456 protein-coding genes, 2 other RNA genes, 5 pseudogenes and 5 riboswitches (1 of these 468 only partly in view) are annotated in these 461,373 nt (G+C 41.1%); of the genes and pseudogenes, 329 read left to right on the plus strand and 134 right to left on the minus strand.

All coding sequences use genetic code 11. The annotated features are described in order from the left end of the window. The first annotated feature begins 487 nt into the window (after nucleotides 1-487). Entirely contained in the window at nucleotides 488-1,087 is a 600-nt protein-coding gene (locus DFO72_RS04390; protein WP_113885658.1) for a hypothetical protein, read from the plus strand. A gap of 402 nt (nucleotides 1,088-1,489) precedes the next feature. Here DFO72_RS04390 and DFO72_RS04395 read toward each other — a convergent pair whose 3' ends face one another. Beyond that, the gene (locus DFO72_RS04395) at nucleotides 1,490-3,238 is read right to left on the minus strand and encodes an ABC transporter ATP-binding protein (protein WP_113885657.1); all 1,749 of its coding nucleotides are present in this window, start codon (nucleotides 3,236-3,238) and stop codon (nucleotides 1,490-1,492) included. 617 nt (nucleotides 3,239-3,855) lie between these two features. Between DFO72_RS04395 and DFO72_RS30550 the strand changes: the two genes are divergently transcribed. The 9 genes from DFO72_RS30550 to DFO72_RS04440 all read left to right on the plus strand — a co-directional run bounded on the left by DFO72_RS30550 (nucleotide 3,856) and on the right by DFO72_RS04440 (nucleotide 11,848). Further along, nucleotides 3,856-4,149, plus strand: coding sequence for a CBO0543 family protein (locus DFO72_RS30550; RefSeq protein WP_309472983.1), 294 nt, complete (start codon nucleotides 3,856-3,858; stop codon nucleotides 4,147-4,149). A gap of 394 nt (nucleotides 4,150-4,543) precedes the next feature. Further along, the gene (locus DFO72_RS04405) at nucleotides 4,544-5,278 is read left to right on the plus strand and encodes a sulfite exporter TauE/SafE family protein (RefSeq protein ID WP_113885656.1); all 735 of its coding nucleotides are present in this window, start codon (nucleotides 4,544-4,546) and stop codon (nucleotides 5,276-5,278) included. Between the two features lie 170 nt (nucleotides 5,279-5,448). Then, nucleotides 5,449-6,153: a response regulator transcription factor gene (locus DFO72_RS04410; protein ID WP_113885655.1), complete on the plus strand. Its 705-nt coding sequence runs from the start codon at nucleotides 5,449-5,451 to the stop codon at nucleotides 6,151-6,153. Beyond that, a complete protein-coding gene (locus tag DFO72_RS04415; RefSeq protein ID WP_113885654.1) occupies nucleotides 6,150-7,565 on the plus strand; it encodes an ATP-binding protein in 1,416 nt (471 codons plus the stop codon). The genes DFO72_RS04410 and DFO72_RS04415 overlap by 4 nt, the downstream gene beginning before the upstream one ends. Continuing rightward, nucleotides 7,552-7,749 (plus strand): hypothetical protein, encoded by a 198-nt coding sequence (locus DFO72_RS04420; protein WP_113885653.1) that lies wholly within the window; start codon nucleotides 7,552-7,554, stop codon nucleotides 7,747-7,749. The genes DFO72_RS04415 and DFO72_RS04420 overlap by 14 nt, the downstream gene beginning before the upstream one ends. Nucleotides 7,750-7,753: 4 nt before the next feature. Then, complete coding sequence (locus DFO72_RS04425; RefSeq protein WP_113885652.1) at nucleotides 7,754-8,989, plus strand: F510_1955 family glycosylhydrolase; 1,236 nt, start codon at nucleotides 7,754-7,756, stop codon at nucleotides 8,987-8,989. A gap of 36 nt (nucleotides 8,990-9,025) precedes the next feature. Then, entirely contained in the window at nucleotides 9,026-9,226 is a 201-nt protein-coding gene (locus DFO72_RS04430; RefSeq protein WP_243856057.1) for an SHOCT domain-containing protein, read from the plus strand. 142 nt (nucleotides 9,227-9,368) lie between these two features. After that, a complete protein-coding gene (locus DFO72_RS04435) occupies nucleotides 9,369-9,578 on the plus strand; it encodes a hypothetical protein (RefSeq protein WP_113885651.1) in 210 nt (69 codons plus the stop codon). A 371-nt stretch (nucleotides 9,579-9,949) separates the two neighbouring features. Then, on the plus strand, nucleotides 9,950-11,848 hold the full coding sequence (locus tag DFO72_RS04440) for a copper resistance CopC/CopD family protein (protein WP_113885650.1): 1,899 nt from the start codon (nucleotides 9,950-9,952) through the stop codon (nucleotides 11,846-11,848). Nucleotides 11,849-12,502: 654 nt separating this feature from the next. On the opposite strand, the gene DFO72_RS04445 is transcribed toward DFO72_RS04440, so the two are convergent. Then, the gene (locus DFO72_RS04445; protein WP_134177214.1) at nucleotides 12,503-13,123 is read right to left on the minus strand and encodes an NAD(P)-dependent oxidoreductase; all 621 of its coding nucleotides are present in this window, start codon (nucleotides 13,121-13,123) and stop codon (nucleotides 12,503-12,505) included. A gap of 250 nt (nucleotides 13,124-13,373) precedes the next feature. Between DFO72_RS04445 and DFO72_RS04450 the strand changes: the two genes are divergently transcribed. Both DFO72_RS04450 and DFO72_RS04455 read left to right on the plus strand, forming a co-directional pair. Then, entirely contained in the window at nucleotides 13,374-13,751 is a 378-nt protein-coding gene (locus tag DFO72_RS04450; protein ID WP_113881221.1) for a hypothetical protein, read from the plus strand. 945 nt (nucleotides 13,752-14,696) lie between these two features. After that, nucleotides 14,697-15,632 (plus strand): transporter substrate-binding domain-containing protein, encoded by a 936-nt coding sequence (locus DFO72_RS04455; RefSeq protein ID WP_243856058.1) that lies wholly within the window; start codon nucleotides 14,697-14,699, stop codon nucleotides 15,630-15,632. 238 nt (nucleotides 15,633-15,870) lie between these two features. Here DFO72_RS04455 and DFO72_RS04460 read toward each other — a convergent pair whose 3' ends face one another. After that, a complete protein-coding gene (locus tag DFO72_RS04460) occupies nucleotides 15,871-16,599 on the minus strand; it encodes a TIGR02206 family membrane protein (RefSeq protein ID WP_113881220.1) in 729 nt (242 codons plus the stop codon). 266 nt (nucleotides 16,600-16,865) lie between these two features. Here DFO72_RS04460 and DFO72_RS04465 point away from each other — a divergent pair, with 266 nt between their 5' ends. The 9 genes from DFO72_RS04465 (at nucleotide 16,866) to DFO72_RS04505 (ending at nucleotide 24,365) form a co-directional block, all read left to right on the plus strand. After that, entirely contained in the window at nucleotides 16,866-17,333 is a 468-nt protein-coding gene (locus DFO72_RS04465) for a flavodoxin (RefSeq protein WP_113881219.1), read from the plus strand. After that, entirely contained in the window at nucleotides 17,326-18,213 is an 888-nt protein-coding gene (locus DFO72_RS04470; protein WP_113881218.1) for a hypothetical protein, read from the plus strand. The genes DFO72_RS04465 and DFO72_RS04470 overlap by 8 nt, the downstream gene beginning before the upstream one ends. Before the next feature lie 15 nt (nucleotides 18,214-18,228). Further along, nucleotides 18,229-18,678 (plus strand): flavodoxin, encoded by a 450-nt coding sequence (locus tag DFO72_RS04475; RefSeq protein WP_113881217.1) that lies wholly within the window; start codon nucleotides 18,229-18,231, stop codon nucleotides 18,676-18,678. 32 nt (nucleotides 18,679-18,710) lie between these two features. Next, nucleotides 18,711-18,851, plus strand: coding sequence for an FbpB family small basic protein (locus tag DFO72_RS04480; protein ID WP_243856059.1), 141 nt, complete (start codon nucleotides 18,711-18,713; stop codon nucleotides 18,849-18,851). Nucleotides 18,852-19,385: 534 nt separating this feature from the next. Next, entirely contained in the window at nucleotides 19,386-19,862 is a 477-nt protein-coding gene (locus DFO72_RS04485) for a small multi-drug export protein (RefSeq protein ID WP_113881216.1), read from the plus strand. 85 nt (nucleotides 19,863-19,947) lie between these two features. Continuing rightward, nucleotides 19,948-20,787, plus strand: a complete 840-nt coding sequence (locus DFO72_RS04490) for a GNAT family N-acetyltransferase (RefSeq protein ID WP_243856060.1) — start codon at nucleotides 19,948-19,950, stop codon at nucleotides 20,785-20,787. A gap of 145 nt (nucleotides 20,788-20,932) precedes the next feature. Then, nucleotides 20,933-23,173, plus strand: a complete 2,241-nt coding sequence (locus DFO72_RS04495; RefSeq protein WP_113881215.1) for an ATP-binding cassette domain-containing protein — start codon at nucleotides 20,933-20,935, stop codon at nucleotides 23,171-23,173. Nucleotides 23,174-23,253: 80 nt separating this feature from the next. Beyond that, on the plus strand, nucleotides 23,254-23,976 hold the full coding sequence (locus DFO72_RS04500; protein ID WP_113881214.1) for a GNAT family N-acetyltransferase: 723 nt from the start codon (nucleotides 23,254-23,256) through the stop codon (nucleotides 23,974-23,976). Between the two features lie 44 nt (nucleotides 23,977-24,020). After that, on the plus strand, nucleotides 24,021-24,365 hold the full coding sequence (locus tag DFO72_RS04505; protein WP_113881213.1) for a DUF3221 domain-containing protein: 345 nt from the start codon (nucleotides 24,021-24,023) through the stop codon (nucleotides 24,363-24,365). A 427-nt stretch (nucleotides 24,366-24,792) separates the two neighbouring features. Here the strand turns inward: DFO72_RS04505 and DFO72_RS04510 are convergent, their stop codons facing one another. Next, nucleotides 24,793-25,560, minus strand: coding sequence for an alpha/beta fold hydrolase (locus DFO72_RS04510; protein ID WP_113881212.1), 768 nt, complete (start codon nucleotides 25,558-25,560; stop codon nucleotides 24,793-24,795). Nucleotides 25,561-25,799: 239 nt separating this feature from the next. Then, on the minus strand, nucleotides 25,800-26,396 hold the full coding sequence (locus tag DFO72_RS04515; protein ID WP_113881211.1) for a DUF421 domain-containing protein: 597 nt from the start codon (nucleotides 26,394-26,396) through the stop codon (nucleotides 25,800-25,802). Between the two features lie 306 nt (nucleotides 26,397-26,702). On the opposite strand from DFO72_RS04515, the gene DFO72_RS04520 reads away from it, so the two are divergent. The 3 genes from DFO72_RS04520 to DFO72_RS04530 all read left to right on the plus strand — a co-directional run bounded on the left by DFO72_RS04520 (nucleotide 26,703) and on the right by DFO72_RS04530 (nucleotide 29,468). After that, nucleotides 26,703-27,713: a helix-turn-helix domain-containing protein gene (locus DFO72_RS04520; RefSeq protein WP_113881210.1), complete on the plus strand. Its 1,011-nt coding sequence runs from the start codon at nucleotides 26,703-26,705 to the stop codon at nucleotides 27,711-27,713. Nucleotides 27,714-27,751: 38 nt separating this feature from the next. Further along, entirely contained in the window at nucleotides 27,752-28,546 is a 795-nt protein-coding gene (locus DFO72_RS04525; RefSeq protein ID WP_113881209.1) for an SDR family NAD(P)-dependent oxidoreductase, read from the plus strand. 424 nt (nucleotides 28,547-28,970) lie between these two features. Next, the gene (locus tag DFO72_RS04530) at nucleotides 28,971-29,468 is read left to right on the plus strand and encodes a hypothetical protein (RefSeq protein ID WP_113881208.1); all 498 of its coding nucleotides are present in this window, start codon (nucleotides 28,971-28,973) and stop codon (nucleotides 29,466-29,468) included. Between the two features lie 753 nt (nucleotides 29,469-30,221). Here the strand turns inward: DFO72_RS04530 and DFO72_RS04535 are convergent. After that, nucleotides 30,222-31,403 carry an ROK family transcriptional regulator gene (locus tag DFO72_RS04535; protein ID WP_113881207.1) on the minus strand — a complete coding sequence of 394 codons (1,182 nt, stop codon included), beginning with the start codon at nucleotides 31,401-31,403 and terminating at the stop codon, nucleotides 30,222-30,224. A 181-nt stretch (nucleotides 31,404-31,584) separates the two neighbouring features. Between DFO72_RS04535 and xylA the strand changes: the two genes are divergently transcribed. The 4 genes from xylA (at nucleotide 31,585) to xylE (ending at nucleotide 37,080) form a co-directional block, all read left to right on the plus strand. Further along, the gene (gene xylA, locus DFO72_RS04540) at nucleotides 31,585-32,916 is read left to right on the plus strand and encodes a xylose isomerase (RefSeq protein ID WP_113881206.1); all 1,332 of its coding nucleotides are present in this window, start codon (nucleotides 31,585-31,587) and stop codon (nucleotides 32,914-32,916) included. A gap of 106 nt (nucleotides 32,917-33,022) precedes the next feature. Beyond that, the gene (gene xylB / locus DFO72_RS04545) at nucleotides 33,023-34,525 is read left to right on the plus strand and encodes a xylulokinase (protein ID WP_113881205.1); all 1,503 of its coding nucleotides are present in this window, start codon (nucleotides 33,023-33,025) and stop codon (nucleotides 34,523-34,525) included. Between the two features lie 21 nt (nucleotides 34,526-34,546). Further along, a complete protein-coding gene (locus DFO72_RS04550) occupies nucleotides 34,547-35,584 on the plus strand; it encodes an aldose epimerase family protein (protein ID WP_113881204.1) in 1,038 nt (345 codons plus the stop codon). 95 nt (nucleotides 35,585-35,679) lie between these two features. Then, on the plus strand, nucleotides 35,680-37,080 hold the full coding sequence (xylE, locus tag DFO72_RS04555; RefSeq protein WP_113881237.1) for a D-xylose transporter XylE: 1,401 nt from the start codon (nucleotides 35,680-35,682) through the stop codon (nucleotides 37,078-37,080). A 134-nt stretch (nucleotides 37,081-37,214) separates the two neighbouring features. Here the strand turns inward: xylE and DFO72_RS04560 are convergent, their stop codons facing one another. Genes DFO72_RS04560 through DFO72_RS04575 form a run of 4 tightly spaced genes read right to left on the minus strand, consistent with a single transcriptional unit; the run spans nucleotide 37,215 to nucleotide 40,216 of the window. After that, complete coding sequence (locus DFO72_RS04560) at nucleotides 37,215-37,601, minus strand: metal-dependent transcriptional regulator (protein WP_243856061.1); 387 nt, start codon at nucleotides 37,599-37,601, stop codon at nucleotides 37,215-37,217. Nucleotides 37,602-37,635: 34 nt separating this feature from the next. Continuing rightward, nucleotides 37,636-38,577 (minus strand): metal ABC transporter solute-binding protein, Zn/Mn family, encoded by a 942-nt coding sequence (locus DFO72_RS04565; RefSeq protein ID WP_113881202.1) that lies wholly within the window; start codon nucleotides 38,575-38,577, stop codon nucleotides 37,636-37,638. 35 nt (nucleotides 38,578-38,612) lie between these two features. Further along, entirely contained in the window at nucleotides 38,613-39,470 is an 858-nt protein-coding gene (locus DFO72_RS04570; protein WP_113881201.1) for a metal ABC transporter permease, read from the minus strand. Next, the gene (locus tag DFO72_RS04575; RefSeq protein ID WP_113881200.1) at nucleotides 39,470-40,216 is read right to left on the minus strand and encodes a metal ABC transporter ATP-binding protein; all 747 of its coding nucleotides are present in this window, start codon (nucleotides 40,214-40,216) and stop codon (nucleotides 39,470-39,472) included. Before DFO72_RS04575 ends, DFO72_RS04570 begins: the two co-directional genes overlap by 1 nt. Before the next feature lie 350 nt (nucleotides 40,217-40,566). Between DFO72_RS04575 and DFO72_RS04580 the strand changes: the two genes are divergently transcribed. From DFO72_RS04580 to DFO72_RS04595, 4 genes are read left to right on the plus strand one after another with little or no spacing between them, the layout of a single operon-like run. Further along, a complete protein-coding gene (locus tag DFO72_RS04580; RefSeq protein ID WP_113881199.1) occupies nucleotides 40,567-41,145 on the plus strand; it encodes a glycerol-3-phosphate acyltransferase in 579 nt (192 codons plus the stop codon). 3 nt (nucleotides 41,146-41,148) lie between these two features. Then, nucleotides 41,149-42,759 (plus strand): aminotransferase class V-fold PLP-dependent enzyme, encoded by a 1,611-nt coding sequence (locus DFO72_RS04585; protein ID WP_113881198.1) that lies wholly within the window; start codon nucleotides 41,149-41,151, stop codon nucleotides 42,757-42,759. Next, nucleotides 42,746-44,575 carry an LTA synthase family protein gene (locus DFO72_RS04590; protein ID WP_113881197.1) on the plus strand — a complete coding sequence of 610 codons (1,830 nt, stop codon included), beginning with the start codon at nucleotides 42,746-42,748 and terminating at the stop codon, nucleotides 44,573-44,575. Before DFO72_RS04585 ends, DFO72_RS04590 begins: the two co-directional genes overlap by 14 nt. Nucleotides 44,576-44,595: 20 nt before the next feature. Further along, nucleotides 44,596-44,901 (plus strand): hypothetical protein, encoded by a 306-nt coding sequence (locus DFO72_RS04595; protein ID WP_113881196.1) that lies wholly within the window; start codon nucleotides 44,596-44,598, stop codon nucleotides 44,899-44,901. A 410-nt stretch (nucleotides 44,902-45,311) separates the two neighbouring features. Here the strand turns inward: DFO72_RS04595 and DFO72_RS04600 are convergent, their stop codons facing one another. After that, complete coding sequence (locus DFO72_RS04600) at nucleotides 45,312-45,788, minus strand: DinB family protein (RefSeq protein ID WP_113881195.1); 477 nt, start codon at nucleotides 45,786-45,788, stop codon at nucleotides 45,312-45,314. Between the two features lie 219 nt (nucleotides 45,789-46,007). Between DFO72_RS04600 and DFO72_RS04605 the strand changes: the two genes are divergently transcribed. Then, a complete protein-coding gene (locus tag DFO72_RS04605) occupies nucleotides 46,008-46,616 on the plus strand; it encodes a hypothetical protein (protein WP_113881194.1) in 609 nt (202 codons plus the stop codon). On the opposite strand, the gene DFO72_RS04610 is transcribed toward DFO72_RS04605, so the two are convergent. Further along, a complete protein-coding gene (locus DFO72_RS04610; RefSeq protein ID WP_113881193.1) occupies nucleotides 46,613-47,506 on the minus strand; it encodes an AraC family transcriptional regulator in 894 nt (297 codons plus the stop codon). The genes DFO72_RS04605 and DFO72_RS04610 overlap by 4 nt on opposite strands. Nucleotides 47,507-47,611: 105 nt before the next feature. Between DFO72_RS04610 and DFO72_RS04615 the strand changes: the two genes are divergently transcribed. The 5 genes from DFO72_RS04615 to DFO72_RS04635 all read left to right on the plus strand — a co-directional run bounded on the left by DFO72_RS04615 (nucleotide 47,612) and on the right by DFO72_RS04635 (nucleotide 54,452). Further along, complete coding sequence (locus DFO72_RS04615; protein WP_113881192.1) at nucleotides 47,612-48,565, plus strand: EamA family transporter; 954 nt, start codon at nucleotides 47,612-47,614, stop codon at nucleotides 48,563-48,565. A 370-nt stretch (nucleotides 48,566-48,935) separates the two neighbouring features. Beyond that, a complete protein-coding gene (locus tag DFO72_RS04620; RefSeq protein ID WP_113881191.1) occupies nucleotides 48,936-49,937 on the plus strand; it encodes an LLM class flavin-dependent oxidoreductase in 1,002 nt (333 codons plus the stop codon). 667 nt (nucleotides 49,938-50,604) lie between these two features. Next, complete coding sequence (locus tag DFO72_RS04625) at nucleotides 50,605-52,167, plus strand: spore germination protein (protein ID WP_113881190.1); 1,563 nt, start codon at nucleotides 50,605-50,607, stop codon at nucleotides 52,165-52,167. 24 nt (nucleotides 52,168-52,191) lie between these two features. Continuing rightward, nucleotides 52,192-53,283, plus strand: coding sequence for a spore germination protein (locus tag DFO72_RS04630; RefSeq protein WP_113881189.1), 1,092 nt, complete (start codon nucleotides 52,192-52,194; stop codon nucleotides 53,281-53,283). Next, nucleotides 53,280-54,452, plus strand: a complete 1,173-nt coding sequence (locus DFO72_RS04635; protein ID WP_113881188.1) for a Ger(x)C family spore germination protein — start codon at nucleotides 53,280-53,282, stop codon at nucleotides 54,450-54,452. Before DFO72_RS04630 ends, DFO72_RS04635 begins: the two co-directional genes overlap by 4 nt. Nucleotides 54,453-54,487: 35 nt before the next feature. Here the strand turns inward: DFO72_RS04635 and DFO72_RS04640 are convergent, their stop codons facing one another. After that, nucleotides 54,488-55,216, minus strand: a complete 729-nt coding sequence (locus tag DFO72_RS04640; protein WP_243856062.1) for a hypothetical protein — start codon at nucleotides 55,214-55,216, stop codon at nucleotides 54,488-54,490. A gap of 265 nt (nucleotides 55,217-55,481) precedes the next feature. Between DFO72_RS04640 and DFO72_RS04645 the strand changes: the two genes are divergently transcribed. Further along, entirely contained in the window at nucleotides 55,482-56,363 is an 882-nt protein-coding gene (locus DFO72_RS04645; protein WP_243856091.1) for a LysM peptidoglycan-binding domain-containing protein, read from the plus strand. A 32-nt stretch (nucleotides 56,364-56,395) separates the two neighbouring features. Here the strand turns inward: DFO72_RS04645 and DFO72_RS04650 are convergent, their stop codons facing one another. Beyond that, nucleotides 56,396-56,620: a hypothetical protein gene (locus DFO72_RS04650; RefSeq protein ID WP_113881187.1), complete on the minus strand. Its 225-nt coding sequence runs from the start codon at nucleotides 56,618-56,620 to the stop codon at nucleotides 56,396-56,398. A 194-nt stretch (nucleotides 56,621-56,814) separates the two neighbouring features. On the opposite strand from DFO72_RS04650, the gene DFO72_RS04655 reads away from it, so the two are divergent. The 6 genes and pseudogenes from DFO72_RS04655 (at nucleotide 56,815) to DFO72_RS04675 (ending at nucleotide 59,836) form a co-directional block, all read left to right on the plus strand. Next, nucleotides 56,815-57,240: a VOC family protein gene (locus DFO72_RS04655; protein WP_113881186.1), complete on the plus strand. Its 426-nt coding sequence runs from the start codon at nucleotides 56,815-56,817 to the stop codon at nucleotides 57,238-57,240. 36 nt (nucleotides 57,241-57,276) lie between these two features. Next, the gene (locus tag DFO72_RS29840) at nucleotides 57,277-57,519 is read left to right on the plus strand and encodes a hypothetical protein (RefSeq protein WP_243856063.1); all 243 of its coding nucleotides are present in this window, start codon (nucleotides 57,277-57,279) and stop codon (nucleotides 57,517-57,519) included. A 52-nt stretch (nucleotides 57,520-57,571) separates the two neighbouring features. Further along, nucleotides 57,572-57,697, plus strand: coding sequence for a hypothetical protein (locus tag DFO72_RS30340; protein ID WP_258549801.1), 126 nt, complete (start codon nucleotides 57,572-57,574; stop codon nucleotides 57,695-57,697). Between the two features lie 124 nt (nucleotides 57,698-57,821). Continuing rightward, a pseudogene (locus DFO72_RS04665) lies at nucleotides 57,822-58,373 on the plus strand (N-acetyltransferase family protein). Nucleotides 58,374-58,591: 218 nt separating this feature from the next. Beyond that, complete coding sequence (locus DFO72_RS04670) at nucleotides 58,592-59,236, plus strand: DUF6944 family repetitive protein (protein WP_113881185.1); 645 nt, start codon at nucleotides 58,592-58,594, stop codon at nucleotides 59,234-59,236. A 12-nt stretch (nucleotides 59,237-59,248) separates the two neighbouring features. Further along, nucleotides 59,249-59,836 carry a DUF6944 family repetitive protein gene (locus DFO72_RS04675; RefSeq protein WP_113881184.1) on the plus strand — a complete coding sequence of 196 codons (588 nt, stop codon included), beginning with the start codon at nucleotides 59,249-59,251 and terminating at the stop codon, nucleotides 59,834-59,836. A gap of 144 nt (nucleotides 59,837-59,980) precedes the next feature. Here the strand turns inward: DFO72_RS04675 and DFO72_RS04680 are convergent, their stop codons facing one another. From DFO72_RS04680 to DFO72_RS04690, 3 genes are read right to left on the minus strand one after another with little or no spacing between them, the layout of a single operon-like run. Next, nucleotides 59,981-61,072: an acetyl-CoA C-acyltransferase gene (locus tag DFO72_RS04680; RefSeq protein WP_181782254.1), complete on the minus strand. Its 1,092-nt coding sequence runs from the start codon at nucleotides 61,070-61,072 to the stop codon at nucleotides 59,981-59,983. Further along, nucleotides 61,068-62,519 (minus strand): AMP-binding protein, encoded by a 1,452-nt coding sequence (locus DFO72_RS04685; protein WP_113881182.1) that lies wholly within the window; start codon nucleotides 62,517-62,519, stop codon nucleotides 61,068-61,070. Before DFO72_RS04685 ends, DFO72_RS04680 begins: the two co-directional genes overlap by 5 nt. 35 nt (nucleotides 62,520-62,554) lie before the next feature. Beyond that, the gene (locus DFO72_RS04690) at nucleotides 62,555-63,118 is read right to left on the minus strand and encodes a biotin transporter BioY (protein ID WP_113881181.1); all 564 of its coding nucleotides are present in this window, start codon (nucleotides 63,116-63,118) and stop codon (nucleotides 62,555-62,557) included. Between the two features lie 238 nt (nucleotides 63,119-63,356). Between DFO72_RS04690 and DFO72_RS29280 the strand changes: the two genes are divergently transcribed. The 20 genes from DFO72_RS29280 to DFO72_RS04785 all read left to right on the plus strand — a co-directional run bounded on the left by DFO72_RS29280 (nucleotide 63,357) and on the right by DFO72_RS04785 (nucleotide 82,758). Beyond that, a complete protein-coding gene (locus DFO72_RS29280; RefSeq protein ID WP_166672419.1) occupies nucleotides 63,357-63,497 on the plus strand; it encodes a hypothetical protein in 141 nt (46 codons plus the stop codon). 217 nt (nucleotides 63,498-63,714) lie between these two features. Then, on the plus strand, nucleotides 63,715-64,533 hold the full coding sequence (locus DFO72_RS04695; protein WP_113881180.1) for an alpha/beta fold hydrolase: 819 nt from the start codon (nucleotides 63,715-63,717) through the stop codon (nucleotides 64,531-64,533). A 76-nt stretch (nucleotides 64,534-64,609) separates the two neighbouring features. Next, complete coding sequence (locus DFO72_RS04700) at nucleotides 64,610-65,392, plus strand: IclR family transcriptional regulator (protein ID WP_113881179.1); 783 nt, start codon at nucleotides 64,610-64,612, stop codon at nucleotides 65,390-65,392. Nucleotides 65,393-65,685: 293 nt separating this feature from the next. Next, nucleotides 65,686-66,963: an MFS transporter gene (locus DFO72_RS04705; RefSeq protein WP_113881178.1), complete on the plus strand. Its 1,278-nt coding sequence runs from the start codon at nucleotides 65,686-65,688 to the stop codon at nucleotides 66,961-66,963. 146 nt (nucleotides 66,964-67,109) lie between these two features. After that, a complete protein-coding gene (locus tag DFO72_RS04710; RefSeq protein WP_113881177.1) occupies nucleotides 67,110-67,646 on the plus strand; it encodes a cupin domain-containing protein in 537 nt (178 codons plus the stop codon). 152 nt (nucleotides 67,647-67,798) lie between these two features. Beyond that, the gene (locus DFO72_RS04715) at nucleotides 67,799-68,713 is read left to right on the plus strand and encodes a VOC family protein (RefSeq protein WP_113881176.1); all 915 of its coding nucleotides are present in this window, start codon (nucleotides 67,799-67,801) and stop codon (nucleotides 68,711-68,713) included. Nucleotides 68,714-68,736: 23 nt separating this feature from the next. Further along, entirely contained in the window at nucleotides 68,737-69,528 is a 792-nt protein-coding gene (locus DFO72_RS04720; RefSeq protein WP_113881175.1) for an SDR family oxidoreductase, read from the plus strand. 26 nt (nucleotides 69,529-69,554) lie between these two features. Further along, entirely contained in the window at nucleotides 69,555-71,276 is a 1,722-nt protein-coding gene (locus DFO72_RS04725) for a thiamine pyrophosphate-binding protein (protein ID WP_113881234.1), read from the plus strand. 14 nt (nucleotides 71,277-71,290) lie between these two features. Then, complete coding sequence (locus DFO72_RS04730; RefSeq protein WP_113881174.1) at nucleotides 71,291-72,736, plus strand: aldehyde dehydrogenase family protein; 1,446 nt, start codon at nucleotides 71,291-71,293, stop codon at nucleotides 72,734-72,736. A 12-nt stretch (nucleotides 72,737-72,748) separates the two neighbouring features. Then, entirely contained in the window at nucleotides 72,749-73,531 is a 783-nt protein-coding gene (gene nadX, locus DFO72_RS04735) for an aspartate dehydrogenase (protein ID WP_113881173.1), read from the plus strand. Between the two features lie 92 nt (nucleotides 73,532-73,623). Further along, the gene (locus DFO72_RS04740) at nucleotides 73,624-74,931 is read left to right on the plus strand and encodes an aromatic ring-hydroxylating dioxygenase subunit alpha (RefSeq protein WP_113881172.1); all 1,308 of its coding nucleotides are present in this window, start codon (nucleotides 73,624-73,626) and stop codon (nucleotides 74,929-74,931) included. Nucleotides 74,932-74,968: 37 nt separating this feature from the next. Further along, entirely contained in the window at nucleotides 74,969-75,478 is a 510-nt protein-coding gene (locus tag DFO72_RS04745; RefSeq protein ID WP_113881171.1) for an aromatic-ring-hydroxylating dioxygenase subunit beta, read from the plus strand. 15 nt (nucleotides 75,479-75,493) lie between these two features. Continuing rightward, on the plus strand, nucleotides 75,494-76,279 hold the full coding sequence (locus tag DFO72_RS04750; protein ID WP_113881170.1) for an SDR family NAD(P)-dependent oxidoreductase: 786 nt from the start codon (nucleotides 75,494-75,496) through the stop codon (nucleotides 76,277-76,279). A gap of 31 nt (nucleotides 76,280-76,310) precedes the next feature. Continuing rightward, nucleotides 76,311-77,273, plus strand: a complete 963-nt coding sequence (locus tag DFO72_RS04755) for a VOC family protein (protein WP_113881169.1) — start codon at nucleotides 76,311-76,313, stop codon at nucleotides 77,271-77,273. 106 nt (nucleotides 77,274-77,379) lie between these two features. Then, nucleotides 77,380-77,706 (plus strand): hypothetical protein, encoded by a 327-nt coding sequence (locus DFO72_RS04760; RefSeq protein ID WP_113881168.1) that lies wholly within the window; start codon nucleotides 77,380-77,382, stop codon nucleotides 77,704-77,706. Continuing rightward, nucleotides 77,703-78,263, plus strand: coding sequence for a hypothetical protein (locus DFO72_RS04765; protein WP_113881167.1), 561 nt, complete (start codon nucleotides 77,703-77,705; stop codon nucleotides 78,261-78,263). The genes DFO72_RS04760 and DFO72_RS04765 overlap by 4 nt, the downstream gene beginning before the upstream one ends. Before the next feature lie 107 nt (nucleotides 78,264-78,370). After that, entirely contained in the window at nucleotides 78,371-79,135 is a 765-nt protein-coding gene (locus DFO72_RS04770) for an alpha/beta hydrolase (RefSeq protein ID WP_113881166.1), read from the plus strand. 115 nt (nucleotides 79,136-79,250) lie between these two features. Next, the gene (locus DFO72_RS04775; protein WP_113881165.1) at nucleotides 79,251-80,873 is read left to right on the plus strand and encodes an ABC1 kinase family protein; all 1,623 of its coding nucleotides are present in this window, start codon (nucleotides 79,251-79,253) and stop codon (nucleotides 80,871-80,873) included. A 111-nt stretch (nucleotides 80,874-80,984) separates the two neighbouring features. After that, complete coding sequence (locus tag DFO72_RS04780) at nucleotides 80,985-81,947, plus strand: bile acid:sodium symporter family protein (RefSeq protein ID WP_113881164.1); 963 nt, start codon at nucleotides 80,985-80,987, stop codon at nucleotides 81,945-81,947. A gap of 358 nt (nucleotides 81,948-82,305) precedes the next feature. Beyond that, the gene (locus DFO72_RS04785) at nucleotides 82,306-82,758 is read left to right on the plus strand and encodes a S1 domain-containing RNA-binding protein (RefSeq protein WP_009334297.1); all 453 of its coding nucleotides are present in this window, start codon (nucleotides 82,306-82,308) and stop codon (nucleotides 82,756-82,758) included. Between the two features lie 303 nt (nucleotides 82,759-83,061). On the opposite strand, the gene DFO72_RS04790 is transcribed toward DFO72_RS04785, so the two are convergent. Further along, complete coding sequence (locus DFO72_RS04790; protein ID WP_113881163.1) at nucleotides 83,062-84,735, minus strand: ribonuclease J; 1,674 nt, start codon at nucleotides 84,733-84,735, stop codon at nucleotides 83,062-83,064. 337 nt (nucleotides 84,736-85,072) lie between these two features. Between DFO72_RS04790 and DFO72_RS04795 the strand changes: the two genes are divergently transcribed. The 15 genes from DFO72_RS04795 (at nucleotide 85,073) to DFO72_RS30640 (ending at nucleotide 104,615) form a co-directional block, all read left to right on the plus strand. Further along, nucleotides 85,073-86,422: an aspartate aminotransferase family protein gene (locus tag DFO72_RS04795; RefSeq protein WP_113881162.1), complete on the plus strand. Its 1,350-nt coding sequence runs from the start codon at nucleotides 85,073-85,075 to the stop codon at nucleotides 86,420-86,422. After that, nucleotides 86,419-87,891 (plus strand): pyridoxal phosphate-dependent decarboxylase family protein, encoded by a 1,473-nt coding sequence (locus DFO72_RS04800; protein ID WP_113881161.1) that lies wholly within the window; start codon nucleotides 86,419-86,421, stop codon nucleotides 87,889-87,891. Before DFO72_RS04795 ends, DFO72_RS04800 begins: the two co-directional genes overlap by 4 nt. Continuing rightward, entirely contained in the window at nucleotides 87,888-89,669 is a 1,782-nt protein-coding gene (locus tag DFO72_RS04805; RefSeq protein WP_113881160.1) for an IucA/IucC family protein, read from the plus strand. Before DFO72_RS04800 ends, DFO72_RS04805 begins: the two co-directional genes overlap by 4 nt. Nucleotides 89,670-89,685: 16 nt before the next feature. Beyond that, a complete protein-coding gene (locus tag DFO72_RS04810; RefSeq protein ID WP_395858142.1) occupies nucleotides 89,686-90,240 on the plus strand; it encodes a GNAT family N-acetyltransferase in 555 nt (184 codons plus the stop codon). After that, nucleotides 90,212-91,540 carry a lysine N(6)-hydroxylase/L-ornithine N(5)-oxygenase family protein gene (locus tag DFO72_RS04815; protein WP_113881158.1) on the plus strand — a complete coding sequence of 443 codons (1,329 nt, stop codon included), beginning with the start codon at nucleotides 90,212-90,214 and terminating at the stop codon, nucleotides 91,538-91,540. Before DFO72_RS04810 ends, DFO72_RS04815 begins: the two co-directional genes overlap by 29 nt. A gap of 12 nt (nucleotides 91,541-91,552) precedes the next feature. Next, on the plus strand, nucleotides 91,553-93,352 hold the full coding sequence (locus tag DFO72_RS04820; RefSeq protein ID WP_113881157.1) for an IucA/IucC family protein: 1,800 nt from the start codon (nucleotides 91,553-91,555) through the stop codon (nucleotides 93,350-93,352). A 626-nt stretch (nucleotides 93,353-93,978) separates the two neighbouring features. After that, complete coding sequence (gene proB / locus DFO72_RS04825) at nucleotides 93,979-95,109, plus strand: glutamate 5-kinase (protein ID WP_113881155.1); 1,131 nt, start codon at nucleotides 93,979-93,981, stop codon at nucleotides 95,107-95,109. Next, nucleotides 95,100-96,332 (plus strand): glutamate-5-semialdehyde dehydrogenase, encoded by a 1,233-nt coding sequence (locus tag DFO72_RS04830; RefSeq protein ID WP_113881154.1) that lies wholly within the window; start codon nucleotides 95,100-95,102, stop codon nucleotides 96,330-96,332. The genes proB and DFO72_RS04830 overlap by 10 nt, the downstream gene beginning before the upstream one ends. A 94-nt stretch (nucleotides 96,333-96,426) precedes the next feature. After that, the gene (locus DFO72_RS04835; RefSeq protein ID WP_113881153.1) at nucleotides 96,427-98,121 is read left to right on the plus strand and encodes a sigma-54-dependent Fis family transcriptional regulator; all 1,695 of its coding nucleotides are present in this window, start codon (nucleotides 96,427-96,429) and stop codon (nucleotides 98,119-98,121) included. Between the two features lie 185 nt (nucleotides 98,122-98,306). Continuing rightward, a complete protein-coding gene (locus tag DFO72_RS04840; protein WP_113881152.1) occupies nucleotides 98,307-99,299 on the plus strand; it encodes a 2-keto-3-deoxygluconate permease in 993 nt (330 codons plus the stop codon). Nucleotides 99,300-99,313: 14 nt separating this feature from the next. Continuing rightward, on the plus strand, nucleotides 99,314-100,621 hold the full coding sequence (locus tag DFO72_RS04845; RefSeq protein WP_113881151.1) for a four-carbon acid sugar kinase family protein: 1,308 nt from the start codon (nucleotides 99,314-99,316) through the stop codon (nucleotides 100,619-100,621). Further along, entirely contained in the window at nucleotides 100,608-101,615 is a 1,008-nt protein-coding gene (gene pdxA, locus DFO72_RS04850; RefSeq protein WP_113881150.1) for a 4-hydroxythreonine-4-phosphate dehydrogenase PdxA, read from the plus strand. Before DFO72_RS04845 ends, pdxA begins: the two co-directional genes overlap by 14 nt. Before the next feature lie 142 nt (nucleotides 101,616-101,757). Then, a complete protein-coding gene (locus tag DFO72_RS04855) occupies nucleotides 101,758-103,017 on the plus strand; it encodes an ATP-binding protein (RefSeq protein WP_113881149.1) in 1,260 nt (419 codons plus the stop codon). A gap of 118 nt (nucleotides 103,018-103,135) precedes the next feature. Next, a complete protein-coding gene (locus DFO72_RS04860) occupies nucleotides 103,136-104,206 on the plus strand; it encodes a hypothetical protein (RefSeq protein WP_243856065.1) in 1,071 nt (356 codons plus the stop codon). 316 nt (nucleotides 104,207-104,522) lie between these two features. Next, nucleotides 104,523-104,615 (plus strand): putative holin-like toxin, encoded by a 93-nt coding sequence (locus tag DFO72_RS30640; RefSeq protein WP_019381338.1) that lies wholly within the window; start codon nucleotides 104,523-104,525, stop codon nucleotides 104,613-104,615. A 30-nt stretch (nucleotides 104,616-104,645) separates the two neighbouring features. Here DFO72_RS30640 and DFO72_RS04865 read toward each other — a convergent pair whose 3' ends face one another. The 3 genes from DFO72_RS04865 to DFO72_RS04870 form a co-directional block, all read right to left on the minus strand. Then, nucleotides 104,646-104,972 (minus strand): redoxin domain-containing protein, encoded by a 327-nt coding sequence (locus tag DFO72_RS04865; protein ID WP_258549804.1) that lies wholly within the window; start codon nucleotides 104,970-104,972, stop codon nucleotides 104,646-104,648. A gap of 18 nt (nucleotides 104,973-104,990) precedes the next feature. Next, nucleotides 104,991-105,158 (minus strand): hypothetical protein, encoded by a 168-nt coding sequence (locus DFO72_RS29285; protein ID WP_166672420.1) that lies wholly within the window; start codon nucleotides 105,156-105,158, stop codon nucleotides 104,991-104,993. A 226-nt stretch (nucleotides 105,159-105,384) separates the two neighbouring features. After that, nucleotides 105,385-105,558 carry an aspartyl-phosphate phosphatase Spo0E family protein gene (locus DFO72_RS04870; protein WP_113881147.1) on the minus strand — a complete coding sequence of 58 codons (174 nt, stop codon included), beginning with the start codon at nucleotides 105,556-105,558 and terminating at the stop codon, nucleotides 105,385-105,387. A 255-nt stretch (nucleotides 105,559-105,813) separates the two neighbouring features. Between DFO72_RS04870 and DFO72_RS04875 the strand changes: the two genes are divergently transcribed. The 5 genes from DFO72_RS04875 to DFO72_RS30345 all read left to right on the plus strand — a co-directional run bounded on the left by DFO72_RS04875 (nucleotide 105,814) and on the right by DFO72_RS30345 (nucleotide 113,300). Further along, on the plus strand, nucleotides 105,814-106,674 hold the full coding sequence (locus DFO72_RS04875; RefSeq protein ID WP_181782248.1) for a glycerophosphodiester phosphodiesterase: 861 nt from the start codon (nucleotides 105,814-105,816) through the stop codon (nucleotides 106,672-106,674). 367 nt (nucleotides 106,675-107,041) lie between these two features. Beyond that, nucleotides 107,042-108,304: an L-lactate MFS transporter gene (locus DFO72_RS04880; protein ID WP_113881145.1), complete on the plus strand. Its 1,263-nt coding sequence runs from the start codon at nucleotides 107,042-107,044 to the stop codon at nucleotides 108,302-108,304. A 474-nt stretch (nucleotides 108,305-108,778) separates the two neighbouring features. Further along, the gene (locus DFO72_RS04885; protein ID WP_113881144.1) at nucleotides 108,779-111,139 is read left to right on the plus strand and encodes an FdhF/YdeP family oxidoreductase; all 2,361 of its coding nucleotides are present in this window, start codon (nucleotides 108,779-108,781) and stop codon (nucleotides 111,137-111,139) included. Between the two features lie 895 nt (nucleotides 111,140-112,034). Continuing rightward, nucleotides 112,035-112,916: a LysM peptidoglycan-binding domain-containing protein gene (locus tag DFO72_RS04890; protein WP_113881143.1), complete on the plus strand. Its 882-nt coding sequence runs from the start codon at nucleotides 112,035-112,037 to the stop codon at nucleotides 112,914-112,916. 255 nt (nucleotides 112,917-113,171) lie between these two features. Continuing rightward, nucleotides 113,172-113,300, plus strand: a complete 129-nt coding sequence (locus DFO72_RS30345) for a hypothetical protein (protein WP_258549799.1) — start codon at nucleotides 113,172-113,174, stop codon at nucleotides 113,298-113,300. Nucleotides 113,301-113,548: 248 nt separating this feature from the next. Here DFO72_RS30345 and DFO72_RS04900 read toward each other — a convergent pair whose 3' ends face one another. Next, nucleotides 113,549-114,040, minus strand: a complete 492-nt coding sequence (locus tag DFO72_RS04900; RefSeq protein ID WP_113881142.1) for a CBO0543 family protein — start codon at nucleotides 114,038-114,040, stop codon at nucleotides 113,549-113,551. A gap of 200 nt (nucleotides 114,041-114,240) precedes the next feature. Here DFO72_RS04900 and ssrS (DFO72_RS04905) point away from each other — a divergent pair. Both ssrS (DFO72_RS04905) and DFO72_RS04910 read left to right on the plus strand, forming a co-directional pair. After that, a non-coding RNA gene (gene ssrS / locus DFO72_RS04905) (6S RNA) lies at nucleotides 114,241-114,436 on the plus strand. A 93-nt stretch (nucleotides 114,437-114,529) separates the two neighbouring features. Further along, the gene (locus DFO72_RS04910) at nucleotides 114,530-115,240 is read left to right on the plus strand and encodes a polysaccharide deacetylase family protein (protein ID WP_113881232.1); all 711 of its coding nucleotides are present in this window, start codon (nucleotides 114,530-114,532) and stop codon (nucleotides 115,238-115,240) included. Between the two features lie 31 nt (nucleotides 115,241-115,271). Here the strand turns inward: DFO72_RS04910 and DFO72_RS04915 are convergent, their stop codons facing one another. Beyond that, nucleotides 115,272-115,547, minus strand: a complete 276-nt coding sequence (locus DFO72_RS04915; protein ID WP_113881141.1) for a YqhV family protein — start codon at nucleotides 115,545-115,547, stop codon at nucleotides 115,272-115,274. A 344-nt stretch (nucleotides 115,548-115,891) separates the two neighbouring features. On the opposite strand from DFO72_RS04915, the gene DFO72_RS04920 reads away from it, so the two are divergent. Then, nucleotides 115,892-116,590, plus strand: coding sequence for a class I SAM-dependent methyltransferase (locus DFO72_RS04920; protein ID WP_113881140.1), 699 nt, complete (start codon nucleotides 115,892-115,894; stop codon nucleotides 116,588-116,590). 24 nt (nucleotides 116,591-116,614) lie between these two features. Further along, the gene (locus DFO72_RS04925) at nucleotides 116,615-117,136 is read left to right on the plus strand and encodes a GrpB family protein (RefSeq protein ID WP_113881139.1); all 522 of its coding nucleotides are present in this window, start codon (nucleotides 116,615-116,617) and stop codon (nucleotides 117,134-117,136) included. Between the two features lie 377 nt (nucleotides 117,137-117,513). On the opposite strand, the gene DFO72_RS04935 is transcribed toward DFO72_RS04925, so the two are convergent. Then, complete coding sequence (locus tag DFO72_RS04935; RefSeq protein ID WP_113881138.1) at nucleotides 117,514-118,245, minus strand: GntR family transcriptional regulator; 732 nt, start codon at nucleotides 118,243-118,245, stop codon at nucleotides 117,514-117,516. Nucleotides 118,246-118,530: 285 nt separating this feature from the next. Here DFO72_RS04935 and DFO72_RS04940 point away from each other — a divergent pair, with 285 nt between their 5' ends. From DFO72_RS04940 to chbG, 5 genes are all read left to right on the plus strand, one after another. After that, complete coding sequence (locus tag DFO72_RS04940) at nucleotides 118,531-118,836, plus strand: PTS sugar transporter subunit IIB (protein WP_113881137.1); 306 nt, start codon at nucleotides 118,531-118,533, stop codon at nucleotides 118,834-118,836. Between the two features lie 2 nt (nucleotides 118,837-118,838). Further along, a complete protein-coding gene (locus DFO72_RS04945; RefSeq protein ID WP_113881136.1) occupies nucleotides 118,839-120,173 on the plus strand; it encodes a PTS sugar transporter subunit IIC in 1,335 nt (444 codons plus the stop codon). A 12-nt stretch (nucleotides 120,174-120,185) separates the two neighbouring features. Continuing rightward, the gene (locus DFO72_RS04950) at nucleotides 120,186-120,500 is read left to right on the plus strand and encodes a PTS lactose/cellobiose transporter subunit IIA (protein ID WP_113881135.1); all 315 of its coding nucleotides are present in this window, start codon (nucleotides 120,186-120,188) and stop codon (nucleotides 120,498-120,500) included. A gap of 13 nt (nucleotides 120,501-120,513) precedes the next feature. After that, nucleotides 120,514-121,836 carry a 6-phospho-beta-glucosidase gene (locus DFO72_RS04955; RefSeq protein WP_113881134.1) on the plus strand — a complete coding sequence of 441 codons (1,323 nt, stop codon included), beginning with the start codon at nucleotides 120,514-120,516 and terminating at the stop codon, nucleotides 121,834-121,836. Nucleotides 121,837-122,091: 255 nt separating this feature from the next. Next, on the plus strand, nucleotides 122,092-122,790 hold the full coding sequence (gene chbG, locus DFO72_RS04960) for a chitin disaccharide deacetylase (protein ID WP_113881133.1): 699 nt from the start codon (nucleotides 122,092-122,094) through the stop codon (nucleotides 122,788-122,790). Nucleotides 122,791-122,829: 39 nt separating this feature from the next. Here the strand turns inward: chbG and nagE are convergent, their stop codons facing one another. Further along, complete coding sequence (gene nagE / locus DFO72_RS04965; protein WP_113881132.1) at nucleotides 122,830-124,209, minus strand: N-acetylglucosamine-specific PTS transporter subunit IIBC; 1,380 nt, start codon at nucleotides 124,207-124,209, stop codon at nucleotides 122,830-122,832. A 290-nt stretch (nucleotides 124,210-124,499) separates the two neighbouring features. Here nagE and nagB point away from each other — a divergent pair, with 290 nt between their 5' ends. Genes nagB through DFO72_RS04980 form a run of 3 tightly spaced genes read left to right on the plus strand, consistent with a single transcriptional unit; the run spans nucleotide 124,500 to nucleotide 126,151 of the window. Further along, on the plus strand, nucleotides 124,500-125,237 hold the full coding sequence (gene nagB / locus DFO72_RS04970) for a glucosamine-6-phosphate deaminase (protein WP_181782252.1): 738 nt from the start codon (nucleotides 124,500-124,502) through the stop codon (nucleotides 125,235-125,237). Between the two features lie 14 nt (nucleotides 125,238-125,251). Then, nucleotides 125,252-125,989, plus strand: a complete 738-nt coding sequence (locus DFO72_RS04975; RefSeq protein ID WP_113881130.1) for an SIS domain-containing protein — start codon at nucleotides 125,252-125,254, stop codon at nucleotides 125,987-125,989. A gap of 3 nt (nucleotides 125,990-125,992) precedes the next feature. Beyond that, nucleotides 125,993-126,151, plus strand: coding sequence for an aspartyl-phosphate phosphatase Spo0E family protein (locus DFO72_RS04980; protein WP_243856067.1), 159 nt, complete (start codon nucleotides 125,993-125,995; stop codon nucleotides 126,149-126,151). Between the two features lie 160 nt (nucleotides 126,152-126,311). On the opposite strand, the gene DFO72_RS04985 is transcribed toward DFO72_RS04980, so the two are convergent. The 4 genes from DFO72_RS04985 to DFO72_RS05000 form a co-directional block, all read right to left on the minus strand. After that, the gene (locus tag DFO72_RS04985; RefSeq protein WP_113881129.1) at nucleotides 126,312-128,252 is read right to left on the minus strand and encodes an ABC transporter permease; all 1,941 of its coding nucleotides are present in this window, start codon (nucleotides 128,250-128,252) and stop codon (nucleotides 126,312-126,314) included. Beyond that, nucleotides 128,242-129,003 (minus strand): ABC transporter ATP-binding protein, encoded by a 762-nt coding sequence (locus DFO72_RS04990; RefSeq protein WP_113881128.1) that lies wholly within the window; start codon nucleotides 129,001-129,003, stop codon nucleotides 128,242-128,244. The genes DFO72_RS04985 and DFO72_RS04990 overlap by 11 nt, the downstream gene beginning before the upstream one ends. Before the next feature lie 250 nt (nucleotides 129,004-129,253). Continuing rightward, a complete protein-coding gene (locus DFO72_RS04995) occupies nucleotides 129,254-130,258 on the minus strand; it encodes a sensor histidine kinase (RefSeq protein WP_113881127.1) in 1,005 nt (334 codons plus the stop codon). Then, a complete protein-coding gene (locus tag DFO72_RS05000; RefSeq protein WP_113881126.1) occupies nucleotides 130,251-130,946 on the minus strand; it encodes a response regulator transcription factor in 696 nt (231 codons plus the stop codon). Before DFO72_RS05000 ends, DFO72_RS04995 begins: the two co-directional genes overlap by 8 nt. Before the next feature lie 111 nt (nucleotides 130,947-131,057). On the opposite strand from DFO72_RS05000, the gene DFO72_RS05005 reads away from it, so the two are divergent. After that, on the plus strand, nucleotides 131,058-131,774 hold the full coding sequence (locus DFO72_RS05005; protein WP_113881125.1) for a sulfite exporter TauE/SafE family protein: 717 nt from the start codon (nucleotides 131,058-131,060) through the stop codon (nucleotides 131,772-131,774). A 75-nt stretch (nucleotides 131,775-131,849) separates the two neighbouring features. Beyond that, a complete protein-coding gene (locus tag DFO72_RS05010) occupies nucleotides 131,850-132,317 on the plus strand; it encodes a hypothetical protein (RefSeq protein ID WP_113881124.1) in 468 nt (155 codons plus the stop codon). A gap of 48 nt (nucleotides 132,318-132,365) precedes the next feature. On the opposite strand, the gene DFO72_RS05015 is transcribed toward DFO72_RS05010, so the two are convergent. Continuing rightward, nucleotides 132,366-134,147 (minus strand): M4 family metallopeptidase, encoded by a 1,782-nt coding sequence (locus DFO72_RS05015; RefSeq protein ID WP_113881123.1) that lies wholly within the window; start codon nucleotides 134,145-134,147, stop codon nucleotides 132,366-132,368. Between the two features lie 227 nt (nucleotides 134,148-134,374). Here DFO72_RS05015 and DFO72_RS05020 point away from each other — a divergent pair, with 227 nt between their 5' ends. The 3 genes from DFO72_RS05020 to DFO72_RS05030 all read left to right on the plus strand — a co-directional run bounded on the left by DFO72_RS05020 (nucleotide 134,375) and on the right by DFO72_RS05030 (nucleotide 136,275). Next, nucleotides 134,375-135,088: a DUF4047 domain-containing protein gene (locus DFO72_RS05020; protein WP_113881122.1), complete on the plus strand. Its 714-nt coding sequence runs from the start codon at nucleotides 134,375-134,377 to the stop codon at nucleotides 135,086-135,088. Next, nucleotides 135,060-135,596, plus strand: a complete 537-nt coding sequence (gene sipW / locus DFO72_RS05025; protein WP_113881121.1) for a signal peptidase I SipW — start codon at nucleotides 135,060-135,062, stop codon at nucleotides 135,594-135,596. Before DFO72_RS05020 ends, sipW begins: the two co-directional genes overlap by 29 nt. 79 nt (nucleotides 135,597-135,675) lie before the next feature. After that, nucleotides 135,676-136,275, plus strand: a complete 600-nt coding sequence (locus tag DFO72_RS05030) for a TasA family protein (RefSeq protein WP_113881120.1) — start codon at nucleotides 135,676-135,678, stop codon at nucleotides 136,273-136,275. 44 nt (nucleotides 136,276-136,319) lie between these two features. Here DFO72_RS05030 and DFO72_RS05035 read toward each other — a convergent pair whose 3' ends face one another. Continuing rightward, nucleotides 136,320-137,579 (minus strand): helix-turn-helix domain-containing protein, encoded by a 1,260-nt coding sequence (locus DFO72_RS05035; RefSeq protein WP_113881119.1) that lies wholly within the window; start codon nucleotides 137,577-137,579, stop codon nucleotides 136,320-136,322. Between the two features lie 241 nt (nucleotides 137,580-137,820). Beyond that, nucleotides 137,821-139,065 (minus strand): helix-turn-helix domain-containing protein, encoded by a 1,245-nt coding sequence (locus tag DFO72_RS05040; RefSeq protein ID WP_113881118.1) that lies wholly within the window; start codon nucleotides 139,063-139,065, stop codon nucleotides 137,821-137,823. Nucleotides 139,066-139,450: 385 nt separating this feature from the next. Here DFO72_RS05040 and DFO72_RS05045 point away from each other — a divergent pair, with 385 nt between their 5' ends. Continuing rightward, nucleotides 139,451-142,963: a S8 family serine peptidase gene (locus DFO72_RS05045; protein ID WP_113881117.1), complete on the plus strand. Its 3,513-nt coding sequence runs from the start codon at nucleotides 139,451-139,453 to the stop codon at nucleotides 142,961-142,963. Nucleotides 142,964-143,024: 61 nt separating this feature from the next. On the opposite strand, the gene DFO72_RS05050 is transcribed toward DFO72_RS05045, so the two are convergent. Both DFO72_RS05050 and DFO72_RS05055 read right to left on the minus strand, forming a co-directional pair. Next, complete coding sequence (locus DFO72_RS05050) at nucleotides 143,025-144,227, minus strand: MFS transporter (protein ID WP_113881116.1); 1,203 nt, start codon at nucleotides 144,225-144,227, stop codon at nucleotides 143,025-143,027. Nucleotide 144,228: 1 nt separating this feature from the next. Beyond that, on the minus strand, nucleotides 144,229-144,624 hold the full coding sequence (locus DFO72_RS05055) for a MarR family winged helix-turn-helix transcriptional regulator (RefSeq protein ID WP_113881115.1): 396 nt from the start codon (nucleotides 144,622-144,624) through the stop codon (nucleotides 144,229-144,231). Nucleotides 144,625-145,015: 391 nt separating this feature from the next. On the opposite strand from DFO72_RS05055, the gene DFO72_RS05060 reads away from it, so the two are divergent. From DFO72_RS05060 to DFO72_RS05075, 4 genes are all read left to right on the plus strand, one after another. Then, a complete protein-coding gene (locus tag DFO72_RS05060; protein ID WP_113881114.1) occupies nucleotides 145,016-145,735 on the plus strand; it encodes a GTP pyrophosphokinase in 720 nt (239 codons plus the stop codon). Nucleotides 145,736-145,749: 14 nt separating this feature from the next. Beyond that, nucleotides 145,750-146,175 carry a DUF5392 family protein gene (locus DFO72_RS05065; RefSeq protein ID WP_113881113.1) on the plus strand — a complete coding sequence of 142 codons (426 nt, stop codon included), beginning with the start codon at nucleotides 145,750-145,752 and terminating at the stop codon, nucleotides 146,173-146,175. Between the two features lie 13 nt (nucleotides 146,176-146,188). Continuing rightward, complete coding sequence (locus tag DFO72_RS05070) at nucleotides 146,189-146,797, plus strand: TetR/AcrR family transcriptional regulator (RefSeq protein ID WP_113881112.1); 609 nt, start codon at nucleotides 146,189-146,191, stop codon at nucleotides 146,795-146,797. 122 nt (nucleotides 146,798-146,919) lie between these two features. Next, nucleotides 146,920-148,185, plus strand: coding sequence for an L-lactate MFS transporter (locus tag DFO72_RS05075; protein ID WP_113881111.1), 1,266 nt, complete (start codon nucleotides 146,920-146,922; stop codon nucleotides 148,183-148,185). Nucleotides 148,186-148,341: 156 nt separating this feature from the next. Here the strand turns inward: DFO72_RS05075 and DFO72_RS29290 are convergent, their stop codons facing one another. The 5 genes from DFO72_RS29290 to DFO72_RS05095 form a co-directional block, all read right to left on the minus strand. Continuing rightward, nucleotides 148,342-148,488 carry a hypothetical protein gene (locus DFO72_RS29290; RefSeq protein WP_166672421.1) on the minus strand — a complete coding sequence of 49 codons (147 nt, stop codon included), beginning with the start codon at nucleotides 148,486-148,488 and terminating at the stop codon, nucleotides 148,342-148,344. Nucleotides 148,489-148,500: 12 nt separating this feature from the next. Continuing rightward, complete coding sequence (locus DFO72_RS05080) at nucleotides 148,501-148,716, minus strand: heavy-metal-associated domain-containing protein (RefSeq protein ID WP_113881110.1); 216 nt, start codon at nucleotides 148,714-148,716, stop codon at nucleotides 148,501-148,503. A 6-nt stretch (nucleotides 148,717-148,722) separates the two neighbouring features. Continuing rightward, nucleotides 148,723-149,229 carry a DUF1641 domain-containing protein gene (locus DFO72_RS05085; RefSeq protein ID WP_113881109.1) on the minus strand — a complete coding sequence of 169 codons (507 nt, stop codon included), beginning with the start codon at nucleotides 149,227-149,229 and terminating at the stop codon, nucleotides 148,723-148,725. After that, a complete protein-coding gene (fdhF, locus tag DFO72_RS05090; protein ID WP_113881108.1) occupies nucleotides 149,204-152,194 on the minus strand; it encodes a formate dehydrogenase subunit alpha in 2,991 nt (996 codons plus the stop codon). The genes DFO72_RS05085 and fdhF overlap by 26 nt, the downstream gene beginning before the upstream one ends. 923 nt (nucleotides 152,195-153,117) lie before the next feature. After that, nucleotides 153,118-153,534, minus strand: coding sequence for a hypothetical protein (locus tag DFO72_RS05095; RefSeq protein ID WP_113881107.1), 417 nt, complete (start codon nucleotides 153,532-153,534; stop codon nucleotides 153,118-153,120). 142 nt (nucleotides 153,535-153,676) lie between these two features. Here DFO72_RS05095 and ssrS (DFO72_RS05100) point away from each other — a divergent pair. The 5 genes from ssrS (DFO72_RS05100) (at nucleotide 153,677) to DFO72_RS05115 (ending at nucleotide 157,073) form a co-directional block, all read left to right on the plus strand. Beyond that, nucleotides 153,677-153,873, plus strand: a non-coding RNA gene (gene ssrS / locus DFO72_RS05100) — 6S RNA. A 105-nt stretch (nucleotides 153,874-153,978) separates the two neighbouring features. After that, nucleotides 153,979-154,119, plus strand: coding sequence for a hypothetical protein (locus DFO72_RS29295; protein ID WP_166672422.1), 141 nt, complete (start codon nucleotides 153,979-153,981; stop codon nucleotides 154,117-154,119). A 103-nt stretch (nucleotides 154,120-154,222) separates the two neighbouring features. Continuing rightward, complete coding sequence (locus DFO72_RS05105; RefSeq protein ID WP_113881106.1) at nucleotides 154,223-155,200, plus strand: ring-cleaving dioxygenase; 978 nt, start codon at nucleotides 154,223-154,225, stop codon at nucleotides 155,198-155,200. 107 nt (nucleotides 155,201-155,307) lie between these two features. Continuing rightward, nucleotides 155,308-156,546: an MFS transporter gene (locus DFO72_RS05110; RefSeq protein ID WP_113881105.1), complete on the plus strand. Its 1,239-nt coding sequence runs from the start codon at nucleotides 155,308-155,310 to the stop codon at nucleotides 156,544-156,546. Nucleotides 156,547-156,593: 47 nt separating this feature from the next. Then, on the plus strand, nucleotides 156,594-157,073 hold the full coding sequence (locus tag DFO72_RS05115) for an SRPBCC family protein (RefSeq protein ID WP_113881104.1): 480 nt from the start codon (nucleotides 156,594-156,596) through the stop codon (nucleotides 157,071-157,073). Between the two features lie 186 nt (nucleotides 157,074-157,259). Here the strand turns inward: DFO72_RS05115 and DFO72_RS05120 are convergent, their stop codons facing one another. From DFO72_RS05120 to DFO72_RS05130, 4 genes and pseudogenes are all read right to left on the minus strand, one after another. Continuing rightward, the gene (locus DFO72_RS05120) at nucleotides 157,260-158,129 is read right to left on the minus strand and encodes an AraC family transcriptional regulator (protein ID WP_113881103.1); all 870 of its coding nucleotides are present in this window, start codon (nucleotides 158,127-158,129) and stop codon (nucleotides 157,260-157,262) included. A gap of 257 nt (nucleotides 158,130-158,386) precedes the next feature. Then, nucleotides 158,387-158,758 carry a VOC family protein gene (locus tag DFO72_RS05125; protein ID WP_045516608.1) on the minus strand — a complete coding sequence of 124 codons (372 nt, stop codon included), beginning with the start codon at nucleotides 158,756-158,758 and terminating at the stop codon, nucleotides 158,387-158,389. A 68-nt stretch (nucleotides 158,759-158,826) separates the two neighbouring features. After that, nucleotides 158,827-159,063 (minus strand): annotated as a pseudogene (locus DFO72_RS29845) (hypothetical protein); the annotation flags it as partial. 125 nt (nucleotides 159,064-159,188) lie between these two features. Further along, nucleotides 159,189-159,467, minus strand: coding sequence for a hypothetical protein (locus tag DFO72_RS05130; protein WP_113881102.1), 279 nt, complete (start codon nucleotides 159,465-159,467; stop codon nucleotides 159,189-159,191). A gap of 325 nt (nucleotides 159,468-159,792) precedes the next feature. Here DFO72_RS05130 and DFO72_RS05135 point away from each other — a divergent pair, with 325 nt between their 5' ends. The 12 genes from DFO72_RS05135 to DFO72_RS05190 all read left to right on the plus strand — a co-directional run bounded on the left by DFO72_RS05135 (nucleotide 159,793) and on the right by DFO72_RS05190 (nucleotide 171,784). Continuing rightward, the gene (locus tag DFO72_RS05135; protein WP_113881101.1) at nucleotides 159,793-161,001 is read left to right on the plus strand and encodes an acyl-CoA dehydrogenase; all 1,209 of its coding nucleotides are present in this window, start codon (nucleotides 159,793-159,795) and stop codon (nucleotides 160,999-161,001) included. An 18-nt stretch (nucleotides 161,002-161,019) separates the two neighbouring features. Beyond that, nucleotides 161,020-161,793 carry an SDR family oxidoreductase gene (locus DFO72_RS05140; RefSeq protein WP_113881100.1) on the plus strand — a complete coding sequence of 258 codons (774 nt, stop codon included), beginning with the start codon at nucleotides 161,020-161,022 and terminating at the stop codon, nucleotides 161,791-161,793. 27 nt (nucleotides 161,794-161,820) lie between these two features. Then, complete coding sequence (locus tag DFO72_RS05145; RefSeq protein ID WP_113881099.1) at nucleotides 161,821-163,434, plus strand: long-chain-fatty-acid--CoA ligase; 1,614 nt, start codon at nucleotides 161,821-161,823, stop codon at nucleotides 163,432-163,434. A 50-nt stretch (nucleotides 163,435-163,484) separates the two neighbouring features. Next, nucleotides 163,485-164,048, plus strand: coding sequence for a TetR/AcrR family transcriptional regulator (locus DFO72_RS05150; RefSeq protein ID WP_113881098.1), 564 nt, complete (start codon nucleotides 163,485-163,487; stop codon nucleotides 164,046-164,048). Nucleotides 164,049-164,154: 106 nt separating this feature from the next. Next, the gene (locus DFO72_RS05155) at nucleotides 164,155-165,039 is read left to right on the plus strand and encodes a 3-hydroxyacyl-CoA dehydrogenase family protein (RefSeq protein WP_113881097.1); all 885 of its coding nucleotides are present in this window, start codon (nucleotides 164,155-164,157) and stop codon (nucleotides 165,037-165,039) included. A gap of 11 nt (nucleotides 165,040-165,050) precedes the next feature. Beyond that, the gene (locus DFO72_RS05160) at nucleotides 165,051-165,452 is read left to right on the plus strand and encodes an acyl-CoA thioesterase (RefSeq protein WP_113881096.1); all 402 of its coding nucleotides are present in this window, start codon (nucleotides 165,051-165,053) and stop codon (nucleotides 165,450-165,452) included. Between the two features lie 40 nt (nucleotides 165,453-165,492). Further along, nucleotides 165,493-166,566 carry a phosphotransferase family protein gene (locus tag DFO72_RS05165; RefSeq protein WP_181782246.1) on the plus strand — a complete coding sequence of 358 codons (1,074 nt, stop codon included), beginning with the start codon at nucleotides 165,493-165,495 and terminating at the stop codon, nucleotides 166,564-166,566. 1 nt (nucleotide 166,567) lies between these two features. Beyond that, the gene (locus tag DFO72_RS05170) at nucleotides 166,568-167,308 is read left to right on the plus strand and encodes a 2-phosphosulfolactate phosphatase (RefSeq protein WP_243856068.1); all 741 of its coding nucleotides are present in this window, start codon (nucleotides 166,568-166,570) and stop codon (nucleotides 167,306-167,308) included. A gap of 8 nt (nucleotides 167,309-167,316) precedes the next feature. After that, on the plus strand, nucleotides 167,317-169,092 hold the full coding sequence (locus tag DFO72_RS05175; RefSeq protein WP_113881095.1) for an acyl-CoA dehydrogenase family protein: 1,776 nt from the start codon (nucleotides 167,317-167,319) through the stop codon (nucleotides 169,090-169,092). A 25-nt stretch (nucleotides 169,093-169,117) separates the two neighbouring features. Then, nucleotides 169,118-170,095: a quinone oxidoreductase family protein gene (locus DFO72_RS05180; protein WP_113881094.1), complete on the plus strand. Its 978-nt coding sequence runs from the start codon at nucleotides 169,118-169,120 to the stop codon at nucleotides 170,093-170,095. A gap of 117 nt (nucleotides 170,096-170,212) precedes the next feature. Continuing rightward, complete coding sequence (locus tag DFO72_RS05185) at nucleotides 170,213-170,986, plus strand: class I SAM-dependent methyltransferase (protein ID WP_113881093.1); 774 nt, start codon at nucleotides 170,213-170,215, stop codon at nucleotides 170,984-170,986. Nucleotides 170,987-170,998: 12 nt separating this feature from the next. Beyond that, nucleotides 170,999-171,784 (plus strand): SDR family oxidoreductase, encoded by a 786-nt coding sequence (locus DFO72_RS05190; RefSeq protein ID WP_113881092.1) that lies wholly within the window; start codon nucleotides 170,999-171,001, stop codon nucleotides 171,782-171,784. Between the two features lie 474 nt (nucleotides 171,785-172,258). Here DFO72_RS05190 and DFO72_RS05195 read toward each other — a convergent pair whose 3' ends face one another. Continuing rightward, complete coding sequence (locus DFO72_RS05195) at nucleotides 172,259-173,434, minus strand: MFS transporter (protein WP_113881091.1); 1,176 nt, start codon at nucleotides 173,432-173,434, stop codon at nucleotides 172,259-172,261. A 109-nt stretch (nucleotides 173,435-173,543) separates the two neighbouring features. Between DFO72_RS05195 and DFO72_RS05200 the strand changes: the two genes are divergently transcribed. The 47 genes from DFO72_RS05200 (at nucleotide 173,544) to DFO72_RS05430 (ending at nucleotide 221,240) form a co-directional block, all read left to right on the plus strand. Next, nucleotides 173,544-174,584 (plus strand): P1 family peptidase, encoded by a 1,041-nt coding sequence (locus tag DFO72_RS05200; RefSeq protein ID WP_113881090.1) that lies wholly within the window; start codon nucleotides 173,544-173,546, stop codon nucleotides 174,582-174,584. 215 nt (nucleotides 174,585-174,799) lie between these two features. Then, a complete protein-coding gene (locus DFO72_RS05205; protein WP_113881089.1) occupies nucleotides 174,800-176,158 on the plus strand; it encodes an ethanolamine ammonia-lyase subunit EutB in 1,359 nt (452 codons plus the stop codon). Between the two features lie 15 nt (nucleotides 176,159-176,173). Further along, nucleotides 176,174-177,040: an ethanolamine ammonia-lyase subunit EutC gene (eutC, locus tag DFO72_RS05210; RefSeq protein WP_113881088.1), complete on the plus strand. Its 867-nt coding sequence runs from the start codon at nucleotides 176,174-176,176 to the stop codon at nucleotides 177,038-177,040. Between the two features lie 180 nt (nucleotides 177,041-177,220). After that, complete coding sequence (locus tag DFO72_RS05215; protein ID WP_113881087.1) at nucleotides 177,221-178,645, plus strand: sensor histidine kinase; 1,425 nt, start codon at nucleotides 177,221-177,223, stop codon at nucleotides 178,643-178,645. A 2-nt stretch (nucleotides 178,646-178,647) separates the two neighbouring features. Then, nucleotides 178,648-179,220, plus strand: coding sequence for an ANTAR domain-containing response regulator (locus DFO72_RS05220; protein ID WP_113881086.1), 573 nt, complete (start codon nucleotides 178,648-178,650; stop codon nucleotides 179,218-179,220). A gap of 181 nt (nucleotides 179,221-179,401) precedes the next feature. After that, nucleotides 179,402-180,661 carry an ethanolamine utilization protein EutH gene (gene eutH, locus DFO72_RS05225; RefSeq protein WP_113881085.1) on the plus strand — a complete coding sequence of 420 codons (1,260 nt, stop codon included), beginning with the start codon at nucleotides 179,402-179,404 and terminating at the stop codon, nucleotides 180,659-180,661. 28 nt (nucleotides 180,662-180,689) lie between these two features. Then, nucleotides 180,690-181,031 (plus strand): ethanolamine utilization microcompartment protein EutS, encoded by a 342-nt coding sequence (eutS, locus tag DFO72_RS05230; RefSeq protein WP_009334379.1) that lies wholly within the window; start codon nucleotides 180,690-180,692, stop codon nucleotides 181,029-181,031. A 13-nt stretch (nucleotides 181,032-181,044) separates the two neighbouring features. Next, entirely contained in the window at nucleotides 181,045-181,545 is a 501-nt protein-coding gene (locus tag DFO72_RS05235) for a EutP/PduV family microcompartment system protein (protein ID WP_113881084.1), read from the plus strand. A 162-nt stretch (nucleotides 181,546-181,707) separates the two neighbouring features. Continuing rightward, nucleotides 181,708-183,156 carry an ethanolamine ammonia-lyase reactivating factor EutA gene (locus DFO72_RS05240; protein WP_113881083.1) on the plus strand — a complete coding sequence of 483 codons (1,449 nt, stop codon included), beginning with the start codon at nucleotides 181,708-181,710 and terminating at the stop codon, nucleotides 183,154-183,156. A gap of 17 nt (nucleotides 183,157-183,173) precedes the next feature. Next, the gene (locus tag DFO72_RS05245) at nucleotides 183,174-184,538 is read left to right on the plus strand and encodes an ethanolamine ammonia-lyase subunit EutB (RefSeq protein ID WP_113881082.1); all 1,365 of its coding nucleotides are present in this window, start codon (nucleotides 183,174-183,176) and stop codon (nucleotides 184,536-184,538) included. Between the two features lie 12 nt (nucleotides 184,539-184,550). Beyond that, nucleotides 184,551-185,567 (plus strand): ethanolamine ammonia-lyase subunit EutC, encoded by a 1,017-nt coding sequence (gene eutC / locus DFO72_RS05250; RefSeq protein ID WP_113881081.1) that lies wholly within the window; start codon nucleotides 184,551-184,553, stop codon nucleotides 185,565-185,567. A gap of 12 nt (nucleotides 185,568-185,579) precedes the next feature. Further along, nucleotides 185,580-186,233 carry an ethanolamine utilization microcompartment protein EutL gene (gene eutL / locus DFO72_RS05255; RefSeq protein ID WP_113881080.1) on the plus strand — a complete coding sequence of 218 codons (654 nt, stop codon included), beginning with the start codon at nucleotides 185,580-185,582 and terminating at the stop codon, nucleotides 186,231-186,233. Nucleotides 186,234-186,268: 35 nt separating this feature from the next. Further along, complete coding sequence (locus DFO72_RS05260; RefSeq protein ID WP_113881079.1) at nucleotides 186,269-187,798, plus strand: acetaldehyde dehydrogenase (acetylating); 1,530 nt, start codon at nucleotides 186,269-186,271, stop codon at nucleotides 187,796-187,798. Between the two features lie 16 nt (nucleotides 187,799-187,814). Continuing rightward, entirely contained in the window at nucleotides 187,815-188,108 is a 294-nt protein-coding gene (locus DFO72_RS05265) for a BMC domain-containing protein (RefSeq protein ID WP_009334386.1), read from the plus strand. Nucleotides 188,109-188,138: 30 nt separating this feature from the next. Beyond that, on the plus strand, nucleotides 188,139-188,792 hold the full coding sequence (locus DFO72_RS05270; RefSeq protein WP_113881078.1) for a phosphate propanoyltransferase: 654 nt from the start codon (nucleotides 188,139-188,141) through the stop codon (nucleotides 188,790-188,792). Continuing rightward, nucleotides 188,789-189,463: a hypothetical protein gene (locus DFO72_RS05275; RefSeq protein ID WP_113881077.1), complete on the plus strand. Its 675-nt coding sequence runs from the start codon at nucleotides 188,789-188,791 to the stop codon at nucleotides 189,461-189,463. Before DFO72_RS05270 ends, DFO72_RS05275 begins: the two co-directional genes overlap by 4 nt. Further along, entirely contained in the window at nucleotides 189,445-189,717 is a 273-nt protein-coding gene (locus tag DFO72_RS05280) for a EutN/CcmL family microcompartment protein (protein ID WP_113881076.1), read from the plus strand. The genes DFO72_RS05275 and DFO72_RS05280 overlap by 19 nt, the downstream gene beginning before the upstream one ends. Before the next feature lies 1 nt (nucleotide 189,718). Beyond that, entirely contained in the window at nucleotides 189,719-190,105 is a 387-nt protein-coding gene (locus DFO72_RS05285; protein WP_113881075.1) for a BMC domain-containing protein, read from the plus strand. Between the two features lie 36 nt (nucleotides 190,106-190,141). Then, nucleotides 190,142-191,092: a malate dehydrogenase gene (mdh, locus tag DFO72_RS05290; RefSeq protein ID WP_113881074.1), complete on the plus strand. Its 951-nt coding sequence runs from the start codon at nucleotides 190,142-190,144 to the stop codon at nucleotides 191,090-191,092. Between the two features lie 204 nt (nucleotides 191,093-191,296). Continuing rightward, a complete protein-coding gene (locus DFO72_RS05295) occupies nucleotides 191,297-191,488 on the plus strand; it encodes an IDEAL domain-containing protein (RefSeq protein ID WP_113881073.1) in 192 nt (63 codons plus the stop codon). A gap of 1,240 nt (nucleotides 191,489-192,728) precedes the next feature. Continuing rightward, on the plus strand, nucleotides 192,729-193,895 hold the full coding sequence (locus DFO72_RS05300) for a pyridoxal-phosphate-dependent aminotransferase family protein (RefSeq protein WP_113881072.1): 1,167 nt from the start codon (nucleotides 192,729-192,731) through the stop codon (nucleotides 193,893-193,895). A gap of 28 nt (nucleotides 193,896-193,923) precedes the next feature. Further along, the gene (locus DFO72_RS05305; RefSeq protein WP_113881071.1) at nucleotides 193,924-194,622 is read left to right on the plus strand and encodes a hypothetical protein; all 699 of its coding nucleotides are present in this window, start codon (nucleotides 193,924-193,926) and stop codon (nucleotides 194,620-194,622) included. Between the two features lie 122 nt (nucleotides 194,623-194,744). Further along, nucleotides 194,745-196,643 carry a sigma 54-interacting transcriptional regulator gene (locus DFO72_RS05310; RefSeq protein WP_113881070.1) on the plus strand — a complete coding sequence of 633 codons (1,899 nt, stop codon included), beginning with the start codon at nucleotides 194,745-194,747 and terminating at the stop codon, nucleotides 196,641-196,643. 12 nt (nucleotides 196,644-196,655) lie between these two features. After that, nucleotides 196,656-198,092 (plus strand): FAD-binding oxidoreductase, encoded by a 1,437-nt coding sequence (locus DFO72_RS05315; protein WP_113881069.1) that lies wholly within the window; start codon nucleotides 196,656-196,658, stop codon nucleotides 198,090-198,092. Nucleotides 198,093-198,108: 16 nt separating this feature from the next. Beyond that, a complete protein-coding gene (locus DFO72_RS05320; protein WP_113881068.1) occupies nucleotides 198,109-199,443 on the plus strand; it encodes a (Fe-S)-binding protein in 1,335 nt (444 codons plus the stop codon). Nucleotides 199,444-199,804: 361 nt separating this feature from the next. Continuing rightward, on the plus strand, nucleotides 199,805-200,794 hold the full coding sequence (locus DFO72_RS05325) for a tripartite tricarboxylate transporter substrate binding protein (RefSeq protein WP_113881067.1): 990 nt from the start codon (nucleotides 199,805-199,807) through the stop codon (nucleotides 200,792-200,794). Nucleotides 200,795-201,064: 270 nt separating this feature from the next. After that, nucleotides 201,065-201,718, plus strand: a complete 654-nt coding sequence (locus tag DFO72_RS05330; RefSeq protein WP_113881066.1) for a GntR family transcriptional regulator — start codon at nucleotides 201,065-201,067, stop codon at nucleotides 201,716-201,718. 157 nt (nucleotides 201,719-201,875) lie between these two features. Continuing rightward, nucleotides 201,876-203,096 carry a CaiB/BaiF CoA transferase family protein gene (locus DFO72_RS05335; protein WP_113881065.1) on the plus strand — a complete coding sequence of 407 codons (1,221 nt, stop codon included), beginning with the start codon at nucleotides 201,876-201,878 and terminating at the stop codon, nucleotides 203,094-203,096. Between the two features lie 19 nt (nucleotides 203,097-203,115). Further along, complete coding sequence (locus DFO72_RS05340; RefSeq protein ID WP_113881064.1) at nucleotides 203,116-203,937, plus strand: enoyl-CoA hydratase-related protein; 822 nt, start codon at nucleotides 203,116-203,118, stop codon at nucleotides 203,935-203,937. An 88-nt stretch (nucleotides 203,938-204,025) separates the two neighbouring features. Then, nucleotides 204,026-204,532 carry a tripartite tricarboxylate transporter TctB family protein gene (locus DFO72_RS05345; RefSeq protein WP_113881063.1) on the plus strand — a complete coding sequence of 169 codons (507 nt, stop codon included), beginning with the start codon at nucleotides 204,026-204,028 and terminating at the stop codon, nucleotides 204,530-204,532. A 30-nt stretch (nucleotides 204,533-204,562) separates the two neighbouring features. After that, nucleotides 204,563-206,074, plus strand: coding sequence for a tripartite tricarboxylate transporter permease (locus DFO72_RS05350; RefSeq protein WP_113881062.1), 1,512 nt, complete (start codon nucleotides 204,563-204,565; stop codon nucleotides 206,072-206,074). Nucleotides 206,075-206,092: 18 nt separating this feature from the next. After that, the gene (locus tag DFO72_RS05355) at nucleotides 206,093-206,635 is read left to right on the plus strand and encodes a gamma carbonic anhydrase family protein (protein WP_113881061.1); all 543 of its coding nucleotides are present in this window, start codon (nucleotides 206,093-206,095) and stop codon (nucleotides 206,633-206,635) included. A gap of 118 nt (nucleotides 206,636-206,753) precedes the next feature. Beyond that, nucleotides 206,754-207,584: an ABC transporter ATP-binding protein gene (locus DFO72_RS05360; protein ID WP_113881060.1), complete on the plus strand. Its 831-nt coding sequence runs from the start codon at nucleotides 206,754-206,756 to the stop codon at nucleotides 207,582-207,584. Between the two features lie 99 nt (nucleotides 207,585-207,683). Further along, nucleotides 207,684-208,670: a Gfo/Idh/MocA family protein gene (locus DFO72_RS05365; RefSeq protein WP_113881059.1), complete on the plus strand. Its 987-nt coding sequence runs from the start codon at nucleotides 207,684-207,686 to the stop codon at nucleotides 208,668-208,670. A 265-nt stretch (nucleotides 208,671-208,935) separates the two neighbouring features. Next, nucleotides 208,936-210,000 carry a M14 family zinc carboxypeptidase gene (locus tag DFO72_RS05370; protein WP_113881058.1) on the plus strand — a complete coding sequence of 355 codons (1,065 nt, stop codon included), beginning with the start codon at nucleotides 208,936-208,938 and terminating at the stop codon, nucleotides 209,998-210,000. A gap of 237 nt (nucleotides 210,001-210,237) precedes the next feature. Next, nucleotides 210,238-210,360: a YezD family protein gene (locus DFO72_RS05375; RefSeq protein ID WP_372675480.1), complete on the plus strand. Its 123-nt coding sequence runs from the start codon at nucleotides 210,238-210,240 to the stop codon at nucleotides 210,358-210,360. A gap of 104 nt (nucleotides 210,361-210,464) precedes the next feature. Then, entirely contained in the window at nucleotides 210,465-211,181 is a 717-nt protein-coding gene (locus tag DFO72_RS05380; RefSeq protein WP_113881056.1) for a phosphoadenylyl-sulfate reductase, read from the plus strand. 15 nt (nucleotides 211,182-211,196) lie between these two features. Next, nucleotides 211,197-212,261 (plus strand): inorganic phosphate transporter, encoded by a 1,065-nt coding sequence (locus tag DFO72_RS05385; protein WP_113881055.1) that lies wholly within the window; start codon nucleotides 211,197-211,199, stop codon nucleotides 212,259-212,261. A gap of 26 nt (nucleotides 212,262-212,287) precedes the next feature. Then, the gene (gene sat, locus DFO72_RS05390) at nucleotides 212,288-213,433 is read left to right on the plus strand and encodes a sulfate adenylyltransferase (RefSeq protein WP_113881054.1); all 1,146 of its coding nucleotides are present in this window, start codon (nucleotides 212,288-212,290) and stop codon (nucleotides 213,431-213,433) included. Nucleotides 213,434-213,445: 12 nt separating this feature from the next. Then, complete coding sequence (cysC, locus tag DFO72_RS05395) at nucleotides 213,446-214,045, plus strand: adenylyl-sulfate kinase (protein ID WP_113881053.1); 600 nt, start codon at nucleotides 213,446-213,448, stop codon at nucleotides 214,043-214,045. 162 nt (nucleotides 214,046-214,207) lie between these two features. Beyond that, nucleotides 214,208-214,984, plus strand: a complete 777-nt coding sequence (gene cobA, locus DFO72_RS05400) for a uroporphyrinogen-III C-methyltransferase (protein ID WP_113881052.1) — start codon at nucleotides 214,208-214,210, stop codon at nucleotides 214,982-214,984. A 29-nt stretch (nucleotides 214,985-215,013) separates the two neighbouring features. Then, nucleotides 215,014-215,787: a sirohydrochlorin chelatase gene (locus tag DFO72_RS05405; protein WP_258549803.1), complete on the plus strand. Its 774-nt coding sequence runs from the start codon at nucleotides 215,014-215,016 to the stop codon at nucleotides 215,785-215,787. Then, nucleotides 215,768-216,376 carry a precorrin-2 dehydrogenase/sirohydrochlorin ferrochelatase family protein gene (locus tag DFO72_RS05410; protein WP_113881050.1) on the plus strand — a complete coding sequence of 203 codons (609 nt, stop codon included), beginning with the start codon at nucleotides 215,768-215,770 and terminating at the stop codon, nucleotides 216,374-216,376. The genes DFO72_RS05405 and DFO72_RS05410 overlap by 20 nt, the downstream gene beginning before the upstream one ends. Nucleotides 216,377-216,484: 108 nt before the next feature. Then, nucleotides 216,485-217,585 carry a CdaR family transcriptional regulator gene (locus DFO72_RS05415; RefSeq protein WP_113881049.1) on the plus strand — a complete coding sequence of 367 codons (1,101 nt, stop codon included), beginning with the start codon at nucleotides 216,485-216,487 and terminating at the stop codon, nucleotides 217,583-217,585. 121 nt (nucleotides 217,586-217,706) lie between these two features. Further along, nucleotides 217,707-218,975, plus strand: a complete 1,269-nt coding sequence (locus DFO72_RS05420) for a GntP family permease (protein WP_113881048.1) — start codon at nucleotides 217,707-217,709, stop codon at nucleotides 218,973-218,975. Nucleotides 218,976-218,996: 21 nt separating this feature from the next. After that, complete coding sequence (locus DFO72_RS05425) at nucleotides 218,997-220,136, plus strand: glycerate kinase (RefSeq protein ID WP_113881047.1); 1,140 nt, start codon at nucleotides 218,997-218,999, stop codon at nucleotides 220,134-220,136. Nucleotides 220,137-220,262: 126 nt separating this feature from the next. Beyond that, complete coding sequence (locus tag DFO72_RS05430) at nucleotides 220,263-221,240, plus strand: quinone oxidoreductase family protein (protein WP_113881046.1); 978 nt, start codon at nucleotides 220,263-220,265, stop codon at nucleotides 221,238-221,240. Between the two features lie 53 nt (nucleotides 221,241-221,293). On the opposite strand, the gene DFO72_RS05435 is transcribed toward DFO72_RS05430, so the two are convergent. Both DFO72_RS05435 and DFO72_RS29300 read right to left on the minus strand, forming a co-directional pair. Further along, nucleotides 221,294-222,316 (minus strand): DUF1646 family protein, encoded by a 1,023-nt coding sequence (locus tag DFO72_RS05435; RefSeq protein WP_113881045.1) that lies wholly within the window; start codon nucleotides 222,314-222,316, stop codon nucleotides 221,294-221,296. A 119-nt stretch (nucleotides 222,317-222,435) separates the two neighbouring features. Beyond that, on the minus strand, nucleotides 222,436-222,600 hold the full coding sequence (locus tag DFO72_RS29300; RefSeq protein ID WP_166672423.1) for a hypothetical protein: 165 nt from the start codon (nucleotides 222,598-222,600) through the stop codon (nucleotides 222,436-222,438). Nucleotides 222,601-222,847: 247 nt separating this feature from the next. Here DFO72_RS29300 and DFO72_RS05440 point away from each other — a divergent pair, with 247 nt between their 5' ends. From DFO72_RS05440 to DFO72_RS05455, 4 genes are all read left to right on the plus strand, one after another. Further along, nucleotides 222,848-224,008: an MFS transporter gene (locus tag DFO72_RS05440; RefSeq protein ID WP_113881044.1), complete on the plus strand. Its 1,161-nt coding sequence runs from the start codon at nucleotides 222,848-222,850 to the stop codon at nucleotides 224,006-224,008. Nucleotides 224,009-224,225: 217 nt separating this feature from the next. Further along, nucleotides 224,226-225,479 carry a methyl-accepting chemotaxis protein gene (locus tag DFO72_RS05445; RefSeq protein ID WP_113881043.1) on the plus strand — a complete coding sequence of 418 codons (1,254 nt, stop codon included), beginning with the start codon at nucleotides 224,226-224,228 and terminating at the stop codon, nucleotides 225,477-225,479. A gap of 95 nt (nucleotides 225,480-225,574) precedes the next feature. Then, nucleotides 225,575-226,198, plus strand: coding sequence for a nuclease-related domain-containing protein (locus DFO72_RS05450; RefSeq protein WP_113881042.1), 624 nt, complete (start codon nucleotides 225,575-225,577; stop codon nucleotides 226,196-226,198). Nucleotides 226,199-226,225: 27 nt separating this feature from the next. Continuing rightward, nucleotides 226,226-226,528 (plus strand): hypothetical protein, encoded by a 303-nt coding sequence (locus DFO72_RS05455; protein ID WP_243856069.1) that lies wholly within the window; start codon nucleotides 226,226-226,228, stop codon nucleotides 226,526-226,528. Nucleotides 226,529-226,728: 200 nt separating this feature from the next. Here DFO72_RS05455 and DFO72_RS05460 read toward each other — a convergent pair whose 3' ends face one another. Continuing rightward, nucleotides 226,729-227,613, minus strand: a complete 885-nt coding sequence (locus tag DFO72_RS05460; RefSeq protein ID WP_113881040.1) for a hydroxymethylglutaryl-CoA lyase — start codon at nucleotides 227,611-227,613, stop codon at nucleotides 226,729-226,731. Next, nucleotides 227,610-228,281: a GntR family transcriptional regulator gene (locus DFO72_RS05465; RefSeq protein ID WP_113881039.1), complete on the minus strand. Its 672-nt coding sequence runs from the start codon at nucleotides 228,279-228,281 to the stop codon at nucleotides 227,610-227,612. The genes DFO72_RS05460 and DFO72_RS05465 overlap by 4 nt, the downstream gene beginning before the upstream one ends. A 219-nt stretch (nucleotides 228,282-228,500) precedes the next feature. Between DFO72_RS05465 and DFO72_RS05470 the strand changes: the two genes are divergently transcribed. The 8 genes from DFO72_RS05470 to DFO72_RS05505 all read left to right on the plus strand — a co-directional run bounded on the left by DFO72_RS05470 (nucleotide 228,501) and on the right by DFO72_RS05505 (nucleotide 236,920). After that, a complete protein-coding gene (locus DFO72_RS05470; protein WP_113881038.1) occupies nucleotides 228,501-229,703 on the plus strand; it encodes a CaiB/BaiF CoA transferase family protein in 1,203 nt (400 codons plus the stop codon). A gap of 12 nt (nucleotides 229,704-229,715) precedes the next feature. Further along, the gene (leuC, locus tag DFO72_RS05475) at nucleotides 229,716-231,143 is read left to right on the plus strand and encodes a 3-isopropylmalate dehydratase large subunit (protein ID WP_113881037.1); all 1,428 of its coding nucleotides are present in this window, start codon (nucleotides 229,716-229,718) and stop codon (nucleotides 231,141-231,143) included. Then, a complete protein-coding gene (gene leuD / locus DFO72_RS05480) occupies nucleotides 231,140-231,745 on the plus strand; it encodes a 3-isopropylmalate dehydratase small subunit (protein ID WP_113881036.1) in 606 nt (201 codons plus the stop codon). The genes leuC and leuD overlap by 4 nt, the downstream gene beginning before the upstream one ends. A gap of 25 nt (nucleotides 231,746-231,770) precedes the next feature. After that, nucleotides 231,771-232,031, plus strand: coding sequence for a hypothetical protein (locus DFO72_RS05485; protein ID WP_113881035.1), 261 nt, complete (start codon nucleotides 231,771-231,773; stop codon nucleotides 232,029-232,031). Next, the gene (locus DFO72_RS05490; protein WP_113881034.1) at nucleotides 232,028-233,536 is read left to right on the plus strand and encodes a sodium:solute symporter family protein; all 1,509 of its coding nucleotides are present in this window, start codon (nucleotides 232,028-232,030) and stop codon (nucleotides 233,534-233,536) included. The genes DFO72_RS05485 and DFO72_RS05490 overlap by 4 nt, the downstream gene beginning before the upstream one ends. Nucleotides 233,537-233,561: 25 nt before the next feature. Next, a complete protein-coding gene (locus DFO72_RS05495) occupies nucleotides 233,562-234,809 on the plus strand; it encodes an MFS transporter (protein WP_113881033.1) in 1,248 nt (415 codons plus the stop codon). A 20-nt stretch (nucleotides 234,810-234,829) separates the two neighbouring features. Further along, nucleotides 234,830-235,426, plus strand: a complete 597-nt coding sequence (locus DFO72_RS05500; protein WP_113881032.1) for a flavin reductase family protein — start codon at nucleotides 234,830-234,832, stop codon at nucleotides 235,424-235,426. Between the two features lie 123 nt (nucleotides 235,427-235,549). Continuing rightward, complete coding sequence (locus DFO72_RS05505; protein ID WP_113881031.1) at nucleotides 235,550-236,920, plus strand: aldehyde dehydrogenase; 1,371 nt, start codon at nucleotides 235,550-235,552, stop codon at nucleotides 236,918-236,920. A gap of 261 nt (nucleotides 236,921-237,181) precedes the next feature. Here DFO72_RS05505 and DFO72_RS05510 read toward each other — a convergent pair whose 3' ends face one another. Beyond that, nucleotides 237,182-237,361 carry a type II toxin-antitoxin system SpoIISB family antitoxin gene (locus DFO72_RS05510; RefSeq protein WP_113881030.1) on the minus strand — a complete coding sequence of 60 codons (180 nt, stop codon included), beginning with the start codon at nucleotides 237,359-237,361 and terminating at the stop codon, nucleotides 237,182-237,184. Next, on the minus strand, nucleotides 237,342-238,106 hold the full coding sequence (locus DFO72_RS05515) for a type II toxin-antitoxin system SpoIISA family toxin (protein WP_113881029.1): 765 nt from the start codon (nucleotides 238,104-238,106) through the stop codon (nucleotides 237,342-237,344). The genes DFO72_RS05510 and DFO72_RS05515 overlap by 20 nt, the downstream gene beginning before the upstream one ends. 342 nt (nucleotides 238,107-238,448) lie before the next feature. Here DFO72_RS05515 and DFO72_RS05520 point away from each other — a divergent pair, with 342 nt between their 5' ends. Next, entirely contained in the window at nucleotides 238,449-239,171 is a 723-nt protein-coding gene (locus DFO72_RS05520) for a CsxC family protein (protein WP_113881028.1), read from the plus strand. Nucleotides 239,172-239,323: 152 nt separating this feature from the next. Here the strand turns inward: DFO72_RS05520 and DFO72_RS05525 are convergent, their stop codons facing one another. The 3 genes from DFO72_RS05525 to DFO72_RS05535 all read right to left on the minus strand — a co-directional run bounded on the left by DFO72_RS05525 (nucleotide 239,324) and on the right by DFO72_RS05535 (nucleotide 243,298). Further along, nucleotides 239,324-241,357, minus strand: coding sequence for a hypothetical protein (locus DFO72_RS05525; RefSeq protein WP_243856070.1), 2,034 nt, complete (start codon nucleotides 241,355-241,357; stop codon nucleotides 239,324-239,326). Between the two features lie 171 nt (nucleotides 241,358-241,528). Beyond that, nucleotides 241,529-242,305, minus strand: a complete 777-nt coding sequence (locus DFO72_RS05530; RefSeq protein ID WP_113881026.1) for a CsxC family protein — start codon at nucleotides 242,303-242,305, stop codon at nucleotides 241,529-241,531. A 225-nt stretch (nucleotides 242,306-242,530) separates the two neighbouring features. After that, nucleotides 242,531-243,298 carry a CsxC family protein gene (locus DFO72_RS05535; protein WP_113881025.1) on the minus strand — a complete coding sequence of 256 codons (768 nt, stop codon included), beginning with the start codon at nucleotides 243,296-243,298 and terminating at the stop codon, nucleotides 242,531-242,533. A gap of 237 nt (nucleotides 243,299-243,535) precedes the next feature. Between DFO72_RS05535 and DFO72_RS05540 the strand changes: the two genes are divergently transcribed. Beyond that, entirely contained in the window at nucleotides 243,536-244,723 is a 1,188-nt protein-coding gene (locus tag DFO72_RS05540) for a ParM/StbA family protein (protein WP_113881024.1), read from the plus strand. A gap of 11 nt (nucleotides 244,724-244,734) precedes the next feature. Further along, entirely contained in the window at nucleotides 244,735-245,100 is a 366-nt protein-coding gene (locus DFO72_RS05545) for a hypothetical protein (RefSeq protein ID WP_243856071.1), read from the plus strand. A gap of 127 nt (nucleotides 245,101-245,227) precedes the next feature. Here DFO72_RS05545 and DFO72_RS05550 read toward each other — a convergent pair whose 3' ends face one another. Then, on the minus strand, nucleotides 245,228-245,833 hold the full coding sequence (locus DFO72_RS05550; RefSeq protein WP_113881022.1) for a CotY/CotZ family spore coat protein: 606 nt from the start codon (nucleotides 245,831-245,833) through the stop codon (nucleotides 245,228-245,230). A 263-nt stretch (nucleotides 245,834-246,096) separates the two neighbouring features. Between DFO72_RS05550 and DFO72_RS05555 the strand changes: the two genes are divergently transcribed. Beyond that, nucleotides 246,097-247,470, plus strand: coding sequence for an N-acetylmuramoyl-L-alanine amidase (locus DFO72_RS05555; protein WP_113881021.1), 1,374 nt, complete (start codon nucleotides 246,097-246,099; stop codon nucleotides 247,468-247,470). 45 nt (nucleotides 247,471-247,515) lie between these two features. Here DFO72_RS05555 and trhA read toward each other — a convergent pair whose 3' ends face one another. Further along, nucleotides 247,516-248,163, minus strand: coding sequence for a PAQR family membrane homeostasis protein TrhA (gene trhA / locus DFO72_RS05560; protein ID WP_113881020.1), 648 nt, complete (start codon nucleotides 248,161-248,163; stop codon nucleotides 247,516-247,518). A 143-nt stretch (nucleotides 248,164-248,306) separates the two neighbouring features. Here trhA and DFO72_RS05565 point away from each other — a divergent pair, with 143 nt between their 5' ends. Continuing rightward, nucleotides 248,307-248,873: a DUF1836 domain-containing protein gene (locus tag DFO72_RS05565; protein ID WP_113881019.1), complete on the plus strand. Its 567-nt coding sequence runs from the start codon at nucleotides 248,307-248,309 to the stop codon at nucleotides 248,871-248,873. 331 nt (nucleotides 248,874-249,204) lie between these two features. Here DFO72_RS05565 and DFO72_RS05570 read toward each other — a convergent pair whose 3' ends face one another. After that, nucleotides 249,205-250,035, minus strand: a complete 831-nt coding sequence (locus tag DFO72_RS05570; RefSeq protein ID WP_113881018.1) for an undecaprenyl-diphosphate phosphatase — start codon at nucleotides 250,033-250,035, stop codon at nucleotides 249,205-249,207. 356 nt (nucleotides 250,036-250,391) lie between these two features. Between DFO72_RS05570 and DFO72_RS05575 the strand changes: the two genes are divergently transcribed. The 5 genes from DFO72_RS05575 (at nucleotide 250,392) to DFO72_RS05595 (ending at nucleotide 255,087) form a co-directional block, all read left to right on the plus strand. Continuing rightward, complete coding sequence (locus tag DFO72_RS05575; RefSeq protein WP_113881017.1) at nucleotides 250,392-251,453, plus strand: multicopper oxidase domain-containing protein; 1,062 nt, start codon at nucleotides 250,392-250,394, stop codon at nucleotides 251,451-251,453. A gap of 129 nt (nucleotides 251,454-251,582) precedes the next feature. Beyond that, nucleotides 251,583-252,935 carry a right-handed parallel beta-helix repeat-containing protein gene (locus tag DFO72_RS05580; RefSeq protein ID WP_243856072.1) on the plus strand — a complete coding sequence of 451 codons (1,353 nt, stop codon included), beginning with the start codon at nucleotides 251,583-251,585 and terminating at the stop codon, nucleotides 252,933-252,935. Further along, nucleotides 252,925-253,398: a nitrous oxide reductase accessory protein NosL gene (locus DFO72_RS05585; RefSeq protein ID WP_113881016.1), complete on the plus strand. Its 474-nt coding sequence runs from the start codon at nucleotides 252,925-252,927 to the stop codon at nucleotides 253,396-253,398. The genes DFO72_RS05580 and DFO72_RS05585 overlap by 11 nt, the downstream gene beginning before the upstream one ends. Nucleotides 253,399-253,433: 35 nt before the next feature. After that, nucleotides 253,434-254,387 carry an ABC transporter permease gene (locus tag DFO72_RS05590; protein ID WP_113881015.1) on the plus strand — a complete coding sequence of 318 codons (954 nt, stop codon included), beginning with the start codon at nucleotides 253,434-253,436 and terminating at the stop codon, nucleotides 254,385-254,387. Nucleotide 254,388: 1 nt separating this feature from the next. After that, on the plus strand, nucleotides 254,389-255,087 hold the full coding sequence (locus DFO72_RS05595) for an ABC transporter ATP-binding protein (protein WP_113881014.1): 699 nt from the start codon (nucleotides 254,389-254,391) through the stop codon (nucleotides 255,085-255,087). A 45-nt stretch (nucleotides 255,088-255,132) separates the two neighbouring features. On the opposite strand, the gene DFO72_RS05600 is transcribed toward DFO72_RS05595, so the two are convergent. Beyond that, nucleotides 255,133-256,383 (minus strand): PD40 domain-containing protein, encoded by a 1,251-nt coding sequence (locus tag DFO72_RS05600; protein ID WP_113881013.1) that lies wholly within the window; start codon nucleotides 256,381-256,383, stop codon nucleotides 255,133-255,135. Between the two features lie 229 nt (nucleotides 256,384-256,612). Here DFO72_RS05600 and DFO72_RS05605 point away from each other — a divergent pair, with 229 nt between their 5' ends. From DFO72_RS05605 to DFO72_RS05615, 4 genes are all read left to right on the plus strand, one after another. Next, nucleotides 256,613-257,842, plus strand: a complete 1,230-nt coding sequence (locus DFO72_RS05605; RefSeq protein WP_113881012.1) for a CNNM domain-containing protein — start codon at nucleotides 256,613-256,615, stop codon at nucleotides 257,840-257,842. 184 nt (nucleotides 257,843-258,026) lie between these two features. Then, the gene (locus DFO72_RS29305) at nucleotides 258,027-258,176 is read left to right on the plus strand and encodes a hypothetical protein (protein WP_166672424.1); all 150 of its coding nucleotides are present in this window, start codon (nucleotides 258,027-258,029) and stop codon (nucleotides 258,174-258,176) included. Between the two features lie 498 nt (nucleotides 258,177-258,674). Further along, nucleotides 258,675-259,310, plus strand: a complete 636-nt coding sequence (locus DFO72_RS05610) for an FMN-dependent NADH-azoreductase (protein WP_113881011.1) — start codon at nucleotides 258,675-258,677, stop codon at nucleotides 259,308-259,310. Nucleotides 259,311-259,431: 121 nt separating this feature from the next. Continuing rightward, nucleotides 259,432-260,031 carry a YdcF family protein gene (locus DFO72_RS05615; RefSeq protein WP_113881010.1) on the plus strand — a complete coding sequence of 200 codons (600 nt, stop codon included), beginning with the start codon at nucleotides 259,432-259,434 and terminating at the stop codon, nucleotides 260,029-260,031. A gap of 195 nt (nucleotides 260,032-260,226) precedes the next feature. Here DFO72_RS05615 and DFO72_RS05620 read toward each other — a convergent pair whose 3' ends face one another. Next, entirely contained in the window at nucleotides 260,227-260,655 is a 429-nt protein-coding gene (locus DFO72_RS05620; RefSeq protein ID WP_019379782.1) for a cell wall hydrolase, read from the minus strand. Nucleotides 260,656-260,818: 163 nt separating this feature from the next. Then, nucleotides 260,819-261,961 (minus strand): CAP domain-containing protein, encoded by a 1,143-nt coding sequence (locus tag DFO72_RS05625; protein ID WP_279587080.1) that lies wholly within the window; start codon nucleotides 261,959-261,961, stop codon nucleotides 260,819-260,821. 235 nt (nucleotides 261,962-262,196) lie between these two features. On the opposite strand from DFO72_RS05625, the gene speD reads away from it, so the two are divergent. Beyond that, nucleotides 262,197-263,021, plus strand: a complete 825-nt coding sequence (speD, locus tag DFO72_RS05630; RefSeq protein ID WP_113881008.1) for an adenosylmethionine decarboxylase — start codon at nucleotides 262,197-262,199, stop codon at nucleotides 263,019-263,021. A gap of 157 nt (nucleotides 263,022-263,178) precedes the next feature. On the opposite strand, the gene DFO72_RS05635 is transcribed toward speD, so the two are convergent. Further along, on the minus strand, nucleotides 263,179-264,114 hold the full coding sequence (locus tag DFO72_RS05635; protein WP_166672425.1) for a MerR family transcriptional regulator: 936 nt from the start codon (nucleotides 264,112-264,114) through the stop codon (nucleotides 263,179-263,181). Nucleotides 264,115-264,411: 297 nt separating this feature from the next. On the opposite strand from DFO72_RS05635, the gene DFO72_RS05640 reads away from it, so the two are divergent. After that, nucleotides 264,412-265,164: a C39 family peptidase gene (locus DFO72_RS05640; protein ID WP_113881007.1), complete on the plus strand. Its 753-nt coding sequence runs from the start codon at nucleotides 264,412-264,414 to the stop codon at nucleotides 265,162-265,164. 43 nt (nucleotides 265,165-265,207) lie between these two features. Here DFO72_RS05640 and DFO72_RS05645 read toward each other — a convergent pair whose 3' ends face one another. Beyond that, nucleotides 265,208-266,269 carry an AbrB family transcriptional regulator gene (locus DFO72_RS05645; RefSeq protein ID WP_113881006.1) on the minus strand — a complete coding sequence of 354 codons (1,062 nt, stop codon included), beginning with the start codon at nucleotides 266,267-266,269 and terminating at the stop codon, nucleotides 265,208-265,210. Nucleotides 266,270-266,410: 141 nt separating this feature from the next. Between DFO72_RS05645 and DFO72_RS05650 the strand changes: the two genes are divergently transcribed. Next, nucleotides 266,411-266,701 (plus strand): hypothetical protein, encoded by a 291-nt coding sequence (locus DFO72_RS05650; RefSeq protein WP_113881005.1) that lies wholly within the window; start codon nucleotides 266,411-266,413, stop codon nucleotides 266,699-266,701. A gap of 42 nt (nucleotides 266,702-266,743) precedes the next feature. On the opposite strand, the gene DFO72_RS05655 is transcribed toward DFO72_RS05650, so the two are convergent. After that, nucleotides 266,744-267,823, minus strand: a complete 1,080-nt coding sequence (locus DFO72_RS05655; RefSeq protein ID WP_113881004.1) for a hypothetical protein — start codon at nucleotides 267,821-267,823, stop codon at nucleotides 266,744-266,746. Further along, complete coding sequence (locus DFO72_RS05660) at nucleotides 267,816-268,382, minus strand: sigma-70 family RNA polymerase sigma factor (protein ID WP_113881228.1); 567 nt, start codon at nucleotides 268,380-268,382, stop codon at nucleotides 267,816-267,818. Before DFO72_RS05660 ends, DFO72_RS05655 begins: the two co-directional genes overlap by 8 nt. A 405-nt stretch (nucleotides 268,383-268,787) precedes the next feature. On the opposite strand from DFO72_RS05660, the gene DFO72_RS05665 reads away from it, so the two are divergent. Next, complete coding sequence (locus DFO72_RS05665) at nucleotides 268,788-269,537, plus strand: Cof-type HAD-IIB family hydrolase (protein ID WP_113881003.1); 750 nt, start codon at nucleotides 268,788-268,790, stop codon at nucleotides 269,535-269,537. 34 nt (nucleotides 269,538-269,571) lie between these two features. On the opposite strand, the gene DFO72_RS05670 is transcribed toward DFO72_RS05665, so the two are convergent. Beyond that, entirely contained in the window at nucleotides 269,572-270,033 is a 462-nt protein-coding gene (locus DFO72_RS05670; protein ID WP_113881002.1) for an OsmC family protein, read from the minus strand. 116 nt (nucleotides 270,034-270,149) lie between these two features. Continuing rightward, nucleotides 270,150-270,260: riboswitch (TPP riboswitch) on the plus strand. A gap of 104 nt (nucleotides 270,261-270,364) precedes the next feature. On the opposite strand from DFO72_RS05670, the gene DFO72_RS05675 reads away from it, so the two are divergent. From DFO72_RS05675 to DFO72_RS05730, 12 genes are all read left to right on the plus strand, one after another. Continuing rightward, nucleotides 270,365-271,126 carry a 3-oxoacyl-ACP reductase gene (locus DFO72_RS05675; RefSeq protein WP_113881001.1) on the plus strand — a complete coding sequence of 254 codons (762 nt, stop codon included), beginning with the start codon at nucleotides 270,365-270,367 and terminating at the stop codon, nucleotides 271,124-271,126. Nucleotides 271,127-271,139: 13 nt separating this feature from the next. Beyond that, entirely contained in the window at nucleotides 271,140-271,952 is an 813-nt protein-coding gene (thiM, locus tag DFO72_RS05680) for a hydroxyethylthiazole kinase (RefSeq protein ID WP_113881000.1), read from the plus strand. 12 nt (nucleotides 271,953-271,964) lie between these two features. Next, entirely contained in the window at nucleotides 271,965-272,789 is an 825-nt protein-coding gene (gene thiD / locus DFO72_RS05685) for a bifunctional hydroxymethylpyrimidine kinase/phosphomethylpyrimidine kinase (protein WP_113880999.1), read from the plus strand. Further along, nucleotides 272,779-273,447 (plus strand): thiamine phosphate synthase, encoded by a 669-nt coding sequence (gene thiE / locus DFO72_RS05690; protein WP_113880998.1) that lies wholly within the window; start codon nucleotides 272,779-272,781, stop codon nucleotides 273,445-273,447. Before thiD ends, thiE begins: the two co-directional genes overlap by 11 nt. A gap of 101 nt (nucleotides 273,448-273,548) precedes the next feature. After that, nucleotides 273,549-273,863, plus strand: coding sequence for a hypothetical protein (locus DFO72_RS05695; RefSeq protein ID WP_113880997.1), 315 nt, complete (start codon nucleotides 273,549-273,551; stop codon nucleotides 273,861-273,863). A gap of 144 nt (nucleotides 273,864-274,007) precedes the next feature. Continuing rightward, nucleotides 274,008-274,763, plus strand: coding sequence for an exodeoxyribonuclease III (xth, locus tag DFO72_RS05700; protein WP_113880996.1), 756 nt, complete (start codon nucleotides 274,008-274,010; stop codon nucleotides 274,761-274,763). Between the two features lie 85 nt (nucleotides 274,764-274,848). Further along, complete coding sequence (locus tag DFO72_RS05705) at nucleotides 274,849-275,127, plus strand: hypothetical protein (protein ID WP_113880995.1); 279 nt, start codon at nucleotides 274,849-274,851, stop codon at nucleotides 275,125-275,127. Nucleotides 275,128-275,193: 66 nt separating this feature from the next. Continuing rightward, nucleotides 275,194-275,293: riboswitch (guanidine-I (ykkC/yxkD leader) on the plus strand. Nucleotides 275,294-275,366: 73 nt separating this feature from the next. Next, complete coding sequence (locus DFO72_RS05710; RefSeq protein ID WP_071158943.1) at nucleotides 275,367-275,699, plus strand: DMT family transporter; 333 nt, start codon at nucleotides 275,367-275,369, stop codon at nucleotides 275,697-275,699. After that, nucleotides 275,696-276,010, plus strand: a complete 315-nt coding sequence (locus DFO72_RS05715; protein WP_113880994.1) for a DMT family transporter — start codon at nucleotides 275,696-275,698, stop codon at nucleotides 276,008-276,010. Before DFO72_RS05710 ends, DFO72_RS05715 begins: the two co-directional genes overlap by 4 nt. A 39-nt stretch (nucleotides 276,011-276,049) precedes the next feature. Further along, a complete protein-coding gene (locus tag DFO72_RS05720; RefSeq protein ID WP_113880993.1) occupies nucleotides 276,050-277,120 on the plus strand; it encodes an undecaprenyldiphospho-muramoylpentapeptide beta-N-acetylglucosaminyltransferase in 1,071 nt (356 codons plus the stop codon). 668 nt (nucleotides 277,121-277,788) lie between these two features. Beyond that, a complete protein-coding gene (locus DFO72_RS05725) occupies nucleotides 277,789-278,637 on the plus strand; it encodes a hypothetical protein (RefSeq protein WP_113880992.1) in 849 nt (282 codons plus the stop codon). Further along, entirely contained in the window at nucleotides 278,638-279,048 is a 411-nt protein-coding gene (locus DFO72_RS05730) for an HIT family protein (RefSeq protein ID WP_113880991.1), read from the plus strand. Between the two features lie 33 nt (nucleotides 279,049-279,081). Here DFO72_RS05730 and DFO72_RS05735 read toward each other — a convergent pair whose 3' ends face one another. Both DFO72_RS05735 and DFO72_RS05740 read right to left on the minus strand, forming a co-directional pair. Continuing rightward, complete coding sequence (locus DFO72_RS05735) at nucleotides 279,082-280,095, minus strand: AI-2E family transporter (RefSeq protein WP_113880990.1); 1,014 nt, start codon at nucleotides 280,093-280,095, stop codon at nucleotides 279,082-279,084. A gap of 20 nt (nucleotides 280,096-280,115) precedes the next feature. Then, nucleotides 280,116-280,439 (minus strand): hypothetical protein, encoded by a 324-nt coding sequence (locus DFO72_RS05740; protein WP_113880989.1) that lies wholly within the window; start codon nucleotides 280,437-280,439, stop codon nucleotides 280,116-280,118. Between the two features lie 116 nt (nucleotides 280,440-280,555). Here DFO72_RS05740 and DFO72_RS05745 point away from each other — a divergent pair, with 116 nt between their 5' ends. After that, a complete protein-coding gene (locus DFO72_RS05745; RefSeq protein WP_113880988.1) occupies nucleotides 280,556-281,401 on the plus strand; it encodes an SDR family oxidoreductase in 846 nt (281 codons plus the stop codon). A 121-nt stretch (nucleotides 281,402-281,522) separates the two neighbouring features. Here the strand turns inward: DFO72_RS05745 and DFO72_RS29850 are convergent, their stop codons facing one another. After that, nucleotides 281,523-281,855, minus strand: a complete 333-nt coding sequence (locus DFO72_RS29850; protein WP_243856073.1) for a hypothetical protein — start codon at nucleotides 281,853-281,855, stop codon at nucleotides 281,523-281,525. Between the two features lie 163 nt (nucleotides 281,856-282,018). On the opposite strand from DFO72_RS29850, the gene DFO72_RS05755 reads away from it, so the two are divergent. Further along, the gene (locus DFO72_RS05755; protein WP_113880987.1) at nucleotides 282,019-283,161 is read left to right on the plus strand and encodes a metallophosphoesterase; all 1,143 of its coding nucleotides are present in this window, start codon (nucleotides 282,019-282,021) and stop codon (nucleotides 283,159-283,161) included. Between the two features lie 25 nt (nucleotides 283,162-283,186). Here the strand turns inward: DFO72_RS05755 and DFO72_RS05760 are convergent, their stop codons facing one another. From DFO72_RS05760 to pxpB, 5 genes are all read right to left on the minus strand, one after another. Further along, nucleotides 283,187-283,978, minus strand: a complete 792-nt coding sequence (locus DFO72_RS05760; RefSeq protein ID WP_113880986.1) for a putative hydro-lyase — start codon at nucleotides 283,976-283,978, stop codon at nucleotides 283,187-283,189. 20 nt (nucleotides 283,979-283,998) lie between these two features. Beyond that, entirely contained in the window at nucleotides 283,999-285,189 is a 1,191-nt protein-coding gene (locus DFO72_RS05765) for an NRAMP family divalent metal transporter (protein WP_113880985.1), read from the minus strand. A gap of 389 nt (nucleotides 285,190-285,578) precedes the next feature. Next, nucleotides 285,579-286,349, minus strand: a complete 771-nt coding sequence (locus DFO72_RS05770) for a LamB/YcsF family protein (protein ID WP_113880984.1) — start codon at nucleotides 286,347-286,349, stop codon at nucleotides 285,579-285,581. A gap of 1 nt (nucleotide 286,350) precedes the next feature. Next, nucleotides 286,351-287,361, minus strand: coding sequence for a biotin-dependent carboxyltransferase family protein (locus DFO72_RS05775; protein ID WP_113880983.1), 1,011 nt, complete (start codon nucleotides 287,359-287,361; stop codon nucleotides 286,351-286,353). Beyond that, on the minus strand, nucleotides 287,358-288,068 hold the full coding sequence (gene pxpB, locus DFO72_RS05780) for a 5-oxoprolinase subunit PxpB (protein WP_113880982.1): 711 nt from the start codon (nucleotides 288,066-288,068) through the stop codon (nucleotides 287,358-287,360). The genes DFO72_RS05775 and pxpB overlap by 4 nt, the downstream gene beginning before the upstream one ends. Nucleotides 288,069-288,403: 335 nt before the next feature. Between pxpB and DFO72_RS05785 the strand changes: the two genes are divergently transcribed. Beyond that, on the plus strand, nucleotides 288,404-289,126 hold the full coding sequence (locus DFO72_RS05785; protein ID WP_243856074.1) for a CBS domain-containing protein: 723 nt from the start codon (nucleotides 288,404-288,406) through the stop codon (nucleotides 289,124-289,126). A 50-nt stretch (nucleotides 289,127-289,176) separates the two neighbouring features. On the opposite strand, the gene DFO72_RS30350 is transcribed toward DFO72_RS05785, so the two are convergent. Next, nucleotides 289,177-289,305, minus strand: a complete 129-nt coding sequence (locus tag DFO72_RS30350) for a hypothetical protein (protein WP_258549798.1) — start codon at nucleotides 289,303-289,305, stop codon at nucleotides 289,177-289,179. Between the two features lie 151 nt (nucleotides 289,306-289,456). Then, nucleotides 289,457-289,499, plus strand: a riboswitch (PreQ1 riboswitch). Between the two features lie 52 nt (nucleotides 289,500-289,551). On the opposite strand from DFO72_RS30350, the gene queC reads away from it, so the two are divergent. The 8 genes from queC to DFO72_RS05825 all read left to right on the plus strand — a co-directional run bounded on the left by queC (nucleotide 289,552) and on the right by DFO72_RS05825 (nucleotide 296,195). Next, the gene (gene queC, locus DFO72_RS05790) at nucleotides 289,552-290,211 is read left to right on the plus strand and encodes a 7-cyano-7-deazaguanine synthase QueC (protein ID WP_113880981.1); all 660 of its coding nucleotides are present in this window, start codon (nucleotides 289,552-289,554) and stop codon (nucleotides 290,209-290,211) included. Between the two features lie 3 nt (nucleotides 290,212-290,214). Beyond that, on the plus strand, nucleotides 290,215-290,691 hold the full coding sequence (queD, locus tag DFO72_RS05795) for a 6-carboxytetrahydropterin synthase QueD (RefSeq protein WP_113880980.1): 477 nt from the start codon (nucleotides 290,215-290,217) through the stop codon (nucleotides 290,689-290,691). Further along, nucleotides 290,684-291,415 (plus strand): 7-carboxy-7-deazaguanine synthase QueE, encoded by a 732-nt coding sequence (gene queE / locus DFO72_RS05800; protein ID WP_113880979.1) that lies wholly within the window; start codon nucleotides 290,684-290,686, stop codon nucleotides 291,413-291,415. Before queD ends, queE begins: the two co-directional genes overlap by 8 nt. 147 nt (nucleotides 291,416-291,562) lie before the next feature. Further along, a complete protein-coding gene (locus DFO72_RS05805) occupies nucleotides 291,563-292,669 on the plus strand; it encodes an ABC transporter ATP-binding protein (RefSeq protein WP_113880978.1) in 1,107 nt (368 codons plus the stop codon). After that, nucleotides 292,659-293,462, plus strand: coding sequence for an ABC transporter permease (locus DFO72_RS05810; RefSeq protein ID WP_113880977.1), 804 nt, complete (start codon nucleotides 292,659-292,661; stop codon nucleotides 293,460-293,462). The genes DFO72_RS05805 and DFO72_RS05810 overlap by 11 nt, the downstream gene beginning before the upstream one ends. Next, nucleotides 293,462-294,265: an ABC transporter permease gene (locus DFO72_RS05815; protein ID WP_113880976.1), complete on the plus strand. Its 804-nt coding sequence runs from the start codon at nucleotides 293,462-293,464 to the stop codon at nucleotides 294,263-294,265. Before DFO72_RS05810 ends, DFO72_RS05815 begins: the two co-directional genes overlap by 1 nt. Continuing rightward, nucleotides 294,262-295,335 carry an ABC transporter substrate-binding protein gene (locus DFO72_RS05820; protein WP_113880975.1) on the plus strand — a complete coding sequence of 358 codons (1,074 nt, stop codon included), beginning with the start codon at nucleotides 294,262-294,264 and terminating at the stop codon, nucleotides 295,333-295,335. Before DFO72_RS05815 ends, DFO72_RS05820 begins: the two co-directional genes overlap by 4 nt. 86 nt (nucleotides 295,336-295,421) lie before the next feature. After that, the gene (locus tag DFO72_RS05825; protein WP_113880974.1) at nucleotides 295,422-296,195 is read left to right on the plus strand and encodes a divergent polysaccharide deacetylase family protein; all 774 of its coding nucleotides are present in this window, start codon (nucleotides 295,422-295,424) and stop codon (nucleotides 296,193-296,195) included. A gap of 233 nt (nucleotides 296,196-296,428) precedes the next feature. Here the strand turns inward: DFO72_RS05825 and DFO72_RS05830 are convergent, their stop codons facing one another. Beyond that, nucleotides 296,429-299,491 carry an efflux RND transporter permease subunit gene (locus tag DFO72_RS05830; protein ID WP_113880973.1) on the minus strand — a complete coding sequence of 1,021 codons (3,063 nt, stop codon included), beginning with the start codon at nucleotides 299,489-299,491 and terminating at the stop codon, nucleotides 296,429-296,431. 174 nt (nucleotides 299,492-299,665) lie between these two features. Between DFO72_RS05830 and DFO72_RS05835 the strand changes: the two genes are divergently transcribed. Both DFO72_RS05835 and DFO72_RS05840 read left to right on the plus strand, forming a co-directional pair. Continuing rightward, nucleotides 299,666-300,544: a TetR/AcrR family transcriptional regulator gene (locus DFO72_RS05835; RefSeq protein ID WP_113880972.1), complete on the plus strand. Its 879-nt coding sequence runs from the start codon at nucleotides 299,666-299,668 to the stop codon at nucleotides 300,542-300,544. A gap of 144 nt (nucleotides 300,545-300,688) precedes the next feature. After that, the gene (locus DFO72_RS05840) at nucleotides 300,689-300,841 is read left to right on the plus strand and encodes a lmo0937 family membrane protein (RefSeq protein WP_113880971.1); all 153 of its coding nucleotides are present in this window, start codon (nucleotides 300,689-300,691) and stop codon (nucleotides 300,839-300,841) included. Between the two features lie 110 nt (nucleotides 300,842-300,951). Here the strand turns inward: DFO72_RS05840 and DFO72_RS05845 are convergent, their stop codons facing one another. Further along, a complete protein-coding gene (locus tag DFO72_RS05845) occupies nucleotides 300,952-302,256 on the minus strand; it encodes a sensor histidine kinase (protein ID WP_113880970.1) in 1,305 nt (434 codons plus the stop codon). A gap of 202 nt (nucleotides 302,257-302,458) precedes the next feature. Continuing rightward, complete coding sequence (locus tag DFO72_RS05850) at nucleotides 302,459-304,189, minus strand: AAA family ATPase (RefSeq protein WP_113880969.1); 1,731 nt, start codon at nucleotides 304,187-304,189, stop codon at nucleotides 302,459-302,461. A gap of 284 nt (nucleotides 304,190-304,473) precedes the next feature. On the opposite strand from DFO72_RS05850, the gene DFO72_RS05855 reads away from it, so the two are divergent. The 4 genes from DFO72_RS05855 to DFO72_RS05870 all read left to right on the plus strand — a co-directional run bounded on the left by DFO72_RS05855 (nucleotide 304,474) and on the right by DFO72_RS05870 (nucleotide 307,368). Next, the gene (locus tag DFO72_RS05855; RefSeq protein WP_113881226.1) at nucleotides 304,474-305,814 is read left to right on the plus strand and encodes an MATE family efflux transporter; all 1,341 of its coding nucleotides are present in this window, start codon (nucleotides 304,474-304,476) and stop codon (nucleotides 305,812-305,814) included. A 52-nt stretch (nucleotides 305,815-305,866) separates the two neighbouring features. Beyond that, a riboswitch (TPP riboswitch) is annotated at nucleotides 305,867-305,969 on the plus strand. A gap of 67 nt (nucleotides 305,970-306,036) precedes the next feature. Further along, nucleotides 306,037-306,636: an energy-coupled thiamine transporter ThiT gene (gene thiT, locus DFO72_RS05860; RefSeq protein ID WP_113880968.1), complete on the plus strand. Its 600-nt coding sequence runs from the start codon at nucleotides 306,037-306,039 to the stop codon at nucleotides 306,634-306,636. 99 nt (nucleotides 306,637-306,735) lie between these two features. Further along, nucleotides 306,736-307,005 carry a hypothetical protein gene (locus tag DFO72_RS05865; RefSeq protein WP_113880967.1) on the plus strand — a complete coding sequence of 90 codons (270 nt, stop codon included), beginning with the start codon at nucleotides 306,736-306,738 and terminating at the stop codon, nucleotides 307,003-307,005. Nucleotides 307,006-307,128: 123 nt separating this feature from the next. Then, entirely contained in the window at nucleotides 307,129-307,368 is a 240-nt protein-coding gene (locus DFO72_RS05870; protein ID WP_113880966.1) for a hypothetical protein, read from the plus strand. 81 nt (nucleotides 307,369-307,449) lie between these two features. Here the strand turns inward: DFO72_RS05870 and qoxD are convergent, their stop codons facing one another. The 4 genes from qoxD to qoxA are packed head-to-tail and all read right to left on the minus strand — an operon-like array spanning nucleotide 307,450 to nucleotide 311,306. Beyond that, nucleotides 307,450-307,755: a cytochrome aa3 quinol oxidase subunit IV gene (qoxD, locus tag DFO72_RS05875; protein WP_113880965.1), complete on the minus strand. Its 306-nt coding sequence runs from the start codon at nucleotides 307,753-307,755 to the stop codon at nucleotides 307,450-307,452. Then, complete coding sequence (gene qoxC / locus DFO72_RS05880) at nucleotides 307,756-308,361, minus strand: cytochrome aa3 quinol oxidase subunit III (RefSeq protein ID WP_113880964.1); 606 nt, start codon at nucleotides 308,359-308,361, stop codon at nucleotides 307,756-307,758. After that, a complete protein-coding gene (qoxB, locus tag DFO72_RS05885) occupies nucleotides 308,351-310,327 on the minus strand; it encodes a cytochrome aa3 quinol oxidase subunit I (RefSeq protein WP_113880963.1) in 1,977 nt (658 codons plus the stop codon). Before qoxB ends, qoxC begins: the two co-directional genes overlap by 11 nt. Beyond that, complete coding sequence (gene qoxA / locus DFO72_RS05890) at nucleotides 310,317-311,306, minus strand: cytochrome aa3 quinol oxidase subunit II (protein ID WP_113880962.1); 990 nt, start codon at nucleotides 311,304-311,306, stop codon at nucleotides 310,317-310,319. The genes qoxB and qoxA overlap by 11 nt, the downstream gene beginning before the upstream one ends. Before the next feature lie 453 nt (nucleotides 311,307-311,759). Here qoxA and ltaE point away from each other — a divergent pair, with 453 nt between their 5' ends. Beyond that, entirely contained in the window at nucleotides 311,760-312,791 is a 1,032-nt protein-coding gene (ltaE, locus tag DFO72_RS05895) for a low-specificity L-threonine aldolase (RefSeq protein ID WP_113880961.1), read from the plus strand. An 83-nt stretch (nucleotides 312,792-312,874) separates the two neighbouring features. Here the strand turns inward: ltaE and DFO72_RS29310 are convergent, their stop codons facing one another. Then, complete coding sequence (locus tag DFO72_RS29310; RefSeq protein ID WP_166672426.1) at nucleotides 312,875-313,021, minus strand: hypothetical protein; 147 nt, start codon at nucleotides 313,019-313,021, stop codon at nucleotides 312,875-312,877. 273 nt (nucleotides 313,022-313,294) lie between these two features. Here DFO72_RS29310 and DFO72_RS30355 point away from each other — a divergent pair, with 273 nt between their 5' ends. Then, nucleotides 313,295-313,423 carry a hypothetical protein gene (locus tag DFO72_RS30355; protein WP_258549796.1) on the plus strand — a complete coding sequence of 43 codons (129 nt, stop codon included), beginning with the start codon at nucleotides 313,295-313,297 and terminating at the stop codon, nucleotides 313,421-313,423. Nucleotides 313,424-313,466: 43 nt separating this feature from the next. On the opposite strand, the gene DFO72_RS05900 is transcribed toward DFO72_RS30355, so the two are convergent. Further along, on the minus strand, nucleotides 313,467-314,405 hold the full coding sequence (locus DFO72_RS05900) for a DMT family transporter (protein WP_113880960.1): 939 nt from the start codon (nucleotides 314,403-314,405) through the stop codon (nucleotides 313,467-313,469). Between the two features lie 147 nt (nucleotides 314,406-314,552). Here DFO72_RS05900 and DFO72_RS05905 point away from each other — a divergent pair, with 147 nt between their 5' ends. The 4 genes and pseudogenes from DFO72_RS05905 (at nucleotide 314,553) to DFO72_RS05915 (ending at nucleotide 318,395) form a co-directional block, all read left to right on the plus strand. Further along, nucleotides 314,553-316,721: a beta-propeller domain-containing protein gene (locus DFO72_RS05905; protein WP_113880959.1), complete on the plus strand. Its 2,169-nt coding sequence runs from the start codon at nucleotides 314,553-314,555 to the stop codon at nucleotides 316,719-316,721. Nucleotides 316,722-316,931: 210 nt separating this feature from the next. Continuing rightward, a pseudogene (locus DFO72_RS29855) lies at nucleotides 316,932-317,472 on the plus strand (DUF3231 family protein). Next, nucleotides 317,363-317,880: pseudogene (locus tag DFO72_RS29860) on the plus strand (DUF3231 family protein). Before DFO72_RS29855 ends, DFO72_RS29860 begins: the two co-directional pseudogenes overlap by 110 nt. Before the next feature lie 107 nt (nucleotides 317,881-317,987). Then, a complete protein-coding gene (locus tag DFO72_RS05915) occupies nucleotides 317,988-318,395 on the plus strand; it encodes a hypothetical protein (protein WP_113880958.1) in 408 nt (135 codons plus the stop codon). An 85-nt stretch (nucleotides 318,396-318,480) separates the two neighbouring features. Here DFO72_RS05915 and DFO72_RS05920 read toward each other — a convergent pair whose 3' ends face one another. Continuing rightward, a complete protein-coding gene (locus DFO72_RS05920; protein WP_113880957.1) occupies nucleotides 318,481-318,867 on the minus strand; it encodes a globin in 387 nt (128 codons plus the stop codon). 143 nt (nucleotides 318,868-319,010) lie between these two features. On the opposite strand from DFO72_RS05920, the gene DFO72_RS05925 reads away from it, so the two are divergent. Together DFO72_RS05925 and DFO72_RS05930 are read left to right on the plus strand one after the other, a co-directional pair. Further along, nucleotides 319,011-319,217, plus strand: a complete 207-nt coding sequence (locus tag DFO72_RS05925) for a zinc ribbon domain-containing protein (protein WP_113880956.1) — start codon at nucleotides 319,011-319,013, stop codon at nucleotides 319,215-319,217. 125 nt (nucleotides 319,218-319,342) lie between these two features. Continuing rightward, the gene (locus DFO72_RS05930) at nucleotides 319,343-320,170 is read left to right on the plus strand and encodes an aldo/keto reductase (protein WP_113880955.1); all 828 of its coding nucleotides are present in this window, start codon (nucleotides 319,343-319,345) and stop codon (nucleotides 320,168-320,170) included. 43 nt (nucleotides 320,171-320,213) lie between these two features. Here the strand turns inward: DFO72_RS05930 and DFO72_RS05935 are convergent, their stop codons facing one another. Next, complete coding sequence (locus DFO72_RS05935; protein WP_113880954.1) at nucleotides 320,214-320,414, minus strand: hypothetical protein; 201 nt, start codon at nucleotides 320,412-320,414, stop codon at nucleotides 320,214-320,216. A 160-nt stretch (nucleotides 320,415-320,574) separates the two neighbouring features. Between DFO72_RS05935 and DFO72_RS05940 the strand changes: the two genes are divergently transcribed. Next, nucleotides 320,575-321,147 (plus strand): hypothetical protein, encoded by a 573-nt coding sequence (locus DFO72_RS05940; protein WP_113880953.1) that lies wholly within the window; start codon nucleotides 320,575-320,577, stop codon nucleotides 321,145-321,147. A 33-nt stretch (nucleotides 321,148-321,180) separates the two neighbouring features. On the opposite strand, the gene DFO72_RS05945 is transcribed toward DFO72_RS05940, so the two are convergent. Further along, nucleotides 321,181-321,489: a hypothetical protein gene (locus DFO72_RS05945; protein ID WP_113880952.1), complete on the minus strand. Its 309-nt coding sequence runs from the start codon at nucleotides 321,487-321,489 to the stop codon at nucleotides 321,181-321,183. Nucleotides 321,490-321,644: 155 nt separating this feature from the next. On the opposite strand from DFO72_RS05945, the gene DFO72_RS05950 reads away from it, so the two are divergent. Genes DFO72_RS05950 through DFO72_RS05955 form a run of 3 tightly spaced genes read left to right on the plus strand, consistent with a single transcriptional unit; the run spans nucleotide 321,645 to nucleotide 322,670 of the window. Then, nucleotides 321,645-322,169 (plus strand): hypothetical protein, encoded by a 525-nt coding sequence (locus tag DFO72_RS05950; protein ID WP_113880951.1) that lies wholly within the window; start codon nucleotides 321,645-321,647, stop codon nucleotides 322,167-322,169. Then, the gene (locus DFO72_RS29315) at nucleotides 322,169-322,309 is read left to right on the plus strand and encodes a hypothetical protein (RefSeq protein ID WP_166672427.1); all 141 of its coding nucleotides are present in this window, start codon (nucleotides 322,169-322,171) and stop codon (nucleotides 322,307-322,309) included. The genes DFO72_RS05950 and DFO72_RS29315 overlap by 1 nt, the downstream gene beginning before the upstream one ends. A gap of 25 nt (nucleotides 322,310-322,334) precedes the next feature. Continuing rightward, nucleotides 322,335-322,670 carry a DUF3889 domain-containing protein gene (locus DFO72_RS05955; RefSeq protein WP_113880950.1) on the plus strand — a complete coding sequence of 112 codons (336 nt, stop codon included), beginning with the start codon at nucleotides 322,335-322,337 and terminating at the stop codon, nucleotides 322,668-322,670. Nucleotides 322,671-322,719: 49 nt separating this feature from the next. Here the strand turns inward: DFO72_RS05955 and DFO72_RS05960 are convergent, their stop codons facing one another. The 6 genes from DFO72_RS05960 to DFO72_RS05985 form a co-directional block, all read right to left on the minus strand. Then, nucleotides 322,720-323,274, minus strand: a complete 555-nt coding sequence (locus DFO72_RS05960; RefSeq protein ID WP_113880949.1) for an HAD hydrolase-like protein — start codon at nucleotides 323,272-323,274, stop codon at nucleotides 322,720-322,722. A gap of 89 nt (nucleotides 323,275-323,363) precedes the next feature. Continuing rightward, nucleotides 323,364-326,810, minus strand: a complete 3,447-nt coding sequence (gene metH, locus DFO72_RS05965) for a methionine synthase (protein WP_113880948.1) — start codon at nucleotides 326,808-326,810, stop codon at nucleotides 323,364-323,366. Further along, complete coding sequence (locus DFO72_RS05970; RefSeq protein WP_113880947.1) at nucleotides 326,803-328,653, minus strand: bifunctional homocysteine S-methyltransferase/methylenetetrahydrofolate reductase; 1,851 nt, start codon at nucleotides 328,651-328,653, stop codon at nucleotides 326,803-326,805. Before DFO72_RS05970 ends, metH begins: the two co-directional genes overlap by 8 nt. A gap of 4 nt (nucleotides 328,654-328,657) precedes the next feature. Then, nucleotides 328,658-329,842, minus strand: coding sequence for a cystathionine beta-lyase (gene metC / locus DFO72_RS05975; protein WP_113880946.1), 1,185 nt, complete (start codon nucleotides 329,840-329,842; stop codon nucleotides 328,658-328,660). Beyond that, nucleotides 329,839-330,951, minus strand: coding sequence for a methionine biosynthesis PLP-dependent protein (locus DFO72_RS05980; RefSeq protein WP_113880945.1), 1,113 nt, complete (start codon nucleotides 330,949-330,951; stop codon nucleotides 329,839-329,841). The genes metC and DFO72_RS05980 overlap by 4 nt, the downstream gene beginning before the upstream one ends. A gap of 75 nt (nucleotides 330,952-331,026) precedes the next feature. Then, a riboswitch (SAM riboswitch) is annotated at nucleotides 331,027-331,142 on the minus strand. A gap of 199 nt (nucleotides 331,143-331,341) precedes the next feature. Then, the gene (locus DFO72_RS05985) at nucleotides 331,342-331,521 is read right to left on the minus strand and encodes an H-type small acid-soluble spore protein (protein ID WP_113880944.1); all 180 of its coding nucleotides are present in this window, start codon (nucleotides 331,519-331,521) and stop codon (nucleotides 331,342-331,344) included. Between the two features lie 164 nt (nucleotides 331,522-331,685). On the opposite strand from DFO72_RS05985, the gene DFO72_RS05990 reads away from it, so the two are divergent. The 4 genes from DFO72_RS05990 (at nucleotide 331,686) to DFO72_RS30360 (ending at nucleotide 336,759) form a co-directional block, all read left to right on the plus strand. Next, nucleotides 331,686-331,925, plus strand: a complete 240-nt coding sequence (locus DFO72_RS05990; protein ID WP_113880943.1) for a hypothetical protein — start codon at nucleotides 331,686-331,688, stop codon at nucleotides 331,923-331,925. Between the two features lie 335 nt (nucleotides 331,926-332,260). Further along, nucleotides 332,261-335,098 (plus strand): 2-oxoglutarate dehydrogenase E1 component, encoded by a 2,838-nt coding sequence (gene sucA, locus DFO72_RS05995; RefSeq protein WP_113880942.1) that lies wholly within the window; start codon nucleotides 332,261-332,263, stop codon nucleotides 335,096-335,098. A gap of 158 nt (nucleotides 335,099-335,256) precedes the next feature. Further along, nucleotides 335,257-336,510 (plus strand): 2-oxoglutarate dehydrogenase complex dihydrolipoyllysine-residue succinyltransferase, encoded by a 1,254-nt coding sequence (gene odhB, locus DFO72_RS06000; RefSeq protein ID WP_113880941.1) that lies wholly within the window; start codon nucleotides 335,257-335,259, stop codon nucleotides 336,508-336,510. Between the two features lie 120 nt (nucleotides 336,511-336,630). Next, nucleotides 336,631-336,759, plus strand: coding sequence for a hypothetical protein (locus tag DFO72_RS30360; RefSeq protein ID WP_258549793.1), 129 nt, complete (start codon nucleotides 336,631-336,633; stop codon nucleotides 336,757-336,759). Between the two features lie 68 nt (nucleotides 336,760-336,827). Here the strand turns inward: DFO72_RS30360 and sda are convergent, their stop codons facing one another. Beyond that, nucleotides 336,828-336,959 carry a sporulation histidine kinase inhibitor Sda gene (gene sda / locus DFO72_RS06005; protein ID WP_113880940.1) on the minus strand — a complete coding sequence of 44 codons (132 nt, stop codon included), beginning with the start codon at nucleotides 336,957-336,959 and terminating at the stop codon, nucleotides 336,828-336,830. 209 nt (nucleotides 336,960-337,168) lie between these two features. Here sda and DFO72_RS06010 point away from each other — a divergent pair, with 209 nt between their 5' ends. From DFO72_RS06010 to DFO72_RS06035, 7 genes are all read left to right on the plus strand, one after another. Continuing rightward, complete coding sequence (locus DFO72_RS06010) at nucleotides 337,169-337,963, plus strand: VOC family protein (protein WP_113880939.1); 795 nt, start codon at nucleotides 337,169-337,171, stop codon at nucleotides 337,961-337,963. 13 nt (nucleotides 337,964-337,976) lie between these two features. Next, the gene (locus tag DFO72_RS06015) at nucleotides 337,977-338,375 is read left to right on the plus strand and encodes a secondary thiamine-phosphate synthase enzyme YjbQ (RefSeq protein ID WP_113880938.1); all 399 of its coding nucleotides are present in this window, start codon (nucleotides 337,977-337,979) and stop codon (nucleotides 338,373-338,375) included. A gap of 228 nt (nucleotides 338,376-338,603) precedes the next feature. Beyond that, nucleotides 338,604-340,256, plus strand: coding sequence for an AMP-binding protein (locus DFO72_RS06020; protein ID WP_113880937.1), 1,653 nt, complete (start codon nucleotides 338,604-338,606; stop codon nucleotides 340,254-340,256). A gap of 427 nt (nucleotides 340,257-340,683) precedes the next feature. Next, nucleotides 340,684-341,553: a gamma-glutamylcyclotransferase gene (locus DFO72_RS06025; protein WP_113880936.1), complete on the plus strand. Its 870-nt coding sequence runs from the start codon at nucleotides 340,684-340,686 to the stop codon at nucleotides 341,551-341,553. A 376-nt stretch (nucleotides 341,554-341,929) separates the two neighbouring features. Next, nucleotides 341,930-342,097, plus strand: coding sequence for a hypothetical protein (locus DFO72_RS29320; protein WP_166672428.1), 168 nt, complete (start codon nucleotides 341,930-341,932; stop codon nucleotides 342,095-342,097). An 85-nt stretch (nucleotides 342,098-342,182) separates the two neighbouring features. Next, a complete protein-coding gene (locus DFO72_RS06030) occupies nucleotides 342,183-342,425 on the plus strand; it encodes a hypothetical protein (RefSeq protein WP_113880935.1) in 243 nt (80 codons plus the stop codon). A gap of 47 nt (nucleotides 342,426-342,472) precedes the next feature. Next, nucleotides 342,473-342,676 carry a DUF6501 family protein gene (locus DFO72_RS06035; RefSeq protein ID WP_113880934.1) on the plus strand — a complete coding sequence of 68 codons (204 nt, stop codon included), beginning with the start codon at nucleotides 342,473-342,475 and terminating at the stop codon, nucleotides 342,674-342,676. A gap of 43 nt (nucleotides 342,677-342,719) precedes the next feature. On the opposite strand, the gene DFO72_RS06040 is transcribed toward DFO72_RS06035, so the two are convergent. Beyond that, complete coding sequence (locus DFO72_RS06040) at nucleotides 342,720-343,274, minus strand: YhcN/YlaJ family sporulation lipoprotein (RefSeq protein WP_113880933.1); 555 nt, start codon at nucleotides 343,272-343,274, stop codon at nucleotides 342,720-342,722. Nucleotides 343,275-343,392: 118 nt separating this feature from the next. Then, nucleotides 343,393-344,181 carry a membrane protein insertase YidC gene (gene yidC / locus DFO72_RS06045; RefSeq protein ID WP_113880932.1) on the minus strand — a complete coding sequence of 263 codons (789 nt, stop codon included), beginning with the start codon at nucleotides 344,179-344,181 and terminating at the stop codon, nucleotides 343,393-343,395. A 543-nt stretch (nucleotides 344,182-344,724) separates the two neighbouring features. On the opposite strand from yidC, the gene DFO72_RS06050 reads away from it, so the two are divergent. Then, nucleotides 344,725-345,654 carry a lysylphosphatidylglycerol synthase domain-containing protein gene (locus DFO72_RS06050; RefSeq protein WP_243856075.1) on the plus strand — a complete coding sequence of 310 codons (930 nt, stop codon included), beginning with the start codon at nucleotides 344,725-344,727 and terminating at the stop codon, nucleotides 345,652-345,654. Nucleotides 345,655-346,014: 360 nt separating this feature from the next. Here the strand turns inward: DFO72_RS06050 and DFO72_RS06055 are convergent, their stop codons facing one another. After that, entirely contained in the window at nucleotides 346,015-347,097 is a 1,083-nt protein-coding gene (locus tag DFO72_RS06055; RefSeq protein ID WP_113880930.1) for a glycoside hydrolase domain-containing protein, read from the minus strand. Between the two features lie 406 nt (nucleotides 347,098-347,503). Here DFO72_RS06055 and DFO72_RS06060 point away from each other — a divergent pair, with 406 nt between their 5' ends. Together DFO72_RS06060 and nadE are read left to right on the plus strand one after the other, a co-directional pair. Continuing rightward, nucleotides 347,504-348,961: a nicotinate phosphoribosyltransferase gene (locus DFO72_RS06060; RefSeq protein WP_113880929.1), complete on the plus strand. Its 1,458-nt coding sequence runs from the start codon at nucleotides 347,504-347,506 to the stop codon at nucleotides 348,959-348,961. Nucleotides 348,962-348,988: 27 nt separating this feature from the next. After that, the gene (nadE, locus tag DFO72_RS06065; protein WP_113880928.1) at nucleotides 348,989-349,810 is read left to right on the plus strand and encodes an ammonia-dependent NAD(+) synthetase; all 822 of its coding nucleotides are present in this window, start codon (nucleotides 348,989-348,991) and stop codon (nucleotides 349,808-349,810) included. A gap of 1,132 nt (nucleotides 349,811-350,942) precedes the next feature. Here nadE and pflA read toward each other — a convergent pair. Next, entirely contained in the window at nucleotides 350,943-351,671 is a 729-nt protein-coding gene (gene pflA / locus DFO72_RS06075; protein WP_113880927.1) for a pyruvate formate-lyase-activating protein, read from the minus strand. A 105-nt stretch (nucleotides 351,672-351,776) separates the two neighbouring features. Continuing rightward, nucleotides 351,777-354,002, minus strand: a complete 2,226-nt coding sequence (gene pflB, locus DFO72_RS06080) for a formate C-acetyltransferase (protein WP_113880926.1) — start codon at nucleotides 354,000-354,002, stop codon at nucleotides 351,777-351,779. A 295-nt stretch (nucleotides 354,003-354,297) separates the two neighbouring features. On the opposite strand from pflB, the gene safA reads away from it, so the two are divergent. After that, nucleotides 354,298-354,924: a SafA/ExsA family spore coat assembly protein gene (safA, locus tag DFO72_RS06085; RefSeq protein ID WP_113880925.1), complete on the plus strand. Its 627-nt coding sequence runs from the start codon at nucleotides 354,298-354,300 to the stop codon at nucleotides 354,922-354,924. Between the two features lie 197 nt (nucleotides 354,925-355,121). Here safA and DFO72_RS06090 read toward each other — a convergent pair whose 3' ends face one another. Then, entirely contained in the window at nucleotides 355,122-355,574 is a 453-nt protein-coding gene (locus DFO72_RS06090; RefSeq protein ID WP_113880924.1) for a hypothetical protein, read from the minus strand. A gap of 148 nt (nucleotides 355,575-355,722) precedes the next feature. On the opposite strand from DFO72_RS06090, the gene DFO72_RS06095 reads away from it, so the two are divergent. The 8 genes from DFO72_RS06095 (at nucleotide 355,723) to DFO72_RS06130 (ending at nucleotide 366,645) form a co-directional block, all read left to right on the plus strand. Further along, the gene (locus DFO72_RS06095) at nucleotides 355,723-357,207 is read left to right on the plus strand and encodes a response regulator transcription factor (protein ID WP_113880923.1); all 1,485 of its coding nucleotides are present in this window, start codon (nucleotides 355,723-355,725) and stop codon (nucleotides 357,205-357,207) included. 172 nt (nucleotides 357,208-357,379) lie between these two features. Then, nucleotides 357,380-359,041: a urocanate hydratase gene (gene hutU, locus DFO72_RS06100; protein WP_113880922.1), complete on the plus strand. Its 1,662-nt coding sequence runs from the start codon at nucleotides 357,380-357,382 to the stop codon at nucleotides 359,039-359,041. A gap of 222 nt (nucleotides 359,042-359,263) precedes the next feature. Continuing rightward, entirely contained in the window at nucleotides 359,264-360,550 is a 1,287-nt protein-coding gene (gene hutI, locus DFO72_RS06105; RefSeq protein ID WP_113880921.1) for an imidazolonepropionase, read from the plus strand. Then, entirely contained in the window at nucleotides 360,535-361,515 is a 981-nt protein-coding gene (locus DFO72_RS06110; RefSeq protein WP_113880920.1) for an agmatinase family protein, read from the plus strand. The genes hutI and DFO72_RS06110 overlap by 16 nt, the downstream gene beginning before the upstream one ends. Nucleotides 361,516-361,561: 46 nt before the next feature. Beyond that, nucleotides 361,562-362,905 (plus strand): YjiH family protein, encoded by a 1,344-nt coding sequence (locus DFO72_RS06115; protein WP_113880919.1) that lies wholly within the window; start codon nucleotides 361,562-361,564, stop codon nucleotides 362,903-362,905. Nucleotides 362,906-363,007: 102 nt separating this feature from the next. Beyond that, nucleotides 363,008-364,198: a DHH family phosphoesterase gene (locus tag DFO72_RS06120; protein ID WP_113880918.1), complete on the plus strand. Its 1,191-nt coding sequence runs from the start codon at nucleotides 363,008-363,010 to the stop codon at nucleotides 364,196-364,198. Nucleotides 364,199-364,299: 101 nt separating this feature from the next. After that, nucleotides 364,300-365,256, plus strand: a complete 957-nt coding sequence (locus tag DFO72_RS06125) for a hypothetical protein (protein ID WP_113880917.1) — start codon at nucleotides 364,300-364,302, stop codon at nucleotides 365,254-365,256. Between the two features lie 216 nt (nucleotides 365,257-365,472). After that, the gene (locus DFO72_RS06130) at nucleotides 365,473-366,645 is read left to right on the plus strand and encodes a D-alanyl-D-alanine carboxypeptidase family protein (protein WP_113880916.1); all 1,173 of its coding nucleotides are present in this window, start codon (nucleotides 365,473-365,475) and stop codon (nucleotides 366,643-366,645) included. Between the two features lie 69 nt (nucleotides 366,646-366,714). Here the strand turns inward: DFO72_RS06130 and DFO72_RS06135 are convergent, their stop codons facing one another. Continuing rightward, nucleotides 366,715-366,960, minus strand: a complete 246-nt coding sequence (locus DFO72_RS06135; RefSeq protein ID WP_048011629.1) for a YkuS family protein — start codon at nucleotides 366,958-366,960, stop codon at nucleotides 366,715-366,717. A 104-nt stretch (nucleotides 366,961-367,064) separates the two neighbouring features. On the opposite strand from DFO72_RS06135, the gene DFO72_RS06140 reads away from it, so the two are divergent. Further along, nucleotides 367,065-367,202, plus strand: a complete 138-nt coding sequence (locus DFO72_RS06140) for a YuzL family protein (protein WP_019379858.1) — start codon at nucleotides 367,065-367,067, stop codon at nucleotides 367,200-367,202. Between the two features lie 42 nt (nucleotides 367,203-367,244). Here the strand turns inward: DFO72_RS06140 and DFO72_RS06145 are convergent, their stop codons facing one another. Then, nucleotides 367,245-368,864: an ABC-F family ATP-binding cassette domain-containing protein gene (locus tag DFO72_RS06145; RefSeq protein ID WP_113880915.1), complete on the minus strand. Its 1,620-nt coding sequence runs from the start codon at nucleotides 368,862-368,864 to the stop codon at nucleotides 367,245-367,247. Between the two features lie 180 nt (nucleotides 368,865-369,044). Between DFO72_RS06145 and DFO72_RS06150 the strand changes: the two genes are divergently transcribed. From DFO72_RS06150 to DFO72_RS30365, 4 genes are all read left to right on the plus strand, one after another. Next, nucleotides 369,045-369,491: an FAS1-like dehydratase domain-containing protein gene (locus tag DFO72_RS06150; RefSeq protein ID WP_113880914.1), complete on the plus strand. Its 447-nt coding sequence runs from the start codon at nucleotides 369,045-369,047 to the stop codon at nucleotides 369,489-369,491. Then, nucleotides 369,491-369,874, plus strand: coding sequence for a MaoC/PaaZ C-terminal domain-containing protein (locus DFO72_RS06155; protein ID WP_113880913.1), 384 nt, complete (start codon nucleotides 369,491-369,493; stop codon nucleotides 369,872-369,874). Before DFO72_RS06150 ends, DFO72_RS06155 begins: the two co-directional genes overlap by 1 nt. A 30-nt stretch (nucleotides 369,875-369,904) precedes the next feature. Next, nucleotides 369,905-372,262, plus strand: a complete 2,358-nt coding sequence (locus tag DFO72_RS06160) for a penicillin acylase family protein (protein ID WP_181782250.1) — start codon at nucleotides 369,905-369,907, stop codon at nucleotides 372,260-372,262. Nucleotides 372,263-372,365: 103 nt separating this feature from the next. Continuing rightward, a complete protein-coding gene (locus DFO72_RS30365; RefSeq protein WP_256816508.1) occupies nucleotides 372,366-372,500 on the plus strand; it encodes a hypothetical protein in 135 nt (44 codons plus the stop codon). Nucleotides 372,501-372,539: 39 nt separating this feature from the next. On the opposite strand, the gene DFO72_RS06165 is transcribed toward DFO72_RS30365, so the two are convergent. Next, on the minus strand, nucleotides 372,540-373,139 hold the full coding sequence (locus tag DFO72_RS06165; protein ID WP_113880911.1) for an SCO family protein: 600 nt from the start codon (nucleotides 373,137-373,139) through the stop codon (nucleotides 372,540-372,542). A 214-nt stretch (nucleotides 373,140-373,353) separates the two neighbouring features. Here DFO72_RS06165 and DFO72_RS06170 point away from each other — a divergent pair, with 214 nt between their 5' ends. Beyond that, nucleotides 373,354-374,949 carry an acetolactate synthase large subunit gene (locus DFO72_RS06170; protein ID WP_113880910.1) on the plus strand — a complete coding sequence of 532 codons (1,596 nt, stop codon included), beginning with the start codon at nucleotides 373,354-373,356 and terminating at the stop codon, nucleotides 374,947-374,949. Nucleotides 374,950-375,322: 373 nt separating this feature from the next. Here DFO72_RS06170 and DFO72_RS06175 read toward each other — a convergent pair whose 3' ends face one another. Together DFO72_RS06175 and DFO72_RS06180 are read right to left on the minus strand one after the other, a co-directional pair. After that, a complete protein-coding gene (locus DFO72_RS06175; RefSeq protein WP_113880909.1) occupies nucleotides 375,323-376,807 on the minus strand; it encodes an aldehyde dehydrogenase family protein in 1,485 nt (494 codons plus the stop codon). Nucleotides 376,808-377,026: 219 nt separating this feature from the next. Beyond that, complete coding sequence (locus tag DFO72_RS06180; protein ID WP_113880908.1) at nucleotides 377,027-378,244, minus strand: NupC/NupG family nucleoside CNT transporter; 1,218 nt, start codon at nucleotides 378,242-378,244, stop codon at nucleotides 377,027-377,029. Nucleotides 378,245-378,616: 372 nt separating this feature from the next. Here DFO72_RS06180 and DFO72_RS06185 point away from each other — a divergent pair, with 372 nt between their 5' ends. The 3 genes from DFO72_RS06185 (at nucleotide 378,617) to DFO72_RS29325 (ending at nucleotide 379,259) form a co-directional block, all read left to right on the plus strand. Continuing rightward, nucleotides 378,617-378,718 (plus strand): YjcZ family sporulation protein, encoded by a 102-nt coding sequence (locus tag DFO72_RS06185; RefSeq protein WP_019379865.1) that lies wholly within the window; start codon nucleotides 378,617-378,619, stop codon nucleotides 378,716-378,718. Nucleotides 378,719-378,864: 146 nt separating this feature from the next. Then, nucleotides 378,865-379,074: a YozQ family protein gene (locus tag DFO72_RS06190; protein ID WP_113880907.1), complete on the plus strand. Its 210-nt coding sequence runs from the start codon at nucleotides 378,865-378,867 to the stop codon at nucleotides 379,072-379,074. 23 nt (nucleotides 379,075-379,097) lie between these two features. Next, nucleotides 379,098-379,259 carry a hypothetical protein gene (locus tag DFO72_RS29325; protein WP_009334581.1) on the plus strand — a complete coding sequence of 54 codons (162 nt, stop codon included), beginning with the start codon at nucleotides 379,098-379,100 and terminating at the stop codon, nucleotides 379,257-379,259. A gap of 137 nt (nucleotides 379,260-379,396) precedes the next feature. Here the strand turns inward: DFO72_RS29325 and DFO72_RS06195 are convergent, their stop codons facing one another. Beyond that, the gene (locus DFO72_RS06195) at nucleotides 379,397-380,455 is read right to left on the minus strand and encodes a sulfite oxidase (protein WP_113880906.1); all 1,059 of its coding nucleotides are present in this window, start codon (nucleotides 380,453-380,455) and stop codon (nucleotides 379,397-379,399) included. 130 nt (nucleotides 380,456-380,585) lie between these two features. Between DFO72_RS06195 and DFO72_RS06200 the strand changes: the two genes are divergently transcribed. Then, complete coding sequence (locus DFO72_RS06200; protein WP_113881225.1) at nucleotides 380,586-381,335, plus strand: YqjF family protein; 750 nt, start codon at nucleotides 380,586-380,588, stop codon at nucleotides 381,333-381,335. A gap of 42 nt (nucleotides 381,336-381,377) precedes the next feature. Here the strand turns inward: DFO72_RS06200 and DFO72_RS29330 are convergent, their stop codons facing one another. Next, nucleotides 381,378-381,515, minus strand: a complete 138-nt coding sequence (locus DFO72_RS29330) for a hypothetical protein (RefSeq protein WP_166672429.1) — start codon at nucleotides 381,513-381,515, stop codon at nucleotides 381,378-381,380. Between the two features lie 90 nt (nucleotides 381,516-381,605). Between DFO72_RS29330 and DFO72_RS06205 the strand changes: the two genes are divergently transcribed. Further along, nucleotides 381,606-381,788 carry a cold-inducible protein YdjO-related protein gene (locus tag DFO72_RS06205; RefSeq protein ID WP_026041562.1) on the plus strand — a complete coding sequence of 61 codons (183 nt, stop codon included), beginning with the start codon at nucleotides 381,606-381,608 and terminating at the stop codon, nucleotides 381,786-381,788. Nucleotides 381,789-381,843: 55 nt separating this feature from the next. Here the strand turns inward: DFO72_RS06205 and DFO72_RS06210 are convergent, their stop codons facing one another. Both DFO72_RS06210 and DFO72_RS06215 read right to left on the minus strand, forming a co-directional pair. After that, nucleotides 381,844-382,086, minus strand: a complete 243-nt coding sequence (locus DFO72_RS06210; RefSeq protein WP_113880905.1) for a transcriptional regulator SplA domain-containing protein — start codon at nucleotides 382,084-382,086, stop codon at nucleotides 381,844-381,846. A gap of 17 nt (nucleotides 382,087-382,103) precedes the next feature. Continuing rightward, the gene (locus tag DFO72_RS06215) at nucleotides 382,104-382,292 is read right to left on the minus strand and encodes a hypothetical protein (protein WP_113880904.1); all 189 of its coding nucleotides are present in this window, start codon (nucleotides 382,290-382,292) and stop codon (nucleotides 382,104-382,106) included. Between the two features lie 127 nt (nucleotides 382,293-382,419). Between DFO72_RS06215 and DFO72_RS06220 the strand changes: the two genes are divergently transcribed. Continuing rightward, entirely contained in the window at nucleotides 382,420-383,697 is a 1,278-nt protein-coding gene (locus DFO72_RS06220) for an erythromycin esterase family protein (protein WP_113880903.1), read from the plus strand. A 169-nt stretch (nucleotides 383,698-383,866) separates the two neighbouring features. Here DFO72_RS06220 and pepF (DFO72_RS06225) read toward each other — a convergent pair whose 3' ends face one another. Beyond that, nucleotides 383,867-385,681 (minus strand): oligoendopeptidase F, encoded by a 1,815-nt coding sequence (pepF, locus tag DFO72_RS06225; RefSeq protein ID WP_113880902.1) that lies wholly within the window; start codon nucleotides 385,679-385,681, stop codon nucleotides 383,867-383,869. A gap of 196 nt (nucleotides 385,682-385,877) precedes the next feature. Continuing rightward, nucleotides 385,878-386,012, minus strand: coding sequence for a protein YhfH (gene yhfH / locus DFO72_RS06230; protein WP_009334590.1), 135 nt, complete (start codon nucleotides 386,010-386,012; stop codon nucleotides 385,878-385,880). A gap of 169 nt (nucleotides 386,013-386,181) precedes the next feature. Here yhfH and DFO72_RS06235 point away from each other — a divergent pair, with 169 nt between their 5' ends. From DFO72_RS06235 to DFO72_RS06245, 3 genes are all read left to right on the plus strand, one after another. After that, nucleotides 386,182-386,373, plus strand: a complete 192-nt coding sequence (locus DFO72_RS06235) for a hypothetical protein (protein ID WP_113880901.1) — start codon at nucleotides 386,182-386,184, stop codon at nucleotides 386,371-386,373. A 137-nt stretch (nucleotides 386,374-386,510) separates the two neighbouring features. Then, nucleotides 386,511-388,667 carry a PAS domain S-box protein gene (locus DFO72_RS06240; RefSeq protein ID WP_113881224.1) on the plus strand — a complete coding sequence of 719 codons (2,157 nt, stop codon included), beginning with the start codon at nucleotides 386,511-386,513 and terminating at the stop codon, nucleotides 388,665-388,667. A gap of 285 nt (nucleotides 388,668-388,952) precedes the next feature. Then, nucleotides 388,953-389,888 (plus strand): 3D domain-containing protein, encoded by a 936-nt coding sequence (locus DFO72_RS06245; protein ID WP_113880900.1) that lies wholly within the window; start codon nucleotides 388,953-388,955, stop codon nucleotides 389,886-389,888. Nucleotides 389,889-389,927: 39 nt separating this feature from the next. Here DFO72_RS06245 and DFO72_RS06250 read toward each other — a convergent pair whose 3' ends face one another. Then, the gene (locus DFO72_RS06250; protein WP_113880899.1) at nucleotides 389,928-390,965 is read right to left on the minus strand and encodes a hypothetical protein; all 1,038 of its coding nucleotides are present in this window, start codon (nucleotides 390,963-390,965) and stop codon (nucleotides 389,928-389,930) included. Between the two features lie 292 nt (nucleotides 390,966-391,257). On the opposite strand from DFO72_RS06250, the gene DFO72_RS06255 reads away from it, so the two are divergent. Continuing rightward, nucleotides 391,258-391,746 (plus strand): hypothetical protein, encoded by a 489-nt coding sequence (locus DFO72_RS06255; RefSeq protein WP_113880898.1) that lies wholly within the window; start codon nucleotides 391,258-391,260, stop codon nucleotides 391,744-391,746. Nucleotides 391,747-391,796: 50 nt separating this feature from the next. Here DFO72_RS06255 and DFO72_RS06260 read toward each other — a convergent pair whose 3' ends face one another. Both DFO72_RS06260 and DFO72_RS06265 read right to left on the minus strand, forming a co-directional pair. Further along, nucleotides 391,797-392,699 (minus strand): aldo/keto reductase, encoded by a 903-nt coding sequence (locus DFO72_RS06260; protein ID WP_113880897.1) that lies wholly within the window; start codon nucleotides 392,697-392,699, stop codon nucleotides 391,797-391,799. Nucleotides 392,700-392,849: 150 nt separating this feature from the next. After that, nucleotides 392,850-393,779 (minus strand): 3'-5' exonuclease, encoded by a 930-nt coding sequence (locus DFO72_RS06265; protein WP_113880896.1) that lies wholly within the window; start codon nucleotides 393,777-393,779, stop codon nucleotides 392,850-392,852. Between the two features lie 243 nt (nucleotides 393,780-394,022). Between DFO72_RS06265 and DFO72_RS06270 the strand changes: the two genes are divergently transcribed. The 4 genes from DFO72_RS06270 (at nucleotide 394,023) to DFO72_RS06285 (ending at nucleotide 397,620) form a co-directional block, all read left to right on the plus strand. Continuing rightward, nucleotides 394,023-394,604, plus strand: coding sequence for a TerD family protein (locus tag DFO72_RS06270; protein ID WP_113880895.1), 582 nt, complete (start codon nucleotides 394,023-394,025; stop codon nucleotides 394,602-394,604). 117 nt (nucleotides 394,605-394,721) lie between these two features. After that, a complete protein-coding gene (locus DFO72_RS06275) occupies nucleotides 394,722-395,300 on the plus strand; it encodes a TerD family protein (RefSeq protein WP_113880894.1) in 579 nt (192 codons plus the stop codon). 148 nt (nucleotides 395,301-395,448) lie between these two features. After that, the gene (locus DFO72_RS06280) at nucleotides 395,449-396,135 is read left to right on the plus strand and encodes a hypothetical protein (protein WP_113880893.1); all 687 of its coding nucleotides are present in this window, start codon (nucleotides 395,449-395,451) and stop codon (nucleotides 396,133-396,135) included. A 222-nt stretch (nucleotides 396,136-396,357) separates the two neighbouring features. Continuing rightward, the gene (locus DFO72_RS06285) at nucleotides 396,358-397,620 is read left to right on the plus strand and encodes a glycosyl hydrolase family 18 protein (protein ID WP_113880892.1); all 1,263 of its coding nucleotides are present in this window, start codon (nucleotides 396,358-396,360) and stop codon (nucleotides 397,618-397,620) included. Nucleotides 397,621-397,627: 7 nt separating this feature from the next. Here the strand turns inward: DFO72_RS06285 and DFO72_RS29335 are convergent, their stop codons facing one another. Then, on the minus strand, nucleotides 397,628-397,801 hold the full coding sequence (locus tag DFO72_RS29335) for a hypothetical protein (protein WP_019379882.1): 174 nt from the start codon (nucleotides 397,799-397,801) through the stop codon (nucleotides 397,628-397,630). A 177-nt stretch (nucleotides 397,802-397,978) separates the two neighbouring features. On the opposite strand from DFO72_RS29335, the gene DFO72_RS06290 reads away from it, so the two are divergent. The 5 genes from DFO72_RS06290 (at nucleotide 397,979) to DFO72_RS06310 (ending at nucleotide 404,949) form a co-directional block, all read left to right on the plus strand. Further along, nucleotides 397,979-400,216 carry a DEAD/DEAH box helicase gene (locus DFO72_RS06290; RefSeq protein WP_113880891.1) on the plus strand — a complete coding sequence of 746 codons (2,238 nt, stop codon included), beginning with the start codon at nucleotides 397,979-397,981 and terminating at the stop codon, nucleotides 400,214-400,216. A gap of 630 nt (nucleotides 400,217-400,846) precedes the next feature. Continuing rightward, complete coding sequence (locus DFO72_RS06295; protein ID WP_113880890.1) at nucleotides 400,847-401,821, plus strand: ring-cleaving dioxygenase; 975 nt, start codon at nucleotides 400,847-400,849, stop codon at nucleotides 401,819-401,821. Between the two features lie 131 nt (nucleotides 401,822-401,952). Beyond that, nucleotides 401,953-404,031 carry a transglycosylase domain-containing protein gene (locus tag DFO72_RS06300; protein ID WP_113880889.1) on the plus strand — a complete coding sequence of 693 codons (2,079 nt, stop codon included), beginning with the start codon at nucleotides 401,953-401,955 and terminating at the stop codon, nucleotides 404,029-404,031. Nucleotides 404,032-404,208: 177 nt separating this feature from the next. Further along, nucleotides 404,209-404,403, plus strand: coding sequence for a hypothetical protein (locus DFO72_RS06305; RefSeq protein WP_113880888.1), 195 nt, complete (start codon nucleotides 404,209-404,211; stop codon nucleotides 404,401-404,403). Nucleotides 404,404-404,424: 21 nt separating this feature from the next. After that, on the plus strand, nucleotides 404,425-404,949 hold the full coding sequence (locus tag DFO72_RS06310) for an HD domain-containing protein (RefSeq protein ID WP_113880887.1): 525 nt from the start codon (nucleotides 404,425-404,427) through the stop codon (nucleotides 404,947-404,949). A 344-nt stretch (nucleotides 404,950-405,293) separates the two neighbouring features. Here DFO72_RS06310 and DFO72_RS06315 read toward each other — a convergent pair whose 3' ends face one another. Continuing rightward, nucleotides 405,294-405,950, minus strand: coding sequence for an MtnX-like HAD-IB family phosphatase (locus DFO72_RS06315; protein ID WP_113880885.1), 657 nt, complete (start codon nucleotides 405,948-405,950; stop codon nucleotides 405,294-405,296). A gap of 164 nt (nucleotides 405,951-406,114) precedes the next feature. Here DFO72_RS06315 and DFO72_RS06320 point away from each other — a divergent pair, with 164 nt between their 5' ends. From DFO72_RS06320 to DFO72_RS06345, 6 genes are all read left to right on the plus strand, one after another. Continuing rightward, nucleotides 406,115-406,552 (plus strand): peptidylprolyl isomerase, encoded by a 438-nt coding sequence (locus DFO72_RS06320; RefSeq protein ID WP_113880884.1) that lies wholly within the window; start codon nucleotides 406,115-406,117, stop codon nucleotides 406,550-406,552. Nucleotides 406,553-406,662: 110 nt separating this feature from the next. Beyond that, entirely contained in the window at nucleotides 406,663-406,854 is a 192-nt protein-coding gene (locus DFO72_RS06325) for a YbxH family protein (RefSeq protein WP_113880883.1), read from the plus strand. Nucleotides 406,855-406,991: 137 nt separating this feature from the next. Then, entirely contained in the window at nucleotides 406,992-407,504 is a 513-nt protein-coding gene (locus DFO72_RS06330) for a mismatch-specific DNA-glycosylase (protein ID WP_113880882.1), read from the plus strand. 401 nt (nucleotides 407,505-407,905) lie between these two features. Next, entirely contained in the window at nucleotides 407,906-408,871 is a 966-nt protein-coding gene (locus DFO72_RS06335) for a S8 family peptidase (protein ID WP_113880881.1), read from the plus strand. After that, complete coding sequence (locus DFO72_RS06340; protein WP_113880880.1) at nucleotides 408,868-409,674, plus strand: endonuclease I family protein; 807 nt, start codon at nucleotides 408,868-408,870, stop codon at nucleotides 409,672-409,674. Before DFO72_RS06335 ends, DFO72_RS06340 begins: the two co-directional genes overlap by 4 nt. 66 nt (nucleotides 409,675-409,740) lie before the next feature. Beyond that, on the plus strand, nucleotides 409,741-410,058 hold the full coding sequence (locus DFO72_RS06345) for an MGMT family protein (RefSeq protein ID WP_113880879.1): 318 nt from the start codon (nucleotides 409,741-409,743) through the stop codon (nucleotides 410,056-410,058). 49 nt (nucleotides 410,059-410,107) lie between these two features. Here DFO72_RS06345 and DFO72_RS06350 read toward each other — a convergent pair whose 3' ends face one another. Continuing rightward, entirely contained in the window at nucleotides 410,108-410,365 is a 258-nt protein-coding gene (locus DFO72_RS06350; RefSeq protein WP_113880878.1) for a YpbS family protein, read from the minus strand. Between the two features lie 261 nt (nucleotides 410,366-410,626). Between DFO72_RS06350 and dacB the strand changes: the two genes are divergently transcribed. Then, nucleotides 410,627-412,111 (plus strand): D-alanyl-D-alanine carboxypeptidase/D-alanyl-D-alanine endopeptidase, encoded by a 1,485-nt coding sequence (gene dacB, locus DFO72_RS06355; RefSeq protein ID WP_113880877.1) that lies wholly within the window; start codon nucleotides 410,627-410,629, stop codon nucleotides 412,109-412,111. 183 nt (nucleotides 412,112-412,294) lie between these two features. Here the strand turns inward: dacB and DFO72_RS06360 are convergent, their stop codons facing one another. Continuing rightward, on the minus strand, nucleotides 412,295-412,828 hold the full coding sequence (locus tag DFO72_RS06360; protein WP_113880876.1) for a YceI family protein: 534 nt from the start codon (nucleotides 412,826-412,828) through the stop codon (nucleotides 412,295-412,297). Between the two features lie 207 nt (nucleotides 412,829-413,035). On the opposite strand from DFO72_RS06360, the gene DFO72_RS06365 reads away from it, so the two are divergent. Further along, nucleotides 413,036-415,609, plus strand: coding sequence for a DEAD/DEAH box helicase (locus tag DFO72_RS06365; protein ID WP_113880875.1), 2,574 nt, complete (start codon nucleotides 413,036-413,038; stop codon nucleotides 415,607-415,609). Between the two features lie 3 nt (nucleotides 415,610-415,612). After that, complete coding sequence (locus DFO72_RS06370; RefSeq protein WP_113880874.1) at nucleotides 415,613-416,491, plus strand: deoxyribonuclease IV; 879 nt, start codon at nucleotides 415,613-415,615, stop codon at nucleotides 416,489-416,491. 22 nt (nucleotides 416,492-416,513) lie between these two features. On the opposite strand, the gene DFO72_RS06375 is transcribed toward DFO72_RS06370, so the two are convergent. Continuing rightward, a complete protein-coding gene (locus DFO72_RS06375) occupies nucleotides 416,514-417,647 on the minus strand; it encodes a zinc-dependent alcohol dehydrogenase (protein WP_113880873.1) in 1,134 nt (377 codons plus the stop codon). Nucleotides 417,648-417,859: 212 nt separating this feature from the next. On the opposite strand from DFO72_RS06375, the gene DFO72_RS06380 reads away from it, so the two are divergent. Next, nucleotides 417,860-418,852, plus strand: a complete 993-nt coding sequence (locus DFO72_RS06380) for an LLM class flavin-dependent oxidoreductase (RefSeq protein WP_113880872.1) — start codon at nucleotides 417,860-417,862, stop codon at nucleotides 418,850-418,852. A gap of 86 nt (nucleotides 418,853-418,938) precedes the next feature. After that, a complete protein-coding gene (locus DFO72_RS06385) occupies nucleotides 418,939-419,400 on the plus strand; it encodes a CoxG family protein (protein WP_113880871.1) in 462 nt (153 codons plus the stop codon). A gap of 50 nt (nucleotides 419,401-419,450) precedes the next feature. Here DFO72_RS06385 and DFO72_RS06390 read toward each other — a convergent pair whose 3' ends face one another. Next, entirely contained in the window at nucleotides 419,451-419,975 is a 525-nt protein-coding gene (locus DFO72_RS06390; RefSeq protein ID WP_113880870.1) for a ribonuclease H-like YkuK family protein, read from the minus strand. A gap of 206 nt (nucleotides 419,976-420,181) precedes the next feature. Here DFO72_RS06390 and DFO72_RS06395 point away from each other — a divergent pair, with 206 nt between their 5' ends. The 4 genes from DFO72_RS06395 (at nucleotide 420,182) to DFO72_RS06410 (ending at nucleotide 423,565) form a co-directional block, all read left to right on the plus strand. After that, a complete protein-coding gene (locus DFO72_RS06395; protein WP_113880869.1) occupies nucleotides 420,182-420,625 on the plus strand; it encodes a YndM family protein in 444 nt (147 codons plus the stop codon). Between the two features lie 176 nt (nucleotides 420,626-420,801). After that, nucleotides 420,802-422,193: a DEAD/DEAH box helicase gene (locus DFO72_RS06400; RefSeq protein WP_113880868.1), complete on the plus strand. Its 1,392-nt coding sequence runs from the start codon at nucleotides 420,802-420,804 to the stop codon at nucleotides 422,191-422,193. A gap of 22 nt (nucleotides 422,194-422,215) precedes the next feature. Next, nucleotides 422,216-422,797 (plus strand): branched-chain amino acid aminotransferase, encoded by a 582-nt coding sequence (locus tag DFO72_RS06405; RefSeq protein WP_113880867.1) that lies wholly within the window; start codon nucleotides 422,216-422,218, stop codon nucleotides 422,795-422,797. Between the two features lie 111 nt (nucleotides 422,798-422,908). Next, a complete protein-coding gene (locus tag DFO72_RS06410; RefSeq protein ID WP_113880866.1) occupies nucleotides 422,909-423,565 on the plus strand; it encodes a spore coat protein in 657 nt (218 codons plus the stop codon). Between the two features lie 55 nt (nucleotides 423,566-423,620). On the opposite strand, the gene DFO72_RS06415 is transcribed toward DFO72_RS06410, so the two are convergent. After that, nucleotides 423,621-423,914 carry a hypothetical protein gene (locus DFO72_RS06415; RefSeq protein ID WP_113880865.1) on the minus strand — a complete coding sequence of 98 codons (294 nt, stop codon included), beginning with the start codon at nucleotides 423,912-423,914 and terminating at the stop codon, nucleotides 423,621-423,623. A gap of 257 nt (nucleotides 423,915-424,171) precedes the next feature. Between DFO72_RS06415 and DFO72_RS06420 the strand changes: the two genes are divergently transcribed. The 3 genes from DFO72_RS06420 (at nucleotide 424,172) to DFO72_RS06430 (ending at nucleotide 427,041) form a co-directional block, all read left to right on the plus strand. Further along, the gene (locus DFO72_RS06420) at nucleotides 424,172-425,215 is read left to right on the plus strand and encodes a fatty acid desaturase (protein ID WP_113880864.1); all 1,044 of its coding nucleotides are present in this window, start codon (nucleotides 424,172-424,174) and stop codon (nucleotides 425,213-425,215) included. A 93-nt stretch (nucleotides 425,216-425,308) separates the two neighbouring features. After that, the gene (locus DFO72_RS06425) at nucleotides 425,309-426,445 is read left to right on the plus strand and encodes a sensor histidine kinase (protein ID WP_113880863.1); all 1,137 of its coding nucleotides are present in this window, start codon (nucleotides 425,309-425,311) and stop codon (nucleotides 426,443-426,445) included. Beyond that, nucleotides 426,442-427,041 (plus strand): response regulator transcription factor, encoded by a 600-nt coding sequence (locus tag DFO72_RS06430; protein ID WP_113880862.1) that lies wholly within the window; start codon nucleotides 426,442-426,444, stop codon nucleotides 427,039-427,041. The genes DFO72_RS06425 and DFO72_RS06430 overlap by 4 nt, the downstream gene beginning before the upstream one ends. 39 nt (nucleotides 427,042-427,080) lie before the next feature. Here DFO72_RS06430 and DFO72_RS06435 read toward each other — a convergent pair whose 3' ends face one another. Further along, a complete protein-coding gene (locus DFO72_RS06435; RefSeq protein ID WP_113881223.1) occupies nucleotides 427,081-427,386 on the minus strand; it encodes a hypothetical protein in 306 nt (101 codons plus the stop codon). A gap of 432 nt (nucleotides 427,387-427,818) precedes the next feature. Here DFO72_RS06435 and DFO72_RS06440 point away from each other — a divergent pair, with 432 nt between their 5' ends. The 3 genes from DFO72_RS06440 (at nucleotide 427,819) to DFO72_RS06450 (ending at nucleotide 430,339) form a co-directional block, all read left to right on the plus strand. Further along, entirely contained in the window at nucleotides 427,819-428,916 is a 1,098-nt protein-coding gene (locus DFO72_RS06440; RefSeq protein ID WP_113880861.1) for a branched-chain amino acid aminotransferase, read from the plus strand. A 116-nt stretch (nucleotides 428,917-429,032) separates the two neighbouring features. After that, nucleotides 429,033-429,299, plus strand: a complete 267-nt coding sequence (locus tag DFO72_RS06445; RefSeq protein WP_019379948.1) for a DUF1292 domain-containing protein — start codon at nucleotides 429,033-429,035, stop codon at nucleotides 429,297-429,299. A gap of 128 nt (nucleotides 429,300-429,427) precedes the next feature. Beyond that, nucleotides 429,428-430,339, plus strand: coding sequence for a CBASS cGAMP-activated phospholipase (locus tag DFO72_RS06450; protein ID WP_113880860.1), 912 nt, complete (start codon nucleotides 429,428-429,430; stop codon nucleotides 430,337-430,339). A gap of 48 nt (nucleotides 430,340-430,387) precedes the next feature. Here the strand turns inward: DFO72_RS06450 and DFO72_RS06455 are convergent, their stop codons facing one another. Then, entirely contained in the window at nucleotides 430,388-431,551 is a 1,164-nt protein-coding gene (locus DFO72_RS06455) for a glycoside hydrolase family 18 protein (protein WP_243856076.1), read from the minus strand. 209 nt (nucleotides 431,552-431,760) lie between these two features. On the opposite strand from DFO72_RS06455, the gene DFO72_RS06460 reads away from it, so the two are divergent. Further along, nucleotides 431,761-432,792: a DUF438 domain-containing protein gene (locus DFO72_RS06460; protein ID WP_113880858.1), complete on the plus strand. Its 1,032-nt coding sequence runs from the start codon at nucleotides 431,761-431,763 to the stop codon at nucleotides 432,790-432,792. A gap of 27 nt (nucleotides 432,793-432,819) precedes the next feature. On the opposite strand, the gene DFO72_RS06465 is transcribed toward DFO72_RS06460, so the two are convergent. Then, complete coding sequence (locus DFO72_RS06465) at nucleotides 432,820-433,641, minus strand: hypothetical protein (RefSeq protein ID WP_258549791.1); 822 nt, start codon at nucleotides 433,639-433,641, stop codon at nucleotides 432,820-432,822. 123 nt (nucleotides 433,642-433,764) lie between these two features. On the opposite strand from DFO72_RS06465, the gene pepF (DFO72_RS06470) reads away from it, so the two are divergent. From pepF (DFO72_RS06470) to htpG, 9 genes are all read left to right on the plus strand, one after another. Continuing rightward, nucleotides 433,765-435,552 (plus strand): oligoendopeptidase F, encoded by a 1,788-nt coding sequence (gene pepF / locus DFO72_RS06470; protein ID WP_113880856.1) that lies wholly within the window; start codon nucleotides 433,765-433,767, stop codon nucleotides 435,550-435,552. A 167-nt stretch (nucleotides 435,553-435,719) separates the two neighbouring features. Next, on the plus strand, nucleotides 435,720-436,730 hold the full coding sequence (locus tag DFO72_RS06475; RefSeq protein WP_208326884.1) for a glycosyltransferase: 1,011 nt from the start codon (nucleotides 435,720-435,722) through the stop codon (nucleotides 436,728-436,730). 23 nt (nucleotides 436,731-436,753) lie between these two features. Then, nucleotides 436,754-437,803: a selenide, water dikinase SelD gene (gene selD / locus DFO72_RS06480; protein WP_208326885.1), complete on the plus strand. Its 1,050-nt coding sequence runs from the start codon at nucleotides 436,754-436,756 to the stop codon at nucleotides 437,801-437,803. Nucleotides 437,804-437,866: 63 nt separating this feature from the next. Further along, nucleotides 437,867-438,769, plus strand: coding sequence for a phosphate/phosphite/phosphonate ABC transporter substrate-binding protein (gene phnD, locus DFO72_RS06485; RefSeq protein WP_113880854.1), 903 nt, complete (start codon nucleotides 437,867-437,869; stop codon nucleotides 438,767-438,769). An 11-nt stretch (nucleotides 438,770-438,780) separates the two neighbouring features. Then, nucleotides 438,781-439,536, plus strand: coding sequence for a phosphonate ABC transporter, permease protein PhnE (gene phnE / locus DFO72_RS06490; protein WP_113880853.1), 756 nt, complete (start codon nucleotides 438,781-438,783; stop codon nucleotides 439,534-439,536). Nucleotides 439,537-439,548: 12 nt separating this feature from the next. Next, nucleotides 439,549-440,322 carry a phosphonate ABC transporter ATP-binding protein gene (phnC, locus tag DFO72_RS06495; RefSeq protein ID WP_113880852.1) on the plus strand — a complete coding sequence of 258 codons (774 nt, stop codon included), beginning with the start codon at nucleotides 439,549-439,551 and terminating at the stop codon, nucleotides 440,320-440,322. 56 nt (nucleotides 440,323-440,378) lie between these two features. After that, nucleotides 440,379-440,972, plus strand: a complete 594-nt coding sequence (locus DFO72_RS06500) for a polysaccharide deacetylase family protein (protein WP_166672430.1) — start codon at nucleotides 440,379-440,381, stop codon at nucleotides 440,970-440,972. A 112-nt stretch (nucleotides 440,973-441,084) separates the two neighbouring features. Then, a complete protein-coding gene (locus tag DFO72_RS06505) occupies nucleotides 441,085-442,020 on the plus strand; it encodes a phosphotransferase family protein (protein ID WP_113880850.1) in 936 nt (311 codons plus the stop codon). A 118-nt stretch (nucleotides 442,021-442,138) separates the two neighbouring features. Next, on the plus strand, nucleotides 442,139-444,016 hold the full coding sequence (gene htpG, locus DFO72_RS06510; RefSeq protein WP_113880849.1) for a molecular chaperone HtpG: 1,878 nt from the start codon (nucleotides 442,139-442,141) through the stop codon (nucleotides 444,014-444,016). A gap of 51 nt (nucleotides 444,017-444,067) precedes the next feature. Here the strand turns inward: htpG and DFO72_RS06515 are convergent, their stop codons facing one another. Further along, nucleotides 444,068-444,316 (minus strand): hypothetical protein, encoded by a 249-nt coding sequence (locus tag DFO72_RS06515; protein WP_395858135.1) that lies wholly within the window; start codon nucleotides 444,314-444,316, stop codon nucleotides 444,068-444,070. Here DFO72_RS06515 and DFO72_RS06520 point away from each other — a divergent pair. The 4 genes and pseudogenes from DFO72_RS06520 to DFO72_RS06535 form a co-directional block, all read left to right on the plus strand. Continuing rightward, nucleotides 444,311-444,458 (plus strand): annotated as a pseudogene (locus tag DFO72_RS06520) (hypothetical protein); the annotation flags it as partial. The gene DFO72_RS06515 and the pseudogene DFO72_RS06520 overlap by 6 nt on opposite strands. Nucleotides 444,459-444,633: 175 nt before the next feature. Beyond that, on the plus strand, nucleotides 444,634-445,086 hold the full coding sequence (locus DFO72_RS06525; protein ID WP_113880847.1) for a YndM family protein: 453 nt from the start codon (nucleotides 444,634-444,636) through the stop codon (nucleotides 445,084-445,086). Nucleotides 445,087-445,119: 33 nt separating this feature from the next. Then, complete coding sequence (locus tag DFO72_RS06530) at nucleotides 445,120-445,461, plus strand: hypothetical protein (protein WP_113880846.1); 342 nt, start codon at nucleotides 445,120-445,122, stop codon at nucleotides 445,459-445,461. Nucleotides 445,462-445,585: 124 nt separating this feature from the next. Continuing rightward, entirely contained in the window at nucleotides 445,586-446,950 is a 1,365-nt protein-coding gene (locus tag DFO72_RS06535) for an amino acid permease (RefSeq protein WP_113880845.1), read from the plus strand. Nucleotides 446,951-447,141: 191 nt separating this feature from the next. On the opposite strand, the gene DFO72_RS06540 is transcribed toward DFO72_RS06535, so the two are convergent. The 3 genes from DFO72_RS06540 to DFO72_RS06550 form a co-directional block, all read right to left on the minus strand. Beyond that, nucleotides 447,142-447,999: a DUF421 domain-containing protein gene (locus DFO72_RS06540; protein WP_113880844.1), complete on the minus strand. Its 858-nt coding sequence runs from the start codon at nucleotides 447,997-447,999 to the stop codon at nucleotides 447,142-447,144. A gap of 20 nt (nucleotides 448,000-448,019) precedes the next feature. Beyond that, entirely contained in the window at nucleotides 448,020-448,226 is a 207-nt protein-coding gene (locus DFO72_RS06545; RefSeq protein ID WP_009334652.1) for a DUF1657 domain-containing protein, read from the minus strand. A gap of 66 nt (nucleotides 448,227-448,292) precedes the next feature. Next, a complete protein-coding gene (locus DFO72_RS06550) occupies nucleotides 448,293-448,496 on the minus strand; it encodes a DUF1657 domain-containing protein (RefSeq protein WP_009334653.1) in 204 nt (67 codons plus the stop codon). A 254-nt stretch (nucleotides 448,497-448,750) separates the two neighbouring features. Here DFO72_RS06550 and DFO72_RS06555 point away from each other — a divergent pair, with 254 nt between their 5' ends. The 3 genes from DFO72_RS06555 (at nucleotide 448,751) to DFO72_RS06565 (ending at nucleotide 450,827) form a co-directional block, all read left to right on the plus strand. Beyond that, nucleotides 448,751-449,308 carry a YkoP family protein gene (locus DFO72_RS06555; protein WP_113880843.1) on the plus strand — a complete coding sequence of 186 codons (558 nt, stop codon included), beginning with the start codon at nucleotides 448,751-448,753 and terminating at the stop codon, nucleotides 449,306-449,308. An 83-nt stretch (nucleotides 449,309-449,391) separates the two neighbouring features. Further along, nucleotides 449,392-450,207, plus strand: coding sequence for a metallophosphoesterase (locus tag DFO72_RS06560; protein WP_243856094.1), 816 nt, complete (start codon nucleotides 449,392-449,394; stop codon nucleotides 450,205-450,207). Between the two features lie 218 nt (nucleotides 450,208-450,425). Then, nucleotides 450,426-450,827 carry a hypothetical protein gene (locus DFO72_RS06565; RefSeq protein ID WP_113880841.1) on the plus strand — a complete coding sequence of 134 codons (402 nt, stop codon included), beginning with the start codon at nucleotides 450,426-450,428 and terminating at the stop codon, nucleotides 450,825-450,827. A 69-nt stretch (nucleotides 450,828-450,896) separates the two neighbouring features. On the opposite strand, the gene DFO72_RS06570 is transcribed toward DFO72_RS06565, so the two are convergent. Then, on the minus strand, nucleotides 450,897-451,529 hold the full coding sequence (locus DFO72_RS06570) for a TVP38/TMEM64 family protein (protein WP_113880840.1): 633 nt from the start codon (nucleotides 451,527-451,529) through the stop codon (nucleotides 450,897-450,899). Between the two features lie 164 nt (nucleotides 451,530-451,693). On the opposite strand from DFO72_RS06570, the gene DFO72_RS06575 reads away from it, so the two are divergent. Next, nucleotides 451,694-451,930: a hypothetical protein gene (locus DFO72_RS06575; protein WP_113880839.1), complete on the plus strand. Its 237-nt coding sequence runs from the start codon at nucleotides 451,694-451,696 to the stop codon at nucleotides 451,928-451,930. 125 nt (nucleotides 451,931-452,055) lie between these two features. On the opposite strand, the gene DFO72_RS06580 is transcribed toward DFO72_RS06575, so the two are convergent. From DFO72_RS06580 to parE, 7 genes are all read right to left on the minus strand, one after another. Next, nucleotides 452,056-453,618, minus strand: a complete 1,563-nt coding sequence (locus DFO72_RS06580) for an alkaline phosphatase family protein (RefSeq protein ID WP_113880838.1) — start codon at nucleotides 453,616-453,618, stop codon at nucleotides 452,056-452,058. Between the two features lie 850 nt (nucleotides 453,619-454,468). Then, nucleotides 454,469-454,612, minus strand: a complete 144-nt coding sequence (locus DFO72_RS29340) for a hypothetical protein (RefSeq protein ID WP_166672431.1) — start codon at nucleotides 454,610-454,612, stop codon at nucleotides 454,469-454,471. Nucleotides 454,613-454,712: 100 nt separating this feature from the next. Beyond that, entirely contained in the window at nucleotides 454,713-455,186 is a 474-nt protein-coding gene (locus tag DFO72_RS06585) for a staygreen family protein (RefSeq protein ID WP_113880837.1), read from the minus strand. A gap of 78 nt (nucleotides 455,187-455,264) precedes the next feature. After that, nucleotides 455,265-456,026, minus strand: coding sequence for a hypothetical protein (locus DFO72_RS06590; RefSeq protein ID WP_113880836.1), 762 nt, complete (start codon nucleotides 456,024-456,026; stop codon nucleotides 455,265-455,267). A gap of 107 nt (nucleotides 456,027-456,133) precedes the next feature. After that, complete coding sequence (locus DFO72_RS06595; RefSeq protein ID WP_113880835.1) at nucleotides 456,134-457,576, minus strand: alanine/glycine:cation symporter family protein; 1,443 nt, start codon at nucleotides 457,574-457,576, stop codon at nucleotides 456,134-456,136. 272 nt (nucleotides 457,577-457,848) lie between these two features. Then, nucleotides 457,849-460,299, minus strand: a complete 2,451-nt coding sequence (gene parC, locus DFO72_RS06600) for a DNA topoisomerase IV subunit A (RefSeq protein WP_113880834.1) — start codon at nucleotides 460,297-460,299, stop codon at nucleotides 457,849-457,851. Beyond that, nucleotides 460,296-461,373 carry the 3' portion of a DNA topoisomerase IV subunit B gene (gene parE / locus DFO72_RS06605; RefSeq protein WP_113880833.1) on the minus strand. The gene runs 905 nt beyond the window's last position, so 1,078 of the gene's 1,983 nt are visible here — the last part of the coding sequence; the start codon falls outside the window, past its right edge; the stop codon is at nucleotides 460,296-460,298. Before parE ends, parC begins: the two co-directional genes overlap by 4 nt.

A 461,373-nucleotide genomic window follows, 5' to 3' on the forward strand; every position in this document is an offset into this window, starting at 1 on the left:
TCTACCCCGACTACCGTTATATTAAGACCCCAAATAAAAAGGTCAACCAGAAATATCTGGCTAACCTTATATTACGAACGGGTGCTTATGTTCAAGATTAGCTGCCAAACCAGGCGGCTTTTTGTTTAATTAAAGGGGCAGGTTAGTTCACAAGTAGTATGATATCATGGAATAAATTAACTGTTTTCATGAATGGCAATTTTATGGAAGAACATAAAAGAAAGTATTTGCACTTAGTGATGTGGAACCGCATTTTTTTAGTTAGCTTTGTTCGTAACGCTCTTTTTCTGTGTCTATGATTATATAGTTTCAATAATCTCAACCTCTCGGAAAAAAATACACTGCTCCAAACCCTAAGAAATGCACAAAATAACAACTATTTTTCTCGATATAATACAGTTAATGGAGTACAAAACAAGGAATAGATTCTGGTACTTACATCTAAGTCCCGTCAAATAATGGTAGTTTTTATATATGAGGTGTCAGTATGATAAATAGAAATCAGCGTATTATTTTATATATTTTTATTGCATTATTTTTGGGTATTTCATGGATTGGAATTTATAAAGAAGTTGGGAATGAAATGCAAAACAGTTATGCGTTTTATACGATGATTGTTCCTTGTTTTTCAATTCTTATAGGATTATTTACACTATTAATCGGAAGAAGAATAAATTATTCGGTATCAATAAGTTGGGTAGCCATGACATTGGCGAATATTTTTTTGATTTTCATTGGAATGATAAATTATAAAAGTGATTTGAGTTATGACACATTTTTTCTTTTCTGGATTTTAGGTAGTTGGGTTTTACTTACTTTAATTGGAATTGTCTGTGTTCTAGGAGAAAATAAGGAAAACTTAATGCGGAACATTTACATTACAACAAGCATAGGTTTCATCAGTTTTTATTCACTTTCTTATTTAAATGAAAGACTAACGTCATTAAGTTATATTCATTTTCTAGAAAATATATCAGGTGTTACTATGTTCATTTTCATCTCTTATGCAAAAGTTGTCTTTTTTGCTCTACTAATTATTATAGTTCTTTTTGATGTATATAAAGATGATTTATTAAAAGTTGATTAATCATTGATTTTGAAGGGGTGAAAAAAATCAATGGGACACGGTAATAAAAATATTAATCAAAAGCAAGGTAAAGTTCAAAGCATATAAAGAATGATAAAAAATCAAAATACAAAAAAGAGTGATGATAATAAATTCGGGGCATTTGGGGTAGTGATTGTTATTATATGGATTATTGTTCTTTCTTTAAATGCAATCTTTGATATATAGATTCGCTACATTCCTAAAAAGGAAAAGAGCTCTGAAAATGTGTCCTGGAAGTAATTAAAGCCCCTCTCGGATGAGTAGGGCTTTTGCTTTCTTATAAAACTAACGGGGCAGGTTTTTTTAATAAGAATTACAGAGCTGCAAATTTAGTCTTAGATAAAAATACATCAGCCCGAATAAGGCTGATGTATTGTAATTTCATAAAGTTAATTCAAACTGACGGGAATATAGGTTGGAATAAACTCCATTGCTTTCAAGTAAAGAATTGTGAGTACCTTGTTCCACAATACCATCCTCAGTTAAGACAATGATCCTTTGAGCATTACGGATAGTTGAAAGGCGATGGGCAATAACAATAGTTGTACGCCCTTTCGCCAGCTTTTCGAGTGATTCCTTGATAATGCTTTCACTCTCGTTATCTAATGAACTAGTTGCCTCATCTAATATGAGAACAGGCGGATTCTTAAGAAATACACGGGCTATACTTACTCTCTGTTTTTGCCCTCCAGAAAGTCTAACTCCTCGTTGACCAATAATGGTGTGGTATCCGTTTGGCAAGTTCATGATAAAATCGTGAGCGTTTGCATCCTTAGCTGCATTTATTATTTCCTCATCGCTGGCTGATGAATTTCCGTAACGAATATTTTCCAATATTGTTCCACCAAATAGGTAAACATCCTGCTGTACAATTCCTATAGCTTTTCTTAAAGACTGAAGGTCAATAGAGCGGACGTTTTTCCCATCCAGTAATACCTCGCCATTTGTTACTTCATAAAAGCGGGGTATGAGAGAGCAAAATGTTGTTTTTCCAGCACCTGATGGACCAACTAAGGCTATATATTCTCCGGTTCGGATATGAAGAGACAAATTTTCCAAGACATAGCCAGAATTATCTTCATAACGGAAGAAAACATTATTGAACTCTATTTCACCCAGTACTTCTTCCATAGGCAGAGGCACGGCATTCGGTTGGTTTTCGATTGAAGGCTTAAGGTTCATAATTTCCATAAATCGCTGGAAGCCAGTGATTCCTTCCTGAAATTGCGTACTCATATGAGTCAGTTTTTGAATTGGCTCAATCATATAGTTGATATAGAGTAAAAATGTGATTAAATCGGCCAAATCAAATGAGTTGTTTACAATACTGGCACTCCCGATAATAATTACTGTGATTGTAATCAGCTGGATAATTGTTTGAACACTATTGTAAAACTTGGCTTCGACGTTGTAAAACTCTTTTCTGCTCTCAAGGAAACGATTGTTTTCCCGGCTGAACTTCTCAATTTCATAGTGCTCGTTGCCAAATGATTTTACTGCTCGGATTCCTGATAGACTATCCTCTACCTGTGCGTTTACGTCTCCAATCCTTTCTTTGTTTCTTCTTAATGCCTTGTTTTCAATCTTATTAAAATATAAGGAAAGGGCACCTAACAAAGGAAGAAAACAGAAAGCAACAATTGTTAATTGGGAGTTAATAAAGAATAAAATAACAAAGGCTCCAATAAAACGGACTAGGTATTTGAGATAGTCTTCCGGGCCATGATGATACAACTCGGAAAGCAGCAGCAGATCATTAGTAATCCTTGACATAAGTTGACCTGTTTTTTCTTTATCGAAAAAACTGAAGGAAAGCTTTTGCATATGAGCGAACAGTTCATTACGCATATCACTTTCCATTCGAGCCCCAACTTCATGTCCTTTGAAGTCCAAAAAATAGTTTGCTATATTTTGGATTGCTACTAAAACAAGCATTAGCGCGCCAATCCAATAAACTTTAGGTAAGGCGATCGATAAATCTCCTTCCAAAACATTTTTCGTTATATACCTAACAAGTAGCGGAAGTACCAAAGTCACACCTGAGACAATTACTGCACAGGCCAATACTGTTAGATACAACTTTACATATGGTCTGTAATACGAGAGAAATTTTTTCATTGGAAAATCCATAAGTTACCCCTTTTTGTGTTATTTAAATAAACACATATTAGGGGGTACACCGTAAACAATTAAGAGAGTGTTACACCCCAATATGTTTCAACGGATGTGTTAATCATTTTTCGCATGGAAAATTCCTCCTTGACAATTGATATATCAATTATATGTGAGTACTCCAATAAAGTACAGAATATTTAATTAATTGTCATTGCTAATAAAAATAAATGTTTTATGGTTTTGTATTTATACTAACGGCTCAATGATCTGGAAGTAATAATGTACTTATTGCTAAACTTTTTGGTATGCTAAAGGGCGCGTTGTTCCCAGAAGGATTAACGCTTGAGTTCGGTCTGGACTCCAACTTCGACGCTGCGACCGTGGCCTGCCTCGGACCGCTTGAGTAATCCGCCGAGGAGCTATCCGCTTCTTCCGCGGAGACCTCTAAGCAGACTGAAATTGCGATGAAAGTGGTAACATGCAGCTTCCTTGACGTTTTCTTTTTATGAGTCGGAAACACACTTCGGGGTCTAAAAAACTAACGAAGATAGTAATTATCGAGGATGCCGTATATGAATCTAGCTCATTCTAATCTGAAGTAATCTTTCATTTAGAAGAAAACTATATGGAGTTTGACCCTCTCCCTTGAGTCATCCTTACTAATTGTATTTGATGGACCAGTTATAAAGACAAAATATTTGCAATATCCACATCGCTTTCCACCAAAATTATTCGATTCAAATATTGTGTTTCTTTACATACTATGTCCTCTAACATGTGTCATGTACAATCAATTCACCTATAAAATGAAACCATTAAAAAATGTTTTAAGCGTGGTCCTTTTTAGCGGCCCTATGACTCTTTTTGAGAATTGGCTAGAAAAAAACACAAAAGGGGGAGGTTTGTTGAATAAGAAATTTCAATAATTTTACAAATATATACCCATTTCAATAAGAAGGCAACAATGGGGACTATTCATATTGAAAAGTAAAACCAGTGAGGTACTTCCTTACTGGTTTTTTTACTTCAAGTTGAGTGGGAAATTAATTAATTTGGATAGTATAAAGTTTCAGACTAAACGCTTTAACCAATTCCAAAATACCATTTTGGAATCCAACCCACGAGATATCCACGATTGGTACGTTATTGTCCAATAAATCCTCTGGTTCTCTGGCTAATACAAAAGTCACAGAAAGGTAAAGGCTCCTCATTTTTGGACAAAAAAAAACCAAGATTCAAGATTAGTTTTGAATCTCCATATTTTCTACAAAACTTCCTATTAAAATATGTTGGTGTGAATAGATAGAAAAGGGGAGTTTTATGTATTCGTTTTTCAGTCAAATCAGTAACATTTTTACGCAGCCAATTATAAGTTTAGCCCGAAACTTCGAAACGATTCCTATGCTGTTTGCTTTTCTACTTGGAATTGTCGGCGCCATGGCTCCCTGTCAGTTTTCCGGCAATATCGGAGCCATTACTCTTTATGGAAATAAGTCCTTACAAAGAGGTATAGCATGGACTGAAGTGATTTTCTTTACTTTGGGTAAAATTGCTGTTTTCTCTGGGCTGGGTCTATTGGTTTGGATGTTAGGGAAAGAGTTTCAGAGAGAGCTGGTTCTTTTTTTTCCCTGGTTTCGCAAAATAATCGGACCAATGTTTGTGCTGGTGGGAATATTTATGCTTGGGCATATAAATTTAAAGGGGACGTGGACCATCTTGGAGATTCCCGAAAGGTTTTTTAAAAACGGGAAACTAGGTTCTTTTTTTATGGGGGTCAGTTTTTCCCTTGGGTTTTGTCCAACCATGTTCGTATTATTTTTTCTATCATTAATGCCAATCGTTCTCTCTACTTCCTATGGGGCTGTCCTTCCCAGTCTTTTCGCTGTTGGAACGTCGCTGCCGCTATTTATAGCCATCTTCTTAATTTGGTATTATGGTGCTGGAGGCTCTGTTCTAAAGAAGGGCAGAAAAATTGGTTCGTATGTACAAAAAGGTGCTGGAGCTATTATGGTTCTTATAGGGATGCTCGATACATTGACCTACTGGACGATTTGAAAAATTTTTAATTCGAGGTAACAATATGGAGAAGCTAACATTAACTGGCTTATTTTTGTTGACGACTTTTAGTCCAGTAGGAAGGGCATTCGCCCAAAACGGGGTGGAGAGTCAAATAGGGGGACGTGGGCAGTCTTACAGGAGCATCAGTAACTAGGAGGTATTCCTTGATGAACAAAGACACAGTATTAATTGTTGATGACGAATGGAATATGAGGCAGTTGCTGAAAATTCACTTATCTCCCCATTTTCATATCAAACAGGCAGGGAGCGGCAAAGAGGCTCTATCCTGTTTGGAAAGGGAAGAAGTCGATTTAATTATTCTTGATATCATGATGCCCGAAATGAACGGCTGGGAAGTGTGTGAAAAAGTCAGGGCAAGAAGCGAGGTTCCAATCCTTATGTTAACGGCTCGCGGGGATGTAAAGGATAAGGTGCAGGGCTTAAGCATCGGAGCAGATGATTACCTTGTAAAGCCTTACATCCCGGAGGAACTAGTAGCAAGGTCAAAAGCCTTGATCAGGAGATCCTTGCAGTCCTCTTCCGGTAATACGGAGGAAGAAACAATTGAAATATCTGACCTTAAAGTAAATCGGAGTGAAAGACAAATTTTCGTTGATGATTCCGAAGTGGAGGTAACACCAAAGGAGTTTGATTTACTGGAACTTCTTGCGTTAAATCCAAAAACCATCTTCACCCGAGATATGTTACTAGACCAAATATGGGGGATCAACGGAATTCGTGATATTCGTACAATCGACACCCATGTCAAAAACCTTAGGGAAAAAATAAGGAAAAAAGGACTTTCTTTTAATCCGATAAGAACCGTTTGGGGGAGGGGCTATAAGTTTCAGGCTCCGGATGAAAACGAATGAATAGGAATAGCATTGTTGTCAAGATAGGGACTAGCATTTTATTGATTGTATTGGCAGTTCTCCTGCCATTGGGTTTTATAATGAATCAATTATTTACTGGTTTTTATTTTAATAAAACGCAAGAGCGTATTAATGACTTGTCTGACAGATATGCGGCATCTATCTCATCGCTCAAGCAGGAAGAATTCCTCGATATGTTCGAAACATTGGGAGGCTTAACAGGTCAGCAAATCGTGATTGTGGATGAACAGGGTACGGTGATTGCAAATTCTGGTCTTCCTAGCCTGGCTGAAGGGCAAAGGATAGACGAATCAGCTTTTGCGCTTTTAAAGTCAGGTTCCACTGTACAGGAGATGTACGCTGATCAAAAAATAGAGGAACGTTTTCTTAGCGTCGGCAAGCCTATTTTTTCTAACGACCGATTTATTGGCGCAATCTTTGTTCTGGAACCGGTCGAAGACATGTACCAGTCGGTTGATATGGTTGAAAAAGCAATGGTATTAGCGGGAATTGGTGCGCTTTTTCTAGCCATTGGCTTTATCTTTATTGTGTCAAGAAAATTATCCAATCCTCTGTTGGAAATGGAAAAAGCGACCCGAAACATGGCAGAAGGGGACTTACAGATTCGGTTGGATGCTTCAACAAAGGATGAAATTGGATCCCTGGCTGTAGCCATAAATGATCTTGCGGTAGAGCTTGATCGGTTCCGGTCAAACAGGAGAGAGTTTTTCGCCAATATTTCTCATGAGTTACGCACACCCATTACGTATTTAGAGGGATACGCAAATGTGCTTGAAAATGAACTTTACCAAAACGAAGAGGAAAGACAGCAGTATCTTCAGATTATCCAACAAGAGGTACGACGGATGTCCAAACTCGTTGAAGACTTGTTTGAGCTATCAAAGTTGGAAGAAGGACGGCTGGCTCTCGATTGCGAAGAAGTGGATGTAATGGAGGTCGTAGAAAGTGCTGTAGTAAAAACTCGAATGAAAGCCGAGGAAAAGGGGTTGAAATTAGAATTTCACAAAGAGAACGATCTGCCAAGCCTGTATGCAGATGGCTTAAGAATGGAACAAATTCTGATTAATTTAATCGATAATGCCATCCGATACACTGAATTCGGAAAAATTAGAGTCCGTTTAACAAAGGAATCAAATAATATCATGATATCCGTTATTGATAGCGGTATGGGAATCCCCGAAGAGGATCTTCCATTTTTATTTGAACGATTTTATCGTGTGGAAAAATCCAGATCCCGGGAACTGGGCGGAACAGGTCTTGGTCTCGCCATCGTGAAACAGCTGGTTAAGCTTCAAAGAGGGAGGATAGAAGTAACAAGTGAGGTTGGAAAAGGGACTGCCTTCCACCTGACTTTCCCGGTAGAAAAGAGGGATGAAAATGAAGAAGATTGAAGTATTATTATCTGTTCTTTTAATCGTCACTGGACTTGTTTGCTTGACAATGTCCGGAACGATGATGATTAGGCAGGATATAACGGCGTATTTTAAAACATTTCTACAAACCTGTGCCTGGATGGGTGTTCCCATAATTCTGGCAGGGATTGTTTATTTGATCATTGTAAAGAAAAGGGGATAACAAGGTGAAACTAAAAGGAATTTTATTTTCAATTTTTATGTTTTTATACTCAAGTCCAATCGGTGTCTTGGCACATGGGACGGAAGAAGAGCACCAACAGGAAGTGGCATCTAATACGTTTGCTACCAATGGGCTGCTGGTTTCCGCTGCTATTCTTGTTACGGGCATCATTTCGATTTTTGTAATGAATAGGCGGATGAAAACCCTCAATGTTAAAAAACAAAAAGAGAAAGGAAAACGAGACAGCCTGCAAAAGGGAGTTAAAATTGGGCAATGGGTCTCTATTGTGTCTTTGGTTGGGGTCATTTCATTTGGTATTTTTTCTTTTATTAATACGAAAGCGAAGGATATTGAGAACTCGGTAGAATTAATGCATGTTCACGGCTTAGGTATTACGAATGATGGAGAAGAAATCTATGTACCTGCGCATGACGGCTTGAAAGTTTTCGAGGCTGGAGAATGGAGAAGTGCAAAGGGGGACAAGCACGATTATATGGGATTCTCCATGGTTGATGATGGTTTTTACAGCAGTGGACATCCTGAACCTGGTTCTAGCATGAAAAACCCTTTTGGCGTGGTTAAGAGCAACGATATGGGAGAAAACCTGGAGATTCTGGATTTGTACGGAGAAATTGATTTTCATGGAATGTCTGTTGGCTATAATTCTCATACAATATATGTTTTCAACCCTCAAGCTAACTCCCGAATGGATGATGTTGGACTACACTACTCCATGGATGATACGAAAACATGGGTAAAAGCTGAGCTAAAGGGAATTTCAGGCAAGCTTTCAGCGATTGCTGCCCATCCAACAGAAGAAAAGACGGTTGCTCTTGGAACAACAGAAGGAGTATTTGTTTCGCATGACGGGGGGCAAACGGTTAATCAAATCTCGAATCTACCTGTTTCTGGACTTTCCTTCTCTCGTCAAGGAGATTTGTTTGCAGGTTTTGCATCAGATAAAATGGCTATATCCAAGATCAATCTTGAGACAAAGGAACAAACGGCATATGAAATTCCATCGTTAGGCGAGGGAAATGCCATCAATTATATAGCCGTAAATCCAAATGATGAAAATAATATTGTGTTTGCCACGGGTCAAAAGGATCTTTATTTGACCATTAATAATGGAGAAGAATGGGAGAAAATTGCGGATAAAGGAACGGGAATTGCAAGCCAATCATTAACAGGAGAAGGTGAACATGAACATGAACATGAACATGAAGACAATGGGGAGTGAGGTTTTTACCGAATAAAAGAAAGGAGAAGAACAATCATGATGGGATTAGGAATGATGCTGAGCATGCTTTTCTGGATCATTGTCATTGGATTTGCGATTTATGGGTTCATAATGCTTATTGCAAAGCCTTTTGAAAATAGGAACAATAAACCTGAATCGCTATTGAAAGAACGTTTTGCACGCGGAGAAATCAGCGAGGATGAGTACAAGGAAAAAAGACGTGTCTTAAGGGAATAGAATAAACGGAATGTAAAAAAGGGGCTGTTTAAAGGCAGTCCCTTTCCGCTTTTACTGGAAAAATAAAAAGATTTATAAAGTCCATATTTCCTTCAAACTTTATCTTTATCATTAGATTTAGAAAACAAAGGAGGGATTGGAAATGAAAAAGAAAATAGTATTGGTTTTATCTTTTGCCCTTTCATCTATACTGGTCGTTGGTCAGTTCGCTCTTGCGGATAAGCCAGATAGTATGATGAGTGGGAATGGCAATGGGATGATGAATATGATGGAAGCGATGGATTCTCCTGAAGGTCAAAAAATGATGAAAGCTTGTGGAAACTTTATGGATTCTTACAATAGTAAAGAGTAAAAAGTAAAAAGTAAAGGACCTAAGTTTAGGTCCTTTACTGAAAAAGGAGTTTTTATTTGGAATGGTTTTTATACCTGCCGTGTCCTCTTATCAAGCTGCTTTGTATGGAAGGAATGTATTCAGGCGAAAAAACAGAATGCATGCCATAGAAAGATTCAAATGAACCAGCCGACGTAAAAGCACTACAACTCCAAATGAAAAGCTGCAACAGTAAATTGGAAAGCTGATGGAGGAAATAACCAACCGCAAAGGACAGCCTAACGGTTGTCTTTTTTATGGGCTTGATTTAACTGTTGGGTTGGGACAAAATTTAAAATGTAGATTAAATAGGGTCTTTGATAGATCTAAAATGTTTTTGGGAGGCTTTTTGTTTGTTGCACTGTTTTCGATTTTTTATTTTATTTATGGCGTTTGCCCTGCAGCTTATGATTCCAAGCAATAGCAATATAGCTTTTGCTCATTCTGAATTGGAAAAAACCTATCCGCAGGAAGAGGAGACGATATCTGAAGGACCTGAAACTTTTGAGGTTTGGTTTCAGGATCCGGTCGTGACCCATTCGGATTCCATCCAAGTTTTCAATTCAGACGGGGAGCTTCAGGAAACTGGAGCAGTTTCGGTTGACCCGGAGGATAAAACCCACATCCTGACAACATTTAAGGGTGATTTGCCGAATGGAAATTATCTCGCAAGGATTAAAGTTATTGCTTTGGATGGGTATATTTTGAATGAAGAGATACGCTTTACGGTTAAAGAACAAGAGGAGATTTCGGTAGAGGAAGCTTTAGAAATTGTTGATTTTTCCCCAGCGGACGGCGAAATTCTGGATGCCTCTCCTCAGAAAATTGATTTATGGTTCAACCAGCCGGCTGAGATTACAGCTATTGGGTTATTCGATGACCGTCAACAGTCTATTAAGTTAAAAAAACCTTACGCTGACTCAAGTGATCCAACACATTTTATTGTGGAGATAGACGAGAAACTGACACCTGGAACGTACCAGGTTACATGGTATGCCCGTCAAATGGATCCTAAATCTCAGCCTGATAGATTAGATGTCTTTTATTTTGCTGTAGATCAATTTACTCCTATTACGCAAGAGAACACAGGAGAACCCGCCTCCTCTGTTTGGTTTACTAACTTAGGGTTAAAGCAAGTTGGATATTGGCTATTTTTTATCGGAATTACAATCTTGTTCGGAGGGGCTTTTTTCAACGCCTTCATACTGAAAAAAACATGTGATAGGAGATGGAACAAAATATCTCTGCTTATTCTTCTCTTCGTCCTTGTTGGCTGTACTTTTATAATCTCTGTTCAGCAGAAAGAGTTACAATCGCTCACTATCGATCAATTTCTCTCAATAAAATTCGTGTGGATACCAATTGTACAACTCATTTTGCTTGTGACAGGATTTTTCTTTCATAAAATAAAACTTCTTTTCTATTTTGCAGCACTTATTCTTTCCGTATTTATTATTGGTCACGCTCCGTATCCCCGGTATGGAGGATATATAACGATGGCAGTTAATGCTCTACATTTAACGGCGGCTTCTGTCTGGGTTGGTGGGTTGTTTGCGCTTATTTTGATACCTCAAAAAGAAAGAATGAAAGAATGGCTTAAAGATGTTCTCCCGCGGTTTTCAAAATGGGCATTGATTAGCCTTTTTGCCATTATCATAACTGGTTTGGTAATGGTTACTCAATATGTTCCATCTTTTACTCTGGAGAGTTTCATGAAAAGCGAATGGGGGAAATCCATTTTACTAAAAGCTGGTCTTACATTAATCGTTTTACTCATTGGGATTTTTCAGTGGAATACAGTAAAAAAACTGGCTGCTAAGACGATTAATGTTGTGATTACACGGGCGAAAGTTGAAATGATTTACAGCGTCCTGATTTTATTTTTTGCGTCCCTGCTGGTGGTTTCGACACCTAGTGCAGCAGAGCAGGGAGTTTATCCATCTTCAATAAAAAAAGAGGAAGTTGGATTAAGTGTTGAGATCTCTCCGTTATATCCAGGTCTTAACGAGCTTACATTACAGTTTGATAAAGAAAATATAAAACAAGTAGAAGTAACCTTGAGCATGCCGCCAGAATATAATGTCACTTATAACGCCTTTCACGTTGGAAGGGGAGAATTTAAGCTAACCGGAAATTTACTACATGCAGCCGGGACCATGAAATTGAAGGTAAAGGCCACTTTGGATAATGGAACTACAGTAAAATTTCCTTTCAAAATTGTAGTTCCGGGAGAAATGAGTTTAAACGAATAATTTTTAACATTAGGACTTTCATTTCTTTTTCGAAACTGTAAAAAGTCTTGTTAGAACAAATTAAACCTGGTCAAAAAGGAAATGGTGCAGAGCAGTGAAGCGATTTAACTGCCTTTTAGGAAATTACGAGAGTAATCTTTAGAAAATATAGGATTTTGGAATATTCAATTTTATATTTATGATTTGGGTACTATCATTTCACCACATACCTTAATCCATACATTTGCTGCTAATTTAGCTCGGTAGGGGATGCCATTAGCCTGTATACAGGTTCTATTAGGGCATTATGGCCCGCACCGAACACAGCTGTATGCTCATTTATATCATGAAGCAAGAAAAGAACTGTATGATCAGTGAATGTAAAATAAGGGAATGAATGTTCGTGTAATACAAATTAACGCATTCATAAACCTTGTTAAAAAAGTGTCCTATCCCTTGGTATATAAGGGATGGGGCATTTTTTAAATTATATCCTATTTAACGTTAAGAAGGATTAACGCCTTTTTTGTGGGATTTCTATTGAACAAACGGGGCAGGTTTGTGGAAGAAGAAATTGTTTTATAGCAGCTGTTGTGACATTCATAAAGACGGGTTTCCCCGTCTATTTGTTTTGTTTATCAAGCTTATCTGTATGAAAGTAGTATAAGAATATTATTAGTAGGCGATACCTACACGTGATTTTATATAATCGCTTGTTTTTATCTGGCTAAATGTAAATTCTGCTGTATCCGGTACGGATATTTCAACTCCATCCTCCGGCAAAAAACTTCGCTCTATACGATATTTGCCTATCCTTTCTCCATCCGGCAAGTAGGTAGGACAGACAATCGTCCATTCGAGGGTTGATTGTTTGAGTATATCATAAACTTTATGATGTTCTTTCGCTGCCCGAGTTGTCTTACGCTTTGATTCACTTGATTGATAACGCAGAGAATTTGGCGTGGTCCTACTTTGCAGGATACCTGCGGTTCCTATAGTTATTATTCGTTTTATACCTTCATTTTCCATTGCTTCTATAATAAGTGGCATACTTTCTGATAGAGTGGTGGTGCCATCAGTATTTAGCGCACTAATAACTATATCAATCCCATTCATAGCACGTACGATATCATCATTATTTAAAACATTCCCTCGAATAATGGTTAAATTTTCATTATTTAATTGAATCTTCTCGGGAGTACGAACTAATACAGTAACATTATGTCTGTCATGAAGGGCATAAGTAACTATTTGCCTTCCAACTCGTCCAGTTGCACCCAAAATTAAAATATTCATAAGAATGAGCTCCTTTTGCAAATACTAATATTTTACTATATAAGTTACTTTATTGTCTTTTTAAACTAACGAGGGCTAAAGTTGAAGATCAAGGTTTGCTTCGGCAGCTTTTTCTTATACGAATAACGGGGCAGGTTTGTTGAATAGCACTAACTTGCGTCCAGTATGGTTATCAAGGGAAATCTATTGGTTTTATTTAGTAAGAATTGTTACCATTAAGGAGCAATCAAGTTAATTTAGAGGTGAGCTTTTGCGAAATAAAAAAGTAATTCTTCCACTTTTAGTTATTGTAATAATTGGGTTCATCATAATATTGAACAATTTATTAACAACAAGCTCTACAACAGCTATCGTTACAGTTTTAGAAAAAAAATATTCAGAAGCAAATGAAGAAGCATTTGTTGTAGTAGTTCCTCCCAATATGAAAATATCTGAAGGTTATCATGAGGAAGCTAAAACTAAAATATTTATTAAAGAACCGATGGTATGGAATTTAATTAAAGAAAATAAAACCTACCTTGTAAACTATAATAATAAACAGAATGGTGTGAGCATACTAGACCACATTCAAAATATTGATGATAATAATGCTATTGATTTAAACCAAACTAAGAATTACTTTAACTAGCAGATGGCAATAGTTGAAGATCCAGGCTGTCCCTATGACAGCTTTTTCTTATTATACTTACTGGGCAGGTTAACGGAAGTTAGGTTTAAGGGGAAAGATTCAAGTAAATGTAAAAATATAAGATTAGAGAAAATATTATTTTAAATAAAAGGTGGGATTTTTTGATTTGGTTTATATTGGGGTTTTTATTTGTGATATACGTAATTTTTAGTCTTTCAACAATAAAATATCAGTTAAGATCGATTATTAAACACCTTAACATTAATGAAGAACCCTCTAAAGTACCTGATGAGGAAATTGAAAGAGAATTAGAAGAAGACAAAAAGGGGTAGTTTAAAACGTTAAGATTGTGAAGAAATGTACTTAAACAAACGAGGGCGTTAGTTCATCATGGAACATAAAAAGGATCAAACCTTGATTTATAGCTACAGCATAAACGGAGAAAACCCCTTGGCCACCAAGGGGTTTTCTTTTTGATGGTTCCTTAAAGAGTGTTTGTGCCAACTAGTTTTTTATTCATCGAAGGTTCGATTGTTCCAGCTTTGTACATTGGGCCATTTCAGGCAGAGGTAAATATTCAAAATCAGGGGGAGCATTTATAAGCTTATCCCGTCTTTTTAATTAAGTAAAAAATATTCGGAAACCGTTAAGTAACAATAAAATCGTTTAAAAAATTATAAGCTTTAAAAAAAGCCGGTCACAAAAAAATACAAACGAGCGCTTTTCTGTAACAAGGAAAGTGCTTCATTACATATTAGGACCATTAGCGGAATATTAGGTGCATAATTAACTTGTCTAAGGGTCGAACGTTATTGTGGTTAAATAATCTAGGGGCTATTTTCCTCGTATAAACGAACTGTTTTATTGAAAATTCGGAAAATAAATTTACTTTAAGTACCTTCCTAAAGATAATAGACATAACCAATTGAATAGGAGGGAAACATTTTGCCAAAAAAAGTATTCATCGTTTTTGCTCTTTTTGCATTATTGATTACCGGAGGGACAAGCCTGTCGCTAGCTGACAGCCAAACCGAGCAGCTTGAGTTAAACGGAAAGACGTTAAGCACGGTTACAGTAAATGGAAATCCTTATGTATCAGTGAAACAGGTAGCCCAGGCTGCAGGAGGGGATGTACATAAAAAGGCCAATACATACGTCATTGGTTCAAGGCTCGACCATATTTTAAAGAAAGGTGTGATTCGGGTAGGTACAACTGGTGACTATAAGCCATTTACGTACTTTAATCCGAAAACAAAAGAGTATGAAGGCTATGATATCGAAGCGGCTAAATTAATGGCAGAAGACCTTGGGGTGAAGATCACATTTGTTAAAACTTCCTGGCCAACCTTAATGGAGGACCTCAATAAAAATAAGTTTGATATAGCGGTTGGCGGGATCAGCCGCAATACCGATCGGCAAAAAACAGCACACTTAACGCATCCTTATATTAATGACGGAAAGGCTCCTTTAATCCGACAGGAAGATAAGGAGAAATATACAAGCTTGGAAGCGATTGACCAGCCAGATGTCACCATCGGCGTAAACCCAGGGGGAACCAACCAAAAATTCGTAAATGCCAACATTACACAGGCAAAGGTTGTCGTAATCGAAAACAATTTGGATATTCCGAATATGGTTGCTGAAGAAAAAGTAGACGTGATGATTACCGACAGCATTGAGGCCATCTACTATGCAAGCCAGGATTCCAGGCTTTATGCAGCTCTGACGGACAATACGTTCACGAAGAGCCAGAAAGGCTATCTTATGCATCGCGGGGATGCAGTATTCCAGAACTGGGTCAATCTCTGGATGGAGGAGATGGAGCTCAATGGAGAATTTGACCGATTAAAAGAAAAATGGATTTACAACAAGGGAGTATAGTAGAAAAGAATAGGCCAGACATCCATATCCTTTGCTATTCTATTAGAAAAAAGAGATGACAGAATAAAATGGGTGGTTTTGCAGCGTATATTATGGAACGAATCTGCAAAAAAAGCCAGCCATATCGCATGTGACAATGAATGTTGAGATTTCAAGACAGGCGATACAAAAAGGTTTTATAAGGAAAAGCTGCTATCACCTGGCAGCTTTTCTTTTTGACTAAAATCAGCCCATTTCATTAAAAATGGGAACGTCCTTTATGGCTATTTTCCAGTTTTCGCAAGATAAACCATGTGATTAGGCTCAGAACTAGCAGTAAGCTCTCCAAAGAGAAGATATACCATGGATAGGGACCCAATATGTCAAAGAAACTTGGAGTTTCAGGTTTATGACGCAAAAACCAATAATTCCCATTCGTTTGATGGTTAATGAGAAGGATTGCCGGCAAGAGTACATTGATAAATACAATTAGCTTTATGACCGATTGGAATGATGGATAATAATTTCTAGCCCACAAAAAATATAAGGCTGACCATACAACCATCATGTGTGCATAGAAAAAGTGAAAAAAGCGAAAGTGAGGAAAATCGTATGTTAACGCTGGAGTAAATATTGCTTGAGTAGCACCCAATATCGCAATAAAAAACAATAGTTCAAAAATAAATTTTTTTCTAGTCATGAGTAAAAGGATACATAATATAACTCCAATATTACACAATTCCAATGGCATGGACCTGCCAAATTTCCAGACTCCATTCACTAACATCCATACGTGATTTAATATCTCGACCAAAATTAAAGAAATGGCTGATCCAACTTCAAACCTTCTCCATCCATCCCCATTCAGCTTTTTCCGGTAAAGAAAAATAGCAGATGATACAAAAAAAAACACTGCCAATGTAACAAGATGACTGGCTGAAAACATCTCAAAATGGAAATACTTATGACTTTTGCCAAACCACTCCATCTATGCACACCCCAAGTCTTATTAAATAATCAGACATAAGTTGTGCATCTCCTCTATTTTTTATACAGCATTTCGGCTCCACGACGTTCAAGCTTACTCATATCTGCTCAGTTGACTTATGCAACACATATTTCCTCCCTTTGCTTTTTATCACATCACTCAGGAAAAAGGTCACAAAATTAAAAATTTCATTGACACTGATAATCATTATCATTTATTATCAATTTAATAATAATTGAAAATTATTATCAATTAGGAGGCGAAAAATGAAGGCTTTCATTGGATATTTAAGTATGTCAGGAAATACAGAAGATATGGCATCCATTATGAAAAAAGTTCTTGTCTCTAAAGGGTGTGAAGTGGATATGGAAAGCCTGGAATTGACAGAAATTCATAGTATTCTTGCCTATGACTGTATTTTCATTGGTGCTTATACATGGGGGGATGGCGACCTTCCTTATGAAGCTGAGGATTTTTTTGATGAATTGAATGATCACGATTTAACAGGAATAGATGCTGCGTGCTTTGGTTCTGGTGATCATGCCTATCCAAAATTTTGTGCAGCAGTGGACACGCTTGCTGACAAATTGAGTGAAAGAGGAGCCAATGTTTTTCAGCAAAGGTTAAAAATAGAACTCAACCCTGATACAGATGAGCAAATTCTTGAGTGTAAGCAATTTGCCGAATCTGCCTATGAATGGGCAGTGAAAAATGGGGAGATGGAACATGTTTAATAAGGGCTCCACTGCAGTGCTATCAACCCCAGATCTTCCCTTCATAGTAGCAGTAAAGCAGGCAGGCATTTATTCCTTTGAGGATGGAGACTGGTTCCTTCAGTATGGGTTAACACAAAATATATACAAACTTGTCCAATTAGGTCATTTCATATTCGGCATCGGAGACAATGGCACAATTATCCGGTACGATCTTCAGCGGAAAAAATGGAATCAGACCTCATTCCCAACCGCCCAGCGGCTGTGGGATATTACTGGAAACCAGAGGGGATATATCGTAACACATGGCGGCAGCTGCTTATACATATCAGCTAATTTCGGTTCAGATTGGTCTGTATTAAGTCCATTTCAACATATGTCCCAAAAGCCCCTTATACGATCTCTGTTATACCATCAGGGGAGCATTTATATTGGGACACAAATCAACTCCCAGAATGGAGGGTTATGGAGATATGATGTCAGAAGCGGGGAATTACAGCTTATAAAAAAAGAAAAGCATTCAATGATATCCTCCATTTATAGAGATGAAAATGACCTTCTTATCATTGCAAAGGGAAACGCCCGTTCCGGGATGGGAACAATTGAGATGCTGAATCCTTTTACGAATAGATGGGGTGTATGCCAGCAGCAAATATCAGAAAGAGCTTTCCTGGATATTTTTGAGGCGAATGAAAAAGTATATGCGACGACGAGTCAGGATGAAGATGGTTTTTCAAGAATCTACGAAGTCCATAAGAGTAGAATGTACCTGATTCCCATTGAGACCGTAGCTGGACATGGATTCAGGGGTGCGGGCTTTGATGACCAGCTTTTTATCTGTTCACATAGAGAAAGTAAATGGATCAGCCACAGATATAACACAACAGCATTAATTCATTGATAGGAGTGACGAGGAATGAAAATTGGCGTATTTTATGCAAGTATGTCGGGGAACACAGAAGCAATTGCGGACCTAATCTCGGGGGAGCTGAAGAATCAAAATCATAATGTGGATTTAGAAGATTTTATGAGTGTTCAAAGTGCTTCTGAACTACTAAACTATGAACTTACTTTTATTGGATTGTATACATGGGGTGATGGGGATTATCCTGATGAATGTCTCGATATGATTGAAGAAATCGAACAGTTGGACCTTGAGAATCATCCCTTTGCCATCTTTGGATCAGGAGATACCTCCTACCCTGAATTTTGCGGCGCCCTAGACCACCTTCAAAGACTTATAGAAGAACGGGGGGGAACAGTTGTCGGGAAACCCCTGAGAATAGAATTCAATCCGGAACCGGAGGACGAAGAGGAAATAAAAAAGTTTGTCTCTGAAGCTTTGATGTTAAAGGAAACCTGCTGAGTATGGCAGCGAGTTTAGAAAGGATGGCCTTAATGAAAAAGAAAACATTTCATAAACTCGTAGAAGAAAACATGAAAAATATCCTAAAAGATAAAGATCAATTGGAAGAAATATATCGAAGGATTGATGAAAATATTTTGATGGAGACAGAAAAAACAAGAGAAAATCAATAGAAATATTAAGGCTGGAAAAGGAAAGAAATATGCGTTTCTGCAATATGCAGGGACGCATATTTTAATGTCAGCAGTCCGTTGTTTTCCAGTTGGAGAGAACTGCTTCTGTTTTAAATTTCAAAAAAAATCCCCCCATGGGGAATGAAAGAGTAACTCATTATTTTGATTTTTTCTCATTCGACTTTTCCTTTTGAAGCTTTTCTTTTTCAAGACGCTCTGCATCCTTCTTATATGCTTCCATAGCTTTGTAATAGAGGAAAGTCATTGGTTTTCACCTCCTTACCTGTTTACTTCGTTATCTGAATTCTTTATACCTTCTTCTATTTTTTGTAAAATAAAGATTTTGACTGCAGGAAACACCTTTTAAGTAATTACATCAGACTTTGAGTAAAAGGAATACTTAGTTAAAGTCAGGTGGAATAAAGTGACAAAATTGTCACATCCCCATGAGGATTGTTAGGTATTACGATGGTGATTGTATGCTTTTTTTCATAAGGTAAGAGTAGGTTGGATTTTTTATTGGAGGGAAGAGATATGCTGGAATGGGCACAAGATGCACCTATATACATACAATATGCCGTATTATTTTTGCTTGCGGCAGCACCCTGGATGGATGTATCAATTATTGTACCTCTTGGGATTCTTGGGGGACTATCGCCGATCGGAGTCAGTCTTACTGCATTTACGGGAAATCTTCTGTTAATTCTTTTGCTGGGTGCCTTCTTTAAACAGGTTGAAAACTGGCGGCAGGCAAGGAAATTAAAAAAGGGCATTACAGAACCATCAAGAAAAGAAAGACGTTCAAAGGAGATTTGGCAAAAATACGGGATCCCGGGATTAGCATTATTAGCGCCAATATTTGTCGGAACCGATATTGCGGCCATTATTGCTCTGGCATTTGGGGCATCAAAATCGGGAGTGATAAGATGGATGACCATAAGTTTGGCACTCTGGACTATCATTTTTGCTGCAGGTGCAGTGTATGGGTTCAGCTTTTTAAATCTTTTATAAATAAAGTGGCAGGAATTTTGTATTTTGGGTTGAATATGAAGTGAAGTTCCAAAGCTGTAAAAAGGGTTTGAAAAGGAGTGATTATTTGATAAATACAGCAAACTTTACGGATAGGATAAAAAGAATCATAAAAAATGCCGAACGGGAAGCCAGCTTTTCAGAAAAAAAAGTGCTCCATCCAGTTCATCTGCTTATCGCATGCCTGGAAGAAAAGACAGGGGCACTGGGTGAAATTTCTTTGAAAATCAATTTCAATAAATTTTCTTTAAGTAATTTGGCTGGGAATATAAATGGCAAAATGCAAAGCGAACTTTTTAGCATTACTGTTACAAAAGAAGTGGTGCAGATTTTTGAATCTGCCTTAAATTATATGAAAATGTATAATCAGGTTTATGTTAACGAAGGTCATCTTCTTAAAGCTTTGTTAACAGACTCATCCTTAAAACACCATTTATCTGAAGAAGATAAGAATACCATTTTAACCCTCGGTACAACCTCAAGAGACATGATCGCTCACCTTGGCAGCTATACCTTCCCCAGGATAAACTCCCAGACTATTCGCAAAGCAAGAAGATATGATGAAATCATGCTGGTAAACTTTGTTAAGGAGAATTTCTCCAAGGAATGGTCTCATACCATTCGCAGCGGATTCCAGAAAGAGAAGCTTTCCATTTATATTGCGCTTAATCAAAATGATGAAATAAATGGATTCGCAGCATTTGATGTCTACCGGAACAAAAAGGGATATTTCGGCCCTATGGGTGTCGTAAAAACCAGCAGGGTTAAAGGCGTAGGAAATGCATTGCTTCATCACTGCTTAAGAGATATGAAAGAAATAGGATATGAATATGCAATTATTGGAGGAGCAGGGCCAATTGAGTTTTATGAGAAAGCTTGCAGGGCTGTTGTTATTCCTTCTATATAATCTTCAATCACAGGAAGAGTCGTTTTTCTCATAAATTTAAAAATAATTAAAGAATATTGTTGCAATTTGATTTTCATTATTGGTATGATGGTTCTCCGCGCATATTTCATACATAAGAAAAGTGATTTTAAAAGGAGCTGATTGTGTGAAGCAGGAATTCATCGAAATTTTCAATGCCAGAGTAAACAACCTGAAACATATTGATCTGCAGATTCCAAAAGGAAAGATCACGATTTTTACAGGTGTCTCCGGTTCAGGCAAATCATCTATTGTTTTTGATACGATTGCCCAGGAAGCAGGCCGGCAGTTAAATGAGACTTACAGCAGTTTTCAGAGGCTTTTTCTTCCGAAATATAGCCGTCCGGAAGCAGATGAAATCAACAATCTTTCTACTGCCGTTGTAGTCGATCAAAAACGGCTCGGCGGAAATGCCCGATCCACACTTGGAACCGCTACAGATATTAATCCTCTTCTTCGCCTGTTATTCTCTCGGTTTGCAGAACCTCATATAGGTTACAGCAACGCATATTCATTCAATGATCCCAGCGGCATGTGCCCGGAATGTGAGGGGATTGGGAGAATTATCACCCTAAACCTTGATGCTGCTCTTGATAAGGAAAAAACCTTAAATGAAGGAGCTATTCTGCTTCCGGGATTTGGACCCGGAACTTGGCAATGGAAGGCGTATGCGGAGTCTGGATTCTTCGATATCGATAAAAAGATTAAAGATTATTCAGAAGAAGAATTTAATAGGCTTGTCTATGCGGAGCCGCAAAAAGTAACAGTCAGTTATATGAATAATGATATGAATGCAACCTATGAAGGCCTGGCAGTCAAATTTATGCGGCAGCATGTGAAGAGGGACAAAGAGACTTCAAAATCAGGCGAGAAGCTCCTGAAAAACTTTAGCACCATGACGAAATGCCCTTCCTGCGAAGGAAAACGGTACAATAATAAGGTGCTTTCATCCACAATCAATGGCTATTCCATTTTTGACCTGACGTCCATGCAATTGGATCAGCTAATTAAAACTCTCCCAAAGATTACATCACCGGAAGCTAAACCAATTGCTGACGGGATCATGGAACGATTGGAAAACCTTTGTGATATTGGGCTGGGCTATATGGATTTAACAAGGGAAACGCCAACACTATCAGGCGGTGAATCCCAAAGGGTGAAAATGGTCAAATATTTATCCAGTAACCTAACCGGCCTCATGTACATATTTGATGAACCCAGCACCGGCCTTCATCCGCGGGATGTCTACCGGTTAAATGAATTGCTGGTTCGGCTGCGTGACAGGGGCAATACCGTACTAGTTGTGGAGCATGATCCGGACGTCATCCAGATAGCCGATCATATCGTTGATGTCGGGCCTCAAGCCGGAACACACGGCGGAGAGATTATGTTTACCGGCAGTTATCAGGATTTCTTATCTTCTGACACTTTGACTGCCAATTATTTAAACCGAAGTGCAGAGATCAACGCCAATCCGAGACCGGTTTCCGAGTTTATGGAAAGCAGGAAAAGCACCCTTCACAATTTGAAGAATGTGAGTCTTTCAGTTCCAAAAGGGGTTTTTACTGTCATTACCGGAGTAGCGGGTTCTGGGAAAAGCACACTTGTGAACGAAGTGTTTGCAAAAGATTTTCCTGAGTCAATCCGTATTGATCAAAGCCCGGTCCACGCCAACATACGGTCCAACCCGGCAACTTTCACTGGCATTATGAATTCGATCCGTAAATCTTTTTCAGATGCCAATGGAGTGGAGAGCGGATTATTCAGCTATAATTCTACCGGGGGCTGTCCGTCGTGCGGAGGCACTGGGACGGTTGAGATCAATTTATCTTTTATGGATACAATGGAAGTCGAATGCAGCGAATGTCATGGAAGCCGTTTTAGGCAGGACGTGCTCCACTACTTATATAAAGGCAAAAGTATTGTTGAAATCATGGAGATGTCTGTAGCGGATGCTGTGGAGTTCTTTGATGCCAAAGATATTCAGAAAAAACTCAAAGCTCTAGAGACTGTCGGTCTTGGCTATTTGTCATTGGGCCAGCCCCTGACCACCTTGTCAGGAGGCGAATGTCAAAGGCTTAAGCTTGCAAAGGAACTGAATACTAAAGGAAACATTTATATACTTGATGAACCAACAACTGGATTGCATATGTCCGATGTCGCTAATATTCTGGACATCATTAATAAATTGGTGGAAAAGGGCAATACCGTTATAGTCATTGAACATAATCTGGATGTTATCCGAAAAAGTGATTGGATCGTTGATTTAGGTCCGGATGGAGGTGCTGGAGGCGGTGAAATCCTGTATGAAGGACCGCCGGCACGAATTTTGGAATATGAGCGTTCGGTTACTGCCCAGCATCTGTAATGGAATAAGTATAAAAGATCAAATGGCCATGGAATTTTTTCAATGGCCATTTTCTTATCACTTATGTGGAGGTGATTACAATGGATGAACTATTAAAAGACCTTAAAGCAGGGGGTGTACATAGTATAAAAAGTGATTCCGTGATTATTTTGGAAATCTTTCAAGATGAACGAATAAGTCCTAATAAAGTAGATTATTTAATAAATAGGCTTCTTACCTTGGATGAGAGCAGCATTGAAAAAGTTAAGCTTGAGTGCCCTCAAGGAATTTTGGATAAATTAATGGTCACGCGAGGAAAAATGAAAGTGATTGGTGAGAGAGTTATATTTAAAAAGCGGTTTGCAGAATGTGAGAATGAAAAAGTCCCTCCTTTTGAAGTTTGGCCGCTCCTTAATAAAAGTTCCATTGCTTTTTTATCTGAAGTTATGAATTTTACTTATGAACAAACTGAGACCTTTTTAAAGACCATGAAGTCAGAGCTTCCTGAACAAGCAGAAAAAATGTTTACGGTTTATACAGTTAATTCTGAACCGGCTGGAGCCGTTTTTCCTCATTTGGAACCAGACCGGGAATGTGAAGGAAGGATTTTTTGGATTGGCATCCACCCTGATTATAAGGGTAAAGGGTATGGCAAGAACCTGCATTTAATTGGGCTCCATAGATTGCAGTATGATTTTAAAGCTGAAAAATATCTCGGGGCAACCCGTGCCGATAATGCAGCCATGAAAAAAGTTATGGCAGCAAATGGATGTATTCAGGAGAGCAATTCTGTTTTTTCCTTAGAGTATTCTTTTTCTGAATAATCAAGAATGATGTATAAAAAACACGGTTGGAGAGAAGCGAAACAATGAAAAGGGTAATAGGTATTTTATTCATATTAGTATTGTTGTTGCTTTGGTTTATGGGAAATTTAAGTCAGCGGTCACAAGTTAATGAAGGAACTGCCACTATGGAAGGAACGATCGTTTTGAATGGAACTATCATCCTCCTGGTTGAAGATAAAGGATTTACGAAGGCAGATGCTCAAAACCAATCAATTAATGAAATAATAGGAGATTATAAATCTGTTTATAAATTGAATAATGCTGTTTTGAGTGGAATAAAGAGTGGAGATAAGGTGAGAATCTGGTATTCAGAAATACTGGAATCCTTCCCGGCACAAGTGAAGGTGTTAAAAATAGAGAAATTGTAAGAGGAAGAACGTTTTTCATAAAGTTAGAGGTGGGGCAAGTCCGTTAGATATCTTTAAAGATAACCCGCTATTACAAAACCAGCAGAGGTTATTGAGGAAACTATATATAGGATGGAACTCCAGTTGAAGTTGAGTTATATTGTCACCCTATTAAGATAGGGGATACAAGGGCCATCGAAACTTATGTAAAAGACATTATGGAGAGAAAAAAACAAGATAAAGCACAATAGGAAATGAATATACAAATAAATGAGTTTGTTTTATTCGATAAAAATTTTAATAGATCATACAGAGAGTCGTTAATAGTATTCGATAGGGCTAAAGAGGCCATTGTACATAAATTAAACACATATGAATTTTTTCTTTGAGGTGTTACCTGGACATTAATGCTAGGCATCCCCTTAAAAACTTAGAAGGTGATAGGTCTCTATATGGTGTTTACGAATTGAAGAATTAGCTGGTTAAGTTCATTTGCACTCTTTGTCGGGATACGGTGGTCAACATTCTCGATAAAATGCAATTCGTTTTGGGGCAATTTCTCATGTAATTGCCTTGCATATGAATGAAAAGGCTTATCCTTTTGACCATAAACCAATAAGATAGGCAGAATGATCTCATTTAGCTGATTTACACAATTATATTTTAGACTATAACGGTAATATTGCTCGATGTTGCGGTAATCCCCTTTTTTTGCTTCTGAATACATGTGTTTAAACAGTTTTATATTATTTGAATTCTTCCAGGAGATGGACCAGGCTAATAAGCTAATCGCTCCTTTACCTGAAAGCTTTATTCCTAAAGAAATCTTCTTTCTCAAGAAATCATCGTTTACATTGGGCATTGCTCCAATCGAAATTCCCCCTAAAGCTCTTTCAGGAAATGTCAGCATGAATTCTAAAACAATAGAACCGCCCGTAGAATATCCACATAAAAACGCTTTATTTATATGAAGGTGGTCCAATAGCCGAATGATATCCTTACAAATCAGCGGATAGGTTATTGGTTCGGAGGAGAATGGGCTTTTTCCGTGACCGCGTATATCAAAAGTAATTATCTGAAAACTCTTTGAGAGTTCCTCTAATTGATATTTAAAATTTACTGAAGTCAATACAGGCGGGTGGATAAAGACAATCGGAGTTCCGCTTCCTTTTACAGTATAATACAGGCTGGCGCTGTTCATATTCAGCATTGGCATGGATCTGTCACCTCAATTACATATTTTCTTTAACCATTTTGCCGGATAGAAAGGGTGGCAAAGATCATCAATCCATACGGAAATACATGCATGGATTCCCTGCTGCCAGCGACAAAGACTTTCTCTTTACCTGCACAGATGATCTAATAGCCTAATGGGACGCTATACGATATAAGATAGATTAATTACAAAGAGAGGTCACACGAAAATTCATTCTTGACCGAATTCATTGTCATTTTTTATTGCAGGTGTTTTGGTACATCAGGTGAATTTTTCGTTACAGTTTCAATGAAAATGTTGTCGTGAAGCGGTTTTTGACTGCTTAGATTCACGGGTTGGCCAGTTTGGATCAGCTGAATAAGATTTTGAATATCTTCCTTTGTGGCAGGCTGTTTTTGCGGTTTTAAAATGTATCCCATTTGCCCGCTGGATTCTATAGTTGCGAATTCAACGTCACCGATAGATGAAATTCCTGACTGACGAAGCCGAGCCTCTAATTTATCTACAGGCAGGCGTAACTTTTGCAAGTTCTTTTCGTTTAAAGTTCCGTTTTCAATCACGGGAACTGCTTTACCGGAAATAATGGTTTCACCGCCATCAAACTTTAATTGGATGTATTCGATCACAATTAGGCTTAAGATTAGTATCAGAGCAACACCAAAGGTCGCCCAAAGCCCCTTTCCGGTGACAGGTTGAATAAGAAGTGTCCCGATTCCAATCATAATAACTGTTTGAGGTATAGTCATTTGTGAGATCGATCTCCTCCCACTAATTCTTAAGAGGATATTACCAACCAAAAAAATAAGAAGGGTTTGCCATATAAGATTTAAATCCATATTTTTCACCTCGATTTATAATTAGAACTATTGTCTGCAGAATTACATTCTTATATTCAACTAAGATCCTGTTGCAAATTTAAATAAAAGACACAATTTCAATATTTATTAATTTAAGACTCTAATTAAGGTTATGCGTATACAAGAAGCTCATTAATTGTGGCGTCAAATGCTAGTGTATTGTCGTTTTATGCTAGTTACAGAAACGGATTATAAAAGTAAAATGAAATAACTATCCCCTTAACAAACATAGCTACGATCATTTTCTAATAACGTTAATGTGTTGATAGATGAGAGGTGTAATATATGACTTCACATAATCGTATTAAAATTCCGGATGGATTTTGGGCAGGGCTGTACAGACTTGGAATTACAGCTCAAGATGTGGTTAGGAAAGCAAAAATGCCACTTACCGTAATCGCTGAATCTGTTGTTACTACTGATCAATATTTCGCTATATGGCAAGCATATTCCGATATTATCGGTGATATGGAGGATGGGATAATTAAGCTTCCGACAGTATTTGCAGAATCTCAATATCCACCTTCTGTAATGGCAGCTTACCATGCTCGTGACTATCGGGATGCTCTAAAGAGAATGGCTCGTTACAAAGAAATGTGTCCTCCTGAAAATATTCGAATTGAGGAGGAAGGCGGCAGTTGTACAATCGAAGTGGAATGGGTAGATACGGATAAACCTGGTCCACCGTTGCTTGTTGGAACAACACTTGCATTTTTACTGGAGATAGGGCGACGAGGTACTGGTTTGCCTTTAAAAGCGAGCTTAGTAGAATTTAAACATACAATGAATCAAGTACAAGGGATAGAAGCTTACTTTGGCTGCCCTGTTCAGATTGGTGCAAAATGTAACAGATTGACATTGCATAGAGGAGATTTGGATCGCCCATTTGCGTCTTATAATGCTGAATTACTGGAGGTATTAACTCCTGTATTGGACCAAACATTGGAAGAGCAGCAGCGCCGTCATTCTATAACGGAGATAGTTAAGTGGATAGTAAAACGCAGTATAACAGGAGAGCGACCAGAAATACAAGATGCAGCAAGAGAGTTGGGTATGAGCGAACGCACCTTACAGCGCAGGCTAACTGACGAACAAACAAGCTTCAAACAGCTATTGAGAGAAGCCCGGCATGAACAGGCAAAAGAGTACTTGGCAAACCCTTCTTTAGATATAAAAGAAGTGGCTTTTCTTGTAGGGTATAAAGATCAGAGCTCGTTCTATCGAGCCTTTCGCTGTTGGGAAGGTACTACCCCTTTGAATTGGCGTAATAAATATGCAAGTATTTCAATAAACTGAAACCCTCTTAAATGAAAAGTTAAAAGGAGAAATATATGATGGAAATGGGATTAAACAATAAAACAGCCTTAGTTACAGGTTCCACCAAAGGAATAGGTAAAGCAATTGCCAAAGAACTTGCCAAAGAAGGAGTTAACGTCCTTATAAATGGACGTCATTATCAAGAGGCAGAACAAACTGTAAAGGAAATTAAATCAGCTTTTCCAGCCACTTCTCCTCAAAATGCTACAGCTGATCTTGTTGATGCCCAACAAAGAGAAGCATTATTTAAAAAATTTCCCAATGTCGATATTTTAATTAACAACATCGGAAAATATGAAATTATGCAATATGCAGATGTTACAGATGAGATATGGGAAGAATACTTCCGTACTAACGTATTAGCCGCAAATGGATTATCCAAATATTATTTAACTAAAATGCTGGAAAATAATGATGGCCGAATTATCTTTATTGCAAGTGAAGAAGCAGTAATGCCTTCTGGACAGATGCCTCAGTATTGTATGACAAAGTCCATGCTTTTATCATTATCAAAAAGCCTATCTAAGTTAACAAAAGGAACGGAAGTTACAATCAATACGATTATGCCTGGACCAACGCTTTCTGAAAATGTACAACAAATTATTGAGGATATTTACAATAATGAAAAAATGCCTTTTTCAGAAAAAGAAAGACAATTTATGATTAATAATCTGCCTCAATCTGAAATACAGCGATTTATTAAACCGCTGGAAATAGGGAGACTAGCTACATTTTTATGCAGTCCATATGCTTCTGCATTTAAGGGATCTCCAATCCGTATGGATGGAGGAATGGTTCCAACCATTTATTAATAGAACTGTAAATGAACATAAGTTTGAATACAATTAAACAATAAGGTTGTTTTATGTTCAAGATTAACTGCAAAATAAGGGGCAGGTTGATTGAGGAAGAAAAAAGGATAGTTATTCACCTGTAAAATAAGTGGAGACGCATTTTCTCATAGAGATGAGAAAAAGGAGACAAATATTTTTTGAGTTAATGGGTGCTATCCTTGATTGGGATAGTGCTTTTTTAGATAAAGGCCAATTTGTTGAGTATAGGAGGAATTGATAAAACGTAAATCTAACCCCAAAATGATGAAGGTAATGGGCAGCTTAGCGGAGGAGAAATGATGATTGTTTATTCTTAGAATACCTTAGATAAAACTTAATACAATGTATTAACATGTTTACCCAGCTTTCAGGCATTACCGTATTAATGTGAGGAGTGAAGTCAATGGAAATTCAAGAAATACTGGAATGGGCTTTTCAGAGGCATCTAAATCCGTTAAGCTGGTATATTCGCCCTGTCTTTTTAATCGTATTGGTTTATTTTGCATATAAACGCAGCTTGAAAGGTGTTATCATAACGTTTGTTTTAATGATGAGCAGTATGGTCTGGTTTCCAGCACCAGAGACGATTAATCAGCAAATGCAGGCAGTTTTGGAATACGAGCAAATGCTCTTAAGTAACCCTATTTCCGCTAGTTTTACGATTGATTTAATGATGGTTTTTGTGGTTTTAATCTTAATGTCTTTTTGGAAGCATTCCCTTATACTTGGTTTGATCATATTGAATGTTACACTTGTTGGAAAGGTTGGCCTGTCATTACTATTTACAGGCGAGAATGGCTGGGCACCTCTAGGAAACACGATTTTTGGGCTGATTTTGATAAATGGTACCGGTGCGTTCATAATGTATAGAAAACGAAAAAATAAATTAGTAAAGGAATAAACTTTTTCATAAAAAAGCGGCAATTTTTCTTTTAAACTACCATGAAAAGCCCTACTAAATAGACGCAGTTCAATCATTTTAGAATGCCTGGTCAGTAATTTATTTTTTTGGATAGGAGGTTTCCGAAATGGTTTCCAGTATATCCTAAGTTCTTGAGTCTTCGAACTGAATGCCGAATATTGGACACCGGCCTTTGCTTGTCAAAGTAATCTGCACCTAAATCAACATACATTTCTTTTCTGGTAAGCAGATAATATGCAATACGCACTTTCGGAGAGGTAAAGCCTTAAACCGGTAGTATAAATTAATGCCCTTCTCTCAAGAAGGGCATTAATTTTTCTTTTTCCATCTATTCCGTTTGTTTTTATTGGTGCGATGTTCCCGTGAACCATCCCATTAAATTTTAAGGGTGTTCGATTTCGCCAAATACCTTACAACATCCGCTGGCTGCCCATTTATCACGGAAGGGCTTGCCATAAACATATATGGTGATTAGGGGCAGGTATAAATTGAAACAGTTATAGTCTTCGCAGCCCACGGCTCCGTTCATAGCCAGTACACTGCTATCACATCATTTCTTGCTTTAAACAAGCCTCGTGTTCCCACTGCAGATCCATTACCTGTACAATTCAATCTCACTGCCAATAGTGCTAACCATCCACTATACTAATCTATTAAACCGGTGAATCACGCACCGAAAGAATGTCCCGTATTTATCTGGGACATTCTTTTTATTTCGGCCGATCAATTGGTCTATTTATTCAGGTTTTCCTGCAGATCCGAGTTCAGAAAATTTTCAGTTGCATAAGCGGAGGCTCCAAGTGCTGTGGAGTAGATCGATAAATCTGCAAATGTAATGTTCAGGTTTTTTTGATTAAATTTTAAGGAATGGGAGTCGACAACTTCCATAATTGAATCTTTCAATAATTCTCTGGCAATTGCTAAGCGATTTCCTATAATGATTTGCTCGGGGTTGAATGTATTGATGATATTGTTGATGCCAATGCCGAGGCATCTGCCAATTTGACGGAACAGATCTTTCACTTCCTCATCTTCTTCCGCCATTTCAACTAATGACTCCAGGTTCAGATCATCCCGTTTTAAGGATGATTGAATATTCTTTGCCTGGGTTAGTAGTGCCTGTTCAGAAGCGTACAATTCCCAGCATCCTTTGCTGCCGCATCTGCATTCTTTTCCATCTATATCAATCACCATGTGGCCCATTTCACCGGAGAAGCCTTCAGCGCCCCGATATAGGCTGTTTTGTAAAATAAAGCCGACTCCTATTCCAATACCAGCACTTACATAAATAAGGTTTTCAAACTCTTTCCCGGCACCGAAACGCTTTTCCCCGTATGCTCCGGCGTTTGCTTCGTTGTCGATAATAACGGGAAGGTGAAACTCTGTTTCGATTTCTGCCTTTAAATTGATATCTGTCCAGCCCAGATTAGGTGCCAGCAGGATATTGCTGCCTTCCTTATTGACGATTCCTGGAACACCAATACCGATTCCGATCACACCATACGGGCTCTCAGGGGTAGAGTCCAATAAAGATTGGATAACTTCTTTTATGACAAGTATGGTTTCTTCATATCTCATACTTTTCATATGCTTCAAATTCTCGCTCACAATATTGCCAGATAAATCAGTTATGACACCTAAGATATAATTAACCCCTAAATCAATTCCAATTGCATATCCTGCTCGTTCATTAAAGAGCAGCATAACAGGGCGTCGTCCGCCGCTCGATTTGCCTGGTCCTGTTTCGGAACAGATTTTTTCTTCTATCAGCTCATTGACTAATGAGGAAACAGTTCCTTTAGTCAGTCCCAAATGCTGTGAGATATCAGCCCGTGAGATAGGGGATTGGTCGATGATCGTCTGCAGAACGCGCGATTTGTTTTTCATTTTTACCAGCTGCTGATTCCAAGTCATTATCTTTCTCCTCAAATCCTCAATTTCTTTGTCTATTACAATCATATTCCATTTATACCATAATTAAAAATAAAAATAAAACTTAGTTCATCCAATAGACAAACTAAGTATATGGTGGTAAAATCGATTTGTAATCAAATGAAAGCGATAACAAATCAAAAAAAAAGATGGAGGAATGAAAATGAACTACTTTAATAATGTAAATGGAGTAAAATACGAAGGTCCAGATTCTAATAATCCATTGGCTTTTAAATATTATAATCCTGAAGAAATCATCAACGGCAGAAAAATGGAAGACATTCTCCGCTTTGCAGTGTCTTACTGGCATACCTTCACTGCGGAAGGCACAGATCCTTTCGGAGATGGAACGATGATCCGTTCATATGACAGATTTTCCGGAATGGATTTGGCCAAGGCGCGTGTAGAAGCATCCTTTGAATTCTATGAAAAACTGAATGTTCCATTTTTCTGTTTCCATGACGCTGATATTGCGCCTGAAGGGAATACATTAAGCGAAACTTTTAAGAACTTAGATGAAATTACGGCCATGATGAAGGAATACATGAAATCCAGCAAAACAAAGTTATTATGGAATACCGCTAATATGTTTTCACATCCGCGCTGGCTTCACGGAGCCGCGACGGCACCTAACGCTGATGTTTTTGCCTATGCAGCAGCAAAAGTGAAAAAGGGACTTGAGATCGGCAAGGAGCTGGGTGCTGAGAACTATGTATTCTGGGGCGGCCGAGAGGGATACGAAACATTGCTGAATACGAATATGAAGCTTGAATTAGATAATCTTGCGCGCTTCTTCCATATGGCAATCGATTATGCAAAGGAAATTGGGTTTGATGCACAATTCCTGATCGAGCCGAAGCCGAAGGAGCCTACTAAACATCAATATGATTTTGATGTGGCAACCAGTTTATCATTCTTGCAATCTTATGGCTTAAAAGACTACTTTAAATTCAATATTGAAGCAAACCACGCGACCCTTGCCGGCCATACATTTGAGCATGAACTGCACACTGCGCGCATAAATGGAATGCTTGGTTCTGTAGATGCAAACCAGGGAGATACCCTGCTGGGATGGGATACTGACGAATTCCCGACAGACATTTATTCAACTGCACTGGCAATGGTAGAAATTCTTAAAAATGACGGCCTTGGAACAGGCGGCCTTAACTTTGATGCGAAAGTACGAAGAGGATCATTTGACCCTGAGGACCTGTTCTATGCTCATATAGCAGGAATGGATACATTTGCGGTTGGCGCAAAAGTTGCACAGCGTTTAATTGAAGATAAAGTATTAGACAACTTTATTGCTGACAGATATAGCAGCTATACAGAAGGCATCGGCCTTGAAATCGTTGAAGGAAGGGCAGACTTCCGCAAGCTTGAAAAGCATGCCCTTCACCTTGAAAAGATTGAAAACAAGTCGGGAAGACAGGAACAGCTAAAAGCTGTCCTAAATAAATACATTCTCGAAGCCTATGCGAGTGTAAAAGCGTAAGAGATTAAGACAAAAAGATTAAATGTACTGGGAATGCAATAGTGCCCCAGTACATTTTTAAAAGTAAAGATTAGCATACATTTCATTAACTAAAGGATGATCAATCATGAAATATGTAATCGGGATTGACCTTGGCACCAGCTCGGTAAAAGTTTTATTAATGAATCAAATGGGAGAAGTATGCAGCGAAGTTTCCAGGTCTTATCCGCTCATTCATGAAAAGTCGGGTTATAGTGAACAGGACCCCGGTGAATGGATTGATAAAACAGTGGCTGCTCTTAAAGAACTTACAGAGCAGTTTGATGGAAGTGCGGAAGACATTCAAGGAATCAGTTTTTCAGGCCAAATGCACGGCCTGGTCCTTCTGGATGAAGAGTATAAGGTTCTGCGCAATGCAATCCTCTGGAATGATACCCGAACGACAGAGCAGTGTAAACAGCTCTATGAAATGGCTGGTGAGAAGCGTCTGCTTGAAATCACAAAGAATCCGGCATTGGAAGGATTTACTTTACCAAAGCTGCTTTGGGTGAAGCAGTATGAGCCGGAAGTTTTTGAAAAAGCGGCTGTATTTATGCTCCCTAAAGATTATCTTCGCTTTAAACTGACTGGAAGGATTCATAGTGAATATAGTGATGCAGCGGGTACTTTGCTTCTGAATGCCGGCCGGAAAATGTGGAGTGAAGAGATATGCGGGCTAACCGGGATTGATGTGAATATCTGTCCGCCTTTAGTTGAATCCCATGAATGTGTAGGGACGTTAAAGGATGAGATTGCTGAGAAGACGGGATTATCTGCTTTAACGAAGGTATTTGCAGGAGGAGCTGACAATGCATGCGGTGCGATCGGTTCAGGTATTCTGTCAGATGGCAAAACATTATGCAGCATTGGCACATCCGGAGTCGTTTTATCCTATGAAGAACAGAATAACAAGGATTTTAAAGGGAAAGTCCATTACTTTAATCATGGTGAAGAAAATGCCTATTACACAATGGGCGTAACCCTGGCAGCGGGACATAGTTTGAGCTGGTTTAAAGATACGTTTGCAGAAATGGAATCATTCGACTCCCTGCTGGCTGAAATGAGTGAGGTTCCGATTGGATCGAACGGTCTTTTGTTTACGCCATATTTAGCCGGTGAGCGTACGCCATATGCAGATTCGCAAATTCGCGGAAGCTTTATCGGCATGGACTCCTCACATAATCGAAATGACTTTGTAAGATCGGTCATTGAAGGAATTACCTTTTCTTTAAATGAATCGATTGAAATATTCAGGGAAAGCGGCAAGCTGGTCGATACAATCATTTCAATAGGCGGAGGCGCCAAAAGTGATGCCTGGCTGCAAATCCAGGCCGATATCTTCAATAGCAAAATTGTAAAGCTTTCAAGTGAACAAGGACCTGCTGTAGGTGCGGCTATGCTAGCGGCTTACGGATGCAAATGGTATGAATCTCTGGAAGCCTGTGCTGATGATTTCATAACATACGAAAAGACGTATACGCCAATCCCTGAAAACGTTAAGAAATATCAGGAGCTTTTCCAGATATACAAAGAAGTTTATGCGCAAACCAGGAAGCTGAATGAGGGTTTGGCCGGTTTTAGGAAAAAGTAAGCTGACTTAAGGGAGATCGACATGAACATAACTGAAAGTATCTTTGGCGAATGGAATGGACACAAGATTAAATCCTATACAATCAGCAATGATCATGGAATGAAGGTATCGTGTATCGAATACGGAGGAATCATTACCGGGATATCTGTCCCTGACAGTAAAGGAAATATAGAGAATGTGGTCATGGGGTTTGACACACTTGAAGAGTATATAAATCATTCACCATTCTTCGGCGCTATTATCGGAAGGGTGGCCGGAAGGATAGCAGGCTCGGCTTTCACTCTTGATGGAACTGCTTACCAGCTGCAAAAAAATGATGGGGAACACCATCTGCATGGAGGTGCAGGCGGTTTTCATCATGTGATTTGGGACTCGGACGCCGAAAAGGGTATGAATGAGGCGAATATCAGGTTCTCCTATGTAAGCCCGGATGGGGAAGGAGGGTATCCTGGGACACTTGAGGTAACGGTAAACTATACACTGAACAATGAGAATGAACTGGTTATTAGTTATGAAGCGATATCTGATGAAAAAACGATCATCAATCTGACAAACCATACTTATTTTAACCTTAGCGGGGACTTAAAGAGGGACATTCTTGAGCATGAGGTGACCATGCAAAGTGATCAGTTTCTGGAGCTTGATGAAACATTGATTCCTACTGGGGAATTCATACATGTTGAAAATACACCGTTTGATTTCAGAGCAGGGAAGAAAATCAAAGAAGGCGTAAAGTCCGTCCATCATCAGAACATCCTAGCAGGCGGCGGGTATGATCATCCATTTCTATTAAATACTGGTGAAATGACGGTAGTGGATTCTGCAAGCGGACGAAAGCTGACAGTGGAAACGGATAGGCCGAGTGTTGTTTTATATACAGCTAACATGCTCGGAAATGATTTTCAAATTAAAGGTGTTCAGTCAAAAAGGCATTTGGGGCTGTGTCTCGAAACTCAATGTCCGCCTGATGCCATTCACCATGAAAACTTTCCTTCTATTGTCCTGGAGAAAAATGAGGTCTTCAAAACAAAAACCAGTTTCAAGTTTCTCGTTGTTTAATCATTTCTAATAGAAAGGAGTAAAGATAGATTTGAATTATATTAATGCAAAATTGTAAGCGCTCTATTTTAGTTCAAATCTGTCTTTTACAAACTATGAAACAGAATCGGAACTCTCTATATATTGGTTCACTTACATTGGTTGCTGCGATAGGCGGTTTGCTTTTCGGATATGATACGGCGGTTATTTCCGGAGCTGAAAAGTCACTGGAAATCTATTTGATCAATAGTTTGGGATTAGGGTCGCTCGCTCACGGGGCGACAACCTCGAGTGCTTTAATTGGCTGTATCATCGGCGGTTTAATATCCGGTTATTTTGCGTCGAAGTTTGGGCGGAAAAAATCGCTGATAGCGGCGGCTGTTCTTTTTTTCCTATCCGCCTTAGGCTCCGCTTTTCCTGAATTTTTATTTTTCACTAAAGGGGAACCAACCATCTCGTTATTATTGACTTTTAATCTTTATCGCATTATTGGCGGAATTGGGGTTGGCCTTGCGTCAGCCATTGTTCCCATGTACATCGGCGAAATCGCACCTGCCGAAATCCGCGGACGCTTAGTTTCATTCAATCAGTTTATGATTATTTTCGGGATGCTTGTCGTGTACTTTGTAAACTGGGGGATTGCCGGCGGGCGTCCTTTGGAATGGATCAATGAAGTGGGCTGGAGATATATGTTTGCTTCAGAAGCCATTCCGGCCCTTGTCTTTGGTCTTCTGCTGCTCCTGGTTCCGGAAACACCCCGATACCTGGCCATTAAAAATCATGATGATAAAGCTTTAGCAGTCCTTACGAAAATTAATGGTTCTTCAGAAGCGAAAGCGATCTTGGGTGAAATCAGAAAATCGGTAGCAGCCTCAGCAAATGTTCCGGCAGAAAAGCTGCTTGCATACGGAAAATTAGTGATTGTGATAGGAATTCTGCTGTCTGTATTCCAGCAATTTGTCGGAATAAACGTTGCTTTGTATTATGCACCGCGAATTTTTGAAAGCATGGGAGCAGCAAAGGATGCCTCGATGCTGCAGACAATTGTTATGGGTATCATAAATGTCATCTTTACAGTTGTGGCCATTTTAACTGTAGATAAATGGGGGCGCAAGCCATTATTGATTACAGGTTCCATTGGCATGGCGATCGGAATGTTTGGTGTGGCAGGAATGGCTTTTTCCAATATAATCGGCATGGGCACGTTAATTTTTATTATCATCTACACAGCGTCTTTCATGATGTCATGGGGACCAATATGCTGGGTGTTAATCTCGGAAATTTTCCCAAACAAAATCCGAGGACAGGCAGTTGCAGTAGCTGTTGCTGCACAATGGGCCGCAAACTATTTTATTTCATCGACTTATCCGATGATGATGGAGTTCAGCGGCGGCTTAACTTACGGCTTCTATGGACTGATGAGTGTTCTTTCAGCCATATTTGTATGGAAGTTTGTACCTGAAACGAAAGGGAAGACTCTTGAGAACATGGAGAATATTTGGAAAAGAACTGCCTGATTAATTCCATTAGCTTTTATAATCGTGAAAAAAGAATGTCCCGATGATTATCACATTCGGAAGGGACATTCTTCTTTCTGTTATCTGCTGCTTATACCATTTTCTTTACTAGGGCAAAAAAAACTGCTGAATATTCATGGAACATACCAAGCGTTTTTCTTATTATCTTCTATAAAGCTCTTAATTTTAAAAACAACATCCGTTCCGATATGCATTTCAACTTCACTAACTTTCATCCGGATCAGTTTCTCTTCAACCCCAATTAGTTGATAAAACTCCATTAAAACCTGATGATCCTGGTAGAGTTTTTGGCCAATCTCCAATCCAGCTTTTGTCAAAGTAACTGTTCCATAGGGCTGAAAGTGAATGTAACCTTCTGTTTTAAGCTTACCGGCCATTTTAGAGGCAGCTGAGACGGTGACTTTCAATACCTTTGCAATGCCGGATATGGTCGCATGCCCATGTGCTTCCTGTAATAGATAAATCTCGAGAATATATCTCTTTGAACTAATGGGGATCACATGTTTCACCTGCTTGCTGGAATAGTGCCCTATACTACTGGGTCAAGCCTTCTTTAATGGTTTTAATATTCCATTCCATCATCGAGATGTACGTATCGCCATCCTCACCCGGCTTTGCCAGAGAGTCTGTAAACACTTTTCCCATGATCGGAACATTGGTTTCATCGGATACGGCTTCCATGCTTCTTGCGTCAATGCTGGTTTCCAGGAAAAGTCCTGTAATTTCTTTTTCATTAATAATATCCACAATTCTTGTAATTTGCTCTGGTGTTCCCTGGTTTTCCTGATTGATTTCCCAGATGTATTCTGCCTGGAATCCGTAGGCTTCACTGAAATATTTAAAAGCACCTTCACTTGTAACGAGTACCCGTTCGTTTTCTGGAATTTCATTAAATTGTTCGACTGCCTCATCATGCAGCTCTTGCAGCTTTGCGATGTATTCTTCCGCGTTTTTTTCGTAAACCTCTTTGTTGTCTGGATCTGCCTTGATAAGTCCATCTCTGGCATTTTCCGCGTACTTGATTCCATTTCGGATGTCCAGCCAAGCATGGGGGTCTTCTTCACTTTCTTTGCCTTTTGTGGTTAAGTGCATCGCATCAACGCCTTTGCTCATAAGGAAGACTGGCGCATCTTTACCGTCTTTTCCGGCAGTTTCCATCAATTTATTGAACCATGAGTTGCCGGCTTCCAGATTCAGGCCGTTGTAAAATACAGCATCTGCATCGGTTGTTTTTTGCACATCCTCAGGAAGCGGGTCATATTCGTGGGGATTGGAGCCAATAGGTGCTAAACTATGAATCTCAACCAAATCCCCGCCTACATTTTTGACAATGTCATACACAATCGAATAGGTAGTCACAACCTGGATTTTCCCATCTTCATTGGATGATGTGCTGCTTGTTCCGCTGCTGCAGGCTGACAGGAATAACACAGAAAGAAGGGGTGCTGCTAATAAAAGAAAGCCTTTTTTAATCATAGTCTTACCTCCAGAGAATTTTGATTTTATTAAAATTAAACTAATGAAGCTCTCTTCTTCTTTACTTTCAGCGTTTTCCATATTAACCCATGCTTAGGTGAGAATAAGAAAACGAGAATAAAAATAGCAGTGGATGATATAACTATCGTTGCTCCTGAAGCTAAGTTGTAGGTAAAGCTAAAGTAAAGTCCCACGATGGATGAAATCACACCAATGCCAGACGCAAGGAAAATCATCATCCACAGCCGCTCGGTTAACAGATAAGCTGCCGCTGCAGGGGTTATCAGCATGGCAACAACAAGGACAATCCCAACTGTCTGGAGAGATGCAACGGTTACCATCGTCAAGAGAGTCATTAGGAAATAATGAATGAAACGCACTGGCAGTCCGTAAGCTGCTCCCATCGTTTCGTCAAACGAGGTGACCAATAATTCTTTGTAAAAGAGGTATACAGCTGCCAATACAATCAGGCTGATGCCCAGTGTGATCCACATGTCTGATAATCTTACAGCCAGTACATTACCAAATAATATATGGTATAGATCTGTACTGCTTTTAAGCATGGTAATAATAATGATTCCTGAAGCAAATGCCGCTGTAAACATAATTCCAATTGAGGTATCATGCTTTATCCGGCTGTTTTGGGATACAAAACCAATGGCGATAGCTGTAGTTACTCCGCTTATGACTGCGCCAAAGAAGAAGTTGACTCCCAGCATATATGAAATAGCGACGCCTGGAAGGACGGCATGTGATATGGCATCTCCCATGAGAGCCATTCCTCTGAGGATGATAAAGCACCCAATGACTCCGCAGATAATTCCTACCATAACCGAGGTTAATAACGCTTTTTGCAGGAAACCATATTGCATGACCGCTTCAATAAAAGCCATTATAGCGACACCCCAATCTCATTCATAAAAGCAAATTGCCCCTTGTATGCTTTTGCAATAACTTCAGGTTTAAACACTTCTTCAACCGTCCCATAACTGATCAATTCCTTATTTAGCAGAATTAACTGATTGAAATAATCATTTGCTTTACTTAAATCATGGTGTACCACAATAACGGTTTTTCCTTGTCTGCAGAGCTCCTTCAAAATTTGCACTATGGTTTCCTCACTGGATACATCAACTCCAACAAAGGGCTCATCCAGAAAGAACAAATCCGCTTTTTGAGCAAGTGCCCGCGCGAGAAAAACTCTCTGCTGCTGGCCGCCTGACAGTTCCCCAATCTGCCTTTTGCTGAACTCCTGCATGCCAACTCGCTGAAGACATTCCATGGCCCATTCTTTATCCTTTTTCTTTGGACGGCGGAACAGTTTTAAATGGGGGTAGGTCCCAATAAGAACCGCATCAAGTACAGTGATTGGGAAATCCCAGTCAATGTCATTCCGCTGGGGCACATAGGCGATACTCTTGCGCACTTCTGCAATGGGTTTCCCCATCACTCTTACAGCACCTTTATCCTTTGGTATAAGATTTAACATCGCTTTTAAAAAAGTCGATTTGCCTGCGCCGTTCGGTCCGATAATTCCTACCAGATTACCAGTATTAACAGAAAGGCTAACTCCTGTCACCGCTTCATTTCCAAAATAGGAAACATGCAAATCCTCTATGCTTATTGCTGGATCCTTCATCATTTTAGCCCCCTTTATTTTCCAAATTTAAATTAATTCAAATTAATTGTTTTTGCACAATTATAAGTCACGCGGACAAGATTTATGGATTCATTAAAAAGTTTTGCCTTAATGCAAATTATATGCAATTACTAAACAATGTCAACACAAAATAATTATTTTTACAGAAAGTTTAATCTTGGCATTAAAATAGGGGAATTATGAAAACAGGCTCTGGCAATCAATTTGTTTAATGGTAAAATTAGGGGTGTTATACTATCTTTATCAGTTAATAGATTGTAATTTTGTAAATATATGAAACTTTTTACCCTTTTTGATCGTTTAAATAGTATAAGGCGGGATATGTGCTTATGATCGATGATGTGTGGACTGCCCTGATGGTTATGATCTTTTCTTACACATTAGGGAGCGTAACCGGTGCTTATTATGTAGTTAAATACATAGCAAAAGAGGATATAAGAATAAAGGGGAGCGGGAATGTAGGGGCTACCAATGCAGGCAGAGCAATCGGCAAGAAGGGGTTCTTGCTGACAATAGCCATTGATGCAGTAAAGGCATGGGCAGCTTTATATGTTACTGGACTTATATTTCAAGGTGATGGTTTATTCATTCTTAGTGCTTTTTGTGTACTTATTGGCCATTTGTTTCCCATTCAGCTGGGTTTTCATGGTGGAAAAGGAGTGGTTGTCTACTTGGCTTCTGCCTTGTTTTTGGAACCGGTGACAATAGCGATAATGGCTATCACGATGGGAATTGCCTATGCGGTTCTCCGGAAGTATACACTATCAGGTTTTATCGCCATGGCTTCAATTCCCATAACAGCCTGGGTGATTGGTGATTCATTCATCATTTCTGCAGGCCTTCTGCTGCTGCTTTTGATTGTTTTAATTTCCCATACCCATTTCATCATGCCTAAACATAGGAGGTAAACTGTGAATATAATCTGTAAAATCGCAACCGAACCTAATGAATTTGAACAGATTCATCAGCTGAACTACCAGACATTTGTGGAAGAAATTCCTCAGCATAAGCAAAATGAAGATCAGCATTTAATTGATAAATTTCATAAAGAAAATACATATGTCATTGCCAAGTTTGGCGAGGAAGTTGCAGGAATGATCGCGATCCGTGCCAAAAGGCCATTTTCGCTTGATTATAAGCTTCCTAATCTCGAAGAATACTTGCCTGTAAAGGGAGAATTTTGTGAGGTCCGTTTGCTGTCAGTCAAAAAAGAGTTTCGCAGCACCCGTGTATTTTATCAGCTTTGTGAAAAGCTTGTAGAGCTTTGCCTCGAAAAAAATTATACGATGGCGCTGATTTCGGGCACGGTCAGACAGCTGAAATTGTATAAGCGGATGGGGTTTCTGCCTTTTGGCCCTCTGACAGGTGAGGATGGAGCCCAGTTTCAGCCCATGTATTTAACAAAAGAGAATTTCGAACGTTCAACGAAAGCCTTTGAACGCTTAATGGCCAGAAATTCGGTACCCGCCGATCAGCATTCATTTTTGCCGGGTCCTGTGCCCATTCATCCAAAAGTGAAAAGGGCTTTTTCAAAAGAAGCCGTATCTCATCGCAATCATGATTTTATCAGCGGTTTGCAAGACTTGCGTTCTCAATTATGCAAGATGACAGATGCCAAATATGCTGAAATTGTTGTTGGCACGGGAACGCTTTCCAATGATCTTGTGGCAGCACAGCTGAAAAACATCGAAGGGGATGGGCTGATCCTGGCCAATGGTGAATTTGGCTTTCGTCTCATTGATCATGCAAGAAGGTTTCAATTATCTTTTCATACAATTGAAAGAGATTGGAATGAGCCTATTGCCCACGAGGAAATAGCTTGCATGCTGAAAGAAAACCCCTCTATAAAATGGGTGTGGACTGTGCATTGTGAAACTTCAACTGGGTATGTATTCGATATCAGAGGCATTCAGGAGCTATGCGAGGAGCATGGTGCCGAGCTGTGCGTGGATGCATGCAGCACGGCCGGAATTTTGCCGTTGAATCTTAAGAATATTTATTTTGCATCGACCGTCAGCGGAAAGGGATTTGGTTCCTATCCGGGTCTGGCAATCGTATTCCATCGTGACAAGATTAAAGGGAACAGTGCAGTTCCAAGATACTTGGACTTAAAGATGTACGAAGAAAACCAAAGCATTCCATACACCCATTCTTCCAATCTGGTCAGCGCATTAAAAGAGAGTATAAAGCTGATAGATTATGAAAAATTAAATCTTTTGGCTGGAAAAGCAAGGATGAGGCTGAAGGACAGCGGATTTTCCGTTCTAGGGGACGAAGATTATTCCCCTGGCATCCTGACTATCAGTTTGCCGCAGAGCATTTCCAGCAGGGAATTTGGCGATGCATGCAAACAGAAAGGAATTCTTTTAAGCTATGAAAGCGGGTACCTCCTTGAAAGAAATTGGGTTCAGGTGGCTCTAATGGGGGCACAGGAAGAGCAGAAGGTCATGGCATCCCTCGAAATGATGGCAGGTATTTTAGAAAAACAATATGAAAAGCGGTATGATTATGAAGTTATTTAAAAGGCTTTCACCCATTTGGTTTGCCGTCCTTTTAATCTGGATTAAAACGGTCATTGTATCCTTTATCGGATTTAATCTGCATCCGGAGAACTGGACTGATATTTTATTTATGATTTTAAGCCCGATCGGGGCCATAATGGTCATTCTTGGAGTTAATATTTATTTTAAGCGAAAAGTGAAACCGGCAGCCATTTTTATAACAATGGTTATTTTGACGGGCATTCTTTTTGGGGATTTGCTTTATTATCGTTTTTATACTGATTTTGTAACCGTTCCGATCCTTTTTCAGTTTAAAAATGTCGGAGGGATTGGACCGAGTACACTTGAATTGATTAGCCCGTGGGATCTTCTGTTATTTGCTGATCTGGCCGTTTTTTGGCTTTTCTATATAAAAAGAAAGTCAGTACATGAACAAATCACTGCTAAGTCAAAAAGAGTATACACGGCTGTCAGTGTGTTATTTATATTCATGACCATCATTCTCGGCATGGTGAAAGTGCCTCATTTATTTTCGGAATCCTATAATCGCCAGCAGCTTGTTAAGCATATAGGTTTGTATCAGTATCATCTCTATGATATTGGCATCGCCGCATCATACCCGCTCAATCGCGCTTTTGCCAGTCCATCTGATGCAGAAGCCTCAGCGGAGTATGTCCAATCCCAAGAAGATAAGCCATCAGATTATTTTGGTGCGGCAAAAGGAATGAATGTCGTTCTGATTAGTATGGAGTCCACACAGAATTTTGTTATCAATCAGAAGGTGAATGGCCAGGAAATAACCCCATTCCTTAATTCACTGATTGAAGACAGCTTTTATTTCAGCCAGGTATATGATCAGACAGCACAGGGGAAAACGTCTGACTCGGAATTCATGATCGATACAGGCCTTTATCCATTATCCAGCGGATCTGCGTTTGTCAGAAAAACGGAGAATGCTTATCGAAGTCTGCCGCATATTCTATCTGATGAGAAGTATTACTCAGCTGTTTTCCATGGGAATGACGCTTCGTTCTGGAATCGGGAGGCCATGTATGATTCTCTGGGGTATAATCGTTATTTTTCTAAAGCCGATTATTTGGTCACTGAAGAAAACTCAGTGAACTACGGCATTAAGGATATCCCATTCTTCCAGCAGTCCATTCAGCATCTGGAGAAACTGCAAAAGCCTTTCTATGCCAGATTTATTACATTGACAAACCATTTCCCATTCTTGCTGGAGGAGGAAGATCAGTTCATTCCTGAGTCCAGCACGAGTGAAATGGTCGTCAACCGCTATGTGACAACCGTTAGATATCAGGATGAAGCCATTAAAACATTCTTCCAGGATTTAAAATCAAGCGGACTCTATGAAAATACGATGTTTGTATTGTACGGCGACCATTATGGCATCTCGGACAAATACGAACATGGCGTTCTGGAGCTGCTGGGACAGGAAGATACCATAGTTAATCGAATGCAGCTGCAGAGTGTGCCGCTGATTATTCATGTGCCAGGTGTGGAAGGCAAAACGTTTTCGAACATTGGCGGGGAAATTGATATCAGGGCAACAATCCTACATCTGCTCGGCATTAGTGCTGAGGATAACTTCAGCTTCGGGCATAACCTTTTTACAAGGGATCCCAATCATCCAGTTATTTTCCGGGATGGAAGCTTTATGGCTAAAGACTATTTTTACAAATCCGGTAAATGCTTCAAAAGCGAATCGGAAGAAGAAACAGATATCGCCAGCTGTGAACCGTTAATGGATATCTCAAGAAAAGAGCTAGGGCTATCTGATGACATTGTGCATGGAGATCTGATGAGGTTTATGGAATAATTGTTGGAGGAAAAGCATGCATGGAAGTGTTTGGGTTTATATTTTTGTGGGGAATCCCATTGCTGCTGCTTTGGAGCTTTATCCTAACGCTTGTCGAAGTTAAGAGAGCAGGCAGCGAAGGACAGTTCCTGGGCAGGACGCTGACATTTATTGGCGGAATTTATCATTATACCATTTCTTCATTTGCAGCATGGATTGGTTTGATTGCCATCGCATTTGGTATTGCAGCCCTGGTAGAGGGGGCCATTTTCGGAGCATTATTTTTTGGTTTATTTGGTGTTTTTATGGTTTATAACTTTTTTCCGAGATTGAATATGCCGGAATGAGATGGAGGTATGTCCTTTTGGGCATGCCTTTTATTTTGGCTGTTATCATAAAATTGATCAGCCCTTACGCTATGCTCATGTAAACATGAGAAACAGATACCTGAGTAAAGGGCCTGTACATTTCGGACTCGATAAGAAGAAATTTTAGGGTAAGAGTCCGTCTTCGGACAGAAAAAGTGAAAATAAGAGGGAAGGAATCCGAAGTTGGTGCGACTTCGGACAGGAGAAGAGGAAACAGGAGGGAAAGAGGTCCGAAGATGGTGCGACTTCGGACAGAAGAAAAGGAAACAAGAGGGAAAGTGTCTGAACCTGTTGCAACTATGGACCGAAAGTTAGCGAGCAAGTCAGAACCCGTTTCCTGGAATATTCTAAAACGACAGACCCTCTTTATTAAATACTCTGCCCCAGTTTTAAAACTGTTTTGCAATAGAACGATAAATCTGCTTAATCGTTTCCATGTGCAGCGCTTCATGATAAAAGCCGAACAAAAAAGCTTCCCCGGTTGTGTAGAATGTAATGCCGCCGCGGTTTGTGAAGGGACTTGGCAGTTTGTGTTCCATACGCCCATGAAGAAATGTCTTTATTCTGGATTTTTGTTCGGTTAAGACAGATGCAATTTCGTCGAAAGTATGCGGTGGTTCGGTCCAATCGGCAGGCTTAGTCCCAGCGCCAAATAACTGTTCATAGTTCTTCGGGACGTTCATTTCTTCACCTGATATTCCAAAGACAAGCTTTTCCTGCACAAATGCAATATGCCCGAAGTTCCAGCGGATGCTATTGTTAAATCCTTCTGGAATGATATCGGCCATTTCTTCAGGAATCCGTTTGATCGATTTTTCAGTAATGCCCCGCACTGTTTCCATATGTTCAAAAATAGTCTGTTCCAATACACTCACCCTCCATAATCATGCTCATTGCATAATGTTCTAGGAATTCACTTCATTTTCCTACATCTATATTTATTTTTTTCTTAAAAGAGCTATGAATGAAAATTAATAACCTTAAGTCTCAAGTCCTATAAGCATATACAGCGCAGGCTTCTTAATCTAGAGACCGTGTTTCTTTATTATAAAAATATAAACATATTTTTGATAAGGAGATACGTTATGTCTAATCAAAAAATCTATATACTCCTTACGGATACCGGAACGTTATTTACCCGGCTTATTAAGCTTTACACAAAAAAGCCGTACAATCATGCTTCTATCTCACTTGATCCTGAATTAAAAGAAGTGTACAGCTTTGGCAGAAAAACAGCGAAAAATCCATTCATAGGCGGCTTTGTTAAAGAAAATATACGAGGAGAATTTTTTAGCAACTCTAGATGTACAGTCATTAGCTGTTCTGTTACAGACGCACAGCAGAACAAGCTTAAAGCATTCATAAATAAGATAGAATCTGAGAAAGACGATTACGGATATAATCTGCTGGGGCTATTTGCGATCATGTTTAATAAACAACTCTCAAGAAATAATGCTTTTTTCTGCTCTCAATTTGTAGCAACTGTCCTACAGAGGTGTGAGATTGTCCATTTTACTAAACCGCCATCGCTGGTTATACCGCATGAGTTTATGGAAATGGAAGCTTTCCATGTTGTTTTTAAAGGAAATCTGAAAGAGTATTTTTTGAATTTAGACAGCCGGACTATAGATATAAACACATACATTTCATCCCCCGACCAGGAACAGTTCGGACAATCAATGGCCATTTCCTAAGGTGACTGCAATGAATTCCGATTCTTTTTATACGCTAAAGGTGTCATATTCATAGACTTTCGGAATTTTTCAATAAAGTAACTGCTGCTGTTGAATCCTACTTTAAAGGCAACTTCTGTTACATTGGAGTCTCTTTCTTGAAGCAGAGTGAGACTTTTTTGTATGCGATAATGAATCAGGTAGTTAATGGGTGTCGTCTTTAAGATTTTTTTAAAATATCTGCAGCATTCAGAATTGCTCAGTCTGCCGGCTTTGGCAATATCGGCAAGAGAGACTTTTTCAGCGAAATGCTGATGGATCCAATTCAGCATTTCCTTCATCCGAACATGCTTTTCAACTTCAGCCTGGCTGTATTCCAATTGGAATCCGTTCCTGATTAACTGCTGCCAGATGACCGTCAGCAGACTGGTTATGTTAATCTCATAAAATGGAGAGTTTTCATTAATTAGTTTTTTGATTTCTATGATGCTGTTTAATATGTTTTTCCCCCATTCCTCGCTGTGTTTCAGGATTATGTAAGGAAGATTTGTTGCTGATATGTACGGATATACATAGCTGCTGAATAACTCCTGCGGGAGAAGGAAGTGAGGGGAGACATTTAAACAAATATAAACGCAATCTCCGCTAACATCCTCGGCTGAATGAAGACACCCGCTATTGATGAAAATGCCGTCTCCTTCTTTTACCAATAATTTTTCTTCATTGATTTGGACCATAGCTTCCCCTTTTACAGTATGGATAAATTGAATTTCCTCATGCCAGTGCAAAGGGATTTTGCCATGGATATTATCTGCAATCTTCGTTTCGTAGCTGGCCACCGGCAACACCACCGTCCTGTGGCTCGTCAATTCTTTCAGGCTTTTATCCACTTTAAAATCTTTAATCTGCAAAAGAGCCACCTCAATATAGTTATATTTTTTTATTATATTCAGCTATATTTATCACAGGATTTGGATTATTATAACACTATTATTATATTTAAGGTGGAATATAACATGAATGGACGTTCAAGGAGCACGGGTTTATTGCTTGTTATTTTTGGAGCTTCATTTTGGGGTATTGGCGGAACAGTTGCCCAAAAGCTTTTTCAGGAATTTGGAATCTCTGTTGATTGGCTTGTCACTGCCCGGCTTCTGACAGCAGGCATTCTTCTGTTAGCCGTACAATTTTTAATGAAAGACCGCTCACAGGTATTTGGAGTATGGAAGAATAAGACGGCAGCCATCATGCTCTTAATCTTTGGCCTCGCAGGCATGCTGGCTGTGCAGTATACCTATATGGCTTCAATTCATCATGGCAATGCGGCTGTTGCCACATTGCTTCAATATCTTGCACCGGCTATGATTATCATTTACCTGGTTCTGCGGAAACAATCCGTATTTTCGAGGCAGGATTTTGTAACAGTTTCTCTTGCTTTAGCGGGATGTTTTTTTCTATTGACTAACGGTTCCGTCTCTCAGCTTTCCGTACCGGCACCTGCTGTTGTGTGGGGAGTTCTATCTGGTGTGGCACTCGCGTTTTATACTTTGTACGCCATCCCGCTGCTGAAGGAATATGATTCCCTTGTCGTTGTTGGATGGGCGATGGTCATTGGCGGATCTGCATTGAGTTTAATCCATCCCCCATGGCAAATGGATTTTGGCAGCTTAACAGCTGAAGCTGGACTGTACTTGTTTTTTGTCATTATTTTTGGAACGATGCTCGCATTCTGGTTTTATATTGAAAGTCTCCAAACCCTTTCTCCAACAGAAACCAGCCTCTTAAGCAGCCTGGAGCCCCTCGCGGCAGTATTTACTACTGTTATCTGGCTGAATGAACCTTTCGGCATGTTCCAGTGGGCGGGAACAGCCTGTATCTTTGGCATGATTCTGCTGCTGGCTTTAAATAAACAGAAACCTGCAAAGAACAGTCATTGTTCTGAAAATGAGGAACCGTTAAGAGTGAGCTGAAAGCCAGTCCCTTTAGAAGGGGGCTGGTTTTTTCTTACTTGGGCTTGGAGCGGAGGTTGGACAACAAAATGATTTCGCTCATAAATCCAAGAAATTCGCTCATAAAAAAGGATTTTCGCCCATAAACCGAAGAAAATCGCTCATAAAAAAGGATTTTCGCTTATAAACCGAAGAAAATCGCTCATAAAATAAAAGTTTCTCCCATAAGAAACAAAAATCGCTTATAACAAAATATTTCCGCTTAAAACCTCTAAAATCTAAAATCTTAATAAATTCTCTTCTATAATTTTGCTCACACTAAGCATTATATTTTGCTAAATTTATTTCGGTTGTTAAAATAAAATCAATTCTTCATGAAGGAGATTATAAAATGACTAATATACAAATACCTGTTTCTGTTTTGAATCTTGCTCCAATACGAGAGGGGAAGGACAGCAGGCAGGCAATCGAGGATCTAGCCGATCTGGCTCAGGCAACAGAGGAGATGGGCTACAAACGCTATTGGATAGCAGAGCATCATAATACTCCAACACTGGTCAGTTCTGCCACTGCTATTTTAATAAAACATGCATTGGAACATACAAAAACCATTCGCATTGGTTCAGGCGGAATCATGCTGCCGAACCATGCACCATTAGTTGTTGCCGAGCAGTTCGGAACGATGGCGACGATTTATCCGGATCGTGTTGATCTTGGTCTTGGAAGGGCACCTGGAACGGATATGATGACAGCTAATGCGCTTCGCCGCTCGAAAAATGATTCTGTTTATACATTCCCGGACGATGTTAAGCAGCTGCTGACATACTTTGGTCCGTTAGAGGAGCAAAGTTATGTTAAAGCACATCCGGGAGTGGAAACGAACATTCCAATTTATATTCTTGGCTCTTCGACAGATTCTGCCTATTTGGCTGCAGAGCTGGGGCTTCCTTATGTATTTGCCTCACACTTTGCTCCAAGATGGATGGAGGATGCCATCCGGATCTACCGTGCCAACTTTAAGCCTTCGAAGTATCTTGATAAACCATATATGATGGTATGCTTAAATGTCATTGCAGCGGAAACGGATGAGGAAGCCGAATTCTTATCAACCACGATGAAGCAGTTCTTCTTGAATGTTGTCAGAGGAACTTCCATGAAATTGAGCCCGCCAGTCGATGACTTGGATTCGATCTGGAACCCAATGGAGAAGGAAGCGGCAGAGGGAATGTCAAGCGTGACCTTTATGGGGAGCAAAGAAACAGTCAAGGGGCAGCTGGAGCAATTCCAGGATATGTACAATGTCGATGAAATCATGGCGGTTTCTTATATCTATGATGAAGAAAAACAAAAACGTTCATATGAAATATTTAAGGAAATTACAGACGGCAAATGAGCGGGGAAATAATCCCCGCTCTTTTTTTATAGATTTAAAAGGTTTTGAACTTCTTTACAAGTCCAGTTCAAACCATACATGCGATGTCACAAGACGATCCTTCAAAAAGGGGAAGAACCCCTTTCTTTCGAGGCTCGTCTTTTTGCTTGTGGTCTTGACAAGGAAGGCTGCGCCAGAATAATCAGTACAAAGCCAAAAGCAGCAGCTTTAGGGAGTATTTGGTCATGAAGACATTGCCGCGGGTTGTGGCTTATTTAATCTGCGTACCCTTAGAGGGCAAGGAGCTTCCGTTTATCATATTTCTCGGGAAAGCGCAGGATTAGACTTTTCTTGCGCTGAAAGGTCGGATAATGGCCCTTTGTGGCGAAATCGTTGCGCTTACATGAAAAAATAAAAGACTGCATTGGGAACTCTATAAAAATTTTTTAAACATGGTATTTAAATGGATGTTTATATGCAAGAAGTGGAAGCCTAATCACATTAGAAAAATTCCTGTATGGAGAACATGATTTTAGCTATTTAAAGGGTGAATAAAATGTGGAAAGCCATCGTTTCCCATCTGCCTGATTGGGAAGTTTTTTTGCAGAGTTTTGCTGTGATCATTGTACCGATAGGGATTTCAAGGTTTTTTCACAAAATCGGACCTTCAAAGGAGGGTTCTTGAATAATGAAAATGTCCCAAATAAAGAAAAAACCTATTAAAAGCAGTACCATGAAACATGAAAAGAAGAATGAGGATGAAGGCCCTTATGAACTAACGGGTGAAATTCAAAGAGATCTTCAACTATTTAAAAAGGAAATCGGACATAATTCGGACGTTCATTTTCGTGAATTTAATATTGGGCTAACGAGTATACGGGCAGTACTAATCTATGTTGATGGCCTTTCCGATAAAGAACTGATTGATAAACATATCATGAAGTCGTTAATGCAGGATTTTACAGATGCAAAGGGTGATGGAAGGCACGAGGCAAAAGAGAAATTTACAGTCGATTATATAAAAAGTCATATTCTGTCCCTTGGTGAAATCTCTGCTGCCTCCAATATAAAAGATACGGTGCCGCAAATTTTAAAGGGATCAGCTGTACTACTCCTCGACGGAGCCTTTGAAATGCTTATATTGGGTATTGCAAATGGGAAAACAAGGAATATTGAAGAGCCTGTTTCCGAGCAAGCTGTCAGAGGACCGCGTGAAGGCTTCACAGAAAATCTCAGCGATAATACAGCTCTCTTAAGGAGAAACGGCGGAACAGAAAAACTGATATTTTCAAAGTTTATAGTCGGAAAGCGCTCCAATAAAGATCTTATTGTTGCTTATATTGAAGATATTGCTAATCCAGCAATAGTTGAGGAAGTAAAGTCCAGAATTCAGCAAATTGACATCGATAATGTGATGGAATCTGGATATGTCGAACAGCTTATCGAGGATAATTTTATGAGTCCTTTTCCCCAAGCGCAGAATACTGAACGTCCAGATAGAGTGAATGCTGCTTTAATGGAAGGGCGGGTAGCGATCCTCCTTGATGGCACTCCTTTTGCACTTCTTGTTCCCGTAACATTCAGCATGATGCTGCAAGCATCTGAGGATTATTATGAACGGTGGATTTCCGGCTCACTTATTCGATTATTGCGTTTTGTGGCCATCTTTATTTCACTTTTTGGGCCGGCACTTTACATCTCTTTCGTTTCATTTCATCAGGGTTTGATCCCGACTAAATTAGCGATGTCCATAATTGGCACCAGGGACGGGGTACCTTTTCCTTCTATAATAGAAGCTCTGATTATGGAAGTGGCAATTGAAATTCTTCGTGAGGCCGGGCTGAGGCTGCCAAAGCCAATTGGTCCTGCAATCGGCATTGTCGGGGCCTTAATTATTGGGGAGGCTGCAGTTTCAGCTGGAATTGTCAGCCCGATTATGGTCATAGTAGTTGCGGTTACAGCTATTTCATCTTTTGCTATTCCTGAATATAGCTTGGGGATTTCTCTGCGTTATCTTCGTTTTGTCTGCATGTTTTTTGCTGCTGTTTTTGGTTTATATGGGGTTATTTTGTTTTTCCTTTTTATCAGCAGTCATTTAGTCAAGCTCAAGAGTTTTGGGGTACCCTATATCAGTCTGGCAGTTCCTTACCGGCTGAGTGACTGGAAGGACTTTATCGTACGGTTCCCGTTAAAAGTTTTGAAAGAAAGGCCAAGTATGCTTCACCCAAAGGACCCCACCCGGAAAGGATAGACTATTTCACAGGAGGTTATCCGCTTGAAAATTGGTTCAAAGGAAAAGCTTTCAAGTCCTCAAGCTGCTGTCATCCTGGTTAATTATATTCTTGCTGCAGGCATACTTACTTTACCGCGATCTTCTGCAGAAAAATTGGAATCGCCTGATATCTGGATGACAGTAATTCTCGGCGGTCTATTTGCAATGGGAGCTGGGATAATAATCGTAAAGCTTAGCCAAAGGTATCCTGGCAGGACTATTTATAAATATAGTCAGGAAATTGCAGGCAAATGGGCAGGCAGTTTCCTCGGCTTAATTATTATCATTTATTTCTTTAGCCTCGCTGCCTATGAAATAAGGGTTCTTTCAGAAGTAACAAGTCTATTTCTGCTGGAAGGCACCCCTATTTGGGCGATCATTATGCCATTTATGTGGATAGGCCTTTATCTGATCGGCGGCGGTATCGATCCAATTGCCCGTTTATTTGAACTCATTCTTCCGATTACCGTAATCATTTTTCTAATTGTCATAAGCATGAGTATGGGAATCTTTGAACTAGATAATCTCCGTCCTGTTCTAGGTTCGGGAATTACTCCTATAATAAAAGGCGTGAGTACAACAGTTGTCGCGTTTTTAGGAATCGAGATTATGCTTATTATTGTTGCTTTTATGGATAAGCCTGCCCAGGCAGTGAAAGTAGTTTTGATTGGCACAGGAACTTCGATGTTCTTTTATTTGATTACAGTGGTGATGGTTATAGGCGGGCTGTCTGTGGATGGCGTTTTAACCAAAACCTGGCCCACGATTGATCTGATCAGGAGCTTTGAAATTCAAGGGCTTATTTTTGAAAGATTTGAGTCTTTATTGCTGACAATTTGGATAATGCAAATCTTTACAACCTATACAATCACCTTTTATGCAGCTTCGCTGGGCCTTTCTCAAATCTTTAAAAAGAAGATCGGCCCATTTCAGTTTGGCCTGCTGCCTGTTATCTACCTGATAGGCATGATTCCTGCAAATATGAATGAGGTGTTTGCAATGGGGGACATGATCGGCTATTCAGCATTAATTCTATTTGGTGTTCTGCCCCTGGCCTTGCTTATCATTTCAAAAATAAAGGGTGATAAAGCATGAAAATGACTCAGAAAGTCCTGATTTTTATACTGGCGGTTATATCTTTATCGGGCTGCTGGAGCAGCAAAGAAATCGAGGAACTTGGACTGATAATAGGAACGGCAATTGACTTGGACAATGAAGGGGAATTTGAGGATCGGCAAAGCGGGATTGACAATGGTAATGTTTTTAAATTAACGAATCAGCTTATTACGGCAGAGACAGCCAATAATGCAACGAATGGCGGGCAATCACAGGTGAGGGCCTATAAAAATATTACAGAAACAGGAGAAGCGGTTCTCCCTGCGTTAAGAAATATGATTCTGCGAATTGACAAACGTGCTTTTGGAGAACATGCAAAAGTCATTATTATTGGGGAGGAACTTGCCCGCGGCTATAATCTTGAACAGGTGCTGGATTTTTTCCGCAGGGAACAGGAGATGCGGTCAAGTACGCTAATTGTTATTGCCAAAGGCAGTGCAAGTAAAACCCTGGAATCTGCCGAGCCAACTGTTATTCCTGCAATCCAGCTTGTCGAAATGATACAAGGTAAGGAACGAAGCACGAAAATCCTTACTCCCATGCCAATCGCTAAAATGGAAGGACAGCTGAATTCAGGAAATAGCTTTCTAATACAGACAGTTTCGACAGAAAATAACGATAGAAAGCTTACCGGTGCTGCAATGATTGACGGTAATACAAAAACACTCCGGGCATTCTTGAATGATACGGAAACTGAAGGAGTAACCTGGATAAAAGGGAAAGGGAAAGGCGGGCTTGTAAGGAGCTACGATGAAGAAGACAGTCAGCCAATTGTATATGAGAGTTTGTCGATGAAAAGTAAAATAAAACCTTCTGTACAAGGAGATTCGATTTCTTTCACGGTTAAAATTGAAACAGAAGGGCGTATAGGCGAGCATTGGGATATAAGTGGAAAAGCATTTGACAGCAAATACATGAAAAAGGCGGAAAAAGCTACAGAAAAGGAAATTGAGCGTTTGGTAAAAAATGTACTGGAGAAAACGCAGGAAGAATATAAAATGGATGTGCTGGGATTTGGAAGAAGCCTTCAAATCAGCCATCCCCAGGTGTGGAAAAAGGTTAAAAATAATTGGGATGAAACCTTTAGCGATATACCGGTCGAATTCAGCATTAACGTCTCAATCAAAGAAATGGGTACATCTCGCTAATTAAAGGGCGGCTGCCATTCATTGCAGCTGCCCTTTTATGGTTCAATATATTCTTCTTTATAAAGGGCAGGATTGGCTGCAGTATTCAAACTCTGTGCAGATGCCCACAAATTCGCAAGGAAACGCGGCATCATCTGCTGTGAAGGAAGAGTGCCATATCTGGAAAAGTAAACAAACAGTTTTAAATAAGTTCTTGCATTATGGGGCAGGTGAATTTCCCTTGCGTAGTATTCATTTTCAGTGATGGTCGCAAAAGAACGAGTTTCAAAGCCTGAAATAAACCTTGTGTTTTTTCCTTTGTATTCATTTTGAATGTAATGGATTTTTTTTATAATCGCGGGATCATCAGTGCCATCATAATTGGCCAGTCTTGCCTGCCGAAATGCGGGAACAGAAGACAGGTTTTCTGATAGAGCCAAAGCGTGCCCATATGCTTTATCATGTCCTTCATATAAGGGCTTGAGATTTACATTCTCCATGTTATCCACCAGTGGAAGTTCCTCATTTTTCAAATAGGGCGGCCTGAAAATTTGTCTGGATAGCATTAGCTCATCATGTGAATCACAAACAAATGAAGTAAAAAAATACCACTGCCCATTGTCATCCATGCTGAGATCATAATCCTGTCCTTCTTTTTCAATCCGGTAATCAATAAAGCGGTCTTCACGGTCGAAAGTAAAATCTGATTGCTCTTTTTCTGCTGGCCTGAATCCAAAAGGAATCTGAATCGGTATACAAACCTCAGAGAAATATTGATTTTTCATGCTGATACACACCTTACATGTTTTTTTTTAGTTTTCCCTGCTATAGAAAATACCCTGCAGAATTCTTAGTCAGGCCAAAAAGTAAGGATAAATTCCTTTAGTTATATAAAAATAATAAAAACGCATGGAAAGGACATCGAGAATGAAAAAATGCATTTTTCTAGTCTTCAGTCTTGCATTAATCTGGCAATTCAATTGGACCTCTGTACAGGCCGAAAACAATCCCCGCAATATTTATGAGGTAAAGAAGGGAGATACCCTTACATTGATCGCAAAAAAATATGGATCAACAGCAGGGAACTTAAAGCAATATAACGGCCTGCAGTCAGACAGACTTTTAATAGGACAAAAGCTCCGAGTTCCAATCATGTACAAAGTGGCTCCCGGAGATACACTCTGGAAGCTGGCGGAAAAATTTGATTCCTCCGTGCAGGCGATTAAAGCAGCTAATGGGCTATCTGCCAATGGTTTGAATGCAGGGCAAAAATTAAAGATAGTTCCTGAGAAATTAGCCATGGACGGAAAGTTCGTCCTGATGACGAGAGAGGAATTTCGCGATTGGATTTTCAATCAGAAATTTACGAGAAAAGTGGCCAAGGTTCAGCAGCATCATACCTATCAGCCATCTTACAGACAGTTCAATGGCTCAAATCATTTTGCTTTAATGAAGGGAATGGAGGAGTATCATGTGAGCGGGATGAAGTGGAGGATGATCAGCCAGCAGCTGACCACTTTCCCGGATGGAAAGGTGGCTGTGGGGCGGCCGTTCGATATAGTACCGGAAGGATCATTCGGACTGCAGAATAAAGAAGTCATGCACAAGATCGAAGCGGATGCGATAGCAATTGAAAATCTCGGCAATTTTGATGATAATCATATGACTGCTGAACAAAAAGAAACGATCGTGACAGTCACAGCTCTTCTGATGATGAAATATGGCCTGGCACCATCCATTGACAGCATCACCTATCATCATTGGTGGGATATTAACTCCGGTGAACGGGTGCTGGATAGCAGTCATGGTCATGCAGTGAAAACCTGTCCAGGCACTGATTTTTTTGGCGGGAATTCGACTGCAAGCGCTAAGAATAACTTTTATCCTCTAGTCAGGAAAAAAATGCAGGAAATCAGGGGAACATTGCACTAATGAGAAAAACCCGCAGCTGGTGCGGGTTTTTCTCATCGCTTTTTCTTTTTCTTTTTATCATCTTCTGCTGCAAGCTTCGCTTTATTTACACTTTCAAGCTCTACCTGCACATGGATTTTCCTTTCATCTGCAGCCGTTACGCTGGTCACTATGCCTTTTCTTCCTTTGATCTTAACCTGTTCGCCTTGATTTGGAACACTTTTGCGAAGCTGATTTAATAAAACATTTCTCCCATCAAGATAATATACCGTAAACATTCTCATCACGCCTTTTTTCTATGGAATGTGGTACAAGTTATTGCACCTTTCCTATAAAATATAGGCTTAGTGATAAAAATAGACCGATTATATTTATTTTTTTAAATAACAGTTGCGAACGTACGTTCTTTGTAGTAAAATCGATTTTGTATCAAATGTTAAGAAAAGTGAAAAAATTAGGGGAGCTGATTAAAATGACAGTTAAAGTGATTCCTTATTTAGTGATGGACGGAAATGCAAATGAAGCAATTGAATTTTACAGAGATGCATTAGAAGCGGAAGTTTTGTATAAGCAAACATTTGAGGAAGGTCCGGAAAACCCTGAATATCCACTTCCTGAAGAAGCAAAGAACCGCATTATGCATGCAACTGTTAAGGTTGGGGAGAATGAAATTATGTTTAGCGATACATTCCCTGGCCAGAATCATCAAATAGGCAATCAGGTGACCATTTGCCTCTCTTCATCTGATTCTCAAAAATCGAAGAAATTTTTTGAAGCTCTGCAGCAGGGCGGGCAAGTAACGATGCCTATTCAGGAAACATTTTTCAGCCCTGCATATGGCAGCGTAATCGATAAATTCGGAGTGAATTTTCAAATTTACACGGAGGGCGAGCATTAATTCGTTCAGATATAAAGAACCCACAGGAGTTAGATTATGAGCATCGTTAATTATCTTGGATGTAGTGTTATATTGCCAATTAGTGATCCAGAGAGTGATGATGAAATCATCATAGGTGATTTCTTCTCTGATGAAAAAATGCGAGCAGAGGTACATAAACATCTATCATCAAAATATATCTACGAAGTAACCTCTAATCAGCACGGCAGTATTTGGTTTAATAAATACTACAAACAGGATTATCCAAAAAGGGCAAGAAGAAGGGCAGCGAATATTTAAATCATTATGTGCTTTTTTAGATCAGCACCTTGCCTCGGGAGATTATTGTGAATTGTATACCTGCTGGGTTGGCGACGAATCGGAGGAACCCGAATACAAGGACAGCATAAACCTTCATGACTTTGATATCAATAAGATTGAAGTGTATGAAAAATCCCTGCTTGTCTTAAAAAAATAACTGTCTGATTGAGCCCATTCCTTTATGGAGGAGGAATAGGCTCTTTTTTTAATGAACTTGTTTATGTTGGCATATTCATAGTTCATGAAAGAAATATCTATCAAGAGAAAGAGAGAGAATTTTTATGATAATAAAATCAAAAGAATACATAGTTAAAAATTTAACCTATATTATTAGATCTGCTGTCGAGGAAGATGCATAGGAACTTTCTAAAGTAAGGGTGCAGATTGATGGAGAAACAGAGTATATGGACCGGGAAGCAGGCGAAGCATACATAGATGAAGCAGGTTTTAAAGAGTTAGTTACGAAGGATTCCATCAGCGGCCGGAATATATTCCTTATTGCTGGAGTGAATGGGAAAATTGCCGGCTTCTCCAGATGTGAAGGCAGCGAACTGAAAAGAAGCGGTCATAAAGTGGAATTTGGTGTATGTGTGCTCAAGGAATTCTGGGGCTTTGCTATTGGAAAAAACCTTTTAGTACAGTCTATTAAATGGGCGGACTCTAATCATATTAAGAAGATTACTTTAAATGTTCTTGAAACAAACAAGAAAGCGATTAAAATATATGAGCAAAATGGCTTTGAAATTGAAGGAATATTAAAAATGGATAAGCAATTGTCTGATGGCAGCTATTACAGCACCATAGCAATGGGCAGGATTAATGATAAAAGATGAATATTTTTGGCTCTAACTCTTGTAGCGAACACATGAAGAGCTATAGCATAAAACACGGCTGAGCCGGCCACCAAAGCACTTAGGTTCGCTGTTTATTGGATATCAAATCCCGGTTTTCATATTCGGACCCCGGAAATACTTCTCTTCATTTCCGCAACTCCGTACCTCTTATTTATTTATTGAATATAATTTAACATACGTCAGCTAAGGAGTATGTTATGGACAATCAACTAAAAGAGATCGTCGGAGCCACTTTAGCTGCGATCGGAACGATCATTTCTGCTGTCTCAACCATACCCGCAAAGTCAGAAAAAATGGAAAAACTCTTTGATGGCCTTGATATCGTTGGAAACAGCCTCCAAGGAACAGGTAACGCTCTTCAGGCGGATGGGCAAAGCGGACCATCACTTGAAAAGGTCGGCAATGAGATACAGGCAATCGGAAACAGTATTGTTGTTGCCGGATTAACTTTAGACTTAGAGAATGAAAATGAAGAGAAGTTAGTGATTGCAGGAAATTGGCTTCAGGCTCTTGGCGGAGCGGCAGCCCTTGGAGATGAATTTGAAGATCCCACTGCAGCGGGCCAGATTTTTAATATAAATGGCAATCTGCTTCAATCGATTGGCAATTCACTTCAGGCATATGGAGGCACGATAAATCTCAAGGAAAAAGAGAGGGGTGGATCAGAAGAAAGTGCGAATAATATTATAGCAGTTGGAAGCTGGATTCAGGCAGTCGGATCTGTCTTATCCCTAATCGGCACGATTCAGGAGGAGAATCAGGAGATTTCTTCTGAGAGCAGTGAAGAAAACAATGAACCTGACTCAAAATCTTCTGTATGGCTAAATGAAGAACTTCTTTAGAGAGGGGTAATCATGTATCTAGAAGGAGATGATCTATTAACTATCGGAGCTTATTTTTTGGTTGCGGGTACATTTATTTCAGCAATTGGTGAAACTATGAAGCCAGATGAAAATAATATCAGCAAAAAGTTAATCCGGGACGGAAACGGAGTCCAGGCGGTTGGCAATAGCCTGCAGGGATTTGGAAGAATAAGCGCAGCTGAAGGGAATGAAGAAGCAGCAAATTTATATGGAATAATTGGGAGCTTTACGCAGGCAGGCGGCAATTCCATCAACACTGCCGCAAACAATATCGAAATTCAAAATCCATCAGTTTCTGTGTCAGGCTTTAATTCACTGGGCAGTACCATTCAATCGATGGGTGCAGCATTGGAAGCTGCGGGAGTTGCAAACGTAGAAAACAATATGCTCAGCAATCTCGAAACTCTGGGTTACTCATTAATTTCCGTATCGGCCATCCTCGACGCTGTAGGAATTCTTATAGAAGATGAAGAGAGCATACAAAAAAGACTGATTCTGGCTGCAGGGGGATGGCTGGAATTCATAGGTGCCACTCTTGGCGCTTATGTAATAATCCAGGCACCTGAGGAAACAGTATGATTTCGCATTAATAGAGAAAATAAATGGTTATCATGATGATATCAGTTGATATGTGTCGAATATCACCATGCTAGCAGGTGCTATCTTTGTGCGAATGTATGAAAAACCTGGAATAAACCTACTCCAGGCAAACTTACACTTTTATTATACCCCTTCAAACAAAACGGCAACTCCGACGCCTCCTCCGCTTCCAATGGCAGCTAATACATATTTGGAAGGAGGTCTTCTTTGGACTTCATAAAATAATTTTGTAATCATCACAGCACCTGAAGCTCCATAAGGGTGGCCAATCGTTAGAGCACCCCCATTAACATTCAGTTTTTCATATGGGATGGAAAGCTCATTGGCGCATGCTGCGATTTTTGAAGCGAATGCTTCATTAATTTCGATTAAATCAATATCGTCGATTGTTAAATAATTTCTTTCCAGGATAGCTTGTATGGCTGGGACTGGCGCAGATCCCGGATAGTTGGGGTGTACACCAGCTACTGCACTATCGGCAAAACGCAGAATGGGCCTGTATCCATTTTTTTCTGCTGTTTCTTCCTCCATTAGCAGCACAGCAGATGCTCCATCATGGATACCGCAGCTATTGGCTGCTGTTACAGTGCCATCCTTTTTAAATGTAGGCTTTGCACGTTTAAGGAGAGTCTCCATTTTTCTTTTTCTAAAAAACTCTTCATCATGCAGATGGCTTCCAATTGGGATCATTTCTTCGGCCAGCACTCCCTTTTCAAAAGCTTTCCAGCTCCGTTCATAGCTCAATTGTGCATATGTATCCTGACTTTCCTTTGAAATGTTGTATTTCTCGGCTACATTTTCCGCTGCTGCACCCATATCGGGGTCTCCGATTTGGTCCGGGGAGAAGCGGGCTCTTTTGGAAAAGGGGGAGGTGCTGGCACTTTCCGTACCACCCGCTATATAACAAGTCCCGGCACCTCCCTGGATGTAATAGCATGCCAATCGAATGGCTTCAAGACCCGCACTGCATTGCCTGTCCAGGGTTAGGCCCGGAACAGAAAGAGGAAGTCCAGCTTCCAATGCTGACAAGCGGGCGACATTCCCGCCGGGTCCTACGACATTACCCAAAATGACGTCATCAATTTTTTCTTCCATACCTTCAGCCAGATATTTCAGAAGCGGGGCAGCAAGTTCATGAGGCTCATAGTCCTTAAGCATCCCATTTAATTTTCCAATAGGTGTTCTTTTTGCCTGTACAATCACTGCTTTCTTAATGGCTAATCACCTTTCTTTCGATGGCTTCCTTCAGCTGGGCACGGGCAATTTTTCCGCCGGCTGTGTAGGGCATTTCTTCTGTGAAAATCCATCTGCGCGGAACCTTATAAGAGGCTAAATGTTTTTTACATAGGCGCTTTAACTCAAGTGCATCTGTTTTGCCTTTGATGACTGCAGCTGCAATTTGCCCCCAATATTGATCCTCCAGTCCAATCACAGCAGCCTCCTCGACATCCGGGTGCAAACTGATTACTTTTTCAATTTCTTCAGGAAAGATATTAATAGCTCCATATAATATCATGTTTTTTTCACGGCCGCTGATGTATAAATATCCTTTATCATCAACATAGCCCATATCATCAACGGTGGCCCATCCATCCTGATCCTGTATGGACTGGATTGTTTCATTTGAAAGGTATCCATCGAAAATAAGTTCGCTTCTGACAAATATTTTGCCAATTTCATAAGGAGCGAGCTTCTTGCCTTCTGTTCCTCTAATTTCGATTTCAACACCATAGCAGGGCTTTCCGACTGATCCTGCTATATTTTCATCCGCAAGAAATGTTACATAGCTCAATTCACTAGCTCCATAGAATTCAATCATTGAGAGCTGGTGGAATATTTTGCTGATTTCCAGCTTCGAAGTTTCATCCCATTTCGCACCTGAGGAAAAGATTTTTATCGGTTTCTCTATGATTCTTTTTTCTTTTAAAATAGCTGAAACCATCGTCGGAACTGTATAAAGTGTGCTGATGGGCTGGTCCTCGATACATGAGAGAACCTGGGGTGCACTGAATTTTTCGAGCAGGTGAACTGTTCCGCCCGTACAAAGCGTACTTACAGCTCCATACAAAAAGTGAGAGTGGATAAGTGCGCCTGGAATTAAGACGTTTTCCTGCTCATCCATTTTGAAATCATGCTGATTAACCTTAAAGCTGGCCGCCCAGGATCTATGGGAACGGATAAAGGCTTTAGGGCTGCCGGTCGTGCCTGAAGTAAATCCCATATAAAACGGGCTGTTAGTTTCTGAATCGATGTGAAACGAAGCGCTCTGACGGCGAATTTCCTCCAGGGCATCCTCCCAGATAAGCACGAAAGGGTGCAGGCGGGCAATCTGATCATAGTATTCTTTACCTGTGATCACGATAGAAGGGTTGGATATTTCGATCCGCTGGCTAAGTTCTTCGGCCTTCCATTTTAAGTCAAAAGGTACAGCAGTCCATCCAGCCATGGAGGCACCTGTGAATAATTGCAGAAAAGGAATTCCATTTGGCAGCAGGATTGCTGCAGATTTATTGGTTACAGATAAAGAATTAAGCCAGTTAGCAGTTTTGCAGAGATGAGAGCTCCATTCTTTATAGTTTAAAGTTTGGCTTTTCGAAATGATTGCTGCTTTATATGGAGAATCATCGGCTATTTTTTTTATATTTGCTGTGATATTTGTCAACGGGTTGTTCCTCTCCTTATGGAAAAGGAGACACCTTATAGTGTCTCCAGAGATTTAGAAAATTGCTTATTTATAATCGGATGCTTGAGCAGTCTGAATACCAGGAATGATGCGAGAGTCGCTTTCAATACATCTCCCGGGATATAAACCAGACTTAATTTGATAGCTTCTGCTAGAGGTATATTCATCATAAAGGCCTGTACCGGAATTCCAAAAAGATAGATAAGGAATATGCCGACAGTCAGGTTTATGAGCAGGATATTCTTTAATTTTAACGTTTTGAAGCGTGAGAGTAAATACCCGATAAAAAATGCTGTAAGCGGATAGGAAATCAAATACCCTGCACTAGGCCCGAAGAATACACCAATGCCGCCGCGGCCTCCTGATAATAATGGTGCACCCGCAGCAACCAACAGTAAAAACACTGCCATGCTGATTCCGCCAAGTCTGGCGCCTAAAATACCGCCGGCCAAAAGGACACCAAGTGTCTGCAGGGTAATCGGAACGGGTGTAAAAGATAGCATGATTGGGGGAACAAGACCAAGTGCTCCCATTACTGCAGCAAATAAAGCCACATAAGTCATCTCTTTAACTTTCATAATACCTCTCCAATTCAGATTAATAGGTTAACTGTTTTCATTTTATGGTTAACATAAAAGTTTGTCAACCTGAAAAAAACGAAGTTTACAATTGAGAGAAAGTCAGTTGGTGTAATGCTTGTAAGTCCACCAGTTTATGTTTACTGAATAGCTGCAGCTATTAAATATTAATGTTTATTTTATCTAAAATAAATCAAACTAAGCGGGTATCAAAATATTTTATAGGGGGTTATTTAAAGTGTCCAGAAAAAACAATACACCATCTGATCAAGTTGACCAAAAGGAATTATTGGACGATAAAGTGAAAGATGCCAGAAAAAACAACTTTGAAGAGGACCACGTACGCAGGGTTACATCAAATGGTGCACAAGGTCAATAAGTAACACTTAAAAGCTGAGTTGCAAAATTAAAAACCCGTTCTTATGATCGGGTTTTTATTATTGGTTCAGGAAACGTGTTAACCAAAGGCTGGGGCAATGATATAAGAGATAAGATATTTTTTGACTATTCAGTTGACTATTCCAGAATATGATTTATGATAAGGATAACCGAAACGATGTTTTACTTACAAAACAAACATGTGTGGAGGTTATAAAATGCCATTTATTGATGTGAATGATTTAACGATTCATTATGAAATAGAAGGAAATGGTGAGCCGCTTGTTATTCTTCATGGGCTGGGCAACAATTCACAATCCTGGAAAAAGCAGCTGGAAGGGCTGAGTAAGGAATTTACTGTTATCGCCTGGGATGCGCCAGGCTATGGCAAGAGCTCTGATCCTAGGGAGGAATTTACACAATTCAGCCAATTTGCTGATGTTTTAAAGGGCTTTATTGACGGTTTGCATTATAAAACTGTTAATCTTTTAGGTCATTCAATGGGTTCAGCCATTGCTCTTGATTTCTGCAGCCGTTATCCTGGAATGGTGACCAGACTGATTATTGCCGATGCCACCCGTGGTGCCGCGGGGCAGAGTCATGAAGAAAACGAAAGAAAGCTGAAGAATCGCTTACATAATATTAACACAATGGATCCAAAGGAATTGGCCCAATTAAGGGTCAAAGAACTTCTTGCGCCAAACCCGGATCCAGAAGTTAAGAAGGAAGCAATACGAATCATGTCCCAGGTGAGGCCGATGGGCTATCGCTCTGTGGCCTTCTCACTTTCAAATTTAAATCAAATGGATATTTTACCTTCCATTCTTGTTCCTGTCCTTGTTATTTGCGGGGCATTGGATAAGGTGACTCCTGTAAGCGAATCAGAAATTTTCCATCAGTATATCCCTAATACAATTCTAAAAACCATTCCGAAAACAGGGCATTTATGCTATCAGGAGAATCCGGACTATTTTAATGCCCTTATTTTGAATTTTCTGCAGGGAGCATACAAAAAAGAAGAATTAGCAGAAAGGTAGTCATAGAGAAATATTTCCTTTTTCTATCCTGGTTTTGTTAATATGTTAGTAAAAATGTAAACAGGGGGTGACTTGTATGGCAAAAGAGGAGAAAGAGCGGTATAATGCCAATGCTCTTGTTAGGGGATTGGAAATCTTAAAGCTCTTTAATGAAGAGCGTCCAACTATGTCACTGGTTGAAATTGCAAAAGAATTGAATGTTAGCCGAACAGTCCCGTATCGATTATTGTATACTCTCCAGTCGCTTGGTTATCTTGACCAGGACGAAAACTCAAAAAGATATAGTTTAACGCCCCAGGTACTAGAATTGGGCTTTTCCTACTTAAGTACGCTAAAACTTCCGGAAATTGCCCAGCCTTATTTGGAAACATTAAGAGATGAAACAGGGGCTTCCTGCCATTTATCTATTCTGGATGGAAATGAAGTGGTGTATGTTGGCAGTGCTCCTGTCAGAGGGGTATCTGCTATTAATGTCAATATCGGACTGAGGCTTCCAGCTCATGCAACAGCAAATGGAAAATTGCTGCTTGCCTATCAGCCGCAGGAAAAGCTGAAACAGCTTTTTTATGGATCCGAATTGAAGCCGTATACGGATCGGACAAAAACATCTCTGGCTGATTTTCAAAATGAAATTGAAATAATCAGGGAAAATGGATACTCCATTACAAAAGGAGAACTTCACCATGGTATTCAATCAGTAGCCGCACCAATATTCGATAAAACTGGCAGTATTATGGCTGCTATTAATGTTGTAGCAACAGAGACAACATTCCATGATGAGTTTATTGAACAAGTAGCGCTTCCTAAAGTGCTTGAGATTTCAAAAAAGTTATCAGGCTATATGGGATATCATCTATAAGAATAGAATTATGGTTAAAAAGCTTGCAGCTGCTGCAAGCTTTTTTGTTTTGTATATAAAACATTTTTTAGTAAATAAAACAAATTGAAATTTCTTATTGACTCAATTTTCGAAAAACTTTACACTATTGATAAGTGGTAAACATTGTTTTGTATATAAAACAAAAAAATCACTGAAAGGAGGGCAAAAAATACCACCCAAAAAAAATTTTTTTATGAAGTATAATATTTGAGAATCGAACGTAATTGAAAGCGGTTGCAAAAATGAATATGTTTCTTGAAAGGGGATCACAAATGCTGAAAGGGAACAAAAGATGGCTCTATATTGCAGTGCCTATATTCTTTTTCTGGTTTTTTGGACAAATTGATAAACTGGGAATCTCGGTTATTCAAACGGATCCTGGCTTCCTTAGTGATCTGGGGCTAACAGGGGCAGACAAAAATGCCAAAATTGGCTTAATAACATTTATCTTTACAATTTCTTACGCCGTTTCAAATATATTTTGGGGCTTTGTTATTGATAAAGCAGGTCCGCGGAAAACGGCAGTATTCGGGCTGTTCATTTGGACTGCGACTATGATTGCAGGCGGTTTGGCATCTTCTTATGAGATGTTTTTAATCAGCAGGGTAATCCTTGGATTTGGTGAAGGGATGATGATTCCTGTTTGCGGAAAATTCATTTCAAATTGGTTTAACCAGCGGGAACTTGGCCGGGCACAATCAACCTGGCTCGCGGGCAATTATTTCGGACCTGCCTGTGGAGCTGTTATTTTGACTTTAGTGCTTGCTACTTTCCATTGGGAAGCTGCGTTTTTCTTCCTGGCTGCTTTTAATCTATTTATTGTTATTCCAATGTTTTGGTTCCTTACTAGGGATACACCTGAACAACATTATGCAATTGATAAGGAAGAGCTTGCGTATATCCGCAAGTCTGATGGCACTGAAAAACCAAAGAAAAGCTTTGCACAGGACTACCGCTATTGGATCGTCTGGTTTGGCATGTTAATGTCATCGTTTTTGTTTTTCGGAATCAGCATTTGGCTCCCTACTTATCTCGTTGAGGCGAAAAGTTTCTCAAGAGAAGCAATGACGGGGATTACCTCATTATCCTGGCTATTTGCTCTAGGCTTTGTATTATCCTGCGGATTTTTGGCAGACAAAACAAGACGTCCAAGCTTGCTGGCCACGATTCTGTTCAGTTTAACGGCAGTCTTCTTAACGGCAGCTATTTTTGCACCACATCCGGTTCTGGCTGGTATTTGTATGGGACTTGCAATGGGAACTCAAGGCGGGGTCTTCCATTTAAGCAATTTATTTATCGTAAAATTTTCGACCCCGGAAACAGCAGGGCGTGCTGCAGGTCTTATGGGATTCACAAATATTTTAGGCGGTTTTTCAAGCTATATCATGGGATGGATGAGAGACCTTGCAGGCGGGGATTTTGGCCCATCTATCGTTATGCTTATTATTGCAGCAAGCTTAGGCTTTATCGCATATATATTCACAATCAAAAAAGAGGCAGCGGAACTTCGGATTGAGCAATTTCCTCCAAATAGAAAGGTAATTGTGTAAAAGTTTTATATTTGAAACGAAGTTTTAATAATTTAATTTTTCTCAATATTTTTAATTGACATATTAAATATTGGGATTTATTATTAACCTGTAAGTAAAACATTGTTTTGTATATAAAACATTAAAAGGATTAGGAGTGATATTAAATGTCAGCAGAAAAATTTGATGTGCAAGCTTTCGAAAAAAAATATGTAGCACGGCTGGAAGACCGGTCACTGGACTGGAATGTTCTTAAATTTCAAGAAGAAATTGATCCAAAATACAAAAGGGCGCAAATGAGATATATTGGCCGCGGAGCTACAGCGAATAATGATTCAAATGTAATTGCAGCGGAACATTTTACACTCAGCACGATGGTGCTTCCAGCTGGATGTGTTGGACCTCTGCATCTTCACGATGATGTGGAAGAAGTATTTTTTATTCTTAAAGGGAGTGTAAAGGCTCTTATTCAGGAACAAGGCAAGGATGAAGTTCATGAAATTCGTTTAAATGAGCGTGACTGCATCAGTTCTCCTCCGGGAGTGTACCGCGGAATTCATAATGATGGCGATGAAGAAGCGTTAATGCTGGTAATGCTTGGAGCAGTAAAACCAAATCTTCCTACATATCCGAAAGGGAGTGCTCTTGAAGAGCTGCGCATTCAGCGTGCGAAAGAGAGAGAAGCTATCATCAACGGAAAATAATAGTTTCTGAAAAACTTGGATTCTAATGAATACAACCGGGATGGTCCGCTAATTTAACTCTGCCGGGTCATCCCGGTTCCTTTAATAAAAAATGTTTCCTCGGCAGCCAATGATCGGAGGATTGTAAATCTATTATTTTGGAGGTGCATGGGATGTTAGGTATAACTCACTTGAGGCATATAAGTCTCATTACTCCAGTTCTTGAGGAGCAGGCTGAGTTTTACGAGAAAATTTGGGGTCTTGATAAGGTATCCGAAGATGGGGATTCTGTCAATTTCAGGGGTGCTGGTTCAGAGAATCATATTTTAAATTTGAAGCGGGGAGAGAAAGCAGGGCTTCACCATATTGCATTTGGAATGGTTGATAAGAACGCTGTTGACAGGGCTGCGGAGATTCTCGCTTCCAAAGGTATCCCGATTATTTCACCACCGGGCTATTTAAATGAAGAAGGCAAAGGGTACGGCCTTCGCTTTGCTGATCCGGAAAACCGCTGCATTGAACTTTCAGCATGGGTGGAAATGCACACGACAATTTGGAATAAGAAGAATGTTGATCCGGTCAAGCTGAATCATGTGGTCATGAATACGGCAGACCTGGATATGATTACAGACTTTTATACAAATATATTAGGATTCAAGGTTACTGATTGGAGTGAACACCAAATGTCTTTCCTGCGCTGCAACAGGAAGCATCACTCAATTGCCTTCAATCAGGACCAGCATGCATCTGTCAATCATATTGCCTATGAGGTAGACACAGTGGACGAAGTCATGCGGGGGATTTCAAACGTCAGAAAAGCAGGTTATCAGGAGCTTTGGGGGCCTGGACGCCATGGACCGGGAAATAACATATTCTGTTACTTTCAGGATCCTGCCAAATTTGTCATGGAATACACTTGTTATCTAGAAACCATTGAAGATGAGGAAGAATGGGTGGCTCGAGTATGGAAAAGGGTTCCACACCTGATGGATCAATGGGGAATAGCCGGTCCTCCCAAACCGGAAGCACGTGCAGCGATGGGCGGAAAGCCTGATCCAGGCTGGGTTAACGTGAATGCATTAACCTAAAGATATTTGAAAGGGGTATCGTGATGGACTTTGGTTTAAAAGGAAAAACAGCAGTCATAATGGGCGGGACTTCGGGAGTTGGCCTCAAAACAGCAGAAATGTTCCTTCAGGAAGGTGCCAATGTGGCGGTATGCGGCAGAAATGCAGAGAGGAAGGATAAAGCCTTTGACCATTTATTGCTATACGGATCCAGGGAGTCAATCCTTGCTGCCTCTTGTAATGTAACAAATAAAGAGGATGTTATTCGTTTTGTCGATTCGGCAGCATCCCGATTTCAGGGAATTGATATTTTAGTTAATGCAGCCGGACAAAGTGTTATGGGCCATTTCTTCGATATTACAGACGAGCAATGGCAGGAACAGATTCAATTAAAATATTTTGCCATTATCCACGCGGTACGTGCTGTTCATCCTTATTTAGTGAAGCGCGGAGGCGGAAGGATCATCAATATTAATGCGACGCTTGCAAAGGAACCTGAAAGACATATGGTTGCCACAGCCGCAACAAGGGCAGGTCTTTTAAACTTAAGTAAAACGCTTTCCCAAGAGCTTGCATCAGACAATATCCTGGTCAACTCCGTAAGTCTTGGCCTAATCCGTACCGACCAGTGGGAACGCAGACGATTGAAAAATGCACCTGATATGGATCCCGAAGAATATTACAAAGATCTTGCAGCAAAGCGGGAGATACCGCTGGGCAGGGTTGGAGAAGCAGAAGAAGTAGCCAGTGTCATTCTCTTTTTAGCCTCAAAGCAGGCAAGTTATGTTTCAGGATCAACCATTGAAACAGCTGGAGCGCTGGGGAAAGCGCTTTAATTTCAAGCAAAGGCAGGAATGTAATGATGAGCCAACAGGAACAATTGGAAATTGCACCGGTAAACGCAAATGAGCAAATGGAATTTACTGCAGCAGATGCAGTTGTGAAGGAACTCGTCCGGGCTGGTGTTGAGGTGGCTTTTGGGATTGTAAGCATTCATAATATGCCGATTTATGATGCCATCCTCCGTGATGGAAGTATACATCTGGTATGCTCGCGCGGGGAGAGCGGTGCGGCAAATATGGCAGATGGGTATGCCCGTGCGACAGGAAAATTGGGGGTGGTCATTACCAGTACGGGAACTGGCTCAGGAAACGCAGCTGGTTCACTGATTGAATCATGGGCAGCGGGCGTTCCGGTCCTTCATTTAACAGGTGAGGTTGCATCCCCCTATCTGGGAACTGGCAGAGGCTATATTCACGAGTGTAAAGACCAGCTGTCTATTATGGAGGGCTCGTGCAAAAAAGCAATGCGGCTACGAAGGCCTGAACAGGCAGCAGCGGTTATCAGACAAGCGATTAAGGAAGCTGCTGCAGCCCCATCAGGGCCTGTTTCAGTTGAAATCCCGATCGATTATCAATCTGCGATTATTCCGGATTATTCATTGGAAGAAGTGATGGTTTCAGTTCAGGGAAACAGCACATTAACGTATCTTCCAAAAGAGGCGATAACCAAAATCAGCCAAGCCCGCCGCCCGGTTATTTGGGCAGGAGGGGGCGTCATTAGCGCCGGGGCTGCTAAAGAAGTGCAGGAGCTTGCGGAAAGGATCGGGGCCGCCGTTATTACGAGCCAATCAGGGAAGGGCAGCATTCCGGAGGATCATCCTCAATGTATTGGCCACTTTGCCTCCTTTGAATTAACAAAAGATTTAGTGAAGAAATCCGATCTCCTGATTAGCATTGGAGTCAGATTTAGAGGGAATGAGACCTCCAACTGGAAAATAGAAGTTCCTGAAAATCATATCAGCATTGATGCTGATCTGCAGGCAATGAACAGAAATTATGCCGCCGCCATTGGGCTGGCAGGCGATGCTAAGCTTATTTTGAGTAAATTAAATGAAGATTTGGCTAAGGAAGCATCAGCTCCTTCCTCTGAATATTTGGAAGAAGTGCTTTCAGTAAGGAAAGAACTGCGTCTTCAGTTGAGAGCAACGCTTGGACCCTATGAAAAAATAGCTGATTCTATGCGGAATATGCTCCCGCGGGATACTGTATTGGTGCGTGACGTTACGGTACAGGCAAATGTCTGGGGCAGCCGATTATTTGAAATATACGAACCGCGTACATCCATTCATGCTTCAGGCGGAGGGATTGGGCAAGGTTTGCCGACTGCAATCGGAGCACAAATGGGATGTAAGGATAGACAAGTTGTTTTATTAGCTGGAGATGGCGGCTTCATGGTTAATGTGGGTGAAATGGCTACTGCTGTACAGGAAAATCTTCCGTTAATCGTCATCCTGTTTGATGATGCAGGATATGGTGTTCTCCGAAATATTCAGGATGCCGCCTATGGACGTCAGGTAGCGGTTGATTTAGTTAGCCCTGATTTCGTTTTGCTGGCTCAGTCCATGGGATTTGCATCAGCGCAAATCGGTTCTCCGGAAGAATTCGCGTCCGAGCTGGATAAGGCAATGAACAGGAGAAAACCCTCCATGATCGTAGTGGATATGGAAGCAGTCGGGCCAATGGCGAAACCATTTGGAGGGCCCCCTGGTGCGGCTGAGGCTTTCAAACCGAAAAAGTTGTAAGGGAGTGATTTGTGGTGATTTCGACCTATCCATTTGTTTCAGGAAAATATTTAATAGCTGGAGATTGGATCCAGGCAGAAAATACAGCCCCTGTTCTTAATCCGGCTGATCATCAGGAAGTTGTGGGCGAAGTGGCTTTGTGTACAGAAGAACAGGTTGAATTAGCCATTTCTGCTGCAGCAAAGGCTTTTGGAACCTGGTCTGGAAGTGAGATTGAGGATCGGGCAAACCGGATGAAGCTGGCTGCAGACGAGATTAAAGCATGTGTCGAAGAGAACGTAACTTTGCTGATTCGAGAAAATGGAAAAGTATTGGTGGAAGCGAAAAAAGACCTTTTGCGCTGTGTCGATATAATGAAGGAAGCTGCCGAGGAACTGCTGGAATGGTGGAAACCTGAATCCATTCCCGGATCCCAGAAGGTCCAAATCCGCAAGCGTCCACGTGGGGTAACGGCGGTAATCTCTCCATGGAACTCACCGATGATCCTTACGTTTAAGCGGGTGATCCCGGCTGTTCTTGCCGGAAACACAGTCGTTGTAAAGCCGGCGACGAGCTGTCCGCTGACGATCATGTCTTTCCTCAAGACAGTAGCTTCTTATTTCCCTGAAGGAGTCATTAATGTTGTAACTGGTTCAGGAGGAGTTATTGGCAACAAGCTTTGCTCTGATCCGCGTATCCGAACCATTGCATTTGTCGGTAGTACTGAGACGGGGAAAGAAATTATGCGAGCTGCTTCAGGCACAGTTAAAAATGTCTACATGGAGCTTGGCGGGAATGATGCGGCTATTATTCTCGAAGATGCCAATCTGGACGAAAGCGCTATTAAGCGCCTGCGTTTCGGTGTTCTTCGGGCAGCAGGCCAGGTGTGCTCAGCCATAAAAAGGATCTATGTCCATGAATCAAGATACGGGGAGCTGGTAGAAAAGCTTAGAAAAGAATTTCAGCATATTAAGGTTGGAAACGGCATTCAGCCTGATGCTGAGATGGGGCCATTGAACAATAGGTCTCAGTACGAATATGTGAATGGCCTGATCGAACGCGCCAGAAAATCCGGAGCCACAGTCCTCACAGGAGGGATTCAGCTTGATCCAGAGTCCTGGGATAAAGGCTATTACATACTGCCAACAATCATTACAGATGTTGATCAAAGTAGTGAAATTGTTCATGCAGAACAATTTGGACCGGTAATTCCGATTCTCACATTTGAAAATAATGAAGAAGCAATCAGCCTTGCAAATGACAGTGAATTTGGTTTAAGGGCTTCTGTTTGGACAGAAGATGAATCCAAAGCAATTGAATTTGCAGACCGGTTAGAGGCCGGTGCCGTTTTCCATAATAACCATACCGTTTTTCAGGATCTCCATCTGGACTTCCCGGGACTAAAGGAAAGCGGACTTTCACGTGAAACGCGGCATTGCGGCCTGGAGTTTTTTGCAGATTCCTATGGTTTTGCCAATTAGGGGGATACCGATATGAAATTAGCCTTAATAGGAGGCGGGAATATAGGCAGGTTCCTTCTCCAAAGCATTAATAAAGACTGCTTAATACCAAATGCGAAAATTATTGGCCTTCATACTCGCCGCCAGGAACAGGCAAAGGAACTATCTCGGGAATTTCATGCGGAAATCTTTGCAGACGTGGAATCCCTTTTAAAATCCGAGGCCGACCTGGTTATTGAAGCCGCAACTGTTGAAGCTGTAGAAGAGTATGCTGCCTCCATTTTGCTGTCTGGTAAAGATCTGGTCGTAAGCAGTGTTGGAGCATTGGCAGACCAGGAATTTTATCATTGTCTTGAAGAAATTTGCGTTTTAAATAATACGAAAATTCATTTGCCATCAGGGGCAATCGGCGGATTGGATGTTCTAAAAGCAGCTAAAGCGATTGGTGAGCTGGATTCTGTCGCCATTATCACCAGGAAGCCTCCTCAGGCACTTCCTGGTGCCCCGCTTGATGGGGAAAAGGTGCTTTTTGAGGGATCTGCCGCCGAAGCCATTAAATTATTCCCTAAGAATATCAATGTTTCCATTATCTTGTCTCTCGCGGGATTAGGTGCCGAGAATACCGGAGTTAAAATCATATCCGACCCAGCAGTAAGGAAAAATAGCCATACGATTGAGGCAGCAGGTTCTTTCGGAAAGCTATCGCTTCAAGTCGAAAATGACCCGATGCCTAATAATCCAAAGACAAGCTACCTGGCAGCTCTAAGCATCCTGGCTTCATTGAAGAATAGGGATGAAATAATCCGGGTTGGTTGAGATGAGTTTGGTGCTATAGCAGGAAGAGAATAGTTTATTCTTTTCCTCGCTCCTTGGAGAAGCTTATTTTAAGACGAAGGGGGAATTTACATATGATTAAAACGACAACTAAGAATTTAGAAGAAATGACCCAAAAAGAAACTATCGGCTACTTAAACGAAACAGTCCAGCCTGAGGCTGGATCCATTCCTGCTTTTATCCTCGCAGATCCTAAGATTTACGATATTGAGCATAAAAAGGTGTTTATGAAAACCTGGCTTTTTATTGGCCATGAATCAGAAACCCCAAATAAAAATGATTATATGTTAAGAGATTTAGCAGGGTACTCGATTATTATTACAAGAGATTCAGAGAATGAAATCCGCGGCTTTTACAATATGTGCACACACCGCGGTATGAAATTATGCCGTGCTGACAAAGGCAATAAATCCTCATTTGTATGTCCTTATCATGGATTTAATTTTAAAAACAATGGTGATCTTATTGGAGTACCTCTGCAGAAGGATATTTATGGAACTGACCTGGATAAGTCCAAATTGGGACTCCACAAAATAAGGATTGAATCGTATAAAGGCCTTATTTTTGGAACCTGGAATGAAGAAGCCGAGTCTCTTTCAGATTTTCTGGGAGATTTCAAATGGTATTTGGACATTTTAGCCGGACGTGCTGAAATGGAAGTCCTCGGCCCTCCGCAAAGATTTATCATCCATTCAAACTGGAAGGTAGGAGCAGATAACTTTGTCGGCGATTCCTACCACACAATGGTCACGCATGGATCCATTGCAAAATTGGGCATGGTGCCCAGTGCAACCTATTCCAAAAAGGGATACCAAATTCACACAATGAACGGGCATGGTTTAAATCTGGGCACTCCTAATCCTGACTTCGCTTTCCCTGAGGAGCTAAAATCGGAATATCAATCCAATTTAACAAATAAACAATATGATGTGCTGGCCAATTTGAAAAATATGATCGGAAACATCTTTCCAAACCTGAGCTTCCTCATTTCGCATACAAAAGTGAAAGGGCAGCTGATTTCGAATACAACCGTTCGGATGTGGAGGCCAATTGGGCCTGATAAAATGGAAGTGATCGCCTGGTTCCTGGTAGAGAAAAATGCTGCAGACGACTGGAAAAAACGTTCAAGGGATTCCTTCATTTTAACGTTCAGCCCTTCAGGCATTTTTGAGCAGGATGATACGGAAGTTTTTACTGACATAACCGCTGCCGCATCAGGTCCAATGCCTGTTATGAAAGAACTTGTCTACAATTATACGATGGGCATGCACCGGGAACCGGTCAGCGATTTCACCGGTCCGGGTGTTGTCTACGATGATAAGTTTACTGAAGCAAACCAAAGGAACTTCTACCGCTACTGGCTTGATCTCATGAACGAGTAAATAAACTGGAACGATGCCTGAAATGGGGGAATACGGAATGAGTTTAGAGAAAATGCTCGCAACCTATGAATTTGAACAATGGCTCTACAAAGAAGCTGAGCTGCTTGATCATATTGATTTTGATGGCTGGTTTAGCCTTATGCATCCATCCCTGATTTATCAAATGCCTGTACGTGTCAATAAGGAAGGCACCGAAAGGCCAGATTATGCGGAAGATATGTTCTCTTTTAATGATGATATAGATTTGCTTAGCCTGAGAGTTGAACGGTTGAAAACGGATTATGCTTGGGCGGAAATTCCGCCTTCCCGCACCCGCCGCTATGTAAGCAATGTGAAACTGGCAGACTATGTCCCTAATGAAAAAGCATCAGTAAATAGTTATCTTCTAATCTATCGCAGTCGCAGTACAGACATCCATCATGACCTGATCTCAGGGGAGCGCCGTGATGAATTTCTATATGAAGATGGCGTCTGGAAATTGTCCAAAAGGGTTTTCATTGTCGATCAGACTACACTCAATACCAGAAATCTTGCTATTTTTGTTTAAGGAGGAACATCAAGTATGGAACTGCTTAGCGGAAAATCAGTCTATTTGACCGGGGGCGCTTCAGGCATTGGCAAGGCTGTTACAGAGACTTTTATACAGGAAGGAGCCTTTGTAACTGTGCTGGATAAGTCAGCAGCTGGCCTCGGGCAATTGAAGCAGGAATTCGGGGATCGTGTTCTATGCATAGAAGGCGACGTTACTGTATATGAGGATCATGTTCACGCCGTTGAAGCTGCTGTGGAAGCAACGGGAAAACTGGATGTGTTCGTGGCCAATGCCGGAGTATTTGATGGATTTGCCAAATTTAGTGAAGTAACACCAGAGGCCATGTCTGATGCCTATGACCTGTTATTTACTATTAATGTCAAAGGCTATTTTAATGGTGCAAAAGCTTCTGCGGAAGAATTAAAAAAAACGAATGGAAATATGATTTTCACGGTTTCCGGAGCAGGCTTTTACCCGGACGGGGGCGGAGTCTGGTATACAGCAAGCAAGCACGCGCAAATCGGCTTAATGCGCCAGCTTGCCTTTGAATTAGCCCCGGATATCAGGGTAAACGCAGTTGGCCCCGGCGGCACATTGACGGCACTCAATGTCATTGGCCCCCTTAAGCCGTTTGTGAAAGCAGTCGATCCGGATACGAAAGCGAAAAGCATTAAATCCCGGAATCCCCTTCGCATAGCCATGACCAGTGAAGATCATGTAGGAGCGTATCTGCTGCTTGCTTCTGATCAATCCCGTGCCATTACAGGCGAAGTAATTTCGAGTGATGGAGGACTTGCTGTACGGGGATTATCCTGAAGGAGAAGCGTCATTTAGAAGGAGTGTTTTTATGGCTGAAAGCAAAACCACTAAAGCGCCATTAGCAGGAAATCAGGCAATAAACCAGCTGGCATTTGTTGTCCGGGATATTGAAGAGGCATGTGAGGCTTTTTCAAGTTTACTGGGAGTTCCCAAACCTGAGTGGTTTTTAACAGGTGATCAGGAAGTATCAAAGGTAATTTACCGTGGAAAGCCTACTGCATCAATAAGCAAATTAGCTTTTCTAAATACGCCAACTGTTCAATTTGAACTGATTGAACCAAATGAAGAACCAGGCACGATGCGGGAGTTTTTGGATCGAGCTGGAGAAGGCATACACCATATTGCCTTTGATGTGGAATCCATCAGAGAACGAATGCCGTTTTTTGAGGAGAGCGGGTATTCAACACTGCAAAGTGGAGAATTTACATCCAGTGAAGGCAGATATGTTTATGCAGATACCTTGGAAGACTGCAAAATATTGGTTGAACTCCTGGAAAGCTTTGTGGCGAGAAATACTGCAGCTGCCCCTGAGTCACTAAGACCTTTGCTTGGAACAAATAAAGTCGAACAGCTGGCAATCGTGGTAAAAGATCTGGATTTAGCTGCCGATGCTTACTGTAAGCTTCTCGGTGCCGATAAGCCACCCATTATACAATCAGGCCCAAGTGAAACGACACAGGTCATGTTCAGAGGTCAGCCCACAGAAGCTAAATCAAAATATATGTTCATCAATACACCCTTCATTCAAAGTGAATTAATCGAACCAGGTGATTCACCAAGTACTTGGCAGGAACATCTGGAGAAATATGGGGAAGGTGTCCATCATATTTCGTTCGTTGTCGATAACCTGGATGAAAAAATCAGATTGCTGGAAGGAATGGGATATCCAGTCATACAAACTGGCAATTTTTTTAATGGGAAAGGCAAATACGCCTATATGGACACAACCTCAACGTTCAAAGTGATTATCGAATTACTAGAGAGGTATTAAATAATATCCGAACGGCTGCACATAAAGTGCAGCCGTTTTTTTAAGGTGGCTTCAATAGCTGATTAATTGTAAAATAATACTATTATAGAAATTATTAGGGGGATATATGTACACTTACGAATCTTTTGTAACAGATGGAGCCTTTACACTATTGAGGCCAGTGATTTCCAGTTTCCTATTAATAACTGTCGTTCTATTCATTCTTGTATGGCTTCCTAAAGTCATGCAGGGTTTCTTGAACGGATTTACGGTTATGGCAATTACAATGATTTCAATCATAGTATCTGGCCAGGTACTATTTTTTGAAGCCATTCTTGCTGATGAGTTAGGGCTGGGAGGAGGAAGCGGATTTTGGATGTTCCTTGTCATTGTCATTCTGGGAATCGTGAGCCCTATTATTTATTTCATAAGACATAGGGAGGCGGGATCGTGACTACTTCTGAAATTAAGAAACTAAGAATCAGGCAGCTCCTGTTCTTAAATGGCAACCTCCTTTTTTTCTTAACCGCTACGTACATTTTACAAAGTTTCATAGATATTACATTTTCACAAATGTTTATTTTCCTTGGCATGATAACTCTGATTCAATCCATTCTGGGATGGGCAAAACGTAATTCCACCAAATCTATTTTTCCTGTTATCGAAAAAGTTGCCATCTATGAAAAAGAAAAAATGGGCAATGAATGGAGTAAGCAGCGCACAGTGGGGAGTATTTGGACTTTGCTTGTCAGCAGCATACTATTTTTCAATGCTTACTTTCATTTTGATTCCGGTGAAATTCTGAGTATTGAGCCGGTATTTTTATTTTTTCTGACAATCGCGATTCTAGTCCTGACCAATATCAGTATGGTCATTCACTCCAGAAAGGTGGATGGTGCTCAATCACTTGCAGACTTCAAAGGGTACACCCGAAACTCTAATGTAAGGGCTATTATCTTTGGTGTATGTTACGTCTTCCTTATCTTTGTATTAATACTTTCTTTAGTCTAACCGCTCCAAATATGATTTGGACGGTCTTTTTTGTTTAAATACAAGTTGACAGGTCGGAATAGTTGGTTATATAATGTGATTAATGAATTCTGAGGGAGGAACAGATTATGAATGAACGTTATCCTGTTTTGGACGGTGCAGAATCCTTCTACTATGAAGGGAATGAGATCGGGATTCTGATCACACATGGTTTTCTTGGAACTCCCCAGAGCGTCCGGTTTTTGGGGGAGTCATTTGCCAAGCTTGGCTATACCGTCTTTGCTCCAAGGCTTAGAGGCCACGGCACACATTATAAAGATATGGAAAAAACCTCTCATGAGGATTGGTTTGCTGAAGCTGAAAAGGGTTATCAATTTCTAAAAGACAGATGCACATCTGTTTATGCTGCAGGTCAATCGATGGGTGGTGCATTGACACTTTGGCTGGCTAATAAATATCCTGAAATTGCAGGTATTGTGTTAATAAATGCCGCTCTTCGGGTTCCGTCCTATGAATATTTAAAGGGGAAAACAAATCCCAGGTACATTGATGAAGGTGCACCTGATATAAAAAAAGAGGATGTAGAGGAAATTACGTACGGGAAGGTTCCGGTCCCCTCCATCTTCGAATTGCAGAAGATCATGGAAAGAACACCAGACTTACTTCCATTCATTAAAACACCTGTATTAGGCTTTAAGTCGATAGAAGATCATGTTGTACCTGCAGAGTGTACAGATTTTATTTTGAAGAAGATTGGCTCAGCTAAAAAGAAAGCTATATCGCTTTATAACTCCTATCATGTGGCATCCATGGATCATGATAAAGAGAAGATTGTTGACATAACTCATCAGTATATTCAGCAGCATCAAGCAGGCAGCTTGTCCTTAGTGTAAGGACAGGCTGTTTTTTATGTTATGAAACTTTTTTAACATGATACCGTATAAAAAGAAAAGGGTATTCAGCCTGTATTGCAGAATCAGACAGTATACTTTACTTGGGAAGAAGAGGATGGAAATGAAGGCGAGAAGCAAATGGCTCCGCATGTACAAAATAATATCTTTGGCACTTTTCATTATATTTCAAATTTACTGGTATAAATGGACCCGCAAATCAGAAGCAGAATGGGGCAATTTATGGTCTGGCATCGGGAAAAGACTCCGGACAACACTTTTTGAATTGGAAGGACTCCTGATTAAGATTGGTCAGTTCATCAGTATTCGTTCTGATTTGCTTCCAAATGCTTTCATCAAGGAGCTGCAAGACCTGACCGATAAGGTACCGCCATCGGAATGGCGTGAAATCAAGAGGATTTTAAACGAAGAGTGGGGCAGCGAGGTCTCTAAAAAGGTGGTAGCGATTGAAAAAGAAGCCATAGCATCAGCTTCGATTGGAGAGGTATATAAAGGCGCTCTGGAGGACGGCTCAATTGTCGCTATTAAAGTGCAGCGTCCAGATATTCAATCAATCGTACATACAGACTTCCGGACCCTAAGGATTCTTGTCTGGTTTGCGGATCGGTTTGTCCCTATTCCTAAGGGATTCATTAATTTAAAAGTCCTATTTCAGGAGTTAAAGCAAGTTATTGAGCGGGAGCTTGACTTTACAAAGGAAAAGAATACCCTGCTTTATTTTAAGGAGCGATTTAAAGATAGTGAGATGGTTAAAATTCCGGGCGTGCATCAGGAGCTTTGCACCTCAAAAGTGCTTGTCATGGAATGGGTGGAGGGAACAAGGCTAAATGATTCAGCAGCGATTGAAAAGCTTGAGATATCCCGTCAGGATCTGGCACGCCGTTTGATGAAGATCTTCCTGCCGCAATGGCTGGAACCTGGGATGTTTCATGCGGATCCTCATCCAGGAAATGTGCTGTTTACAAGGGAGGGGCGGATTATTCTTCTCGATTTCGGCATGGCCGGTGAAATTTCAAAAAAAGATGCAGTCTCTTTTCAGAATTTAATTGAATCCATTCTGGCTAAAAACTACAGTAAAGCAGTCGAATGTCTGTCACAGCTGGGATTTTTGCTGCCGGAAGCTAATGCTGGAACAATGGAGAAGCTGCTGTCAGAATGGATGGGATTTGACCTTTCTCAGGTAAAGGATATGGATTTAGTGGCTCTTAAGCTTGAACTAAATGATCTGATCGCTGCTCTTCCGATCCAGGTGCCAACCCGCTTTGTTTTTCTGGGCAGGTCATTTATGACAATAGAAGGGATTGTTCGCCATCTGGCACCAGAAGATGATCTTATTGACCTTGGCAAACCAGTTTTTACAGAGTGGCTAAGCTCTCAGGGGAATAAATGGTCATTTATTTGGAGCATTATTCAATCCCAGCCGCTCTTTAAAATTTTTCATTCAGCAGCGGAATTCCTGGAAACACCGCGTAAATTGGAAAAAATGAAAGAGGCAGGGCAAAGAAGGGAGTTTCAGTTTACGATCTATGAAAATCGGAAAAAGCAGCTTTTTCAGTTATTCATGCTAGGTTTAACTGGGTCAGGCTTTGGCATTTATTTAGAAGAAATGCTGATCATGCAGTTATCCGCAGGCATCGCAGCCATTGCGCTTGCAGGGTTTGGAGTGAACAGCTGGAGACTGGGAAAATGGCTGAAATATATGCCGGAGAAACGGAGATAATCAAAAGAGCCGATTTTTGGCTCTTTTTCATTATTTTGATATATAACCAGCCAGTTTATGATAAAATAATTAGTTAGGTAAACAATTATTCGGAAAAGGAGAGTACTCAGTGTGCTAATTCAAATCAATAAACAGCTGGAGAAAATGATGCCATTGATTACTCCAATAAGCGTGGTTCTAGGTGTTATGCTCGCTGGTTATATCAAGGACCTTGCCTTTATCATCCCTTGGGTTTTTGCGTTTATGACGTTTTCAGGCAGTCTGAACTCCAGCTTTAGCAGTTTAAAAGAAATCGTTCATCATCCAAAGCCGCTTTTCCTCATTTTGTTTTTGCTTCATATTTTGATGCCTCTCTTTGCATGGAGCACCGGTAAACTTGCGTTCGGTGATGATTCATTAACCATTACCGGGCTGGTATTGGCTATGGCCATTCCCACCGGCATATCGAGCTTCATCTGGGTTTCCATTTATCGCGGCAATATTCCGCTGACATTGTCCATCATTCTGGTTGATACCTTTCTGTCACCATTTATTGTACCGCTGACATTGTCGGTATTTTTCCAGAAGTCTGTACAGATCGATGCTGTGCCGATGATGGCTGGATTATTTGGCATGATTGTTCTGCCTTCTTTTCTTGGCATGCTTTTCAATCAATTTGCAGAAAAAAGCGCTGCAGCCTTAAGCAGCCGTCTCTCTCCTTTTTCTAAGCTTGGAATGGCCATTGTGGTTATGCTGAATGGAGCTGTCGTCGCCCCGTATCTGAAGGAGGTAAATCTTAAATTGGTCCTCATCGGGCTTGCTGTATTTTGTGTGGCGTTTATGGGCTATCTTATCTCTTTCATCATCGCCAATTTACTGAAATACGATCAGGGCACGACTGTGGCTGTTACGTTTAATGGCGGGATGAGGAATATCAGCGTAGGCTCTGTCCTGGCAGTCACATACTTTCCCGCTCCTGTTGCTGTTCCTGTAGTCATCGGCATGCTCTTTCAGCAGGTATTGGCATCCCTGTATGGGATTATAATGAAGCGTCATTTCAGCAGGAAGGTTCTTCAGGAAGGTCATACTGTGTAGGGTTTAAGCTCCTGTTTCAGGAGCTTTTTGTTTGCCATTAAAGGTGCAATTAAGTATTTGTCTAAATTAACCTTCCGCACATAAAATCTAGCTATCCGCACATAAAAAAGCGTTATGCGCACATAAAAATTTTTATCTGCACATAAAAATTTTTTTCTATATAAAAGAGGGCCATCCGCATAGAAAATGAGTTAATTTACAGGTATAATAAGCAATTAAATATTTAAATTTGAACAAAAAATATGATTTATTCTTAATTTTAACGGGTAGAATATCGTGAGGATATCGCCGGCGTTGAAATTATCTTAAAAAAAAGTTATAATAAGACGTTGTTAACACTACCGAGGGGGAAGTTTTTTTGTCAATCGAAATTGGAAGTAAGGTACAAGGAAAAGTAACAGGTATTACAAATTTCGGAGCTTTCGTCGAGCTGCCAGGCGGTACGACAGGTCTTGTTCACATTAGTGAGGTAGCTGACAGCTATGTTAAAGATGTGAATGAGCATTTAAAAGTTGGCGATGAGGTAACTGTTAAAGTGCTTAGCGAGAAGGAAGGCAAAATTGCCCTATCCATCAAAAAAGCGGTGGACAGACCGGAAGGCCAATCTTCTTATTCTCAGCGCCCGCCGCGCCAGGGAAGAGATGATCGCCGCGGCGGTTCCAGAGATTTCCGTTCTAAAGGAAACTTTAAGCCGAAGGAAAGCTTTGAAGACAAAATGGCAAAATTCTTAAAATCAAGTGAAGAAAATATTTCTTCATTAAAGCGCAATACTGAAGGTAAGCGGGGCGGCCGAGGCGGACGCCGCGGATAAGCAGCCCTTTAGATAGAGTGAAACTTCAATCAGCGGGTGGTTTCCCCGCTGATTGTTAAGTGAGGCCCAAAGGAAAAGGAACTCTTCGTCAGCATTAGCTTCGCACGACCAAAAGCGGACTTTTGGGTTACAAAGTCGTCGCCACAGAACGTGGCGTTCTTAGTCTTTGTTCTGCTTTGGAGCCTATACGGTTAGTTAGACCGCCACTGATCCACCAAAGATTCCTCTGAATCAAAGGTGGGGGGTCTTACTGTCCCTTAAACTGCGATAAAGGCAAGCCGATTACGGCTTGCCTCTTTTCGTTTAAATTTCAATTATAATCGGCAGGATCATTGGTTTGCGCTTTGTCTTTTCAAATAAATACTGCCCAAGTGATTTCTTAATGCTCTGCTTGATGACATTCCACTGGCTTTTGTCCTGTTCTGGAAGATCATTGACGGTTTTCTCCGCAATCCGGTTTATTTCCCTCAGCAGATCCTCGGATTCCCTTGCGTAGACGAAACCACGGGATATCGTATCAGGTCTTGATATCATTTTGCGCTCACTCTTGCTCATAGTCAGCACGATCACAATCATGCCATCCTCGGACAGCTGCTTTCTGTCGCGGAGCACGATGCTGGCAATATCACCAACACCCACTCCATCAACATAAGTATCCCCGGCAGGTACCCGCCTGGTCTGGCGTGCTTTCCCATTCTCAATATCAACAACTTCCCCATTTTTAATGATAAATGTATGCCCGTTTTCAACACCGATGGATTCAGCAAGCAATTTATGATGATGAAGCATTCTGTATTCACCGTGAATCGGGATAAAATATTTGGGCTTCATCAATGTGAGCATAAGCTTTAGATCTTCCTGGTAGCCGTGGCCAGACACATGCATTCCTGTTGAGCTTCCTGAACCGTATATCACGCGGGCTCCCAGCTTGAACAGGTTGTCAATGATTTTTGAGACATCGCGCTCGTTTCCAGGGATTGGGGATGCTGCTAGAATCACGGTATCCTCAGGATGAATCTCTGCATCCCGATAATTTCCGGCAGAGAGTCGTGAAAGGGCAGCCATCGGCTCACCCTGGCTGCCGGTACATAGGATGCACACCTTTTCTGGGGCAAGATTCATCGCTTCTCTTGGATTCACAATCATTCCCTCGGGAACTGTCAGGTATCCGCGTTCAATCGCTACATTCACGACATTTACCATACTTCGTCCAAGCAGGACCAGCTTTCGATTTGTTTTTATCGCAGCGGCCACAACCTGTTGAACACGGCTAACATTGGAAGCGAAAGTTGAGATGATGATCTTGCGTGGTGCTTTCATAAATGCTTCCTCAATGTTTTCCCCGACAATATGTTCAGTTGGCGAAAAGCCAGTCCGCTCAGCGTTTGTGCTTTCTGAAAGAAGGGCGAGCACTCCACTGCGTCCAATCTCAGCCATCCTATGGATATCAGCATGCTCCTGATTTACAGGGGTTAAGTCAAATTTAAAATCTCCCGTATGGACAACATTGCCGCCGGGCGTCTTGAAAACAATTCCAAGACAGTCAGGTATGCTGTGATTCACCTTGAAAAAGCTAACGCCAATTTCCCCAAAATCAAGGCGGGAGTCAGAATCAATATTTATAAGCTCTGAATCACCAAGCAGGCGATGCTCCGCTAATTTTAATTCAATCAGGCCAAGAGTAAATCGCGTGGCGTAAACCGGCATATTAATTTTTTTGAGAAGGTAGGCAACCCCGCCAATATGATCCTCATGTCCATGAGTTACAATCAGCCCGCGGATTTTATCCCGGTTCTCTTCAAGGTAAGTGATGTCCGGAATGATCAAGTCGATCCCCAATAAGGTCTCGTCAGGGAATTTCCCTCCAGCATCAATCACGACAATATCGTCATCATATTGGATCACATACATGTTCTTTCCAATTTCATTGATGCCGCCCAGAGAAAATATGGATAGTTGCTTTCCGTTTGACTCCATATGTAAATCCTCCTGCTTTTAGGTTTTTCTTAGCATACCCATTTGGTTGTCTGAAATGTAGAGCAGTGTAAAAAAATTAGTGCCGAATCGGTGACAAAAGACTTAATATGCCGGGTGAAAGCCAATACCGCTTAAATGGGTCCCAGTATAGAAATTTACCGCGAATATTAATGCGTCATTATCCAACGGAAGACCTGAATTAAAAATAAAAACTTCAAACAGGAAAGTAAATTAGGGAAGAACTCCTATTGACGATGATAATCATTATCATTTAAAGTAATCTCGTAATCAATAATGAGAATCATTTTCAACAATAACAAAGGAGGAACCACTATTTATGAGCATTTTGCAAATAGAAAAAACAAATGATTTTTACTTAAAGCAGCAGGAAATGCGCGAATCGAACGCGCGGAGCTATCCAAGGAGGATCCCGATTGCGATTGAGGAGGCAGAAGGTATTTATGTGAAGGATGCAGACGGAAAAAGGTATATCGATTGCCTTGCGGGTGCTGGAACGCTGGCTCTGGGCCACAATCATCCGGTGGTTACGGAGGCTATTGAGAAGGTTCTGCATGATAAGCGGCCATTACATACGCTGGATCTAACCACACCTGTAAAAGAAGAATTTGTAAGTGAAGTGTTTAATAGTCTTCCTGAGAAGCTTGCTGAAAGGGCAAAGATTCAATTCTGCGGCCCAACCGGAGGAGATGCGATCGAAGCGGCAATCAAACTGGTTAAAACGGCAACAGGCAGAAGGAGCATCCTGTCTTTCCATGGAGGATATCACGGAGCCACACATGGGACAATGGCCCTTTCCGGAAATCTTTCTCCAAAGGAAAAAGTCCAGGGACTTATGCCTGATGTCCACTTTATGCCCTATCCATATGAGTACCGCTGTCCTTTCGGTGTTGGCGGGGAAGAGACACATAAACTCAGCAGCCGCTATATTGAGAATCTTCTTGATGATCCGGAAAGCGGGATACTGCCGCCTGCTGCCATCATTCTTGAAGTGGTTCAGGGTGAAGGCGGTTCAATCCCGGCACCTGTCGAATGGCTAAAAGAAATTCGCCGAATTACAAACGAACGGGATATCCCGCTCATTATCGATGAAGTGCAGACTGGGATTGGGAGAACCGGTAAGCTTTTCGCTTTTGAACATGCAGGCATTGTCCCTGATGTCGTTGTCCTTTCAAAGGCAATTGGCGGAAGCCTGCCATTATCCGTTGTAATCTATGACCAGGCGCTTGATCAGTGGGCTCCGGGTGCGCACATTGGAACATTCAGAGGAAATCAGATGGCAATGGCGGCCGGAACAGCCACACTTCGATATATAAAAGAAAATAAATTAGCCGAAAAAGCTGGCGTTTTGGGCGAGAAATTGATTGCGTCGCTAAAGGAACTGCAGGAGGAATATCCTGAAATTGGGGATGTCCGCGGCAGAGGGTTAATGGTAGGAGCCGAAATTGTAGATCCTTCCGAGCCTTTCAGCCGAAAAGGAGCATGCAAAGCAGATCCGGGCCTTGCAAGCCGCATTCAAAGAGAGTGCTTCATCCGCGGCTTAATCCTGGAAGTTGGCGGCAGACATGGCAGTGTCGTCCGCTTTCTTCCGCCGCTTATCATTACAGAAGCACAACTGGACGAAGTCATTAACATTTTTACAGAAGCTGTAAAGGAAGCAGTGAAATGAATCAATTTAAGGATTATTTTTTATCTCAACACGCTGAAAGCCAGAACAGCTTTCAGCGGATCCTCTCAGAAACGCAGAATTTACTGAGCGAATTTTACCGGCAGCAGCCTAAGGTATTCAATGGCAAAAAGGCAGAAGAGATTGAAAAGGAAATCGCCCTATTAACAAACAGTTCAATAAATGGGGAGTCTCCGTCTTTGGTACTTAAAGAAATTATGGAAAAAGTCGTCAGCAACAGCATCCATGTCACGCACCCTGGCAGCATGGCCCATCTGCATTGTCCCACCCTGATTCCTGCCATCGCGGCTGAATTGATCATCGCTGTACTGAATCAGTCGATGGATTCGTGGGATCAAAGCACTGCGGCTACCTATCTGGAAGAAAAATTGGTGAAATGGCTGGCTGAAAAGCTTTTATTAGCCGATAGTGCGGATGGCACTTTCACAAGCGGGGGCACGCAATCCAATTACATGGGATTGCTGCTCGCTCGGGATCATTTTTGCCAGTCACAGTGGAATTGGGATGTAAAAAAGCTGGGACTGCCTGCTGAAGCACACAAGCTGCGAATTCTTTGTTCAGAAAAAGCCCATTTTACTGTAAGCAAATCAGCTTCCCAGCTGGGACTCGGTGAACAGGCTGTGGTAAAAATCAAGACTGACGCACACATGAGAATGTGTGTCTCCACATTAAAAAAAGAGATCCAGCGCCTAAAGTCCAGCGGATATTATCCTATGTGCATCGCAGCCACGTGTGGAACCACCGATTTTGGCAGCATAGATGCACTCGGGGAATTAACAGAAGCCGCCAGTGAAAATGGAATGTGGCTGCATGTTGATGCTGCATACGGTGGAGCTCTGGTTCTGAGCAAAAAACATTGTGGCAAATTGGCTGGAATCAATCTGGCGGACTCAGTGACCATCGACTTTCACAAAATGTTTTATCAGCCGATCAGCTGCGGAGCCTTCTTTGTTAAAAATAAATCCAGCTTTCAGTATCTGTCTTACCACGCAGATTATTTAAATCCCGAAGAAGAAGACCTCGATCATCTGGTAAATAAATCGGTTCAGACTACCAGGCGGTTTGATGCGCTTAAACTCTATATGTCACTGCGGATAGTAGGGGAAAGAGACTTTTCCTGCATGATTGACCATACGATTGAGCTGGCAAAACAAACGGCTCTATGGCTGAAGGAAACGTCTGGGATTGAAGTAATAAATTCCGAGCCGGAATTAAATGCCATTGTGTTCCGGTTTACTGATGAAAAGGATGCTGATGGACTTAATCTGCACATATATAAAAAACTCCTTTACAGCGGAGAGGGACTGATCGCTAAAACAAAAATAAATGGTTCTCAGTATTTGAAATTTACACTTTTAAACCCGCAGACAACCATGGCGGAAGTGAAATTGGCTGTTGAGTCCCTCAGTCAATCTGCGAAAGAGTACAAACAGAAGGAGGAAGCCCTTTGACAAATCATACGGAAATGGCACAGCAGGCAAGCATGCAAAGCTTTTTGAATTGTTACTTAAGAGAAACACAGCATTTTCTGGTGACTGAAAATTGGAAGCCTGACTGGGAGGTAGAGATTTCCTCCAAATGTCTGGAAATTAAACTGGCACATTTGGATATTGTTATTTATGCTGCTGTCAGGCACTGGTCTCTGACTGGCAGGCATACCTTTCATTTTCCGCTCTTAATGAGTGTAAATGGCATAGAGGTTCCGCTGGATTATGTCACACTTGTATCTTTAATCAGCAAGGAGCTGCTGGCATCGACAGAAAGAGAAGGAGCGGAAGATGAGCTGATGCTGCGGGCGATTCTCAGCTGCCGCAATATTCAGCGCTATTTACAGGAGCGTGAAGGGGATTCAGACAGTCTGCAGAAGACCGACTTTACCTTTATTGAAGCAGAGCAGTCGCTTTTATTCGGCCACTTGCTTCATCCCACGCCGAAAAGCAAACAGGGAATGACCTTTGAAGCGGAGTCTTCCTATTCTCCGGAATTAAAGGGAAGCTTCCAGCTTCACTTTTTTAAAGCGGACCGGGCGATTGTTTCTCAAGACTCAGCTGATCAGGCCAGCGCGGAAGAGATCATTATGGAGCTGCTGCAGAGAGATGAAAGATTTAAAGGGAAATTCGGCGGGGATCGGCAATCTGTCTTCATCCCTGTACATCCTCTCCAGGTGCCAGTTTTATTGAAAGACACGGAAGTGCAGGCATTGATTCAGTCAGGGAAACTGCTTTACATAGGTCCTTACGGATTGCCATTTGAAGCGACGTCATCCATGCGTACAGTTTATAGTCCGGATTTCCACTATATGTTTAAGTTTTCCGTCCCGGTGAAAATTACGAATTCGCTTCGGGTGAATTTAGAAAAAGAACTATACAGAGGGGTTGAAGTGACACGGCTGATGCAATCCCAGTTGGGAATTAAATTCCAGGACCTGTATCCTGCTTTCCGTATCATACAGGATCCGGCTTTCATGAACATTCCGCTTAATAAAGAAACATCTGGATTTGAAGTGGTGATCCGTGAGAATCCTTTTTATGAGAATGATAGAAATGCCAGTTTAATAGCAGGCCTTGTTCAGGATCATGCTTTTGGCGGGTGCACTCGACTGGAGGCGATTATCCATGAAATCGCAGAAAAAGAGAATCGGATGGCTTGGGAAGTTAGCCGGGATTGGTTTGAAAAATATTTATCCATTACCCTCGATCCTTTGATTTGGCTCTATGAAACTTATGGGGTTGCCCTTGAAGCTCATCAGCAAAATTCGATTGTCCAGCTGGAAAACGGCTACCCGTCCGCATTCTATTACCGGGATAATCAAGGTTATTATTTTAGTGAATCAAAAGCTGAGCTGCTTGCCGGGATCATTCCGGATGTGAGCCGCAAAAGTTCTACACTCTGCAGTGATGATGTTGCAATCGAGCGCTTCCGCTATTACTTCTTTATGAACCATCTGTTTGGGCTCATTAATGGTTTTGGGACCGCGGGACTCGCTGATGAGGAAGCTCTCCTGGCCATTCTGAAGAAAAAGCTCTTGAACCATTATGAAAAGTCAGGGGGGGAATCTGATTTGCTTAAAAGCTTGCTGGAAATGAAGGAGCTCCCATGCAAAGCCAACCTGCTCACACGTTTTTATGATCTGGATGAACTGGTTGGCTCACTGGAGACCCAATCTGTTTATACAAAAATACCTAATCCGCTGAAGAAGGTGCTGATTGCTGATGAAGCCGGAGTTTAGTATTTATGATCAGGAAGTGAATCAAACCATATCCTTTGTAGAAGTCGTGCTGGAAAGAGATGCAGAGATCCTGCATAAATGGCACCAGGAGCCGCATGTCAGTCCATTCTGGAATTTGAACATTCCTTTTGAAAAATACAGGACCCATTTGGAAGGTTTTTTGGCGGATACACATCAAAAGCTATTTTTAGGCCTGCTGGATGGGGTCCCGATGAGCTATTGGGAAGCGTATTGGGTTAAAGGGGATGTGGTTGAGAGCTGTTATGATCCTCAACCTGAAGACCAGGGAATCCATCTCCTGATTGGTGAACCTGACTATTTGGGGAAAGGATATGCTCTTCCGCTGCTGCGGGCCATGGTTCTTTTTCAATTTTTACACCAGGGGACAGATAAAATCATCGCAGAGCCGGATATTCGCAATAAAAAAATGATTCATATTTTTGAACAATGCGGATTTAAAAAAATGAAGCCTATTGAGCTTCCGGATAAGACGGGCATGCTGATGTTCTGTGAAAGAAAACAATTTGAAAGGAGATGGAGAGATGTCTTTGCAGCAGCAGAAAGTGTATGACCTTATTGGCGTCGGCATCGGTCCCTTCAATCTCGGGCTTGCTGCCATGTTGGAGGAAACAGGAGGGAAGGAGGCCCTGTTTTTTGAACAAAGAACAGAATTCAATTGGCATAAGGGAATGCTGATTGAAGGAACAACCCTTCAGGTTCCATTTTTCGCTGATTTAATCAGCATGGCCAATGTACAGAGCAGATTTACATATTTAAATTATTTACAAACGCATAACAGGCTGTACCATTTTTATTTTCTGGAGAAATTTCATATCCCCCGAAAAGAATACAATGACTATTGCCGATGGGTAGCCGGCCAGCTTACATCCTGCAGATTTGGCTTCCAGGTAGAGAAAATCAGCTCAATAAATGAACTATATGAAGTTGTCGTCAGAAATGTGCAAACAGGTGAAGCCGAATCTTATCTAACAAAACATGTGGCAGTCGGAATTGGAACAAGCCCGTCAGTACCTTCACATCTGGAAAAGCATCTGGGACCGAACGTCATGCATTCTTCTGAGTATATGGAGCGAAAAAGTGAGCTTAAGCAGGCAGGTTCGATCACAGTGATCGGCTCAGGCCAGAGCGCAGCCGAGATATTCTATGATTTGCTGCAGGGGCAGGATGATGGTGCCTATGAATTAAACTGGTTCACCCGATCAAAAGGTTTCTTTCCGATGGAATACAGCAAATTAGGCCTGGAATTTTTTTCGCCGGATTATATCGATTTCTTTTACCGGCTTTCACAGGACAAGAAGGATTCTCTGCTTTCAAATCAGGATCTTCTTTACAAGGGAATCAGCATGAATACGATCGCTGATATTTATGACCTTTTATATGATAAAACAGCATGCGGTGAGAAGCCGCCGATTCATTTGCTCGCCATGACTGAACTTGAAGGGATTGAACTAAGGAATGGCACTCATTTGCTGACATTAAAACATTGTGTTTCTGAAGAATTATTTCAGCTGGAGTCAGATTTCGTCATTTTAGGGACTGGTTATGCACCGTCCATGCCGCATTTTCTTCTCCAGATGCAGGATGAAGTCAATTGGGATGGTCACAATCGCTTCAAGGTCACGCGCGATTATGCTTTGGAGACTAAAACCATGAAAGAAAATAAGATATTCATTCAAAATGGGGAACTTCATACACATGGTGTCGGCGCACCTGACCTTGGACTGGGGGCTTACCGGAACGCTGTCATCATGAAACAGGTATACGGCCGGGAAATTTATCCGGTAAACAAAAAGAATGTGTTTCAGTCGTTTGAAGCGGATGAATCCTGGAAGACTGCCGCAATCAGATAAAGGAGGAATAGTATGTTATATATCAATGAAACTGAAGGGATTTTGCAAAAAGAAGTCTGGGAAAACGTGAATCAAAATCTGCTGGCCAAAATGCTTTCAGAGTTTATGTATGAAGATATGATTCATCCCGAGTTAGAAGGTGATGTTTATTTATTACAGACATCCACAGGCCGCAAATACCGATTTAAGGGAGAAAAACGATTATTTGACAGTTTTGACGTAAAAGCGGACTCTATTGAAGCCTGTGAAAAAGACACATGGCATCCAGCCGTCAATGCGATTCAATTTCTCTCTGATATCCAGGAGAGTATTGGCATGTCATCCGAAACAGCAGGGCATCTGATCAGGGAATTGAATCATACCCTAATTGCCGATGCAAATATGAAGGTTCATCACAGAATATCAGCGGATGAACTGACGGAACTTGATTATGCGGAATTGGAAGGCAAAATGACCGGCCACCCTTGGATCACCTATAACAAAGGACGGATCGGTTTTGGCATGGATGATTATTTAAACTTCTCTCCGGAAATGCAGCAAGAAACGAAGCTGTTCTGGATAGCGATCCACAGGGAGCGTTCCCAATTCCAGTCTATTACTGGGCTGAACTATGAAAAGCTGATCGCGAATGAACTTGGTGCTGAGATGACCAGGAGTTTTTCAGACATCATCAGAAAGTATGGATTGGATCCTGCAGATTACTATTTTATGCCGGTGCATGAATGGCAGTGGAAAAACGTTCTGATTCAAAACTTCCCGGAAGATTTGGCGAATAAAAAAATGATCCCTCTTGAAGAAGGAACGGACCATTATCTGCCCCAGCAGTCCATTCGGACATTTGTGAATGTAAGTGAGAAGAGGAAACACCATGTGAAGCTTCCAATGAGCATTTTAAATACACTGGTCTACCGCGGGCTTCCTTCTGAACGGACGGTAATTGCCCCCCAGGTTACTGAATTTATTAAAGGAATTTACGAGAATGACCAGTTCTTAAAGGAAGATTGCGAAGTGGTGCTTCCAGGGGAAATCGCAAGCATCAATGTCGATCATCCTTATTACCATTCTTTAAATGGAGCACCTTACCAGTACAATGAAATGCTGGGTGCTATTTGGAGGGAAAGCATCTATGGGTATTTGAAGGAAGGGGAAAAACCGATTACTCTTGCAGCTCTTCATCATGTAGATGCCTATGGAAAACCGTTTGTTCAGAGTCTGATAGAGAAGTCGGGATTAAGCGTGAATGAGTGGATGAAGCAGTTTTTCAATGTCATCATGCCGCCCCTTCTGCATTTCCTTTATCAGTATGGAACCGTCTTTTCCCCTCATGGGCAAAATACGATTCTTATTTTAAAAGATTCACAGCCCGTGAGATTGGCAGTTAAAGATTATGTGGATGACGTTAATATTTCAGACCAGCCATTCCCCGAACTTTCAGGACTGGATGAGAATCTGAAAGCTGTGCTTCGCAGTGAACCGCCTGAAGGTCTGACGCAATTCATTTTTACCGGTCTGTTCATCTGTCACCTCCGTTATTTATCAAACGTGCTGATCAATCATCAATTGATAGAGGAAAAGACATTCTGGTCTTATCTGGCAGAAGCCATTCAAGATTATCAGTCAAAATTCCCGCACCTTGAAGAACGGTTTAAACTGTTTGATTTCTTCAAACCCGAGCTTACTAAACTTTGCCTGAACCGAAACCGAATGGTGGACTATGGCTACGGGGATGGGGAGGACCGCCCGCATGCGTCTGAATTTGGAAAAGTGCACAATGCTTTACATGATATTCACGATGAAAAGGTGATGGTGTAAAATTTTGTTTCAGTAGATTTTACTCCTTTAAATCAGCGAATTAATTATTGACATAAAATACCGAAGGATGCATAATAATTCTAATTATAAAAAGAAACAACAGCCATGACAGGGAACCAGTAAGTAGAACTCAGGCAAGAAGAGAGCGGGATTCACCGGCTGAAAGATCCTGCAGCCTGCAAAGCTATTGAACCTAGCCCTTGAGCTGCCAGGAAAACCTGGCCGAATTTCCTGCGTTAATGGATTTTCAAAGAGGGCGCTTGCTGTGTGAAGTGCCAATGAAGGTGGTACCGCGAAAGACTAAGCTCTTCCGTCCTTTTTAAAGGGATGGGAGGGCTTTTTTTTGCAATTTAAGAAAATATTTTGAAATTCGAGAACTGTATAGCTCCAGCGCCTGCCCCTCAATGTCACAAGCATGCCTTGTTTCGGCTCCTGGGGACTGGGGTCCTAAGCCGTTTCCTTTCAGATCATACAGGAACAGTCTTATGCCTGTCGTCCCTTGGCCAGTCCCTTCACATTTCGGGGGATCCTCCCAAAAAGGCAAAGGACGCTTTTCCGGGAGGCCCGACTTGTGATTGTCGGGGGCGGGCAAGGCGCTTGCGCTTTTCTCATAGGTGGTGAAGCATGTGAAAAGGGAACGAATTGTTGTAAAAATCGGAAGCAGTTCGCTGACAAATATGAATGGCGGACTTTGTATTGAAAAGCTGGAGGAACATGCGGCTGCCCTCTCCTTACTGAAAGAGAAGGGGCATGAAGTAATCTTAATTTCATCAGGTGCTGTTGCAGCAGGGTTTGCGGATCTTGGCTATCCTTCACGCCCTGTGACAATCGCCGGAAAACAGGCTGCCGCCGCAGTTGGTCAAGGGCTATTAATGCAGGGATATACGGAAGAATTCAAAAAGCATGGCATCGTTGCAGCGCAATTGCTGCTGACAAGGCAAAACTTCCTGCATAAAGAGCAATACCAAAATGCACATGCAACATTGTCCGAATTATTGAAACGGAATGTAATTCCAATCATTAATGAAAATGACTCAGTATCGATTGAAGAGCTGGCCTTTGGCGATAATGATATGCTGTCCGCGCTTGTAAGCGGCCTGATCCAGGCACAGCGCCTCATTATACTGACGGATGTGAACGGGATATACGATTCAAATCCCCGTACGTGTCCTAATGCAAAAAAGTTCAATTATATTAAAGAAATAACCGATGACTTAATGACTGCTGCTGCAGGAACGTCCTCAAAAGTGGGAACCGGCGGAATGGTAACGAAGCTCGGGGCTGCCAGGACAGCGTTGTCACTGGGTGTGCAAGTTTTCATAGGTGTGGGGAACGGTGCGGAAAAGCTGATTGAGATCCTCGATGGCAAAGGGGATGGGACTTATATTGGTGCCAGCTCCCAGCCGAGTGTCAAAACCTCCAAGCAGTGGCTTGCGCTGCATTCTGTTCCGAATGGGAAAATTGAAGTGGATCACGGTGCTGCACAGGCCATTTTAACTCAGGGAAAAAGCCTGCTGCCTGCAGGTGTCACCGCCATTACCGGTTATTTTCACGTTCATGATGTCGTGGAAGTGATTGGACCTAAAGGAGATTTGATCGGCAAGGGGCAGGTTAATTTTTCATCCGATGAGCTTCGGGCCATAAAAGGGTTATCCAGTTCGGAAGCAATGCAGATTGCTGGAACCGACCGCCGTGTTGTCATTCATCGTGACCATTGGGTAAGCCAAAAAAGAAAGGAGAAAAGCTCATGGAATTAAATTTAAAAGGAAAAAAAGCAAAAAAGGCAGCGGCAGAGCTGACGAAAATGACTGTGAAACAAAAGAATCGTGCGCTTGAACTGATCTCAGGTCAGCTGATGCACGAGAAGGAGTTTATTTTAGCAGAAAATGAAAAGGATCTGGACGCAGGAAAAGAAAATGGAATGAGTGATGCTTTGTTAGATCGTCTTCGTTTGACTGAAGCCCGCCTTCAGGAAATGGCGGACGCATTAATCCAGCTTACTCACCTGGACGATCCGGTTGGGGAGGTTTTAACCTCATGGGAACGTCCGAACGGACTCGCCATTACACAAGTACGTGTCCCGCTTGGCGTTGTCGGCATGATCTATGAAGCGCGTCCAAATGTCACGGTCGATGCATCCAGCTTATGTCTGAAGACAGGTAATGCTGTTATGCTTCGCGGAAGTTCTACTGCCATTCATTCCAATAAAGCAATTGTGAAGGTGATTCATCATGCATTGGAAAAGAGCGACTTGCCGCCTGATGCGGTACAGCTTATTGAGGATACGAGCCGGGAAACTGCTTCGGGGATGTTCAAGCTGAACGAATATCTGGATGTCCTGATACCGCGGGGAGGGGCAAAGCTAATTAAGAAAGTTGTTGAAAATTCTACAGTCCCAGTACTTGAGACAGGTGCAGGCAATTGTCATGTCTATATTGATGAAAGTGCTGATAAGGAAATGGCGATAAACATTGCCATCAATGCGAAAACACAGCGTCCTTCCGTTTGCAATGCATGTGAAACGATCATTGTGCACAGAGAGTGGGATGGCCTGAATGATCTTGTACTTGCACTAAAGGAAAAAGGGGTTGCCATTCACGGTGATGAAGGTGTATGCGGGGAAAGAATCATCCCTGCCGTGGAAGAAGATTGGTCCACTGAATATTTAGGCTTAGAAGTCGCGTTGAAATTGGTGAAAAGCGTGGAGGAGGCAATTATTCATATTAACCGCTACGGCACTAAACATTCTGAGGCAATTGTTTCTTCAAACCCTGATAATGTGGAAAAATTCCTGAATGAAGTCGATGCCGCGGCAGTTTACCAGAATGCTTCCACACGCTTCACGGATGGATTTGAGTTTGGGTTCGGCGCAGAAATCGGGATCAGCACCCAAAAGCTCCATGCCCGTGGCCCGATGGGACTGCCGGCTCTGACTTCGACGAAATATATTGTGAAAGGGAATGGGCAGATAAAGGGTTAATCTGCCAAATCCTTTTAAAAAGAAGGATTGACCTATTTTCCTATTTATTGGTGTCCCTTAGAAATGAATGGTAAGATACATTTAGGTGAATGTGATGAAAATAAAGACATTATTTATTGCCCCTTATCCTGCTATGCTTCCATTAATTGAGGAATGCAGGAAAGAGGAAAAAGATTTGGACATTAAAATAGCAACTGGAAATCTGGGTCAGGCACTCCCGTATGTGAAAAATGCCGGGTCTGAAGGAATTGATATGATCATCAGCAGGGGCGGAACAGCAAAGCTGGTCCAACAGGAAACAAATATCCCTGTTATTGATATTCAGGTATCCGGGTATGATATGCTTCGGGTGTTAACCCTTGCCAATGATTTTCCAGGGAAGAAAGCAATTGTAGGCTTTTCCAACATAACGCTAGGCGCCAAAACGATTACTGACATATTGGATATTGGTATAGAGGTTTTTACGATTCAAAGGGAAGAGGAAGTAGAGGCCCTTGTTCATGAACTAAGGGTCAAGGGTTTTGAATTGATCATGGGGGATGTTGTAACTGTTGAAGCTGCTGCTAAAGCAGGGCTCGAGGGAATCCTGATACAATCCGGCCGTGAAGCCATCTTTGATGCGTTCCAAAAAGTGAAATCGGTATATTTTTCTTTTAGCAGAAAACAGCAGGAAAACGACCTTCTCAGAGCAATTATTAAGGAGAATACTGACAATATAATACTTTTTGACAGTAATGCTGAATGTGTATTTGAACAATGGAATTCTTTTTCTTCTCCTCCGATACTCGTAAGTGATTTACAGAGTCTTGTACACCGGCATGGAAAGGCAGAATCCGTTGCAATAATTGAAGGAATTAAGGGAGATATGCTTAAAGTTCAGGTTTCAAGCCTTGAAATTGCCGATGAAATCTATACTCAATTTATTATTACGGAGCTTAACAATATGAAGAGTTCTTCAGAAAATCTTAACGTCGAATCAGTGTCTCAGCTGCCGATGATCATCCATGAAAGTGAAGCAATGAAAGATTGTCTGGCGGCTATATCTGCAGGAACAAACCGAAATTTATGGCTCTTAATTGGAGCTGCCGGCACGGGAAAAGGATTATTAGCACGCTATATCCATTACTTAAAGCATCAGGGTGCCGGTTTGTTGCTTTCTATACATGCAAAGGAAACGAGAAGAGGATTGGATCCCTTTGATGAAGACATTCGATCCATATATGTTTATGGTGCTGAGGACGTTTCAGCAGAAGAGAAACCCCAATTGTTTAAGCAGTATCAGAAATGGGCAGAATCGGGGAAAGAAGTGATTCTCTCCCTATCCAGCGAAAATCCAGAGTTTCATTCCCTTCTTTTTAACGAAGAAACTGTTCGCATCTATATCCCCTCTTTAATAGAACGCAAGGATGATATAAGAGCTTTAACAGCTTATTTTATTGCCCATTTTCATCAGCAGTATGGAACCTCTGCAGTAAAAATCAGAGAGGATGCAATGGAACTGCTGGAAAAATACAAGTGGCCTGGAAATACGGCTGAGCTGAAAGCATTCCTCTTTGATGTCTTGGCAGCTGAGAAAGGCTATACCATCAGTAAGGAAACTGTTTCAAGACAGCTGAATCGCAAGCAGCGTCCTGTCCATATTGAAGATAGTCTGTTATCCGGAACACTCGATCAAATTGAGAAACGAATTATCGAAGCAATTATGAAGGAAGAAAACCAAAATCAAACAAAGGTGTCAAAACGGTTAGGCATTAATCGGTCGACATTGTGGAGGAAGCTGAAGCAGTAATATTCAGCTTCTTTTTTATTTTAATAAGTGTTTAAAAATGCAACAATTAAAACAAACCTAGAAAATACCAAACTATTTTTCTGCAAAAAGTGTTGAATTTTGCATTGAAAGCGTTTAATATGAAACTGTAATCGTTTTCACTTATTGTTTAAAATTGAAACATATATAAAGGGGATGTTAAAATTATGAAGATCAAAGCAACTCTTGAGCGTATTCCAGGCGGGATGATGGTAGTTCCGTTGCTAATTGCAGCAATACTTAACACTTTTGCACCTGATTTGCTCCGTATCGGAAATTTTACTCAGGCATTGTTTGTTGACGGTGCATCAGCTTTAATCGCTTTATTCCTATTATGTACAGGTGCTCAAATTAACGTAAAATCATTTGGTGTTTCAATAGGAAAAGGGGCCACCCTTTTAGCAACCAAGTGGGCAGTTGGTGCGGCATTCGGGTTAATCGCTTACATGTTTGCAGGTGAAAATGGTCTTTGGCTGGGTTTAGCTCCAATTGCAATTATTGCAGCTATGACTAACAGTAATGGCGGACTATTCGTCGCACTTGTCGGTCAGTATGGAAGCAAGGAAGACCGTGCAGCTTATTCATTGCTGGCTCTAAATGACGGTCCGTTTTTAACAATGGTAGCCCTATCAATCTTTGGTGCTATGGGCTTTGTTGATGGCATGTTCTCATTGCAATCATTCATTGCCGTACTGCTTCCAATCCTGGTAGGTATGGTATTGGGTAACCTGGATGAAGAAATGCGTTCATTCCTTGATAGTGGAAGCTCCATGCTCATACCATTTTTCGCGTTCGCCCTTGGAATGGGAATTGACTTCAGTGCAATTGTAGACGGAGGTCTATCAGGTATTATCCTTGGACTGTTAACAGTATTCGTAACGGGTACAGCTGGATATCTGGTGTTTAAAGCGTTTAAGTGGAATCCAATTGTAGGTGCTGCTGAAGGCTCAACTGCCGGAAATGCTGTAGCAACTCCAGCTGCCATTGCAGCAGCAAGTGCAGGGTTCGCGCAGTATGCTGAATTGGCTACAGTTCAGGTCGCGGCATCTACTGTGACAACCGCAATCCTGCTTCCGCTGTATATAGCGTTTTTGGTTAAGCGCTTAGAGAGAAAAGGATATGAGTTTAAAGAAGGAAACCTGACGAAAGTTAACGGCTAAAGGATGTGGTTCTTGTGTTTGAAAAATTTGGCATTATTGCGGATGATTTGACTGGTGCTAATGATTCAGGAGTGCAGCTGGCGAAAAAAGGGCTGACTGCCACTGTTATGATGGATTATACCGGGAAAAAGGTTCAATCTGACCCTGATGTCTTAATTGTTGATACTGACAGCCGGGCAAAAACACAAGAAGAAGCATATGAAGCAGTGGAAAAAGCTGCTTCTCTTCTTTTTGAAAAAGGCTATGCTCATGTCTATAAAAAAGTAGATTCAACTTTAAGAGGAAATATATCTGTTGAACTGGCAGCGCTTGAAAAAGTATATCGCCCGGAAATCGTTGTTATTGCCCCTGCATTTCCAAAAATGAATCGTACAACGGTGTCTGGACATCATTATGTAAATGGCAAACTGATTACAGAAACAGAGTTTGGAAGGGATCCAAAGACACCTGTAACGGAAAGCTTTCTTCCTCACATGTTAAAAAAGGATGCAGGAAAGGATATTGCATTGCTTAATCTGGAATTGATCCGCGGAGACAAGGCAGATATTCTTGAATTCATTGAAAGAACTGTTGCGGCGGGGAAAACCTGGATTGTTTGCGACAGTGAAAGGGAAGAGGATCTGCAGGTAATTGCTGAGATTTTCACAAGCCTTCAGAAAAAAACGATTTGGACTGGCTCTGGTGCCCTAGTAGAATATTTACCAGATGCACTAAAGCTAAAATCTCATAAAGAGAATGTTTATGAGGAGAACAATATCAGGAAAACACTCACAGTTTCAGGGAGTCTTTCACAGGTTACAAAAAAACAGCTTGCCCGGATTAGAGAACTTGAGCAATCCTATTTTGCAGAAATCAATCCTGTCCAATTGGTGAATCAGTCAATTGATCTCGAAGAAGTCATTGGAGTAATTGGCCAAAACCAGGCTAATAGCCATTTTGTTGTTTATGTGGATTCTTCCGTTCAGAACCGGGAAGCAGCCCGTATAGCGGGAGAAGCAATAGGATTATCAGGAAAACAGGTTGGTGAAAGGATTGCCATGGGACTGGGGCAAATTGCAAACAAACTTGTAAATAAGTTCCCGGAACTTGACGGCTTGATTTTAACAGGCGGAGACATAGCGAAAGCTGCTTGTTCAGAATTGGGTATTCAGGAAATGGAGCTCCACAAAGAAATAGAACCGGGACTTCCTTTTGGACGGCTGCGGAGCAGGGAAAAAAACTATTGGGCTGTTACAAAAGCGGGGGGATTCGGTAATGAGCAATCCCTGGTTAACGCAATACATTATATGACAAGAAAGGTTGAGTGCAATGAGTCAAACTAAACCAGTAGTAGGCATTACAATGGGGGATGCAGCGGGCGTAGGGCCGGAAATTATTTTAAAAAGCCTGGCAGAATCTGAAATGTATGAAATAAGCAACCCGCTTGTCATTGGTGATAGAAAAATTTTAGAGCGGGCAAAATCATTTGTTGACAGCGGGCTTGTTATTGAAGCAGTGAAGGCAGATCAGTTAAATGAGATCCCTTATAAGCATGGGGTAGTACATTGCCTTGATTTGGACCTTTTGCCGGAAGACCTCCCTATTGGCCAGGTTTCACCTGCAGCTGGAGACGCAGCATTTCAATATTTGGCTAAAGCGATCGAAATGGCAAAAGAAAATTCGATTGATGCGATCTGTACTGCACCTTTAAACAAGGAAGCATTGCAAAAGGGCGGCCATATGTATCCAGGTCATACAGAAATTTTAGCGGATTTGACCAATACGAAAGATTATTCCATGATGCTATCTGCACCAAACTTACGGGTTATCCATGTGACAACCCATGTCGGAATTATTGATGCAGTTAAAATGATCAATCCTGAAAGAGTGTATCACGTGCTGAAGCTTGCCCATGACACATTGAAAAAAGCCGGGATTGAATCACCTAAAATAGCTGTTTGCGGAATCAATCCTCATGCCGGCGAAAATGGATTATTCGGGTATGGCGAAGAGGAAGAAAAAGTCATTCCTGGAGTGGAAAAAGCACAGGCAGAAGGAATTAATGCTGTTGGGCCGCTGCCGGCTGACACATTATTTTTCAGAGCTGTCCGCGGCGATTTTGATATTGTCGTAGCCATGTATCATGATCAGGGGCATGGGCCAGTTAAAGTATTAGGGCTGGATGCCGGGGTTAATATCACAGTCGGTCTTCCCATCATTCGTACAAGCGTTGATCACGGTACAGCCTTCGATATTGCCGGAAAAGGCATAGCTGACGAGAAAAGCTTAATGGAAGCCATGCGCCAGGCAGTAGAGCTTGCACCAAAGAAGAAATAAGCTTATTTTAACCTGCTCGGGGATTATCAGCACCCCGGGCGGGTTATTTTATAGAATTTAATAGATAAATTTTTTTGAAAATGATATCGTTAACCTCACAATTGATGCTAAAATAATAGAAAAAACACAAAAAGAGGACTATATGAGTAAACGGACAGGTCAAATTTCACTTGTGCTTATTTCAGTTTTATTTACCTCTTATCAATCCATTTTCTCACATGAAGCGTTTTTTACTTTTGATTTTTTTCTATTTACAAGTATTGCCTGGTTTGTCGGCTGGCAGTTTGACAAAAGCAGGTACTTCGCAGAAAAAGCGCGGGCCAGCGAGAAGAGCCACAAATTGCTTCTGGAATCACTGCCAGTTTCCGTGCTCATACATAAGGACTTTGAAATTTTGTATGCAAACTCCGCTGCAGTCGCCGAATTGTCGGCATCAGATAAAGGTGCATTAATTGGCAGGTCGCTTCTTGACTTTATAGAGATGGACTATATGGGCCGTTTGCAGGAGCGTTATCAGTACATTAAGTCAGAGAAGCAGCTTTTAAACAATATAGAATATAAAATAAAACGGTTTGATGGAACCACTAGATTTTTTGAAGTTTCGTCACTTTATGTTGATTTTGAAGGCAAAGAGGCCATACTCTCTATTGGAACTGATATTTCTGATAAAAAAGAGGAGCAGGAAAAGCTCCTGCAAAAATCAGAAAAGCTGGCACTTCTGGGCCAAATGGCTGCTGGAATCGCCCATGAAATCCGTAACCCTCTTACTTCAATTAAAGGGTTTGTTCAGCTCTTCAAGTCAAATAGCCAGAAAGATGAATACTTTGACATTGTACTTTCAGAATTGGATCGCATAAATGGAATCGTTGGTGAATTTTTAGTGCTTGCAAAGCCGACTGCAGACATTTTCGAAAAGCAGGATCTTACTAAATTAATCAACGAAGTGATTCTTTTGAGCAGCACCCAATCCATTTTAAACAATGTCGAAATAGCAGTAGAAAATAATCTCCGCGCTCCAATGATTCATTGTGAAAAGAATCAGCTGAAACAAGTATTCCTTAACGTTATTAAAAATGCCATTGAAGCAATGCCAGGCGGTGGAGAGTTAAACATTAAAGTTCTTAAAAAGACCAGCAACACTATTTCCATTCAGTTCATCGATCAGGGTGTTGGCATATCAGAAGACAGGATATCAAGTCTGGGAGAACCTTTTTATACGACAAAGGAAAAAGGAACCGGGCTGGGACTGATGATTTGCTACAAAATTATCGAAAACCATAGTGGGCGCTTAATAGTCGAAAGTAAAGTTGGGGAAGGCACGAAGATTGAGATAGAACTCCCTTATGAAGGGGATTCGTTACATTCAGAACGTGATCAAAACGGAAACATCCTTTTCATATAGATGGCTGAGCGGGAGCTGACAGTGCATGAAAATGCGCTGTTTTTTTATTATCCGCCGCGAAAGGGTCACTTGCATAAGATGTTATAATTAAAATAAATACATTAAAATGGTGATTATAGTGTTTTATTTCAGTTTACTTGGCCTTCTGTTTATAGGAGCTGTTTTCGTTATTATTCGTAAAAAATTAAATATCAATACTGCTGCAATGGCGGCTGTGATGGCGCTTGGCATTGTGACACAGGGTGTTTTGCTGAATTTCTTCGGTTTGTCCTTCTATTTGGGGAGCGTCGGCAAGATTATGAGCATAGCAGATTTAGCCTTATGGATGGCCATTCTTGTATCGATTGGCATGACCATTTATAAAGGAGAGTTTAAGAAGCTGCATTACGATAATCCAATTAACCGTTTTGGCATTGGAACCTGGGTGGCCGGCACATCGATTTGCGGAATCATGTTCTTCAAGCAATTTGGAGCAGGTGCAGAAGCACAGGCGCTGGCCATTCTGAATGGGGGATTGTGGATTATTTATATTGGGATTAGTTTAATGGGCTTCAAGGAACTCAAGGAAACATCTTTTGGACAGCAGGCACATGGAGTTTTGCTGCTGACGACGGTCAGCACACAATCTCTTGTTCTCCTTTTCAATACTGTCTTTGCAGATGTACCTGGCGTTCTGAATGCTGCTCTTATTTTTTTCGGGCTGCTTTTTTATTCCATCAGTGCGTGGTTTATTCTTAAACGTTATGCCGTTAGCGGCTGGAACTATGCGAAAGATTGGAATAATACCAATTGTATTTTTCACGGTGCCCTGTCCATCAGCGGACTCGCCATGTTTAAATCCGGCCTTGTAACTCATCAGCCGGCTGCCTGGTTTTGGCTTGCCGTTTTCCTGGTTTTCATTGTGATAGAAGTTATAGAAATAGCAAGGCTGGTATGGCGCATTCGAATATATGGCTTGAAGGAAGGCATCTTCACATACGATGTGACACAGTGGAGCCGAATCTTCACTTTTGCGATGTTCTTTACGTTTACCTTTTTCATAGAAACCCCGGTGCAATCAGTAGTCTTGAATACAGGCGTCTGGATCATTTTAATGTTATTGATCATTGAATTATATCTAAGTGTTGACTCTTTAATAAAAAAACATGTTCGGATTCCGTTGACATTCAGAAAAGAAAGATCGGTATAAAAGCAAAGCGCACATAAATTTTTCTATCCGCAAATAAAAATTGCTTATCCGCACATAAATTTGCCTATGCGCATCTAAATTCAAGGTATGTGCAAATAAGTCTGTTCCTTGAATGAATAGTGCATTAAATTAAGGCAATTTTCGAGGCAAGCATTAGTAAATAGCGCTTTTTCACAAAAAAGAGCCAGTCACATGCAATTCTGCAATGCGGCTGGCTCTTTTTAGGCCTTTTGGACGGATTTTCAAATGGGCACTTATCCTGAGTATAGGACAAGTTTGGTTCCGGGAAGGCTGAAGATAAGGAGGCGATGTATAAATGGGTACCTTTGAAGTGTTGTCTTTGATGATCAGTTTCGGTATGTTTGTTATCGCCATGCTCCAGTTCACAAATAGAGACAGGGATTCATGAACACGCTTATCAAGCGTGTTTTTTTCGTCTTTATTTGGAAAGTCCCTCATATTCTTTCTTGATATCTTCTGCTGTTTTATTGATTTCTTCTCCCCAATGGTCATTGACCTTGTTGAACACAATATTGCCTTTTGTATCCATTAAAGCATAGCCTCTATAGGCTGAGTCGCCATTTTTCATATCCGCCCTTTCAATGAGCTTCATTTCAGGGTCTGACACAAATGGGAGGCTGTGCCCCATTTTTTCTTCAAGAGCATTGTACAGCTCAAGCTGCTGCTCAGGCTGATCATTGCTGACGATGTACATGTTGACGTCCATGCCTTCTAATTTATCCATATTCTGATGCAACTCGACCAGTTGCTGCTGACAGAGTCCTCAGGTGTATGTAGTGATAAAAAAGAAAACACTTGGCTTGTCCTGCGGGAAGGTCACTTCATTGCTGGTTTGGTCCTTTAGGGTGATCGCTTCCTGTGCCTGATCTTTACCGCAGGCTGTCAGAACAAGAAGGACGATGGCCAATAAAATCATGAATTTTTTCTTCATAAGATCTCCAATTCCTTGTAGTTGTTATCCTCTCATTATGGCTATATATTTAGTTTTTCTCAATAAAAATGCTTAAGTATACGGATGTTTTTCTCACAGTTATTCCTGAGGAACCATAAAGCCTCCATACGATTAAGCGCTCAATCATAAAACAAACACACCCTTTTTATAAGAGTGTGCGTTTTATGGAATATTTATTACTTTTGAGGTAATAACCGGGGATGCTCTAAAGGATGAATTTGCTTCGCTGCACTTTATAGATGAGCTTATCGAGCTCCTCTGAGTACATGAGCGTTTCAGGGTGTGACAATCCCTTTCTTTTTCCAACAGAAATCATCTTTTTGCGCAGTGCATCGATGTCATGATGAAGTTTTTTTATAGCAGTCGAAGGTGTGGTCATTGATTCGGCTCCTAGTCAGGGGATGAAATACTATATTCTATTATCGACAAATTAAACCGCAAATAAACAGATTCGACAAAACTTATAAAAAGATTACAAGTTTCTACAATAGGGATTTTCTAGTGAATGAGACCTATTCCGAAATGCTTGTATTAATATTCCTGTAAACTATAATTCTTCCAGATTTTACATATACTTATCACAGGGTTAATATTTCATCCCTATTCTTAATGTGTAAACCATTATAGATAGGGGATGGAGACTTTGAAGAAGAAAATGATTTCAGTTATTGGTGCGGCAGTTATTGGGTTAAATGTATTTGGAGGAGGTGCAGCGTTGGCAAAAGATATGCATAAGGACATTGTAAATGTGTCACATCGCGGAGCTTCTGCATATGCACCTGAGCATACAATTGCTTCATATGACATGGGCGAGAAAATGCATGGGGATTATATTGAAATTGATCTGCAGATGACAAAGGATGGACATCTCATTGCGATGCATGACGTGACGCTTGACCGGACGACAAATGGAACAGGGTCCGTAAAGGATTACACTTTAAACGAAATTAAGCAGCTAGATGCAGGCAGCTGGTTTAACGAAAAGTACCCGTATGCATCAAAAGCGGAATACGAAGGCTTAAAGGTGCCGACACTTGAAGAGGTTTTCAAGAAATTTGGAAAAAACAACAGCTACTACATTGAAACAAAATCACCGGATGTTTATCCTGGCATGGAAAAAGAACTGCTTCGACTCATTGATGAGTATAAGATTAATAAAGAGAAGCTGCTTGTCCAATCATTCAGCCCTCAAAGTCTTAAAGTGATGAATGAATTGGATCCCTCCATTAAACTGGTTCAATTAATCTCTTATAAAGCAAATGCAGAAATTACCGATGCAGAGATTAAGGAAATCAGGCAGTATGCAATGGGCATCGGTCCTAATCATACGTATTTAAATGAGGAATATGTACAAAGGGTTGTGACCAGCGGCCTTGAACTGCACCCGTATACTGTCAATGACAAGGAAAGAATGAAGCAGCTGATTAATTGGGGAGTAACCGGCATGTTCACAAACCATCCGGATTTGCTGCATGATGTGAAAAAAGGGAGATAACTAGACAGAACTCCGGGTATTATTGCCGGAGTTCTTTTTGAATAAAAACCAACACCACTATAGTGAAAAATTGCTAAAAAGGGCTTGAACATGTTATTTCAAAGTGATATGATTTTTAATAGTTCAAAAATCTGTCACATTTTGATTTGAGATAGCGAACCTGTCGTCGGTTAAAATGTCATCAGATTCCTTAATGATTAACAGTTGGTTTTTTAAGCAGCGAATCCTGCTTGATACTAACCGTCAATCCTGCTTCAGCATGCCCAAATTTGGGAATGCGGGAGAGATTGGCGGTTTTTTTATTTCAAGAAACAATCCTGTAACCGCTTTAAAAAGCAGGATACGAGCATTATGAGGGGGAAAAAGAGTGAAAAAGACAAAAAATCGGTGGCTGATTGCCGCCTCGGCCGTAGGGATTCATATCTCAATCGGTTCGGTTTATGCCTGGAGCAACTTTACCAATCCATTGATTGAGCAGTTTGGGTGGACATCAAAGGAGGTACAGCTGACTTTTAGTTTGGCGATTCTATTTTTAGGGTTGTCAGCCGCATTCCTTGGCCACTTTGTTGAAAAGCATGGACCTAAAAAGGCTGGCCTTCTGGCAGCAGGGTTCTTTGGAGCCGGCATGCTTGGAGCCGGTTTGGCAGTAAATATGGGATCATTGCCATTTTTGTACATATCCTACGGTGTTCTTGGGGGAATTGGTTTGGGAGTCGGCTATATTGCACCGGTCTCCACACTGGTAAAATGGTTCCCGGACCGCCGCGGATTTGCAACCGGACTCGCCATCATGGGATTTGGCTTCGCTGCAGCGATAGCGAGCCCAGTCATGGATGGACTGATTAAATCTGTTGGTACAGCAAACACGTTCTTTATTTTAGGTGCAGCTTACTTAATCATCATGACATTATCATCTTTATATTTAGAAAGACCGCCAGCAGATTGGGCACCTGAAGGCATGAAAGAAAAAGCTGCAGCCGGAAAAATCAAAATCAAACAGGATTTGGCACAGTTGACGGCGAATGAAGCAGTAAAGACATCACGATTCTATTATTTATGGATCATGCTGTTCATTAATGTAACTTGCGGAATTGCGATTTTGTCAGCTGCAAAGCCGCTGGCACAGGAAAGTATAGGCCTGACTACAGGAGAAGCAGCAACGCTTGTCGGCGTACTCGGCATCTTTAATGGACTTGGCCGTCTTGCATGGGCATCCATTTCTGATTATATCGGCCGCCCGAACACGTATACGATTTTCTTCGTATCACAGATCGCCCTATTCCTGCTGTTGCCGATAACAAAGGAAGCCATTCTTTTCCAGATTATGCTGGCCATTGTATACACCATGTATGGCGGCGGATTCTCATCCATTCCGGCATTTATCGGTGACGTTTTCGGAACAAAGCAGCTTGGCGCTATTCACGGCTACATTCTTACAGCATGGGCTGCCGCAGGACTTGCAGGTCCCATGTTTGCAGCGTGGATGAAGGATTCAACAGGAAGCTATGCTTCAAGTCTGACAAGCTTCGCAGGACTTTTTGTGGTGGCACTCATTGTGTCAATTCTGATCCGTTTTGATATTAAAAAATTGCGCAAGCAAAATGAAGCAAATGAGCGTATGGCAGGTTAAATTTAATATAAACAGCATTAAAGATATATAGTGTCTAGCTCCAGCGCCTAGCGCCTCGGGTCATAAGCCAAATCACTCCAGAAATCAGGACAAGGAACGCTTCGTCAGCGATTCATCGCTCGACCAAAGCTTGCTTTGGGAGGTTTCCTGCGTGATTCGTCTTATGCCTGCAGGACTTGCACAGGAAGTGCTGGCTTCAACGTTCGCAACAGGACGTGCGGATTTTAGTTGAAGTTCATCTCAGCAAGGCGCTTCCGCTTTTCTTATGGTATGGCACTTGGCAGCGAACCTGCTAAAGACTAACCGCCGCAGAAATCAGCATCTATTAGTTAGAGGCTTTTTGCGGTGGTTTTTTATGAAAAAAGGGCAAATTTATTCCATTTACCCATATACAATAATAAATGCTATTTAAACATTGGAAATTAAGAGATTCAGGATCTCTATTAAATAGAAAAAATCAAGGGAGTGTTTCAGGTGGGAAAAACAAAACATCCAGGACCTCAGAATAAAAAGGCAATGCCGGATCCGAAGCATTGGGTAAGCCCAATTCCATTTGGGCTTGGCAAAATAAAGCCGAAGCATATGAGGGATACAGCAAAAATCCTATGGGAAAACAAAGATAATATTGGGTATGCTGCAAATATTTTAACGAAAGGTGTGTGTGACGGGTGTGCTCTTGGCGTTTCCGGTCTTTATGACCAGACACTTAAGGGGCCGCACGTATGTACAACAAGGTTGAATGTCCTTCGTTTGAATACTGCCGGTGCGATCAAACCGGAAATTCTGCATGCCGATATCGATGAGCTGCGCAAATATGACAGCACCGAGCTTCGTAAATTGGGGCGCATTCCTTATCCGATGATCCGCAGAAAGGGAGAGCGCTCATTCTCCAGGATCACTTGGGATGATGCCATGAACATGATTGCTGAAAAAATGAAAGTGCTCGATCCTAAACAGTATGCGTTCTACCTGACTAGCCGCGGAATTACGAATGAATCTTATTATGTGGCCGGCAAAGTTGCCCGCTTCCTTGGAACGAATCACATCGATAATGCGAGCCGCATTTGCCATTCACCTTCTAAAACTGCTTTAAAGCGTTCCATTGGAGTAGGAGCTTCGACAGCCAACTACCTTGACTGGATTGGAACGGATGTCCTGTTATTCTGGGGCAGTGTGGCATCAAACAGCTCGCCTGTATCATCTAAATACATGCTTGAAGCGAAGAAGAACGGCACAAAAATTATTGTCGTCAATCCATATAAAGAGCCGGCAATGGACAAATACTGGATTCCGTCAAATCCTGAATCTGCTTTGTTCGGCACCAAAATTGCAGATGATTTTTATCAGGTAAATATCGGCGGCGATATTGCCTTTATGCACGGGATCATGAAACACTGGTTTGAAATGGAGAGAGCGGAGAGCGGTTCTGCCGTCAATCATAAGTTTGTGAACGAGCATGTAAATGGGTACGAAGATTTGAAAAAGAAAGTAAAAGAGCAGTCATGGGAAGAGATTATTAAATCTTCCGGTGTAAGCAAAGAGCGTATCATCGAGCTTGCGGAATTGCTGGCGAACAGCAAAAATGCAGTCTATGCCTGGGCTCTTGGCCTGACCATGCATTCTTTTGCGACTGATAATATTTCACAGGTTGCGAATCTTGCGCTGCTTCGCGGTCATCTGGGCCGAAAGCATAATGGGCTTATGCCATTCCGCGGACATTCATCTGTGCAGGGAAGCGGTGAAATGGGAGCAGATCCATTCGTATTGCCTGGCGGTGACTTTTACGGTGATAATTTTACCCGCATTCAAAATCTTTGGGGCTTCGATCTTGAGAAATGGCAGGGTGATATCGTCGGAGTGACACTCGAGAATATCCTGCTCCCAGAGGACCATGAACGGAAAATAAAGCTTTACTATCTTTCAGGCGGTAACTTCCTTGAAACAATGCCAGATCCTGATTTTATCGAAAAAGCTCTTTCAGAACTGGATATTCGTGTTCACCAGGATATTATTTTAAATACGTCTACACTGGTTGATGCGAAAGAAGCAGTCATTGTGCTTCCGGCTAAAACCAGATATGAACAGGAGGGCGGGGGTACTTCTACATCAACAGAACGCATGGTGTACTTCAGCCCGGAAATTGAAGGGAATAAGAATAAAATTGAAGAAGCACGCGAGGAATGGAAAATCTACATTGATCTTGCCAAACGTGTAAAGCCTGAAACTGCTCATCTCGTTGAATTTAAAAATGCACAGGAAATCCGTGATGAAATTGCAGTGGCTAATCCTAGTTATGATGGCATCCAGCACCTGAAAAAAGCAGGTGATGTCTTCCAGTGGGGTGGAGCATGGCTATGCGAGGACGGCGTCTGCCCGACTCCTGACGGAAAAGGCACACTTATTACTGTGGATATTCCCGACCTTGGAAAGAAAGAAGGGCAATTCATTGTAACCTCACGCCGCGGGAAGCAGTTTAATTCCATGGTCTATAAAGAAGTGGACCCACTGAATGGTGCCGGACGATATGATGTATTAATGAACGCAGAAGATGGAAAGGATTTAAGCATTGCAGAGGGTGAAGGCATCGTTCTTTACAATGGATTCGGTGTATTCCAGGGAAGAGCCAAATTCGTGGACATCGCCCGAGGCAACGTCGAAGTCCACTTCCCGGAAGGAAACTTCCTATTGCCAAGGGGCCGCTACGAAAAATTCGCTGGTATCCCTGACTACAACATCACGGTTACCCTCGAAAAAGCTGACCGCTACAATGCACGCAAAGACGTGGAATATAACGAAAAACATATTGCTGAAGATGAAATAGATGCACCAGCATAAAAGGGAGAGAGATGGCTTAAGGCCATCTCTTTTCTGTGTATTGAGAGGAAATTGCGATTAACGACCAAATTGAATATGATTCACTGAAAATGGCAGTTAAACCGGAAGAATAAAGCAGAAAATAGAGGTGTCTTAGGGAAAATGGTAGTTAATGTGAGTGAATAAAGCCGAAAAGAGAGCTGTCTTAGGAAAATGGCAGTTAATCATAGTGAATAACGACCAAAAAAGAGAGGCCCAAGGAAAAATGGTAGTTAATCTTGAAGAATAAAGCCGAAAAGAGAGCTGTCTTAGGGAAAATGGTAGTTAATCAGAGTGAATAACGACCAAAAAAGAGAGGCCTAAGGAAAAATGGTAGTTAATCCGAATGAATAACACCGAAAAGAGAACGGCCTAAGGAAAAATGGTAGTTAATCCGAGTGAATAAAGCCGAAAAGAGAGTTGCCTTAGGAAAATGGTAGTTAATCCGAGTGAATAAAGCCGAAAAGAGAGCTGCCTTTGGGAAAATGGTAGTTAATCCTGAGGAATAAAGCCGAAAAGAGAGCTGTCTTAGGGAAAATGGTAGTTAATCCGAGTGAATAAAGCCGAAAAGAGAGCTGCCTTAGGGAAAATGGTAGTTAATCATAGTGAATAAAGCCGAAAAGAGAGCTGTCTTAGGAAAATGGTAGTTAATCCTGAAGAATAAAGCCGAAAGAGAGCTGTCTTAGGAAAATGGCAGTTAATCCTGAAGAATAAAGCCGAAAAGAGCTGCCTGAAGAAAAATGGCAGTTAATCCGAGTAAATAACGCCAAAAAAATGCAGGAAATCTATATCCACCGCTTTTGCCCAATTTCAAAATAGGCTCGTCCCTCTGCGACATCCATTATTTCCCTTCGTCATATATAGTGAGGTGAAAATAATGAAAAAAATCAAACAGGCAATAGCAGCGGGGGTCATTTCTCTGGCGGTTATTTTTTCAGGGGGAGCAGTTTTGGCGGACCACGGCGGAGATAAAGAAATAGCTGTGGTGAATAAAGGGGATACACTATATTCCCTGGCTAAGAAGCATCATATGAGTGTGGCGCAGATTACGGATCTGAATCATTTAAGAGGTACGACAATCTATCCGGGGCAGCGCCTCATTCTTTCCGGTAAGGAGGCTGGATATCATAAGATTATTGCCGGATCTTTCAGCAAAAAAGAGAATGCGGAAAAGCGGGCAGCACTATTAAAGAAAAAAGAGATCGCTGCCGCAATTAGTACTGCTGTCATTGATGGCAAAGCCTATTACCGTGTGCAGGCAGGTGCTTTTAAAGATAAAAAGAATGCCGTGAAGCAACTAGAGGCAGTCAAAAAGGCAGGAATTAAAGATGCCTTCATACTTTCCAAAGAAGCTCTTCATATTTTTGGCTTAAAGCCAGGAGATTCTTATGATGAGATAGCATCCAGAATGGGCAAGCCAAAAAAGACTGAAACCCAGCTCAATATTAAAACCCTTTACTATCAGGGTGATGGAGCAGGGCTAAGGATAACCTTAAATAAGAAGGATGGTACAATAGACAGTCTAGCTGTATATCCTGAATATTTAAGCCCGCGTATGTTTCCTGCTCTTCCCTTTACCAGGGATGAAGTAGTAAAAATATACGGTGATGCTAACAAAACAAGAACGGTAACTTGTTATGAATCTGCCAAGTGTGAAGAGTTAACCTACCAGCTGGATCACTTGGAGCTCAAAGCCCGGATTGACAGGGATCAAGCCACTGTTCAGTTTCTTGAATTAACCGATCTCACTGATCGATAATCCAATTGGAGGCCTCCTTTAGCCTCCTTTTTTTAAAGAAATATTCTTCCTTTTGGAGAACTCTTATATATCTGGGTATTTTTCACCGATTCAGAAGGGAAGGTAATGGAGCAAAGCCACTAAAGGAAAATGACGGATCAAATACGCTGGTGTGGGGCGATAAGCCGGAAGTGCTGCCTGAACAGGCAATATCACCCTGACAAGAGGGAAGGATTAAATTTTATTCAATTGTTTATTAGTCAGGTGCTGACATAATTGGTAATGAATCAGATGGGAAAAGCACCGGGTTTAATCTATGCCGAACTAAATGGCGAAATAAAGAAAAGGAAGGGGAATGGGGAGAAAATGACCGTATGGGGCGGAAAGCAGATGCCGAACTTATGAAATCACAATACAAATGTTTTTGCGATCAAATTTTTCTTATGGATAATCCATCGGAATAACACCAAAAACTACTATCTTACATACTCTGCAAATGAGTCAATCCCTTCCGTCGCTGAGGTGAAAGATATCTTAAAACAGTATGACAGTTTTTATGATAAAGGAGTTCTTGCCAGGAATGCTTCACCACCCAACTTTGGGGAAGATAAGAAGTCTTTAGTGAAAAAATAAAAAACACCAGTTCCCGATTATTATGAAGCTGGTGTTTGTTGGTTTTCCGAAGATTTACGAATTAAACCCATCATTCCGCGTGTCAATAAAAAAGTTGCCATAATGGATATAAAGCTATAGTATGAGTTCCATGATTTTTTATATTTGATTAACTGAGTATATTTTTCAAGAAAATGTTCAGCCATTGCTGAAGGTGCACTGAAGATCAGGGACTTTAACAAAATCCCCTTAAGTCCATTCTTCCTGGTCAGCTGATTAAAATAAACACACGTTACCGGGAATATTATATAGCTGAATAGCACGCTGACATCAAAAGTTTTAAACAGATTTACCGGGTATTTAAGATAGCCTTTACGCACTAACAGATTATCTAAAAAGGTGGCAATATAGCTTTTTAAAAAGAATATGATAAGCCATTCCTTCAATGGGGGCTTTCTAATCAAATTAAAGAAAGACATAATTCCAAATATAAATAACAAACGCAATAGATTTCTTTCGAATTTTCTTCCCAATTGTTAAACCCCCTTTATACACAACCTAAATAGTCTTTCTTTATTATTGTTAAGTTGTTTAACCTGCATTATACGATATTTTCAGAGGTTTCGATTGTAAAAAATACCATTATTTTCGTATAGAGCAGTGTTGGCAGGGGTTTTAAGGAGCAGGAAAACATTTCTATTGAAATCATCACTTTATTATTTTATTATAATAAAACAAGCTGCATTGTACGTAATCATACTAAAGTTTTAACCTTTAAGCTGAAATAGGGAGTTTAACATCGGAACAGGAATGACAAGCCTCTGTCTATATGACAAGGAGGACATGCAGGATTGTTTCTGCGGACACCCACTTTGAGGAGTGGTGGTTTAAAACTTTCTTATAACAGTTACGGCAAGAGCGGCTCCATACTTATATTATCAAACCAGTTTCCAATCGGGGGCTGGTTTTTTTATTATATAGAAATTATAATTACCCTGAAACTATTGCTGTCAGGAGGAAATATGAAAAAACTGCTAAAAATCAGTATTTCTATCATTCTGTTTATGGGGATTTGCTTTTTGCTGTTTGAAATTTCCAAGTCAAGGAACTTTCAGTTTTTCGGCGGCCTTGTAAATAAAGCAGAAACAGAGGAAAAAGTGGCAGCACTAACATTTGATGATGGACCAGGCGTCAATACGGAGGAAGTATTGGAAATTCTGCGGGAAGAAGAAATTAAGGCCACTTTTTACCTGACAGGGCATGAGATTGAGCAACATATGGACGATGCCAAAAGGATTGCGGGAGAAGGGCATGAAATTGGCAATCATTCATATTCTCATACACGGATGGTTTTAAAATCTCCCTCTTTTATTAAAGATGAAATTGAGAAAACAGATGATTTGATCAGGCAGACAGGTTATGAGGGAGAAATTCATTTTCGGCCTCCATACGGAAAAAAACTATTTTTTCTTCCTTACTACCTATATAAACAGGAGCGCAAGACGATTTTATGGAACATTGAGCCTGAAAGTCATCCGGAAATAGAAGGGGATGCCGATAAAATCACGGAGCATGTGGCTGAGAACATAGAACCAGGCTCCATCATTCTTCTTCATGTCATGTATGAGAGCCGGGAAGAGTCTTTGGATTCTGTTAAGAAAATTATTTCTTCATTAAAAGAGCAGGGTTACCATATGACTACGGTTTCGGAATTGCTGAAACATCAGAAGTAGAGCTGTCCTTACAGCTCTTTTTCTTATTGGATTAGTTGCCTTTTACCCCATAAAGAATGCAGCCAACTCCGCAAAGTACCCATAATATCTTGCTTAGTGAAACTTTATCTGCCATTCCAGTTAATCCGATCACTGTCGTCAACAAAAGCACAGGCGGTCCAATCAGGGCAAGTGAACTATTCACAACCAGTGCTTTTTCGATATCATTCATTTTTATAATCAATAGTGCAACAAAAATTTCTATGCTTCCAGAAATAATCCGCAGAATCGCCATCCCAAGAATCGCTTTATCAAGAAAAATAAACATCATGTACCTCCTATACCTTCTTGTCAGTCATTATATGTGAGCTACTCTAAATGAAGGACAGGTTTTAAGAAGAAATTATTTCAGAAATGTTACGAATATGACGAAGCAGTATAGGGGGAAAATCGGCAAATGTGCATAGGGAGCATTTCCGGGCGTTTTCTTATGTTAAAAGACTTTAAGTATTTTTTAGACTATTTTTTTGAAAATACCCCCTTACAGAATCTCTAATTGGAAAAATAATGAAGGGTCAGCAAATCATTTTTGCATAAATAATTTATTTTTAACGGAGCTGTAATCCTTGATTATGTTGGTTTTAGTAAAATAAAGGAAAGGGGGGCATTGCCATGGAGAAAGCGATTTTACATTACGATGATTTACTGGAAATGCTGGATGGATTGTTAAGAGAACCAAAAGCCTTCTGGGAAAATTTTTATGAAGACCGGGACAAAGAGATTCCATTTTTCATAGCGAAGGGGCCAGATGAAAACCTTTATGAATATGTTCAAAATGGCTTAAGGCCGGAAAAAACCCTTGAGATTGGCTGCGGTCCAGGGAGGAATGCCATTTTTCTGGCGAAAAATGGAGCGCAGGTGGATGCCATTGATTTTTCCGAAAAGGCGATCAAATGGGCCGCTGAAAGAGCAAAAGAAGCACAAGCCGATATAAATTTTAAACATGTATCTCTTTTTGATTTCCATTTTGAACCTCACACCTATGATTTTATTTATGACAGCGGCATGTTTCATCATCTTCCCCCGCATAGAAGGCTGACATATTTGGAAATAATCAAAGCTGCACTGAAGCCCGGCGGAAAGTTCGGACTTGTTAGCTTTAATACGGATGGCGCGCTTCCTACTCCGGACTGGGAGGTATATCAACACGGCAGCTTAAAGGGAGGCATTGGGTATACAGAAGAACGCTTGAAAGTGATCTTTCAAAATGACTTTCATTTCATGGAGATTAGAAAAATGAAAAAGATTCAGCAGCCTAGTAATCTATTTGGAGAAGATTTTTTATGGGCCTGTTTGATGAGGCTAAAGTAGAAGTTTTCAAGTTAGGAGGAAACCATGACAAGGAAAGTGGCAGTTACTCTATATAATCCCGATTGGCCATCCTTATTTAAAAGCGAGGCAGCGCTCCTCAAGAAAATTTTTAAAAGAGAGATTCTAGATATTCATCATATAGGAAGCACGTCCATTCCTGGTCTGGCAGCAAAGCCGGTCATCGATATAATGCCTATCGTAAGCGATATTGAGATGGTTGATCGCTTTAATGAACAAATGATTTCTCTTGGGTATGAACCACGTGGAGAAAACGGTCTGCCTGGCCGGCGGTACTTTCAGAAAGGAGGCAATCAGCGGACCCATCATGTCCATATCTACGGAAAAGGGAGTCCTGATATTACCCGGTATCTTGCTTTTCGTGATTATTTAAGATTGAACGTAAATGAAGCAAAACAATATGGAGCTTTAAAAATGGAGTTAGCGAAGCAGTACCCCTTAGACATTGAGGCATACATAAAGGGGAAGGAAGCTCTGGTGCGGAAAATGGAGATGAAGGCAATAAAGTGGTATGAGTCATTATGCTAAGCTAATCCATTATTAGTCTATCAAATAAAAAAAAGTGAGGATACTTGTAAAACTTTTTATATGCTGTTCGGGCAGAAAAAGCCTAAGCGCTGTTCGTGCTGTCCGAATTAGACCTGCATTTGAACAGTAATGGCCAAACTGCTGTTCCCGCTGTTCGAACCAGACACACATTCGGACAGTAAAGTCCAAATTGCTGTAGATGTAGTCCGAACCAGACACACATTCGGACAGCAAAGTCCAAATTGCTTAGATGTTGTCCGAATTAGACCCGCATCCGGACAGTATAGGCGAAATTGCTGTTCACGCTGTCCAAACCAGGCCGGCATTCGGCCGCCAACAAGAGACTTCCCGCATTTACAGTATCCTCCGCCAAACTTTTATTCATAATTCCGTTCAATAATAAAATGCGCATAGTCCCCGCGGAACATCGTTTTGGAGTATTCGATTAAGCTTCCATCTTCAATATGGGCATAGGTTTCAAGAACGAAGCATGGTGTTTCAGATTTGATTTTTAACAGACCGCTAATGTCCTCTTCCGGGAATGCGATTTCTAAATGCTCGACTGTCTTTTTGATTTTTAAGTTGTATTGAGTCTGCAGCAAATTGTATAAGGATTTTTCACAGGCCTGCCGGTTCAAGCTGGGGGTCTTTTTCCATGGCAGAAAGGCTTTTTCATATTGAAGCGGCTCGTCATCCGCATATCTGATCCGTTCGAGTACATTGACCGGATCGCCTTCTGACAGCTCAAAGACATCTGCTAGAAAGGGATCGGCAGGGATGACTTCGAGATTTATTACTTTTATAAGCGGGTTTTTTCCCTGCATGGCCATTTGCTTTGAAAAGTTTTCGACTGTAGAAGTCAGCCGCTGCTTAACTTTATTGCTTGATACAAATGTGCCTCTGCCTTGCTGGCGATAAATATGGCCCTCGGAGCTCAGCTGCTGGAGTGCTGTTCTAATGGTCGTCCGGCTGACTCCATATTTTTCACAAAACTCCGCTTCTGTCGGCAATTTTGTATCCGGTTTGTATTCTCCATTTCCAATAAGTTCAAGAATGCTTTCTTTAACCTTCAAGTGAAGGGCACTATCCTCGGTGAAACCGTCTTTCATACCCGTTCCTCCTACTCTGTTCTTCTTTCTATTATTCCATAAAACTTATTGTCATATCAATTATAAATTAACTTGTAATAACAAATTTTAAAAATGTATTGAAAAATTAAATATTTGTCATTACAATTAATTTCAAGCATAGGATATTGATGGGAGGTGAATGACTTCAAAAAGGGAATATTTTTCTTCTTAGTTGACTGAATAATCTGTTTTATCGATGGTACTATTAGGATAAGCAATCATTCTATTATTTTGAAATCGTTTACAAAGTAAAGGGGGTCAATCATGAATATTTTGTTATGCTGTTCGGCTGGAATGTCTACTAGTCTTCTAGTGACAAAAATGCAGGCAAGCGCTGAAAGCCAGGGGATCGACTGTAAAATTTGGGCTGTCGGCAACGGAGAGGTTAGAAGCCATATTGATTCAGCAGATGTACTGCTGCTGGGACCGCAGATTCGGTTTATGACCGAGCAATTGAAGAAGGAGGCAGGCGGCAGGATTCCTGTAGCTCCCATAAACCCAATGCATTATGGTTTATGCAATGGGGAGGAAGTATTAAAGCAAGCTATGTCATTAATAAAGGGTGAATAGTGATGATGACGTTTATTGAGAAATATATCATGCCTTATGCTATGAAATTCGGCAACAACAGGCATTTGCTTGCTATCCGGGATGCATTGATTGGGATGATCGCCATCACGATGGTGGGATCATTTGCTGTCCTGTTTAATAATCTGGGGGAAATCATTAAGCCATACGGCAGGCTCATGGAAAGTATTTTCGGTGAGTCCTGGAAAACACTTGGCGGGGATATCTGGTGGGGTACGTTTGCCTTCTTGACTATATTCGCCGTGTTTGGCATATCCCACAGGCTTGCCAAATCCTATGGGGATGATGGATTCGAGGCAATGCTGGTTGCTGCAGCCTGCTTCTTCCTCTTAGTCCCTCAGGTTGGCCAGGTGCCGGATACGGAAGGCGTCTGGGGGTTCATTGGCTATGGATACTTTAATGCTACAGCTTTATTTACAGGTATTGTGGTGGCACTTCTTGCAACAGAAGTATTTATACGTCTGACCAGGGTAAATGCCTTTATTATCAGACTGCCGGATGGAGTACCTCCTGCCGTTGCAGGGGCATTTGCAAAATTGGTGCCGGGCATGCTGACGATTTTCATATTTGGAGTAGCAGGCCTTCTATTCAGAAAAATGACAAATGGGGAATTCTTGAATGACTGGCTTAACGCAACCCTTGTCGCACCTTTGACAAATGCAGCTGATTCACTGCCATTTGCGATCCTAATTGTCTTTCTTGTTCATGGCTTCTGGGCGGTTGGCCTTCATGGGCCTAATATTCTTGGAGGAGTTACAACGCCTTTATTCACATCTCTCGGGACTAAAAATACAGATTTGTATGCCCAAGGTGTGGCAGATCTTGATAAGTATGCCATTCTGGCAGGTCCATTCCTGGATGCCTTCGTCTATCTCGGCGGCTCCGGAGCAACTCTTGGCCTCATCATTGCCATGTTTATTGCTGGACGAAAGAGGCACAAGCAAATGCTGGCATTGGGAACACCGCCTGGAATCTTCCAAATCAATGAACCATTATTATTCGGCCTTCCGATCGTGTTAAATCCAATCTGGTTAATCCCGTTTATTTCTGCACCGGTCATCATGACTGTAGTGGCCTATCTGGCTATTAAATGGGGCCTTGTTTATCCGGTCGTTGTGGCAAGTATTCCCTGGGTGACGCCTGCAGGTATTGGCGGCTATCTTGCTACAGGAGGGCATATCTCCGGTGCAGTGCTGGCACTTGTGAATTTAGCGATTTCCATTGCCATTTATCTTCCATTCGTATATGTAACAGGAAAACTAGATGAAAAGAAACTGAAACGGCAGCAGACAGAACAAACACCAACAATTCAAGGTTAGGCGGGTTAAAGAATGGATAAAGAAAAGCTTTATCAAATCTCATTTCAGCTTATTTTGCACAGCGGGAATGCCAGAAGTCTGGCAATGGAATCCATCCAGAAAGCAAAGGCCGGAAAGTTCGAAGCAGCGGAAGCAAAAATCCGGGAAGCCGAGGAGGGGTTCGTGCTGGCACACAGACATCAAACTGAGTTAATTCAGGGGGAGGCTTCCGGGGCTCAGTTCGATCTGCCCATCATTCTTGTCCATGCCCAGGATCATTTGATGAATGCACTGACTGTTAAAGATATGGCACAGGAATTTATCGACTTATACAAGAAACTTGACTAAGAGAGGTAAACGAATGGCACAGCAACCAGATAGTTTAAAAATAGCCGTAATAGGCGGAGGTTCAAGCTATACACCGGAATTAATTGAAGGCTTTATCAAAAGACATCAGGAATTGCCTGTCAGGGAAATTTGGCTTGTGGATGTGGAGGAAGGCAGAAATAAGCTCGAGATTGTCGGCCAATTGGCAAAGCGGATGGTTGAAAAAGCCGGGGTTCCCATACAGATTCAGCTTACTTTAGATAGGAAAAAAGCGCTTAAGAGTGCCGATTTTGTTACAACTCAATTCCGTGTCGGGCTTTTGGAGGCAAGAGCAAAAGACGAGAGAATTCCTCTGAAATATGGAGTGCTGGGCCAGGAAACCAATGGCCCGGGAGGATTTTTCAAAGCACTCAGAACCATTCCGGTCATTATGGAGATCTGCCGTGAAATGGAAGAATTTTGCCCTAACGCATGGCTCATCAATTTTACCAATCCAGCAGGTATGATTACAGAAGCAGTCCTGCGATACAGCAATATCAAAAAAGTGGTTGGTTTATGCAATGTGCCCATTGGGATGGAGATGGGTGCAGCTCAGTTAATGAATGTGGATCACAGCAGAGTAAGAATTGACTTTGCGGGACTCAACCACCTCGTATACGGGCTCGATGTCTATGTCGATGGAGTGAGCGTCAAGGAAGAGCTGCTGAAAAAGCTTACGGACAAAGAACATTCGATCACGATGAAAAATATCCATGCGATGGGATGGGAACCGGAGTTTCTCCAGGCATTGAACGTGCTTCCTTGTCCTTACCATAATTATTACTATAAAACACGTGAAATGGTGGAAGAAGAAGTCAAGGCAGCATCAGAAGGCGGAACTCGGGCTGAAGTGGTTAAAAAGCTGGAGGAAGAGCTGTTCCAGTTATATCAAAATCCAGATCTTGCTGAAAAGCCGCCTCAGCTGGAAAAAAGGGGAGGGGCCTACTACAGTGATGCAGCATGCAGGCTGATTCATTCCATCTATACTGATAAAAGAGATATACAGCCGGTCAACACCCGAAATAATGGTGCCATTGCAGGCATACCTTCTGAATCAGCTGTTGAAGTCAGCTGCATGATAACGAAAGACGGGCCCAAGCCGTTAACGGTCGGAGAACTCCCAGTTTCAGTCAGGGGACTGGTTCAATCTATTAAATCCTTTGAAAGGATGACCATTGAAGCGGCCCTGACTGGTGATTATAATACTGCTCTACTGGCGCTGACAATCAATCCGCTGGTGGGTTCCGACAAGACAGCTAAAAAGATACTGGATGAAATGCTCGAAGCCCATCGTAGCTATTTGCCGCAATTTCAATAAATCACAACGCAATCAGGTCCAGAGAGAGCAAAAGCAAGGTTCAGACGCAAATGACTTATATATGGATCAATAAAGAAACAGAACAGTGCAATTAGAGTAAATCAAGACGTAATCAGCTCCCGAAAGCGTAAAAAAGCAAGTGGAAGACTTAAATAAAGGCGCAATAAAAAAAGAACAGAGCAATTAAAGTAAAAATTGGCAGGGCAGCAGATCATTCATGCTGCCTTGCAGCTATGTAACCGGAGGAAAATAACCATGATTAAGCTCATTGTTAATGCTGATGATTTCGGCTATAGTCCCGGAGTTAACTATGGAATTTTGCACAGCCACCTATTTGGAATTGTCAATTCCGCCACCATGATAATGAACATGCCCGGAACCGGGCAAGCCCTGGCAATGGCCAGACAATACCCAGGTTTACGAACTGGCGTCCATTTAGTCCTGACATGCGGGAAGCCGCTATTATCCCATTTAAAAACGTTAACGAATAAAGATGGATACTTCAGATCACAGGCAGATTTGGGCGAATTATCCTCAGAAGAGCTCGAGCTTGAGTGGTCTGCACAGATTGACCGTTTTATCGGGGCTGGTCTTGCGCCTTCCCATTTGGATAGCCATCATCACGTTCACACACGCGAAGAGTTTCTCCCAGTGATACAAAGCCTGTCCAATAAATACGATCTCCCTTTCAGAGTTAATGGCGCCTTTCCGATTGAAGGGGTCAAAAGCTATTCTAACAGATGCTTATTCGATTTTTACGGAGATGGCATACAGGAAGATTATTTCAGCATGCTGGCAGAAAAGGCGGAGGACGGGGAAACAGTGGAAGTTATGTGCCATCCTGCATTCGCAGATCAATTGCTAATGGAAGGGTCCTCTTATAATTTAAAGCGTTTAAAAGAGCTGGAAATACTGTGCTCCACAAAGCTTCCTCCTGAAATAAAACTGCTATAAGAAAAACAGTGTCCGAAAGAGGACACTGTTTTTTAGTCATTACTTCTTTATTTTCTTCATTTCATCTGCGACAAACTCCACATCTGTTCCAACAATGATCTGAAGGTTTGTCTTGCTTAATTTCATGATTCCTTTTGCACCATGTGCCTTCAGCGCACTTTCCTTAACCTTTTCCATATCAGCAATATTTAAGCGCAGGCGTGTTGCACAGTTATCAATGGAAGTGATGTTGTCAGCACCGCCAATATCTTTGATAAAATGGCTGGCCATAACTTCATACTTATTATTGCCCTGACTGGCAGGTGCATCTTCTTCTTCTTCAACTACGTCTGTTTCATCTTCACGGCCAGGTGTTTTCAGGTTAAACGCTTTTATTAAGGCATAGAAGATAACGAAGTAAAGAATCGCATAGATAACGCCAATTCCCAATAGCAGCAGCGGCTTTTCAGCGATATTAAAGTTAAGCGCAAAATCGAGTGCGCCTGCTGAGAATGTGAAACCATCGCGGATGCCCAATAGAGAGGTAACCCACATGGAAACACCGGTTAAGATGGCATGCACTCCATATAGAAGCGGTGCGATAAACATAAATGAGAACTCGATTGGCTCCGTAATACCAGTCAGGAATGAAGTTAGGGCAAGACCAATGAACATTCCTGATACTGCTTTTCTTTTTTCAGGCTTAGCTGTTGCAATGATCGCAAATGCTGCAGCTGGAAGACCGAACATCATAACAGGGAAGAATCCAGTCATGTACGCGCCTGCTGACGGGTCTCCGGCGAAGAAGCGGGCAATATCTCCATTAACTCCTTCAAATTCGCCGAATTGGAACCAGAATAAACTGTTTAATACGTGATGAAGACCTAAAGGAATAAGCAGGCGGTTTAAGAATCCAAATAGCCCTGATCCCAAAGCGCCGAGACCAATAATCCAGTTGCCCAATGAATCGATTGCGCCCTGGATTGGAGGCCAGGCAAAACCTGCGATGGCAGCCAGCAGAATCATGGTTACGGAAGTAATAATCGGAACGAAGCGGCGGCCGCTGAAGAATCCGAGCCAATCCGGAAGTTTGATATCATGGAAGCGGTTATATAATAATCCAGCAATAATACCGGCAATAATACCGCCCAGTACTCCCATATTTATATTTTCATCGATGGCAATTGCCCCTTCTGTTAATACAAGAAAGCCGATGGCGCCTGAAAGGGCAGCTGCTCCATTGCTGTCTTTCGCGAATCCCATGGCAACCCCGATAGCAAAAATAAGTGCCAGGTTGGCGAAAATGGCATTGCCGGCATTAGCGATAAACGGAATGCCCAATAAATCATCTTGTCCAAAGCGGAGCAGAAGACCTGCGGCAGGCAGGACGGCAATCGGAAGCATTAATGCTTTACCAATTCTTTGTAAGAATCCTAACATATAGATCTCTCCTTAATAAAAAATAATGAATAAGAAAGCGTTTTACTAAACTGTCGTAATCATACCAAAATATAAATATAGTTGTCTATACCATTTTAAAAGAAAAAATTCTAAATAGCAGGATTTTCGTTCTTATGTTAAGACTTTTCTAACAATGTAATTGGTATAGACAACTATACTTTAAGGTGATACGATATTTAATATAAATGGGTTTATTTAATTACTATATTTTGCATTTAAAAGTGCAAATATATTCTTATTCAGCTTTTTAAGCAAGGAGGAAACTCATGATGGAGATTATTAAAGTAACCAGCTATGAAGAAATGAGTAAAACCGCAGCAGATTATATCATCAGAAAGGTCCGCCAGCATCGTGATGCAACACTGGGATTGGCAACCGGAAGCACTCCTGTGGGAACCTATAAAAGGTTGATTGAAGATCACCGGTGCAATAAAACATCATATAAAAACGTGACAACTTTTAATCTGGATGAATACATCGGTCTTTCTGGGGAAAATCCGCAAAGCTACCGTTATTTTATGGATTCAGTATTGTTTAATCATCTGGACATACAGAAGGAAAATACTTTTGTCCCCAATGGGACGCTTGAGGATTTAAGAGAAGAATGCCGTAATTACGAAAGTAAACTGAAAAACCATGGCGGCATTGATCTGCAAATTTTGGGTATCGGCAATAATGGACATATTGGCTTTAATGAGCCTGGCACGCCTTTTTCATCTATAACTCACATTGTTGATTTAGCCGATTCAACGATTAAAGCCAATGCCAGATTTTTTAATACAATTGAAGAGGTGCCGACACAAGCCATTACAATGGGAATTTCAACGATCATGCAGAGCAGGGAGATCCTTCTTCTCGCTTCAGGTGAAGCAAAAGCGGATGCCATTCAAAAGCTTCTTGGAAATGGTGTTAATGAACATTTCCCGGCATCCATCTTAAAAAATCATCCAAACGTGAAAGTGATTGCCGATGAAGCGGCTCTTAGCGCATCAAAAGTCTCTGTATAAATGGGGTAGTAGCAATGCTTGAGAAATATCTGAATGAAGTAAAAGAATTATTGACCCTTGTAGAAAAAGAAGAAGGTCAAAAAATGAAAAATGCCGCCCGTGCTTTGGCTGAGTGTATTCAAAACAATGGAATTGTCCATGTATTTGGATGCGGACACTCTCATATGCTCGGAGAAGAGCTGTTTTACCGGGCAGGCGGGCTGGCCCCGATTAAGCCTATTTTTGTAGAGGATTTAATGCTTCATAAGGGTGCGGTCCGTTCCTCTTTAATGGAAAAACAAAATGATCTTGCGGGAAGCTTTATGGAAAATGCTGATATCCGGCCTGGTGATGTCGTCATTGCAGCATCAACATCAGGACGGAATCCAGTCCCGATTGATGTAGCTGAAATATCAAAAGAGAGTGGAGCATTTGTTATTGGAATCACATCCCCGCGTTACGCGAATACTCAATCCTCCCGGCACAAAAACGGAAAATACCTATATTCATCTGTGGATTTGACGATCGACAACCATATAGAACCAGGGGACGCATTGATGGAGCATTCGGCTTTGGGGATCCGGTTTGGGTCCGCCTCATCAATTATTGGCCTTGCGATTGTAAACAGCCTGATGGCGGAAGCTGTGGAAGTGATGATTGCAAACGGGTTCGAGCCGCCAATCTTTAAAAGCGGCAATGTAGACGGAGCAGAACAGCATAACCGCGAGCTGGTTAAAAAGTATAAATCCCGAATTCCGCTTCTGGAAGGATAAGAAATGGAATTGATAAAGGCAATTGAACAGACCAGGCAAGCTATGATTGATTGCATTTATTCAAGGGGACTATCTGATGAAATGACCTTGAAATTAAGCAGGGAACTGGATAAGTTAATTGTTGAATCGCAGCTAATGAAAAATGAGACAAGTTGCAAATAGTTGCGAAGAAATTGCAAACAAATCCGCAAAATTAGCAAATAAACTGAGAAAACCTGCAAAAAAACACTGGGAACTGACAAACAAGCTCTGGAAAACTGCAAATATAACCGACTAAAACGAAAAACCGCTCAGGCCTGAATACCTGAGCGGTTTTTCTATTTTATAGTGCATCTTTTATCACTTTTTTCGAATAGATCACAGACAAAATTCCGAAAATCGAATAAAGCACTGTGTAAAGCACCATAACAAGGATCATCGGCATCCAAAGCTCGCTTCCGAAGAAGAACCAGCCGGATTGTACGGCAAAGTAGCTGTGCAGAAGGCCGACGATAAGCGGAATTCCAAAGTTGAAAGCCATTTTGGATTGAATTCCGCTCAGCAGGTCTCCCTGTGTAAAGCCAAGTTTCCGCAGGATTGTATAGTTTGGTTTTTCATCCTCACTCTGATCCATTTGTTTGAAATATAGAATACAGCCTGAAGTGACCAAAAAGGTTAAACCGAGAAAACCGACAATAAACATGATCAGTCCTATGTTCATTTTTTGCCTTGTGCTCATCTCTTGCTGGGAATCGGCTCTGCCGCTGAATTCCATCTCTTTGAAGAGTGTATTGGCTTTTTCAATATCGCTTTCATTCTTTATATCCACTCCGATGAAAATCGAATCTTCATCCTGAATTTCAGGATTAAGGTCAGCTTTCAGCTCTTCATATACCTTCTCATCCACAATAGCAACCGGCAGCCCGCCTGATGTAAAATAAAACGGGAGAACAAAATCTTTTTTTAACCCTAAATATTTTTGTTTAATCGTGTTTGTTTTTCCCATGAACTCGAGTTCTCCTGAGCCCTTGAGCGTCATGAATTTCTGAAGGGCATCATTATATCCTGTCAGCACGGTTTCTTTTGGAGAAAGTTTAATGCCAGCTATGGATGTTTCGCTTACAACCGGCAAGATCATGTTTGGTGAATCAAAATTCATTTCTTCCAGATTGACATCTAGAATGTCCTCCATATCAACATCCACATGCAATAACTCAATACTTTTTTCCATATACTCTAATCCTTCTTTATGAAGTCTCCCTGTAAACTTCCCTGCATCTTCCTTATCAGTAAACGAAAAGTGGGAGGGGAGGCTATCCTGGGCTGATTTTTCCGCTGAGTAGTAAGAAATATAGCTTAAGGACAGCAGCCCAATCGCAAGAGCGGAGACAGTTGTAATAATCGTTAAAAGCAGTGCACTCGACTTCATGCGGAACATGATGGAGGACAATGAAAGCACTTCGTTAACATTCAGGTACCCATCTTTCCTTTTGCGGATCAGGCTGGCGATAAAGCTTACCGATCCTTTGTAGAAAAGATAGGTTCCGATGATAACGGAAGCCAGGATGACCACCATCGCAAGGAACAGCTCGTTCATGGATGTGAAATCCCCGCCAAATAAAAGGGAAGAGATATAATAGCCGGTTATGATCAGGACTAAACCAAGCACGCCCAATATCATTTCCAGCATGGACAGCTTTTTGACTTTTCCTTCTGCAATTGAAACCACCCTGAATAAAGATAGAATGGTTTGCCTTTTGATAAAAACAAAGTTCATCAGCATAATGAAAATATAAATAACCGTAAAGACGATGACAGTCTGCAAAAGCGCCTCACTTGAAAGGTGCAATGATGCAATTCCTTCAACCCCTGTCAACTTAAAAAGGACCATCAGTATTAATTTCGAAACCGAAAAACCGATAAAGATTCCAATGATCAAGGAACCAAAATACAGCATAAGATTTTCCAGGCTAAGAAGCCTGAAAATTTCATTTTTTGTCATTCCTATCAGCTGAAAAAGCCCGATTTCTTTGCTTCGTCTTTTGATAAAAATAGTGTTTGCGTACAGAAGAAAGATGGAAACAATCGCCACGAGCAGGATAGAGGCTGTTTTGATTGCTGCTGCACCTTTTATCGATCCTTTTGCTTCAGACATCGATGGGTCATATTGAAGGGTGACAAAGGCGAAATAGAGCGCGACACTGAAAATGAGTGCGAACACATAGAGATAATAATTTTTCAGATTCTTTTTCAGGCTGCGGAGGATGATGGTATTAATGCTCATGCTGCACACCGCCCAAAACGCCTTGTGTTTTCATAATATCCTTGAAAAAAGACTGTCTTGATTGATCTCCCTTATTCAGCTGAGTATAGATCTGGCCATCCTTGATGAAAATAACCCGGCTGCAGAAGCTTGCCGCCACAGGATCATGGGTGACCATGATAATCGTTGCTTTCCTTTTCTGATTTAAATCACTTAACTTATTCAATAAGTCTGATGCTGATTTCGAATCCAGCGCACCTGTCGGCTCATCCGCGAAAATGATGCTTGGTTCATGTATGAAAGCACGAGCTGCGGAAGTCCGCTGCTTTTGCCCGCCGGAAATTTCATTAGGGTATTTATCCTTTAACTCGAATATTCCGAGCTCACCCGCAACTGCTGCAAACTTTTCATCGGCTTCTTTTTTTGGTGTTTTGCTTACGGAAAGGGGGAGAAGGATATTTTCCTTCACTGTCAATGTATCCAGGAGATTATATTCCTGAAAAATAAACCCGAGATGCTTTTTGCGGAACTGGGCGAGCTGCTTTTCCTTCAGTCTTGTCATTTCCTTTTCTTCAATCTTGATTTCTCCGCCGCTTACACTGTCAATAGACGAGAGTACATTGAGAAGAGTGGTCTTCCCTGAACCTGAAGCGCCCATAATGCTTACAAATTCACCCGTTTCAATTTTCAGATCAATTCCTTTTAATACTTCTTGCCTATTAAATTTATTGCCGTAGCTTTTATGAATTTTTTTGGCTTCTAGTACAAACATGTGTAACCATCCTTTCTTTGATAGCTTTATCGCAGTCTAATGGGCAGTAAGACTCCCCCTTCAAGATTCAGAATGATTCCAAGGAGGATATGAGGTAGTCAAACTGTCCGTAAAGGCCCGACTGGTTCAACTGACAATCAGTGGGGAAAAGAAACCACCACTGATTGAAGTTTCACCTTATTATAGAAGTTTACGTTTATGTAATTCCTTCGATTGAACGAACAAACAGCAAAAGCATGTGACATTTTTGTCACATGCCTGTTATGCTGACGAAATCATTGCGTGTAGGGAAGGTAAGTGTCACGATTGTGCCTTTGCCTAAACAAGACTCCACATGGATTTTTATTTTTAGCTGGTCTGCGGCTTTTTTGGCTAAATACAACCCCATGCCTGTTGCTGCGTTTTCATGGTGATTTGCAGTAGATGTGAACCCTTTCTCAAAGATTCGCGGCAAATCCCTCTGATCGATGCCTCTGCCAAAATCCTGGATCCTCAAGGATATTTTACCGTCAAGTTGGGAACTCGAAATCCAAATATCTGATTCCTCACTATACTTCACAGCATTGGTTAAAAGCTGGCGCATGATAAAACTGAACCACTTTGCGTCGCTCAGAGCTTCTGTTTCTACCAATTCCATTTCAAAGCCAATGCCTTTTTGCATGCACCAGGACTGCAGAGATTTGATTTCACTGAATAGAATGTCTTCAAGATGAATCATTTCAATATACAAGTCATTTTCCATAAAAGGAATCCGCTTTTGATGTAGCTGCTGATCAAGAAGAAGGTGGATGCGCAACCATTCATACGTCAGGGCAGATTTAAGAGTTTGTTCCCCAATCCGGTCTATCATGAGATGCATGGCAGTTAAGGGTGTTTTTACTTCATGAATCCAGGACAGCAGTTCATCCTTTTCCTGCTCGAGAAGTGTCCAGTTCCGGCTGAACTCCTGTTTAAACCGTTCAGTTTGGCTAACCAGGCCCGACTCAATTATTTTTTCAAAAGGGCTGTCAGACTCTGGTATGCTCGATATATCTAAATTATCTTCCCTCTCTGCTACTTCTCTGTAAAATCGTGTTTCTTTTTGATAACGGAGAAAGATGAACCCTGTGAAAATAATTGCAGATAAAAAAGTGTAATATAGGAAGGGCTTAAGGGATATGGCTGAGTCGATATATACTACAAAGGCAGCAAGCACCTGAAGGAAAGCGTACAGCAGGATCCAGCTTAACCTTTCCCTGATATAATTCCTAAACATGTGAGGCGTCCTCTTCAATTGCCATATATCCCTGGCCGACCTTTGTTTCGATTCTGGCGCCAAGCCCGATTTCATCAAGCTTCTTCCTTAGTCTATTAATATTGACCGTTAGAGTATTGTCACTAATGAATCGTTTATCATCCCATAGGCTATTAATGATATCATCCCTGCTGACAATTTGATTTTTTCTTTCAATCAGAAGCTTTAATATGTAAATTTCATTTTTCGTTAATTCTATGCAGCCGCTCTCATTAGTAACGGTATTCTTTTCGAAATCAACCGCCGCACCGCACCAGCTCTTGAAGTTATTCTGAATGGCACTATAGTTATAGACACGTCTGAGAATTGCCTGTATTTTGGCGATCAGGACTTCGAAGTGGAAGGGCTTTTGGACAAAATCGTCAGCCCCAAGCTGCATGGACATGACCATATCGGTTGGGTGATCCCGGGATGACAGGAAAATAATCGGCACATTCGAATGTGAACGAATCATCCGGCACCAATGAAACCCGTCGAATTTCGGAAGCTGGATATCGATAATGACCAAATCAGGCTGTATGCCGGCAAACTCCTTCATGACTCCACTGAAGTCCTGAATTCCATGGACTTCATAAGACCATTGGGAGAGCCGGTCTTTGATTTCTGTAAACAGGGAGGCATCATCCTCAATTAAAAGCACTTTAAACAATCAATTCACCACACTTTTGCATATTCCTTCCATTATTGTATAGGAAAAGCTCAAGGTGTGCCAGATTGTTTCCGCGCTGTGTTAAAATAGGGTAAAAAGCAGGTTTTGTGCATGGAAATCTTTCTTTTCATCCTTATTATTTTAATTGCGTCCATTTTACAGACAAGCACGGGCTTTGGTTTCTCAATCCTGGCCACACCGTTTTTGCTGCTTCTTTTTGAACCTAGGGAAGCCATTCAAATTAATCTAATTTTATCTTTAATGATTTCAGCAGCATTATTTTCTAAAATCAAGAAGGATACAGACTTTGGTGTTTTGAAAAGGTTTACAATTGGAAGTGCAGCCGGGCTGCCGATCGGTATAGCCATTTTTTTATTTTTGGACATTTCCTGGCTGAAGTTAGCTGTCAGTTTCATTATTTTGCTTTTAACGATGCTTTTGATGGCAAATTTCCGTGTGAAAGAAACAAGCCGCAGGGATTATTCAGTAGGCGGCTTGTCAGGAATAATGACATCCAGCATTGGCATGCCCGGCCCGCCGCTCCTGTTATATTTTTCAGGAACTGATACCCAAAAAGAGCGGCTTAGGGGAACTACTTTGGCTTTTTACTTGTTTATCTACTCGGCCAGTCTGGTATTTCAGATAGTCTTTGCTGGGACCAATAAGACGATTTGGCTTTCAAGCCTGTATGCTTTGCCGCTAGTGCTGCTGGGTCTATACCTGGGACATATTTTATTTGCTAAAATTAATCAGCTTTTTTTCAAGGTTTTTACATACATTATATTGATTTTCACAGGGCTTTACCTGCTGGCTGAGAGTTTGAGGTAGAAGCCGACATGAAAAATGCGGGGCTAATAAAATTGGGCTGATTAGAATTAGCCAATCACGAAATGGGGACTGCTCTTGAATATAAAACTTATCTTTTGGGTCCTGTGCTTCCTGTTTTCATTCTTGGGTTTTTACCTGATAGAACACCTTTTTACGGTAAAGCCGCATGTGATTTCCGGCAATGGAAATTTAGGCATCCTCGTAATCCTTCTTTTTACACCTGTCTTTATTTCCAGTTGGGTCTATACTTTTAAGCTGGTAAATGCAAAGATTGTGAAAGATAGTAAAATGACTATAGGAATTTTAGTTTTTTCACTTGCCTGCTGTGTTTTGCTGATGATTGAAATGAACGATTATACAGGTGAGCTGATCACTGCTCTTGGAGGGACGCCGGATAACCCGGAATCAAGAATTTACCGTTTTGGCTGGTTCAATCAATACACAAATAGTCTTTACTTTAATGTTTATACCTTTTTTTTATCCCATATCATAACCGTAATTTTAGGCATCCTTTCAGCTATGAGGAGGAAAAAGATACATTAAAAAACTCGCCGCAGCGTGGCGAGTTTCTTTTTATTTTAAAGGGTAAACTTAGTTAACACCAACCGCATCATATGCTGCAATAACAGCCTTTACCTCAGCTGAAGGCTGTCCGTTTTGATCCGGATGCAGGTCTTTTGCTGCCTGGATGGCAGCCTGGCGCATTTGGCTGAAGTCGGAGCTTGCTGCCAGGTAATGGGTAAGTGCTCTATAGAAAATCTTCTCGGCTTTCGTTTTTCCAATGCCTGTTACCGAAACACCGTAATGAGTGCCTCCATCTGTGATCAGGTGGGCAGCTTTGTTGTTGATGCTGCTGTTGATATGGACACCGCCTTTATCAAGCTCCCCCACATAACGTTTGCTGTAGTGATCAGGGTAGTAGCCTGATTCTGTATAGCCTCCAATATAGACAGAAGCCGGGTCACTCATCGAACGAAGACCGTCGCCTGGTGTATTTGGCGTCCAAATATCTTCTCCTAATAACCAAAGATCTTCGCCTGTTTTATTTTCAGCGAAAGCCCCTAAAATATCAGCAATGGATTCATTGATCGCACCGGATTCATTTTCATAAATTAAATCGGCTGTATTGGTGATCACTCCATGTGTCATTTCATGTCCGATTACATCCAGGCCGCCGGACAGGGAAATCATCCTGGTTCCGTCTCCATCTCCGTATAGCATCTGCTTGCCATTCCATGCAGCATTATTCCACTTCGAACCGATATGGACAGTTGAGACTAATTTCATCCCTTCGCCATCAAGGGAATCCCGGCCGTGAACCTTATTATAATAGTCATAAACTTTTCCTGCGTTCACATGGGCAGACACCGCAGAAGGATCATAGAAGAAGTTGTTTCTGCTCTCCACCTCGAATCCGGTCATTCCAAGCAGAGCTGAAAGGATTATAAACGCGTTTTCAGGCATGCGGTTCGCTTTAAATGTATGGACACCTTCAGATCTTGTCCCATCGAATAAATAGTGCGTTCCTGTTTCCGGGTCTTTAACTGCCTGGAATGATTGAAGTGTCCCGAAAATATCCATACCTCTTGCTTGGACAGGTTCTGAAACTGTCGGAAGTGCTTTCGGTGCAGGCTGGAAAGAAGCAGTCTGCTGTGCCTCAGGCTGTTCAGGTGAAGATGGTGTCAGTTCCGCGATGGAATTATAGCTATGAATGATGTTTCCAGTTGCGGCATCTACAAAATAATGCCAATAACCCGGGGCCGGCGCTGAAGTGGAAGCTGTTACATAATAAGCCAGATGCTTTTGCCCATTATGCGGATAAATAACAAGTTCTCCATCTATACCATCATAGCTCTTCACTTCTCCAATTTTATCTTCAATGCTGTCCTTTACCTTTTCTAATGCTTCATCTTCGCCCAGTTTCGCATCTGTAGGAATAATGGAACGTGCCAGATTTGGTGTAACTTTGCCAAAGAAGGCTGTCACCTTGTTCTTGTCGTCCAAAGCAATGGTCTGCTGTGAACCGTATACAGGAATACCGTTATATTGCTCTACAGTTCTGAAATGGTGTGTGTTTGTTTCCTTATCATTAAATTGATCAATGATTTTGAATTGATCCTTGGCCTCGTAGCCGGCATTTTTGAATAAGTTCGCCTTTGATTGTAGGAACGCATATACAGCTTCTTCCTTGCTCAGTCCTTCAGGAGCTTGCCAGGTCCCAATTATGTAGGAAGGCGTCTTTAATTCCTGATGATACTTAACGATTTCTTCATTTGCCAGCACATTTTTGGCAGGCAGTGATAGTCCCGAAATGGCAAACGAAGCTGCCAGAACTGCAGGGAGGACTCTCTTTTTTAGCTTATTTCTTTTCAAACTGATCACCTCTTAGTTTGGATTGGTATTTCAAGGTCAATTATTCTGAAAATTACACAAATGGTCAATTGGGTTATAGGGATCTGCGATATGCCTGCCATTCATGAATTCGGAAATCAAAATAGCCTGTATTTTGCTTCGGAATACCGCAAAATAACCCAATTTACTTTGCGCATGACCTCTCGTATGCTTGTTCCACGGACACCTTTTCGAGAGGAGAACGGGGGATGAAGAAGGGATTGAATAAACTCATACTGCCGTGTCTTTGCTGCCTGAGTTTTTATACGGGCACTCAGCTTGTCGGGAAAACAGAAGCTGCCTTTACAAGCCAGGCAGAGGCAAAGCCTATTATAATCTCCACTGCTTTTGTTTTCCCATCCTATATTCACGGGCTTGAGGAGAAAGCCAGGATAAGAAGTGAACAACTAGTAAAAGAGCATGCAGGTTTAGAAACATTTGTGAAGAACGGACTGTTAAATGGGAACGCAGATCCGTCATCGGAATTTTTGAGAAAAAAAGAACAGATAACAGCCAGCTTGGAGGAACTTCATAGAATAAGAGCAGAACTGGAAAAACTGCATCTAAAAGCAGAAAAAAAGGAAGGATATGAGTTTGTAAGTAAAGGTTTTCTTAAAGTAGACAAGCTCCTTCTGCGAATGAATGATTCTCTTACCCTTCAGGAGCTGGAACAGCTTTTTTATCAAAAATTGCAGGAGCAAAAGAAGAAGCAGCAGGGAGAGGGCATAAGGACAAAAGAATTGGAAACGGATGAAAAAATAGAAATGCCTATCAGGGAGCAGGAAAATCAGATAATTGAACACAAAAAGCCTGTTGAGGAACAAGCGAATCCAGTGGAAGAACAGAATGTCAGCATGGACAATTCACAGAAGGATGCAGAGGAGGAAATAGCCAATGAAGAAAGCCATGAAAATACTGAGTAAATGTATCAGTGCAGCAGGATTGATGCTCCTGTGCCTGCTTGCTATTTGGGTGATATCCTCAAAAGCATCCGGAGGAGAACCGTCCCTTATAGGGTATCAGGCAAAAGCTGTTTTATCGGGATCCATGGAACCGACTTTCATGACAGGATCCATTATTGTAGTGAAACAGCCGGACAGAAATTTAAAAACGGAAGATATTATTACATTTAAATCAGGAGATAAATTAATTACCCATAGAATTATCGAAGTGAAGAAAACGAAAGCCGGGGTTTTATATCAAACGAAAGGCGACAACAATGACGCTCCGGATATGGAATATGTGCAGCCTGAAAATATAACAGGCAAATATGTGGGTTTTACCATCCCATATGCAGGTTATGCGGCTGAGTTTGCAGCATCCAAAGAAGGGTCCGCACTCCTGTTGTTTATCCCGGGACTGCTTCTGATGCTCTCTGCTGCGAGGACTATTTTTCTGGCTCTTAAAGAATACGAAACTAAAAACGCTTAATACGTCGGTTATGCCTCTTATCTGCCACAGGTAAATAAGAGTTAAATAAATTTATAGTATCCAAAGGAGGAAGTAACACATGGGATTTGCAAAAAAGGTAAGTAAAGGGCTTTTGACAGCTGCTTTAGGTTTTTCATTAATGGGTGGGGGTACATACGCTTACTTCAGCGATACGGAGGTTACGAATAACACGTTTGCAGCAGGTACCCTGGATTTGGCGGTAAACCCTGAAACAATTGTCAATATTGCGGATTTAAAACCAGGAGATGAAGTTTCACGTGAGTTTACCATCACAAATAGCGGCACTCTAGATATCTCCAAGATCTTGCTGCATACAAACTACCAGGTGGAGGATGCAAAATTAAATGGAGCTGCAAATGCAGATGATTTCGGAAAGCACATAAAAGTCACGATCCTATATAATCAGGCTAACGCAACCGTACAGGTTGCAGAAACTACTTTGCATGAACTGCAATCACAAACTCCGGATTTAACAGCCATTGATAACTTTGTAGGCGGGGGAACAGTTCCGGATGGCCTGGCCCCTGGGGAAACCGATAAAATTATTGTGCTGTTCGAATTTGTGGATAACGGAGGGGATCAAAACGAATTCCAGGGAGATGCGCTGCAGGTGGAATGGAAATTCAATGCAGAACAGGCTGAAGGAACAGTAAAATAGAAAATGGACGGAAAATCCCTTGAAAGAAAATTCAAGGGATTTTTTTACACATTAATTAATTCATTGCCTTCAAGCTGACTGTTCAGATGAATGGCTTTTTCATGATTACCTGTCTCGATGTAATATTCATACAGCTTTTTGCCAAACCTGCGCATAAGAATCATATGTTTAATTTTAACAAATTCAGGGAAAGCCTTTTCTTCCAAATACTTAAAATATTTCTCACGCTGATGAAAAAGCTGATACTTAGAAAGTTTAAATAACGATAAGTATAAGGTGCTTTTAAGCTCCTTTGAAACCTGAATTCCTTCGCATGCTTTTTTAAGGAGAGCTGTTTTGCCGGATAATTTGCCTTCTATACAGGAATTAAGGTACGAGTATAATCGCTGAAGATAAATGATTGTATTCCTGTCAGCTAAACGCAAAGCCTGTTTATAGCATTCCTTTGCCTTAGCATATTGTTCCCTATTAAAATACTCAAATCCTAAATTATTGTAAAGCAGCCCTTTATAGTCATGAAATCCAATTCGTTCGCAGTCCCAGATTAAATGATGATAACGTTCTGCCAGTTTATCCATGTCGGTTAAGATATCACTGCTGATCTGCAGGAGGATAATGGATTCCGCTTTTATCGCCATGGTGTAGTTGTTCGTGTTTTTGAAGTGCTGTAAGGATTTTTCTGCAAACATGTAAGCCATGATTTTTGAATCAATATAATGATAGGCGATTGCCAGGTGATAAAAGTATTCTTCATTGCCATATTCATTAATATTGATATTTTTTAAGACCTGAAGTGCCTTTTGCTGATCCGCGCAATCTGGCTTTATTGCTTGATTAATATAATACATCCCTTGAACATGGTAAAATAAATTTCTCTCAAAAAGGGGGAGGCTAGGAAACACATTGCTAACTTGCTTAATAATCCGGGATGCTTCCTCTAACTCCTGATGCAGCAAATGATATCTTGCCTTTAAAAGCAGATAATGGGCCGCATATTTAGAAGATTGAATAAATGGGGAGCTTTCCAGTTCATTCTTGATTTCCTCAGCCCTGGCTATTCTATACATGATGATGGCCTTATGCCAATCCTGCAAGCGCTTGTCCAGATCCCGGAAGTATTCAATCTCCGTTTGAATGTCAATATTTAAAACGGCAGAGAAAAGTGAAATAATTTCCGGTGAATAAGCAGTTTTCCCTCTTTCAATTTTGCTTACATGGGTAGGAGTACAAATCCCTTCACCTAACATAGCTTGTGTAAGACCAGACTTTTCCCGGTAGAATTTAATAATTTCCCCTTCCAGCATGTGATCCTCTCCTTATCTATTAATAATAGGTGAATAGGCCAGGCGGCTGTCTCTTAAATACTTAATTATCTTTTATCTAAGATTTTCCTTTTTGGGGGAATTTTTAGGGTCAGAAGACATAGATCCTTTGGGGGTGAGTAAACAGCAATAAATCCAAAAGGCTGATTGGGAAGGGTAGAAAAATAGCACAAAAGGAAAAATCTTCTATGGGATATAGAAGATTTTTCTCACTCAATCATGTTTAATGAATTTGGGGTTCAAAGTATTTGGCTGCAAGCCCGCTTGCTTTTTCATGCTGTGACGACTTCCTGTAATAATGAAACAGTTCTTTTTCATATAGAGTGATTAATGTGCTATTCCCTAATCCATGCAGGTGGGGAAGGAATGTATTTTCTAAAAAGAGATAGTAATCATTAATGTCTTTATCTTCTAGAAGGATATCGAGCATATAAAAAACATATTGATAGGTTTCATTTTGAAATTGTTCAGCTAGCCGGCGGCCATCGTCCAGCAAGGATCTGAGATCTTGTTTCTTATAATAATCCAGATTAAGGCAGCTATGAACATAGCCTCTAATTGCGCTTAATTTTAAAGGCGGGTTCGGATTAACCTCGGATTGTTCCAATAGCTTTTTGTAAACTTCACTCGCTTCTGAATAAAAGCCTTTTGCAAAGTATTCAACGGCTAGATTATGCCAAAGGTTCATTTCCCTGGCTTCTTCTTTATGAGCCCGGCAGGATTTGATTAATGTATGATACTGCTTGACAGTTTCTTCAAATTGGCAAAGGTCGTATGTGCCCATTTGGATCAGTAAAACGGTTTCTGTATCAAGAATTCTTTTGAAATTATTGGTTTCCCGAAAATGGGACAGTGCAAGAGTGCCATAGTGATAGGCTTTAACTTTATCATTCATCAAATGAGAAGAGGTTGCGAGGTGAAAATAAAATTCATGATTATTATATTCTTTAGGATTAATATTTTTTAAATGGGCAATGGCTTCTTTGCAATTCTGTAAGTTTAGAAAATAAATGCTCCATGTATGTTCGAGAAGATTCCGTTCAAAACGATCAAGTGTGTTCCAAGCATTTTGGCAGCTGTCTAAAAGCGATTTCCCCTTTTCTTGCTCACCTTGCATCAGGTGGTATCGAGCCAAAAGGATTGAATGAAAATATTTTGTTTCCGAAAAATGAAGGTAAGGATTTTGGGCTAATTCCTCTTTAATTAATTCTATATCTTCTTTTTGCTGTTTAACCATGGCATCCAGCCATTCATGGAGTTTAGTCTCAAGCATATCAAACTTTTCAAGCTCTTTTATAAGATCTATGTTCAGCCGTTTACAGATCAGATGTGTGATTTCGGACGAATATTGTGTATGTCCCCGCTCTATTTTACTGATATGAGTCACAGAACAAATCCCTTCGCCCAGCTGTGTTTGGGTCAATCCAGCCCGTTCCCGGTAATATTTTATAATTAAGCCTTCCTTCAAAACAGCATCCCCCCTGTGGTTCTGAATATGATCGTAGCATACCTTATCAGCAAGAAACAGATATCCAGGTATTGTCAGATGTCTGTTTTTTCCAAGAGGTCGTGGGAAATTATTCCTAAGAGGTTTTTAAAGGTTTCAATTTGGGGTAATTCAAAAAGTCTTTTTAACCAGGAAGTGAGAAAGTTAATAGAAAATTGATAAGGAAGTCTGTCTTTTATACTATTTAAACAGGAAGAGTTCTTTCAAAGCGGATATAAAGTCCTGAATTTAAACGGATCCATCCTTTTAGATTCCCCCAATTTACTTCTCTCAGAGCCGGCAATACAATTAATTTTAAGAAAAGTTAAAAAATATTGAATCTTTCTAGAGGAGAGGGCGGAGAGAAATGAAATTGAAAAAAGGGGTACCCTATAAAGTGCTGGCTTCTGCATTGGCAGCAGCAATGCTATTCGGGGGAACAGTCTCGGCACAAGGAGCTCAGGATGACCAAATCGAGGCACCAAGTGTTGAAGACATTGTTAAGCAGGGGCAGAAAATATTTTTGGAACAGCAATATCAGGCTGATGCCAAGGCAGTGGACAAGCTGGGATATAAGAACCTGACAGAAAAAGGGTTAACGAAACCATATAAGCCAAATGAAATATTACGTGTCATTGTTGAGGTCGAGCAGCCGGCAGGTACTGAAAAAACGAAACAAAGCAAAAAAAGTAAAATGAAGGCAAAACAAGACGAGGTTATATCAGCGCTTTCCAAGAAAAAATCTTTCAAGAAAGTGAAGCATCGCTTTTTTGAGGGGTTTAATGGTTTCAGTCTGGAAACCGAGTTTCGTAATGTAAAAGAAATTCAGGAATTCCCAGGTGTCACAAACGTACATATTGCCAGAACATTTCAGCCATCCATGGGTGCCAGCAAGGAATTAGTGCAGGCACAGAAGGTTTGGGAGGCGCATGGCTATGAAGGTGAAGGGCTGCTTGTTGCTGTAGTTGACTCCGGATTGGACTATACACACCAGGATATGACATTGACTGATGAAGGGAAAGAAAAGCAGAAGTGGTCTGAGGGAGGAATCAACGCAAAACTCGCTGAAACGGCTATTAATGACGTCTGGTATAGTGACAAAGTACCGACAGGATATGACTGGGCAGATGAAGATACAGATGTCATTCCCCGCGGACAATATGGAAGTCCGCATGGCATGCACGTGGCGGGTACTGTAGGCGCTAATGGGGATGAAGAAAGTAATGGGGTAAAGGGGATTGCTCCGGGTGTACAGTTATTAGCTGAAAAAGTATTTTCTGATAATGGCGGAGGAGCTTATGAAGATGATATTATTGCTGGAATTGAACACGCTGTGGCAATGGGGGCTGACGTCATTAACATGAGTCTTGGATCAGATGCAGGCTTTGTTGGAGAAGAAAATGATCCAATCCAAAAGTCAATCCGGGAAGCAACTGAACAGGGCACCCTCGTGGTAGCAGCTGGAGGCAACTCATCCTATAGCACAAATAATAATATTATGGATGCCTCTGCCAAGCCGTATGCAGAAAATCCGGATATTGGAACAGTAGGAGAACCTTCTGTAAGTCCATTTGCGCTATCCGTATCATCCTATGAAAATACTAAATTGCATATGAATGCACTTACTGATGAAAACGGTTTGCAGCTTCCATACCAGGATCAGACCCATGTAAACTTCAAGCTATCAAAAGTTCTAACATCAGGAGAAAGCTATGAAATGGTCTATGTAGGGGAAGGGAAGACGGCTGATTTTGCCGGAAAAGATGTTGCCGGCAAAATAGTTGTAGCAAAACCAAATCAGAAATATGGTTTATATTCATATGTACAATCTGAAGCCAGAAAAAATGGTGCCAAGGCGGTTATCCTTGTACCGCCACATGACGAAGCTGATTATCCTTTCTTGTTTTTTAGCCCGTACTTAACTCCTGCAGCAACAACCAGCAAGAAGGATGGGAATGCTTTAATTTCGCAGCTGTCCAAGGGACAAACAGTGAAGATGCAGATGAGCAAAGGTGTTTGGTTGGATAATGCTGATAAAGATAACATGTCAGACTTTTCATCTTTTGGAACGCCGCACACACTTGACTTCAAGCCTGAGTTATCAGCACCAGGCGGAGGGATTTATTCAACTGTTCCGGGCAATGAATATGAAATAATGAGCGGGACCTCCATGGCAGCACCTCATGTCGCAGGCGGATCAGCTTTGCTGCTTCAGGCTTTATATGAAAAAGGATTGCCGCAATCCAAAGAAACGGCATTAAAAGCGAAAATCGCCTTAATGAATACGTCAAAAATCATTCAGGATCCGCGGGCAAACAGCCAGGTCCCTTACTCACCACGCGTACAGGGAAGCGGATTAATGCAAATACAAAATGCGATCAAAACACCTGTACTTGTCACAAATAAAAATGCTCCTTTGGAACAGGCAGGAGCGGTTGCTCTTAAGGAGATTAATGAGAAAGCACACTTCAAACTGAATGTCGAGGCACTTCGGAATGCTGATGTGAAAGAACTGGAATATAAAGTGTTCGTTGATGTTTTAACAGACGAAACTGAAACAAAAGAGTTTGACTTGGATAATGATGGCAAATTAGATACCAAGGAATATTTAACAATGACCAGCAAGCGGATGTCAGGGGCTTCTGCCATCGTAAATGGAGAAAAAGTGACCAATGAAAAAGGAAAAACATTAAAAGTTAAGCCAGGACAAAACAAAAGTCTGGATGTACAGATTCAATTGCCGGATAGCCTAAAAAAGGGCACATTTGTCGAAGGATATGTCCGTCTTGTGCCAACAGGTGAAAACAGTGATGCCTCTGTGCCGCTAACAGTTCCATATATGGGATACTTTGGACAATGGGACAAGCCGCAAAACCTCGACCCAGCTGCCTGGGAAAAAGAAGCCTTCTTAGGATATACAGTCCTATGGAACGATGAAGGAGCACAGTTTCCGATGGGATATGATCCGTATACTGGAACATTTAATATGGATCGTATTGTGATTTCGCCAAATGCAGTTTTGCCAGGTGTTTTCCCAACTTTTACAGCTCTCCGCAATTTACAAAAGACAGAAATGTACGTGGAGAATGATAAAGGGGAAATGATCAACTATTTAGGCGACTTCAGTGAATATACAGGCAAGCCTTGGAAGTTCCGCAAAAATATCATGGCCTTCCGTGACTATATGATTAACGGCTATTTATGGGACGTTAAGGATCAAAACGGGAATACCGTTAAAGATGGCTCTTATCAATATGTAATCAAAACAACACTTGATTACAAAGATGCCAAACCTCAGGAAGTAAGGCTTCCGGTTCACGTAGACTCAGTTGCACCAATCGTCTCGGATATTCAAGTACAGCCAAAGGACGGCCAATATGAGATTTCCTTTAAATCAGAAGATAACGAAGGGGGAAGCGGCTATAATGGTGCAATCATCTGGTATAACGGGAGGTATATGCCGCTCGAACCTGGTAAAACTTCAGCCCTTGTAAAAGAAGAACCGAAGAGCGTTGTCGTAATGGGTGTCGACCATGCATTTAACCAGAGCTTTGCTGTATGGGGGGATCCTTCCTATATTAATGAAGAAATGCTGGTGAGCTACTTCAGTGTTTATCCTAATAAAAATGTGAATGCAAATACGCCTGCCGGCATCAATGCATTTGCAAACAACCGCGTAAACTGGACAGTGAATATTAAAGATGAAGCAGGAAAAACCGTAGACACAATCAATGTGGAAAACGAACATGAAATTCACTTGAAGTGGACTCCAGATGCAGATCTTCCAAATGGGACTTACACCATTAATGCGGATGTATCAAGTAAGCAGGGCTTTAAAGTAACCACGAATCCTAAAACGGTTACAGTATTTCAGAACTAAAATATCAAGAGCCATGGACGGTAAAAGTCCATGGCTCTTGATATTTTGAAGTGATTTAGAATCAAGCTGAAACAGATGTGTTCAATTTTTTTAAGGCGGCAGCTTCTTTCTTCCCATGAAGGAAATAATACAAAATGGCTGATAATAAAACAAAGACTGCCATCATTCCATAGAGTTTGCCATATCCTGTAATTGGAATAATGAATCCCAGCAAATAGGGACCAAATCCCAAGCCTGCATCAAGAAAGATAAAAAATGTTGACGTCGCCAATCCCATCCGATGTGCAGGTGTCAGCTTGACGGCCACTGCCTGGGTGCAGGACTGCATATTACCAAAGCCCAGCCCAATTAGCGCTCCAGCCAAAAGCAAGGTAAAACTGCTGTTCGCTGTACTAAGCACAAACATGCCTGCCGCAAATAAAATAAAAGCGGGGTACATAACATAGTTTGCTCCTTTAAGATCCATCAGACGCCCGGTAAATGGCCGTGAAACCAAGACAGCGGCCGAGTAAATGAGAAAGAAAAAGCTCGCGGCCTTGACTAAGCCGACTTCTATCGCAAAAAAATTGATAAAAGAGAGGACCCCGGAATAACCGAATGCGATTGCCAGTGTGATGAATGCAATCGGGACTGCTTTTGGCTCGATAAAGCTGGAAATTTGGAAGCCCTGCTTTTTCACACCTGAGGCTTCTATTGCAGGAACGTATAAAAAGAAGGATGTTATCAGAGCAATGATGCCAATGGCCAGACAGAAGACAAAAATCATTTGGAAAGAAACTTTTTGCATCATCAATAAACCAATAAATGGCCCAACAGCTGTGGCAAGAGTTGTGCTCATGCTGAAGTAGCCAATTCCTTCCCCTTTGCGTGCTGCCGGAATAATTTGTGCAGCGATGGTCCCAGTCGCCGTACTCGCCACGCCTAAAGCAATGCCGTGTATAAACCTGGTAACCAGCAGGAAACCAATTCCAATGTTGACGAAATATAAAAGAGTCGTAAGCGTAAAAAAGATCAATCCGATAAAAAGTGTTTTCTTACGTCCGATGTTATCAATGGCTCGCCCGATATATAGCCTGCCAATGAGCGTTCCAATAATAAAGATGCCCGTTACAAGCCCGGCCTGGCTAGTTGAGGCGCTATAGTAATCCACTGCAAAGACAGCAATGGTTACCATCAGCAAATAGAAAATCAATGTTAAGAAAAAATTAACGGATGAAACGATTATAAAATCCTTTGTCCAAAGCTTCGGTCTAGGCTGATTCAATTTATAACTCTCCCTGCATTAAATTTTTGCGGATTTCGCTCATAAGACGAATCCCTTCCAACTGTTCCTCCTCTGAAATTCCTCTTAGAATTTCCTGTTCAAATTCATCAATAGCTGCGCGGACTTCCTGATAAACCTTCCTGCCAGTATCGGTCAGCTGCATTCTTTTTTCCCGTTTGTCTTTAGTCGGAACAGGTTCTAAAAACCCCATTTCCTCCAATTTTGCAATCGTCCTTGTCACCGTTGGTTTTTCAACGCCAAGGTAATGTGAAAGCTCCACCAATGTAACTGAGGCATCATTATTCAAGTAATACATAATGGACCATTGAGCCCGATATAATTGATGCTTGCTTAACGCATTGTTCAGCCTATTCTCAAATGGGCGATACAACAGCACAAGCTGATGAAAAAACCTCTGAAATGTTTCGATCTGAAAAACCTCCCAATTTAGTTACTTTGAGTAATAGTTATCGAGAGTAACTAATTATATATTATACAGCTCTAATCGTTGACATGTAAATAGGCAATACCTTTGTTTCTAAAACAGCCCCATAAATCAAAAAAAGGCAAATTTGTGACACAATGTCATACTCTGTTGACGTGTGACACGATGTCATATACAATTCAATTGTAAGGATGACACAGTGTCACATCGAGGTGAAAGCTTTGTCCAAAATTCAAATGATTATTTCTAATTTGCAGAAACAGGGAGTAAATGCTGCAATCTGCAAAAAGCCATCCAGTTTTATGCCGCCAAAAAAACAAGGCAAAAATTCAAAGGAGTCCATATGGCCACAAATACGCCTGAACAAATTACATTGAAGGAACTAAGGACAGATTTAGTGCGTTTTATGATGTCCCACAAGTTCGCATTGGAAGAAATAAACACGAAAATAAATATCCTGAAAGAAGAATTTCAGTATGTGCATGACTATAATCCGATCGAGCATGTAAAATCACGAATTAAATCTCCAGAAAGTATATTTAAAAAGCTGCAAAGAAAAAAATTGGAGATCTCCTTAGAATCCATTAAGCAAAATATTAGGGATATTGCGGGCGTCCGCATTACATGTTCCTTTATATCAGACATTTATAAAATCAAAGCCATGCTTGAAGGCCAGAAAGATATAACGGTGCTCGAATGCAGGGATTATATTCAGCATCCAAAGCCAAATGGCTACCAGAGCCTTCATCTGATTATCCAGCTCCCCATTTTTATGTCTGACAGGGAAGAGATGGTTCCTGTAGAGATTCAAATCAGGACGATTGCCATGGACTTCTGGGCGAGCCTCGAGCACAAGATTTACTACAAGTACAATAAAGAAGTTCCGCAAAGAATAGTGAATGAACTGAAAGAGGCAGCTGACACGGCTTCACGCCTCGATCGGAAAATGGAAAACATCCATGAGGAAATGATTGGCCTGAAACAGCTGGAAGATGATGAAGCCATGATTTTTTCGCCTGAAAGCCTGCAATTCCTGCTGGCCAATAAAGGGATAAAAACTTAAAGGAGACGAAATAGATGCAAGTATGGACAGATATGCCGAATTTCGTAAAAAGAGAACTGGAGCAGCTTGAAGAAAAAGTATCTCCCATTATGAAAAAAGCATCCAGATATATTTTTTGGTCAACACCCTTGATTATTCTGTCATTAATCAATCTCATGACCTTGTTTTTCACCGTTCAGGATGAGAAAACATCACCGTTAGCCATCCTGATTTACGCCATAATTGGTGCGCTCGGATTTGCCCTTTCTAAAGAAGGGAAACATCTGCAGCTGGAAATTCAAAAACTGAGCTCACAGTACATTAGAGAACGGATTACTAAAAGCCAATGGGCTACTGATCATGTTAAAACGAGATATCAAGCATTAATCAATGAGAATCCCAGAAAGGCAGTCCCTTATTTTATCCAATTCTTAAAGGAGGAAAAAAGAGACTGGCAGTAAGGAGGAACCGGACTTGCCAAAAATTACTTTTTTCAATTTGCCTGAAGACAAACGGGAAAACTTAGTCCATGCAGCCAAAAAGGAATTTGCCCGCGTCCCGCTTTATCAGGCATCTATATCCAATATCATAAAAGATGCCAAAATCCCCCGCGGCAGCTTTTATCAGTATTTTGACGATAAAGAAGATGCCTTTTTCTACTTATTGAATAGCCATGTTTCTTCCTATAAGCAGCACTTTCTGGAAACACTGCGCAAAAATAATGGCGATATTTTTGATGCGATGATCGACTTTTATACAACCATCATTACGGAGGTAAAAGAAAATCTGCAGTTTCTGAGGAATTTATTTCTAAATATGACGCATCGAATCGAAAATGTTATGGCGAGAAGCTTCGGTGAAAATGACCTGAATGAGGATTTTAAGAAAATCAGCAATCTGATAAATAAGGAGCGGCTGAATATACAGGACGAGGATGAACTTTTTCATATGATGCAGATCATTTCCTCTGTCACATTCCACAATATCGTGAAAAAATTTGCGGGGGAACTGCCATTCGAAGAAGCTTTGAATAATTACAGAACAGAAATCTATTTATTAAAAAAAGGGTTTGTATCAGGGTAAATTTCGGAAAGCCTGTCTCTAAAAGGATTAGAGACAGGCTTTTTTGGGAAGGTAAAAAATAGCATGGAGCTTATTCCTTATTAGGGGAATAAATAAAACAATATTCAGGAAAGGGGTTAGTTATGGCGAACAAGAATAGATGGCTGATTGCCCTTTCAGCTGTCGCCATTCATTTATCAATAGGCTCGGTGTATGCTTACAGCGTTTATCAAAACCCATTAAAAGAAACGCTTGGCTGGGAAAAAACCGACGTCTCACTGGCATTTACCATTGCGATTTTTATCCTTGGGATTGCGGCAGCCTTTTTTGGCCGGTTTGTAGAAAAGCGGGGACCAAGAGTTTCAGCCATGATTGCCGCAGTCTTCTTTGGAATCGGTATTATTGGGTCCGGATTTGCCATACAGTTGGAGAACTATGTCCTATTCCTGATTTTCTTCGGTGTAATTGGGGGACTGGGTCTCGGCTTCGGCTATATTGCACCTGTCTCCACATTGGTTAAGTGGTTTCCTGACAGAAGGGGACTTGCCACAGGAATGGCAGTTATGGGATTCGGTGCAGGGGCACTGATCACAAGCCCCATTGCAAGCAGATTAATGATCGCAACTTCGATTCCGACAACCTTCTATGTCCTGGGAATCAGTTATTTTATTCTGATGATTTTGGGAGCGCTTTATATCGCAAAGCCGCCTGAAGGATGGGCACCTGAAGTAATGGAGGAGAACAGGGAAGAGCGGCCGGTTAAGGCAGATCTGGCACAGCTGAATGCCAATGAAGCGATTAAAACCAAGCGTTTCTGGCTTCTATGGATCATGATGTTTATCAATATTTCTGCAGGTATCATGATTCTCTCAGTTGCAGCACCAATGGCCCAGGAAATCACTGGGGCAAGCGCCATCACGGCTGCAGGCATTGTCGGCATTATGGGCCTCTTTAATGGAGGCGGAAGAATAGGCTGGGCATCCGCATCAGATTACCTTGGAAGAGGAAATACATATATGACCTTCTTCCTGATCCAGGTTGCTGCATTCTTCATTCTTCCATTTATTACAAACTCATTGATCTTTTCTGTATTCCTCTATATCATTGTTTCATGCTATGGAGGTGGATTTGCATCGCTTCCGGCCTTTATTGGAGACCTGTTTGGAACCAAACAGCTTGGCGCGATTCATGGTTATCTGCTTACCTCGTGGTCCATCGCCGGAGTGGTCGGCCCTATGCTCGTATCCAGCATATATGAAAATACGCAAAGCTATACGATTACTTTCTATGTATTTGGCACCATGCTTGCCATTGGCTTCATCGTCTCACTCTTGATGAAGCGCGATATCAAGAAAATCAGAACTGCAAAGAAGGAAAAACGGGCAAGCGGGCAGCTTGTTACTGAATAAACTGAAAAGCAGAAGCGCCTTGCCCATCCCCCGACCAGCACAAGACGAGCCGCGCGGTGCCTTTTTGAGAGGATTGATTTGTGATCTCGAGTGGGCAGGCTGCTTGCGCTGGATTGTTCTCGAAGTTCAAAATGCCAGAGAAAAACTCCTGCCGGATTAGCTGGCAGGAGTCTTTATTTTATCAAATGAAAATGGATGAACACGGTCATTGGAGCAATCCGGGCAAATGATCAGCATATCAAAGCTGTATTTATCTTCCTCCTTTTCCTCCCTGTGCCCGCAGATTTCACAGACATTTGCCAAAGAAACACCCCCTTATTCATCGTTTGACAGAATGTTATATCCGCAGTCTTTGATTGCCTGTTCAAAATCCATGAAGGAAGCAGCATCTTCATCAAATGAAATGACTGCTTCACCATTCCTGGAATTCAGCTTAATCTTCCGGACACCCCAGACATCATTCAGCGCTTTGCTTAGTTTTTCTTCATCTGCCTGATCCATGTTTTCGATGGATACTGTCCGAGTAATCATTCAAAATCACTCTCCTGTTTTATAATGACTGTGCTCTTTACCCATTTCCCTGCCCATCCCTTTAAGAAATCCAAGCATAGAATTGATGGCCAGATTAATATCAGGATCGCGTAAGGCTTTCATAAGCCCGAGCACTCCGGTCTTTTCATTCCTTTTCATCACTTCTGCAGATTCATCAAGACCTTTAGTAACAGCACTCATCATGATATTCATCTGCTGGGGATCGAGGGAGCCAAGAAAATCGACGGTATTAAAACCGTTGCGGATGATATTGTGCATGTTTGGCTGGTTTACCTGGTCAATCGCAATGGAAGCTACTTTTTCTTTCGAATGCAGTAATCCTTGAATAATATCAAGTATTCCAGATTTTTGCAGCTGTCCCATGATATCAATGGCACTTGTGATGGCCTCCCGATTCTGGCTAAGCTGCGTTAAAAGACCAGCTATATCCTGTGCTTGTTCTTCCTGGGCTGAAGGCTGAACCAGCTCAATTTGCTTGATCGCTTTCGCCATCGTAGATACCCTCCTTTTTCAGCATTTCCGGAATGGAGATAAAATCTTCCCGGCTCCATTTTTTTTCTGTTTCTACCCCAATATGCGGCTGAGGGTTCCCAAACCTGAAATTGTGATGAGGAAGCGGTGGGTCGCCGTCCCGTTCCAGCACTTCCATTTTCACCTGCATTTCCTTGTAGTTGGGCGTATGTGTAATTTTGTCATGATAGCTGCTGGTCAGCTTGTTGACTGCTCCCATTCCTTCAGTTGTATGCATTGGCAAATACAGTTCTTTACCCTTTACCTGATCTGTCACCCAAACTTTAACTTTGACATGGCCGTAAGGGGAGGTGAGGCGTACTAGACTGCCTGATTTGATATTCCGTTCGTCTGCCAGCTCAGGAGAAACTTCCAGCCATAGCTCCGGCACCTTATAGGAAATGCCTTCGGATTGATAGGTCATATTGCCTTCATGGAAATGCTCCAAAATTCTTCCATTATTCAAGTGAAGGTCGTACTCCTCTCCGGCTTCAAAAGGAGGAGTCCAATCCACTGTGATTAAGCGGGCTTTTCCATCCGGAAAATGGAACTTTTCCTTATAAAGCAATGGTGTATCCGTTCCATCTGGAGCAACAGGCCAAACAAGGCTTTCCCAGTTTTCAAGGCGCTTGTAGCTGACACCGGCAAACACAGGAGAAAGCTTAGCGGCTTCATCCATGATTTCACTTGGATCTTTATAAGTCCAGTCTGCTCCGAGCTTATTCGCAAGTTCCTGAAAAATGAACCAATCAGGTTTGCTGTCCCCTAGCGGTTCGAAAACTTTATTAAATCTTTGGATCCGCCGCTCTGTATTCGTGAAGGTTCCATCTTTTTCAAGGCTTGGCGCTGCCGGCAGAATCACATCCGCAAATTGGGCCGTCTTCGAAAAGAAAATATCCTGCACGACAAAGAAATCCAGTTTTTCAAACGCTTCGTGTACATAATTGATATTCGAATCCACAAGGCCCATTTCTTCCCCAAAGAGATACATAGCTTTTACTTTGCCAGCCTGGATGGCTTCTACAATCTGATGATTGTTGAGACCAGGGTTTTTAGGGAGTTCAGTGCCCCAGGCTTGTTCAAAGCGGGTGCGGATTTCATCATTTTCTATTGGCTGATATCCCGGAAGCCAGGTAGGCATTGTGCCAAAATCACTCGCTCCTTGGACATTATTGTGGCCGCGAAGCGGGTAAGCTCCTGCGCCTGGTTTGCCAAAATTGCCTGTAACTAAAAGAAGGTTACTGATCGCGGTGCTTGTATCTGTGCCGCCTAAGTGCTGTGTAACACCCATTGCCCATAAAATGCAGGTACCGTTTGCATCATGAATCATTTCAGCAATCCTGATTAATGTTTTCTTTGAAATGCCGGTTACTTCCTCTGCATAATCAAGCGTGAATTTTTCAAGGGATTGAATGTATTCATCCGCATGGTTGACACGGGTGTTAAGGAATTCGCGGTCTTCCCACCCCTGGTCGATAAAGTATTTAGTGACAGCAGAGAGCCAGACAAGATCGGTTCCCGGTTTTGGATGAATATGCAAATCAGCCCGCTCTGCCAAATCATTTTTCCGGAGGTCGGCTACAATCAGCTTTTGGTCCGCCAATTTATGCGCCCGTTTAATCCGTGTTGCCAGAACAGGGTGTGATTCTGCCGGGTTCGCACCGACAACAATGATTAAATCCGAGCTTGCAATATCCTTCATCGTTCCGGAGTCACCGCCAATGCCGACTGTACGGATAAGACCCATGGAAGCGGGTGTCTGACAGTATCTAGAACAGTTATCAATATTGTTTGTTTTAAAAATGGCCCTGGCAAGCTTTTGAAACAGATAATTTTCCTCGTTGGAACATTTGGAAGATGCGATAAAACCGAGGGCATCCGGTCCATTTTCTTCTTTGATGTCAGTGAATTTTTCCGCAATCAGAGAGAGGGCCTCATCCCATGTGGCTTCAAAGAATTTTTCGCCTTTTCTGATTAGAGGCTTGGTGAGGCGTTCTTTGCTGTTCACAAAGCTCCAGCCGAACTTTCCTTTCACACAAGTCGAAATTCCATTAACAGGAGCTTCAGGGGACGGCTGAATTTTGAGAATTTCCCGGTCTTTCGTCCAAACCTCGAAGCTGCAGCCGACCCCGCAATAAGTACAGACTGTCTTTGTCCGCTTAATACGGGATTCCCGCATCGCTGCCTCTACATTGGAAATTGCAAAAATCTCTTTATAGCCAGGCTCAACTTCTTTCGTTAAATCAATCATCGGCTCAAGAAGAGGCTTTGGAATATTCGTGAGATAGCCGGCTTTGCCGAGCATTGATTTCTCCATTAATGCATTGCAGGGGCAAACTGTCACACAATGCCCGCAGGATACGCAGGAGGATTCATTTATGGGCACATCCTGATCCCAAATCACGCGCGGCTGCTCCCGGTCCCAGGCGATGCTCAGAACCTCGCTCACCTGCACATCCTGGCATGCCTCCACACAAAGCCCGCATAGAATGCACTGATCCGGCTCATACCGGTAAAAGGGATTCGAAGCATCCTGAGGGTAGGGCTTTGGCTTAAATTCATACTTCTGATGCTCAATCTTAAAATGCTCCGCTGTATTATGCACTACACAATTTCCATTATTGTTATCGCAAACCGTACAATATAGCTCATGATTTTTCAAGATGCGGGACATACCCTCAAGCTGGGCTTCCTTAGCCAGCTCCGAAACAGAACTTACCCTCAGATTCGGCTCAGCCTTCGTCCCACAAGACCGTTTTAGCTCTCCATCAATTTCTACGTAGCATGTATCGCAAGTCTGAATGACGCCAACTCCTAAATCCGGCTGGGAAGAACAAATCCCCGGGAGAAAATAATTATGATCCCGCGCTGCCTCAAAAATCGACTGTCCCGGTTTTGCTTCAATTTCCTTTTCATCCAGGTAAAAAGTGAATTTTCCTCCGTTCATACAGCACCACCACCTATTCATTCATCCTATTTAAAAAGTATTTGTTAAAAGTGGGAAATGTATTACAAAATGGCCGGAATTGGCAGGGGGCGCTATGGGTCAAAAGATGAAGACTGTCGCCATAGGTGGTTTATAAAAGTCCAGAAATGGAGAGATGAATAGAAAATGATCGCCATGAGGAGTCATGGCGCCCAAAATTCAAAATGAGCGGAGAAAATGGTCGCTATAGAGGGGGGATGAAGCCCAAAAATGGAGAGGCGAGAAAAAAATGTTCGTCATAGAGGTGTTATGAAGCCCAAAATTCAGAGAGAGCGGAGAAAATGGTCGCTATAGAGGGGGGATGGAGCCCAAAAATGCAGAGGCGAGAAGAAAATGGTCGTCATAGAGGTGTTATGAAGCCCAAAAATGGAGAGGCGAGAAGAAAATGGTCGTCATAGAAGTGTTATGAAGCCCAAAATTCAGTGAGAGCGGAGAAAATGGTCGCTATAAAGGGGGGATGGAGCCCAAAAATGCAGAGGCGAGAAGAAAATGGTCGTCATAAAGGTGTTATGAAGCCCAAAAATGCAGAGGCGAGAAGAAAATGGTCGTCATAGAGGTGTTATGGAGCCCAAAAATGCAGAGGCGGGAAGAAAACGGTCGCCATAAAGGTGTCATGAAGCCCAAAATTCAGAGAGAGCGGAGAAAACGCTCGCCATAGAGGAATCATGAAGCCCAAAATTCAGAGAGAGCGAAGAAAATGGTCGCTATAGAGGGTTGATGGAGCCCAAAAATGCAGAGGCGAGAAGAAAATGGTCGTCATAGAGGTGTTATGAAGCCCAAAAATGGAGTAGCAAGGAGCAAACGGCCGCCGTAAGGAATCCATGATACCCAAAGAAGAAGAAAACCATAACAGTGAAGTTTCATGTCATATCTGCTTTTTGTTATTAATTATTAGTTATTAGTTCATTCAGGGTTTGGGCATTTTCTTTGTCTAAGGTTCCTAATGCATTTTTTTCTCTGTGAAAAATCGCTGCAGGTCCATCTTTCTTGCTGAACCATATTGAGTACTCAGTCAATCTCTCTGGCATATTTTTATCATAAGTAAAGAATAAAGTGGCTATCACATCTTCTTTTTCAGCCATTTGGGGCTTTATGTCTGCCTCCCATTCAATGCTTGAGAATATTTCTCTTAAGGATTTAATCTTTTCTTTTTCAGTTATAATGAATTCTTTTTCACTTTTTTCTTGTGAGATATCAACTCTAGTCAACTGGTCCAGGTCCAATTCATTTGAGGCATCCTTTGAACATCCAATTAAAAGCAAGAAGATAATAATAGATAAAATAATAGGGCTTTTTTTCATTTAAATTCCTCCGGCTGGTTCATTAGTGTAAAATATATTCAACACTAATTGCTCAACCCCTTTTTAAATGTTGTTTTTTTCGTACAATAAAAAGGCTGAGCATGCCTATTGAAAAATCCGCCAGCATCCGTTAATATATAAATACAAGCTGCATTGTTCGTAATCATAATAAAGTTTTAACCTTTAAGCTGTAACAGGGAGTTTTACATTGAAACGGGAATGACAGGCCTTCGTCTATATGACAAGGAGGACAGGCAGGAATGTTTCTGCGAACACCCACTTTGAGGAGTGGTGGTTTAAAACTTTCTTATCCTTATTTACGGCAATGGCGGCTGTACATACGTAAATTAAACCAGTTCCCAAGGGGAGCTGGTTTTTTTGCGTTTAGAAATCAAATTTCTGGTTAAACCAAGATAAACGACACATTAACAGGAGATGTAATATATGAAAGAGATTACGGAAAAAAGATATTGCGAAGTCTGCGGAAAAGAAACTGTACACATCGCCAGGGAAGATGCACTTGAAATTGAATACATCTGCAAGGAATGCCATCATGAGGAAGACATCATTAAATCCTTTTTCTAAAGCCACCGATTATTGACACCATTAGTAAGCCATGATAAAGTAAAATTATCTCGAATTAAAGATATTTTATTTTAAGATAAATAACAACGGGGAGGAAGTCCACTTGAATCATTTAAAAGGTATTCACCATGTTACAGCTATTACAAGCAGTGCGGAAAAAAATTATGAGTTTTTCACTTATACATTAGGGATGCGTTTAGTAAAGAAGACAGTAAATCAAGATGACATCCAGACGTATCACTTATTTTTTGCCGATGATGCAGGAAGTCCTGGAACGGATATGACATTTTTTGATTTTCCTGGTATTCCACAGGGATCTCACGGAACGGATGAAATATCGAAAACTTCATTCCGGGTTCCGACAGATGAAGCACTCGAATATTGGGTAAAGCGGTTTGACCGCTTAGAGGTTCCACATTCCGGGATCAAAGAGCAGTTCGGCAAAAACACCCTGTCATTCACGGATTTTGATGACCAAAAATACCAATTGATCTCTGATGAAGACAATAAAGGAGTACCCTCAGGCACACCTTGGCAGAATGGACCTATTCCGCTCGAATATGCGATCACTGGTCTGGGGCCGCTTTTTGTAAGGGTAGCTCAATTTGATTATTTTAAGGAAATGATGGAAAAGGTGCTTCATTTTAAGGAAATTGCTCAAGAAGGAGATTTCCATTTATTCGAAGTGGGTGAAGGGGGAAATGGGGCACAGGTGGTAGTGGAATATAACCCGTCTCTTCCTCAGGCACGCCAGGGGTATGGAACAGTCCATCACGCAGCATTCCGCGTGGAAGATAAGTCTGTTCTCGAGGAATGGGATCAGCATTTGAGAGGCTTTGGCTTCCAGACTTCTGGATTTGTAGATCGCTTCTTCTTCGGTTCTTTATATTCCCGGGTTGCACCGCAGATTTTATTTGAATTCGCGACGGATGGCCCTGGATTTATGGGTGACGAGCCATATGAAACACTTGGGGAAAAACTTTCCCTGCCGCCATTCCTGGAGCCGAAAAGGGACCAAATCGAAAGCTATGTCCGTCCGATCGATACAGTAAGAAGCACGAAGAATTTTGAAAAAGAATAACGAGGCCAAAGGCACCTGTCATTCCACTGCTTTAACGCAGTGGAGGACAGTTGCCTTTTTTTAGCGTATAATGGAGGGTATTCTTTAGAAAATAGGAGCAGAGGGCAGTGGAGAAACATAACAGCAAATACAGGTGGCTTGTCTTTAGCGCGGTTTTATTTACATACTTTTTAATCGTGAGCCAAAGAACAGCACCTGGTTTAATTACTGATCAATTAATGAAGGAATTCGGGGTGACAGCTGCGGCCATTGGGCTCCTGACGAGCATCCAATTTTTCGCCTATGCCAGCCTGCAGGTTCCCATTGGAATATTATCTGACCGTTTTGGCCCTAATGTATTTTTAATCGCCGGGACTCTTCTAAACGGAATCGGCACTTTATTATTCAGTTTTGCTGCGAATGAATACATCCTTTTCGCGGCAAGAATGCTAGTCGGAATAGGTGATGCGACGATCTGGATAAATGTTGTCATCATTTTAGGGAGATGGTTTAAGGTAAATGAATTTGTAAAATTGCTTGGTTTTGCGGGCATGTCCGGGAGCTTTGGATTTTTGCTCGCGACTGTGCCATTTTCCATTTGGATTTCCATATGGGGCTGGCGCATTCCTTTTTTGGCAGTGGGCATTATTTTGACCATCCTCGCCTTATTGCTGTATTTCATTTTAATTATGCAGCCTTCCCGGATGGGCATAGAACCTAAGAAAACAAAAGGTAAGAAGGAGCCAGCAGAGAAAACAGCAAACATCTTAAAGAGAATTTTTTCTGACCGTCAGGCATGGGCCACATTTTTGTGTCACTTTGGCGTGGTTGGCACTTATGTTGGCTTCATCGGTTCATGGGCAGTGCCATATGGAATGGAAATGTATGATTTGACCCGTTCCGAATCCAGCCAGCTAGTCATGATAGGACTGATTGGGGCAATTATTGGTGCTCCGTTAATGAGCTTCATATCAGGACGGATGGGCAGCATCAAACGCCCTTATCTTTTTGCCCACATAATCGTCGTTCTCGGTTGGGCAGTTTTTCTCGTATTCCAAGGCAAACCTCCATATCCGCTCCTGATTGCACTTTTTCTGGTCATGGGTTATGGGAATGGGGCTAGTACGCTGACATTTGCGATTGTCAGAAAATCATTTGACATAAGGGATGTGGGTGTCGTTTCAGGTTTTGCCAACACCGGCGGCTTTCTGAGTGCAGTTTTGCTGCCATTTATTTTTGGAAAAGTTTTGGATACATTTGAAGCAGGATACCAGTATGGATTTATTATTCCGGTCATCTTTTCTTTGATTGGACTGATGGGTGCAGGGTTAATAAATGAAAAAGGACGCCAATTGGTTAAAGGTTAACTTTATGCTGTATTTTGAGGACAAATATGCAAAAAGGAGACGAGAATATGAAAGCTTTATTAAAAAAAGAACCAAATGGCTATACTGCTGTCTTTGAAAGAAAGCTGAAACATCCCAGGGAAGATATCTGGGCGATGCTTACTGACAATAATCAGCTGAAAAAATGGTTTCCTGAGCTGCAGGCTGAGGATTTAAAGAATGGTGGAAAATTCAAATTTGATATGGGTGATGGCAGCTTTGAGGAAATGGAAATCCTCGGGTTTGAAAAGCCAGCGATCCTTGAATACACATGGGGCGATGATATTGTCCGCTTTGAACTGAATGAATTAAAGGGCGGGACAGAGTTGATTTTGATTGAAAAAATCAGTAAAATAACAGATCATACACCACGGGATCTTGCAGGCTGGCATGTATGTCTTAATGTAATTGGACGTCTGCTTGATGGAGTAAAAGGAGGCAGCCGGAAAGAAGAATGGGAAAATTGGTATGAAGAATATAAAGCAGCAACTGAGACCCTAAAGCAATAATATAGAAAAAGGCTGACAAATTGTACTTAGTAGATCAGATAATGTGGAGAAAATCCGAAAACACAGAGTAATTAACATTTGTATAAAAAAAGGGTGGGGTCAAAATTAAAGGAAACCCCATCCTTTTTTTAATTTTAATGTGTAATATTCGAAAAAACACTTCATTAAATAAAATAATCATCCATTTTAATCGTTAACTTTTTTCTTTACTGCCATCCAAACCTCACTATACACATTTTCCGGTGTACCGTTGTACTTTGTAAAAGAAATACCAGGTAGTTCTACCAGTTCATAATCTGATGAAGGCAGCCATTCAGAATAAATTTTTGCGGTAGTTTCTTGAAGTGTAGAAGGAAATGGTCCTTGGTTAGGGAAAATGGCCCATAAAGTTTCTTCAATAGTAATTTGCTCTAAATTATCGAATGGATTTTCTTTTGTAGTTGCAAAACCTATCATGTGTGTTAAATACCCTTTTTCTTCTAAGAAACTTTCATCAAAATCATACGATACATTTAACACTTGATGAGGATATAAATCCGCTAATTGATGCATTTGATTTCTTTGCTGTTCTGTAATTGTCTTGGCCAGTTCTATGATGGCATTATTTTCACCTTCAAATTGAATTGGCACCCTTTTCGATACACCAACTATATTAAACAACTCTTTCTTTTCAATCTTAAATTCCATTGAAATTCCTCCTCTTATATCAATAAAGAATGAATATTTTGGAAATGATTTTTGAATTTTGTTTTTAATCACTTCTGAAGGCAAAAATCCACTCCATTCACGAAAGGCTCTTGAAAATCCTTCGATGGATTGATAACCATATTTGTAGGCAATATCGGTCACTTTTGCACCGTTAATCAGTTCAACATTTGCAACTGATAATCTCCTATTTTTGATGTACTCATTTAATGACATTCCAGCCATATACGAAAACATTCTTTTGAAATGATAATCAGATAATCCTACAATTTTTGATATCTCCTTTCCAGAGATTTCTTCCGTCAAATGTGTTTCAATATAATCCATTAAATGATTGAATTCCTGTAACATTCATTTCCCCCCTTCACAAATACATAATAATGATAAAAATCATAATTCACTCGATATTTTATATACGGAATTTATCGGAACGCATTTCAATTAATTATAGTCATTGTCATTTGGCATTAAGCCTTTTTTAATAGGCTTTGTTAAATAGTATTGTTGTTTTTCAGGCAAAAAAAATGGGAACGACTGATTTGTACGTTCCCGTTCTTATTCCTTTAAAGCACCCGTTAATGAAATAAGGTAATTTATTTATTATAATCTTACCAGTGTACTTGAAGTTTATTGCCATTTGGGTCATAAAAGTGGAAAAAGGCATGACCATTATCTTCTTTTATATCCTCGACCTTAACTTGATTATCAATTAAGTGTTGATGAAATTTAGATAATTCTGGACTTGTAAAGCCAATGCTAAATTCTTGTTCATTATCAATTGTAAAATGTGCAAACGTTTCATCTTCTGTAGGAACTAAGATTAGTAAGAAAGGTCCTTCATTTACTTTTAAAATTGCTAGTTCCTCAGTATTGTTTAGTAACTGGAGCCCTAATACATCTCTATACCATTGTGCAGACAGTTCTAAATCTTTTACAGGAATTCTAATATAATGTACTTGTTCAATAAATGATTTACTCATAGCCTTCACTCCTTTATTTAATCAGGTATATCAAATAGTTCCCTTTCTATATACCTTTTTTCTTCCGATTATTGAATTAACCTGCCCTTTAGCGGAACAATAAACCTCCTATTATTCGGAAAATTCCGATAACCTAGTTTATCATAAGTAATGTTAACTGAGAAAGAACAACTGTCTAAAACTATTTTGGTTATCGTAAAGTTATCTTTTATATGTTTGATGGTGTATAAGAATTGGAAACAGCTCAAATAATGGACTAGATATTTAGTCGCTACACCATTAAAACTCACTCGCTCTCGGTAATTTTAGCCCACACATTATAGAACAACCGTTCGAGAAAAACAAAAAACAACATTATTCTTTAACAAAGCCTTTTGATAAATAGCGCGATCTTATTTGCTTATCCTTTGTGAAAAATAATGCCGGTATTTCACTGCCTTCTTATATGTTCCGATTGTTTTAACAGACAGGTAAGCACTTTTAGCTTCGAGTGTTGTATGTAAGACATCATTTCTTCTTGAGAATTAAATCCATCACCGTCCCTTAAAAAGGCAGGAGTCTTGTCTTTCACTTCGATTTCAGGAAAGAGGTGTCTTACTTGTTCAGGCTGGGTGTAGGATTTCCCGTAATAGGGAGTTTCTCCCTGAACGGGGGGGGCAGCCAATAAAGCAGCAGACAGGAGTACAGCGTTTTTTACTAGTTTTTGCATCGGCTAAGTTCCTACTCTATTTATTTCAAATTAATAATAGATGAAAAATGTTTTAACTCTTAATTTTGAATAGTATAGATTGAGGTGGTTAGTGGTTGAATTACTTAAAAAGAAGTAAACGTAGGGTTTTAGTTCTAATATAATTCGAGGAATTAAAGTAGAATTGTTTGTAACTAGAAAAAATTTGGCTTTCTTTCCTAAGAAAAACAGGAGTGAAAATCTTAAAATTTATAAATTTTCTGAAAATAAGTTGAATTTTTTCTGATATTGTTTATACTAAACTTGTAACATACCGACCGGTCAGTTAGTAAAGGAGGGATGGAATTTGGATTTTTCCTACTCATCAAAAGTACAGGATCTCATTAGGAAATTGAATGTGTTTATGGAAGAAAACGTTTATCCGAACGAAACATTGTATGAACAGCAATTGAATGAACAGGACAGCCGCTGGAGTGCTATTCCGCCTATTATGGAAGAGCTGAAACTCAAGGCGAAAGACACTGGGTTATGGAACTTATTTTTACCGGAAAGCGACTATGGCGCAGGACTCACGAACGTGGAATATGCTCCACTTTGCGAAATTATGGGACGATCGATGATTGCACCGGAGATTTTCAATTGCAATGCACCTGATACCGGCAACATGGAAGTGCTCGCAAGATATGGCACCGATCAGCAAAAGAGTGATTGGCTGCAGCCTCTATTAGAAGGGGAAATACGATCTTGTTTTTCAATGACAGAGCCGGATGTTGCCTCTTCTGATGCTGCAAATATTGAAGCCCGGATTGAAAGGCAAGGTACGGAGTTTGTCATTAATGGACGGAAGTGGTGGTCCTCAGGTGCGGGAGATCCGAGATGCAGAATAGCGATCGTCATGGGTAAAACCGATCCAGCAGCCAGCCATTATGAACAGCAATCTATGATTCTTGTTCCTTTGGATACGCCAGGAGTAAAAATAGAGAGGATGCTTCCGGTGTTTGGCTATGATCATGCTCCCCATGGTCATGCTGAAATTACATACGAAAATGTCAGAGTTCCCGCTGAAAATATGATTTGGGGTGAAGGGAAGGGGTTTGCCATTGCACAGGGAAGGCTTGGTCCAGGACGCATCCATCATTGCATGAGGCTAATAGGGGCAGCAGAGCGTGCTCTTGAAGAATTATGTAAGCGTGTACAAAATCGCATCGCGTTTGGAAAACCGCTCTCTAATCAGGGAGTCATCCAGGAATGGATTGCGGATTCCCGAATTGAAATTGAACAGGCAAGACTATTAACACTTAAAGCGGCCCATATGATGGATACAGCCGGGAATAAAGCGGCGAAAACGGAGATTGCTATGATCAAAGTTGTGGCCCCATCCATGGCTCTTAAGGTAATTGACCGTGCGATTCAGGCTTTTGGCGCTGCAGGAGTCTCTGAGGATGTTCCGCTTGCGGCCTTGTGGGCAAATGCCAGAACACTGAGACTGGCAGACGGGCCAGATGAGGTCCATCGGGCACAGATTGCTAAGCTTGAGTTGAAAAAATACCATTAGGAGAAAGCAGGGAGCCATATGAACGTGATGGATTTATTTGACCTAACCGGGAAAACGGCACTGATTACTGGAGGAGGGCGAGGGCTTGGTGCCCAGATTGCGGAAGGCTTTGCCGAGGCAGGGGCGAATATCGTTCTTTGTTCAAGAAAGGTGGAGGCATGTCAGGAAACAGCTGATCGCCTCGCGATTCTTGGAGTGAAAACTTTAGCTCTATCCTGTGACATAAGTAAACCCGAGGACGTCCATAAAGTGGTCGAAGAAACGGTTAAGGAATTTGGAAGCATTGATATTCTTGTCAATAACAGCGGTGCCACCTGGGGAGCACCTGCCGAAGAAATGCCGCTTGAAGCCTGGCATAAAGTTATCAATGTGAATGTGACAGGGACGTTTTTAATGAGCCAGGCTGCAGGTAAGATCATGATTGAGCAAAAGTCCGGAAAAATCATTAACATTGCCTCTGTTGCCGGCCTTGGCGGCACTGATCCCAGGGTGATGGATACGATCGGCTATAACACAAGCAAAGGCGCTGTTATTACAATGACAAAGGATCTGGCTGTAAAATGGGGCAGGCATGGCATCAATGTGAATGCGATTGCGCCAGGGTTTTTTCCTACTAAAATGTCAGCTGCGATTATTGAGCAGGGGAAAAATCCAATTCTGGAGGCGACGCCTCTCAGACGCTTAGGATCTGAAGACGATCTGAAAGGGGCCGCTTTGTTCCTGGCTTCCCATGCTTCAAATTATGTAACAGGGGACGTATTAATCGTTGATGGCGGAACACATGCAATGTAAATACCGCAAATTTAGGAGGAATTTAGTATGAGCGAGAGGAAAACCTGGCATGCCCGCTATCCTGAATCAATTGCAGCCGATGTAACCATTCCGAGCAAGTCAATGCCTGAGATGCTGCAGGAAGTTACAGCGATGTATCCGCAGAATACAGCTTTATCTTTTTATGGCCGAAAAATGATTTATGCGGAACTTCAAAAAGCCGTCTATGGATTTGCTGCATCACTGCAGAAAAATGGGGTTCAAAAAGGCAGTCGTGTTGCCATCATGCTTCCCAATTGCCCGCAATATGTGATTGCGTATTATGGCACACTTGCAGCAGGCGCGATCGTTACTCAAGTAAACCCGATGCTCGTTGAGCGCGAGATTGAGTATATCATGAATGATTCCGGTGCTGAAACTCTTGTCGTTTTTGATGCTTTATATCCACGCGTAAAGGGGGTACAGAGCAAAACGAAATTAAGAAATGTAATTGTTGTCAGCCTCCAGCAATCAGAAGCAGATTTTTCTCCTGATAAAACGTTTGAAGGTTTTTTACATGAAGGAAAAGGGCAATTCAACCCGGTAAACATTGAGCCTGAACATGATATAGCCGTCCTTCAATATACGGGCGGTACAACCGGACGATCCAAAGGAGCGATGCTGACACATTACAATGTACTCGCCAATGTCGTTCAGTCATATGAATTTTTTAAAGAAAGGACGAAAATAGGCGGGGAAAAATTCTTAACCGTCATTCCGCTTTTCCATGTTTTTGGAATGACTGCCTGTATGAACTTTGCCATTTATACTGCCAATGAATCTATTTTGCTGCCTCGCTTTGAATTGGAGGAAGTGCTTAATACGATTAAAAATGAGCAGCCATCTGTATTTCCGGGTGTTCCAACCATGTATGTGGCAATCACCAATCATCCTCGTGCAGAGGAATATGGCATTAACAGCATTGAAACCTGCAATAGCGGAAGCGCGCCAATGCCTGTCGAACTGCTCCGCGATTTTGAAAGAAAAACAGGAGCAAAAATACTCGAAGGCTATGGCTTATCCGAAGCTTCTCCAGTAACCCACTGCAACCCGCCTTTTTCAGAACGGAAGCCAGGAAGTGTCGGAATCGGTTTTCCTGCAACTGATTATAAAGTAGTCGATTTGGCCACAGGAACAGAAGAAGTTCCCAATGGAGAACTCGGTGAGGTCATCATCAAGGGCCCGCAGATCATGAAAGGATATTGGAATATGCCTGATGAGACGGCCGTCACATTACGGGATGGATGGCTCTACACAGGTGATATTGCAAGATTGGATGATGACGGCTTCCTTTATATTGTCGATCGTAAGAAAGACCTGATTATTGCAAGCGGATATAATATTTATCCTCGCGATATCGAGGAGGTGCTCTATGAACATCCTGCAGTTCAGGAGGCCGTAGTCATTGGTGTCCCGGATGCATACCGGGGTGAAACAGTAAAAGCTTTCATCGTGCTGAAAGCTGGCAAAACGATGGCCGAAGAAGATATCATTTCATACTGCAAGCAGAACCTGGCTGCCTATAAAATCCCGTCTTCAGTAGAATTCCGCCATGAGCTTCCAAAGACAAATGTCGGAAAAATCCTTCGCCGGGCTTTACGGGATGAGGTCCGGAGCCACTGATTTTATGTTATAATTCTGTCGATATTTTCTAACAGAAGCGGGGACTAACATTGAAAGAAAAAATTACTGAAAAGAGCATCCGGCTATTTGATCAGAAAGGCTTCAGCGAGACATCGATTCAGGATATTGTCGATAGCATTGGTGTAACGAAAGGGACATTTTATTACTATTTTTCCAGCAAAGAAGAACTTTTGATGGATATCCATCTTCGCTACATTGATGACATGCTGGCCAATCAGCACGAAATCCTCGCGGATGATTCCAAATCCTGCAAAGACAAACTCTTTGCGATTGTTCAAATGCTGCTCAGGAATATAAAAACACAGGGAGCAAGCGCCAAAGTCTTCTTTAGGGAAATGCGTAACCTCAGTGACGAAAGCTTATCGGAAATCATTCCGAAAAGAGATGAGTTCAGGCTGAATATCGAAAAATTAATAGAAGATGGCAAACAGAACGGAGAGTTCCGTACGAATCTCAACTCCCCGATTATTGCCTTTGGCATCCTAGGTGTCACCAACTGGAGCTATCAGTGGTTCAATCCTGATGGATCAATATCTGATCAGGAAGTGGCCAAGATATTTACGGAAATGATTTTAAAAGGGATCGAGATTTAGCTATCCGCGAAATTTTGATTTTATCAGCGATAGACAGTAAGAGAGGTAGTCTTACAGCCTCTCTTACTCCTGACATACCAACTGGTCAGTATAAGGAGGAGAAAAGATGAATGCAAATGATGTTAAGCAAATTACCGTTATCGGTGCAGGGCAGATGGGCCACCAGATCGGAATGCTTTGTGCGCTGGGAGGGTTTGAAACGATTATTCAGGATTTGAACGGAAACGCATTGCAGGATGCTGAGGCAAAGCTTCAAACGATTATGTCTAAATGGGTCTCAAAGGGGAAACTTGCCGAAGATGCAAAAGCCTCTGCATTTAATAGGCTGCGCTTTTCTGCAAGCCTTGAAGAAAGTGTAAGGAACTCCGACTTGATTATTGAAGCAGTAACCGAAAAGCTTGATGTAAAGAAAGAGGTATTCAGCAAGCTGGAGCAGTATGCCCCTCCCAATTCCATTTTTGCGACAAATAGTTCAACAATCGTTAATAGTTTAATAGCTGGTGAAACGGAGCGGTCAGAAAAAGTCGTCAATATGCATTTCTTCTTCCCGCCTCTCGTTATGGATTGTGTGGAAGTAGTAATGAGTGAACAGACATCGGAAGAAACCGCACAAATAGCTATGGAAGTCTGTAAAAAAATCAACAGGACAGCCGTCCTTTTGAAAAAGGAAATTTCCGGGTTCGTAGCAAACCGCATTCTCGGTTCGCTCCAAAAAGAGGCAGTGGCTTTGTATGAACAGGGAATTGCAGACTATAAAGACATCGATATCATCTGCCGGAAAGCATTGAATCACCCAATTGGCCCTTTCGAGCTTATGGATTTATCCGGACTCGATGTGGCCTATTATGTAATGGAGCAGCGGTATCGTGAGACGGGAGATCCAGCCGATAAACCGTTTGCCTGTGTTGCTGAAAAAGTGGAAAAGGGCGAATTGGGCAGAAAGACAGGCAAGGGGTGGTACGAGTATCATTCAAATAAGATTAAAAGTTAAGGGGTGGCGCCATGCATGAAATGCAGGTAACAGTGAGATTTTGCGAGACTGATGCACTTGGCCATGTCAATAATACCAGTTATTTTATATATCTTGAAGAAGCGCGTGTAAAGTATTTCGAGACGCTTGGCTACAGCATGGATGTGAAAAAATGGAGCTTTATCCTGGCATCCGCTGCATGCGATTTTTTAAGCCAGGGGTATTTTAACCAAGCCCTTACGGTAAAAACGTGGGTTTCAAGAATCGGCAGGAAAAGCTTTAAGCTGACCCATGAAATTGTCTGTACCCACACAGGCGATCTCATTGCCAAAGGGAGCGCCATCATCGTATATTTTGATTTCGGCAAACAGGAGAGTGCAGTTATACCTGATCTGCTTCGCGAAGGCCTTAACCAAAGTATAAGGGAAACATAGATCAAAAAATCTGAATTTTCATTTAAAAGGGAGGAGTCACATGCCGCAGCAAATGAGCCAGGATACCATTCCTATGAGAAAAGGGGAGCAATTGAATACAGCTGCACTGGAAAAATTCCTGCGGAGCGAGATTGGGAACCTTCCAAATGAGCCACTAGAGATTCTGCAGTTTTCCGCAGGGCACTCCAACCTGACATATCAGCTCAAAATGGGAGAATGGGAAGCTGTGCTCCGCAGACCACCGCTTGGACCTGTTGCACCGAAAGCTCACGACATGGAGAGGGAATTCAGAGTGATTTCTCAGATCCATCCCTTTTTCAAGGCAGCTCCGAAGCCGCTCCTTTTCACAGATAATAAAGAAATTGCCGGAGCAGCATTTTTCATTATGGAAAGAAGGCATGGAATTGTTTTAGATACCTCTTTTCCTGAAGGAGTTGCACAAGACGAGGGAGTTTGCAGAGGATTGTCTCAAATTATGGTTGATAAACTTGCCGAACTCCATTCCATTAACTATAAAAGGACAGGTTTAGCTGAAATCAGCAATCCTGATGGATTTATGGAAAGGCAGGTGCATGGCTGGATTGGCCGGTACGAGCGAGCCAAGACAGATGAAGTTTCTGAAGCGGATACACTGAAAAAGTGGCTGATTAATCATATTCCAGTTAGTCCAGAACCTTCCATCATCCATTATGATTACAAACTGAACAATGCTATGTTCAATAAGGATTTGACAGAAATGGCCGGTCTTTTTGACTGGGAAATGTCCACGGTAGGTGATCCGCTGGCAGACCTTGGTGCAGCGATGAGCTATTGGATTCAGAGCGATGATCCCGATTTGCTCAAGTTTGGCTTAGGTAAACCGCCAGTAACTGTTCTAAACGGCTTTTACTCCCGCTGGGAATTTATGGAGGCATATGCTAAAAAGACTGGCCGGGATCTCAGCAGCATGAATTTTTATTTAACATTTGCCTACTTCAAGCTCGCCGTTATTTGCCAGCAAATCTATTACCGCTATAAGAAAGGCCAAACAGGCGATGCTCGTTTTTCACAATTCCATACATTCGTTAAAGTGCTCCTGAGACATGCTGTACAGGCTGCAAACGAGAAAAACTGAAATGAAGAAAGTACATGTGATTGTAAGGAAAGAGGATATTTCAGAAGAGAAATTAAGTGAAGGCAGTAAAGTGGCCGTCGTTTTGGATATTCTTCTCGCGACCACGACGATTACTTCAGCTCTTTCAGAAGGAGCTGCGGAAGTCATCCCTGTATTGGATGTTGCGGAAGGGATGAATGCTGCTGCAGGCATGGAGCCGGAGACTTTTGTTCTTGCCGGCGAGACTCACGGGAAACTGATTGATGGATTTGTGTATCCCATTCCAAGCCGCCTCCGTGAAATGGTAAACGGCAAGAAACTGATCCTGTCAACAACAAATGGAACGGTAGCTTTAAGAAAATCAGCCTGTGCCTCAAAAGTCTATATCAGTTCACTATTAAATAATCGGGCTGTTGCTGAGTCCATAAAGGGAGAAGCTGAGACAGTCATCGTTGTATGCTCAGGAAATTCGGGAGAACTCAGTTTGGAGGACTTTTACGGTGCAGGGCACTTTATCGATTGCTTAACCGATTATGAACAATGGGAAATGACCGATTCTGCAAAAGCTGCATTGGATTTTTACCGGGGTGCATCAGGGAGCGCTTTTGATATCCTCTCATCATCCAGGGTAGGCATGCTTTTTGCCCGTCACGGGATGGCAGAAGAATTAGAATTCGCTTCACAGACTGATATGGCAGTAATTGTACCCATTCTGAAAAATGGCAGAGCGGCCATCCTTCAGACCGCTTTAAAAGGAGAGTGAATCCATAAATGGAAGAAGTAAAAACTGCTAATCCCGGAGCGAGTTTTTTGTTCACAAAGCTTAATCCTGAAACACTTTTCACACCGGAGGATTTTACGGAAGAGCATATCTTAATCGGAAGAACGGCTAAACAATTTGCTGAAAAAATGGTTCACCCTGAAAAGGAACGGATTGAAAACCAGGAATTTGAGGTGGTAACGGATTTGCTGAAGAAGGCGGGCGGACTTGGCCTCCTGGCACACAGCATCCCCGAAAAATACGGCGGTCTTGGTTTGGATAAAATCAGCAAGGGAATAGTCGGTGAAAACATTGCCTCATCAGGAGGATATGGGGTAGCCCACTCCAATCATACTTGCATTGCGACCCTCCCTATTACTTACTTTGGAACACCAGCGCAAAAAGAAAAATATTTGCCGAAGCTTGCCTCAGGGGAGTACATCGGGGCTTACTGCCTGACAGAACCGAACGCAGGTTCAGATGCCCTATCTTCCCAGACAACGGCTGTTCTGAATCAAGAAGGAACACATTATATCTTGAATGGCACCAAAATTTATATTACTAACGCTGTATTTTCAGATACGTTTATTGTTTACGCTAAGGTGGATGGCCAGCATTTTACCGCGTTTATCGTTGAGCGGGATACACCAGGGCTTTCTCTTGGACCGGAAGAAAATAAGATGGGCATCAAAGGGTCTTCAACTAGATCGGTCATTTTTGAAGATTGCCCAGTGCCAGCTGATCATTTGCTGGGCGAAGTGGGCAAAGGCCATATTATTGCTCTGAACGTCCTAAATCTTGGCCGATTCAATTTGGGTTCTGCCTGCATGGGGGCATCTAAAACCGGATTGAAGAAAGCTCTACAATTCACAGTGGAAAGAAAGCAATTTGGAAAATCCATCTTTGATTTTCCGGCTACCAAGGAAAAAGTCGCAAAGATGGCAGGGAGAATTTACGCAGCAGAATCGCTGCAGTATCGTACAGCAAACCTGCTGGAAGAATCGTTAGGAGATTTATATGATTCATCTAATTTAAAGCTTATTGGAAAAAGAATGAGCGAATATGCCACAGAATGTGCGATCTGCAAAGTGTTTGGCTCGGAAACACTCGACTATGCGGCAGATGAAGCACTGCAGCTTCATGGCGGAGCAGGATTTATCAAGGAATACGGAGTGGAACAAATGTATCGTGATTCCCGCATTAACCGTATTTTTGAGGGAACAAATGAGATTAATAGATTGCTGATTCCTACACACCTTTTCCGTAAAGCATTGAAGGGTGATATCGATTTAGCCGCAAGAGTGGAGGAGGCTGTTTTTCAGTTGAGCAAACCTGAACCAATCGGTCAGGCCATTTTTGAAAAAGAAAGAGCAGCAGTTGATACGGTGAGAAACTTATTCCTGTTAAACGCCGGACTCGCTTACGAAGCATTTGGCAGCTCACTTGTTCATGAACAGAAAGCACTTATGAAGCTCGCCGATCTGGCCATTGCCCTGTATGCTTCAGAATCGGCTGTCTATCGTACTTATAAAGCTATTCAAGAAAGGGGTGAAGAAAAAGAAGAATTGAAGATTCTTCTGACAAGGACGTTTATCGAAGGTGAGATATGGGATGCAGAAAGGCTATCCCGTCAGCTTGTATCAGAATTGGCTTCTGAAGGGAAAAGAGATCAATTGATCGGATTAGTTATTCGTGAATGCGGCAGGTTCAGTTCCTTTGGGAAGGAAAGTGCGAGAAACAGAAGGATTGCTGAGCTTGTATATGATAATGGCGATTATTGCTGCTAGATATATAGAGAAGGAGTGTTTTAAAATGAAAGCCATCCAATTCAAAGAGTATGGAGGACCTGAAGTCCTTACCTTAATCAACCTTGACCGGCCTCAGCCGACAGGGCGTGAAGTATTAATCGAGGTGCATGCCATTGGAGTGAACTATGCAGATACGGCAAGAAGAGAAGGGCAATACGTTGTGCCGACTCCTCTCCCATTCATTCCTGGTGCGGAAGTAGCAGGTGTTGTCGCTGCAGCAGGTGAAGATGCGAAAATTCCTCTTGGTACAAGAGTGGTTACGTTAATTGAATCAGGCGGATACTCGGAGTATGTAACAGCAGATGAAAGAGGGCTGATTCCCCTGCCGGAAGGATTGGATTTTAAACTGGCTGCGGCTCTGCCCCTGCAGGGATTGAGTGCCTATCATATTCTAAAAACGATGGGCAGGCTTGAAGCGGGTGAAAGCGTCCTTGTCCATGCAGCAGCAGGGGGTGTAGGCACACTTGCTGTTCAGCTCGCAAAATTATTCGGTGCAGGAACCGTCATCGCCACAGCCAGTACAGAGGAAAAACTTCAGCTTGCGAAAGAAATGGGTGCAGATGTTCTCATAAATTATACAAAAGAAGGCTGGGAAAATGAGGTACTCGAAGCAACTGCCGGAAAAGGTGTGGATATTGCACTCGAAATGGCTGGCGGGGAAATTTTTAATAAAACCCTGAAATGCCTTGCAGCCTTTGGCCGCCTAGTCATTTATGGTGTGGCAAGCGGGGAGCAAAGCCGGTTTTATCCTTCTTCTTTAATGGGACGGAACCAATCAGTCATCGGGTTTTTCCTGCCGCAGATTATGAGAAAGCCTGAACTTCTGCAGCCGAGCATGAAGGAATTATTGACATATGCAGCTGAAGGAAAGCTGAAGCTGACAATTGGCGAAATCCATCCTCTTGAGGATGCTGCCAAGGTGCATCAGCGAATGCAGTCGAGACAAACAAAAGGAAAGCTTATTCTTGAACCTGCAAGATAATTGGAAGCCTGCCATTTAACCAGTGGCAGGCTCTTTTTCTATTAAACTGACAGGAATATAAGGATTTGTATAGAACATAAATAGTAGTGCTGATCATTTTTTTTGAGGGTGATTTATATGGAAAAGGAAGAGGTAAAGAAAAAGGTACAAAACACATTCGGTAAAAATGCAGAAAAATATGTGACAAGCAAAATTCATGGAGATGCGGCTGAGCTTAACCAGCTCGTTCAAACTCTGAATCCGCATAAAGATTGGGTTGTGTTGGATATCGCCACAGGAGGCGGGCATGTGGCCAAAAGTCTGGCACCTTTTGTTTCCCAGGTCTTTGCTGCTGATTTGACAAAAGAAATGCTGGCCAATACCGCACGCCATCTGGAAAGCTATAAAAATATCTGGTATGTCACCGCGGATGCTGAAGCTTTGCCATTTCTGGATAAGTACTTTGATGCGGTAACCTGCCGGATAGCCCCCCATCATTTTCCCAATCCCGAAAGGTTCATTACTGAAGCTGGAAGGGTTTTAAAACCAGGCGGCCATTTCCTGATGATCGATAACATATCACCTGAAGAAAAAGAGCTGGCTGGTTTTATGAACACTGTTGAGAAATTGCGGGATGACAGTCATTGCCGGTGTTTGTCGACAGGAGAGTGGAGAAAGTTATTTGCTGCTTCCGGGCTGCATGAAACCAACACGAAGAGCAGGAAGAAAACATTTGAATTCCCGTCCTGGGTAAGGCGGACAGCTGAAAGTGACGAACAGATTAGGGCAGTCGAAGATTATATTTTGCAGGCTGATCAAGCAGCGGCGGATTACTTTCAAATCGAATTTCATGACGGCAGGGTGCAATCCTTTAAAGTGGATGAATGGATGGCACTTTGCGTGAAACATTAGGAGGAAATTGTGATGGACTTAAACCTGAAAAATAAAAAAGCGCTAGTGGTGGCTTCAAGCCAGGGACTGGGTAAAGCAATTGCAGCACAGCTTGCACAGGAAGGCGCGAAAGTGATGATCACAAGCAGGGATGAAGCAAAACTGCAAGCTGTTCAAAAGGAATTCCGTGACCACTATAATGTTGAAGTTGAATATCACCGTGCAGATGTGACCAATCCGGAAGATATTAAACAGTTAGTCAAATATACAGCTGAAATACTTGGCGGAATCGATATCTTGATCAATAATGCCGGAGGACCTCCCGGGGGAACGTTTGAATCCCTAACAGATGAAGATTGGGAAAAAGCGTTTCAATTAAATCTATTAAGCCATGTAAGGCTGATCCGAGACGCACTTCCCGAATTAAAGAAAAATGGAGGAAGGATCATTAATATTGCCTCTTCAAGCATTAAGCAGCCGATACCAGGCCTTCTGCTATCCAATACATTCCGTTTGGGCATTGTCGGAATGACCAAAACACTCTCAGAGGAATTGGCAGCTTATAATATCTTAATCAATACAGTAGCTCCGGGAAGGATTTCGACGGATAGGGTTGATTATCTGGATCAGCATAACGCGGACCGGCAAAACATCTCCAAAGAAGAAGTTGCTGAAAGAGCCAAAAGCAATATCCCGCTGCGCAGATATGGAACCCCGGAAGAATTCGCTAACGTTGTCACTTTCCTGGCTTCCGACGCAAGCAGCTATGTGACAGGAAGCTCCATTTTGGTCGATGGCGGGATGGTGAAAGCATTATAGGAGGCTATATTTGTTTGGACAGCTAGTGTGCGAGTCCGAACCCGGGCCAACTTCGGACAGAGAAGTCAAAAAACCCGGTGTGAGAGTCCGAACACGGGTCAACTTCGGACAGAAAAGTCGAAAACTCCAGTGTGAGAGTCCGAACCTGGGCTAACTTCGGACAGAAAAGTCGAAAACTCCGGTGCGAGCCCGAACCTGGGCTAACTTCGGACAGAAAAGTCGAAACCCCCGGTGAGAGTCCGAACCTGGACTAACTTCGGACAGAAAAGTCAAAACCCCCGGTATTAGAGTCCAAACCCGGTGCAACATCGGACAGAGAAGACGAAAACCCCGGTGTGAGAGTCCGAACCCAGATCAACTTCGAACAGAAAAGTCAAAACCCCGGTGTGAGAGTCCGAACCCCGCGCACCTACTGGAAAACTCAGCATAAAAAAAGACGATTTTCCGCATTTCCTAGGAAAATCGTCTTTCTCGTTAACCTCGTTTTGTAATCAGGATCCAAATATATAATAGTATGGAGATCACTACCGAACCGGCTGATGCCATATAAATGCTGCTGTAGCCGAACAAATGGGCGATTTGGCCAAAGACCATTGCACCTATCCCAACTCCGAGATCAAAGAAGGAGAAGAACGTTGCGTTAGCCATCCCGCGCCGATTGGCAGGCGCTTCTTTTACAGACCAGGCCTGAAGGGCAGGCTGGACTGATCCGAATCCCAGACCATAAAGAATGGCCGCTATATACATAATCATGCTGTTAGGCAGCCATGCCAGCAGGAACATGGCTGCTAAAATCAGCACCGCACCAGGTAAAAACACCGCCTTATGTCCCCGTTGATCATATAATCTGCCGGCAAAAGTCCGGGAAATCATTAAGGCGATCGCAAACAGCAGGAAATACCAGTGTATTCCGCCTATGCCTTTTTGAGCAGAGTATATTGGAAGAAACGAAGCGATGCCGCCGAAGGTAACGGTAATGAAAAATAAAAGAAATGAAGGCCTTAAGGCACTTTTTTCATAGATATCCCACCGCTTCAAGGGAACACTTTGTCTTTCAGCCTGCTTGTATCTGATTCTCGAAGATAATACCAGCGCGGCTAATCCCAGCAGGGCACAAATTAAAAATAAGAGCTTGAAAGATATAATTCCGGCAAGCGCCAGTCCAAGGGTGGGGCCGAAAGCCAGGGCTATGTTCCCGGAAAGACCGAAGTAGCCCATCCCTTCCCCGCGCCGATTAGCAGGTATCAAATCGGTAGCAATAGTTCCGGAGGCTGTAGTTGAAAAACCCCAGCCAAATCCTTGGACAATCCGTAGGACAAATAGGAAGATTAAACTATTAACAAATCCAAATGAACCAACCGAAAGAACGAAAATCGCAAGGCCCGTTAAATAGACAAACCGCCTTCCCTTTGTCTCCAGCGTATGTCCTGCATAAGGACGCAATAGCAGAGCAGAGAATGTAAAGATGCCGACTACAATACCGATCAGCTGGTCATTCCCTCCCAACTTTTCTACAAAAAGTGGGATCGTGGGCAATGTCATTTGAAATCCGAGAAAAATAAAAAAGTTGGACATCAATATGAGCACAAAATCTCTGGACCAAATCTTCTCAGAGCCTGCATTCTGTTTTTTTGCTATAGTATGAGCCATATAAATCCTCCCAAAAACGATGTAAAATGATTAGGTAATCTAAATATTTTTCTATTATAAATGAAAACAAATGGAAATTCTAATGAATGCCACTTTAAGGAGGATTCAAATGAAGATTAGAGAAAGAGGAGTAGCGATTGGAAAACTGAAGCCTGGAAAAAAGAACTGCATTACAGATGTAGAAGGGGTCATGGTAGGCCAAGTCACTCTGGACTATCCTCTCAATGATAATGACCAATATGTCTGTACTGGTGTAACCGCAGTTTTGCCTCATGGCGGAAATTTATTCCGTGAAAAGGTCCCGGCAGCAAGCTATGTCATCAATGGCTTTGGAAAAACGACGGGTCTGGTACAGGTAGAAGAATTAGGACTGATTGAATCTCCCATTATGCTGACAAACACATTTGGAGTTCCAGCGGTAACACAGGGAACTCTGGAATACTTGTTACGAACCACTCCTGAAATTGGAGACACAACTGGAACGGTCAATATCGTCGTGGGAGAATGCAATGATGGGTATCTAAATTCCATTCGGACACTTCCGGTGAAGCCGGAACATGCATTAACAGCCATTGAAAATGCCAATTCGGAAATAGTGGGGGAAGGTGCGGTCGGAGCAGGAAAAGGCATGGTGTGTTTCGGGTATAAGGGCGGAGTAGGAGCGTCATCGAGACTCATCGGTAAAGAACAAAGCTCAAAGGACTACATAATCGGGTGCCTGGTGGTCACCAATTTTGGCAATAAAGATGAATTTCCATTCAGCAAATACGGCCTGTCAGAAATTCCGCTGGAAACCAAGGAAACGCCCGATGGGTCGATTATGATCATCCTGGCCACGGACGCACCCTTCAGTGAAAGGCAGCTGAAAAGGCTTGCCAAGAGATGCGGCATTGGCCTCGGCCGGACAGGCAGTCATTACAGCAACGGCAGCGGGGATATAGTCATTGCTTTTTCAACTGCCAGAACCATTTCTCACCAGAGCACTGGACACGTTGAAGTTGCCCATTTGATCAGAGACGACCATCCGCTTATGAACAAGCTTTTCCAGGGTGCTGCCGAAGCCGTGGAGGAAGCAATTCTCAATTCCTTGTCCCAGGCAGAAACGACACAAGGGCGGCAGGGAAGAGTGGTGGAGGGGATGTTTTCATAAGACATTTATCTACATTTTAAAAAGTCTATCTTTTCAGTTAATTACTTGATATAATAATTTACAAGTGAAAATACCAGGTGAGGGCGCCTTAATAGGTAAGCTGTTTTATGGCTTATTCTGTTAAGGCGCCTTTTTGTATGGAGCAGATTGTAACCGCTTACTGTAATAATTAGATTTGGTGCAGACCGCGCCCTATACTCGAAGGGAGGCAATTTATGTTTACATGTACATTAAAGAATGAAACCTATCAATTCCATTCAATTGCAGATGTTTTGGCAAAAGCCAGTGAGGAAAAATCAGGGGATAAAATGGCAGGCATTGCTGCCAGATCTTCTCTTGAACGAATGGCAGCCAAAGTGGTGTTAAGTGAAATAACACTAAAGGAAATATATGAAAATCCGGTTATTGCATATGAAACGGATGAAGTAACCCGCATCATATATGATGATCTTAATCTTTTTATTTATAAAGATATCGCAAACTGGTCTGTTGGAGAATTAAGGAATTATATTTTGTCCCACGGTACCAGTACCTCGGATTTGTTCAGAATAAGCAGGGGTCTGACAAGCGAAATGATCTCCGCTGCAGCAAAGCTGATGTCGAGCATTGACCTTGTAATGGCTTCACAGAAAATCAGGCCAACGGCCCACTGCAACACAACGATTGGCGAGCCTGGACGCCTGGCATTCCGCTGCCAGCCAAATCACCCCATTGATAATCCGGAGGGTATTCTTGCATCCATGAAAGAAGGCCTGTCCTATGGTTCAGGTGATGCCGTCATAGGCGTGAACCCCAACAATGACTCTGTTGAATCAGTCTCGAGGATTTTACATATGACACATGATTTTATTCAAAAGTGGGATATTCCAACGCAGAACTGTGTTCTTGCCCATGTTACAACCCAAATACAAGCCCTCAAAAAAGGTGCCCCTATCGCTCTTATGTTCCAAAGCCTTGCGGGTACACAGGCGGCAAATGATGATTTTGGAGTTTCAAAGGAAATTATCGATGAAGCCTTTCAGCTGATGGCCACACAAGGCACATCAACTGGCCCGAATCAGCTATACTTCGAAACTGGCCAGGGATCAGAAGTATCGCTTGATGCCCATCTTGGCATAGATATGCAGACACTCGAAGCACGCACCTATGGATACGCCCGGCATTGGAAGCCGTTCATGGTTAATAATGTATCAGGTTTTATCGGGCCTGAGACAATTTATGACGGCAAACAGGTGATTCGTGCAGATCTCGAGGATCTTTTTATGGGGAAAATGCATGGACTTCCGATGGGGATAGCCCCTACATATACCAACCATATGCAGGCAGATCAAAATGATCAGGAAATTGCAGGGATGCTGACTGCTCTTGCCGGAGCGAATTTTTATATGGGCGTGCCTGGGGGGGACGACGTTATGCTGAGCTATCAGGATACCAGCTATCATGATGATGCAAGCTTAAGAGAAATGCTTGGGCTCCGTCCCCTTCGCGAATTCGAGATATGGCTTGTGAATATGGGAATTATGGAAAATGGCAAACTAACCGAACGTGCCGGAGATCTATCAATTTTTAAGTAGGAAGGGGGAATAGTAATGGATATTCAGACAATCGTGAATCAGGTAATGGAAGAGCTCCAGAAAGAAGGGCAAATTAGAAATAGTCCTATTGTAAAAGAATCTGCCGAAACAAAGGAATCAAAGGTCCGCAATATAAATTATGAAAAGATTAACCAAGTAGGTGTAGAACAGCCAGCCAATCGTGAAGAGATTGAGAAGGTGCAATCCATTACTCCTGCCAGGATTGGGATTGGACATACTGGAACACGTATGAAAACAAAGAATTACCTGGAATTCAGGATAGACCACGCAGCAGCCCAGGACGCAGTGTTTAAGGACGTTTCTGATGATTTGCTGAAAGAATTAAAGCTGCCTGTACTGTTTTCAAAATCTGAAACGATGGACCAATACTTAATGGACCTGGACAGCGGGAGACAACTCAATGAAACATCCAGAAAATGGGCTGCAGAAAATCTTCCGAAAAACAAACAGGTTCAAATCATTGTATCAGATGGACTGAGTTCAACGGGTGTTGAGGCAAATATAAAAGATCTGCTGCCAGCGCTTGTCCAGGGTTTAACATCGAAAAATATTACTATTGGAGATCCTGTTTTTATAAAGCGGAGCAGAGTTTGGATTCAGGATGATTTAGCTTCTATTGTCAATTGTGATTGCGTTATTTCACTCATAGGAGAGAGGCCTGGATTGGCAACCGCTAAAAGCATTAGTGCCTACCTGATATACCAGCCCAATGAGGATACTGTCGAAGCAGATCGCACTGTTATCAGCAATATTCATGAAGGAGGGGTCCCCCCTGTTGAGGCGGGTGCTCATCTGGCCGATTTAATAGAAGTGATATTAAAGCATAAAGCCAGCGGTGTAAAATTAGCACAGCTTAAATAGTATAGGAAGGCAGCAGGATTCCAATTTTTCCAGCTGCCTTTTCCATTCTCCAGGAGAATTCCATAACTGTACCAAATTTCCTATTAAACAATCGAAAACGATGTTGACATTCTTCGGCATTCCCTTTAATATTTTTATATATTCTGACACTTTTAAAAAATTATTGGGAGATCTCCGCCTATGCCAAACTTCTCAGTCGAAGAGTTATGCACTCTTCATACAAGTCTTTCAAATATGGATGTTGAAAGGATTAAAGAGGTCTCTGCCAATCTTTCATTAATTGCCGATCTGAACCAGGCAAACGTTTTTGTTGATTGCCCTACTAAAGAAGGCAAACATGCGATAGTAGTAGCTGAAGCTGCCCCAAATACTGCTAAATCCGTTTATCAGAAGCCTGTCGCAGGCAAGTTTGCCTATGAAGCTTTTGAACCCGCCGTTTTATATACCCTGAGGACAGGAAAGAATATGTTTCTCAATCGCGCCTTGACACAGGAGGGCAAGACGGTGGAGCAAAGCGTGGTGCCGATTAAAGGATCAGAGGACCGTGTCATCGGGGCACTGATTATGGAGAAGGATATAAGTGAGAAGCTTCAGCGGCAGCTCAAATTGGAAGCGTTATCAGAAGCCACTGAAACCTTGAGCGGCATACTGATCGGAATGGCAGAAGATCGGCCGATCATCCCTGAGGTAATCGAGGAATCACTATTCTTTATTGACCATGAAAATAAGGTTGTCTATAACAATCCATCAGCAACTAATCTGATTCACGAAATTGGAAAGGAAGATTGCAGGCCCGGCGTTCCGCTGATTGATTGTTTTCCCTGTATTCAAGAAATTCTTAACGAGCCGGAAGAGCTTCTTGTAAAAGAAATGAAAATGATGAATAAGGTATTCCGTGTTAAGAAAATAAGTCTTGACCTTGCCGGTAAGTCGAATGGAACCTTCATCATACTTAAAGATCTGACAGAGCTCAGGGAAAAGGAGCGTGAGATTGCTGTTAAATCTGTGGCCATACGGGAAATCCATCACCGTGTCAAAAATAACCTGCAGACTGTTGCCAGCCTTTTGAGGCTTCAGATGAGAAGGGGTGTGCCGGAAGAAAGCAAGGTGCATTTCGTGGAAAGTCTGAACCGCATTTCAAGTATTGCTTCGGTGTATGAAATTATTCTCTCGAGCTCAGGTGTGGATGAAGTAGATATTTACAGCTTAATAGAGAAAGTTGGCAATATGCTGGTCCATGAAGCAAAACACGAGCAGAAAAAGATACATATTCAGTACAGGGGACCAAAGCTTTTAATCGACTCTGAAAAAGCTGTATCCCTGTCTCTCGTCATTAATGAACTTATACAGAATTGTGTAAAGCACGCATTTAAACATATGCATGAAGGGATAGTCGATGTCTGTTTCGAATATTCCAATGATGAAATTAAGGTTAAAGTCATTGATAACGGTGAAGGATATTCCCCGGAAGCAAAACCTTCTCTAGGCTTAGATATTGTGAAAATGATGATCGAGCATGATCTATCCGGTCATTTTTTAATCGAACGGGCTGAAACAGGGACCATTGCAGCTGTGCAATTTCCCTTTGAAAGGAAGGCGGAATAGCTGTGAAAAAAAGAATTATGGTTGTGGAGGATGAATCGATTGTCCGTATGGACTTAAGCTTAATGCTCCAGGACGCTGGCTATGAAGTTGTAGCTGAGGCTGGCGATGGTGAAAGGGCGGTCGAGCTTGCTTTTTCATTAAAGCCTGATTTAATCCTGATGGATATCAAGATGCCAAATCTGAATGGACTAAAAGCAAGTGAAATCATTTCCAACAAAATTAACACACCCATCCTGATCCTTACAGCATACAGTCAGCGGGAATATATAGATAAGGCCAAACAAGCAAATATACTCGGCTACCTTGTTAAGCCTGTAAATGAAGCCAGTCTGATTCCTGCGGTTGAAATTGCGCTCAGGCAGGCAGAAAATGCAAATGCATTCCGGGAACAAGTGGAATCCATGAATCAAAAGTTAAATGAAAGAAAAATAGTTGAGAAAGCAAAAGGCATTTTAATGCAAAAGTTTAACATGCCTGAAGAAGATGCTTTTAGGAAAATGCGAAAGATCAGCATGAACAAACAGGTTACACTGGAAAATGTGGCAAAGCGTATCATAGTAAAATATAACGCTTAATATCTTTTACAAGTGGATAGAACAGGCAAAGGTGCCATGCGTCTGCAAAAGCTGACGTACGGCACCTTTTTGTCTTTTTACCTATTTTTTTTACTATCAAACTGCTATTTTATCCTATTTTCTTGTAAAGAAGCTGCAGGATTCCGTTAACATACAAAAACTTTTTAGGGAGGGATTTATGATGGAAATGGTAGGCAAAATTGTTATTTACATTATCATGGCTTGTGCAGTAGCTGGAGCATTTGCAGCCATCCGCAACAGTGATGAGGGGTTAGGCAAGCAATTTATGGAGGGGCTTCATGCCGTTGGCCACATTTTTGTTCCGGCTGCAGGGATCATGGCTTCCATTCCATATTTATCGTGGTTTATCGATAAGGTCTGCGGTCCATTTTTTGCTGCAATCGGGGCAGATCCTGCAATAGCTGCAACTGCCATATTGGCAACCGATATGGGCGGCTACCAGTTAGCTGAAGTGTTAAAGCAAACACAGGAAGGCTGGATTATGGCGATGATCGTCGGTTTTATGGCGGGTGCAACCATTGTTTTCTCCATACCGATGGGCCTGGCCATGCTTGATAAGAGAGACCATAAATATATGGCTCTAGGTGTGATGTCAGGCGTTCTGACCATTCCAATCGGTGCTTTCATTTCGAGTGTGATTATTGCCGTTTCCAGTTCAAGTTTCAGGGATTTCATTTCCACATCCGGCGAGGCAAAATATCAGTTCGCGCTCGGTTTGGGACAAATCCTATTGAATTTAAGTCCGCTTTTAATCTTTGTTGTCATGATTGCACTGGGGTTATATTTCCTGCCGGATTTAATGATCAACGGGTTCATGTGGTTTGGACGTATTTTAGATGCGGGAATTAAGCTGGTTTTGGTATTTTCCATCGTGGAAATTTTTACTGGATTATTCTCAACTGTATTTGGAGGATGGGGCTTCCACCCAATTATGGCAGACTCGGAGGATCAGTTCCGGGCGCTTGAGACTGCCGGCTATATTGGGATCATGCTTGCCGGTGCATTTCCGATGGTTTATCTTCTTCAAAAGTATGCCGGCGGCCCTCTGGAGGCTCTTGGCAGTAAAGTGGGATTAAGCAAGGAAGGCAGTGCAGGGATAGTTGCCACAATCGCGAACATCCTTGCGATGTTTAAATTGGTCAGAACAATGCCGCCTAAAGATAAAGTCATAAATATTTCCTTTGCAGTCTGTGCGGCCTTTTTGCTTGGTGACCATTTATCCTTTACAGCAAATTTCCAGCCAACATTAATCCTTCCGATTATAGCCGGTAAAATTTCTGCTGGAATCATCGGAATTGGGTTAGCGTACTGGCTATCTGTACCAAAAGCTCTGGAATTGGAGAAAAAAGACCGTGAAGCTGGCATTATCGGAAAAGATGAATATTTAACAAAGGAAGAAAAAGTAAAAAAAGCAATATAAGCAGCAGTCACCTGGGAGGGCCTAAGCAATGAATGAAGAAAAAAAACGATTTATTCAAGAATTTGTGCCGGGAAAACAAGTAACACTCAGCCATTTAATCGCAAATCCCGATCCGGATATGTTTGAAAAACTGGGAATCCAGCAGGCAGGAGCGTTAGGGATTTTAACACTGACACCAAGTGAAACGGTTATCATTGCAGGAGATCTGGCGACCAAAGCTGCAGACGTGCAGATCGGGTTCCTGGACAGATTCACAGGCAGTCTTGTAATTGTAGGAACCGTATCAGCTGTGCAAATGGCCATGGAGGAAATCAACCGCTTTTTATCTGAAACACTGAGGTACACTCCTTCGGAAATAACTAAATCATAAGGAGCTGTATATAATGTCCAAAATGAACAGAGCGATGCTGATCGGTTCAATCGGGGCGGGAAAGTCGACTTTAACAAATGCTCTTCTTGGCCGCGAAGCTGAAGCAGTTAAAACACAGTCACTGAACTATTATGACTGGATTGTGGATACGCCGGGGGAATATACTGAAAACCCATTTTTCTATAAAAATATCATGGCTACGGCACTCGAAGTGACCCATATATTATATTTGCAGGATTCTACAAAGCGGAAAACCATTTTTCCGCCGGGTTTTAGCAATGGGTTTACTAAACTGCCAATTGGAGTCGTGACAAAAAGTGATTCTGATCAAGCGGATGTAAACTCAGCAATCAGCAAGCTTAGAAATGCGGTTCCAAAAGGGCCTATTGTCATTACCTCCTCTATTACCGGAAAAGGAATAGAAGAAATACGCTTCCTGGTGAAATGCCATTCATTTCAAGAAATGAAGGATTATGCAGATTCATTGCCGGATGATGTCGTAATTTTCAGATGAAACCCTTTACAAAATGAAGATAATAGAATATATTTTAACTATACAAAAAAATATATCAGGCAAAGGCGCCTTGTATGAACAACCAATTAATGGTTGCTCATATGGGGTGCCTTTTTTTATTTTCCTGCATAATAGTTAATTCGTTGCAGTAAGGCGGGGATCATGTTGAAGCGTTACGATGCACAAAAAGAGAATATTATCAGCGCAGGAATCGACATTGGAACGAGTACCACCAAACTCGTCATCAGCAGATTTTCTCTCATGAATATGGCTGGCGGAACCCATATGCCGCGAATCGAAATTATCGAAAAGGAAGTGCTCTACCGGAGCCCGATTTACCGGACTCCTCTTCTGACTGCTTCATCAATTGATATTCAAGCTGTAGAGAGGCTTGTCAGAGAGGAGTATATTACTGCGGGAATCGAGCCGGCAGATATTAAAACAGGCGCTGTCATTATTACAGGAGAAACGGCAACAAAACATAATGCCGAAGAAATGGTCCATTCCTTATCTGACCACGCAGGAGATTTCCTTGTCGCCACTGCCGGTCCCGATTTAGAAGGTATCATTGCTGCAAAAGGTTCAGGAGCTTATGAATTATCCAAAAGGACTGGAAAAACTGTGGCTAATATCGATATTGGCGGTGGCACTGCCAATGCTGCAGTTTATCGTTCAGGCAGGCTATGCGGGACATGCACGCTGCATATCGGCGGCAGACTGATTGAATTTTCAGACGGCAAAATAATAAGCATTTCTCCTCCTGTTCAACAAATCCTTCGGCTATGGGGGGCTGATTTAGAAAGAGGAGACAGCAGAAATCATCCTATCATCGGAAAGCTGACAGACTACATGGCAGAAGTAATTGGCCGAATGCTGAGGAAGGATCTTCATCGGGAAGATTTGCCTCTGCTTCTGGGACATGATCCAAATTGGACAGAGGAGATAGATTACATCATGTTTTCAGGAGGGATCAGTGAATGCTTGTACCACTTTGAAAACGCTGAATCCTCTCCTGCCCAGTATGACGATATTGGAAAAATGCTTGCGCAGTCTTTACGAAATTGCCGTGAGCTGGCCGCCTTTAAATGGGTGGAACCGGATGAGACGGTCAGGGCAACAGTTCTCGGAGCAGGAACTCAAACCACAGAAATCAGCGGGGCGACCATCCATGCTGAAGGCCATGAACTGCCAATTCGCAATTTGCCCGTCTATCAGATCCGGTTTGATAACAATCTGGAAAAAGGTCTCCACCAGATTACAGAAGCAGTAAAAAAGGCGGTAGAAATTTATGATCCTCAGCAGGAGGGACAAAATTTTGCCCTGTATTTAACCGCGCTGCCATATTTGGGTTTTCGTGATATTCAGGAGTTATCTTCTGTCCTGCTGAAATCCTTACAAGCAAAGCCGATGCCAGAACAGCCGCTTGTTGTCGTATTAGAAAGCGACCACGCTAAAGTCCTTGGCCAGACGATTAAAGTTCAGGAAACAAAGCAAAGTATCGTATGCATCGACCAGATTAAGGTAGAGCATGGCGATTACATAGATATCGGCCATCTGCTTCAAACCAATGTAGTACCTGTTGTCACTAAAACATTGACATTCCATCGGTAAGAAAGGAGGGATTATTTATGAAGCTGCAAACCAGTCATTTAGGAAATGTGTATCAGTTCGAAAATTTAAAGGATCTATTTGCCAAAGCAAATGAAGAAAAATCAGGGGACCGCCTCGCGGGTATCGCAGCGGAAACCGTCCAGGAACGAATTGCCGCCAAATTGGTTCTAAGTCATTTAACTCTCTCTGATATCCGCGAAAATCCTATGCTTTCTCCTGAAGAGGATGAGGTTTCGAGAATTATAGAAAGCGGGATTAATGAACCCGTCTATCAGAGCATAAAAAATTGGTCAGTTGCTGAACTTCGTGAATATATCCTGAGTGATGACACGACAGGGGAAAATCTAAAACGGATCAGCAGGGGTTTGAACAGTGAAATGATTGCCGCAGCCGCAAAAATCATGTCTAATCTTGATCTTGTTCATGCGGCAAACAAAATCGAAATACTAACCAAATGCAATATAACGATTGGATATAAAGGAACACTGGCTTCCCGCCTGCAGCCTAATCATCCAACTGATAATGTGGATGGAATGATAGCATCCCTCAAAGAAGGTTTATCCTACGGCATTGGGGATGCAGTGATTGGAATTAATCCGGTGGATGATTCGGTGGAAAGTGTAAAGAGATTGCTCCATGCCACACATGCTTTTATCAAGGACTGGGAAATACCAACACAAAACTGTGTGCTTGCTCATGTAACAGCTCAAATGAAGGCAATTGAACAGGGAGCTCCTGCTGATATGATTTTCCAAAGCATCGCCGGAACAGAGGCTGCCAACCGATCATTCGGAATTACTGCTTCCCTTCTTGAGGAAGCAAATGATATGGCAAGAACTCTCGGCACCGGTACCGGGCCTCAGCGTTTGTATTTTGAAACGGGCCAGGGTTCAGAGCTTTCCGCTGAAGCCCATTTCGGAATTGATCAAATGACACTGGAATCGAGAAATTACGGTTTTGCCCGTCACTATGATCCCTACATCGTAAACACAGTAGTGGGCTTTATTGGTCCGGAGTATTTGTACAATAACAAACAGGTCATTAGGGCCGGGCTCGAAGATCATTTTATGGGAAAAATGCATGGCATCCCTATGGGTGTTGATATTTGCTACACGAATCATATCAAGGCTGACCAGAATGATATTGAAGACCTTGGTGTTCTGCTGACAGCAGCTGGAGTGAATTTTATTATTGCTGCCCCAATGGGAGATGATTGTATGCTCAATTACCAATCCATGAGCTATCATGACGTTGCCACCCTCAGGCAGACGATGAATAAGCAGCCATCTCCAATATTCAGGGATTGGCTTGAGAAAATGGGAATCTTCGAAAATGGAAAGCTGAGCAAAATCGCAGGCGATCCAACCATTTTTTCACGATAGGAGTTGAAAAGAATGAATCCTGAACTGATTGAAAAAGTAACACGCCTTGTTGTGGAAAAACTTCAAGCGCAGGAAACCTCGGATGTGAACGGGCAAAAAAGCAGCGCAGCAGTAAAATTTTGGAGACATACATCATCCCCCGGCACACAGCCATCCAGGATGTCAGAGGAGGTTATCGAGGCTGGAAAACAAGATACAGACGGTCTAATAAAAATTAAAAGCTATCAGAATTCAAATGCTTTTAAAATAACCCCAACAGATAAAGCGAGTCATGATAAGACCGAAAGTTATTCAGGAAAGACAGGCATTGATAATCCCGCAGATCCAGTTGAGCTGGAAGCACTCAAGAGCAAAACACCTGCAAGAATCGGGGTGGGAAGAGCAGGTTCAAGACCGAAGACAGACACATGGCTTAAATTCCGCTTTGACCATGCAGCCGCAGTCGATGCTGTCTATGGAGATGTAAATGACGAGCTTATAAACCGTCTTGGACTCTTTAAAGTCAATACGATGGTGAATGAAAAAGAAGTGTACATCCGCAGGCCCGATTATGGCAGAAAGCTATCAGAAGAAGCCAAAAAAATCATTCTTGCTAAATGCCAAAAGGGACCGGCTGTTCAAATCATTCTGTCTGACGGACTGAGCTCAAGTGCCATTGAAGAAAATGCAGAGGATGTCTATTTATCCCTTCAGCAATCCCTAAAAAGTTTAGGCCTCGATATGGGGACGCCTTTTTATATCGAAAAAGGCAGGGTGGCTGTTATGGATGAAGTAGGAGAACTCCTGAAGCCCAAAGTAGTTGTGTTATTGATTGGCGAACGTCCTGGTCTGGTCAGTGCAGAATCACTGAGTGCCTACCTTTGCTATGAACCCCGAAAAGGAACGATCGAAGCTGACCGGATGGTAATTTCCAATATACATAAAGGAGGAATTCCTCCTGCAGAGGCGGGCGCCTATCTCGGGACGGTCATCCAAAAGGTTATAAAGTATGAAGCAAGTGGTGTATCGCTCGTGAAAAAGGAAGGGTAGGAGGCAGAAAAAATGGGATTAGAACGCATTCATGCTGATATATTGGCTGTTCGGGTGATACCTAATGTGGACTCGGAGCTTGCAAAGCACTTTCAGCTTCAGCCCCATCACCGAAGCCTGGCGATTTTCACCTCTACAGTCGATGACGTAGGCTATACCGCACTCGATGAAGCTACTAAAAGAGCAGATGTCGAAGTGGTTTATGCCAGATCCTTTTATGCAGGTGCTGCTCATGCTTCCGGGCCATTATCAGGTGAAATGATTGGAATTATGGCAGGGCCGTCTCCTGATGAAGTCAAAAGCGGGATGGAGGCTGTCCTGCAGACAGCTGAATCCGATGCATATTTTGAAGCGCTTGATCAGGAAAAAGCGCATGCCATTTATGCACATGTTGTTTCCAGAACAGGGTCCTATCTGTCAAAGGAAGCAGGCATCAAAATCGGAGAGCCTATAGCGTATCTAATAGCCCCGCCATTGGAAGCTGTTTATGGGCTTGACGCTGCTTTAAAGGCAGCGGATGTAGAAATGGTTAAATTTTTCGGGCCGCCTTCGGAAACCAACTTTGGCGGAGGGCTGCTGACCGGCTCCCAATCAGCCTGTCAGGCTGCAGCTGATGCTTTCCGGGATGCCATTTTAGAAATTTCTCAAAATCCTATCAAGTATTAAAAGTTATGAACGATCCCGAAAGGAGTGTGGGAACCTTGCAATTTGATCATGATCTTCAATCCATGCAGGAAATGAGGGATGCTGTAAAGCGGGCTAAAGAAGCCCAATTAAAGTATTTGGCCTTTACACAGCAGCAAGTGGACGAAATTGTCAAAAAAGCCGCTGATGCTGCATATGCCAAATCACTTGCCCTTGCCCAAATGGCAGTTGAGGAAACAGGGATGGGCATAGTCGAGCACAAAAAAATAAAAAACGAAGTCGGTTCCAAGGCTGTTTATGAATCCATCAAAGATGAAATGACAGTAGGCATCATACATGAGGACCGTGTGAATAAAGTGACGGAAATTGCCTATCCATACGGTATCATTGCCGGCATTATTCCAACAACTAATCCTACTTCAACTGCCATTTTTAAAGCACTTATTGCTTTGAAAACAAGAAATGCTATTGTTGTGAGCCCTCATCCAAGGGCAGTGAAATGCACAGTTGAAGCGCTAAAAATCGTCAATGAAGCAGCCATACTTGCTGGTGCACCTGAAGGATTGATTGGCTGGATCTCAAAGCCTTCAATGGGTGCAACAAACGAATTAATGAAGCATCGCGATATCAATCTCATTTTAGCAACAGGCGGCGGCGGACTGGTCAGGGCTGCGTATAGCTCAGGCAAGCCTGCATATGGAGTAGGGCCTGGAAATGTACCTTGCTATATTGAAAAAACCGCTAAAGTGGCACAGTCGGTGAAGATGATTGTTGACAGCAAATCCTTTGATAATGGAACGATTTGCGCTACAGAACAATCTATAGTTGTCGATCGCAACATCAAAGAAATGACAATGAGGGAACTCAGAAATAATGGGGCTTATCTCTTGGATAATCAAGAAAAAGCCGCTTTAGAAAAAGTCATTTCGCCTTCACCGGGAAAGCTGAATCCGGATATCGTCGGACAATGTGCTGTTAAAATCGCCTCCATGGCGGGAATCCAAGTCCCTGAAGATACTAGAGTTTTAATTGCTGAAGAAACTGGAGTAGGCAAAGACATACCATTTTCAATTGAAAAACTATCTCCGGTTTTTGCCCTTTATACAGCGGAAAGCTACCAGGAGGCAAAAGAAATCTGCCTGCAGCTCCTAAATTTGGGCGGAAGGGGGCATAGCCTCTCCATTCATACGAATGATGATGCAGTGGCTAAGGATTTTGCCCTTGAAATGCCTGTTTCAAGAATGATGGTCAACACGCTGTCCTCGATTGGTGCTGTTGGGGCGACAACCGGATTGATGCCTTCTCTGACTCTGGGATGCGGTTCATTCGGCGGCAACATTACCTCTGACAATGTGACAGCACGTCACCTGATCAATATTAAAAGAATGGCTTATGGTACGAAAGAAGTTACCATCCCCAAACCGGCATCATCATCTTCTATAGCTGAAAAAGAACAAGCCGGCAGCCGGGATGTTGATCATATTGTTAATCAGGTTCTTCAGCAAGTATCGCCAGATGGCGAAGTGGATGCAAAGATGATTGCCGACATGGTCAATCAAGTGATGAAAAAATATCAAACTAACTAATTAGGAGGAAATAAAAATGGCTAGAGAATTAACTGCATTAGGAATGATTGAAACGAAAGGACTGGTTGCTTCAGTGGAAGCTGCTGACGCTATGGTGAAGGCTGCGAATGTTCATTTAGTTGGAAAGGTGCATGTAGGAGGCGGTATTGTAACAGTCCTTGTGCGTGGTGATGTAGGTGCTGTTAAAGCGGCAACTGATGCGGGAGCTGCAGCAGCACAGCGTGTTGGAGAATTGAAATCTGTTCATGTCATTCCTCGTCCTCATAACGAATTGGAGAGCATTCTTCCAAAAATTGATGCAGAGCTTTAAAACAAGATTACTAAGTTAGGAGCTTAAATCATGAACGAGCAAGCCATTCAATCGATTGTAGAGGAAATAGTCACAAGGCTAACTGGTTCCTCAGGAAAAGATCATTCAATTCCAATGGCTGTCTCTGCCCGGCACTGTCATTTAAGTCAAAGAGATTTGGAGATTCTTTTTGGATCAGGCTATCAGCTTACCAAAAAAGCCGATTTATCTCAGCCTGGCCAATTTGCTGCTAACGAAACGATAACCATCGCAGGACCAAGAGGAAGCCTTGAAAAAGTGCGCGTTCTTGGTCCTGCCCGCAATATAACCCAGGTAGAGGTCAGCCGTACAGATTCGATCAAACTGGGGTTGAACCCCCCGCTTCGCGAATCCGGGAATATAGAAGGATCTTCTCCTGTTACTCTGATAGGACCCAAGGGCAGCATTTATAAAAAAGAAGGTCTTATTATTGCACAGGCACACATTCATATGGCTCCGGAAGATGCTGAAACCTTTGGTGTGAAAAATGGGGAATACGTCAAAGTTGAGGCAGTGGGAGAACGTCCCATATCCTTTGGAAATGTGTTAATTAGAATCTCACCCCGGTATAGACTTGAAATGCATATTGATACTGATGAAGCCAATGCAGGATTGATTACCGGAAAAACAGCAGGCAGGTTAGTAAGGCAAGAGGAAAGCATATGATTGACAGGCATGTAATTGAGCAAATAGTTGAAGAAGTAGTGAAAAATCTATTAGGTGCCAAATCTGCCTCAAATTCTAAAACAAAACATAATATCCTCGCAGTCGGAGATTTAGGGAAAGTCGATAAAAATCTATTAGAAGTGTTAGAGGAAAACTGGAATGTCCTTCCTTATGACTTTAGGGAAGAAGCTGAGCTGCATACTGTAATGAGGGTTATTTTTCTTGACGCTTCCCAGGACTTGTTTGTGAAAGGGGCACTGGGCATTTGTGATACACCGGAAAGCGAGCTTCTTTCAGCCTGTATTATTGATTATGTCCCTGTTACCTTAATTCCGAAAACGAAACTTTATAAAATTCTGAATGGAGAGAAAAAAACAAACGGGGAGTATTTTTCAAGTTTAATGGAGTATAAGGAAAAGCTGTTAAAGTTTGGGGTTGAAATCAATAGCCTGCAGGATTTTGCAGCTCCAAAGCCTATCAGGGCAGATCAGCCAGACTCAAAGAAGCTGATTACCCAAAGAGATGTTCAAGAATGCAAAATGAATGAAATCCTCGCTGATAAACAGACCATTATAACACCTTTAGCACGTGATACAGCACGGGAATTGGGAAAAAGCATCATTGTAATGGATACAAAAGGGGCTGAAAACACATGGAAATGGGAATGGTAATCGGCAATGTATGGGCCACTAGAAAAGAGGATGATTTAACTGGCCTGAAATTTTTGGTTGTCGAGCCTCATGGTCTTTCAGCAGAAAAATCATTCGTCGCGGTTGACCGTATTGGGGCAGGGGTCGGTGATCAAGTTCTCGTTACGCGTGGAAGTTCGGCTTCTAATATGTCCGGGGATATAAGATTGCCAATTGATGCTTTGATTATTGGAATTATCGATTCTGTTGACGTTGAAAAGAAAGAGGTGAAATAGAATGGCAAGAGCACTTGGCATGATTGAAACAAGAGGGCTGATAGGGTCCATTGAAGCAGCAGATGCCATGCTGAAAGCTGCCGATGTTACACTGGTGAAGCAGGAAAAAGTGGACGCCGCCTTAGTAACGGTATTGGTTCAGGGGGATGTAAGTGCTGTTCAGGCTGCTGTTGATGCAGGTAAGGAAGCAGCAGCCAGAGTGGGTGAACTCGTGTCAGCTCATGTTATACCTCATCCTGATGAAGATATCAAGAAAGCTTTATTAGATGACAGGAAACCAAAGGAAATTAAAAAAGAAACAGCTCCTGAAGCACCCTCCGTAAAAAAGGGAGGAAGCAAAAAGAAACTGGTATCTTCGGCGGAGCTGGATCACGTTGAAGATAAATAGAGTACTCCACTAGTATGATGAAATGGAGGAACAGCCATGACTTTTAAGAGAAGAAAGATTGCCGTAATAGGGTCAGGCTTTACTGGTGCGACAGCAGCACTTATGCTGGCCCAAAAAGAATTGGGAGACATAATTTTAGTAGACATACCTTCACAGACGAACCCAACAAAAGGCAAGGCCCTTGATATGCTTGAAGCTGGACCGGTTCAGCGCTTCAATGCCAGCATAACCGGCACTTCAAGTTATGAAGACATACAAGATGCGGATTTAGTATTGATTACGGCAGGAATGCCAAGAAAACCCGGAATGAGCAGGGACGATCTAGTCGCTGTAAATGAGAAGATTATGATAGAAGTTTCTCAAAATATAAAAACATACGCCCCGGAAAGCTATATCATTGTATTAAGTAATCCTGTCGATGCAATGACCTATGTCTGCTATAAAACAACTGGTTTTCCGAAAAATAGGGTAATCGGCCAATCGGGTGTATTGGATACAGCCCGATTTAATACGTTTGTGGCTCAAGAGCTGGGTGTCTCCATTGAAGATATTTCAGGTTTTGTGCTGGGCGGTCATGGAGATGATATGGTTCCGCTTGTCAGATATTCATATGCTGGCGGCATTCCGCTGGAGAAAATTCTCCCTGCCGACCGAATCGAAGCGATTGTGGAAAGAACCAGAAAAGGCGGAGGAGAAATTGTAAATCTGCTTGGCCAGGGAAGTGCCTATTATGCTCCAGCAGCTTCAATGGTTGAAATGGCTGAATCGATTCTGAAAGATAAAAAACGAATCCTGCCTTCAATTGCCTATTTAGAAGGTGAGTATGGATACAGTAACATCTATCTGGGAGTGCCTGCAATCCTGGGCGGAAATGGAATAGAAAGTGTCATTGAAATTCCATTGACTGCCGATGAGAAAAAAGCACTGGATCAATCTGTTAAGTCTGTACAAAATGTAATGAGCATACTTGAAACAGCCAAAGCGTAAAAGGCAATCGGGAAAGCTGACCTGTGAGGGAATTAATTCTTCTCATGAGTCAGCTTTTTTTGTATTTTGTTTAAACTGTTCACTAACCGGGTACATTGTATTTAACAAGCTTAGCAGCTGCTGACAAAATTTCCAGTAAATAATGATTTGAATAATCTGAAAACTTCTGTTACAATAGAAAAAAGGTCAAGGGGTTGATTTTAAATGGAAAAACGTCTACTTAACTCGCCGCAACAGTCTGAGGAAAACGTCTCATTGTTAGCAGAACAAGTCCTGAATCAAGCTCTGATGGAATACCGAAAAGAAAAGCTTCGCGAAAAAATTGATGAAGCTCTCACTAGCCGAAACAAAGAAGAATTCATCCGCCTAACAGATGAATTAAAGAAGATTTCTTAGAAAGCATAATTCATAATGTAAAAAAGGCAGCCTGTTCGAAAGAATGGGGCTGCCTTTTGTTGTTTAATATATTTTTATGAAAGTAGCAAATGAGTGCAAAAGTCCAAATTTAAATAATGAAATGCTTCAGCATAATCGCTTACAAAATCCAGACAGGATTAACGACGAAATCGAGGGCAGTAAGACGAAAATGGTAGTTAATCTGATGGATTAACGACGAAATCGAGTGCAGAAAGGCGAAAATGGTAGTTAATCGCATGGAATAACGGCGAAACTGAGTGCAGAAAGGCGAAAATGGTAGTTAATCTGATGGATTAACGACGAAATCGAGTGCAGAAAGGCGAAAATGGTAGTTAATCTGATGGATTAACGACGAAATTGAGTGCAGAAAGGCGAAAATGGTAGTTAATCGCATGGAATAACGACGAAATCGAGTGCAGAAAGGCGAAAATGGTAGTTAATCGCATGGATTAACGACGAAATTGAGTGCAGAAAGGCGAAAATGGTAGTTAATTGCATGGATTAACGACGAAACTGAGGGCAGAAAGGCGAAAATGGTAGTTAATCTGATGGATTAACGACGAAATGGAGGGCAGAAAGGCGAAAATGGTAGTTAATCTGATGGATTAACGACGAAATGGAGGGCAGAAAGACGAAAATGGTAGTTAATCGCATGGATTAACAACGAAATCGAGTGCAGTAAGACGAAAATGGTAGTTAATCGCATGGATTAACAACGAAATCGAGGGCAGAAAGACGAAAATGGTAGTTAATCGCATGGATTAACGACGAACTCGAGGGCAGAAAGGCGAAAATGGTAGTTAATCGCAGGATTAACGACGAAATCGAGGGCAGTAAGACGAAAATGGTAGTTAATCGCATGGATTAACGACGAAATTGAGGGCAGTAAAGCGAAAATGGTAGTTAATCAACACCTAAATAGAATACAGATAAAAATCCCGTCTTTATAACCGCTGTCAATCATCCAAAAATCAGGAATCCCCAAAAAACCATCGTCATAACGGTATCACCATCCCAAAAGAAGAACCCAATTTATCACATGAAATTTTTTTCACACCACCAGCTGTTTCACCAAACTGTTCCAAGTCGTCCCAAAACGAAACACTGAAACACTCCTCTAACAAACAAACCTTTGTACAAAAGGCATTCAGCCTTGGCACGGAAATTGCATCATAACTCATTAGCACGATATAAACCAGAAACGATAGGGGAGGAAGCAATGTTTGAAGAAAAATTGGATTTAAGATTACCGGGGCCAGTTCAGGTTCCGAAAGAAATACAGCGTGCCATGCTAAGAAGTTTCGATCATCCCATGATGGATTACCGGAATCCAGCCTTCCAGGATGTACTTCAGGAAACGACTGAAAAGTCCAAAATGATATTCCAGACTGAAAACCTGGTGATCCCTCTTACCTCAAGCGGAGCCTCCGCTCTTGAAACAGCTATTATTAATACGGTTGGTCCCAATGATACGATCATCCTTTGCGTAGTCGGCTATTTTGGTGAGTACCTTCAGGGAATTACAGACCATATCGGCTGCAAAACCGTCCGGGTTGATGCGGAATGGGGAAAGATTGCAGATCCTGAAGATGTGAGAAAAGCATTAAAGGAAAATCCTGAGGCAAAAGCTGTTTTTGCGACACATTGTGAAACATCCACCTCTGCAATCAACAACATAAAAGAGATTGCAGCAGTTGTAAAAGAAACAGATGCCATATTCCTTGTTGATGCGGTCAGCTCGATTGTCGGAACACCCCTGTATATGGATGAATGGGGTATTGATATAGTTGCAACTGGAGGACAGAAAGCATTAATGCTGCCTCCCGGACTTGCATTGATAACCTTGAGTGAAAAAGCCTGGAATGCTGTAAATAATCATCAGTGTCCATCCTTTTATTTTGACCTTAAACTTTATAAAAAAGGACTGGAATCAGGAACTGGAACACCTTATACGCCAAATATATCACTTGTATGCGGACTGCTTGAGGCCTGCAATATGATAGAAAAAAGCGGAGGAATAGAAGCTGAATACAAAAGACATGCTGCACTTCGGGATATGACAAGGGCAGGGGTGAGGGCATTGGGTCTTGATTTGCTGGTGGATGACTCGGCTGCCAGTCCAACCCTGACAGCCGTAAAATTAAATAATGCCGATGAATTCAGAAAGATGATGCGGGAAGAATTCCATATCGCATTGGGAGGCGGTCTTGGAAAGGTGAAGAATCAGATTTTGCGTCTCGGCCATATGGGGTATACGGATGCGGCAGATATGCTGAAGATGTTTGCTGCAATGGAGCTTGCTTTAAAAAAGAGCGGATACGAAGTAGAGTTAGGTGCAGGAGTTTCCGCCGCACAGCGGCATTGGCTCGAAAATCCATTCTGCTAAATTTCTGGTCCTAAGGAGACGTGAGCGGGTGAATATATTTGAAAAACGACTCGCCGAACTGGCAAATCTCCCTTCAGTTATTCCAGGGGATCAGATCCAGGTGACACCAGATTTCCTATTCGTCAGCGGCCAAAATTCACTTAATGTTATCAAAGCATTTAACAGACAAGGTTACAAAAACGCAAAAAATCCAGCCAAGATTCTGTTTTCTCTTGGAGGTGCAGAAAATGAAGCCATCCGTAAGTTCTGTATAGGAAAAGGAATAAGACTAATAGATTGCGATTTGTCCCAATATTACCGTTCAGAGAATATTCCGATGAATGGAATGGTCATTGCAGGAATAGATGAGGATATTAAGGGTCTGGGAGGAAGGGGGGCCATTCCCATTGTTATTTCTCCGGATTCAATGGCGGCTTGCCTGGCAGCCGGATCATTTAGTATGTTCATACCTGAAACGACTTATATTGAAATCAACGGAGCTTTAACCGGAGAAGGAAACGGAAAATGGCTCTGCACACATCTGCTGGACATTTTTGAAGACAGTTTAATAGGAAATGCAGTGATTATAGGAGGTACGGTTTTTGAACAGCTGAATGATGAGGACCTAAAGGATCTATCCTCTTTTTTTCAGCTCTCCGGCACAGCAGCGGGGATGTGTTCACCAGTGGGCCCGCTTGGCCAGGTTGAAAGCGTGATTAAAATAAAGGCAGAAACTATTCGGATCTAATTTATCAAACAAATAAACTGATTATTATGAAAACTTACCGAAATTTTCCTTGGCATCTGATAAGATTAACTTAATATAATAATAAAACTTGTCCAAGAGAAAAAGGAAAATGAGGTGAAGTGATGTCCGAAATTGCCATTTTAACCCCCATTGACGCGCTGATACAGGTTTCAAAGGAAGCTGCGAAAAAAACAGGAGAAGATGTCGCGATAAGAAAAGTGAGCTTCCGAAATGCAATTGCAGCTGCTAAAGAATTTGAAAAATCCGGCACAGAAGTAATCATCAGCAGAGGAACCCTGGGATTAAAGCTCATTGAGTCCGACCTTGGCATTCCCGTCGTGCAGATTCCCATAACTGGATATGACCTGCTCCGAACTATTAAAGAAGCACAAAAACTCGGACAGAAGATTGGAATAGCCGACACCCGGGATGTTTTGCAGGGGATCCAAACAATTGAATCTGTGCTGGGTTTTTCGATTGAAAAGCATAGCGTAATTGTGCCTGAGGAAGCTGAAGCAGCCGTCGAGGCTCTCAGCAAAAAAGAGATAGATGTCCTCATTGGCAAGAGTATTTTTACAAACAAAGTCAAAAATGATTCGATAAAAACAGTGATATTAACGTCTGGAGAGGAATCGGTCATCCAGGCCATTCTTGAAGCAAGAAGCCTGATTGAAGTAAGGCGCACAGAATTGAAACGAACCAAGGAACTCCAGGCCATTCTTGATTTTATTGCTGATGGGGTAATAGCTGTGGATGAACAAGGGATTATTACAGTATGCAATCCATCCGTTTACAGCATCCTAAACCTTCCCTATGATTCGGTTATCGGCAAGTCGATTGATGATATACTCGTTAATTCACAAATGAAAAAAGTTCTTTCGACTGGTAAGGAAGAACTGAACCGTATCCAGGATGCCAATGGTGTAAAAGTAGTTGCAAATCGAATACCCATCAGGCACGAGCAAAAGGTATTTGGGGCTGTCTGTACATTTCAGGAGGTTCATAGACTTCAGCAGCAGGAGCAGGAAATCCGCAAAAAGCTCCTTCATCGCGGTCATGTCACGAAATACAGTCTAAATAATATTGTCGGGAAAAGCGAGATGTATCAAAAAGCGATCGAAAAGGTGAAGAAATACTCACAGGTGGATTCTACTGTTCTCCTAACGGGTGAAACGGGTGTGGGAAAAGAAGTATTCGCCCATTTAATCCATAGCTTCAGCAAGCGGACGGAAGGGCCATTCGTAGCAGTGAATTGTGCGGCCATCCCTGAAAACCTGCTGGAAAGCGAATTGTTCGGCTACGTCGAAGGAGCCTTTACGGGAGCGAAAAAGGGAGGAAAAACAGGATTATTTGAATTGGCTCATCAGGGAACCATCTTCCTTGATGAAATTGGCGAACTCGCTGAATCCTTACAGGCCCAGCTCCTTAGGGTTTTGCAGGAAGGGGAAGTGATGCGGATTGGGGATGAAAGAGTGATCCCCATTAATATTCGGGTCATCGCTGCCTCGAACCGTGACTTTGAGAATATGGTGGAAGATGGGAGCTTCCGGGCTGATTTGTATTATCGCCTTAATATCCTTGACATCCCAATTCCGTCTTTGCGTGAAAGGATACCTGATATTCCATTGTTATGCGATTTTTTCATAAAAGAATTGGAACCAGGCATTCGGAGAAATATTAAGGGCTTCACTGCCGAAGCTATGAAAATTATGCAAAGCTATCATTGGCCGGGGAATATACGCCAGCTAAGGAACATTGTCGAAAGAGCGATGATTCTTTCCCCTGAGAATTTGATTGATTCAGAAACTGTTTTAGCTGCAGGCGGGAAAGACTTTTCCAAATTACATTTTATAAAACAACACAGCATTAATGAAGAAATAGATGAAGAAACAAAGCTTCAAAACTATGAGAAAGAGTATATTCTGAACGTGCTGAAGCAAGTTAACGGCAATAAAACAGAAGCCGCAAAAATTCTTGGGATCGGCAGGACGACCCTCTGGCGAAAAATAAATAGTTTATAAGGAGGAGAAAGAATGAATGAAACAATGACACCGCCTCCGCTGGATGATAATGTGATAACCCGATTAAGAAATATCTTCGGAGACGACCGGCTATTAACCAATTGCACTGATATGATGACCTACTCCTATGATGCATCCTTTGAAACTCAGCTCCGTCCGAAACTGCCTCAAGTGGCCGTTATTGCGCTGTCAACTGAAGAGGTCAGTGAATGTGTCCGGCTGGCCAACGAATTTAAAATCCCATTATACCCGAGAGGGGCAGCCACCGGGCAAACAGGAGGAGCCGTCCCGGTTAAAGGCGGTATTATGCTGGATTTATCGAAAATGAATCGAATACTGGAGATTGATCACAGGAATATGCAGGCAGTGATTGAGCCGGGAGTCATCCAAAATGATTTAAATGAGGCTTTAAAGCCTTATGGACTAAGGTTTCCTCCTGACCCAGGAAGCGCAAATATGTGCACTGTCGGAGGAATGGTTTCCAACAATTCAAGCGGACTGAGGGCAGTCAAATACGGTGTTACCCGCCATTATGTCCTGGGAATGGAAGTCGTACTCCCCACTGGTGACATCATTGTGACTGGCGGGGCAAAATCGAAGGCGCTTAAATCGGTTTCCGGCTACGACCTTGCACATTTAATGATCGGTTCAGAAGGCACTCTTGGAATTGTAACGCGCCTTCGTCTAAAATTATTGCCGCTCCCTGTCACAAGAGGTATTGTACTATGCTCATTTGAAAGATTGGAAGATGCAGGAGAGGCGGTTAACGCTGTTTTTTCTTCAGGCCTGCAGCCTTCAGCCATCGAAATCATGGACTTTAATTGTACGAAGGCTGTCAACATGATGAAGCCTGAGCTGAATCTTCCTCTGGATAATGAAGCTATTCTTGTTTTTGAAGTGGATGGTGCCAAAGAGGAGGTAAGCTCCCAGGTGAACCGCCTCAGAAAGGTAGTTGAAAAATTCACGAATTATATAAAGTTCAGCGATGAGCCGGATGAGTGTGAAAAGCTCTGGCAGGCAAGGAAGCTTGTTGGTGCTGCTGTTGGACTATTGAAGCCTGGCGGTTTCCGGGTGTATGGCGGCGAAGACATCTGTGTGCCAATTTCAAGACTCCCTGAAACACTGCGGGAGATTCATAATATCTCAGAACGATATGGCATCATCTGCGGAATATACGGCCATGTTGGTGATGGAAATATGCATACCGGACCGGTAGTGAACATGAATAATGAAATGGAAATGGAAAATGTGCAGAAAATGATCGACGATATTCATGAACTGGCAATTAAAATGGAGGGAACGACGACTGCTGAGCATGGAGTTGGAATTGTCCGTGCCAAATATATGGATGTAGAGCATGGGCCTGCCATGGAAGTGATGCGAGCTATTAAAAGGACGCTCGATCCAAATAATATTTTAAATCCAGGCAAGATGGCATTGCCTAACTAGGCAGGAGGTGAATGAAATGAAATTGCTGACGGCGGAAGAATCCATGCAAACTTGTGTGCGCTGCGGTGCCTGCCGCAATGTTTGTCCTACATTAAATATCACAGGCAGGGAAGCTGATGGTCCCAGGGGCAGAGTATTGATGGCAAGAAGTCTGATCGAGGGCACTATCCCCGTAAATCAGGAAATCAAAGATCAGCTCGATCGCTGCCTGCTTTGCTCAGCCTGTGTGGATGCTTGCCCTATTGATGTACAGGTTCCTGATATCGTCATGCTCGCCAAGGAGCGAATAGCAGCAGCGGCTGAAGCACCTGTACAAACGGATATTAAAAAAACTGCATATCCGGCAAGGACTTTTAAAGATTACTTCTTTGACCATGTTCTTGCCAACCAAAAAAGGCTTAATACTGTTGGCAATCTTCTGTGGTTTTATCAAAAAAGCGGGCTTCAGTATGTAACTAGAGGACTGGGCATTTTGAAATTCTTCCCAGAACAGATGAGGCAGATGGAAAGAATCACGCCTTCCATTTTGCCGCCTTCAGGGAGGAAACATCATCCTGAGTTTACTCCGAGGACTGATGAAGAAAAGGCAGCAAGGGGCCGGGTAGCCTTTTTCCATGGCTGTATTATGGATGTCATGTTCAGGGAAACAAACGATAATTCCATTAAATTGCTGTCGAAGACTGGATTTGATGTGGTAACCCCTAAAGCGCAGATGTGCTGTGGAGCACTCCACCATCATAGCGGAAAAAAAGACAGGGCCATTGAATTGGCCAAAGCGAATATACAGGCTTTTGAAGAAGCAAATGTGGATTATATTATTACCAATGCCGGAGGTTGCGGTGCTGCACTTGCGGAATATGCGGATTTATTCCGGGGGGATTACCATTGGCTGGAGAGGGCGAAAGCATTCTCTGCCAAAATAAGGGATATCAGTGAGATCATATATGAAAAAGGAGAAATGCCTGTTACTGCCGGCAGAGGTGAAAGAGTGACCTATCAGCCTTCCTGCCATCTGCAATATGTAATGAAGGTGAAGGATGCTCCGGCTAAATTGGTGAAGGGAATTCCAAACTCGGAATATGTGGATCTTCCTGAAAAGAAATATTGCTGCGGGTCTGCAGGAATTTATAATTTATTGCAGCCAAATCTTGCTAATGAAATATTGGATAAGAAAATGTCCAGAGTCAAAGAAACTGAATCAGCTGTTCTAATAACAGCCAATCCAGGGTGTTACCTCCAAATGAAACTGGGGGTTTATCGTGAAGGAATGGAGGATCAGATAGAAACAAAGCATGTTGCCGACTATCTGATGGAGTCAATTGAAAGGGCAGAATCTGCAGGAAACCAATAAAAGTTTCGAATTGAAACATATGCGTGGACAATTTGTTTCAAAAGAGAACAAGCACAACTAATAAGTGTATTGGAAGGAACTAAGAAATGAAATGCATTAAAAATCAGAATGTCCGATTAGATTTGAAAACGCTTACGATTTTGATGCCCGTCAAAAAAAATTAATCAAGTTTTTTGCTTTTCGGCACAAAAATTGCATTGAAGTTAAATGAAACTATCCATAAACAGGGAGGTGACGAAACTGTCTGGGGAATAGGTCCATTCCGGGATAAGTGCTATTCATTATAAGTTGTTTTAAGGAAATAACTATGCATTAAATTTACAGAAATTTAAAACTTTTCTTAATTTGGGGGAAAATTAACATGAAATTAAAGAGGATTTCGATTTTGTCTCTTGCAATTGCATTGGTATTCTTTTTGCAGGCATGTAATTCTTCACCTCAGGAAGCAAGCTCGGAGGAAAAGAAAAGCACAGGCAATTATCCCGAGCGGCAGATTGAAATTATTGTTGGCTTTGGTGCGGGCGGCGGGAGTGACAATTTTGCAAGGGCCATTGCAAAAGAACTTAAAGATATTCTTGGTGTAAACATAAATGTTGTGAATATGCCTGGTGCGGCGGGGATCAATTCAGCTGACCATGTGGCTAGGCAGCCGGCTGATGGCTATACCATCTGGTCGGCAACATCCAATCATCCCGTAAATATTGCAGCAGGTGTGGAAAAAAATGATTTGACCAAATTAACCTCTGTCGGAAGGGTGCAAAATGATACCATGACCCTCCAAGTAAAAAGCGATGGCAAGTTCAAGGATATTGATGATCTTATCGCAAAGGCTAAGGAAAAACCTGGTGAGATCACGATAGGCGGTACAGGTTCAGCCGGCTTTGATGAACTGGTAGTCAGACAGTTTGAAAAATCTACTGGAACAAAGTTTAATTATATCTCATTTGAAGGTTCTGGAGAGATGACAGCAGCACTGCTCGGGGGACATATCGATGTCATTGCAGAGGAGCCAGGCCCATCGATTGCCCAGCTGGAAAGCGGAGATATTAAGATGCTGATTGCCTTTACTGAAGAGAAAATGGAAGGCTTTGATGACGTCCCGATTTCAACTGAAATGGGGATAGATGTAACAGACGGCCAGGGCAGAGGCTTCATGGTCCACGCAGATACACCGCCTGAAATCATTTCAGCGCTTGAAAAAGCCCTTGAGGAAGCGAAAGATCGCCCGGACTATAAAGAGTATGAAAAAGCCAATTACCTGCACCTTCGGGATGGCTGGCTAAATTCAGAAGAATATAATGCCGAATTTGAAAAACTAATCGACACTTACGGCTCTCTATTAAAAGAATGATTGAATTAAATAGGCGAAAGGCAGAAAATCTGCCTTTTTGCCTCCTGCAAGCTTCATGATAGATTTTCATAGGTTTGCTCGATAGGCTGCTGGAAAATTTTGTCGAAGGAAAACTAGTTTTATATATTCTTAAAAGCTTTTGTTCAGGTTATTGACTGCCATTCAGACTGGCAGATATGATCGCCCTAGAAGCTGTATCCAGGATACAGCACACAGTATACAGAAACAGGAAGAGATAATCATTTCTTCTGAAAAGGAGGATAGGCAAAAATGGTGCAAGGCCTGAAATTTACGCAGCCGCTTTATCAGCAAATCTATGACATTATAAAAAGATCCATTTTGTCAGGTCAATTAAAGCCTGGTGAGAAGGTCAATGTTTCCCATATTGCGGAAAAATATAATATAAGCCGGACCCCGTTAAGAGAAGCGTTGCGCCAGCTGCAAATAGAGGGACTGCTGGTTCAGGATCAGCTGGGGCTTGCTATTGTAAAACTGGATGAAACTGATTTTAAGGATTTATACGAAACTCGCATTATGCTGGAGCCTCAAATAATAGGAATTGTTTTGAAAACGATTACAAAAGAGCAGCTGAATAGCATTGAAGAAACTCTTGAAAAAGCTGAAGATGCCTTTTTGGAAGGAAACCATCTACATTTACTTGAATGGAATGCTAAGTTTCATGATCGGCTCTTGGAAGCAAGCCCAAACAAGCGGGCAGTGCACTTGCTGCAGCAAGTACGTTCATTTCTTTTGCTATACCGGGCCAATATCCTAAAAAACAATGAGCATAATAGAGAAATTCTTAAGGAACATAGCCAAATCCTTCATGCTCTTAAAGCCCGGGACGAGATAGCTGTCTATCAATCCGCAGAAAATCATCTGCGCAACGATCTGGAGCGCGGAATGAATATGATCCGTGAATAAAAAAGGAGCATCTCCACTCGCCAAAATAGAAATGCTCCATCCTCATGAAAATCGAATTTATTATAACATGCACAGATTAGGAATGTATAGAAATGAACAGCTGCCGGTCACTTCGGGCTCACTTCCGAGACAATATTTTCAAAATGGGGTGTTCTGATTGGGACCATTACAAGGAATGAAAGTCCTTGATGCATCGCAAATCATGGCTGGTCCGTATTGCACTATGGTCCTTGCAGATCTCGGTGCGGAAGTCATGAAAGTAGAGAAAGTGAACGGCGGAGACGATTCCCGCCAAATGGGCCCATATGTAAATGGGGAATCTACTTGCTTTTTTCAAATAAACCGAAATAAAAAAAGCATAGCATTAAACCTTAAAACCAAAGAAGGAAAAGAAATCTTCTATCAATTGGCTAAAGAAGCAGATGTTGTGGTTGAAAATTACCGACCGGGAGTAACAAAATCACTTGGCATAGACTATGAAAGCCTAAAGAAGATTAATCCTGGGTTAGTCTATTGTTCTATCTCAGGTTATGGCCAGACTGGCCCTTATTCTCATAAGGGCGGGTTCGATCTGGTAGCCCAGGGAATGACAGGGCTTATGAGCATGACAGGAGAAAAAGGAATGCGGCCGATGAAATCCGGCATTGCCGTTTACGATATCGGGGCAGGCATAACTGCAGCCTACTCGGTTTTGGCAGCTTTTATCCATAAGATGAAGACAGGGGAAGGACAGCATGTGGATATTGCCCTGGCTGAGATTGGACTTCCATGGTTTACGTGGGAGGCAGGGGCCTATTTTGCCGAAGGAACGATACCGGAAGCAACCGGCTGGAGGCACCGTGTGTCTGCTCCTTATCAGGCTGTTAAAACAAAATCAGGTTATATGATGCTTGGATGTGCCAATCAAAGGACCTGGGAAAGATTTTGCGAGGACGTTGCCGGAAAGCCTGAATGGCTGGCGGATCCGCGCTATAAAACCAATTTATTGAGAAACAAACATGTGAGTGAGCTGGAAGAAGATATTGAGGCTGTATTAATGCATCAAGATACCCAGCATTGGATTGATCTCTGTGAAAAAGCAGGAGTACCTGCGGGACCAATCAACAACTTTGCAGAGGCGGTTCAGGATCCGCATTATGAAGCCAGAGGCATGATTCAGGAAGTGGAGCATCCATTAATAGGAAAAATGAAGATGATTGGCATTCCTGCAAAATTTTCAAAAACTCCAGGTGAGGTGAAAACCCCCTCTCCTCTCTTCGGACAGGACACGATTGAAGTGTTGAATGGTTTGGGGTATGACGAAGATTCCATAAGAAATTTAACAAAGTCCGGGACTGTGAAGACCATGGATGAAAGGCCCATCCTGAATAAAAAATAGCAGAAAGGTCGTTAGCGATATGTCTAAGAATTTGGAAGCATTCAGCGGGGATAAGACGTACAGTGAACCGGTTTATCTTCAGGTTGAAGGAGATATTGCATTCATATGCTTCAACCGGCCGGATAAAAGGAATGCCCTCAGTTATGAAATCTGGTTAAGGATTCCGCAGCTTATCGAGGAATGCGAAAATGATGCCAATGTAAAAGTAATCATTTTTAAAGGGACTGGATCTGCTGCTTTTTCGGCAGGCGCTGATATCAGCGAATTTAAGACGTTAAGGTATACCGCAGAAGGTGCTGAAAAGTATAACAAGGCAACGATGATAGCAGAAAAATCAATCATGGATGCATCAAAGCCAACGATTGCGATGATACAGGGTTTTTGTGTTGGCGGCGGATGTGAAATTGCGGTTGCCTGTGATTTTAGATTCTCTGATGAACAGGGCAAGTTCGGCATTACTCCAGCAAAGCTTGGCCTAGTATACAATACACCGGGAACCAAAAATGTTGTAGATCTTGTCGGCCCGGCGAAAGCCAAAGATATTCTTTACACAGGAAGGCTTCTGGATGCCGGGGAAGCGTATCAGATCGGTCTTATCGATCGTATATATCCTGCAGGAGCCATTAAAGAAGAAACGGTCAGATATGCAGAGTTAATTTGCAGAAATGCCCAGCTGTCAGTCAGGGGTTCAAAAAAAATCATTAATGAAGTGCTTGCCGGAGCCATTGAAGATTCACCTGAAACAGCCGAGCTTGTCATTGACTCGTTTCTTTCAGAGGATTATCGGGAAGGGGTGCGTTCATTTTTGGAAAAACGGAAGCCTGACTTTAAATATTCTTAAGTGGATGGGAAATGAATTGTGATTTAAATGGAAGGGAGGCTAACAGCCTCCTCCAATTTACTTATTAAATTTTTTGGGGGGATAAGAGATGCAGCTGGAACGAAATCTTTCAATAATCATAATAGTCTTTTCGTCTTTTTTTCTGGTTTTGTCACTCCAGGTGGAAAATAGGACAGGGAATTTCATTTCTGCAGGAACATGGCCAGCAGCTTTAATGATCCTGATGCTAATTCTATCGGTTATCCTGCTGATGAGGGCTCTAAAGGTGAAGAATGTTCAGAATATAAAGGGAGATGACAATGATTCAGCAGATGCAGATAATGAAGATAAGCTCGTTCATCCGAAAAAGTTCTTCCTCTTGTTTGCTGTTCTTGCAATCTATATCTTTATTCTAGGTTATGTTGGTTTTATTGCTGCGACGATTCTGGGGATTTTTGTAATGGCGCTTTTGTTTGGAATGAAAAGCTATATTCGAGCTCTGCTGACAGGTACTCTGGCAACTGCCGGTTCTATCGTGCTGTTTCCTATTTTATTGAATTTGCCTTTCCCGCGGGGAACCGGGATTTTTTATTCACTTAGCTTGCTGTTTTATTAATAGCCAACTTTAATAAAAGAGGTGAACTTAATGATAGAAGGACTTTTAGGCGGTTTTGGCAATCTTTTTCAGCCTTTTAATTTTTTCATTCTTATGGTCGGTGTCCTGCTTGGTTTCATTGGAGGAGGGATTCCGGGTATAAGCGGAACCATGCTGGTCATTATTCTTCTTCCTGTCAGTTATGCAATGGATCCGGCTGCAGCCTTTTTGCTGCTGACCTCCATTTATGCCACATCTGTTTTTTCAGGGTCCATAAGCGCTATTCTGTTTAGAACCCCAGGCACACCGGAAGCGGTGGCAACCGTTTTCGACGGGTATCCCATGGCCAAGAAGGGTGAAGGGGGGAAAGCCCTCGGAATTTCCATCTTCAGTTCTGCCACAGGGGGTGTCTTTGGAACGCTGGTATTAATCTTTTTGACGCCGCTGCTCGCCTCTTTTGCTCTAAGATTTTCGTCCCCGGAGTATTTTGCATTGGCACTAATGGGACTGACTGTAGTGGCTTCCTTGAGTGCAGGCAATCTGGTTAAGGGATTCATCGGTGTTTCCTTCGGATTGTTTATTGCCACTATTGGCATCGATACAATGACCGGTGTGCCAAGATTCACCTTCGGATCAGGCCAGTTAATGTCGGGCATTGACTTCATCCCTGTTCTGATTGGATTATTCGCTATATCAGAGGTGCTGAGAAGAGTCCAGCAGGTCCACAAGGTGAATGCAAAGCAAAAGGTGAGTTCCGAACTTCCAAACTGGAATGTCATGAAACGGATATCTGGCGTCATTGGACGTTCTTCTTTATTAGGTGTGTTTATTGGAATCCTTCCGGGAATAGGTGCAACTACTGCTGCCATGCTCAGCTACAGTGAAGCTGCACGGTGGTCAAAAAGATCAAAAGAATTTGGAACTGGAATTCCAGAAGGGGTTGCTGCACCCGAATCTGCCAATAATGCCGCCGCAATGGGTGCCATGGTTCCTTTGCTTTCCCTGGGAATTCCGGGAAGCGCGACAACTGCCATATTGCTCGGCGCCTTTATACTTCATGGAATCCAGCCGGGACCTTTGATGTTTTCAACACAGGGTTCACTTATCTATACCATCCTGATTGGGCTGCTTGTTGCAAACTTGCTGATCTTACTCATTGCCAAACCGTTTATTTCGGTATTCTCTAAGATTTTGCAAGTGCCCTACACGATCATTGGACCACTCATCGTTCTCTTTTGTATTGTTGGCACATTCGCAGTCAGGAATTCGATTTTTGATGTGGCAATGATGCTGGTATTCGGGATTATCGGCTACTATCTGGAAAACGCCAAATTCCCGCTGGCCCCCATCGTGCTTGGCGTTGTGCTCGGTCCCATTGCTGAAGACCAGTTCAGAAGGGCTATGCAAATGTCAAACAATGATATTTCCATCTTCTTCACACGGCCGATTGCCTTAACCTTCATCATTCTATCAATCATCAGTATTTTGTATCCGCTGATTAATAAGTGGATTAAGAAGCGTAAAAACGATGCGAGCGGTACAGATCAAACTGTGGCTTCATAAGAAGGAGGCGTTCCGGAAATGATCTTTGATTTTGAAGGACTGAAGCCAGACGTTCATGAAACCGTCTATTTGGCACCTAACACCTATATCATCGGCAATGTAAAACTGGAAGCTAATGTATCCATTTGGTTCAATTCTGTGCTGCGCGGGGACAATGATTCCATCAGAATCGGAAGGGGCACCAATATACAGGAGGGAACGATGATTCATGTTGATGAAGGTTACCCTGTCAGCATTGGACAGAATGTCACAATCGGACATAATTGTGTGATTCATGGCTGTACCATTGAAGATGGTGCCCTGATCGGCATGGGAGCGATTATACTTAACGGTGCCATCATTAAGAATGGTGCAGTGATTGCGGCAGGAGCAGTAGTAGGGGAAAACAAAGTGATTGAGAAAAGCATCCTTGCTGCCGGCGTACCTGCAAAAGCGTTAAAGCCGGTAAAGGAAGAACTGCAGGAGCGTATCCTGGCAGGTGCAGAATTTTATCAAAAAAACGCTGTAAAGTTTCGCCGGGCTGGTATTGCTTCTGGGATGATTGATGCAGAAAATAAGTAATTTTTAAAAGGATGAGCTGAGACACAGGATTTCCAGCAGGTGCTATGGAAGTCTTTACTGTCATCAGCTCTATTTATTTTAAATTGTTCCGTTATAAAAAGATCGAAGGAGGATAAGAATGAGTCACGTGAATAGCAGCAGTATTATTTCACTGGATGAGATAAGCTGGAAAAGAAATGGAAAGAAGATACTGAACAACGTTTCATGGAACGTCAGAAAAGGAGAACATTGGGCCTTATTAGGCTTGAATGGATCAGGGAAAACAACGATTCTGCAGATGATTACAGGCTATCTGTGGCCTAATGGCGGGCAAGTTTCAGTATTAGGCAATCTTTATGGCAAGACAAATATACCAGAGCTTAGAAAATCCATTGGCTGGGTAAGCACATCCCTGGATGATAAATTTCAATTCCGTCCATCGGAAACCGCCCTTGAAATTGTCTTAAGCGGGAGATTTGCCTCTATAGGCCTTTATCAAGAAATAACACAGCAGGAATTGGAAAAAGCAAAGGATTTAATGCTGGAGTTCAATATTAGCCATGTCCAGAATCAAAATCTCACATCCCTCTCACAGGGTGAAAAACGAAAAGCGATGATTGCAAGATCCTTAATGGCTTCACCAAGGCTGCTTATTCTCGATGAACCATGCAATGGGCTTGATATCTATTCGCAGGAAGAATTGCTTCGCTCGATTGAAAAAATGGCTGCTCATCCCGATGGTCCCACGATTATTTATGTTACCCATCATATTGAGGAAATTGTTCCTTCGATAACCCATGCCATGCTGCTGAAGGAAGGAAACGTCATTTCACAAGGCATAAAAAGAGAAACTTTGACAGATTCGCTCCTTGAAGAAACATTCCGTGTACCAATAACAGTAGATTGGGAAAATGGGCGTCCTTGGGTACGGGTAAAAGATGTATCTCAGTTTACCGAGGCTGGATACTGATGAAACCTATTTGCCTGGCAGAATGGCAAACGGTTGATTTTTGCCAAATTGTCCTTCATTATATGAAGGTATCTTATACATAAAAATGGAGGAATAGAATTGGTTCGTTTCGGTATAGTTGGCACTAATTGGATTACAGAAAGATTTTTAAAAGCGGCTCTGCAGGTTGAAGATTTTCAGCTGACAGCTGTTTATTCGCGAACAGAAGAAAAAGCAAAAGAATTTGCAGGCAAATATGCTGTGGAGAGGACCTTTACTGATTTAAAGGAGATGGCCGCAAGCGGCGAAATTGACGCAGTCTATATTGCGAGCCCGAATTCCCTGCATGCTGGGCAGGCCACCCTTTTTATGAATAATAATGTTCATGTTTTATGCGAAAAGCCGATTGCTTCGAATACAAAGGAACTTAAATCTTTGATAGCTGCGGCAAGGAAAAACAATGTTCTTCTAATGGAAGCCTTAAAGTCAACCTTTATGCCTAATTTTTTGGCTGTAAAAGAAAATCTTCATAAAATCGGACAGGTGCGCAGGTATTTTGCAAGCTACTGCCAATACTCTTCCCGTTATGATGCATACAGGCAGGGAACCGTGCTGAATGCATTCAATCCGGATTTTTCGAATGGTTCACTAATGGATATCGGGATTTACTGTGTGTATCCGCTTGTGGCTTTATTCGGTAAACCAGAGGAGATTAAAGCAGCAGGCTATATGCTGGAATCCGGAGTCGATGGAGAAGGAAGCATGGTCCTTAAATACCCTGACATGGATGCGGTCATCATGTACAGTAAAATAGCCGATTCCAGTCTGCCCTCAGAAATTCAAGGGGAAGAGGGAAATATCGTTATAGATAGAATAAGTGCACCTGAAAAAGTTGAATTGCATTATCGGAGCGGAGAGAGGGAAGACCTCACTCAGGACCAATTAAGTGATTCTATGTATTACGAAGCCAAAGAATTCATCCGTTTGGTTCAGGCTGGAAAGACTGAATCTGATATCAACTCCTACGCTAACTCGATGATAACAATGGAGATCATTGAAGAAGCTCGGAGGCAAATTGGTGTAGTCTACCCGGCAGATCGAAATTAATAGCAAGGACCGGACATTCTATTGTTCGGTTTTTTTTTAGTTCTTTTTACTCAGAACAAAAAGGGATTTTTTGGGAACTACACTCTCAACTGGTAAAATTGGATCAAATTTACACATTATTTCGTCATTAAACTACTCTTTTTATACTTATTTCGCTATTCGAAATTTGTCAAAAGAATAGGCATCATACTCTATTATCACTATTACATTTGTTTACTAGAATTAGAGGTGAAAGAAAAACTATTAATGTGGGGGGATGAATTTTATGACGATTAAAAAGAAAGTTCTATCTGTATCATTATCTGGTTTAATGGCTTTGGGTGCAGTTACCGCTGTGGGCATGCCTGCAGGTGCTGTTGGGAATGGGCCGAGTACGGGAAATGGGTCCATTCAGACTTCAATTCTGCATACCTACGATAGTTTAACAGAATATTTAAAAACGCAGGATGCCAAGCAGGAAGCCATGCAGCTTGAAGTGATTGGGCAGTCTGTAAAAGGCCGTGATATTTACATGGCAAAATACATATCCAATCCTGAAAATCCGACCATTCTTTTTCTGACTCAGCAGCACGGGAATGAGCAGCTGACAACCGAAGGTGCGCTGGAGTTTATTAAGCACCTGGGCACCGGCAAGACAAGCGGGGTTCTTAAAGACGTCAATATACTTGTGATACCTATGCTTAACGCGGATGGAGCAATGGGAGATGTGAACTTCTCACTTGACGATTATCTTGCCGATGGCGATCGCCATTTAACCCGCTATAATGCAAACCGTGTGGATTTGAATCGTGAACATGATAAAGAAACAGTCCAAATGGAGCCGGAGGCCCGTGCTCTTCATGAAAATGTATTCCAAAAATACAATATCGATTATATGATCGATCTTCATCATCAGGGTACTTTAAGTGAAACAGAAGGAAAGCTGGTATCGGGATCCATTCTTTATCCAACCAACAGCAATGTAAAGCCTGAGGTACTTGAAAAGTCCAAAAAACTGGGTTCAGTTGTGTTTAATGCACTTCACCATACAGGCTGGGGCCATATTGGAAAATATGTCGGCGGAACAGGTGAAAACATTGGCCGAAACGGCGCTGCTGTCCGTTACGACATTTCTACCCTGCTTTTTGAAATGCGCGGAATGTCCGACCACAACTATGAGCCTTATGCTCTTGGACAAAAGAGCAACGGTTATCTTATCAAGCAAACCATCACGACACTCGATGCGACAGTAAAAGCCATAGCAGATGGTTCAATCAATTCTGCTGACACAAGCTTCTGGGATACTTTGCCTGAACAGACAACAAGACAAAACGAAGAAGCTGATGAGTAAAAAATGATGCACCCCCGGCCATTGCCGGGGGTGTTTTTTTGTTGTAATAAGTGAAGAAAAGCCCATTTATCAGATTTTTAAAAATTTATTTAAATAAGTTGTTGACAATTCCTATGGGTATGGTAGGATTAATCTCAACATCACTAAAAATAAACTTATAAACTTATAATTTCCTAGGCTAAAAAAAGGAGGCGAGCCTCACTGAAACAGGCTGACTGGGAAGAGTTATCTGCTCACTTGAAGCAGATGCTCGGAAGCATTAAATTCGGATCGATCACATTGGTCGTCCAGGATGGCAAAGTCATACAACTTGAGAAGAACGAAAAGGTTCGTCTTCAACCAAATAAGCGCGCTGACTAGACAAACTAGAGGCGGTTTTTCCACCTGAAGGATTTTTTCAGGAGGGAAGACTGCCTTTTTTGGTTGAGAAAAAATTTTGAAGAAAGTGAAAGGAGTACTGCAAGATGAGCACTGCAGTGACATATGAAAATTGGAATCAGATCTCTGATGCATTCCCATTTGATGATAAATTAAAAGGCGCCCGCGATGTATTGGAATGGGCCTATACAAATTACCCTGACGACAAGATTGTCTATGCATCGAGTTTCGGGGCGGAAGCCATTGTGCTGATTGACTTAATCCAGGAAATCAAACCTGATGCGCATATTGTCTTTTTGGACACCGGGCTTCACTTCCTTGAAACCTATGAAGTGATTGATAAAATCGAGGCTCGTTTCCCTTCGCTTCGGATTGAACGGAAAGAGCCGAAGCTGACACTGGACCAGCAGGCTGCAGAATATGGTTCGGCACTTTGGAAAAGGGAGCCCAATTCATGCTGCCAGATCCGCAAAGTGATTCCATTAAGAGAAGCATTAACACCAAAGCAGGCCTGGATTTCTGGCCTTCGGCGGGAGCAATCGCCGACAAGAGTGAATACTCAATTCCTTAACAGGGATGAAAAGTTCAAGAATATCAAAATCTGCCCGCTGATTCACTGGACATGGGATGAAGTTTGGGCCTATATCAGGGAGAAAGACCTGCCATACAACACCCTGCATGACAATGGATATCCAAGCATCGGCTGTTTTCCCTGTACACAGGCAGTCGATGAAAATGGCGATTCCCGTGCCGGACGATGGTCTGGGATTGGCAAAACGGAATGTGGCCTTCACACCAGCTAGAGGGAGGATGATACCATGCTTACGATTATAGCGGTCACAGTCGGTTTATTTTTCGCCATGAATATCGGGGCAAGCGGAGCAGCAGCATCCATGGGGATCGCGTATGGTTCCGGTGTCCTAAAAAACCGCATATTAGCTCTTGTTCTTTGCGGATTGGCCGTTTTCTTCGGAGCATGGCTTGGCGGAGGAGAAGTGGTAAAAACAATGGGAAGCGGTATTGTTCCGAAAGAGACCTTTACAGTTGCCATCGCGCTGATTGTGATTACATCTGCCGCATTATCGCTGTTTCTGGCAAATGTTTTCGGCATTCCGCTGTCTACCAGTGAGGTAACCGTCGGTTCTGTTGTCGGTGCCGGAATCGTCTACCAATCCGTATTTGCCGGTAAGCTTATCTGGATCGTCATGTTCTGGCTGATTACTCCATTTGCCGCCTTTTTAATTGCCATAGCGGCAGCCGCTTTTTTAAAGAGAAACTTTATACAGAACCTGATAAAAAAGCCTAAGGCTGCTCCGATTTTAGCCATACTCGTCATTTTTATGGGCGTGTTTGAAGCATTCTCTGCAGGGATGAATAATGTTGCAAATGCAGTCGGTCCGCTAGTTGGTGCAGGCATTATGAGCACAGGCAGCGGAATCTTCTGGGGCGGGCTGTTTGTCGCTTTAGGAGCCATTCTACTGGGGAAAAATGTCCTTGAAACGAATGGCAAAAAGATTACAAAAATCCGTCTTGAAGAAGGCTGTGTCATTTCAGGAACAGGAGCAGGAATTGTTACAATCGCTTCCGTTTTTGGAATACCTGTCCCTTTAACGCAAATCACCACTTCCTCCATCATCGGAATCGGATTTGTAAAGCAGGGACGATCAGTTTTCAAGAAGGACATCGTTGTTCAGCTATTAGTCGTATGGGTTGTTTCGCCAGTATTATCAATGGTCCTATCCTATACGCTCATCCAGCTGCTCATTGAACAAAATGTATATCCGGTGATCGCAATGGCCGGTGTGCTAATCTCCGTATTTGGAGTGAAATTCTTAATGAATCAGGCACCAGCTGCTGCAAGGCCGATAACTGAAAAAAAGTAAATCAGAAAAAGAAAGGTTGATGAAAAATGGCTCTGCCGAAACCTCATGGAGGAAAATTAATTCAAAGCTATAATCCAAATTATGACCTGACAGGAATTGAAAAAGAAATTTTAATAGATGCCATAGCACTGAGTGATCTGGAGCTTATAGGTGTTGGCTTATTCAGTCCTCTGACAGGTTTCCTTGGAAAAGCAGACTATGAATCTGTTGTTGAAAAAATGAGATTAGCAGACGGAACCATTTGGTCCATTCCGGTTACATTGCCGGTTTCAGAGGAGAAAGCCAGAGAGCTTACGGCCGGAGAAAAGTTTAAGCTGGTTAACGAAGGTGAAGTGTACGGAGTCATCACTGTATCAGAATGGTATGAGCCTGATTTAAGCAGGGAAGCTAGCGAAGTCTATAAGACCGAAGAGCTGGCACACCCAGGAGTGAAAAGGCTTTTTGAACGCGGTCCGGTTTATGCTGCCGGCGAGGTAACGCTGATTAAAAAACCTGGTAAAGGCGTGGCAGAGGATGTATGGTTTGAGCCTAAAGAAACAAGGGCGCTGTTTGAAGAAAAAGGCTGGAAAACAGTGGTTGGCTTCCAGACAAGGAACCCTGTACACCGGGCACACGAATACATTCAAAAAGCTGCTTTGGAAACGGTGGATGGGCTGTTTTTGAACCCGCTTGTGGGTGAAACAAAATCAGATGATATCCCTGCTGATGTCCGTCTGAAAAGCTACCGCGTTCTTCTGGAAAATTACTATCCAAAAGAGCGTACACAGCTGGCTGTCTATCCCGCAGCAATGAGATATGCGGGGCCGCGTGAAGCAATCTTCCATGCCATTGCAAGGAAAAACTTCGGCTGCACACACTTCATCGTCGGAAGAGACCATGCAGGTGTCGGCAATTATTATGGCACATATGATGCGCAGCATATTTTCAGCCATTTTACAGAAGAAGAGCTTGGCATCAAACCGCTGTTCTTTGAGCACAGCTTTTACTGCAATAAGTGCGAAGGCATGGCATCTGATAAAACTTGCCCTCACAGCAAAGAAGACCGCGTCATTCTATCCGGCACAAAGGTAAGGGAAATGCTCCGGAACGGGGAGCTGCCGCCTTCCACTTTCAGCCGCAAAGAGGTAGTCGAAGTGTTAATTGAAGGCATGAGAGAAAAAGAAACGGTTTAAGGGGCGGTTATAATGACAAAGGCAACAAATATCACCTGGCATGACGCTGCAATTACAAAGGAAGATAGACGGGCACAGAACGGCCATGGAAGTGTGGTCCTTTGGTTTACCGGCCTATCAGGCTCAGGCAAATCAACCATTGCAAATGCTGTATCCCACGAACTGTTTCGCCAGGGCATCAATGAATATGTACTGGACGGCGACAATGTCAGACACGGCTTAAATAAAGATCTTGGCTTTTCAGAAGCAGACAGAAATGAAAATATCAGGCGCATTGGGGAAGTTGCAAAGCTGTTTGTGGACAGCGGGAAGATTGTCACAACTGCCTTTATCTCTCCATTCCGGTCGGACAGAGAAACGGTTAGGGCGCTGTTTGAAGAAGGAGAATTTATTGAAGTCTTCATCGACTGTCCGCTCGAAGAATGTGAACGGCGGGATCCAAAGAAATTATATGCCAAAGCCCGGCGCGGGGAAATTAAAGATTTTACAGGAATCGATTCCCCGTATGAAGCACCAGAAAACCCAGAAATCACGGTTCGATCTGACCAGTATACAGTAGATGAAGCAGTCGGGCAGATATTAACACATTTGCGTGAAAAGAATATCCTATAAAAAACCGGGAGTCTCTTTTTAATAGGAGACTCCTTTTCTGAAAAAATAATTCCTACTATTTCACCCTGAAAAATGGTATTATAGAAAACAATTAGATTATTAGCTTAGGAAAAGCGTTAAAATGCATATATTAAAAGGCATTACAGAAAGGCGGTCATGAGAATGACGGGAAAAGTTTTTTTAGTAGGTGCCGGCCCGGGAGATCCGGAACTTATGACTGTTAAAGGAATACGCTGCCTGCAGGAGGCAGATGTCGTTCTATATGATCGTCTCGTGAACCGGGAACTGTTAAATCATGCAAAAAAAGAAGCACAGCTGGTGTATTGCGGCAAGCTTCCCAATCATCACGTCATGAAGCAGGAAACCATTAATCATTTGCTTGTGAAATATGCAAAAAAAGGTTTGCAGGTTTGCCGGCTAAAAGGCGGCGATCCATTTGTTTTCGGCAGGGGCGGGGAAGAGGCAGAGGAGTGTGCCAATAATGATGTGCCATTTGAAATAGTGCCTGGAGTCACTGCAGGAATCGCGGCATCTGCTTATGCTGGGATCCCTGTAACACACCGTACCTTAAGCAAAAGCTTTGCTTTTGTCACCGGACATCAAGCCGGAAACCAAGAAGCCGAACACCAGTGGGCCCACCTTGCACATGCAGTTGACACGATTTGTGTGTATATGGGTGTTTCCCACTTGCCTAATATTGTGAAAAATCTCATTCATAATGGAAAATCCACTCAAACACCAATCGCTCTCATACACTGGGGAACTCTTTCAGAACAGCGGACAGTTACGGGCACGCTTGCTAATATTGAGAACAAAGTGAAAGAAGCTAAAATTTCGAATCCAAGCATGATTGTCATTGGGGAAGTTGTAAAAATGCATCACAAAATTAACTGGTTCGAAGAGGAAATTGCGCCTCATCTGCCTGTGGTGCATGGTTAGATTACAATTAAGCAGAATGAAGGAAGTCCATCAAGGAAAGGAGCCGCCAAATGAAAGCTGTCCTATACATCTGCCATGGCACACGTTCTAAAAAAGGCGCTGCCGAAGCAACTCTTTTTATACGGAGTGTCATGAAAAAGGTAGACGCTCCTATACAAAAGCTTTGTTTCCTTGAATTAACAGAGCCAGACATTGAGACTGGATTTGAATACTGTGTTCATGAGGGAGCAGCAGAAATTGTGATTGTTCCTCTATTTTTGCTGGCAGCGGGTCATATAAAGCAGGATATCCCTGAAGCGGTTGCCCCTTTAATAAAAAAGTATCCTGCCATACCTGTAAGGATGGCGGATCCGTTTGGAGTCCAGGACAGCATTCTTGACGCAATTGCAGAGCTTGCGGCAAATGAAGCACAGCCAATCTCTTCAACTGATTCGCTTTTAATTGTGGGAAGAGGAAGCAGTGACCCTTCAATTCTTAAATCCTTTGACTCAATCAAAGGGGGAATCAGCCGGCGGCTTGGTATAAGGAATGTGCAAGTCTGCTATTTGGCAGCTGCTGCGCCGTCCTTCAGGGCTGGACTTGATTCCATTTGCAATGAGGCCAGCGGGAGGGTCATCGTAATTCCTTATCTATTATTCTCGGGGCTTTTACTAAGTGAGGTAGTAAGAGAGGTCAATAAGAAAATAAAAGCAGGATTCTCTGTGAACCTAACTGATACATTAGGAAAACATGTGGCCATCCAGAATCTAGTCGCTGAAAAAGCGAATGGAGAGGTGAATGTGAATGCAGCCGTTATTCATTAATTTAACTAACAAGAAGATCGTTATTGCAGGCGGCGGCAGAATTGCCTTTCGAAAAGCAAAAACCCTTGATGGAGAACAGGCCCATATCACTTTGATTGCTCCTGATTTTACTGACGATATCATTCGTCTTGCCCATCAAAGAGGATATGAGCTCATTCAGCGGGAAGCACAGCCTGAGGATTTTAAAGATGCTTTTTTATCGATTCTGGCCACAAATATTCGTGAAACCAACCAGCAGCTGGCGAAGTCGCTTGATTTATATCAGCTTGTCTGTGTTGTCGATGAAGCAGGAGAAGGAAATGCAATCTTTCCGGCAGCTGTAAGGCGCGGACCGCTGCAAATCGCTGTCACCTCGAATGGCGCAAGCCCCAAGCTGACGCGAATGCTAAAAAAACAGCTGGATGAACAGTTTGATGAAAGCTGGACGGGATATTCAGAATTTCTGGCAAAATGCCGTGAATATATTAAAAAACTTTCTATCCATTCAGCTGAGAAAAATGAGCTACTAGCCGAATTGCTGGATGACCGCTATCGCCTGTCTGAGGATGAGCGGGAAAGTAAATGGGCATATTTGTCCTCGTTAAAATAATCAACTCCTTCAGCCGTGTCCTGGCACACGGTTTTTTATTTTGTTTATTTATTGTGCAAATCTACTATGGTACATTGATAGTAACGAAGCAGGAAGGCGGCGGGGAATGTGCATTTTTTATCTTATGAACTCGCTCAGGGAATAGTGGAGCGGACAATGAAAATCCTGAACAAAAACATAAATGTTATGAACGAAGAAGGCGTTATTATCGGTTCAGGTGAAAAGGAAAGGATCAATCAGGTTCATGATGGAGCTCTGCTGGTCCTTAAAAAAGGTGAAAGTGTGGAGATTGATGAAAGAAGTGCCGCAGAGCTTAAAGGGGCCAAGCCTGGAATCAATCTGCCCATCCGTTTTCATAATCAAATTATTGGTGTAGTAGGTATAACGGGGGAACCCGAGCAAATCAGGAATTTCGCAGAGCTTGTTAAAATGGCAGCAGAACTGGTTTTGGAGCAATCGTTTCTTTTGGAGAGAGTACAATGGAAGCAGCGGCTCCAAAGTGAGATAGTGAATCTCTTAATTTCTGAAGAACCAATAAATGAAGCATGGTTAGAAGAGAGGGCCGGCTTCCTGGGGTATGACATGAAAATCCCGAGAACTGTGATTGTGGTCAAGCTGCACGAAGACCTCGGAACCAAGAATCAAAAACTTATCAATGACATCCACTTTGAATTGGGAAAACAGGATTTAACAGGGGTTACGTTCAATAATGAAATTGTCATATTAAAAGCAGGAGAGCCCACAGAACAAATCGTTGCATTAAAAAGGATTGCCGGCCTTTCAAAGAGGCAAGCGGCAGTTGCTATTGGAAAGAGATCGGAGAACATAAGCGGCTTGAACTCCTCCTATCGGCATGCGCAGCAGCTGACTGTCCTTGGCCCAAAGATTCATCGTGACGCAGATTATTACAGTTATGAAACGTACTGGCTGGAAATTATGCTATCCATGCTCGCCCAAAAGGAAGAACTTACATTTTCTTTCTATGACCGGCTCCTTGTTCAGGATAAAAAAGGGGAACTGGCACATACGCTTGATGTTTTCATAAATGAAGGGGGAGATCTTGGCAAAATAGCGGATCACCTATTTATCCACCGTAATACCCTTAGATACCGACTGGATAAGATAACAGAACTTACTGGAAAAGATCCCCGTAATGTGAAGATGCTATTCGAACTTTACGTGGCAAAATTAGTAAACGACTTACAGTAATTGTGCAATTGCACAATTAACAGAGAGATCTATTCGTTTTTTTCATCATCATTCACGATGTAATATAAAAGGCAAACGCTTACAATAGATTCATAACTAAATCATCTTGGGAGGGCTAAATGTGGATGTAACTGTAAGCGCTTTAGGAGCAATAACAGCCTTAGTCATTGCCATATTATTAATCTTGAAAAAAGTTCCGCCGGCTTATGGAATGGTAGCAGGTGCCTTAATAGGCGGCTTAGTCGGAGGAGCAGATATTGCAAGCACTGTTAATTTAATGATGGAGGGAGCAAAAGGCATCATACCGGCGGTGCTCAGAATTCTGGCTGCCGGCATATTGGCAGGTGTCCTGATTGAATCTGGCGCAGCTTCCTCGATTGCTGAAACAATAGTAAAAAAACTGGGAGAAACCCGGGCGCTTCTAGCATTAGCTGTGGCAACAATGATCCTGACAACGGTCGGTGTATTTGTTGATGTGGCAGTCATTACCGTATCACCTATTGCCTTAGCTATCGCGAAACGGGCAAAACTTTCCAAAACTGCTATTTTGCTGGCGATGATTGGCGGAGGGAAAGCAGGGAATATCATGTCACCTAATCCAAATGCCATTGCAGCATCTGACGCATTCGGTGTTCCGCTTACTTCAGTTATGGCTGCTGGAGTCATCCCGGCCTTATTCGGACTTGCTGTTACGTATTTCATAGCAAAGAAACTTGTAAATAAGGGTTCAGCTATCTCAGATGGCGAACTGGAAGTGAACAGCCATACAAAGCTTCCATTATTTATAACTGCTATGATTGCGCCGCTGATTACCATTATTTTATTGGCGCTTCGCCCATTATTTGATATTAATATTGATCCGATGGTGGCACTTCCAGCCGGGGGAATTATCGGGGCCGTCGCGATGAAGAAGACAAGGAAAATCAATGAGTATGCTATTTCCGGCTTAAATAAAATGTCAGGCGTTGCCATTATGCTTCTTGGAACAGGAACCCTGGCTGGAATCATAGCAAACTCAAGCTTAAAAGATGTGATCATTAATGGATTAACCTCATCAGGTCTTCCAGCCTATCTGCTGGCCCCTGTCTCTGGTATTTTTATGTCAGCTGCTACAGCATCCACAACTGCAGGCACTGCAGTGGCAAGCGGTGTGTTTGGCAGTACAATTTTAGGATTGGGAGTATCAGCGCTTGCAGGCGCTGCCATGATCCATGCCGGAGCAACCGTACTGGATCATTTGCCGCACGGAAGCTTTTTCCACGCAACGGCAGGAAGTGTCAATATGGATATTAAAGAACGCTTGAAGCTGATGCCATATGAATCGCTTATCGGTTTAACTCTTGCAGTCATTTCTACACTTATATTTGGAGTCTTTAAGCTTTTTGGCTAATAGAAAGGGAGAGGATCAAATATGAAAATTGTGATTGCCCCTGATTCATTTAAGGAAAGTTTATCAGCACTTGAGGCTGCGAATGCCATTGAAAGAGGTTTTAAATGTATTTTCCCCGAAGCAGATTATAAAAAAATGCCGATGGCTGACGGCGGAGAGGGAACAGTTCAATCGCTTGTGGATGCAACGGAAGGCTCGATCATAGGGCGAACTGTTACAGGACCGCTCGGGGAACCAGTTATGGCATTCTTTGGATTAATGGGGGATGGAAAGACAGCAGTCATTGAAATGGCAGCTGCTTCAGGCTTGCATTTGGTTCCTTCAGAAAAACGAAACCCCTTAATCACTTCAACCAGGGGAACAGGAGAGTTAATCGCAGCCGCATTGGACATAGGAGTCCAGCACATTATTATTGGAATTGGCGGAAGTGCTACAAATGATGCAGGAGCAGGGATGATTCAAGCCTTAGGCGGTAAACTTCTTGACAAAACCGGCAGTGAAATCGGACAAGGCGGAGGGTCGCTTGCGCAGCTGGCAGCAATAGACATGTCAGGTCTTGATTCAAGACTTGGAAATGTTCACATTGAAGTCGCCTGTGACGTTGATAACCCATTGACCGGTCCAAAAGGAGCCTCTGCGATCTTTGGCCCTCAAAAAGGAGCGACACCAGAAATGGTACAGCTGCTGGATCAGAATTTAGGGCATTTCGCAGATTTGGTCGAAAATGCCCTCGGCAAACCGTTCCGCCATATTGAGGGGGCAGGCGCTGCCGGAGGAATAGGCGGAAGTCTCCTTGCCCTTTTAAATGCCGACTTAAAAAAAGGGATTGAAATCGTCCTTCATGCCGTAGACTTTGAAAATGAGGTAAAGGATGCGGACCTTGTCATTACTGGAGAAGGAAAAATTGACAGCCAAACCATATATGGAAAAACGCCTATTGGTGTGGCTAGAGCAGCTAAGAAACATGGGATACCGGTAATCGGTCTTGCAGGTTCTTTATCAGACGACAGCGATATTGTGCATGAACACGGTATTGATGCTCTATTCAGCATTGTCCCAGGTGTTGTAACTCTACCGGAAGCTTTGGGGAAGGCAGCAATATATATGGAAAGAACAGCGAGGAACATTGCTGCCAGTATGAAAATGAGTGGGTCAATATAATGAGAGGCTGCATTATGCGGCTTCTTTTTTATAGCTTTAATTCGAGTTGTCATCCATAGCAAAAAGAGGCTTATCCGCCCCAAATATCGAATATGGTAAAGGATTACTTAAATGGAGGCCAATCAAATGAAAGCAATTGCAGTAACACAATACGGTAACCCGGACGTATTGACTTACACAGAAATGGAAATTCCAAAAATAAAGCAGGATCAAGTATTAATTAAAGTGGAAAAAGCAAGCGTCAATTTTGCGGATGTGAAAGCGAGAATTGGACAGGGAGGAACTGGCCTATTCCCGTTTATTCCCGGTCTTGATGCAGCAGGAGTAGTAGTGGAAATTGGGAGTGAAATTACAAATTTTAATATTGGTGATCGCGTTACAGCGTTCCCTTCTGAAGGATCTTATGGTGAGTACGCTGCAGCCGATGAAAACCTGACATTTGCAGTGCCGGAGGAAGTTGAGTTGGATATAGCTGCAGCATCCCTGACTGTTTCTTTTTTATCTTATAAATTGCTTGCAGATATTGGAGGAATCCAAAATGGGGAAACCGTTCTGGTTCATTCAGCAGCTGGCGGGGTAGGCACTACTGCAGTCCAAATGGCAAAGATATTAGGAGCAGGTCTTGTTATTGGAACTGTTGGCAGTGAAATGAAAGTCCCTGCTGCTTTGGAAGCAGGTTCTGATCATGTCATTGTATACGAACAGAATGATTTTATAGAAAAGGTAGCTGAAATAACCGGCGGAAAAGGTGCGGATATTATCCTGGATTCCCTTGCCGGAAGCATAACGCAGAAAAGTTTCCGTTGTCTGGCTGACTATGGCCGGCTAATCCAATTCGGCAATTCGAGCGGTGAACCCGGAATCATTAAATCGAATGACCTGCATAAGAGCTGCCGTTCGGCTTTAGGCTACAGTCTCGGCACAACAAGAAAGAAGCGTCCGGAATCACTCAGGGAAACAGCACAAAAAGTCATGCAGTTCTTAAAAGAAAAGAAACTGAACATTAGAATTGGGCACAGGTTTCCTTTGGAAGAAGCAGCAGAAGCTCATAAGCTGATCGAAAGCAGGATGAGTACCGGGAAAATATTATTGGATATACGTTAATAATATTATGTTAATAAAATTGAAAGGAAATTGAAAAGGGCCTCAAACCCCTTTCAATTTCCCGTTACCAAAATCAGCACAAAATATCCAATCATCGTGATTAACCCAAAAGGAACACCGAATACTGCCCACTCTTTACTCGTAATCTGCAGTTTACCCGCAGCAATAATATTGGGAATATTCCCTGGAATAAGCATACCTCCGCTGATCAGCAGTCCAAGGAGGATGGATTGAACCGTAAAATGGTCCATTGATGGGCTTATTTCTGCAGCTGCAAGTGTTGCATTGTCCAGTACAGCAGAAATCATATTAATCCAATATAATAAAAGTGGATTTAACCCTATTAAAAAGTGGTTGATTAACGGTTCAAAACCGGCCCCAAGCATCGTCAGGCCCATGACAAAGAAATATATTTTCAAAGCCCTGACAAAAATTTCTTCATAGTTTTCACTGTCAGGTTTTTTAGTAAAGGATGCTTTCCCGGAAACAGGAGGCTTAACAGCAAGTGCGGCCATTATTCCGAAAAATAGCAGGGCAATGGTGATTTGCGGTCCAACCAATTCCATCAAAAAGAAGAAGTCTTCTTTCATTTTACTGATTGCAATGGTGGAAAGCGGCTCGCCAATCGGCGTCAATGCTGCACCCAGTCCAATCGAAAAACAGGCTAGTACTGTCAGCCTGATTTCAGAGCTTCTGTCCAGCCGAAGGGCACTGACGACCAATACAAGAACTAACGCAGCGATAATAGCTGTAATCACACTTGAAATTAACCCAAGAAAAATGACAATCAAAGCTGCAAATAAACGAAAAGGCATAATCCGGCTTACGGATAGGATGCTTCTTTCCAAATATGCCTGAAACCATTTAAACAGCAGTCCAGCAAAAAAGACAGCAAGAGTAATTTTTACAGGTTCCTGTGCTGCTTTTACAAAAAGTCCGCCATTCAGAACTCCGCTTGCCAGTGCAGCTGAAAGCCCCATTACAAATAAAAACATCTCCAGATTTTTTTCTACGAACTCGGAAAGAAAAGGCATGACAAGAACAATAATGAAAATAACCACCAACAAATAAATCATAAATCCTGCTCCATTTGGTTATTTTCCAAGTTAAACACAAGGAATACTACATGCTTATGCTGTGAATCGGACAAACTTGCCATAAAAAATCCCTGCAGGAGACCCGCAGGGATTGTCATTTAATTATAGTCATTTAATACTGTTCCAGAAAGATCAAATTCAGGTTCATTGCTTTTTATGGCATTTGTGTCAGCAGGAGTTGTACCGGCAGGCTGTATTTCGTCAACAGCAGGTGATGTTAGAGGGGATAAACTGCACTCTTTCTTTGCTTGATTGTCCAACAAATGAATCAACTCCTTTATAGTATTTGTTATTTACATTCCTATTTAATTGTTATATTCAAACATGTAATTTATGGAAGTTGTTTTAGTAAGGTATTTTTATGTTATCCCAAAAAAGAAAATATATTTACAAAGCAGCATTTATTATTTTTCGATTATTCTATCCTTTGAGCTTAATCTATTTGGTATGTTAAGATGTTATTTTATAAAAATTTTAAAGAACAGCTTGATACTAGAGAGGAAGTTCAGCTTGGATAAACGCATCTATTTATTAGCAATCATATCGTTTGTTGTTGGAATGGTGGAATTGATTATAGGCGGGCTGCTGGATCTTGTAGCTTCAGATCTTGGTGTCAGTTTGGGGCAGGCAGGTCTGTTAATTACAGTTTTCTCGCTCGCCTTTGCTATTGCCGCGCCCGTCCTGCTTACGCTTACGGTTAAAATGGAACGCAGCCGTTTAATGATGATATCATTGGCTGTATTTTTGGCCGGTAATATTGTTGCCGTATTTAGCCCGCTTTACAGTGTATTATTAGTTGGCAGAGTTTTAGCGGCAGCAAGCGGCTCGCTGCTTATCGCATTATGTATGACAATGGCATCCTACATCGTCACGGAAGAATATCGTGCACGTGCCATCGGCATCGTCTTTATGGGGATCAGTGCCTCCCTTGTGCTGGGTGTGCCCATTGGATTAATGCTTGGAAATGTTTTTGGCTGGCGCGCTCCGTTTGTACTCATATCTGTACTGACAGTCATATCAATAGCAGGCGTTTATTTCTTTATGGGAAAAGTTGCTCCAAAGCCCGCTGTTCCTATAGGCATCCAGCTAAAAACCCTGAAAAGCCGCAAAATTGCTCTAACACAGATAACATCGTTCCTGTTAATGACTGGCCATTTAACTTTTTACGGTTATCTTACTCCATTCCTCAAGATTAAAATGGGGCTTGACGGCAGCTGGGTCAGCATTGTTTACCTGATTTTCGGAATTGCAGCTGTCATCGGAGGAGGAATCGGCGGTCTCCTGGCTGACCGTTTTGGTGCAAAATCTGTCATTTTGACTCTTCTTGCCATGTTTGGGATTACCCTTTTCTCATTGCCGTTCGCCGCTTTTTCTCTGCCCGTTTTCCTGATCACCGTAGTCATTTGGAGTATGCTCAGCTGGGCGGTCACACCAGCCATACACAGCTATTTAATTGAAGTGACACCGGAAACTTCTGATATCCAGCAAACATTGAACAATTCAGCAGTTCACATGGGAATGGCATTTGGCAGCATGATCGGCGGCATCATGATCGAGACCACCTCAGTAGAATATAATGCACCAGCAGGGAGTGTTTTTATTATTATTGCTTTTGGCACTGCAGTTTTGTCCATGGCTAAAAAAGAGAGAAGGACTGCTGCAGCTGAATAGATTTTTAATGCCAGCTTCTTGGAAGGCTGGCATTTCTATTTGCTGAAAGATGACAAACTATTTAAATTATTTTAAAAATAATCCTACGAAATATATTGATATATTTTCCTTTCATCCACTATAATCAAATTGTCAGGTGGTAAAAGAAGATATTTGAGGAGGAATTTGTAAATTGTTTTTTTATAATAATAAATGATAGAAAAAGGGGTTCCGTCTCATGAGTCAACTTAGCTATATGCTCCGTACTTTAATTGTCATTATCCCTACTGTATTGATCATAAGCGTTGCAGTTTGCGTTGGTAACGGATTGAAAGGAAGTGCGTTTTGGATCACCATTGCTTTTATTGTGATTCTCGGTTCGCTTGCCGGAATATTATCAGCATTTATGAACTACCGAAAGTTTATTGCACCCATCGGCAAAATTAATGCCTTTATCGATGAACTCGCAGATGGAAATATGTCCACAAGACTTGACGAAAAATCAGTAGGACAGCTGGGTTCGATTGCTTCAGCTCTGAATCATACTGCATCTGCCTGGCAGGAAGTGCTGAATAAAGTGGTTTTGGCTTCGAACGAAGTCACACAATATGCACAGCAGCTGTCATCAGGTGCCCAGCAGACAAATATGGCAACAAGCCACATTGCTGACGTCATTGAAGAAGTAGCAGCAGGTGCCGATAATCAGGTCAAGGGAGTCGGAACTGCCTCCAATGTCATCATGCAGATGTCCGAAAGCCTGACACAGGCTGCGGCAAACTCAGAACAGGTTACAGAGCAAATCAACGATTCACTGGAAAAAGCAAATCATGGTTCTGCATCCATTTCAACAGCAGGATGCCAAATGAACTCTATTCATGTGAATGTGCAGGATTTATCCAAAGTGGTAAAAGGCCTTGGCCAGCGTTCGCAGGAGATCGGAAAGATTATCGAAGTAATTACAGGCATTGCCGCTCAAACAAATCTTCTGGCATTAAATGCTGCCATTGAAGCGGCCCGTGCAGGAGAGCAGGGAAAAGGCTTTGCCGTTGTAGCAAACGAGGTTAGAAACCTCGCTGAAAAATCTGCAGAATCCACCCTGCAAATCAGCCAGCTGATATCAAAAATCCAGGAAGAAACCACTCAGGTTGTCCAGACAATGGATACGGTTAATCATGAAGTAACCGAAGGAATGGAAGTTATGAAGGATGCAGGCGAATCTTTCAAACAAATCCAGCAGTCTGTCAGCACAGTGACGAATCAAATGGAGGAAGTCGCTTCAGCCATTCAGCAAATGTCTGTCGGTTCGCAGCAAATGGTTCAATCCATGGACGAGATATCCCATGTGGCAAATGAATCTGCCATGGGTACACAAAGTGTACTGGCTTCAACGGAAGAACAGGCTGCATCAATGGAGGAAATATCACTCTCTGCTGACCAGCTTACGAGCATGGCAGAGGATTTGAAAGGGTTAATCAGCAGATTTAAACTGTAGTAAAAAAGAGTTCAGGTGAAAACCTGAACTCTTTTATAAGTTTGAAGGGGATTCAACCACTCAAAAGACTGATAAAAGGAGAGGAGTGATTTAATTTGATAAAAAAAGAAAGAAAGGTATCCGATTTTATAACAAAACTTGAAGCATTATTAAGGCGCATGCCTGAAATGGAGCCGGGGAGGGACAGGGCAGTATCTGAATTGAACAAACGCAGAGCCGGATATTTAGGGGAACAAAAGCTGGATTATTATTTGAGTTTTTTGGACGAAAAGGAGTGTTGGATTTACCATAGCCTCCGGCTTTCAAATGGAAGTCAATTTTTCCAGATAGATACCTTGCTCCTAACGAAATCATTCGCCATGATCCTTGAGGTGAAAAACTGGAACGGAACCATCATCTTTGAACCCGAATTCCACCAGGTTATACGAATCCATAACGATAAGGAGGAAGCTTTCCACGACCCGATTTCCCAGGCTGAACACCAAAGCCGGCAATTAAAAAAGTGGCTGGCTGCAAATGGTTTCCCGGATATCCCCATAGAATTTCCCGTCATTATCAGCAGTCATTCCACCATCATCAAATCTCCTTCTAAACAAACCTCAAAAAAAGTTATGCATGCCCACCGATTATTAAGTAACCTTAATTCCATTAAAAAATATAATTCTATTGAAAGATTAAATGAAAAACAAATAAAAAAAATAAGTCATACACTTTTGTAAAAACATATCGAGCATGAAATTGATATAATGAAATATTTAAAAATAAATCCAGATACATTACTTACTGGTGTACATTGTCCCAAATGTGGTTCACTGCCAATGATTTACCATTGGGGACAGTGGAGATGTCCAGTATGTAAAACCACTTCTGATACGGCACATCATCAAGCAGTAGTGGATTATTTTTATCTGATTAAACCGTCTATTACAAATGCTGAATTTCGCAGGTTTACCCATTTAGCATCTGTTTTTTCTGCCTCAAGATTACTTGGCCAGATGAATCTTCAGCAAGGTGGTGAAAAGAAGAATAGGTATTATATAAAACCTTGATACTAATTGTGAACTTTGAAAATAAAAACATTAAACTTGCAAATAAATATAAAAATTTTGCAAATAAAAACACCAAACTAGCAAACAAATCTAAAATTCAGCAAACAAATCAGTAAAACCAGCAAATAAATTTTTACGACGACCATTTACGGCCGCTACAGCACAAAAAAAGCCACCTCCCTAGATGGCTTTTCCCGCAATTAAGCTATTCCAGCCTTCATCAACATTCCATCCAGCGGCCGTTCCATCACTGTTTCCATCCACTTTGCTGTTTCCAGTACAGCAGGAAGGTCTGTCCCCGTATTCACACCCATGCCGTGGAACATATTGATCATATCTTCTGTACAAACATTTCCGACTGCTTTCGGAGCAAATGGACAACCGCCAAGTCCGGCGATGGAGGAATCAAAACGGCGGACACCCGCCTGATATCCCGCCAAAACATTTGCCAGTCCCAAACCGCGTGTGTTATGGAAATGGAGGCCAAGCGAAAGTTCCTTTCCAAAGGCATCAAAAAATGACTCTACTATTTTTTGGACCTGAGTGGGATTGGCCATACCCGTTGTATCAGCCAGGGTGATTTCCGAACAGCCGGCTTCCATAAATCGCTCTGCCACTTTAAGCACGTTTTCGAAAGGAACATTACCTTCAAAAGGGCAGCCGAATGCAGTTCCTAGTACCCCAGCCACACCTTTTCCTGATGCAGCTCCTTCTTTAATCACTAAAGTGAGCTCACCAACAGCCTGCTCAACAGTCCTTTTTACATTCCGTAAATTGAATGAATCACTTGTTGTTGTAACTACATGAAGAAAATCCACATCGGTCTTGAGTGCGCGATCAAGACCAGAGCGGCTTAAAACCAGTCCGCCGAACCGGACGCCATTTCTTTTAGGAAGCGATTTCAAAACTTGCTCTGCATCAGCCATGGGAGGAACAACCTTTGGATTGACAAAAGATACAGCTTCTATATTGCGGATGCCGGAGTCAATTAATCTAGTAATCAATTCAACTTTTGTTTCGGTTTGAACAATTTTAGACTCATTTTGCAAACCATCACGCGGACCAACTTCACAAATTTCAATCATTTTACTTCCTCCTTCAGCAGATGAATATTTTTAATTTGCTCCAGGTGTTTCAAAACATGATCACGGCCTTGATAAATATGCTCATGCATAGCAATGCGGGCTCGTTCTGGCTCACTATTTTTAATAGCTTCCAAAATGGTTTTATGTACCTCAAGGGATTGTTTAAGCTGAAAGCTGTTATACCAATAGAAGGACCTGAACACGATTGGAACTACGACAACCTTTGATATGTGGAAATGAATATGCTCATTTTTTGAAGCATTCACTATCGTTTCATGAAACTTCTGGTTTACCTGAACAATATCTTTCAGGCTTTCCATATCAGATTCCACATACCGGCTAATGGCTTCTTCATATAAAATATTGGCTTTTTCCATTTCCAGCAGGTCATTTTCTGACCTGTGGATCGCCGCCTGACTGGCAGCGTACCCTTCCAGAAGAGTTCGCAGGTCATAGATTTGCCTTATATCATCTTTTGTAAAATGCCTTACGCTGACACCGCGCTTTAATGGAATAACGAGGCCTTCTGCTTCAAGCTGTTTAATTGCCTCTCTAATAGGAGTGCGGCTAAGATTCATCTCTTTAGCTAATGATTCCTCAGCAAGCCGCATGCCAGGGACAAATTTCCCTTCAATAATCGCATCTCTAATAAATTCGTATGCATCCATAACAACACCTCAACTGTATTGTATACAAACAGTAATAATATTACAACAAATATTCTGAATATTTATAACAGGACATGATCGCATAAGGGTTTCTTATGAAATTTCAGAAAAATTATGAAATTTACATTGACTTATTGTATACAAACAATTAAATTTGTATACAAGATTAAGAAAATTAAAATTTAACAACACATTCAAGAAATTACAGGAGGGAAATCCATGTCAGAAAAACAGCTTCCACTGGAAGATATCAGAGTCATCGAGCTTGGCACGCTTCTAGCGGGCCCATTCTCCGGACGGCTTTTAGGCGACTTTGGTGCGGAAATCATTAAGGTCGAGCCTCCGGGTAAATCCGACCCCATGAGAAATTGGGGGAAATCAAAAGATGGGATAGGGCTTTGGTGGCCTATTCAATCGCGGAATAAAAAATCGATTTCATTAAACCTTAGGGAGGAGGAAGGACAGCAGGTTTTAAGGGAGCTTATTAAAGAAGCAGATGTTGTCATTGAGAATTTCCGCCCAGGTACAATGGAAAAATGGAATTTGTCCTATGAAGCACTTTCCGAAATCAACCCTAAATTAATCATGGTGCGGACTTCGGGCTATGGCCAGACTGGACCTTATAAGCATCGTGCAGGATTCGGAAGCGTTGGTGAAGCAATGGGCGGGCTTAGAAATGTAACCGGTTTCCCCGACAGACCGCCATCAAGAATTGGTGTATCAATGGGTGATACTTTAGCTGCACTTTTTGCTACAATTGGCTGCCTGGTTGCATTACACGAGAGGGAGCGCTCCGGAAAGGGACAGGTTGTCGATACGGCTCTCTATGAATCTGTTTTCTCCGTGATGGAAAGCATTATTCCGGATTATCTCTTAGCCGGATACATAAGGGAAAGGATGGGCAATATCCTGCCAGGTGTAGCACCATCCAACATTTACTTCACACAGGACAAAACTTACATCGTTATAGGAGCCAATGCAGATGGAGTATTCCGCAGGTTATGCGAGGCCATGGAACAGCCGGAATTGGCAGATGACTCAAGGTTCGCGACTCACCATGCAAGAGGAGAAAACATGAAGCTTCTTGACTCCATGATTGAAGAATGGACAAAGACTCTCCCCGCTAAAGAAGCGCTTAAAATTCTGGAAGATAAGGGAGTTCCATCAGGGCTCATTTATACGGCTAAAGATATTCTGGAAGATCCTCATTATAAGGAACGTGACATGATTATTAAAGTAGATCATCCGCAGCTGGGAGAATTCCCGATGCCTGGCATTGTGCCAAAATTAAGCAGGACACCAGGGGAAGTGAAGCATGCCGGCCCGGAAGAAATGGGCAAGCATAATCATGCAGTATACACAGGCCTTCTTGGGTTCAATGAAGAGAGATTAGAAGAATTGAAGAAAAATAATATCATTTAGGAGGGCTTCAGAATGGGGCGGACCTTATATGAGAAAATCTGGGAAAAACATGCAGTCGTGGAGGTACAGAATCAGCCTTCCCTTTTGTATATTGATCTTCATTTAGTACATGAGGTCACATCACCACAGGCATTTGAAGGCTTAAGAATCAAGAATCGCAAAGTGAGAAGGCCGGATCTGACTGTGGCTACCATGGATCACAGCATTCCAACAACCGACCGTTCTCTTCCTTTTAAAGACCAAGTAGCCAAAAAGCAAGTTGACGCTCTGGCAAAAAACTGCAGGGAGTTTGGCATACAGCTTTTTGACCTGGATAGCCGAAATCAGGGAATTGTACACGTCATTGCCCCGGAGCTTGGGTTAACACAGCCCGGGATGACCATCGTCTGCGGTGACAGCCATACCTCTACACATGGAGCTTTCGGGGCACTTGCCTTTGGCATTGGCACAAGTGAAGTAGAACATGTCCTTGCCACTCAGACATTAAAGCAATTTAAATCCAAAACATTAGCGATTAATATACACGGCACTTTGCCGCAAGGAACTACTGCCAAAGATCTGATACTTTCAATCATTGGAAAGTATGGCCATGATTTTGCTACTGGTTTTGTTGTGGAGTATCGTGGTGAAGCGATTCGTAATTTAACAATGGAAGAGCGAATGACCATATGTAATATGAGCATTGAAATGGGAGCAAGGGCAGGACTGATTCAGCCAGACGAAAAAACCTTCAATTATTTGAAAGGGAAACAAGCAGTACCTGATGGAATGGAGTGGGAAGAGGCTCTTGCAGAATGGAAGAAATATTATACTGACGAAGATGCCGAATTTGATCTGACTGCTGACTTTAATGCAGCTGAAATAATCCCGCAGGTTACCTGGGGGACAAATCCGGGCCAAGTAGCAGGAATTACAGAAGTTATACCGCTAATGGAAGATTTGCCTGCAAGTCAAATAGGACCAGCTAAAAAAGCATTAAAGTACATGGGCCTTCAGCCAGGAGCACCTATCACAGAAATAGGTATCAATAAAGTGTTTATCGGCTCCTGTACAAACAGCCGAATAGAAGATCTTAGAAAAGCGGCAAAAATCGTAAACGGTTACAAAGTTGCTGAACATGTGGAAGCTCTCGTAGTTCCTGGTTCACAGCTCGTAAAAATGCTGGCAGAAGCTGAAGGTCTTGACCAAATTTTTATCAGCGCCGGTTTTCAATGGAGAGAAGCAGGATGCAGCATGTGCCTCGGTATGAATGAGGATTTGGTTCTTCCGGAAGAACGCTGTGCATCAACCTCCAACAGGAATTTTGAAGGCAGGCAGGGAAGAAATGCGAGAACCCATTTGGTCAGTCCTGAAATGGCAGCCGCAGCAGCGATTGCCGGCCGTTTTATAGATGTAAGGGAGTGGCCTGTTAAGTATAACAAGGAGGTCGGTGTACAATGAAGTCTCTTACCGGATTTACAGGCATAGTTGCTCCGCTTGATGCAGCAAATGTCGACACAGATGCCATCATTCCAAAACAGTTTTTAAAAAGAATTGAAAGGACTGGATTTGGCGAATTCCTCTTCTACGAATGGCGATACGAAAATGGGGTGGAAAAACCAGATTTCATTCTAAATCGAGAGCCCTACCGGCATGCACCCATTTTGCTGGCAAGGAAAAACTTTGGCTGCGGTTCATCCAGAGAGCATGCACCCTGGGCGCTTGGTGAATATGGGATTAAAGTGATCCTGGCACCCTCATTCGCTGATATTTTCTATAATAATTGTTTTAAAAATGGCATCCTGCCAGTTGCCTTGCCTGAAAAGGATATTGAAGTTTTATTTCAAAAAAGCAATGAATCACCTGGTTATCAGCTGAGGGTAGATTTAGAGAATCAAAGAATTGAAGACTCTTTCGGATATATGGCCGAATTCGATATCGTTTCTTATCGAAAAGACCAGCTGTTAAAAGGGCTGGACGAAATCGGAGCAACCCTTCAATCAGCTGAATTAATAGACTCCTTTGAATCGGCACATAAGATTTTCTATAAGCTGGAGATGTAAATTTCAGTAAAAGGGAGGAAGCCATATGGAAAACAGAACGATAAAAGAACCTATTCGAAAAAAATGGATTTGGATAGTCCTCGCCATCATAACACTTGGCGTTGTACCCTGGTATTTCCCGGATGCAGCATCAGAGCCCTATATTCTCGGGTTTCCGTTATGGGCATTTATCTCGGCAGTTTTTTCCATTATCATGTGCGGATATTTAAGCTGGCTTTGTGTGAATGAGTGGAATATCGTGGAGGACCAGGAAGAAGCCGAAAAAGCAAAGGGGGATAAATCATGAATGATTTAGCATTTGCAGGCACAGATGGGATCATTATTTTATCAGCCTTTGCCATAATCATGCTGTTAATCGGATACTTTTCGGGCAGAGGTGAGAAAAACCTTCATCACACTCTTTCAGGGTACTACCTTGCCGGAAGGAATCTCGGTTTTATCGCACTCTTTTTCACCCTATATGCGACTCAATATAGCGGGAATACCATTGTCGGATATGCACCAACAGCATATAGAACAGGTTTCTCCTGGATTCAGTCCATTTCATTTATGACAATCATTATCGGAATCTATTTACTGTTTGCACCAAGGTTATATGTCATTGCAAAGAAAAGAAACTTTGTTACACCTACTGACTGGATCGATCACCGCTTTAAATCGAAAGCAGTCACACTGCTTAGCATTTTTCTTATGCTTTGGGGGCTTGGAAACTATCTTTTAGAACAGCTTGTCGCAATCGGCCAGGCTGTATCAGGGATGACAGGCGGCACGATCCCATACCAAATAGCTGTTATCGTCTTTGTAGCTGTTATGCTTGCCTATGAGTGGATGGGCGGTATGAAGGCAGTTGCTTTTACGGATGTTATGCAAGGCATTGTTCTCATGATTGGAATTATTGTCTTCCTCATCGGCGGCTTGTATCTTGTCGGAGGGAATTTCTCTGATGTTACAAGGTATGTAGCAGAACTGGAGCCCGCTAAAACGGCAGTTCCTCCAATGGAAGTGAATATCAATTGGCTGAGTATGCTCCTGCTTGTTGGACTGGGAGCAAGTATTTATCCGCACGCTGTTCAAAGAATATATTCTGCGCAAAGCGAAAAAACACTGAAAAAGTCATTTGCCCGCATGGCATGGATGCCGCCAATTACAACAGGGCTTGTATTTATGGTGGGCATTATTGGAATTATGCTTTTTCCGGGACTGGATAAGACGGGTTCTGAACAGCTCGTCGGTCTGATGGCCAATGAGATTGCAGCTATTAATCCATTTTATTACTGGATTATGATCATCTTCTTTGGCGGGATTGTAGCTGCCATTATATCTACAGCCGACTCCGTTCTGCTTAGCTTTTCATCTATGCTTTCAAATGACGTATATGGAAAATTCATCAATCCAAAGGCATCTGAACATAAGAAGGTCATGGTTGGGAAAATATGCGGAATCATTGCCATCATCATTCTCCTGTGGATTGCCTGGAACCCTCCGGGAACGCTTTATGAAATTTTCGTCTTGAAATTCGAATTGCTTGTTCAGGTATTCCCTGCTTTTGTACTGGGTTTATATTGGAAGCGCTTATCAGGAAAGGCTGTCTTCTGGGGGATGCTTGCAGGCGCTATATTAGCAGGAGTGCTTACGCTTACAGGCTATAAAACCATCTATGGAATTCACGGCGGAGTCATGGGGTTAGGACTGAACTTCTTTATCTGTATTGCTGGATCTCTATTAGCTCCAGCTGTTTCAAAGAGCAAAGGTCTGGAGGAAGATTTGACTGCAATCAATTTAAAGGCATAAAAGCCAAAAAAAGAGATGATTAATTATGAGTAATTCACTGGCAGAAAAGCAATTTGCCATCAATGAAAATCCATGGAAAATGCTATTATTTCTTCTGCTGGCACAGCTGATGGTAGCATTTGTTGGCAGAAGCATTGGACCGCTGGGAGTATTAATCGGGGAGGATCTTTCTTTGACCAAGTCGCAAATCGGCATGCTCCCCGCGGCTCTCTTTTTGGGCCAGGCTATCATTTCAGTTCCAGCCGGATTTCTGACTGACCTTGCAGGATCCCGTAAATTATTGGTTCTGGCGTCGGCTTTAATGGGGCTAGGATTTCTGTTCATGACTTTACTTCATGATTTCTGGCTTGTCCTGTTATTGATTGTTATCGGCGGAATTGGGTATGGATCCATGCACCCGATCACAAATAGAGGCATCATTTATTGGTTCCCGCTCAAACAGCGGGGAACCGCAATGGGAATAAAACAAACCGGCATCACAGCAGGATCTGCTCTGGCCAGTTTGATACTGCTTCCGCTTAGTGTAACTTTTGGCTGGAGATTTGTACTTCTTACGGCTTGCCTTCTTTTATTGGCGGGGGGATTTGTTTCGTATCATTTTTACCGGGATCCGCCTGAACTGGAACATGCGAAGGGCAGCAGAATGAGTCTGCTCCAATTTTATAGATCGATGTTTAAAATGTTTAAAAATAAAGCTTTGATGCTGATAAGCTTTAGTGCTCTTGGTTTAAATGGTACACAAATGTGCTTAAATACGTATATTGTTTTATTTGCCTATGAACAGTTGAATATTTCAATCTTTTTATCAGGTATTCTCCTGGTTATATCTGAAATATCCGGAACCATTGGCAGGGTTGCCTGGGGAATCATAAGCGACAGGCTTTTTGAAGGAAAGCGTGTTGTAATTCTTATGATTATTACCATTATTACTGCATTGGCCAGTACCTCAGCTGCTGTCATTACTTCAGCCCCATTTTGGGTAATGGCTCCCATTACAGCTCTGTTTGGATTTGCAGCTTCAGGCTTCAATGGCATCTGGATGAATCTTGCAAGTGAATTGGTGCCGAAAGAACAAGCTGGCATCTCAAGCGGGATCAGTATCACACTGGGATCAGCTGGAGCCATTATCATTCCGCCCTTGTTCGGTTTAATCGTGGATAAGACTGGTCAATTTTCTTCCGGGTGGTTTTTAATCACAGGCATGATGTTTATTGTTTTTACTTTACTTACAACATTATCGATTATGAATAAAAAGAATAACTTTGTTATTTAAACGTGGAAGGAGTGATCCGTTTGGAATTTAATCCCTCGGAACTTGGAGAAAAAGAAGTGTACAAGTTATTAACCGGATCTGTCGTCCCAAGGCCGATTGCCTGGGTTTCCACGGTATCTGAGGAAGGCGGCCAGAATCTCGCACCTTTCAGTTTTTTCACTGTTGCTTCAAGGAATCCTCCCATGCTCTGTATTTCAATTGGACCTGGGGTTGGCGACAGGGAAGGAACAGAAAAAGATACATTGGTCAATATTCGGGAGACAAAAGAGTTTGTCATCAATGTGGTTCCTGCCCCATTGGGAAACCAAATGCAAAAAAGTGCAGAGAATCTCCCTAGTGAGGCTGATGAGTTTAAAGCGGCAGGGCTTTCCGCTGCTGAAAGTCGTATGGTTGCCCCGAAGAGGGTAAAAGAAGCACCAATCCATATGGAATGCAAGCTGGAACAAATTATTAATCTAGGAAGCGATCATCTTATTATTGGGAGAATGGTACATTATCATATTGACGATGATTACTACCTCGGTAATTATAAAGTGAACTTAGAAAAACTGCAGCCGCTCGGAAGGCTGGCAGGAAACTATAGTGAAAGCAGTGAATTCTTTAAGCTGCCAAGATAATTATTCAAATGCCGGACCTTATGGCCGGCGTTTTTTTTGCAATGAGAGTAGACCTATTGATGTATTTCCGCCAGCCAAGATGATAATATAACCTTAAAACCTTGTCCCATTTGGAGGTATTCCATGGAAAACTACGCAGATCTCATTCAAAAACAAAGAAATTTCTTCACCCAGGGTAAAACAAAGGATGTCTCATTCCGAACGGAAGCGCTCGGCAAGCTGCGTTCGGTCATTAAGGAGCATGAGCAGGAATTGATGGATGCGTTAAAGGCAGATCTCAATAAATGTGAGTTCGATGCGTACTTGACGGAGATTGGAATACTCCTGGAGGAAATCCGTTTTACCTTGAAGCATTTAAAAAAATGGGCCAAACCCAGAAAAGTGAAGTCTTCCATAGCACAATTCGGTTCGAAAAGCTGGATATACCCTGAACCATATGGAGTTGCGCTAATCATAGCGCCATGGAATTATCCATTCCAGCTGGCGATTGCACCGCTGATCGGAGCGATAGCCGCAGGGAATTGCGCAATCCTGAAGCCATCGGAATTAACGCCGCAGACTTCGGCATTACTTTCAAAAATGATCAGCAAACATTTCCCACAAGAATATATTTCAGTTGTTGAAGGCGATGCAGAAACAAGCACAGCCCTATTAAATGAAAAGGCCGATTATATTTTCTTCACAGGCAGTGTCCCTGTTGGAAAAATCATCATGGAAGCAGCATCCAGGCACCTTACTCCCGTTACCCTTGAATTAGGAGGGAAGAGCCCTTGCATCGTGCATGATGATGCAAATTTGAAGCTTGCTGCGAAGAGAATTGCCTGGGGAAAATATATTAATGCCGGCCAAACTTGTGTGGCTCCAGATTATATTTATGTTCACAGCAGGATTAAAGATGAATTCCTGAAAGAATTAAAACAGGCAATTCAGGAGCTTTATGGAGAAAACCCGATTGCATCCGGCCAATTCACGCGAATCGTCAGTGAGAAACACTTCAGCCGTCTCACCAAATTTTTAACCAATGGGACTACTGTTCACGGGGGAAGGCATGATTTGAGCTCTCTCACCATAGAACCAACTGTACTTGGTAATATTAAATGGGCTGATGAAGTCATGCAGGATGAAATATTTGGACCAATTCTGCCAGTGCTGGAATTTGATAACTTGTCCGGGATGATTGCAGAGGTTACAGCACAGCCTAAGCCTTTAGCGCTATATATCTTCACAGAAAGTGAGGGTGTCCAAACCCATATTCTAAGCAGCATTTCATTTGGAGGAGGATGCATTAATGATACAGTTTATCATCTTAGTTCACCGTATCTGCCCTTCGGGGGAGTAGGGGAGAGCGGAATTGGAGCTTACCATGGCAAGGGAAGCTTTGATGTGTTTTCACATGAAAAAAGCATACTGAAGCAAACCACCAGATTCGATTTGCCATTCCGATATCCTACTACAAAAGATGCATTGAAAAAAGTGAAGCTTTTTATAAAATAACCGTCTTCTTGCAAGGCGGTTTTTCTATGCATTATTTTTCGGAGGTTTGAGCCCCTTGTTTAAATCCTGTATGGCTGCCTCTGTTTTTTTTGACAGGTTTTTGGTATATGGTGATACCGAGAATGTGGGGAAGTTAATATTTTTCACTTTCTTGGTCAGTTTTTTCATTGAAATCAGCCCTTTTTATCTTTATTATATGTCCCCTTCAATTGAACATGAATAGGGCGCGGAAGAAATTTCCTCCCACGCCATATAGTATGCTCAAGCCTTTGTATTGGTATAAACGCTTATTAATCTTTTGTTCTTTTTTAATATCCTTTCAGTGTGGGGACTTACTTCAAATCCCGGCAGGCTGATCCGGGATTTTTTTTTGAGCGTTTTCATGGTGTTTTTAGATTGTATCTCATGTAACTTTGTTTTTTTATCCGCTGGATCCTTCATGTTCTTCGTCCTCCTGTTCGGCAGGGAGCATTAGATCGTATATTGAAATGAGAGAAGTGAAAAGCAAATAGTCGAATTCTGTAACAAATTGATCGGAGGTAAGTTTAATTACATAGTCATCTTCAAGAATGGAAAAAGGTATCAGCGCCAGCTTTTCTTCAGCATCGTAATAAACTTCCCTGCGGTCCAGACGGCTATGAATTAAAGCTTTATCGGTGTAGTGCTCAAGGAGATAGTCCTTTTCCTCCTCTGTTGTGTATTTGCATAAGGATACCTTCATATCCACTTTTTCCGCAAAGTCTGCCAGAAGTTTTTCAATGCCGGCAAGATACGCTTCCTTGTTTCCATAATAAATGTCTATGGGCTCATTTTTCAATAAATACTGAAACGATTTAAGCTTATTCATGTGTGAGTTCAGCAAATCACTGTTTTCTTCGAGCAATTCCCTTGTGTCTGTTGCCAATTCATTATTACCAACTCTTTTAAGATAAGATCCGAGGAAAACAAAGGCATCCACCAGGGCAAATATAATCGCGACAATGAGGTAGTTCTGCCAGTCAGTAAAAATGGATTCTGGTTTGTTGGTCCAATATATAACTGCACCGAGCACAAAAAGGATATACCAGGTTTTCCTAATGACAGGCATTCTTTCTTTTACTTTCTTTTCCCACAGCCAGACAGAAATAACATAAAAACCGAGACAAGCGACAATGAACCACACTGCAACCTTGAAGAATATCAGCAAAAAAATCGCCTCGTCCACCAGAATATTTAGTTTGAATATTTGCTTAATTTATAAATTTATTATAACAGAAAATATGACAATAATTTGAAGATTTTTGAAGCTGAAGGAAAATATGAGGAAATACCTACATTTGGATTCAATGAGCCAATAAGTGCAATATCCTTCACCGCAGCTGCTGTTTTTTTGCAAAGAATGAAAAATTGATTAATTGTCCTACTATACTTGTCCATTCAAAGTCATCACTCTCAACATATATAAATAGTAAGTCAAAAGAAAGCAAGCTAATGGTATAAGAAGCTTGTTTGACACTGGCTGAATAATATTTTATAAGGAGTGCAAAATATGAGAAAAAACAACGGTTGCGGCTGCGGAAAAGGGCATTCTTCCGGAAAATGTCCAGCTATGCCAGCTTGCGATACAGCAAAATCACATGATCATTTTTGTGAAGTTACAGGTCCTGTTGTAAGGGGTACTGAAGTTGAAACAGTTATCGGACAAGTACCTATCCAAGCTCTTACTGAATCCGAAATTCATCTTCCAGATTATGCATCAGATATTAAAGTGATCAGAAAAAATATCTTTCTTACTCAATGTGAAGCGGTTCCTTTCCGCCCAGCAACAGGCACTACTACTAATATTGTAAAAGTGTTTGTAGAAGGATTTATTCATAAAAATATTCAATATGTTGAGGATTGCGATGGTTATGTTAAAGACTATATGGTAAACGTTCCATTCAAGTGCTTTACACGTGTTACTTTGCCAGCTCCCATTCCAGTACCTGCCTTAAGCTCCAAGAATAGCGATAACCGCGAGATCAGGGAATTGGCTAAAGACGGAATGGGTGCTGACCGCTGCACCTTTGGGTCCAATACTTTTGAAAACTTGAATGAGCCTATTCACTGTAAATTAGTCAGCTGGAATTTAACAGAAGCTAACTTCTTGAAGAACTTTGATAAATGGGGCAGATTCAACAAGTTAACTGAAAAAGATGACATTAACCTTGTTATCAGATTAACACAGACTCAATTTACTCCAGCTACCGGATTGCTTCCAGAAGAAGAGTAATAATTCATGCTGTAAAAAAGGTGCCGTTCCGGTGCCTTTTTTTCATATGTCCTGAAATCAGCAGTGTTGATCATTAATAATTTTTTAAAAAATAATATTTAAAAGGTTATCCAAAGAAAAAACAGGAGGGGCACTTTTGAAGCTGCCCTCCTTTAAATCTGTACATATTGCTCCTGCAGAAAATCAATGGATAAAACTGCTTTCCCCTGTATTTCCAAACCTTCATTCTCCATTACAGTGCTATACCAGAGAACATGGATCGAATTAAGTTTGCAGGTGATTTCCTCCGAAAATTGCTGAGAGTATTCGAAATGTTGATCCAGGGCATTTTCATTCAGGAACATAAACTCATTTTTACATGATGATTGCGGCAAATCAGGCGGACATACCCATTCAAGTTCAACTGATTTTTCTATTGAGATTGGAATCCTTACGTTTTTCAACTGCTGATCAGCAGTGAACATCGTATCAGCTATGAGCACTCCTTTAACAAATACGGAAGGTGATGGAAAAAGAGCCTTACAGCTTAGTGAATCCACTTGCCATTCCACTTTAGTTATGTGCATAGCCTTACAGTTTATTGGAAAGCAATCAAAGATTTGAATCGCCATATCTGTTTTGCCTACTAAAACAGGCAGTTTTACTATTGGTCCATTGCTTCGGGACTCCCTATAACATAGTGTTTGCTGTTCGTTGACTAAAATACAGCTGCTGGAAGAGGATTCCTCTAATTGATGATTAAACTTCATATCACTAGACGTTTCTTCCGATATGGATTCGGATATACTTTCAATTTCGGTTGTTAGAGAGGGGGGCTCTTCCGATTCAGAATTTGGAGCTTCATTGAATGTAATATCTTGAAGCATCGCCGAAAAGTGTTCAAGCAATGAAGATACTTTATCATATTTCTCTTCATCATCATCTGCAGATTCGGAGCTTTCACTTTCACTGGCTAAGAAAAACTCATCATCTGATACTTCAAAGAACAAATGATTGCTGTCTGATGATTCTTCCATCAAAGCCAAAAATTTCTCCTGCAGCGGGATGGTGTCTTCGGCCTGCATATCGAGCAAGCTGCATGCTTCTTTCAAAAGACGGGAGAATTCTCCTTCATAACTGGATGATTCTTCACTTAAGTTTGACTGCCATTCCTTCATGGGTCTATCACACGATGATTCCTCTAATGGATGTGCTTCATCTGGTTCGGATGACTCAGCTTCACAGTTTACGCTAACATATCTTGTATGATGATAGGAGGAAGATTCACTTCGGTTATTAGAGGAATCTAACAGGAGTGCAAATACTTGGTCCTGGTGATAGAGATAGTTAGCAGACTCATCATCTGAAGAAGAAGACTCCTCCAGCATTCCTGCAAATTCTTCCTCTAATGAATTCGCAGATTCCAAAAACAATGAAGATTTCATGGCAGGGGTGTTGTCTTCCGCTCCATCCTCTTCATTGAACACTTCTGCTTCCGACACAATTGAGTAATCACTTTGGGATTCTGCAGTTTGGATGGTCTTGGATGTATCTGCAATATCGTGGTTCTCAAGCAAGCGTATAAATTCCTCTGTCAGATCCAGTTCTTCTTCAAAAGTTATCGCTTTAATCGAATTTTCATTATCTAAAGATGGTCCAATTTCCTTGTCAATCTGAACCATTTCATGTGAAAGGTCATCAGCTGGAATTGTCTCGGCAAGTAAAAGGTGTTTATCTTCTCTCATACTGGATTTACTTTCGCTTAACAAGATCCTATTGTTAGAATATTTGCTGGGTAATGAAGGGGACCAGCTCAGCATAGGAGAAAAGGGCGTCAGCATTTCTTTCAGGTTTTTTGGCAATACTATGCTATTTGCCTTGGACGTATGGGAATTACCTTTAGCAGGCACAACATTCTCCTCAGGAGTCTCCTTATCAGCTGCTTTTTCTGGCTGTACACTCGTTTTAATTATTTGACGCGCTTCCACTGCTGGAGGCGGTAAAATTAATGGAAATGATTTAGTTTTTTTTCCGGAAATAGACCTGCCAGTATCTTTTTGATTTTCTTCTGAGTCCAATTTATTATCTGGTTCTGCTGATTTTGGGCTTTTTGAATCATTCCCCGTATAAAAGAATAATTGCTGCTGTTCCATTGGATTATCTGAGTCTTTATCGATACGATAAATCCGGTTATAGGTACTTCTCATATCACTCATACGCTTAGGAAGGTGCTGCCATTCTAGAGCATCCTCACCGGTCCCCTCCTTACATTAAATCTTAAAAGCTATTTCTATAAATGGTATAGCTTTTCAAATATATAAAACTGAAGGCTTTTGACGACACACTATTTAATTATTAATTTGGTGCAAATTGGAGGTCTATTCACAGTCAAAGCAATCTTCGTGATCATTTGTAGTAGAAGATACACGAATCTGCTGTTTTTGCAGGACTTTAATGACCAGGTCTAAAACCATTTTTTCCTCCACTTTTGTAAAGACGCCTTCCCCGATCGGTGACCGGTTAGGCAGTGGACGGCGGTCAATTGCTTCATCCCATTCTATTATTCTGCTGGAAATCAGTTCACAAAAGGGCAATTCATTATAGTGCTGTACGCTTTTCTGATGAAATTGTGAAAGATCACTCGACTGCATTTCATCTTTCTCAGGATATCCGCGAGGCATTGGTTTTGATACAAGAAAATCAAATTCGTGGCGGTGGTTGGTTTCCGGCATTACCGGACAAGTCAAGAATTTTTTAATTTCAGTCACACATTGAAAAGGTACATCAACTGTATAGGAATGAATATCTGAAGCAATACTTTTATCGGTATGCTTCTCGATATCAGGGCAAGGACTGGCGTATTGAATATTCTTGCGGATAAACCCTTTAACAAATAATTGGTCAGTGGGCAATAGAAGCCTGCACTGTGTTAATTTCACAGTTTTTTTAATGTCCTTAATCTCAAGGACAGGTTCGGGAAATGTAATCAAGGCATTCACATGAACTTTAAGTGAGAGTTCTGCCAAAACTACAGGAACCTTTGCAGTAATCTTTCCAATGCTTACATGCGGATGGTGGAAGGTGCTCTCACACTCACAGTTTTGAGCTGAAATCTGGCATTCTGCTTGATCTCGATCTTTATGTTCTTCTGACATATGGGCTCCTCCTGAAATCATGATAATCACATCATATGCATGATAAACGACTATGTTTGGGCGTATACCTATTAAATGACAGAGACTCAAAAACAAAAATAGGCAAGGGAATATTGTAGGTGAATGTCATTTTATTGAACTGTGAATATCATGCTAATATGGAAATCCTCATAAAAAAAACAGGACCTATTCCCATGAGAAAATAGGTCCTGCTCTTTCATTCAATTATAGAGCTGCCACTCGAACTTGCTGTTTTTGAAGAACTTTTACTGTAAATTGAAGGAACATTTTTTCGGAGATACTTTCAAATGTTCCTTCTCCCCAATTGGCGTGGTGGTCGAACGGCTTTCGATCAAGAGCCTCGTCCCATTCCGTGATATTGCTTGAAATCAGCTCGCAAAATGGCATCTCATTGTAGAACTGGCTGCTATTCTGGTGGAATTGGGAAAGGTCGCTGGATAGGAAATGGTCTTTTTCTGGGAAGCCACGTCCAAGCTCCTGCTGTCTGAAGAAATCAAATTCTGCACGCGCGTTCAAGAAAGGAAGCTGTGGTGTTCTGTCAAAATCAGCTTCTGCAATTTCCACTACACATTCAAAAGGTACATCAGTTGTCAATGAACGCATTTCAGAGTTCACACATACTCCTGAATTATAGCAAGGAGCTGCGTATTGAATATTCTTGCGTACAAACCCTTTTATGAAAAGATGGTAAGAGCCTGCCACAAATGGATCGCTGCCTGCAGCAACCCCTGGAAGAAGAAGTTTACATTGGACAATTTGTACTCTTTTCTTAATATCTTTGATTTCTAATACCGGCTCTGGGAATGTGATTTTGGCAGCCAGGTTTGTCCTGACATTCAAAACGGCAAGTTCTACAGGTACTTTAATAATAGCTTCGCCTGCCGGAGCAATTGGCGCAGCTCCTGGGGAGTAGTTACACTCTCCAACATTAGCAGACACGTTAATATCTACGCATTTATTTTCTTTTTTCAATGTTGTTCCTCCTTATTAATAATTACTTCAAGATATATTATGCATTTCAGCAGTTGAATGCATTGGACAAACATGGAAATTTCTCTGGATGATACAATGGCGGATAAAGCGCAGCTGTAAGCAGCTGGGTTTTTCTTTATTTCCGCTGATAGTCGAAGGCTGAGATAAAATTTAAATATGTACGGGCACAATTGGACTTCTATCACGCATAAGATTCAAAAGGAGGAGTGAGGAGAAATGGATAGACACAATTTTCTTGCTGTAGATATCGGAAACAGCTGGTATAAGGCATTAGCTTCTGAAAATGGTATTCTGTCAGAATATCAGATTCCAAATGCTATTGCTCTTTTTGATGCAGAATTTTACGAAAAGCCATACGATGATGATGATATAGTGTTTGAAGATAATTTAATTGTGGAGGTAAAGAGCCAGGCCGTTGTGGATAGAAGGGAAATATTCTATATCGGAAAAGGAGCGGCTAAACAGCGGGACGTAAGCCTGACTGCATTTAATAACCAGAAAGTTGATGAAGACAGAACTTATTTGCTGCTGTTTGGCCTGGCAGGCTATCATTCAGTACTTCAGCATCCGGAAGAAACAGAAATCACTTATTCCATTGATCAATTAGCTGTTTCTCTTCCGACAACACAGTATAAAGAAAGAAAAACTCGCCTAAAAGACAAACTGGCTGGAACACATACGATCATCTTTCATAAAGTTCCCGGCCTTTCTGAGCCAAAAGAGTTAACCGTTAAAGTCATAATCAATGATGTCATTGTAGGTGCAGAAGGTGCTTGTGCCTATTTGGGGTTAACAAGAGATCAGGAAACCTTGGGCATCAAGGATGAAGAACTTGTAAAAGAATCACAAAAAGGGATTATCATCGGCGACCTTGGGGGAGACTCAGTCGACTTTGTCGGAATAAAAAATAATAAGCCTGTCGCATCTGTAGAGGGCGAGCCTTTCGGGATCAATCAGTTTCTTGATCACATCATTCAAAGGGTGAGTAAAAAGGAAATGTACCGATTTGACTCCCGTGCCGAACTGGAGGAAAAGTTGGCAGAAGGACCCTCAGGGTGGTATGTCGAGCCTTTCGCAGGGGTCAGAAAGGATATCAGCAAATACATTTTGCCACAGCTGAAGTCAATGGCAATTAAATACCTGGAGCATTTTGATCGGGTGAGGAGCAGTTCATCAGAGATTAAAGGAGCTGTCCGTTATATTGCTGTTGGAGGAGCAGCCAAACTCGCCCAAAAGCAAATTCAGGAAGCTGCAGCAAAATGGTCGGATAGAGGAAGGCCAATTGAATTAACGTTTCCTGAAAATATGGAGAAATTAAATGTCCTTGGTCTTATGATTCTGGCAAAAATGAATCAGCTTAAAAGAGATAAAGGAAGTAATCATATTATGACAACCAAAGGTTAAGGATGATGGAAATGTTCAGAACCTATACCGACTATGTTAATAAGACCGCATTAACAATCCCAGATCAGTTCATTGATGTCAAAACTGGGGCATCTGTAAAAGTCTCAAAGAAGATAGAGGAACAAGTCGACTATCATTCCAATAATAATACGCTGATCCATTTAGTTCTATCAGCTTTAAACAGTTATCTCCATCCCCAAAATATGAACAGCGATATCATACTTGCAGAAATTCATGAAATTAAGAAAATGATGCAATCAGGCTATGTTCCAGTCCAGGCGCCAGCATTTAAAGAGAAGAAGCTTCTTCATGAGACAATTCCAGATGAGGTTGATATAAAAGACGTAGAGGATGTGCTGGAGGCTTTTGGAGGCTAATCTGCTAATAATGCAAAAAAGGTGCACCATGCCAGAATGGTGCACCTTTTTTACTTGGCTATTCATAATGTTTAAAATCGGCGAATCATTTAGCAAAGCCCATAATACAATCAGGAATAGTAAAATTCTATAAGCGGACGGCAGGCAGACAGGTTACAGCACAAAAACAGGAAAGATCCACATTTATGCATATACCTGTAGGAATGAGATCCTCTACGTTTTCACAATCGATTTGGCTGCAAGGTGAACAACAATCTTTTGTATGTGATTTAAATGGGTCTTTAGAAGATTTACATTGCTTGAAAGTCAACAATTCCAATACAGCGCATTTGCCGTCAAATTCTTTTATTCTAAAAATGAATGATGTTATACAAGCAAATTTCTTTTCCTTGGAATGATGAGTGAATGTGGTCACACCTGTGGCTTTAAATGGTTCACAGCTTCCGCAATATAAAAGGAAAGGAATTGTATTTTTTTTTGGTTTCTTATTTCCTCCCATTAGATCATCAATGGATTCCCGGCACGAACTCCTGCATTCATCTTCTGAACCTGCTTTTTTCTGTGCTCTAAAAATAGCCTCCAAAACCTCTTCAACACAATTTTCATAGAAGTTTTTCCGGTGTTTACCTTCTTCACAGTCTGGTTTTATCTGGCATTCACAGTCGCAATCATGCTCATGGCAAAAATCATGCCTCTCAAACTCTTTATTGTTTTTCTTCCCGCACAAACCCATGATTTTTCACTCCCCAAAAATTAGTTCCACCATTAGCATACGGCTGCACCTAAGTTTTTGAATGAGAATGTCGCCTATTAAAATACAATTTTTTATGATTCCAGTTACGGAAAGCATTATTGCTTGGTCATATGCACAAGCCATTTCTGCTGTTAAACATACAATATTACAAGCAAGTACTTGCTGTGTTAAATTGATTTATAATGAACTGGGAAGCTCCAAACTTTGAAATATAAGACTTAAATAATAAAGGAGTGAGGACCATGAAGCTATATTTAGACCCTGGACACGGAGGTACTGATCCAGGCGCTCAGGGAAACGGAATAAGAGAGAAAGATATTGCGCTTGATATTGCAAAAAATATAAAAAATATCCTATTGGCCAGCTATCAAGATATAGAAGTTAAAATGAGCCGTGAAAATGATACGACTAAAAGTTTGAGCCAAAGAACATCTGAAGCCAATAGCTGGGCGGCTGATTTTTACCTCTCCATACACTGTAATGCCGCGAATGGCGCAGCGAGGGGATATGAAGATTTTATTCATAACAGCCTTGGCAGCACTTCCCAAACAGCCAGCTATCAGAATATTATCCATGCTGAAGTCACTAAACTGAATCAGCTCATCGATAGAGGTAAGAAGAAAGCTGACTTTCATGTACTGCGTGAATCAGCCATGCCAGCCCTATTAACAGAAAATGGCTTTATTGATAATTCAGCAGATGCCGCTTTAATGAAAGATCCGCTGTGGAGACAAAGAGTGGCACAGGGACATGTTAATGGAATTGCTAATGCCTTTAGCCTTAAAGCGAAACCGGCTGTACCGCCGCAGCCGCCAAAACCAGTCGACCCCAGTAATCTATACAGAGTGATTGCCGGTTCTTTTACAAATAGAAAAAATGCGGAGGAAAGGGCTGCAGCTATAAAAAATGAAAGCATCGAATCGGTTATAGCCACTGCTGAAATTTCAGGCACGGTCTGGTACAGGGTACAGGCCGGTGCTTTCAGTACGAAGGAAAATGCAGAAAAACAATTGGAAATTGTGAAGAAAGCAGGAATAACAGATGCCTATATACTGTCAGACGCTCCGCCGACAGTGCCTTCTGAACCCAAAGGTTATTCCATTCTGGGAGTAACCCATTTGTCACCAGAGCATATGAATCAATATGCAAAACAGGTAAACCCGAATGCTGCCAATTTAGGATCATTCTATTCTGCTATCGGTGAATATTATGGCATCAGAGGGGATATCGCTTTTGCACAGGCCATGCATGAAACCAACTTTCTCCGATTTACTGGTGATGTTAAACCTGGCCAGAATAATTTTGCAGGAATCGGCGCAACAGGGAATGGTGCGGCAGGAGCAAGCTTTTCCACACAGGAGGAAGGCGTTTTGGCACATATTCAGCATTTATATGCCTATTCTTCCACACAGTCGCTGCCTTCTAAATATCCACTGGCGGATCCGCGTTTCAGCCTTGTGAAAAGAGGTTCGGCAAAGCAATGGAAGGAACTGAATGGCAAATGGGCTGTACCTGGAACTAATTATGCTGAATCTATCACGAACATCTACAAAAACATGGTCAGATTTTCTGAACGGAAACTACAAGCTGTTTTGAAGGATGTAGAAAGCAGCTAATGAAAAAAAAGCGGACATGAGGGTGTCCGCTTTTTTAACTATCTATCAAATCACATACATGAACACACAAAGAAAGTGTGCCATGCTTCCCATCATAATGAAAATATGAAAAATCTCATGAAAACCCAAATGTTTGAACTCCAGGAATTTTGGTTTAATCGCATAAATCACTCCGCCAATTGTGTATAGGATGCCCCCAAGCAAAAGAAGCATTACACCAGAGTAACTTAGAGACTCAGAAAGAGGCGAAAAAGCGAAAACAATAATCCATCCCATTGCAATATATAAGGCTGTTGATAGCCAGCGCGGGCAGCTGAACCAGATCATTTTAAACAGAATCCCTGATAAAGCAACACCAGAAACAATGGAAAATAGAACCCATCCGGTCACACCGTTTAAAGTAATAAGGCAAAAAGGTGTATAGGAACCTGCAATCAATACATAAATCATGGAATGATCAAGCTTTCTTAAAAAGGCAATGACTTTATCTTTAGCTATCACCATATGATAGGCAGCTGATGCAGAATAGAGCAGCATCAAACTAATTCCAAAAATAGCAACAGCAGTAATGGCAAGCGGTGAAGATGTCGTCAGTGAGGCTTTGATAACCATGGCAAGCAATCCGGCAAAGGATAAAATGGCTCCTGCTAAATGGGTCAGTCCATTTATGGGCTCTCGGATGTATGAATTCATAATATCTCCTCCTAATATTCTTTTATGTAGTTTTAATAACTACTTAATATAATATATACAAAACATCATCTAGTCAATATTTACAACTTACGCTTTTTTAAGTAGAATTTATATAATAACAGGGGAGGATTTGATGAATAAATATGGAAATGGAAAAACTCATTGCGGATAATCAACTTAAATTGGAAGATATGCCGCAGATCGATTTATATATGGATCAGGTGATCCAGCTATTTGAAAATACTTTTGGCAGCACGACGAGAAACGAAGAGGAAAAAGTGCTGACTAAGACAATGATAAATAACTATGCAAAAGGGAAATTGTTTTTTCCTGTCAAAAATAAAAAATATTCAAAGGAGCACCTTATTTTAATTGCTTTCATTTATCAGCTTAAAGGAGCTCTCTCCATAAACGATATTAAAAGCCTATTAAATGGCGTCAACACCCGAACAGCAGAAGGAAATATGGATCTGGACCATTTTTATCAGCTATACCTCGATTTAACTAAACTTAATGTCGATGCTTTTATGAATGATCTGGAAAATCAGGCAGCCAGGGCAGCAGAGGAAGCAAAAGAGCTTAATGAGGATCAGCCAGCTGAGCTTGAAAAAGTCCTGCTGGCTACTTCACTGGTTCACATGAGCAACTTATACCGAAAAGCAGCTGAACGCATTGTAGACGATGTAAAAAATGGAGCGGATCAAAAATAGGAAGGCGGGAAAATCCATCAAGAATAGAGAGAAACGAAAACCAGGGCTGCTGCGTGAGCTTTTGAATGAATTCCTGGATTCCATTGTGATCTCATTACTTATTCGGATCGTACTGTGGATTCCGAGGGTAATTTTCATCTTCTTTAAAAATTTGTTTTAATAATAAGCAATTGGTTCGGACAGGAGAAAACGACATGACGCCCATAGAGTCCGAACCAGTTTCGTCTTCGAACAGAAAAAGGAGATACTCCCGTGCCAGAGTCCGAACCTGACACCACTTTGGACAATAAACCAAAACAAAACCTGGGCTGCAAAGGCCCAGGTTCATTTTTTAAAGAAATATGAAATATATAACCCCTGCAAGTACAATTCTGTAAATGGCAAAAGGAATAAGTTTAACTTTATTGATCATCTTCAAAAAGAAGCGGATCGAAATCAAGGCAAAAACAAATGCACTGATGAAGCCTGCAATAAAGAAAGGCAGTGCATCGACTGAAAAGTACTCGAGATTTTTTATTAAGGATAGAAAACTCGCGCCAGCCATGATGGGTACAGCCATGATAAAAGTAAAATCAGCTGCAGCACGGTGTGACAGGCCAAGCAGCACGCCGCCTGAAATGGTTGAACCTGAACGTGAGAACCCGGGCCAAAGTGAGAAGCACTGAATCAATCCAATAGATAAAGCCTGTTTATAGGTGATTTGATCAACTGAAACTGTTTTCGGGTCTTTGCCTCCAAAAATATCAGCAAAAATCATCAGAAATGCACCAATAACCAAACCAATCAGTACCGTCTCAGTTGAAAACAGGTGTTCATCAATATAATCCTCAAATAAAACACCAAGAATCCCGGCAGGAATTAACCCGACAATCACTTGAGACAATTTCAGACGGCTCTGTTTTTCTTCTGAGTTTTTATTCCTCCCTCCAAGACCGAGCATTTCAATGAACCGTTCCTTAAAAATGATCACAACCGCTAAGATGGAACCGAGCTGAATGACAACTTTAAAGGTATTAGCTTCATATTTTGACAAAAACTCTTTTGTATTGAGCCACATATCATCCACAATAATCATATGTCCAGTAGACGACACTGGAGCAAACTCCGTCATTCCTTCTACAAATCCCAGAATAATCGCTTTTAAAATCATAATAAAATCCATCTTTTAATTAATTCTCCTTTTATAGCATCTGATTCAACTAAACTACATTTAATGATTATAAACCATTTAAGATAGATAGAAACAATTTTTTACAAAGTAATATAGATGTAAAGTGTCCATTAATTAGCACTAACGCACTAATGGAACCGGTATGATTGAAAGACCAGGCGATTATAGCATAATAATCGCCTTTCAAAGTAATAACTCTTCTATCCTTTTTAACATAAAAATGTGATCACTAATTCACAAACTCTTCACAGAATTTCAAAGTCTTGTGAGAAAAATCACCAAATTCAGTCCATATTTACCATATGATAAAAGCAGATAAACCAATCGATTATAAGGAGGAAATCAAGATGAAAAAAGGAGTAAAATATCTGCTTACTTCGGCTATAGGCATAGGGTTAATAACGGGATGCAGCCAGGGGGCAGCACCGGAAAGTTCCCTTCAGCCTGAGGAAAAGGTCCTGGCTGCAGAAACAACAAAGCCTGAGGCAATCGCTCCGCATAAAGACTTAAATCAGGAACCCATTCCATTGAAAATTGATAGAGTCGGGCCGAATGAAGTAAATGTGGAAATGACTTCCCAAATCACGGATATTGAAATCGACAAAGGAAAATTCTATAAAGCATGGACGTTTAATGGTGAAGCGCCAGGCCCTGTAGTTGTCGTCAATGAAGGGGACACAATCAATTTCACCTTAAAAAACATGGATCCGGCAATACCGCACAGCATGGACTTTCACGCTGTACACGCAGCTCCTTCAAAAGACTTCTCCAACGTTCAGCCAGATGAAACGGGAACATTCAGTTATCCTGCAAATAAACCAGGCGTGTTCATGTATCATTGCGGAACTTCACCGGTATTATCACATATAGCAAATGGTATGCACGGAACTATAATTGTAAAGCCAAAAGACGGCTATCCGACTGATAAAGAGATTGATAGAGAATTTACAATTATACAAAACGAGTGGTATAAGTACAACGATCTGGAGGATTTTTCAAACGGCGTACCCAGTCATGTGGTTTTCTCCACAAAAGCTTTAAAAGAAGGAGACCCTAATACTAATGGGGATACGTTCACACTTAAGGATAATCCGTTTCTGGCTAAAGTAGGGGATAAGGTGAGGATATATGTAAATAATGTAGGGCCAAATGAAGTAAGCTCGTTCCATGTGGTGGGTACTGTGTTTGATGACGTATACATTGATGGCAACCCCTATAACCGCTATAAAGGTCTCCAAACGGTTATGCTCCCGGCAAGCGGCGGGGCAGTAGTGGAGTTTACAGTTACCAAAGAAGGCAGCTATCCAATTGTTACTCATCAGTTTAACCATGCACAAAAAGGAGCCGTCGCCATCCTGAAGGTAACTGAGACAGGTGAAGACGACGGTAAGGCTACAATGAGCCATTAAATATAAATAAAAATTCAACTTAAAATAAATTATACAAGATAAGAATTGAAAATGGAAATTCTTTTTCCGGAGGCCTATTTAGAATTGATAGGTTGCCAGAATGCATACTTCCGGGCAGGTGAGCGCTGAGTGTATAAAAAAATCGGATGGTTCCTAGTATTTTTCAGTTTGGTCCTGGCCGGAAAAGCTTCCGCTCAGGAAATGACAGCAGTCTCATCAAAAGAGCTGAGAGAGGCCTTGTCTGACCCCGAGGTATCAGTCATAAAATTACAATCCGGAATATATGAAGGGAACTTCCTTATAGATAGAAAGGTTCACATTATAGGAGATAAAGGAACAAGAATAATGGGAACAGAAAAAGGCCATGTGCTGACGATTGCTGCAGATGATGTGATTGTGGAAAATCTGGAGGTGGAGGGAAGCGGTTCACAGAATGCCGGAATATATGTGAAAGGAGACCGCGCTTTTCTACATCATATTGCCCTTAGAAATGTATTTCACGGCATCTATGCAAGGAATTCCTATGGACACAGGTTTGAAAATAACCTCATTACCAGTTTCCATGGCATAAATCGGCACAAAGGCTTTGGCATTTATTTAATTGAAGCACCCAATACTGCAGTGAAGGAGAATTACTTCTATCACACACAGGATGGTGTTTATGTGTCCTATTCAGATTTTTGTGAAGTCACGGGGAACCTCATGTTTAAAGCACGGTATGGCGTGCATACGATGGATTCGCGCAATGTATTAATAGCTGACAATCAGGTAACCGAAAGCATTAACGGCCTTATGATCATGCAAAGCTATGAAATTTTTATACTTGAAAACTACTTCTTTAAAAATACAGCGATTGACGGAGCAGGAATCTTTATTTATGACACATTCGATTCCAAAATATCTTCAAACATAGTAATAGGCAATTTCAGAGGGATTATTCTTGAAAATGCAAAAAGGAACAGACTGGAATTTAACAATATTCTGCAGAATGATACCGGCATTGAAATTGGGAAGAATTCAAATGATAACACCATTTATTTAAATAATTTTTCAGGGAATACAAGACAGGTTATCTCGGAAAAAGATAACAGGAATCTATTCAGTAAAGACAATTATGGAAACTATTTTGATGATCATCATTTATTAAATTTGGATCATGACCATAAAGTGGACTTTGCCTATAAAAGCGGAGATGTTTTTTATCAGATGGCAGATGATGAGCCCTTATTGCAGATCTTTTATCAAAGTCCAGCCGTAGAGCTATGGAATATGATAGAACAATACACCCCGATTCCATCAGAAGCATTTATCATAGATGAGTCGCCGCTTGCTGAACCTGCGCCTGTGAAACAGAAAACATTCATTTCAGAAAAAAATCATATCAGTCATAGCGGCGAATATCCTTTAATCTTATTTTTTTTCCTGATCACTTCGGCAAGTGTGCTTATATTTAAGTTTGGGAGGAAGCACAATGAAATATAGATATATTCTTCTAATGGCTGTTCTGGTGATATTTTTAAGTGGCTGCTCATCATCAGCTTCGGAACCGGCAGTGATTAAACAGAATCGTGATAGCTGCGATAATTGCAATATGGGTATCATAGAGCTGGAATCGGCGGCACAGCTCATTTTGAAAAGCGGGAAGCCTGTTCTGTTCGATGATATTGGCTGCATGATTCAATATATACAGACTGAGAATCCTGAATATGATGCTGCCTTTGTACATGATTACCTCAGCAGGGAATGGATATCGTTTGAATCAAGCTCTTTTATACAGAACGGTCATATTGAAAGTCCCATGAGCTATGGAATTGCAGCTTTTGAATCATTGGAAAAAGCCGAAGAATATCAGAAAAAACACGGAGGTATAGTGTTGTTGAAAGAAGATCTTTTAAAAGCAGATATTAAGAGCTTTAAAGGAGAAGGAATGAAACACAGCCATTAAAGCTTAAATTTCCCTCAGCATGAGGAGGAAACGATATGAATCCCAAACTATTGTATTCTATGACTAAATATGAGCTTAGGCTGCTGTTAAGAAGCAGGTGGCTTTTAAATTTTATGGTTCTTTTTTTCTTTCTGGCAGGACTTCTTTACTTATATGGTCTTCAATCTGTCAAATCAGACCCCGCTGAAATTTCCTATGGACTGGAAGGTGTGAATGCCAATATCGAAACCATGGGTGTTAACCCGGAATATTACGGACTCAAAGAAATAAAGCCGGAAGAGGGGGAAACAGCCGGTTTTAGCCAGTCTGCCTACAATCGTTCGATTGCCATGCTGATGAATCTTTCTCTATGGATGCTGCCCATCATATGTATGATCCTTGGCAGCAGTTCCATAATTGCCGATAAAGAAAATGGAAGATTATCATTATACAGAACCTATCATGCTTCTTCAGGATATTACCTGATCAGCAAATTCCTGTCTTTGGTTATCTCATTATTCTTTGTCATAGGGCTATCATATGGTCTCTTCGGCTTCTATTTCTCTTTGGCGGGCAGTTCCATTGCAGCACATATTTTTCAAGTGTTTTTACTGATTAATATGCTTCTAATCCTTGTATTCTCAGCAGCATCTTTACTGATTGGAGCTTTTTCCAAATCAAGGATGCAAGGACTGTCAGCAGCAATGATTTTCTGGATCATTATTGTGTTTGTATATGAATTTATCATCTTTTCAGTCACCGGGTGGATTCCTTATTCATTGAAGCAAATCAGTCTATTCTTTTTAATCCTTCTAAATCCTGTGGAATCCGTTCGCGTCTGGTCGATATCAAAACTGAATTCCGAATATGTATTTGGTCCGGAATACTTAATGATCGAGAAGTGGGGGGCAAATGGTTCTCTCACACTTGCCCTGACACTATCCATTATCCTCATTATTCTTATAACATTCATTACATCAGCCCGGGTTTTATCTAAGAGAGGTGTGTAAGATGATTTTGGAATTGAAGGATTTATCCAAAGTATATAAAAAAAAGACAGCATTGGAACGGTTGAATCTCCACATTGAAAAGGGGGATTGTATTGTCTTGTGCGGAGGGAACGGAGCCGGAAAAAGTACGATGATTAAAATGCTTACTGGCGTTGAAAGTCCCACAACAGGAAGTGTGGCATTCCATTCGAAACAGCAAAAGCCATTTGCTTACATGCCCGACCAAATGATTTTCCCATCAGAACTTACACCTTATGAAATCCTTGATTATTACAGGCAATTTCTAAATAAAAACAAGGAATCGGTGAAATGGGTATTAGAAAAAACAGGCTTGTGGAGCGAGCGGAACCAAAAAGCTGGAGGATTCTCAAAAGGGATGTCCCAGCGGCTTAATCTTGCTCAGTGTATGCTTGCAGACACGGACATCTATATCCTCGATGAACCAACAGACGGATTGGACCCCTATTGGGTAATTCAGCTAAAGAAAATAATAAAGGAACTGAAAGAGGAGAATAAAACGATCATTGTAAGCAGTCATATTATGAGAGACGCCATTGAGATCGCAGACAAGTTAATCATTTTATTTAATGGGAAAATAAAGTTTTTTGGAACACTTAATCAGGTATATAAGGAATACAGATGCATTTCATTGGAGGAAGTATTCCTTTCAATTCACAAAAATGAACAGCAAACGGGATAAGGCCAAAAGGCGATTCAAATTAGGAACCGCTTTTTGGTCAGCTTTTTATTTTACATAAAATGAATATTGTTCAACATCCTTTGCCCACACCTTCGCATTTTTACCATTGAGATCGGCAATCCATATATCCCCTTTTTGCTGGGCAAGCTTTTTTCTGATCCAAGTTAATTTATGGGCATTCTTTATATAGAGAGGATCATAATCTCCAATTGATTTTTTGGGATAGGTGATCCTCGTTTGCTGGATCTTGTTTAGCTGAATCAAACAAAGTGTTGGTTCGGGCCGCCTTTGCGGATCATTTGACCATTCACTTTCATCCACCCGTGATGCGACCAGTCTCTCATTATCCACCCAGGTAAAGCCCATTTCCGCAAATTTTGCAGGTGTAAGGTTCATGGTTTTATAAGCAGGCAATTCAGTCACCTTCAATTTTTTGTTTTTAAAGCCCAACACAATCCTGCCCCCGCCAGCGATATATCCCAATAAATTTCTGCCGGGTGCCCATTTAGGGACATCCAAATGAAGGATCATCTCATCAAGAACTTCAAAATTTTTTCCATCTGCAGAGATGACACAGACCATATCACTGTCCATGGACCATGATGCAGTTGGATTAACAATGAATGAGATCCATTTTCCATCTGGTGAGAATTCAAATGTCGTTGCATTAATGGACTTAATGGAAGCTTTGCCATTGCCTATTTCCTTAGGAATCGTGAAGAAAGGTTCAACATATTCGGTCAAATTAAGCTTTTCAAGATCATTCGGCAGCTGAACCTTATATAGGATGGGACTTGTCCAGCCATCAGGCCTTAAGACAGCGCTTGAAGAGACAATAAAGGCTGTTCCGGCAGGATACCAATTAAAATCATCTACTCCTAAAGCAACATTATGGAATTCCTTCAAATCTGAGATGTTTAAAACACTGTTGCTGGTAAAAGCAATCTTATTATCGGAAGGTGCCCATTTGGCATTCCCGCCACCTTGAAAGATCTTTTTATGCATCTTTGCCTGTACATTGTATACCCATATCTCTGTGCTGTTTTCCATATTAGAAGAATGTATTTCAGTCGTTTCCTTTTCATATAAAAGCCATTGGCCGTCATAGGACCATGTTGGCGTATTATTGAATTTTGCAGGTTCAGCTGTAATCTGTTCTTCGACATTTCCTGTTTTCAACCACAAATAGCCACTTCTTATAAAAGCTGCCTGCATATTATTTTCTCCCGTATCTCCCCATGCCTCTGACGGGATAATAAGCAGGAAGCACCAAAAAAGCAAAAAAAGCTTGCGCATATCTTATCCTTCTTCCTTCTAGTAATTGGCTTAAAGTTTATTATGGGCAAAGAGAGTAATTTTATTGAAAAAGGTTCAGCTCTTTGAAAATGCTTATTATTTTCGATAAGCTTTCATTTACTTTATAATGAATGGATAATTATTCAAATTTGCAGGGCACAGTTTTTGCGTGTGCAGTTTGGGTAAAAAACAATTACAAATGTATATATAAAAATGGAGGAAACCAAATTTGTTTATTGCTATTTTGTTTTTTATGTTTATGTCCTTTTTCCTATCGGGAAGTGAAACGGCATTGACTGCCGTTAACAAAATGAAATTAAAATCCAGAGCTGATAACAATGATAAGAAATCGCAAAGAATATTAGAGGTTGTTTCGAAACCTGATGAGATGATTACTTCTATTTTAATCGGCAATAATATTGCAAATATCATGCTGCCGACACTGGTTACCATCATTGCGCTTGATTATGGCTTTAACGTGGGTGTGGCAACAGGTATTTTGACAGTAGCACTTATCTTATTTGCAGAAGTTCTGCCAAAATCAGTTGCTGCAAGCTTTGCCGACAAAATTGCCTATCTTGTGTTTCCGGTAATTCGAGTTCTCATGATTATCTTAAAGCCGGTCACTTTTTTAATTTCTAAATTCACGAGAGGGCTCATTAAATTCCTTTCTAAAAATGAAGCAGATTCTGTATCTGTATCCAAAGAAGAGCTCATTACCATGGTTGATATTGCTACAAGCGAAGGGACCTTCCATGAAGAAGAAACACAACGAATTAAAGGGATCATTGATTTTTATAACTTAGATGTCAGTGACGCACTGAAAACCCCTAGAATGGAAATTGAAGGGATTCCTTATGACGCGACAATAGAAGAGGCAAAGGATATTGTAATGAATAACCGTTTTACAAGGTATCCGGTATATAAAGACAATATGGATAATATTGTCGGAGTGTTTCATTCAAAAGTACTGCTCGCCTGGTCCAGTCGGCCTGAGAAAACCTTAAAAGATTTTACTGACCTGGAGCCTTTGTTTGTATATGAATTTCACAGCATAGACAAAGTCTTTAAAATGATGATGAAGGAAAGGAAGCACCTTGCCATTGTTCTTGATGAATATGGCGGAACAAAAGGAATCATCACACATGAAGATATACTTGAAGCCATGCTGGGGCAGGAAATTGAGGATGAAACGGATGAAGGCAGCGAAATCCTTATTGATGAATTAACAGAAAACCATATTATTGTACACGCCAAACTCTCAATCCGCAGAATTAATGAAGCTTTTAAAACAAAAATACCTGAAGATGAGGATATCCTTGCCGGATTCTTATTGAGAGAAATAGGCCATTTTCCTGCAGAAGGGGAAACACTGGATTATCATCACCTGCATTTTGAAATAAAATCAATTGAAGATAACAGGCTTAAACTTGTGGAAATTAAGAAAAAGACGCCCTGATGAAAAATTTGAGCATTATTTCCTTCTGGAAATAATGTTTTTTTTTAGAAATCAGAATAAATATGGATGTTCAACGGGAAAATAGGAGCAGGAAAATAAAAATATAATTTTTTTATTTTTCTGACAAAATAGGTCCTTTTCAGTATATAATAAATTAAAACAAACTATTAGGAGTGACCTTCGCATGGAAAATAAACCATTCCATTATGATGGAAGTGTTCAAATGAACTATGAAAAAGATGACAGAGCAAGTTCAAGCATTCCTTTTGAACTGACAGACGAAATGAGAAAAAATATCGGAACGAATCCATACTCAACTGAAGAACAAGAATAGAAGACCCGTATTGGGTCTTTTTTTATTTTTGTTTCTTAAAGCTATTGTTTTTATCTGCATACTAACTAAAACTTGCTGAGTTGATTGAAACGGAGGGAATTTGATCCTCAAAAATACAATCACATTTTCTTCGCGCGGTGTCGATTCAAGGAAGATTATTCACTATCCTGCGGGAGGGGAGGGAGCGGGAAACCCCCGCAGGCGAAGCTGAGGAGGCACTGTTCCTCCCTGCATAAAGCAAGTGACAGCAGTGGTAATCAGCGGTTACAATAAAAGTTAAATTATGATAAGATGAGATATATTCTGTTCAGAAGCAGGTTATTCATAAATTAATTTGGGTAATAAAAAAAGGCATGAGCAGATAATTTGAATTTCTTTTTTATTTTGAATATGATTATCTCGGATTAAGAATAAAAATGTTCATACTGCAGATGAATACATACTTTATTTCTGATTCAAACTAAAAATGTCAACTCAAAATGGAAAGGTGATTGAATTATGGCTCAAGTTTTGTATATTACAGCACACCCGCATGACGATAAGGTGTCATATAGTATGGCAGCAGGAAAGGCTTTTATTGATTCCTACAAGGAAGCCAATCCAAATGATGAAGTAGTTCATATTGATTTATACAAGGAAAATATCCCGCAAATTGATGTGGATGTATTCAGCGGATGGGGTAAACTTCAGTCCGGAAAAGGTTTTGAGGAACTATCCGAAGATGAAAAGGCGAAAGTAGGCCGCTTATCCGAATTAAGCGAACAATTCGTTGCAGCCGATAAATATGTATTCGTTACACCGCTTTGGAACTTCTCGTTCCCTCCAGTAATGAAAGCGTATCTTGATTCTGTGGCAGTAGCCGGCAAAACTTTTAAGTATACGGCAGAAGGTCCAATTGGATTAATGACTGATAAAAAAGCAATTCACATCCAGGCTCGCGGAGGCATCTATTCCGAAGGACCTGCAGCAGAGATGGAAATGGGTCACCGCTATTTGACAGTATTAATGCAATTCTTCGGTGTTCCTTCATTCGATGGTCTTTTTGTGGAAGGGCACAACGCAATGCCTGATAAAGCAGAAGAAATCAAAGCAGATGCTATTGCACGTGCAAAAGACAAAGCGAAAACATTCTAAACCAAAAGCAGCGGATTCCGCTGCTTTTTATTTTTTTCTAGGCATGTATAGGAAGAGCTCTTGTCCGTGATGAATAGTATAATAAAGGCAAATATTAGCTAGGGCGAAAGGGGGGAGATTTGTGAAAATCTCAGAATTCAGCCCCAGTCATTTAAGTGAAGATGATATATTCAAACTTCTGTACAATGGCATTGAGGATAATCTTCAAAAAGGGGATTTGATCTTTGTGCCAGGAAGCAGCAAGGCAGCAGAATATCGTCTTCCTGAAGCCATCAGACTTTATCAAAAAGGCAGGGCTAATAAACTGCTTTTCTCCGGCGGTGTAAAGTGGCCTGGCCATGAATTGGCTGAAGCAGAAATGCTAATGAAAAAAGCAATAGGGTACGGAATTCCTCCAAAAGACCTTTTCCTTGAGAATATCTCTCTTCATACGAAAGAAAACGTGCTTGCCTCGATGCTGGTTATGGATCGGATGTGCGGGCTGGAGAATATCTCCAATATCATCATTGTGACGGCTCCTTTTCACATGCGAAGGCTGCACATGACATTATTGACGTATATGCCGAAGTGGATTCACTATTCTCTTGTATGTTCTGATGACGGTGCAACCGGGAAGGAGCAATGGATGCAGAATCATTATGGGAGAAAAAGAGCGTTTGATGAAGCCGTGAAAATAATTGACTACGTGAAAAAGGGCATTCTGATCGATCTCGAAATATAATCTTTATGAAAAATCCCTGCCAAATTCAAGTGGCAGGGATTTTTTTAAAGGTACGAATAAAATTTTGTACGCCGATAACTCAAGCAGCCTGCCCCCTCGAGGTGATGCCCCCAGGATGGGGGTCATGCAGCCGTTGCCACAGGACATGGCATTCTTAGTCTGCGTTCCTTCGTGGGCAAGGCGCTTCCGCTTTTCTTAAAAAGTATTGTAAATGTTCTCGCATTCTTCCGCTGTTGGCTCATAAAAGCAATGAAGCTTGAATCTTCCTACTAAAGGCTGATTATACCATGTAGCTGGACAATCCCCAGGAGGCCTGAAATACCATAGAGCAAATTTGGCTGGCCAAATCCGTTCCCCTCTTACAGCCCTCCGTGCGAGTCTTCTTTCCACTTCTCTTGGCCTCTGATAAAAATAGCCTTTCTGGACAGCTTCAAAAGCATGCGGCTGATAAATCATTTCCGGTATGGTCCGAATTCCAATAAAATCTGAACAATTGCCCCTGACTCTGTTAATTCCCACATTCCCCACCATTAGCATGCCCTGCTGGCCTTCCCCTTCTGCCTCAGCCCGAAGGAGGCGGGCAAGCAAATCTATATCTTGTTCACGTGCCTTCACAACTGCCATCTGTATCACCCTCGTCTCGCTAATTTATATAGGCTGATATATGGTATGCACTGCAGGGGGGAAAGGTTAAATGCGGGGTTTTGCCGATTGGCTGAGGAACATAATAATTAAAGGGAATAATTATAACAGGTGCGAAAAAAAGCTCCTGCAGAAGCGGGAGCTTTTATTTGGCATAAAAGTTTTCCGTATAATAAGGCTGTGACTTTGAATTAAAAGCAACTCCAACACCTAAAAATGTATAATCGGCACGCAGAATATTTTTGCGGTGGCCAAGTGAGTTCATTAACCCTTCATGAGCAAAGATACTGCTGAATTGACCGGAAGCCAGGTTTTCCCCGGCGACCATAAATGAAACTTCATCCGCCTGCATTCTGTCAAAAGGGGATAGGCCCTGCAGGTTGGTATGATCAAAATAATTGTTTTCCGCCATGTCGCTGCTGTGCTTTCGCGCTGTTTCCTTAACAGTATCATCCCACTCCAGAACAGGAACTCCGTGATTTACTCTCTCGGCATTTGTTATATCGAAAAGCTGCCATTCAAATCCTTCCTTTAGAGAGCTGCTGGCATTGGCATAAAAGGAATCTTTTTGCTCTTCAAGTGATTTACTGATTATTTGTATTGAAGTTACCGTATTGTCACGATGCTTATCATAGAATAAGGTTACATAATTTCCATCCAATTCGTATAGGTCATAATCCCGATTCTCTTCGAGCTGATAGATTACAAAGCCCTTTCTCATCTTGTCCAGCGGTTCTCCAAGCTGCTGCAAAACTGAAGACTTTGGCGTTCCATAGGCAATCTCTTCTGATGAAGAAATCAAATCCTGATTTGTATAGATGCCAGCAGCTTTCTCCTGGTTGTCATAAGCGACCATTACAAAATTTTGATATTGATCATGATAAGCATGCCAGTCGGTTCCAAATTCATTTGCGGAGGAACGTTTCGAGGAGCCGAGCCTGCTCTCGATTTCAGACCTGTCATCGCCAATTTCTATATTATGAATAGAAAAGGTTTGCTCTTCAGGGGCTTCTAAAACCGGCTTTTCGGCTTCATCCTCTGGTGTTTGATTTTTATCGCCGGTATATTGCCTGACTGTAAGAAGGAATTCATCCGCCCAGTTTTGAGCCTCTTCCATCACACCATTTATAATAGCCAGCACTTCTTCATTGTCTTTAAAAAGCTGAAAATCAGATTTTATATTATCGATTACCGTTCCTGAATTAGATTCATCTGCCAATTTCCCATCAGGCTGTGAAAAGGCGAAACCGATAAATAACAGGATAAAAATAAATAAAAACTTCCTCAATAAATCTCCTCCCATATACCTTTCAACCCATATCAAAGGTATGCCCATTCATTATAAGATTTAAAAATGCGGAAATGCAAAACATTGATGCCTTCCTTATTTTTCTACCCAGTTTGCCATATTCTCTAACACTTTTGACTGTGCGATTAGATATTTTCCGTTTTTAAAAGGATAGTTTGGGTAACATAATTATAAAAATGAACAGATGCATAGCTGCTGCAAAGGGGGAAGCATATTGAAATTAACACCGGAACAAAGAATTGAACTTCATGGTTTTAATAATTTGACGAAATCACTCAGCTTTAATATGTATGATGTCTGTTATACAAAGACTAGGGAAGAGCGTGAAGCCTATATAGATTATATTGATGAGCAATACAGTGCGGAGCGGCTTACAAAAATATTAAAGAATGTATCCGACATTATTGGTGCCCATGTCTTAAATGTGGCACAGCAGGATTATGTGCCACAAGGTGCAAGTGTGACCGTCCTGGTATCTGAAGGACCGGTAGTGGAAGTCCCGGATGAATCATATAATGAATCTCCTGGCCCGCTGCCAGATAATGTAGTCATGCAGCTGGATAAAAGCCATATTACCGTCCATACCTATCCTGAATATCATCCGGACGAAGGAATCAGCACGTTCAGGGCTGATATTGATGTATCCACATGCGGAGAAATCTCCCCGCTAAAAGCCCTTAATTACCTCATTCATTCCTTTGATACGGACATCATGACAATCGACTACAGAGTCAGGGGATTTACACGGGATACTGACGGAAGAAAACTCTATATCGACCATGACATCAGTTCTATCCAAAATTATATTCCTGAAGAGGTAAAAGAAGATTTTGATATGATCGATGTGAATATTTATCAGGCTCACACCTTTCACACCAAATGTAAAATAAGGGATTTTGACTTAGATAATTATTTATTTGGATACACGAAGGAAAAACTTGATCCCGAGGAAGCTGAAGAGATCACGGAGCGGCTTACTACGGAGATGGACGAAATTTTTTACGGAAAAAATATTAACCCCGGTTCTATAGCAGAGTGAATCTTAAAGCACTCAGTAAATGGGACTCTATTAAACCTAAACCTAATAGGACTCAGATGGAGAGGAAAATTAAAACCAGGAGAAGAACCTATTCTCCTGGTTCTTTTAATGAATGTACATAAATTAACAGGCACAACCTAAAAAATAATTACATAATCTATTTCCAGAACTCCCACCATTTTTTCTCGGGTTCCTGTGCAGCAGCCGCGCTTCGGAAGGAGACGATCATATCCTGAAAAACCTCTTCCCGCTGCTTTACCTCATGCCAGTATTGTTCCCGTTCTTTATTAATGGTATCGATATAGATTTCTCTGTCTGTGTTTAACGTTTCAATCAGCGAGCTGATTTCGGTGCTGGTCACCTCAGCGGAAGATGAGATGTAATGAATCATGGTTTTGAACTCTTCAGAAGACGCTTCAGAAGATTCTGCCAGCTTGTTTGTCAAATGATGAATTTGATCAGAAGTACGCTTCGTACTTTTCGCCACCCTTTTCGAAAGGGTTCCGAACGCTTCGGAAGTATTTTCAGAAGACTGCTCAATCCTTGAGCCAAGTGATTCAATTTCCGCTTTTGTTTTTTCTCCAGATTTATAGATGGAATCCGACAGGCTTTTAACAGTATGCAATGATCCTTTGCTAATTTCTTTCTTCACTTCGTCTAAAACTTCCTTTCGAACGCCGCTGCGAATTTCATTTCTGACATCTGCAATTAAACTGTCCCTGAAACTATCCATCAATGCCATGAACATTTCGGTGTCCATGACAGCCTGATGCTCTGTATGTAATGCTGTTTCCTGATTCACTGCCGCCAAGGATGTTTCATTTGCTTCTGAGCCGGTTCCAGAAGCAAAGTCCATATGTTTTTGCATTAATTCGCGGATCATATCCTTGCTTAGATTTTTATCCCGCATCTGCTTTACCTTTTCAAGCAATGCGATTTCATGGTCTGTATAAAATCGGGCTCCCTGTTTTGAACGGGGAATAAGCAGAAGTCCGTTTAAATCCTTTTCCCATTGCCTTAGTGTTCCAGGAGGCACATTCAGCATTTTCGAAACCTCTTTAATTGTATAAGCTTTCATATATTGCGTTTCCATTTTACTCAGCCCTTTCATAAAGAATAGATTCTGAAACATTCGGATGCCAGTTCCGAAACAACTTCTTACTAACTATTCAGCATGATATCCCGTGTTTTCCTGCCGCTTGACAAAAGCTTTCAAAAGAAGACGATATTCATCAGAAAAAAGCAAAAAGGATCCATTTTGACAAAAAAACATGAAGAATTTGACAGTCAGCAAGTTATTTGTCATATACGGACTGGTATGTCACAATGAAATTTATGTTGACAAACTAGAATATAGAAAAACTGCAAGTATTTAAAGGGAGTAGGTAAATTGGGTAATAGAATTATCGCTGTGTCTGTTGCTGCCGGGGTTGGTTTGACGCTGACCTTTGGAAGTATAAAGATGGGGAGCAGTGAACCTTCAAAACAAAATAAAATTCACTATAGTGCAGTTCCGCATGCGGAGGCATACCATGTACCGATTGTGAAGCAGGAAATTCAGAAGAAATCCGTTCTCCTGGATGTCCCATTGTACAATCAAATGGATAATCCCCGTCTGTATAATGGATGTGAGATTACTAGTTTAGCAATGATTATAAGTTATGAAGGCATTCAAGTTTCTAAAAATAAATTAGCACAGGAAATTAACCGGGTGCCGCTTAGATACAGCGGAGGTGAATACGGGAATCCAAATGAAGGCTTTGTCGGCAACATGGAGGATGGACCAGGATTAGGCGTTTACCAGGGGCCGATTTTCGAACTGGCTAAAAAGTATTTTCCTGAACGTGCTGAGAATCTGACTGGCAAGCCCTTTAATTTGCTGCTTGAAAAAATTGCAGAAGGTTCGCCGGTCTGGATTATAACAACTGCAAGCCTAACTCCCGCAGCATCCTTCGAAACCTGGGATACACCGGGCGGGCCAGTTGATGTGACATTCCAGATGCATAGTGTTGCAATTACCGGATATGACGAGGAATATATCTATATTAACGACCCGTATGGCACAAAAAATAAAAAGGTGCCCAAACAGCAATTTATCGAAGCCTGGGAGCTGATGGGTTCACAGGCCATAGTCATTAACTAGAATAATAGCAAAAGAAGGGACTGCAGCCTGCAGTCCCTTCTTGTTAGCTTGAGGGTGCCAATTTCTTAAACTTTACAAAGATCCATTTTAAAAATGGAGGTACTACAAAGAAGATAAAAAACAGCCGAAATAGCTGATAGCCTGTTACTATGGCTAAGTCTGCTCCTGTTTCATGGGCGATTATGGCCATTTGGTCCATGCCTCCGGGGGCAAGGCTTAAAAAGCTGGTAGCAGGGGAAAGGTGAAAAAAGTGCATAATCATAAAACTAAGCAGCACCGAACCCGTAATGAGAAGCAGGCCGCTTAAGGCAGCCAATGAAATGGTTTTAAATTTATTGGCCAGCTTTTCAGGTTTCATCATTAAGCCGATGTGAGCCCCTATTAATAGCTGGGATAAATCCAAAACAGCTGGCGGGAGTTCAGGTCCGTTTATACCGGAAATAACAAGGACTGCTGTTCCCATGATCGGACCGAGAAGGTACGGAGTAGGGAGCTTCAGTCGTTTGCTTAGGATAATGCCGGCAAAAGAAACGAAGACAAAGAGTATAATGCCAGGGAATAAATCACCCCATAAAGGTTCTGCAGCTTCAAAACCGGGACCACTGGAGACATTCAGCCAAGGTCCGAATACTAGTATAGGGATGATAAATATGATCATGGTCAGCCGTGCGACCTGCATAAAGGTAACAACTGTAATATCGATTCCTTTGACTTCCTCTGCCAGAAGAATCATTTGAGACAGGCCTCCGGGAATACTGCCGATCAAAACTGTGGGATAGTCGATGCCCATTAATTTCGCAATGAGAAGTGCAGAAAGGGCGCTAAACAGAACCATGCAAACGGTAACGAGCAAAATAAAAGGGAGCTTCTGCAGGATAAGCAGGACCGCTTCCTGTGTAAAAGAAAGGCCGATGCTGTATCCGACGATGATAATCCCGGAATCGCGAAATCCGGCTGGCCAATAAAACGGAATCCTGCTGAGCCGGCTTCCAATCATAACCGCAGTCAATGCACCAAGCGAAAAGGCAACCGGAATATGCAATAAAGAAAATGATACTGCACCTAATAAAGCAGTAAGAAAGGTGATCAATAAATTCTTATTCACAAAACAACCTTCTTTTTATTTAGTATACCTAAAGATATTTATACCATATAAAAACAATGAATGAATTACAAGTTTTATATAATCAAATGTTTTCATACAATTTATTATAGAGAAAATTATTTTATAGAAGGGGGACTAACCATGCCGGAAAAATTAAGCCATTTTGTTTTCATCTTATCGTTTATATGTCTCGGTTTATTTTTACTGCTGGGTTTTTCGCCTCTGTATGATATTTATCTGAATAAAATCGGCCATCGTCCATTTTCGCTCCTCCTGCTCCTGACAGTCCTTGTCTTCCTCGTAAGTGTTTTTGTCTTAAAGAAAGTCCAAAACTGGCAGGCAGGCTTTCATGTATTATTTTCCATTATCCTCACCCTGTTTCTTTCATCCGTCTTAGCGATCATCGTGTTCTTTGGCGGCCTATTTAGGTAAGCGAAAAGAGCCTGCACCATCAGGGGTACAAGCTCAGCGGGTTTATTGGATTGGCATCCAGTTCACTTTCCATATTCCGTCATTATTTTTGCTGAGGCCGAAGCCAAACCCTTCTTCTTCAGTTATGGAAATATAAGCTGAAGATTCATCGATAATGACTACTTCTAAATCGGCGTTCTTCACTCGATGCAATAATGTCTGTTCTTCTGGGATAGATGGTGACTCACTTTTAGCTTTTAGGTAATCATTCAGGGCAGGGAAGGGTTTTTCAATATCTGGATCATGGTTAAACAATGCATATTGAGTATAGTAATCCTCAGTTTCCTCTGCAAACAAGAAGAGCTGAAATACATCTGCCGGGCTTAATCCTCTTAAGATCTCATCCGTCCCTCTTAATGAAAATTCTTTATACACATGGTTTAACGGCTCAAGGAGGACCAGTTCCTTAGTATTATTTACAGCCATTTGGAAAGGAACAGCTTCCAATTGAGGTTCTTTTGGCATTACCACCTCCAGGATTTCAGCCTGATGTACAATGCCTTCCGCAGCGCGATATCCACCAATAATTAAAGAAACACTCTCTTCTTTAATAGGTTCAGTTATACCAAACACCTTTTTTAACATCTCCTGATCTGTCTCATTAAAAGTTATTTTTATGTTCTGCCCATCCATGAGCGGCAGTAATTTTAAGGAATCATGATCAGGGAGAAAGTATACTGTTTCTTCCCGGAAATCCAGAGTTCCTGTGACCTTTGCTTTGCCTGTAAAAGCAGCCGATAAGTGGCCATATGAATCCTTCTCGAAATTATTCAGCTTCCAGTTATTTAGCATAGCACCATCTGCAAGGCCGGGATAAAATTCTTTATCTGCAATGGCGGCCTCCTGTCCATTTTGCTTGTTAAAGACATCTGTCTGAATTCCGGCAATGCCTCCAATCAATACGATAAACCCAACAGCTGCAGCTGCAGAAAGAAGTTTAGGAACATAGTCTTTTTTCCTGCCTTTAACAGCAGAAGTGCCGATCCGGTTTCTGACTCTCTGTTTTTCCTCTTCAGTGAAAACAGAATCTTTCGTCCATGCAGCATTCAATACTTTCTTCACATCCTGATTCAGATCAGCCATGCTGTTCACCTCTTCCTGAAGCAGATAGTAACTTCTTCACTTTTTCCTGTCCTCTGTACAGCCTTGTTTTAACAGTGGAAAGAGGAATATTAAGGGTCTCACTTATTTCTGCCAGACTGAGATCCTGGTAATAATGGAGAAGAAATACTTCCCGGTATTTAACTGTGAGGGATTCTATTGTTTTTAGCAATTCTTGATGTTCATCCCGTTCAAGAAATGATGCTTCCGGATCTTTTTCTCTAGCCTTTTTCAGGAAAAAAAAATTTTCATTCATGACCATATTGCGGTAATGCCAGCTTTTAAGATAGTCCTTGCTTTTATTAATAGCAATTGTGAAAATCCACGTTTTAAAGGAAGATCTTTGCTGGAAACTTTCCAGCTTTTCATACACAGTAATAAAGGTATCCTGTGTTAAATCGCTGGCCGCATTCCAATCATTCACATAGCTGTATATCAATCGCTTCAAAACGGTTCCATACTCATCCATGATTATTTCAAGAACGAGTGCACGGTCTACTTGATCAGCAATTGACCGTTTTACATAATCATCAGAGCTCACATGACTGCCTCCTTGCTTAAATGCAGCTGCCGATTCCGGCTGCCTTTTGTTTGACTGACAGTTAGACGACAGATGCAAGAAAATCGCTTCAACTTTTTGGCATTTATTAAGATTATACAAAAAAAGCGCAAACCATTTAGTCTCCTCCTGATTATTTATTCACTTTAATCCTGATTAATTAAAACCACGTCAATGAATAGGTTAAGAACAGAAGGAGTAAAAATAATATGGGAGGCATTCATCATCACATCACTTGTTCTTATGAGTAATTCCAGCCTATACATTTAGATTGGGAATAATAATCCCTATATTGAAAAAATGATTCTGTCCAAGTGCTTTGTTTTTGATGGGAGGATTGTTTATTTATATAATGGCTATATTGTGCAAGAAAGAAGGGAGATTATTATGTCACAATCAAATATTGCTCCACAGATCAAATTAATCGCTCTTGATATGGATGGAACCTTGTTGAATTCCAGAGGGGAAATTCCTGAAGAAAACCGTAAGGCCATACGAGAGGCAAAGGAAAAAGGGATTGAAGTTATTTTGAGCACTGGGAGATCCAGGCTTACGGCAGGCGACCATGCCGATTCTTTGGAATTGAACTCCTACTTGATCACAGTCAACGGCAGTGAAATATTTGGCCCTGATGGTGAATCAATCTCAAGGACTCCTGTTGATTCAAAAATAATGGAGTGGATGTGGAACCTATCCCAGTCCCATAAGACCAATTTCTGGGCGACCAGCTGTGAACAGGTTTGGACGAATGAAATGCCTGAAAATATTCATGACCATGAATGGCTTAAATTCGGATTTGATATATCAGATGATGAAATCAGGGAACTCATTCAAAAAGAGCTTCAAACAAAAGGGGATCTGGAGATTACAAATTCCAGCTTAACTAATATTGAGGTAAATGCTCTGGGCATCAATAAAGCCAGAGGGATACAGAAGGTAACAGAGCTTCTTGGCATATCGATGGAAAATGTAATGGCAATGGGTGACAGCTTGAATGATATTGCCATGATCGAGGAATCAGGCTGGGGAGTAGCAATGGGAAATGCGCAGGATATTGTGAAAGAAACAGCCAATGCTGTGACGGGAACTAATGATGAAGCTGGTGTTGCTCAGGCAATCCGAAAGTGGGCTTTTTAAAGAATAAAAACCGGCAGTCATGCCGGTTTTTGGTTTATTTCGAAGTTTCTTTGGCATTTAGGATAGTTTCTTCCAATTCTACTTCTACATTTCCTTTAATCGCCCTGGAAATCATACAGGATGCTTCAGCTTTTTGCGCCAGCTTTCGCGCCAGTGAATGATCCCTTTCTGTCGCTCCTGCCTTTAGCAAGATAACAGGTCGATGAATAATTTTCTTATAAGTGATTACTCCTTTGGTTACATCCACAATTCCAATTGATTCCATCGTAAGGTTTTCTTTTTCGAGTTTGCTTCGTTCCATCATAGCGGCCAGGGTAATAATATAACAAGTTGCAGCCGCTCCCAGCAGCATTTCATCCGGATTTGTCCCGATTCCGGGTCCTTCCATTTCTGGCGGAATGGAGACCTTTGTTTTCAGCTGGCCTATTTCAATTTCTCCAACATCATTCCGAAGTCCAGGCCAATATGCTTTTAAATGGAATTGGTGTTCAGCCATTCTTTGATTCCTCCAAGTTATGTATTTCTAATTACACCTTAAAGAGGAACAGGCAGAATTGCAAGACTTTACAGATTCAACGTTTCAGGCTAAGATGAAAACAGCCAACTTAATAGTTTTACTGCTAGGGGTGCCCGATGCGCGGGCTGAGAAAGAAACCGGACTGTTTTTTACCCTTCGGACCTGATCTGGATCATACCAGCGTAGGAAAGTAGTAATTGCGGGGAACGTGTTCATTCTCTTAGATTATTCAGCCAGGTCCAATTGCGGATCTGGTTTTTATTTTGTTCTCAAAAACAGATGAATTGGCTATCAATAAGGAGGATTTTCTATGAATCTTAACGAGCAGATTGTCATTATTACAGGCAGCAGCAGAGGGTTGGGCAAAGAAACAGCAAAAGCATTCGCGAGGGAAGGGGCGAAAGTTGTCATTAACTATTTCAATAGCGAGGAAAAAGCCCATGATCTGCAGAAGGAAATTGGCGAAAAAGCCATTGCCATTCGTGCTGATATTCGGGACAAGGTACAAGTGAAATCCATGTTTCAAGAGACGAAGGAACACTTTGGAGGTCCCATTACAACCATAGTCAATAATGCACTGGTGAACTTTCAATTTGACCCTATTTCTAAAAAAGATGCAGGAACAATTCAATGGGACGATTACAAAAACCAGCTGGAAGGTGCAATTCTGGGAGCATTGAACACAGTTCAGGCAGGTCTTGAAGATATGAAAAAACAGGAGTTTGGCAGAATCATTTCGGTTGGCACCAATCTATTCCAGCATCCAGTGGTACCCTATCATGACTATACGACCAGCAAAGCTGCTTTATTAGGCTTTACCAGAAATATGGCGAATGAGTTGGGCCAATATGGAATTACTGCAAATATGGTATCGGGCGGTTTGTTAAAAATGACAGACGCCAGTGCTTCGACATCCAAGGAAGTCTTTAAAATTATTGAAAACTCCACTCCATTACGGAAAGTCACAGATCCTGCAGAAGTCGCTGATGCGATTGTCTTCTTCGCTTCTCCATGGGCAAGGGCAGTTACAGGACAAAATCTGGTTGTGGATGGCGGACTAGTTATGAATTAAAGGAGGATTTTAGATGAAGATTCAGGAGTTTAGCAGTCTATTGGAAAAAGTAAGAGAGTCAAACCCTCTTGTACATAATATTACTAATGTGGTGGTAACCAACTTTACTGCAAATGGCCTCCTGGCAATAGGGGCATCACCAGTGATGGCATATGCACATGAAGAGGCAGCTGACATGGCTAAAATAGCTGGTGCACTGGTTCTCAATATGGGAACACTGACTGAAAAAGAAGTAAAAAGTATGCTCATAGCGGGTAAATCAGCAAATCAGCATGGGGTGCCAGTCATTTTTGACCCGGTTGGTGTCGGCGCCACGGCCTATCGCACAGAAACAGCTAAAAGAATATTAGAAGAATTAGATATTGCCATCATAAGAGGGAATGCTGCAGAAATTGCCAACGCGGCAGGACAGAATTCGAGTATTAAGGGCGTAGATGCAGTTGAAGCAGCAGGGAACACTTCAGAGCTTGCTGAGTCGGCAGCAAAAGAACTTGGTGCAGTCACTGTTATTACAGGTAAACAGGATATCGTTTCAGATGGAAGATCTATTTATGCCATTAACAATGGCCATCCTCTTCTAACGAAAGTAACGGGTGCCGGATGTCTTCTTACTTCAATAATTGGCGCTTTCTCTGCTGTTGAAAAGGATCCTGTAAAAGCGGCAGTAACTTCATTGGTCGTTTATGGCTCTGCCGCAGAAATTGCAGCAGAAAAAACGGGTGGCAAAGGCCCAGGCACTTTCCAAATAGAGTTTTTGAATAGCTTATATAACCTTTCTGCTGCAGATGTTGAATCATATGGCTCTTTTGAAAAAATGATCGGATAGGAGGCATTATAAATGAAAGTGAACAAAGCTTTAACCATAGCGGGTTCGGATAGCGGCGGCGGCGCGGGCATTCAAGCAGACATAAAAACATTTCAGGAACTCGGTGTTTTCGGCATGTCTGCTTTGACTGCGGTAACAGCACAAAACACTAAGGGCGTTCAGGGAGTTTATCCAATGACAGCAGAGGCAGTTTCTGCTCAAATTCAGTCGATAGGTGAAGACCTCAGACCTGACGCTGTGAAGACAGGAATGCTTTTTAGTGCAGATATAATCGAGAGTGTTTCCAATGAAATTGTGAAATACGGCTGGAAAAATGTCGTCATAGATCCAGTGATGATTGCAAAGGGAGGAGCAAGTCTTCTTCAGAATGAAGCGATAGCAGCAATGAAAAAGCACCTTTTACCTCTCTCTATGGTGATTACCCCGAATATTCCAGAGGCAGAGGTTTTAACGGGCATAAGGATTCGTTCATTAGAGGACAAAAGAGAAGCAGCAAAAAAACTGCAGCAGCTTGGAGCGAAAAACGTCATCATAAAAGGCGGTCATGAAGAAGCAAAAGACATTGCAGCAGACCTTCTTTTTGACGGAGAAAGTTTTTCGGAATTTCGGAGCAGCAGAATACAAACAGCCAACACACATGGAACAGGCTGCACGTTTTCGGCTGCCATCACCGCTGGCCTCGCTGACGGTCATACCGTGCCAGAGGCTGTTGATCGGGCAAAAAAATTCATTCAGGCAGCAATTGAAAATGACTTAGGAATTGGCAGCGGTCATGGACCTACCAATCACTGGGCGTTCAATAGAAGGAAGAAGGAGACTGAGGTATATGGCTGTTAATCCGCAGGCAATGAAAAACTTATTAAAAGTATACTTCATAATGGGCAGCACAAATTGCCATCAAAATCCTGAAAAAGTCCTTCAAGCAGCCATCCAAGGAGGCGTTACATTATTTCAATTCCGTGAAAAAGGAGCAGGATGCCTTCATGGTAAAGAAAAGGAATCGCTCGCAAAAAAACTTCAGGCAATCTGCAAAGAGAGCCGTATTCCTTTTATTGTCAATGATGATATCGAATTGGCACTTAAAATAAATGCAGATGGCGTCCATATAGGCCAGGACGATGAAACAGCCGATACGGTCCGCAGGAAAATTGGCAGCAAAATCCTGGGAGTCTCAGTGCACAGCATGAAGGAAGCGGAAACAGCGATCCGTCAAGGCGCAGATTACCTTGGCATTGGGCCTATTTATCCGACATCCACAAAGGCTGATGCCAAAGCCGTTCAGGGACTTTCCTTTTTGACAGAATTAAGATCTGCTGACATCAAAATTCCGATTGTAGGAATAGGCGGAATTACTTTTGAAAATGCATCTCCTCTTATTGAGGCAGGAGCAGACGGTGTATCTGTCATTTCTGCAATCAGCCAGGCGGATTCGCCTGAAAAAGCAGCCGAGAAGTTATATGATGCAGTAAATAAAATAATGAGAAATGCCCATTAATTTGGGCATTTTTTATTGTATTGACGTTTGAAATACTAAGGTTTATCCCACTCTATTGAGAGTAGCTCACTAACATACAATAGAAACAGAGGGATGAACAATTGAAAAAGTGGATGGAATCAGGCCTCTATATTCAAGTGGCAGCCGTCATGCTGGTGGTCTATTATGGCTTCATTTCAGGACTTGTGGCTGCGGAAACTAAAATTGCTGAATTCGAAGGGGAAATAGAGGAAAAATATCGGCAGACTTCGGTTGATAATTACTTGAGCAACTTCAGCACGCATGAAGAATATTGGATTCGGCTGGATAATGGCAAATCCTTTGAGCTGACCGCATCATTATATGAAAGTATTAATCGGGGTGAAAAGGTCAAATTAGTGCAAATGAATGCCGGTACCATGATATTCAGGCAATAGAGCACCGCTTATGAAAGTATGCTGCATTTGCCCTTATTTTTGCTGATTGCCGTTCACGTTACAGTACTTTAACTGTGCAAGTATTGAAAATCCATGATAATGTTGTAATCAGACAGATTTTTAACATAAGGAGATATAATAGCAATGAAACTCGTTTCATGGAATGTGAATGGCATTAGGGCTTGTGTGAAAAAAGGATTTATGGATTACTTCAAAGAAGTGGATGCAGATATCTTTTGCATTCAGGAATCCAAACTGCAGGAAGGACAGATCGAGCTCATACTTGAAGGCTATCACCAATACTGGAATTATGCGATAAAAAAAGGATATTCCGGTACAGCTGTATTTACAAAAAAAGAGCCGCTCTCTGTTCGCTATGGATTGGGCGATGAGGAAACAGAAGCAGAAGGCAGGATTCTCACGCTTGAGTATGATGGCTTTTATCTTGTTAATGTCTATACTCCGAATTCACAGCGTGACCTGGCCCGCCTTCCTTACCGTCTTGAGTGGGAAGAGCGGATTCGGGAGTATTTACTCGGCCTGGATCAGATTAAGCCTGTGATCATGTGCGGGGACTTAAACGTAGCTCATTTTGAAATAGATTTAAAAAATGCAAAATCCAACAGGGGCAACTCAGGTTTTACTGATGAAGAACGTGAAAAAATGACCAGATTGCTGGGATCCGGGTTTATTGATGCATTCCGGTATAAATATCCTGAAGCTGAAGGAGCATATACATGGTGGTCGTATATGGCCAAGGTAAGAGAGCGAAATATCGGATGGCGGATTGATTATTTTATTGTGTCCGAAAAGCTAAAAGAAAGAATACTAGATTCACAGATCCACTGCGATATTATGGGCAGCGATCATTGCCCGGTAGCACTTGAATTGGAAATGTAAAGCGAAACCCCTGCCAAGATACAGGGGTATTGTTTTAGTAAAACAGGCAATAATTGAATTAACATAATAATAAAGGATTGGTTAAATGAACAAAACAGAGTTGCTGAAGCTTTTTGTTCTAATTGAAAGAATATATCCGCCTTTTCGGATCAAAAACGAAATCGTACATTATTATTTTAATTATTGCCGGGATTTCGACTATGAGATGGCTTTAACCTATATTAAAGGCCATATTAGGAGAAGTCCTTATCCGCCATCAATCAGTCATATTGCTTCCGTGTGCTCACTGCATTCTTTAACAGCTGAATTACCAGACAGCAGGATTTGGGAAAAAGAATATGTCCTTGCTAATCATGTGTCTTGATATCTATTCCCATTCATTATGATGGAAAAGCTACTTTTATTTTGTTATAATGCCAGTAAATCTAATAAAAAGGTTTTCTAGGGTTCCGCAGCACCTGCTGGCCTGGTCCGAGAGAAAACTCATAGCTATAAAAGCTATGCCACGGAAGGATAAAAGCCTGGGAGATACTGTTCATCAGATATCTTCCGGGCTTTTTTCTTTTTTCCGGGAATAATATTCGTTAAAAAGGGGCTGATTTCATGCAGTGGCTAAAGGTATTTATAGCCGCATTTTTTGAAGTGTTTTGGGTGATTGGGTTAAAGCATGCGGATGATCCATTATCATGGGCAGGGACCATTCTATGCATAGCAGTCAGTTTTTATTTGATGATAATGGCTGGCAAAGTCCTGCCTGTGGGAACGGTTTATGCTGTCTTTGTGGGCTTGGGCACTGCTGGTACAGTTTTATCTGAAATTATATTTTTCGGAGAGCCTTTGAAATTATCTAAAATAATTCTTGTTCTTATTTTATTATTAGGTGTTCTGGGCTTAAAGCTAGTGACAAATGAAGATAAAGGAGCTGAAAGTTCATGAGCTGGGTGTTTCTAATTTTGGCTGGCCTTTTTGAAATGACAGGTGTCACCATGATAAACAGCTGGCACAAAAAACGGAATTGGCAATCATTATTCCTCCTGATCAGCGGTTTTGGCGCCAGCTTCTTGTTCCTTGCCCTGGCCATGAAAGAACTTCCGATGGGTACAGCTTATGCGGTCTGGACTGGAATTGGTGCCGCTGGAGGAGCCATTCTTGGCATGATACTGTACGGAGAGCCCAAAGATGCCAAACGGATATTTTTTATTGCAATGGTATTAAGTGCTGCAATCGGACTTAAACTTGTATCTTAGATATATAATGGAATTAAAAATGATTTAGGCAGGTAGGAAATGAAAAAAAATACAATCGTTTTTACAGGGGGCGGCTCTGCCGGGCATGTGACTCCAAATATCGCCATAATAAATGAACTTTCCCAAGGAGAATGGGATATTCACTATATCGGATCTATAAAGGGAATCGAAAAAGAATTGATTTCTGAAGTGGATATACCTTATTACGGAATCAGCAGCGGAAAACTTCGCCGCTACATGGATAAAGAAAATGCAATAGATCTTTTTCGTGTGTTAAGAGGGATTATTGAAGCACGAAAGCTGCTTAAAAGGCTGAAGCCCAAGCTTGTATTTTCAAAAGGCGGATTTGTATCGGTCCCTGTTATTATTGCGGCAAGCTCATTAAACATACCAATTTATATACATGAAAGTGACCTGACTCCAGGACTTGCAAACAAAATTTCTCAGCGGTTTGCAGACAGGATTTTTACTTCATTCGATGAAGCTGCATCACATTTTCCTGCGAGAAAGACTACGGCCATAGGATCTCCGATCAGAAGGGAAATCTTCTCAGGTGATAAGGAGAGAGGAAGGGAGTTTCTTGGATTTACGTATGAAAGGCCAATTTTGACTGTAATGGGAGGCAGCCTGGGGGCTAAGAAAATTAATGAAACGATCAGGGAAGCACTTCAGGAGCTGACTTCTATATACCAAATTGTTCATCTATGCGGCAAAGGACAGAAGGATGAGAGTTTAATAAACATTAAAGGCTACAGACAATTTGAATACATTAGCAATGAGCTTGCTGATATTCTCGCCGCTACAGATACAGTTGTCACCAGGGGAGGATCCAATGCCATTTTTGAATTCCTTGCTTTGAAGCTTCCTATGCTCATCATCCCGCTAACCAAAAAACAAAGCAGGGGGGACCAAATACTAAATGCAGAATCTTTCTTAAAAAAAGGATTCTCCCTTACATTGGAAGAAGAAAACTTAACAGGAGACAGCCTGCTTGAATCCCTGGACAAACTTGAAAAAAGACGGGGACAAATCATCAATAACATGCAAGCCTCGCCAATGAGCGATGCACTAACTGTTTTGATAAAGGAAATTAACATACACCGCAGATAATCTTGAGTGGCGGCTTTTATATGGCCATGGAGAGGAAAATTCAGTGGCTCATTACCGAAGGGCCGCCCTGGAGTTTTCATGAAGACGTAAATTCAGTAGCTCATCAACAAATGGGCGCCATAGAGCCTTCATGAAGACGTAAATTCAGTGGCTCATCAAAAAATAGTCGCCATAGAAACTTCATGAAGACGTAAATTCAGTGGCGCACCAAAAAATAGTCGCCATAGAGCCTTCATAAAGAAGAAAATCCAGCTTTGAAAACTAAAAGATAAAAAGTTTGGAGTAATCTGGACTTTTGATATAAAAGAAAAGCTTGAAGAAAAAGGCCATCATCTGTAAGAAGAATTTAAGCTGCTTGAAGTGAGGCAGAGTGGTATTGAAAGAAGATCTTTGGATATTGTAAAATCGTAGGATATAAGCAAAACGGCAAAACGAAGATAGGGTTGCCAAGGCCACGCGCGTTAATAAGCTTGATTGATAATCAGAACCTAAAAGAAATGGCTTTAGATTTCGAGCAGCGCCTGATTGCCTGCCTGAATAAATCTGTTTAATACTTTTCCGGCACTAAAATAACCTCTTCAAACCGGCAAGCAGTTAATAATACTGTTTGTTTTTCTTTTTATGCATTACAATAATATGCGAATTCTAAATATTGTGAAGGTGATTCGATGGATACAAAATTAATTTTAATCGAGGGTTTACCTGGTTCAGGGAAATCTACTACTGCAAGATTGGTTCAGGAGGTTTTGATGCAAAACGGGATCGAATCAGAACTATTCTGCGAGGGTGATCTGAATCACCCGGCAGATTATGAGAGCGTTGCCTATTTTGAGAATGACCAGTGGCATCGATTGCTGGAAGATTACAGTGCATTTAGAGACCAAATTTTCGAAAATTGCATTCCGGAAGGTAATGGCTATTTATTGCGGTATAAAAAGCTTGGACCTGATATTCCAGACATATTTTATGAAAAGGTATATAAAAATGATATCTATGAGCTTCCTTTGGATCAAAATATGAAACTTATAATCAATAATTGGGAACGATTTTCCAAGCGAGCTGCCAGAGGAAAAAAAGTACATATTTTTGAATGCTGTTTTATACAGAATCCTGTTACAGTTGGTATGATTAAATATGGAGCTCCGCTAACAAAGGTTCGGAATTATGTACTGGCATTGGAAAAATCCGTGAAAATCCTGAATCCGATATTAATTTATATCAGTCAGGATAACCTTGACTTCTCTTTCAAGAAAGCGATAAAAGAACGGCCGCAATCCTGGTCTGATGGTTTTATCCATTATTATACCGATCAGGGATATGGAAAGAAAAATCTTTTAAGCGGGGCAGAAGGCACTTTAAAGGCTCTTAAAGCAAGGAGGCAGGCTGAAGAGGAAATCTTGAAGGAGCTGTCCATCCGAAAGGCTGTAATCAATAACTCTGCTTTTGATGCGAATTCACATAAAGCCGCTTTGGAGAAGTTGCTGATAAATCACCCTGAAAAGAAAGGAAAAAATTAAATGCCGTATCAGGATCATTGTCCTTTTTGCAGTCCGCACCAGGATCCTCATCAAAATATCATTTTTGAAAACAGCACTTGTTATTTTCTTCAGCACGATAAAGAACAGGACGTATTGGAGGGCTGCGGGGTCATAGTGCCAAAAGCTCACCATTCCGATGCCTTTCAGCTGACAGCTGAAGAGTGGAATGATACATATGAACTTCTGCAAAAAGCTAAGGATTATTTAGATAAAAAACATGCACCAGATGGATATACGCTTGGCTGGAATGTGGGCGATGCTTCCAATCAATCCATTCTTCACAGCCATCTGCACGTCATTCCCAGATATAATGATGAACCACACGCAGGTAAAGGGCTCAGGCATTGGCTGAAGCAGGCCGATAATAAAAGAGCGATTCTGAAAAGATAAAAAAAACACACAGCGGGACTGTGTGTTTTTAAATTACTGAATTTTCGGCGGATTGCTCTTGACTTCAAGAACATCCAGCATGAATACAAACACTGGTATACCGACGATTAATCCCCAAACACCGAAGAAATGTTCAGAGAAAATCAAGACTATAAAAGTATAAAAGACAGGTAAATCCGTTTTGGATGACATAAGCTTCGGATTTAAAATATACGCTTCAATGGCGTGGATCACCATAATGACAAGTACGATATAAAATACTTGGATGAATCCGCCGAGAGAATAGGCGATTGTACATAGCGGGACAAGCGAAATAATGACACCTGCTACAGGAATTAATCCCAGCAGGAAAATAAGAATTGACAATCCCATTAGCTGAGGAAAGTCCATGATCCATAATGCAAGTGTTGTCAGGGTGCAATTCACTGTGGCAATGACGAACTGCGCCTCGATTACTTTCCCGAATGTTTGCACAAATTTACTTCCGAAATACTCGATTTCATTATAAAAGTCAGAGATTTTGCTGTGTTTAAATTTCAAGGTGAATTCGATAAGTTTCGGTTTTTCGAGCAGGAAAAACAAACTAAGGATTAGAGACAGCAATACCTGGATCGCAATATGACTAATATCGGAAAAATATTGAAGCAGGAACGCAAAGCCCTGTTCAAGATATTTCGTAATTTCATTTGTTTCGAGCATTTGAACAATATATGTAATTACTATATTGTCATGTTTTTGGGTGTAAAAGCTTTCAACCTGTTTAAACAGCTGTGATATTTCAGATACAATTAGAGGGAGATACTTGATAATTCCTATAGAAAGCAGACCGATAATTCCCATATAAAGGGTTACGACCGTCAGTTTTCTATTCAGTTTAAATCTCGATAGGACAAGCTTCACAAGCCTATCCATCAAAAATGAAAATATAAATGTAATCAGAATTAAATTAATCATGCTCCTCAGCAGATAAAGAGCCAGGACAATAATTCCAAAAATAATAAATCGTTTGATGCCGTTATTATTTAAAAATGATTTAATCGTTTCCAACTTCATTCCTCCACACTTTTTTAAGTTTCTTTAAAATTTAATGAAATGCGGAGATAATTACTCTGGAACATATAAGGGGTCATGTATTCATTACTTCTGTGAATTGCACAGGAATTTAGCGCCTGAAAATAGATCCGGTATTCTTTATAATAGGTTAGCTTCGCAGTTAATTTTACTGCAGCTGCTAATGTGCTGCTAAATGCAGGGCTTTTTAGGGCAGGTGAATCAATAACAATGGCATTTCCCTTCAGATGTACATTGAAATCAATCGGCTCCTGGCTTTGCTGCACAGATGAAGACAAACCGGATACAAGCAGGAAAATGCTGAAAAATATGTGTGCCACCTTGTTCATCCTCTTATTATCAATATATTTACTATTTTATAATACTTTTTCATTTAATTATATATCTATTTACAGGCGATATGGAAAAATTCATTACTAAGAAAGGATGATGATAGTTGGATAGGAAAAATGCTGCTATTACAGGCTGTTCCAGCGGGTTTGGAACCTTAATGGCCATTGAACTGGCTAAGAATAATTTTCAAGTTATTGCCACAATGAGAAACACGAATAAAAGCAAAATATTAATGGAGAAAGCTAGACGAGAGGGAGTTCATGAACAAATTTCCATTCATGAATTAGATATCACCTCATCCTCATCTATTGAAAGTTTTAAAAACCTGATCCTTCAATTGCCTTCAATTGATGTTTTAATCAACAATGCCGGCTATGCAGGGGCAGGATTTGCGGAAGAAATACCGCTGGAGGATTATAGAAATCAGTTTGAGACAAATGTTTTTGGAACGTTTGCAGTAACACAGGCGGTTCTGCCATTTATGCGGAAACAAAGAACAGGAACCATCTTAAATGTGAGTTCCATCAGCGGGAGAATCGGGTTTCCAGGCTTATCGCCATATGCCGCATCAAAATTTGCTGTAGAAGGGTGGAGTGAATCACTTAGACTTGAAATGAAACCGTTTGGCGTAAATGTTGTGCTGATTGAGCCAGGATCATTCAGGACAGGCATCTGGACAACAGGGAAAAAGATTGCGGAACCATCCTTGAAAAAAGACTCACCTTATTATCCATATATGTCAAAAATTCAAAATTACCTTGATCAAGGCGAGCCCTTTTATGAAGATCCGCTAATCGTAGCGAAAAAAGCAGTAAGCATTCTCAGGGAAAAAGAACCTGCACTCAGGTACCCGGTAGGAAAGGGGGTACGAACAAGAATACGCCTGAAAAACGTGCTGAACTGGAAAAGCTGGGAGAAAATCATATTAAAAACTCTCTACAAAAAATAGTAGTTACTATCAAAGTCAACTGGTTTAAAACACCAAACTTTATTTTACTGCTGGGCTGATTGGAGCGGAGGATACTTGACTCCGGCGGGAGGAGGATCTCATGCCTCCCGCGGAAAGCATATTAAATAATAAACAAATACGCAGTAATAATTATTCCAACAATAAAAAAAGCAAAAGTCCCTGCTAGAAACGGATTGATATTAATGAAAAAATCCGCTCTTTCTTCTTCGTTCATATGAGTCATCATATTTAGCTTTGAATCAGCAATCACATTATTTGTCCAGGCATCACCCTGTGAAAAAGCAAATAGGCTTAATGCAAAAAGAATAAAGCTGCTGTAGGCCATGGTATCAAGCAGAGGCAAGTGAAAAAAAAGTGAAACACCCGCTGCTAAAATTGATTCTAAAATAAAGAACAACAATGCCCAAACCCAGAATTTTTTTTGTTTAACCATGCAGGACCTCCATTTTCATTTTCTTTTATAACGAATAAAACGATAAAAAGTTTCAAAATTTTCCTTTTTTTCTTCTTTTTTCATAAGCCCCCAATCTCTGATTAATTTTCTTGCATCGAGAGAAAATAAGAGAACTTATCTTTGATCATCTGGGGGAGATGGAATGAAAAAGGGAATGAAAAAATACTTAATCACGCTGTTATTATTCATAGCCCTGCTGATTGTCTGGAACCAGACGGAAGCTGAAGTATCCGGACCGCCAACCATCCATCTGCGCCTGATGGAAACCACTGATTTGCATGGAAACATGATTGGTTATGATTACGAAGACCGCAAGAAAACAGTGGAGTTTGGGCTTTCAAGAACGGCCAGCTTGATTAAACAGGCAAGAAATGAGTCTCCTAACTCCCTTCTATTTGATAATGGGGACATTCTTGAAGGAAACGGACTCGATGAGTATGCCTATAGAAGCCATCCGCTTGACATGGCTAATGTCCATCCTGTCTTTAAAGCCATGAATACCTTGCTTTATGATGCTGCGACGGTGGGAAATCATGAATTTAATTACGGAATTGATTTTATGGAAGAAAGCCTCAGGGGAGCTAACTTTCCTTATGTCAATGCCAATATATATGTTGAAGACAGCAATCAGCTCGATGAGGATGATTTGAATTATTTTAATCCCTATACCATCATAGAGAAAGAAGTAACAGATACATCAGGGGAGAAGCATAAGCTGAAAGTTGGTGTCATTGGCTTTATCACACCGATTGTTGCAGAATGGAATAAAGAGTATTTTCACGGAAACCTTAAAGTGAAAAATATAAAGGAAACTGCCGAGCATTTTATCCCTATTATGAAAAGTAAAGGGGCAGATATCATTGTGGCTCTTGCGCATACCGGTCTCCAATCCGATAAAGGACTAGATGAAAAAAAGGGCAATTCAGTTCATGCCCTCAGCAAAGTTAAGGGATTAGATGCCATTCTATTCGGTCACAGCCATTCTGTTTTTCCTGTTAAAGATGAACTGCAAAAGCTGCCTGGCATTGACTTAGAGACTGGTACCATTAACGGAACGGCTGCTGTCCAGGCTGGATATTGGGGCAATCATCTTGGTCTCATCGATTTGAAAATTGTATTCCAGGATAGCGAATGGAAGGTGAAAAGCAGTCTTTCGTCGATCAGGCCCGTTTACCGGACAATTAATAAAAAAAGCAGGGAAGTCATTCCCGCAGACCCAATAATTGAACAGATTATGAAAAAGGATCATCATGATGCCCTGAATTATTTGAAAAACAAAAAGTAAAAGGCGCCCACTGGACGCCTTTTTCCTATAAAACCGAAAACTCCTCATTTTTCAAATCAGTAATAAACATATGTCCCGGAGCATGTGTAATTATAATCTCCGGCTTCACATGCATGGCAACTGCCTGAGGTGTGACCCCGCAGGCCCAAAAAACCGGTACCTCTCCATCTTTAATGGTCACAGCGTCTCCAAAATCAGGGCGTTGAACATTGTTAATGCCGATTGCTTCAGGATTTCCAATATGGACAGGGGCCCCATGGACAGATGGGAAGCGGCTTGTCACCTGTACAGCTCTAATGGCTTCCTTCTCTGTCATCGGACGCATACTCACTACCATTGGTCCTTCAAACCGGCCTGCACCCACACATCCAACATTGGTTATATACATCGGGACATTCCGATTTTCCTCAATATGGCGTATAGGGATATTATTTTTGAGCAAGGCGTCTTCGAACGTAAAGCTGCATCCGATCAGAAATGCTACCATATCATCATTCCAATAAGATGTTATGTCTGAAAGTTCCTCAGCGAGCTCTCCGTTTTTATATACCCTGTATTTTGGCAGGTCGGTTCTAATATCAGCATTGGGAGCTGACAGGATTGGCACGGGTGAACCTGGTTCAGTCACATCAATGATTGGACAGGATTTAGGATTACGCTGGCAGAAAAGCAGAAATTCAAAGGCCAGTTCTTTTGGCAATATAGCCAGATTAGCTTGAATAAAGCCATTAGCCATTCCTGCAGTTGGATTATTCCAATCCTGGACACGTATCAATTTGCGCGCTTCATCGGGATTCAATTGAGAAGGGGAGTTCATATGAAAATCTTCTTTCATGCTTATTTAAATAGCTCGGGGATACCATTGATTAATGAATAAATCCCCATGTAAGACATAGCAATCACGATAATAAGTCCGAAAATCGTCATCCAAAGAGGATGTTTATAATCGCCGACAATTTTGGTTTTATAGGCAGCAATCAGCATTACACCTAATGCAATTGGCAGGATAAGACCGTTTAATGAACCAACTAAAACTAGTATTTTTACCGGTTTTCCAATCAAAACAAAAACAAATGTAGAAATGGCGATAAAGCCGACAATGACCCATTTATGATATTTCTCGACAGCAGGGCTCAATGTCCGAATGAATGAGACCGATGTATAAGCTGCACCGACAACAGAAGTAATGGCAGCTGCCCACATAACTACTCCAAATATCTTATAACCAATATTGCCCGCTGCCAGCTGGAAGACAGAAGCAGGGGGGTTGGATGGATCAAGTGCAAGGCCCTGTGAAACCACACCCAGTGCAGCAAGAAACAGGAAAATGCGCATAATGGAAGCGATCCCGATTGCACTGACTGAGCTCTTTGTGACTTCCGGCAGAGCTTCTTTTCCTTTGATTCCAGCATCAATTAAACGATGGCCGCCAGCGAAGGTAATATAACCCCCAACCGTTCCGCCGACAAGTGTAATAATGGCCAGGATATCAATTTTATCCGGCGCAAACGTTTTGACAACTGCCTCACCGACAGGAGGCTGTGCAGTAAACATTACATAAAGAGTTAATCCAATCATGACAAATCCTAAAATCTGTGTGAAACGGTCCATTAATCTGCCCGCTTCTTTTACAAGAAAGATGCCGATTGCCAAAATTCCGCTTAAAAGAGCGCCCATTTCAGGGGATATCCCGAAAATAACATTTGTTCCTAAACCGGCACCAGCAATATTCCCAATATTAAAAGCAAGTCCGCCCATGACAATCAGGGCAGCAAGGAAATATCCCAGTCCCGGAAGGACATCGTTGGCAATATCCTGTGCGCGTTTTTCAGAAACGGCAATGATTCGCCAGATATTCATCTGTGCCCCAATATCGATAATAATAGAAATTAAAATGACAAACCCAAAACTCGCAAGCAGGGTTTCTGTAAAAACTGTCGTTTGTGTCAGAAAGCCTGGGCCAATGGCAGAAGTGGCCATAAGGAAAGCGGCACCAAGCAATAGACTGGCATTAGATTGCTTTTTCATTCTTTTTCCCCCAATAATTCTTTTTGTGGTTATCTTTCGTGCTTCTTTTACCTTGCAGCAGCACTTTTAGTAATGATTCAGTGCCAATCGCGCTTAATTATAGGGCTTCAACGGCACTATTCCAGCTGATGAGTGCCATTCAAGCTTTATCATTCGACTTCAACGGCACTATTCCCCCCTATCAGTGCCATTCGCGCTTAATTATTCGACTTCAACAGAACTATACCCGACAGCCGCCCGAAAAACCTACACACTATCTTATAAAACCTCATTTGCACTATTACAAGCAGTTGAGAACCATTGAAACCTATGCAAAATCAATAATTCTTGTTTTATGCGGTCATCCATAAAGGAACACCAATTTTTCATTATTTCCACGAATACCGATATTATTTCAAAAAATCGCTGATTTTTGCTACTTGGATTCCTGCTTCATTCAGAGCCTTCGGAATATATTGAGCAAATTCAAGTGCACTTTCCCCGTCACCATGGATGCATATCGTATTTGCCTCAATGGAAACATCTGTACCCTGGACAGAATGAACTTTTCCATCCTTGACCATGCGGATTACCTGATTTACAGCGTCGCTATGATCTGTAATAAGTGCATTATTTTCCCTTCTTGAAGTAAGAGATCCATCCTCCTGGTACGTGCGGTCTGAGAACACTTCATTTGCAGAGCGGAGTCCGATTTTCCTGCCGGCTTTTACTAATTCGCTTCCTGAGAGTCCGAAAAGAATCAGTTCCGGATCGACTTTATAAACCGCTTCTGCGATTGCTTCTGATAATGGTGCGCTTTTTGAGGCCATGTTGAATAATGCACCGTGCGGTTTTACATGCTGAAGCTTTCCGCCTTCTGATTTAACAAAGGCATACAAAGCGCCAATTTGATAGACCACTAAGTCATAAGCTTCCTGAGGGGTTATGTTGATATCCCTCCGGCCGAATCCATGCAGATCCTGGAGTCCCGGATGGACACCCAGACCAACATTCTTCTCAAGTGCCATCTTAACTGTTTTTCGCATGGTCGCTGGGTCGCCGGCATGAAATCCGCATGCAATATTGGCAGAAGTTATATGATCAAGAATTTCCTCATCTCGCCCCATCTTGTATAAGCCAAAGCTTTCTCCCATATCACAATTAATGTCTACAATGTGCATCTTAATTGCCTCCTCTTGTTTTTAAAAATATACCTTGCTTTAATTCCTTTAATTTCATTTCTCTCTTAATTAATAACTGCTGCGCCTGTTCATTTGAAATTTCTGAAAAACTTAAGGAGTCTCCAGGTTTGGCCTGCGCCAGAAGGGGAAGATCGACAGCAGCAACCTGTCCTATTTTGGGGTAACCCCCCGTTGTTTGCCTGTCAGCCAGCAATACAATCGGATTTCCATCCGGAGGAACTTGTATGGAACCAAAATTTACAGCTTCAGATATTTGCTCAGCATGTTCTGATAGCGCAAGGGCAGGGCCTTTCAGTCTGTAACCCATTCTGTCCGATTGTGAGGTCACTTCAAAGGCATGTTTAAAAAGCTGAACCTTGCTTGCTTCAGAAAATAAATCAAATTGGCGGCCCCTGGTTATTCTGATTTCTGGATTTGCCGCTGTGTCCGGTATGAGTTCTGATGCAATACCCCAGTCGTTTTCAACAAAGGTTCTATCAAGAATCTGTTTTGTCAAATACTCCGTTATTTTCAATGACTGGAGAGAAGGTTTGCCGGTTTCCAGCAGGTCTCCTGACTTTAATGCTCTGCCTTTATAACCGCCAAGGCCTGCGCGGAGGTATGTGGATTTGCTGTTCATGACTTCAGGTACCGAAAATCCGCCCGCAGCAGCCAGATAGGCTCGGCACCCTTTACGGCACTGGCCGAATTTAAGTTCACTGCCTTTTTTCACTAAAACGGATCTCCATGTCCGAACAGGCTGGCCATTGATGGAAGGGGATAGGTCCCCTCCGCAAATTGAAATGAGTGTATCCTCTTTAAATGTTAGCATTGGACCCATCATCGTTATTTCTAAAACAGGATCATTTTCTTTGTTTCCAGCCAGGAGATTGGCCATCCGGTGTGAAAAAGGGTCCATTGCCCCGCTGGAAATCACGCCATACTTTTGGTAGCCGGTTCTCCCCAGGTCCTGAATGCTTGAAAGAAGTCCGGGCTTTAAAACGTTAATCATTGTTCCGTCTCCTCCCAATGATGGTATTCTTCCAGACTGATTGGCTTGAATTTGATATGGTCGCCTGCTTTCAGGAGGGTAGGGGATTCATCCATCGGCCGAAACAATTTAACAGGAGTACGCCCAATCAGCTGCCAGCCGCCTGGCGTCTCAATGGGGTAAATCCCTGTCTGCATACCGGCAATCCCTACCGTTCTTTCCGGTATCTTTAGACGTGGCGTATCCCGTCTTGGTGCGGCAATTTGCTCTGACATTCCGCCAATAAAAGGGAATCCCGGTGCAAATCCAATCATATAGACCAAGTAACTGCCTGAAGAGTGAACTTCAATAACTTCTTCAGGTGTAATCCCATTATGCTCTGCCACAAAATCAAGATCCGGCCCAAATTCTCCTCCATAGCATACCGGTATTTCAACGATTTGAGGTTCCTGCATATCATTTTCCGTCAGTTCTTCAATAAGCGGTGTTATCAGTGAACACACGAAATCAAACGGGAGCTGGCCATTTGAAAGCTGATAGGCTTCAAATGGATTATAAAAAATGGTTACAGTTGTGTAAGCAGGTATGTATTCAATCATCCATTCGGGTGGGTGCTTTTCGAGAAAGGCAGTCAGCGATTGAACTTTCCGATGTGTTTCCTTGCTGATTTCTTTCCCAAGCTCAACAAGAACAGCATCTTCCCCCAAAGGGTGTAAAGTGTATCTCATCATTTCACCAGCTTTCGCAGAAATTTGTTGTGCGGAGGAATGAAATATTATTTAGATATAATAAATATTCATTTTCGTTATAAAGAAATGCATTCATTATTCTTTCCTTTGAAAAGGTATAGTCATATCGTTTAACTGTAGAACGAAAAAAATTATTAGTAAAGTTATATATTTATGCAAAGTCCTCAGCTGAAGAATATAATATTCTATAATAGACTGAAAATTCTTTTTGTGCAAATTATTCTGCTAGCATTCATACCATTATCTTCAAAGTTTAGTTTGTCCATCATTTTGGGAATAGAGGAGGGACATTACCAATTTAGGGAGAGATCATATTGGAAGCAGACATAGAAATGAACTTATCAGAAAGATTTGAGGCTGCCTTTAACCGTATTCACAAAGCCTTAAAACAATCTGCTAAAAACGCCAGAACAGATAGATTTTATAAACTTATAGAAATACAGAAAAACCATTCGCTGATTCGATTATATGAAGATGATTTGCACCAGTTTGCCAAACTGCGAAATGCCATTGTCCATGAAAAAATAGACCTTGATTATTATATTGCGGAGCCCCATCGGGAGACGGTAGAAAAGATTGAAAGAATTGCAGGTCATTTTGAAAAGCCAAAAACAGCACTCTCCATAGCTGCAACTCCCGTATTTTATTTTTATGAAGATGGCAAGCTAGCAGATGTACTTGCCATAATCAACAAATTTTCGCACTCCCAATTCCCGATTTACTCGAGAAAAGAGGAATATTCATGGCTATTAACTTCGGCAGATATCGTGAAATGGATGGCAGAGCACTTTACAGAAGAAACAATCCAGTTGAAAAAGGTGAAAATTAAAGAGCTTTTCAACAAGAAATCGAAGCATCAAATCTCGTTTGCCGGCAAAGATACATCAATATTTGAATTAGAGGATATGTTTGAGTACTCCCGAAATAAAAGTGAAAAGCTGGAAGGGATTATTGTTACCGAGAATGGAAAGCCGACTGAAAAACCAAAAGGCATCATTACAGCGTGGGACCTCCTGGAAGCCGATTCCGAAAATTAAAATGCAAAAAAGGTGCCAGGCAACAGCAGCACCTTTTTTGCCGGTTCCGATTATTGCAGCAGTCCCAGACGTATCATAGTGGTCCTATCCTGGATATTCATTCCTGCAGACCTTCTTGCAAATGTCCCTTTTTTTGCAATGCCAAAGGAATAGCGTGAAGTCGATGTAAACCGGATCATGGCTTCAGTCCCTCCTTCAGAAATTGGCGCTGCATTATTACTTTCCCGCGATTTTGAATAATAAAACTTTTTTGCTGTATAAATTAAAGCCTTCTAAAAAATCATTAAAGATGATAATATAAACTGATAGTTCAATAACAAATCCGTGTACACGGTAGAGGTTCTAGCTACCCTCTTTAAAAAACTAAGGAAAACAGGTCTGCTTTCTTAGTGGTCCTGTTTTTCTATTTAAAGGAGAATTTTTATATGAAAAATGACAAAGCACTCGTTGTGTTCAGCGGTGGTCAGGATAGTACAACTTGCTTATTCTGGGCAAAGGAACGTTTTGCAGAAGTGGAAGCAGTCACTTTTAATTATAATCAGCGTCATAAGCTGGAGATCGAATGTGCACAGCAAATAGCAAAAGAGCTGGGAATCAGGCACCACATTCTGGATATGTCCCTATTGAATCAGCTGGCACCAAATGCACTTACCCGTGATGAGATTGAAGTAAAGGATGGGGAGGAAGGCGAGCTCCCATCCACATTTGTGCCTGGGAGAAACCTTTTATTCCTGTCATTTGCCGGTGTGCTGGCCAGTCAGATCAACGCAAAGCATATTATAACCGGGGTGTGTGAGACAGATTTCAGCGGCTACCCTGACTGCAGAGATATTTTTATTAAATCATTGAATGTTACACTTAATCTATCAATGGATCACCAGTTTGTGATCCATACACCTTTAATGTGGCTTAACAAAGCAGAGACATGGAAGCTGGCAGATGAATTAAATGCCCTCGATTATGTGCGTGAGAAGACACTGACATGCTATAACGGAATTCCGGCTGATGGCTGCGGTGAGTGTCCTGCATGCCATTTAAGGAAAAATGGCCTTGAAGAATACCTCAAGGAAAAGGAGGAGCTTTAAGCCATGTACGGTTTCAGGATTGTTGATAAACTGCAGAAAATTAATGAGGATATTAAACCCGATCAGCTGAAATACCACCAAAAGCGTGTATTGGTCAGCAAGGAATTCACTTTTGATTCAGCCCACCATCTGCATTGCTATGAAGGCAAATGCAAAAACCTGCATGGGCACACCTACAAGGTGGTTTTTGGCCTAAGCGGATTTGTGGATGACAGAGGGTTAATGATAGATTTTGGCGACATTAAAGAAATTTGGAAAAACGAAATTGAAATATTTCTGGACCACAAGTATCTGAATGAGACACTGCCGCCAATGAATACGACAGCAGAGAATATGGTTGTCTGGATTTATGAAAAAATGGCAGACAGCCTTCAAAACAGAAAAGAGCAATATATTGGGGCAAGAGTAGAATTTGTGCGCCTTTTTGAAACTCCTACAAGCTATGCTGAAGCAAGAAGGGAGTGGATGGAGGTTGAGTAAGATTCCTGTTCTTGAAATATTTGGGCCAACCATTCAGGGTGAAGGGATGGTGATCGGCCAGAAAACGATGTTCGTCCGTACAGCAGGATGTGATTATTCCTGCAGCTGGTGTGATTCATCCTTTACCTGGGATGGAAGCGCAAAAGACAGCATCCGCCAAATGGAACCGGAGGATATTTGGAACGAGCTTAAAGAGCTTGGCGGGGATGGATTCTCCTTTGTAACGATATCCGGCGGTAATCCAGCCCTTCTAAAAAATTTGAGTGATCTTATTTCATTGCTCAAAGCAGAAAAAATTAAGATCTGTCTGGAAACACAGGGGAGCCGCTGGCAGGATTGGTTTTATGAAATTGATGAACTGACCCTATCCCCAAAACCGCCGAGCTCAGGCATGAATACAGACTTCGATGTGCTCAATTATATTGTGAATAATCTTCAGACCCAAAGTAAGGCTGACCAGCAGTTCTCACTGAAGGTTGTTGTTTTTGATGATAAGGATTATGAATATGCAAAAAACGTTCATAAGCGCTATCCCGGTGTTCCGTTTTATCTGCAGGTGGGAAATGATGACACTGTTACAGCTGACGACCGAAACTTATTGCAGAGACTGCTTGACAAATATGATTGGCTCATTGAAAAAACGATACATGACAGTGATTTGACAGATGTTAAAGTACTTCCGCAGCTGCATACATATGTATGGGGCAATAAGCGGGGAGTGTAGTATCTGAATATCCCGCACCAATGGCTGCGGGATATTTTTGTTAAGGATGTTCACCAATATATGACAGATTCCGAGAAATTTATGATATTATACGTTTGAACTTAACAATACATAAGTGCTGTAATTTCTATAGATAGGGAGAGTTAGATGACAGATAACACCATTATTCGATTTAATTCCGTTACAAAAAGATATGATAATGATCCGCCGGTTTTAAAAGATGTCAGCTTTGAAATTGAACGCGGGAAGTTCTATACCCTTTTAGGGCCATCGGGCTGCGGGAAAACAACCATATTGCGATTGATTGCCGGCTTTACTGAACCTTCCGAAGGGGACATTTATTTTAATGGGCGAATAATAAATAATGTTCCAGCAAACAAAAGGCAGGTAAACACTGTTTTTCAGGATTACGCTCTATTTCCGCATCTGAATGTGTATGAGAATATTGCATTCGGTTTAAAAATCAAAAAATTAAAGAATGCAGATATTGATAGGAAAGTAAAAGAAGCGCTAAGATTTGTGAACCTTGAAGGCTACGAAAATCGGGAAATTAAAGAAATGTCAGGTGGACAGCGCCAGCGTGTGGCCATCGCGCGTGCCATTGTCAATGAACCAGAGGTTATTCTCCTGGATGAGCCTTTATCCGCACTTGATTTAAAGCTGCGGACCGAAATGCAATATGAGCTGAGGGAACTGCAGAGGAATCTGGGCATTACATTTATTTTCGTCACACATGACCAGGAAGAAGCATTAGCCATGTCAGATGAAATTTTCGTGCTTAACAGTGGAAGCATCGAACAAAGTGGAACTCCTACTGATATTTATGATGAGCCGATCAATCGTTTTGTGGCAGATTTTATTGGGGAATCAAATATTGTTGCTGGAACGATGATCCAAGATTATCAGGTAAAGTTTGCCGGAAAATTATTTGAGTGTGTTGATGGGGGCTTTGAGCCAAATGAAGATGTAGAGATCGTCATCCGGCCTGAAGACCTGGCTATTACTGCACCGGAAGACGGGAAACTGAAGGTACATGTTGACTCCCAGCTTTTTAGGGGCGTCCATTATGAAATCAGCTGCTATGACAGCGATGGCAATGAATGGCTGGTCCATTCAACCAAAAAGGCGACAGTCGGGGATCAAATTGGCCTTTATTTCGATCCCGAAGCAATACACGTCATGAGGCATGGGGAAACAGAAGAGGAATTTGATAAGCGTCTTGAAGCTTATGAAGAGGAAAGCCATGAGAACTAACTCCCGCAACTTTTATTTAATTCCTTATGTCCTTTGGATTGCCCTCTTTGTTGTAGCGCCATTGCTTCTTGTTCTGTATTATTCGTTTTTCGATATTGAAGGGCACTTCACTTTGGAGAATTATAGAAAGTTCTTTACACCCGTTTATTTGAAAATGACCCTGAGCTCCTTTTGGTATGCCTTTTTAATTACGTTATTTTCATTGCTGATCGCTTATCCGACAGCCTTTTTGCTTACTAAGACGAAACATAAGCAGCTTTGGCTCTTATTAATTATCCTGCCATCGTGGATTAATTTGCTTTTGAAAGCCTATGCTTTTCTGGGCATCTTTGGAACATATGGGGCAGCGAATAGCTTTTTGGATGTCATGGGAATAGGGGGAAGGCAAATTCTGTTCACTGATTTCAGCTTTATCTTTGTGTCGGTATACATTTTTCTTCCTTTCATGATTTTGCCAATATTTAATTCTTTAGATGAACTCAATCCAACCCTTCTTGATGCCAGCAATGATTTAGGCGGGTCTTCCTGGGTAACATTTAAACGCGTTATTTTTCCTTTGACACTTGACGGGGTGAAAGCAGGATGCCAGATTGTCTTTATCCCTGCACTTTCTCTATTCATGCTGACAAGGCTGATTGCAGGAAACCGTGTCATTACTCTGGGAACAGCCATTGAACAGCATTTTCTAGTGACACAGGACTGGGGAATGGGCTCGACCATTGCCGTATTCCTGATTATCGCAATGGTGTTCATTATGGTGCTGACAGGCAGAAGAAAGCGGGGGATTCTATAATGAAAAAGAACAGGAGATGGCCGGCGATTTATTTGGCTCTTATCTTTATCATCCTGTACGCCCCGATCTTTTACTTGATATTTTATTCATTCAACAGCGGAGGAACCATGTATCAATTCGAAGGTTTCACCCTGGATTGGTATCGGGAGCTGTTTGCTGATACCCGCTTGCTCATCATTGTCCTTAACACTATTATTATTGCCCTTTTGTCTGCCGCGATTTCGACTATAATTGGAGTGGCTGGAGCACTTGCCATTGCCTATGCGAGAAAACGAAGAGTGAAAAACACGCTCCTGTCACTGAATAATGTGCTGATTGTCAGTCCGGATGTCATTATAGGCGCCTCGTTTTTGATTCTGTTTACAATGATCGGACTTAAGCTTGGATTTGTATCTGTTTTGCTTGCACACATTGCCTTTAGTGTTCCGATTGTTGTGCTGATGGTTTTACCTAAAATAGAAGAAATGAGCACGTCCATGATTTATGCAGCCATGGATCTTGGGGCAAGCAGGTTTGATGTGCTGACTAAAGTCATTCTCCCTTATATTACTCCAGGAATTTTCGCTGGCTTTTTTATGGCCCTGACGTATTCCCTGGATGATTTTGCGGTAACTTTCTTTGTTACAGGCAACGGCTTTACCACATTGTCTGTCGAGATTTACTCACTGGCAAGACGGGGAGTTTCTTTAAATATTAATGCTTTATCTGCTTTGCTTTTCCTATTTACAATCATTCTGGTAATAGGCTATTACTTTATTACAAAACGAAATGATAAGCCGAATGGAATGGGGGTGAGGCAATGAAGAAGCTTATTCAGGCGCTCGCCGCCGTACTAATTGTTTCATTTGTCTTGTTGTACATCGTTTCAGGGCTGAATTCCTCTCAGGGCTATACAAGCGGCAATACTTTGACCATTTTTAACTGGGGCGACTATATTGATGCAGACTTGGTGGACAAGTTCGAACAGGAAACAGGCATAAAAGTCATCTATGAGACGTTCGATTCCAATGAAGCCATGATGACCAAAATTGAACAGGGCGGCACAGCCTATGATATTGCCGTTCCATCTGAATATGCAATTGAAAAAATGAAAGAGGAAGACCTGCTTTTGCCGGTCGACCATTCGAAAATTCCGAATCTGAAATATATTGATCAGCGTTTTATGGACCTGCCTTTTGATCCTGGGAATGAATATTCGATTCCATATTTCTGGGGAACAGTCGGGATTCTTTATAACACCGATATTTTAGGAGATAAAAAAATCAAAAGCTGGCATGATTTATGGGACCCTGAATTAAAGAACCAGATCCTGCTGATTGATGGGGCACGGGAAGTAATGGGCATGGGGCTCAACAGTCTGCATTATTCTCTGAATGACAAAAATAAAGACCATTTGATCGAAGCAAAAGAAAAGCTCGATAGTCTTACTCCTAACATTAAAGCCATTGTCGGTGATGAAATCAGAATGCTGATGGAAAATGATGAAGCCGGCATTGGGGTGGTCTGGTCCGGCACGGCACAGGAGCTCATGTGGGAGAAGGATAATCTGGAATATGTACTTCCGGAAGAAGGCTCCAATCTTTGGTTTGATAATATGGTCATCCCTAAGACTGCCAAAAACCCGGAAGCGGCCCACCAGTTCATGAATTTCATCCTTGACCCGGAAAATGCGGCACAAAATACAGAATACGTTGGATATTCAACGCCGAATAAAGAAGCGATGAAATATATGGACGAAGAAACAATCTCAGATGAACGATTCTATCCCGATGAAGAAATGACAGGTCGGCTGGAGGTTTATGAGAACCTGGGAAAAAGGATGCTTGCTTATTATAATGAGCTTTTCCTTGAGTTTAAAATGCATAAAAAATAAAGTGCTGCCAGGATCAATTCCTGGCAGTTTTTGCATTGGAACTGTTTTAAAGATTCAGGGAATGCTAGCCCAAAGGAGGATGGAAAATGAAAATATTCATCAGTATATTTTTATTGATTTTTTCATTCGCAAGTAGGGGGACTTCCATAAGTGCTGCCCCGCTAAAACCTGAATTGGCGATTGTCATTGACGATCTGGGAAACAACATGAAGGGAACAGCAGAAATGATGGAGCTCCCGGTGACCTTAACGGTTGCCATCATGCCTTTCATGCCAACGACAAAAGAAGATGCAGAAATGGCAAGTGAAAATGGACATGAAGTGATCGTTCATATGCCGATGGAGCCGAAAAGAGGAAAGAGGAGCTGGCTAGGTCCAGGGGCAATCACAACTGATTTAACCGATGAAGAAATCCGCAGCAGGGTGAAGAGTGCCATTAAAGAAGTGCCGCATGCCGTCGGGATGAATCATCATATGGGTTCAAGAGCCACTGAAAATGAGCGGGTCATGAGAATAGTCCTTAAAGTATGCAAAGAACAAGGATTATTTTATCTCGACAGCAAAACAACCGGCAAAAGCGTCGTCGCCAAATTGGCAAAAGAAATAGGTGTACCCTATGTAGAAAACAATATTTTCTTCGATGACATATACACCACTGCCCATATTACAAAACAGGCTGACAGACTTGCTGAAAAACTGGTGAAAAATGAACGAATTATCGCAATCGGCCATGTCGGCATCACAGGAACAAAGATGGTTAATGTGCTTAAAGAGTATATACCTGTTTATAAAGAGAAAGCAGAGATAGTGCCGCTGTCAGAACTGATTCCAGGCTATGAACTTATTGACGAAGGACCATAAATAAAATAAAAGCTGCAAGCCTGGTGGGGTTTGCAGCTTTATTCATGGTGTGTAATAAAACGGTGATGGTGAATACGGTTTGAATCCTAAAAGGTGGCCGCCCACATTCCGGTCTGGTTAGTCCCGCAACGAAGCGATGTTAGAAGAGGTGGGCGACCGTGAATATAGTATATGCAGTGATGCAAAAAGGATGCAGCAAAACCTCCCTGAATACAGGAAGGTTTTGTATGATTTTATTGATCTTGTATGGCATGGGTGTGCGGCACCTTTTTAAACGCGAGATACATCATCGGAACAATGATCAGGGTCAGGATGACCGAGAATAAAATGCCTGAGATAATGGTGATGGCAAGCGGCGTGAAGAGTGCGTCGCCGCTTACTGCAACAGGTATTAAAGCAACGATTGATGTTAATGCAGTCAGGATAATGGGCCTGAATCTGACACGACCAGCTTCTACTACTGCTTCTTTAATGGTCATTCCTGTTTTTAATCCCTGTTCCATAAATTCGATTAAAACAACAGAGTTGCGGACTACTATGCCGGTCAATGAAACCATGCCCATAACAGCAAGGAAACTGATTGGCGTTTGTGTAACGAACAAGCCTAGAATCGCACCGGCAATCGCCAGGTATACGGCAACTAACACAAGGAATGGCAGGCCAAGGGAATTAAATTGAAATGCGATCAGCAAATAGACAAGGAAGATCACAATAATAAACAATACCGTTATTTCGGCAAAGAAATCATTTTGTGCCTGATTTTCCCCGCCTATTGAAATACTGTAATTTTGATCATTCAATTTTTCACGTTCGTCTTCTACTAGATTTTGCACGGTTTCCTTAAAGGTTTTCTCATCCTTCGGGAAAGCCCTGATTGTAATGGCTCTTTCTCCATTTTGGTGAGGGATCCGCTGAATTTCTTCCGTTCTTTCTTCCTCAACAAGCGTATCTGCGGAAATCATTGCTGGAGGTCCACCCTGAGTACTTTCCGCTGGTATTTCCAGCTTGGATAGGTCAAGTTCTGCACCTTTTTCTCCAAGAAGGATACTCATATCTCTTTTGACAACACCATTATCAAAAGCTTTAAGCGGGATCCCTTCTGTAACCAGCCGAATCTGCTCACTGATCTCGTTTACCGTTATCCCATATTCCTCAAGAAGCTCTCTCTTCGGTACGTATTTTAAAGTTGGTTCCATACTGCCAATGTTATCGACTACAAAGTCGGCTCCTGCTTCATTCATTTCTCTGGAGAGATTATCGCGGAGTTCCAGCAGTTTTTCTAACTCAGGCCCTTTGACTGTTACCGTCACAGGTGCGCCAGCAGGAGGCCCCTGCTGTATCGTTTCCATGAATATTTCTGAATCGGGATATTTCTCTCTCAAAATGGGCGACCAGTCATCGATTAACCCCTGTGCCGTCTGGCTCTCACGGTCCACCCGGGCAACAATCTGACCTGTATTGGAACCAGTCACATTAAGGGAGCTATTGAACAAGTTAGGCAAACCAGTCCCGGCAAAGACACTTGTTTCCTTCACACCCTTGTCGCTTAAAAGCATCTTTTCAATGTTCTCAAGTTCTTCAGCAGTCTCTTCAAGTGTTGTACCGATCGGCAATGACACATCTATAGTGACTTCTTCACGATCCGCAGCAGGGAAGAACTCAAAGGGCGTTAACAAAGCAAGGCCTAAGATAGCTGTAGTAACTATCAATCCTAAGAAAGAAACAAGCTTAGGTTTTTTGGAAATAGACTTTAAAAGCTTGTCAGCATATAGATCTGCTGATTTATTCAGCGGTTTTCCCAAAAGACCGGGTGCATCCGGAACTTTCCTGCTCGTTCTGCTGTACATCATGTAGCGCATCATTGGTACAAATATCAGTGCAACCAAAGTTGAAGCCAAAATGGTTGTAATCAGCACTGTTGGCAGCGCACGGATAAATGCTCCATTCCCTCCAGACAGAAAGATAAGCGGCAGGAAGGTAAAAACAATCGCCAGGGAGGACGTAACAATCGAAACCCAGATTTCTTTTGTCCCATTTATGGCTCCTTTTAATGCATTGTCCCCGAGTTTATACCTTCTCTGGATATTATCATTAACAACTATGGAGTCATCAACCAAAATCCCTAATGCGATTATGGCACCAATCACCGAGATCTGATTTAAATCAACCCCGGAAACCGGCAGGGGAATAAGCCCGATTAATACTGAAATAGGTATAGCCAGTGCAACAACAAATGCGCCTGAAACAGTAAGGCCAAGTGCTGTTGTTAATATAACCGCAATGACTGAGATGGCAAGGGATAGGAAAAGCCCGTCAAAAATCTCAGTGACAAGATGAGCCTGAGAATAATAATTCTCAATACCCACATTCTCAGGCAGGGATTTACTGAGTTCCTCCATTTTTTCGCTTACGCTTTCATCAACTGACGGAATATCCTGTCCTGCTTCCACAAAAGCTGTAAATGAAATCGAAGGTTTGCCTTTAAATGTAACAATATCTCCTTTTTCCTTCTGGACAATTTCTACATTGGCAATATCACCGAGAACGACTGATTCACCCTGGGGAGTCTTGCCTGCAAATACATTCTCAAGCTCATCCTCAGTTGTAAAATGATCGACGGTCAATTGAACGATTTCTGAATTTATTTCTTGTTTTCCTATTGGCGCAGGGTAGTATTCTTCATTTATTGCCTCGATCACATCAGGCAGAATGATGCCCTTTTCTTTTAGTGATTCTGGGTCAAGCTGGATGGCGATTTCTTCTTCAGCTAAACCTTTAATTGTTACACCTTCAACTCCTTTTAACGATTCAACTTCTTCCTTCCATCGCGCCAGTTCATCCTGTAAAGGAAGAAGGTTATCTATACTGTCACTTGTAAGATGGTAAGAAACGATTGGCATTTTTACATTCGATTCATTAATTTCAGGCTCAAAGGCTTCCTCAGGAAATCCGGCGGCTGCATCTGAAACAGCCTGCCGGATATTGCTGAACACTTCTTTTTTGTCTTCTCCGTCAGATACGGTTACGATAATAGCAGAGAAACCGGCTGCTGATGAAGAACTGATTTCTTCAATCCCATCAATGGACTGCAATTTAGTCTCAATGGGATTCGTAATATTTCTCTCCACACTGTCAACAGTCGCTCCGGGATAAACCGTATTCACCGTCCCGATATTAATGGCTGTTTCAGGAATTTCCCTTTGAGGGAGCTGTAAAAATGTAAAGGCTCCTACGATAACAAACAATAAAAATAAGATTAATATGATTTTGGATCGCTTTAGAATCCATTCAAGCATAAATTCTCCTCCTAAAAAAATGACTTTCGGGTCAAAATGAAAATAAATCACTTTTAATGTATTGAAAAATAAAGGTTTTCACCCCGACTTAATAGTCATTTTGAAGTGTTTTGTTAATGGAGTCAAGAATGGATGTGCTGAGGGGCGAAAACTTATGTATGAGGTGTTTAGGATATGAATAAACGGGAAGCAATTTTAGAAACTGCAGTAAGCCTATTTGCAGAGAAAGGGTACAATCAGACCTCCATGCAGGAAATCGCAGATGGGGTCGGGATTTCCAAAGGATCCCTGTATTCTTTTTTTACTTCAAAAGAAGAGTTGATGATATCCATATATGAACATTATCAGCAGCTTGTATTTGAGAGGGTATTTATCATCGGTCTGGATGAAGATCTGCCGCCGCTTCAAAAGCTTGAGAAGCAATTCACTGTTCAGTTTGAAGGAATATTGGAATATAAAGCATATATGAAGATGCATATGAGGGGAGAAGCTGCCACAAATAGTAAAAAAATTTCCGCTATGGAACACAGAATGAGAGGACGGTTATTTTCCTGGCTGGAAAAGAGTCTAGTCAGTCTTTATGGCGAAGAACTCTCAGCATATAAATGGGATATGTTGTTTATGATTCAATCCATATATCGGACCTATATGATGCTCATGGTTTCTGGAAAGGCGAAAATTTCACCTGCAAAAATTGGAAAGCATATCGTCAGACAACTTGAAGCAATGGCAATTGACTTTATCAGGGGAAACAGCCATCCGATTCTAGATGAAGAGATGATGAAGGATTTTGTTGTTGAAATGGACAAAGAAGGTGTATTCATTTCTTTTGAGAAAAGGGAGCAGGCATGGAAAACGTTTTATACCAAGCTTAAGGATTTGGAAAAAAGTGAAGCATCCTCATTAAAAGAAATTGCCAATCGCATATCAGAAGAAACAAGAAAATCCAGACCTGAAATGGTGGTAATCAAAGGACTATTCGCTTTATTAAAAGAGAACGGAGAAATAGCGGCTGCCGCAAAAGTGCTGGAAAATGAAATACTTTCTGAATAAAAATATCCATCCATTGCAAAACATAACATTGTCAGAACTGTAAAAAGTGCGGCAATGTTTTTTTTGTATTTTTCATCTACTCATGAATTAGTCCCCATTGTTAGGGGTATGTAAATAATAGATCAACAGGAAGGGGTGAATTGCATGCTTTGGACTTTAGCAGGTATTCTGCTTGTATTATGGATACTCGGATTAATATTTAAAGTAGCAGGGGGCATCATTCATATACTGCTGGTAATAGCAGCGATCATCATTGTTGTAAACTTTATAAGAGGCCGTGCATCCGGTAGGGGATAAATGAAAAAAGCCTTCAGTTTTGGAGGCTTTTTTCATTGGTACTTTAAAGTTAATGTATTTGATCCATCCCGTTTAAAGCTATCCCGTGCTGCCAGCATTTATTTTTCGAATTAACTCTCATTAATACGCTGACCTTCAGACCTGTTTTCGAAAGGAGGCAGCCGAACCTCTTCAGACGAGTAATATAACGGCAGCGAAATAGTAAAATTGGTTCCTTTATTCTGTGTGCTTTCTATTAAATATTTCCCTTTCAAACGACTGATGATGTCAAAAGATATCATTAATCCTAAGCCGGTTCCTTTTGTTTTAGTTGAGTAATAGGGCTGACCGAGCATTTGAAGTTTTTCTTTTGACATTCCAACACCTTCATCTTTAATTTGTATTTCTGCTGCAATATTTCTTTTGAATGCTTTAACCTCTAGAATACCGCCATCAGGCATGGCTTCTATACTATTTTTCATTACGTTTATAAATAATTGCTTCATTTCATTTGGATTACCCATGATAAAAATCCCTTCAAAAATACTTGTCCTTATTTCAACCTTTGTCATCAGTCCATAAGGCCTCATAAAATCTGCCGCTTCCAATAGTACTCCGGAAAGAGAAACTTTACTGGCACCAGGAGTTTCCGGTCGTGCAAGTGAAAGGAAATCACTAATAATATGATTGGTTCTGTCCAGCTCTTCCAAAGAAACTTTAATAAAGGACTTTTGATCTGCAGTCAGGTTTTTTTCATTTTTAAGCATTTGCAAAAACCCTCTTACAGTAGTCATTGGATTCCTAATTTCATGGGCAATAGACGCAGCGAGCTGACTGATCGCATTGATTTTTTCAGCATCTCTCAGTTTTTGCATCATCTTTTCCTGAAGCAGATTCATTTCAATCAAATAGATAATCATAGAAAGAGTCACAATGGAAACTGCTGAAAACAATAGTAAGTATGGAGCGTCTTCTTTTATATCCTTTTGAAGGAGAATAACATACCTGGTTATCGTAATGGGAAGATAAAATAACACAGCTATACTGAGTTTTTGTCTAAATGTACATTTTTTATAGAATTTTGAAGCATAGAAAAAGAGCAAAGAAATAAATGTGTAATTTACGAGCGCAATCCAAATATCTCCTGGTGAAAAAAAGCCCTTAAAAGAAATCAATACAAAAATAGTCAGGAAACCCGCAACAGGGTTAATGTAAAAATAGGCGACAAAAACAGGAATAAATTTCAAGTCAAAAAACTGACCGCCTGCAATTTCCACCGGGAAAGTCATAGTAAGGAAAAGGGCTAAAAAAAGACCAGAAAAAAGCGGGGCCGAAGTCTTCCAGCGATCCCCCTGATGGGAAGAGATTTTATGGATAAAAGGGATCATCATCATAATCAGAAAGTGAAAAATCAAGTCAGCTGTAAAATCATACAAAAGAACCATTCCTTCAACATGTAGGTATATTAGTAATTAAACAAAAGAGAGGAAGAATCCTTTATATGGGAACATTTATATTAATTCTGTTTATTTGAAGGACCATTTGTTTACATAACATTATTATGGATTAAATTTGATTATTTACTTATGACCCGCAGTTTCCATTATAAAAACCGGCCCGCAGGGGGCCGGTTACTTATCATGCTATTACCATTTCAGTCTTCAATTCTCCAACAATATTCTGGACTTCACTGCCTTCAAGAGTTTCTTTTTCAAGAAGGGCGTCTACGAGAGTTTCAAATTGACGCTGATGATTTGCGATGATCAATTCGCATCTTTCCAGTGCTTTCTGGAAAAGATCCTGCATTTTTGCTTCTTTTTGACCTTTGTTAAAAGTAAGCTCAAAGCCGTTATCCAGTAACCCGGTGTCAACCATTTGCTCAATGATATGCTTGGCTTGTTTAACATCACCGCTTACTCCAATGCTATGCTCGCCAAGAATCATTCGTTCTGATACACCGCCAGCGAGAATCATGGCAACCTGATCAAGCAATTCACTTGTTGTCGATAAGTGTAGCTCTTTTTGAATAGGGGCTACGTAACCAAGTGCTTCACCCCGGGGAATGATGGTTGCTTTTCGGACGGATCCTGGTTTTGTTAAAGCAGCCACTAAAGCATGGCCAGCTTCGTGTATGGCAACCCGCTGCTTCGTACCGGGATCCTGCAATGCCCGGGTGGTTGTTCCCAGTATGGTCCGGTCCAGCGCATAATCCAAATCATCCTTTGAGATAATTTCCTGGCCGTTTCGGACAGCTCTGCGGCTTGCCGTTTCAAAAAGGGAATGAAGATCTGCTCCCGAGAATCCGGAAGTGCTTTCAGCTAAATCGCCAAGTGTTGTCATGACATCCTCAGCAAGTAATCTATTTTTCGTGTGAATATTGATAATCTCTCTTCGGCCCTTTGTATCCGGAAGAGGGACATTGAAGGAGAAGTCAATACGTCCCGGACGGAGGAATGCTTCATCGAGCATATCCTTCCTGTTTGTCGCTGCAATAAATAGTATTCCATCATTGGAATGTCCGCCGTCCAGCTGGACTAACAGCTCAGTTAAAGTTTTTTCGCTTTCTTCTCCGCCATGCTGCTTTCTTCTGCCCGCCAATGCATCTACTTCGTCAATGAAGACGACAGCAGGAGCATGCTTTCTGGCATTTTGGAAAAGATTTCTTACTCGGGATGCTCCCACACCAACGAACAATTCATTAAAACCGGAACCGCTGGTTGAGAAAAACGTTGCTCCAAGTTCTTTAGCGATTGCCTGAGCCAGCAATGTTTTTCCCGTTCCAGGAGGCCCGTATAATAGAATTCCCTTCGGCGGCTTAATCCCCATCTTCAGGGAGCGCTCGGGTTCTTTTAATATTGAAAGTGTCTGCATGATTTCCTCTTTCATTTCTTCCTGAATTCCGCCAACATCTTCAAGTGAAATGGAAGGAAGAGCCTTTGGCTTAGATACACTTTGCTTCATTGTATTTGTAGCACCCATTCCGCCTTTTCCTGACTTAAACAGGTAAATGCCAATGGCTATAAACAAAAGGACTACACCGCCCAGAATCCAAGGGGTGTAAGGTCCTGTGGTTGCGAATGTATATTGTATATTATAGGTTTCTACTAATTTATCAACCATCTCACTGTTGGGAGGCACATGGGAGATGTACTCGCCATCAGGGGCTGTGATCAGCAGTTTCCCATTTTTATATTCCTGTACTGCAACAGTCTTTCCATCCTGGGAGGCAATAATTTTTTCCACAGAAGAAAATGGGACTGTCACATCCTTTTTTCCTGCTTGTACGGTCCAAATAACCGCCGCCAAAATCACCGTGATCACCAATGCAATAGAAACAATCGTCGAAGGCTTCTTAAGACGTGATTTCAACTATTTCCCTCCTCATTAAACATACCTACATTATAAGGAAAAAGAATTGTTAATTACAGGGTTTTACGCTTTTTAAACGTTGTAAATTATGGAAAAATAATAGTTTTTTAGAGAGATTGTGCTATAACAGCATTTCAGGTGCATCTATTTGTGATAAAAATGTGACAGCGGTGAAGAAAATAAAATCATAAAACTTAATCAAAATCAAAACCATAAAATTGGAAACAGAATGTGAAATAGGGAATAATGGAACTGTGAAAAATATAAGGAAAAAAGGTGTTAAGATGGCTCAGCAGGATTTTACAAAAGGAAATATATTCAAACAGCTCCTGGTGTTCTCAACTCCAATCATGCTTACTAATTTCCTGCAGGTTTCTTATCAATTTATTGATAGTCTATGGGTTGGGAATCTGCTAGGGGCTGACGCATTGGGAGCTGTCGCGGTGTCAGGAACTGTAATCTTTACAGTTCTTTCTTTTATCATTGGAATAAACAATGCGGCGTTAACGATCTTATCCCAGCAAAAAGGCGGAGATCATGAAGAGGGGCTGAAACGATATTTAAATGCCTTTACCGTCATTCAGACAATTATGTCAGTTGCTCTAGGAATAGCTGGATTCCTGCTTGCAGAAAGAATCTTGGCCTTTATGGGTACACCTGCGGGAATGGCAGAAGGTGCAGCATCCTATTTACAGATTAACTTCATTGGAATTCTGTTTTTATTTGGATACAACTTTATAGGAACTGTACTTAGAGCGCTCGGAGACAGCATAAGTCCTCTGTACTTTGTCCTGATAGCAGTCGTATTAAATGCAATCCTGGATCCTCTTTTTATATCTGTATACCAGCTTGGTATTGATGGGGCAGCTTATGCAACAATCCTTTCACAGGGGTTCGCATTTATGATCGGAATGATATTCATACTCCGCAAAAAGCTGGCACCGTTCTCTGTCCCTTCTTGGCCGCATAAAGAGGAGGCAGCATTAATTTTTAAGCTTGGCATCCCTTCAGGACTCCAAATGACTGTTATATCGGCTGGTGTTATGGCTATTATGTCTGTTGTCACCTCCTTTGGCGGTGACGTGGTTGCGGGATTTGGTGCAGCACAGCGCATTGACAGCATCATTATGCTTCCGGCTATGGCATTGGGGACTGCAGTCAACAGTATGGCTGGTCAAAATATAGGGAAAAATCAATGGGAAAGAGTTCATCAAATTGCCTTGTACGGAGTAGTTTACAATCTTGGAATCATGTTCATCATCGCCTTTGGGACGGTCCTATTTGCCGAACACGGGGTGCGCCTGTTTATTCAGGATAAGGAATCAGTTAAGTATGGCACTGACTATTTAAAGATCATTGCATTTTTTTATCCGCTCCTGGGCATTAATTTTATATTGAATGGTGTGGTAAGAGCATCTGGTGCGATGTTTCAAGTGCTGGTACTGAATATTATTTCATTCTGGATCCTGCGCTATCCTTTAACATTTATATTTTCAAAGCTTATGGGTGATAAAGGTATAGCTGCAGGCATGGGGATCAGCTTTGCCATAAGCAGTGTCATTGCCTTTATGTATTACCGAATCGGAAAGTGGGATAAACAGATTATATTTGGCGAGGAAAAATAAATCCTTTTCACTTTCAATTTTTTCATTTATACTAAAATCGGATAATACAATAACGTGCCACAAGGGGAGCATTTTGCTGAGAGTGAACAGTTCGCTGTTCTGACCCTTTGAACCTGTTAGATAATGCTAGCGCAGGAATGTGGAATAAAAGGCGGAAGGGGTTTTTCTGCCTGCTTGTTCTCCCTTGGGGTATCGTCATACGATTAAAGGGGGATTTTTTTTATGAAAAAATTAAGCCTGACGGCGATGATTGAAGCTTCATTTTTTGCAGCATTTGCTATTATTTTGGATTTCCTTCCATCTTTAAAGCTGTCGCCTTCCATTTCGATTTCTGCTGCGATGATACCAATATTCATTTTGGCATTCAGATGGGGCTTTAAGGTGAGCTTCATTTCCGGTCTATTATGGGGAATATTGCAGATTGCCATGGGTGATGCCTGGATTGCGACTCCGCTTCAGGCATTTATCGAATACTTTATTGCATTTGCCTGTATTGGTTTAGCTGGTTTGTTTTTCCGCCCAATTCAAAATCAGCTGCGCAGCGGAAACAAGAAAAAGGCATTGGGCTGGGTAGTTTTAGCTGTGTTTGCCGGAAGCCTTGCCCGGTATTTCTGGCATTTCATAGCAGGTGTCCTTTTCTTTGGAAGCTATGCGCCAGAAGGGATGTCACCGGTTCTTTTTTCCTTCCTGGCAAACGGTGCAACCATGCTCGGAGCAGCTATTCTCTGCTCGATTTTAGCTGTATTAATTATATCTTCGGCTCCAAGATTAATCATAAGAAAGACAGATGAAATGATTCAATCTCAAAAAAGTGTATCCTAATAAAATCAGCCTCTTTGAAAATTTTCAAAGAGGTTTTTTCTTATTATAGGAAACTGCTCCTGAAAAATGGGTATATTACTCAAAAAGGGGAGTGATAGTTTGTCACACACATTGCAGGGCAACATCATTACAGGTGTATATGATGCAGAAACCAGTGCTTTTGAGATCCAAAAGGTTAAAAATTTCAGTACCCAGTCGGTCCTCAACAAAAATCAATGTGAAAATTTGTATAACTATTTATCCCTTCATGAAGAGGATGAGGGAGGACAGATTATTACACTTTACGATCAAATGCCATTAATGCTGACCAGGCAGGAAATAGGCAATTTAAAGAAAGATTTGGAGAACATTAAAAAGCTGTATCAGTAGTAAATTTTGCTTTGCACCTTTGCAAGGCTTTTTTTTTGCATAAATAATTTTGACGAATTTGTGACAAAAAGTTTGACAAATATGTGAACATAGTTAGAATATTAAATAAAAGGGGATGAAAAAATGACTTTAAAACAGCAAAAGGTGCTGCACTTTTTTAGAAATGTGACTGCGGCCGGTATTCTACTAGGATTAATTGTCTTTATTTCAAGCTTTTTTGTAAGCGGTCTCACAGGTGAATATATATTATCAATTGGCTTAAGTATCATGGTATCATCCATGCTGATATTTGGTTTTGGTTTTTTTATCAACGTAATGGAAGAAATGACAAAGGGAAGCAAGGGTATCAGACAATACAAATAAAACCGGCCTCCAAATGGGAGACCGGTTTTTTGTTTTGTCCTAGCTCCAGCGGGGAGAAAAGGCGCTGGAGCTTTTCTTGATTTAATGAGCTGCGTGCCCAGAGGTTAAGACCCAAATAGAACCTACTACAATAACAATAACCATAAATACGGCATAAATCATATTTACTAAGTTCGTTTTGCCGTCTTCGCCTTCTCTTAAGTGCATGAACATGAACAGCTGCATGCCTGCCTGTATGACAGCCAGTGAGCCGATGATCCACATGATCACTTTAAAAGAGAGGTTCGTTTTTAAGGCAATTCCTGCTGCTCCAAATGTCAGCACAAGAGAAACAACAAATCCAATGACATGGCTTATAGGGAAGCTTTTTGATTGATGATGTTCCATTTAAGCCACCAGTCCTTTCAAATACACGAATGTGAAAATAAAGATCCAGACTACATCAAGGAAGTGCCAGTAAAGGCCGATAATAAACGTTTTTCTTGCTGTAGTAGGGGTAAGGCCTCTTTTTAAAAGCTGAATAATGACCATAGTTGCCCAGCCAATACCCAAAGTAACGTGGGCTCCGTGTGTGCCCAGCAAGACAAATAAGCTGGAAAGGAACGCACTTGTCTGCATCGTTGCGCCTTCATGGGCATAATGGATAAATTCATTAATCTCCATGAATAGGAATCCTGCGCCAAGAGCAAGGGTAATCACCAGCCAGGTGATTAGCCCTTTCAGGTTATGGCGGCGCATTTCAAAAATGGCGATGCCCATTGTAAAGCTGCTTGTTAAAAGGAGGACTGTCTGAATCATGACATCCTTGATAACAAAGATATCTTTATGTGTTGGTCCTCCTGCATAGCGTTCATATAATACGCCATATACTCCGAACAGAGTGGCAAATAGAACGATTTCAGCGCCAAGGAAAACCCAGAAGCCAAGAATATTCATCCGGTCCTGTTCAGTTTGATATTCAAGGGGCAAAGAAGTATCCACTTTAGCTGACATGATCGTGCACCTCTCCTTCTGTTTTTCTCCAGGCATTTTCAATTCTGTGAATTTCATCTTTCTTAACATGGAAGCCTTCATTGTAATCGAATGAACGAATGATCAATCCAGCAAAAATGCCGATGGCAGCTACAGCTGCAGCGATGTGCCATTCAAATACAAGGAGGAAGCCTGCAATCCCAAAGATGACACCCATATAAATCGGAAGCCAGGAATTGCTTGGCATATGAATCTCTTCGATTTCACTGTCAAATAACGTTAAGCCTTCATTCTTTTTCTTCATGTGCCAGAAAGGATCAAGGGATTTAACTTCCGGCAGTTTTGCAAAGTTATAGAATTGAACAGGTGAAGCAGTAGACCATTCCAATGTCCTTGCATCCCATGGGTCGCTTGAGATGTTTCTGTCGGCATAGCGGATGCTCCAGTAAATGTTGTAGCAGAATACAGCAAATCCGGCTGCCAGAATGATGGACCCAATTGCCGAAAGCATGAAGAGTGGTGCAAATCCAGACTCGGCGGAGTATGTGTATGCACGTCTTACAGCTCCGTTTAATCCAAGGAAGAACATAGGCATGAATGTTACGTTAAAGCCGATAACAAAAAGCCAGAAATGCCATTTCCCGATTTTTTCATTAAGCATGAAACCGAACATTTTTGGCCACCAGTAGTAAAGACCTGCAAATACCGCAAATACTACACCTGGAATTAATACATAGTGGAAGTGGGCAACCAGGAATAATGTATTGTGATACTGATAATCCGCTGCACCCATTGCAAGCATTACGCCGGTAACCCCGCCAATCACGAAGCATGGCACGAATGCAAGTGCCCATAGCATGGCGGAAGTAATTTTTATGCGGCCTTTACGCATCGTAAACAGCCAGTTAAACATCTTAACCCCAGTCGGTATGGCTATCGCCATTGTCGTGATGGAGAAGAAAGAGTTAACCGCAGGGCCTGATCCCATTGTATAGAAATGGTGGACCCATACAACCATACTTAAAAGCGCAATTCCAAGGATGGAAAATACCATTGACTTATATCCAAACAATGATTTTCTTGAGAAAGTTGCAATAACTTCTGAGAAAATACCGAATGCAGGAAGGGCAACAATGTAAACCTCGGGATGTCCCCAAAGCCAGAACAGGTTAGCCCAAAGCATATCCATTCCTCCGCCTGATACTGTAAAGAAGTGTGTTCCATACAGACGGTCGAATGTCATCAATGCCAATGCAACTGTGAAAATAGGGAAAGCAGCCACAATCAGAATGGATGTTACAAAGGTAGTCCAAGTGAACATTGGCATTTTCATCAGTGTCATGCCTTTTGTTCTCATTTTCAAAATCGTAACGATGAAGTTTATACCTGTCATTAGTGTCCCGATACCAGCAATTTGCAGCGCGACTGCATAAAAGTTATTGCCGATTCCCGGGCTGAATTCCTTGCCTGCAAGAGGGAAGTAAGATGTCCATCCTGCATCAGGCGATCCCCCAATGACAAATGAAATATTAAATAGCATAGCTCCGCTGAAGAACAGCCAGAAGCTAAGTGCATTCAGCTGCGGAAAGGCAACGTCACGCGCACCGATTTGAAGCGGAATAACAACGTTCATTAATCCAATCAAGAATGGCATCGCCATGAAAAGAATCATAATAACGCCGTGTGTTGTAAAGATTTCATTATAGTGCTGGGAATTCAGAAATTCCATTTCAGGGCGTGCTGTCTGAGCTTTCATCAGCAAACCGTCCATCCCGCCGCGGAAGAACATCAATACTGCGGAGATGATATACATGATACCGATTTTTTTATGATCAACTGTAGTCAGCCATTCTGTCCAGAGGTATTTCCACTTTTTTAAATAAGTGATGGCAGCTACTGCACCAATCATCGTTAATAAAATAGCAATCTGTGAACCTAGTATAAGGGGGTCCCCAGTAATAAAAAACTCATCCCATTTAATGCCCATGATGGTCACCTCCATGGTTTTCTTGACTATCATGGCTATCTTCTTCGCCATGACCTTCAATTACGTTTGGATTCTCATTTTTATAATTGTCATCTTCTTCGAAGGTTTTACCTTGATATCCATGGCCTCTGTAGAGCTCAGGATTTGTATAAGCTTTCGAATTTGGATCAGCATGGTTAACCCATTCTAAATGAGTATTGGAATATGTCAGCCTTCCTAAATGTGTAGGCTTCAGCAGCCCTTCGTATTCTTTCTCAGTCAGTTTAGGTGCTGTATCTTTAACGTCGTCAACCCATTGGTCAAAATCTTCCTGTGTTTGAGCAAGGACTTCAAACTTCATATCCGCATATCCGCGGCCGTTAAAGTTGGTGTTCTGTCCTTCATATGATCCAGGGTTATCTGCGACAAGATACAGTTCCGTTTCCATTTTGGGCATCGTATATTTCTGTCCGCCTAGTGCAGGCACCCAGAATGATTGCATGGTGCTGGCAGATGTCATTTTAAAGAGAACCGGCCTATCTTCTGGAATATTGACATAGTTCACTGTTTCAATGCCTTCTTCAGGATAGCTGAAGATCCATTTCCAGTCAGCAGATGTTACATGTATTGTAATAGGTTCTTTTTCTTCATAGCCTTTAGGTGTTTCTTCCAGCGCATAAAGTGTTTTTACTGTCGGGATTGTTAAGGCGATGACAATTAAAATCGGAATCCCGGTCCAGATAATTTCAAGAAGTGTACTTCCATGCTCCTCAGGGGGTTCATAATCTTTATTCTCAGGTCGTTCACGGTATTTCCACACAATGTAGCCGAATAATCCAAACACGACTGCAACGACAAGAAGCATCCAGATCAGGGACCAGTTAATTAATTCGGTAATGCTTCTTGCAACGGGGCCCTGAGGTTCAAACACAACCATATTGCAGCCGCTTAGAACGATTAAGGGCAATAGAGCTGTTAAAGAGAGCAGCATTTTCTTCATCTTATGTTTCATCTCCTTTTGACAAAAAACTATTGTTAAATAATTCACAAATAATGTGCGGGTTTTCACAAAGATGCAAAAAAAATATATAGCTGGTAAACATAAACATCCTTAAAACCCTAATTTAACTTAGTTATCACTGTGTAAATGATATTAACATAAGCAAATATGAAAAGTTGTGACAAAAGTTAGAAGGAAATAAATGTAAGATATTTGGACAGCTGATAATTTTGTGCAAATAGCATTATTACAGGGTTTTGGTCATCAAAACAACTTTTGAACAAATTTTGAACTTTAATGCAACACCCAAATTATTATATGTTACTTCTATATTCAAACAAAAAACCGCCAATAAGAATCTCCATACATTAATTAAATGGATTCTCTCTTTATTGAAAAATACTGAATAGTACAGTAACATGGACTAAAAATAGAGAAGGACAGGGTGAGGAAATGATTGATTTAAGAAGTGATACGGTTACAAAGCCAACTGAAGAAATGAGGAAAGCGGCTTATGAAGCAGAAGTTGGGGATGACGTATATGGAGAGGATCCATCAATAAATAAATTGGAAGAGACCGCTGCTGAGGTGCTTGGTAAGGAGGCAGCTCTGTTTGTAACGAGCGGCACGCAGGGAAATCAGATTGCCATCTTAACACATTGCCGTCCGGGCAATGAAATTATTCTCGAAGCAGAAAGCCATATTTTTTATTATGAAAGCGGCGCTTCATCTGCCTTTGCCGGTGTCCAGACAAGGACGCTGAAAGGGACAAGAGGTGTAATGAATCCCTCAGAAGTGGAGTATGCCATTAGGGGAGAAGATCAGCATTATCCGGAAACAGGATTGATTTGTCTCGAAAATACTCATAATAGAGCTGGCGGTGCCGTAATACCTATTGATAATATGAAAGAAATATACAGCATTGCCAAAACGAATAATATTCCCGTACATATTGATGGGGCAAGACTGTTTAATGCAGCCGCAGCCTTAAACCTGCCGGCTGCTGAATTGGCCAATCATTGCGACACTGTGCAAGTATGCCTCTCAAAGGGGCTCGGAGCACCTGTTGGTTCCATTCTTGCGGGCAGCAGAGAATTTATTGCTGCAGCAAGAAAATGGCGCAAAAGATTGGGCGGTGGACTCCGCCAGGCTGGGATCATAGCAGCTCCGGGAATTGTTGCATTAACAAATATGAGAGAGCGTTTAGCCGAGGATCACGAAAATGCTCAATACCTTGCACAGCAGCTTGGACAAATCAGAGGAATTGAAATCGTAAATCAAGTGGATACAAATATCATTGTGGCTGATGTAAAAAACCTTAAAATGAACTCATCGGAATTTGTTGAAAAGTTAAAAGCTGAGGGCGTGCTTTCAGGCACTTTCGGACCTTCTTATATCCGTTTTGTCACTCACTATGATGTTACTAAAAACCAGCTTGAAGATGTAATCAAAGCCATACACAGAACAGCTGGTCAAATGATCTAACTGCAAAAAAACGCATGTTTTCTGCCGCATGCGTTTTTCCAATAGCACACAAATGGTTATAGCTAAAAAAGGAAATCGGCGCATTAGCCGATTTCCTTTTTGTTGATTAGAGGTTCAAGCTGATTTTTTATATCATCAAGCAATTCATGAATGGTCACTTCATCATCTGTTTGCCCTTTATCAAGAGCTGATTCCAATAGCTTTGCAAAATCATTAAAGTTAGTTTTCATAATAGACACCTTCAAATTGCAATGTATTTTATGACTCTATTCCCTGTTAAGATTTTTTAAAACTCATTATATATTATTAATTTCCCAGCTGAGGCGTGACGAAAAGTGAACATCCATTCAACTTGTTCTTTGTATGGGTGTTTAGATCCAAAGAAATCCGGGTAATAAATACTGATTAAATTTCTCAGCTGCCCCCATACCTGTCTAATACAAAGCGAATAGTATAGCAGGAAAGAGATTTTAGATTCTTTTATTAAAACAGGAGGTCTGGTTATGAGATTGGTGCAAATGGATATTGATCAGCTATTGGAATCTACATCGGAAATTGCCGAAGAAGACCTTGGCTATATGATCAGACATGTAGAAATTGATCATTTATTAGAACGAACCCAGGATTGGTAATATATATGGAAACTCCCCGCAGCGAGGAACTGAGGGGAGTTTTTTATGCTGAAGACTTATTTTCTTGAACATGATTCTTAATCCGAAGAGATTTTTTAGAAGATATTACTACCCCCAAGGTGACAATTCCTCCGCCGATTATCTGATACAAATACAATTTTTCCTCCGTAAAACTCAATGTAAAGATGATAGCGAAAACAGGAAGAAGATTCAGGAAAATCCCTGCTTTGGCTGCCCCAATTAAGGAAACTCCAAAATTCCAGGATAGGAAAGCCATAACTGAAGCCAGGAAACCCACATACAGCAAGATTCCTGCGGAAGGTAATGTGAAGACAGGGCTTCTTTCCATCACTAAATATTCAATAAAGCTTAAAGGCGCCAATAGTAAAATGCCGATAAATGCGGATGCATAAAAAGAAGTTAGCATCGGCAAAACGTCTGAATATTTTTTGCCAATTACCGAATACGATGCCCACATAATGACTGCTGCCAAGACGTATAGATCTCCGGCATTTATTTTCCATGAAAGAAACATTTCTATCGATCCTTTTGAAATAATATATAAAATGCCAAAGACTGAGAGGAGAATTCCTGCTGCCTGTCGGGCTAAAAGCTTTTCTCTTAATATAAATATGGCTAGAATGGCGATAAAAAGGGGTGTAGTACTATTTACCACAGATGCATTAATAGAAGTGGTGTATTGCAGCGCAAAATAAATGATTGTATTGTAGCCGGCTACACCTGTCACCGCCAATAGCAAAAGTATCCGTTTATGGTGCCAAATAATGTTCCAATCTTTTTTTAGCTGCTTGACCATAAAAGGAGTTAAAAGCAAGAATGCTATAATCCATCGCAAAAGGGAAAAGAGGAGCGGCGGAAAATAATCGACACCAATTCTCCCAATTACAAAATTACCTCCCCAAATCATGTTAGCTAAAATCAGCAATAAAAAACCATACTTTTTGTTTGTCTCATCCAGCATTTGAGAAAACCTTCTTCCTGCACTGTAATAAATTAAATTTTACCTTTATCGCCAGGAAAATTCATTAATTTCAGAAATTTTATAAATTTTAATTTGTAACTATTGGAAGAATTAACCCGTCAACTTACTTAAAAAGGGGTGTCTTTCATGAAGAAAAAATGGTTTTTTCTTGCCGGAATCACACTGATCATTATTTTATTGGCGTCTGTCTCGTTTCTTAACAGATTAAAAATTGTCAGTAGTCTGCCAGAAAATAATGAAGAAGTTACAGTTCTGAATAATAAAGTGTGGGAAGTTGCGTTTTCAAAAGAACTTAATTCAAATAGTGTTAACAGCAGGTCGGTTTATATTTTGAATGAGAAGGGAGAAAAAGAGCAGGTAAAAATCTCACTGGAAAATAATAATAAATCCATTGAAATTCAGCCGCCTAATGAAGGATATAATCTAAATTCTCCATACTATACATTGGTTCTTACTAAAGAAATCAAGACAAAGGGCGGACATAACCTGAATCAATCAGTAAAGACTGCTTTCAAAGTTATAAATACCCTGCCGGCAATCAGCTCAAGAAATAACTTGAACAATTACTTTTCAAAAATGCTAAATGAAGAAAGGACTTTCCTTGCTGGAAGGGATATGGCAGTGAGTGAGGAGAGCAGCAGTGAAAAGAGCTCAGCAGATTCTGCAGGAGCAGACTTTTCCGCGACAAATGTTCAAGTAGCCGGTATAGATGAAGCTGATCTGATAAAAACGGATGGTACGCATATTTACAAAATTACTGATAATAAAGTCCAGATTATTAAGGCCTTGCCGGCTGACAAAATGAAGATGGAATCTATATTAACATTTAATCAAGAGTTCTCTCCCTATCAGCTATTTATAGAGGGCAATCAATTAATTGTTATGGGCCACAGCTATAAAGATGCTCCTGATCACATAGGAAAACCGGCTTCAAAAAAAATGATTGCACCTGCATTTCATTCCACAAAAACAATTGTTTTTAATATCGAAAATAAACAAAAACCAGCACAAATCAGAGAGGCGGAGATCGAAGGCAGTTTGCTCGCTTCCAGGCTAATGGATGGAAGAGTATATTTGATTACAAGTTATTATCCCGAATATTGGATTTTAGATAGAAATAAAAATGCAGATCTGCGCCCTCGTTATTTTGATACTGCCGAGAGCAGGGAGCCGCAGAACGTTGATTATAATGAAATAAAATATTTTCCCGGTTCCCAAAACGCAAACTATATTAATATAGGTGTATTGAATTTAAGAGCCGACAAAGAGCCACTATCAGTCACAAGCTACTTAGGCAGCGGAAATGAATTCTATATGTCCAATAATAATCTATACTTATCAGCCGCCAATTACAGTAATGAAACAATCGCAGACAGACAGATGCCCCATCCGGATACGAGCATCTATAAGTTCAATATAAAAGACGGAAAAGTAGAGTTCCAGACATCAGCTGAAATAAAAGGCACCGTTTTAAATCAGTTTTCAATGGATGAATATAATGAAAACTTCAGAGTGGTAACAACCAAGGGAGAGGCCTGGGACGAGAGAACTCCTTCATCCAACAGCCTTTATATTTTGGATAAGAATTTAAAACAGATTGGACAGCTTGAAGACCTGGCTAGAGGGGAACGGATTTATTCTGCAAGGTTTATGAATGACCGTATTTATATGGTTACTTTTAAGGAAACGGACCCGCTCTTTGTCATTGATGGGTCAAATCCGGAAAAACCGTCTGTACTGGGTGAATTAAAAATTCCCGGCTTCAGCAATTACCTGCACCCATTAGACGAAAACCACCTCATAGGCTTTGGACATGATACGAAGATAACAGGAGGCAAAGGACCAGGCAGTCAGCCTGTTATTACAACGGACGGTGTTAAAATATCTTTATTCGATGTTAGTAATACCAATAAGCCCGTGGAAAAAGATACAGAAATAATAGGAGGACGCGGAACATATTCACCTTTAAATCACGATCACAAAGCTCTGTTCATCCATAAAAAGAAAAATCTATATGGATTTCCGGTTTCGATCTATCAAAATAAAGAAGGAAGCCAGTTTGAATCAAATTTCGACTACCAGGGTGCGTTATTATACAAAATTACTGCCCAAAATGGAATCGAGCTTCAAAGTCAAATTACCCATCATACAGAAAATGCAATTTATGAAGAATGGGAAGATGCAATCGAAAGGCTTATCTATATCGAAGACCACATATATAGCATTTCCCCTAAAAAAGTGGAGGCCTACCATATAGATGGATTCAAAAAAGCAGGAGAACTTGAGTTAAATTAATTGAAGGACCAGCCATTTTCTGGCTGGTTCTTTTTATATGCGTGCGCAAAAAAACGATAATGGCAATGAATCACCATATATTTGAATGAAAATGTTGAATGAAGGATAATATAATGCTGAAAGTCTATAAATATAATTTTCCTAAACGGCTGGCGAGAATATGAAAGGCAGCAGGATTCCTAAATTGATATCGTCCTAATTGGCCATGCTGTGGAATACATATATGGCAGATACTGCAGCAGTCTGCTGCATAAGCACTATATAAAAACAAATGAAGATCCAGATGTCCTGCGGGTTTTGAAATACGCGCTATCCATCGCCAAGGATCACATAGACGACATTTCCTCACTCTTTAAAAAAGAAGAATTTCCCTGATGGATTTAATGAAAAAGACCTGCACAATGACACACCCAAATTATGTTCAGATGTAACCTATTTAAGATTCATGCATCATTTGGGAAGAACCGGATTGAATGCCTATTCTCTTGCTAAATCAGTTTCTGCAAGAAAAGACGTTCGAAGCATGTTTAAAAAATACTATGAACAAACAGAGAAACTTTTTGATATGGCTGCTGAAGTCATGCAAGAAAAGGGAATTTTCATTCGATCACCATATATTGAATATCCTAAGAAAGTAAGTTATGTATCAGATCCATCGTTTTCTGGGCGGAATTATCGGCAAAAGACGCCAGCTGCTTGCCATCGAAATCGCCCATCTGGGTACGAATATCGAACTATCCATTATTGCTAAAACCATGCTTTTGGCATTCAGCCAGGCAGCCGGACAAAAAAATATACGCGATTATTTTAAAAGGGGCTATGAAATGAGCCTGGAGCATGTCGAATATTTTCTCAATGTCTTAAAAATGACGAGGTGGCATATCCAAGCACGTGGGATGGGTCCATTACAGACTCAACCATCTCACCTTTTTCGGATAAATTAATGATGTTTCTAATCGCCAGCATAACTGCGGCCGGCGTAATGGACTTTGGAATAGCCATCGGTGCAAGCGTTAGAAAAGACCTGGCTATTCAGTATGGTAAAATGATGATCAAAGTCGGTGATTTTGCAGATGAAGGAGCAAAAATTATGATAGACAACGACTGGCTGGAAAAGCCGCCTCAATCACTTGATAGAGAAAAGCTCAGGAATAAATAGCTGAAGCACCTTTTTACAGGTGCTTTATTTTTTTATTATGAATGCAGATCAAAATTTGGGGTAATAGATTACTAGCTTAGAAGAATTAAAAAAGGAGATGATCAGATATGCGTAAATGGATGCTTGCTTTTACCGCCTGCATTCTGATGACAGCATGCAGTGCAGAGGAAGAAAATAGTGGAGAAGCAAAGAATGATTCAACTAATAGCCAGGAATATAATGAAGCTACTAATACAGAAGGTGAAGAAAAGCCTCTCTCAGTTGCTGAATTGGAAGATCGTATTAATGAGGGAATGAATATTGATACTTACTCGGCCGAAGTTCAATCATGGGCGGAAAAAGGACAGCTTGAAATGGAAGAAACAGTTATCGTCGAAGAGGAAAACACATCATCTGCTGATATCCTGCAGCTTGCTGATGGATTTCTCGGAGTAGCTTATGATGAAAAAGAGGTGACAGAAGTTAAAATGTTCCAGTCAGCAGAACATGCCAAAGAATATTTTGAATCTCTATAACTGGAAAAGTGCTGGAGTTTGCCTGTCTGAATTTTAAATATTCTAATCCAACTGATAGTAGACCTTCCGGATGGAAGGTCTTATCTCATTCTGGGCTATTTACCATAATGGCCGCCACCTGCATTAGTCGATCATAGAACAGAGCCGATGCAGGGTTTTGATCCAGCCCCGATTCCTTAAAGGCCTCTTTCATGCAGGCAAGCCATCTTTGTGCTCTCAAAGGTGTAATCTCAAATGGCAGATGCCTTTGCTTCATGGCCGGCGGTCCAAACTCCTGGCTGTAAAGAGGCGGTCCTCCAAGAAATTGTGTAAGAAACATCCTCTGTTTTCGCTTAATTTCCTCTATATCTCCTTCAAAAAGGGGACTTAATACCGGATCTTCATAAACACGGGGATAAAACGCCTCCACTAGCTTTTCAATGGTTTCAGTTCCGCCTATTTCATCAAAAAGCGTTTTAAAATCCTTCACGATTCTTCACCTGCTTGAATTAAATTTTAATTCATTATATAGAAGTTATACTAACTTAAATGTGATTTAAATCACAGTATGATAATTGGCGAAACTTTTTTTATCTGTGAACGTACATTAAAGAAAGAAATCGGAAGGGTGAAAAGATGGATAAAAAAGGCTGTATTAAATGCGGCAGCAATGATGCCGGTCAAAAAGAAGTTGCTATGACTGGTACAGGACTTTCCAAAATGTTTGATATTCAGCATAACCGCTTTCTGGTAGTTTACTGTAAAAACTGTGGATACTCAGAATTCTATAATAAAAACTCTTCCAATGCAGGAAATGTTTTGGACTTTTTCTTCGGCGGATAAAAGTAAATGTTCATGCATTGCCCAACATGCGGCAATGTTTTTCTTTTTTAGGCAAAAAATTTTGTTAGCTGAAAGGAATGTGAGAAAATTATCCAGTATCCTAATTAATAAAAAGAGGTGAAAGAATGGAAAATTTACAATCTGCTGCACCATTACATAACGGTGTCAAAATGCCGTGGCTGGGACTGGGGGTTTTTAAGGTTAAGGATGGAGACGAAGTTGTCCAGTCAGTGAAATCAGCCATTAAAGCAGGATATAAAAGCATTGATACGGCAGCAGTCTATCAGAATGAAGAAGGTGTAGGCCAGGCAATCAAGGAAGCAGGCGTACCTCGTGAAGAACTTTTTATTACCACAAAAGTTTGGAATTCTGACCAGGGCTATGATTCCACAATCAATGCATTTGAAACCAGCCTTAAAAAGCTGGGTCTCGATTATATCGACCTTTACCTGATTCATTGGCCTGTGAAGGGGAAATATAAAGAAACATGGAAAGCCCTTGAAACTCTTTATAAAGAGAAAAGAGTAAAGGCAATTGGTGTGAGCAACTTCCAGATCCATCACCTTGAAGATCTGATGCAGGAGGCTGAAATAAACCCTATGGTTAACCAGGTTGAGCTTCATCCTTTGCTGAACCAGGCTGAGCTAAGGGACTTCTGCAAGAAACAGGACATTCAAATAGAAGCATGGTCACCACTGGCACAGGGGGAGCTTCTTGAAAACGCAGTATTGAAGGAAATTGCCCAAAAGTACAGCAAATCGGTTGCACAAGTTATCTTAAGATGGGATCTTCAGAACGAAATTGTTACAATACCCAAGTCAGTAAAAGAACATCGCATCATTGAAAATGCTGATGTATTTGACTTTGAGCTTTCTTCAGAAGATATGGACAAAATCAGCGGCTTAAATGAAAATAGACGAGTAGGTCCGGACCCTGATAACTTCGATTTCTAAATAATGCAGCAAACCGGCAGGCAAAAGGCCTGCCGGTTTCATTTTATTCCTCAAAATATTCCCTAAATTCTTCTGTATCCGTTTCGGCTTTATTCTTAAAGTAAGGATTATCTTCAGTCGAATTTTCTGGATCTAGATTTGTCTTTATCACAAGTGTTGGCCCCGAAGTATGCCCGGCAATCATCCGATCATTCAGTTCTTCGAAATCCGGCAGCTTTTTGCTTCCTGGTTTTATTGGATCCACGGCTGCACCTCCCAATCAATAGCGTGCAATGAGCAGGCGGATTTTATTCACTCATATTCCTTGATAACTAAATAATGTTTGCACAGGAGGAAAAAAGGATATTAGGGAAGAAAACATTCTTTGGTATTTACATCACCCTGTTTTGATGGAGGAAGAAACAATGAGTATTTTCGAGAATATTTTGGATATCCTGGAGAAAAAGGGAGCTATATCAATTCCTTCCTTGCTTGACGAAATGAATAGACTAAGCAACTTTCAGAATTCCAACCAGAAACCGCTTGAATTATCACATGTAAAATCTGTCATCAGCAGAAAAAGAGAAATTTTCCATATAAAAAATAATATTGTCACGATTGACCCTGATAAAGACCCCATCCTATTGAGTGTCAGCCTCGGCGGTTATCCCGGGCCGTGGTACAAAATTGAAGTAGATTTTATCAATGGACGATTTGTCTATTTTGAATGGCATTTAAGTTCATTCTCACCTCGAAATGCTCTCCCTGCAGCATCAGGCAGCATTGAGGAATTTAAGAAGGAATTATATAGGCTTAAATTTTGGAAGTGGCAAAAGGAATACCAAAACCCAGGAATCATACTAGATAGTGTGACATGGTCCATAAAGCTGATTACAAAGGAGAATATTTTTGAGAGTCAGGGGTTACAGGCATTCCCTAAGGGCTGGGAAAAGTTTTGCAAGGCACTTTCAAAGCTGACAGGAAAATATATCTGCTGAAAAGCTGCTGCTAAGGAACTAGCTGCAGCTTTCTTAGTGTTCTGAAATTATCTTAAGGACAAAACTCTTATCCTCCTCATCAATGAAAAGGCAATATTCTTCTTTCTCCGTTATGTCAAGAAGAAGCTGAAGTTCTTTTGGAATATGAATAGAACCATTTTCAGATACAAGTCTTTTATTATGGGTTGATTCCAAATCGGCCTTCTCAATAATAATTTGATCGTGGTCGAAGCGAAGATCAGCCAGTTTTCCCGGCAAAAGCCCAAACTGGCTGCGCCACTTGCCTGGGAGCAGGATTTTACCAGTTTTATTGAAATTTTTGCATTTATACATTGTTAACATACTGATCAGCTCCTTCTATGCTTGTTAATCTATTACACATATTGGAATGTTCAAAACACATATTTAAAAGGAATGTTAAAAATATCTGCCCTTCACGCGGAAAGAATGAATAAATTTCCTATAAATACAAAACCTTTAAAAAAAGGTGGGGTAAGATGAAAAAGAAGCTATATTTAGTGCTTATAATTCTCCTTTCCTGGCTGACCGTTCCGTTCATAGGCAAAAGGGATTTTAAACGTTTTTATCCAGCAGCCATTTTTATGTGCCTTTATGTTTTGATAGAAGGATTTATCGCTGAAAAAAACAAATGGTGGACTATTAAAGAAAGACTTCTTCCAAAGCTCAGTGGTGATTTGCCAATGATATTAGGGCCGTTTTTTGCGGGATCTATATGGATATTAAAATTAACTTATGGCAGGCCCTTGCTGTATATCCTTTTGAATACAGTTGTTGACGCCTTTTTCGCCTACCCTTTTTATACTTGGTTCAAAAAGATCGGGATTTGGAAGCTTCTCCGTTTTTCACAGCTTAAGCTATTTATGCTGTTCTTGATGAAATCCATATTCATGTATGTTTTTCATTTGGCATTTGTGGATAAAAAAATGTTATCGGCGGCAGTTGGCGGATTTAGAAATTACTTTAATAAATCCCGAATGAATAAGAGAGAGGAGAGAGGATAATGGAAAAAAAGGACATGTCCTGTACAGATGATAAAGATATTCTTCATCATCTAATGGAAGAACAAATTGCTTATATCTGTGTAGAGGAGGAAGAAGAAAGGATGAAGGAAGAAACCATGAATAACGGGAATAACGATTAAGATTTTTTACTGAAAGAGGTATAAAATGAAAAAAATAATTATCAGCCTTATGGTTTTGAGCGCTTTATCAGAATACATTCCCATTCGGGCATTGTACGTAGAAGCCCATGCTGAAAGACCAGAGCCAGCCTATGCTAAATGGGGAAGACTTGCTATGGAAACAGCAAAAAAGAAATACCCAAAAGCTAAAATTCTTGACTACTTGCATATCGGCAGAGAAAAAAGACAAACGACAGACATCGAAAAGTTCAAGCTATGGATAGAGGATGAGGGCAAGGAATTCGGTTTATACATTGATATTGAATTTGATTCAAAAACTGACAGAGTAATCAGGATCAATACGCGAAGATCAGTTAATTAACTTGATCGGAATAAACCAGGGACTTTATCAAATTGAAGTCCCTGGTTCCTTATTTCTCAAATTCAAATTTTGAATAACAATCAATCGTGAAATCTGCATAGGGGTTAGGGTTGCGGAATGAACAGGTGCTGATGCCGATCTGTCTGGCAGGCATTAAATCTGTATCCTGGTCGCCAATGGCCAAATCAATATGATAGCGCCGATGAAGATATTCATAGGATTCGGGATCCGGCTTTAAGGAGAAACCATCAAATTCAGGACAGATAACTTCTTCAAAATAGGAAGTGAGTTTCCAATACTCGAGCAGCTCCTCAGTAGATTGCCGATTCCGATGGGTTACCAGCACGTTTACATTATTTTGTTCTAATATTTGTCTGACATATGGAAATAATGGCTTCTCATCATGCTTAAAAGTTGCTTCCATTTGACGAAAATCAGCAATTTTTTCCGGAGAAACATTAAATTTCTGATATGCTGTCCCGTTTTTAAGAGGCATAAGAACTTCACGAGGATTCAGCTCTTTGCCGGATATGCGAATAAAAGCCTGAACCAATGTGGGCCATGTATCTAGAATAGTGCCATCTAAATCCCAGAGAACATTCATAAAAATCTCCCCTCCTTGGAATATAACCATTGTAAAGGTTTTAAAAGGGGAAAGGCAAATACCCGGCAAATTATTTGCCGGGTATTATACTATCTTAATACATTAAAATATCTTGCTTCGGGATGGGCAAAGACCATTGCAGATACAGAGGCTTCCGGTTCCATCATGCATTCTTCTGTTAGCTTAATACCGATATCCTCAGGCTGTATAAGCCTAAATAGCTTTTTCTGGTCCTCCAGATCAGGGCACGCAGGATATCCATAAGAAAAGCGCTGTCCCTGGTACTTCGCCGCAAAACGGTCTTTCATAGTCATTTCAACTGGATCAGGGAATCCCCAGCGATCCCGTATCTGACGATGGATCAGCTCGGCAAGCCCTTCAGCTGTCTCCAAAGCCAGCGACTGCAGGGCATGACTTTCCAGGAATCTGCCTGCGGCTTTTAAACGGTCTGCTATACCGCGTATACCCTTCCCGGCTGTTACAGTAAAGAAGGCAGCATAATCCATTTGACCGCTTTCTTTTGATTTAAGGAAGTCTGCCAGACATAGGAATGGCTCCGTTTCCTGGCGCGGGAACTCAAACGTTTCAATGACCGTTTTTTCATCTTCATCATAGATATACACCTTATCGCCATCTGACTGGGCAGGGAAGAATTGATAAACTGCTTTTGGTTCAATCCAGTTTTTCTCTTTTGCTTCAGCAATCAGTTCATCCACCATTGTGTTAATCTTTATCGCTTTTTCATCTTTTTCTGCAAGCAGCTTTTGCAGGTTTCCTTTTAAGCCAAGGTGATGGCCAATCAGCATTTGCTTATTAATATACGGCTCGACATGTGAGAGGGAATATGTTTTCAGCAAATGCCGCTTTAAGTCTTTTGGAACAAAAACTGGCACTTTAGTGCTGACTGTTGGTTTAGGCTTTACTGCAACTGCAACCGATCCGCGGTCAAAAGGGACTGCATTCAGCACGGCTGCCTGTTTTTCTGCCTGCTGAATCCTCAGTTTCTCAGCTTCTTCGGGCTCCTGAAGCTGATTGGCTAGAGCTAGTCCATTCATGGCATCCTTGGCATATAGTACAAGTCCATCATATTCCTTTGAGATCTTAGTATCTGTAAACTTTCTTGACAGAGCAGCGCCGCCTACTAATATCGGAATATCGATTCCTGCCTGTTTCATGTCATGCGCCGTAATGACCATCTGCTGTGCGGATTTAACAAGCAGACCTGAAAGGCCGACCATATCCGGATCCTCACGCCTGATTTTTTCAATCAGTTCAGCAGGGGAGACCTTGATTCCCAGGTCTATCACTTCATATCCATTATTGCTTAAAATAATATCCACAAGGTTTTTCCCTATATCATGGACATCCCCCTTAACGGTTGCGAGGATGATTTTCCCCTTGGATGAAGATTGTGCAGCATCTTTTTCCATATAAGGTTCCAGGTATGCAACAGATGCTTTCATAACCTCCGCACTTTGAAGGACTTCTGCAACAATCAGCTGGTTATCATTGAACAATCTTCCTACTTCTTTCATTCCATTCATTAATGGTCCATTAATGATGTCAAGCGGAGCAGGGTAAGCTTGCAGGGCCAGATCAAGATCAGGCAGCAGCCCTTCTTTTGTTCCCTCCAGAATATAATAGGCGAGGCGTTCCTCAAGGGTCATATCCGGGAGAACACTTTTGCTTTCTTTCTTCTTATCCCGGTAAAAATCAGTGAAAATGGCAAGTGATTCATCAGTAGTTTCGAAAAGGAGCTTTTCAGCCATTAAAACCTCTTCCTTTGAAATGGAGGCAAATCTTTCAAGTTTTTCCGTATTCACTATCGCATAGTCGAGTCCTGCTTGAGTACAGTGATACAGGAATACTGAATTTAATATCTCCCTGCCGACAGGAGGGAGGCCAAATGAAACATTACTGATTCCTAATATGGTTTGAACCTCCGGGAAAGCCTCTTTAATAAGTCTTATCCCATCTACCGTTGCCTTTGCAGACCCGATGTATTGCTCATCCCCTGTGCCGACGGGGAAGACGAGGGGGTCAAAAATAAGATCCTCAGGTGGAATTTGATACTTATTTACAAGTAAATCATACGAACGCTTTGCAATTTCAAGTTTTCTTTCCGCCGTAACACCCATTCCGACTTCATCAATTGTACCTACTACCACAGCTGCACCATATCGATGGATCAGTGGAGCAATAGCTTCGAATCTTTCTTCGCCATCCTCCAGATTAATGGAATTTATGATGGCTTTACCCTGTGAATAAGTGAGGGCCTTCTCGATAACCGTTTCGTCAGTTGAATCAATGACCAGCGGAACCTTAATTTTTTTTACTAACTCCTTGATAAATTTTTCAACATCCTGCATTTCTTCACGGTCAGGATCTGCAAGGCAAATATCAATAACGTGGGCTCCGCCTTTTACCTGTGCCCGGCCTATTTCAGCAGCTTCCTCGAACTTTCCTTCAGCAATCAGCCTTTTAAACTTGCGAGAGCCAATTACATTTGTACGCTCGCCGACCATAATAGGCCTTAATGTCGGGTCATCATAAATCAGAGGTTCAATTCCAGAAACTTTATGGAGTGAATTCCCCTCATAATTCCTGGGTTTATATTCTTTAACCGACTCAGCAATCGCCTGGATATGTTCAGGGGTGGTTCCGCAGCAGCCGCCTACGATATTCAGCCAGCCTTCCTTGGCAAAGCCCTCAAGCTTGCTCGCCAGTGATTCCGGAGTTTCATGGTACTGTCCTTCTTCATCAGGCAATCCTGCATTGGGATAGCAGCTGACTGCAGTAGATGCCAATCCTGACAAAGAACGGATATGGTCCTGCATGAATTCGGGCCCTGTCGCACAGTTGAGTCCGACTGCCAGTGGTTTCATGTGTTCCAGCGAAATATAAAATGCTTCAATCGATTGGCCTGCCAGAGTCGTGCCCATCGGTTCAATCGTTCCCGAAACGATGAGCGGAAGTTTAATTCCCGTCTTTTTTGATGCATTTTCAATGCCGATAAAACCAGCCTTCACATTCAGCATGTCCTGGCTGGTTTCCAGGAGGAGAAGATCGGCTCCACCGTCAATTAACCCTCTGGCTTGTTCTTCATAAGCCTCTATCATTTCTTCAAATGTAGACCCGCCTGTTACACTCAGCGTCTTCGTCGTAGGTCCCATGGCACCAGCCACATACCTCGGCCATTCAGGAGTTGAAATGCGGTCTGCAGCTTCTCTGGCAATTTCAACAGCAATTTTATTTAGATCATAAGCTTTTTCTTCCAGGTCGTAATCTGCCAGAACAATGCTGGTTGCGCCAAAAGTATTGGTTTCAATAATATCTGCGCCGGCTTTTAAATATTCAAGGTGAATATGTTCTATCACCGAAGGAGCTGTTATATTTAAATTCTCGTTGCAGCCTTCATATTCTTCACCGCCAAAGTCATCCGCGGTAAGATTGGCCCTCTGCAGCATGGTGCCCATTGCTCCATCCATGATCAGGATTTTCTTTTTTAGCTGCTCCTGCAGTGATGGTTTATGCATGTTGTTTCCTCCTTGAAAGCCGCTCGGTTGTCTCACGGGCATAGTTTGATAGTTCAACAGTCATTTCATAGCGCATAAATGGAGTGATGAGGTAAATGCCATTAAACAGCTCTGCCGCGGCATCGATCAGCGACTTGGCAATGGCTATGCCTTCAGCTCCAGCCTGTGCAGGATCATCCTTTAATGAAGCCATACGGTTTCTAATGCTGTCCGAAATTTTGATTCCAGGAACTTCATTATGCAGAAACTCAGCATTCCGGCTTCCGGTAAGAGGCATTAGGCCTATATAAACAGGTGCTTTTAAATCTTTCACAGCCTCATGAACTTCCAGCAGCTTCTCTTCAGAAAAAACAGGCTGCGAGATGAAATAATCCGCACCATGTTCAATTTTCTTTTCAAGCCGTCCAACAGCTTTTTCCAATGAGCGGACATTGGGGTTAAAAGCGCCTGCAACTGAAAAGGCAGCTTTCTGGCCGAGATCTTTCCCTGAAAAAGATAACCCTTCATTTAACTGCTTGATCATACTGATCAATTCAAATGATGAGACATCATATACAGAAGATGCTCCTGGAAAATCACCGACACGTGCAGGATCACCTGTTACGGCTAGAATATCATTTAATCCAAGTGCGTGCAGACCCATTAAATGGGATTGCAGTCCAATTATATTCCTATCCCTGCAGGTCACATGAACAAGCGGGCGCAATCCAGTCTGCTGCTTGACGAGATAGCCAAGCGCAGAGTTGCAAACCCGGGGGGAAGCAAGGGAGTTATCTGCAAGTGTAATCGAATCTATTCCGGCTTCCTTCAATGCTTTTGCACCTTCAAAAAAGCGTGAAGTATCAAGCTTCCTTGGGGGATCCAATTCAACAATGACGGAAGGCCTTTCCCTGACAATATCATGAAGGGGAGGGAGCTCTCTTGATGATGACGGCTTTTCGGAAACAATGACTTTATTGATTGCCCTTGTCTCTTTTTCCTCGATTGGCGCAAGCCCTTTTAATTCGTCAGAAAACGCCTTAATATGGTCAGGTGTTGTTCCACAGCAGCCTCCAAGCAGGCGGACACCCTGATTTCGGAATTCAATCGCTGACTGCCGGAAATATTCTGCATCTCCTTCATAATGAAATTTGCCGTCCGTATAGGCTGGAATACTGGCGTTCGGATAAGCAGATAGATAGGCATGCTTTGGCAAAGGTACACTTTCCAGAGTTTTCAGCATATGATGCGGACCAAGCCTGCAGTTGAGTCCCACAACATCCGCACCAATTCCTTCAAGCCTTGTTAAAGCATCACCGATAGAGGTCTGGTTCTGAAGAACTCCTGCTTCCTGAAGAGACACCTGTGCGATAATCGGCAAATCAGTTTCCTTTCTGGCTATGGCAAGGACCGTCTCAAGTTCTTCCAGATCATAATAGGTTTCAAGCAAAATACCATCTACATTCTCAAGCAGCAGGCAATATAGCTGCTCTCTGAAGCTTCTTTTTATTTCTTCAAGTGTAATCATGTTGGGCTTGAATCCTCTAATCCCGCCGATTGTACCAGCAACATATGCGCGGCCCTTGGCAGCTTTTTTGGCAATCCTTGCTGCAGCACTGTTAATCTCCTTAACGGAGTCCTCCAGTCCATAACGCTGCAGCTTCAGATAATTCGCCGCATACGTATTTGTTTGGATTAATTCAGCCCCTGCGCCTATGTAAGCTTCATGGATGTGCTGGATCTGTTCAGATTGTGATAGATTTAATTCCTCAAAACAGCTGTCGGTACCATAGGAGTACAGAAGAGTTCCCATCGCGCCATCTGCTATGATGATTTCATTCTTTAATTTTTTTAGGAAACTCAAAAGATCACCCCCGCTGTAAAATCGAATGTTTTGTTTGTCCGGCAGCAGATAAAGCTGCCTTGAAATCTTCTATAATATCATCTGCGCTCTCCAGGCCAACAGATAGACGAAGAAGACTGTCCGTTATTCCGCGCTGATCCCGTTCGGATGCAGGCATGGCTGCATGTGACATTTTTGCAGGGTAGGAGAGGATGGATTCAACAGCTCCCAGACTTACGGCAAAAACAGGTATTTTGGCATTCTCAACAAATGTTCTCATCGATAGCTCATCTTCAAGCTCAAAAGATAGGACAGCACCTGCGTTCACAGCCTGCTTTTTCTGGATTTCATATCCGGGATGATCTGCAAAACCTGGATAATGCACCTTCTTAACAGATGGGTGATCATTAAGGAAGCCGGCAATTTTCTCAGCTGATTTGACAGACTGATCAAGCCTTACCTGCAGCGTTTTAATGCCTCTCAGCACAAGCCAGGCATCCTGAACACCCAGAACAGCTCCAAAGGAATTCTGGAGAAAAGCAAGCCTTGCACCCAATTCCGGATCTTTCACAACCGCCAGGCCAGCAACGACGTCGCTGTGTCCGGATAAAAATTTGGTTGCACTGTGCAGCACTATATCTGCACCTAACGAGAGCGGTTTTTGAAGGGCAGGGGTCAGGAATGTATTATCCACAAATGTCAGGGCTCCATGCTGTCTTGCAAGTGAACTGATGGCCTGTATATCAGTCACTTTCAGCAGCGGGTTGGAAGGAGTCTCTACATAGAAAACTTTAGTGCTGGGACGGATTGCTTCTTTTACTTCCTCAAGATTTGTCATATCAACAAATGTGTGCTCAATTCCAAAACGGGACAGGACTTCTGTTGTCATACGATAGGTTCCGCCATATACGTCTTCTGTAATGACAACATGATCTCCCTGTGATAAGAGGAGGAATGCTGTAGAAATCGCAGCCATTCCAGAAGAAAAGGCAAACCCTCTAATACCTTCTTCAAGCTCCGCTATGACTTCTTCAAGTGCTTCCCTTGTTGGATTCAGGCTGCGGCTGTAATCATATTTTCCGAACGCATCAATATCTTTTTGATGAAAAGTGGAGGCATGCTGGATCGGTACACTGACAGCTCCTGTTTCCGGGTCGAATTTTTGATTATTGTGAAGTAATTTGGTTTGGAATGTGTAATTCGAACTCATCGTACTGCCTCCTTAACAACCCTTGCAAAAGCATGTTCAAGATCCGCCTTCAAATCTTCTGCACTTTCTATTCCAACCGAGAAACGCAGAAGCCTATTACAGACACCGGTTTCAATGCGGATTTCTTCAGGAATGTCGGCATGTGTCTGGGTTGCTGGATAAGTTATGAAACTCTCGACTCCGCCAAGGCTTTCTGCAAAGGAGATAAGGGAGAGGCTCTGCAGAAATGGGTTCACCCAGGATTCATCCTTGATTCGGAAAGATATCATGCCTCCTTTGCCGGGATATAGGACATCCGTTACTGCATCGTGGCCCGATAAAAATTCTGCTAATACCTTCGCATTTTCTCCATGCCGTTCCATGCGGAGAGAGAGTGTCTTCATCCCTCTGATCAGCAGCCATGAATCAAAAGGGCTAAGGACAGCACCTGCGGCATTGTGGTTCATAGCCAGTGCATCACATAACTCTTTGCCTTTTGCAGCAATTAATCCGGCAAGGACATCATTATGTCCGCCAAGATACTTTGTTGCACTATGGATGACAATATCAGCTCCAAGCTTTAACGGCTGCTGAAGGAGAGGGGTATAAAACGTGTTATCAACGATAAGGAGGATATTATGCTTTTGGGCAATGTCTGCTATCAATTGAATGTCAGTCTGTTCCATCAGCGGATTAGTTGGTGTCTCCAGAAATATTGCCTTGGTCTTTTCCGTGATTAAAATTTCAACATCTTCGGGATTGCTGGTATTTACATATTTGCACTGAAGTCCCCACTTCTTGAAGCCCTGTTCAAGCAGACGATATGTACCGCCATATAAATCCTTGGATACAATCCATTCATCTCCGGATTTAAAAAGAGAAAGAATGGTAAGAATTGCGGCCATTCCAGAACTGCATGCATAGCCTTGGTCGCCTTCTTCCAGATCGGCGATCGCCTTTTCAAGCAGCTGGCGGGTGGGGTTGCCTGTTCTGCTATAGTCATATCCAGTTGACTGCCCAATACCTTCATGGCGATATGCCGTGGAAAAATATACAGGCGGATTGACAGCACCTGTTGCTGACTCGCTCCTGTTTCCGATTTGCGCTAATCTTGTGTCAATATTATACATGCTTGTAACCACTCCTTAGTAAAAATAAAAAAAGCCTTCTATAAGAAGAAGACTTTTTAATGTGATCAGCCATTCTTCTTATCTTTCAAGTTTTTAGAAACTTGCAGGAATTAGCACCTTTTCAATCAAAAAAATGATTGCTGGTTGCTGAGGCGTCATCGGGCCTTACCCTCGACCTCTCTGGATAAGAAATCAAATATTAAATTTTCTCTAAACTTTACTACAGTAAACCGTAAATCGTCAACACTTTTTTGAATATTTTATGTTATAAAAAATATCCGATAAGGTGTTTTCAGTCCTTTTAACCTAAGTGTCCGTTTTCAATGGGGAATGAGGAAGATTATGAACAAAAAAACTTCCCATCACATACTGGGAAGTTTTTAAGGGTATTCATTCTTCAATCAATTCGTTAACCGGCACATCCATTTCTTTTTCAGAATCTGCTTTTGTGTAAATACGTGCTGTCTTAGTCTGTTCATCTACATGCTGAATGATGATCTGGATGCCATTGAAAGTAACACTGTGCATTTCAGCAGACTCGGCAATCTCTTTTGCTCTGCCAATATTCATGGAAAAACCTCCTGATTTTGAATAATTTTAATGTGTCTTAAATATACACTAATTATTCTTTTGAAAAAAACCTGGCATAAAATGTTAGAAGTGGATCACTTCAAAGTTCAGAATATTTGTTTTATAATGAAGGCAAATGAAATTTTTCTTGGAGGGAAGCTAATATGCGTGAACATAGCCACTGCCGCCACCGGTTTTCGGAATCCGAAGGACCAGCAGTATTCCAGACCATGGATGGCATTGAAGTAAATGTTTCTGGTTCCATGTTCGAAAAATGTACAACTTGCGGCCATTTTGATTTTCCTGTGGAAACGAGAGAAGCAATTGAATCTTCCCTAAAAGAAAACAGAAAAAATTCGAATGCAGCGAAACAAATCTATATTAACTTAGTTGAGACTTTTTAAAGCCGAACAGCATTTCGGCTTTTTATTTTTGCCTCTTCTAAAAACCACCCAGTTATTTCTTATTTATAATTGTTTAACATTTAACAAAACATTTTATTAGAATAAGTAATTACTAAAAAAATTTTTTTAATAGTTTTCCACTATATTCATGTTTTTATCTTTGTACAACTAGATTTTCCGTGTTAGAATAACTGTGGAAACGTTTTATCCTCTGAAAAATATTATTATTCGTAAAAATAAAACGTTAATGCATCTTATAGACGGGTATTGTATTTTCAGGGGAGAAAAATGCATTTGAATTATTTACTTAAAAACAGTTATGGAGGTAATTTTCCATGAAAAAGCCATCGAATGGTGAGGGACCTTTTGAACAAGGATTTCATGGCCCCAACCTTGGCTACGTTATTGAACTATATGAAAGATACTTAGAGGATCCATCTTCTATCGATCCTGAAATGAAAGACTACTTTGAAAGAAATGGTTCCCCTCTAGCGAGTGAAGGAACTCCGCAAATGGCTTCATCAGCAAATCAGCCAATGAATGCCGGACAGCTTGAAAAAACACTTGCTGCAATTCGCCTTGCTGATAATATCCGCACATATGGCCACTTGGCTGCAGATATTTATCCGCTGGGTAACCATAAATCTGAAAGTGCATTATTCGAACTGAGCAAATATGGCTTATCTGAAAATGATTTAAAAGAGATTCCTGCCGGTGTGATTACTAAAGACGCCACGTATCCTTTACGCAACGGACTCGAAGCAATTGAATTCCTGAAAAGCGCTTATATGGGACCAATTGCGTTTGAATTCCAGCATATATTTGATGAAAACGAAAAAGACTGGCTTCGCCGTAAAATAGGGGCCAACAGCCACAAACTGTCAATGCAGAAGGCGGAAAAACTGAAAGTTTTAAGAAGACTGACTGAAGTTGAGGAATTTGAAAAGTTCCTTCATAAAACATTCGTTGGACAGAAAAGATTCTCAATTGAGGGTCTAGATACAATGGTTCCATTACTGGATGAAATTGTTTCTGAATCCGTTTCTGATGGTGCCAAAACGATTAACATCGGAATGGCCCACCGCGGAAGGTTAAATGTTCTCGCTCATGTGCTAGGAAAGCCGTATGAAATGATCTTCGCGGAATTCCAGCATGCTCCAAATAAAGAACTGGTTCCTTCCGAAGGCTCTATCGGAATCAATTACGGATGGACAGGCGACGTTAAATATCACCTAGGCCTTGATAAACAGATCAAAGATGAGAATACGACCATAGCCAGACTGACATTAGCTAACAATCCGAGCCATCTTGAATTTGTAGGTTCACTGGTTGAGGGCTACACAAGAGCTTCACAGGATAATAGAACAAAGGCCGGATATCCTGAAGTGGATCCAAAAGCTGCTTTAGCCATTATCATTCATGGAGACGCAGCATTCCCAGGACAGGGAATTGTAGCAGAAACACTGAACCTCGGACAGCTGACTGGCTATAATACAGGCGGATCGATCCATATCATCGCCAATAATACAATTGGCTTCACAACAGAATCACATGATTCACGTTCTACCAGATATGCAAGTGATCTTGCCAAAGGTTATGAAATGCCAATTCTGCATGTTAATGCAGATGAACCTGAAGCAGTAGTTGCAGCGGCAAGAATTGCGTGTGAATATCGTGCAAAATTCCAAAAGGATATCCTTATCGACTTAATCGGATACCGCAGATTTGGGCACAACGAGATGGACGAGCCTATGACGACTAATCCACTTATGTATAATATTATTCGCAAGCGTCCAACCGTGAAAGCGCTGTATGCTGATAAGCTTTTAAATGAAAAGATCATTTCAAAAGAGGAAGCAGAAGGCATTCACCATGATGTACTGGAAAAAATGAAGGCTGCCTATGAAAAAGTGCCAAAAGAAAAGAAAGAGGCGGAGTTAACCGATCCCCCTGAAACAGTTGAAAAGGGTCTGCCAAATATTAAAACAGCTGTGTCTGTCGATAAATTAAAGCAAATTAACGAAGAATTATTAAAATGGCCAGAGAATTTCAACGTGTTTGATAAACTCGGCAAAATCTTGCAGCGCAGATTGGAAGCGCTTGAAGGAGACGGCAAGATTGATTGGGGACTTGCCGAAACACTTGCTTTTGCAACCATTTTATCTGATGGTACCCCTGTCAGACTGACTGGCCAGGATTCTGAGAGAGGTACATTTGCACAAAGAAACGTTGTTCTGCACGATCATACAACTGGAAAAGCGTATTCACCTTTGCACAAGCTTTCAACAGCCAAAGCATCTTTCGATGTCCATAACAGCCCATTATCTGAGGCTGCTGTAGTAGGCTTTGAATATGGATATAATGTATTCGCTCCGGAAACGCTTGTTCTATGGGAAGCTCAGTATGGTGATTTTGCCAATGCGGCACAGGTAATGTTTGACCAGTTTATTGCTGCTGGCCGTGCGAAATGGGGCCAAAAATCAGGTCTTGTCATGCTTCTTCCACATGGCTATGAAGGACAGGGACCTGAACATTCAAGTGCCCGCCTGGAAAGATTCCTGACTCTTGCGGCAGAAAACAACTGGACAGTAGCCAATCTATCTTCTTCAGCACAGTACTTCCATATCTTAAGAAGACAGGCTGCCATCCTCGGAAAAGAGGAAGTTCGCCCGTTAGTGATCATGTCACCTAAGAGTCTGCTGCGCAATCCAAATGTCGCTTCAAATGGACGGGAATTGAGCGAAGGAGAATTCAAGTCTGTTATTGAACAGCCTGGTTTAGGCCAAAATCACAAAAAAGTGAAACGCATAATTCTTGGAACAGGTAAGATCACAATTGATTTATCCGAAAACCTGAAAAACTACCAGGATCAGGATTGGTTCCATATTTTACGAGTGGAAGAAATCTATCCGTTCCCAATGAATCAAATTAAAGAAATTTTAACCCGCTATCCTAATGTAGAAGAAATCGTCTGGATTCAGGAAGAACCAAAAAATATGGGTGCATGGAATTTCGTTGAACCTAGACTGAAAGAAATCGCAGGAAGCGATATCGATGTCAGCTACATTGGAAGAAGACGCCGTTCAAGCCCTGCTGAAGGTGACCCGACTGTTCATAAGAAAGAACAAGCACGGATAATAGATGAGACCCTATCGCAGTCTCACGGGCAGTAAGCCTCGCGCATTAAGACTCAGATAGATGAATTGAAACAGAATTAGCGGGAGTCAAACTCCCCGTAGAGGCCCGATTGGTGCAACTAACAATCAGCAGGAAAAATCCCCCGCTGATTGAAGTTTCACTTTAACACGCAAGCAAGAAGGAGGAAATTAAGGTGGCAGAAATCAAAGTTCCAGAATTGGCGGAATCCATTACAGAAGGTACGGTAGCACAGTGGCTAAAACAGCCTGGTGACACAGTAAATAAAGGTGATTATGTAGTAGAACTTGAAACAGATAAAGTAAATGTTGAAATCATTTCTGAACATAGCGGTGTTTTACAGGAAATTAAAGCACAGGAAGGCGACACGGTTAATGTAGGTGAAACCATTGCTATCGTTAATGAAAGCGGACAAGCTGCACCTGCTCCGGAAAAAACGGAAGAAAAACCTGAGGCTCCTAAAGCTGAACAGCCTAATACAGAGGCTCAGCCCGAACAGCCAGCGGCTGATGAAAAGACTGGCGGACAGCGTCCGATCGCTTCTCCGGCAGCACGCAAGCTGGCAAGAGAAAAAGGGATTGACCTAAGCCAGGTGCCGACAGCTGATCCACTGGGCAGAATCAGAACCCAGGATGTTGAATCCTTCAATCCAAATCAGGCAAAACAGCAAGCTCAGACACCAAAACCGGCAGCAGCTTCTAAACCTGCTGAACAGCCAGCCGGCGGAAAAGAAGTCGAACGAATCAAAATGTCACGCCGCCGCCAGACCATTGCAAACCGCCTTGTAGAAGTTCAGCAAACAGCTGCGATGCTGACAACATTCAATGAAGTGGACATGACAAATGTGATGAACCTTCGTAAGAACCGCAAAGATAAATTCTTTGAAGAAAATGATGTTAAGCTTGGCTTCATGTCATTTTTCACAAAAGCGGTAGTAGCAGCCCTTAAGAAAAACCCTTATTTAAATGCGGAAATTCAAGGTAATGAAATTGTTCTTAAAAAATTCTATGACATTGGTATTGCCGTGTCAGCTCCAGAAGGTCTTGTCGTTCCGGTTGTACGTGATGCAGACCGCAAAAACTTTGCTGAAATCGAAAAGGATATCATGGACCTTGCGGTTAAGGCCAGAGACAACAAACTTGCCTTATCAGATCTTCAGGGTGGAAGCTTCACTATCACAAATGGCGGTGTATTTGGCTCCATGATGTCTACGCCAATCCTGAACGGACCACAGGTTGGTATTCTTGGAATGCATTCTATCCAATTGCGTCCGGTTGCAATTGATGCTGAAAAAATGGAAAACCGCCCAATGATGTATATCGCACTTTCCTATGACCACCGAATTGTTGACGGTAAAGAAGCTGTCACATTCCTGAAACGCGTCAAGGAACTGATCGAGGATCCTGAAAGCCTGCTTTTTGAAGCATAATAAAATTAGAAACCAGAGCGGAATTCGCTCTGGTTTTATTTTTTTCTTTATTGAAAATTATTTGCATTAAGGAAACATTGTACTTGTTATTCATATTATATTAAAAAGCAGGTGATGAGCTTGAGAAGAAGACAAATGAAGATACTGCAATACAGTACGGTTTTAAAGAAACTCGGTGTTCTCAGTGAACAGGAATATGAAAATATTAAAAAGGCAAATAAACTTTCAGCATACTTGAGGAAATATTAAAAAAAGCGGGAGTATCTCCCGCTCTACATATCCACTAAGTATTTGGCAAATTAATATTAAGTTGAAACTTAATCTTTAAACGGCTTCAGTCCCCGTTTTTGAATTTCAGTTTTTAATATCCTAATCCATTCCTTTTCAGACCCTGACTTCAATGCATCACGATACGAGACGACCAGCTGTTCATTACTCATAATTTTCATTATGCATACCTCCTGGTTAAATGGATTGAATATTCTATTTTTAATTATTGTAAAGGTTTTTTAAGTTTTTGTGAACCCTTTATAAAGAAAAGATTTATTTCATTATGATGACATTTTTTGTGGGGGCTTTTCAGCAGCTGATAGTGGACTCGAATACAAACCGAAGGTAAGATTTATATAAATAGATTGCAAAAAGGAGGAAGCCGCTAATGAATCTGGCACTAGACCACCTCGTCCACTTTATTAAAGCTGAACCATCTGAAGCAGTGGAGAAATGGGAGAATGCAGGATATAAAGCAGTAATGGGAGGAAGCCACGAAAACTGGGGTACCTATAACAGCCTTTTATATATTGGACAGTCATACATTGAATTCTTATCAATTGAATCAAATCATATTGCCTCTGCTGCTCAAAACCCGCTCATTAAACAGCTGACAGAGGAACTCCCGTTAGGAGAAGGCATCGGGCAGTTCTGCTTCCGAACCAGTAATATTGAAGGTCTAAAGGCTGAATTAAAGAGGAAAGGCTTTGAAACCCTTCCAATTTTTGAAGGAAGCAGAAGGAGGCAGGATGGAAGCATGCTTTCGTGGAAAATGCTGTTCTTTAAAGAAAACCCCGATTATAAATATCCTTTCTTTATTGACTGGGGAGTGGAAGACGATAGAAGATTTGAAGAACTGCGGCATCTTGGCTTTATTGATGAAAACCTTGAAAATAAAAAAATGGAAGAAATCTTTATAGCCTCCATTGACTGTGAAAAATCTGCAGATTCATGGCAGGCGATTATGCCGATTTCCATGGCTGATGTTTACATAAGCAGTGACGGAAAGGAGAAGAGAGCATCCATTGGAATTGGCTCAGTAAAACTCACCTTTTGCCAGCCATTGCAGGATGAAGGAAGAGCTTTGGAAGTTCTGAAAAAAAGAGGAGAAAAGCCCTTTTCTGTTCAGTTTTCGCCTGGTCTTGAAAAAGAATTAATCCTATTTGAAGCTGTTTATTTTTAAAGGAGGGTGCCCATTGTTAAGGAAATTCACTGTAAACACTTCTGAACGAGACCAGTTTCTCGAAATAACTTCAGAAGTACAGGCATACATTAACCAGTGTGGAATCGCTGAAGGAGCAGCAATTGTCTATTGCCCGCATACAACTGCCGGCATCACCATAAATGAGAATGCAGATCCGGATGTTAAGACTGATATGATCCGACGATTCGATGAAGTATATCCGTGGGATCAGCAAGCAGACCTTCATATGGAAGGGAATACCGCAGCGCATATGAAAGCGGGCACTGTCGGTTCCTCACAGCATATCATCATAACAGAAGGACAGCTGCTGCTGGGCACCTGGCAGGGTATTTACTTCTGTGAATTTGATGGACCAAGGACGAGAACATTTTATGTGAAAGTTTTAGAATGAACAAAGGAAGCTGCTCTTATATTAAAGGGCAGTTTTTTTATTATGAAAGAGTACACATTTGATGAATCTATCCTTAAGATAATGAAGCCAGAAAATAAGCTATCAATATATGAAAATATTGAATATTCAGCAATATATGATAACATAAAATGTAAGCGTTTTATATCAGCATCTTAGAGAACTCTTTACACAATGATTAGATCATCACATACCGAGGAGGATTTCTGGATGACGGAATTATTGAATCTAACAGTAGGGAAGCTCCTGGAGGAGAAAGCCGGCCTTCACCCTAATCACGAAGCTGTAGTTTACGCAGATCGCGGGCTCCGAATGAGTTATAAGGAGTTTAATGAATATTGCAGGCTTGCTGCCAAAGGGTTTATGAAGCTGGGTCTTGAAAAAGGAGAGCATATTGCGGCATGGTCAACCAATACGCCCGAATGGCTTACATGCCAGTTCTCAACAGGCAAAATGGGTGCTGTCCTTGTAACCGTTAATACAAACTATCAAGCCGCTGAGCTTGAATATCTATTAAAGCAATCTGACAGTACAACTATTGTTCTGATGGAAAAGTTCAGAGAAACCTCATACATAGAAATGCTATACAGTATTGTCCCGGAACTTAAGGATTCTGAGCCAGGTCAGCTGAAAAGCAAAAGACTTCCTTTCTTAAAAAATGTTATCGTGATGGGAGAGAAACGTTTTCCAGGAACTTACAGCTGGGAAGATATAATCAAGATGGGCGAATCAGTCACTGATGCAGAACTCAATGATCGTATGGGGAGCCTGGACCCGGACGATGCCATCAATATGCAATATACATCAGGGACGACAGGCTTTCCAAAAGGGGTTATGCTCACACATAACAACATTGTTAACAATGGCTATAATATTGCAAATTGCATGCGTTTAACAAAAGATGACCGCTTATGTATTCCTGTTCCGTTTTTCCATTGTTTCGGGTGCGTGCTGGGAACGATGGCATGCATATCCGTCGGCGCAACCATTGTGCCGGTGCAGGAGTTCAGTCCTAAAGCTGTTCTGCAGACGGTCCAGGATGAGAAATGTACAGGCCTGCATGGGGTGCCGACAATGTTTATTGCAGAGCTGAATGATCCCGACTTCTCAAAGTATGATCTATCGACTCTCCGTACTGGCATAATGGCTGGATCCAATTGCCCTATTGAAGTCATGAAAGGCGTTATTGAAAGAATGGGTGCAAGTGAAATAACCATTGCTTACGGACAAACAGAATCCTCTCCAGTCATTACGCAGACACGGACGGATGATCCGGTTGAGCTGAGAGTGGAATCTGTGGGAAGAGCACTGCCTAATGTGGAAGTGAAAATTGTGGAACCAGGCACCAATAACGAAGTACCGTCTGGAAAACAAGGGGAATTGTGTACAAGGGGCTATCATGTCATGAAGGGATATTATAAAAATCCGGATGCTACGAAAGAAGCCATTGATGAAGAAGGCTGGCTCCATACAGGTGATCTCGCTGTAATGGATGAGAACGGGTACTGTAAAATCACTGGAAGACTGAAGGATATGATCATTCGCGGAGGAGAGAATATATATCCCCGCGAAATCGAAGAATTTCTTTATACTCATCCAGCGATCCTGGACGTTCAGGTGGTTGGAGTCCCAGATGCCGTCTATGGTGAGGAAGTGGTCGCCTGGATAATCCTTAAAGAAGACACTGAATTAACACCAGCCAACCTTCGGGAATACTGCAAAGGGAAAATCTCACGCCATAAAATCCCTCGCTATATTGAGTTTACTAAGGAGTATCCAATGACAGCTTCTGGAAAAATCCAGAAATTCAAATTGCGGGAACAGGCTAAAGAAGTCATTGAAAAAGCAAATACTTTAAAATAAAGTACATGTAACCTGTTGGGACTTTTCCAGCAGGTTTTTTATGGAACTCAGCCTTCCTTCATTCATTAGTCTTAATAAATCTCAATCTCCCAACCAATGTTTTACTGCGTGAAAGTATATAAAATGAGATTAAAGATAAATGGAAGGGAGAAATAGAAAATGTACGAGGACATTTATGTCATAGAAGTTTTAAATAAAGCTAAGCTTAAGGAACTAGCAGAAAAAAGCCAGATTAATCCGTATCAAGAAAATACAAAGGAAAAATTGTGCTGCAAGCTGCCTATAGTAAAAAAGTTCACAGTATGCCAATGCAGCTAGGATGGAGAATATTCTCCATCCTATTTTTTTGAAAAGAATCTTCAGAAAATGATAGTATAATAAACAAAAGTTAATAAACAAAAGAGAACAAAAAGGGGAGCAAGTGCTAATGACATTACAAAATCTGTTTGTTTATGGAACCTTAAGAAAACATGAGTCAAATCACTTTGTTTTAAAAGGCAGTCCCTGCATTGCAGAGCAGGCATGGGTATATGGGGAGTTATATGATACAGGACTCGGCTACCCCTCTATGAAACCATCACTTGACCAAAAAGTGTACGGAGAACTTTATGAAGTGCACTTAGATCATTTCACTGACCTGGATGAGCTTGAGGATTATATCCCGGGCAGAAAAGATAATTTATATGACCGGGTGGAACAGACTGTTCATACGGATACTGGAGAAGTAAAGGCACTGGTATATGTCTCCTGCCGGGATGATCTTTTAGCCGAACCCATTCTTCATGGAGATTGGAAGCTTTACCGTTTAATGAAGGATAAGCCGGAAAAGACCTTTTATTTTGCTTACGGTTCCTGCATGGATGATGAGCGGTTTTGTGTGGCAAAGGTAGATCATCATTTTAAAACCATTGTCGGTGGGGGAACGCTGGCCGGTTATTCGATGCAATACCTATTTTCCAGAGATGATGGAGGAAGGGCAGACATTATTGAAAATGGCGGCGTCACGGAAGGAGTTCTATATGAACTTCCTTATGAAGGAGTTGAATACCTGTTCCATAGAGAAGGGTTTTATGGTCAATGGTATCGTCCTGCCTTTGTGAATGTCAAGGTTGGAGAAAAGTTTTATGAAGACGTCCTGACTTTTCATGTTTATAATAAAAAAGGCGAGCTGCCCCCGCCTGACCATTACGCCCTTGAAATTCTCCGGGGAGCAAGAGGGAGAGTAAGTGACGATTATTACAGAAAGCTTGAACAGCAGCTGGAAAAACTGGGTGTTCAAATTAGATTGGATGCATAGCAGCATAAGACTTAAGGATGAGCAAAAGTTCATCCTTTTTTCTATATTGTATGGTCCTGATTCTTCTGTGATAAAGCAGTTAATATGGAATAGGAGGACCATACAATCCATGAAGCAAAATTATATGAAGCACATCTTGATTCAGCCAATTTTGAAAGAAGCATTAAGTTTTATGGAAACCTTGGCTTTAAAGCAGCGTACACAATAGAAGACAAGAAAGCAGCATTTTTCTTTCTGGGGGAAAATACATGCTGGGCATCTGGGAAACAAAAGTCACCCCGATTTAGAGAAGTCATTGCATTTTCCGTTTCGGCAGACAAGCTGCGGGGAATTATAACTTTTTTAATGGAAAAAGGAATCGGGGTGAGGAAAAGCTTTGGCCTATCTCCGAAAGAACAGCTTGTCCATACTTGGATGCCAGCTGCTTCGGTATATTTTTTATGATCCAGACGGCCATTCATTAGAGTATAAAGCTGTCTTAGAGGATGAAGCAAGACCTTACTTGGATCCAATGTACTTAAGTGAATGGGAAGGAATAAAATAATGCAAAATTTTTAATTGGTGGTTTGAAACAGGCTAAGCGGGTGGTATATTACCCTTGCCATCATCTTAGAAAGAAGGTCATCAAAATGAAAATTATAGCAGATAATGGCTTTTATGAAGTGGAATATGATAACGAACATTATGATCATTTAGAGTTTATACGAATAGACCAAATCTGTGAAATTACGTATGTAACAATGAAAAACACACTAACTGGAGAAGTCTATACATTTGAGGCGGATAAAATCAGGAGATTCCGCAAAATAATGAAGTTAATTCCAGCAGTAAAAGAGAATCTAGTTGCAGACAGCAGTTCGTATTCTTTATAATAAATACTAACCATATAAAGTTTGCAGACTGTGAAGGAGTGGCAATTTTGATTCATTTAAAATGGCATGAACGAGAAACATTGAAAAAAGTAAAATGCGTGCATACAGATGCAGCAAAATACATTGTTGACCGGGCATTAACGGCAGGGAATATCTATGATGTAAAAAATGAAACTGAAGAATTCTATTTTATCCTAGACAATACCGGAAAAGTAAGCGGATTTTATAAAGACTATTTCCAGGATGCTTAGTTCATTAAAGAAAACGGCTATTTGATAGCCGTTTTCTTTTTTCTTACCTCTGTGTTGGGAAAATTCTGCGGACAGTTTCTGTAAATTCATCAAAAAATCCTTCAATTGGCTGACCAGCTCGAATGTCCTCTGTATATCCTGTCATTCGATCATAAAAGTCCGGGTTAACAGAAACATATACATTATCAATATCCTGATCGACCGCTTTGACCTGATCTGAAATCTTCCCCTCGACATCCTTAGTCAATTCTCCATTTCCGTCACTCAAGCGTGCGGCAACATAGGCATTATTGTCTGTTACGATTACATTCGCAGACTCAACCTCTGGAATAGAGGTAATTTTATCTACAGCTTTATCAGCAACCTCCATTCGCGGGGATTCATTGCGATTCTCATTGTTCGTTCCCGTGCGGGTAAGATCAATCCCCGGTTCAGTGGTGCGCCCATTTTCGCCATAGTTGCTGTCGTTCACTTTTGTAGGCTCTGTCAAGTCTCTGTTTCTTTGAGCTGTCTCATTCATATCAGCGTTATTCATAGCACATCCTGCAAGCAACGCAGCTGAAAGAGCCCCTGCCATAAATAATTTACCTTTGATCATTCACTTTCCTCCTTCCGTTTTTCCCCCTTATCTTTCCAAGAATAGGCGCTGTTATTCCAATTTCTTTTATCTGTAAACAAAAAAAAGGAGCATGGCATTTAGCCTGCTCCCCATGTGATTATGACTCTGACATGAACTGCACGGTATCAGATTTATCTTTTGTATATAACCTTCTGCTAAGCCATGATTGAAAAACTAAAAATATTCCGCCCGCAGTCCAATATAGCGGCAAAGCGGCAGGGGCATTTAAAGAAACCAGCATAATCATTACAGGAGACAATAAACCAATCAATTTCATTTGCTTTGGCGTTTGCGCAGTCATATTAGTTAAAGTGAACCGGTACTGAAGATAGTACACAATTCCTGCAATTATAGTGATCCAAATATCAGAATGACCAAGATTGAACCAGAGAAACGAATGTGCAGCAATTTCCTGATTCCCTCTTATGGCATAATAGAACCCCATCAGAATGGGCATTTGAATAAAGATTGGCAGACATCCCGCAGCATTCAAAGGATTTACTCCATGAGATTGATACAAACCGAACATTTCCTGCTGCAGCTTTTGCTGCTCCTGCGGTTTTTTCGCTGTTTTCAGCTTTTGCTGGATTTTATCAAGTTCAGGTTTTAACTTATCCATTTTTTCCTTCATTAAGCTTTGATTTTTATATTGTTTCAGCATTAATGGCATCAGTATCAGCCTTATCATTAAGGTAATGAAGATAATGGCCAAGCCGAAATTGCCATGAAAGAAAACGGCGGTTCCGTGAATTGCCCATGCAAACGGATCGACAAAATAATGGTGGAAAAAGCCTGTTCCTTGACCTCCTTGAGCCTGACAGGCGGTTAAGAATATTGGCATTACAGTAATTATGATAATGGTTAATAACAGTTTAATTTTTCTCATATAGGTCAAACCTCCCGCTTTATTTTTTCTTCAAATAGGGGAGAGACCTTCAGGCTCATCACTTTGTTCGCCTTTTTTTAGTATAAGTTTGGCAATCCAGGACTGAATCGAATCGCAAATAAAGCCCCGATCCATGCGGAACCCTGAAAGGCTTTCATATTCTCTTTGTTCTTTCTCAATATATCTGGTACTGTATAAAGTCGTCTCTATTTTCCAAATGATTAACAGCTTTGCAGCTAAACCAATGATATATGTTAAATAAAGAGTATATTCTGATGAAATAAAAGACGATTCAGTTATTAATTCAAAGATATTATTTCACCTCTATTCACAGATTTAAGTATAATTGAATGCCGCATTGAAAACAATTGCAGATGTAAACCAATTGCAAAAAAGTTATCGTTTGTTCATTCTATTGTACCTATGCAGGAATATAATAGGAGAAAGTATATATAATATCGACTTTAGTATGATACACTCTATCAGGGAGATTAATTAATCATTATCTCTAGTTCAATACATGAATGGTGGGGTATTTTGTCTTTGTTAAAACAAAAACCAATTATAACGCTTGCCAAACTCCTAGTACCCTTATTCATTTTGCTGTTTGTCATGGTGGAGGCAAAAGGGATATTCAATGATTTTAATTGGGCTCTCCTTGAGCTTTATGTTGACCGGCTAACCTTCCGAAGGCTATTTTTTATCCTTTTATTGGGACTGGCTGCACTTTTTCCAATGTATTTTTATGATGAAATACTCCAAAGGCTTTTCAGAATTAGAGTGCCTAAAAAAAAGCTGTTATTTTATTCTTTATCTGCCAACGCATTCTCTAACTTCATCGGATTTGGGGGCGTGGCCGGAGCTACACTCAGGTCCTATTTTTATAAGGATTACCTGACTGGCAATACTCCGTATATCAAAGTAATTGCCAAGCTGTCGCTATTTTACCTAACAGGCTTGTCCATATTGTCATGGATCGTCCTTTTTACAGATTTACATTTATACGATGATGTTAAACTTATAAAGATTGCAGTCTGGGCCGTTGCGGCTTATACACCTCTGCTGCTGGGCCTTTACTTTTTTAAGTCGTCTTTTTGGAATACGAAACACATCAAAAAAGGATTTGCAGGGGAATTGCTGGCTGTTTCTTTATCGGAGTGGCTATTTATTATTATATGTATCTGGGGAATAGCCCGGGCCCTTGATGTATCGATTTCATTTTTTGTTCTATTTCCCATTGTCATCATTTCAGCTTGCGCTGGCATTGCGAGTATGATCCCTGGAGGCATTGGATCCTTTGATTTTGTATTTTTAATCGGACTGGAATCACAAGGTGTTCCCACCGAATTGGGGCTCTTGATTCTAATGTTCTACCGTCTCAGCTATTATGTAGTTCCTGTGTTTATCGGCACGCCGTTTGTCATGAACCAGTTATGGAATAACAGAATACCGAAAAACAGCTTCAAAATATAAAAGAGCCTTTGCGGGCTCTTTATTCTTGCTGTCTAGCTCCAGCGCCTATCCCCTCGGGGTCATAAGCCGTTTCCTTACAGAAGGAAAAAAGACTTCTATACAGTAACCGTCTTATGCCTGTCGTTCCTTGGCAGTCGCCTCCACATTTCGAGCAATCCTCCCAAAAAGGCAAAGGAAGCCTTTCGGATAGGCTCGTCTCGTGCTTGAGACCCCCAGGACAAGGGAGGCTCCGTCAGCATAATCTTCGCATGACCAAAAGCAGCAGTTTTTAGGAGGATGGGGGACATGCTGATGTTGCCGCAGAACCTGGCGTTCTTAATCTCCGATCATTCGCGGGCATGGCGCTTCCGCGTTTCTTACTCACCAAAGGACATCAAGTATATCTTTATTGAATAAATTTGTATCAATATTGCATGCCTTCGCGTCAATTCCATACTGCCAGCCTGCAATCAATGAATTTGCAGGAGCTTCAGGTTTATATCCAGGCGCCTGTTCCTGCTCAGTAATTCCTGCATTTGGCGCAGCTGTCCATATGAATGTGTTTTCAAGAAGGGAAGAATCTTTGGCTGCTGCTTGACTGAAAGATTTAGTCAGGGCCTGTTCCTTATCAAAAATTCCATATATGCCAGGATGATAGGGTGACTCTTCCATTGCTTGATACCAGCCTTCAATAAAGGAAGAATCAACAGGATAATTTGGCTCAATATCCGCAAAAATCGCTACACCCTCCGGTATTCCCAGATCCTGTGCCAATTGGATAGCCGCTTTCGCCTCACTCTGTCCATTTTCTATGCCTGTTGCCTCATTAAATCGATTCCAAATCACGAGTAATTTAATATCATTGCTTTGCAGAAATTCAGCCTCTTGAGGTGTAATACCTGCTGATACACCTTCTTTATCACCTAAATAGCGTCCCCACACTTTAGGCGACCCGAAGTTTTCCTGTACGCAAGAAAGCAAGTCGCTTGTGGTGAGACTTGCAGAGTCTACACCCCAAACGACTTCATCATCCTCTGATTTTCCACCCTGGTCATTTTTCGCACCTTTGTCTCCGCTGCTGTCTTCGATGCCGCTGTTTTCATTTTCATTTCCATTTCCTGTTTGACCGGAGTCCTGATTTTTATCAGCCTTATTTTTGATTGTATTTGATACATTAACATCCACATTTACCTCAATATCATTCGTAACATTATTGTCAATTCGGCTATCTTCATCATTATTCAAATTGTTGTCGATTGAGTTATTAACTTTAGCTTTATTTCCTTTTATATTATTTTTTACTTGATTAGTGATATCACTGTCATTGCTTTTGCTTTGGCCATCTGGAATGGTCTGGGTTTTTGGAGCGTCATCCTTTGAATCCATCAGGGAGAATGCAAAGAGCGAAATCACTACAGCAAAAAATGCGGTCACAACGAAAGGCAAAAGGCCCCGTCTTTCCATATCTCACAACCCTCCTTGTCAATTCATGACATCCTATGCGGAGGGCAGAAAGTTGGTGATTGCCGTAATAGGGAAGTGCATCCCGAGGGAATATTCAGGCTTCTTATCGCAATATAATATCGCAGCATGTGATATTCGGGAAATAATTTTAAAGTGTTATAACAGCATAATACCGCTGTTCAACATAACGAACAATCACAAAGGAATGTGTAAAAAAATCCTTAACGGGTAAATACCCGTATGGCTGTAGGTTGAAAAATTTGATAAAGGCGAAAAACTTCACTACTATTAAAAATAATAGCCAAATATTTCATCTATTTAAGATGATAAAAACTGGAATGGGGGATAATAGCAGATAACAGATTTTTAAAAGGAATTGTAATATTTGTCAAAGGAGGTTGCGATAATGCAGAGGGAATTTACGGATGATAGTATAGCTTTACATACTGATTTGTACCAAATAAATATGGCTCAGACTTACTGGGAAGACAACATACATAATAAAAAGGCGGTCTTTGAAGTGTTCTTCAGGAAGCTGCCTTTTGGCAACGGCTATGGAATTTTTGCCGGCCTGGAAAGAGTTATTGAATATATTGAAAACTTCAGATTTACAGACAGTGATCTGCAGTACTTAAAAAACGAATTGAATTATAAAGAAGGTTTCCTCGAATACTTGAAAAACATGAGGTTTTCAGGGACCATCAAATCAATGGAAGAAGGTGAGCTTGTATTCGGCAATGAGCCAATTTTGCGTGTAGAAGCTCCGCTGGCCGAAGCCCAGATTATTGAAACAGCTATTTTGAATATCATTAACTACCAGACATTGATTGCTACAAAAGCAACTCGAATCAGAGAAGTAATTGGCGATGGAACAGCCATGGAATTTGGTTCAAGAAGAGCCCATGAAATGGACGCAGCTATCTGGGGTACAAGAGCTGCCTATATCGGCGGCTTTGATGCCACTTCCAACGTTAGAGCAGGCAAGAAGTTTGGCATTCCGGTTGCAGGGACACATGCCCATTCATTTGTACAGGCTTACCGGGACGAGTATAAAGCTTTTAAGAAATATGCTCAGACCCATAAGGACTGTGTTTTTCTCGTCGATACGTATGACACTCTTAAATCCGGAGTACCGAATGCAATTAAAGTGGCGAAGGAAATGCGGGGTCAAATTAACTTTAAAGGGATAAGGCTTGATAGCGGGGACTTGGCTTACCTTTCTAAAAAGGCAAGAAAAATGCTGGATGATGCAGGTTTTCCTGAAGCAAAGATTATTGCTTCCAATGATCTGGATGAATACACCATCATAAACCTGAAAGCTCAAGGAGCCAAAATCGATATTTGGGGCATTGGCACAAAACTCATTACGGCGTACGAACAGGCTGCATTAGGGGCTGTTTATAAACTCGTTTCAATAGAAGATGAAAATGGAAAAATGGCTGACACTATAAAAATAAGCGGCAACCCGGAAAAAGTGACAACTCCCGGATTAAAGAGGGTATATCGGATTATTAACAGAGATAACCATAAATCAGAAGGGGACTATATTGCTCTGGATCATGAAAATCCTCAAGCTGAACCAAAGCTTAAGATGTTCCACCCTGTTCACACGTTTATAAGCAAGTTCGTTACAAATTTCGAAGCCAGAGAACTTCATAAAGTGATATTTCAGGAAGGCAAGCTTACCTATAAAGTTCCATCTTTAAAAGAGATGCAAAGCTTTGCAAAGGATAATCTCAATGTATTATGGGATGAGTACCGCCGTTCTCTAAATCCAGAGGAATACCCAGTCGACCTTAGCCAGAAGTGCTGGGATAATAAGATGAAAATGATCAGCCAGGTGAAAGAAAATATAAAAGGCTGATGCTTTAATACGAGGGAGGAACCTGCAATGAATCTGCAAAAAGAAATTATGGAAAGTTTAAATGTAAATCCGAATATCAATCCGAAGGAAGAAATAAAGAAGAGAATTGAGTTTCTAAAGGATTATCTTGTTAAAACAAATTCAAAAGGCTATGTACTGGGCATAAGCGGCGGCCAGGATTCCACTCTTGCAGGAAGACTTGCGCAGCTTGCGGTTGAAGAGCTTCGAAAAGAGGGGAAGGATGCAACATTTATAGCAGTCCGCCTTCCGTACGGCGTTCAGCAGGATGAGAAGGATGCACAGCTTGCCCTATCCTTTATTCAGGCCGACAAAGAAGTGGTCTTTAATATTAAAAATGCAGTCGATGAAGTGAAAACCGAGTATGATCGTATAATTCCGGAGGAACCTCTGAAGGATTATCATAAAGGCAATGTTAAAGCCCGCTTAAGAATGATTGCCCAATATGCGATTGGAGGCCAATACGGCTTGCTGGTCATCGGCACGGATCATGCTGCAGAAGCAGTGACTGGATTCTTCACAAAATATGGCGATGGCGGTGCAGATGTCCTGCCGCTGTCCGGACTGACAAAAAGACAGGGAAAAGCACTTCTTAAAGAGCTTGGGGCAGAAGAAAGACTATACTTAAAAGTGCCTACAGCAGATCTTCTTGACCAGAAACCCGGACAGGCTGATGAAACTGAATTAGGTATCTCATACGATGAATTGGATGACTACCTTGAAGGGAAATCAGTCAATCCGGATGCTGCAGAGAAAATCGAAAAACGCTACCTGGTTTCTGAACACAAGCGCCAGCTGCCTGCATCAATGCACGATAACTGGTGGAAATAAGCCTGCTTGAAAAGGAAAATCCATTAAGGGATTTTCCTTTTATTTTTGGTTCAGCCTCATAAGCATTTCCTCGTAAGACCGTTCTGGTTCATCCACATTCAGCAGATGCGGCTGGCCTTTCTTTTTAAGCCATACATTTATTCATAAACCAGGGGATCTTTTAGCAGAATTTCGAACATCGGCTTTTTTATGAATTAAATCAGGCACCCTGGCATCAAATAAATTTCTTTTAATATTTTTCAATGGAAGGTACATCCTTTTTGAGAATTCGGACTGCAGCAGCAAGTGAGATTCCGTAACACAAAAGGTGTTAAGCGGGTGGCGTTTTTCTCGGCCAGAAAGTACAAAGCACCAGAAACATTTGCTATTAATACGATATATGCAGCAACAGCATTCCATGAATGAAGCCAATAATGCAGTCCGATTGATTCAATGGCAATCGCATGGATCATCAAAATATATACAGCATTTATACTTGTTTTTTGATGGTAGGTAAAAGCATCGCCATGAGTTATCGAAGTTTGCTTTTCCATGAAAACAGGGCGTAATTAAACATTGCGAGTTCAGCCACAAAAAAAGACCCTATTTTATGATTGGGTAAATGCTTATCCGCCGATCTCTTAGCATTAAAGAGAAAAAGCGAATTGATTTCATTCAGCCTGCGGTATTCTCTCAAAAGTCCTGGCAAATTAGTAAGATCTTATAGGCAATAAACAGCTCCAGCCCAATAAAAAACATTTCGGAAAAACGCTTAAATAGGGAAAATAGGAAAAATGCGGGAAATCCCTGACAGGAATACTAAATTAAGCAGCACGGTTTCCTGCTAAAATGACTGCACCAAAATACTTCAGCGAATATCTCTAGCGCAGTATAAGGAATACACCAATAGCGGTACAACGACCATAAAATCAAGCAGGGAGCCAACCGCCTCTTCGTGTGGAACCGGATCAAAAAGGGTGGTTCTATATAGAGTATAGTTGGAAAGCAGGATCAAGCATGTTAGTAAACCAAACCAAAGCCATTTAGGCCTCTTTAAAGAATTTGTAAAATTTATCCACCGCTTTTTCAGTATCTTACACAGGTAACAAATCACACTAAAAAGTCAGTTCCAGCAACCGGAACTGACTTTTTATTATTCTCCAGTAAGAATTTGATAAGCCCATTCTGCCGCTTCCTCACTTGGCGGCTCAATCTCCTTCAGCGGATATTCCAATCCGAGAGCTTCCCATTTATATACACCAAGCTTGTGGTAGGGAAGGACCTCAATCTTTTTTACATTTTTCAACTCTCTAATGAAACGTCCCATTTGTTCCAGATCACTTACATCATCAGATATTGTAGGGACAAGTACGTGGCGGATCCATACAGGCACCTGATTATCAGATAGATGCTGGGCAAATTGAAGTATATGTTCATTTGTAAGACCTGTCAGTTTTTTATGCTTTTCCCTATCAATATGCTTTAAATCCAGCAGCACCAGGTCCGTATAGTCCAGGAGCTCTTTCAGCTGGGTTTGAAAAAACGGTGAGGTGGAATAGCAGCCTCCCGATGAATCTATTGCCGTGTGAATGCCAAGTTTCTTGCATTCTTTAAAAAGTTCTATAAGAAAAGGAATCTGAAGCAAAGGTTCACCGCCGCTTACTGTAATGCCGCCTCCGGAAGCCGACAAAAAAGGGAGATAGGATTGCAGATCATTCATGATTTCTGTAACGGACATTTGTTTTCCTGACCCAATCTCCCAAGTGTCTGCATTATGGCAAAATTGACAGCGAAGTAGGCACCCCTGTGTAAAAATGACATAACGAATGCCAGGCCCATCTACTGTACCGAATGTCTCAATTGAATGAATGTTGCCGTCCATCATCATCTTCCTTTCCAAAAGCAGCCGGCGCCGGCGGAGCCGCATCACCTTTGCTCAAGCTTTTTTAAGGAGGGGGCCACTTCTAAGGGCCCGCCATCCTATTGGTTACATTGATTCATGGAATGTTCTATTGATAACATCAAGCTGCTGCTCTTTAGTCAGTTTAATGAAGTTCACAGCATAGCCTGATACCCTAATGGTTAACTGTGGATATTCCTCCGGGTGTTCCATGGCATCCAGAAGCGTTTCTTTATTGAATACATTTACATTTAGGTGATGTCCTGACTTTATGGCATATCCATCCAGTATAGATACAAGATTGCGAATTCGGCTATCAGCATCCTTTCCGAGTGCTTTAGGGACAATGGAGAAGGTGTTGCTGATGCCATCCAGCGCATATTTGTAGGGTAATTTTGCAACAGAAGACAGGGAAGCAAGCGTTCCTTTCGAATCTCTCCCGTGCATCGGATTGGCTCCTGGGGCGAATGGCTCGCCGGCACGCCGTCCATCAGGCGTATTGCCGGTTTTCTTGCCATATACCACATTGGATGTAATGGTTAAAATAGACATCGTATGCATAGAGTTTCTGTATGTCGGATGCTTGCGGAGCTTTTTCATAAACCTTTCAACCAGGTCTATAGCTATGCTGTCAACGCGATCATCATTATTGCCGTATTTCGGGAAATCTCCTTCTGTAATAAAATCAATCACTAGCCCTTTCTCATCACGGATTGCCTTAACAGTTGCATATTTGATCGCACTTAGTGAATCGGCCGCTACACTTAAACCCGCAATGCCAGTGGCCATTGTTCTGAGAATTCCGGAGTCATGCAGAGCCATTTCGATCCGTTCGTAGCTATATTTATCATGCATGTAATGAATGATATTCAGCGTATTAATATAGAGATCTGCCAGCCATTCCATCATTAAATCAAACTTCTCCATCACTTCTTCATATTGAAGGATGTCTGAGGAAATTGGGGCATAGGAAGGGCCGACCTGGACGCTGAGTTTTTCATCCTTGCCGCCATTAATGCTATATAACAGGGCCTTTGCAAGGTTTGCTCTTGCACCGAAAAATTGCATTTGTTTCCCAATCTCCATAGCAGAAACACAGCAGGCAATTCCATAATCATCCCCATATTCAGGAAGCATGATATCATCGTTTTCATATTGAATTGAACTTGTTTCTATTGACATCCTTGCACAATATTTTTTGAAATTCTCCGGAAGCTTGCTGGACCATAATACTGTTAAATTCGGTTCAGGTGCCGGACCCAGATTATTCAAAGTATGAAGGAACCGATAAGAATTTTTCGTGACTAGCGGGCGTCCATCATGCGCCATCCCGCCAATGGACTCTGTAACCCATGTAGGATCGCCGCTGAATAATTCATTATAGTCAGGCGTTCTCGAAAATTTAACTAGGCGAAGCTTCATTACAAAGTGATCGACCAGTTCCTGGGCTTCCTTCTCGGTAAGCATGCCCTTCTGGATGTCTCTTTCTATGAAAATATCAAGGAAAGTCGAAACACGGCCAAGGCTCATAGCTGCTCCATTTTGTTCTTTGATGGCAGCAAGATAGGCGAAGTACAGCCATTGGAAAGCCTCAAGAGCATTTCCAGCAGGCATTGAAATATCAAAACCATAGCTGTTTGCCAGCTGCTTCAGTTCATTCAGAGACCTGATTTGTTCTGAAATCTCTTCTCTAAGGCGAATATTGTCTTCCGTCATCACACTTGAAGTTGATTTCAAATCTGCCTTTTTGGCTTCAATCAAGCGGTCAACTCCATAAAGAGCAACCCTGCGGTAATCACCGATAATCCTGCCTCGGCCATATGCATCTGGCAGGCCAGTAATAATGCCGGCTTTGCGGGCAAGTTTCATTTCATCGGTATAGGCATCAAACACGCCTTGGTTATGTGTTTTGCGGTAGTCTGTAAATATCTTTTCCATCTCTTTGCTGGCTTCATAGCCGTATGCTTCACAGGCTGCCACAGCCATTCTGACTCCGCCAAATGGCTGAAGAGAGCGCTTAAACGGAAGGTCAGTCTGAACACCCACAATTTTTTCTTTTATTTGGTCCAGGTAACCAGGTCCATGTGAGGTAATGGCTGAGACGATTTCTGTGTCCATATCGAGCACGCCGCCATTATCACGTTCCTTTTTCGTGAGCTCCATTACTTGTTCCCATAATGAAGAAGTAGCTCCTGTTGGACCCTCCAAAAACAATTCATCCCCGAAAAAAGGTGAGTAATTCTTCAATATAAAGTCTCTAACATCAATTTCACGTATCCAAATGCCTTTTTTAAAGCCCTTCCAACTTTCCATATTAGTTCACCTCATATAATTAATGTGTATAACAGTTATTACAACTTAACTATACATTCAATATAACAGATTAAATGTGAAATAAATCACAAACATTTTGAACGTAATGTGAAATATAGTAAATCCGTATTTAATAACGCTTATGTGTACTATAAAACCTATCGTACTTTTGAACTGTTATATAGAGATTGAAAATCAAACTAAAAGAAAAGGGAAGAGGAGGTCATGAAATTCTTTCAATCAGCGCCAACAATTACCTGTTTAATAGAATAAGAGATTTTGATTAAATATAAATATGAAAACATTATCAAAAATTTCATTCATTCTGATGTTGTCTGTCGCACTTGTCTTTGGATTCAATTTCGATGCAAAAGCATCAACAGTACATACCGTTCAGCCAGGGGATACAATGTGGAAGATCGCCCTGAAGTATCAGGTGGGAGTTCCTGAAATCATTAATGCCAACGGGCAGATTTCAAATCCGAACTTCATTTATCCTGGGCAAAAGGTGAATATCCCTACTTTATCAAAAGCTACCACAAGTGTGGAAGAGCAGGTAGTTCAGCTCGTAAACCAGGAAAGGGCAAAGTATGGATTAAAGCCCTTAAAATCAAATTGGGAGCTTGCGAGAGTGGCAAGATACAAATCTCAGGATATGATCAATAAGAAGTATTTCGATCACAACTCTCCTACATACGGAAGCCCGTTTGATATGATGAAGAGCTTTGGAATCACTTACAGAACCGCTGGAGAAAACATTGCTGCAGGTCAAAAAACACCTCAGGAAGTTGTAACAGCATGGATGAACAGTGAGGGTCACCGCAAGAACATCCTATCAGCCAATTTCACAGAAATCGGTGTTGGATATGCACAGGGCGGTTATTATGGCCATTACTGGACACAGATGTTTATTGGGAGGTAAGAAAAAAGGCAGAAGCGCCTTGCCCACGAAGGAAAGCAGACTAAGAACGCCACGTCATGTGGCAACGTCTGCATGGCCCCCATCCTGGGGGCCTCGTTTCGAGGGGATAGGCTGCTTGCGCTAAACAGTTTTCAAAGTAAAAGTTTTCTATTTATTTAAGAAAAGCACCGGATTATCCGGTGCTTTTGCTTTTCTCATTAGTCTACTACAATATAAGCAATCATTGGTCCGCTATTATCCTTATCCGGGTGAGTAAGACACACTAGACGGTAAACGCCTTCTTTATCAAATTGAAGTGGGACAACCGTCTCTTCTGCTTTTTTAACCACACCTTTAATATCAGTCCCTTCTATGATGTATGGATGTTCCATTCCATTTACTCCCCAAATCTTCAGATTTACCTTTTCACCTTTTTCCAGAAAAATAGTTCCAGGATCCCAGCGATAAGCTTCAATTTCTTTGCCATCAGGCAGCTTAGCCTTAAATTCTCCTGTAACCATATGAATTTCCCGGACTTTTTCGCCCTCCTTCTGGTTGAATACTGTCACACTATCAGATTTTGAAAAAAACCATACTGATGCAGAAACGATTACTGAAAATATGATGACAAATGCAATGATGCTGCGTTTCTTTAATACAAGAAAAGGCATGCTCATACTCCTTCCAAATTGGTTGTCCCTATATAGATATGCAGGAAGGGCATCATTACTTGTCTAATATTTCTGAGATTTTTACGATAATTTCTTTACATCTGCCAAAATATTATTTCATAATAGAATTAAAAAAGGATGTGGCAGCATGTACAAAGTACTTGTGGCCAATCGGGATGAGTACGATACGAAAGGCATAGAGTGGCTTCTTAAATCTTCTATGAACGCATGGCAGGTAGAGTCTGCCCAAAATGAATCAGGACTTATTAAGAAGCTTGAAACTTTTCAGCCAGACCTATTGATTTTTGAACTTGATCTGATAAATGAAGAAAGTTATGATTCATTTTTAAAAACCACTCAGATCATAGGGCCGGATTTGATTGCCTTAACAATGGAAGCGACCTTCTCACAAGCAAAAAGAGCAATCGACATGGGTGTATCCGATTTAATACTTAAGCCGATTTCAGCAGATATTTTATTGAAATCAGCGCGAAAGATTCATAGGCGCAATCAGATGATTAGTCGGACTGCTGAACAAAACTTCAGTAAGAAAGCTGAAAAAGACTTCAATTACCAGGATTTATTTATAGAAGAATCTGATTCGGCTCAACCTCTTGTATCTATCGGAATTAAGTCCAAAAACCCGCTGGAGCTTCCTGAGCTTTTTAAATTTCTTGAAAGCTATACTTTCCAAAAAGCAGTTCACTATTTTATTTTGAGTGATATGATTTTGATTATTGCAGAAAAATCTGATGTGGCCTGGAAAGAGGAGAGCCTCAGGTTTATGAGAGACTGGCAGGAAACGTCAGCAGAACAAATTGCCATCAGCATTTATACGGGTAAGGAGGACAGCGGAACCGTCAGAAGCCACTATCTTGCCAACAGGAAACTGATGGAGGTAACGTTTTACAGGGGATTTAATCAGATAATTGAGGACAGCTCATTGCCTAAATGGCTATCAATTGATCCATTCTTAACCCCTGAGGAACAGAGCAGGTGGATTGATTTCCTGAATCAGTCTGATTTAGAAGCGCTGAAGTCTTGGTTTTACGAGGAGTTTCTTACTTTGGCAGACCCTTATCCGGAACCGGGACTCATCAGAATTCGGCTGACCAGTATTCTTGCGCAAATTCGCAGGCATATGAAGACTTTCCGGCTGGCAGACGGTGATATGGAGAAAGAATATCTTCGTTTATTCCAGACTATCCTTTATTCCCCTTTGATCTACCAGGTCATTAACGAAATGATTAGCTTCATTTCCTATATTTTTGAAACCATACGCTCTGATAAAAAGCTGAAGCTGGAACTTACTGACCGAGTCCTATTCTTTATAGAGACGAATTACTGGGACCCTAAGGTTACCCTTGAAAGGGCAGCTGAATATGCAGACCGAAACCCGAATTATATCAGCTCCATGCTCGCAAAAAAATGCGGCAAGTCGTTCCGGGAGCTGCTTAATGAAACGCGGATTAGGCAATCTGCCAAGCTTTTGATCGAATCAGAAATAAGCATTAAGGAGATCGCGTCTGTCTGCGGTTTTCGCAATCAGCAATATTTCAATAAAGTTTTCAGTAAGATTAAAGGAATGCCGCCAAATCAATTTAGAAAGATCATGCATAAAACCTCCGTGTAACCGGGGGTTTATTTTTTTACTCTAATTATAAAAATACTTACATTTATATAAAATTTACAGAAAAACACTATTAAAACCTAATAAAATTATAAAAAATCAAACTTAATTATTATACTTTTCAGACAGTTCTTATTATAAAATCTAAATATGAGATAACATTGGAGGGATAACAATGAAAGCGAAAACAAAAAGAGAAATAAAAAACTATCAAGGCAGTGAGCTTCATGCTAAAGGCTGGATTCAGGAAGCAGCACTCCGCATGCTAATGAATAACTTAGACAAAGAAGTTGCAGAAATCCCTGAAGAGCTGGTTGTTTACGGCGGGATTGGGAAGGCAGCACGAAATTGGGACTGCTATGACGCAATTGTCAAAACATTGCTTGAATTAGAAGACGATGAAACACTTCTTGTTCAATCAGGAAAGCCGGTTGCGGTCTTTAAATCACATAAAGATGCACCGAAGGTATTGATCGCCAACTCGAATCTTGTGCCAGCATGGGCAAATTGGGATACCTTCCATGAGCTTGATAAGAAAGGCCTGATGATGTATGGCCAAATGACAGCTGGAAGCTGGATTTACATCGGCAGTCAGGGAATCGTACAAGGTACCTATGAAACATTTGCCGAGCTTGGCAGACAGCACTTCTCCGGCTCACTGAAACAGACCATTACTCTAACCGCAGGCCTCGGCGGAATGGGGGGCGCTCAGCCGCTTGCTGTAACAATGAATGATGGTGTCTGCATTGCTATTGATGTAGATGAACACCGCATTGACCGCAGACTTGAAACCAAATATCTGGATACAAAAGTTTATTCAATTGAAGAGGCAATTAAATTAGCAGGAGAGGCAAAACATGAAGGCCGCCCGCTTTCTATCGGTCTTTTAGGCAATGCAGCTGAAATTCTGCCAAAAATGCTGGAAATGAACTTCATCCCTGATGTCCTGACTGACCAGACTTCTGCACATGATCCTTTAAATGGCTATGTTCCGATCGGCTATTCTTTAGAAAAAGCAGCTGTTCTGCGAGAGAAAAATGCTGCTGAATATGTTCAGAAATCAAAGGCCAGCATGGCTGTCCATGTTCAGGCTATGCTGGACATGCAAAAGAAAGGTGCAGTCACATTTGATTACGGAAACAATATCCGTCAGGTGGCAAAAGATGAAGGTGTTGAGAAGGCTTTTGATTTCCCTGGATTCGTGCCTGCCTACATCCGGCCGCAATTCTGTGAAGGAAAGGGACCTTTCCGCTGGGTAGCACTATCAGGAGATCCTGAAGATATCTATAAAACAGATGAAGTGATTCTGCGCGAATTTGCTGATAATGAACACCTTTGCAAATGGATCAAGATGGCACAGGAGAAAATTCAATTCCAGGGACTGCCTTCAAGAATTTGCTGGCTTGGATATGGGGAGCGCGCCAAATTTGGAAAAATAATTAATGACATGGTGGCAAAAGGTGAATTGAAAGCACCGATTGTTATCGGCCGCGACCATCTCGATTCTGGTTCCGTTGCATCACCAAACCGTGAGACAGAAAGCATGAAGGACGGCAGCGATGCAGTGGCAGACTGGCCGATCCTGAATGCACTGATCAATGCGGTCGGCGGTGCGAGCTGGGTATCCGTCCACCATGGAGGCGGCGTAGGAATGGGCTACTCACTTCATGCAGGAATGGTTATCGTGGCAGACGGCACAAAGGAAGCAGAACAGCGCCTTGAACGGGTACTTACATCTGATCCGGGCATGGGAATTGTGCGCCATGTTGATGCAGGCTATGATCTTGCTATCAAAACAGCAAAAGAAAAAGGCGTAAACATTCCGATGATGAAATAAAGATTTTCTATTGTATTTTATGAACTTTGCAAATAATGGCGGAAAACAAGCAAAGAAAACACCAAATCAGCAAAAAAACCAAGCCAATTTGCAAAGAAGCCAGTTTAATTCTGCAAAAAAACTCTTAAACTGGCAAATAACCTTTTATATTTTTTAATAGGAAGCACTCCAATTCATGATTATTATGGATTGGAACTTCCATTTTTTAAGGAGGAGCACATTATGCACTCAAAACCTATTTTTATCAAACATGCAAATCAAATGATTACATTAAAGGGCAGCTCCGTACAGCCGCTGACAAAAGAAAAAATGAGCGAACTTCACATCATAGAAGACGGGGCGGTATGGATTGAAGAAGACATTATCAAATCAGCAGGTACAACAGCGGAACTTGAAGCTGACTATAAAAGCCGGCTTCATGATGCTGAAATCATTGATGCCTCAGGGAAAATTCTCCTTCCAGGACTTGTTGACCCGCATACACATCTAGTTTATGCAGGCAGCAGGGAAGAGGAATTCAATATGCGTCTGAACGGGGCGACGTATATGGAAATTATGAACAATGGCGGCGGAATTCACGCCACCACTTCAATGACCAGAAAAGCATCTGAAGAGGAATTGGTAGAAGCGAGCCTTGTCCGTCTTGATCGCTTTCTTAAACACGGTGTAACCACAATAGAGGCAAAAAGCGGATATGGCCTGGATTGGGAAACGGAGCGCAAGCAGCTGACTGCAGCCCGGAAAGCGGACGAACTGCATCCGGTGGATGTTGTCCGCACCTTTATGGGTGCACATGCGGTTCCCGCAGAATACAAAGAGAATCCAGACGCTTTTGTTGATTTGGTCATTGAAGAAATGCTTCCGAAAGTAGCAGAAGAAAAGCTTGCTGAATTCAACGATATTTTCTGTGAAAGGGGCGTATTCACTCCAGAACAGTCCAGAAAGCTGCTCGAAGCAGGGAAGAAGCTTGGCCTGATTCCGAAAATCCATGCTGATGAGATCGAACCATATGAGGGGGCAGAACTTGCCGCTGAAGTCGGTGCTATCTCTGCAGATCATTTGCTTAGAGCATCTGATAAAGGAATGGAGATGATGGCTGAAAAGGGAGTAATAGGTGTGCTTCTTCCAGGCACAGCTTTCTTCTTGATGGCTGAAGCCGCCAGGGGCCGCCGGATGATCGATAAAGGTGTGCCGGTTGCTTTATCAACGGATTGCAACCCCGGCTCTTCGCCAACCTGCTCCATGCCTTTTATGATGAATCTTGCTTGTATGCACATGGGTTTAACACCGGCAGAAGCCATTACTGCCGCTACAATTAATGCAGCACATGCCATCAATCGGGCAAAAGAAGTGGGGAGTATTGAAGCCGGGAAAAAGGCTGATCTGCTTCTGCTCAATGTTCCAAACTACATGCAAATGCAATATCACTACGGAATGAACCATACAGACACAGTGATTAAAAATGGGAAAGTGGTCGTTAAAGGAGGAAGCTTATGCTGCCAACAATAAATCCTCCCGGGTTCTTTTGGCCGCAAGCCGAATTAGGAACTGACATAAAGGTGAATGAATGGATTCGTCAAATCCAAAGGGAAGAGGAGCTGAAAAAAGAAAAATGGGATGTCGTGCTATTCGGTGTCCCCCTTTCCCGCTCATCCATAAGCGCATCAGGAGCATCTGAATTCCCTGAATCATTCAGGAGATCCTGGAAAGGCTTTTCCACGTACAATCTGGATTTTGAAAGTGATCTTCAAAAGATGAAGGTTGCAGATCTTGGCGATGTAAAAATGCATTTCACGGATATTCCGCAATGCCATTCCAATATTAAACAGACAATGAAAGATGTAAGAAAACAATTTCCTCATTCATTTCCAATTGCGATTGGGGGAGACCACTCCATTACAGCCATGCTCGTCAGCGGCCTGAAAGAACTGGAGCCAGAAAAAGAAATCGGCATACTCCAGCTGGATACTCACCTTGATCTCAGAAGCCTTGAAGACCACGGGCCGACTAATGGGACACCAATCCGCAACCTGATACAGAACAGCATGATTAAAGGGGAAAATGTCTATAATATTGGCCTTCATGGCTTTTTTAACAGCCAGTCACTTATCAGGTATGCAAAAGAGCACAAACTCAATTATATTACGCTTAAAGAAGCCAGGAGACGGGGAATTGAAGAAACGGTTCAAGAAGCACTTTTGCAGCTGGAGTCAAAAGTGGATAAAATTTATGTCACGATTGACATGGACGTACTTGATATCGGCTTTGCTCCTGGGGTTCCTGCATCCACACCAGGCGGCATGAGCACAGAAGAATTATTCAATGCGGTATATGCGGCAGGACTTTCTTCCAAAACGGCAGCCATGGATATAGTTTGCCTCGATCCAACAAGAGATCACAAGGCACAGCCAACGGTAAAAGCAGGTACGTACACTTTTCTGACCTTTTTGACAGCATTAATGAACAGAAGGTAAGGGGCTGACTTTGCTCCTTACCTCTAAATTACTAGGGGGAATGAGAATGGAAAAAGAAACTGCAGTGAATCAATCTCACCAGCCTGAGCTCAAGAATCCAAATGCAGCTTTGAAAAATAAGGTTAAATTTTTTCTTTTCAGCGCAATTGGCATATTTATGTTTTTTGTTCCTGTCACCGTTAATGAGAAATCCTCCATCATGCTTGACCATATTGTCACAGCCATTCAGACTTCCATACCTGCAGCTGTCCCTTATTATGCCTTACTCATCATCATGCTTGGCGCCATTTATCCTTTCTATACAAAATCCTGGAACAAGAACAAAGTAAATATTGTATTCTCCATTTTTAAAGTGATTGGGTTATTTGTCGCCATAATGATCGTCTCCGGCTATGGCCCTGACTGGCTATTCAACCCGAGTATGGGACCGTTTTTGTTTGACAAACTCGTCGTGCCAGTCGGGCTGCTTGTTCCAATCGGCTCCGTTTTTCTGGCACTGCTGGTTGGATATGGCCTCCTTGAATTTTTCGGTGTCATAATGCAGCCGATTATGAAGCCGATCTGGAAGACACCCGGGAAATCTGCAATCGATGCGGTGGCATCCTTTGTAGGAAGCTATTCAATCGGGTTGCTCATTACAAACAGGGTATTCAAAGAAGGGAAATACAGTATTAAGGAAGCCGCCATTATTGCTACCGGATTCTCAACCGTCTCCGCAACTTTTATGATTGTTGTTGCCAAAACACTTGGATTGATGGAAATCTGGAACACATATTTTTGGACGACCTTTGCTGTAACCTTCATCGTAACGGCTATTACAGTAAGAATCTGGCCTCTTAGATCAATGAGCGAAGAATATTACAATGGACAGCAGCCTCCAATGGAAAGCTTTTCAGGGAGCCGTCTGCAGGAAGCCTGGAAAGAAGCGATGGATACAGCCGCACAGTCCCCGGTTTTATGGAAAAACATCAGAGATAATTTAAAAGATGGGATTGTCATGACGATGTCCATTTTGCCATCCATTATGTCTGTAGGCTTATTAGGATTGGTTCTAGCAGAATTCACTCCTGTTTTCGACTGGCTTGGATATATCTTTTATCCATTTACTGCTCTGGTGCAGCTGCCTGAGCCATTATTAGCAGCAAAAGCAAGTGCAGTGGGGATAGCTGAAATGTTTTTGCCGGCATTGCTTGCAGCAGAGGCAGCACTGGCCACTAAATTTGTTATCGGAGTCGTTTCAGTATCAGCTATCATATTCTTTTCTGCACTTGTCCCGTGTATTTTATCAACAGAGATCCCGATCACCATTCCGCAGCTGCTGGTCATCTGGGCAGAAAGAACCATTTTAACCATACTGATTGCTGCGCCTCTGGCCTATATATTGCTTTAACCGGAAAATCCCCGTTGATTGCAGCGGGGATTTTCCGCATAGAATTTTCCTGCACATCCAAACTAGTAGAGGAATGAGTCTAAGAATAGCAGGTGATTGAAATTGTACAGGCTGTATACACATAATGACCTTGATGGCGTCGGATGCGGCATCATTGCAAAGATTGCTTTTGGAAAAGATGTCGAGGTACGCTATAACTCTGTAATGGGACTTGATCATCAGATTGAAAAATTGTTCGAAAATGAAAAAAATTTGAAGGATGACTTTTTAATTATCACGGATTTATCTGTTAATGATGAAAACTTGATTAGGCTTGATGATCTGGAAAAAAGCGGCGGCAAAGTCAGATTAATTGACCATCACAAAACAGCCCTGCACTTTAATGATTACAGCTGGGGCAGAGTGAAGGTTCAATATGATGATGGCAGGCTCACCGCTGCAACCTCTTTGCTGTATGAGTATCTCCTGGAACATAAACTGATTAAATCATCCCTGGCTCTGGACGAATTCGTAGAACTTGTCCGCCAGTATGATACTTGGGAATGGGATCAAAATGAGAATATTAAAGCAAAGAATCTGAATGATCTATTCTTTATGGTTTCCATTGAAGAATTCGAAGAAAAAATGACGGAAAGAATTATAAACTCAGACCATTTCGAATTTGATGATTTTGAACAAAAATTACTGGAAATGGAAGAGGAAAAGATTGAGCGTTATGTTAGACGGAAGAAGCGGGAAATTGTCCAAACTTTCATTGGTGAATTTTGTGCTGGCATCGTCCATGCTGAATCCTATCATTCTGAATTAGGTAATGAACTTGGCAAAGATTTTCCCCATTTGGATTATATCGCTATCTTAAACCTGGGGGGCAAAAAAATCAGTTTCAGGACCATTCATGACCACGTTGATGTATCTGCCGTCGCCGGAAAGTTTGGAGGAGGAGGACATGCAAAAGCATCAGGCTGTTCCATGGGAAAAGATGCTTATAAACTATTCGTTCAGGATATTTTTCCTCTGGATCCCATGAGGCAGGATGCATTCAGGAACAAATACAATAATAAAAGTTCTATGCAGGGATCTCTTTACGAAAATAAGAAAGGAGACAAATTTTTTATTTTTGCTGCAGGCGAGAACGATTGGATTCTGGAAATGAACGGAAAGCCAATCCGCGAACCCTATCAGAACTTTCAGCAGGCAGAAAATTTTATTAAAAGAAAATACCAGGCATGGCTTGTTCATGATGATATTTATGTAGAATTTTTAAAGCGTTTTTATATAAAGACAAAAAATTAGCAATGCCGCCTTATTAGGCGGTTTTTTTTTCAAACCCACCCTGCTAAATATTGTAAATTTCATATATAATTGAAATATATATAGATTGGGGGAGGTTCTATATGGAAATATTTTTGTTTATTTTTGGTGTGATTTTCGCTGCCATATTCATTAAAGTTCTAATTACTGGTTCAAAAAGAGATCCCTTTATTAAAGATGAGCCACTTCCTGAACATCTGGGAATGCAGTCAGACGACTATCTTCCACTGATTCAAAAATTAGAAAAATTTTTGCCTGAAGGGTACAGGGAGAATATAAAAAATCGTGTACTGAGAGAGCACCCGAAATGGAAAGACTACGCATATGATTGGACATTTTTTGAGCTGAAAAGATATTTTGTGATGAATGCCATACTGAAAACAGTGCCTATGTTCAGCAGTAAAGCGGATGAAATATGGCATGAAATGCTCATGTTTACCCGTGATTATGATCAGTTTTCAAAAAACTTCTTTGGGGAATACCTGCACCATTCCCCAAATATGGACAGCAACCCCATCCCAGGGGAAAGGGCTTTTTTTGACTGGGTGTACTTAAGTCTTTTTGAAGCAGGCCATAATAGCAGAAGAATTTGGGGAAGGTTTTTGCAAAATCCGATTAAAAAGGAAATACTTGAGGATTTCAGAAGCATGAATGAGACTGAACTGCTAAATAAGTATTTCAGGGCAGGAACTGATTGGCTTGAATTGAAAAAGAGAATGATAGAAAAACTGAAGCATGAAATATCTGAATCAGAATCAATGAAGCTTGGGAAAAAGCCGCTTGAATTTACGGAGCCCGCATCTGTAAGCCAGTATTCCTCTCTGTTGTTTCCAGCCGTGTATTTTTCGGTTTATGACCCAGATGGGTTCGAGGACCATATGAATGAACTTCTTCCCCCGGAACTCGCAAAAGACAGTGCTGCAGGAATGGTTTACTGCACCGGGTTCTCTTGCAGCAGCCATGGTGATCATGATTCCGGAGGAGGACATGATTCAGGCGGCTCCAGCTGTTCGAGCTGTGGAGGAGGATGCTCCAGCTAAAAAGCAGTCCAATTGGATTGCTTTTTTGTTTTTCAAAATTTTAAGTTCTTGCTGTTTTGGAAAAGATAGAAACAGGGCATTACCTTTCATTATCATTCTTCACAAAATACGGCATTAAATTTTCAATTATGTAACAATTTATAAATATCATATAAGCATGCTTGAATTGTCTGGTACAATCAGTAATGATTATCGGTTTGAATTGGATGTGTATTCATGAAGAAATTGCTTGCTTTCATCCTGCTTTTATTCAGTTTTCCGACTGCATATGCAGCAGCTGAAAAAACAAAAGACCCTGAAATTATCAGTGAAGCCGCAATCGTAACAGATTCTGAATCAGATGCAGTTCTGTATGCAAAAAATGCGGATAAAAAGATGTACCCGGCCAGTTTGACAAAAATAGCAACAGCCATATATGCCATTGAAAATGGAGACTTAAAGGACATAGCAACTATAAGCAAGAAAGCATCAGAGGTTGAAGGAACACGAGTTTATTTGGAGGAAGGAGAAAAAGTGCCTTTAATAAAACTCATACAGGGAATGCTGATTAATTCAGGAAATGATGCCGCCTGGAGCATTGCTGAGCATCTGGACGGCAATACGAAAGCATTCTCTGAGAATCTTAATCGCTATCTGGAAGATAGTGCAGGATTAAAAAATACTCACTTTGTTAATCCTCATGGCTTGTATGATGAAAACCACTATACAACGGCAGGGGACCTTGCAAAATTAACTAATTACGCCCTGAAAAATGAGACCTTTAGGGAAATATATGGAACAAAGGAAATGAAGTGGGCAGGAAAGTCATGGGACACCACCATCTTTACTCATCACAGGATGCTTAAAGGTGAGGTTCCATTCAAAGGAGTGACAGGGGGAAAAACCGGTTTCGTTGATGAAGCGAAGCAGACCCTCGCCACTTCTGCCGAAAACGATTCAATAAAGTTAACGGCCATTGTATTAAAAGCTGAATTTAAGCGGGATATTTATAATGATACAAAAAACCTTTTGAACTATGGGTTCAGCAACTTTGAAACTTCTACACTTAGCAGCACTGACGTTTTTCCTTCCGATGGAAAAACCTATACAACTGGCGGTGAAAATGTAGCCATAACATTACCAAAAGGAATCTACGAAGAAGACATTACAGCAAAAGGAAAGCTGCAGATTAAGAATGAAAACGGAAGGATCATTCAATCTGTTAAGCTTCTGGAAGACAAACAAGATGAAGTGGCTTCCAGCCAGCTGAAAACAGATAAGGAGCCTGAGAAAGAGACAACTGGATACTATGGCAGAGTCGGGTTAACGATATTTTTATTTGGGATCTTTATGCTAATATTGAGGAAAAATCTAAAGGAAAAAGCCAGAAGAAGAAGAAGACGGGTTTAATGTTTAATGCCCGTCTATTTTTTTTTGAAAAAAGACTAAAGAATTTCTCTTTAGTCTTTGGACAGTCTTTTATTGCATTCTTTGCTCCACCTGACGGCATACCTCATCCGCAGATAGGCCGCTTGCTTCAATGACAGAAGCCTTTGTAGAAACATCCTGCATACCCATCACATTTGAATCAACACCGCTCACTACACAGCAGGAGCAGTTCTCAGCATCATGCGCCGACTTCATATCAACCACTTCATATCCTTTTTGGCGAAGCGCTTCCGAAACATTTGTTAAGGATTGTTCAACCGCTACTCTTTTCGTCAATGTTAACACCTCCTCCGTTTGTTAGATTGGCTTTTGTTCTCCATTTTTATTCCATGGATAAAAATAGCCTTAACACGAAACAGTAAGAAAGGAGGTGTTTAATAATGAGCAAACGCAAAAAAGACCCTTCAAAGGCTGGACTAAGTTCCCCAAACATCGAAGGGCAAGGTACAACCAATATGGAAACGGGCAGCAGGACGGCTTCTTCTGCACGACATAAAAAGAAAAAACAAGATTTTTAACAAAACTAAAAGCAGGAGGTTATTTCCTCCTGCTTTTACTGTCTACTGATACATTTCAGCAACTTGTTTTTGAATGGATGAATCTTCTAAATACTCATCATATGTCATTTGCTTATCGACGATGCCAGCCGGTGTAATTTCAATAATTCGGTTGGCAATGGTTTGAATGAACTGATGGTCATGTGATGCAAAGACCAAAGACCCTTTGAAATTAATAAGCCCATTGTTCAATGCTGTAATGGATTCCAAATCAAGGTGGTTGGTTGGCTCATCCAGCATAAGTACATTTGCACCGCTCAGCATCATTTTGGAAAGCATGCAGCGGACTTTTTCTCCACCTGAGAGAACGCTTGCTTTCTTTAGAACTTCCTCACCAGAGAATAGCATTCTTCCAAGGAAACCTCTCAGGAAACTTTCACTGTCATCAGCGGGTGAGAATTGGCGCAGCCAGTCCACAAGATTCAAATCAGAGTTTTCGAAGAACTCCGAGTTATCTTTCGGAAAATAGGATTGAGATGTTGTAACACCCCACTTATACGTTCCCTCATCCGGCTCCATTTCACCAGTCAATATTTTAAATAATGTGGTCTTCGCCAATTCGTTTGTGCCAACTAACGCAATTTTATCATCTTTGTTCATAATAAAGCTGACATTATTCAGAACTTTAACGCCATCTATTGTTTTGCTGATGCCGTCTACCCTTAGCAAATCATTCCCGATTTCACGGTCAGGGGAAAATCCGACATACGGATATTTTCTGGAGGACGGTTTAATGTCATCCAAAGAAATCTTGTCAAGAAGCTTTTTGCGTGAAGTTGCCTGCTTGGATTTTGATGCGTTTGCACTAAAGCGGGCAATAAAGCTTTGCAGTTCCTTGATTTTTTCTTCCTTTTTCTTATTAGCATCCTGAGCCATTCTTTGGGCAAGCTGGCTCGACTCATACCAGAAGTCATAGTTCCCAACGTAAATCTGAATTTTACCAAAGTCAAGGTCGGCAATATGAGTACATACTTTGTTTAAAAAGTGACGGTCATGGGATACAACAATAACAGTATTTTCAAAGTTGATCAGGAATTCTTCAAGCCATTGAATGGCTTTGATATCCAAGTGGTTGGTCGGCTCATCCAGCAAAAGAACATCCGGCTTGCCGAAAAGGGCTTGCGCAAGAAGAACTTTCACTTTTTCGGAACCAGAAAGGTCAGCCATTTTTTTGTCATGAAGTTCTTCTTCGATGCCCAGTCCCTTCAGCAAAATAGCTGCTTCAGATTCTGCTTCCCATCCGTTCAGTTCTGCAAATTCACCTTCAAGTTCAGCAGCCTTCATGCCATCTTCATCAGTGAAATCAGCCTTCATATAAATCGCATCTTTTTCCTGCATCACTTCATACAGGCGGGCATGTCCCATGATGACTACTTTTAATGCTTCAACCTCTTCGTATTCAAAATGATTCTGTTTCAGGAAAGCAAGGCGCTCGCCTGGACCTAAATGAACACTTCCCGATTGTGCCTCGATTTCACCGGATAAAATCTTTAGAAAAGTTGATTTACCGGCACCATTTGCTCCAATCAAACCATAGCAATTGCCAGGTGTAAATTTAATATTAACATCTTCGAATAGTTTGCGGTCGCCGTATCGAAGACCTACATTACTGACAGTTATCATATTATTTTTATTCCTCCAAATACATAATCCTTAAAAGTATACCACTTTTAGCACGTAATCGCGAATTCTTCATAATGCAATCTGCCGGCTTCATAAAAGTTAAGAAAATTAAAAGGAAGCGGCAGGTAAAAGTCGAATACATAAAGATTATAAACATAATGAGAGGAAGTGCTTTTTGTAATGGAATCTCTTTTAAAAGAAGATGTAAAACTAAAACCTTTCCGCTTCACAATTGAGAGGGGAAAAATCAGGGAATTTGCTATGGCAATTGGAGACAGGAATCCTATTTATTATGATGCGGACATTGCGAGAAAAGAGGGGTACCGGGACATCCCCATTCCGCCCACATTTCCGACGGCCATAGAGATGTGGGGAGGATTGGATTTCGAAACCCTAATCAGCCTATTCGGCCTTGACCCCCTTAAGGTTCTTCACGGAGGTCAGGAATATCGCTATTTAGGGGAATTATGTGCTGGCGATACAATAACTGCCGGTCCTCAGTTAATCTCAGCATTTGAAAAGAGGAATCTCCGTTTTATCACTATAGGAATTCATTACAAAAACAGTGAAGGAATCAAGGTTCTATATTCGGAATCTACCATTATCGAAAGAAGGGGAACAGAATAATGAGCGATTTAACAGCAATTCACAAACCCGAAATCACACATACACAGCTGGTCAAATATGCAGGAGCATCCGGTGATTTTAATCCAATTCATACAGTAGTACCGGTTGGGGAAAAAGCGGGATTGGACGGTGTGATCGCCCATGGGATGCTCATTATGGGAATGGCAGGCGAAGCACTGGCTGATTGGTTTCCGAGAAAAAACCTGAGAAAGTTCAAAGTGCGCTTCAGCAAAATGACGCGTCCTGGCGAGAAACTGACAATAGAAGGAAAAGTGACAGGGGAGAGAATGGAAGAAGATGAGAAGAGACTGACAGGAGAAGTTTCAGTTAAAAATGAAGCTGGTCAATTAAAGCTCTCCGGACAGTTCGAAGTAAAAATATAATATAAAGGAAGGATTTCTATGGGAGGTCATATTGGAGTCCAGCTCAAGCCAAAATCAAAGTGGAAGAAATACTCACTATGGGGCTTTGCAATCCTATTAGTGTTATTGGCTGCGGCATTTTTCGTTATGTTTGGTTATTTATCGCGCTCAATCCCTAAAACAGAAGGAGAGGTCAAAATTGGATCCATAACTGCGGATGTTAGGGTAAATCGCGACGGCAATGGCATTCCCCACATACTTGCGGATAATGAACGAGACCTCTTTATTGCACAGGGATATGTGCAAGCTCAGGATCGCCTTTTTCAAATGGATTTAAGCAGGCGGCAGGCATCTGGGAGATTAAGTGAAGTGATCGGGGAAGGAGCCGTTGAAAATGATAAATACTTTAGGACACTTGGGCTGAGAAGGGCTGCAGAAGCATCCTATGAAGCCTACTCCCCGGAAGCAAAGCAGATTTTAGGCTGGTTTGCAGAAGGAGTAAATCTATATATTAAAGAGGTCAAAGAAAATGGAAAATGGCCGCCTGAATTTTCCATACTTGGCTATAAGCCTGAAGAATGGACTCCCGTGGATTCACTTACTATAGGCAAATATATGGCATATGATCTTGGAGGACACTGGGAAAGCCAGGCATTCCGCTATTATCTCCTTCAGCATTTTCCGGAAGAAAAAGCGTATGAATTATTCCCCTCATATCCGGAAGAAGCCCCATACATAATAGGAAAACACGACTTAAATATTGAAGAAAGCTTTGCAAATGCAATCACTCCACCGGAATTTAACGGAAGCAATAACTGGGTTGCAGCCGGCAGCAAAACGGCATCCGGAAAGCCAATTCTTGCAGATGATCCGCATTTATCACTCAGCACACCTTCCATATGGTATCAGATGCATTTGCAATCCCCGGAAATGAACGTCAGCGGAGTCATTTTTGCAGGTATTCCGGGCATTATTCTCGGTCACAATGAGAACATTGCATGGGGAGTAACCAATACAGGACCAGATGTCCAGGATTTGTATATTGAAAAAAGGAATCCTTCCAATAAAAATGAGTTTCTATTCAATGGAAAATGGGAAAAGGCAGAAGTAATTGAAGAACCAATTAAGGTAAAAGACAAGGAGACAATTAGCTATCAAGTAACGATTACACGCCACGGACCTGTAATTTCGGAATTTGCTGCAGACAGCGGCAAAGATACCGTTCTTTCTTTGCAATGGACTGCCCTTGAACCTTCAAAAGAACTGGAAGCCATTCTAAAAATGAATAAATCATCGGACTGGAATCAATTTGAAGAAGCATTGGAGTTATTTCATACACCCGCACAGAACTTTGTATTTGCCTCGCCAGATGGAACAATAGCCTATAAAGCAAACGGGAAAATCCCCATCAGAAAGAAAGGAGACGGATTACTGCCAGTACCTGGCTGGTCGGATGAATACGGCTGGGAGGGCTATATACCTTATGATCATCTGCCAAAAGCGATTAATCCAAAAGAAGGATACATCTCAACTGCAAACAATAAGGTTATGGATGACAGCTATGCTTACCATATAAGTCATGATTGGGCACAGCCCTATAGGCAAATGCGCATTCAGGAGTTCCTGAAAAGCAAAAATGATCTTATAGCAGAAGACATGATGACCCTGCAGATGGATCAGAAGAACCTGCAGGCAGAGGAATTTATACCCGTTTTCCTGTCTGAAATTAGAAAGCCATCTTCCAATCTTGAAAAGGAAGCTTTATCAGCCTTGAGTAAATGGGATTATAACGACAGTAAGGATGGAGCAGCCCCTCTCATTTTCAATCTTTGGATGAAAAACATTTCCGATGTTCTTTTTGAAGATGAGATATCAGCAGAAATGAGGAAGCTTTTTAAAGGGCAAAAGCAGGCAGTGGATGAATTATTGAGAAATGCAGCAAAAGGCAGGGAAAGCCGCTGGATAGAAGAAAAGGGGGGACTGGAGGAAGTCCTTTCTCGATCATTGAGTTCAGCAGTAAAGAAAGCTGCAGAACTTCAAGGAAATAATCTGTCTGAATGGAAATGGGGAGACTATCACCAATTAGCCTTTTCCCATCCGCTTTCAAGTGTAAAACCTTTAAACTTCTTGTTTAATAGAGAAGGGCAGATTCCTGTTGGCGGAAGTTCAGTCACTGTTCAGGCCGCAGCTAATAAAGAAGATGGTACAGTAAATCATGGGGGCTCGTGGAGATTTGTGGTGGATACGCAAAACATGAATACTGCCTATCATCTTGTTGGACCGGGACAATCCGGACATCCTCTAAGCCCATGGTATCATGACCAGATGAGCAGCTGGGCAGAAGGGAACTATCATAAGACAGCTCTCAATGAAGAGAGGACCAAGCATACACTTTTATTAAAACCTTAAAAATGCTTCCAAAAATCATAAAATGTTTCTTTTTGTTCATAGTTTTTTCATATTTTTCATGTAAAATATTAATCATACAGGCAGGGAAAAAGGAGTTTTTCAAATGGCTAAAAAGCAGCTGGTTGATTTGGTAAACAGATTAAAAAAATCCGGTATTAAAGTAAGCTTTTCAAAGCCAAGATCAAAAACTTTAATACTCATTAACCAAAACAAAAATTTATCTTCTTCTGCGAATTAGGTTAAAAAAAGTGGCGGATCCAGAATCCGCCACTTTTTATTATATTTGCTTCATAATCTTATTGAAAACATCATTCTTATCAAAGTCTTCTCCCATGGGGAACTTCTTAATAAACTTGTTATTCTCGTCAAGCAAATAGACAAAGGTGCTATGAACGTAAAAACCATCACCGGGATCACGGTATTGAAATTGAAACGTGTTAGCGAGATCTTGAATTTCAGACTGATCTTTTTTCAGTTTATCAGGCTCTGCAGTAAGAAAGACCCAATTGCCATCATTTTCGATTTCAAAGGTATTTCTATATTTTCGAAGGACCTCCGCGGTGTCTCTATAGGGGTCGATCGTTACAGTAATGAATTGCACCTTCTCCCCAAAAACACCTTCCTTGCTAAGATCACCCTTCAGCAGATTCATCCTTTGTGTAGTAGTCGGACAAATATCCGGACAGTGCGTATAAATAAATTCAACAAGCTTCAGTTTTTTATCCGACTCTGCAAAGTCATATACCTTCTCATCATCTGTTAAAAGTGTAATATGATCAGGTATCTTGGCAGTCATATCACGAATAATAAAAAAAGAAATGCCGGCTGCTATGCCTAATATTACGATAATAGCGGATATAATATAAACTTTTTTCATTATTTCCCCTCCCAATATAAGGATAAATAATATCCATCAAAAATCCTATGGATAATCTGTGAACTTATTCTTAATACAGGGGAAATCAAAGTGAAGCAATAAGAAAAGCAGCCGATTTACGTCATGCTTACAACCTTTCCTCCTAAGATCGAAAGGTTATTTTAATAAATGAAGAAGAAAAATAGGAAAAAGCTAGTTTGAAAAGGGGAGTCGTATGAAAGCAACCGATTTACTTGTTCAATGCTTAGAAAATGAGGGCGTAGAGTATATTTTTGGTATTGTGGGGAAGGAAACCCTTGATCTGATTGATTCATTGTCAAAATCGAAACAAATTCAGTTTGTAAATGTTCGTCATGAACAAGGAGCAGCTTTTATGGCGGATGTTTACAGCAGATTATCAAAAAAGGCTGGTGTGTGCACAGCGACATTAGGACCTGGTGCCACAAACCTTTTGACTGGAATTTCGAGTGCAAATTTGGACCATTCTTCAGTTGTAGCCATAACAGGACAAGCTGGCTTTAATAGGCAGCACCAGGAATCCCATCAATATTTGGATATCGTCAAAATATTTGAACCTGTAACAAAGTGGAGTGTTCAAATAAAAGATTCAAGTACCATTCCAATGATCATTCGCAAGGCCTTTAGATTAGCTCAAATGGAAAAACCTGGTGCTATTTTAATTGAATTTCCAGAGAATCTTTCTTCACAGATGATTTCTAATCACACATTACCTGTGACACCTATTCCAAGAAGTACACCAAGTTCACAAGCTTTAGAGAGTGCATGTACTATATTAGGTCAATACCAGAAACCACTTGTCATAGCAGGCAACGGTATAATAAGACAAGAAGCTGTTTCGGAACTCATCACATTTGTGGAGAAGCTAAAATCACCTGTTATCCATAGTTTTATGGCGAAAGGGGTGTTACCTAAAGACAATCCCCTTAATTTTTATACATTTGGATTTAATGAAAAGGATGAAGTTTTACCAATCATAGAGGAAGCTGATTTGTTAATCGTCGTAGGGTATGATTTTGTTGAAAAGCCTCCTAAGGATTGGAATAAAAAGCAGCGTCCTATTTTACATATTGATCCAATTCCAGCCGAAATGGATGAACACTATCCTTTAAAGGGAGAATTGGTAGGTGATTTAAATCAGACCTTACAGGCACTTAATCAACTGGAACTTCCATTTAAACCATGGGTTCCGATGGGGAATTTAAGAGAAAGGGTTAAATTGGCTTACCAAATCGATACAGATTCAAAAAAAGATCAATCATTGACGATAGAAAATGTCTTAAAGGTGATTGAAACAATCACACCAGAAAACACCATCATCATTTCTGATGTAGGTGCCCACAAGGTATCTATTGCCCGCACCTACCAACCAAATCAAGCCGGTCGACTCATTATATCAAATGGCTTAGCCTCAATGGGGATTGCCTTGCCAGGTTCCATTGGTGCCAAAATAGCTTGTCCAGATGCTCCGGTTATTTGTATCACCGGAGACGGAGGGGCTTTAATGAATATATCTGAATTAGAAACGGCTCAACGATTAGGCCTATCGTTTATCATCATTGTTTTAAATAATGCAGCATTAAAATTAGAGGAACAAATGATGCAGGAAAAATTCCATAGCAGTTTTGGAACTGCTTTTGGCAACCCTGACTTTGTGCAATTAGCTAACAGTTTTGGAGTAAAAGGTGTAAGACCTCATCAATTGAATGAATTTGAACAGACATTAAAGGAAGCTTTGAAGCTGGCCGATGAAATGACCTTGATAGATGTTCAGATGGGGGATGAGAGATAAAATTGTCAAAAGAGACAAGCGGACGTCAGTCCCCTTAAATAGAATCTAAATAATTATAAATCAAGGAACAAATGCGAAAATATTACCACGGTACCATGGTTATTCCAAGGTCGTTCTTTACTTTTTGGGAGGATTGCTTGGAATGTGGAGGCGACTTCTCAGGGACGACAGGCATAAGACGTGCCCTGTAAGAAGGTGTTCTTTCCTTCTGGAAGGGATTTACTTATGACCCCGAGTCCCTAGGAGCCGCAACTAGACAAGCTTGTGACCTCGAGGGGACAGGCGCTGAAGCTAGACAGGGCTCAGAAATCCAAGATAGAATTTCTGATAAATAAAAAAGGAACCCCGCAAGGTTCCTTTTTTGGTTCGGCTATTACTTCATTGAAATCCAAACACTCTTAACTTCTGTATAGTTATCCAGAGCGTATGATCCCATTTCACGGCCGATTCCGGATTGCTTGTAGCCGCCAAATGGAGATGCTGCGTCAAATGCGTTGTAGCAGTTCACCCAAACTGTACCTGCACGGAGTTTGTTGGCCACATAGTGTGCATTTGCCACATCCCGAGTCCAAACACCCGCAGCTAAACCATATTCACTGTTATTAGCCCGGTTAATTAATTCGTCTAAGTCATCATAAGGCATGGCCGAAATAACAGGTCCGAATATTTCTTCCTTTGCAATCGTCATTTCATCACGAACATCAGCAAAAATAGTAGGGGAGACGAAGTAACCTTGCTCTTGCGGCTTTTCGCCTCCTGCTACAAGCTGGGCACCTTCGCTCAGTCCTTTTTCAATGTAACCAAGAACGCGGTTTTGCTGCTCAGCAGAAACAAGCGGGCCAATTTCTGTGTCAGCATGAATGCCGGCACCTTGTTTAATTTTTTTGGCATGTGAAGCCATATCAGCTACAACATTATCAAACTGCTTTTTTTGTATGAAAACACGGGAGCCGGCACAGCACACCTGACCCTGGTTGAACATAACACCGTTCAGAGCTCCTGGAATAGCTTTTGATAAATCAGCGTCTGGCAGAATGATATTTGGAGACTTACCGCCAAGCTCAAGCGTTACGCGCTTTAACGTTTTTGAAGCATTTGACATAATCAGTTTGCCTACTTCAGTAGAACCAGTAAACGCAATTTTATCTACTAATGGATGATCGACAAGCGGCTGGCCAGCTGTTTCTCCGAAACCTGGAACAATATTGACAACCCCTGGAGGGAAGCCGGCTTCATCCATCAGCTCAGCAAGATATAATGCAGAAAGAGGTGTTTGCTCCGCTGGCTTAAGTACAACCGTACATCCTGTTGCAAGAGCAGCACCCAGCTTCCACATTGCCATAAGAAGAGGGAAGTTCCAAGGGATGATTTGGCCCACCACACCAACTGCCTCATGGCGAGTATAGTTGAAGAATGGCCCGCTGACAGGAATAGTCTGGCCGACAATCTTTGTAGACCAGCCTGCATAGTATCGCATATGTTCAACAGCCAGAGGAATATCGGCATTAGTTGTTTCACGGATTGGCTTACCATTATCCAATGTCTCAAGCTGTGCTAATTCTTCACTGTTTTCTTCCATAAGATCAGCAAGCTTATACATCAGGCGGCTGCGCTTAGAGGCGCTCATTTTTGACCATTTGCCTTCATCAAAAGCCTTTCGGGCTGCTTTTACTGCCAGATCAATATCTTCTGCACCGGCTTCGAAAACAGAAGCAAGAACTTCTCCTGTAGCCGGGTTATACGTATCAAACGTTTTCTGTGATTTGCTTTCAACAAATTCACCATTGATATATAATTTTTTCTTTCCGCTTAAAAACTTTTCCACCTTTTCTTTTAAACCTGCAGTTAGCTGACTCATATAATTCCTCCTTAAAATAGTAGTCTATGTATTTCCATGGTGCAAAACTTTTAGAAGAATACTTATGGTAACGCTTACAATCATACTTTAACATTAACAAAAATATAAAATCAACTCTGAATTAAAATAATTTTCAGATAATATTCGACAATTCTCGCCTGTTCCCGAATTTACATCAAAAAAAAGCATACCGGATTAATCCAGTATGCTATAAAACTATTAAATTAACATTCCTGCAATTGCTGCACTTAAAAGAGAAGCAAGTGCTCCAGCTATTACAGCACGAATCCCAAGCTTGGCTATATCGTTCCTGCGTTCAGGAGCAAGGTTGCCCAGTCCGCCCAGGAGGATGGCCATAGAGGAAATGTTGGCAAATCCGCAAAGCGCGAAACTTACTACTGCAACAGTCTTTGGAGACAGGCTGCTGATTTCTGGAGCGAAAGCTGAATAAGCAACAAATTCATTCAATACAAGCTTTTGGCCAATATATCCGCCAGCCTGTACAGCTTCAGTCCAAGGAACACCTACTGCAAATGCAAGAGGGGCAAAAACAAAACCAAGAATGGTTTCCAGTGTAAGATTTTCAAATCCGAAAAGCCCGCCTGCAAATCCGATAATTCCATTGATAAGAGCGACCAGAGCGATAAAAGCAAGAAGCATAGCACCGATGTTTAATGCAAGCTGAAGTCCGACACTTGCACCGCGTGCCGCAGCGTCTACCACATTTACAGAATCAGTATCTTTTTCAATAGTTATGTCGTCTGTTGTCTCTGATACTTCTGTTTCAGGTATCATAATTTTAGCGAGGACAAGACCGGCAGGTGCAGCCATGAAGCTTGCAGCAAGCAAGTATTCCAATGGTACCCCAAGAAGGGAGTATCCTATAAGAACTGAACCGGCTACTGATGCAAGGCCTCCGGTCATAACAGCAAACAGTTCAGATTTCGTCATTTTGTTCAGGAAAGGGCGGACAATTAATGGAGCTTCCGTTTGTCCGACAAAAATATTGGCTGCTGCAGACATGGACTCTGCCTTGCTTGTTCCAAGCAGCTTGGACAAACCTCCGCCAATGACCTTTATAATTATTTGCATAATCCCGGTATAATAAAGAACAGAGATAAGGGAAGAAAAGAAGATAACTGTAGTCAGCACTTGGAAGGCAAATACCATTCCTACTCCTGAACCTTCCTGGAACAAGCCTCCGAATAAAAAATTTATTCCTTCATTGGCAAATCCGACAATATTATTTACTGCAAATGTCATTTTTTCTAATACTTTTTTTCCAAGTTCCCATTTGAGAACTGCAAAGGCAAATACAAACTGGATAGCCAGCCCGCCTAAAATTGTACGGAGATTGATTGCCTTTCGATTTGATGAAAGGAGTAAAGCAATCCCCAATACAGCAGCAACTCCTAATAAACCCCATATAAAACTCATGTTGACACCTCATTTGTTGAATTTAGAATAATGAAAACGTTTTTACGAAACGCCAAAAATATAGACCTCTCATCAAAGAGGTTTGTGAATAGACGTCAGACATCTAACTTGATTACATGTCCATTTTACCATGAATCCGTTTGCAGTAAAGAGTTTTTTTCCTGCCAATTAAAATTTGTTGAATAATCTCCTATTTTTATTCACATTTTAAATGAGTTAATCTCTTCCAAGGGGGCAATAACTGAAAAACATCTTATACAGCCAGCTTATAATAAATGAATCTTTGATTTTATTTTCATCCCGCCTTATAATTGCCCATTCGGGACAAACATCATTTTCATACACTGTCACTAGATGTCAGGAGGTGTTGGAATGGGTGCAGGCGCAGGGTATGGCGGCGGTTTTGCTTTAATCGTTGTCCTGTTTATACTTCTAATCATTGTTGGTGCTGCTTTCGTTGGCGGAGGCTACTAATTATCTAAAAAAATGACAGCGCAAAAAATCTGCCCGTGTTTGGGCAGATTTTTTGTTTTTGCCCTTCCTGTTTGAAATGGAACAGTATGATAATGAGTAAAATGTCCAAAATAAAGATAGTTCTAAATTAGAAGGAGGGATTCCATATGAATAAAAAAGACAAAAATGAGGGAACAGATATTGCAGGCAGATATTATGAGACTGAAGATTATAAGAGGAATGATCAGCTTTCATCAGGCCTGGCGACAACACATGAACAAGTGAGTGACGCATATATGGAAGGACAGGCGGATGCAGTAATTGAAGACGTTGTCGGTGTGGATATTTCCATTCCGCGCAAAGGGTATGATGAATAACACAATAGTAAGGAGGCAATTCAATGGCACCAAAAGATGCTCAAGATGATCTGGGCCAGTATAAAATGCCAGAAGTTCTAAGAAAAAAGAGGACTTCATCCTATCGGGTGGGATACCAGGCTACAACAGGCAACCAGACACCTGGTGAACCTGAAGCAGGTAAGAGAACAGATCAAGAAAATTAAAATCTGTTCATGCATGGATTGCTGATTTAGATTGCAGTGGTGATAAAATCTATAATGAAAAAGAGAGGATGTTTTGGACATCTTCTCTTTTGTTTATGAGTAAATAAGGAAATTAGGAACATTGCACATGAAAAGTGTTATTCCACTTGAATTTTTATTTTTTGCACAGCATTATATCCATATCCTTTTCTGTTCCAGTAAGGCTTTATTGGCTGCATATTGCCCTCTGAATCACTGGCCCTCACAAGAATGGTATGCTCACCCTTGTATGCCTCCCAATCAAAATGCCACTTTACCCAGGAAAATTTTTCGTTTTCCCTGTATTTAAGCGTGGCCTTCCTCCATGTATCCCCATGATCAATGCTAATTGCCACCTCATTAATTGTTCCCGTGCCAGTCCAGGCAATTCCTCTAATAGTCTGAAGTCCTTCTTGAATAATGGAATAATTCAAAGGCTCCTGGATTGTGCTATTAACATTTATGGCTGTAACAGGCTTTTTATCCAGATCGCTGTCTTTAAAAGGATAATAAACATAATCTTTTGTTTGAAAAGGACCATTAAATTCATGTCGAATAATAAAAATATTCATAAGCCATTTGACGGAGGACATTGCATACCATTGAGGCACGATTAGCCTGAATGGATACCCATGCTTATAAGGTATGGGCTTGCCGTTATACTCATAAGCTACAATCGTATCTTCGTGGAGTGCCTTTTCAATTGGCAGGCTTCTGGCAAAGTAAAAGGATTCATTCAAATCTTTTCGTTCACCAAAATCCATTCCGGCAAACACAGCTTCTTTACTTCCATCCAAAAGTCCGGCTTGATCCAGCAGTTCCTTTAAAGGCACCCCTTTCCATTTCCCCTGACTGACTGCTCCTTCTTCCCATTGCTCACCAAAAACCTTTGGTTTAAATTTGGCTCTGTTATTGCCAGCGCACTCCAGAGGGACCAGAATGGTTTTGGAAGGAAAGCGGGAAAGTTCACTTAAAGATATTTCCACCCGTTTATTCACGTTGCCGCTAATGGACAAAAATAAATTCTGAGGGTTTATTAGCGGGTAGGAAAAATGGTTTCTTAAATAAAAATAATCCTGCGGTGTTTTCCAGTGCTTCAAAAAATGAATGGGAGACTCCTGATTTTCAGGAGACAGACTTAGCGTTTTCAGATAAGGTGCAGAAAACTGACTATTCATGAACCATCACCTCCATTCATAAATACAGTGTAATGCCCAAGGTTAGAACTATTCATTTATGCCAGCTAAGTTTAATACCGGTATTAAGAGGAATAATCATTTATATAACATGTGGAAGGGCGGTAAGGGAATGAAAGAAGAATTGAAGATAACAGGACACAGGCCTTTTCCGCTGCCTGATAAACCCTGGGTTATGGAACAAATATGGAATGATGTATTATTTGCTCATTGGCCAGTGCCTGCGGAAATAATGGAAAAACACATCCCCTCAAAGTTAACATTAGATACATACAACGGTACAGCATGGGTTGGAGCAGTACCTTTCTGGATCAGTAAAATGAGGGTGCGCGGCTTGCCGACATTGCCAATTATGAAATCAATGAATGAATTGAATGTAAGGACTTATGTGGAATATGCGGGCATTAAAGGCGTATATTTTTTTAGTCTGGATGCAGACAACTTTTTAGCCGTAACAGGGGCCAGAATGCTGTATTTCCTTCCGTATATGAATGCCAAAATGCAAGTCAGTAGGTCTGAAGGACAAATTAATTATGAAAGCAGGCGATCACAAAGTCCTTCAGAGAACGGCCAATTCAAAGCAGATTATAAGCCAATATCAAGCCCCTTCAATTCAAAACCCGGAACACTTGATGAATGGCTGACTGAAAGGTATTGCTTATGGGTAACAAAAGGTGAAAAGGTTTATCGCGGGGATATCCATCATACAAAATGGCAGCTGCATGAAGCTTCTTGCACGATACATCAAAACACTTTAGCTTCATTTTTGCCCCGCAAGCACTTTAAAGGTGAACCGATAGTACACTACTCTCCGGAAAAACATGCTTATTTCTGGCCTTTAATAAAGGTTTCTTCACCATAACTAAAGATTGATCCTACTAATGAAAGGAACATATTCACTGCTTCATTTTTTATAGTAAATTTCTGCGAGCCGTTTTTTTGCTTCGTTATATGATAGCCCGGATTGACTGTTCAGCCTTTTTACTTCATCAATATCCGTTCCTGCTATAGTAAGGTTTCTCTTTTTCTGCGGGCGGTCCATTGCATCACCTCCTATTCAAAATTTGTTCAAAACATTTTCTATAATTTTCCCCTTTCTTGTCCATACTAAGAAAAAAAGGGGGCGTTTCCTATTTTTTTCAATAAAAAAGGCCAAGATGACAAGCCGGAAGTTGTAATGCTGGACACAGAGGTGTATTCCTGCAATAGCTGCAATGGCTGGATGAGAAAAGATTTTGCCTCTTCAGATTTAAAATGCCCATTATGCGGTGATGAAACAACTGCCGAAATGAGGGAATTGCCGCAAATTTTGTGATAATTAATTTTTGAAAGACTGTTGTCACAAGATAACAGTCTTTCTTATTAATGATTTAAAAGTCTCCATACAATTCTTGAAAGGCCTGTTCTGCATCATGTTCAGATGAAAACAAAGCATCGTCTTCTTCTATTAAATGGAAGGATTCATTAAGGAAGAGGGCCACTGCATTAGGGTCTTTAGGATGCGGTACAATTTCTGCCGGCCTTACGTTTGCAACACTTGGAGTATGAGGGTTATGATAAATAACAAAAACCTCATCACCTGATTTCACTTTTTTAGGATCGATTGTCTCCAATCCATTCACTCCTTTAATTATAGGTTTTCGTTTTGCTGTCCAATTTCTTTAGCACCTATAATAGCATTTGCCGTTTCCTGCTGTTCATGTTCATCAACTGAATCCCCAGCTGCATGTTTTAAATTTGGAGATTTGCCACCCGTTTCAATGGTGACCATCTCTTCTTTTGGTGCATAAGTCAGGTACTTTTCATCGTTTTCTTTCATTATAAAACTCCTTCTGATATAGATATTGGACACCTTTCTTTAAAGTTTTCTCTCCGCATTGGTCTTATATTCAACCATATTAATCCTAATTCAAATGGGCAGAGTAACTATATAGGTTTTAAATGGGGTGATAAAAATCGAAGAAAATAAAGACTTGATATCAAATATTCAGAATGAAGCATTCTCTTTCAGCGATTCATCTGGGCTCGACCGAATTATTCAAGCTGCCGGGAAAGCGAAATTTGTTTTATTGGGGGAAGCTTCTCATGGTACATCAGAATTTTATACAGTAAGAGCAGAAATATCAAAAAGACTAATTGAACAAAAAGGGTTCAACTGTATCGCTGTAGAAGGAGACTGGCCTTCCTGCTTTACCATTAACAGATATGTTAAAGGTTATGTACCTCTGGATCCCCTTGAAACACTCAAAAATTTTAACAGGTGGCCGACATGGATGTGGGCAAATGAGGAAATTAAAGATCTAATAACCTGGCTTTATAATCACAATCAGCTAATAGATGAACACAGCCGAAAGGCGGGTTTCTATGGCATCGATATATATAGCTTATGGGAATCCATGGATGGAATAATAAACCTTCTGGAGACAAAGGAAGCTGCAGAGCTGGAAGCTGCTAAAAAAGCATTTGCCTGCTTTGAGCCTTTTCATCGGACACCTGAAAATTATGCAGTTTCTGCGGCCTTATATGGGGAAGGATGTGAAAAAGAAGTAGCCGATCTTTTACTTAAAATAAAAAATAAGTGGGAGCATACCAGGAACTGCGAAGAAGAATCACTAAACCTTATGCTGAATAGCCTTGTTGCCGTAAATGCAGAAAACTATTATCGAGCAATGGTAAAAGGCGGGCCTGATGACTGGAATATTAGGGATCATCACATGGTAAGTGCCATAGAGGCGGTCTCCAAATATTACGGAGAAAATGCCAAGGTAATCGTATGGGAACACAATACTCATATTGGAGATGCAAGAGCAACAGATATGAAAGAAGAGGGGCTAGTTAACGTTGGGCAAATCCTTCGCGAGAAATATGGGGAAGATCAGATTTTCGCACTCGGGTTTGGCACTCACTCAGGTACCGTTATAGCTTCGGAACAATGGGGGGATGAGATGCAGGTTATGGAAGTGCCTCCAGCACAGGCAGGGAGCTGGGAGGATGCACTTCAAAAGGCAGGCCCGGGTGATAAGATTTTGTTGTTCACTGATGATAACAGGGAATTATTTAATGAATCTATCGGTCAGCGAGCCATCGGAGTCGTATATAACCCTGAATATGAACAGTACGGGAATTATGTGCCTACAAAAGTCTCACTCAGATATGACGGTTTCATTTATATAGAGAAGACCCGTGCCTTGAAGCCAATTAATATACCTGTAACGTTATCATAACATTGGCAATGTTATCAAATATTCACCTCCATAAATTTTGGGATTTGCTTAGAGGTTACTGATCCTCGTATAATTTGATTATTTCTATAAAGCCAGAGATCAAATGAATGATAATGAGTAGTATATTTAACCTAAAAAGCCCCTCCGGTAAACGGAGGGGCTTTTTTTGCTACAAGTAGCTGTTTTCCAATTCATCCACCAACATCCCCACATAGCTTACGGCTTTCCGGATTGGATCTGGCTTAGACATATCAATGCCTGCACTCTTGAGGAGATCGATCGGCTTTTTCGTTCCACCAGCTTTTAAAACATCAAGCCAGCGGTCAATGGCAGGCTGGCCTTCCTCTTGAATGCTCTGTGCCATAGCAGTGGAAGCAGTCAAACCAGCTGAATAAGTATATGGATAGAGTCCCATGTAATAATGAGGCTGTCTCATCCAGGTTAAAGCCGCCTTATCATCCAGTTCAACCGTATCACCCCAGAATTCAGCAAGTGTTTCCATCTTTTGATCTGAAAGTGTTTTTGCCGTTAACGGAATCCCTCGATCAGCAAGATTATATATTCTTCGCTGATATTCTCCCTCGAGAAGGTGTGTGACAAAGTTGTGATAATAAGTTCCAAGCAGCTGAAGAATTACCCAGCGCTTCATTCTCTTATCCTCAGTGCCTGCCATTAAATGCTGTCCGAGCAGCAATTCGTTAAGCGTTGATGGAGCTTCTACAAAGTAGGTTGAAGGGCGGGTATTCATTATACGCTGATATTTATTAGCCAAATAGAAATGACCCGCATGCCCAAGCTCATGAGCAAGAACAAAAGCACCGCGCATTGTGTCTGTCCATGTAATCAGGATGAAAGGATGTGATCCATATGGACTTGAACAAAATGCACCTGTAGATTTCCCTACATTGTCAGCCAAATCAACCCAGCGTTCAGTCAAGCCTTTCTTCATTATATCCGTATACTCTGGTCCCATTACTTTGAGAGCCTCTAATATGACTTTTGATGCTTCTTCAAAGGTTGTTTCAGGATTGAACTCCGGATCAAGAGGCGCCTTCAGGTCACAAAAAAGCATCTTATCCAATCCAAGAACTTTTCTCTTTAACTGAGCATATCTGCGCATATGGGGGGCAAGCTCTTTTTGGATAATATTCAGCTGATTGTTGTACATTTCCTCTGTAACATGCTGGGAATCCAGGAGCATTTGTGTGACTGAACTGTATTTTCTCAGCTTTGCAAATGTTACCTGCTTTTTCACCTCGGCAGAATAGGCAGAGGCAAATGTATTCTTATAGTTTTCCAGTGAATCTGTAAATGAGGCATAGGCATTCCTTCTAATGGCAGTGTCTGACGAAAACTCATAACGATCTTCGTAAAGAGCAAAAGAGTTTGGCAAATCGTTTCCTTCACTGTCATTAAAAGAGGAAAATGGCATGTCAGCAAGTTTTGCGGCCTGATACATATTATACGGAGCTCCAAGTACTTCGCCCAATGCTGCCAGGGCTTCTTCCGTCTCTGGAGAAAGCCTGTGCTTCTTTGATTCAAGAAGATCTGTCAGCTGTTTTCTGAAAGGCTCCAGGCCGCTTTCATCGTCTATGTATGTTTCAATCGTGCCTTCAGGTAAGGACATTAACTCAGAATCAATAAACGAAAGAGCGGAGGCTGCTTTTGCTCTTAAAGATGCAAGTATGGATGAATTTGCCTGATTGTCCGGATTCGTTCCATCCTCCGACTGACGCAAGCTAGCATACGTTCCAGCATGACCCAAACGGATGGAGAGCTTTTCCTGAGCGGAAAGGCAGCCCAGTAATATTTGCGGGCCTTCATGGAGCTTTCCCCTGTACTGCTCAAAAACAGCAAGATCTTCATCTATACTTCTCATTTCTTTATGCCAATCTTCCTCTAAAGCAAATAAATCCTCCACTTTCCATGTTCGATCTTCCGGTACCTCAACACGCCTTAATCGGGTTACTGCAGTTTGTACCATTTAACGATCCCTCCTATTTCGATTCTCTAAATATAGAGATTATGGGACAATTATACAGGAAGGCCTAATAAATTTATAGACTTTTCAAACATTTTAAATTTACTGTACTGTAACAGCTGAAGGTACCTTTTTAGTGGAAATGGTGACATATAGGAGTAAAAAAAAGCGGAGGGCATGACGCCTTCCGCTGGATGTACTATTCCATTTTTTTTGAAAGACACCGATCACATTCCATTAGATAAGATTCGGCCTGTTCCTTGACTGTTTGGCCGCACTCCGGGCAAACCTTTTTGGGAAGAGTTCTAAAAAATTCAACTGGACTTTTGATCATGAATTTTCCTCCTTTTTATAATACAGTTTATTTTGTTTCCATCTGTTGTAGTACAGTATATACCAAACAAAATGAAATGTGAAGTGTTTGGATTAAATTTTTTAAAAATTTTATTTATTATATTTATTGGTGCTAAATAGGAATTTGGTTTGCATTAGGATAGAGGGAAATGAAGGAAGGAGTCCGAAGTTGGTTCGCATTCGGACAGGCTAAGCCGAATTCCAGAGGAGCGAGTCCGATGTCGGGCCCCATTCGGACAGGAGAAGCCGAATATCGAAGAAAAGAGTCCGAAGTCGCACCCAATTGGACAGGACAAGGGGATATCCATTGGAGGGAGTCGGATGCATGCGGTAAAATCTAATAATTTCTAGCTAATACGGCAAAAGCTCTATCTGTTCTAATGAACTTCTGATTTTATTTCGCCGAGCCCCTTCCAAGGCTGCAATGATTCCATTACAATCATATTTAAAGTAATAATGAGGAGGCTAAATGCCTGCGATGACTGAAATAAGTGTATCTTTTAATCCAATATTAATATTTGTAGCGGTTTTACTGACCATTATGGCTTCCTATACAGCATTAGATTTATTTACATTGATTAAATCATCTGACAGAAACCAGAAATTCTTGTTCTTAGGCGGAACTTTTTCCCTTGGAATCGGGATTTGGATTATGAACTTTATTGGCATGGTCGCCATCAACATAAATGCTTCAGGAAGTTATAATATTCCGCTCACCTTATTGTCCATGATTTTTGGCATTTCGTTTACCGGTATGGCATTTAATACAGTAATCGAACGCGAGCTAAAGACAGGCAATCTAATTGCGCGAAGCTTCTTTTTAACTATGGCAGTCCTATCTACCCATGTAACAGGAATGTTTGCTGTGGGGATGAATGTGCAGTTTGGCCCTATCATATTTCTCATTTCAGCACTAATCATTTTTGTTTCTTTTTTATTTTCACTATGGATGCTCTTTTATTCGAAAAGTCTTTCGTACTCCAGACCTATCTGGATCAAGCCCTTAAGTGCACTCATTTTCACCGGGGCCATTGTGGAGGGTTATTTTCTGCTGATCAGATCGTCATCATTGTATTCAAAAGGCGAAATTAGCAAGGGAAGCTCGCCAGAAACTTCTCTAATTTATCTAGTATTTTTTGCAGGGATTCTTATCCTGGGGGGGCTCATTGCTTCAAGCACTTTAATCAGCAAGCGGCTTGAAGCAAGTGATACCCATTTACATGATATTAAGGCTGCACTTGATGAATCATCTATAGTGGCTATTACAGATCCAAAGGGCATTATCACTTATGTGAATGACAAATTTGTTGAGATATCTAAATATGAAGAACATGAACTGATTGGCAAAAATCACAATATCTTAAATTCGGGTTTTCATCCTCCGGAATTTTTTCAAAATCTATGGAAAACAATTAAATCAGGGGAAATATGGAAGGGGGAAATACGAAATAAAGCAAAAGACGGAAGCTTTTATTGGGTTGAAACTACAATTGTCCCCTTTCTCAATAAAAAGAATAAACCCTATCAGTATGTTTCCATCCGAACAGATATATCGGCATTGAAATCAGCTGAAGCCAGCCTTAAACATTCCCTGAAAGAGGTAAACGATGTTAAATTTGCGCTTAATCAGTCTTCCATTATTGCCTTTACAGATGAAAAAGGAACAATAACCAATGTAAATGAGAAGTTTTGTGAAATCTCCCAGTACAGCAGGGAAGAACTGATAGGACAGAATCACTCCATCTTAAATTCAGGACTTCATTCAAAAGAATTCTTTAAGAACCTATGGAAAGCAATTGCCCAGGGAGAAGTCTGGAAGGGGGAAATACGAAATAAAGCAAAAGACGGATCTTATTACTGGGTTCATACTACGATTGTGCCGTTCCTGAACGCAAACGGAAAACCTTATCAATACTTATCAATAAGAAACGATATAACAGAGAGGAAAAAAACTGAAGAAGTTTTGCATCAGCAGGATAAACTGGCAGCAGTGGGCCAGCTTGCTGCAGGGGTTGCCCATGAAATCCGCAATCCGCTCACAACCATGAAAGGATATACAGAATTCCTGCAGCTGGATGAGACACATGAAGAGCGGCAGGAGTACTTAAGCATCATTTTGGATGAAATTGACCGGGTAAATAATATAGTTGAAGATTTTATGGTTCTCGCTAAGCCGAAAGCCGCAGAACTGGAAGAAAGAGATATCATACCTATTATTAAAAATGTGGTTTCTTTTTTGGAATTTGAAGCCCGAAAAAGAGACGTGAAAATTGGTTTCGAATACCAACAGGATATCATTCAAATTGAATGTGACGAAAATCGGTTAAAACAAGTCTTTCTTAATTTTATCAAAAATGGAATTGAAGCGATGCCTGATGGAGGGGACATCACCGTTAGAGCTAGTATTATAAATAACCAGGTTCAAATTGCTATACAGGATACAGGGATAGGAATCCCGCAGGAAAAACTGAAAAAAATCGGAGAACCTTTTTTTACAACTAAAAAGAATGGAAACGGCTTAGGCCTGATGGTCAGCTTTAAAATTATCGAAAGCCATAACGGAAAAGTGTTTATCGAGAGTGAATTAAATAAAGGTACCACATTCAATATTGTTCTGCCTGCGAAATCTGCATAGCCAATCCCAAAAGAATTGGCTTTTATGTTAGAAATTAATTCCTGTCCTGTTTAATAATTGATTTTCCAATATATAGGAAAAACATCATAACATTGGAGAGATTCCCATGATATCAAGGAAAAACATGAATTTGGCTTAATTATGCCTTCACCTCTGAAATGTGTTTGTTATCGTTCTGTTATATGCGTAACGGGATTATTATCTGTTTGTTCTTTTTTAGTAAAGATTCCATGTTATTATTAACCCCGTTAGCTAAAAACAAGCTATACGGGAGGTTTTAACAACATGAAAAAATCAATTTTATCTTTTGTAGCTGCTGCGGCAATTACCGGAACAGCAGGTGCTAATGTACAAGCAGAAGAAGTGACAGTAAAAAAAGGCGATACTCTCTGGGATTTTTCCCAAACATATAATACACCAGTTGAGATGATAAAAGAATGGAATGGGTTGTCTTCTCATATCATTCATCCAGATGATGTACTTAATGTATATCCGGAAAAGAAATACATAGTATCAAAAGGCGATACACTTTGGGATATAGCAAGAGAACATAACGTCACAGCAGAGGCAATCAAAGAATGGAACAACTTAAGCTCTGATTTAATTCTGCCGGACAAGGAATTAATCCTTTATCCGAATGCTAAAGCTGTTAATGCAGCAGTTGCTGCGGTTAAGGCTTCTCCAGCAAAATCAGAAAAGCCTGCAGAGACAGTTTCAGCTCCTGTGCAAAATTCTGAACAGCCAGCAGCAAAAGAAACACAGCCGGCACCAGAAGCAAAACCAGCAAAGTCAAATCCAGAACCAGAGCCAGCCAAACCTGCGGCGGAAACAAAACCTGCACCTGAGCCAGTCAAGCCTGAAGCGGAAGCACAGCCTGCTGCCCAGGCTGAAGCAGAAACACCCGCGGAAACTGCAAATAATGAAACAGCTCAAAATGTGCTTAATATGGAAGCAACAGCCTATACAGCCGATTGTGAAGGATGCTCAGGAGTCACTGCTACAGGGATCAATTTAAAAGAGGATCCGAATCAAAAAGTAATCTCTGTGGATCCCAATGTGATACCACTGGGAACTAAAGTCCATGTTGAAGGTTATGGTAATGCTGTAGCGGGTGATACTGGAGGAGCCATTAAAGGCAACAAGATTGATATCTTCATGCCTTCTCAGGAAGACGCAATCAATTTCGGCAGAAAAACAGTTAAAGTTACGATTCTAGATTAATACTAGAAAGAAGGCACCTTTCCAGGTGCCTTCTTTTCTTTACTCTTTGTCATTATTTCCTCTTGCTTTTTCCTCCTGATGTACAAAGAAACTATGGACTGGTTTTGCCAGCTGTTTAAAGCTTTTTTCAAAGCGTTCAGAGAGGTGGGAGGCCCGCTCGTAAACAACCGACTTAAGATTGTCTAATTGCCTGCTGATTTTTTCTGTGATTGCTTCCTGCCGGTTTAAGCGTTCCATTATCGACTTACTGGCCTGTTCCTGTACACCAAGCTTCATGTTTAATTCTTCTTTCATTTGCTCCTGTGTAATTAATTTTTTCTCAGCTTCCTCTGAAAATGCTGCAAACTGCTGCTCTAAACGTTCCATAACCTTTTTATGATAAACTTCCTGTAAACTAAAGTTTTTATTTATTTCTTCTTTCATTTGCTCCTGTATTCCATAATTCTCTGCCTTTTCCTCCGAAAATGCAGAGAACTGCTGCTCTATACGTTCCATTACGGTATTATGAAATACTTCCTGTACATCAAGCTTCTTGCTTAATTCTGTTTTCATTTCTTCCTGGGCTTTAAAATTTGAAACAGCTTCCTCAGTAAAAGCGTCAAATTTATCAAACTTCCGGCAAAGTGCCTGAGTTGCCGCTTCCTGGAAAGATACTTGTTCAAGTATCTTCTGATTTACCGGCTCTTCATTTTCAAGAGTTTCCATAATTGCTTTATTTATTTCCTCCAATGCAGCCAGCCTTTTATTCAAAGTATCATTTTCCTTCTCGCGCTGGTTCATCATTTCCAGGAAACTTATCATATACGCATCCTGCTTTTCAAGCTTAGCTGTCAAATGCTCAATATGATTATTTTGTTTACCAGCTGCTTTTTTTACAAGTTTACTCATGTCGGAAAAGGAATCATCGAGCTGATTTTTCATATTTTCATATGTTTCGGAAATACGGGTATTAACAGTTTGCTGTTCTTTCAAAACTTCCTGGAGAAAGTTCAGACGATAAGTACCCTGATTGGAAACAGTGTCTGAATGGCTTAGGTAAAGCTTAGGGTTTCCATCCTCATTTGATTGTTTGGCCATAGGAACACTCCTCAGTTTTCACTTTTTTTAACAGCCTATGCCAGCCCTTTTTGAGAGGGATGGGCACTATCCTATAAAAGCCTAAACATTTCAAATTTGATACTGAAAGCATCGTTAGGATGATGCTCTGGATCATAGAAATTTCGTAAATCGTAATAAAAGTGTTGCAAAAAATTGAAAAAATAGGTAAATTATTAATTGTCAGTAAATTGGCAGGCAATGTCAAGGATCTGACTACTTAGGGAGTCAACCAAAACTACCTCTAAAACAAAAAGAAGGAGAGGACCATCACATGAAGAAATTATCTTTCTTGCTTTCTGCAGCTGTACTGACACTAATACTTGGAGCATGCTCAAACGAAGAGGCTTCTAAAGGGGAAGAAAAGGAAGAGTCCGCAGCTGAGACGACTGAGGCCGCCGATGAAGGGAAAGAAATGCGCTCCGCTCTGCTAAGCTATCAGGGAGAAGTGACAAAAGTAATTCGAAACACAGATGCAAACTTGACCGCTGAAGGTCAGGATCCAGCTGAAGCAGCTGCAGCTTTTGAAAAGGAAGCGAAAGCCGTGTCTGTACCAGAAGAATTAACAGACTACACTAAGGATATAGAGGCAGCGGTTGATAGCCTTTCTCAATACTATGCTAAAAAAGCTGAACTTGTAAAAGCAGGGTCCGAGGATATGGCGGAAGCAGAGCCATTTAAAGAGGAATATATCAATTCAATGACTAAAGTTTTTGAAGAAGTGGAACTATCTGCTCCTGCTTTCAACAGCGTTTTCCAATAAATGCGCAGCAAACAGCCCTATTTGATTTGGAATAGGGCTGTTTGTATATACTAGGGCACATCATGCCCCATTGAACTTTGAAGAATTTCAAACCACTGGTCCCTGTTAAGTTTGTAGGTTAATGAACCGGCTGCACGTTCAATTCTTTCAATCTTGCCGGAACCGACAATTGGCATGATTCGGGCAGGATGATTTAAGAGCCAGGCAAATAATACTTCATCAATATCACTTGCCCCGATTTCCTCTGCGACTTTTTGTAATGCTGCTTTGAGGCGTGCCGATTTTTCTTCAGTGCCGCTGAAAATTTTGCCTCCGGCCAATGGGGACCAGGCCATCGGAGCAATTCTTTTTTCCATGCACAGATTTAGTGTGCCATCCTCATAGTTCTCCAGATGATAGGCAGAAAGTTCAATTTGATTTGTAATCAGATCCAAATCAAGGTATGACTGAAGCATCGTAAATTGATGGCTTTTAAAATTGGAGACTCCAAAATGCCTTACCTTGCCGGCAGCCTTTAAACCTGAGAATGCCTCAGCAACTTCTTCCGGATCCATAAAAGGATCAGGACGATGAATGAGCAAGGTATCTATGTAATCTGTTTTCAGACTTTGCAAAGACTTCTCAACCGAAGCAATAATATGTTTTTTTCCGGTATTGTAATGATGGGATTTATGCTCAGGGCGGTTTGGTGACTGGAGTACAATCCCGCATTTCGTTACAATCTCCATTTTTCCGCGGAGCTCAGGCTTTTTCTCAAGAGCCCTTCCAAACAGGCTTTCACATGTATAGCTTCCATATATATCGGCATGATCAAATGTCGTTATTCCCAGTTCCAAACACCTTTCTATTAAGGTGATTAATTCTTCATCAGAAAATTTCCAGTCAGATAGTCTCCATAGACCATGTACGATTCTTGAAAACGACAGATCCTCTGCCATCTGCACTCTATCCATAAGTATCATCTCCTAATTTTTTTCGCACTGTTATTATCTCTGAAAATGCGAAGAATACCAAGCTAAACGTTCTTCAGCATTGCAAAGGCTGCTGGATCATTATAAATTGGAGACATAAAAATAAGAGGCAACTGTTTTGTCACCTCATTTTTATCCGCATATTTTCAGCAGCGGTTCAACCATTTGTTCATGCAGAATCATAATTTTTGATGTGTATGAACAATGATCTTTATAAGCTGTTTGAAGTTCCTGATAAAAAATGGTTAATTCCTGAACGTTGGAGATCAATTCTTCATCAAAAATGCCTGAACGGCTGAGAAGGATATTCTCATATTTTTCAACAAGCTTTTTAGTTTTCTTTATCAATTTCCAAGCATCTTTCATACGAAAAGCATCATTTAATTGGGAATAGAATTCTATCAAGTCTTTTTGGAAAATATTCTTAAGTTCCTTGTTGAGCCTTTCAATAGGAGGAAGTTCAGCTTCCTGAAATATAAACTGCTGCAGCATAATAAAATCGGTCTTTACATTTTGTTCTTCAAATGACTGATATATCCGTAAAGTATTAAAGGCGTCGTACATGGGATGATGGGGTTCTCCGATAAAAGAAAGCTCATAGAAAGACAATGCTTTTTCAACTGAAGCTGCAGTCCGTGAAGCTCTTTTTGTGAAAACAGCCTGAAAATCGACATATCTTTTGGTAATCTTATCGATTGTAGCTTGGGGGAGATTATGCCTTAAAGCATCGGCTTTTAATCTTAAGAGATCACTGGTCGACCAGGAATAGAATCTTGCTTTTTTAACTCCGCCGACCCAAAAGAGAAAATCTTTAAACACCTCAGAAAAGTCATCCGCTGTTTTTAAATCAGAGTCGGATATCCCCGTCAATTCTTTGCAGAATGGACTTAGCGGCGAGTCCTGCTGCGGACGAATGAACCTGTCAAATCCAGTAACCATACCTGTTTCAAGTTCAACTTTTACAGCACCGAGGCGAATGGCCTCCATATCTTCAAAAAGTATACCTTTTTTGCTGCATAGCATTTCAAAATCAAAGAAAATCAGCTGTTTTAGTTCGGCCATACGCCTTCTCCCCCTTTCTAATACCAGCTATCCAACAAGATATTATAAAGAATGACAGGCAAAAAGGGAAGGGACAGAATTATCCATCAGGATATTAGGCAGGAATGAAACTTTTTTCCCAGCACAATGGCAAATCGGTTTACGATTTCTTTTGAAACGTTTACACTTAAAGGGTACATAGTTTTTAGTCGCAAATATGCGATACCTCTCTTAAAATTATTGAACTTGAAAGGATGGATGAAGTTGGGTATTTCTTTATCGAAAGGGCAAAAAATTGATTTAACCAAAACTAACCCCGGGTTGTCTAAAGTAATAGTAGGACTCGGCTGGGATACAAATAAATATGATGGAGGCTTGGATTTCGACCTTGATGCCAGTGTGTTTTTATTAGATGCAAATGGCAAATGTGCCTCTGATAAAGATTTTATTTTCTACAACCAGCTTGAAGGCGGCGATGGGTCAGTCCTGCATACAGGTGATAACAGAACAGGTGAGGGCGATGGCGATGACGAGCAGGTAAAAGTTAACCTTAGTGCTGTTCCTGCCTCCATTGAGAAGATTTCTTTTGTCATTACGATCCATGATGGGGAAGGCCGCGGCCAAAACTTTGGCCAGGTTTCAAATGCATTTGCAAGAATCATTAATGAAGAAACAAATGAAGAATTAATCCGTTATGATTTAGGAGAAGATTTCTCCATTGAAACTGCCATTGTTGTAGGTGAATTATACCGTCATAATGGCGAATGGAAATTCTCTGCCGTTGGTTCAGGCTATCAGGGAGGACTTGCCCGTATTGCGACTGACTTCGGTTTGCAGGTAGGTTAACTACCATTATTGCCAGGCAGAGCAGCCGCTTTTCCCTGGCTTTCTCTTTAGGGTGTATTCCCCTCATATCGATGATCTGCCTAAAAAAAGGACCTGTGTTATGAAGGAGTGATTCTCTTGGGTATTCAATTATCAAAAGGTCAAAGAATTGATCTGACTAAAACAAATCCTGGCCTGACTAAAGCCATTATCGGGCTGGGCTGGGACACGAACAAATATAGCGGCGGTCATGACTTCGACCTTGACGCTTCTGCATTTCTTGCAGATGAAACCAGTAAATGTGTAAATGATCATGATTTTATTTTCTATAATAACCTGCAGCATCCAAGCGGAGCAGTTATACATACAGGAGACAACCGTACAGGTGAAGGAGACGGCGACGATGAGCAGCTTGTTGTCGACTTTACCAAAATACCTTTACATGTTCATCGTATTGGCATAACTGTTACTATTCATGATGCAGAATTAAGGCAGCAAAATTTCGGGCAGGTTTCCAATGCATTCGTAAGATTAGTGGATGAATCCAATAATCAGGAGCTGCTTCGTTTTGATCTTGGAGAAGATTTTTCAATTGAAACAGCAGTGGTTTTCTGTGAATTATACCGCCATGGGAATGACTGGAAGTTCAATGCCATTGGGAGCGGTTTCTCAGGCGGCTTGGCAGCTCTTTGCCGAAACTATGGATTGCAGGTTTAATTTTTCTTATGGCACCCAAATGGTTTGGGTGCCTATTTTGTTTGTCAAGTGAAACCTTCAGCCTATGCCAATGGGTATTAATCCCATACTTAAAAAATGGCGAATGGGCAAAATAGGTGTGAAAAACCTTGAGAGGAAGGGATGCAGTATGTCACTTGAATGGTTTGACAGGGTAAGCGGAGAATTGCAGGACCATCTTGAATCAATTTGCAGTAAATATGATCAGATTGGCCAATTGTCGATTGACCGGGGTGCCAAGCATCCCAGAATGGAGTTTTTTATTGAAACCAGTGATAATGATAGAGAGTATTTTTGCACTCTTTTCTTTGATCCGCATAATGAAGAGTTCTATGTAGAGGACTTTGATTTTGAGCTGGGACATACTTCTAAAACAATGCTTTTTGATATTGAAGACATCATCGATACAGTCCACGAAAGTCTTCACGATTACATGAATGGCGAAGATGAGGATCATTTTGCATTTGAAGATGATGAAGAAATATATGTTTCAGAAGAGGAAGATTTCGACATTGCTGAAGAATATGATTTTGGAGGCGAAGGTGATATCTTTGAAGAAGTAGATGTAGAGTGGGAAACTCCTGAAGTAACTGCCTTTTTCAAGGAAGACGAAGTGGAGGTATCCTATCAGTTTGGAGTGGTCCATGAAACCGGTGATGGAGTTCTCCGCAGGATTAATCGCATTTGGACAGATGACGAAGAAATGATCAAAGATGAAGATCACTTTATCTTCAGCAAAGAAGAGGCAAGCACAATCATTGCCATGATTGCCAGCCACATGGATTCCCTGAGCGGGCATGAAGCTGATTATCAGTAATAATTCAAAGTGAAATGAGAAAGTGGCTATCAAGAATTCTTGAAGCCGCTTTTTTGTGCATCAGCAGAAAAAGAAATAACTCGTTCACACAGCATACAGCACCGAATCACCCCTCGAATAACAACCTTTTAAAATTTTACATTTGGCCGCATTTCTCTGTTGGTACTATTCAGGCTTGACTCCCCCATAAACTGATTAAAAGCAGGTGAAAAGAGGTGCATTATGGGGATTCATATCGTACAGGCAGGCGATAGCCTTTGGGCCATTTCTCAAAAGTATAAGGTTCCTATCCAGGATATAAGAACGGCTAATGGCCTTGAGAATGGACCTGGCATCATTCCTGGTTTAGCGCTATACATTCCGGAAAGCGGACCTGTTATCAGGTCTTATCTGGTAAAGCCCGGAGATACATTATGGAGCATTTCCCAGCTTTATCAAACTACAATTAATCTCATCCTGTCAGCAAACCCGGAGATAAGGCCGGAGGGGCTATATATCGGACAGAAGATAAATATTCCTTCACCAAGCAGATTAGTCATGGAAACATTAGGGTTCATAGTTCCGTATTCTCCTGATACTTTTTTACCCCCTTTCAGGGAAACAGCAAAGTACTTAACCTACATTGCCATTTCTGCCTATTCTTTAACAAGGGAAGGTTACGCATATATTGAACTTGACGATACAGCCATATTGGCAGAAAGCCGCCGTCTGAATGTCGTTCCACTGCTGATGATCAGAAACCTTGCACAAGGTGAATTTAATGCAGAATTGATTGGCGGGGTGCTTGAGAGTCCTGCAAATAGGAGGAACTTAATCTTAAGCCTAATGAATTTTGTCGCTCAAAAAGGATATGGGGGCATCAGCCTGGATTTTGAATTTATCCCGCCGCCAAGGCGCCAGGATTTCAATTCATTCATTAGAGAATTAAAAAATGCCTTAGGGCCAAAAATTCTTCATGTCAATGTACATGCTAAGACAGAAGATCTCCCGGCAAACCGGATAATAGGGGCATATGATTATAAAGCAATTGGGGAGGGGGCCGATATTGTTGCAGTCATGACCATGGACTATGGTTATCCCACTGGTCCTCCTAATCCCGTCGCTCCACTATGGTGGGTTGAAGAGGTCATTAAATATTCGATCACCCAGATTGACCCGAAAAAACTGCAAATAGCTTTGCCGTTATATGGATATGACTGGAGAACAGCGGATAATCTAACCCGCTCATTTTCCATGCAAGCCATTCAGAATTTAGCTTTAAGCAGAGGAGCAGTCATTCAATTCGATGCTTATGCGGCATCCCCATGGTTCCGATATTGGAACGGAGAAGAAGAACATGTGGTTTGGTTTGAAGATATCCGCAGCATTACAGAGAAATATAAATTAATTGACCAGTATAATCTTTTAGGAATGACATACTGGCAATTAAGCTTGCGTTTTCCGCAGAACTGGGCATTTGCGGATAAAAACTTTACAATTCTATAGCCCTTTTCTAAAGAAGCTCTTTCATTTCTTCTTCAAAATAGAACATTTTTGGTTTTTCTTTTATTGTATATGTGTATTTCTTCATTTTCGCCACATAACAGGTTTTGTTGATCGTAACTTTCTCTCCCGTGTCAATCAGAATAACAATATCATTATGCTCAAACTTATTTCTGCGCTTCACACTGATCCCTCTTTCTTTACACATATAAAGTGTTATTAACACATTATCTCATACTTCTGTGGAATTAACCCTATTGATCTTAATGGAATTATTCAGGTTCCATTATTTTTTGCATATCCGCAAGTAAATGATATATTAGTCTAATTGAATACCATAGTGAACAAAGGAAGATACAAAATGACATCAACACTTGGCTTAATAAGAGACTGGCAAAAAGCCATCCAGGCTGAGATCTTACATTTAAAAAAATATGGGAGCTCCCGCTATTTAATGTTAAATGGGCAGCTGCTTTCAAAAACAGATGCATATACCTATTTTTTTGATACACCTTCTTCCATTAAAATTCCCACTGGATCCTCCATAAAAATCGAATGGGGAAGAAAGAGAGTGGAAGGAAGAGTCCTTTCTGCGGAAGGAAATAATGTCATAGTGGCATTAGAAGAGGATATTGGAATCGAACTATCGGAAGCTTATTTGCTTCATGATCCCTGGGAGCTATTGGATCAGCTTTTTCAGCGCTTAGAGGACATAAAAGAAAGTAAAAGAAAAAGAAATAGAATAAAAAAATTGATGGATCCTTCCATGCCACCTCAACACCCTGCCGATAAGGTAAAGACTGGTGCCCATGAATTGATTTTGCGTTCTAAGTACAATCCAGTCACTTATGTCTGGGGACCCCCAGGCACAGGGAAAACCTATACACTGGCACGTGTGGCCGCCAACAAATATTTTAAAGGACAAAGTGTTCTTATTCTGGCCCACTCAAATCAAGCAATAGATGTCCTTATGGCAGAGATTTCATCCTTTGCATCATGCAAACGAAAAATTCCTGATGGGGATCTCCTTCGTTACGGGTCACAAATCGGTCCAGCACTATTCGATCATCTTTCATTAACAGCCGAATATCTTTTAAATAAGCAGTATACAAATCTCTCGGAGCAAAAAGCTGCCCTATTTGAGGAACGCCGCCTGCTTAAACAGGATTTATCCCGATCCTTCAGCAAGAGAGATTCCGATCATCTTATTGAAATAGAAAAGAAGCTATCTGGAGTAATCGAAAAGATCAGGCAAAAAGAAATAGAATTTGTAAAAAATGCTTCTATTATTGGCACAACACTGGCAAAAGCTGCAAGTGATCCGTCAATTTACGGGAAAAATTTTGATTTAGTCATCATCGATGAAGCCAGCATGGCTTATGTTCCACAAGCTGCCTTTGCAGCTTCACTTGGCAAAAGAGTCATCATTTGCGGTGATTTTAAGCAGCTTCCTCCTATTGCTGCCTCAAGACATAAATTGTCGGAAAAATGGCTAAGAGAAGATATCTTTCATCACTCTGGCGTGTCAGACGCAGTCAAGGATGGACACTTGCATCCGCATCTTTTTCTATTAAAAGAGCAGCGCCGTATGCACCCGGACATTTCAGCATTTTCGAATAAACATATCTATCATTCACTTGTTGGTGACCATCCGGATGTTCTGGCTGCAAGATCTGATATCGCTGCCTGTACGCCTTTTCCCGGCAGAGCTTCGATCCTGCTCAATACAGCCGGATCTGGTGAATATGGCATGAAAGATGGCAGCTCAAATTCAAGAATCAATTTATGGGATCTTTTGCTGGGATTTCAGCTAATACATGAAGCATATACAGGAGGAAGCAGGTCCATAGGCTATGTCACTCCGTATCGGGCACAGGCATTATTAATGGAACAGCTTCTGGGTGAGCTATATGAGCAGGAAAGATCTGCAGCTGATATTATTGCTGCAACAGTTCACCGTTTTCAGGGAAGTGAACGGGATGTCATGATTTTTGACTCTGTCGATGCTCAGCCCCATGACAGAGCTGGAATGCTATTAATCGGGAAAGAAAGCGAAAGATTATTGAATGTTGCCATAACTAGAACCAAGGGAAAATTTATTCATATTTCAGATTTGGAATTTTTACACAATAACGTATTTAAAAACAAAACATGGCGGAAGCTGGCAGAACACCAGCTGCACAATGGACAGGCCATTCATCCTGATCAGATTGGCAGATGGATCAAAAATCAGCATCCAAGCCTACAATGGCTGCATGCAAGAAAGCTGGAAAATGTGTTTGAGGATATTTCTAAAGCTAAAAAGGAGATTATTCTCTCCCTGCCTGTTGGCAAGGAACTGGGGAATGAATGGGGAAAGGCACTTTCAGGGAGGCCTTCGCAAACGAAACTTACCATGCTTGCCAAGCATTCAATCCCTTTCGCTGCACCGGATGAAATTTTGCCAAGCGGCTTTCCGTTTCCCTGCATCATAATTGACGGACATATTTTGTGGCTGGGCATTCCTGCAGAGGCCCATAAAAACGCACGGCCCCCATATGTAGCAGCAAGGCTTCAGTCAGCGGCTGCATGCTCGTATCTTACATCTCAATTAAAATAAGAAAAGCGCAAGCGCCATGCTTACAAAGGAACATAGACTAAGAACGCCACTTCCTTTGGCAACGTCTGCATGGCCCCTATCCTGGGGGCCTCAAGCACAAGACGAGCCTCCCGGAAAGGCGTTCTTTGCCTTTTTGGGAAGATTGCCCGAAATGTGGAGGCGACTGCCCAGGGATGACAGGCAAAAGACAGTTCCAGTAAGAAGGCGTTTTTCCTTCTGAAAGGAAACGGCTTAGACCTGAGAGTCCCTAGGAGCCACAACTAGACGAGCTTGTGACCTCGAAAGAGCAGGCGCTCCTCCTAAAAGCTAACGCTTTTAGTCGTGGGATGCTGTCGTTAAGTATTCCTTGTGAAGCCGGACAGTTATTAACTCCAGAATTTATACATTCTTATCCATTAAAAAAGACGCCCCAGAGAGGCGTCTTTTTATACGTATTGCGGCGACCCGACTGCACTCCACATAGTGCATTGCCAGTTAGGCTTGTCTGTCGTCTTATGCAATTAGCTCATCGCTTTATTAATATAGCATTATTATATAAAAGAAACAAGAGTTTTTTGTGCTCTTCCGTTGCATTCCTTTCATTGTTCAATCAAAATATACCTAAAATACATTGATTAGGGTTGTGATTATATGAATATGAAACCATTAAAAGGTCAGCATCATGTCTCTGCCATAACAGCCAATGCTCAGAAGAACTACGAATTTTACACCAGAATCCTTGGTATGCGGCTTGTTAAGAAGACAGTAAACCAGGATGATACCACGATGTATCATTTATTTTATGCAGATGAAAGGGGTAACCCTGGAACTGACCTAACGTTTTTTGAAATCAAAAATGCTGGCCGCACTTACAGGGGGACGGACAGTATAACTTGTACATTTCTGCGTGTGCCATCTGATGAATCGCTTCTTTATTGGAAAAAGAGACTGGCAGAACAAGATGTTTTGCATGAAGAAATAAGAGAAGCAAACGGAAAGAAGATGCTGTTCTTTGAAGATTTCGAAGGGCAGCGATTGGCCCTGGTTTCCGATCAAAATAATAAAGGGGTAAAAGGCGGGAGGCCATGGGATAGAGCTGCAGTGCCACCAAGCCATGGAATAATCGGGCTTGGACCCGTAATGCTCACCGTCTCCGACCTCGGATCCACCGCAAATCTGCTTACAGAAGGAATGCAATATCGAAGAAGAGGAGAATATTCTTTGGATGAAGATACTGTAGTTGTATTTGAAACCGGTGAAGGAGGAAACGGGGCAGAAATCCATATTAAAGAACGCCATGACTTGCCAAAGCAGCGTCCAGGCCGGGGAAGTGTCCACCATGTTGCTTTTCGGGTGGAAAATGAAGATGAATTAAGAAAATGGGTACGAAAACTGAAAGAATTGCGGATTGCCAGCTCTGGTTTTGTAGAGAGGTATTATTTCAAATCTTTATATTTCCGGGAACCGAACGGCATTCTTTTTGAACTGGCAACAGACGGACCTGGATTTGAGGCAGATGAACCTTTCGAGCAATTGGGAGAAAAGCTGGCACTTCCTCCATATATTGAAGACAGGCGGGAGGAAATCGAGGCAAAGATAAAGCCTCTGGACACGACAAATGAATAGAATAGTGTTTAGGGATGAACAAAAGTGTTCGTCCCTTACTTTTGAAATTGAAACTTTTTATGAAGTTTGTTCGTTTAATATATAATAAGGAGATATAATAATGGAACTTAATGAATAGAGAAGGAGTCATCATGGAAAAATTTCAGCGTTTCAAGGAAGCTTTTGCTGGGTTTTGGCGAAAAAAACACCTGACACAAATTCTGCTTCTTTTAACACTAACTATAGTACTTTTAACCATTCTATTTTTTGCGTTTCTGGCAGCTACAGCAAACGTGGAAACCTTAAAAGAAGGTTTAAGGCAGTCAACCGTTATTTACGATAAAGATGGTGATGCTGCTGCAGGACTTGCGGAGAATAGGGCAGAGGGTGCAAAAATTGAAGAATTGCCTGAACATGTGGGCAATGCCGTTATTGCGATTGAAGATGAACGCTTTTATAAGCATAACGGTTTCGATATCAAAGGCATTGCCAGAGCCTTTTTTGGCAATTTATTTGCAGGCAGCATAACCGGGGGAGGAAGTACGATTACTCAGCAGCTTGCCAAAAATGCATTGCTCTCCCCTGAACAGACGTATAAGCGAAAAGCTGAAGAGCTGTTTCTGGCCGTAGAAATCGAAAAAAATTATAAAAAAGATGAAATCCTGCAAATGTATTTAAATCAGGTATACTTCGGAAGCGGTTCATGGGGAATTGAACAGGCATCCAATAAATATTTCAGCAAAACCCCAAAGGAACTGAGCATAAGCGAAAGTGCACTGCTTGCAGGGCTTCTCCAATCGCCTTCTGCTCTCGATCCTTACAATCATTATGAACGGGCGATGAAAAGAAGAAATGTTGTTCTTGGAAAGATGAAAGAGCATAAAATGATTTCAGCCGAAGAGTATGAGAACGCTGTAAATGAGAAGAACCAATTAAAGGAAGGAACACGAAGCAAGCAAGAAAGAAAATACCCCTACTATGTTGATGCCGTACTGGATGAAGCTATAAATAAGTATGGATTAACTCAGGAGGAGATTTTTACAAGAGGATACAAAATATATACGGAAATGGATCAAAATCTGCAATCAAGCCTGGAAAATGTTTATGAAAAGGACTCAATCTTCCCTCCAGGGATGAACGGAGAAATCGTCCAGAGTGGTGCTGTCCTTCTTGATCCTGCTTCAGGGGGTGTCAGAGGGCTTGTTGGAGGCAGAGGTGAACATGTGTTCAGAGGATTCAACAGGGCCACACACATTAAAGCCCAGCCTGGATCAACACTTAAGCCATTAGCTGTTTACACACCCGCACTAGAAGAAGGCTACTCACCAACATCCATGCTAAAAGATGAAAAAGTGACATATGGAGATTACACTCCAGCTAATGCTTCCGGACAATATGCTGGCGAAGTGTCCATGTATAAAGCTGTGGAAGACTCTATCAATGTTCCAGCCGTTTGGCTTCTTAATGAAATTGGACTTGATAAAGGTCTGGATGCGCTTGAGAGGTTCGGCATACCGCTTGAAAAAGAAGATGAATATTTAGGGATTGCCTTAGGCGGAATGAGGAAAGGGGTCTCACCCTTAAAGATGGCAGAAGCATATGCGGCATTTCCAAATGGCGGAAAGCGGCAAGATGCCCATTTAATTACGAAGATAGTAGGCCCAACAGGCAGCATCATTGCCGAACGCGACAAAGAAACAGTTAAGGTTACGACGAAAACGGTATCGAATCAAATGACTTCCATGCTGCTGAATGTGGTGGAGACGGGCACTGGAAGCGCAACAAAAATAGAAGGAGTTCAAATTGCCGGAAAAACTGGATCAACCCAGCTCCCTTATAAGGACATTAACGGAACGAAAGATCAGTGGTTTGTTGGCTATACTCCGAATTTGGTTGGCGCCGTTTGGCTGGGGTATGACCAGACTGACAGGGAACATTACCTGTCAAAAAGCAGCTCTGAAACAGCTGTACCTGTTTTTAGAGCGATTATGGAATCAAGCCTGCCATATATGCAGGAAGAGGAATTTACTACTAAATCGGTAAATGAAAAGCTGGAAAAAACGGAATTAACAGAAGAAATTGGACAAACCATTAAAGAACAGACAGAAAAATTTGAAGGCAAATTGAGGGAAGATCTTCCCATGTGGAAGGAAAAATTGAGAGAAGGCAAGCAGGAACTTGAGGAATTCAGCAGATTCCTCAAGGAGAAATGGGATCAATTCAGCAATTAAAAGGAATGAGAGAATGGAAAAAAATAACCATTCTCTTTTTTTTGCCTCAGGTAAACTTTATACTGGAATAATTCAGCAAAACAGTGTAATCTAAATATTTATAGCACACACTAACAAAACGACAGCATGCGCTAGCGAATTGCTAGCTCTGAGATATTAATGGCTAGGAGGATTCAAATGAGTGGAGAAACCCGTATTCAGCTTAACGTCCGCATAACAAAAGAGACTTCAAATATGCTCGATGAAATTGTTGATTATTATCAGGAAAACACGAAACTCGGCAGGATTTATAAAGGTGATGTTTTAACAGATATTATTGAAAAATCATACGAAGTAATGAATAAGCAAAAAAAGCTCAATAAGAAATTTTAATCCTGATTGGAGGGGGATTACATGAGAGATGTAAAACTAACCGACATATATCAGCATCGGATCGCACAGAAATATATTACACGCTCCGGCATCGCTCATGCTATTGCAGTTGCCTACCATGCTTTCCAGCTCGCACATGAATCCGGAGAGGATGTTGATTCCGCAGCTAAAGCAGGTTTCATGCATGACATCGGCCATTATACCTGGTATAAAAATGGAAAGTGGGATTACGACCTTTACCGGCTGAATGACATTCATGCCATTAAAGGTGCTGAGCGGGCACACAAACTCCTGATCAGGCTTGGAGAAAACCCGATTAAAGCAAAAGAAGTAGCCTTAGCTATCCTATTTCACACGGATTCATTTCTGCCTGGCGGTGAGGTTGTAAGAACTCCCCTGCAATCCATAGTCAAATTGTCAGATGAAAAAGATGAAGAACCTGGAGGAGCGCATCATTATCGTGAACTTGATTTTGAGCGGGCCATGAAAAGCCTCGAAATACTCGATAATAAGATTGATGATTATCTTAAGAAAAAAGAAGAATAACCTAAATTTCTGTCATGTTATGCGCTTCCCCAGGAAATCCGTTACTTATAAACTGCTATTTTTTGAAGGGAAGCGCCTATTTCATGAAGAAATATAATGTATGGAAATGATCCGATTATCAATATTATGATGACCAGGGATGGTGTTGCGGCAGTGAGGGCAAGGACTCGAAGACAACAGTCATTTAATGTGGAAGAAGTCAAATTTAAATTAACAACTGTATTTCTGCATCTCTCATTTTATGCATTTATCATATTTATCCTTCTATTATTTTTGGAGTTATTTGGTTAAAGTACATACAAACGTTCCAGGGCAAGTTAAGCGGCTTTGCCCTGGAATAAAGATTATTTTTTTGGCAGCATGCCTTTTTCCTTTAAATAAACTTCCACTTCACTAAATTCTTCTACCGGCACAAAAGATATGTCTTTTTTCCAAAGAAGATCCTGAAGTCCATTTTTGGCAAAAGTAATGTCAGCATACTCTGCCGGGTGTGAATCCGGTTCACTGTCCCCAATAAAAAACACTGTTTCATATTCCTTCTTTAAGTCCTGAATGACCTTCGATTTATCAATGCCATACCTTTCAGAGTAATGCTGATGATCCTTATCTATTTTCATGTGCACATTCTTCTCATGATAATACCCTTCATTCGAAAAAACCTTCACATGTTCCACTCCAAATTTTTTTAATAGGTGGTATATATAATAGTTTGTGCCGGCACTTAAAATATAAAAATCTCCGCCGTTCTGCTGAATCTTTTCGATAAAGTCAGGTACATATTCATCAATTTCTATTGAATTAATATCGCTGATAATTTGATCTTCTTCCTGATTGATGGAGGTAAATACCTTATTTAAAAAATCGATATCCTTCATCTCTCCAGCCTTCCATTTGGACATCAATTCCCGGCCCTCCGGAAAATATTTATCCATCATAATTAAATAGAAGTCCCTTTTTGAAATCGTTCCGTCAAAGTCTGAGACAAAAGCCCACTTTTTCATTCTATAAACCTCCAATAAGCCATTTCTTCTTTTTATATTACTATGCTACCTTAGCATTACCCTTTATTTTTTATGTTCAATCAGCGAAAAAGCGCCTTTTAATTTTATTCCTGGCGAGATTAATGGTATTATTAATTTGATTTTTACATAAGGAGATGATTAGTATGGCAGAAAAAGGATACATATTAATGAAAAACGGTGAAAAGGTTGAATTTGAACTATATCCGGAAGCAGCACCAGGGACAGTTGAAAATTTCAAAAAGCTGGCTAACGAAGGCTTTTATAATGGTTTGAATTTCCATCGTGTAATCCCTGGTTTTGTAAGTCAAGGGGGCTGCCCGAATGGAACAGGTACTGGCGGTCCTGGATATACAATCAAATGCGAAACAGAAGGAAACCCTCATAAGCACGAAGCAGGTTCTCTTTCAATGGCACATGCTGGCCGTGACACAGGTGGAAGCCAGTTCTTTATTGTTCATGAGCCTCAGCCGCATTTAAATGGCGTTCACACAGTGTTCGGAAAAGTAACATCCGGCATGGAAACTGTAAAAGCTATGAGAAATGGCGATGTTATGGAGAAAGTTGAAATACTTGAAGGTTAATTCGCTTCATTAAAAAAGAGCCTTAATGGCTCTTTTTTTGTTTTGCCATAAATACCTGGCTGAAAAGTCCTTATACTAAGAAAAACTAACTGTATTGGAGTTGATGTTGAGTGGGTGCCATTGAAAGAAACGGCTACCGGTTTGAGCCTGAATTTAGCGTCATCAGCCAGAACGGTGCCATACATGTTTTTCATAATGGAAAATTTGTAGACGAACTTAAATTCGAATTTTCCGGAAAATTCCCCGAAAACGACCAAATAGAAGACATGGTTGCTCAGTATTGCATTAGGCATGGATTGTAGAAATTCCTCTATGTTCGGCGTTCCTGCTGAATAGAGCAGGGCGTCTGCCCTTTTTTTCCGCTTAAGAGTTTTTGTTTTAAACGCAAGTGGATTTTATGTAAAATAACTATACCTTGCTATTAAGAAAGGATGGTTGCATGAAGCCTATTAGAGACCATTTGAAACAAAATCTTGATTTACTGTTTGTCGGCTTCAATCCAAGTATTCGATCAGGAGAGACAGGTCATCATTTTGCAAATCCAAACAACCGATTTTGGAAAATCCTATATGAATCAGGGCTGACTCCCCGCAAATTTGATGCATTTGAAGACTACAAGTTATTGGAATTGGGATATGGCATGACAAATATTGTACCCAGACCTACTAAAGCAGCAGATGAAATTACAAAAGAAGAATATAAAGAAGGAAGAGAAGAACTGATTAAAAAGATTAGTGACCTCAAGCCAAAAATCATTTGCTTTGTCGGAAAGGGAGTTTACCAGGAATACAGCGGGAGAAAGAAGCTTCCATGGGGCATCCAGGAGGACTCCGTGGTACCTGGCACCCTTGACTTTGTCGCTCCATCTTCGTCTGGGCTGGTAAGGATGAAAATAGATGATATCATTCAAATTTATGCCGAAATCCCAAAGCTTTTAAGATCAATAAGATGAATATGAAGCAAGCTTTATTCTTCAATTTTTAGACCTTTACTGAGTTATGCAGTTATTTGACATAATTACCTGCCAACTTCCGTGCCATGTACGAGTATGCTTTATCATTTCACTCGTTTAATTTCCATGACCTCATTCATTGACCTTGCTGCCAGGCAGTAAATTGACTGTTTTCTCCATTCGATTTACTGCATTCCTCCTCAGTTCACCTATGAAATTGAATTATATCACTATCATTCTCAATCATTCATTATAGGGCAAATAGCACAAATACTTCCTATTTATCTTCATAATTCATGGAAATTCCCTACGAACGATACTGTTGTAAAGTATTCAGAATTGTTAAAATAAAAACAACAGCAAGAACCAGCTTCAATTTAATCTCTTAAGGAGGGAAAGAAATGGAGCAATATGTTCGCATTATTCCTTATAAGGTGATTCAGCAGGAAGAGGAAGTTAAGGAAGTTCCAAAGGGTGTGGAATTGATTCAGGCTCCAAAGATATGGAACGAGACAAAAGGAAAAGGAATTAAGATTGCTGTATTGGACACAGGATGTGATGTAAATCACCCAGACTTGAAGGATCGGATAATTGGCGGACGCAATTTTACAGACGATGATGCCAGCAGCCCGGATATTTATTCAGATTACAACGGACACGGCACTCATGTAGCAGGAACCATTGCAGCGAATGAAAATGACGCTGGTGTTATCGGGGTAGCTCCTGAAGCAGAACTCCTGATAGTGAAAGTCTTAAACAAAGATGGCTCGGGACAATATGAATGGATCATTAATGGCCTGCATTATGCCATCGAACAAAATGCGGATATCATTTCCATGTCACTTGGGGGACCCGCTGATGTTCCTGAGCTGCATGATGCGATTAAAGCGGCTGTTAAAAAGAATATCCTTGTTGTCTGCGCAGCAGGAAATGAAGGAGATGGCGACGATTCAACCGATGAGTTTGCTTATCCTGGCTGCTACAACGAGGTGATTAGTGTAGGGGCAATAAACCTTGAAAGAAATTCTTCCGAATTTACAAACTCTCATAATGAAATAGATTTGGTAGCGCCTGGGGAAGGGATATTATCTACCTTTCTAAATGGAAAGTACGCAACCCTGAGCGGCACTTCAATGGCTGCGCCACATGTTTCAGGTGCGTTGGCCCTGATTAAAGATTTTGCCAACAGGCATTTTGAAAGAAAACTTTCTGAGCCTGAACTTTATGCACAATTAATCAGAAGGACTGTCCCGTTAGGCAATTCGCCTAAACTTGAGGGAAATGGACTTGTGTATTTAACCGTGCCTGAGCATTTAACTGGCATCTTCGACCAAAAGTTCAAATCCATAGTTGTTAATGCTATATGATTAAAGTCAACAGTATTTCATTGGCATGGGCCGAAGCTCAGTCAAAGTATATTGAAAGGGTTCAAAATGAACCCTATTACGACTCACAGAAGGATTTCCTTAATCAAGAGAATTACTACAGCACCCTTGAATTTGATAAGGAAAACATTCCGGAACAAATTCAAGCTCTGCTGGTTCGTACCCACACCCATCAATTGGATTATTCACCTCATCAATATGTTTATCCATGGGTGGATCTGCAGGAAAACCTCAAGCTAAAGAGTTTATATTCCGGTACCGGCATTGACCCTCTTAAAGCGATTGACCAGGATTTAAAGCTGCTTCAGTCGATTCAAAGAGGGTTCAGCAGCAATGAGAGAATTATTTTTAATACCGAGCATGTCGTTCCGCAATCATGGTTTGAAGAAAAACAGCCAATGAAAGGGGATTTGCATCATCTCTTTGCCTGTGAACCCGCATGCAACAGCATGAGAAGCAACTTCCCATACTATGATTTTGAAGACTATGTACCAGAAATCCAGATAGAGAGTGTCAGGAACGGCTGTGGAATGGCAGACCAGGAAAAGTTTGAGCCTGAATATGGTAAGGGTATTGCTGCAAGAGCCGTATTCTATTTTTCAGTTAGATATAAAAAAGTAATTGATATTGCAGAAAAGATGGATATGAAGGTTTTGAAGAGGTGGCATGAAGAAAATCCCGTGACTCTATATGAGAAGCATAGAAACGCTGCCATTCAAGAACTCCAGGGAAACCGCAACCCGTTTATTGATTTTCCTGAACGCGCAAAGGAAATGTTAGGATAATAGGAGAGCCCGCCTGAAACTCAGGCGGGTTTGTTTTATAATAAAAGATAAAAAAGGAGCAATCATGTGCAGCCATTTACAGAAAAAGTTATAAAAATCATTAAAAACATCCCAAGAGGAAAAGTCATGACTTATGGGCAAATCGCAAGGCTGGCCGGGAGCCCCAGAGGAGCAAGACAGGTGGTCCGGATTCTTCATACCCAAAGTGAAAAGCATCAGCTTCCGTGGCATCGGGTTGTGAATGGGAAAGGGGAAATTGGGTTTAAAGAAGGAGATTTGCATGACATTCAGAGAGAACTTTTAGAAAATGAGGGGATTCACTTTAATATAAATAAAAGAATTGATTTGCAGGAATTTGCCCATGAATCATCCCAGCAAATATAAAGAAGCGTGCATCCAATTGGAAGTCACGCTTCTTTATAATCATAAGTACCTATTTTGTCCTTGATGCATATTCCTCAATCATTTCATTTGTTACATACTTTCTTGCAGGTATAATTCCCTGTTTAGAAAGTTCATTGATATCAGCAGTTACTTCATTTATCTTATCCGCGGAAAATGGAAGTCCCCGCCTGCATAGATCCAATGCTTGCTCAATATAGTGTTCGCGTTGCTGTTCCAAGGCAGCAAATTTCGTTATTATCTTATTCTGCTTTCCTACATGTTCTGATATTGCTTTATGTACACTCATTCTTTCCACTCCTTATAAAATTCACATGTTTTTATCATACCATTTTCTAATAGCATTTTAAGAATAAATATCCTTACTAGCATAATATTTATTTTAGAAGAAAATAGGAAATAATAGCCAGTCCTCATAACTTTTAAAGTGGAGAATAAAATAGTTAAGTAAATTAAAAATTGATTCCTTTTCCTCATTATGGAAATAAAGGGAACACACCTTTCTAAGAAGAAAAGGTTAAGAAACAAAAATGGAAGGTGGCTTATACATATGAAAAAGAGTGTAAAAATAAATATCAGTTTATTGCTGGTATTTATGCTGGCACTTGTTCCTTTTGCTCAGCCCGAATCACCTCAAGTCCAAGCAACGGAAGAAGGCGGCGAACTTGTACAGCAGTTAAACCAAATGCTTAATAATGATCCAATTCTTCAGGGAGGACTTGCAGGAGTCAGTATCCGCAATGCAGAAACTGGCGAGCTGGTATACGACCATATCGGGGATATACGTTTAAGACCTGCTTCTAATATGAAGCTCCTAACAGCAGCTTCGGCTCTAGAAACATTGGGAGAAAATTATCAGTTCACAACAGAACTTCTTCACACAGGTTCAATAAAGGGAAAGACACTTCAAGGTGACTTGGTCTTAAAAGGAAAAGGTGATCCAACCCTTTTAAAGAAGGATTTTGATTCATTTGCTGTTAAAGTAAAAGAAGCTGGCATCAAAGTTATTCAAGGCAGCCTGATCGGTGATGACACGTGGTATGATGATGTACGCTATTCAACCGACCTTTCATGGAGCGATGAATCATGGTATTATGGCGGACAAGTCTCAGCACTTACTGCCTCCCCAAACGAGGACTATGACGCGGGTACAGTAATTGTAGAGGTTTATCCCGGAGAAAAAGCCGGGCAGGAACCGATTGTCAAAATGGTGCCGGAAACAGATTACATAAAGATCGTCAATAAGGCTAAAACCGTCTCTAAAGACGAAAAAAAGGATATCCATATTGAAAGAGATCACGGAACGAACACAGTTACAATTGAAGGAGAAATTCCAGTTGAAGGCAGCCGTTCAAGGGAATGGATTGCTGTATGGGAGCCTACTGGCTATGCATTGGATCTATTGAAGCGTTCTCTCGCTGAACAAGGCATTAAAATCAAAGGGAAAACAGAAGCTGGCACTTCCCCAGAAGGCGCAAAACTATTTGCTGAGCATAAATCCATGCCTATCAAAGATTTGCTCATACCATTTATGAAATTAAGCAATAATGGCCATGCTGAAACATTAATCAAGGAAATGGGCAAAGTTGCCAAAGGAGAAGGCAGCTGGGAAAAAGGGCTTGAAGTATTGGAAGAACAAGCAGCTGCCCTTGGAATGAATAAGGAAACTCTCGTGCTCCGGGACGGTTCCGGAATCTCACATGTAAACTTAATTCCAGCAAATGAAATCTCAAAACTTCTTTTCGAAGTACAGGACGAAGAATGGTTCAACTCCTATTTGAACTCATTGCCGATTGCCGGCAATACAGACAGGATGGTGGGAGGAACTCTTAGAAATCGCATGAAAAATACCAATGCCGACGGGAATGTCAAAGCAAAAACAGGTTCTATCTCAACAGTCAGTTCATTATCAGGATATGTTAAGACGGCCAGCGGGGAAGAGCTTATCCTTTCTGTTATTCTGAATAACTTGACTGACGGCGGTCAAGGTAAGGTTATTGAAGACAAAATTGCCACGTTATTAGCCGATCAATAAAATGAATAGATAAGCCGAAGCAACCCGCCTATCGGCCTATGACCTCCAGTTCTTAGGAGCCGAAACTAGACACGCTTAGACCCGAGAGCCGAGACAGTTATCTAACTTCAGAATTTGTACATTCTTAACTATTAAGAAAAGGGCAGGATACCGTTTCACCGGTATACCTGCCCTTTTTCTGTCTTATTCTGCTTTTGCTGCCTGTATCTGCAGGTCAATTTTCACTTTATCTCCAACAAGAACTCCCCCTGTTTCAAGGGCTGAATTCCAAGTTAAGCCATAGTCGCTTCGTTTGATTGCTCCTGCAGCAGTAAAGCCGACTTTTTCATTGCCCCATGGATCTTTTCCTGATCCTTCATATGTCACAGTAAAGGTTTCTGTTTTTGTTGCACCATGAATAGTAAGATCGCCGGTAACATCATATTCATCATCACCCTTGCTTACAATGCTTGTTGATTTAAAGGCCATTTTCGGATGGTTCTCAACATCAAAGAAGTCCGCAGAACGCAGGTGGTTGTCACGATCTTCATTGCGTGTATCAACACTTGAAAGTGAAACATTGAATGTAATATCAGCAGTTGTTAAATCTGCAGGATCTGCAGTTATTTCTGCATCAAAGCTATTAAAGCTGCCTTTAACGTTTGCAATCATCATATGCTTGATAGAAAAATCCACACTGCTGTGCGCAGGATCAACTGCCCATTTTGTTTTAACCATATTTTTCTCCTCCAATAGTTCGAATTCATTTGTTTTGAATTCAAGATATTTTAATTCTAGATAAATTATATGCCGGTTTAAGTTTTATGTCAATGATATTTTTTCAAAAGATGGTAAAATGAAGACTACTTAATTTATCAATATCATACATAACCTAAGTCATAATTATTACATTACAGTTTAATGATGTTTAAAGGGGAACGGACCATGAATCAGCTTGAACAGATATACAATAATGCTGCAGAGCATACAAAAATAAAAATCCTGGAGGATGCCGACCGCTATCTGGGCAGTAAAGAGTCGATGCCCTCGTATAAGGAATATCTTTCTGAAAGATTTCATTATATCGACCAAATCTGGGTAAATGTGTGGCTGAATAAAATCACCGCCAAAATATCCAAGCATGAAAAAAAGAAATATCTAAGTGAAAAAGGATACGACACAGAAAATGTTGACAGGAAAATAATCAATCACCTCTTCCGGACTGAAATGAGGGATTATCAGCCTTTTAATAGTTTGGACTGGCTTAATGACCTATTTGAAAGCAATAAGGAAGCTTGGGCTGAGCGCTATGAGAGTGCACGGGCTCATTTTCTGCAGAAAACAGAAGAGGAGCGGCTTCAGAGAAAGAAGTATCGTATCCGCGAAGATATTGAAAAGAATATTGATGAAATTATAGAAAGAGATTATAGCCTTCTTTATCTTCATGTCAGGCATATGGCTTCAAAGCAGCTGGTTTCCGATCTTAGAAACAAGATAAGATATCAAAAAGTGGATACCTTTGCTCTAGAGGAAAAGCTTGAGGAGACAGGCAGATTTGATGCAAGTGATTATACTGTAACGGGGGAATTCTTTGAGGAGCTGACAGGAAATATTCATAAAGCATTGTATGGGGGCAAAGGCTACTTTGAATATGAAGCCTATTACTATGTCTATAAGAACCATATTTCGGGATTTCTGTCCGATTCCCTGCAATCGCTCGTCCTGCAGAACCTTCCACATCATTTATTCGAGGAATATGAAGACACCTATCAGAAACCCCTGACCGGTAAGTCGGTGAAGAAGTTAATGGCCCATACCCTTCAGGATCTTGATGAAAGCTTTTTTGAAAGCATTCAGGAGGAATATATTGAAGATTTGCTGAGGCTTGCGGATATACCGTTTGACCCTGAAGTCCATAAAGATTTGCTCGAGAAGGACATTGCTGACCGGGAGAGAAAAATAGCAGAAGAATTAGCTGAGCAGCAGCGGAAGAAAGAAGAAGAGGAACGCATGCTCGAATATATATTCGGGCAGGAATACAGCCCCTCTGTGGAACGGGCCAAAAGATATGTACTTCATATTGGTGAAACCAATACAGGGAAGACACACCATGCCCTTGAAGGAATGAAATCAGCCCAAAGCGGCATGTATCTGGCGCCTTTAAGGCTATTGGCACTCGAAGTATATGATAAACTGAACCGCGAAGGTATACCCTGTTCTTTGAAAACCGGTGAAGAGGAAAAAGCAGTTGCCGGTTCTGATCATCTTTCCAGCACGGTTGAAATGTTCTACGAAAAGGACTATTACGACGTCATTGTAATTGATGAAGCCCAAATGATCACGGATAAAGACAGAGGCTTTTCCTGGTATAAAGCAATTACGAAGGCAAATGCCAATGAAGTCCATATCATTGGCAGCCGCAGCGCTAAAAGCATGATGCTTCAGCTTCTTGGCGAAGCAGATATTGAACTGAATGAATACAGCCGGGATATTCCTCTTGAAGTCGAAGCAAAGGAATTCAAATTCAGCCATGTAAAAAAAGGCGATGCACTCATCTGTTTTTCAAGAAAGAGAGTACTTGAAACTGCCTCAAGACTTCAGCAGGAAGGGCACTCAGTAAGCATGATTTATGGAGCGATGCCTCCTGAAACCAGAAAAAAACAAGTCCAGCGTTTTATAAAAGGAGAAACTTCAGTCATTGTTTCCACTGATGCCATTGGGATGGGACTTAACCTGCCTATCCGGAGAATTGTTTTTTTGGAAAACGATAAGTTTGACGGAACGAAAAGGAGAACCCTTACTTCCCAGGAAGTAAAGCAAATTGCAGGAAGGGCAGGAAGAAAAGGGCTTTACAACATTGGAAAAGTGGCTTTTACAAAAGATATCAAAAGAATGAAGGCCTTGCTTGAAATGGAGGATGCCCCGGTCCACAGTTTTGCAATAGCCCCAACAAATACAGTATTTGAAAGATTCCAAAGGTATTACCGCGATCTCGGATCATTCTTTGAGCTTTGGGATAAGTTCGAGAGCCCCAGAGGAACCAAAAAAGCAGCACTATCAGAGGAGAGAGATCTATATGAAAGGATACGCGGAACAGAAATTGAAGCAAAGCTTGGCCTAATGGACCTGTATGGTTTTCTCCATCTGCCATTCTCAAAAAAAGAACATGATCTTGTCCGTCAGTGGGAAGAAACCATGTATGCCATTATTGATGGCGAGGAACTTCCTGAGCCCAGAATCAAGAACCGGAATCTGGAAGAGCTGGAATTGACTTATAAAGCAATTGGCCTCCATTTGCTGTTCCTGTATCGTCTTGAGCAAAGAACAGAAGCGTTATACTGGGAAAGATTAAGGGAAGAAATCAGCGACCATGTTCACGAAAGACTAAAAACCGATATTAAAGAGCTCTCAAGAAAATGCCGAAAGTGCGGCAAAAAGCTGTCCTGGGAACATGAATATCAAATCTGTGATGAATGTCATTCTTCACGCTCAAGGAGAAGATATTATTATAGAAGGTAACGAATGGATGGGATCAGGATGTTATTTGGCTGTCACGTAAGCATAAGGGAAGGATATTTAGGAGCTGCAAAAGCTGCAAGGGCCAGGAATGCTTCTGCCTTTCAGTACTTTCCAAAGAATCCAAGAAGCTTGAGCGTAAAGGATTTTAATCGGGAGGATGCTGCTCTTTGCAGGGCATTTTGCAAAGAACATGAAATCTTCTCGATTGCACATACTCCTTACCCAACTAGCCTCACACCTCACCCGGAGAAACAAGAGCTGACGATTAATTCTTTGCTGAATGACCTGGAAATAGCCAGTGCCTGTGGCTCGGCAGGAGTGGTTGTACATTTTGGAAACCCAATCAGCAACAAGGATTCGCTTGCAGGGTATCAATTAATGATTGAAATTCTTAATCAAATCCTCTCCTGCCGGGAAGACCATTGCTTAATCCTGCTTGAAAACACTGCTGGCCACCCTGGGTCAATGGGTACAACAATTGAGGAGCTTGTTCAGGTTCGGAGCCTGTGTGAACACCGGGATCAGATTGGTTTTTGCCTGGATACCTGCCATGCCTTTGACAGCAATCTCTGGAATGGAGAGAATCTAAATGAATTTCTAAAAAAAGGGGAAGAGCTGGGCTATTTCGATCATCTTAAAGCCATTCACTTTAATAACTCCAAATATCCAGCAGGCTCAGGCAAGGACAGACACGCCAATATATTTAACAAAGGTCATATAACTGAGAAACAATTTGATCAGCTTATCAAAGCTGAACCACTTCGAGGATTGCCATTAATTCTTGAAACACCTTCTGGTGAAGGAATTGAACATCATGAAGAAATTGAGCTTCTAATTAAAAGATGGGGAAACAGCCATGACAAAAAGCCTGCTGTATTATAGCAGGCTTTTTAGGTCATGCCAATTAAGGTTTTAAAACTACCTTGATGCAGCCGTCTTCATGTCCATTGAAAATTTTATAGCCATGGCTCACCTCTTCCATGTTAATCTTATGGGTAATAATGTCTTTCGGATCAAATTCTTTATTAACGATTTTCTCATAGAGCATTGGCATAAATGGTATGACAGGTGCCTGTCCCATCTTAAGTGTAATGTTTCTGGTGAAGAAGGCACCGAGAGGGAACATATTATAGTTTGCTCCATAGACACCGGTTATTTGAACTGTTCCGGTTTTTCTTACAGCCTTTGTCGCAATTTGAATGGGCCCCAGGGTGCCGCCTTGGAGCTTTAATTTTTGCTCTATAAACTCAAGGGGCGACTTTTTCCCGTCCATGCCTACACAATCGATTACTATATCGGCGCCTCCCCGGGTAATTTCCTTTAAATGCTCTCCCATATCAGGATACTTGGTGAACTCGAAGACTTCCACTTTGTTTGCTGTCTTTGCGTGATTGATCCGATAATCAAGGTAATCAACTGCAATAACACGTTCCGCGCCTTCCATCCATGCAAATTTCTGCGCCATTAATCCAACCGGGCCACAGCCAAGGACAATAACTGTATCTCCCTTTTTAACACCGGCGTTAACAACGCTCCAATAAGCCGTCGGAAGTACATCTGACAAAAATAATAGAGACTCATCTTCCAATTCACAGGATTCCGGAACCAGAAACGGCGTGTAATTGCCAAAAGGGACTTTTAGATATTCTGCCTGCCCGCCTGGATGATTCCCGAATTTCTCTGTGTATCCGAAGTATCCCCCTGAATCATAATGCGGGTTGGAATTATCACATTGGCTGGTTTGATCCTGCTGGCAATAAATGCACTGGCCGCAGGATACATTGAATGGGATTACGACTCTGTCCCCTTTTTTTACTTTTGTTACATCTGGTCCAGTCTCTTCCACAATGCCCATTGGTTCATGACCAATAATATAACCCTCTGGGAGGGGCATGTTGCCCTGGTATAAGTGCAGGTCAGAACCGCAGATAGCTGTGGATGTAATTTTAACGATAATATCATCTTTCTTTTCAAGCTTAGGGTCATCCACATTTGTTACAGCTACGCGATTTGGCCCCTGATAGGTTACCGCCTTCATATACAACACTCCATAAATTAAGATTTTTATCAGTATAAAATATCAATAAAACGGTAAACAAAAATTGGTTTGTTATACTTTTTACAGATTCATCTTAGAGGCAATAATATAAGTTTCGCTCATCTGTATTTTATTATTCGTTTTACATTTTAAAATGGTGGAAGACACTCGAGCTTTTAGGAAGCCAGTACATTTGAAAGAGGGGATTAACCTTGAAAATAAGCATTTTGGATCAGGCTCCCATTTCATCGGGATATTCAGCCAAGGAAGCACTGGAAGCTTCAGCACAGCTGGCTCAGTCAGCAGAGAGGCTCGGCTACACAAGATATTGGATTGCAGAACATCATGATTTATCCGGCTTTGCCTGTTCAGCTCCAGAAATCATGTTGAGTTATATCGGTGCAAAAACAAAAAAAATACGGATTGGTGCAGGTGCTATACTGCTGCCGCATTATAAACCATACAAAATTGCGGAATCGTTCAATATGCTTGCTACATTGTTTCCTGGCAGAGTAGATCTGGGAATCGGAAGGGCACCAGGAGGATCGGCAGAAGCGTCTATGGCGCTTTCCGATAATTTCCTTGAAGGTGTCCGCAAAATGCCTGATAAGGTGATGGAACTTCTTCAATTTTTAAATAATGATTTTTCAGAGGATCACATGTTTGCTAAAATATCTGCTTCACCTCTGCCAGAAATTAGCCCGGAACCATGGTTATTGGGGACAAGCAGGAAAAGTTCTTTAATGGCTGCTGAGTCTGGAACTGCTTATGCATTTGGTCAATTCATGAGTGAAAAAGATGGAGAAGACATCATAAAACAATATAGGGAAAATTTTATTGAAAGGGGACTTATACAGAAACCAAAAGTTATTTTAACAGTTTCAGCTATATGCGCTGATTCAACATATGAGGCTAAAGAGCTGGCACTCAGCAGTATGCTTTGGAAGATAAAAGCAGAAAACAGGGAAGGCAATGACGGGATTCCTTCCATTGAAGAAGCAAAAAACTATTTTAGCAGCCTGGATGTGGAGCCATTTAACAATAGACACCGCATTATTATTGGAAATCCGAAAGAAGTTGCCGAGCAGCTGAAGGATATGAAGCAGCTGTACCAAGCAGATGAGATTATGATTGTTACCATCGTTCACCGTTATGAAGACCGTTTGCGCTCATATGAATTAATCGCCAAAGAAATGATCAAATAAATATAAAATTAATGAATCTTGCCCTATTAATTTGAATACATATTCATGGAAACCAACTATGGAATTTTTCAAAAGGGGCGGTAAATATGGCAAGCTGCACACATCAGGCAGAAGTGAACGTGCCAATAACGGCAATATGGAATTTTGTCAGTAACATTGGAAACTGGGCTCCCTTAGTACCCGGTTACATTACACATGAGGTACTAAGTGAAAAAGAGTCTACCTGGAGCTTTAAAAGCGATATGGGGATCATTAAGAAAAAAATCGAATTGAAGGTGGATATAACAAGCTGGCAGGAACCAACCAAGGTAACCTTTCAATTAACAGGGCTTAATGAGAAATTTACTGGACATGGGTATTTTCTTGCTTCCAAAGGAAGGAATAATAATAACTTGATGACAGGCGCGCTTCAAATTACCGCTGAGGGTATGATGGCTAAAGTGGCCAATTCATTGCTTAATACATCACTTCCGGAAATTACTGCTGAGCTTACTGAAGCTGTTGCTTTGAAGCTGGAACAGAATTATAAAGAACATGCAGGCGTATAGTTTTTAGTGCAACGCAAAGAACTCATTAACTTGAGTTCTTTTTTAATCCCTTATTTCGTATATCGATTGGCATAGCTGGATGCAACGAATGCTTCCGGCTTGATTTTTGGCTCGAGCCCGATCGATTCTATCCTTGATACCATTTCACTAACAAATTCCCTGGTCTTATTCCTTTTCCCAGATCCGATATCCATATGCCCTTCCATTGAGAAGGACCCGCCTTTATAAAGAAATGGAAGTACGATATCAAACATTTTATCTTTGCATTCCTCAGTAAATAAGGAGACGACTTCTTCCGTCAGCGAGGTTTCAAATGAGATTCTCTCATGCAGGTGCACCATTTTCCTTGGAATAATTGTCTTTCTAATACATGCCCAGGCACCTTTCCGTTCATTTTGAATAACAATTCCGGTTATGAACACTGTTCGATTGCAATGAACCTGTGAATCAGTCCCAATCATCAAGCGGAAGTTCCCATCAGGATTTCGCCTCATGAAAAGTAAAATACGATTGAATACCTGCTCAAACGTCAAATTCCGCTCCTGGAGATTTTGAAATTTATATTCAGCACTCACCTATTATCACCACATTAAGTAATTTGTCTGGGAGCAACACTCTTCCACAACCTTTAACTTAAGATGTTAGACTTTTACTACCATTATATTGAGAGGCTCCGAACAAGTTGTTTATTTTTTGAAAAAATTATATTTAGCATTGTTTAAAGGCTGGATGAATGGGAATGCGCAGATTGATCAAAACTATGGGCAAAGGAGGAACACATATGAATAAAACATTAATTGTTGTACTTAAATTTGTATCAAGCATGATTGCTTTTGCCATAGCACTTGATTTATTTTTCGATGCAACATTTGCCGATATTGTTTCTTTCAGCCTACTGGTAACGGTTATGTCCTATATGCTTGGTGATCGGATAATTCTCCCCCGCCTGGGAAACCGGAATGCCCTCATTGCTGACTTTTTCCTTGTTTATGCATCTGTATGGGTTTTTGGGAGTGTATTGCTTAACAGTTACTTGCAAATAGCGTGGGGAAGTGTCATTGCAGCTGGAATTATCACTCTTTCCGAAGTCTTTGTGCACCGCTATCTCCAGAAAGGGGCCGACGTTAGCCAGGAGGAAAATAGCAAAGAAGCGGCCTTAAATCCGCGGCTGGCGTATGGAATGGAAATGGCCGAAGAAAAAGAGCCAACAAAGGACTGGGATTGACTGAATAGTAAGCAACTAAACCCAATGCAGACTTATCGGTCGGTATTGGGTTTTTTAAATCAGAATAAGAATACCTTGCTATTTTGCCATCAAACATCCAATATTAATAAGGGTGAAATTTCTTTAAATCTTCACCTGAGCCTCTAATAAAGAAAGTAAAGAAAGCAGGGACTTATTTGCAGGATTTTTTAACATTAGGTATTTCAACTAAACTCACCAATATATTGCTGAGCCATGGCATTGGAAAACCCACTCCCATTCAGGAGCAGGCAATACCCGCTGTGATGGAGGGCAGGGATATTATTGCACAGGCACAGACTGGAACTGGCAAAACATTCGCCTTTATTCTGCCGATTCTTGAGAAGCTTGACCCGAATGCTGTCCATATTCAAGCTCTGATTGTGACACCGACAAGGGAATTAGCTCTGCAGATTACAGAAGAAGTTCAAAAACTGATTGCAGGCTATGATGATTTAGAGGTATTAGCCGTTTATGGGGGGCAAGATGTGGACAAGCAGCTCAACAAGCTGAAGAAAAAGGTCCAAATTGTCGTTGGTACGCCTGGCCGGCTTCTCGATCATATTAAGAGGAAAACGATTGATTTATCACAAGCAGATTTTTTAGTATTGGATGAAGCCGATCAAATGCTCCATATTGGCTTCCTGGATGAAGTGGAAGATATTATTAAAGAAACACCAGTCAAAAGACAGACCATGTTATTTTCTGCAACAATACCAGCAGAAATCAGGAATCTCGCCAGGAAACATATGAAAGAACCAGAGTATATGCAAATCGAAAAAACACAAGGACCAGCACAATCAGTCAAGCAAATCGCCATACATACGATCGACCGTGCCAAGCAGGCCACACTCATGCAATTAATTCAAACTCACAGACCTTATTTAGCAGTCATCTTTTGCCGGACCAAACGCAGGGTTAGCAAGCTTAATGATGTACTAAAATCAAATGGCTTCGAATGTGATGAGCTTCACGGAGATTTATCTCAGTCCAAACGGGAACAAGTGATGAAACGATTCAGGGACGCAGAATTACAGCTATTAATAGCAACTGATGTAGCTGCAAGGGGACTTGATGTGGAAGGTGTCACACATGTATTTAATTATGATATTCCACTGGATCCGGAAAGCTATGTTCACCGCATCGGAAGAACGGGAAGGGCTGGCATGAAGGGGATGGCAATCACTTTTTATTCATCCGCAGATAAACCGCTTCTTGAAGCAATTGAAAAAGGGCTGAACATTACAATTTCCAAGCAGAACCTTGGCAATAGCCAGGAAAGGCAAAAGCCTTCCAGGCCATCAGAAAAAAACTCTCAAGCGCGAAAAAGCCCAGCTTCACCTGGAAGAAAGAAAAATGATAATCGGGAAGATACAGACAGAAAAAAGAATGAAGGCAAAACTTCCCCGGCAAAGAGCAGAAAAGGGCAAAGGAAAAATTCAAAACCATCGAATTCAGCTGGTAATGTAAACCGCAGCAAATCACAATCAAAAAAGAAGACTTCAGCGCCTAAATCTGTGAGTAACATGTCAAAAAGACGCGGAAGGTAGCCATAATTAAAGGAGGAGCGAAATGTTAAAAGAACGGATTGAAAATCATCTCAAGGAACAAGGAAACGAAATATACAAAGAAGAAAAAGAATTTGCTGAAAAGCATCAGCTATTATCCAATGCTGAATCGTTAATTATAAAAAATCCTAAAACCCGCTTTGCAAATGCTTATATAGAGAGAGGAAACAAGGAAACAGAAGAAGTCCTCTCACAGGAGACGCCCGATTTTCTAAACCAGCCTATCGATTATTTTGTGAAAAATATTAAAGAGTTTATGTACCTTGAATCTGAATGGTTTGTGATTATTGGTGCAGACGCCATCTCATTTGAATTCGATGACCTTTTCCGAACCTATGATGTCATGCTTGGACTAAAATTGCCTAAAAAGAAAGCAGAAACAATAAGGTCATATTTAAAAAGAACATTACAAGGTGATTCAGCAACATTTGATTTAATGTTTAACCAGCAAGATGGGTTATGGGAACTCAATTTTGCATTGGATGACTTGGAAGGCTTTGAAGAAGATATGACCATAAATGATGCTTACAATCTAATTTACAGATATCTATTCTTATTGGCAGAAACAATTGAGGAAGTGAACTAAAAAAGCGGTTCAATCGAGCTGCTTTTTTTATTTATTTTTTTACCATACCACGGATATTTCTATATAAAATTCTGCATGATAAAGATTGTTAATAAAAAAGGAGGAATCTAATTGGAAAATCAGCCTAACCAAATGCATCAAAATATGCATACAGGAAATATACCTCAGCAGCTCAACCATGGAGCACATGAAGTTCTTGATGTTCATGAGGTTTTATCAGGTACAGTCGGCACCTTAAACACATACTCACTATTACGTCAGCACGTACAAGATCAGGAACTGGCAAGTATAATGGACCGCCAGTATCAATTTGTGCAGGAGGAATACAATACTACACTGGAATGTTTCCAGACAGGTAAAGATCCTTCTATACCAACACAGAGCTATAAAATGAACCAGGATAATGATTTTATTTATGGTTTAAAGCCTTCTCAGCCAAAAAAGCCAATCCAATCTGTCACCGAAATGAATGAAGAAACAGTTTCCGGCTGCCTTCTGGGAGCATTAAAATCGGCCGCTTCCATGAAAACCATGGCTGCACTCGAAACAACAAATCCAGTTGTTCGGAGAGTACTGGCTGATTCAGTCCCAAATTGCATTGAGATGGCTTATGAACTTTCAATTTATCAAAACAAACATCATTATTACCAGGTACCTCAGTTTGCACAGCAGGATATGCAGCAAATGTTAAATGCATATGCACCTGCACAGGGGCATATGCAAAACCCTGCTCAAGGGCAAATGCCAAACCCTAACATTCCTCATTAAAAGAGAGCCCCTTGGTAATATGCCAAGGGGCTTTTACAGTCTTTTGCTTATGTGGTTATTTAAAGGTCTCATTTGATAATGGAGAGCCAGCAGCTGTATGCTGATTCATCCAATCAAGAGACACTCTGGAAACTGTCTGCCAATCCGGAATCTTATCTTTATTTTTCTCAATCCAGCTCATTGCGAATTGGGAATCAATTCCTTTTTTCTCACATTGGCTTAAAAAATCCAGTACGGCTGATTGATTGAATTGATCCCAGCCTCCGCACACATTCTGCCAGATCTGCTCAATTGAAGCTTGTATGGGTGAATCGATTTCTGTACTGCCGAGTTGATTATGGTTGCGCATGCAAAACTCTCCTTTATATTTAATGTCAATTTCATTATGTCCTACGTAATTAGAAGTCATGTGTGAGGCAAAATAATCCTGAAAAATAAAAATTTTTTTTAGGGAAGCTTAAAAATTATAGCCTGTTTATAGGATCTCATCTTAATTTTTCAGCAAACCATGACATTTATCATGGTTTGGACATGACACTCATGTCTACAAAACCGTTTGAAAACCCTTTATCATAAGGTTAACGTCATGAAGAAGGGAATTAAAAAATGACTTCTAAACAAAAACAACTCAACTTAAAAAAACAAATGGCACCATATGAAAAATCAGATTTAACACGCAGCATCATGCAGCTGGTCAATACTCTGGGACCTTTTTTCCTGCTGTGGTTCCTTGCTTACAAGAGCCTGAGCTTTTCTTACCTGCTGACGCTTGGCATATCTGTCATTGCAGCTGGCTTTCTGGTCAGGATCTTCATCATTTTCCATGATTGCTGCCACCATTCCTTTTTCAAAAATCGCAAAGCAAACAAAATCGTTGGCACAATCACAGGGATACTTACCATTTTCCCCTATCACCAATGGCAGCATGACCACAATGTTCACCATGCAACCAGCGGTAATCTGGACAAGCGTGGTACAGGAGATATCTGGACACTGACAGTAAAAGAATACCAAGATGCGTCATGGTCGACACGTGCAGCCTATCGTATCTACCGCAATCCGTTCGTCATGTTAGGTATTGGCCCGATTTATGTATTTTTGTTAAAAAACCGATTTAACAGAAAAGGGGCCAGAAAGAATGAACGCATCAATACTTATCTAACAAACGCAGCTATCGCTGGTTTGTATGCGTTCATGTGCTGGGCTATCGGGTGGGAAGCGTTCCTGATGGTGCAAGGTCCAATCTTTTTGATTTCCGGAGCAGCGGGGATTTGGCTTTTCTATGTACAGCATACATTTGAAGACTCCTATTTTGAAGAAGATGATAAGTGGGAGTATGTAAAAGCGGCTGTAGAGGGAAGCTCCTTTTACAAGCTTCCAAAAGTATTTCAGTGGCTGACCGGAAACATCGGGTTCCATCATATTCATCACTTAAGCCCGCGTGTGCCTAACTATAATCTCGAAAGCGCACATTATAATACAGCTGAGCTTCAGAATGTACCGACCATTACTCTTTCAACCAGTCTGAAGTCACTTCGATTCCGCTTATGGGACGAAGAAGCCCAGGACTTCACTGGATATGGAGCAGCAAGGCAGTCTGCCCTCAGCAAAAAACAGAGCAGAGCGAAAACGGCATCTGTGAAGCCATAAACTAAGTCTATAGTCTACTGAAGAACAGCTCCTTTGTGATATGATAGCAAAGGAGCTGTTTCATTATTTCACGATAAAAAGAGGGTACCTCACATGTTTAAAAAGTATTTCACCACTTTGAAAAGTTCAGGCATTTCTCCTTATATATGGAGTGTATTCAGCATTTTGCCGTTTTATTTCATCTTCAGATCCACCTCTAAAATCGCCATAGCTGTCGGAATTATCCTGACCATTTTATTTTTTATATCTTTGCGTTTTGCCTTTATATCCCGGAAGTGGCCTGTCTATCTATGGACAGGCATCTTAATCAGCATATCGATTACGATGACCATTCTGTTTTCGTTTATTTATTTTGCTTTTTATATAGCTTATTACAATGGCCATATCAAAAACAGGATTGCATTTTTAACGTTATATGTCATCCATCTGGTCGCAACTACCATCTCAATAAATATAAATTTTGTCACACAAAAGCCATTATTTCTCGAGCAGATACCTTTTATCATTATCATCTGGATCAGTGTAATTTTGCTTCCATTTAACATTCACAATAAGAAAAAGCAGGAAATGCTTGAAGAACAGCTCGAAGATGCCAACAAAAGGATCGCGGAGCTCGTCAAACAGGAGGAAAGGCAGCGGATTGCCCGCGATCTTCATGATACACTCGGACAAAAGCTGTCTCTGATCGGATTAAAAAGCGATCTGGCCAGGAAGCTCATCAGCAAGGATCCTGACCAGGCAAAGGAAGAGCTTATAGACGTTCAGCAAACAGCCAGAACAGCATTAAACGAAGTAAGAAAAATGGTTTCCCAGATGAGAGGAATCAGGCTGAAGGAAGAAATTATACTTGTTAAGCAAATTTTAAAGGCCGCCTCTATCGAATTCATCGGGGAAGAAGATATCAAATTAAAGAACGTGTCAGTATTCCTTGAGAATATTCTAAGCATGTGCATGAAAGAAGCTGTGACAAATGTAGTAAAACACAGTAATGCTACAGAATGCCGCATCAGCATTGAACAAACCTGGAATGAAGTTAGCATTAGTGTCCAGGATAACGGGGTCGGCATGAATCCCGCAACAGATGTCGGCAAGGGGTCAGGACTGCTTGGATTAGGAGAGCGGCTTGACTTTGTCAATGGAAGTCTTGATATCGTGTCTGAAAATGGAACAACGATTATAATGAAGGTGCCAACAGTCGTCAAGGAAACAAATAAGGAGGAAAAGGCATGATTAAAATCGTCATAGCTGAAGACCAGCGGATGGTGCTTGGTGCTTTAGGATCCCTGTTAAATCTCGAAGAAGATATGGAGGTCATTGGCAAAGCATCAAATGGCAAGGAAGCCATATCTCTTGTCCAAACGCTCAAACCGGATGTATGCATCATGGATATTGAAATGCCGGAAAAGAGCGGCTTGGAGGCGGCAGAAGAACTGAAAGGCATGGGATGCAAAGTTATTATTCTGACAACCTTTGCAAGGTCAGGCTATTTTCAGCGTGCCCTAAAGGCCGGTGTAAGGGGATACTTATTAAAAGACAGCCCAAGTGAAGAGCTCGCCAGCTCAATCAGAAACGTCGTGGAAGGAAAGCGCATCTATGCACCTGAATTAATGGATGATGTATATGGAGAAGAAAACCCGCTGACCGATCGTGAAAAAGAGGTGCTTGAGCTGATTGCCGACGGCAAAAACACCAGGGAAATTGCCGATCAGCTCAGCATTAAAACAGGAACCGTCCGAAACTATATATCTGCTATTCTTGACAAGCTCGAAGTTACGAACAGGATTGAAGCCATTACCCAGTCCAAAGAGAAGGGCTGGTTTAAATAATAGTGTTTCTTGCGAAAAAGGGCAGCAGCCAACCCAGGCTTAGCTGCCCTTTTTCATTTTCTTTAATTCTTCCATAACGACGAAGGCCAAATCATCATTTCCGAACATTGATAGAACACCAAGCAATGTCTCATCAGGCACATCACCAGCTTCTTCTTTAGGAACTGTCAGCTCCAGGGCTTCCTGCAGTGAAATATTTTTCCTTTGCTCTGGATATGCCTTTAAATAGATTTCCTCGGGATCTAAATTATGATTAATGCACCACTGGGCAAAAACGAGAATCATCATTTTTTCTTCGCCCTGATAGTTTTGAATAATTCTTTCTTCAAGCTCTTTACTGTTCATCATCATAAATCTCCTTATGTATTTATATATTGATTATAGATTTAAATCCATGATTTTTCATCATAATTGACAGTTCTTTTGCAAATAGAATTTTCAGTGATCCGAATTAATTCTAAATTTATTGTTAATTCATATTGACAATTAAATAGGAGAATATCATAATATTAGAAAAACTTATAAAAACTTTAACAAATAACTGCACTACTGCCTTGAAGTAGAAAAGAGCGAAAGGCAACCTTTTCAAAAACAGCATATGAGTCTTATTACAATATATAAGCAGCTGTTGAACATCCTTATAGGTTGTTGCCGGGAAGCAAGCCCTTTCGTCCACGCTCGGAGGATGACTGGGCGTTTTTATTTATCCTCTAATAAGAGCAGCAGCAAAAGCAGGCATGAGGTTTTTAAATCATCTACAGATAGGGAGTTTTGACAATGACTGAATTTAAAATTGAAATCAATCGCACACCTGAGAAAAAACAAAAACCTGCATTTGATAATCTGGAGTTTGGCAAAAATTTTACCGATCATATGTTTGAAATGGATTATACTGCCGGCCGGGGATGGCATGATCCAAGAATTGTACCTTACCAGCCGCTTTCACTTGATCCCGCTGCAATGATTTTCCATTATGGGCAAAGTGTCTTCGAAGGGTTAAAAGCATATCTTACAATCGATAAAGAGGTTCTGCTTTTCAGGCCTGAAAAGAATATGGAGAGATTGAATAAATCCAACTCCAGGTTATGTATTCCTGAAATTGATGAAGAGCTTGCTCTGTATGCCTTAAAAGAATTAATATCACTCGATCGTGACTGGATTCCCAATGTTGAAGGAACTTCACTGTACATCCGTCCATTTGTCATTTCAACTGAGCCATACCTTGGAGTGGCACCATCAAAGAGATACAAATTCATCATTATCCTTTCTCCAGTAGGCGCCTACTACAAGGAAGGCATCAACCCTGTTAAAATTGCTGTTCAAAACGAATATGTCCGTGCCGTAAAAGGGGGAACAGGCACCGCTAAAACCGGAGGAAACTATGCAGCGAGTCTGAAAGCACAGGAGCTTGCCAGCTTAACTGGTTATTCACAGGTACTATGGCTGGACGGCAAAGAAAATAAATATATTGAAGAAGTGGGAAGCATGAACATTTTCTTCAAAATTAACGGTGAAGTTGTAACACCTGAGCTTAATGGAAGCATCTTAGAAGGAATCACCAGAAACTCTGTACTCGAGTTACTGAAGTACTGGGATATTCCAGTGGCTGAGCGCAGAATCTCTATTGAAGAAATCTACCAGGCACATGCGGACGGACAGCTTGAAGAAGCATTCGGAACAGGCACTGCTGCTGTTATCTCTCCAATTGGCGAATTTTTCTGGGACAATAAGAAAATTGAAATCAGCGGTGGCATCACCGGGGAATTATCCAAGAAAATCTATGATACTTTGACTGGAATCCAAAAAGGTACCGCGCCAGACCCGTTTGGATGGAGTGTAAAAGTGGAAAAAAAAGAGGCAGCAGGCATTAAGTAATCCTCAATGCAGGCATGGATCGGCATCATAAAGCCGATCCTTTTTTTATTTTAGGCATGAAAATCTGCTAAAACGGGAAAATATAGAAAGAACCTACTATGGAGAGGAGATAAAAAATGGACAAAATAGAAGTTGGAGAAGTATTTACAATCAGTGATGAAAATGATCAGGAAATGGAAGTGGAGGTTCTCGCTTCTGCAGAGGTAGATGGCCATCAATATGCTGCTGTCAGCTTCGTAGAAGATCTTGAAGAAGACACAGAAGAAGATATCGACGTGTTCTTTTTAAAACTGGATGAAGACGGCGATTTTACACCCATTGAAAGCGACGAAGAATTTAACAAAGTCTCTGCCGTATTCGAGGAAATGATAAACGAGGAATAGAAGAGAAGGAATGGTTCCTTCTCTTCTTTTACATAGGAAAAGGCTTAAGCTCCTAATCTTCGGAGAACGTAATTTCCCCCCTTATTAAAGGGCAAATCTACAATAGGAATGACATAGCAGGTGATCCAATGAAAATATTATGCATCGATGGCGGTGGAATACGCGGTGTCTTTGCTGTCAGCATTTTAAAAGCTCTCGAAGAGGAACTGAATCTGCAAGCAGGTGACTATTTCGATATGATTGCTGGCACAAGCACCGGGTCGATAATTGCCGCTTCACTTATCCTGAAGAAAGATATGAGCGAGGTCTTGAAAGGATACGAGTCATTCGGGAAAAAGATTTTTGTAAAACAGGCAAAGGTTGGTCTCTTTAAAAGTGTATACAGTGATAAGTACCTGCGGCGTTTTATCCGAAAAGCTTTTGGAGAAACGGAGCTTTCCGATATTAATAAGCCGCTTTTAATTCCTGCTGTCGATGTGACCCATGGCAAGCCATTTATTCACCGTTCCAATTACGGCAGTACTGGAAATGAAAGTCTATCAATGAAGCTTTGGGACGCAGTACTATCCTCCTGTTCAGCACCTGTTTATTTCCCTCCGAATAACATCAGCAACAGTTATTTATCGATAGACGGAGGGCTTTGGGCGAATAATCCATCACTCGTTTGCATTACGGAGGCTATGCATCACTTCAAGGAGGAAATGCAAAATATAAAAATTCTTTCCCTTGGAACCGGTCTTCAAAAAATCGACTTTACGATTGACCAAAATAAATACTGGGGTGTAAAACATTGGCTGCCTTTCCAGCTCCCGTCCATGAAGGTTACCCCGAAGCTATTGGACCTGGCCCTTCATTTATCTTCCGAATCTGTTACCTACCATAGCAAACATCTGCTTGGAGAAAATTACTTGCGCATAAATGAAGAACTGGGGGAAGAAATGCCATTTGATGAAATAAAGTTTGTGGAGGAACTGGTTATGCTTGGAGAGAAGGTCTATCAGGACCGGCGGGAAGAGATAAAGCAGTTTATACTATCGTGATTTGAAATTCCTAAAAAAGAGCAAGGGTGTTGCCCATGCTCTTTTTTCTCATTTTGTATTTTTCAAGGAATAATACTTCACGGATTCTTCTGTATTTTGGAGAGCTTCAGCAATCGTTCCCATAAGGCTGAATGGCCCTTTGGCGTCATGGCCCACTTCCCAGATCATCATTCCGCCGAATCCGTGATTGAGAGCCAGGGCTGTTTTCTTTTTCATCATATTGGCACCATTATAGTAGTACTCAGTGCCATTTAGGCTGATCTTATCCTTTGCTGCGTTTTCGGGATTAGCGCTTATGACTGCATTATATGATACGGGCTTTATGGCAGGATCTGCTGGCTGAGCATAAAGCGGAACCCCCAGAACCAGCTTATCTTTTGGAATCCCCTGTGAATCAAATAGTTGTCCCCAATAGTTTGCAATATTCTCTGTAAAGGAGTACGGAGAAAGATTGCGAGCATTGTAACCGCCATCCCACTGGCCGTCATAAGCCATTATATTTACATAATCAACCTTCATGAACATAGCAGGCTCATATACAACATAGCCCATCTCTGTCCCAGTGACACTATGAATTTTGGCATGGACCGCAACAGACAGCACTTTGCCGTTTGCATGAAGCACTTCGCTTAGCTTATTGATAAAGACAGCCAGGTATTTTGCATCCTCTTTGGAACGCGGATGCTCAAAATCAATGTCAATGCCATCAAGATTTTCGTTTTGAGCCAGCCCCGCCAATTCTTTTACAAGCCTGTCTCTCGAAGAGCCATCAGCTATGGCTTGTTTAAAATAATCATATGATTCCCCGCCATTGATATGAAACCATCCCCCTACGGCAAGTATGGCCTTTACATCTTGACGGTGTGCATTTCTTACCACACTTCTCAGATTTTTCAGGGCTGAATCACCATTTAAAGAAATGCTTCCGTCCTTCTCGGGATGAGCGAAAGAAAATAGGATATGAGACAGGTTTGAATAATCGATCGATTTTGGGTCACGGTAATCCTGGACATAACCCATCAGCACTTTTTCAGGAACCTCAGAAAGCTTCGGGATTCCTTTTTTGACCGGAAGTTTGCTGGATTGTGAAACCGGCGCAGGCTGTTTTAAAGGCTGGATCTGTTCCGTGTTGTTTGTATAGTAAATGCCTGCAGCAAATCCGCTGGAAAATATAAGAACAATCAAAATCATCATTCGGTGTATTCTTTTCACAAATAGTAAACCTCCATCATTCAATCCTTTAAAAGTGTATCAAAAAAGAGAACAAGGAGGGGGTGGTAATTTATTGCTTGCATTCCATTCTTAAATAAAACCATAAACTTTCAATAAAATATGATTCTCATCACATCCCAAACTTTTCCCCCATGGTACATTCCTTTATAAGCAATATATACAGCCTTGAAAAGAGGAGGAAATGTACAGTGAGCGAATTGATTAATAACCGTGAACAGCAGGACCATCATAACAGTCCAGTTCAGAACACCGGAGGCGAAACTGCTCATCTGAAGCCGGAAGAACAGCCCGGACACCCCGTACATACATTCATCCGGGAGAATAGGGCAATTGATAAGCATTTGAGGGAAAGGGTAAAAGTCCATCTCGAGGCGTTCATCCAGGAGGATAACGTGGAAAATGCTTATAAACTATTAGAAGATTGCATCCTGCTGCTCGATCTTTATAAGCATTACAGCCGGAAGGAAAATCTGCTTTTCCCATACTTGGAGAAGTACGGAATCTATGGTCCAACAAATAATATGTGGAGCATCGATGACTTTATCAGGGATGGAATCAAGGATGCCAGGAATCTGCTCAGCCATTACGATGGGGATAAGCAAAAGGTCACCAATGCCGTGCGTTTCATATTCAATGAAATAAGCGCCATGATTTACAGGGAAGAAAATATCCTTTTCCCCATGGCATTAAAGAATCTTACAGAAGATGAATGGGTTAAGATTGACCATGAGAGCGACGAGATTGGCTTCTGTCTGACTGGCCCGGAGGGAGAATGGAAGCCCGAACGCAAAGGGATTGACGGGAATGCAATATCAGAAGGCTATATCAAAATGGAAACTGGCATTTTATCATTGAAACAGCTGGAACTATTATTCAATCACTTGCCTGTTGATATCACATTTATTGATCATGAAGACGTAGTCCGCTATTTCTCTCATGGAAAGGAAAGAATCTTTGCCAGAACCAAAGCCGTGATAGGGCGAACCGTGCAGAATTGCCATCCTCCCCGCAGTGTCCATGCTGTGGAAGAATTGCTGAAGGATTTTAAGGCTGGCCGAAAGGATTCTGAAGATTTCTGGATAAAATTCAGAGATAAATATGTTTATATCCGTTATTTTGCCGTAAGGGATGAAAACGGAAGCTATGCAGGAACACTTGAATTCACACAAAATATCAGTCCCATCCAGAGTATCGAGGGAGAAAAAAGAATTCTTTCATAATCGTAAAAAAGCTAAGAGCGTCCACTCTTAGCTTTTTTTGATTTTTGAAGGATTATTAATCTTATATGTCACTGTTTCTTCTACAATGAATTCCTTGTCACAGTCTTTGCCTTTAGGCAGTTTCTTTTTAACAATTTTCCCATCAAATTCAAGGCTTTCCCCTGGCTGAAGTTCAAATTTCTTTAGAGTTTTTGAGTGGGAGCACCAGCCAAGTCCCACTTCAATCGGTTCATTCTCTTGAATGACAACATCTTCTAAGACGATGACTTCATCATTATCTTCATTGAAATGGTTCCAGCTTAAGGCAAATTGTTTTACTTTAGCGGTAAAATGGACTTTTTCTGCTGGCAGTTCCAATGCAGGCTGTTTTTCCTTCTTGGCTTTTTTTGCTGAAGGCTTTGTCTTATTGCTGTTTTCAGCCGGATTCTTAGTAACGTCTTCATGCTTCTCATTTTCTTTTTTGGGAGCATCCTTTTCAGAAGGAGGAGCAGAGGAGGTATCCGCAAAATCAGCAGCCATTGCCTTTCCAAAGCTCGGGGACTGCATCTCTTTAAGATAAGCAGGGTGTATGCAGCTCAGATTTCCGTCCTGAAATTCAATTATAATTGTATAATAATCACCAGATTCACCGTATACCTGATAACCTTTCACGGTTACAAGGCGCTGCTGTGATTTTTCTTTATACCAAAATTCCTTCTTAACTTCCCTTGTAGTTGATAATCCCCATTCCCTGACTTTTTCTTCATAATGGGCATCGTCCTGAAAAGTTTCAAAATTCCCCACTGGAGGAAAATATGCCGTATTGTTTGGGTCTTCAATATGAGGCAGCGTTATTGCCAATCCGTCCACATCCTTTCAAGATTATTTTAATGGCCGTTCGTGATAAAATCAAAAATGAGGGAGGGTTTTTCCGATAACTTTTGAATATAGTTAATAAATGAATGACAGTTTTGCTGTAAAGGAGTCTATAAGATGAAGACATTCAACAACAGAAATGACGTTCCGCAAAATGAAAAATGGAATCTGGAAGACATTTATTCAAGTTTGGAAAAATGGGAGGAAGATTACCAGAGGATTGGACAATTAGCTGATAAGCTGAAGACCTATGATGGCAAGATTCAAGATGGTTATTCCCTGTATCAATATCTTGAGCACAAAGAAAAACTATCTTACATATTTAATAAGCTATATGCTTATGCGATGCTAAAAACAGATGAAGACACACGGATGTCAGATTCGCAGGCATTGGTGGACAGAGCAAAGCAATTAAGCGTAAAAATCAGTTCATGCACTTCTTTTTTTATGCCTTTTCTTTTAAGCCTGGATGAAGGAACCCTAAAAAGCTATATTGCTGAGGAAAAGGCCTTGAAATACTTTGAGGAAGACCTGCTCGAATCTTTCCGCTATAAGCCTCATGTCCTTAATAAAGACAAGGAAGAAATTCTGTCCCGCCTTGGCGAAGCACTTTCGGTTCCCAGTCATACATTTGGAATGATGAATAACGCTGATATAAAGTTTGGAGATATAACAAAAGACGATGGCGAAAAGATTGAACTGACACGCGGGATGTATGCAAAAATTATGGAAGAGGAAGACCGGGAAAAGAGAAAGGAAGCGTATAAGGCCTATTACCAGCCGTATATGCAGCTAAAGAATTCCATTTCTTCCACCCTTTCTGCTGCGATAAAAAACAATGTGAGCATGGCCAGTATCCGGAATTATCCTTCAGCCCTTGAAAAAGGATTATTTGGTGATAAGGTGCCAAAGGAAGTATATGTAAATCTTATTGAGACAACAAAAAAAAATATCGGGGCAATGCATCAATATACCAGGATCCGCAAGAAACATTTAGGCCTTGACGAGCTGCGGCAATATGATTTGAGTGTTCCATTAGCAGAGGGTGTAAAACCTGATATATCGTACGAAGAAGCTTATGAAACGATGTGTAAAGCATTGGAGCCTCTTGGAGAGGATTATATTAATATTCTCAAGGAGTTTAAGTCGGGGCGCTATATTGATGTGCGGGAAACTCCAGGGAAGCGGTCAGGGGCGTATAACTTGGGCATCTATGGCGTTCATCCCTATATCCTCCTGAATCACCGTGATGATCTGGACAGCCTTTTTACACTTGCTCATGAATGCGGACATGGTGTCCACAGTAAGCTGAGCTCACAGCACCAGCCGCAGATTACCGCCCGTTACAGCATCTTTGTAGCGGAAGTGGCTTCAACAGTGAACGAAGTGCTTCTGATTAACTATTTGCTGAACAGAGAAAAGGATAAACAAGTCCGCAGGCATCTCCTTAATCATTTTATTGATCAGTTTAAAGGAACCTTCTTCACCCAAGTCATGTTTGCTGAGTTTGAGATGAAAACTCACGAATTAGCGGAAAAGGGAGAGCCGCTTAACGCTGAAGTTTTCAGCGGAATCTATGAACGCTTATTCCGCGAATATAATGGGGATGAGATTGTCTTTGATGAAGAGGTGAAATTCGGCTGGGCAAGGATCCCTCATTTTTACCGTCCATTTTATGTTTATAAGTACGCTACCGGATTTGCGTCTGCCATTCATTTGGCAGCGAAAATTCTTGAAGGGGACAAAGAAACGCTGCAAAGCTATCTTGAGTTCTTAAAAAGCGGTAGTTCCGATTATCCCCTTGAGCTGTTAAAGAAAACCGGAGTGGATCTGACTTCCCCATATCCAATTGAAAACTCACTTCGAAAATTCAAAGATCTTGTAGAAGAATTCGGAAACCAATAAAAATCTTGCCTGTTTCTTGACTTAGAAACAGGCTTTTTTACTGTCATAGTTAAAAGAACAGCTTGCTGAAATATAATTAATGGACAGGATGAAATATTCCTGCAATAATTGATGCAAACTTTAATTAAAACGAAGATAGTGCAAATATAATTGTGAAGGATGAAAGGATGAAAGTAATACTGGCAAGCCCAAATTTTCAACAGGCAAGAGGAAATACGGTTACCGTTCAGCGTATTTCTGATGGACTTAATAAGCTGGGCATCGAGACTAAAATCATTAATATCACAGACGATTACGAATTCACTTGCCTGCCAAAGGCTGATATTGTGCATGGCTTTAACGCTTACAGGTTTGGCGAATTTATTAAAGGGCTTGGTAAAAGGCCTGAAAGATATGTCGTAACCATGACAGGCACAGACTTAAATATCGATCTTTATGATCCTGTAAAAAAAGCAGTGGTTATGGAAACCATCCTCCATGCCGAAGCCATACACGTATTTGATGAAGAAGCCAAGCTGGTACTGGCAAAAGAACTACCGGAAGCAAGAGATAAAATCAGTGTTATCCATCAGGGCACTGTAATATTTCCTGAACCTGGAGGCGATTATAAGAAAGAACCTGGCACTTTTTTATTTTTACTGCCGGCAGGGATCCGCAAGGTGAAAAATATTCCTTTTGCCATAGAAAAGCTTAAATTGATTTACGAAAAAAATCCTGAGATGCGATTTTGGCTGGCGGGCCCTATTATTGAAGAAGAAGAGGGGTATATTGTAAAATCCCTTGCAGAAGAGAATAAAGAGTGGATTCAATATCTTGGGCAAATCCCCCATCATCATATGGGGGAGCTATATAGGCAAGCTGATGCCGTACTGAATACATCCCATTCTGAAGGCCAGCCTGCTGCTATTTTGGAAGCAATGGAATATTGCCTTCCTGTACTTGCTGCCAATAACCTGGGCAACCGAAATATCATTGACCATCAGAAAACCGGTTTAATCTATACTAATACGGTCGAATTTCTTGATTATGCAGACAAACTAGTGAATAATTACGAGTTGAGGATAAAATTGGGGCGGGCTGCCAAATTTTATGTTGAGTGCAGCCATTCTTCAGAATATGAAGCTAAAATACTTCAAAAAATTTACAAAGCCATTTTAGAAAAGTCCCCAAGTAAATAATGAATAGGCAAGGAGAGAGAAATATGTCGAGAGAAGAAATCATAAAACTAACTTCTTTATCTACAAAAGGCGGCTGAGGATGCAAAATTGGTCCTGAAGACCTGGCGCAGGTTCTGCGTCATTTGCCAAAGTCTGTACCTGACCCCAACCTCTTAGTAGGACTGGATACATCTGATGATGCAGGCGTATATAAAATAAATGATGAAACTGCCCTGGTGCAGTCACTTGATTTCTTTACTCCTATCGTGGATGACCCGTATATGTTCGGGCAGATTGCCGCAGCCAATTCACTTAGCGATATTTACGCTATGGGCGGAAAGCCAATAACCGTTATGAATATTGTAGGTTTTCCAATCACAAAATTGGATAAAAGCATCCTTGCAGATATTCTTGCTGGGGCATCCGATAAAGTTAGAGAATCCGGTGCTGTTTTAGTTGGCGGGCACTCCATTGACGACCAGGAGCCAAAATTCGGTTTATCTGTGACTGGAACAGTACATCCTGAACGAGTTAGAACAAATGCAGGAGCCAAGCCTGGCGACAAACTGATTTTAACCAAGCCAATTGGCGTGGGCATTCTTACTCAAGCGATAAAAAGGGCTATGCTGGATCAGGAAGGAATCGACCGAGTAATGGAAGTCATGGCTGCCTTAAATAAAGACGCAGCGGAAGCTATGGATAACTATCAGGTCAATGCCTGCACAGACATTACCGGTTTTGGCCTTCTAGGCCACGCAATGGAGATTGCGGAAGGAAGCGGCACGGGCATTGCCATTGAAAGCAAAGCCGTTCCAATTCTTCCAAAAACAAGAGAGCTTGCTGAACAGAATATTATTCCAGGAGGCTCCAAAAAAAATCATAAATGGCTGTCCGGCCGGATTCAATATGAAAATATTGATGATGTGGACCAAGTGATACTATGTGATGCCATCACATCTGGGGGACTTTTAATAACCATCCCTGAAACAGAAGCTGAATTGCTCCTTAATGACCTTAAGGAAAAAGGAGTAGAATGGGCTTCCATCATTGGGACTGTCACAGATCAGAATCCTGGAAAGATTACTGTTATCTAAAAAAAAGGACTCGAAAAGAGTCCTTTTTTACCTTTACTAAATACGAAAAAAGGAAGTGCAAACATGAAAAAATTTTTAATGCTCATGACTATCTTTTCACTGCTGCTTTTGTCAGCATGCAGCGAAAATGAAGCAGATAACAAAGACGGAAACGGAAAAGAACAATCTAAAGAAACGTTCACCATTGGGGTCATCCCAGTTCAAACAGAGGGTTCCATGGAAGCTGCAATGGAGAAACTGCAGTCCACATTATCTGAAAAACTCGATAGGGATGTAGCTGTCGAAGTATATCCGGATTATAACGGGGTAGTGGAAGCCATGAACTACGATAAAATTGATATGGCTTATTTCGGCCCGTTAACATATGTTGTTGCACATGAGAAGAGCGGCGCAAAAGCCATCATTACACAGCTGATCGACGGAGAGCCATTCTATTATTCATATATCATTACCCATAAAGACCACCCATGGAATTCACTAGAAGATTTACTGAAAAACAGCAGTGAAGCTGACTTTGCCTTCGGTGATATCAATTCAACTTCAGGATCTCTTATCCCATCCATTGAATTGAAGGACCGCGAAGTCTACAAATCAGAGGATGAACACAGCTTTAAGTCCGTCAGATTTACCGGCTCGCATGATGCTACTGCATTGGCAGTTCAAAATAAGCAGGTTGATGCAGGTGCGATCGACAGCGCCATTTACAATCAATTAGTGGATTCAGGAAAAGTAGATGGAGATCAGATTAAAACGATCTGGAAATCAGAAAAGCTTTTTCAGTACCCTTGGGCTGTACATGAAAATACCGATGAAGAAACAATTAAAACATTAAAAGAAGCATTTCTAGCGATTAAAGATCCGGAAATTCTGGATGCTTTCGGGGCAAGCGGATTTACAGAGGCAAGCAATAAAGATTATGAAAGCATCCGCCAGGCTGCCCTAAAAGAGGGACTCATTAAAGAATAGGGCTGATAAGATTGTGGTTTAAAAAACACAGCATATTAACATATTTCGTGTTAGCTTTATTCGTTTATCTAAGCATGAGGCTAACGGAATTCGATTTATCGAAATTCAAAGACTTCCGCAATATGATTGACTTTCTGTCCCATTGGTTCCCGATGGATTTTTCTCTTCTTCCAAAGATACTTGAAGACAGTCTGGAAACATTGGCCATGGCTTTTTTGGGAAGCTTTTTCGGGCTTATTATCGGACTCCCTTTAAGCTTTATGGCCGCCAAAAACACGTCCGGCTCTAAACTTATTTACCATTTAACCAGAGTCGGCCTCAGCTTTATCCGTTCCATCCCTGAAATTGTTTTCGGTCTAATTCTTCTTACGGCTCTTGGACTTGGTCCTTTTCCTGCTGTCCTGGCCATTATGTTTCATAACATTGGGGTTCTGGGAAAACTGATCTCAGAACTCATTGAAGCATCCGATCCCGGCCCGCAGGAGGCCATGAAAGCAGTAGGTGCTAAAAGCTGGTTTGCTTCCCTGTTCAGCATCCTGCCTCAAATATGGCCAAATGTATTGTCGAATTACTTCTACCGGTTTGAGGTTGCCATTCGAACTTCTCTTATATTGGGGTTTATTGGAGGTGGAGGAATTGGCCAGAGACTTTTTAATGATTTTAAAACCTTCCAATACAGTTCAGTTTCACTCGATGTACTGATCATAATGATCATTGTTATTCTTGTGGATCTTTTCGGAAGCTATGTTAGGAACCGAGTGATATAAAGGAGGCCTGAAATGCTTGAGATTCGAAATATAACAGTCCGTTATGCCGGCATGAAGCATAATGCCCTGAATTCCATAAACCTGACGATCCATCCTGGTGATTTTGTTTGTGTGTTAGGTAAAAGCGGTGCTGGAAAATCCACTTTAATCCGCTGTTTAAACGGTTTGCAGACACCATCATCTGGGGAAATCATCTGGGATGGCCTATCCTTTTCTGCACTGAGTGATGAACAGCTTCGAAAAATCCGCAGGGAGATGGGAATGATCTTTCAGCATTTTAATTTAATTCCCCGATTGACTGTCCTGCAAAATGTTCTGACAGGCATGTTCGGCTACAGGAACAGCTTCAAAAATCTTATTGGATGGTTCACAGATGAAGAAAAAGCTCAGGCTGCACAAGTCATTGCAGAGGTGGGCTTAGCCGATTTTGCCAATCGCAGGGTCGAGCATCTTAGTGGAGGGCAGAAACAGAGAGTCGGCATTGCAAGGGCTCTCCTTCAAAAGCCAAGTTTCCTTCTAGGCGACGAGCCTGTTGCGAGCCTGGATCCGGGAACTTCAGACCGCATATTCAGCTTGCTTCAGGAGATGCATGAGCGTCATAGGCTTCAAACCATTATAAATGTCCATGATGTTCAGTTAGCTAAACGATATGCAACCCGCATTATCGCTTTAAAAGATGGGGAAGTCGTTTTTGATGATAAACCAGAGCAGTTTACAGACGATATGTATGCATTTACATATGATGCTGAAAGTTATGGCGAAAAGTCATATATCCGTTCGACTTAGTAAAGGAGGAAGAGGAAATGGCCAATTGTCCATGAGTAGTGGATAGCTCGAACGTCGTGTACGTTTCGAATGACCCTGATATCAAACTATTTAATGAAGGCCATACATCGAAGAAAACAGTGGTATTGACCTTTGATGATGGACCAGGAAGAGTTCTTCCGGAAATATTGGATATCTTGAAGGAAGAGAATGTTCCAGCTGTATTCTTCTGGCAATCCAGGCTTTTATACCCTCAGCGTCCGTGGGGAAGAGTCATGGAAGAAGGTCATCAGATAGGTACCCACTCTTCAAAGCATTCCAACTATGTTAACCTGACTCCACATGAACAAATCCAGGATCTCCGCAACAGCAAAACTAAGATTGAGTCCATCATCGGCCAGGAAGTGAAGCTATTCCGGCCCCCATATGGGCAGTACAATGAACACACTATAGCTGCAGCCAAACAGCTTGGGCTATCAACCATCATGTGGAGAATCTCGTCAATGGACTGGGAGCTCAAAGAACAGCCTGAACAAATTATCGCAAACGTCATAGAGAACCTGGAAGAGGGAGCGATCATTCTTTTGCATGAATTAGCCCAGACTGTTGAAGCTCTTCCTGCTTTAATTGCTGAGATCCGAAATAAAGGCTATGAATTCAGTTTGCTCTAAAAAGTATCCTTGTGCAGGATACTTTTTTTGTGCAATGAAAAAAGCAGTATTTTTTTAAAAGCAGATTGATATATATTGTGGAGATAGGATGCAATTAAGGGGGAGCGCCAGCTTGTTTACTAATATTGTGACTTCAAACGGGACTCTAAATGACCGTTTCATTTTAAGAAGAGAGAACTTATATCAGGGAGCGAACGGCCGGTTTGTAGAGCGTTTTTTTATTGATGCGTCAAAAAGCTATATTTTCAAACCTCTGACAAACAATACTCAGCTGGGAAAAGAAGTGTGGATTTTCGAGAATGTCCTGGCAGAACTCCCGCTAAAGTTTCCAAAAATCCTGTCGTACTCCGTTCAAAACAAACTAAGCAATAATTGGATTATTTTAGAAGACCTTGGCACCATTACACATACTTTTGATCCCAAAATTGCACTGGAAATAACTGCATTAATGGCCAAATGGCACTCTTTGCCCGCTGAGCGGTTTTCCCATGCACAGCTGAAAGGTCCTAAACCGCCTATTGAGGAGATGGCAGACCATATTCTGCAGAACAAAGAGAAAGTTTTTACTATTCTTAGGTTACATAATGTTTCAGAGCGTTTAGGCAATATCATTTTCAGCGCATTTACCAGTAAACCCTTTTCCGCTGTGAAGGTTCTTTGCCATGGGGATTTGCACCAGGGGAATTTTGGGTATGCGGGCGATAAGACAGTGGTTCTGGACTGGGAACATTGCCACTTGAACACACCTTTTTGGGATTTGTTCCATTTAATCGATATTTCACATCCTGATTTCCCTAAGCCTAATAACCATATTTTGCGAAATATGGTTCTGGACTGTTATTGTGAAGAAATTCAGATTTCTGCTCCTGACAGGAAAAAATTCAAACAAGAATATTATTTGTTTTCGGCTGTTTATTCGGTTTGGATGATGTTGCTAATACAATCAGATTTAGACAATCAAAGAGAGAAATGGACTCCAGAACAGCTTTCGAGGCAATTAAAAGAGACAATACGCAATCTTATTGAATGTGCGGAAGAAATCATTTAGAACGAAAGTCAGTTCATGCTGATTGACACAATTTAACTAATATGATATTTAAATATTGTTTGGCACTCTTAAGACTTGAGTGCTAAAGTAAGGAATATTTGAAAGGGGAGAGACTAACATGGAAACAAAACAGTTTCAGGCAGAATCCAAGAGATTATTGGAAATGATGATCAACTCCATTTACTCTCAAAGAGAGGTGTTTCTAAGGGAGCTTATTTCCAACAGCAGCGATGCGATCGATAAGATCTACTATAAAGCACTTACAGACGATTCCTTAACGTTTGACAAAGAGAGTTACTACATAAAGGTCGTTCCTGATAAAGGGAACAGAACATTAACAATCAAAGATACAGGCATTGGAATGACAAAGGAAGAGCTGGAAAACAACCTTGGCATCATTGCTAAAAGCGGTTCTCTGGCTTTTAAGAAAGAACAGGAGATTAAAGATGGCCATGATATTATTGGCCAATTCGGCGTAGGATTTTATGCGGCATTCATGGTCGCTGATGTTGTAACTGTGATCAGCAAAGCCCTTGGCAGTGAACAGGCGTACAAATGGGAATCCCATGGGGCGGAAGGATATACGATTACGCCATGTGAAAAAGAGGCAGTCGGAACTGATATTATCCTTAAGATAAAAGAAAATACGGAAGATGAAAGCTTTGATGAATACCTCGAAGAGTACCGCTTAAAATCGATCATAAAGAAATACTCAGACTTCATCCGCTATCCAATTAAGATGGATGCAGCAATCAAAGAACCAAAAGAAGACGCTGAGAATGAGAATATAGGAAGCACCGAAGAGCAAACCATCAATAGCATGGTTCCAATTTGGCGGAAAAATAAGAGTGAACTGACAGACGAAGATTATGAAAAATTTTATCAAGAAAAGCATTATGGCTTCGACAAGCCTGTAAAGCATATCCATATTAATGTGGATGGCACAATCCGCTATAATGCAATTTTATATCTTCCTGAGAATATTCCATTTGATTATTATTCAAAGGAATATGAAAAAGGCCTCGAGCTATATTCCAATGGCGTATTAATTATGAATAAGTGCGGAGACCTTCTGCCTGATTATTTCAGCTTTGTAAAGGGTATGGTGGACTCTGAAGATTTATCACTTAACATTTCAAGGGAAATGCTTCAGCATGATCGGCAGCTGAAGCTCATTGCGAAAAACATCAGCAAAAAGATTAGAAACGAACTTCAAAGTCTGATGAAAAATGAGCGGGAAAAATATGAACTATTTTATAAATCGTTTGGAAGACAATTAAAATATGGTGTATACAGCGATTTCGGAACTCATAAAGAAATGCTCCAGGATTTATTGTTGTTCTATTCTTCAAAAGAAAAGAAATTAGCATCACTTGATGAATATATATCAAGGATGAAGGATGACCAGAAATATATTTATTACGCAGCTGGTGAGTCACATGAAAGAATAGAAAAGCTCCCGCAAACTGAACTTTTGGCTGATAAGGGTTATGAAATACTGTACTTTACAGAAGATATTGACGAGTTTGCCATTAAGATGCTTATGACCTATAAAGAGAAGGAATTCAAGTCTGTCTCAAGCGGAGATCTCGGCATAGAGAATGAGGATGAAAAGGTATCCGAATCAGAAGAAAAAGAACATAAGGAATTGTTCAGCAGCATGAAAGAAATTTTGTCAGGAAAAGTGACTGATGTACGAATTTCCAAAAGGCTTAAAAGCCACCCGGTTTGCCTGACAGCTGATGGAGAAGTCACCATTGAGATGGAAAAGGTCCTTAGCAGCATGCCGGATAATCAAGACGTAAAAGCAAATAAGGTTTTGGAAATCAATTCAAACCATGAAGTCTTCCAAGTCTTAAAAAATGCTTTGGAAAATGATAAAGAAAAATTATATCTGTATACAAACCTCCTATATAACCAGGCGCTGCTGATTGAAGGCCTTCCTATCAGTGATCCTGTGGAGTTTACGAATGATATTTGCAAAGTAATGGTTTAACAGAACGTTGTAACAGCCCGAATCAATCGGGCTGCTTTTTTTTGTACTCAATTATTGCTGGCGGAAAAAACCTGCATAATTGAATAGCGAACCAGTCTGAAATTGACTCTGGTTATTAAAAGGCTGCTGCATTGCTGAAAGACTTCCTCCAGCCATTTCTTGTCCAGTAAGCTGTCCCTGCATTTGATTGCAAATGTGTACGACTTCCTGGCATCGCTGATTGGCTAAATCATGGCTTTGCAGGCTTTGTTCAATTAATTGGGCAGCCTGCTTTTCACGTAGGAGGCTGTTAATATGCATACAACTCAACATGGAATACAGCAGGCAAGTCAAGCCAGGCAGCTTGCTCAGCAGCTGATTCAGCAGACACAGCAGGGAAGCCAGCAATATCGTATGATGCTTCAGCAGGAACAGGAGAACATTCAAATGCTTGAGCAGATAATGTTTTGGGACAATTGCCCCTTTGATATATTTCTCATTGCTCAACACCAGCACACTAGAAAAATAAATCAATAAAAGGAATCATTTTCTTACGCCAAGTAACTTAATTCAAGTGCAGCTATATATGGAATAATTTTTGTGCTAATAACCAGACTAACAACTAAAGGAGGGAGATTATGCAGCATTCCAAGGCATTGGCTCTAAAATTTCCCGCAAGTTTTGTTCTCTTATATATCATTCTCGGAGTATTCTTTGGAATGAGCTTTGTAAATGTATTTATTATAACAGCCATTCTGGGCATTACAGCTTATATTCTTGGTGATATGCTCATACTCCCAGGGAGCAGCAATGTAATTGCAACGGCAGCCGACTTTGGATTGGCTTTTTTGCTCATCTGGTTTTTGAGTTCAATTTTAACCAATGGTTACAATCTTATTGCAATGTCAATAGCCGCAGCTCTTGGAGTCGCATTATTTGAATATCTATTCCACTTATTTTTGCTCAGAAATATGACAGAAGCAAGTAATGAAAAAGGCACTATTAACCAAGGAAATCTCCGCTTTAATACTGAAGTTTCCGAGGACTTAACACCTGTTAGACCGGATGTAAGAAGCGAAGAGGATAAATAACACATTCTGAAAGCTCTTGGAAAGGGGATTATTATGTCAGTTTTCGTTTACCAGACATTTGAAGTAAAGCAGGACAGTTTTGTTGAAGCTTTAAAAAACATGAGAATGATCCAAAGCTACCGAAACGAGAATTATCAGCATGAGGTTGAGCTATTATCCCCCATTTCAGGAAAAGACCATACTTATGCTTTTCTTTTCAAATATGAAGGTCTCGCTGAAATGGAGCTTCAAAACAGAAAGATGTTTGAGGATGAAGAATATAAAAAGCTAATCGAACAATTCTTCCTACAAGATATTGTCCAGGGCAGCATGAACACACAGATGTTCAGATCTGTTACAGGGTTAAAAAGCGACAGTTCAGAACAAAAGAAATAAATGCTTTGGCATCATCCTTTACAGATTTGAACGGAAGCCGATCACCAAAAGGAATCGGCTTATTTATTTGAATTGAAAACAAAAGAACGATTAACAGCCTTAGAAGCTAAACAGGAGGTACACCATGGACTTTTTTCTTCCCAGCGGAAAATCCTCAAAAAAAAGTGAATCCGGTGACCTAAAATGGTGGCAATTATCATTAATAGGTGTTGGCTGTACGATTGGGACCGGTTTCTTTCTCGGTTCCGCCATCGGCATTAAGATCACCGGACCATCCATTGTATTTTCATTTATATTAGCGGCACTTGGAACCTATATCGTCTATAATCTTTTGGCTAAAATGACAGCTGAAGACCCTCAGGAAGGATCTTTTTGCTATTACGCTAATAAAGCCTATGGAAAGTGGGCAGGTTTTAGCTGCGGCTGGAATTACTGGTGCTCAAATATACTTATCATGGGAAGCCAATTAACCGCGCTCTCCATTTTGACAAGATTTTGGTTTCCTCATGTGCCCCTTTGGGTCTTTGCAGCCGGTTATGCCATCCTCTCCATTATAGTGGTATTAACAGGCAACAAAGGTTTTGACAAGGTGGAGGACCTGTTTGCAGTTATTAAAACAGCAGCCATTATTATGTTTATCATCCTCGCAGCCGCTGCTTTGTCCGGAGTGATTGATGGAGATGCCAGGCATCCCGGATTCCCCGGTTCTTCAGGGGATTGGTTTCCTGAAGGCTTTAAGGGCTTCTGGTCATCCTTGATTTATGCTTTTTATGCATACGGAGGAATTGAAGTTATCGGGCTAATGGCAACAAGGTTAAAAAAGAAGGAGGATGCACCCAAGGCGGGCATCATTATGCTGATCGTTCTTGTCATCATCTATGTCATTTCTCTTGGCTTAGCCGTGTATATGGCTTCACATGGTGCTTTTAATGAAAAAGAGAGTCCTTTTGTAACTGCAATGGATAAGTATAATCTGGCCTTCTTCCCACACGTTTTTAATGCAGCAATCATTATTGCCGGCTTCTCTACGATGACCGCTTCGCTGTTTGGAGTAACAGCCTTACTGGTTACTATGGCTAATGATGGCGATGCTCCAGCGGTATTTTCAAAAAAGATAAAGAAATGGAAGGACCTTCCTTTACCTTCACTGGGATTGGCTACAGCCGGTTTAATTGCATCCATCGTAACCGCCTTATTGCTGCCAGGCAAAATATATGAGTATATCACTACTGCTGCTGGTATATTAATTTTATTCAATTGGTCATTCATCATCATTTCAGCTCTTCGGATTCTGGAAAATAAAGTGTTCGGAAAGATAATGGCTGCGGCGGGATTGCTTCTGATCCTGGCTGCGGTAAGCGGCACATTAATTGAAAAGTCAATAAGGCTTGGATTTTTTGTCAGTTTAATATTTGTGGCATTAATAGCGATCGTGGCCTTAATTATGCAAAAAAAAGTATGGAAAAAAGAAGGCGGGAGCAGCTGTTAACAATAAGAAACAAACACCAGTTTTCATTCTGGTGTTTGTTCAGTTTTTAGACACTGGCAGCCGTTTTATATAAATATCTGCAAGAAATAACCGAAAAGGGTGGTTAAAGGAATTCACTAAAATATCATTGCAGAATTTTAAATATAGGAAGAGGGCGGACTCTGTTTTTCAAGTCCTCTTGATGGACAAGATTACTTTAAATATGGGGATAATTTCTGAATGATTTGATTCAGTTTAAGAGTATTTTTTTCATACATTTGTTGTGCCTTCTTGGAATCAGTCTGCAGGGAAAACACTTCGAGGTCAGCTGCACACTTTTTTATCATTGCCATAAGCAGAGGACGCTGTTGTGGTGCAGGAACCTTTAGTGAATCATCAAAAATATCTACAGTCAGTTCTCCATAAGAATTAATTTGACCCAAAAAAATGTTATCAATAGTCAAACCCAGTTTTTCTATCTCCATGTAAAGCCATTTTCTCGTTTTCCCTGACTCAGCAAGGGGATCGTTTAGAATTTTCCCATCCATAATAACCGTTTGCGGCTCTTTTTCCTGAGGCAAATTCAATTGAAGATCCTTTGGGGTAAGCGGCTGGTTTTCTTTCTTCAGCATGATGCTAAGGTCTCCGCGCGGCTCTAAAACAGCAAACTCCACATCTGCTGTTTTAAAAACATTTTTTTGGCGAAGCAGGGAGGATAAATCATCAATCGAATATCTTTCTTTTTTTAAATTATCTTCTAATATTTTTCCATCTTTAATAAAGATTGTACCTTTTCCTTCAAAGAAATCACGGAAGCTTTTACTCTTAAGCGAGAGAATATCAGCAAATAATGTAACCAGACCAAAAATCAAAATAGAAAAGATTCCGCTGGCCCAGTGGTTATCCAGCCCCATAATAATTTCACCGGCTATACTTCCTATTGTAATTCCTGATACATATTCAAAAAATGAAAGCTCTGATATTTGTTTTTTTCCTATCAGTTTGGTTATAGCAAATAAAACACCTGCGAATAAAATAGAACGTGCACCAATAAGCAGCCATTCAGGCATATTTTCATCTCCAAGTTCAGTTAGTTTGGTTTATATTGCGGTTCCTCAAACTCTATAACCTTTTTTCGGTGTTCAAGATCAGTTTTTATCTCGCTAATTTCCAGCATTGATTCATGGAATAGGCGCTTTGCTTCTTCATCCATTGAGGTTAAAGCCAGGTTTGATAACTGTGCTTCTATAGAACGTATGGCTGCAAGACATTGATTTACATTCGAAGCAATTGTCATTGGGATCACACCATTCAAGATAGAATTAATAATTGAAATAGGGCCGGCATATGCCAGCCTGTTTGTCTACTGATTATATTGTGGTTCCTCTTGCTGAATCTCTTGAAGCCTTGGTTCAAGGCTGTCAATAATCGATTGTGTTTGCTGTGCGGCATTCTGATACAGCTGCTTAGCATTTTGGTTTTCCGTAGCCAGTGCAAACGTTTCAAAGCTGGCCTGTGCGCTCTTCAAGCCAACAATTGCTTGCTTTACTTGAGTTCCAACTGTCATCTTTAATTCCTTCTTTCAAATGAGAAATAAACTACACAATATATTATTACTTTTTATTGAATGCTTATGTAATAAACTTCATACCAAATTCAGTAAGCTTATCATATAGGGCGATCTGGATCTCCCTTGGAAGACCTGGCTGCAAGCTGCCATATTAAAAAGGCACTATATCCGTTCATTTCCATAATTAAAATTACCATTAGATTAACATCCTATTTACTATAGCTTATGAAGGAGGGGGACCTAAATAAATCATGTTCCGTAATATTTTATTATCAATATGGATATTCCTGGATCCTTTTTATTATCCTTTTACCCGGTTACAGCATCTTACAGCAGATCCGGAAAAAGGAGGAGTTTTTCGCGTGAGGCTAACAAAATATAAAGGGAATGACATTCAATTATCTGACGGTGCTATCATAAGAAAAAATGATCTTTTACTTAAAATTCATCTGCATAATGTCAGGCTGTTAAATGATTTTAACTATATGACAAATGAATTATTAAAAGGAAGAGCCATCTATAAACGTGTTAAGGATTCTATGCCGCTTTTGACTGCATTTATCCTCAACCATCCAGAAGAAACGAAAATAAAAGGGGTTATTGGCATCACCCTTATAAACAAGGGATTCAGCGCGCTTGGGTTTGAATGCATACCTCCAAAAAATAAACTTTACTGCTGGTTTAAAAAAACATTTCAATTGCCTATATATTTTTTGTCGTATTCAAAAATTTCTGCTGCAAATATTAAAAAGCATCGCACTGTTTACTTATTGATGTCTAAAGAAAACCTGATTAATAAATATAAATAAAAGATGCAGACTGTTTCCTCTAACTCCCACTAGGACTGTCCCCTCAATCCCCTTATACTTTGAAGGAGGGAGGGGATATGAAAATGGCATTATTTTTCACTTTAATTTTGTTCTCCGTTTTCTGTTATATTATTTACAAAGCCAATAAGAACACAAAGAATGTAACGATAAATTCAATTTCCGTTTCCCGTCCTAATATCTCAGTTTCGGGAGATAACATAAAAATTCTTCATATATCTGATATGCACCTAGAAAATATATCTGTCAGTCCGGATGAATTATTTAAGATGATCTCAAAACAGCCAGTGGATCTAATTGCTCTTACAGGCGATTTTCTTGACCGCAAACGAAGTATTCCTAAACTTGCGGGCTATCTCCATGCACTGAACAAGACAAATCCAAAGCATGGCATGTATGCAGTCTTTGGTAATCATGATTATGTTTTAAAAGGCCATAACTTTGAAACATTGAAAAACACACTAGAAGAAAATGGCTGTAAAACACTTCAAAATGAGCATGTGTCGATACAAGTTAATGGGGAAAAATTAAACATCATTGGAATTGATAATTACAGTACCAGACACAGTGATGTAAAAAAGGCCTACGAAGGCGTATTTGAAGGCTGTAATCTAGTTTTGACACATGATCCCAATATTGTATTAGAGATGGAAAATATTCCTTTTGATTATTTATTATCAGGGCACTTTCACGGTGGGCAAATTCATTGGCCAAAGCCGTATCATTTGATAAAAATGGGTAAGCTTGTCCGCATGAAAATGGTTAAAGGTCTTCATTATCATAGCGGAAAGCCTTTTTATATAAGTGAGGGACTGGGCCAGACAGGGGTCAATATCCGTATCGGCAGCCGTCCTGAAATCACTTATCATGAAATATCTTAATGCATTTCTAAACCTTGCCCAATAGGCAAGGTTTTTTAGGCGTATAATAAACATGTACAATCAGTAATTTACAAAAAAAAAAATTTATGATATGCACAAATATTATTTACAAACCCATTAAAATTTTTGCCAGCATATTAAAATCCCTAAAAGTAAAAATTATAATGGGAGGGACGTATGATGGTTCCTTCTTATTACTTAAAGGGGAGTGCTTAAACTTGAATAACTGGATAAATGCGATTTTTAATATGGGCAGAATGCAGCCATTTTTAAATATGTTTGGAAGAAAGAGAAGAAGGAACAGAGGAATGCTATGGGGATCTTTAATTAGCCTTGGTTTAAGTGCAGCTGCATATGGCTTTACGAGAAATCGAGGCAGAAATATGGCTCGTCCGTTTCAAAACTTAATGAATAATACAGCCCAAATGACAAATTTCCAGAAGCCAAATATGGCGGGGCTAACTGAGTTTGCAGAGGAATTAACATCGAATAAGAACCCGATAAACAACAAATTCAATAATACTGCCCAAACGACAAATTTTCAGAAGCCAAATACGGCGGGATCAACTGAGTTTGCAGAGGAATTAACATCGAATAAGAACCCGATAAACAACAAATAAAGAATAGCATAGCAGCCCACGTATTTTGTGGGCTTTTTTTCATTTATATAATTTTACTTCAATATTGGATCATCTTTTTGATTGATCCAGCTTGTTATGGAACCATAATTTATAACAAAGGAACAAGCAGAGAAGAAATAATAGATACCAAATTACTCCCAGCAAAAAATTATGAAGTGATAAAAACAATTGCTCGCCGCTGTATGCAAGCATAAACATAGGAGGCAGCATTCCGATTGCAGTAGCTATAAAAAAATGCCTAAATGGAATATCAGCTATTCCACAATAGATATTAAACACCAGAGGAGGGATAATAACTATCATTCGTCCAAACAAAATAGCCATAAATGCATTTTTTTCAAACAGGTACTGAAATTTATTAATTGCTTTATACTTTCCTAAGTAGGCAGTGAAATAATTCCTGAAATAGTATCTTGATAAAAAAAAGTAAATTGCCGAAGTCAAAAGAATGCCAAACCAATTGATCAGCAGACCAACCATCGCACCAAATTTAACTCCCATTAATCCTGCAAATAGAGTAAATGGCAAGAAAGGAATAGAGGCAATCATGACAGAAAATAAAAACATTAAGGGAAGCCAAGATGGGTCACTGGTTCGCATCCATTCTAAAAAGTAATCTTTATTGGTCATTCCAACGATCAATAAAATGACATATGCTAATACAATCCACCATCTGCGCATCAAATTTGCTCCTTAATTATATCCCTAAATCTAATCATTCCCGGCTTCCTTAATTTCAGTATGCTTATTTTATTGAAAAGAAATGTTTCACCTGGACAAAAAACATTTCTTAAAACCCATCATAAAATAACATCAAGTAAAAAATGGGGGAGGCAGTTAATAAAATGCACTATTTTCAAAATATGAATTATGGTTCCTATATTCCATACAGAGATATAAAAAACGAGACCTTAATGATTGTAAAACCATTTGTAAATTATGGCTTAACAGAAGCAAAATTTACTTCAATTTCTCATGCAATGACTGAGGTTGCAGCCATTGCGTACTTGCTTGGAAAAGGCTATAATCCGCAAACAGCTTATAAATTGGTGGAATCCTGGGAGGTTAATGAATCATTCTAAATTTAGCATACGAAGCTTTTAGAAAAACCTGAATTTAACATTGCCTGTGATTTATAACTAAACATAAACCTTCGCTCATTTGCTGAGAGCAGGTTTATGTTTTTCAATAATTCAAACATCCATTATCAATTCCAAAATTCCAATATCCATTTTTTCAAATCTACAATCCGCAGCTGCTCGATACTTTTATCTGTTCCTGTAACAATGATAGGGATTAGTGAATCATCTTTATGCATGGAGCCATGGGCACCGCCACCGGAATGTTCAGGTGAACTTTCTCCAATAAATTCATATCCGGGTTTTGCGTCAACGACAAGAAATTCTCCTTCCTGAGAATTCATAGCTCCATATAACCTTGCTAATCCATCAGGATAATCCCCATAATGAATATTCTTGTTCTTTAAGGTTAAATCGAGAATGGAAGTATTTCCTTTTATAGACCAGCCTTGATTATAAACATCACGATAGGTTCCACCTGGCTTAAATTCGAAGGATCCTTCATGATCCCCGGATATCACATGTATTAATTCTTTTTCCTTCCATGCAATCCAGGCAATCCTCTGATCTGTTTTCAATCTTCCGGCAATGTCTTTAACTGAAACACTTTCGTTAATTTTATAGACATATGCCATTCGTTCATTTGCTGTAATGACAATTTCATCGTCTTTTGCAGCAGGCTTGCCGAGCTTTAAAATTCTATATTCAGAAAGGGTTTCTTGTAAATCGATTAAAGCTTCTTTTTTAGATTCAATGACAGGTGACTGTTTACTGTCTCCAATGATTATCCAGTTATAATTTTTAAGGGCATCTTCCCATTCCGGAAAACTATTCAAGACCTCCTGAAGATACTTATCAAGTTTTTCAATTCCTTTTATTGTATTTGGCCCTTTCCTATGTACAGTAAAGTCATTTCCTGAAATATACAGGATTGTAAATTCAGGAATAATATTTTTTTCCAAAAGGTATTTTAATTCTTGAACCGCGAAGGCATCATTAAGTCCTAAACGGTTCACGATGTGATTATTCTTTTTGTCCTGTTGAATAAATGCACCTAAAGACAGCATTTTCGGCCCAGCGGTTTCATATTCAGAAGGTAAATTACTCACTTTTGTTATCAGCTTTGGTACTTTAAGGGTATGACGATAATTTCCCCGATAAATAAATGCGTTAATGGATGCTGATTCCTTTTTAATCGTGTTCAGGTCCTCATGGATGGTGCTTACATTTGGACTGAGGTCAACGTTATTATATTGATGCATGATACTTTCAGCAAATTGGGAAACCCCAATCTTCATGATTTCAAATAAACCATTTCCATAAGTGATGATTTGCTTCTCATCTTTATTAAACCAAACGAGCCCAGGAATCTTACTCTTATCCGGGTAAGCTCCAGTTATTAAAGAACTGTCGATTGTAACCGACATGGTTGGATAGGAACTTACTACATTTTTACTATATTGTCCGTGTTCTAAAAAGAAGGCCAGAGCAGGAGCTTTTTTCTCTTGAATAGCTTTTTTTAAAGGCTCATCCATCAAGGAATCGATAACAAGAAGTATAACTTTAGGTGAAGACTGACTTTCGGTTTGAATAGCAGCTGATTTCTTATCCTGTTCATTTGAATTATGACCACTGCTGGCGCAACCGATTAAGAGAATTGAAATAGCTATACAAGGAAGCAAACGAATCAACAAATTTCACCTGCGCTTTGAAATATAGTTTATATTAACTTTATGCAAGAATTAAATGGAGGCGGCAGCATTTGATTTTCAATTGCTATACAAAGTAATGGGATTTCTGATGACCTGCATTGATTTTTATCAACTGAAGAGTGTTATTAGTGATCAAATGTCCTAATATACGTTAAATAATTGTATATTTTCGTAAACTTTTATAGAGGCAGTGAAATAACGCTTGATATTATAATGAGACAAAAAGGAAATAACAGAGGGATATAATACCAACAGAAACTTTACTATCAGTATGCTTATTTTTTTGTAATTAATGTATTAATTATAGACAAAACATTCTTTTTTGAGATGCATCATTATTATCGAGTACACAGGTTATTAGATTAAAGGGTTAAAACATTATGGGATTGTTCCAAGAATTTGTTGCTAGCATGGAGGAGAGTAATGCCCAATAAAGATTATTAAGAGGGGTTATGGTGGGACAAAATTTTTTCTAGTTTACATAATATATATTATAGGAAGTAATAAGCTGAAACATAATTCCTGTCTCATTATCAAAGTATACTTAAGATAATGAGACAGCATAAAAATTTTCAGTCTGTTATTTCTTAAATGATTTAACCTGCAACGCTAGTAATTTTGTTATGAATACTTTTCAGTTTAAATTTTAGAACAGTTTCGTTTTCCGCTGATTCTGCTGAAGCTGTGGTTCATTATTCTGATGGTCTGTTAACAATTAACTAAATCGATATTACGCAGATATTTAACAATCCCTCTTAACTAATACTTTTTTCGCCATCTAGTTAACATAACATTACTATGCGCAACCATTTGTTTATATCCCTTTAATTTATTCACTATCCTGTGTAGTATTAAAAAACATTTCTTCTTGTTCTTTATTATCCTTATTATTGTTATTGTTTTTGGTTTTTTCTCCCATCTCTCCATCCGATTCATAGCTCAATCCAAATGCTTTCTCCTGTTCTTTTTTCATTCTAAACGCTCCTTTGTTTATTTGTTTTATGCAGCTTCTTTTGCCTCGTTCTGAGTTTTGAGCCATTTTTCACAAACCGAACACACGTTCCTTTCTCCATTCATACTGGCTGCAATGCTGCACTTAAATATTTTCTCGGAGTCCCGTAATAAAGCAGTTTGCTGAACTCCGGGTATACGGATTCAAAATATATAAAGATTGGCGAATCAAGCAGCCAGGGATAATTGGTATAAAAACATCTGTCACCATAAACCATGGCTTTTAGCGCCAGATCCAATTCTTTTTGGAAGATAAGAAACCTTATTTTTGAGTATTGCTGATCGAATTCTCCGCCGCTGATATACACCCTTCCGCTCAGCACATACTGCCCCATTTGGGGTATCCATTCAGCAAATACTTCATCACGGAATTTAGGATTGACTGCATTAAAATCATAGCATCCGCCTATCGCCAAAGATAATTCACCTGTTGCATCTGAGTGTGTAAGTGTATATTTCCTGCTGTCTACGGGTCTGAATTCCGTGGCAGGAGGCAAATATTTAACCGACAGCTTAGATGGATCAAAATTGCTCATATTAAGCGCCCCCAAATACAAATTTCCTTATGGCCAGTATATGTGGCGCTTACTGAAACGTGACAAATGCCCATTTTATTAAGGTTTGCGCGAATTCATTTTCATTACTTTGGTGTCTTTTAACATCCATTTCCCTTCCTCATACAGCCAGAAAGATTCTACAAAGGCGATTGTATCTGCATTATAGGCACCGCTTATTCTTTGAACTCCCAATAATCCGTTTTGCCCTTCAACAGGAATGATCTTCAGCGTGCTATAAGGATTTACCATTAGCTCGGTAGGTTCACTTAGTTTTCCGTTTAAATATAGACCAAGCCGTTCATATTCCTCGCTCCGGTCCCTTAAATCAAACGTATAGGATTGTTTGGTGTCTTGAATCCGAATATTAGCTTTGTAGCCATTTTCAAATTGGCTATTGATTACTAAAGGACTTGGAACAGCCAATTCTGTCAACGTAAAGTCCTTTAACGTATATAAATAAAAATTCGACAGACCGCCGCTTCCCCCTGTTGGTATACTTATAAACATATCTTTAATGGAGTCATGATTTAAAACCTCAAACTGTATTTGAGGTTCATAGCCACCTGCAAGCTCTGCTTTATATGTATTACCGTCTGAAGCCTTTATTTCGAGTGATATTTCCTTTAAAAATGATGCGCCTTCCTCATAATAAACACCCTTAATATAGACGGTATCCGCCTTAGTATCACCGGTAACATCCACTTTGTTTTTTGACACCGTCACAGCTTTATGATCTTCCTCGCCGGCATATACCCCTGTTATGGCGGATAGAGACATAAAAAAGAAAGCCGCAAACGCAAAAAGCAATTCTTTTTTCATTTACGAATCCTCCCTATTTTTCTAATAGCTTATCCAGATATGGTAATAACATGTAAAAACACATAAAAAAACCTCCTATCTTATAGATAAGAGGTTTCCATCGGTAATTATTCAGCTTTCTTTTTCAAGGCATTTTCTTTCGTTTCCCATGATTCAATTCCTTCTAATCCTGGAATGGAGTCTGCATAAAACACAGGGTCTTTCCCTTCTTTTCTCTGTGCCTTGTAGTCCTTAAGTGCAGCGAATGCAATTTTCCCGAGCATGGTAATGGCAACCAGGTTTATTAAAGCCATAATACCCATAAATAAATCTGCAAGGCCCCAAACTGTTGCCAGGTCGACTAAAGCCCCAAAGATGACCATGCCGATTACGCCAATACGATAAATGAATATTGCGAGTGGGCTTTCCTTAATGAACTCAATGTTCGTTTCCCCATAATAGTAATTGCCGATAACAGAACTAAATGCAAAGAGAAAGATTGACACAGCCACGAAAACAGGAGCCCATGTGCCAATATGAGATGATAATGCTGTTTGAGTTAATTGTATACCTGATAGATCAGGTGATGTATAGGCTCCTGAAAGGATAATCATAAATCCAGTCGCGGAACAAATTAAAATCGTATCTACGAATACACCTAAAGTTTGAATTAACCCCTGTTTAACTGGGTGAGTAACAGCAGCCGTTGCAGCTGCATTAGGTGCACTTCCCATTCCGGCTTCATTCGAGAATAGGCCCCTTTTAATACCCATCATGACAGCAGCGCCCATTGCCCCTCCAAAGGCCTGATCCATTCCAAATGCGCCTTTAACGATCGTTGCAATAAGATTTGGCACTTCAGTAATATTCATCATTACAATTACAATGGCAACAATTAAGTAAATGACTGCCATAATCGGAACTATAACTTGTGATACATAGGCTATTCTCTTAATTCCTCCAAAGATGATTACAGCAGTTAAGGCAGCAAGAATCAATCCAATTGTTAATCGGCTTGTCCCAAATGCTTCATTGAAGGCTAATGAAATTGTGTTGGACTGGACTGAGTTGAATACAAGTCCAAAACAGAAAGTGATGATAACAGCAAACAAAATGCCCATCCAGCGTTTATTAAGTCCTTTTTCCATATAGTAAGCAGGACCGCCGCGAAAACCGTCTTTATCTTTGACCTTATAGATTTGTGCTAAAGTACTCTCCACAAAACTTGAAGCGGCACCTAAAAAGGCAATGACCCACATCCAAAATACCGCACCTGGTCCGCCTGCTGCTATTGCTGTTGCAACGCCAGCCATGTTGCCGGTCCCTATCCTTGAAGCAGCACTGATTGTGAATGCCTGGAAAGATGAAATTCCCCTTTTGCCTTCAGCCGATACCATGCTTTTATCTCCAAGTATCCGCACCATTTCTCCAAAATAACGGAATTGTACAAATTTGCTTTTTAGACTGAAATAAAGACCTAAAATGATAAGTACTGCGATTAGAATATAAGTCCAGACAATATCATTCAAAAAGCCGACTGCCGAATTTAAACCTTCTAAAAATAAATTCATTCATTTTCCCCCTGTTTTTTAAATTACGGTTATTATTATCTCACAAAAATAACACCTATTCTAATCTATCAAAAGAATTTTTAATAGACAAGACGAATATTCATTCCAATGCCTTATAAACACAATAAAATTGCGTTTTAAAAGAAAAATCACCAAAATTTATATTCCCTTGTGAACGGTTCTACAAACGCTTTCAAATAATATTTTATTCGATTTTTATACAAAAAATATAAAATGAACCCCTCTGTCTTTTACAAAGGGGTTCACAAAGTTTATTCAGCCGGGGCATCTGAATCATTTTTAGGTTCTTCAACCTTCCAAATACATTTTGCCCTGCCGCTCTCGGAATCATCAATAATGAACGATCCGTTAGAGTATCTGTCATTAAAGCGGATTGATGAAGCATTAACTGCTTCTATATGGCCTTTTTCCGTTTCAATGTATAAATCATCTTTGCTGCGTACAATCACACACCCTACAATACGATGAGGGTTTGATTTCAATTCACGAAGCATCACTACACCGCGCTTGGCACGGGAAGTCCGTTCGAATTCGCTCAGTTTCATTTTTTTAACAGAACCTCGCTGTGTAACAATCACGACAGCCTGCTCTTTCTGATCCTCAATAAGCTGAGCACCTGCGACAAAATCGCCGTCTTTCAGGTTAATTCCTTTGACTCCGGCAGCCCGGGCACCAACGATACTGACTTCTTCTTCATGGAACCAGAGTCCGAATCCCTGATGCGTGGCAAGGAATATTTCCTTCGTGCCATCTGTTAAATAAACGTCGAGAACTTCATCATTGCCTTTTACATTAACTGCCACAAGCGGCTTAGAATATCTTTGGGCCTTATAAGCCTTAAGCTCCGTTTTCTTTACCATTCCATTTTTCGTCATAAAGAGCAAGTATTCTTCTGTTTCAAAATCTTTAACTGGAATAGCCCGGACTATTGATTCATTCCGGTCGATCGGTATGATATTGGCAATATGCTGTCCAAGGTCCTTCCAGCGGATATCCGGCAGCTGGTGTACTGGACAGTATAGATAGTTTCCTTTATTCGTAAATACAAGAAGCACATCGGTCGTATTCATATCAAGCTTTGCGATCAGCCTGTCTGAATCCTTCATCCCGAAATCCTGTCCGTTTGAGGCGGCAAACGACCTCTGGCTTGTGCGCTTGACATAGCCTTCCTTTGTTACCGTTACAATCACATCTTCGCTGGCTACCAGAACTTCAAGATTAATCTTGATTTCCTCAATCTCCGCTTCAATTCTGGTCCGGCGATCATCGGCAAAACGCTTCTTGACATCCCTTAGCTCTTTTTTAATGACAGAGAATAGTTTCTTCTCGCTTTCCAAAATAGCTTTAAGCTCGCCGATTAGCTTAGCAAGCTCATCAGCTTCTGCTCTTAAGGCTGTAATGTCTGTATTAGTTAAGCGATAAAGCTGGAGGGAAACAATTGCTTCGGCCTGTGGTTCAGTGAACTCAAACTCAGCAATCAGATTATCTTTTGCATCCCGTTTATCTTTAGATGCCCGGATCGTTGCAATCACTTCATCCAGTATGGAAAGAGCCTTCATTAGGCCTTCAACGATATGCTGACGAGCCTCAGCCTTTTGCAGCTCAAACTGAGATCTGCGTGTAACAACTTCTTTACGATGGCCGATATAGGCATCCAGCAGCTCTCTTAACCCCATTAATTTCGGATGACGATTATGGATGGCCACCATATTGAAGTTATAAGGAATCTGCAAATCACTGTTTTTATACAGATAATGAAGGACGCCTTCAGGATCCGCATCCTTTTTTAACTCAATCACAATTCGAAGGCCTGTCCGGTCCGTTTCATCACGGACTTCGGCGATGCCTTCGACTTTCCGGTCCAGCCGGAATTCATCAATTTTCTTTACCAGATTTGCTTTATTCACTTCATAAGGAATTTCTGTAATGACAATTTGCTTTTTGCCTCCGCGCAAATCTTCGAATTCTGCCTTTCCGCGGACAATGATTTTGCCTCTTCCTGTTTCATAAGCTTTTTTTATTCCATCGACTCCCTGAATGATGCCTCCAGTAGGGAAGTCAGGCCCTTTAATATGCTCCATCAGATCATCGATAGAACAATCCGGCTTGTCTATCCGTAAAATAACTCCATCGATAATCTCATTTAAATGGTGCGGCGGAATATCAGTTGCATATCCAGCAGAAATACCTGTTGAGCCATTGACAAGCAAATTTGGATAGACAGCGGGCAAAACGGTTGGCTCACTGGAAGTATCATCAAAGTTTGGGATAAATTCAACGGTTCTTTTCTCAATATCTCTCAGCAATTCGGAAGAAAGGGCCGATAATCGTGCCTCTGTATAACGCATGGCGGCTGGAGGATCTCCATCGATGCTCCCATTATTTCCGTGCATTTCAACAAGAAGATTTCGAACCTTCCAATCCTGGCTCATCCGCACCATGGCGTCATATACAGAAGTATCGCCATGCGGATGATAATTGCCGATTACGTTTCCGACTGTTTTAGCAGACTTTCTAAAGCCCTTTTCGTGTGTGTTTCCTTCTACATGCATGGCATAAAGGATCCGTCTTTGAACAGGCTTTAACCCATCACGTGCATCAGGAAGGGCACGATCCTGAATAATATATTTACTATAACGCCCAAAACGGTCGCCTAATACATCTTCAAGAGGAAGGTCCCGGAATTTTTCAGCTGAACTCATGATTCAATACCCTCCTCCTCTAGTACTGAAATATTCTCATTTTCAAGTATGCTTCCATCTTCTTCAAGGCCGAATGCCACGTTGGACTCGATCCACTTGCGGCGCGGTTCAACCTTATCACCCATCAATGTGGTCACACGGCGTTCAGCTCTTGCGGCATCATCAATCTTTACGCGGATCAGTGTGCGCGACTCTGGATCCATAGTCGTTTCCCATAGCTGATCGGCGTTCATTTCGCCAAGTCCTTTATAGCGCTGGAGCATATAGCCCTTACCTACTTTTTTAATGGTATCCTGAAGATCATCATCACTCCATGCATACTCGATCACTTCTTTTTTGCCTGAACCTTTGCTGACTTTGTACAAAGGAGGCAGTGCAATGAATACCTTGCCCGCTTCAAGCAGCGGCTTCATATACCTGTAAAAGAAAGTGAGCAAAAGCACCTGGATATGTGCTCCATCGGTATCGGCATCTGTCATGATGATTACCTTATCATAGTTAACATCTTCCAGATTAAAATCTGCGCCGACGCCTGCCCCGACTGCATGGATAATTGTATTGATTTCTTCATTTTTAAAGATATCCTGGAGCTTTGCTTTTTCCGTATTGATTACTTTACCTCTAAGCGGGAGCACAGCCTGGAAGCGCCTGTCTCTCCCCTGCTTGGCAGATCCCCCGGCAGAATCACCCTCAACCAGGTATAATTCGTTTCTTTGCGGGTTGCGGGACTGTGCTGGTGTAAGTTTTCCTGAAAGCATGGCTTCAGATTTTTTCCGCTTCTTCCCGCTTCTTGCTTCCTCACGTGCTTTGCGTGCCGCTTCTCTCGCCTGGAAAGCTTTAATTGCTTTTTTAATTAATAGAGAGCTTGTCTCTGGGTTTTCTTCAAGGAAATAAGACAAATGCTCGGAAACAACTGAATCAACTGCGGAACGTGCTTCACTGGTTCCCAGTTTGCCTTTTGTCTGGCCCTCAAACTGCAAAAGTTCCTCAGGTACACGAACAGAGACTATAGCCGTGAATCCTTCCCGCAGATCCGCTCCATCCAGGTTTTTATCTTTCTCCTTCAGAAGATTC

The organism is Cytobacillus oceanisediminis, from assembly GCF_004366035.1.
GTDB lineage: Bacteria > Bacillota > Bacilli > Bacillales > Cytobacillaceae > Cytobacillus > Cytobacillus oceanisediminis_C.

Bases quoted from the DNA above. Each gene is read 5' to 3' on its own strand.
- DFO72_RS05930 (WP_113880955.1), top strand. From the start codon at position 319,343: ATGGAAAATTTACAATCTGCTGCACCATTACATAACGGTGTCAAAATG.
- DFO72_RS04705 (WP_113881178.1), top strand. From the start codon at position 65,686: ATGCTGAAAGGGAACAAAAGATGGCTCTATATTGCAGTGCCTATATTC.
- eutS (WP_009334379.1), top strand. From the start codon at position 180,690: ATGAATGAAGAAAAAAAACGATTTATTCAAGAATTTGTGCCGGGAAAA.
- DFO72_RS06295 (WP_113880890.1), top strand. From the start codon at position 400,847: ATGAATATGAAACCATTAAAAGGTCAGCATCATGTCTCTGCCATAACA.
- safA (WP_113880925.1), top strand. From the start codon at position 354,298: ATGAAAACATTATCAAAAATTTCATTCATTCTGATGTTGTCTGTCGCA.
- nagE (WP_113881132.1), bottom strand. From the start codon at position 124,209: ATGTTAGGATTCTTACAAAGAATTGGTAAAGCATTAATGCTTCCGATT.
- DFO72_RS04790 (WP_113881163.1), bottom strand. From the start codon at position 84,735: ATGGAGTCAAACGGAAAGCAACTATCCATATTTTCTCTGGGCGGCATC.
- DFO72_RS04460 (WP_113881220.1), bottom strand. From the start codon at position 16,599: ATGGAGTGGTTTGGCAAAAGTCATAAGTATTTCCATTTTGAGATGTTT.
- DFO72_RS04910 (WP_113881232.1), top strand. From the start codon at position 114,530: ATGAAAAAACTGCTAAAAATCAGTATTTCTATCATTCTGTTTATGGGG.
- DFO72_RS05530 (WP_113881026.1), bottom strand. From the start codon at position 242,305: ATGTCAGAAGAACATAAAGATCGAGATCAAGCAGAATGCCAGATTTCA.
- DFO72_RS29310 (WP_166672426.1), bottom strand. From the start codon at position 313,021: ATGAAAACTAACTTTAATGATTTTGCAAAGCTATTGGAATCAGCTCTT.
- DFO72_RS04635 (WP_113881188.1), top strand. From the start codon at position 53,280: ATGAAAATGACTCAGAAAGTCCTGATTTTTATACTGGCGGTTATATCT.
- eutH (WP_113881085.1), top strand. From the start codon at position 179,402: ATGGAAATGGTAGGCAAAATTGTTATTTACATTATCATGGCTTGTGCA.
- DFO72_RS05720 (WP_113880993.1), top strand. From the start codon at position 276,050: ATGAAAAAAAATACAATCGTTTTTACAGGGGGCGGCTCTGCCGGGCAT.
- DFO72_RS05985 (WP_113880944.1), bottom strand. From the start codon at position 331,521: ATGAATATTGGCAGAGCAAAAGAGATTGCCGAGTCTGCTGAAATGCAC.
- DFO72_RS05620 (WP_019379782.1), bottom strand. From the start codon at position 260,655: ATGGCAGTTGTGAAGGCACGTGAACAAGATATAGATTTGCTTGCCCGC.
- DFO72_RS04595 (WP_113881196.1), top strand. From the start codon at position 44,596: ATGGAAGTGTTTGGGTTTATATTTTTGTGGGGAATCCCATTGCTGCTG.
- DFO72_RS05060 (WP_113881114.1), top strand. From the start codon at position 145,016: ATGGCCACAAATACGCCTGAACAAATTACATTGAAGGAACTAAGGACA.
- DFO72_RS05330 (WP_113881066.1), top strand. From the start codon at position 201,065: ATGGTGCAAGGCCTGAAATTTACGCAGCCGCTTTATCAGCAAATCTAT.
- DFO72_RS05080 (WP_113881110.1), bottom strand. From the start codon at position 148,716: ATGATTACTCGGACAGTATCCATCGAAAACATGGATCAGGCAGATGAA.
- DFO72_RS04390 (WP_113885658.1), top strand. From the start codon at position 488: ATGATAAATAGAAATCAGCGTATTATTTTATATATTTTTATTGCATTA.
- DFO72_RS06585 (WP_113880837.1), bottom strand. From the start codon at position 455,186: ATGAGCAATTTTGATCCATCTAAGCTGTCGGTTAAATATTTGCCTCCT.
- DFO72_RS05670 (WP_113881002.1), bottom strand. From the start codon at position 270,033: ATGGCTGAACACCAATTCCATTTAAAAGCATATTGGCCTGGACTTCGG.
- DFO72_RS04435 (WP_113885651.1), top strand. From the start codon at position 9,369: ATGAAAAAGAAAATAGTATTGGTTTTATCTTTTGCCCTTTCATCTATA.
- DFO72_RS06570 (WP_113880840.1), bottom strand. From the start codon at position 451,529: ATGCGCAGATGGTGGATTGTATTAGCATATGTCATTTTATTGATCGTT.
- DFO72_RS06010 (WP_113880939.1), top strand. From the start codon at position 337,169: ATGAATCTGGCACTAGACCACCTCGTCCACTTTATTAAAGCTGAACCA.
- DFO72_RS06180 (WP_113880908.1), bottom strand. From the start codon at position 378,244: ATGAGTTTTATATGGGGTTTATTAGGAGTTGCTGCTGTATTGGGGATT.
- DFO72_RS04395 (WP_113885657.1), bottom strand. From the start codon at position 3,238: ATGGATTTTCCAATGAAAAAATTTCTCTCGTATTACAGACCATATGTA.
- qoxD (WP_113880965.1), bottom strand. From the start codon at position 307,755: ATGGAACATCATCAATCAAAAAGCTTCCCTATAAGCCATGTCATTGGA.
- DFO72_RS05650 (WP_113881005.1), top strand. From the start codon at position 266,411: ATGCCGGAAAAATTAAGCCATTTTGTTTTCATCTTATCGTTTATATGT.
- DFO72_RS04830 (WP_113881154.1), top strand. From the start codon at position 95,100: ATGGAATTAAATTTAAAAGGAAAAAAAGCAAAAAAGGCAGCGGCAGAG.
- DFO72_RS05140 (WP_113881100.1), top strand. From the start codon at position 161,020: ATGAACGTGATGGATTTATTTGACCTAACCGGGAAAACGGCACTGATT.
- DFO72_RS29295 (WP_166672422.1), top strand. From the start codon at position 153,979: ATGAAAGAGATTACGGAAAAAAGATATTGCGAAGTCTGCGGAAAAGAA.
- DFO72_RS06185 (WP_019379865.1), top strand. From the start codon at position 378,617: ATGGGTGCAGGCGCAGGGTATGGCGGCGGTTTTGCTTTAATCGTTGTC.
- DFO72_RS05805 (WP_113880978.1), top strand. From the start codon at position 291,563: ATGACAGATAACACCATTATTCGATTTAATTCCGTTACAAAAAGATAT.
- DFO72_RS05435 (WP_113881045.1), bottom strand. From the start codon at position 222,316: ATGATTTATTTGTTGGTGGTTATTTTCATTATTGTTCTTGTCATGCCT.
- DFO72_RS05550 (WP_113881022.1), bottom strand. From the start codon at position 245,833: ATGGGTTTGTGCGGGAAGAAAAACAATAAAGAGTTTGAGAGGCATGAT.
- DFO72_RS05555 (WP_113881021.1), top strand. From the start codon at position 246,097: ATGAAGCTATATTTAGACCCTGGACACGGAGGTACTGATCCAGGCGCT.
- sipW (WP_113881121.1), top strand. From the start codon at position 135,060: ATGAAGAAAGCCATGAAAATACTGAGTAAATGTATCAGTGCAGCAGGA.
- DFO72_RS05005 (WP_113881125.1), top strand. From the start codon at position 131,058: ATGGAAATCTTTCTTTTCATCCTTATTATTTTAATTGCGTCCATTTTA.
- DFO72_RS05325 (WP_113881067.1), top strand. From the start codon at position 199,805: ATGAAATTAAAGAGGATTTCGATTTTGTCTCTTGCAATTGCATTGGTA.
- DFO72_RS04510 (WP_113881212.1), bottom strand. From the start codon at position 25,560: ATGCCAATGCTGAATATGAACAGCGCCAGCCTGTATTATACTGTAAAA.
- DFO72_RS29850 (WP_243856073.1), bottom strand. From the start codon at position 281,855: ATGGTTAAACAAAAAAAATTCTGGGTTTGGGCATTGTTGTTCTTTATT.
- DFO72_RS05610 (WP_113881011.1), top strand. From the start codon at position 258,675: ATGGCTCAAGTTTTGTATATTACAGCACACCCGCATGACGATAAGGTG.
- DFO72_RS05320 (WP_113881068.1), top strand. From the start codon at position 198,109: ATGAAATTGCTGACGGCGGAAGAATCCATGCAAACTTGTGTGCGCTGC.
- pepF (WP_113880902.1), bottom strand. From the start codon at position 385,681: ATGGTACAAACTGCAGTAACCCGATTAAGGCGTGTTGAGGTACCGGAA.
- DFO72_RS29305 (WP_166672424.1), top strand. From the start codon at position 258,027: ATGGAAAATAAACCATTCCATTATGATGGAAGTGTTCAAATGAACTAT.
- DFO72_RS29340 (WP_166672431.1), bottom strand. From the start codon at position 454,612: ATGAAAAAAGAACAGGAGAAAGCATTTGGATTGAGCTATGAATCGGAT.
- DFO72_RS06125 (WP_113880917.1), top strand. From the start codon at position 364,300: ATGGAAATATTTTTGTTTATTTTTGGTGTGATTTTCGCTGCCATATTC.
- DFO72_RS05900 (WP_113880960.1), bottom strand. From the start codon at position 314,405: ATGCTGGATGAGACAAACAAAAAGTATGGTTTTTTATTGCTGATTTTA.
- DFO72_RS04800 (WP_113881161.1), top strand. From the start codon at position 86,419: ATGAATCAATTTAAGGATTATTTTTTATCTCAACACGCTGAAAGCCAG.
- DFO72_RS06525 (WP_113880847.1), top strand. From the start codon at position 444,634: ATGCAGCATTCCAAGGCATTGGCTCTAAAATTTCCCGCAAGTTTTGTT.
- DFO72_RS06280 (WP_113880893.1), top strand. From the start codon at position 395,449: ATGTCACTTGAATGGTTTGACAGGGTAAGCGGAGAATTGCAGGACCAT.
- DFO72_RS04575 (WP_113881200.1), bottom strand. From the start codon at position 40,216: ATGAAGGATCCAGCAATAAGCATAGAGGATTTGCATGTTTCCTATTTT.
- cobA (WP_113881052.1), top strand. From the start codon at position 214,208: ATGACGGGAAAAGTTTTTTTAGTAGGTGCCGGCCCGGGAGATCCGGAA.
- DFO72_RS04815 (WP_113881158.1), top strand. From the start codon at position 90,212: ATGTCTTTGCAGCAGCAGAAAGTGTATGACCTTATTGGCGTCGGCATC.
- queD (WP_113880980.1), top strand. From the start codon at position 290,215: ATGTACGGTTTCAGGATTGTTGATAAACTGCAGAAAATTAATGAGGAT.
- DFO72_RS05280 (WP_113881076.1), top strand. From the start codon at position 189,445: ATGGAAATGGGAATGGTAATCGGCAATGTATGGGCCACTAGAAAAGAG.
- DFO72_RS05940 (WP_113880953.1), top strand. From the start codon at position 320,575: ATGAGTATTTTCGAGAATATTTTGGATATCCTGGAGAAAAAGGGAGCT.
- DFO72_RS06450 (WP_113880860.1), top strand. From the start codon at position 429,428: ATGAAAATATTATGCATCGATGGCGGTGGAATACGCGGTGTCTTTGCT.
- chbG (WP_113881133.1), top strand. From the start codon at position 122,092: ATGATTAAGCTCATTGTTAATGCTGATGATTTCGGCTATAGTCCCGGA.
- pdxA (WP_113881150.1), top strand. From the start codon at position 100,608: ATGAGTCAAACTAAACCAGTAGTAGGCATTACAATGGGGGATGCAGCG.
- DFO72_RS05490 (WP_113881034.1), top strand. From the start codon at position 232,028: ATGAATGATTTAGCATTTGCAGGCACAGATGGGATCATTATTTTATCA.
- DFO72_RS06340 (WP_113880880.1), top strand. From the start codon at position 408,868: ATGATTAAAGTCAACAGTATTTCATTGGCATGGGCCGAAGCTCAGTCA.
- DFO72_RS05540 (WP_113881024.1), top strand. From the start codon at position 243,536: ATGGATAGACACAATTTTCTTGCTGTAGATATCGGAAACAGCTGGTAT.
- mdh (WP_113881074.1), top strand. From the start codon at position 190,142: ATGACTTTTAAGAGAAGAAAGATTGCCGTAATAGGGTCAGGCTTTACT.
- dacB (WP_113880877.1), top strand. From the start codon at position 410,627: ATGAAAAAGAGTGTAAAAATAAATATCAGTTTATTGCTGGTATTTATG.
- DFO72_RS04950 (WP_113881135.1), top strand. From the start codon at position 120,186: ATGGATAAAGAAAAGCTTTATCAAATCTCATTTCAGCTTATTTTGCAC.
- thiM (WP_113881000.1), top strand. From the start codon at position 271,140: ATGAAGATTCAGGAGTTTAGCAGTCTATTGGAAAAAGTAAGAGAGTCA.
- queC (WP_113880981.1), top strand. From the start codon at position 289,552: ATGAAAAATGACAAAGCACTCGTTGTGTTCAGCGGTGGTCAGGATAGT.
- DFO72_RS05825 (WP_113880974.1), top strand. From the start codon at position 295,422: ATGAAAATATTCATCAGTATATTTTTATTGATTTTTTCATTCGCAAGT.
- DFO72_RS05465 (WP_113881039.1), bottom strand. From the start codon at position 228,281: ATGGATGCATACGAATTTATTAGAGATGCGATTATTGAAGGGAAATTT.
- metH (WP_113880948.1), bottom strand. From the start codon at position 326,810: ATGCATAAACCATCACTGCAGGAGCAGCTAAAAAAGAAAATCCTGATC.
- DFO72_RS05600 (WP_113881013.1), bottom strand. From the start codon at position 256,383: ATGCGCAAGCTTTTTTTGCTTTTTTGGTGCTTCCTGCTTATTATCCCG.
- DFO72_RS05510 (WP_113881030.1), bottom strand. From the start codon at position 237,361: ATGAAGGATCCAGCGGATAAAAAAACAAAGTTACATGAGATACAATCT.
- DFO72_RS04820 (WP_113881157.1), top strand. From the start codon at position 91,553: ATGTTATATATCAATGAAACTGAAGGGATTTTGCAAAAAGAAGTCTGG.
- DFO72_RS05955 (WP_113880950.1), top strand. From the start codon at position 322,335: ATGAAAAAAATAATTATCAGCCTTATGGTTTTGAGCGCTTTATCAGAA.
- DFO72_RS04745 (WP_113881171.1), top strand. From the start codon at position 74,969: ATGAGTTTAGAGAAAATGCTCGCAACCTATGAATTTGAACAATGGCTC.
- DFO72_RS05120 (WP_113881103.1), bottom strand. From the start codon at position 158,129: ATGTTACAGGAATTCAATCATTTAATGGATTATATTGAAACACATTTG.
- DFO72_RS06145 (WP_113880915.1), bottom strand. From the start codon at position 368,864: ATGATAACTGTCAGTAATGTAGGTCTTCGATACGGCGACCGCAAACTA.
- pflA (WP_113880927.1), bottom strand. From the start codon at position 351,671: ATGGACGGCAACATTCATTCAATTGAGACATTCGGTACAGTAGATGGG.
- xylB (WP_113881205.1), top strand. From the start codon at position 33,023: ATGAAATATGTAATCGGGATTGACCTTGGCACCAGCTCGGTAAAAGTT.
- DFO72_RS06560 (WP_243856094.1), top strand. From the start codon at position 449,392: ATGGCATTATTTTTCACTTTAATTTTGTTCTCCGTTTTCTGTTATATT.
- DFO72_RS05370 (WP_113881058.1), top strand. From the start codon at position 208,936: ATGACGATTAAAAAGAAAGTTCTATCTGTATCATTATCTGGTTTAATG.
- DFO72_RS06545 (WP_009334652.1), bottom strand. From the start codon at position 448,226: ATGACAATTGCTTCGAATGTAAATCAATGTCTTGCAGCCATACGTTCT.
- DFO72_RS04615 (WP_113881192.1), top strand. From the start codon at position 47,612: ATGAATGGACGTTCAAGGAGCACGGGTTTATTGCTTGTTATTTTTGGA.
- DFO72_RS05350 (WP_113881062.1), top strand. From the start codon at position 204,563: ATGATAGAAGGACTTTTAGGCGGTTTTGGCAATCTTTTTCAGCCTTTT.
- DFO72_RS06285 (WP_113880892.1), top strand. From the start codon at position 396,358: ATGGGGATTCATATCGTACAGGCAGGCGATAGCCTTTGGGCCATTTCT.
- DFO72_RS04430 (WP_243856057.1), top strand. From the start codon at position 9,026: ATGATGGGATTAGGAATGATGCTGAGCATGCTTTTCTGGATCATTGTC.
- pepF (WP_113880856.1), top strand. From the start codon at position 433,765: ATGAAGACATTCAACAACAGAAATGACGTTCCGCAAAATGAAAAATGG.
- qoxB (WP_113880963.1), bottom strand. From the start codon at position 310,327: ATGGGCATTAAATGGGATGAGTTTTTTATTACTGGGGACCCCCTTATA.
- DFO72_RS29330 (WP_166672429.1), bottom strand. From the start codon at position 381,515: ATGGACCGCCCGCAGAAAAAGAGAAACCTTACTATAGCAGGAACGGAT.
- DFO72_RS06530 (WP_113880846.1), top strand. From the start codon at position 445,120: ATGTCAGTTTTCGTTTACCAGACATTTGAAGTAAAGCAGGACAGTTTT.
- DFO72_RS04715 (WP_113881176.1), top strand. From the start codon at position 67,799: ATGTTAGGTATAACTCACTTGAGGCATATAAGTCTCATTACTCCAGTT.
- DFO72_RS06245 (WP_113880900.1), top strand. From the start codon at position 388,953: ATGAAAAAATCAATTTTATCTTTTGTAGCTGCTGCGGCAATTACCGGA.
- DFO72_RS06415 (WP_113880865.1), bottom strand. From the start codon at position 423,914: ATGCGCAACCATAATCAACTCGGCAGTACAGAAATCGATTCACCCATA.
- phnD (WP_113880854.1), top strand. From the start codon at position 437,867: ATGAAAAAATTTTTAATGCTCATGACTATCTTTTCACTGCTGCTTTTG.
- DFO72_RS05810 (WP_113880977.1), top strand. From the start codon at position 292,659: ATGAGAACTAACTCCCGCAACTTTTATTTAATTCCTTATGTCCTTTGG.
- DFO72_RS04915 (WP_113881141.1), bottom strand. From the start codon at position 115,547: ATGTTTATTTTTCTTGATAAAGCGATTCTTGGGATGGCGATTCTGCGG.
- DFO72_RS05505 (WP_113881031.1), top strand. From the start codon at position 235,550: ATGGAAAACTACGCAGATCTCATTCAAAAACAAAGAAATTTCTTCACC.
- DFO72_RS04405 (WP_113885656.1), top strand. From the start codon at position 4,544: ATGTATTCGTTTTTCAGTCAAATCAGTAACATTTTTACGCAGCCAATT.
- DFO72_RS30365 (WP_256816508.1), top strand. From the start codon at position 372,366: ATGGCTAAAAAGCAGCTGGTTGATTTGGTAAACAGATTAAAAAAATCC.
- DFO72_RS05635 (WP_166672425.1), bottom strand. From the start codon at position 264,114: ATGGAAACGCAATATATGAAAGCTTATACAATTAAAGAGGTTTCGAAA.
- DFO72_RS06200 (WP_113881225.1), top strand. From the start codon at position 380,586: ATGAAAGAAGAATTGAAGATAACAGGACACAGGCCTTTTCCGCTGCCT.
- sat (WP_113881054.1), top strand. From the start codon at position 212,288: ATGGCTCTGCCGAAACCTCATGGAGGAAAATTAATTCAAAGCTATAAT.
- DFO72_RS04480 (WP_243856059.1), top strand. From the start codon at position 18,711: ATGAAAAAGAAAACATTTCATAAACTCGTAGAAGAAAACATGAAAAAT.
- DFO72_RS06435 (WP_113881223.1), bottom strand. From the start codon at position 427,386: ATGAACAGTAAAGAGCTTGAAGAAAGAATTATTCAAAACTATCAGGGC.
- DFO72_RS30355 (WP_258549796.1), top strand. From the start codon at position 313,295: ATGAGATTGGTGCAAATGGATATTGATCAGCTATTGGAATCTACATCG.
- DFO72_RS05085 (WP_113881109.1), bottom strand. From the start codon at position 149,229: ATGGCGAAAGCGATCAAGCAAATTGAGCTGGTTCAGCCTTCAGCCCAG.
- nadE (WP_113880928.1), top strand. From the start codon at position 348,989: ATGAATCTGCAAAAAGAAATTATGGAAAGTTTAAATGTAAATCCGAAT.
- DFO72_RS04935 (WP_113881138.1), bottom strand. From the start codon at position 118,245: ATGAAAGACGGTTTCACCGAGGATAGTGCCCTTCACTTGAAGGTTAAA.
- DFO72_RS05340 (WP_113881064.1), top strand. From the start codon at position 203,116: ATGTCTAAGAATTTGGAAGCATTCAGCGGGGATAAGACGTACAGTGAA.
- DFO72_RS04530 (WP_113881208.1), top strand. From the start codon at position 28,971: ATGGAAATTCAAGAAATACTGGAATGGGCTTTTCAGAGGCATCTAAAT.
- eutC (WP_113881088.1), top strand. From the start codon at position 176,174: ATGGATATTCAGACAATCGTGAATCAGGTAATGGAAGAGCTCCAGAAA.
- DFO72_RS06290 (WP_113880891.1), top strand. From the start codon at position 397,979: ATGACATCAACACTTGGCTTAATAAGAGACTGGCAAAAAGCCATCCAG.
- DFO72_RS05285 (WP_113881075.1), top strand. From the start codon at position 189,719: ATGGCAAGAGCACTTGGCATGATTGAAACAAGAGGGCTGATAGGGTCC.
- DFO72_RS04445 (WP_134177214.1), bottom strand. From the start codon at position 13,123: ATGAATATTTTAATTTTGGGTGCAACTGGACGAGTTGGAAGGCAAATA.
- DFO72_RS06030 (WP_113880935.1), top strand. From the start codon at position 342,183: ATGAAAATTATAGCAGATAATGGCTTTTATGAAGTGGAATATGATAAC.
- DFO72_RS06420 (WP_113880864.1), top strand. From the start codon at position 424,172: ATGACTTCTAAACAAAAACAACTCAACTTAAAAAAACAAATGGCACCA.
- DFO72_RS04920 (WP_113881140.1), top strand. From the start codon at position 115,892: ATGGAGAAAGCGATTTTACATTACGATGATTTACTGGAAATGCTGGAT.
- DFO72_RS05585 (WP_113881016.1), top strand. From the start codon at position 252,925: ATGAAATATAGATATATTCTTCTAATGGCTGTTCTGGTGATATTTTTA.
- DFO72_RS05295 (WP_113881073.1), top strand. From the start codon at position 191,297: ATGGAAAAACGTCTACTTAACTCGCCGCAACAGTCTGAGGAAAACGTC.
- DFO72_RS05270 (WP_113881078.1), top strand. From the start codon at position 188,139: ATGAACGAGCAAGCCATTCAATCGATTGTAGAGGAAATAGTCACAAGG.
- DFO72_RS05590 (WP_113881015.1), top strand. From the start codon at position 253,434: ATGAATCCCAAACTATTGTATTCTATGACTAAATATGAGCTTAGGCTG.
- DFO72_RS05180 (WP_113881094.1), top strand. From the start codon at position 169,118: ATGAAAGCCATCCAATTCAAAGAGTATGGAGGACCTGAAGTCCTTACC.
- DFO72_RS05870 (WP_113880966.1), top strand. From the start codon at position 307,129: ATGACTTTAAAACAGCAAAAGGTGCTGCACTTTTTTAGAAATGTGACT.
- qoxA (WP_113880962.1), bottom strand. From the start codon at position 311,306: ATGAAGAAAATGCTGCTCTCTTTAACAGCTCTATTGCCCTTAATCGTT.
- qoxC (WP_113880964.1), bottom strand. From the start codon at position 308,361: ATGTCAGCTAAAGTGGATACTTCTTTGCCCCTTGAATATCAAACTGAA.
- DFO72_RS06315 (WP_113880885.1), bottom strand. From the start codon at position 405,950: ATGAAAAAGTGGGCTTTTGTCTCAGACTTTGACGGAACGATTTCAAAA.
- DFO72_RS05345 (WP_113881063.1), top strand. From the start codon at position 204,026: ATGCAGCTGGAACGAAATCTTTCAATAATCATAATAGTCTTTTCGTCT.
- DFO72_RS04410 (WP_113885655.1), top strand. From the start codon at position 5,449: ATGAACAAAGACACAGTATTAATTGTTGATGACGAATGGAATATGAGG.
- DFO72_RS06265 (WP_113880896.1), bottom strand. From the start codon at position 393,779: ATGGCCGAACTAAAACAGCTGATTTTCTTTGATTTTGAAATGCTATGC.
- DFO72_RS04795 (WP_113881162.1), top strand. From the start codon at position 85,073: ATGAGCATTTTGCAAATAGAAAAAACAAATGATTTTTACTTAAAGCAG.
- DFO72_RS05820 (WP_113880975.1), top strand. From the start codon at position 294,262: ATGAAGAAGCTTATTCAGGCGCTCGCCGCCGTACTAATTGTTTCATTT.
- DFO72_RS06095 (WP_113880923.1), top strand. From the start codon at position 355,723: ATGTACAAAGTACTTGTGGCCAATCGGGATGAGTACGATACGAAAGGC.
- DFO72_RS05710 (WP_071158943.1), top strand. From the start codon at position 275,367: ATGCAGTGGCTAAAGGTATTTATAGCCGCATTTTTTGAAGTGTTTTGG.
- DFO72_RS04550 (WP_113881204.1), top strand. From the start codon at position 34,547: ATGAACATAACTGAAAGTATCTTTGGCGAATGGAATGGACACAAGATT.
- DFO72_RS06195 (WP_113880906.1), bottom strand. From the start codon at position 380,455: ATGAATAGTCAGTTTTCTGCACCTTATCTGAAAACGCTAAGTCTGTCT.
- DFO72_RS04835 (WP_113881153.1), top strand. From the start codon at position 96,427: ATGAAAATAAAGACATTATTTATTGCCCCTTATCCTGCTATGCTTCCA.
- DFO72_RS06440 (WP_113880861.1), top strand. From the start codon at position 427,819: ATGACTGAATTTAAAATTGAAATCAATCGCACACCTGAGAAAAAACAA.
- DFO72_RS04870 (WP_113881147.1), bottom strand. From the start codon at position 105,558: ATGACCACACCTTCGACTGCTATAAAAAAACTTCATCATGACATCGAT.
- DFO72_RS06090 (WP_113880924.1), bottom strand. From the start codon at position 355,574: ATGCCTTTTCTTGTATTAAAGAAACGCAGCATCATTGCATTTGTCATC.
- DFO72_RS05570 (WP_113881018.1), bottom strand. From the start codon at position 250,035: ATGGATTTTATTATGATTTTAAAAGCGATTATTCTGGGATTTGTAGAA.
- DFO72_RS04470 (WP_113881218.1), top strand. From the start codon at position 17,326: ATGTTTAATAAGGGCTCCACTGCAGTGCTATCAACCCCAGATCTTCCC.
- DFO72_RS06110 (WP_113880920.1), top strand. From the start codon at position 360,535: ATGCTGCCAACAATAAATCCTCCCGGGTTCTTTTGGCCGCAAGCCGAA.
- thiE (WP_113880998.1), top strand. From the start codon at position 272,779: ATGGCTGTTAATCCGCAGGCAATGAAAAACTTATTAAAAGTATACTTC.
- DFO72_RS05425 (WP_113881047.1), top strand. From the start codon at position 218,997: ATGAAAATTGTGATTGCCCCTGATTCATTTAAGGAAAGTTTATCAGCA.
- DFO72_RS05315 (WP_113881069.1), top strand. From the start codon at position 196,656: ATGAATGAAACAATGACACCGCCTCCGCTGGATGATAATGTGATAACC.
- DFO72_RS04975 (WP_113881130.1), top strand. From the start codon at position 125,252: ATGCTTGAGAAATATCTGAATGAAGTAAAAGAATTATTGACCCTTGTA.
- DFO72_RS06595 (WP_113880835.1), bottom strand. From the start codon at position 457,576: ATGAATTTATTTTTAGAAGGTTTAAATTCGGCAGTCGGCTTTTTGAAT.
- DFO72_RS05770 (WP_113880984.1), bottom strand. From the start codon at position 286,349: ATGCACATTGTAGACATTAATTGTGATATGGGAGAAAGCTTTGGCTTA.
- thiT (WP_113880968.1), top strand. From the start codon at position 306,037: ATGAAAAAATTAAGCCTGACGGCGATGATTGAAGCTTCATTTTTTGCA.
- DFO72_RS06060 (WP_113880929.1), top strand. From the start codon at position 347,504: ATGCAGAGGGAATTTACGGATGATAGTATAGCTTTACATACTGATTTG.
- DFO72_RS05760 (WP_113880986.1), bottom strand. From the start codon at position 283,978: ATGAACTCCCCTTCTCAATTGAATCCCGATGAAGCGCGCAAATTGATA.
- DFO72_RS04955 (WP_113881134.1), top strand. From the start codon at position 120,514: ATGGCACAGCAACCAGATAGTTTAAAAATAGCCGTAATAGGCGGAGGT.
- DFO72_RS05165 (WP_181782246.1), top strand. From the start codon at position 165,493: ATGCCGCAGCAAATGAGCCAGGATACCATTCCTATGAGAAAAGGGGAG.
- DFO72_RS04670 (WP_113881185.1), top strand. From the start codon at position 58,592: ATGGACAATCAACTAAAAGAGATCGTCGGAGCCACTTTAGCTGCGATC.
- DFO72_RS04605 (WP_113881194.1), top strand. From the start codon at position 46,008: ATGTCTAATCAAAAAATCTATATACTCCTTACGGATACCGGAACGTTA.
- DFO72_RS30640 (WP_019381338.1), top strand. From the start codon at position 104,523: ATGGGTACCTTTGAAGTGTTGTCTTTGATGATCAGTTTCGGTATGTTT.
- DFO72_RS05775 (WP_113880983.1), bottom strand. From the start codon at position 287,361: ATGATTAACGTTTTAAAGCCCGGACTTCTTTCAAGCATTCAGGACCTG.
- DFO72_RS06330 (WP_113880882.1), top strand. From the start codon at position 406,992: ATGAAGCCTATTAGAGACCATTTGAAACAAAATCTTGATTTACTGTTT.
- DFO72_RS05980 (WP_113880945.1), bottom strand. From the start codon at position 330,951: ATGTATAATATTGACACAAGATTAGCGCAAATCGGAAACAGGAGCGAG.
- DFO72_RS05495 (WP_113881033.1), top strand. From the start codon at position 233,562: ATGAGTAATTCACTGGCAGAAAAGCAATTTGCCATCAATGAAAATCCA.
- metC (WP_113880946.1), bottom strand. From the start codon at position 329,842: ATGAGTTCGAATTACACATTCCAAACCAAATTACTTCACAATAATCAA.
- DFO72_RS06515 (WP_395858135.1), bottom strand. From the start codon at position 444,316: ATGCATATTAACAGCCTCCTACGTGAAAAGCAGGCTGCCCAATTAATT.
- DFO72_RS04655 (WP_113881186.1), top strand. From the start codon at position 56,815: ATGACAGTTAAAGTGATTCCTTATTTAGTGATGGACGGAAATGCAAAT.
- eutC (WP_113881081.1), top strand. From the start codon at position 184,551: ATGAATCCTGAACTGATTGAAAAAGTAACACGCCTTGTTGTGGAAAAA.
- DFO72_RS29315 (WP_166672427.1), top strand. From the start codon at position 322,169: ATGGAAAAAAAGGACATGTCCTGTACAGATGATAAAGATATTCTTCAT.
- DFO72_RS05160 (WP_113881096.1), top strand. From the start codon at position 165,051: ATGCATGAAATGCAGGTAACAGTGAGATTTTGCGAGACTGATGCACTT.
- DFO72_RS06425 (WP_113880863.1), top strand. From the start codon at position 425,309: ATGTTTAAAAAGTATTTCACCACTTTGAAAAGTTCAGGCATTTCTCCT.
- DFO72_RS05360 (WP_113881060.1), top strand. From the start codon at position 206,754: ATGAGTCACGTGAATAGCAGCAGTATTATTTCACTGGATGAGATAAGC.
- DFO72_RS04620 (WP_113881191.1), top strand. From the start codon at position 48,936: ATGACTAATATACAAATACCTGTTTCTGTTTTGAATCTTGCTCCAATA.
- DFO72_RS06250 (WP_113880899.1), bottom strand. From the start codon at position 390,965: ATGGCCAAACAATCAAATGAGGATGGAAACCCTAAGCTTTACCTAAGC.
- DFO72_RS30350 (WP_258549798.1), bottom strand. From the start codon at position 289,305: ATGATCCGGTTTACATCGACTTCACGCTATTCCTTTGGCATTGCAAAA.
- DFO72_RS06550 (WP_009334653.1), bottom strand. From the start codon at position 448,496: ATGACAGTTGGAACTCAAGTAAAGCAAGCAATTGTTGGCTTGAAGAGC.
- DFO72_RS04420 (WP_113885653.1), top strand. From the start codon at position 7,552: ATGAAGAAGATTGAAGTATTATTATCTGTTCTTTTAATCGTCACTGGA.
- DFO72_RS04890 (WP_113881143.1), top strand. From the start codon at position 112,035: ATGAAAAAAATCAAACAGGCAATAGCAGCGGGGGTCATTTCTCTGGCG.
- DFO72_RS04565 (WP_113881202.1), bottom strand. From the start codon at position 38,577: ATGATTAAAAAAGGCTTTCTTTTATTAGCAGCACCCCTTCTTTCTGTG.
- DFO72_RS05575 (WP_113881017.1), top strand. From the start codon at position 250,392: ATGAAAAAAGGAGTAAAATATCTGCTTACTTCGGCTATAGGCATAGGG.
- DFO72_RS04945 (WP_113881136.1), top strand. From the start codon at position 118,839: ATGATGACGTTTATTGAGAAATATATCATGCCTTATGCTATGAAATTC.
- DFO72_RS05095 (WP_113881107.1), bottom strand. From the start codon at position 153,534: ATGAAAAAAAGCCCTATTATTTTATCTATTATTATCTTCTTGCTTTTA.
- pxpB (WP_113880982.1), bottom strand. From the start codon at position 288,068: ATGAGATACACTTTACACCCTTTGGGGGAAGATGCTGTTCTTGTTGAG.
- pflB (WP_113880926.1), bottom strand. From the start codon at position 354,002: ATGGAAAGTTGGAAGGGCTTTAAAAAAGGCATTTGGATACGTGAAATT.
- DFO72_RS05755 (WP_113880987.1), top strand. From the start codon at position 282,019: ATGAAAAAGGGAATGAAAAAATACTTAATCACGCTGTTATTATTCATA.
- DFO72_RS05300 (WP_113881072.1), top strand. From the start codon at position 192,729: ATGTTTGAAGAAAAATTGGATTTAAGATTACCGGGGCCAGTTCAGGTT.
- DFO72_RS06190 (WP_113880907.1), top strand. From the start codon at position 378,865: ATGAATAAAAAAGACAAAAATGAGGGAACAGATATTGCAGGCAGATAT.
- DFO72_RS06140 (WP_019379858.1), top strand. From the start codon at position 367,065: ATGAGCAAACGCAAAAAAGACCCTTCAAAGGCTGGACTAAGTTCCCCA.
- DFO72_RS04925 (WP_113881139.1), top strand. From the start codon at position 116,615: ATGACAAGGAAAGTGGCAGTTACTCTATATAATCCCGATTGGCCATCC.
- DFO72_RS04590 (WP_113881197.1), top strand. From the start codon at position 42,746: ATGAAGTTATTTAAAAGGCTTTCACCCATTTGGTTTGCCGTCCTTTTA.
- DFO72_RS05035 (WP_113881119.1), bottom strand. From the start codon at position 137,579: ATGCTGGAAGGGGAAATTATTAAATTCTACCGGGAAAAGTCTGGTCTT.
- sda (WP_113880940.1), bottom strand. From the start codon at position 336,959: ATGAAAATTATGAGTAATGAACAGCTGGTCGTCTCGTATCGTGATGCA.
- DFO72_RS04990 (WP_113881128.1), bottom strand. From the start codon at position 129,003: ATGTTTGTACTAGAAGCCAAAAAAATTCATAAAAGCTACGGCAATAAA.
- DFO72_RS05595 (WP_113881014.1), top strand. From the start codon at position 254,389: ATGATTTTGGAATTGAAGGATTTATCCAAAGTATATAAAAAAAAGACA.
- DFO72_RS05275 (WP_113881077.1), top strand. From the start codon at position 188,789: ATGATTGACAGGCATGTAATTGAGCAAATAGTTGAAGAAGTAGTGAAA.
- DFO72_RS05855 (WP_113881226.1), top strand. From the start codon at position 304,474: ATGGCTCAGCAGGATTTTACAAAAGGAAATATATTCAAACAGCTCCTG.
- DFO72_RS06335 (WP_113880881.1), top strand. From the start codon at position 407,906: ATGGAGCAATATGTTCGCATTATTCCTTATAAGGTGATTCAGCAGGAA.
- DFO72_RS06535 (WP_113880845.1), top strand. From the start codon at position 445,586: ATGGACTTTTTTCTTCCCAGCGGAAAATCCTCAAAAAAAAGTGAATCC.
- xth (WP_113880996.1), top strand. From the start codon at position 274,008: ATGAAACTCGTTTCATGGAATGTGAATGGCATTAGGGCTTGTGTGAAA.
- DFO72_RS05990 (WP_113880943.1), top strand. From the start codon at position 331,686: ATGCGTGAACATAGCCACTGCCGCCACCGGTTTTCGGAATCCGAAGGA.
- DFO72_RS05410 (WP_113881050.1), top strand. From the start codon at position 215,768: ATGCAGCCGTTATTCATTAATTTAACTAACAAGAAGATCGTTATTGCA.
- DFO72_RS05175 (WP_113881095.1), top strand. From the start codon at position 167,317: ATGGAAGAAGTAAAAACTGCTAATCCCGGAGCGAGTTTTTTGTTCACA.
- DFO72_RS05655 (WP_113881004.1), bottom strand. From the start codon at position 267,823: ATGGCTGATCTGAATCAGGATGTGAAGAAAGTATTGAATGCTGCATGG.
- leuD (WP_113881036.1), top strand. From the start codon at position 231,140: ATGAAGTCTCTTACCGGATTTACAGGCATAGTTGCTCCGCTTGATGCA.
- DFO72_RS05520 (WP_113881028.1), top strand. From the start codon at position 238,449: ATGAGAAAAAACAACGGTTGCGGCTGCGGAAAAGGGCATTCTTCCGGA.
- DFO72_RS05430 (WP_113881046.1), top strand. From the start codon at position 220,263: ATGAAAGCAATTGCAGTAACACAATACGGTAACCCGGACGTATTGACT.
- DFO72_RS05840 (WP_113880971.1), top strand. From the start codon at position 300,689: ATGCTTTGGACTTTAGCAGGTATTCTGCTTGTATTATGGATACTCGGA.
- DFO72_RS04855 (WP_113881149.1), top strand. From the start codon at position 101,758: ATGAGTAAACGGACAGGTCAAATTTCACTTGTGCTTATTTCAGTTTTA.
- DFO72_RS05130 (WP_113881102.1), bottom strand. From the start codon at position 159,467: ATGCAAAAACTAGTAAAAAACGCTGTACTCCTGTCTGCTGCTTTATTG.
- DFO72_RS05380 (WP_113881056.1), top strand. From the start codon at position 210,465: ATGAGCACTGCAGTGACATATGAAAATTGGAATCAGATCTCTGATGCA.
- htpG (WP_113880849.1), top strand. From the start codon at position 442,139: ATGGAAACAAAACAGTTTCAGGCAGAATCCAAGAGATTATTGGAAATG.
- DFO72_RS04755 (WP_113881169.1), top strand. From the start codon at position 76,311: ATGGCTGAAAGCAAAACCACTAAAGCGCCATTAGCAGGAAATCAGGCA.
- phnC (WP_113880852.1), top strand. From the start codon at position 439,549: ATGCTTGAGATTCGAAATATAACAGTCCGTTATGCCGGCATGAAGCAT.
- DFO72_RS05765 (WP_113880985.1), bottom strand. From the start codon at position 285,189: ATGAAAAAGCAATCTAATGCCAGTCTATTGCTTGGTGCCGCTTTCCTT.
- DFO72_RS05355 (WP_113881061.1), top strand. From the start codon at position 206,093: ATGATCTTTGATTTTGAAGGACTGAAGCCAGACGTTCATGAAACCGTC.
- DFO72_RS04750 (WP_113881170.1), top strand. From the start codon at position 75,494: ATGGAACTGCTTAGCGGAAAATCAGTCTATTTGACCGGGGGCGCTTCA.
- DFO72_RS05905 (WP_113880959.1), top strand. From the start codon at position 314,553: ATGAAGAAAAAATGGTTTTTTCTTGCCGGAATCACACTGATCATTATT.
- DFO72_RS06385 (WP_113880871.1), top strand. From the start codon at position 418,939: ATGGCAAGCTGCACACATCAGGCAGAAGTGAACGTGCCAATAACGGCA.
- DFO72_RS04485 (WP_113881216.1), top strand. From the start codon at position 19,386: ATGCTGGAATGGGCACAAGATGCACCTATATACATACAATATGCCGTA.
- DFO72_RS05075 (WP_113881111.1), top strand. From the start codon at position 146,920: ATGGCGAACAAGAATAGATGGCTGATTGCCCTTTCAGCTGTCGCCATT.
- DFO72_RS06130 (WP_113880916.1), top strand. From the start codon at position 365,473: ATGAAGAAATTGCTTGCTTTCATCCTGCTTTTATTCAGTTTTCCGACT.
- DFO72_RS06240 (WP_113881224.1), top strand. From the start codon at position 386,511: ATGACTGAAATAAGTGTATCTTTTAATCCAATATTAATATTTGTAGCG.
- DFO72_RS05125 (WP_045516608.1), bottom strand. From the start codon at position 158,758: ATGAGTAAATCATTTATTGAACAAGTACATTATATTAGAATTCCTGTA.
- DFO72_RS04840 (WP_113881152.1), top strand. From the start codon at position 98,307: ATGAAGATCAAAGCAACTCTTGAGCGTATTCCAGGCGGGATGATGGTA.
- DFO72_RS04725 (WP_113881234.1), top strand. From the start codon at position 69,555: ATGAGCCAACAGGAACAATTGGAAATTGCACCGGTAAACGCAAATGAG.
- ltaE (WP_113880961.1), top strand. From the start codon at position 311,760: ATGATTGATTTAAGAAGTGATACGGTTACAAAGCCAACTGAAGAAATG.
- DFO72_RS06040 (WP_113880933.1), bottom strand. From the start codon at position 343,274: ATGATCAAAGGTAAATTATTTATGGCAGGGGCTCTTTCAGCTGCGTTG.
- fdhF (WP_113881108.1), bottom strand. From the start codon at position 152,194: ATGAACGGAGGAAAATTCACTTTTTACCTGGATGAAAAGGAAATTGAA.
- DFO72_RS05215 (WP_113881087.1), top strand. From the start codon at position 177,221: ATGCCAAACTTCTCAGTCGAAGAGTTATGCACTCTTCATACAAGTCTT.
- DFO72_RS06405 (WP_113880867.1), top strand. From the start codon at position 422,216: ATGTTAAAAGAACGGATTGAAAATCATCTCAAGGAACAAGGAAACGAA.
- DFO72_RS06375 (WP_113880873.1), bottom strand. From the start codon at position 417,647: ATGAAGGCGGTAACCTATCAGGGGCCAAATCGCGTAGCTGTAACAAAT.
- DFO72_RS04985 (WP_113881129.1), bottom strand. From the start codon at position 128,252: ATGAGCATTAATACCATCATCCTCCGCAGCCTGAAAAAGAATCTGAAA.
- DFO72_RS06215 (WP_113880904.1), bottom strand. From the start codon at position 382,292: ATGAAAGAAAACGATGAAAAGTACCTGACTTATGCACCAAAAGAAGAG.
- DFO72_RS04625 (WP_113881190.1), top strand. From the start codon at position 50,605: ATGAAAATGTCCCAAATAAAGAAAAAACCTATTAAAAGCAGTACCATG.
- DFO72_RS05170 (WP_243856068.1), top strand. From the start codon at position 166,568: ATGAAGAAAGTACATGTGATTGTAAGGAAAGAGGATATTTCAGAAGAG.
- DFO72_RS29840 (WP_243856063.1), top strand. From the start codon at position 57,277: ATGAGCATCGTTAATTATCTTGGATGTAGTGTTATATTGCCAATTAGT.
- eutL (WP_113881080.1), top strand. From the start codon at position 185,580: ATGGGATTAGAACGCATTCATGCTGATATATTGGCTGTTCGGGTGATA.
- hutI (WP_113880921.1), top strand. From the start codon at position 359,264: ATGCACTCAAAACCTATTTTTATCAAACATGCAAATCAAATGATTACA.
- DFO72_RS05445 (WP_113881043.1), top strand. From the start codon at position 224,226: ATGAGTCAACTTAGCTATATGCTCCGTACTTTAATTGTCATTATCCCT.
- DFO72_RS06115 (WP_113880919.1), top strand. From the start codon at position 361,562: ATGGAAAAAGAAACTGCAGTGAATCAATCTCACCAGCCTGAGCTCAAG.
- DFO72_RS05525 (WP_243856070.1), bottom strand. From the start codon at position 241,357: ATGAGAAGTACCTATAACCGGATTTATCGTATCGATAAAGACTCAGAT.
- xylA (WP_113881206.1), top strand. From the start codon at position 31,585: ATGAACTACTTTAATAATGTAAATGGAGTAAAATACGAAGGTCCAGAT.
- DFO72_RS06475 (WP_208326884.1), top strand. From the start codon at position 435,720: ATGAAAGTAATACTGGCAAGCCCAAATTTTCAACAGGCAAGAGGAAAT.
- DFO72_RS05705 (WP_113880995.1), top strand. From the start codon at position 274,849: ATGAACAAAACAGAGTTGCTGAAGCTTTTTGTTCTAATTGAAAGAATA.
- DFO72_RS04695 (WP_113881180.1), top strand. From the start codon at position 63,715: ATGCCATTTATTGATGTGAATGATTTAACGATTCATTATGAAATAGAA.
- DFO72_RS05665 (WP_113881003.1), top strand. From the start codon at position 268,788: ATGTCACAATCAAATATTGCTCCACAGATCAAATTAATCGCTCTTGAT.
- DFO72_RS06575 (WP_113880839.1), top strand. From the start codon at position 451,694: ATGCACTATTTTCAAAATATGAATTATGGTTCCTATATTCCATACAGA.
- sucA (WP_113880942.1), top strand. From the start codon at position 332,261: ATGAAAAAGCCATCGAATGGTGAGGGACCTTTTGAACAAGGATTTCAT.
- DFO72_RS04475 (WP_113881217.1), top strand. From the start codon at position 18,229: ATGAAAATTGGCGTATTTTATGCAAGTATGTCGGGGAACACAGAAGCA.
- DFO72_RS05925 (WP_113880956.1), top strand. From the start codon at position 319,011: ATGGATAAAAAAGGCTGTATTAAATGCGGCAGCAATGATGCCGGTCAA.
- DFO72_RS04675 (WP_113881184.1), top strand. From the start codon at position 59,249: ATGTATCTAGAAGGAGATGATCTATTAACTATCGGAGCTTATTTTTTG.
- DFO72_RS04690 (WP_113881181.1), bottom strand. From the start codon at position 63,118: ATGAAAGTTAAAGAGATGACTTATGTGGCTTTATTTGCTGCAGTAATG.
- DFO72_RS05730 (WP_113880991.1), top strand. From the start codon at position 278,638: ATGCCGTATCAGGATCATTGTCCTTTTTGCAGTCCGCACCAGGATCCT.
- DFO72_RS05240 (WP_113881083.1), top strand. From the start codon at position 181,708: ATGTTGAAGCGTTACGATGCACAAAAAGAGAATATTATCAGCGCAGGA.
- DFO72_RS06310 (WP_113880887.1), top strand. From the start codon at position 404,425: ATGAGAGATGTAAAACTAACCGACATATATCAGCATCGGATCGCACAG.
- DFO72_RS05830 (WP_113880973.1), bottom strand. From the start codon at position 299,491: ATGCTTGAATGGATTCTAAAGCGATCCAAAATCATATTAATCTTATTT.
- DFO72_RS05235 (WP_113881084.1), top strand. From the start codon at position 181,045: ATGTCCAAAATGAACAGAGCGATGCTGATCGGTTCAATCGGGGCGGGA.
- DFO72_RS06165 (WP_113880911.1), bottom strand. From the start codon at position 373,139: ATGAAAAAAGTTTATATTATATCCGCTATTATCGTAATATTAGGCATA.
- DFO72_RS04700 (WP_113881179.1), top strand. From the start codon at position 64,610: ATGGCAAAAGAGGAGAAAGAGCGGTATAATGCCAATGCTCTTGTTAGG.
- DFO72_RS05155 (WP_113881097.1), top strand. From the start codon at position 164,155: ATGAATGCAAATGATGTTAAGCAAATTACCGTTATCGGTGCAGGGCAG.
- DFO72_RS06305 (WP_113880888.1), top strand. From the start codon at position 404,209: ATGAGTGGAGAAACCCGTATTCAGCTTAACGTCCGCATAACAAAAGAG.
- DFO72_RS06255 (WP_113880898.1), top strand. From the start codon at position 391,258: ATGAAGAAATTATCTTTCTTGCTTTCTGCAGCTGTACTGACACTAATA.
- DFO72_RS04650 (WP_113881187.1), bottom strand. From the start codon at position 56,620: ATGTTTACGGTATATTATCTTGATGGGAGAAATGTTTTATTAAATCAG.
- DFO72_RS04415 (WP_113885654.1), top strand. From the start codon at position 6,150: ATGAATAGGAATAGCATTGTTGTCAAGATAGGGACTAGCATTTTATTG.
- parC (WP_113880834.1), bottom strand. From the start codon at position 460,299: ATGAGTTCAGCTGAAAAATTCCGGGACCTTCCTCTTGAAGATGTATTA.
- DFO72_RS04500 (WP_113881214.1), top strand. From the start codon at position 23,254: ATGGATGAACTATTAAAAGACCTTAAAGCAGGGGGTGTACATAGTATA.
- DFO72_RS06300 (WP_113880889.1), top strand. From the start codon at position 401,953: ATGGAAAAATTTCAGCGTTTCAAGGAAGCTTTTGCTGGGTTTTGGCGA.
- DFO72_RS06540 (WP_113880844.1), bottom strand. From the start codon at position 447,999: ATGCCTGAATGGCTGCTTATTGGTGCACGTTCTATTTTATTCGCAGGT.
- DFO72_RS04995 (WP_113881127.1), bottom strand. From the start codon at position 130,258: ATGTTTAGGAATTATATCAGGGAAAGGTTAAGCTGGATCCTGCTGTAC.
- DFO72_RS05815 (WP_113880976.1), top strand. From the start codon at position 293,462: ATGAAAAAGAACAGGAGATGGCCGGCGATTTATTTGGCTCTTATCTTT.
- DFO72_RS06025 (WP_113880936.1), top strand. From the start codon at position 340,684: ATGACATTACAAAATCTGTTTGTTTATGGAACCTTAAGAAAACATGAG.
- DFO72_RS05115 (WP_113881104.1), top strand. From the start codon at position 156,594: ATGAAAGCTTTATTAAAAAAAGAACCAAATGGCTATACTGCTGTCTTT.
- DFO72_RS05200 (WP_113881090.1), top strand. From the start codon at position 173,544: ATGAAGATTAGAGAAAGAGGAGTAGCGATTGGAAAACTGAAGCCTGGA.
- DFO72_RS05030 (WP_113881120.1), top strand. From the start codon at position 135,676: ATGGGATTTGCAAAAAAGGTAAGTAAAGGGCTTTTGACAGCTGCTTTA.
- hutU (WP_113880922.1), top strand. From the start codon at position 357,380: ATGAAAGCGAAAACAAAAAGAGAAATAAAAAACTATCAAGGCAGTGAG.
- DFO72_RS04570 (WP_113881201.1), bottom strand. From the start codon at position 39,470: ATGGCTTTTATTGAAGCGGTCATGCAATATGGTTTCCTGCAAAAAGCG.
- DFO72_RS05915 (WP_113880958.1), top strand. From the start codon at position 317,988: ATGCGTAAATGGATGCTTGCTTTTACCGCCTGCATTCTGATGACAGCA.
- DFO72_RS04710 (WP_113881177.1), top strand. From the start codon at position 67,110: ATGTCAGCAGAAAAATTTGATGTGCAAGCTTTCGAAAAAAAATATGTA.
- DFO72_RS04525 (WP_113881209.1), top strand. From the start codon at position 27,752: ATGGAAATGGGATTAAACAATAAAACAGCCTTAGTTACAGGTTCCACC.
- yidC (WP_113880932.1), bottom strand. From the start codon at position 344,181: ATGAGAAAAATTAAACTGTTATTAACCATTATCATAATTACTGTAATG.
- DFO72_RS05190 (WP_113881092.1), top strand. From the start codon at position 170,999: ATGGACTTAAACCTGAAAAATAAAAAAGCGCTAGTGGTGGCTTCAAGC.
- DFO72_RS04580 (WP_113881199.1), top strand. From the start codon at position 40,567: ATGATCGATGATGTGTGGACTGCCCTGATGGTTATGATCTTTTCTTAC.
- nagB (WP_181782252.1), top strand. From the start codon at position 124,500: ATGGAGATTATTAAAGTAACCAGCTATGAAGAAATGAGTAAAACCGCA.
- DFO72_RS06430 (WP_113880862.1), top strand. From the start codon at position 426,442: ATGATTAAAATCGTCATAGCTGAAGACCAGCGGATGGTGCTTGGTGCT.
- DFO72_RS06020 (WP_113880937.1), top strand. From the start codon at position 338,604: ATGACGGAATTATTGAATCTAACAGTAGGGAAGCTCCTGGAGGAGAAA.
- DFO72_RS05065 (WP_113881113.1), top strand. From the start codon at position 145,750: ATGCAAGTATGGACAGATATGCCGAATTTCGTAAAAAGAGAACTGGAG.
- thiD (WP_113880999.1), top strand. From the start codon at position 271,965: ATGAAAGTGAACAAAGCTTTAACCATAGCGGGTTCGGATAGCGGCGGC.
- DFO72_RS06590 (WP_113880836.1), bottom strand. From the start codon at position 456,026: ATGAAAAAAGAATTGCTTTTTGCGTTTGCGGCTTTCTTTTTTATGTCT.
- nadX (WP_113881173.1), top strand. From the start codon at position 72,749: ATGAAATTAGCCTTAATAGGAGGCGGGAATATAGGCAGGTTCCTTCTC.
- DFO72_RS04980 (WP_243856067.1), top strand. From the start codon at position 125,993: ATGGAATTGATAAAGGCAATTGAACAGACCAGGCAAGCTATGATTGAT.
- DFO72_RS06235 (WP_113880901.1), top strand. From the start codon at position 386,182: ATGAAGGAAGGAGTCCGAAGTTGGTTCGCATTCGGACAGGCTAAGCCG.
- DFO72_RS05455 (WP_243856069.1), top strand. From the start codon at position 226,226: ATGAAATATTTAAAAATAAATCCAGATACATTACTTACTGGTGTACAT.
- DFO72_RS06365 (WP_113880875.1), top strand. From the start codon at position 413,036: ATGAATCAGCTTGAACAGATATACAATAATGCTGCAGAGCATACAAAA.
- DFO72_RS04760 (WP_113881168.1), top strand. From the start codon at position 77,380: ATGTACACTTACGAATCTTTTGTAACAGATGGAGCCTTTACACTATTG.
- DFO72_RS05020 (WP_113881122.1), top strand. From the start codon at position 134,375: ATGAAGAAGGGATTGAATAAACTCATACTGCCGTGTCTTTGCTGCCTG.
- leuC (WP_113881037.1), top strand. From the start codon at position 229,716: ATGGGGCGGACCTTATATGAGAAAATCTGGGAAAAACATGCAGTCGTG.
- DFO72_RS05545 (WP_243856071.1), top strand. From the start codon at position 244,735: ATGTTCAGAACCTATACCGACTATGTTAATAAGACCGCATTAACAATC.
- DFO72_RS06170 (WP_113880910.1), top strand. From the start codon at position 373,354: ATGAAAGCAACCGATTTACTTGTTCAATGCTTAGAAAATGAGGGCGTA.
- DFO72_RS05485 (WP_113881035.1), top strand. From the start codon at position 231,771: ATGGAAAACAGAACGATAAAAGAACCTATTCGAAAAAAATGGATTTGG.
- DFO72_RS05565 (WP_113881019.1), top strand. From the start codon at position 248,307: ATGGAAATGGAAAAACTCATTGCGGATAATCAACTTAAATTGGAAGAT.
- DFO72_RS05185 (WP_113881093.1), top strand. From the start codon at position 170,213: ATGGAAAAGGAAGAGGTAAAGAAAAAGGTACAAAACACATTCGGTAAA.
- DFO72_RS05950 (WP_113880951.1), top strand. From the start codon at position 321,645: ATGAAAAAGAAGCTATATTTAGTGCTTATAATTCTCCTTTCCTGGCTG.
- DFO72_RS06555 (WP_113880843.1), top strand. From the start codon at position 448,751: ATGTTCCGTAATATTTTATTATCAATATGGATATTCCTGGATCCTTTT.
- DFO72_RS06360 (WP_113880876.1), bottom strand. From the start codon at position 412,828: ATGGTTAAAACAAAATGGGCAGTTGATCCTGCGCACAGCAGTGTGGAT.
- DFO72_RS04640 (WP_243856062.1), bottom strand. From the start codon at position 55,216: ATGAAAAATCAATATTTCTCTGAGGTTTGTATACCGATTCAGATTCCT.
- cysC (WP_113881053.1), top strand. From the start codon at position 213,446: ATGACAAAGGCAACAAATATCACCTGGCATGACGCTGCAATTACAAAG.
- DFO72_RS06155 (WP_113880913.1), top strand. From the start codon at position 369,491: ATGAGCGATTTAACAGCAATTCACAAACCCGAAATCACACATACACAG.
- DFO72_RS05265 (WP_009334386.1), top strand. From the start codon at position 187,815: ATGGCTAGAGAATTAACTGCATTAGGAATGATTGAAACGAAAGGACTG.
- DFO72_RS06445 (WP_019379948.1), top strand. From the start codon at position 429,033: ATGGACAAAATAGAAGTTGGAGAAGTATTTACAATCAGTGATGAAAAT.
- DFO72_RS05960 (WP_113880949.1), bottom strand. From the start codon at position 323,274: ATGAATGTTCTCTGGGATTTAGATGGCACTATTCTAGATACATGGCCC.
- trhA (WP_113881020.1), bottom strand. From the start codon at position 248,163: ATGAATTCATACATCCGAGAGCCCATAAATGGACTGACCCATTTAGCA.
- yhfH (WP_009334590.1), bottom strand. From the start codon at position 386,012: ATGATCAAAAGTCCAGTTGAATTTTTTAGAACTCTTCCCAAAAAGGTT.
- DFO72_RS06260 (WP_113880897.1), bottom strand. From the start codon at position 392,699: ATGGATAGAGTGCAGATGGCAGAGGATCTGTCGTTTTCAAGAATCGTA.
- xylE (WP_113881237.1), top strand. From the start codon at position 35,680: ATGAAACAGAATCGGAACTCTCTATATATTGGTTCACTTACATTGGTT.
- DFO72_RS06175 (WP_113880909.1), bottom strand. From the start codon at position 376,807: ATGAGTCAGCTAACTGCAGGTTTAAAAGAAAAGGTGGAAAAGTTTTTA.
- DFO72_RS06350 (WP_113880878.1), bottom strand. From the start codon at position 410,365: ATGAGTGTACATAAAGCAATATCAGAACATGTAGGAAAGCAGAATAAG.
- DFO72_RS05470 (WP_113881038.1), top strand. From the start codon at position 228,501: ATGTCAGAAAAACAGCTTCCACTGGAAGATATCAGAGTCATCGAGCTT.
- DFO72_RS05145 (WP_113881099.1), top strand. From the start codon at position 161,821: ATGAGCGAGAGGAAAACCTGGCATGCCCGCTATCCTGAATCAATTGCA.
- DFO72_RS04515 (WP_113881211.1), bottom strand. From the start codon at position 26,396: ATGGATTTAAATCTTATATGGCAAACCCTTCTTATTTTTTTGGTTGGT.
- DFO72_RS05675 (WP_113881001.1), top strand. From the start codon at position 270,365: ATGAATCTTAACGAGCAGATTGTCATTATTACAGGCAGCAGCAGAGGG.
- DFO72_RS06395 (WP_113880869.1), top strand. From the start codon at position 420,182: ATGAATAAAACATTAATTGTTGTACTTAAATTTGTATCAAGCATGATT.
- DFO72_RS05310 (WP_113881070.1), top strand. From the start codon at position 194,745: ATGTCCGAAATTGCCATTTTAACCCCCATTGACGCGCTGATACAGGTT.
- DFO72_RS04520 (WP_113881210.1), top strand. From the start codon at position 26,703: ATGACTTCACATAATCGTATTAAAATTCCGGATGGATTTTGGGCAGGG.
- DFO72_RS04775 (WP_113881165.1), top strand. From the start codon at position 79,251: ATGGAAATGAAGGCGAGAAGCAAATGGCTCCGCATGTACAAAATAATA.
- DFO72_RS05725 (WP_113880992.1), top strand. From the start codon at position 277,789: ATGGATACAAAATTAATTTTAATCGAGGGTTTACCTGGTTCAGGGAAA.
- DFO72_RS05385 (WP_113881055.1), top strand. From the start codon at position 211,197: ATGCTTACGATTATAGCGGTCACAGTCGGTTTATTTTTCGCCATGAAT.
- DFO72_RS06150 (WP_113880914.1), top strand. From the start codon at position 369,045: ATGGAATCTCTTTTAAAAGAAGATGTAAAACTAAAACCTTTCCGCTTC.
- DFO72_RS06320 (WP_113880884.1), top strand. From the start codon at position 406,115: ATGGCAGAAAAAGGATACATATTAATGAAAAACGGTGAAAAGGTTGAA.
- DFO72_RS05945 (WP_113880952.1), bottom strand. From the start codon at position 321,489: ATGTTAACAATGTATAAATGCAAAAATTTCAATAAAACTGGTAAAATC.
- DFO72_RS06370 (WP_113880874.1), top strand. From the start codon at position 415,613: ATGGATGGGATCAGGATGTTATTTGGCTGTCACGTAAGCATAAGGGAA.
- DFO72_RS04505 (WP_113881213.1), top strand. From the start codon at position 24,021: ATGAAAAGGGTAATAGGTATTTTATTCATATTAGTATTGTTGTTGCTT.
- DFO72_RS05205 (WP_113881089.1), top strand. From the start codon at position 174,800: ATGTTTACATGTACATTAAAGAATGAAACCTATCAATTCCATTCAATT.
- DFO72_RS04740 (WP_113881172.1), top strand. From the start codon at position 73,624: ATGATTAAAACGACAACTAAGAATTTAGAAGAAATGACCCAAAAAGAA.
- DFO72_RS05245 (WP_113881082.1), top strand. From the start codon at position 183,174: ATGAAGCTGCAAACCAGTCATTTAGGAAATGTGTATCAGTTCGAAAAT.
- DFO72_RS04535 (WP_113881207.1), bottom strand. From the start codon at position 31,403: ATGACTTGGAATCAGCAGCTGGTAAAAATGAAAAACAAATCGCGCGTT.
- DFO72_RS04465 (WP_113881219.1), top strand. From the start codon at position 16,866: ATGAAGGCTTTCATTGGATATTTAAGTATGTCAGGAAATACAGAAGAT.
- DFO72_RS04875 (WP_181782248.1), top strand. From the start codon at position 105,814: ATGGAGACTTTGAAGAAGAAAATGATTTCAGTTATTGGTGCGGCAGTT.
- DFO72_RS04770 (WP_113881166.1), top strand. From the start codon at position 78,371: ATGAATGAACGTTATCCTGTTTTGGACGGTGCAGAATCCTTCTACTAT.
- DFO72_RS29285 (WP_166672420.1), bottom strand. From the start codon at position 105,158: ATGAAGAAAAAATTCATGATTTTATTGGCCATCGTCCTTCTTGTTCTG.
- DFO72_RS05195 (WP_113881091.1), bottom strand. From the start codon at position 173,434: ATGGCTCATACTATAGCAAAAAAACAGAATGCAGGCTCTGAGAAGATT.
- DFO72_RS05460 (WP_113881040.1), bottom strand. From the start codon at position 227,613: ATGATTGAAATTTGTGAAGTTGGTCCGCGTGATGGTTTGCAAAATGAG.
- DFO72_RS04940 (WP_113881137.1), top strand. From the start codon at position 118,531: ATGAATATTTTGTTATGCTGTTCGGCTGGAATGTCTACTAGTCTTCTA.
- DFO72_RS05835 (WP_113880972.1), top strand. From the start codon at position 299,666: ATGAATAAACGGGAAGCAATTTTAGAAACTGCAGTAAGCCTATTTGCA.
- DFO72_RS04720 (WP_113881175.1), top strand. From the start codon at position 68,737: ATGGACTTTGGTTTAAAAGGAAAAACAGCAGTCATAATGGGCGGGACT.
- DFO72_RS29325 (WP_009334581.1), top strand. From the start codon at position 379,098: ATGGCACCAAAAGATGCTCAAGATGATCTGGGCCAGTATAAAATGCCA.
- DFO72_RS06055 (WP_113880930.1), bottom strand. From the start codon at position 347,097: ATGGAAAGACGGGGCCTTTTGCCTTTCGTTGTGACCGCATTTTTTGCT.
- DFO72_RS05715 (WP_113880994.1), top strand. From the start codon at position 275,696: ATGAGCTGGGTGTTTCTAATTTTGGCTGGCCTTTTTGAAATGACAGGT.
- DFO72_RS05045 (WP_113881117.1), top strand. From the start codon at position 139,451: ATGAAATTGAAAAAAGGGGTACCCTATAAAGTGCTGGCTTCTGCATTG.